Annotated in this window: 325 protein-coding genes, 16 tRNA genes, 1 other RNA gene, 4 pseudogenes and 1 riboswitch; of the genes and pseudogenes, 129 read left to right on the top strand and 217 right to left on the bottom strand. The window is 66.1% G+C overall.

Annotated elements, in window-relative coordinates:
- From minC to EO141_RS15785, 5 genes are all read left to right on the top strand, one after another.
- Positions 1-372: septum site-determining protein MinC (minC, locus tag EO141_RS15805; RefSeq protein ID WP_127169640.1), on the top strand; the 372-nt coding region annotated here is incomplete at its 5' end.
- Positions 373-408: 36 nt separating this feature from the next.
- A complete protein-coding gene (gene minD / locus EO141_RS15800) occupies positions 409-1,218 on the top strand; it encodes a septum site-determining protein MinD (protein ID WP_046342008.1) in 810 nt (269 codons plus the stop codon).
- A gap of 2 nt (positions 1,219-1,220) precedes the next feature.
- Positions 1,221-1,478: a cell division topological specificity factor MinE gene (gene minE / locus EO141_RS15795; protein ID WP_005994583.1), complete on the top strand. Its 258-nt coding sequence runs from the start codon at positions 1,221-1,223 to the stop codon at positions 1,476-1,478.
- Positions 1,479-1,541: 63 nt separating this feature from the next.
- Complete coding sequence (locus EO141_RS15790) at positions 1,542-2,039, top strand: hypothetical protein (RefSeq protein WP_104582419.1); 498 nt, start codon at positions 1,542-1,544, stop codon at positions 2,037-2,039.
- A gap of 328 nt (positions 2,040-2,367) precedes the next feature.
- Entirely contained in the window at positions 2,368-3,183 is an 816-nt protein-coding gene (locus EO141_RS15785) for a sugar phosphate isomerase/epimerase family protein (RefSeq protein ID WP_127169639.1), read from the top strand.
- Here EO141_RS15785 and EO141_RS15780 read toward each other — a convergent pair.
- The gene (locus EO141_RS15780) at positions 3,180-4,463 is read right to left on the bottom strand and encodes a HAMP domain-containing sensor histidine kinase (RefSeq protein ID WP_127169638.1); all 1,284 of its coding nucleotides are present in this window, start codon (positions 4,461-4,463) and stop codon (positions 3,180-3,182) included. The two genes, EO141_RS15785 and EO141_RS15780, sit on opposite strands and share 4 nt — an antisense overlap.
- Positions 4,456-5,172, bottom strand: coding sequence for a response regulator transcription factor (locus tag EO141_RS15775; RefSeq protein WP_104650291.1), 717 nt, complete (start codon positions 5,170-5,172; stop codon positions 4,456-4,458). The genes EO141_RS15780 and EO141_RS15775 overlap by 8 nt, the downstream gene beginning before the upstream one ends.
- Positions 5,173-5,308: 136 nt before the next feature.
- On the opposite strand from EO141_RS15775, the gene EO141_RS15770 reads away from it, so the two are divergent.
- The 5 genes from EO141_RS15770 (at position 5,309) to EO141_RS15745 (ending at position 14,408) form a co-directional block, all read left to right on the top strand.
- On the top strand, positions 5,309-7,042 hold the full coding sequence (locus tag EO141_RS15770; RefSeq protein WP_164739241.1) for a glycosyltransferase family 39 protein: 1,734 nt from the start codon (positions 5,309-5,311) through the stop codon (positions 7,040-7,042).
- 100 nt (positions 7,043-7,142) lie between these two features.
- Positions 7,143-7,907, top strand: a complete 765-nt coding sequence (locus EO141_RS15765) for a phosphatase PAP2 family protein (RefSeq protein ID WP_127169636.1) — start codon at positions 7,143-7,145, stop codon at positions 7,905-7,907.
- Positions 7,904-9,559 (top strand): phosphoethanolamine--lipid A transferase, encoded by a 1,656-nt coding sequence (locus EO141_RS15760; RefSeq protein WP_127169635.1) that lies wholly within the window; start codon positions 7,904-7,906, stop codon positions 9,557-9,559. The genes EO141_RS15765 and EO141_RS15760 overlap by 4 nt, the downstream gene beginning before the upstream one ends.
- A gap of 773 nt (positions 9,560-10,332) precedes the next feature.
- Positions 10,333-12,351, top strand: a complete 2,019-nt coding sequence (locus EO141_RS15750; RefSeq protein ID WP_127169634.1) for a M2 family metallopeptidase — start codon at positions 10,333-10,335, stop codon at positions 12,349-12,351.
- A gap of 131 nt (positions 12,352-12,482) precedes the next feature.
- The gene (locus tag EO141_RS15745; protein WP_127169633.1) at positions 12,483-14,408 is read left to right on the top strand and encodes an XVIPCD domain-containing protein; all 1,926 of its coding nucleotides are present in this window, start codon (positions 12,483-12,485) and stop codon (positions 14,406-14,408) included.
- A gap of 119 nt (positions 14,409-14,527) precedes the next feature.
- On the opposite strand, the gene EO141_RS15740 is transcribed toward EO141_RS15745, so the two are convergent.
- Both EO141_RS15740 and EO141_RS15735 read right to left on the bottom strand, forming a co-directional pair.
- Positions 14,528-14,929, bottom strand: a complete 402-nt coding sequence (locus EO141_RS15740; RefSeq protein WP_104649754.1) for a hypothetical protein — start codon at positions 14,927-14,929, stop codon at positions 14,528-14,530.
- A gap of 16 nt (positions 14,930-14,945) precedes the next feature.
- Positions 14,946-16,199 carry a multidrug effflux MFS transporter gene (locus EO141_RS15735; RefSeq protein ID WP_126971306.1) on the bottom strand — a complete coding sequence of 418 codons (1,254 nt, stop codon included), beginning with the start codon at positions 16,197-16,199 and terminating at the stop codon, positions 14,946-14,948.
- Between the two features lie 257 nt (positions 16,200-16,456).
- A riboswitch (glycine riboswitch) is annotated at positions 16,457-16,571 on the top strand.
- Positions 16,572-16,660: 89 nt separating this feature from the next.
- Between EO141_RS15735 and gcvP the strand changes: the two genes are divergently transcribed.
- From gcvP to EO141_RS15715, 4 genes are all read left to right on the top strand, one after another.
- Positions 16,661-19,534, top strand: coding sequence for an aminomethyl-transferring glycine dehydrogenase (gcvP, locus tag EO141_RS15730; protein WP_206514811.1), 2,874 nt, complete (start codon positions 16,661-16,663; stop codon positions 19,532-19,534).
- Positions 19,535-19,886: 352 nt separating this feature from the next.
- A complete protein-coding gene (locus EO141_RS15725) occupies positions 19,887-21,584 on the top strand; it encodes a carboxylesterase/lipase family protein (protein ID WP_241236674.1) in 1,698 nt (565 codons plus the stop codon).
- A 21-nt stretch (positions 21,585-21,605) separates the two neighbouring features.
- Positions 21,606-22,460 carry an aldo/keto reductase gene (locus EO141_RS15720; RefSeq protein WP_127169630.1) on the top strand — a complete coding sequence of 285 codons (855 nt, stop codon included), beginning with the start codon at positions 21,606-21,608 and terminating at the stop codon, positions 22,458-22,460.
- Between the two features lie 206 nt (positions 22,461-22,666).
- Positions 22,667-24,775 carry a catalase gene (locus EO141_RS15715; protein ID WP_127169629.1) on the top strand — a complete coding sequence of 703 codons (2,109 nt, stop codon included), beginning with the start codon at positions 22,667-22,669 and terminating at the stop codon, positions 24,773-24,775.
- A 538-nt stretch (positions 24,776-25,313) separates the two neighbouring features.
- Here the strand turns inward: EO141_RS15715 and EO141_RS15710 are convergent.
- Both EO141_RS15710 and EO141_RS15705 read right to left on the bottom strand, forming a co-directional pair.
- The gene (locus EO141_RS15710) at positions 25,314-26,039 is read right to left on the bottom strand and encodes an AraC family transcriptional regulator (RefSeq protein ID WP_104582401.1); all 726 of its coding nucleotides are present in this window, start codon (positions 26,037-26,039) and stop codon (positions 25,314-25,316) included.
- A gap of 130 nt (positions 26,040-26,169) precedes the next feature.
- On the bottom strand, positions 26,170-26,637 hold the full coding sequence (locus EO141_RS15705; protein WP_104582400.1) for a hypothetical protein: 468 nt from the start codon (positions 26,635-26,637) through the stop codon (positions 26,170-26,172).
- Between the two features lie 322 nt (positions 26,638-26,959).
- Here EO141_RS15705 and EO141_RS15700 point away from each other — a divergent pair, with 322 nt between their 5' ends.
- Entirely contained in the window at positions 26,960-27,364 is a 405-nt protein-coding gene (locus EO141_RS15700; RefSeq protein WP_241236673.1) for a hypothetical protein, read from the top strand.
- A gap of 98 nt (positions 27,365-27,462) precedes the next feature.
- On the opposite strand, the gene EO141_RS15695 is transcribed toward EO141_RS15700, so the two are convergent.
- From EO141_RS15695 to lexA, 9 genes are all read right to left on the bottom strand, one after another.
- Positions 27,463-29,583, bottom strand: a complete 2,121-nt coding sequence (locus EO141_RS15695; RefSeq protein WP_127169628.1) for a S9 family peptidase — start codon at positions 29,581-29,583, stop codon at positions 27,463-27,465.
- Positions 29,584-29,758: 175 nt separating this feature from the next.
- Positions 29,759-31,045 carry a carbohydrate porin gene (locus tag EO141_RS15690; protein ID WP_127169627.1) on the bottom strand — a complete coding sequence of 429 codons (1,287 nt, stop codon included), beginning with the start codon at positions 31,043-31,045 and terminating at the stop codon, positions 29,759-29,761.
- 233 nt (positions 31,046-31,278) lie between these two features.
- Positions 31,279-33,705 (bottom strand): glucose/quinate/shikimate family membrane-bound PQQ-dependent dehydrogenase, encoded by a 2,427-nt coding sequence (locus EO141_RS15685; protein WP_241236672.1) that lies wholly within the window; start codon positions 33,703-33,705, stop codon positions 31,279-31,281.
- A gap of 301 nt (positions 33,706-34,006) precedes the next feature.
- Complete coding sequence (locus EO141_RS15680) at positions 34,007-34,849, bottom strand: transporter (protein WP_104649822.1); 843 nt, start codon at positions 34,847-34,849, stop codon at positions 34,007-34,009.
- Between the two features lie 830 nt (positions 34,850-35,679).
- The gene (locus tag EO141_RS15670) at positions 35,680-37,632 is read right to left on the bottom strand and encodes an oligopeptide transporter, OPT family (RefSeq protein WP_127169625.1); all 1,953 of its coding nucleotides are present in this window, start codon (positions 37,630-37,632) and stop codon (positions 35,680-35,682) included.
- Between the two features lie 271 nt (positions 37,633-37,903).
- On the bottom strand, positions 37,904-41,155 hold the full coding sequence (locus tag EO141_RS15665) for an error-prone DNA polymerase (protein WP_164739240.1): 3,252 nt from the start codon (positions 41,153-41,155) through the stop codon (positions 37,904-37,906).
- 166 nt (positions 41,156-41,321) lie between these two features.
- The gene (locus EO141_RS15660; protein ID WP_104582396.1) at positions 41,322-42,740 is read right to left on the bottom strand and encodes a DNA polymerase Y family protein; all 1,419 of its coding nucleotides are present in this window, start codon (positions 42,738-42,740) and stop codon (positions 41,322-41,324) included.
- 9 nt (positions 42,741-42,749) lie between these two features.
- On the bottom strand, positions 42,750-43,403 hold the full coding sequence (gene imuA, locus EO141_RS15655) for a translesion DNA synthesis-associated protein ImuA (RefSeq protein WP_164739239.1): 654 nt from the start codon (positions 43,401-43,403) through the stop codon (positions 42,750-42,752).
- A 1-nt stretch (position 43,404) separates the two neighbouring features.
- The gene (lexA, locus tag EO141_RS15650; protein ID WP_115676342.1) at positions 43,405-44,010 is read right to left on the bottom strand and encodes a transcriptional repressor LexA; all 606 of its coding nucleotides are present in this window, start codon (positions 44,008-44,010) and stop codon (positions 43,405-43,407) included.
- Between the two features lie 125 nt (positions 44,011-44,135).
- Here lexA and EO141_RS21735 point away from each other — a divergent pair.
- Positions 44,136-44,460: pseudogene (locus tag EO141_RS21735) on the top strand (Fic family protein); the annotation flags it as partial.
- A gap of 95 nt (positions 44,461-44,555) precedes the next feature.
- On the opposite strand, the gene EO141_RS15640 reads toward EO141_RS21735, so the two are convergent.
- From EO141_RS15640 to EO141_RS15625, 4 genes are all read right to left on the bottom strand, one after another.
- On the bottom strand, positions 44,556-45,149 hold the full coding sequence (locus EO141_RS15640; protein WP_127169624.1) for a DNA-binding protein: 594 nt from the start codon (positions 45,147-45,149) through the stop codon (positions 44,556-44,558).
- Positions 45,150-45,298: 149 nt separating this feature from the next.
- Positions 45,299-45,640: a cupin domain-containing protein gene (locus EO141_RS15635; protein ID WP_104582393.1), complete on the bottom strand. Its 342-nt coding sequence runs from the start codon at positions 45,638-45,640 to the stop codon at positions 45,299-45,301.
- A 69-nt stretch (positions 45,641-45,709) separates the two neighbouring features.
- Entirely contained in the window at positions 45,710-46,300 is a 591-nt protein-coding gene (locus tag EO141_RS15630) for a GIY-YIG nuclease family protein (RefSeq protein ID WP_127169623.1), read from the bottom strand.
- Positions 46,297-47,628, bottom strand: coding sequence for a DUF763 domain-containing protein (locus tag EO141_RS15625; RefSeq protein WP_127169622.1), 1,332 nt, complete (start codon positions 47,626-47,628; stop codon positions 46,297-46,299). The genes EO141_RS15630 and EO141_RS15625 overlap by 4 nt, the downstream gene beginning before the upstream one ends.
- Before the next feature lie 274 nt (positions 47,629-47,902).
- On the opposite strand from EO141_RS15625, the gene EO141_RS15620 reads away from it, so the two are divergent.
- Genes EO141_RS15620 through EO141_RS15610 form a run of 3 tightly spaced genes read left to right on the top strand, consistent with a single transcriptional unit; the run spans position 47,903 to position 51,836 of the window.
- Positions 47,903-48,481 carry a (2Fe-2S)-binding protein gene (locus tag EO141_RS15620; RefSeq protein WP_115676337.1) on the top strand — a complete coding sequence of 193 codons (579 nt, stop codon included), beginning with the start codon at positions 47,903-47,905 and terminating at the stop codon, positions 48,479-48,481.
- Complete coding sequence (locus tag EO141_RS15615) at positions 48,454-49,542, top strand: xanthine dehydrogenase family protein subunit M (RefSeq protein WP_164739238.1); 1,089 nt, start codon at positions 48,454-48,456, stop codon at positions 49,540-49,542. The genes EO141_RS15620 and EO141_RS15615 overlap by 28 nt, the downstream gene beginning before the upstream one ends.
- Complete coding sequence (locus tag EO141_RS15610) at positions 49,539-51,836, top strand: xanthine dehydrogenase family protein molybdopterin-binding subunit (RefSeq protein WP_127169620.1); 2,298 nt, start codon at positions 49,539-49,541, stop codon at positions 51,834-51,836. The genes EO141_RS15615 and EO141_RS15610 overlap by 4 nt, the downstream gene beginning before the upstream one ends.
- Positions 51,837-51,911: 75 nt before the next feature.
- Here EO141_RS15610 and EO141_RS15605 read toward each other — a convergent pair whose 3' ends face one another.
- The 3 genes from EO141_RS15605 to EO141_RS15595 all read right to left on the bottom strand — a co-directional run bounded on the left by EO141_RS15605 (position 51,912) and on the right by EO141_RS15595 (position 55,760).
- On the bottom strand, positions 51,912-52,094 hold the full coding sequence (locus EO141_RS15605) for a hypothetical protein (RefSeq protein WP_127169619.1): 183 nt from the start codon (positions 52,092-52,094) through the stop codon (positions 51,912-51,914).
- 4 nt (positions 52,095-52,098) lie between these two features.
- The gene (locus EO141_RS15600; RefSeq protein WP_024938638.1) at positions 52,099-52,842 is read right to left on the bottom strand and encodes an FCD domain-containing protein; all 744 of its coding nucleotides are present in this window, start codon (positions 52,840-52,842) and stop codon (positions 52,099-52,101) included.
- 83 nt (positions 52,843-52,925) lie between these two features.
- On the bottom strand, positions 52,926-55,760 hold the full coding sequence (locus EO141_RS15595; protein WP_241236671.1) for a TonB-dependent receptor: 2,835 nt from the start codon (positions 55,758-55,760) through the stop codon (positions 52,926-52,928).
- 313 nt (positions 55,761-56,073) lie between these two features.
- Here EO141_RS15595 and EO141_RS15590 point away from each other — a divergent pair, with 313 nt between their 5' ends.
- From EO141_RS15590 to EO141_RS15570, 5 genes are read left to right on the top strand one after another with little or no spacing between them, the layout of a single operon-like run.
- Positions 56,074-58,266, top strand: coding sequence for a polysaccharide lyase 6 family protein (locus EO141_RS15590; protein ID WP_241236670.1), 2,193 nt, complete (start codon positions 56,074-56,076; stop codon positions 58,264-58,266).
- A complete protein-coding gene (locus tag EO141_RS15585) occupies positions 58,263-60,506 on the top strand; it encodes an oligoalginate lyase (protein ID WP_127169617.1) in 2,244 nt (747 codons plus the stop codon). The genes EO141_RS15590 and EO141_RS15585 overlap by 4 nt, the downstream gene beginning before the upstream one ends.
- Positions 60,503-61,813 (top strand): MFS transporter, encoded by a 1,311-nt coding sequence (locus EO141_RS15580; protein ID WP_126946607.1) that lies wholly within the window; start codon positions 60,503-60,505, stop codon positions 61,811-61,813. The genes EO141_RS15585 and EO141_RS15580 overlap by 4 nt, the downstream gene beginning before the upstream one ends.
- A 50-nt stretch (positions 61,814-61,863) precedes the next feature.
- Complete coding sequence (locus EO141_RS15575; RefSeq protein WP_104582383.1) at positions 61,864-62,616, top strand: glucose 1-dehydrogenase; 753 nt, start codon at positions 61,864-61,866, stop codon at positions 62,614-62,616.
- 35 nt (positions 62,617-62,651) lie between these two features.
- A complete protein-coding gene (locus tag EO141_RS15570; protein WP_127169647.1) occupies positions 62,652-63,815 on the top strand; it encodes an SGNH/GDSL hydrolase family protein in 1,164 nt (387 codons plus the stop codon).
- 85 nt (positions 63,816-63,900) lie between these two features.
- Here the strand turns inward: EO141_RS15570 and EO141_RS15565 are convergent, their stop codons facing one another.
- Entirely contained in the window at positions 63,901-64,407 is a 507-nt protein-coding gene (locus EO141_RS15565) for a YetF domain-containing protein (protein ID WP_104582381.1), read from the bottom strand.
- A gap of 171 nt (positions 64,408-64,578) precedes the next feature.
- Here EO141_RS15565 and EO141_RS15560 point away from each other — a divergent pair, with 171 nt between their 5' ends.
- The gene (locus tag EO141_RS15560; RefSeq protein ID WP_127169616.1) at positions 64,579-66,861 is read left to right on the top strand and encodes a glycoside hydrolase family 3 N-terminal domain-containing protein; all 2,283 of its coding nucleotides are present in this window, start codon (positions 64,579-64,581) and stop codon (positions 66,859-66,861) included.
- A 511-nt stretch (positions 66,862-67,372) separates the two neighbouring features.
- Here EO141_RS15560 and EO141_RS15550 read toward each other — a convergent pair.
- Together EO141_RS15550 and EO141_RS15540 are read right to left on the bottom strand one after the other, a co-directional pair.
- A complete protein-coding gene (locus EO141_RS15550) occupies positions 67,373-69,919 on the bottom strand; it encodes an excinuclease ABC subunit UvrA (RefSeq protein ID WP_127169614.1) in 2,547 nt (848 codons plus the stop codon).
- Between the two features lie 658 nt (positions 69,920-70,577).
- Complete coding sequence (locus EO141_RS15540; RefSeq protein WP_053045332.1) at positions 70,578-71,222, bottom strand: HD domain-containing protein; 645 nt, start codon at positions 71,220-71,222, stop codon at positions 70,578-70,580.
- Positions 71,223-71,370: 148 nt separating this feature from the next.
- Between EO141_RS15540 and EO141_RS15535 the strand changes: the two genes are divergently transcribed.
- Positions 71,371-72,117, top strand: a complete 747-nt coding sequence (locus EO141_RS15535; RefSeq protein ID WP_115676327.1) for an EAL domain-containing protein — start codon at positions 71,371-71,373, stop codon at positions 72,115-72,117.
- Positions 72,118-72,331: 214 nt separating this feature from the next.
- Here EO141_RS15535 and EO141_RS15530 read toward each other — a convergent pair whose 3' ends face one another.
- Positions 72,332-74,026 (bottom strand): FAD-dependent oxidoreductase, encoded by a 1,695-nt coding sequence (locus tag EO141_RS15530; RefSeq protein ID WP_104649775.1) that lies wholly within the window; start codon positions 74,024-74,026, stop codon positions 72,332-72,334.
- Between the two features lie 387 nt (positions 74,027-74,413).
- On the bottom strand, positions 74,414-75,043 hold the full coding sequence (locus tag EO141_RS15525; protein ID WP_127169613.1) for an alpha-ketoglutarate-dependent dioxygenase AlkB: 630 nt from the start codon (positions 75,041-75,043) through the stop codon (positions 74,414-74,416).
- Between the two features lie 309 nt (positions 75,044-75,352).
- Between EO141_RS15525 and EO141_RS15520 the strand changes: the two genes are divergently transcribed.
- Complete coding sequence (locus EO141_RS15520) at positions 75,353-77,707, top strand: GH92 family glycosyl hydrolase (RefSeq protein WP_127169612.1); 2,355 nt, start codon at positions 75,353-75,355, stop codon at positions 77,705-77,707.
- A gap of 1 nt (position 77,708) precedes the next feature.
- On the opposite strand, the gene EO141_RS15515 is transcribed toward EO141_RS15520, so the two are convergent.
- The gene (locus EO141_RS15515; protein ID WP_127169611.1) at positions 77,709-78,416 is read right to left on the bottom strand and encodes a DUF429 domain-containing protein; all 708 of its coding nucleotides are present in this window, start codon (positions 78,414-78,416) and stop codon (positions 77,709-77,711) included.
- 183 nt (positions 78,417-78,599) lie between these two features.
- Here EO141_RS15515 and EO141_RS15510 point away from each other — a divergent pair, with 183 nt between their 5' ends.
- On the top strand, positions 78,600-79,502 hold the full coding sequence (locus tag EO141_RS15510; RefSeq protein ID WP_104582375.1) for an SDR family oxidoreductase: 903 nt from the start codon (positions 78,600-78,602) through the stop codon (positions 79,500-79,502).
- Between the two features lie 368 nt (positions 79,503-79,870).
- On the opposite strand, the gene EO141_RS15505 is transcribed toward EO141_RS15510, so the two are convergent.
- Positions 79,871-81,328, bottom strand: coding sequence for a glycoside hydrolase family 30 protein (locus EO141_RS15505; RefSeq protein ID WP_241236669.1), 1,458 nt, complete (start codon positions 81,326-81,328; stop codon positions 79,871-79,873).
- Here EO141_RS15505 and EO141_RS21730 point away from each other — a divergent pair.
- Positions 81,319-81,477: a hypothetical protein gene (locus tag EO141_RS21730; RefSeq protein WP_164739237.1), complete on the top strand. Its 159-nt coding sequence runs from the start codon at positions 81,319-81,321 to the stop codon at positions 81,475-81,477. The two genes, EO141_RS15505 and EO141_RS21730, sit on opposite strands and share 10 nt — an antisense overlap.
- A 365-nt stretch (positions 81,478-81,842) precedes the next feature.
- Here the strand turns inward: EO141_RS21730 and EO141_RS15495 are convergent, their stop codons facing one another.
- Positions 81,843-82,712, bottom strand: coding sequence for an NAD(P)H-hydrate dehydratase (locus EO141_RS15495; protein WP_126946638.1), 870 nt, complete (start codon positions 82,710-82,712; stop codon positions 81,843-81,845).
- Positions 82,712-83,500, bottom strand: a complete 789-nt coding sequence (locus EO141_RS15490) for a histidine phosphatase family protein (protein WP_104582371.1) — start codon at positions 83,498-83,500, stop codon at positions 82,712-82,714. Before EO141_RS15490 ends, EO141_RS15495 begins: the two co-directional genes overlap by 1 nt.
- Before the next feature lie 173 nt (positions 83,501-83,673).
- Between EO141_RS15490 and EO141_RS15485 the strand changes: the two genes are divergently transcribed.
- The 3 genes from EO141_RS15485 (at position 83,674) to EO141_RS15475 (ending at position 85,272) form a co-directional block, all read left to right on the top strand.
- The gene (locus tag EO141_RS15485; RefSeq protein WP_127169608.1) at positions 83,674-84,303 is read left to right on the top strand and encodes a TetR/AcrR family transcriptional regulator; all 630 of its coding nucleotides are present in this window, start codon (positions 83,674-83,676) and stop codon (positions 84,301-84,303) included.
- Between the two features lie 116 nt (positions 84,304-84,419).
- Complete coding sequence (locus EO141_RS15480) at positions 84,420-84,833, top strand: hypothetical protein (RefSeq protein WP_127169607.1); 414 nt, start codon at positions 84,420-84,422, stop codon at positions 84,831-84,833.
- Positions 84,834-84,873: 40 nt separating this feature from the next.
- Positions 84,874-85,272 (top strand): hypothetical protein, encoded by a 399-nt coding sequence (locus tag EO141_RS15475; RefSeq protein ID WP_127169606.1) that lies wholly within the window; start codon positions 84,874-84,876, stop codon positions 85,270-85,272.
- A gap of 218 nt (positions 85,273-85,490) precedes the next feature.
- Here EO141_RS15475 and EO141_RS15470 read toward each other — a convergent pair whose 3' ends face one another.
- The gene (locus tag EO141_RS15470; RefSeq protein WP_127169605.1) at positions 85,491-85,793 is read right to left on the bottom strand and encodes a hypothetical protein; all 303 of its coding nucleotides are present in this window, start codon (positions 85,791-85,793) and stop codon (positions 85,491-85,493) included.
- A gap of 578 nt (positions 85,794-86,371) precedes the next feature.
- Here EO141_RS15470 and hsdR point away from each other — a divergent pair.
- The 5 genes from hsdR (at position 86,372) to EO141_RS15440 (ending at position 95,842) form a co-directional block, all read left to right on the top strand.
- Positions 86,372-89,845 (top strand): type I restriction-modification system endonuclease, encoded by a 3,474-nt coding sequence (gene hsdR, locus EO141_RS15460; protein WP_127169604.1) that lies wholly within the window; start codon positions 86,372-86,374, stop codon positions 89,843-89,845.
- Between the two features lie 88 nt (positions 89,846-89,933).
- On the top strand, positions 89,934-91,142 hold the full coding sequence (locus EO141_RS15455) for a Fic family protein (protein WP_127169603.1): 1,209 nt from the start codon (positions 89,934-89,936) through the stop codon (positions 91,140-91,142).
- The gene (locus EO141_RS15450) at positions 91,132-92,670 is read left to right on the top strand and encodes an N-6 DNA methylase (protein WP_127169602.1); all 1,539 of its coding nucleotides are present in this window, start codon (positions 91,132-91,134) and stop codon (positions 92,668-92,670) included. Before EO141_RS15455 ends, EO141_RS15450 begins: the two co-directional genes overlap by 11 nt.
- On the top strand, positions 92,663-94,003 hold the full coding sequence (locus tag EO141_RS15445; protein WP_127169601.1) for a restriction endonuclease subunit S: 1,341 nt from the start codon (positions 92,663-92,665) through the stop codon (positions 94,001-94,003). Before EO141_RS15450 ends, EO141_RS15445 begins: the two co-directional genes overlap by 8 nt.
- A 36-nt stretch (positions 94,004-94,039) precedes the next feature.
- Complete coding sequence (locus EO141_RS15440) at positions 94,040-95,842, top strand: DUF262 domain-containing protein (RefSeq protein WP_127169600.1); 1,803 nt, start codon at positions 94,040-94,042, stop codon at positions 95,840-95,842.
- A 105-nt stretch (positions 95,843-95,947) separates the two neighbouring features.
- On the opposite strand, the pseudogene EO141_RS15435 reads toward EO141_RS15440, so the two are convergent.
- A pseudogene (locus tag EO141_RS15435) lies at positions 95,948-96,232 on the bottom strand (hypothetical protein); the annotation flags it as partial.
- A gap of 325 nt (positions 96,233-96,557) precedes the next feature.
- Positions 96,558-97,148 carry a TetR/AcrR family transcriptional regulator gene (locus tag EO141_RS15430; RefSeq protein WP_127169599.1) on the bottom strand — a complete coding sequence of 197 codons (591 nt, stop codon included), beginning with the start codon at positions 97,146-97,148 and terminating at the stop codon, positions 96,558-96,560.
- Positions 97,149-97,219: 71 nt separating this feature from the next.
- On the opposite strand from EO141_RS15430, the gene bdcA reads away from it, so the two are divergent.
- The 4 genes from bdcA (at position 97,220) to EO141_RS15410 (ending at position 101,468) form a co-directional block, all read left to right on the top strand.
- Complete coding sequence (gene bdcA, locus EO141_RS15425; protein ID WP_127169598.1) at positions 97,220-97,933, top strand: SDR family oxidoreductase; 714 nt, start codon at positions 97,220-97,222, stop codon at positions 97,931-97,933.
- 258 nt (positions 97,934-98,191) lie between these two features.
- Positions 98,192-99,055, top strand: coding sequence for a hypothetical protein (locus EO141_RS15420; RefSeq protein WP_127169597.1), 864 nt, complete (start codon positions 98,192-98,194; stop codon positions 99,053-99,055).
- 201 nt (positions 99,056-99,256) lie between these two features.
- Positions 99,257-100,120, top strand: a complete 864-nt coding sequence (locus tag EO141_RS15415; RefSeq protein ID WP_127169596.1) for a hypothetical protein — start codon at positions 99,257-99,259, stop codon at positions 100,118-100,120.
- A 25-nt stretch (positions 100,121-100,145) separates the two neighbouring features.
- Entirely contained in the window at positions 100,146-101,468 is a 1,323-nt protein-coding gene (locus EO141_RS15410; RefSeq protein ID WP_164739236.1) for an XVIPCD domain-containing protein, read from the top strand.
- Between the two features lie 69 nt (positions 101,469-101,537).
- Here EO141_RS15410 and EO141_RS15405 read toward each other — a convergent pair whose 3' ends face one another.
- The 9 genes from EO141_RS15405 to EO141_RS15365 form a co-directional block, all read right to left on the bottom strand.
- The gene (locus EO141_RS15405; protein ID WP_127169595.1) at positions 101,538-104,201 is read right to left on the bottom strand and encodes a M1 family metallopeptidase; all 2,664 of its coding nucleotides are present in this window, start codon (positions 104,199-104,201) and stop codon (positions 101,538-101,540) included.
- Between the two features lie 174 nt (positions 104,202-104,375).
- Positions 104,376-105,668, bottom strand: a complete 1,293-nt coding sequence (locus EO141_RS15400; RefSeq protein ID WP_046341959.1) for an adenylosuccinate synthase — start codon at positions 105,666-105,668, stop codon at positions 104,376-104,378.
- A 417-nt stretch (positions 105,669-106,085) separates the two neighbouring features.
- Entirely contained in the window at positions 106,086-106,271 is a 186-nt protein-coding gene (locus EO141_RS15395; protein ID WP_127169594.1) for a DUF2065 family protein, read from the bottom strand.
- Positions 106,272-106,763: 492 nt separating this feature from the next.
- Positions 106,764-107,228, bottom strand: a complete 465-nt coding sequence (locus tag EO141_RS15390) for a transposase (protein WP_119130910.1) — start codon at positions 107,226-107,228, stop codon at positions 106,764-106,766.
- 241 nt (positions 107,229-107,469) lie between these two features.
- Positions 107,470-108,333: a protease modulator HflC gene (locus tag EO141_RS15385; RefSeq protein WP_039523939.1), complete on the bottom strand. Its 864-nt coding sequence runs from the start codon at positions 108,331-108,333 to the stop codon at positions 107,470-107,472.
- The gene (gene hflK, locus EO141_RS15380) at positions 108,333-109,472 is read right to left on the bottom strand and encodes an FtsH protease activity modulator HflK (RefSeq protein WP_115676309.1); all 1,140 of its coding nucleotides are present in this window, start codon (positions 109,470-109,472) and stop codon (positions 108,333-108,335) included. The genes EO141_RS15385 and hflK overlap by 1 nt, the downstream gene beginning before the upstream one ends.
- Before the next feature lie 587 nt (positions 109,473-110,059).
- A complete protein-coding gene (gene pilH, locus EO141_RS15375; protein ID WP_115676308.1) occupies positions 110,060-110,446 on the bottom strand; it encodes a twitching motility response regulator PilH in 387 nt (128 codons plus the stop codon).
- Positions 110,447-110,973: 527 nt separating this feature from the next.
- Positions 110,974-111,864 (bottom strand): DnaJ C-terminal domain-containing protein, encoded by an 891-nt coding sequence (locus EO141_RS15370; RefSeq protein ID WP_115676307.1) that lies wholly within the window; start codon positions 111,862-111,864, stop codon positions 110,974-110,976.
- Between the two features lie 140 nt (positions 111,865-112,004).
- Positions 112,005-112,481, bottom strand: coding sequence for an Hsp20/alpha crystallin family protein (locus EO141_RS15365; protein WP_104582350.1), 477 nt, complete (start codon positions 112,479-112,481; stop codon positions 112,005-112,007).
- A gap of 162 nt (positions 112,482-112,643) precedes the next feature.
- Between EO141_RS15365 and EO141_RS15360 the strand changes: the two genes are divergently transcribed.
- Positions 112,644-113,126, top strand: a complete 483-nt coding sequence (locus tag EO141_RS15360) for a peroxiredoxin (RefSeq protein WP_127169593.1) — start codon at positions 112,644-112,646, stop codon at positions 113,124-113,126.
- A gap of 43 nt (positions 113,127-113,169) precedes the next feature.
- Positions 113,170-113,727 (top strand): ferritin-like domain-containing protein, encoded by a 558-nt coding sequence (locus tag EO141_RS15355; RefSeq protein WP_104649799.1) that lies wholly within the window; start codon positions 113,170-113,172, stop codon positions 113,725-113,727.
- Between the two features lie 355 nt (positions 113,728-114,082).
- Here EO141_RS15355 and pbpC read toward each other — a convergent pair whose 3' ends face one another.
- Complete coding sequence (gene pbpC, locus EO141_RS15345) at positions 114,083-116,473, bottom strand: penicillin-binding protein 1C (RefSeq protein WP_241236676.1); 2,391 nt, start codon at positions 116,471-116,473, stop codon at positions 114,083-114,085.
- On the opposite strand from pbpC, the gene EO141_RS21415 reads away from it, so the two are divergent.
- Positions 116,423-116,584: a hypothetical protein gene (locus tag EO141_RS21415; protein WP_164739226.1), complete on the top strand. Its 162-nt coding sequence runs from the start codon at positions 116,423-116,425 to the stop codon at positions 116,582-116,584. The two genes, pbpC and EO141_RS21415, sit on opposite strands and share 51 nt — an antisense overlap.
- A gap of 105 nt (positions 116,585-116,689) precedes the next feature.
- Here EO141_RS21415 and EO141_RS15335 read toward each other — a convergent pair whose 3' ends face one another.
- The 11 genes from EO141_RS15335 to acnD form a co-directional block, all read right to left on the bottom strand.
- A complete protein-coding gene (locus EO141_RS15335) occupies positions 116,690-117,637 on the bottom strand; it encodes a glycerophosphodiester phosphodiesterase family protein (protein ID WP_164739235.1) in 948 nt (315 codons plus the stop codon).
- Positions 117,638-117,792: 155 nt separating this feature from the next.
- Positions 117,793-120,759: a TonB-dependent receptor gene (locus tag EO141_RS15330; protein WP_127169589.1), complete on the bottom strand. Its 2,967-nt coding sequence runs from the start codon at positions 120,757-120,759 to the stop codon at positions 117,793-117,795.
- 212 nt (positions 120,760-120,971) lie between these two features.
- The gene (locus EO141_RS15325; protein ID WP_119130906.1) at positions 120,972-121,448 is read right to left on the bottom strand and encodes a DUF6795 domain-containing protein; all 477 of its coding nucleotides are present in this window, start codon (positions 121,446-121,448) and stop codon (positions 120,972-120,974) included.
- A 420-nt stretch (positions 121,449-121,868) separates the two neighbouring features.
- Complete coding sequence (locus tag EO141_RS15320; RefSeq protein ID WP_241236668.1) at positions 121,869-122,765, bottom strand: hypothetical protein; 897 nt, start codon at positions 122,763-122,765, stop codon at positions 121,869-121,871.
- Between the two features lie 314 nt (positions 122,766-123,079).
- Positions 123,080-127,981 (bottom strand): alpha-2-macroglobulin, encoded by a 4,902-nt coding sequence (locus EO141_RS15315; RefSeq protein WP_206514810.1) that lies wholly within the window; start codon positions 127,979-127,981, stop codon positions 123,080-123,082.
- A gap of 676 nt (positions 127,982-128,657) precedes the next feature.
- Positions 128,658-129,629 (bottom strand): nucleoside hydrolase, encoded by a 972-nt coding sequence (locus EO141_RS15305; protein WP_127169645.1) that lies wholly within the window; start codon positions 129,627-129,629, stop codon positions 128,658-128,660.
- A 106-nt stretch (positions 129,630-129,735) separates the two neighbouring features.
- Positions 129,736-131,952, bottom strand: a complete 2,217-nt coding sequence (locus tag EO141_RS15300; RefSeq protein WP_104582343.1) for a TonB-dependent receptor — start codon at positions 131,950-131,952, stop codon at positions 129,736-129,738.
- Between the two features lie 188 nt (positions 131,953-132,140).
- Positions 132,141-133,346, bottom strand: a complete 1,206-nt coding sequence (gene prpF / locus EO141_RS15295) for a 2-methylaconitate cis-trans isomerase PrpF (protein ID WP_127169586.1) — start codon at positions 133,344-133,346, stop codon at positions 132,141-132,143.
- Positions 133,347-133,439: 93 nt separating this feature from the next.
- Positions 133,440-133,757 carry a type II toxin-antitoxin system RelE/ParE family toxin gene (locus EO141_RS15290; protein WP_127169585.1) on the bottom strand — a complete coding sequence of 106 codons (318 nt, stop codon included), beginning with the start codon at positions 133,755-133,757 and terminating at the stop codon, positions 133,440-133,442.
- The gene (locus EO141_RS15285; protein WP_127169584.1) at positions 133,754-133,987 is read right to left on the bottom strand and encodes a type II toxin-antitoxin system ParD family antitoxin; all 234 of its coding nucleotides are present in this window, start codon (positions 133,985-133,987) and stop codon (positions 133,754-133,756) included. The genes EO141_RS15290 and EO141_RS15285 overlap by 4 nt, the downstream gene beginning before the upstream one ends.
- 91 nt (positions 133,988-134,078) lie before the next feature.
- A complete protein-coding gene (gene acnD, locus EO141_RS15280) occupies positions 134,079-136,670 on the bottom strand; it encodes a Fe/S-dependent 2-methylisocitrate dehydratase AcnD (protein ID WP_127169583.1) in 2,592 nt (863 codons plus the stop codon).
- Between the two features lie 35 nt (positions 136,671-136,705).
- Between acnD and EO141_RS21535 the strand changes: the two genes are divergently transcribed.
- Positions 136,706-136,921 carry a hypothetical protein gene (locus tag EO141_RS21535; protein WP_127169582.1) on the top strand — a complete coding sequence of 72 codons (216 nt, stop codon included), beginning with the start codon at positions 136,706-136,708 and terminating at the stop codon, positions 136,919-136,921.
- Positions 136,922-136,944: 23 nt separating this feature from the next.
- On the opposite strand, the gene prpC is transcribed toward EO141_RS21535, so the two are convergent.
- Entirely contained in the window at positions 136,945-138,099 is a 1,155-nt protein-coding gene (gene prpC, locus EO141_RS15270) for a 2-methylcitrate synthase (RefSeq protein WP_127169581.1), read from the bottom strand.
- Positions 138,100-138,174: 75 nt separating this feature from the next.
- Complete coding sequence (gene prpB, locus EO141_RS15265) at positions 138,175-139,071, bottom strand: methylisocitrate lyase (RefSeq protein WP_104582336.1); 897 nt, start codon at positions 139,069-139,071, stop codon at positions 138,175-138,177.
- Between the two features lie 146 nt (positions 139,072-139,217).
- Between prpB and prpR the strand changes: the two genes are divergently transcribed.
- On the top strand, positions 139,218-140,825 hold the full coding sequence (prpR, locus tag EO141_RS15260) for a propionate catabolism operon regulatory protein PrpR (RefSeq protein WP_127169580.1): 1,608 nt from the start codon (positions 139,218-139,220) through the stop codon (positions 140,823-140,825).
- Positions 140,826-141,012: 187 nt separating this feature from the next.
- Here prpR and EO141_RS15255 read toward each other — a convergent pair whose 3' ends face one another.
- The 14 genes from EO141_RS15255 to EO141_RS15190 all read right to left on the bottom strand — a co-directional run bounded on the left by EO141_RS15255 (position 141,013) and on the right by EO141_RS15190 (position 152,278).
- On the bottom strand, positions 141,013-141,339 hold the full coding sequence (locus EO141_RS15255) for a hypothetical protein (RefSeq protein WP_119129163.1): 327 nt from the start codon (positions 141,337-141,339) through the stop codon (positions 141,013-141,015).
- Between the two features lie 309 nt (positions 141,340-141,648).
- Positions 141,649-141,723 (bottom strand) — tRNA-Val (locus EO141_RS15250).
- A 227-nt stretch (positions 141,724-141,950) separates the two neighbouring features.
- On the bottom strand, positions 141,951-142,304 hold the full coding sequence (locus EO141_RS15245; protein ID WP_026064467.1) for a PilZ domain-containing protein: 354 nt from the start codon (positions 142,302-142,304) through the stop codon (positions 141,951-141,953).
- Positions 142,301-143,260: a DNA polymerase III subunit delta' gene (locus tag EO141_RS15240; protein ID WP_127169579.1), complete on the bottom strand. Its 960-nt coding sequence runs from the start codon at positions 143,258-143,260 to the stop codon at positions 142,301-142,303. Before EO141_RS15240 ends, EO141_RS15245 begins: the two co-directional genes overlap by 4 nt.
- On the bottom strand, positions 143,257-144,321 hold the full coding sequence (gene mltG, locus EO141_RS15235) for an endolytic transglycosylase MltG (RefSeq protein WP_127169578.1): 1,065 nt from the start codon (positions 144,319-144,321) through the stop codon (positions 143,257-143,259). Before mltG ends, EO141_RS15240 begins: the two co-directional genes overlap by 4 nt.
- Positions 144,322-144,381: 60 nt before the next feature.
- Positions 144,382-145,737, bottom strand: a complete 1,356-nt coding sequence (locus tag EO141_RS15230; RefSeq protein ID WP_127169577.1) for an aminodeoxychorismate synthase component I — start codon at positions 145,735-145,737, stop codon at positions 144,382-144,384.
- A gap of 180 nt (positions 145,738-145,917) precedes the next feature.
- Positions 145,918-147,153 carry a beta-ketoacyl-ACP synthase II gene (gene fabF / locus EO141_RS15225; RefSeq protein ID WP_127169576.1) on the bottom strand — a complete coding sequence of 412 codons (1,236 nt, stop codon included), beginning with the start codon at positions 147,151-147,153 and terminating at the stop codon, positions 145,918-145,920.
- A 141-nt stretch (positions 147,154-147,294) separates the two neighbouring features.
- Complete coding sequence (gene acpP, locus EO141_RS15220; protein ID WP_002814322.1) at positions 147,295-147,534, bottom strand: acyl carrier protein; 240 nt, start codon at positions 147,532-147,534, stop codon at positions 147,295-147,297.
- A gap of 156 nt (positions 147,535-147,690) precedes the next feature.
- On the bottom strand, positions 147,691-148,434 hold the full coding sequence (gene fabG, locus EO141_RS15215) for a 3-oxoacyl-ACP reductase FabG (protein WP_047130408.1): 744 nt from the start codon (positions 148,432-148,434) through the stop codon (positions 147,691-147,693).
- Positions 148,435-148,516: 82 nt separating this feature from the next.
- On the bottom strand, positions 148,517-149,461 hold the full coding sequence (gene fabD, locus EO141_RS15210) for an ACP S-malonyltransferase (RefSeq protein ID WP_047130407.1): 945 nt from the start codon (positions 149,459-149,461) through the stop codon (positions 148,517-148,519).
- A 104-nt stretch (positions 149,462-149,565) separates the two neighbouring features.
- Positions 149,566-150,348, bottom strand: a complete 783-nt coding sequence (locus EO141_RS15205) for a serine/threonine protein phosphatase (protein ID WP_119130894.1) — start codon at positions 150,346-150,348, stop codon at positions 149,566-149,568.
- 60 nt (positions 150,349-150,408) lie between these two features.
- Positions 150,409-151,386, bottom strand: coding sequence for a beta-ketoacyl-ACP synthase III (locus EO141_RS15200; protein WP_047130405.1), 978 nt, complete (start codon positions 151,384-151,386; stop codon positions 150,409-150,411).
- 90 nt (positions 151,387-151,476) lie between these two features.
- Positions 151,477-151,671 (bottom strand): 50S ribosomal protein L32, encoded by a 195-nt coding sequence (gene rpmF, locus EO141_RS15195; RefSeq protein WP_003483870.1) that lies wholly within the window; start codon positions 151,669-151,671, stop codon positions 151,477-151,479.
- A gap of 97 nt (positions 151,672-151,768) precedes the next feature.
- Complete coding sequence (locus EO141_RS15190; protein WP_047130404.1) at positions 151,769-152,278, bottom strand: YceD family protein; 510 nt, start codon at positions 152,276-152,278, stop codon at positions 151,769-151,771.
- Between the two features lie 110 nt (positions 152,279-152,388).
- Here EO141_RS15190 and EO141_RS15185 point away from each other — a divergent pair, with 110 nt between their 5' ends.
- Positions 152,389-152,964: a Maf family nucleotide pyrophosphatase gene (locus EO141_RS15185; RefSeq protein WP_127169575.1), complete on the top strand. Its 576-nt coding sequence runs from the start codon at positions 152,389-152,391 to the stop codon at positions 152,962-152,964.
- Between the two features lie 14 nt (positions 152,965-152,978).
- On the opposite strand, the gene EO141_RS15180 is transcribed toward EO141_RS15185, so the two are convergent.
- The 3 genes from EO141_RS15180 to EO141_RS15170 form a co-directional block, all read right to left on the bottom strand.
- Positions 152,979-154,565: a glycosyltransferase 87 family protein gene (locus EO141_RS15180; RefSeq protein ID WP_127169644.1), complete on the bottom strand. Its 1,587-nt coding sequence runs from the start codon at positions 154,563-154,565 to the stop codon at positions 152,979-152,981.
- Between the two features lie 266 nt (positions 154,566-154,831).
- The gene (locus tag EO141_RS15175) at positions 154,832-155,806 is read right to left on the bottom strand and encodes a glycosyltransferase family 2 protein (RefSeq protein WP_164739234.1); all 975 of its coding nucleotides are present in this window, start codon (positions 155,804-155,806) and stop codon (positions 154,832-154,834) included.
- Between the two features lie 8 nt (positions 155,807-155,814).
- Positions 155,815-157,656: a glycosyltransferase family 39 protein gene (locus EO141_RS15170; RefSeq protein ID WP_164739233.1), complete on the bottom strand. Its 1,842-nt coding sequence runs from the start codon at positions 157,654-157,656 to the stop codon at positions 155,815-155,817.
- Positions 157,657-157,692: 36 nt separating this feature from the next.
- On the opposite strand from EO141_RS15170, the gene EO141_RS15165 reads away from it, so the two are divergent.
- The 4 genes from EO141_RS15165 to EO141_RS15150 are packed head-to-tail and all read left to right on the top strand — an operon-like array spanning position 157,693 to position 162,083.
- A complete protein-coding gene (locus EO141_RS15165) occupies positions 157,693-158,646 on the top strand; it encodes a MoxR family ATPase (RefSeq protein ID WP_047130401.1) in 954 nt (317 codons plus the stop codon).
- Positions 158,647-158,651: 5 nt separating this feature from the next.
- Positions 158,652-159,608: a DUF58 domain-containing protein gene (locus EO141_RS15160; protein ID WP_126971416.1), complete on the top strand. Its 957-nt coding sequence runs from the start codon at positions 158,652-158,654 to the stop codon at positions 159,606-159,608.
- Positions 159,601-161,553 (top strand): DUF3488 and transglutaminase-like domain-containing protein, encoded by a 1,953-nt coding sequence (locus EO141_RS15155; RefSeq protein WP_127169572.1) that lies wholly within the window; start codon positions 159,601-159,603, stop codon positions 161,551-161,553. Before EO141_RS15160 ends, EO141_RS15155 begins: the two co-directional genes overlap by 8 nt.
- Positions 161,550-162,083, top strand: a complete 534-nt coding sequence (locus tag EO141_RS15150) for a Slp family lipoprotein (RefSeq protein WP_024938444.1) — start codon at positions 161,550-161,552, stop codon at positions 162,081-162,083. The genes EO141_RS15155 and EO141_RS15150 overlap by 4 nt, the downstream gene beginning before the upstream one ends.
- Positions 162,084-162,192: 109 nt before the next feature.
- Here EO141_RS15150 and EO141_RS15145 read toward each other — a convergent pair whose 3' ends face one another.
- The 4 genes from EO141_RS15145 to dnaX form a co-directional block, all read right to left on the bottom strand.
- A complete protein-coding gene (locus tag EO141_RS15145; RefSeq protein WP_047130397.1) occupies positions 162,193-162,543 on the bottom strand; it encodes a histidine triad nucleotide-binding protein in 351 nt (116 codons plus the stop codon).
- A gap of 110 nt (positions 162,544-162,653) precedes the next feature.
- The gene (gene recR, locus EO141_RS15140) at positions 162,654-163,247 is read right to left on the bottom strand and encodes a recombination mediator RecR (protein WP_127169571.1); all 594 of its coding nucleotides are present in this window, start codon (positions 163,245-163,247) and stop codon (positions 162,654-162,656) included.
- Positions 163,248-163,348: 101 nt separating this feature from the next.
- Positions 163,349-163,669, bottom strand: coding sequence for a YbaB/EbfC family nucleoid-associated protein (locus tag EO141_RS15135; protein ID WP_005913896.1), 321 nt, complete (start codon positions 163,667-163,669; stop codon positions 163,349-163,351).
- A gap of 6 nt (positions 163,670-163,675) precedes the next feature.
- The gene (dnaX, locus tag EO141_RS15130; RefSeq protein WP_127169570.1) at positions 163,676-165,691 is read right to left on the bottom strand and encodes a DNA polymerase III subunit gamma/tau; all 2,016 of its coding nucleotides are present in this window, start codon (positions 165,689-165,691) and stop codon (positions 163,676-163,678) included.
- A 235-nt stretch (positions 165,692-165,926) separates the two neighbouring features.
- On the opposite strand from dnaX, the gene EO141_RS15125 reads away from it, so the two are divergent.
- Both EO141_RS15125 and ffs read left to right on the top strand, forming a co-directional pair.
- Positions 165,927-166,019 (top strand) — tRNA-Ser (locus tag EO141_RS15125).
- A 69-nt stretch (positions 166,020-166,088) separates the two neighbouring features.
- An RNA gene (gene ffs, locus EO141_RS15120) (signal recognition particle sRNA small type) lies at positions 166,089-166,185 on the top strand.
- Between the two features lie 48 nt (positions 166,186-166,233).
- Here ffs and EO141_RS15115 read toward each other — a convergent pair.
- From EO141_RS15115 to EO141_RS15090, 6 genes are all read right to left on the bottom strand, one after another.
- The gene (locus EO141_RS15115) at positions 166,234-166,683 is read right to left on the bottom strand and encodes a molybdenum cofactor biosynthesis protein MoaE (RefSeq protein WP_164739232.1); all 450 of its coding nucleotides are present in this window, start codon (positions 166,681-166,683) and stop codon (positions 166,234-166,236) included.
- A complete protein-coding gene (locus EO141_RS15110; protein ID WP_104582320.1) occupies positions 166,680-166,925 on the bottom strand; it encodes a MoaD/ThiS family protein in 246 nt (81 codons plus the stop codon). Before EO141_RS15110 ends, EO141_RS15115 begins: the two co-directional genes overlap by 4 nt.
- Positions 166,922-167,419 (bottom strand): cyclic pyranopterin monophosphate synthase MoaC, encoded by a 498-nt coding sequence (gene moaC, locus EO141_RS15105; RefSeq protein WP_104649532.1) that lies wholly within the window; start codon positions 167,417-167,419, stop codon positions 166,922-166,924. Before moaC ends, EO141_RS15110 begins: the two co-directional genes overlap by 4 nt.
- 75 nt (positions 167,420-167,494) lie before the next feature.
- Positions 167,495-168,526, bottom strand: a complete 1,032-nt coding sequence (gene moaA, locus EO141_RS15100; protein ID WP_127169568.1) for a GTP 3',8-cyclase MoaA — start codon at positions 168,524-168,526, stop codon at positions 167,495-167,497.
- Positions 168,526-169,275: an MBL fold metallo-hydrolase gene (locus tag EO141_RS15095; protein WP_127169567.1), complete on the bottom strand. Its 750-nt coding sequence runs from the start codon at positions 169,273-169,275 to the stop codon at positions 168,526-168,528. Before EO141_RS15095 ends, moaA begins: the two co-directional genes overlap by 1 nt.
- Positions 169,275-170,024 (bottom strand): 3-deoxy-D-manno-octulosonic acid kinase, encoded by a 750-nt coding sequence (locus EO141_RS15090; protein ID WP_104582316.1) that lies wholly within the window; start codon positions 170,022-170,024, stop codon positions 169,275-169,277. The genes EO141_RS15095 and EO141_RS15090 overlap by 1 nt, the downstream gene beginning before the upstream one ends.
- Positions 170,025-170,044: 20 nt before the next feature.
- On the opposite strand from EO141_RS15090, the gene EO141_RS15085 reads away from it, so the two are divergent.
- Complete coding sequence (locus tag EO141_RS15085; protein ID WP_127169566.1) at positions 170,045-171,094, top strand: glycosyltransferase family 9 protein; 1,050 nt, start codon at positions 170,045-170,047, stop codon at positions 171,092-171,094.
- 234 nt (positions 171,095-171,328) lie between these two features.
- Here the strand turns inward: EO141_RS15085 and EO141_RS15080 are convergent, their stop codons facing one another.
- Both EO141_RS15080 and EO141_RS15075 read right to left on the bottom strand, forming a co-directional pair.
- Positions 171,329-171,733 carry a DUF6165 family protein gene (locus tag EO141_RS15080; protein WP_104582314.1) on the bottom strand — a complete coding sequence of 135 codons (405 nt, stop codon included), beginning with the start codon at positions 171,731-171,733 and terminating at the stop codon, positions 171,329-171,331.
- A gap of 98 nt (positions 171,734-171,831) precedes the next feature.
- A tRNA-Ser gene (locus EO141_RS15075) sits at positions 171,832-171,922 on the bottom strand.
- 198 nt (positions 171,923-172,120) lie between these two features.
- Here EO141_RS15075 and EO141_RS15070 point away from each other — a divergent pair.
- Entirely contained in the window at positions 172,121-172,825 is a 705-nt protein-coding gene (locus EO141_RS15070; RefSeq protein WP_024938430.1) for a PP2C family serine/threonine-protein phosphatase, read from the top strand.
- A 600-nt stretch (positions 172,826-173,425) separates the two neighbouring features.
- Here the strand turns inward: EO141_RS15070 and dnaQ are convergent.
- The 3 genes from dnaQ to EO141_RS15055 are packed head-to-tail and all read right to left on the bottom strand — an operon-like array spanning position 173,426 to position 175,313.
- Positions 173,426-174,160 (bottom strand): DNA polymerase III subunit epsilon, encoded by a 735-nt coding sequence (gene dnaQ / locus EO141_RS15065; RefSeq protein ID WP_127169565.1) that lies wholly within the window; start codon positions 174,158-174,160, stop codon positions 173,426-173,428.
- A 12-nt stretch (positions 174,161-174,172) separates the two neighbouring features.
- Positions 174,173-174,625 carry a ribonuclease HI gene (gene rnhA, locus EO141_RS15060; protein WP_104649525.1) on the bottom strand — a complete coding sequence of 151 codons (453 nt, stop codon included), beginning with the start codon at positions 174,623-174,625 and terminating at the stop codon, positions 174,173-174,175.
- 31 nt (positions 174,626-174,656) lie between these two features.
- A complete protein-coding gene (locus tag EO141_RS15055; protein WP_104582311.1) occupies positions 174,657-175,313 on the bottom strand; it encodes a hypothetical protein in 657 nt (218 codons plus the stop codon).
- Positions 175,314-175,325: 12 nt separating this feature from the next.
- Between EO141_RS15055 and gloB the strand changes: the two genes are divergently transcribed.
- Together gloB and EO141_RS15045 are read left to right on the top strand one after the other, a co-directional pair.
- Positions 175,326-176,093 carry a hydroxyacylglutathione hydrolase gene (gene gloB, locus EO141_RS15050; RefSeq protein WP_127169643.1) on the top strand — a complete coding sequence of 256 codons (768 nt, stop codon included), beginning with the start codon at positions 175,326-175,328 and terminating at the stop codon, positions 176,091-176,093.
- A complete protein-coding gene (locus EO141_RS15045; protein ID WP_127169564.1) occupies positions 176,090-177,274 on the top strand; it encodes a lytic transglycosylase domain-containing protein in 1,185 nt (394 codons plus the stop codon). The genes gloB and EO141_RS15045 overlap by 4 nt, the downstream gene beginning before the upstream one ends.
- A gap of 683 nt (positions 177,275-177,957) precedes the next feature.
- On the opposite strand, the gene EO141_RS15040 is transcribed toward EO141_RS15045, so the two are convergent.
- From EO141_RS15040 to EO141_RS14995, 10 genes are all read right to left on the bottom strand, one after another.
- Positions 177,958-179,928, bottom strand: a complete 1,971-nt coding sequence (locus tag EO141_RS15040) for a peptidyl-prolyl cis-trans isomerase (protein WP_127169563.1) — start codon at positions 179,926-179,928, stop codon at positions 177,958-177,960.
- Between the two features lie 166 nt (positions 179,929-180,094).
- Positions 180,095-180,171: transfer RNA gene (locus EO141_RS15035), tRNA-Asp, on the bottom strand.
- 95 nt (positions 180,172-180,266) lie between these two features.
- Positions 180,267-180,343, bottom strand: a tRNA-Asp gene (locus EO141_RS15030).
- 28 nt (positions 180,344-180,371) lie between these two features.
- Positions 180,372-180,446: transfer RNA gene (locus tag EO141_RS15025), tRNA-Val, on the bottom strand.
- 11 nt (positions 180,447-180,457) lie between these two features.
- Positions 180,458-180,730, bottom strand: a complete 273-nt coding sequence (locus EO141_RS15020; RefSeq protein ID WP_024938423.1) for an HU family DNA-binding protein — start codon at positions 180,728-180,730, stop codon at positions 180,458-180,460.
- A gap of 214 nt (positions 180,731-180,944) precedes the next feature.
- A complete protein-coding gene (gene lon, locus EO141_RS15015) occupies positions 180,945-183,416 on the bottom strand; it encodes an endopeptidase La (protein ID WP_127169562.1) in 2,472 nt (823 codons plus the stop codon).
- Positions 183,417-183,561: 145 nt separating this feature from the next.
- The gene (clpX, locus tag EO141_RS15010) at positions 183,562-184,848 is read right to left on the bottom strand and encodes an ATP-dependent Clp protease ATP-binding subunit ClpX (RefSeq protein ID WP_104582306.1); all 1,287 of its coding nucleotides are present in this window, start codon (positions 184,846-184,848) and stop codon (positions 183,562-183,564) included.
- A 125-nt stretch (positions 184,849-184,973) separates the two neighbouring features.
- Entirely contained in the window at positions 184,974-185,600 is a 627-nt protein-coding gene (gene clpP / locus EO141_RS15005; RefSeq protein WP_002806026.1) for an ATP-dependent Clp endopeptidase proteolytic subunit ClpP, read from the bottom strand.
- A 98-nt stretch (positions 185,601-185,698) separates the two neighbouring features.
- Positions 185,699-186,991 (bottom strand): trigger factor, encoded by a 1,293-nt coding sequence (gene tig, locus EO141_RS15000; protein WP_127169561.1) that lies wholly within the window; start codon positions 186,989-186,991, stop codon positions 185,699-185,701.
- A gap of 201 nt (positions 186,992-187,192) precedes the next feature.
- A tRNA-Leu gene (locus EO141_RS14995) sits at positions 187,193-187,277 on the bottom strand.
- A gap of 266 nt (positions 187,278-187,543) precedes the next feature.
- Here EO141_RS14995 and EO141_RS14990 point away from each other — a divergent pair.
- Positions 187,544-188,839: a PAS domain-containing sensor histidine kinase gene (locus tag EO141_RS14990; RefSeq protein WP_127169560.1), complete on the top strand. Its 1,296-nt coding sequence runs from the start codon at positions 187,544-187,546 to the stop codon at positions 188,837-188,839.
- Positions 188,840-188,966: 127 nt separating this feature from the next.
- On the opposite strand, the gene EO141_RS14985 is transcribed toward EO141_RS14990, so the two are convergent.
- The 5 genes from EO141_RS14985 to EO141_RS14965 all read right to left on the bottom strand — a co-directional run bounded on the left by EO141_RS14985 (position 188,967) and on the right by EO141_RS14965 (position 190,095).
- The gene (locus tag EO141_RS14985) at positions 188,967-189,404 is read right to left on the bottom strand and encodes a hypothetical protein (RefSeq protein ID WP_127169559.1); all 438 of its coding nucleotides are present in this window, start codon (positions 189,402-189,404) and stop codon (positions 188,967-188,969) included.
- A 228-nt stretch (positions 189,405-189,632) separates the two neighbouring features.
- Positions 189,633-189,708 (bottom strand) — tRNA-Lys (locus EO141_RS14980).
- An 83-nt stretch (positions 189,709-189,791) separates the two neighbouring features.
- Positions 189,792-189,868 (bottom strand) — tRNA-His (locus EO141_RS14975).
- A 31-nt stretch (positions 189,869-189,899) separates the two neighbouring features.
- Positions 189,900-189,976 (bottom strand) — tRNA-Arg (locus EO141_RS14970).
- A 42-nt stretch (positions 189,977-190,018) separates the two neighbouring features.
- Positions 190,019-190,095, bottom strand: a tRNA-Pro gene (locus EO141_RS14965).
- A 152-nt stretch (positions 190,096-190,247) separates the two neighbouring features.
- Here EO141_RS14965 and EO141_RS14960 point away from each other — a divergent pair.
- The gene (locus tag EO141_RS14960; RefSeq protein ID WP_104582303.1) at positions 190,248-191,009 is read left to right on the top strand and encodes a Bax inhibitor-1/YccA family protein; all 762 of its coding nucleotides are present in this window, start codon (positions 190,248-190,250) and stop codon (positions 191,007-191,009) included.
- A gap of 136 nt (positions 191,010-191,145) precedes the next feature.
- On the opposite strand, the gene EO141_RS14955 is transcribed toward EO141_RS14960, so the two are convergent.
- The 3 genes from EO141_RS14955 to grxC form a co-directional block, all read right to left on the bottom strand.
- On the bottom strand, positions 191,146-192,153 hold the full coding sequence (locus EO141_RS14955; protein ID WP_104532882.1) for an isocitrate dehydrogenase: 1,008 nt from the start codon (positions 192,151-192,153) through the stop codon (positions 191,146-191,148).
- 370 nt (positions 192,154-192,523) lie between these two features.
- Complete coding sequence (locus tag EO141_RS14950) at positions 192,524-192,919, bottom strand: carboxymuconolactone decarboxylase family protein (protein ID WP_104582302.1); 396 nt, start codon at positions 192,917-192,919, stop codon at positions 192,524-192,526.
- A complete protein-coding gene (gene grxC, locus EO141_RS14945; RefSeq protein WP_104582301.1) occupies positions 192,916-193,224 on the bottom strand; it encodes a glutaredoxin 3 in 309 nt (102 codons plus the stop codon). The genes EO141_RS14950 and grxC overlap by 4 nt, the downstream gene beginning before the upstream one ends.
- An 88-nt stretch (positions 193,225-193,312) precedes the next feature.
- Here grxC and EO141_RS14940 point away from each other — a divergent pair, with 88 nt between their 5' ends.
- The 8 genes from EO141_RS14940 (at position 193,313) to lpxH (ending at position 203,879) form a co-directional block, all read left to right on the top strand.
- Complete coding sequence (locus EO141_RS14940) at positions 193,313-195,019, top strand: M48 family metalloprotease (RefSeq protein WP_206514809.1); 1,707 nt, start codon at positions 193,313-193,315, stop codon at positions 195,017-195,019.
- 170 nt (positions 195,020-195,189) lie between these two features.
- Entirely contained in the window at positions 195,190-195,879 is a 690-nt protein-coding gene (phoB, locus tag EO141_RS14935) for a phosphate regulon transcriptional regulator PhoB (RefSeq protein WP_104582300.1), read from the top strand.
- A 77-nt stretch (positions 195,880-195,956) separates the two neighbouring features.
- Entirely contained in the window at positions 195,957-197,285 is a 1,329-nt protein-coding gene (gene phoR / locus EO141_RS14930; protein ID WP_164739231.1) for a phosphate regulon sensor histidine kinase PhoR, read from the top strand.
- A gap of 121 nt (positions 197,286-197,406) precedes the next feature.
- On the top strand, positions 197,407-199,509 hold the full coding sequence (ppk1, locus tag EO141_RS14925) for a polyphosphate kinase 1 (RefSeq protein ID WP_104582478.1): 2,103 nt from the start codon (positions 197,407-197,409) through the stop codon (positions 199,507-199,509).
- Positions 199,510-199,572: 63 nt separating this feature from the next.
- On the top strand, positions 199,573-201,093 hold the full coding sequence (gene ppx / locus EO141_RS14920; RefSeq protein ID WP_026064255.1) for an exopolyphosphatase: 1,521 nt from the start codon (positions 199,573-199,575) through the stop codon (positions 201,091-201,093).
- Positions 201,094-201,329: 236 nt separating this feature from the next.
- On the top strand, positions 201,330-202,466 hold the full coding sequence (locus EO141_RS14915; protein WP_127169557.1) for a glycosyltransferase family 1 protein: 1,137 nt from the start codon (positions 201,330-201,332) through the stop codon (positions 202,464-202,466).
- A complete protein-coding gene (locus EO141_RS14910) occupies positions 202,447-202,989 on the top strand; it encodes a phosphatase PAP2 family protein (RefSeq protein ID WP_127169556.1) in 543 nt (180 codons plus the stop codon). The genes EO141_RS14915 and EO141_RS14910 overlap by 20 nt, the downstream gene beginning before the upstream one ends.
- A gap of 146 nt (positions 202,990-203,135) precedes the next feature.
- Positions 203,136-203,879 (top strand): UDP-2,3-diacylglucosamine diphosphatase, encoded by a 744-nt coding sequence (lpxH, locus tag EO141_RS14905; protein ID WP_127169555.1) that lies wholly within the window; start codon positions 203,136-203,138, stop codon positions 203,877-203,879.
- A gap of 250 nt (positions 203,880-204,129) precedes the next feature.
- Here lpxH and EO141_RS14900 read toward each other — a convergent pair whose 3' ends face one another.
- The 11 genes and pseudogenes from EO141_RS14900 to EO141_RS14855 form a co-directional block, all read right to left on the bottom strand.
- Entirely contained in the window at positions 204,130-204,555 is a 426-nt protein-coding gene (locus EO141_RS14900) for a hypothetical protein (protein ID WP_127169554.1), read from the bottom strand.
- A gap of 135 nt (positions 204,556-204,690) precedes the next feature.
- Positions 204,691-205,944: a zinc-dependent metalloprotease gene (locus EO141_RS14895; RefSeq protein WP_104582293.1), complete on the bottom strand. Its 1,254-nt coding sequence runs from the start codon at positions 205,942-205,944 to the stop codon at positions 204,691-204,693.
- A 449-nt stretch (positions 205,945-206,393) separates the two neighbouring features.
- Positions 206,394-207,206 (bottom strand): ferritin-like domain-containing protein, encoded by an 813-nt coding sequence (locus EO141_RS14890; protein ID WP_206514808.1) that lies wholly within the window; start codon positions 207,204-207,206, stop codon positions 206,394-206,396.
- A 268-nt stretch (positions 207,207-207,474) separates the two neighbouring features.
- Positions 207,475-208,941: an amidophosphoribosyltransferase gene (purF, locus tag EO141_RS14885; protein WP_104582292.1), complete on the bottom strand. Its 1,467-nt coding sequence runs from the start codon at positions 208,939-208,941 to the stop codon at positions 207,475-207,477.
- 30 nt (positions 208,942-208,971) lie between these two features.
- A complete protein-coding gene (locus EO141_RS14880) occupies positions 208,972-209,718 on the bottom strand; it encodes a CvpA family protein (RefSeq protein ID WP_126942406.1) in 747 nt (248 codons plus the stop codon).
- Positions 209,719-209,939: 221 nt separating this feature from the next.
- Positions 209,940-210,998: an SPOR domain-containing protein gene (locus EO141_RS14875; RefSeq protein WP_127169552.1), complete on the bottom strand. Its 1,059-nt coding sequence runs from the start codon at positions 210,996-210,998 to the stop codon at positions 209,940-209,942.
- 59 nt (positions 210,999-211,057) lie between these two features.
- A complete protein-coding gene (folC, locus tag EO141_RS14870; RefSeq protein WP_127169551.1) occupies positions 211,058-212,350 on the bottom strand; it encodes a bifunctional tetrahydrofolate synthase/dihydrofolate synthase in 1,293 nt (430 codons plus the stop codon).
- Between the two features lie 134 nt (positions 212,351-212,484).
- Positions 212,485-212,994: a hypothetical protein gene (locus EO141_RS14865; RefSeq protein WP_104582288.1), complete on the bottom strand. Its 510-nt coding sequence runs from the start codon at positions 212,992-212,994 to the stop codon at positions 212,485-212,487.
- A gap of 89 nt (positions 212,995-213,083) precedes the next feature.
- The gene (locus tag EO141_RS14860; protein ID WP_104582476.1) at positions 213,084-213,728 is read right to left on the bottom strand and encodes a histidine phosphatase family protein; all 645 of its coding nucleotides are present in this window, start codon (positions 213,726-213,728) and stop codon (positions 213,084-213,086) included.
- Between the two features lie 92 nt (positions 213,729-213,820).
- Positions 213,821-214,015, bottom strand: a pseudogene (locus tag EO141_RS21725) (S46 family peptidase); the annotation flags it as partial.
- An 11-nt stretch (positions 214,016-214,026) separates the two neighbouring features.
- On the bottom strand, positions 214,027-216,108 hold the full coding sequence (locus EO141_RS14855; protein WP_127169550.1) for a phospholipase C, phosphocholine-specific: 2,082 nt from the start codon (positions 216,106-216,108) through the stop codon (positions 214,027-214,029).
- A gap of 193 nt (positions 216,109-216,301) precedes the next feature.
- Between EO141_RS14855 and EO141_RS14850 the strand changes: the two genes are divergently transcribed.
- Both EO141_RS14850 and tdh read left to right on the top strand, forming a co-directional pair.
- On the top strand, positions 216,302-218,635 hold the full coding sequence (locus EO141_RS14850; protein WP_127169549.1) for a TonB-dependent receptor: 2,334 nt from the start codon (positions 216,302-216,304) through the stop codon (positions 218,633-218,635).
- A gap of 673 nt (positions 218,636-219,308) precedes the next feature.
- Entirely contained in the window at positions 219,309-220,343 is a 1,035-nt protein-coding gene (tdh, locus tag EO141_RS14845) for an L-threonine 3-dehydrogenase (protein WP_180496889.1), read from the top strand.
- Between the two features lie 613 nt (positions 220,344-220,956).
- On the opposite strand, the gene EO141_RS14840 is transcribed toward tdh, so the two are convergent.
- The 5 genes from EO141_RS14840 to EO141_RS14820 all read right to left on the bottom strand — a co-directional run bounded on the left by EO141_RS14840 (position 220,957) and on the right by EO141_RS14820 (position 225,900).
- Positions 220,957-221,673, bottom strand: a complete 717-nt coding sequence (locus EO141_RS14840) for a TorF family putative porin (protein ID WP_127169548.1) — start codon at positions 221,671-221,673, stop codon at positions 220,957-220,959.
- A 273-nt stretch (positions 221,674-221,946) separates the two neighbouring features.
- Complete coding sequence (locus EO141_RS14835) at positions 221,947-222,978, bottom strand: sulfate/molybdate ABC transporter ATP-binding protein (protein WP_104582473.1); 1,032 nt, start codon at positions 222,976-222,978, stop codon at positions 221,947-221,949.
- 7 nt (positions 222,979-222,985) lie between these two features.
- Entirely contained in the window at positions 222,986-223,939 is a 954-nt protein-coding gene (gene cysW / locus EO141_RS14830) for a sulfate ABC transporter permease subunit CysW (RefSeq protein ID WP_127169547.1), read from the bottom strand.
- Positions 223,936-224,796 (bottom strand): sulfate ABC transporter permease subunit CysT, encoded by an 861-nt coding sequence (cysT, locus tag EO141_RS14825; RefSeq protein WP_119129705.1) that lies wholly within the window; start codon positions 224,794-224,796, stop codon positions 223,936-223,938. Before cysT ends, cysW begins: the two co-directional genes overlap by 4 nt.
- Positions 224,797-224,799: 3 nt before the next feature.
- Positions 224,800-225,900, bottom strand: coding sequence for a sulfate ABC transporter substrate-binding protein (locus EO141_RS14820; RefSeq protein WP_164739230.1), 1,101 nt, complete (start codon positions 225,898-225,900; stop codon positions 224,800-224,802).
- Positions 225,901-225,989: 89 nt separating this feature from the next.
- On the opposite strand from EO141_RS14820, the gene kbl reads away from it, so the two are divergent.
- Both kbl and EO141_RS14810 read left to right on the top strand, forming a co-directional pair.
- Positions 225,990-227,198, top strand: coding sequence for a glycine C-acetyltransferase (gene kbl / locus EO141_RS14815; RefSeq protein WP_127169545.1), 1,209 nt, complete (start codon positions 225,990-225,992; stop codon positions 227,196-227,198).
- Complete coding sequence (locus EO141_RS14810) at positions 227,198-227,587, top strand: HNH endonuclease (RefSeq protein WP_127169544.1); 390 nt, start codon at positions 227,198-227,200, stop codon at positions 227,585-227,587. The genes kbl and EO141_RS14810 overlap by 1 nt, the downstream gene beginning before the upstream one ends.
- Here the strand turns inward: EO141_RS14810 and EO141_RS14805 are convergent.
- The 3 genes from EO141_RS14805 to EO141_RS14795 form a co-directional block, all read right to left on the bottom strand.
- Positions 227,541-228,392 (bottom strand): pseudouridine synthase, encoded by an 852-nt coding sequence (locus EO141_RS14805; protein ID WP_127169543.1) that lies wholly within the window; start codon positions 228,390-228,392, stop codon positions 227,541-227,543. The two genes, EO141_RS14810 and EO141_RS14805, sit on opposite strands and share 47 nt — an antisense overlap.
- 19 nt (positions 228,393-228,411) lie before the next feature.
- Positions 228,412-228,927 (bottom strand): hypothetical protein, encoded by a 516-nt coding sequence (locus EO141_RS14800; protein WP_024938551.1) that lies wholly within the window; start codon positions 228,925-228,927, stop codon positions 228,412-228,414.
- A gap of 189 nt (positions 228,928-229,116) precedes the next feature.
- Positions 229,117-230,214 carry an OmpA family protein gene (locus EO141_RS14795; protein ID WP_104532906.1) on the bottom strand — a complete coding sequence of 366 codons (1,098 nt, stop codon included), beginning with the start codon at positions 230,212-230,214 and terminating at the stop codon, positions 229,117-229,119.
- Between the two features lie 416 nt (positions 230,215-230,630).
- Here EO141_RS14795 and EO141_RS14785 point away from each other — a divergent pair, with 416 nt between their 5' ends.
- The 5 genes from EO141_RS14785 to EO141_RS14765 all read left to right on the top strand — a co-directional run bounded on the left by EO141_RS14785 (position 230,631) and on the right by EO141_RS14765 (position 238,047).
- On the top strand, positions 230,631-231,653 hold the full coding sequence (locus tag EO141_RS14785) for a zinc-binding alcohol dehydrogenase family protein (RefSeq protein ID WP_127169542.1): 1,023 nt from the start codon (positions 230,631-230,633) through the stop codon (positions 231,651-231,653).
- Positions 231,654-232,195: 542 nt separating this feature from the next.
- The gene (locus tag EO141_RS14780; protein ID WP_127169541.1) at positions 232,196-234,235 is read left to right on the top strand and encodes an NADPH-dependent 2,4-dienoyl-CoA reductase; all 2,040 of its coding nucleotides are present in this window, start codon (positions 232,196-232,198) and stop codon (positions 234,233-234,235) included.
- A gap of 310 nt (positions 234,236-234,545) precedes the next feature.
- Positions 234,546-235,844 (top strand): MFS transporter, encoded by a 1,299-nt coding sequence (locus EO141_RS14775; RefSeq protein ID WP_241236675.1) that lies wholly within the window; start codon positions 234,546-234,548, stop codon positions 235,842-235,844.
- Positions 235,845-236,907: 1,063 nt separating this feature from the next.
- Entirely contained in the window at positions 236,908-237,369 is a 462-nt protein-coding gene (locus EO141_RS14770; protein WP_104582275.1) for a cell wall hydrolase, read from the top strand.
- Positions 237,370-237,432: 63 nt separating this feature from the next.
- Positions 237,433-238,047 (top strand): glutathione binding-like protein, encoded by a 615-nt coding sequence (locus tag EO141_RS14765; protein WP_119130814.1) that lies wholly within the window; start codon positions 237,433-237,435, stop codon positions 238,045-238,047.
- A 192-nt stretch (positions 238,048-238,239) separates the two neighbouring features.
- Here the strand turns inward: EO141_RS14765 and EO141_RS14760 are convergent, their stop codons facing one another.
- A complete protein-coding gene (locus EO141_RS14760) occupies positions 238,240-239,226 on the bottom strand; it encodes a malate dehydrogenase (protein WP_104582273.1) in 987 nt (328 codons plus the stop codon).
- Positions 239,227-239,342: 116 nt separating this feature from the next.
- Positions 239,343-239,837, bottom strand: coding sequence for a peptidylprolyl isomerase (locus EO141_RS14755; protein ID WP_016904578.1), 495 nt, complete (start codon positions 239,835-239,837; stop codon positions 239,343-239,345).
- 218 nt (positions 239,838-240,055) lie between these two features.
- Here EO141_RS14755 and typA point away from each other — a divergent pair, with 218 nt between their 5' ends.
- From typA to EO141_RS14740, 3 genes are all read left to right on the top strand, one after another.
- Positions 240,056-241,885 carry a translational GTPase TypA gene (gene typA, locus EO141_RS14750; protein WP_104560414.1) on the top strand — a complete coding sequence of 610 codons (1,830 nt, stop codon included), beginning with the start codon at positions 240,056-240,058 and terminating at the stop codon, positions 241,883-241,885.
- Positions 241,886-241,955: 70 nt separating this feature from the next.
- Positions 241,956-242,375 (top strand): DUF2127 domain-containing protein, encoded by a 420-nt coding sequence (locus tag EO141_RS14745; RefSeq protein WP_181116471.1) that lies wholly within the window; start codon positions 241,956-241,958, stop codon positions 242,373-242,375.
- Positions 242,376-242,481: 106 nt separating this feature from the next.
- Complete coding sequence (locus EO141_RS14740) at positions 242,482-244,092, top strand: amidase (protein ID WP_206514812.1); 1,611 nt, start codon at positions 242,482-242,484, stop codon at positions 244,090-244,092.
- Here EO141_RS14740 and EO141_RS14735 read toward each other — a convergent pair.
- The 55 genes from EO141_RS14735 to EO141_RS14465 all read right to left on the bottom strand — a co-directional run bounded on the left by EO141_RS14735 (position 244,082) and on the right by EO141_RS14465 (position 288,307).
- Positions 244,082-245,209 (bottom strand): mechanosensitive ion channel family protein, encoded by a 1,128-nt coding sequence (locus EO141_RS14735; protein ID WP_104582270.1) that lies wholly within the window; start codon positions 245,207-245,209, stop codon positions 244,082-244,084. The two genes, EO141_RS14740 and EO141_RS14735, sit on opposite strands and share 11 nt — an antisense overlap.
- Before the next feature lie 85 nt (positions 245,210-245,294).
- Positions 245,295-246,686 carry a 3-deoxy-7-phosphoheptulonate synthase class II gene (locus EO141_RS14730; protein ID WP_104649497.1) on the bottom strand — a complete coding sequence of 464 codons (1,392 nt, stop codon included), beginning with the start codon at positions 246,684-246,686 and terminating at the stop codon, positions 245,295-245,297.
- Between the two features lie 48 nt (positions 246,687-246,734).
- Positions 246,735-247,253 carry a disulfide bond formation protein B gene (locus EO141_RS14725; RefSeq protein ID WP_115676249.1) on the bottom strand — a complete coding sequence of 173 codons (519 nt, stop codon included), beginning with the start codon at positions 247,251-247,253 and terminating at the stop codon, positions 246,735-246,737.
- 326 nt (positions 247,254-247,579) lie between these two features.
- Positions 247,580-247,963, bottom strand: coding sequence for a 50S ribosomal protein L17 (gene rplQ, locus EO141_RS14720; protein WP_003486665.1), 384 nt, complete (start codon positions 247,961-247,963; stop codon positions 247,580-247,582).
- A 180-nt stretch (positions 247,964-248,143) separates the two neighbouring features.
- The gene (rpoA, locus tag EO141_RS14715) at positions 248,144-249,142 is read right to left on the bottom strand and encodes a DNA-directed RNA polymerase subunit alpha (protein WP_002811635.1); all 999 of its coding nucleotides are present in this window, start codon (positions 249,140-249,142) and stop codon (positions 248,144-248,146) included.
- A 53-nt stretch (positions 249,143-249,195) separates the two neighbouring features.
- Positions 249,196-249,822 carry a 30S ribosomal protein S4 gene (gene rpsD / locus EO141_RS14710; RefSeq protein WP_002811641.1) on the bottom strand — a complete coding sequence of 209 codons (627 nt, stop codon included), beginning with the start codon at positions 249,820-249,822 and terminating at the stop codon, positions 249,196-249,198.
- Positions 249,823-249,837: 15 nt separating this feature from the next.
- Positions 249,838-250,230, bottom strand: a complete 393-nt coding sequence (gene rpsK, locus EO141_RS14705) for a 30S ribosomal protein S11 (protein WP_003486671.1) — start codon at positions 250,228-250,230, stop codon at positions 249,838-249,840.
- Between the two features lie 10 nt (positions 250,231-250,240).
- Entirely contained in the window at positions 250,241-250,597 is a 357-nt protein-coding gene (gene rpsM / locus EO141_RS14700) for a 30S ribosomal protein S13 (RefSeq protein ID WP_003486672.1), read from the bottom strand.
- Between the two features lie 349 nt (positions 250,598-250,946).
- Positions 250,947-252,314, bottom strand: coding sequence for a preprotein translocase subunit SecY (gene secY, locus EO141_RS14695; RefSeq protein WP_016900648.1), 1,368 nt, complete (start codon positions 252,312-252,314; stop codon positions 250,947-250,949).
- A gap of 7 nt (positions 252,315-252,321) precedes the next feature.
- Positions 252,322-252,765 (bottom strand): 50S ribosomal protein L15, encoded by a 444-nt coding sequence (gene rplO / locus EO141_RS14690; RefSeq protein ID WP_016900650.1) that lies wholly within the window; start codon positions 252,763-252,765, stop codon positions 252,322-252,324.
- A 4-nt stretch (positions 252,766-252,769) separates the two neighbouring features.
- Entirely contained in the window at positions 252,770-252,961 is a 192-nt protein-coding gene (gene rpmD, locus EO141_RS14685) for a 50S ribosomal protein L30 (protein ID WP_104582267.1), read from the bottom strand.
- Positions 252,954-253,496: a 30S ribosomal protein S5 gene (gene rpsE, locus EO141_RS14680; protein WP_127169539.1), complete on the bottom strand. Its 543-nt coding sequence runs from the start codon at positions 253,494-253,496 to the stop codon at positions 252,954-252,956. Before rpsE ends, rpmD begins: the two co-directional genes overlap by 8 nt.
- A gap of 158 nt (positions 253,497-253,654) precedes the next feature.
- The gene (gene rplR, locus EO141_RS14675) at positions 253,655-254,014 is read right to left on the bottom strand and encodes a 50S ribosomal protein L18 (protein WP_016900655.1); all 360 of its coding nucleotides are present in this window, start codon (positions 254,012-254,014) and stop codon (positions 253,655-253,657) included.
- Positions 254,015-254,104: 90 nt separating this feature from the next.
- Positions 254,105-254,632 carry a 50S ribosomal protein L6 gene (gene rplF, locus EO141_RS14670; RefSeq protein ID WP_104608441.1) on the bottom strand — a complete coding sequence of 176 codons (528 nt, stop codon included), beginning with the start codon at positions 254,630-254,632 and terminating at the stop codon, positions 254,105-254,107.
- Positions 254,633-254,647: 15 nt separating this feature from the next.
- Positions 254,648-255,046, bottom strand: coding sequence for a 30S ribosomal protein S8 (gene rpsH, locus EO141_RS14665; RefSeq protein WP_010371096.1), 399 nt, complete (start codon positions 255,044-255,046; stop codon positions 254,648-254,650).
- A 205-nt stretch (positions 255,047-255,251) separates the two neighbouring features.
- The gene (rpsN, locus tag EO141_RS14660) at positions 255,252-255,557 is read right to left on the bottom strand and encodes a 30S ribosomal protein S14 (protein WP_005917137.1); all 306 of its coding nucleotides are present in this window, start codon (positions 255,555-255,557) and stop codon (positions 255,252-255,254) included.
- Between the two features lie 18 nt (positions 255,558-255,575).
- Positions 255,576-256,118, bottom strand: coding sequence for a 50S ribosomal protein L5 (rplE, locus tag EO141_RS14655; RefSeq protein WP_010371090.1), 543 nt, complete (start codon positions 256,116-256,118; stop codon positions 255,576-255,578).
- Positions 256,119-256,129: 11 nt separating this feature from the next.
- The gene (rplX, locus tag EO141_RS14650) at positions 256,130-256,447 is read right to left on the bottom strand and encodes a 50S ribosomal protein L24 (RefSeq protein ID WP_003486696.1); all 318 of its coding nucleotides are present in this window, start codon (positions 256,445-256,447) and stop codon (positions 256,130-256,132) included.
- Between the two features lie 15 nt (positions 256,448-256,462).
- Positions 256,463-256,831, bottom strand: coding sequence for a 50S ribosomal protein L14 (rplN, locus tag EO141_RS14645; RefSeq protein ID WP_003486699.1), 369 nt, complete (start codon positions 256,829-256,831; stop codon positions 256,463-256,465).
- 14 nt (positions 256,832-256,845) lie between these two features.
- Complete coding sequence (gene rpsQ / locus EO141_RS14640; protein WP_102252624.1) at positions 256,846-257,115, bottom strand: 30S ribosomal protein S17; 270 nt, start codon at positions 257,113-257,115, stop codon at positions 256,846-256,848.
- Between the two features lie 11 nt (positions 257,116-257,126).
- Positions 257,127-257,312 (bottom strand): 50S ribosomal protein L29, encoded by a 186-nt coding sequence (rpmC, locus tag EO141_RS14635; protein WP_006450638.1) that lies wholly within the window; start codon positions 257,310-257,312, stop codon positions 257,127-257,129.
- Positions 257,312-257,725, bottom strand: a complete 414-nt coding sequence (rplP, locus tag EO141_RS14630; protein ID WP_011036127.1) for a 50S ribosomal protein L16 — start codon at positions 257,723-257,725, stop codon at positions 257,312-257,314. The genes rpmC and rplP overlap by 1 nt, the downstream gene beginning before the upstream one ends.
- 5 nt (positions 257,726-257,730) lie before the next feature.
- Complete coding sequence (gene rpsC, locus EO141_RS14625) at positions 257,731-258,465, bottom strand: 30S ribosomal protein S3 (RefSeq protein WP_102252623.1); 735 nt, start codon at positions 258,463-258,465, stop codon at positions 257,731-257,733.
- 17 nt (positions 258,466-258,482) lie between these two features.
- Positions 258,483-258,818 (bottom strand): 50S ribosomal protein L22, encoded by a 336-nt coding sequence (gene rplV / locus EO141_RS14620; protein ID WP_002811686.1) that lies wholly within the window; start codon positions 258,816-258,818, stop codon positions 258,483-258,485.
- Positions 258,819-258,831: 13 nt separating this feature from the next.
- Positions 258,832-259,101 carry a 30S ribosomal protein S19 gene (gene rpsS, locus EO141_RS14615; RefSeq protein WP_005993369.1) on the bottom strand — a complete coding sequence of 90 codons (270 nt, stop codon included), beginning with the start codon at positions 259,099-259,101 and terminating at the stop codon, positions 258,832-258,834.
- Between the two features lie 6 nt (positions 259,102-259,107).
- Positions 259,108-259,935 (bottom strand): 50S ribosomal protein L2, encoded by an 828-nt coding sequence (gene rplB, locus EO141_RS14610; protein WP_003486715.1) that lies wholly within the window; start codon positions 259,933-259,935, stop codon positions 259,108-259,110.
- Between the two features lie 10 nt (positions 259,936-259,945).
- Entirely contained in the window at positions 259,946-260,245 is a 300-nt protein-coding gene (rplW, locus tag EO141_RS14605) for a 50S ribosomal protein L23 (RefSeq protein WP_002811694.1), read from the bottom strand.
- Positions 260,242-260,847 carry a 50S ribosomal protein L4 gene (gene rplD, locus EO141_RS14600; protein WP_016900669.1) on the bottom strand — a complete coding sequence of 202 codons (606 nt, stop codon included), beginning with the start codon at positions 260,845-260,847 and terminating at the stop codon, positions 260,242-260,244. The genes rplW and rplD overlap by 4 nt, the downstream gene beginning before the upstream one ends.
- A gap of 12 nt (positions 260,848-260,859) precedes the next feature.
- Entirely contained in the window at positions 260,860-261,510 is a 651-nt protein-coding gene (gene rplC, locus EO141_RS14595) for a 50S ribosomal protein L3 (protein WP_006450633.1), read from the bottom strand.
- Between the two features lie 11 nt (positions 261,511-261,521).
- Complete coding sequence (rpsJ, locus tag EO141_RS14590) at positions 261,522-261,833, bottom strand: 30S ribosomal protein S10 (protein ID WP_003486723.1); 312 nt, start codon at positions 261,831-261,833, stop codon at positions 261,522-261,524.
- Between the two features lie 463 nt (positions 261,834-262,296).
- On the bottom strand, positions 262,297-263,487 hold the full coding sequence (gene tuf, locus EO141_RS14585; RefSeq protein WP_104582262.1) for an elongation factor Tu: 1,191 nt from the start codon (positions 263,485-263,487) through the stop codon (positions 262,297-262,299).
- Positions 263,488-263,535: 48 nt separating this feature from the next.
- The gene (gene fusA, locus EO141_RS14580) at positions 263,536-265,653 is read right to left on the bottom strand and encodes an elongation factor G (protein WP_046345811.1); all 2,118 of its coding nucleotides are present in this window, start codon (positions 265,651-265,653) and stop codon (positions 263,536-263,538) included.
- 137 nt (positions 265,654-265,790) lie between these two features.
- A complete protein-coding gene (rpsG, locus tag EO141_RS14575) occupies positions 265,791-266,258 on the bottom strand; it encodes a 30S ribosomal protein S7 (protein WP_005993356.1) in 468 nt (155 codons plus the stop codon).
- Positions 266,259-266,270: 12 nt separating this feature from the next.
- Complete coding sequence (rpsL, locus tag EO141_RS14570; RefSeq protein ID WP_002811712.1) at positions 266,271-266,645, bottom strand: 30S ribosomal protein S12; 375 nt, start codon at positions 266,643-266,645, stop codon at positions 266,271-266,273.
- A 222-nt stretch (positions 266,646-266,867) separates the two neighbouring features.
- Positions 266,868-271,082, bottom strand: coding sequence for a DNA-directed RNA polymerase subunit beta' (rpoC, locus tag EO141_RS14565; RefSeq protein ID WP_104582265.1), 4,215 nt, complete (start codon positions 271,080-271,082; stop codon positions 266,868-266,870).
- A 100-nt stretch (positions 271,083-271,182) separates the two neighbouring features.
- Positions 271,183-275,334 (bottom strand): DNA-directed RNA polymerase subunit beta, encoded by a 4,152-nt coding sequence (rpoB, locus tag EO141_RS14560; RefSeq protein WP_104535790.1) that lies wholly within the window; start codon positions 275,332-275,334, stop codon positions 271,183-271,185.
- Positions 275,335-275,628: 294 nt separating this feature from the next.
- Positions 275,629-275,994 (bottom strand): 50S ribosomal protein L7/L12, encoded by a 366-nt coding sequence (rplL, locus tag EO141_RS14555; protein WP_008574194.1) that lies wholly within the window; start codon positions 275,992-275,994, stop codon positions 275,629-275,631.
- Between the two features lie 54 nt (positions 275,995-276,048).
- Positions 276,049-276,582, bottom strand: a complete 534-nt coding sequence (gene rplJ, locus EO141_RS14550) for a 50S ribosomal protein L10 (protein ID WP_104582264.1) — start codon at positions 276,580-276,582, stop codon at positions 276,049-276,051.
- A 549-nt stretch (positions 276,583-277,131) separates the two neighbouring features.
- Positions 277,132-277,830, bottom strand: coding sequence for a 50S ribosomal protein L1 (gene rplA, locus EO141_RS14545; protein WP_104582263.1), 699 nt, complete (start codon positions 277,828-277,830; stop codon positions 277,132-277,134).
- Between the two features lie 3 nt (positions 277,831-277,833).
- A complete protein-coding gene (gene rplK, locus EO141_RS14540) occupies positions 277,834-278,262 on the bottom strand; it encodes a 50S ribosomal protein L11 (RefSeq protein ID WP_016900682.1) in 429 nt (142 codons plus the stop codon).
- A 199-nt stretch (positions 278,263-278,461) separates the two neighbouring features.
- On the bottom strand, positions 278,462-279,019 hold the full coding sequence (gene nusG, locus EO141_RS14535) for a transcription termination/antitermination protein NusG (RefSeq protein WP_127169538.1): 558 nt from the start codon (positions 279,017-279,019) through the stop codon (positions 278,462-278,464).
- Positions 279,020-279,032: 13 nt separating this feature from the next.
- The gene (gene secE, locus EO141_RS14530; RefSeq protein WP_127169537.1) at positions 279,033-279,443 is read right to left on the bottom strand and encodes a preprotein translocase subunit SecE; all 411 of its coding nucleotides are present in this window, start codon (positions 279,441-279,443) and stop codon (positions 279,033-279,035) included.
- 49 nt (positions 279,444-279,492) lie between these two features.
- Positions 279,493-279,568 (bottom strand) — tRNA-Trp (locus EO141_RS14525).
- 106 nt (positions 279,569-279,674) lie between these two features.
- Positions 279,675-280,865, bottom strand: coding sequence for an elongation factor Tu (gene tuf / locus EO141_RS14520; RefSeq protein ID WP_104582262.1), 1,191 nt, complete (start codon positions 280,863-280,865; stop codon positions 279,675-279,677).
- Positions 280,866-280,911: 46 nt separating this feature from the next.
- A tRNA-Thr gene (locus tag EO141_RS14515) sits at positions 280,912-280,987 on the bottom strand.
- A gap of 33 nt (positions 280,988-281,020) precedes the next feature.
- Positions 281,021-281,094 (bottom strand) — tRNA-Gly (locus EO141_RS14510).
- 29 nt (positions 281,095-281,123) lie between these two features.
- A tRNA-Tyr gene (locus EO141_RS14505) sits at positions 281,124-281,209 on the bottom strand.
- A 154-nt stretch (positions 281,210-281,363) separates the two neighbouring features.
- Positions 281,364-282,455 carry a redox-regulated ATPase YchF gene (gene ychF / locus EO141_RS14500; protein ID WP_104582261.1) on the bottom strand — a complete coding sequence of 364 codons (1,092 nt, stop codon included), beginning with the start codon at positions 282,453-282,455 and terminating at the stop codon, positions 281,364-281,366.
- 77 nt (positions 282,456-282,532) lie between these two features.
- Positions 282,533-283,111, bottom strand: coding sequence for an aminoacyl-tRNA hydrolase (gene pth, locus EO141_RS14495; protein WP_104582260.1), 579 nt, complete (start codon positions 283,109-283,111; stop codon positions 282,533-282,535).
- Between the two features lie 49 nt (positions 283,112-283,160).
- Positions 283,161-283,796: a 50S ribosomal protein L25/general stress protein Ctc gene (locus tag EO141_RS14490; RefSeq protein WP_104582259.1), complete on the bottom strand. Its 636-nt coding sequence runs from the start codon at positions 283,794-283,796 to the stop codon at positions 283,161-283,163.
- Between the two features lie 110 nt (positions 283,797-283,906).
- Positions 283,907-284,866 (bottom strand): ribose-phosphate diphosphokinase, encoded by a 960-nt coding sequence (locus EO141_RS14485; protein WP_104582258.1) that lies wholly within the window; start codon positions 284,864-284,866, stop codon positions 283,907-283,909.
- A gap of 153 nt (positions 284,867-285,019) precedes the next feature.
- Positions 285,020-285,096: transfer RNA gene (locus tag EO141_RS14480), tRNA-Gln, on the bottom strand.
- A gap of 3 nt (positions 285,097-285,099) precedes the next feature.
- Entirely contained in the window at positions 285,100-285,987 is an 888-nt protein-coding gene (gene ispE / locus EO141_RS14475) for a 4-(cytidine 5'-diphospho)-2-C-methyl-D-erythritol kinase (RefSeq protein WP_115676527.1), read from the bottom strand.
- Complete coding sequence (gene lolB, locus EO141_RS14470) at positions 285,969-286,622, bottom strand: lipoprotein insertase outer membrane protein LolB (protein WP_127169536.1); 654 nt, start codon at positions 286,620-286,622, stop codon at positions 285,969-285,971. The genes ispE and lolB overlap by 19 nt, the downstream gene beginning before the upstream one ends.
- A complete protein-coding gene (locus EO141_RS14465) occupies positions 286,619-288,307 on the bottom strand; it encodes a tetratricopeptide repeat protein (protein WP_126971458.1) in 1,689 nt (562 codons plus the stop codon). Before EO141_RS14465 ends, lolB begins: the two co-directional genes overlap by 4 nt.
- Positions 288,308-288,372: 65 nt before the next feature.
- Between EO141_RS14465 and hemA the strand changes: the two genes are divergently transcribed.
- From hemA to ppk2, 5 genes are all read left to right on the top strand, one after another.
- Positions 288,373-289,671, top strand: a complete 1,299-nt coding sequence (hemA, locus tag EO141_RS14460; RefSeq protein WP_104649494.1) for a glutamyl-tRNA reductase — start codon at positions 288,373-288,375, stop codon at positions 289,669-289,671.
- Positions 289,649-290,734 (top strand): peptide chain release factor 1, encoded by a 1,086-nt coding sequence (gene prfA, locus EO141_RS14455; RefSeq protein WP_127169535.1) that lies wholly within the window; start codon positions 289,649-289,651, stop codon positions 290,732-290,734. Before hemA ends, prfA begins: the two co-directional genes overlap by 23 nt.
- Positions 290,731-292,437 carry a tetratricopeptide repeat protein gene (locus EO141_RS14450; protein WP_127169534.1) on the top strand — a complete coding sequence of 569 codons (1,707 nt, stop codon included), beginning with the start codon at positions 290,731-290,733 and terminating at the stop codon, positions 292,435-292,437. Before prfA ends, EO141_RS14450 begins: the two co-directional genes overlap by 4 nt.
- 397 nt (positions 292,438-292,834) lie before the next feature.
- Entirely contained in the window at positions 292,835-293,353 is a 519-nt protein-coding gene (moaB, locus tag EO141_RS14440) for a molybdenum cofactor biosynthesis protein B (RefSeq protein ID WP_039530503.1), read from the top strand.
- 30 nt (positions 293,354-293,383) lie between these two features.
- Positions 293,384-294,166, top strand: coding sequence for a polyphosphate kinase 2 (ppk2, locus tag EO141_RS14435; protein WP_127169533.1), 783 nt, complete (start codon positions 293,384-293,386; stop codon positions 294,164-294,166).
- Here ppk2 and EO141_RS14430 read toward each other — a convergent pair.
- The 4 genes from EO141_RS14430 to EO141_RS14415 all read right to left on the bottom strand — a co-directional run bounded on the left by EO141_RS14430 (position 294,148) and on the right by EO141_RS14415 (position 297,607).
- Entirely contained in the window at positions 294,148-295,374 is a 1,227-nt protein-coding gene (locus EO141_RS14430; protein ID WP_127169532.1) for a hypothetical protein, read from the bottom strand. The genes ppk2 and EO141_RS14430 overlap by 19 nt on opposite strands.
- Before the next feature lie 84 nt (positions 295,375-295,458).
- Positions 295,459-295,725 (bottom strand): acylphosphatase, encoded by a 267-nt coding sequence (locus EO141_RS14425; protein WP_119129692.1) that lies wholly within the window; start codon positions 295,723-295,725, stop codon positions 295,459-295,461.
- Complete coding sequence (locus tag EO141_RS14420; protein ID WP_104582249.1) at positions 295,725-296,333, bottom strand: TlpA disulfide reductase family protein; 609 nt, start codon at positions 296,331-296,333, stop codon at positions 295,725-295,727. The genes EO141_RS14425 and EO141_RS14420 overlap by 1 nt, the downstream gene beginning before the upstream one ends.
- Positions 296,330-297,607 (bottom strand): YihY family inner membrane protein, encoded by a 1,278-nt coding sequence (locus EO141_RS14415; RefSeq protein WP_104582248.1) that lies wholly within the window; start codon positions 297,605-297,607, stop codon positions 296,330-296,332. Before EO141_RS14415 ends, EO141_RS14420 begins: the two co-directional genes overlap by 4 nt.
- 111 nt (positions 297,608-297,718) lie before the next feature.
- Between EO141_RS14415 and wrbA the strand changes: the two genes are divergently transcribed.
- The 4 genes from wrbA to ybaK all read left to right on the top strand — a co-directional run bounded on the left by wrbA (position 297,719) and on the right by ybaK (position 299,706).
- Positions 297,719-298,315, top strand: a complete 597-nt coding sequence (gene wrbA, locus EO141_RS14410; protein WP_127169531.1) for an NAD(P)H:quinone oxidoreductase — start codon at positions 297,719-297,721, stop codon at positions 298,313-298,315.
- Entirely contained in the window at positions 298,312-298,656 is a 345-nt protein-coding gene (locus EO141_RS14405) for a DUF2069 domain-containing protein (protein ID WP_127169530.1), read from the top strand. Before wrbA ends, EO141_RS14405 begins: the two co-directional genes overlap by 4 nt.
- An 86-nt stretch (positions 298,657-298,742) precedes the next feature.
- Positions 298,743-299,228, top strand: coding sequence for an asparaginase domain-containing protein (locus tag EO141_RS14400; protein WP_016900703.1), 486 nt, complete (start codon positions 298,743-298,745; stop codon positions 299,226-299,228).
- A 4-nt stretch (positions 299,229-299,232) separates the two neighbouring features.
- Positions 299,233-299,706, top strand: a complete 474-nt coding sequence (gene ybaK / locus EO141_RS14395; protein ID WP_126972293.1) for a Cys-tRNA(Pro) deacylase — start codon at positions 299,233-299,235, stop codon at positions 299,704-299,706.
- Between the two features lie 204 nt (positions 299,707-299,910).
- Here the strand turns inward: ybaK and EO141_RS14390 are convergent, their stop codons facing one another.
- From EO141_RS14390 to sufT, 5 genes are all read right to left on the bottom strand, one after another.
- Positions 299,911-301,611, bottom strand: coding sequence for a S8 family peptidase (locus tag EO141_RS14390; RefSeq protein WP_126942344.1), 1,701 nt, complete (start codon positions 301,609-301,611; stop codon positions 299,911-299,913).
- A 365-nt stretch (positions 301,612-301,976) separates the two neighbouring features.
- Positions 301,977-303,386, bottom strand: a complete 1,410-nt coding sequence (locus tag EO141_RS14385; RefSeq protein ID WP_164739228.1) for a S8 family peptidase — start codon at positions 303,384-303,386, stop codon at positions 301,977-301,979.
- Between the two features lie 261 nt (positions 303,387-303,647).
- Complete coding sequence (locus EO141_RS14380; protein ID WP_115676231.1) at positions 303,648-305,384, bottom strand: S8 family peptidase; 1,737 nt, start codon at positions 305,382-305,384, stop codon at positions 303,648-303,650.
- 315 nt (positions 305,385-305,699) lie between these two features.
- Positions 305,700-306,785, bottom strand: coding sequence for a branched-chain amino acid aminotransferase (locus EO141_RS14375; RefSeq protein WP_104649489.1), 1,086 nt, complete (start codon positions 306,783-306,785; stop codon positions 305,700-305,702).
- A 64-nt stretch (positions 306,786-306,849) separates the two neighbouring features.
- Positions 306,850-307,404: a putative Fe-S cluster assembly protein SufT gene (gene sufT / locus EO141_RS14370; RefSeq protein WP_016900709.1), complete on the bottom strand. Its 555-nt coding sequence runs from the start codon at positions 307,402-307,404 to the stop codon at positions 306,850-306,852.
- Between the two features lie 175 nt (positions 307,405-307,579).
- On the opposite strand from sufT, the gene EO141_RS14365 reads away from it, so the two are divergent.
- The gene (locus tag EO141_RS14365; RefSeq protein WP_127169529.1) at positions 307,580-307,999 is read left to right on the top strand and encodes a hypothetical protein; all 420 of its coding nucleotides are present in this window, start codon (positions 307,580-307,582) and stop codon (positions 307,997-307,999) included.
- A 766-nt stretch (positions 308,000-308,765) separates the two neighbouring features.
- On the opposite strand, the gene EO141_RS14360 is transcribed toward EO141_RS14365, so the two are convergent.
- Together EO141_RS14360 and EO141_RS14355 are read right to left on the bottom strand one after the other, a co-directional pair.
- Positions 308,766-310,223, bottom strand: a complete 1,458-nt coding sequence (locus EO141_RS14360; protein ID WP_127169528.1) for an NAD(P)(+) transhydrogenase (Re/Si-specific) subunit beta — start codon at positions 310,221-310,223, stop codon at positions 308,766-308,768.
- Positions 310,220-310,525, bottom strand: coding sequence for an NAD(P) transhydrogenase subunit alpha (locus tag EO141_RS14355; protein ID WP_115676228.1), 306 nt, complete (start codon positions 310,523-310,525; stop codon positions 310,220-310,222). Before EO141_RS14355 ends, EO141_RS14360 begins: the two co-directional genes overlap by 4 nt.
- Positions 310,526-310,648: 123 nt before the next feature.
- On the opposite strand from EO141_RS14355, the gene EO141_RS14350 reads away from it, so the two are divergent.
- Genes EO141_RS14350 through EO141_RS14340 form a run of 3 tightly spaced genes read left to right on the top strand, consistent with a single transcriptional unit; the run spans position 310,649 to position 312,041 of the window.
- Entirely contained in the window at positions 310,649-311,212 is a 564-nt protein-coding gene (locus EO141_RS14350) for an RNA polymerase sigma factor (protein WP_127169527.1), read from the top strand.
- Positions 311,209-311,553: a hypothetical protein gene (locus tag EO141_RS14345; RefSeq protein WP_127169526.1), complete on the top strand. Its 345-nt coding sequence runs from the start codon at positions 311,209-311,211 to the stop codon at positions 311,551-311,553. Before EO141_RS14350 ends, EO141_RS14345 begins: the two co-directional genes overlap by 4 nt.
- A 5-nt stretch (positions 311,554-311,558) precedes the next feature.
- Entirely contained in the window at positions 311,559-312,041 is a 483-nt protein-coding gene (locus EO141_RS14340) for a DUF3106 domain-containing protein (protein ID WP_127169525.1), read from the top strand.
- A 187-nt stretch (positions 312,042-312,228) separates the two neighbouring features.
- Here the strand turns inward: EO141_RS14340 and EO141_RS14335 are convergent, their stop codons facing one another.
- Together EO141_RS14335 and EO141_RS14330 are read right to left on the bottom strand one after the other, a co-directional pair.
- A complete protein-coding gene (locus EO141_RS14335; protein WP_127169524.1) occupies positions 312,229-313,320 on the bottom strand; it encodes an NAD(P) transhydrogenase subunit alpha in 1,092 nt (363 codons plus the stop codon).
- Positions 313,321-313,439: 119 nt separating this feature from the next.
- Positions 313,440-314,039 carry a TetR/AcrR family transcriptional regulator gene (locus tag EO141_RS14330; protein WP_127169523.1) on the bottom strand — a complete coding sequence of 200 codons (600 nt, stop codon included), beginning with the start codon at positions 314,037-314,039 and terminating at the stop codon, positions 313,440-313,442.
- Between the two features lie 125 nt (positions 314,040-314,164).
- Here EO141_RS14330 and EO141_RS14325 point away from each other — a divergent pair, with 125 nt between their 5' ends.
- A complete protein-coding gene (locus tag EO141_RS14325; protein WP_127169522.1) occupies positions 314,165-315,028 on the top strand; it encodes an alpha/beta hydrolase in 864 nt (287 codons plus the stop codon).
- A 158-nt stretch (positions 315,029-315,186) separates the two neighbouring features.
- On the opposite strand, the gene EO141_RS14320 is transcribed toward EO141_RS14325, so the two are convergent.
- Both EO141_RS14320 and EO141_RS14315 read right to left on the bottom strand, forming a co-directional pair.
- On the bottom strand, positions 315,187-317,544 hold the full coding sequence (locus tag EO141_RS14320) for a DUF1631 domain-containing protein (protein ID WP_127169521.1): 2,358 nt from the start codon (positions 317,542-317,544) through the stop codon (positions 315,187-315,189).
- 221 nt (positions 317,545-317,765) lie between these two features.
- The gene (locus EO141_RS14315) at positions 317,766-320,018 is read right to left on the bottom strand and encodes a DUF1631 domain-containing protein (protein ID WP_127169520.1); all 2,253 of its coding nucleotides are present in this window, start codon (positions 320,016-320,018) and stop codon (positions 317,766-317,768) included.
- Positions 320,019-320,147: 129 nt separating this feature from the next.
- Between EO141_RS14315 and EO141_RS14310 the strand changes: the two genes are divergently transcribed.
- Genes EO141_RS14310 through EO141_RS14295 form a run of 4 tightly spaced genes read left to right on the top strand, consistent with a single transcriptional unit; the run spans position 320,148 to position 323,032 of the window.
- Positions 320,148-320,723 (top strand): nitroreductase, encoded by a 576-nt coding sequence (locus tag EO141_RS14310; protein ID WP_127169519.1) that lies wholly within the window; start codon positions 320,148-320,150, stop codon positions 320,721-320,723.
- Positions 320,720-321,706, top strand: coding sequence for a 5'-3' exonuclease H3TH domain-containing protein (locus EO141_RS14305; protein WP_127169518.1), 987 nt, complete (start codon positions 320,720-320,722; stop codon positions 321,704-321,706). Before EO141_RS14310 ends, EO141_RS14305 begins: the two co-directional genes overlap by 4 nt.
- Positions 321,703-322,254: an NUDIX hydrolase gene (locus EO141_RS14300; protein WP_005988855.1), complete on the top strand. Its 552-nt coding sequence runs from the start codon at positions 321,703-321,705 to the stop codon at positions 322,252-322,254. Before EO141_RS14305 ends, EO141_RS14300 begins: the two co-directional genes overlap by 4 nt.
- The gene (locus EO141_RS14295; RefSeq protein WP_127169517.1) at positions 322,247-323,032 is read left to right on the top strand and encodes an N-formylglutamate amidohydrolase; all 786 of its coding nucleotides are present in this window, start codon (positions 322,247-322,249) and stop codon (positions 323,030-323,032) included. Before EO141_RS14300 ends, EO141_RS14295 begins: the two co-directional genes overlap by 8 nt.
- 251 nt (positions 323,033-323,283) lie before the next feature.
- Here the strand turns inward: EO141_RS14295 and pip are convergent, their stop codons facing one another.
- Together pip and prmC are read right to left on the bottom strand one after the other, a co-directional pair.
- Positions 323,284-324,225 carry a prolyl aminopeptidase gene (gene pip, locus EO141_RS14290; RefSeq protein ID WP_104585053.1) on the bottom strand — a complete coding sequence of 314 codons (942 nt, stop codon included), beginning with the start codon at positions 324,223-324,225 and terminating at the stop codon, positions 323,284-323,286.
- A 256-nt stretch (positions 324,226-324,481) separates the two neighbouring features.
- A complete protein-coding gene (gene prmC / locus EO141_RS14285; RefSeq protein ID WP_127169641.1) occupies positions 324,482-325,345 on the bottom strand; it encodes a peptide chain release factor N(5)-glutamine methyltransferase in 864 nt (287 codons plus the stop codon).
- A gap of 200 nt (positions 325,346-325,545) precedes the next feature.
- Between prmC and ahpC the strand changes: the two genes are divergently transcribed.
- The 6 genes and pseudogenes from ahpC to EO141_RS14255 all read left to right on the top strand — a co-directional run bounded on the left by ahpC (position 325,546) and on the right by EO141_RS14255 (position 331,785).
- Complete coding sequence (gene ahpC / locus EO141_RS14280; RefSeq protein ID WP_003488826.1) at positions 325,546-326,109, top strand: alkyl hydroperoxide reductase subunit C; 564 nt, start codon at positions 325,546-325,548, stop codon at positions 326,107-326,109.
- A gap of 217 nt (positions 326,110-326,326) precedes the next feature.
- Positions 326,327-327,919 (top strand): alkyl hydroperoxide reductase subunit F, encoded by a 1,593-nt coding sequence (ahpF, locus tag EO141_RS14275; protein ID WP_127169516.1) that lies wholly within the window; start codon positions 326,327-326,329, stop codon positions 327,917-327,919.
- Positions 327,920-327,998: 79 nt separating this feature from the next.
- A complete protein-coding gene (locus EO141_RS14270; RefSeq protein WP_104649474.1) occupies positions 327,999-328,940 on the top strand; it encodes a LysR substrate-binding domain-containing protein in 942 nt (313 codons plus the stop codon).
- A gap of 412 nt (positions 328,941-329,352) precedes the next feature.
- A pseudogene (gene rnk, locus EO141_RS14265) lies at positions 329,353-329,794 on the top strand (nucleoside diphosphate kinase regulator); the annotation flags it as partial.
- A gap of 56 nt (positions 329,795-329,850) precedes the next feature.
- Positions 329,851-330,819: a transaldolase gene (tal, locus tag EO141_RS14260; RefSeq protein WP_104585047.1), complete on the top strand. Its 969-nt coding sequence runs from the start codon at positions 329,851-329,853 to the stop codon at positions 330,817-330,819.
- Between the two features lie 396 nt (positions 330,820-331,215).
- Positions 331,216-331,785: a type 1 glutamine amidotransferase family protein gene (locus EO141_RS14255; protein WP_104585045.1), complete on the top strand. Its 570-nt coding sequence runs from the start codon at positions 331,216-331,218 to the stop codon at positions 331,783-331,785.
- Between the two features lie 351 nt (positions 331,786-332,136).
- Here the strand turns inward: EO141_RS14255 and msrA are convergent, their stop codons facing one another.
- Positions 332,137-332,787: a peptide-methionine (S)-S-oxide reductase MsrA gene (gene msrA / locus EO141_RS14250; protein ID WP_127169515.1), complete on the bottom strand. Its 651-nt coding sequence runs from the start codon at positions 332,785-332,787 to the stop codon at positions 332,137-332,139.
- Between the two features lie 82 nt (positions 332,788-332,869).
- Positions 332,870-333,385, bottom strand: a complete 516-nt coding sequence (locus EO141_RS14245) for an SgcJ/EcaC family oxidoreductase (protein WP_104649472.1) — start codon at positions 333,383-333,385, stop codon at positions 332,870-332,872.
- A 124-nt stretch (positions 333,386-333,509) separates the two neighbouring features.
- Here EO141_RS14245 and EO141_RS14240 point away from each other — a divergent pair, with 124 nt between their 5' ends.
- The 3 genes from EO141_RS14240 to EO141_RS14230 are packed head-to-tail and all read left to right on the top strand — an operon-like array spanning position 333,510 to position 336,585.
- Positions 333,510-334,217, top strand: a complete 708-nt coding sequence (locus EO141_RS14240; protein WP_127169514.1) for a response regulator transcription factor — start codon at positions 333,510-333,512, stop codon at positions 334,215-334,217.
- Positions 334,214-336,124 carry an ATP-binding protein gene (locus EO141_RS14235; protein WP_127169513.1) on the top strand — a complete coding sequence of 637 codons (1,911 nt, stop codon included), beginning with the start codon at positions 334,214-334,216 and terminating at the stop codon, positions 336,122-336,124. Before EO141_RS14240 ends, EO141_RS14235 begins: the two co-directional genes overlap by 4 nt.
- Positions 336,121-336,585: a response regulator gene (locus EO141_RS14230; protein WP_104585035.1), complete on the top strand. Its 465-nt coding sequence runs from the start codon at positions 336,121-336,123 to the stop codon at positions 336,583-336,585. The genes EO141_RS14235 and EO141_RS14230 overlap by 4 nt, the downstream gene beginning before the upstream one ends.
- Before the next feature lie 266 nt (positions 336,586-336,851).
- On the opposite strand, the gene EO141_RS14225 is transcribed toward EO141_RS14230, so the two are convergent.
- A complete protein-coding gene (locus tag EO141_RS14225) occupies positions 336,852-337,082 on the bottom strand; it encodes a DUF2007 domain-containing protein (RefSeq protein WP_039409981.1) in 231 nt (76 codons plus the stop codon).
- Between the two features lies 1 nt (position 337,083).
- A complete protein-coding gene (locus EO141_RS14220; RefSeq protein ID WP_119130934.1) occupies positions 337,084-337,725 on the bottom strand; it encodes a glutathione S-transferase family protein in 642 nt (213 codons plus the stop codon).
- A gap of 315 nt (positions 337,726-338,040) precedes the next feature.
- Here EO141_RS14220 and EO141_RS14215 point away from each other — a divergent pair, with 315 nt between their 5' ends.
- From EO141_RS14215 to rlmM, 6 genes are all read left to right on the top strand, one after another.
- On the top strand, positions 338,041-339,780 hold the full coding sequence (locus EO141_RS14215; protein ID WP_119130783.1) for a glutamine--tRNA ligase/YqeY domain fusion protein: 1,740 nt from the start codon (positions 338,041-338,043) through the stop codon (positions 339,778-339,780).
- A 218-nt stretch (positions 339,781-339,998) separates the two neighbouring features.
- Positions 339,999-340,928, top strand: coding sequence for a DMT family transporter (locus EO141_RS14210; RefSeq protein WP_104649468.1), 930 nt, complete (start codon positions 339,999-340,001; stop codon positions 340,926-340,928).
- 61 nt (positions 340,929-340,989) lie between these two features.
- Positions 340,990-341,241, top strand: coding sequence for a hypothetical protein (locus tag EO141_RS21405; RefSeq protein ID WP_164739225.1), 252 nt, complete (start codon positions 340,990-340,992; stop codon positions 341,239-341,241).
- Between the two features lie 173 nt (positions 341,242-341,414).
- Positions 341,415-341,828 carry a hypothetical protein gene (locus tag EO141_RS14200; RefSeq protein WP_104585027.1) on the top strand — a complete coding sequence of 138 codons (414 nt, stop codon included), beginning with the start codon at positions 341,415-341,417 and terminating at the stop codon, positions 341,826-341,828.
- Entirely contained in the window at positions 341,828-342,388 is a 561-nt protein-coding gene (locus tag EO141_RS14195; protein ID WP_104585025.1) for a nucleoside deaminase, read from the top strand. The genes EO141_RS14200 and EO141_RS14195 overlap by 1 nt, the downstream gene beginning before the upstream one ends.
- A 36-nt stretch (positions 342,389-342,424) precedes the next feature.
- Positions 342,425-343,468, top strand: a complete 1,044-nt coding sequence (gene rlmM / locus EO141_RS14190) for a 23S rRNA (cytidine(2498)-2'-O)-methyltransferase RlmM (protein WP_126946873.1) — start codon at positions 342,425-342,427, stop codon at positions 343,466-343,468.
- 358 nt (positions 343,469-343,826) lie between these two features.
- Here rlmM and EO141_RS14185 read toward each other — a convergent pair whose 3' ends face one another.
- The gene (locus EO141_RS14185) at positions 343,827-344,936 is read right to left on the bottom strand and encodes a Gfo/Idh/MocA family oxidoreductase (RefSeq protein WP_126946876.1); all 1,110 of its coding nucleotides are present in this window, start codon (positions 344,934-344,936) and stop codon (positions 343,827-343,829) included.
- 262 nt (positions 344,937-345,198) lie between these two features.
- On the opposite strand from EO141_RS14185, the gene EO141_RS14180 reads away from it, so the two are divergent.
- The 7 genes from EO141_RS14180 (at position 345,199) to EO141_RS14150 (ending at position 352,220) form a co-directional block, all read left to right on the top strand.
- Positions 345,199-346,101 carry an SMP-30/gluconolactonase/LRE family protein gene (locus tag EO141_RS14180; RefSeq protein ID WP_126946879.1) on the top strand — a complete coding sequence of 301 codons (903 nt, stop codon included), beginning with the start codon at positions 345,199-345,201 and terminating at the stop codon, positions 346,099-346,101.
- A gap of 81 nt (positions 346,102-346,182) precedes the next feature.
- Positions 346,183-346,905 (top strand): hypothetical protein, encoded by a 723-nt coding sequence (locus tag EO141_RS14175; protein WP_104560559.1) that lies wholly within the window; start codon positions 346,183-346,185, stop codon positions 346,903-346,905.
- Between the two features lie 209 nt (positions 346,906-347,114).
- Positions 347,115-347,510 (top strand): hypothetical protein, encoded by a 396-nt coding sequence (locus EO141_RS14170; RefSeq protein WP_104585017.1) that lies wholly within the window; start codon positions 347,115-347,117, stop codon positions 347,508-347,510.
- 133 nt (positions 347,511-347,643) lie between these two features.
- Positions 347,644-348,117: a MarR family winged helix-turn-helix transcriptional regulator gene (locus EO141_RS14165; protein ID WP_104585082.1), complete on the top strand. Its 474-nt coding sequence runs from the start codon at positions 347,644-347,646 to the stop codon at positions 348,115-348,117.
- A gap of 34 nt (positions 348,118-348,151) precedes the next feature.
- Positions 348,152-348,979 carry a p-hydroxycinnamoyl CoA hydratase/lyase gene (locus EO141_RS14160; protein ID WP_016900748.1) on the top strand — a complete coding sequence of 276 codons (828 nt, stop codon included), beginning with the start codon at positions 348,152-348,154 and terminating at the stop codon, positions 348,977-348,979.
- A gap of 83 nt (positions 348,980-349,062) precedes the next feature.
- Positions 349,063-350,532 (top strand): aldehyde dehydrogenase, encoded by a 1,470-nt coding sequence (locus tag EO141_RS14155; protein WP_127169511.1) that lies wholly within the window; start codon positions 349,063-349,065, stop codon positions 350,530-350,532.
- 209 nt (positions 350,533-350,741) lie between these two features.
- Positions 350,742-352,220 carry an AMP-binding protein gene (locus EO141_RS14150; protein WP_127169510.1) on the top strand — a complete coding sequence of 493 codons (1,479 nt, stop codon included), beginning with the start codon at positions 350,742-350,744 and terminating at the stop codon, positions 352,218-352,220.
- A gap of 191 nt (positions 352,221-352,411) precedes the next feature.
- On the opposite strand, the gene EO141_RS14145 is transcribed toward EO141_RS14150, so the two are convergent.
- The 3 genes from EO141_RS14145 to EO141_RS14135 all read right to left on the bottom strand — a co-directional run bounded on the left by EO141_RS14145 (position 352,412) and on the right by EO141_RS14135 (position 354,755).
- Positions 352,412-353,413 (bottom strand): LysR substrate-binding domain-containing protein, encoded by a 1,002-nt coding sequence (locus EO141_RS14145; protein ID WP_104585011.1) that lies wholly within the window; start codon positions 353,411-353,413, stop codon positions 352,412-352,414.
- A gap of 66 nt (positions 353,414-353,479) precedes the next feature.
- Entirely contained in the window at positions 353,480-353,839 is a 360-nt protein-coding gene (locus tag EO141_RS14140; RefSeq protein ID WP_039523676.1) for a protocatechuate 3,4-dioxygenase, read from the bottom strand.
- Between the two features lie 10 nt (positions 353,840-353,849).
- Positions 353,850-354,755: a gallate dioxygenase gene (locus EO141_RS14135; protein ID WP_104585009.1), complete on the bottom strand. Its 906-nt coding sequence runs from the start codon at positions 354,753-354,755 to the stop codon at positions 353,850-353,852.
- Between the two features lie 236 nt (positions 354,756-354,991).
- Between EO141_RS14135 and EO141_RS14130 the strand changes: the two genes are divergently transcribed.
- Positions 354,992-355,666 carry a GntR family transcriptional regulator gene (locus EO141_RS14130; RefSeq protein WP_127169509.1) on the top strand — a complete coding sequence of 225 codons (675 nt, stop codon included), beginning with the start codon at positions 354,992-354,994 and terminating at the stop codon, positions 355,664-355,666.
- A 196-nt stretch (positions 355,667-355,862) separates the two neighbouring features.
- On the opposite strand, the gene EO141_RS14125 is transcribed toward EO141_RS14130, so the two are convergent.
- The 5 genes from EO141_RS14125 to ubiH all read right to left on the bottom strand — a co-directional run bounded on the left by EO141_RS14125 (position 355,863) and on the right by ubiH (position 360,764).
- Positions 355,863-356,897 (bottom strand): transporter, encoded by a 1,035-nt coding sequence (locus EO141_RS14125; protein WP_127169508.1) that lies wholly within the window; start codon positions 356,895-356,897, stop codon positions 355,863-355,865.
- 128 nt (positions 356,898-357,025) lie between these two features.
- Entirely contained in the window at positions 357,026-357,457 is a 432-nt protein-coding gene (locus tag EO141_RS14120; protein ID WP_115676180.1) for a nuclear transport factor 2 family protein, read from the bottom strand.
- Positions 357,458-357,539: 82 nt separating this feature from the next.
- On the bottom strand, positions 357,540-358,262 hold the full coding sequence (locus EO141_RS14115; protein WP_104649456.1) for an alpha/beta hydrolase: 723 nt from the start codon (positions 358,260-358,262) through the stop codon (positions 357,540-357,542).
- Positions 358,263-358,377: 115 nt separating this feature from the next.
- Positions 358,378-359,559: a UbiH/UbiF family hydroxylase gene (locus EO141_RS14110; protein ID WP_127169507.1), complete on the bottom strand. Its 1,182-nt coding sequence runs from the start codon at positions 359,557-359,559 to the stop codon at positions 358,378-358,380.
- On the bottom strand, positions 359,556-360,764 hold the full coding sequence (gene ubiH / locus EO141_RS14105) for a 2-octaprenyl-6-methoxyphenyl hydroxylase (protein ID WP_126946891.1): 1,209 nt from the start codon (positions 360,762-360,764) through the stop codon (positions 359,556-359,558). Before ubiH ends, EO141_RS14110 begins: the two co-directional genes overlap by 4 nt.
- A 288-nt stretch (positions 360,765-361,052) precedes the next feature.
- On the opposite strand from ubiH, the gene EO141_RS14100 reads away from it, so the two are divergent.
- The 9 genes from EO141_RS14100 (at position 361,053) to EO141_RS14060 (ending at position 370,357) form a co-directional block, all read left to right on the top strand.
- Positions 361,053-361,631: a hypothetical protein gene (locus tag EO141_RS14100; RefSeq protein WP_126946894.1), complete on the top strand. Its 579-nt coding sequence runs from the start codon at positions 361,053-361,055 to the stop codon at positions 361,629-361,631.
- A 1-nt stretch (position 361,632) separates the two neighbouring features.
- Positions 361,633-362,190 carry a cob(I)yrinic acid a,c-diamide adenosyltransferase gene (locus EO141_RS14095; RefSeq protein WP_104584991.1) on the top strand — a complete coding sequence of 186 codons (558 nt, stop codon included), beginning with the start codon at positions 361,633-361,635 and terminating at the stop codon, positions 362,188-362,190.
- A gap of 37 nt (positions 362,191-362,227) precedes the next feature.
- Positions 362,228-363,136, top strand: a complete 909-nt coding sequence (locus EO141_RS14090; RefSeq protein WP_104584989.1) for a histone deacetylase family protein — start codon at positions 362,228-362,230, stop codon at positions 363,134-363,136.
- Positions 363,137-363,262: 126 nt separating this feature from the next.
- Entirely contained in the window at positions 363,263-365,683 is a 2,421-nt protein-coding gene (gene lptD / locus EO141_RS14085) for an LPS-assembly protein LptD (protein WP_127169506.1), read from the top strand.
- Positions 365,680-367,071, top strand: a complete 1,392-nt coding sequence (locus EO141_RS14080; RefSeq protein ID WP_104584983.1) for a peptidylprolyl isomerase — start codon at positions 365,680-365,682, stop codon at positions 367,069-367,071. The genes lptD and EO141_RS14080 overlap by 4 nt, the downstream gene beginning before the upstream one ends.
- Before the next feature lie 4 nt (positions 367,072-367,075).
- Positions 367,076-368,044: a 4-hydroxythreonine-4-phosphate dehydrogenase PdxA gene (gene pdxA / locus EO141_RS14075; RefSeq protein ID WP_119130769.1), complete on the top strand. Its 969-nt coding sequence runs from the start codon at positions 367,076-367,078 to the stop codon at positions 368,042-368,044.
- 113 nt (positions 368,045-368,157) lie between these two features.
- Positions 368,158-368,946: a 16S rRNA (adenine(1518)-N(6)/adenine(1519)-N(6))-dimethyltransferase RsmA gene (gene rsmA / locus EO141_RS14070; RefSeq protein ID WP_104584976.1), complete on the top strand. Its 789-nt coding sequence runs from the start codon at positions 368,158-368,160 to the stop codon at positions 368,944-368,946.
- A 36-nt stretch (positions 368,947-368,982) separates the two neighbouring features.
- Complete coding sequence (apaG, locus tag EO141_RS14065) at positions 368,983-369,366, top strand: Co2+/Mg2+ efflux protein ApaG (RefSeq protein WP_104532996.1); 384 nt, start codon at positions 368,983-368,985, stop codon at positions 369,364-369,366.
- Between the two features lie 28 nt (positions 369,367-369,394).
- On the top strand, positions 369,395-370,357 hold the full coding sequence (locus EO141_RS14060) for a symmetrical bis(5'-nucleosyl)-tetraphosphatase (RefSeq protein ID WP_127169505.1): 963 nt from the start codon (positions 369,395-369,397) through the stop codon (positions 370,355-370,357).
- A 73-nt stretch (positions 370,358-370,430) separates the two neighbouring features.
- Here EO141_RS14060 and EO141_RS14055 read toward each other — a convergent pair whose 3' ends face one another.
- The 4 genes from EO141_RS14055 to EO141_RS14040 form a co-directional block, all read right to left on the bottom strand.
- Positions 370,431-370,925 (bottom strand): dihydrofolate reductase, encoded by a 495-nt coding sequence (locus tag EO141_RS14055; protein WP_127169504.1) that lies wholly within the window; start codon positions 370,923-370,925, stop codon positions 370,431-370,433.
- Between the two features lie 66 nt (positions 370,926-370,991).
- Entirely contained in the window at positions 370,992-371,786 is a 795-nt protein-coding gene (locus tag EO141_RS14050) for a thymidylate synthase (protein WP_104584968.1), read from the bottom strand.
- A complete protein-coding gene (gene lgt / locus EO141_RS14045) occupies positions 371,783-372,673 on the bottom strand; it encodes a prolipoprotein diacylglyceryl transferase (protein ID WP_127169503.1) in 891 nt (296 codons plus the stop codon). The genes EO141_RS14050 and lgt overlap by 4 nt, the downstream gene beginning before the upstream one ends.
- Positions 372,674-372,727: 54 nt before the next feature.
- Positions 372,728-373,219, bottom strand: a complete 492-nt coding sequence (locus tag EO141_RS14040; RefSeq protein WP_164739227.1) for a TPM domain-containing protein — start codon at positions 373,217-373,219, stop codon at positions 372,728-372,730.
- Positions 373,220-373,328 lie beyond the last annotated feature (109 nt).

Here is a 373,328-nt window from a genome sequence, read left to right as displayed (position 1 = left end):
GCTAATATGGTTGCATGCGTCCAGGCGCCTGCCGCGCGGCCGGCACCTGGACGCATGCAACGCAACGCGGTGCGCTCGGGCCAGCAGCTGTATGCGGAGAACTGCGACCTGACTGTCCTCAGTACGGTCGGTGCCGGAGCGGAGGTCATCGCCGACGGCAGCATCCATATCTACGGTACCCTGCGTGGCCGCGCGTTGGCCGGCGCCCAGGGCAACCCTGACGCGCGCATCTTCTGCCGCGACTTCCACGCCGAACTGGTTGCCATCGCTGGCCACTACAAGGTGCTGGACGATGTTCCCATGGACCTGCGTGGCAAGGCCGTCCAGGTCTGGCTGGAGCAGGATCAGATCAAGATCGCTGCGCTGGATTGACGCAGCCCAACCACAGAAATATTTCGGAGAAATCCTTTGGCTGAAATCATCGTAGTCACCTCCGGCAAGGGCGGCGTCGGCAAGACCACCACCAGCGCGAGCCTGGCCTGCGGGCTGGCACGGCGCGGCAAGAAGGTCGCCGTCATCGACTTCGACGTCGGTCTGCGCAACCTGGACCTGATCATGGGCTGCGAGCGGCGCGTGGTGTACGACTTCGTCAACGTCGTGCATGGCGAAGCCACGCTCAAGCAGTCGCTGATCAAGGACAAGCGCTTCGACAACCTGTACGTGCTGGCTGCCTCGCAGACCCGCGACAAGGACGCGCTGACCCAGGAAGGCGTGGAGAAGGTGCTCAAGGACCTGGCCGCCGACGGCTTCGACTACATCGTCTGCGATTCGCCGGCCGGTATCGAGAAAGGCGCATTCCTGGCGATGTACTTCGCCGACCGCGCGGTGGTGGTGGTCAATCCGGAAGTCTCCTCGGTCCGCGACTCGGACCGCATCATCGGCCTGCTCGATTCCAAGACCCGCAAGGCCGAGCAAGGCCAGACCGTGCCGGCCTTCCTGCTGCTGACCCGCTACAGCCCGGGACGCGTGGAAGGCGGCGAGATGCTCAGCATCACCGACGTGGAAGAAGTGCTCGGCCTGAAGGCCATCGGCGTGATCCCCGAATCCGGCGACGTGCTCAATGCCTCCAACAAGGGCGAGCCGGTGATCCTGGATGCCGAGTCCCCGGCCGGCCAGGCCTACGACGACGCGGTCGCCCGCATCATGGGCGAAGAGCGCCCGATGCGATTCACATCCGTGGAGAAGAAAGGCTTCTTCAGCAAGCTGTTCGGAGGGTAAGCATGGGCCTGCTCGATTTTCTCAAGAGCAAGAAGAACACCGCCGAGACGGCCAAGAACCGCCTGCAGATCATCATTGCGCAGGAGCGCAACCACCGCGGCGGTCCGGACTACCTGCCGCTGCTGCAGCGTGAATTGCTGGAAGTGATCAAGAAGTACGTCAACATCGACGCCGATGCGGTGCGGGTGGACCTGGTCAAGGATGGCGAGCATGACGTGCTCGATATTTCCGTCGCCTTGCCCGAAGACGGCGACAAGTAAGCGATACCTGCAGCACCGTGCCTGCACGGTGCTGCGGTGACGGCCCGAACCGACCGCGAGCCTTTGCGTGTGACCATCGATTCTTCCTCCAGCGCCGAGCCAGCCAGCGTGTTGTGCGTGGGCGATATCGGCCTGGATGCACCCACTGCCCTGCTCTCAGGTTATGGTTTGCGCCTGCATCGGGTGGACGCCGGCGCGCCGATCCCTGGCAGTTTCTGGGGCGAACCGGAGGCCGGCATCATCGGCTGCGATGTCTATGTGCGCGACGACACGCCGGTGCATTCGCTATTGCACGAGGCCGGGCACCTGATCGTCCTGCCGGCCGACAAACGCGCGGCCGTGCATACCGACGCGACCGATTCGGTGGATGAAGAAGACGCCACCTGTTACCTGCAGATCCTGCTGGCCGAGCAATTGCCGGGCGTGGGCAGCGCGCGCCTGATGGCCGACATGGATACCTGGGGCTACACCTACCGGCTCGGATCCACGCGCGCCTGGTTCGAGCAGGACGCGGACAATGCGCGCAGCTGGCTGCTCGCGCGCAACCTGTTGCCGCAGTAACGCCGGATCGCCGCTACCTGATCGTCAGGCCGTGGCGTACCTGCAGGCCGGCATGCACAGGCTGCCAGCATGCAGCCCCCGAATCGAGCCAGTGGCCACGCACTGCAGGGCCACTTCACTGTGTGGCACAAGCAGGCCGCAGACGACGGGGTCGTCAGCATCCGCGTAGACCACGCCGAATGCTCGCGCGTAAAACATGCCGGCTGCCGTCTCCGTGCAGGTCGCGCGCATCGCCAGGCGCGGTGTTTCGTAGCACTGCAGGTCACGCCGCGCAGCATCACCACGGCGCAGACATCTCCTCAACGCCACGCCGCGTAGGCTGCAGCGCATGCATAGCCTGTTTCTCAACACGGTGCTGCTGGGCGGCACCGCAGCCGATAAATTGTCGGCCGCGCAGGCGGCCGGCTTCGATGCGGTCGAATTGTGGGAACAGGATCTGCAGCAGTTGGCGCGATCGCCGGCGCAGGTGCGCGGCGCCCTCCACCAGCTCGGGCTTGGACTGACCGACTACCAGGTGCTGCGCGATGTGGACGGTGCCGCTGACGCGCACCGCGACCGTTGCCGCGCGCACGCGCTACAGATGCTGGAAACCGCCGCCGCGTTGGGCGCGGGTGTGGTGCAGGCACCGGCCAATACGCGTGCCGACGTCGTGCCTGCACGGATCGTCGAGGATCTGCGCTGGCTGGGCCGTGCCGCGGCGGAGCACGGCCTGCGCATCGCCTACGAACCGATGGCGTGGAGCACGGTCAATCACACCCTGCCTGCCGCGTGGGCAAGCGTGCGTGCCAGCGGCGCGGACAACATCGATCTGGTGGTGGATGCCTACCACCTGTTCGCGCCAGGCCGTGGGCTGGACGACCTGGACGCCATCCCGGCCACGCGCATCGCCAATGTGCAGTTATGCGATGTGGCGCAGCCGGTGGCGCCAGGTGCGCTGGCCGCGGTGGCGCGGCATGCGCGGCTGCTGCCGGGCGAAGGCTGCTTTCCGCTGTCGGCGCTGTTGCAGCGCCTGGCCGGCATGGGCTACACAGGGCCGATCGGCATCGAGGTCTTCAACGATGCCCGCAAGGCGGCCGCTGCTCCGGCCACCGCGGCGGCGGCGATGGCCGCACTGCGCAGCTGCCTCGAGCGTGCCGGCGCTTAGCCGCGCTGCGCGCCGCTGAGATCCAGCGTCACCACCGTGCCCTGCCCCGCGCTGGAATCCAGGTGCAGATGCCAGCCCAGATGCTCGCAGAGCCGTCCGATCAGCTCCAGCCCGATGCCGTTGCCCTGGCGTGCGTTGTCGCGCGCCAGGCGCGCGTAGATCGCGCTGATCTCCTCCGGCGTCATGCCGTGGCCCGGGTCGGCAATGCGCACTACCCCTGGTGCCGATAGCGAAACGCGGATGATGCCCCGGTCGCTGTTCTCGATCGCGTTGCGCAACAGATTGCCGATGGCGGTCTGCACGATCGCCACCGGTGCGGTGAGGCTGCATGGCGGAAGCGGGTCGGTGAGCACCTGCAGATCCTTGTCGGCGAGCAGATGCGCGTGGTCGGCGACGATCTCCGGCAGCAACAGATCCAGGCGCAGCGTATCGCTGCTGCGCGTCAGCCGGCCGGGGTCCTTGGCCAGCACCAGCAACAAGGTGATCAACTGCTCTACCGCGGCGCTGGTCTGCGCGATGCGCTCCAGTTGATGACGCACCGCCGACGGGGTGCCGGGTTGTTCCAGTGCCAGTTCGGCAGCGTTGCCGATCACCGCCAGCGGGGTGCGCAACTCGTGGCTGGCACTGTCGATGAAGGCGCGTTCGCGTTCGACGAACTGGCCGTTGCGATCGAGATAATCGTTGAGCGCATCGGCAATCACGTACAGCTCGGCGCTGCCCTGCGGGCCAACAGCAATGCGTTGTGCACGCCGCTCCGGACGCAGCGCACCGATGTCGCGCGCCAGCTCCACCAGCGGGCGCACCAGCCGCGCCATCGCATACGTGCCCATCAACAAGGTGATGCCGATCAACGCGACACCGGCGGCCAGCATCCAGCGGGTGATGAACTGCTCCAGCGCTTCGAAGTCGGTGATATCCAGCACCAGCGCCAGGCGCCCGGCATGCGGGGTGTCGCGCACCATCACCGCGCTCTGGCGGCCGGCGATCTCCAGCTCGTCGTGCAGGCCGGGATGCAGCGTGCGCAGGACCGGCGGCACCGTCGCGCTGCCGTCGACGCGATACAACCGCAGGGTGTCCGAGTCCTGCCAGCGGTAATCCGGATTCTGCGCACTGCGGTCCAGGATGCTGTCCAGTTCCGAATTCAACAACGAGCGCCACACGCCGTGTTCCGCGCGCTCGTGCAGATACTGCGCGGTGCCGAACACCGCCAGCACCATCAGCAGCGTGTAGCCGAACAACCACACCAGCACGCGGCGGCCCAACGGGCGCTGCCTAAGCATCGCTGCACTCGCCCGTGGACTGATCGCCGGCGCCTTCCAACGGCGCCAGGCGATAGCCCAGCCGCGGCAGCGTATGGATCAGTTTCTGCGCGAATGGGCCATCCACGCTGCGGCGCAACTCGTAAATATGCGAGCGCAGCATGTCGCCATCGGGCGGATCGTCGCCCCAGAGCGATTGCTCAAGACGCTGCCGGGTGACGGCGGCGGGGCTGGCCTGCATCAGCACTTCCAGCAACTTGCGGCAGGCCGGATACAGGTGCAGCACCTGGCCGGCGCGGGTGGCTTCCAGGGTGGACAGGTCCAGGCGCAGATCGGCCACCTGCAGCAACTTGCCGCGTCGGCGCCCATGCGCACGCGCCAGCAGGGCCTCGATGCGAACCTCCAGTTCCGGCAGCGCGAACGGCTTGGTCAGGTAGTCGTCGGCACCGGCGCGGAAGCCGGCGATCTTGTCGGGCAACTCGTCGCGGGCGGTGAGCATGATCACCGGCAATTCGGACTGGTGCTGCTCGCGCAGGCGGCGCAGTACTTCCGGGCCGTCCATGCGCGGCATCATCCAGTCCAGCACCAGCACGTCGTAGTGCTGGGTGGTGGCCAGGTGCAGGCCGGTGACGCCATCGGGCGCGGCGTCCAGGGTGTGCCCGCGCGCTTCGAAATAGTCGAACAGGTTGGCAACCATGTTGCGGTTGTCTTCGATGACCAGCAGCCGCATGAGCGCGTTTCCAGGGCGGCCCGGCAGGGACGATGTGCGCATCCTAACCGAGCCTGGCCGAACACGGCCGCTCTGGAGGGTTCCGACAAAATTCCGACCTGCCAGCCGGATAGTGTGGCGCCCCACCGCTCGGGGCGTGCGCGTGTCGCCTGCCATCTCCGCCGCCACTTCCCGCCAGCGCGCACTGCTTGCCGCCGTGGTGCTGATCATCGTCAGCCTGCTGGCAGGCCTGGGCCTGCGCCAGCCCAACCCACCGGATGAGCCGCGCTTTGTGCTGGCCGCACGCAGCATGGTCGAGACCGGCCAGTGGTTGCTGCCGCATCGCGGCCGCGACCTGTATGCCGAGAAGCCGCCGGTGTTCATGTGGTTGCAGGCCGCCAGCTATGAGCTGGTGCCGCACTGGACCGTCGCCTTCCTGCTGCCTTCGCTGCTGGCTGCGCTCGCCACCTTGTGGCTGACCTGGGACATCGCGCGGCGCCTATGGAACCGGCGCGTGGCGCGTCATGCGGTGCTGGCGTTGTTTGCGGTGCTGCAGTTCGGCCTGATGGCCAAGCGTGCGCAGATCGACATGGTGCTGGTCGCGCTGACCACGCTGTCGTTGTGGGGGATGCTGCGGCATCTGCTACGCGGGCCGGACTGGCGCGCATGGACGCTGGGGGTGTTCGCAGCCGGCGTGGGCACGGTCACCAAGGGCGTGGGCTTCCTGCCATTGCTGCTGTTGCTGCCGTGGATGGCGCTGCCGCGCAGGCACTGGAGCGTGCTGCCGGCACGCGCGCAGGCCGGGCGCAGCTGGTTGCTGGTGCTGCCGGCGTTTCTGGCCGGCACTGCGGTATGGCTTGGCCCGCTCGGCATCGCGTTGTGGCAGAGCAACGACCCGGCGCTGCACGCGTACGCGCACGAGTTGTTGTTCAAGCAGACCGGCACCCGCTACGCGCACGCCTGGCATCACCTCAAGCCGGCCTGGTACTACCTGCAGGTGATCGCCACGCTGTGGTTACCGGGTTGTCTGTTGTTGCCCTGGTTGCTGCCAGCGTGGTGGCGACGGCTGCGGCGCGGCGACCCGCGCTATCTGTTGCTGCTTGCCTGGAGCCTGCTGGTGCTGGTGTTTTTCAGTGCCAGCCCGGGCAAGCGCGAGGTCTACATCTTTCCGATGCTGCCGGCCCTGTGCATCGCCGCCGCACCGCTGCTGGCCGGGCTGCTGCGCAAGCGTGGCGTCCGCGTGTTGCTGACCGGCTACCTGCTGCTGCTTGCGCTGGCCGCTCTTGCATTGGGCAGCGGCATCGCACTGCATCTGCACTGGGCGGAAAACACTGCATTGAAGCGTGGCATGGCGTTGGCCTCGCTGCAGTCGGTCGGTGTGTGGTTGATCGGCCTGGGCGTGGTCGGCCTGGCGGCACTTGCCTGGTCGCGCGGCAAGCGCACCGGCACCGCGGTGGTGGTGGTGACCGCCGCGCTATGGATCGTCTATGGCCTGGGCTTGATGCCTGCACTGGATCCCTACAGCTCTGCTGCGCGGGTGATGCAGCGCGTGGGGCAGCACATCGGCCCGGATGCCGAGCTGGGCATGCTGGCCTGGCGCGAACAGAACATGCTGCAGGCGGACCGGGCGGTGACCGACTTCGGCTTCAAGGCAAGCTGGCAGCAGCAATGGGCCAAGGCAGGCCCCTGGCTTGCACACGCCCCCGAGCGTCGTTGGTTGTTCGTCCTCAAGCAGGCAGTACCGGCCTGCATCGATCCGGCGCAACGTTTCGATGTTGGCGAATCCAATCGCAATCAATGGCAGTTGGTGCCGGGCACGGCATGGCATGCCGGTTGCGTTGCAACCGCCTCCGACACCAACACCGGCGGTGGCGACAGCGAGACAGACTGAACGCCGGATAGCGCGTTAACCGCCGGACAACTCCGGTCCGACCGCTTTCCGACATGCCGCTTTCGAAGATGCCGGGCATAGACCACCGGCCGATGCTTCGATGACCACGCTTCCCGTATACGCACCTGCCCTGGCGCGCACAGCCACTGTTGCGCAAACCCGCTTTCTCGTTCGGCATCTATGGCTGCCGCTGGCAGGCGTACTGGTGCTCAGCGCGTTGTTGATGGGCGCCGGCGGCGACCAGTGGGTTGCCGATGCGCTGTATCGGCTGGAAGGTGGGCAGTGGCTGCTCAAGGACCACTGGTTCACCAGTGGCGTGATTCACTGTGTCGGCAAATGGTTGAGCACCGCTGGCGCTGTCAGCGTGCTGGTGCTGGCGCTGGTTGCCTGGTACCGGCCGCGCCTGCGCGTGCTGCGCTGGCCGCTGACGTATCTGGCTGCATCGATCGCACTGTCGACCTCGCTGGTGTCCTTGCTCAAGTCGTGGACGGCGATGGATTGCCCGTGGGATCTGAGCCGTTACGGCGGCACCCAGCCGATGATCGGGCTGTTCGAATCGCGCCACGGCATTGCTGCGTCCGGTTGTTTTCCTGCAGGCCATGCCAGCGCCGGTTATGCGTGGGTGGCGCTGTATTTCTGTGCGCTGGCACTACGTCCCGCGTGGCGTGTTCCTGCATTGTGGCTAGGCATCGCGGCAGGGTTGTTGTTCGGGATTGCACAGCAATTACGCGGCGCGCATTTCCTGTCGCATGACCTGTGGTCGCTGGCGGTGTGTTGGGGAACTGCACTTGCACTGTACTGCGTGATGCTGGCTCGACCGCATCGCGCCAATGTTGTGGTGTTGCAATCGGGGGATGCAGCATGAGTACCTATCTACCGCAATCGCGTGGTTTCAAGCGCCTGCGCGCACTGAGCTGGACGACGCGACCGACGGTCTCGACCGAAACCTTGGTGTTGTTGTCGAGTCTGTTCTTCGCACTGGTGTGCAACCAGCTGTTCTGGCACACGGCCATGGCCACGCATCCGGGCAGCCTCGGGTTTGCCATCTCGTTGATGGCCTTGCTGGTGGCCGTGCATGCGTTATTGCTGGGCCTGCTGGTGTGGCGCTGGAATGCCAAGCCGCTGTTGACGCTGCTGCTGTTCACCACCGCGCTGGCTGCGCACTACATGGACAGCTACAACGTCTACCTGGATGCGGACATGCTGCGCAACGTGCTGCATACCGACCACAAGGAGTCGCGCGAACTGCTCACGCCCGGCTTGATCCTGCCGCTGCTGTGCTACTTCCTGATTCCGGCCACGCTGTTGTGGCGCACGCGCCTGCAGGCACGCGGCATCGGCAGATCACTGGCAATCCGTGCCGGCTTCTTGCTGGTGGTGGCAGTGGGCGGCGCGGCCGGCGCGATGCTGTCGTCACAGGACGTCTCGGCGTTGATGCGCAATCACCGCGAGGTGCGTTACCTGGCCACGCCGATCAACTACATCGTGGCACTGCGGCAGAACCTCAAATCCGATTCGCCGATCAAGCATGCGCCCAAGCAACCGGTCGAACACGATGCCATGGCCACACCACGTGCACCGGGAAGCCGTCCGCGCCTGCTGCTGGTGGTGCTGGGCGAAACCGCACGTGCGCAGAACTGGGGCCTCAACGGCTATGCGCGCCAGACCACGCCCGAGCTGGCCCAGGCCGGGGTGATCAATTTCCCCGACATGCATTCCTGCGGCACCAGCACCGAGGTCTCGGTGCCGTGCATGTTTTCGCCGTTCGGCCGCCGCGATTACAACGAGGACACGATCCGCGGCCACCAGTCGCTGCTGCATGTGCTCGAACACGCCGGCATTTCCACGCTGTGGCGCGACAACCAGTCCGGCTGCAAGGGCGTCTGCGATGGCCTGGACATCCAGAAGCTGGACGATGCCACCACGCCAGGGCTGTGCGCCGATGGCCGTTGCATGGACGAGATCCTGCTGAGCGACCTGGCTGCGCAAGTCCGCGCAAAGCCCGGCGACCGCGTGGTGGTGCTACATCAACTCGGCAGCCACGGGCCGAGTTACTTCGAGCGCTACCCGGCACAGTTCGAGCGCTTCAAGCCGGTGTGCAAGACCGCCGACCTGGGCAGTTGCAGCCGCCAGAACATCGTCAACGCCTACGACAATTCCATCACCTATACCGATCACTTCCTCAACCAGGCCATCCACACGCTGCGCGGGCTGCAGGACTACGACACCGCGATGATCTACCTCTCCGATCACGGGGAATCACTGGGCGAAAAAGGCCTCTACCTGCATGGCGTGCCATACGCGATCGCGCCCAAGGAACAGACCCACGTGCCGATGGTGATGTGGTTCTCGCCGGAGTTCGCACGTGACCGCGGCCTGGACGAAGCCTGCCTGCGCCACCGTGCCGGCCAGTACACCGATCAGGACGCGCTGTTTCCGTCGGTGCTCGGTCTGATGCAGGTCAAGACCAGCGCCTATGCACGCGAGCGCGATCTGTTTGCGCAATGCACGGGATAAACGACTGGGTAATCCGAACTTGGTTATCGAGTGCGCGGCGCCCCTCAGACATGGAGCCGACACGTCATGATCGAACAGGGCGCATCCGGCACTACTCTTCCATGCACACCGACCATCTCGACTGGTCCTTGCCCGCCCACCGTCGCAGGACCTTGAGCGGCATGGATGCCGCGCCAGAGCCTACACGGACGTACTTGCGGCGTGTCCTGCGATGGTGGGCGGGCAAGGGCCCTGCAGTAAACTTGCAGCGTCGAGGGCGCGGTGCCCTCACAGCTTGCAGGACACGCCGTGAACCCGTCCCTGGGGGCTCGGTGGCGGCATCCATGCCGCCACACGGTCCCGCAATCGGCGAGGACACCGCACCAGACGGTGTGCTGATTGTTTTGCTGAAAGCCATGCACACCGACCATCTCGACTGGTCCTTGCCCGCTCACCATCGCGGGACCTTGAGCGGCATGGATGCCGCGCCAGAGCCTACACGGACGTACTTGCGGCGTGTCCTGCGATGGTGGGCGGACAAGGGCCCTGCAGCAAACCCGCAGTCCGAGGGCGCGGTGCCCTCACCGCACCAGACAGTGTGCTGGTTACTTTGTTGAAAACCATGCACACCGACCATCTCGACGGGTCCTCGCCACACATCGTCGCGGGACCTTCGTCTCCCCTGATCAGCAGATATGCACCTGCAGACGTCCGCGTCGCGTGCGCAGTGACAGTGCTTGCGGTAGATCGCGCTGCGTTCTAGCCTGCGTCGGACTTCACCGCAAGGACCACCCGTGAACCCTCGTTTGTTGTGGCTGGCGCTGGCCGTGGCCGCCGGCACGCTGTCGTTGTCGGCCTGCCGTCGGGATACGGCAGCACCCGCCAGGCCCGCTGCGGCCAAAACCGTGCCGCAGGAAAGCGCCGACCAGTTTGTTGCTCGCATCAGCGCCGAGTACAAGGCCGCGTACCCGGAAGTCACTGCCGCGCAGTGGTTGTCTTCGACCTACATCAATGGCGATTCCCAGTTGCTGGCCGCCAAGGCCAACGAGCGCTCGCTGGCGCAGCTGGACCGCTGGATCGAACAATCCAAGCAGTACGCAGGTACCCCGATGTCGGCCGACAGCGCGCGTGCATTGCAACTGCTGAAACTGATGAGCGCCCTGCCCGCGCCACGCGACCCAGCCAAGCTGGCGGAGCTCACCCGGATCGCCGCCAAGATGGAAGGCGACTACGGCGCGGGCAGTTATTGCGTGGGCGATGGCGAGCAACGCCGCTGCCGCCAGCTCGGCGAGCTGGAGCAGGTGCTGGCCAGCAGCCGCGATTACGCAGAGCAACTGGATGCCTGGCAGGGCTGGCATGGCACCGCAATCCCGATGCGCAAGGACTACCAGCGATTTGTCGAGCTCGCCAACGAGGGCGCGCGCGGACTGGGCTTTGCCGATGTCGGCGTGCTATGGCGCAGCGGCTACGACATGCCGCCGGCGCAACTGGCCAGCGAAACCGACCGTCTCTGGGAGCAGGTCAAACCGCTGTACGCACAACTGCAGTGCTATGCGCGCGGCAAGCTCGATACGCAATACGGCAAGGACAAGGGCGAGCTTGCCGGCGGCATGTTGCCCGCACATCTGATGGGCAATATGTGGCAGCAGGACTGGAGCAATCTGTGGGACCTGCTGCAGCCGTATCCAGGTGCCGGCGATCTGGACATCACCGCCGCGCTGGAAAAACAATACCAGGGCAACCTGAGTGCGGTGCTGGCACGCACCACGGGCACCGAAGGCGGCAGCGGCGCCCGCTTCCAGGCCGAGCGTGAAGCGCAACTGCGCACCGCAAGACAGATGACCGAGCGTGCGCAGGACTTCTACACCTCGCTCGGCATGCCCAAGCTTCCCGACACCTATTGGCAGCGGTCGCAGTTCATCAAGCCCCTGGACCGCGACGTGGTCTGCCATGCCAGCGCGTGGGACATGAACATGGGCGGCGAGCCAAACCAGAACATCGGTGCGGACGTGCGCACCAAGATGTGCATCAAGCCGACCGAAGAGGATTTCACCACCATCTACCACGAGCTCGGCCACATCTATTACGACCTGGCCTACAACCCGCTGCCGCCGCTGTTCCAGAACGGCGCCAACGATGGCTTCCACGAAGCGATCGGCGACACCATCGTGCTGGCGATGACGCCCAGGTATCTGCAGTCGATCGGCATGGTGGGCGAACAACAGGCCGGCCGCGAGGCGCTGATCAATTCGCAGATGCGCATGGCGCTGAGCAAGGTTGCCTTCCTGCCATTCGGTTTGATGATCGACCGCTGGCGCTGGGGCGTATTCGATGGCTCGATCACCCCCGAGCACTACAACCAGGCCTGGTGGGAGCTGAAAGCCAAATACCAGGGCGTGGCGCCGGTGACCCCGCGCGGCGAGGAGTTCTTCGATGCCGGCGCCAAGTACCACGTGCCGGGCAACACGCCGTACACGCGCTATTTTCTGGCGCATATCCTGCAGTTCCAGTTCTACAAGGGCCTGTGCGAAGCCGCAGGCCATCAAGGCCCGTTGTACGAGTGCAGCTTCTACGGCAACAAGGACGCCGGGCAGAAGTTCTGGTCGATGCTGCAACGTGGCGCCAGCCAACCCTGGCAGACCACGCTGAAGGAACTCACCGGCAACGAGCGCCTGGATGCCGGCCCGATGCTGGAATATTTCGCACCGATGAACGAGTGGCTGAAGCAGCAGAACCAGGGGAAATTGTGCGGCTGGCAGGCGACCGCGCCCGCTGCCGCCAGCAACGCGCCGCCGCCTGCCGCGATGCACTGACGCGCCGCTTTCCCTGCGGCATGCGGCGGCCGCCGCCCTGGCCGCCGCATAACATTGATTTGATAAATGCCAAAAACGCCGGCGATATACTGCGCGCCCGCTGCACCGGCGCAGCATGCAGGATGCATCCAATGAACAACGCCTCCACCGGCCCGGACCCGCGCGACGCGGACACCAACAAGCAGCTCATCGACGACGCGAACGACCGCGCGTTTGACCCGACCTACAGCAGCAAGAACAGCGACTATTCGGTGGAACTGGGCAGCAGCACCGTGGAGCTCAACCCCGAAGATCAGTCGGTCAAGTATTCCCATACCAGTGAGCAGGGCAACGGCAGCCAGGCCCGGCCACTGGGCGAGAACAGCCTGCAGACCAGCACCTCGCTGGGCCTGGGCAAGCTCAGCGATGCCGACGCGAAGACCACCACCTTCAATCTGGAGGCCGACGCGCGTACCGGCCAGCAGCAAAGCCTGCAGACCCGGCTCGGCGACGGCAAATTGAACATCGAAGCTGGCGTCAGTGGCGGGCAGCGCATGCGCTACGCACTGACGCTGCCCGGTGCCGACCAGCCTGCAGAGGCTGCCACGCGCGTCAATCCGCTACAGCCGGAGAGCCTTCCGATCGGCGCGCGTGCGGTGATGGACACGCAGACCTACACCCAGCGCGATTCCTCGGCGAGCCTGCAACACCTCAGCATGCAGAGCGAGATCACCGAAGCCAGCGGCCGCAGCTACCTGATCGAGCGTGTGGACGAGCGCCACGTGCGGGTGGTGACCGGACCCAACGCAGCCATCGAGGCGGTGAACGCAGCTGGCTTCAAGGTGGGACCGGCGCAGGCCCTGCTCGGGCGCGCCGACTCCCTGGGCCAGTCGCGGGTGGAGAGTGCGCAGTTCGACCTGGCCGATCCGCGTGCGGTCGCGGCCATGGGCCAGTTCGTGCGCGAGGGCACGCTGGCATCAGGCGTGCCCGGCGTCGACGAACAACAGACGCTGGAGCGCATCAACTTCAGCTCGCAGCAGCGGCTGCAGCTGGAATTGGGCCCGCTCAGCGCCGATGTGGCCGGCAACCGCAACCAGGGCAGCCAGGTGCGCATCAGCACACCGGGCCAGGACGGCTACACGGTGGTGCAACAGCTGCAATACGGAGACAACGTGCCGCTGACGATCGTGCGCCAGTACGACGGCAACGACACCGAACGCGTGCAGGACCGCAGCTACAGCTTCGAGATCGATGGCGACGTTGCCACGCCGGGGCTGCTGCAACGCCTGGGCGGGCGCAACGAGGCCAGCGAGGAAAAGGCGATCGCGCAGAATCTCAACAGCGCGCTGAGCGGCGAGATGGCGGGCACCGGTGCGATCGCGCCAGGGCAGAAGACCACGCTGGCCTTCAGCGAGGCGCAGATGCAGGCGCTGATGGAGCAGACCCAGGCCAGCGTCGAGGCCAGCAGGATCGGCGGCAGCTCGCTGGTCGGCGACCGCAGCGCCGCGCCGCAGTCACCCGAACGCTTCGCGATCGCGATGGCCCGCAATGTGGGCGGCACGCCGTATCCATTCGTCGAGCGGCTGCAGCGCATCAGCGACGGTGCCGATGGGACATACGACGGCCAGTTGCAGCGCATCGATGCCGAGGTCCTTCCGCGCCAGGCGGCGACGGCGGCCGCCGCCTCGGATGCGCGCCATCCGGCCAATCCGGACCATGCGCTGCTGAACCAATGCACCGCAGCGGTGGAGCAGCTGGAGACCGCGCGTGGCCGCGTGCCCGATGCGGACAGCGAGCGCCTGGCAGCCGGAGCGCTGGTGGCCGCGCGCGAGCATGGGCTGCAGCGCGTGGATCACGTGGTGCTGGGGCGCGACCCGGCACAGGGCTTCGTGGTCCAGGGGGCGCTGGATTCGCCGGCCCACCTGCGCGGACCATTCGATGCGCAGGCCGCGCAGCAGACGCCGGTGGACCACAGTCTGCAACGCGCGCAGGCGCTGGGCGCCGGGCAGGATCGCAACGCCGCCGCGCAGGAACAGACGCAGCAGCAGGACCTGCAGCGACAGGCACCGACGCGCTGATCCGGCGCACTGGCTGATCCGCAGCCAGGCGCTGGCGCAGTTCAGCCCGACCACTGCCCATCCACGCGGAATGGGCAATGGTCGGAATCGGCTTCGCCGACACCGCTGCGTGTATGGCCTCAGTTGGGACGCGCGGGCACCAGCTTCTGCGCGAACTCGATCCGGAACGCCTCGAAATCCCTGCCGTCGGCAGCGGCCTCGGCATGCGCCGCATCCTTGAGCGTGTCCGAGTAGGTCAGCCGTACCGGCGTGCCCTGGCGTTCGTGCAACTCGGCCGCGCGCATGATCAGGGCCAGCACCTGGGCGGCACTGGTGCTCTCGCCGGCGATGCGGCCGTCCATGCCGAGCACCCATTCGCCGTCGCGGCGGACGATGCCGGCCAGGAGCGTGCGCTGCTGGTCGCGCAGTTCGGCATGCGGCTCGATCGGCGAAACTGGCGCGGGATTGGCGGCGGCCTGGTTGCGCAGGCGCTCGGCGGCGCGCTTGCGGGCGTCGCGGCGCAGCTTGGAATCGGTGGACATGCAGGCTCCTGTGAGGTCAGAGATGGTCGGCCGGCTCCAGAGGCACGGCCTCTTCGGCCTGGCGGCGGCGTAGACGGCGGCCGCTGCGGCGCTCCCAGCGCCAGAATAGCCAGCCCAGCAGGAAAAAACCGGTCATGCCGATCGCCAGGTGGCGCGGGTGTTCACTCAGCAGCGGCGACAGCACCCCGGCCACCAGCGTATTGGTCATCAACTGGGTGAAAGCCTGCAGCGAGGACGCCAGGCCGCGCTGGTGCGGGTACATGTCCAGCACTGCCAGCGCCAGGATCGGGAAGATCAGCGCCATGCCCAGGCCGGCCAGGAAGATCGGCAGCACCGCCCATGGCAGGGCGATCTGCGCTGCCGTCATGGTGTAGCCCAGGTTCGCCAACGCCGCCACGCCGCAGCAGATGAAGCCGATGCGGATCTGCCGCACCGGGTCCATGCTGCCGGCCATGCGCCCGGACAGGAACGAGCCCAGCGTCATGCCGCCGATGGTGGGAATGAACAGCCAGGCGAAGTCGCCTTCGCCCAGGTGCAGGTGGCGCATGATCAGCACCGGCGCCGAGGCGATGTACAGGAAGATGCCGGCGAAGTTGAACGCACCGGCCGCAGCCAGGCGCTGGAAGCGCGGGTTGAAGCCGATCCGCACGTAGTCGTGCAGCAGGCGCTTGAGCTGCAGCGGCGTGCGCGCCTCCACCGGGTGGGTCTCCGGCAGCCAGGTCAGCGTGGCCACCAGCAGCACCAGCCCGAACGCCACCAGAAACCAGAAGATCAGCGGCCAGCCGGCGCCGCTGAGCAGGATCCAGCCGCCGATGATCGGCGCGATCGCCGGGGCGATGCCGAAGATCATCGACACCTGGCTCATCAGCCGTTGCGCGTCCGGGCCCTGGAACAGGTCGCGGATCACCGCCCGCCCGACGATCATGCCGACCCCGGCCGACAGGCCCTGCAATGCGCGGAACGCCAGCAGGGTGGGCAGATCCTGCGACAGCGCGCAGCCCACCGAGCCGGCGATGAACAGCACCAGCCCGCCCAGGATCACCCGCTTGCGGCCCCAGGCATCGGACAGCGGGCCGTGCGCGATGCTCATCAGCCCGTAGGCGAGCAGATAGACGCTGATGGTCTGCTGGATCGCCACCTCGTCCACCGCCAGGCTGCGGCTGAGCCGCGAGAACGCCGGAAAGATGGTGTCGATGGAAAACGGACCAAACATCGCCAGCCCGGCGAGCAGCAGCGCCATGCGACGGGTGGAAGGCGTGGTGGGGGGCATGCAGGGATCCGAAACGTGGTGCACCGGGGGACGCACGCCGGCACCGCCCTGGGGGGCGGCGTCGGGATGAGCACAAGGGCGTCGATGATAGGCGCTCGCCGTTGCAAGGTTAAGCAGACCCGAGTGCATGGGCCTGCCGCATGCGCTCCGGCGCGTGCGCACGCAGGCTATAATCGGCTGGCAACACGGTGGGAGAAGCGGCACTGCCGCTGCCGAAGGCGCAACAGCCCGTAATCGCTCAGGCCCGATACCATCCGCAGTACAACTCTGGAGAGACCGGCCGATGCCGGCGCCGAAGGGGCACGGAACGCAGGCAGGCCCAGCGCCATGCCGCGTTCTTAAACTCTCAGGCAAAAGGACAGAGGGGCGCGAGGAAGACTGTCGCTGCGACAGGAGGTGATGCGCTGCGCGCATCACGCCGGTCCGGTGGTTGTCGACCATTCGTCTGCCCCCTGCCCCGGATGCCCGCCATGTCCCAGACCACGTCTTCCTTGCGCGACCTCGAACACCACAGCGCGTTCGTCGAACGCCATATCGGCCCCAACGACGCAGAAATCGCACAGATGCTGGAGGTGGTCGGCCACGCCTCGCTGGATGCGATGACCGATGCGATCGTGCCGGGCAACATCAAGTCGCCTGCGGCGCTGGCGCTGCCCGAGGCGATCACCGAAGAAGAAGCGTTGGCCAAGATCCGCGCCATTGCCGGCAAGAACCAGGTGCAGCGCAGCTTCATCGGCCAGGGCTACTACGGCACCCATACGCCGAAGGTGATCCTGCGCAACATCCTGGAAAACCCGGCCTGGTACACCGCCTATACGCCGTACCAGGCGGAGATTTCGCAAGGCCGCATGGAAGCGCTGATCAACTTCCAGACCCTGTGCGCCGATCTCACCGGCATGCAGATCGCCAACGCCTCGCTGCTGGACGAGGCCACCGCCGCGGCCGAAGCGATGACGCTGGCCAAGCGCTCGGCCAAGTCGAAGTCGGAGACCTTCTTCGTGCACGACGCAGTGCATCCGCAGACCCAGGAACTGCTGCGCACCCGCGCCGAGCCGCTGGGCATCGTGCTGCGCGTCGGCACGCCGGAGGAAGCGCTGCAGGCCGAGTGCTTCGGCGTGCTGCTGCAGTACCCGGACAGCTTCGGGCATATCGGCGATCACGCCGCGCTGGCCGAGGCAGTGCACGCGCAAGGCGGGCTGGTCGCGGTGGCGACCGATCTGCTGGCGCTGACGCTGATCGCCGCGCCCGGCGAATGGGGTGCGGACATCGTGGTCGGCAATTCGCAGCGCTTCGGCGTGCCGTTCGGTTTCGGCGGCCCGCATGCGGCCTTCATGGCCTGCCGCGATGCCTACAAGCGCTCGATGCCGGGCCGGCTGATCGGCGTGTCGATCGATGCCGCCGGCAACCCGGCCTATCGCCTCACCTTGCAGACGCGCGAACAACATATCCGCCGCGAGAAGGCCACCTCCAACATCTGCACCGCGCAGGTACTGCTGGCGGTGATGGCCTCGATGTACGCGGTCTACCACGGCCCCGCGGGCCTGACCCGCATCGCGCGGCGTACCCATCGCCTGGCCGCGATCCTGGCCGCCGCCTTGCGCGGCGCCGGCGTCAGTGTGGGCGAGCATTTCTTCGACACCCTGCACGTCAAGGCGATCGATGCCGATGCCATCCACGCCAAGGCGCGTGCGGGCGGCATCAACCTGCGCGCGATCGACAGCGAAGCGGTCGGCATCAGCCTGGATGAAACCAGCACGCGCGCCGACGTGGTCGCACTGGCCGCGTTGTTCGGCGCGCAGGCAGATGTGGACGCCCTCGATGCCGCCACCGCCGACGCGTTGCCGCAGGGCCTGCTGCGCAGCACGCCCTTCCTGACCCACCCGGTGTTCAACACCCACCACAGCGAGCACGAACTGCTGCGCTACATGCGCTCGCTGGCCGACAAGGACCTGGCGATGGATCGCACCATGATCCCGCTGGGCAGCTGCACGATGAAGCTCAATGCCACCGCCGAGATGATCCCGGTGACCTGGCCCGAGTTTGGTGCGATCCATCCGCTGGCACCGGCCGAGCAATCGGCCGGCTACGCGCAGCTGATCGATGAGCTGGAAGCGATGCTGGTCGAATGCACCGGCTACGACGCGGTGAGCCTGCAGCCCAACTCCGGTGCACAGGGCGAGTACGCCGGCCTGCTGGCGATCCGCGCCTATCACCGCGCGCGCGGTGAGGCGCACCGCGATATCTGCCTGATTCCCGAATCCGCGCACGGCACCAACCCGGCCTCGGCGCAGATGTGCGGCATGACCGTGGTCGTGACCAAGTGCGATGCCAACGGCAATGTCGATGTCGACGACATCCGCGCCAAGGCGGAAAAGTACTCCGGGCGCCTGGCCGCGTTGATGATCACCTACCCGTCCACCCACGGCGTGTTCGAAGAGGACGTGGTGGCGATCTGCGAAGCGGTGCATGCGCATGGCGGCCAGGTCTATACCGACGGCGCCAACATGAATGCCCTGGTCGGCGTGGCCAAGCCCGGCAAGTGGGGCTCGGACGTGTCGCATCTGAACCTGCACAAGACCTTCTGCATTCCGCATGGCGGCGGCGGTCCGGGTGTGGGTCCGTGCGCAGTGAAGTCGCACCTGGCGCCGTTTTTACCGCGCACGCTGGGCGGCGAAGGCGACGTCGGCATGGTCAGCGCAGCCAGCTACGGCTCGGCCTCGATCCTGCCGATCAGCTGGATGTACGTGACCATGATGGGCAGCGCCGGCCTGCGCAAGGCAACCCAGGTGGCCCTGCTCAACGCCAACTACATTGCCAAGCGCCTGGCGCCGCACTACAAGACGCTGTACACCGGCCGCAATGGCCTGGTGGCACACGAGTGCATCCTGGACATCCGCCCGCTGGAAAAGACCAGCGGCATCGGCGCCGAGGACATCGCCAAGCGCCTGATCGACTTCGGCTTCCACGCACCGACCTTGAGCTTCCCGGTCGCCGGCACCTTGATGGTGGAACCGACCGAAAGCGAATCGCAGCATGAGCTGGACCGCTTCATCGACGCGATGATCCAGATCCGCGAGGAAATCCGCGCCATCGAGGACGGCCGCCTGGACCGCGACGACAACCCGCTCAAGCACGCCCCGCACACCGCCACGCAGGTGTCGGCCAGCGAGTGGACCCACGCCTACCCGCGCGAACTGGCCGCCTTCCCGCTGCCCAGCCTCAAGCAGCAGAAGTACTGGCCGCCGGTCGCACGCGTGGACAACGTCTACGGCGACAAGAACGTGATGTGCGCCTGCATCCCGGTGGATGCCTACAAGGACGACGTGGAGGCGTAAGCGCTGCCCTGTCGCGCTGACGTGTGGCATTCAAACCCAGCCCGGGAATTGCCGGGCTGGGTTTTTCGTTTCTGGCGGCAGCAGTCAGTGTCTGGACGCATAGCGCGTTGCTGCCGTAGCCGGGCACGGCTTGGGTTGGGTTGGGTTGGGACCATCAAGCGACGCCAAGACTCACCGTCGCGGTCACTGCGAAAGGTGATTGAACGGCAGAGGCGTCAGCGGCAGGGCGGCTGATCTGCAGCCTGGCTGCAGGTTCTTGCCGCTCACCATCCACGGCGTTCGAAAGCGTGTGTCAGCCGCGCTTGGTCGGGCGGCCTGGGCGTTTTCCTTCCCTACACGTGCACTCGCGATGATGTGTGTCCGGGACAGGACACAACAGACCGTGATCAAGCGCGACAGAGATTCATTGAAACGCAACCTGGCCTGCCTGCTGCTTGCAGGCCTTGCGTTGACCGCGTGCGCACCACGCCGCCCTGGCGAGGTGCCGGCGCTGGTGCATGCGGCCGATGCGCAGGCCGAGGTGGTGCAGACCGATGCCGGTGCAGTCCGCGGTGTCGCCGGCGCGCAGGGGCGGGTGTTTTTGGGCGTGCCGTTCGCCGCGCCACCGGTGGGCGCGTTGCGCTTTCGCGCCCCGCAAGCTGCGCCAGCCTGGAAGGGCGTCCGCGATGCCACCCGGGCCGGGCCGGCCTGTCTGCCGCGGTATCGCTTCGGGCAGAAGCAGATATCGGAGGATTGCCTCACCCTCAACATCTATGCGCCGCCCGGACCGGCGCCGGCGCAACCGCGCGCGGTGATGGTGTGGATCTACGGTGGCGCGCTGGAGCTGGGCAGCAATGTCGACTACGACCTGAGTGCCTTGGCGGCGCGGCAGGACGTCATCGTGGTGGCGCCCAATTACCGGCTCGGGGTGTTCGGTTTCTTCGCGCATCCGGCGCTGCGTGGCGAAGGCGAAGGGGCCTATGCATTGCTCGACCAACAGGCCGCGTTGCGCTGGGTGCAGCGCAATATCGCCGCCTTCGGTGGCGATGCCCACAACGTCACCGTGTTCGGTGAATCGGCCGGCGCCTGGAGCATTTGCTATCAGCTCGCCTCGCCGGGTGCGGCCGGTCTGTTCCAGCGCGCAATCCTGCAGAGCGGCAGCTGCCTGGCCAGCGATTCCAGTGTGCCACGCGCCGAGGCCGAGCGCGGCGGTGCGCGCATGGCGCAGACGCTCGGCTGCGCGCATGCAAGCGATGTGGGCGCGTGCCTGCGCGCATTGCCTGCCGATACCGTGGCCGATGCCAAATCCCAGCGACGCGGCCTGACCGGTAGCGATGCCTGGGCGCCGATGTCTGGCGGTGACGTCTTGCCGTTGCCGCCCGCCGAGGCGATCGCCAACCTGCACCATGTGCAGGTGCCGGTACTGATCGGCACCAACCGCAACGAGGGCCGGCTGTTTGCGCAGTTGCTGTCCTATGTCGGCAAGCTCAACCTGCGCAGCGGCTATGAGGCGCGCCTGCAGCGCATGCATGCCGACCCGACAGCGATCATGGCGCGCTATGCAGACATTGCCGGGCAATCGCGCTGGGATGCATTCGCCGACATCGTCACCGATGGCGGATTCGCCTGCCCGACGCGTCGGCTGGGCCAGGCCTTGCGTACCCGCACGCCGGTGTATGCGTACGAATTCGACGACCCCCAGGCGCCGTACGGCCTGTGGCGCCTGCCGTTCTCGCATCCGCTGGGCGCGTATCACGCCTCCGAACTGGTGTACCTGTTCCAGCGGCCGTGGGTGCTCAGTGGCGCGCCGGCGTTCACTCCGGCGCAACAGGCCTTGGCCGATACGCTGCAGGATTACTGGGGCGCGTTCGCGCGCACCGGCGATCCAAATGGAGCTTGGCGTCCGCCATGGCCACGCTTCGATGGCGACGCTCCGTTGACGCTGTCGCCCGGCAGGATCGGCGCAACGCCCGACTTCGCGCAACGGCATCGCTGCGCGTTCTGGGATGCACAGGCAACGCTGACGCCACCGCACGCGACCGCAACGCCGGCACAGTCACCCTCGCATTGATCGCATCATCAGGAGCCACCCATGTCCGTTTCCACTTCATCCCCCTGCCCCACGGTGCGCCTGCGCAACGGACGCAGCGTGCCGGCACTCGGGCTCGGCTCATGGAACCTGGGCCAGGGCCGCCACGCGCCGCAGCAGGAGATCGATGCGCTGCAGACGGGCCAGCAACTGGGCATGCGCCTGATCGACACCGCCGAGATGTACGGCAATGGCCGGTCGGAGCAACTGATCGGCCAGGCGATGGACAGCGTGCAGCGGCCTTATCTGGTGTCCAAGGTCCTGCCGAGCAATGCCAGCGCGCGCGGTATCGCGCGTGCCTGCGAGGCCAGCCTTCAGCGGCTCGGCGTGCGTACACTGGACCTGTATCTGCTGCATTGGCACGGCGGCAGCGATCTGCACGAAGTGGTCGATGCCTTCGAGGCCTTGCGCGATGCCGGCAAGATCCGCGACTGGGGCGTATCGAACTTCGATGTCGATGATCTGCAGGACCTATGGCGCATCGATGGCGGGCAACACTGCCTGGTCAATCAGGTGCTGTATCACGCCGGTAGCCGCGGCATCGAGTTCGATCTGCTGCCGTGGTGTGCACAGCACGAGGTAACGGTGATGGCGTATTCGCCATTGGGCAGCCGCGCATTGCTGGACCATCCGGTGCTGCACGCGATCGGCGAGCGACGCGGCGTGGCTGCAACCGCCGTGGCGCTGGCCTGGGCGATCCGCAGCGGGCAGGTCATTGCCATTCCCGAATCGGGAACGCCTGCCCATGTGCGCGAGAATGCAGCAGCGTGCACGCTGCAGCTGGACGCGCAGGATCTTGCCGAACTGGACCGTGCATTCCCGCCGCCGACACGCAAACAGCCATTGGATCTGCTGTAGCGGACACGTAACGCTTGGGTCCGCTACATGCGTTCGCAGACAGCGCTCCGGATCATTGCGTGACCTACGCATCAGCCCGCTGCGATCCAACGCAAGCTTTCGGCTGCATGTGAGTATTCGTTCGCATGCAGACACGTGCATTTAACAGCGCCACTCCCACGCTGAACGGATCAGCCCGCATCCCAGCCCGCCAGAGTGGAGTCCCCATGGCCAAGTCCCCCAGCAAGCCCGCGCAACTTCCATCCACCGCTGCTGTCAGCGCAACTCCCGAGACGCTGCGCGGCACGGGCGACGAATTGCACCAGAAGGCCGGCGGCACGCATCCGCAGCTGACCACCAACCAGGGCATTCCGGTTGGCGACAACCAGAACTCGCTGCGCGCCACGCCGCGCGGGCCGACGTTGCTGGAAGACTTCATCCTGCGCGAGAAGATCACCCACTTCGACCACGAGCGCATTCCCGAGCGCATCGTGCATGCGCGCGGTAGCGCGGCGCACGGCTATTTCGAGCTGACCAAGTCGTTGAGCCAGTACACCACCGCCAAGATCTTTACCGAGGTCGGCGAAAAGACCCCGTTGTTCACGCGGTTTTCCACCGTCGCCGGTGGCGCCGGCTCGGTGGACACGCCGCGCGACGTGCGCGGATTTGCAGTGAAGTTCTACACCAAGGAAGGCAACTGGGATCTGGTGGGCAACAACATCCCGGTGTTCTTCATCCAGGATTCGATGAAGTTCCCCGACCTGATCCATGCAGTGAAGATGGAGCCGGACCGCGGTTTTCCGCAGGCCGCCAGTGCGCACGACACCTTCTGGGATTTCATCTCGCTGAGCCCGGAATCGATGCACATGATCATGTGGGCGATGAGCGACCGCACGATCCCGCGCTCGCTGCGCATGATCGAAGGCTTCGGCATCCACAGCTTCCGTTTCCTCAATGAAAATGGCGACAGTACCTTCGTCAAGTTTCATTGGCGCCCCAAGCTCGGCCTGCAGTCCACGATCTGGGACGAGGCGGTGAAGATCGCCGGCGCCGACCAGGACTTCCATCGTCGCGATCTGTTCGAGGCGATCCAGAACGGCGATTTCCCCGAGTGGGAGCTGGGCGTGCAGCTGTTCACCGAGGCGCAGGCCGAGGCATTCCCGTTCGATCACCTGGATTCGACCAAGGTCATCCCGGAAGAACTGGTGCCGCTGCAGATCGTCGGCCGCATGGTACTGGACCGCTGGCCGGACAACTTCTTCGCAGAGACCGAGCAGGTGGCGTATTGCCCGGCCAACATCGTGCCCGGCATCGACTTCAGCAACGATCCGCTGCTGCAGGGCCGCCTGTTCTCGTATCTGGATACGCAGCTGAGCCGTCTGGGTGGACCGAACTTCCACCAGATCCCGGTCAATGCGCCCAAGTGCCCGTTCGCCAATAACCAGCGCGACGGCCACATGCAGATGGGCGTGCCCAAGGGCCGTGTCGCCTACGAGCCCAGTTCGTTGCAGGCTGATGCGCCGCGTGAGGCGCTGCGTGGATTCCCCAGCCACGCAACCCCGGCCGAAGACGGCGCCAAGGGCCGCGTACGCGCAGAGAGCTTTGCCGATCATTACAGCCAGGCGCGCATGTTCTTCCGCAGCCAGACCGCACCGGAACAGGCGCACATGGCATCGGCGCTGGTGTTCGAGCTGTCCAAGGTGGAAACCCCGCACGTACGCGAAGCCATCGTCGGTCACCTGCGTCACATCGACCCGACGTTGGCGCAGCGTGTGGCCGATGGCATGGGGATGACCGCATTGCCGCCGGCCCCGCCGGCTGCGGTCGCTCCGACCGACATGCTGTTGTCGCCGGCCCTGCAGTTGATCGGCAAGATGAAGGACACCTTGCAGGGCCGCACCGTGGGCATCCTGATTCACGATGGCTCCGACGCGGCGACGATCAAGGCCGTGCGCAAGGCCGCCGAAGCCGCCGGTGCCACGGTCAAGATCGTCGCGCCGAAACTGGGCGGCGCCAAGCTCAGCGACGGCAAGCAACTGGCCGCCGATGGTCAGCTGGCCGGCACGCCGTCGGTGATGTTCGATGCGGTGGCGGTGCTGCTGTCGTCGGAAGCAGCCAAGGCGCTGACACGTGAATCGGCAGCGCTGGATTTCGTCAGCAATGCCTGGGCCCATCTGAAGGCGATCGCCTTCGACGATGGCGCGCAGCTGCTGTTGAAGGCCGGCAATGTCGGCAAGGACGCCGGCGTGATCGCCGCAGCGGATACCAAGGCCTTCATCACTGCCGCCAAGACCCGCCAGTGGGCACGCGAACCGAAGGTGCGCATGCTGGCCTAACCACATCCGCATAGGCTGCACAGACTTGGGCGCGAACGACTTCCACGTCGTTCGCGCCCAAGGCGTTTATGCGAGCAGCAAAATATCCTCAACGGAAAACCAGCGCATCCTCTGCAACGGCCAGCCTTCAACCCGTCTTTTGGTCGCGTCTCATAAACGACGCTGCGATTTGGAATCCGGCTGTCTTTACGTTGTTGCGCGGCCGCGTCTTTGGGGTGTCGGCGCGCGCGGCCAGGTCGGCATAGAGCCGCGGGCTGCGGTTTGGCTGCAAGGCCCTTGCCCGCCCACCATCGCAGGACACGCCGCAAGTATGTCCGTGTAGGCTCTTACGCGGCATCCATGCCGCGTAAGGTCCCGCGATGGTGGGCGGGCAAGGACCAGTCGAGTTAGTCGGTGTGCATGGTAAGAGCGGTGCTGGATGCACCTCGTTTGATCATGAAGCGTCGGTTCCACGTCTGGTGCATCAGTTCCCCGCAAGCAATACAGAGGAGCCATGCTCGACCAACTCAGCAACTGAGCAGTCGTCCTGTCGGATGCACTAGGCCGGTTCGGCGGGAAACTGCGCAGCGTTCGCCAGCGCGCGGTACTCGCGTGGCGTCATGCCCACCGCCAGCTTGAATTGCCGCGCAAAGGCGCTTTGATCGCTGAAGCCGCAGGCATGCCCGATTTCGGTCAGGCTCTTGTTTCCGTGCAGCAGGTGCATCGCCATCTGCAAACGCAGCTTGGCCAGCACCTGTTGCGGGGTGAGTTGGAACACCTTGCGGAACGAGCGCTGCAGCTTGGACATCGAAAACCCGGTGATCTCCACCAGTGCCTGCATGCGCACGTTTTGCGCGTAGTTGGCGTTGAGGTACGCCAGCGCGAGCCGCAGTTTTTCGTACTGCGATTCGTGCCCGTCCTGCGGTCCCAGATCACGCGAGATGCCGATGATGCCCTGCACCTTGCCGTCGACCAGCAGCGGACGTTTGCAGGTCAGGCACCAGCCCGGTTCGCGATTGGCGAACAGATGCAGTTCCAGCAGGTTGTCGATCACTTCGCCGGCCAGCACCTGCTCGTCCTGGTTGGCGTAGTTGGTGCCCAGACCGCTGGGATAGACCTCGGCAACGCGCTTGCCGATCAGGTCCTTGCGCGACTTTAGCCCCAACCGCCGCAGCATGGTCTGGTTGACGTGGGTATAGCGGCCCTCGCGATCCTTGACGAAGAACAGCACGTCCGGCACGGCATCGAACAACGCTTCCAGATCGGCAGGATCGATGCTCTTCATGCAGGACGTCATGCAGGACTGGACTCGGGATCAGGAAAGACGCAGCTGGCGATGGCACCTGCCGCCGATGCAGGCCGCAGCGCATGCCACGCCATGATACGCCGCGCGCATCAGACGCCGCCGCCCGCGCTCAGCGCGGGTTGTCGGCCACGTTGGCCGCGGCCGGCGCGGCCTTGCTGTCCACCGCCGCAGCCGTCGGATTGCCGATGCGATCCAACGGCACCTGCTGCGCGCGCCAGCCACTGACCACCGCCGCACCGGACTGCGAGCCGACCTGCACCTGCAGGCGTGCACTGCCGCCGGGCGCGATGAACTCGACGGCGCAATCGCCGGCGGCCATGCAGCTGTCGGCGGCAAGCGGATCCACCAGCTGCCAGCCCTGCTCCATCACCGCCTGTGCGAATGCGCGGTAGCCCATGCCGGACTTCAGCGTGGCCGGCAGCGGCACGCTCGGGTCGCTGGCCGCGTCGGTACCGGCGACAGTCGCGGGTGCCGAAACGGGCGCACGCGCGGGCACCGTGGGCCGCGATGCGGCATTCAGGGCAGGACTACAGACTAGGGCGAGCGCCCACAATGAGGGGCGGAACAGCGTGCGCATGCGAACGGTCCTTGCGGCCTGCAGGGAACTGGGGAAGTTAAAGAATCGCTATTTTGACATGGCGCGCCTGCGCTGCGGCACTGCTGGCGCCGGCCATTCAGCCGGGCGCAGTGATCCAGGCCAAGTCTATCAGCCACAAGCGGACTCATCCTTCAGGCGTCATCGACCTTGACGCCTACCTGTGGATATCGTCCGGCAGGCAACGCGCGACTGCACTTGCGACGGGTGGGAGATCGAACCATCCCATCCAGGGCGGGCACCGCGCTCGGTCGCCATCCTTGCGAGCGCGTTGCATCATTGCGGTTTGCGCGTGGAGTACCCGATGCCCGACACCACCTCTCCCGCTTATGCGGTTGGCCAGCTGTGGCGCTGCCGTGGGCGCACCGCGACGGAGACGCCGTTGCTGCTGATCAACCAGATCGACGTGCATCCCCACGGCGGCCAGATCCTGCACGTGAGTATCAGCGACATCCGGGTGCGTCACGCGGGATTGCCCGATGGAATCCTCGACACGCTGCCACACATCCCGGTGATTGCGCAGACCCTGGAGCGCAGCGCCGCCGAATACGTCGGCGATGCCGCGCCCACCCAGGATTACCTGCCGGGCTATGCAGAATGGAAAGCCGCCTTCGACGCCGGCAATGCCGGCTCGTTCGGGATCGCGGTGGCGGAGATCCTGCAGATCGTGGAAGGCCAGTTGGCCAAGCGCGATCAGCAGCGACACTGACCAAGCCCGGCGCCTGTCGAAACACTGAAGCCCGGGCCGTCACGCTGCATCAGCCCACCAACCGGCACGCCGCTCCAGGCGGCGTGCCGGTCGCACCCTCACTGGCCGATATGCTGCTTCAGCCAGCTGTTGACAGTGTCGTGCCACAGCACGCTGTTGTCCGGCTTGAGCACCCAATGGTTCTCGTCCGGGAAGTACAGGAACTTGGAGTCGATGCCCTTGCGTTGCAGCGCGGTGAACGCGGCCAGCCCCTGCTCGACCGGGATGCGGAAATCCTGCTGGCCGTGGATGACCAGCATCGGCACCTTCCACTTGTCCACGTGCAGCACCGGGTTGAACTTCTCGTAGCCGGCCGGGTTCTGCCACGGCGTGCCGCCGTTTTCCCATTCGCTGAACCACAGCTCCTCGGTGGCATAGCCCATGGTGCGGTTGTCGAACACGCCGTCGTGGTCGACCAGGCACTTCCACGGCTGGTTCCAGTTGCCTGCCATCCAGTAGACCATGTAGCCGCCGTAGCTCGCGCCCAGCGCGCAGGCCTTGTCGCCGTTGAGGAAGCCGTACTGCTTCTGCGCGGCGGCCCAGCCCTTCTGCAGGTCTTCCAGCGGGCGGTCGCCCCAATGCTGGCTGATCGCGTCGGTGAATTCCTGGCCGTAGCCGGTGGAGCCGTGGAAGTCGATCATCACCACCGCGTAGCCCTGCCCGGCATAGGTCTGCGGATTCCAGCGGTTGCTCCAGCCGTTGCCGAAGCTGCCCTGCGGCCCGCCGTGGATCAGGAATGCCACCGGGTAGGTCTTGCCTTCCTGGTAGTTGTACGGCTTGACCACATAGCCGTGCACGGTGTCGTTGTTCCAGCCCTTGAACTGGAACTGCTCATAGTCGCCGAACTGCACGTCCGGCAACAGCTCGCCGGCGCTCTGGGTGATCGCACGCAGGCCCTGGCCCTGCACGTCGCTGACAAACACCTGGTCGCCGCTCTTGAGCGAGTTGCGGGTGAACGCCAGCGTGGTGCCGGCCAGCGTCGGTGCATGCACAACGCCCTGGCCGACCAGTTTGGTCGGGGTGCCGGTGGCGATGTCGATCTTGAACAACGGATGCTCGCCGAGGTCGTCGGCGCTGGTGTAGATGCTGGTGCCGTCATCGCTCAACACGATCTCGCCGGCCGAGCGGTCCCACTTGGGCGCGATCTCGCGCGTCTTGCCGCTGTCCACGTCCATCGCCATCAGGCCGAAGCGGTCGGCTTCGAATCCGGGGCGCTTCATCGCGCGGTAGTACAGCGTCCTGCCGTCGCTGCTGAACACCGGGCCGGCATCCCAGGCCGGGTTGGCCGCGGTCAGGTTGACCGGCGCTGCCTTGCCGGCCGCATCCAGGCGGTACAGGTCGAAGTTGGTCTGCCACGGCTCGTCGTTGCCGGTGGGCTTGCCGGCGGCCTTGACGTTCTTGCCCGCTTCCGGGCCATGTGGCTGCGGGATGCGCACGCTGGCCACCACGCTGGCGCCATCGGGCGACCAGGTGTAGTCGTCGTTGCCGCCGAACGGCTTGGACGGCGCATCGCCGGCCAGCGTGGCGCTGATCGCCGAGGCGCCGACCACGGCCTTGGCGCCGGCAGCCGGCAGCTCGGCGACGAACAGCGTATTGCGGCGGCCGTCGTTCCAGGTATCCCAGTGCCGCACGAACAACTGGTCGTAGACCACGCCGCTGGCCTTGGCGTTCTTGACGCTGGCGAGTTTGGTCTTGGTGCACGCCAGGTCCGAGCCGCAGTCCTGGAACACGCCGGCACTGAAGGCGATGCGCTTGCCATCGGGCGAGAGCTTGTAGCTGTCCACATCCACTGCGAACGCGGTCACTTGCTGCGGCGTGCCGCCAGTCATCGGCTGTGCGTACAACTGCTGCGTGCCGGATTTACTGCTGAGGAAATACACCGTCTTGCCGTCCGGCGACAGCGCCGGGCTGTTGACGTTCCAGCCGTCGGGCGTGAGCCGCCTGGGCGGCGCTGCATCGCGGGTACGCAGGTTGCGCGTCCACAGGCCGGTGGACGGCTTGCCGTTGCTGCTCTTGGCCTGCCGCTTGGCAAACACCAGCACGCTGCCGTCGGGGCTGAGCGTGGGCGACGACACCCGGTCCAGCGCGACCATGTCGCGCACATCGAATCCGCGCGCGGCGGCAAGACTTGGCAAGGTAGCCAGCAAACACAGGGGCAGTACGGCGTGACGCAGCTTCATCGAGAGTTCCCGCAACGGCAAAACGTCGATGGTAGGCGTTGCTGCAGCGCACGCGCAAAGGTAGGAGGTCATGCGCGCGCAGGTGCCGCACGTTGCTGCGCCCGGTAGCGGCTCGATGCGCGCCGTGCGCATTGGAGGTCGGCAACGGCGCCCTACGCTGCAGCGCAGGTGGCGCTCAGAACGTGAGCTTGGCCTGCAGCCCGACCACCAGTGCGTTGTGCGTGCGGGTATAGGCGTAGGTTCCGGGGTTGACGATGTATTGCACGTCCGGGCGCAGCATCAGCCACGGCGTGAGCTGCGCGCTATAGGCGAGCTCGTAGAGCTCCTCGGCAGCGCTCAGGCCGACCAGTGGCGAGTCGGCCGGCACGCCGGCATCGATCGACTCGGCGCGGCGTGCATCGAGCAGCCGATGATTGATCCGGCCGGCCACATAACCCAGGGCGATGCGGTCCTGCGTGCGTGCGCCAATGCCCTGGTACACCCCGCCGACCGAATACCAGCGTGTCATCAACGCACTGTCGTGGTCGCTGGCCATGAACTGGGCGAATCCGGTCAGGCCGATGCTGGCGTCCGCTCCGGGAGTGACCAGCTTCTGTTCGACCAGCAGATAGGCGCCGTCGCGTCCGGTGCTGCGGCTGGTATCCAGCCCACGCCTGGCGACCGTCGAGGAGTCGTAATAGCCCCCGAACTTGTACACGCCCGGATAGCGCGAGGCGGCCGGCTTCCAGGTGAATTCGAGCGGGAAGATCGCACCGGTGGTGCCGCTGGCGAACGGCTTGAACGCGTAGGTGTCGCGGGCGCCGAAGCCCAGATTCGGATTGACCTGGAACCAGCCGGCATGCAGGTTGAGCTGCGGGGTCAGCTGCTGCGCCCCTTCGATGCCCCAGCGCGCGGCCGGGTAGTTGTACCAGCCACTGTTGGCCGAAAACGCCAGCGGATGCGCGCAGAACGCGGCATTGACGAAGTTCACCAGCAGCGTGTGCGAGGCGAACTGGTTGCCCATCGCATAGAAGCCCAGTTTCAGATACGTGCCGCCCTGGTGGAAGCTGCGGTCGTAGCTGAACTCGCTCAGGCGGGTGTACTGGCCGCCGTACACTTCCTGGATGGGGAAGCGGTTGCCCACCAGGTCGGCGGAAGTGCTGCGGCCGCGGCGGTCATTGATGGTGACATGCAGGTTGCCACCGTCCCAGCCGGCGAGTTTGGCCATGTCCAGATCCACGCCCACCCGCAGTTGCTGCGCATAGCGCGCACTGTTTTTTTCGTAGCCGCCGTCCACCACGCCGAACGTCTCGGACACGTAGTCGCCGCGAACGCTCACTCCGTGCTCGGCCCAGGCTGACCGACGCCCGCCCCAGTCGCCGGTCAGCGTGGTGTCGCCCGCGGCGACTGCGGTGGCCGGCAGTGCCAGCAGCAAGGCGTAGCCCAGCGCACTGCGGCGCGAAAAAAAAGTCAGACGATGCATCGTGGTTCTCTGAGTCGGGGCAGCGTGCACCGCCGGCGGTGGCAATGCAGGGCGGTGATGCCCAGGCGCCGCTGCGGTAACGGGACCGTTGGCCGGATGCGCCAGGCACCCGGCCGTCGGGTTGCGCCAAGCGCGGCTGACACGCCGGTGCGCAGCCGTCAGGCGCGCGCAGTGTGTTGGCCGCTCCAGGACCACGGGAGCAGATGCCGGCGTGGTCCTGCGTGGGCGGTGGGTCAGTGCGCGTCGGGCAAGGTGTAGGCGATGACGTTATCGCCACGATCGGGCGACTGCCGCGCACCGCCGGCACTGATCACCACGTACTGTTTGCCGGTCTTGTGCGAGACGTAGGTCATCGGCCCGCCCTGACTGCCGACCGGCAGGCGGCCCTTCCAGAGCTCCTTGCCGGTGCCGCTGTCGAACGCGCGCAGGTAGTAGTCCTGGGTGCCGGCGATGAACACGAGCCCGCCCTGCGTGGACAGCGTGCCACCCAGCGTCGGCATGCCGATCGGGATCGGCAGATGCATCTTGATGCCGAACGGGCCGGTGTCCTGCACCGTCCCCACCGGCACCTGCCAGGCGATGCTGCGCGTCTTGAGGTCGATGGCGCTGAGCGTGCCGTACGGCGGCGCCTGGCATGGAATGCCCAGCGCCGACAGGAAGCGGTTCTTGTTGACCGCATACGGCGTGCCCTTCAGCGGCACGGCGCCCATGCCGGTATTGACTGCCTCGCCACCACCGGACGTCTCGGCCTTGCGGGTGTCGGCAGGAATCATCTGCACCCACAAGCCCAGGCGCATGTCGTTGGCGAAGATGACGTCATGCACCGGGTCGGTCGACAGGCCACCCCAGTTCATGCCGCCCAGCGAGCCGGGAAAGCTCAGCGACACATCGGTGCCCGGCGCGGTGTACAGGCCTTCATACCGCATCTGCTTGAACGCGATGCGGCACAGCATCTGGTCGATCGCGGTGGCGCCCCACATATCCGATTCGGTCAGGTGCCGGGTGCCGATCTGCGGCATGCCGACCGACAGCGGCTGGGTCGGCGCGTACTGCTCGTGCGCAATATCCGAGCCTTTCACCGGCACTTCCCTGACCTCGGTCAGCGGCTTGCCGGTGGCGCGATCGAGCACGTAGATCTGCCCGGCCTTGGTGCCGATGACCACGGCCGGGGTGTGGCTGCCGTCCTGGTTGGGGAAGTCGATCAGGCTGGGCTGCATCGGCAGGTCGAAGTCCCACAGATCGTTGTGCACGGTCTGGTAGACCCATTTCTCCGCACCGGTGGTGGCATCCAGCGCCAGCACCGAGGCGCCGTAACGGTGATCGAGCGCGGTGCGCTCGGCGCCGTACAGATCGGTCGATGGCCCGCCCAGCGGCAGGAACACGGTGTTCATCGCCGCGTCGTAGGACATCGGTGCCCACACGTTCGGCGTGCTGCGCACATAGCTGCTGCCGGCGGCCGGCGCCTGGCGATCATGCGGATTGCCCGGGTCGAAGGCCCAGCGCTGCGCGCCGGTGACCACATCGAAACCGCGCACCACGCCACCGGGCATGTCGGTCTGCACGTTGTCGGCCACGCGTCCGCCCACCACCACGGTGGTGCCGGCCACCAGTGGCGGCGAGGTCAGCTGGTAGAACGGATCCGGCGCAGCGCCCAGGCCGGCCTTGAGATCGACCTGGCCGTTGCTGCCGAAGCCCTGGCAGAACGCACCGGTGTCCGCATCCACCGCGATCAGGCGACCATCGATGGTGTTGGTGAACAGGCGGCGACGGCAGTTGGCATCCTGCGCCACCGCCACTGCGGTGATCGGCGAGGGATTGGCCACGCTCGGCGTCGGCAACGCCGCATCGGCATCGAAGTAGCCCAGGCCACGGCAGCGCTGCCACACCGACGAGGTCGCATTGATCTCGCGCCGCCACAGCTGCTTGCCGGTGCTGGCGTCGAGCGCAATCAGATTGTTGTGCGGTGTGCACAGGAACACGGTCTCGCCCACCTGCAGCGGAGTCAACTGGTCTTCGGCACCGTTGCCGTCGCTGTTGGCGATCTCGCCGGTGTGGTAGGTCCAGGCGACCTGCAGCCGGCCGACATTACTGCGGTTGATCTGGTCCAGCGCAGCGAAGCGGCTGCCGCCATCGGTATTGCCGTAGGCGGACCAGTTCCGTTGCGCGCTTGCCGGCTGCACCGCCGTCATGCCGGGCCCGTGCTCGCCTGCCACCGGCGGATGCGGCACGAACATGCCGCCGATACCGGCCACGACCGCCAGCGCCAGCACCGTTGCCACGCCATAGGCAGTACGCCCGGCCGGCAAGGCCCGGCTACGCCGCAGCGCCGGCCAGGCCAGCGCCACCAGCACGGCGAACGCCGCAGGCAGCATCAGCCGCGAGATCAGCGGCCAGAACTCCAGCCCCGCATCCCACAGCGCCCAGACCAGCGTCAGCACGAAGGCGGCGCCGTACACCAGCGCACCGGCCGGCCGACGCAGCACGATCAGCACGCCGGCCACGGCGGTCGCCAGGCCCATCAGCAGGAAGTACCAGCTGCCGCCCAGGCTGGCCAACCTCGCGCCACCCAGCAGAAAAATCAGCCCCACCAGCGCAATCAGCATGCCCAGCACCAGCAGCAATGCCCGGCCCGGGACCGGCAACTTCGATTTCGTTTCCACGTTGCAACACCTCGATCAGGAGATTCCGCCCTGCACCGCGCCCGGCATTCCGATCTGGATGCTGCAAGGTGCCCGCACGGCGGCCAGTAGAGGCAGCATCACTGCCCACTTTCCGTCACTCCCCTCCCCGGCCCACGTACCGCTGGTGGGACCGGCACCGGCATGCCCGGCAGACTGACGACATAGTGTCGCACCGCACCGGGCATTTATTACATATCTGAAGCGGTTGCCTGCAGAACACTGCAGTCCGCACAGGCGCGGACCGCAGCGGCTTTTGTGTGCGCAGCGCGCGCTGCGCGCCTCAGAAGCGGTGCGACATGCCCACATACACCTGCGCGTCCGGGGTGCGGTCGTTGAGGCCGAAGTTGGCGCCCACATCCAGCTGCAACAGCGGATTGAGCAGATACGCAGCAGCGATGTCGGCCGAATACTGCTCGATGGTCTGCGCCGGGTCGCGGTTGATCGACGACCATACTTCCACCGCCATCGACAACTTTGCGGTGAGCGGATGCGCCAGATTGATCGCGTTGACGATGGCGACATGCTTGCCGCTGCCATCGCTGTCGGCCAACCAATCCACCTCGGGCCCGAAGGTCAGCGAGAAACTGTTGGGCAGCACGAAATTGATCGGCAAGGCGACGCCGCCTTCCCACTCGTCGTTGCCCAGGCCGGTGCGCGCGGTCGGTGCCTTGACGAACGGCAGCAACGCCACGCTGGCGGTATCGCTTTCGTAGAAACGCGCCTTCATGCGCAGGAAGATATCGCCGCCGCCGCTCAGGCTGCTGCGCGCACCGGTGGCGCGGTCAGTGGTCTTGACCTGCAGCTGCGGTGCCCAGTTCAGCTGCAGATCGATGCGGTCGCTGACGCCGTATTTGAGCGTGGGATTGGTGAAGTATGCCGTTTCGACGCGGGTGGCGGGCTGGCTGTCGCGGGTGTAGCTGCCGATATCGGTCTCCAGCTGCCAGGCGCCGGTCGGCACGGTACAGGTGGAATTGGCCTTGGTCGGGCGATCGGTACACAGCGCCGCTTCGGTGGCCTCTTGTGCCTGTGCCTGCAGCGCGAGGCTGCACAGCACGCCGGCCAGGGCGAGGCTCAACAAGGGGACGCGTCGTGCGCGGGTGGAGCGGTGGGAGATGGCAGTCAGCATTGCAGTGGTTTCCATGGCAAGACGCTGGACAGCTCGCGTGAACGGTCAGCGTTGGGGAGGGGGAATGCGCGTGGATGTCGAACGACTGCATGGCCGCCTGATGGCGGCGTGTTGCCAATCGATCTTATAGGCGTCGGCGGGTCTGAAGACGCCGTCGGTGACAAAAGCGGCCTCAACAGTGTGCGGATGTCGCACAGCGTGATGCGAGTCGCTTTTCCACGCCCATCGTGGATGGGGTTACGCGGTGCGAGGACGTGCGCGGTGGCGCGTCATCGGGATCGATCGAGGCATGCGGTCGCCGTGATGCACCCATCGGTGCGGGAGACGGCACGATACGGAGCAGTGGCATAAAGTCGCTATGCACCCGGCCTGCGCAGGGCGTAAAGCCGGCGCAAAGGCGCTGCGGTGGTGCAGACGCGATGGCCTGGGCGTTGGGCGTGCGTTGCCTGAGCGCAGGCGCGTAAGGCGTCGCCGGATTGCAGCTGCGCGCGTGTCGGCCGATCAGCAGGTCAGCCGGGCGCGCCGATGTCGTTGCCCTGCATCGACAAGGCAGATCTGCTCACGGCAGCAATGCACGAGCTTGCAGGGATGTTTGAATTGAATATGCCGCTGTGCGGTCGCAGCGCCGATTCGGTGCACCGTGCCGTGCCGGCATGCTGCTGCACTTGCGCGCTCGGCAGCAGGGCCGCATTCGAACCGCGCCTCTTGCGAGGCAATCAGAACCGCGGCAATCCGGTCAATGCCACAACAAAAAACGGACACGCATCCAGCGATGCGTGTCCGTCCAGAGGCAGCGCGCAGGCGCATGCCTTAGTGAAGCGTCTCCCTCAGGCGGTCTGTTCGCCGCGCTTGCCAACGCGGTACAGCAGCCAGCCGACCAGGGCGAGGATCGCCAGGCCGAACCACTGGTTGAGCTGAAAACCTCCAGGCAATGCCAGCACATCCTTGTTGTTCGTGATCACGATCGGCAGCGCAATGCCGATACCCATCAATGCCTCGCCGGTGATCAGGCCGGCAGCGAACAGCACGCCCGGGCGATGCACGCGGTCACGGCCGTCTTCGTCGTCGGCACGGATCTTGTGGAAGCGCTCCACCAGATGCGCGATCAGGCCGCCAATAAAGATCGGCACCATCAGCTCCAACGGCAGATAGATACCGATCGCCGCGGCCAGCACCGGCACGCGGAAGCGCTTGCCGGTTTTCTTCAACCACTCATCCACAGCGATGATCACCGCACCCACACCCGCGCCGATCGCAATGATGGCCCATGGCAACTGACCTCCAAACAGCCCTTTTGCCACCGACGCCATCAGCATCGCCTGCGGTGCCGGCAGTGTCTTGGAGCCAATACCGTAAGCCTCGGCAAGTAGGTTGAGCACGGGCGCCATGATCAGCGCGCACGAGAACGCGCCAATAGCCAGCATCAATTGCTGTTTCCAAGGTGTCGCCCCAACCAGATAACCGGTCTTGAGATCCTGCAGGTTGTCGCCGCCCACCGCTGCCGCGCAGCACACCACCGCGCCGATCATGATCGCCGCCACCGCACCCAGAGGCGCGGCGCCGATGCCGACCGGCACCAGGCCATCCTTGCCCAGCAGCAGCACCAGCACTGCCGAGGCGAACAGGATGGTGGAGATGGTGATACCCGAGACCGGGTTGTTGGACGAACCGATCAAGCCGGCCAGATAGCCGGACACCGACACGAACAGGAAGCCGGCCACGATCATGATGATGGTCATCGGGATCGACACGTGCCACTGCTGCACGATTGCCTGGTACAGGCCCAGCAGCGGCAGGGTGCACAGCACCAGCGCCACCAGCATCCACTTCATCGGCAGGTCGCGTTCGGTCTCGGCAACCACACCGCCACCGCTCTTGCGCGCAGCGGCGAAGCCGCTCTTGACCCCGGACAACAGCGACTTGCGCAGCGAGAACAGCGTCCACACGCCGCCGATCAGCATCGCGCCGACACCGAGGTAACGGATCTTTTCGCCCCAGATGCCGAATGCCGTATCGGCCGCCGGCGCGCCAACCAGGCTTTGCGCCAGTGCCGGGTCGCTGCCCATGAAGAACTGCTGGTACAGCGGAATGGCGATATGCCAGGACAGGATCGACCCGGACAGCACCACGATGCCGACATTCAGCCCGACGATGTAGCCCACGCCCAGCAGCGCCGGCGACAGGTTGGTACCCAGATAGCCGACCAGGCGGCTGCTGCCCAGGTAGGTGGCCTGCGCCCAGGTGTCCGGGATCACCCGCAGGCCGCTGGCCGCACCCAGCTTGACCAGCGCGCCGATGGCGCCGGACATGGCCAGGATCTTCAGGCCCGGGCCGGGATTCTCGCCGGCCTTGAGCACCTCGGCCGCGGCCTTGCCTTCGGGGAACGGCAGCGGGTCTTCGACGATCATCGAGCGCCGCAGCGGCACCGAGAACAGCACCCCGAGCAACCCGCCCATGCCGGCGATACCGAGCACCCACCAGTACTTGAAGTCCGGCCAATAGCCCATGATCACCAGCGCGGGAATGGTGAAGATCACCCCGGCCGCGATCGACGAACCGGCCGAGGCACCGGTCTGGACGATGTTGTTTTCCAGAATGGTGCCGCCGCCGAGCAGGCGCAGCACGCCCATCGAGACGACCGCGGCCGGAATGGCGGTGGCGATGGTCAGGCCGGCAAACAGGCCCAGATAGGCGTTGGCGGCCGAAAGCACCACCGCCAGCACGATGGCCAGCACGACGGCGCGGAAGGTGAGCTGGCGCGGTTGCGCGTCATGGCTCATTGGGCAGTTCCCCTGTGGCAAAAAATCCGCACCACGCTAGCGCCTACGCAGGGTTCCGTCCAGCTGCGCCGCGGCGTGACAGTGTGCGTGATGTGGCGACTGGAATGCCTGAAGGTGTGTCCACCAGGGCGGCAGGCGTGAATCAACGCGTGCCAGCGGCTGCATCGTCATATCGGGGATCTTCTACCGGTGACGATGCGTCGGCTGCTGCACCGACGCTGGCAGCGTTGGCGCGGCCGTTCGCCGCAGCAGGCGCGCCAGCCACACTGGCTCAATGAAAATCGCGCGAGGGCAGCTGCATGTCGCCGAGCAGGTCGCTGAGGTCGTGCAGGTCGCCGGCGATCAGGTGCTCCACGCCGTCCACGCGTTCCCAGCGGCCACGCACGGCCAGCAGGCGCGATTCCAGCAGTGCGCGGCGGCGGCGCAGCGCCAGGTGCGACCAGACGATGACGTTGATCATGCCGTGCTCGTCTTCCAGGGTGACGAAGATGGTGCCCTTGGCAGTGGCCGGGCGCTGGCGCTGGGTGACCAGGCCGGCGACATGCACGCCGCTGCCGTGGCGGCGGCCCTGCAATTCGCGCAGGCCGAGGATGCGCCGCTGCCGCATCTGCGGGCGCAGCAGCGCCATCGGATGCTGGCGCAGACTCAGGCCGACCGAACGGTAATCGGCCAGGATCTCCTCGCCTGCGCGCGGTGCTTCAAACTCCACCTCGCGTTCCTGCGGGCTGCCCGGCAGCAGCGGCCGGCGCGCTTCCACGCCGGCCATCGCCCAGCGCGCGGCATTGCGATTGCCGACCATGCCCTGCAGGGCGCCAGCTTCGGCCAATGCCAGGCGTGCCTTTTCGTCGAGTGCGGCGCGCAGGCACAGATCGCCGATATCGGCGAAGGCCCGCTGCGCGCGCGCGGCGACAATGCGATTGGCCACCACCTCCGATAACCCGGCGACCTGCCGCATGCCCAGCCGGATCGCCGGTTGTTCGCCGGGGTCTTGGTCGCTGCGCCAGGGCCGGCCACCGACCAGCGTGTTGTCCCAATCGCTGTGCAGCACATCCACCGGCAACACCTCCACGCGCGCGCGCTCGGGACTGCCGCGGCGCGCGTCCTGCACGATCTGGCTGGCCGAGTAGAAACCCATCGGCTGCGCATTGAGCAGCCCGCAGGCGAAGGCCGCCGGCTCGTGGCGCTTGAGCCAGCAGCTGGCGTAGACAAGCTTGGCGAATGAGGCGGCGTGGCTTTGCGGGAAGCCGTAGGAACCGAAGCCCTTGATCTGCTCGAAGATCTGGTCGATGAAGGTGGAGGCGTAGCCTTTGCCCTGCATGCGCTCACGCACCCGCGCACGGTGCTGTTCCATATCGCCGCCGCGCCGCCAGGCCGCCATCGAGCGACGTAGATTGTCCGCTTCGCTCTCGCTGTAATCGGCAGCGTGCATCAGCAGTTCCATCACCTGTTCCTGGAACAGCGGCACACCGAGCGTCGGTTTGAGGATGTCCTCCACCTCCGGCGAGGGATAGTTCACCTCCTCGCGGCCCTGCCGCCTGCGCAGATACGGGTGCACCATATCGCCCTGGATCGGGCCGGGGCGCACGATCGCCACTTCGATCACCAGGTCGTAGAACACCGCAGGCTTGAGCCGCGGCAGCATCGCCATCTGCGCGCGCGATTCGATCTGGAATACGCCCACGGTATCGGCGCGCTGGATCATCCTGTAGGTCGGCGCATCCTCGCCCGGCAGCGTGGCAATGCTGTAATCGCGCCCACGATGCCCGCGCACCAGCTCCAGCGTCTTGCGGATGCAGGTCAGCATGCCCAGCGCCAGGCAATCGACCTTGAGCAGCTTCATCGTTTCCAGGTCGTCCTTGTCCCACTGGATGATGGTGCGGTCGGCCATGGCCGCGTTTTCCACCGGCACCAGCAGCGACAAGGGTTCATCGGAGATGACGAATCCGCCCACATGCTGCGACAGATGGCGCGGGTGATCGCGCAGGTGTTCGGTCACGACGAGGATCTTGTTGATCAGCGGGTTGGCCAGATCGAACCCGGCCTCTTCGATGCGCTGTTCCATGGGCGTTTCGCCATTGCCCCAGCCATAGCAATTGGCCAGCAGCGCGATCTGGTCCGGCGGCAGGCCGAAGGCCTTGGCCACATCGCGCACGGCGCTCTTGCCGCGATAGCAGATCACGGTGGCGGCCAACGCCGCGCGTTCACGCCCGTATTTGTTGTAGACGTACTGCAGTACCTCCTCGCGGCGTTCGTGCTCGAAATCGACGTCGATGTCCGGTGGTTCGTTGCGTTGTTCGGACAGGAAGCGCGCCATCAACAGACGCGTTTCATCCGGGTTGACCGCGGTGATGCCCAATGCATAACACACCGCCGAGTTGGCCGATGAGCCACGGCCCTGGCAGAGAATCTTCTTCGACCGTGCGAACTGCACCACGTCCTGCACGGTGAGAAAGAACGCCTCGTACTTCTTGTGCGCGATCAGCGCCAGTTCCTTCTCGATGACGGCGCGTACCTTTGCCGGCGTTCCATTCGGCCACCGCTCACGCATTCCCTCTTCGGTGAGCTGTCGCAGATAACTGGCCGGCGTATGTCCTTCCGGCACCAGCTCGCGCGGATAGGTGTATTCAAGCCTGGAAATATCGAAGCTGCAGCGCTGCGCCAGGTCCACGGCGGCCTGCAACAGCGCATCCGGGTAGATGTTGCCCAAGGCACGCCGCGTGCGCAGATGGCGCTCGCCGTTGCGGAACAGATGCGCGCCGCACTCGGCCAACGGCAAGCTGTGGCGGATGGCGGTCAAGGTGTCCTGCACGATGCGCTCGCGCCGCTGCGCCATGTGCACATCGCCGCTGGCCAGTGCGCTCATGCCCAGTTGTTGCGCCAGCACCTGCAGGGCAAGCAAGCGCGCCGCATCGTCCTGTTCACGATGCAGCTCCACCGCCAGGAATGCACGCGCGCCGAACACCTGCTGCAACCAGGTGCCCTGCCCGGCCTGCGGCTGCGCACCGGGCAACCACACTGCGAACACGCCGGGCTCCACGCCGCGAAACTGTGCCTCCACCTCGGCACGCCCCAGCCGATAGGCGCCCTTGCTTGCCGCACGCCGCGCGGTGGTGATCAGCGCGCACAGCTGCGGATAACCGTGCGCGTTTTCCACCAGCAGGACGAAGCGGGTGCCATCGACCAAAGTGAATTCGCTGCCGACGATCAGGCGCACGCCGGTGGCGCGCGAGGCTTCCAGGCCGCGCACGATGCCGGCCAGCGAGCACTCGTCGGTGATCGCCAGGGCGCTGTAGCCGCAGTGTTGCGCGCGCGCGAACAACTGCTCCGCGCTGGAGGCGCCACGCAGGAACGAGAAGTCCGACAGGCAGTGCAGCTCGGCATACGCGGGCAGGCCATCGGCAACCATGGCATGGGCGATATCGTCGTTTGCCGCGCGCAACCGCGCGGCGACCGTCCAGCCGCGCGGCATGCGCCCACCGGGCGTATCGCGGTCCACGCCGTCGACGGCGTCATCCCAGCTCATGCGCGCACGCCGTCAGCCTCGCGCTGCCAGTGCACGGGTTTTTCAGTGCGCTGCAGGTCGATGCGTTGCCGTTGCCGCTTCGCTGCGCGGCATTGGGCGCCTACGCCACCGCTGCGGCGACCGGCCCGGCAGGCAGTGCGCCGGTGCTGCAAGGGGATGGGGCGGATCATGCAAACCACCCGTGCAGCATCCAGCCATCGACACGGCCTGGTGCGGCAAACACCCAGGCCTGCCGCCCGCGTGCGGTTTCCACCACGTAATAATCGCGACGCGCCTCGTCGTCGTCCCACCAGCCGCTTTCCAGCCGCTCCGGCCCGGAGACGATGCGCAGCTGGGTCTCGTGCAGGGGCACCGGTTGCGGCAGCAGCCAGGTCGGGCGCGGCGGACGTGGCGGCGCACCGGTTTCGCGCACCGCATCGCCAATGGCGCGCCGCCAGGCGCGTTCCGGGCGCGGGTCGTCGGCCGGCAGTACGCGATACACCGCCTCGTCGCCGAGCCGCGCACGCAGGCGCTCGCGCAGCTGCGGCCACTCCACCGATTGCTGCGCACGCTGATCGAACAGATCGCGCATGGCCGGCACGAACGGTGGCAGCTGCCGCGCCAGCAGGCGCATCGCCACCACCGGCCGCGGGATCTCCACCCGCTCCAGCCGGTTGCGCGCAAGCTCGAACAACAGCGTCGGCGCACGTTCCGGGGTGAGCAGGCCGATCTCGACATCGGTGGCGCCTTCTTCGTGTTCCAGCCGCAGCAGGAACCGTTGCACGCCGCCATCGCGGATGGACAGGTAGGTGCACAGATCGCCGATCAGGCGCCGCAGCGGGAACAACAGCGCCGGATGCATTTCCACCTCGTAGCCGAGTTCCACCCGCTGGTCGAAGTGATCCGGTGGTGCGTAACACTCCAGTGGGTCGTCGACCTGGCCGTAGAGGCGGTCCAGATGCTCGAGCAGGCCCGCACCGAACCGCCGGCGCAGCCCATCGCGCGGCAACGCGCGCACCGCCGCCAGCGTGCGCACGCCCATGTGCTGCAGGCGCTCACCGGCATCGCCCGGCAACGCGGCGCGGCGTACCGGCACCTGGTCCAGCGTGGCGTGCAAGGCCGGCAACTGCGTCACCACCATGCCATCGCGCAAACCGGCCAGCACACGCGCGGCACGCGGTGTCGGTGCCAGGGCAAGCCGGTGCTGGAAGCCCAAGGCCTGCAGTTCATCGCGCAGCCGACGCTCGAAACGCGGCCACGGCCCGAACAATTGAAAACTGGCGCCGGCCTCCAGCACGATGGCGCGCGACCATTGCTGGCTCACCAGCGAACTGTGCCGGTACGCCCACGCCGCAAGAAACCGCTGGGTGCGCGCCTCGGCCTGCGCCTCGTAGTCGATGGTGCGCACAGTGGCCATCAGCGCATGCGCCGCCGACAGCCGCATGCCGGCTTTCAGGCCGGCGGCGGACGCCGCTGGATTGACCGAATGCAGGCTGCGCAACTGCGCCGGCCCTTCCACCAGCACCAACGGTGCGTCAGGCTCTTCCAGGCGCCGAAGGACGGCGTCCAGCGCCAGCTGCGGCAGCAAGATGCAGGCCCACAACATGCGCGCGCCTCAATGCGCCAGCCGCAACGGCTGCGACGGGACCTGCCCGCCGCGGCACTTGCGCACCTGCCAGGCATCGCGCTCCGGCAGAAATTCCAGCCGCAGCGCGGCCGGCGATGCATTGACCGCATGCTTGCGATCGCGCAGCGCGAACGCGCAACAGTTGCCGCTGTCGGCGGCGACTTGCAGCCGCCGCAATGCGCGTGCATCGCCGGTCTGCGGCCAGCCCAGTACCGCCGCGCAGGCGCCGCTGCGCAGGCATTGTTCGAATGCCCACAAGGCATCGCGCGGCTCGGCCTGCACCACTTCCAGATGGTCCAGCACCACCCCGCCCGCCTGCCAGGCCGGCGCATAGGGAATGAACGGCGGCGCCACCAGCACCACCCGGCTGCTGGCGCCGGTCATGCGCGCCAGCGTGGGCAACAGCAGCGCGATCTCGCCCACGCCGTGCGCGGGCAGCAGCAACTCGGTCAGTGCCCGCCGCGGCCAGCCGCCATCGGGCAGCAATGCGTCCAGTGCTGCATGCCCGGTGGATTCGCCGCCATGGGCGATGGCGGTGCCGTGACCTGCGCGCCATACCGTGCGTGCGGCCAGCAAGGCGTCCAGCGGCAGGGCGACTGCCGCGTTGCCGTCCTGCCTGATGCGCGCGGGCTCCTGGCTCATCTCAACCCTGCCGGATCAGACCGCAGTACAGCCCTTCGATCGCGAAGTCGGCATCGGCGGCCACCACGATCGGCGCATGCGCGCGGTTGCGCGGCAGCAGGCGGATGCGTTCGGCACCACGCTCCAGCCGCTTGATGGTGATTTCGCCATCCACCCGCGCCACCACGATCTGCCCATCGCGTGCCTCGCTGCTGCGATGCACGCCGACCAGATCGCCGTCCAGGATGCCGTCGTCGATCATCGAATCGCCTTGCACCTGCAGCAGATAGTCCGGGCGCAACGAAAACAGCGCACGGTCCAGCCACAGCTGCCGGTCCAGGCCGATATCCGCCCCGATCGGCACGCCGGCCGCCACCCGCCCCAGCACCGGCAAGGCCAGCAACGCATCGCGCGCGGCGCCGCCCGGCATGCGGATGCCCCGCTTCTGATTGGGCAGCAGCTCGATCAAGCCGGCCTCGGCCAGCGCCTGCACGTGCTTTTGCGCGGCATTGCGCGAGGCGAACCCGAATGCCTGCGCAATCTCGGCCAGGCTGGGCGACACCCCTGCGTGGGCCTGCTCCTGCAGGAAAGCCAGCACGGCCAGACGTTTGGGAGAGAGAGGTTCCATGGGAGTGCAGCGGCCGGACGGGGCAAGGTGTACATTTGTACACCGATCGGTCGCAGCAGGCGAGATTGGCCCGTGCAGGTTGCTGAGCCGCTTCAGCCAGGACCGGCCTGCGACCGGCCGGATCCGATCCACCGCCGGGCCTGGCCGCGCTGGCCGCTGCGCTTGCGCCTGGCTTACCGCGCACGCATCCGTTGGTGGATTGGCAACAAGCGCACCGCTGCGGTCGCCTGCGAAACCGTCATCGTGCTCGATGGCGCTGCGCTGTCAGCCGGCGATCCGGAACTCTACGGCAGCTACATCGGGCTGGCCGACGGCACGATTGAAGCACCTGCCTTTGCCGATTGCTTGCGGCCGCCCGTGCAACCCCGGCAGCAGGAGCGGATCCACCCACCTGCGGCGCATTACCGCCGAGGTCACCGCGCAGGCTCACTCTCAAGAACCTTGCTCTGAAGAACCTTGCTCTGAATAACCTCGGGGCGCTGGGACATCGCGCGTGGCCAGGCGCCCGCCCTCTCGTCGGGCGCACAAGGCGGCAGCAGCATCGATCAGCTCTCGCGCGTGCTCGCCGGCCGCTTCCGCGTCGCCGCCGCTTTCCTGGCGGCAGCCTTGCGCACGCCAGGCCCCTTGGTCTTGGCAGCTTTCTTGGCCGCTGCCGAGCGGCTGCTGGAACTGCGTTTGGCCGCTGCACTCCTGGCCTGGCGCGACAGCGCCTGGGTGCCGGCAACCTGCTTGGCGGTGGTCTTCTTGCTGGCCGTCTTCAAGGCCTTCTTGGCGCCTGTCGACCGCGTGGGCGAGGTCTTCTTGGTGGCGTTCTTGGCGGCCTTTTTCGCCGTCTGCTTGGTCGCTTTGCGGGTGGTCTTGTCTGCGGTCTTGGCGGTGGTCTTCTTGGCCGCCTCGCTGTCCTGCGCCGCCTTTTTCCTGGTGCTCCTGGAGGCGCTCTTGGACGGCTTGGCATCCACGCCATCGCGGCGCGCCTTGGACAGGCCAATCGCAATTGCCTGCCTGGTGCTCTTGGCACCATGCTTGCCTTCGCGCACGTGGTCGATTTCTTCTTTGACGTATTCGCCGGCCTGGGTACTGGCCGACTTGCCCTCGCGCTTGTCCTGGGCGGCCGCGCGCCGCGTCTTGGCTTCTGGCATGGGGGTGCTCCCGGTGCGTTGTGACGTGCCGATGTAAGCAACCGCCACGTCAACGCATGGTCGACAACGCGCTTGCGATTGAACAACACGCCGTTGAACAGCATGCCGTTGAACAGCACGCTGCCAGCCTGCACCCAGCGCGTTGCTTGTCAGCCTTCGCCTGCCGGCAATGGCTCGCCCTGCGCATCGTAGGCTGGCGGATGATAGAAGTTGACCGTCTTCAGCGGCGTGTCACCGGTATTGCGAATCTCGTGCGCCTGGCCACGTTCGATCGCGATCAGGCTGCCGGCCTGCAATGCCTGCGTGTGGCCATCCACGATGGCCTCGCCCGCGCCGTCCACCACGAACAGCCATTGGTCGGCGCCGCGATGGCGATTGTCCGGGCCACCCTCGCGATCGCCCGGTGCCATCACCATTTCGGCCGCCTGCACCTGGCGCAGCGAAAACAGCACCTTGAAGGGGTTGCTCAATTCCAGCGTTGCGTACTGCATGCGCGTGTCTCCTCATCGGTTGCGCCGATGCTGTCGCCGCACACGTCAAGGCGGCGGCAATGCACTTGGCTATTGGCTGCGGCAATACCAGTCCCAGATCACATCGGGTAGATGCGCCTGCAGTGGCAGCTCCAGTGCGCGGTAGCCATCCAGCACATCGCGCAGCATCTGTTGCGCTGCGGTGGGCCCGGTGACGCTGTCGAGTTCATCCTGGCTCAACTGCAGCAGCGACCAGTCGTACAGGTGATCGATCCGCTGGGCCATTGCCGCCTGCAGCCAGGCCTGTAGTGCGAACACGCGATACCCCTGCTGCTCCAGCTGCGCCACTGCCACCTCGAGCGCCTGCCCCACACCACGAAACCATTCGGTGTGCCCGCCCGCCGCACTGCGAATCGCCAATGGCGCCGGTGCGTTGTGCTCACCCAGGGGCCGGCGCAGTTGCAGTTCCAGATCCCGCGCATCGCGTTCGCGCTCGGCTTCCACCAGCACGCCGCGCTCCAGGTCGAAGAACGCAAACCAGCGCGGATGCAGGCTGCCGATGCGGCCCAGCGGGTCGCGCGAAAAGCCGATCTTGCAATGGTCTTCCCACTGGCACGGGAACACATAGGTGAAGCAGCGGCCGTCGATGGCCACCTTGCCACGGCGCAGTTGCGCGCTCATTGGCCTGCCTTGCGCTGCGCCTGCGACTCACGCGGTTGATGATCCTCGACCGGCTGCTCCCAACCGAACACGCTGCGCCCGCCATAGCGGTGCGCATCCACGCGTTCCTGCGCGATATACGCCTCCACCGACGGACCGCGTGCGCTGGCCTCCAGCCGACGTGCCTGCGCATCCAGCCGCGCGATGGCCTGCAGCCGCTCCTCGTTGCCGAGCCGGGCCTGCTGCATCGCCTGCTTGAGCACGCCGATGGTGTGATCCAACACGCGCGTGGGCACCGGGAACGGATGCCGGTCCTTGCCGCCGTGGGCAAGCGAAAAGCGCGCCGGGTCGCTGAAACGACACGGGGTGCCATGCAACACCTCAGCCACCATCGCCAGCGAACGCACGGTGCGCGCGCCCACGCCCGGCACCTGCAACAGCGCGGTGAAATCGGCGGGGCCGCACTCGGCCGCAGCCGCCAGGCTGGCGTGCAGCCGGCGGGTGATCACGTTTTCGCTGCGCACGTCGTGATGGCCGGGCATGCTCAGATGCGGTTGCTGCGCGGGGTCCCAGCCCTGGCCTGCAAACAGGTCACCGGTGACCGGCGCCTGCGCCACAGCAGGCGCAACCGGTGCCTGCGCGGCGTCGATGCGTTGCCACTCACGGGCAAGGCGATCCGGCGGCAGCGTCTGCAACAACGCCACCTGCGCCGCACGCGCGGCAGCGGCACGATGGTCGGCCAGGTTGACGATATTGCCCTGCTGTGGCCCGTCGATGGCCGCATGCGGCGCATCCACAAAACTGCTCAGCCCTTCCGACAACCAGTGATAGCGGCGCGCCTGCTTGCGTTGCCCGTTCATGCCCTGCTGCACCACCACCCAGCGCCCGTCGTCGCTGACGATGAAACTGTGCAGATACAGGTCGAAGCCATCCTGCACCGCGGCGCTGTCCACCTTGGCCACCAGGCGACTGGCCTGCGCCAGCGCAGCGCCATCCAGCCCGACCCCATCGCCTACCGCAAGCAATTCGGCCGGCGTTGCGCGCGAGTGCCGCCCGCGCCCACCGCAGACATGGATGCCGAGTTCGCCGGACAACGGCGTGAGCCCGCGCTTGAGTGCGCCCATCACGCTGGTGGTGATGCCGGAGGAATGCCAGTCCATCCCCATCACCGCGCCAAAGGACTGGAACCAGAACGGATGCGCAAGCCGCCGCAACAATTCATCGCGCCCATAGGTGTGCACGATCGCCTCGCACATCACCGTGCCCAGGCGCGTCATCCGCTCACCCAACCAGCGCGGTACGCGCCCGCCATGCAGCGGAAGATCGGCACTGCCGCCGCGCCGGCTCATTGCAACCTCGTCGTCATCTGCACAGGATACCGAGACCGCCGTCGCACGCCGTGCGATTGGCGTGGACCGCAATAACGCGCAACTGACGAGTTCAGTTCCAGCTGGCCGCTGGCGCCGGCGCGGCGAGCTCGGCCCATTGCCATCGCGCAGTGCCGCGCATGCCCGGGCATCACCCACGTACCGATGTGAACACCATCACCGCATTGCCTACACCCTGCGTTGACCGTCGCGTGGTCAAGGTGAAGGCCCTCTCAGCCATCGCCACGGGGCTCGCATGAATGCCACTCCCGCCGCAGCCCGTGACACGGCGCCGGCCACCGCCACCACTGCCGCGCCGACCTACCCGGTCAACCTGCGCATCAATGGTCAGCCTTACCAATTGCAGCTCGAAGCCTGGGTCAGCCTGCTCGACCTGTTGCGCGACCGGCTCGACCTCACCGGCACCAAGAAAGGCTGCGACCACGGCCAGTGCGGTGCCTGCACGGTGCTGGTCGATGGGCGCCGCATCAACAGCTGCCTGACGCTTGCCGTCATGCAGGACGGCGCCGAGATCACCACCGTCGAAGGCCTGGCCGAGGGTGACCAGCTGCATCCGCTGCAGCGCGCCTTCATCGACAACGACGCCTTCCAGTGCGGCTATTGCACGCCCGGGCAGTTGTGTTCGGCGGTGGGCCTGATCAAGGAAGGCAAGGCACACGACCGCGACCAAGTGCGCGAGCTGATGAGCGGCAACCTGTGCCGCTGCGGTGCCTACCCGCAGATCACCGATGCGGTGATGCAGGTCATGGGCAAGCCCAGCGACAGCAGCGACAGCGCCGCCACGCCATGGACCCCAGGGACGGTGCCGGCATGATTCCGCTCACCTATACGCGCGCGGACTCCGTCGATGCGGCCCTCACTGCGTTGTCGGTGCGTGGCAGCGACCCGCACCCGGTGCCCGCCGAAGCCCCGGTGCGCCTGATCGCCGGCGGCACCAATCTCACCGACCTGATGAAGCTGCAGCTGATGCGGCCGGGCAGCCTGGTCGACATCAATCGTCTGCCGCTGGATGGCATCACCAGCCAACCCGATGGCGGCCTGCGCCTGGGCGCGCTCGCGCGCAACGCCGACACCGCTTACCACCCGGACGTGGAGACGCGTTACCCCTTGCTGAGCGCGGCGATCCTGGCCGGCGCCTCGCCGCAGATCCGCAACATGGCCAGCAACGGCGGCAACCTGCTGCAGCGCACGCGCTGCCTGTATTTCTACGACCACGCCACCCCATGCAACAAGCGCGAGCCCGGTATCGGCTGCTCGGCCATCGGCGGGCTCACCACCTACAACGCCATCCTCGGCGCCAGCGCGCAGTGCATTGCCACGCACCCGTCGGACATGTGCGTCGCGCTGGCTGCGCTGGACGCGGTGGTGCACGTGCAAGGCCCCAATGGCGAGCGCGACATCCCGTTCGCGCAGTTCCACCGCCTGCCCGGCGAGCACCCGGAGCTGGACAGCACGCTGGCCCCGGACGAGCTGATCGTGCATATCGACCTGCCCGATGCGCAGCGCTTCGTCGCGCATAGCGCCTACCTGAAGATCCGCGAGCGGCTGTCGTATGCATTCGCGCTGGTGTCGGTGGCCGCCGCGCTGGACCTGGCCGAGGACGGCAGCATCCGCGAGGTGCGCGTTGCCCTGGGCGGCGTGGCGCACAAGCCCTGGCGCAATCCCGACGCCGAAGCGCAGCTGGTGGGCAAACCGGCCACGGCCGAGAGCTTCGGCATCCTGGCCGATGCCCTGCTGCAGGGTGCGCAACCGCAAGGCAACAACGCCTTCAAGCTGCCGCTGGCACGCCGCGCGATCGTGCGTGCGCTGGACGTCGCCCGCGAGGGCACCATCGACAACCGCGGGCGAACCAGCGCGCTGGAGGAAGCGCCATGAACGCACGCAGCACCGATGCACCCGACAACGACCTGAGCCCGCCGGTTGCCGACAGCGGCACCGGCTATCGCCCCACCGGCACCGGCGTCACCCGCATCGATGGCCGCGCCAAGGTCACCGGCCAGGCGCGTTATGCCGCCGAATGGCCGGTGCCCGACCTGGCCTACGGCGTGGTGGTCAACAGCAGCATCGCCAAGGGCGAGATCGTCGCCTTCCATCTCGACGCCGCGCGTGCGGTGCCCGGCGTGCTGGAGATCGTCACCCATGAAAACCGCCCGCATATGCGCGGCATGGACGTGTTCTACAAGGACATGACTGCACCGGCCGGCTCGCCGTTCCGGCCCTTGTACGACAACAAGATCCTGTACAGCGGCCAGCCGATCGCGCTGGTGGTGGCCGACACCTTCGAAGCGGCGCGCCATGCTGCGCATCTGGTGGAGGTGGAACTGCTGCAAGACCCGCACGACACCAACCTGATGACCAACCTGGACCGTGCGCACAAGCCCAAGGCCATGAAGGCCGGTTTCTCGCCGCCCCCCAAGGACAAGGGCGAGCCGGACAGCGCCTTCGCCAATGCCCCCGTCCAGGTGCAGGCCGACTATTACAGTGGCGTGGAGCACCACAATCCGATGGAGCTGTTCGCCTCCACGGTGATCCGCGACGCCGATGGCCACTTCACCATCTACGACAAGACCCAGGGCTCGCAGAACAGCCGCTGGTACGTCTCGCATGTGTTCGGCCTGAGCAAGCGCAAGGTCACCGTGCGCAACCCCTACGTGGGCGGCGCCTTTGGCTCCGGGTTGCGCCCGCAGTACCAGTTGCCGCTGGCGGTGATGGCCTCGATCCTGCTGGACCGCTCGGTACGCGTGGTACTGACGCGGCAACAGATGTTCACCTTCGGCCATCGCCCGGAGACACTGCAGCGGCTCAAGCTCGGTGCCGACCGCGATGGCCGCCTGCAGGCGATCTGGCACGAGGCCATCGCCGAGACCTCGCGGATCGAGGATTACGTCGAGGTGGTGGTCAACTGGAGCGGGCAGCTGTATGCCTGCGACAACGTGCATCTGGGCTACAACCTGGTGAGCCTGGACCAGTTCAGCCCGATGGACATGCGCGCCCCCGGCGCCGCACACGGCGTGCATGCGCTGGAAGTGGCAATGGACGAGCTGTCTTATGCGCTGGGCATGGATCCGCTGGCGCTGCGCCTGAAGAACTACGCCGAGGTCAACCCGGCCGACGACAAGCCCTACTCCACCAAGGCACTGCGCGCGTGCTACCAGCAAGGCGCCGAGCGCTTCGGCTGGGCGCAGCGCCCGTTGCAGCCGCGCGCACGCAAGGAAGGCAACGAATGGGTGGGCTGGGGCATGGCCACCGGGCAATGGGATGCGATGCAGATGTTTGCGCGCGCGCACGCGGTGCTGCACGCCGATGGCCGGCTGGTGGTGAGCAGCGCAGCCAGCGATATCGGTACCGGCACCTATACGGTGATGGCGATGATCGCGGCCGAAGCACTGGGCCTGCCGCTGGAACAGGTCACCTTCCAGCTGGGCGATTCGACGCTGCCGGTGGCACCGATCGAAGGCGGCTCATCGCACGTGACCACGGTGGGCTCGGCGGTGGACGGCGTGTGCGGCAAATTGCGCGCGCGGCTGCTGCGGCTGGCGCAGGCGTTACCGAATTCGCGCTTCACCAAGGCCAAGCTGGACGAGGTGGTCTTTGCCGATGGCACGCTGGCGTTGCGAGTCGACGCCGGCACCACCATCGCCCTGACCGAGCTGTTGCGTGCTTCCCAGCTGGAACAGATCGAAGACAAGTTCCTGCTGCTGCCCAATGTGCTCAAGCAACGCAACTACACCCGTGCCACCCATGGCGCGGTGTTCGTGGAAGTACGGGTGGACGAGGAGCTCGGCACGGTGCGGGTCACCCGCGTGGTCAGCGCCGTGGCGGCCGGGCGCATCCTCAACCCGATCACCGCGCGCAGCCAGATCGTCGGCGGCGTGGTCTGGGGCATCGGCCAGGCGCTGCACGAACACACCCAGTCCGATCACCGCTTCGGCCGTTTCATGAATCACGATTTTGCGATGTATCACGTCTCGGCCAATGCCGACATCCACGACATCGATGTGATCTTCGCCGACGAGGACGACCGCATCGTCAGCAGCCTGGGTGCCAAGGGCGTGGGCGAGATCGGCCTGGTCGGCGTCTCGGCGGCGATCTGCAATGCGATCTTCCATGCCACCGGCAAGCGCATCCGCAGTACCCCGATGACGCCGGACAAGGTGATGGCGGACTGAGGCCTGCACTGCAGGTGCCCGCGCGCGCCCGTCAGGTAGAGCCATCTGCTTGAGGGCGGACGCGCCAGCAGCGTGTTATCGCTGCAGCGTCTGCGGCAACCGCAGGCGCAACAATCCGGTCAGCCGCGCGTCGGTGGTGCCGAACAGGACAGACGGCGCATCCAGCTGATTGGAGGATGGGTTTTTCGGAGAATCCGGCGTCAGCGGCACAAAAGTGCCGCTGGCGGTGGACGCATTGCGCCCAACCGACCATGCCATGCACTCAGGTGCGCGTGGCCGCCAGAAAATGCGCGCGGTCCTGCTGGGTGCGGCGGCGGATCTCCGCCAGGGCATCGTTCTCGGTCGCTTCCAGCATGGATTCGAACAGACGCTGGAAGTGGTTGCGCATGGCCGTGCGTGCCGCCACGGGGTCGCGTTGCTGCAGGGCCTGCAGGATGGCGGTGTGCTCGTCCACGCGGGTGGCGCCGTCGTCGTGGCAGACCCGCGCATACACCTCGCGTACGCGCGGCAATTCGTTGCGCATGCGCCAGATCAGCTGCACGCAGTGCGCCACCACCGGGTTGCCACTGATACGCGCGATCGCCAAGTGGAAGGCGCGGTCGTAGTCGGCAGCGGCCGCATCGCTGAGCCCAGGCGCCGACAGCGCCTGGATCATGCCATTCAATTCATCAAGCTCCGCATCGGTGATGTGGCTGGCGGCCAATGCGGCCGCCTCCGCCTCGATCACCGCGCGCGCGGCAGTCAGCTCGAACGCGCTGACATCCGGCAAGGCGCCCTCGTCCGAGGCCAGGCGTGGCTTGACGTACACGCCCGAGCCGATCTTGATCACGATGCGGCCCTGCGCTTCCAGCGCGATCTCGGCCTCGCGCACGGTGACGCGACTGACGCCGAAGCGCTCGGCCAACTCGCGCTCGCCCGGCAGGCGCGAGCCGACCGGGAATTCGCCCGTGTCGATCAGCGCGCGGATCTTGGCGGCAACGGAGTGGTACAGGCGGTTTTCGGACATCGGCGACTCAAACCCTCAAGGTGATCGGCCCGGCACGCGGGTGCCGGACAGGTGGCGCGGCGGAAACCGCGCCGGTGGCGACGCTAGAACCGGTAGCGCACCCCCAAATAATAGCGTCGCCCGTAGGTGTTGTACTCACGGAAGCTGCCGGGCACCGGCATGTCGGAGATCCGCGGCTCGTTGGTCAGGTTGGACGCCTCCAGCGACACCGACAGCTGCGCATTGAAACGGTAGCTGGCACGCAGGTCCAGGGTGCCGCTGTCGCGCACGTAGCGGTTCTGCGCCGGGGCACCGACGAACTTCTGAAAATACTCCGAGCGGTACTTGTAGATGGCCTGCAGGTCGACCGCGCCGATGGCGTAATACAGCTGGCCGGAGAACACGTGCCGCGACAGGCCGAAGATGTTGGCCGGCGCGACGATGCCGCCGCTCACCAGGCCGGTGGCCGGATCGATCTGGTCGCCCAGGCGCAGATCCTGGGTCTTGTAGTTGGAATCGGCGTAGTTGTAGCTCAGCTTGACGCCCAGGCCGTCGAATGGTGCCGGCAGGTAGGAGAAGCGGTGGGTGCCGGTCAGCTCCAGCCCGGTGAGATCGCTCTTCTGCCGGGTGGTGACGTCCTGCACCACCGGCACCACCACCGACGTGCCGTCGATGACGAAGCGTTCGTCCACCACCGTGGGCACTGCGCCCCCGGTGAACTGCTTGTAGTAGACCGCGGCGCTGAGCAGGGAATCGGCATTGGGGTACCACTCCAGCGACACGTCTGCATTGGACGACAGCAGCGGCCGCGTGCGCGGGTTGCCGGTGGCGGTGATGCTGCCGATCGCCTCGCCGACGCTCGTGAACTCGGTTCCCGGTTCCAGGATGAAGGTGCGCCCGGCAGACAGCGCCACCAGATCCGGGCGGGCCATGGCCCGATACAGCCCGAAGCGCAGCTGGGTCTGGTCGGTCAGGCCGATGTTGGCGTTGAAGCTGGGCAGGAACACGCGATTGGACGCGCGCACCGTCTGCGCGGCGAAGCGTCCGGTTTCCACCAGCTGGATGGTGCCGTCGGGGTTGTCGATGACGTCCAGCTCGCCGCGCAATCCCACCGAGCTGACGTCGGTACGCACCCAGCGCACGCCCAGGTTGCCATCCAGCGGCAACCCGAACAGCGTGCTGGCAAATTCGCCCATCACGTACAGCGCGCGGGTCTTTTCTTCCACGTCGGAGTCGGCGGTGCCGCGCGGGTCGGCATTGCGGCCGGTGTCGTCCACGCCGGTAATGGCGCCAAACAGACAGCGGCTGTCGAAGGTGGCCCACTGCTGGATGGTGTTGCCGCTGGCGCCGGAGAGGAAATCCTCCTGCGGGAACGGTTGCCGGCAGGCCAGGTTGGCGGCGCGGATCGTGGCCGCATCGGTGACGTTGCGCTCGACGCGGTCGTCCAGGTCGCGGTAGGTCGCCTCGGACAGGCGCACGCCACCCTTGATGGAGGTGAGCAGCCCGCTTTCCGGGGTGAAGGCGCCATCGAAGCGCCAGGCCCGGATGGTGTGCTCGCGGCGCAACTCGTCGCGGCGCGCACGCGCGGCCGCGCTGAAATTGTCCGGGTTGTTCAGGTCGAACGCAGGATCGACCACGATCCCCGGCACATCGCCGGCATAGGTATAGGTGTAGTCCACGCGCTGCCCGTTGATCCCGGGCACGCGGTTGCCGTTGATGTCGGTGGCATTGGAGCGCAGCCGCATCATGCGGTCGATCTCGCTGCGCTCGGTGCGCGAATACGACAGGTCGGTGGACAGCATCCAGGCCGCGTTCGGGCGCCATTCCACGCGCAACCCGCCACCGCGGTACTGCTCGTCGCGCACCTTGTAGTCGGTGGAGGATTCGAGCGTGCTGCTGCCGGTATGGCCGAGCAAGGCGCCGTTGTCGCCCACCTGGCGGTTGTTGAGGTTGCGCAAGGTCTCGGAGAAATTGAGCTCGGCGCGGTCTTCGGTCACGGTGCGCTGCGAGTCCTGGTAATCCAGGGCCACGTCCAGGCCGTCGAACGGCCGCCATTGCAGCGCTGCGAAGGCGGCATCGCGTTGATCGTGTTCGCTGATCTGGCGGTACACGCGACTGCCGGGCGCCAGGTAGTACGGCGTGCCCGCCTGCACCTGCGCCGGGGTCACGGCGGTGCAGTTGCGGCTGGCGCCCACCACCTCGTTGGCGTTGCAGGCCGTCCAGGTGGAGCTGCTGCTCATCACCTCTTCCGGGTTGGTGCCTTCCAGCCGCTGCAGGCCGAGCGAGACCCCCAGCTTGCCGGCCCCGCGCAGGTCGAACTGGTCCAGGTAGCTGACGGTGCCGCGCCAGCCCACGCCATCGGCGTCGCGCAGCTTGCTGTCGCCGTCGGCATAGGTCGCCCGCCCGTCCAGCTGCACGCGGCGCTTGCCGAATTCCAGCGGCCGCACGGTCTGCATGTTGACCGTGCCGGCGATGCCGCCCTCGACAAAGTCGGCGCGCTGGGTCTTGTAGATCGCCACGGTGTTGATGAGTTCGGAGGGGAACTGGTTGAAGTTCACCGAGCGGTCGCCGCTGCCGTTGCTGGCCTCGCGCCCGTTGAAGGTGGCCGAGCCCAGGAACGGCCCCAGGCCACGGATGGAAATCTCCGACGCGCCGCCCTTTTCGCGGTGCGTGGCCGCTCCGGTGATGGTCTCGATCGCCTCGCCGATCGACAGCGCCGGCAGATCGCCGATGTCCTCGGCCGACAGCACGTCGGCCACCACCGTCTGCTCGCGCTTGCTGTCGATGGACGACTGGATCGAGCTGCGGATGCCGGTGACCTTGACCTGGTCCAGCGTGGTGGGCGCCTGCTGCGGCGGCGACTGGGCGGCATCGGTCTGCTGGGCCATGGCCACGTGTGTGCCGGCCAGCGCAAGAGCGCCCAGCAGTGCCTGCGCCAAGACGGTCCGACTAACTGGTATACGTAATTGGACTAATTCTGTGTATCGCACAATTCCTCCTCCCAAAGGATGCTCGAAACCGAGCGCGATGGAGGTTCCATGCGGATCCATGGCAAGTCAATCATTTCTTTCATTTACCGATCGAGCCACCTATCTAGGCCAATTTCAGGGCCATTTTTGTGCGTACGCAGCATGACATCCGGCGTTTCCCGAGCTTCAATAGCAACCAACTGGACTACTCTTTTGGTTAACGATCCAGCCTGCACTGTTACCCTCGGCCATCACCGACGCGCCAGCGTCCAGGAGCATCCCGATGCAACCCCCCGTTTCCCTTGCCTGCCTGTTGCTGCTGTGCGCGCCCGCCTGGATCGGCTCGGCCCAGGCCACCTCGTACCTGGTGCACGACCAGAGCGAATACGCCGTGGCAGCGGCCGCGCTGCGTGCCGGCGATCGCATCGTGCTGGCCGATGGACAGTGGCGGGATTTCGCCATCGTGCTGCGTGGGCAAGGTACCGCCGAGCAGCCGATCACCCTCACCGCGCAGACGCCCGGCAAGGTGATCATCAGTGGCACCTCCGACCTGCGCATGGCCGGCACCTACCTGGTGGTGTCGGACCTGGTGTTCCGCGACGGCCACGGCCCGGGCGATGCGGTGCTGTCGTACCGCATCTCCAGCAAGGAACGCGCGCGCCACAGCCGCATCACCCGGGTGGTGGTGGACGGCTTCAGCAAGCCCACCCGCAACGATTCGGACAACTGGGTGGCGCTGTACGACAGCGACAACCGCTTCGACCACAACCAGCTGGTCGGCAAGACCAATGCCGGCCCCACCCTGGTGGTGGTGCGCGACGCCACCCAGGGCCTGGACAATCGCCATCGCATCGACCACAACTGGTTCGGGCCACGCCCCAACCTGGGCGCCAATGGCGGCGAGACGCTGCGCATCGGCACCAGCAGCGACGCCGACAGCGCCTCCAACTCGGTGGTGGACAACAACTGGTTCGAAGGCTGCGACGGCGAGGTGGAGGTGGTCTCCAACAAGTCCGGCGGCAACACCTACCGCGGCAATGTGTTCAAGCAATCGCGCGGCGCGCTGGTGCTGCGGCATGGCGATGGCAACCTGGTCGAGCGCAACGTGTTCTTCGGCGATGGCAAGGCCAACACCGGTGGCATCCGCGTGATCAACCGCAAGCAGACCGTGCGCCACAACTACCTGGAAAACCTGGCCGGGGATGGCTATTCGTCGGCGCTGAGCATCATGTACGGGGTGCCCAATTCGCCCGCCAACCGCTACGTGCAGGTGGACCAGGCGCGCATCGAGCGCAATACCTTCGTCAACGTCAACCAGCTGTTCTTCGGTGCCGGCATGGATGCCGAGCGCACCGCCGCGCCGATCAACAGCCGCTTTGCCGGCAACCTGATCGTGGCCGCCAGCGACCCGGTGCGCGTGCTGGGCGATCTGTCCGGCATCGCGTTTGCCGGCAACCTGCAAAGCCCGCTGGCATCCACCCGCCTGCCCGGCGGCGTCGACAGCCGCCAGGTGACGATGACCCGGGCCAGCACCGGCTTGCTGGTCGCCGACAATGCCACCGGCGTCGGCGCCGACCCGGCGCTGAGCTACATCGCACGCGACCAGGTGGGCGTGAGCTGGTATCCCAAGCAGGCGCCGCAGGCGGTGGCCGACAGCGGCCGCCGTACGCGCGTGCGGCCGGGCCCGACCAGCCTGACCGACGCCGTGGCGCACGCCGCCCCCGGCGATCGCCTGCAGCTGGATGCAGGGCGCTACCAGGTCGATGACATCCTCGACGTGGACCGGCCACTGACGCTGGAAGGCCCGCAACACGGGCGCGCGCGGATCCGCTTTTCGCAGCCGGCGCTGTTCCAGATCGCGCCCGGCGGCACACTCAGCCTGGCCCGGCTCGAGATCGACGGCCGCGCCGCGCCCGCACAGCCGGGCAACGCGGTGATCCGCACCAGGCCAGGCACCGCCGTGGCGCAGTACCAGCTCACGCTGCGCGATACCCACCTGCATCATCTGGACGCCCAGCCCGGCTTCGATGTGATCGCGCTCGGCAAGGGCAGCCTGGCCGACCACATCCTGCTGGACAGATTGCTGGTCGAAGACGTCTCCGGCCGGGTGCTGTCCGCACGCGCCGAGACCGACGACCGTGGCACCTACAACGTCGAACAGGTGACGGTGCAGCAGTCGCAGTTTCACCGTGTCGCCGGGCCGGTGCTGGACCTGTATCGCGGCGGCCGCGATGAAAGCACCTTCGGCCCGGTGCTGCAGCTGAGCGACTCGCACTTCACGCAGGTCGGCCGCGCTGCGGATGCGTCGCTGCGCCTGCACGGCGTGCAGCGCGTCGCGCTGCGCAACAACCGCTTCGTCGACAGCGCCGCGATCCTGGCGCAACCCACCACCGGCACGCCCCACCTGATCGCCAGCGGCAACCGGTTCGTCCGCACCCCGGCGTTGCATGCCGGCGCAGCGGAGCCCCTGCTATGACCCGTTCCACCCGCCTGTTGCTGCTGGTCCTGGTCGGCGCCGGCAGCGCCCTGCCCTGTATTGCCGCGCCGCCACCAGCGGCCGAGCCAGCGGCGCAGCCGCAACCGCGCGCCACCGATGCCGCACCGGTGCTGGTGACCGCCCAGCAATGGCGCGCCATGGCCAGCGATGGCGCCAGGCTGCCGGTGTTCGCCCGCGAACAGGCACGCGCACAAGCCAGCGTGCGCGCAGCGATGCGGGCCGGGGTGGACGTGCCGGTGCCCAGGGACCCCGGCGGCGGCGCCAGCCATGAACAGCACAAGCGCAACTACCAGGCCATCCAGGCGGCCGGCGCGCTGTACCGGCTCACCGGCGACCGCGCCTATGCCGACTATGCGCGCGACGTGCTGCTGGCCTACGCACGCCTGTATCCCACGCTGGGCGCACACCCGGCCGGGCGCGGCCAGGTGCCGGGGCGGCTGTTCTGGCAGTCCTTGAACGACTCGGTGTGGCTGGTCTACGCAAGCCAGGGCTACGACGCCATCCGCGACACGCTCAGCGCGCAGGACCGCGCCACCATCGACCGCGACGTGTTCGCGCGCATGGCGCACTTCCTGTGCGACGAAAGCGCCGACAACTTCGACAAGATCCACAACCACGCCACCTGGGCGGTGGCCGCGGTCGGCATGACCGGTTATGTGCTGCGCGATCAGGCGCTGGTGGACAAGGCACTGCGCGGCAGCAAGCGCGATGGCAAGGCCGGCTTCCTGGCGCAGGTGGACCAGTTGTTCTCGCCGGACGGCTACTACGCCGAAGGCCCGTATTACCAACGCTATGCCCTGGCGCCGTTCGTGCTGTTCGCCAATGCGATCGCGCGCAACCAGCCGCAGCAACGCATCTTCCAGCGCCGCGACGGCGTGCTGCTCAAGGCCGTGGACAGCCTGGTGCAGAGCAGCTACGGCGGCTATTTCTTCCCGATCAACGACGCCATCCTCGACAAGGGCCTGGATACCGAGGAACTGGTGGCCGGCATCGGCATCGCCTACGCGCAGACCCACGATGCGCAACTGCTGTCCATCGCACAACGCCAGCGCCGCGTGCTGCTCACCCCCGAAGGCCTGGCCGTGGCCAGCGCGCTCGCGCAGGACCGCGCCCAACCGTTCGCCTTCGGCAGCGTGTTGCTGCGCGATGGCGCACAGGGCGACCAGGGCGCGCTGGCGATCCTGCGCAGCGGCGGCGACGACGGCCAGACGCTGGTGATGAAGAACACCTCGCAAGGCATGGGCCACGGCCATTTCGACAAGTTGAACTGGCTGTTCTACGACAACGGCCAGCGCGTGGTCACCGACTACGGCGCGGCGCGTTTCCTGAACGTGGAAGCCAAGGCCGGCGGCATCTATCTGCCGGAAAACAGCAGCTGGGCCAAGCAGACCATTGCGCACAACACGCTGGTGGTGAACGAGACCAGCCACTTCAACGGCGACTGGAAGGTGGGCGAGCAGCATGCGCCGACGCAGCTGCTGTTCGCCAGCAGTGCCGACACCCGGATCGCCTCGGCGCGCATGCAGCAGGCCTACGACGGGGTCAGCTTCACCCGCACCCAGGCGCTGCTGTCGCACCCGCAGCTGCGCCTGCCGGTGGTGGTCGACCTGCTGCGCGTCAGCGGCAGCGCGCCTGCACGCTACGACCTGCCGCTGCACTTCAACGGGCAGATCATGCAGGTCGGCTTCACCGCAGAGCGCGCACTGACGCAACGCCCGGTGCTGGGCAAGGCCAACGGCTATCAGCATCTGTGGGTGGATGCCTCCAGCGATGCGAGCGCCGACACGCGCAGCCTGAGCTGGCTGCTCGCCGGCCGTTTCTACAGCTACCGCTTCGGCAGCAGCGCACCTGCGCGTGCGTTGCTGGTGGAAAGCGGCGCCAACGATCCGGACTTCAACCTGCGCCGCGAACCGGCGCTGATCCAGCGTGTCGATGGGCAGGCGAACGTCAGCTTCTTCGGCGTGCTGGAACCGCATGGCGAATACAACGGCACCGCCGAATACGTGCACGGCGCCAATAGCCGCATCCGCGCCATCGAGCGCGTGCGCGGCGACGATGCCGAGGTGATCGTGCTCACCCTGGTCGGCGGCCAGCGCATCGCGCTGGCGGTGGCCGACGACGCCGATGCACAACGCAGCCACCAGGTGCAGGCCGCCGGTCAGCACTACCGCTGGCGCGGCGGTTACGCGCGCTTCGATCGCGCTGCAGGTGAAAAATGAGCACCCACTCCACCTCCACCACACCCACGCGCCCGGCGGGCAAACGCTCGGCGGTGCGCTGGCTGATCGTGGCGCTGATCGCGGTGGCCACGGTGATCAACTACATCGACCGCAACGCGCTGGCGGTGATGTGGCCGGCGATCTCGCGCGACATCGGCGCCACCAAGGAAGACTACGCGCTGCTGGTCACCATCTTCATGCTGTTCTATGCCGCCGGGCAGTTCGTGTTCGGACGGCTGTTCGACATCATCGGCACCCGGCTCGGCTTTGCCTTGTCCATCGCGGTGTGGTCGCTCTCCATTGCGCTGCATGCCATCACCCACTCCATCATGGCGTTCTCGGTGGTGCGCGCACTGCTGGGCATCAGCGAAGCCGGCGCCTGGCCGGGCGCGGTCAAGGCCAATGCGGAATGGTTTCCCGCCCGCGAGCGTGCGCTGGCGCAGGGCATCTTCAATGCCGGCGCCTCCATCGGCGCGATCGTCTCGGCGCCGCTGATCGCGCTGCTGTTCCTGTCGTTCGGCTGGAAGGGCACCTTCGTGCTGGTCGGCGTGCTGGGCATGCTGTGGTTGCTGCCGTGGCTGGTGATCTACCGCGCCGGGCCGGACCGGCATCCCTGGGTCGACGCGGCCGAGCGGGCGTTGATCCTGGATGCGCCCGAGGCCGGCAGCGCGCCGCCGCCGGCCTACCTGCCCACGCTGCGCCAGCTGATGTCGCACCGGCAAAGCTGGGGCATCGTGCTGGCGCGGTTCTTCCTGGATCCGATCTGGTGGCTGTTCGTGTCGTGGCTGCCGATCTACCTGGCCGAGACCTTCCACTTCGACATCAAGCAGATCGGTGCGTTCGCCTGGGTGCCGTTCGTCGGCGCGATGCTGGGCAGCCTGTGCGGCGGCTGGTTGTCCGGGCGCCTGATCGCGGCCGGCTGGAGCGTGGACCGCGCGCGCAAATGGACCATCACCCTGGGCGGGGCCATCATGGCGCCAGCGCTGCTGGGCGCCGTGCAGGCGGCCGACCCGCGCATGGCGGTGCTGACGATTGCCGCGGTGCTGTTCGGCTTCCAGATCGCCATCGGCAATATCCAGACCCTGCCCGGCGATCTGTTCGCCGGTAAATCGGTCGGCTCGCTGGCCGGCATCGGCGGCATGGCCGCGGTGGCCGGCACCCTGATCACCACCTGGCTGGTCCCGGTGATGACCGCAACCTCGTACGCACCGATGTTCATCCTGGTCGCCGCGCTGGTGCCGGCCTCGCTGGCCGCGCTGTGGCTGGTCACCGGCCGCATCCACCGACTCGACGCACCGGGCACCTGACCGTGCCCGCTGCCTACTCCGCTTTCCCCACACCAACAGGACATACCCGCATGCATTTCCACGACAAGGTCGCCATCGTCACCGGCGGCGGCCGCGATATCGGCCGCGCCATCTCGCTCAAGCTGGCCGCTGCCGGCGCCAAGGTCTGCATCAACTACGCCAACGACGACGCCAGCGCGCGCGACACGCTGGCACAGCTGCAGGCCGCCGGCGGCCAGGGCATCCTGCACCGCGCCGACGTCACCGATGCCACCGCCGTGGCCGGCCTGCTGACCGCCACGCGCACCGCCTTCGGCCAGCACATCGATGTGCTGATCAACGTGGCCGGCGGCATGCTGGCGCGCAAGCCGCTGGCCGATATCGACGAGGCCTTCTTCCATCAGGTGATGGACCTCAACCTCAAATCGGTCTACCTGACCACCCAGGCGGTGGCACCGCATATGCGCGAAGGCGGCGCGATCGTCAATTTCGCCTCGCTTGCCGGGCGCGATGGCGGCGGGCCGGGCGCGGCCATCTATGCCACCGCCAAGGCGGCGGTGATGACGTTCTCGCGCGCAATGGCCAAGGAACTGGGCCCGCGCGGCATCCGCGTCAACGCACTGTGCTGCGGCATGATCGCCACCCGCTTCCATGACGATTTCACCAAGCCGGAAGTACGCGCCTTCGTCGCCAATGCCACCCCGCTGCGGCGCGAAGGCCGCCCGGAGGAAGCCGCCGATGCGGCGTTGTACCTGGCATCGGATGCGGCCAGCTTCATCAACGGCGCCAACCTGGACGTCAACGGCGGCGTGTTCTTTTCCTGATCGACAAAGGAGTTCTGCGCATGGTCTGGCGATGGATGATGACTGCGACATTGAGTGTCGTGCTGGCAGGCCCGGCCACTGCGCACCCGGCACCCCGCTGGGTGCCGGCCTGGATCGCCTCGGCGACGCCGGACCGGCTCGACGGCGGCGCCGACACGCCGCTGCAATTTGCCGATGAAACGGTGCGCCAGGACATGCGCCTGGGCACTGCGGCGGTGGCCCTGCGCGTGCGCATCAGCAACGAGCTGGGCACCACCCCGCTGACGATCGGTGCGGGCACGGCGCGCCTGCTCGGCGGCGCCGGGGACACGCACCCGCTGCGCTTCGACGGACGCGCCAGCATCACCGTGCCGCCCGGCGGCGTATTGCTCAGCGACCCGGTGCCGCTGCGCGCACCGGCATTGGCCGAGGTGGCGGTGAGCCTGTATTTCCCCACGCCGGCGCGCCCGGCGGTACGCCGCACCGCGCTGCGGGTGGTCAAGGGCCAGGCCGAGGTACCAGACAGCAAGGCGCTGGCGTATCGCCAGAACGTCATCTCCGCCCTCTACGTGCAACCGCCGCATCCCCGCCAGACCGTGGTGGTGGCGCTGGGCGATTCGATCACCGAAGGCGCCACCGCCACGCGCGGCGCCAATGGCGACTGGCCGGCCCTGCTGGCCAGGCGGCTGGAGCAGCGTTGCCCCGGCAGCGTGGTGGTGCTCAACGCCGGCATCAGCGGCAACAAGCTGCTCGACGATGGCCGCAGCCCCAGCGCGCTGGCGCGGCTGGATCGCGACGTGCTGGCGCTGCCCGGTGTGGACCAGGTGATCCTGTTCGAAGGCATCAACGACATCCGCCACAGCGGTCCGCCGGATGCGATTGCCGGCCGCACTGCTGCCGACATGGTGCTGGGCTATCGCCAGATCGTGACCCGGCTGCAGCAACACGGCATCGCCGTGATCGGCGCCACGCTGACCCCGTTCGGCAACTCGGATCGCTACGAGCCGGTGGCGGCGGCCACGCGCCAGACGCTCAACGGGTTCATCCGCGACGGGCAGGCATTCGATGCGGTGATCGACTTCGACGCCGCGTTGCGCGACCCGGCCAGGCCGGAGTGGCTGCCTGCCGCGCTGACCCGCGACTTCCTGCATCCCAACGATGCCGGTTACCAGCGCATGGCCGAATCAGTGGACCTGTCGTTGTTCTGCAAGGCCCGCTGAGGCGGCTTGCCACGGTGACGCGCCTGCGCCAGGCGCGCTGCCACGGCGATACGGCGGCACGGCCGGCATGCACGCTTGCCTGCCTTCAGCCCCGGCGCTTTTTCAGGATGCTGATCTCCCCGGAGGTCTCCAGGATCGCCATGTCGATATCGGCATCGTCGCGGCAATCGGCCTTGCGTTTTGCCACCTCGAAGTCGGCATAGCTGACGTTGTGGCGGACCAGTTCCTTCCAGTAGATCTGCCCGCCACGCGCCAGCAGCGCCGGGGTGCCCTGCACCCAGGTATCGATCCGCCGGCTGCGCGCGGTCGCCATGCCCACCAGCCAGTTCAACACCAGCAAGGTGGCCGCCAGGATCATGCCGCCCAGCAACGAGACGTCTTCGCCGATCAGCGAGTTCTGCACCGCGGTTCCCAGCAGCACGATCAGCAGCACGTCGAATGGCGTGGATTGGCCCAGCGCGCGTTTGCCGGTCAGGCGCGTCAACAGCAGGACCACGCTATAGACCGCAACTGCGCGCAGCACGAACTCCCACCACGGCATGCCCAGGTGCATCATTTCGTAGAAGCGCACGCGTGTTTCCACGTCCAGCATCGTGTGTCCTGACCGGTTTGATCGATGGCGCACGCTAGTGCGCAAACGGTGAAGGGGCCGTGCTGTCGCAGCGTTACCGCGGCCGACAATTCGACAACCCTCGTGCACCGCAGCACGGCTTTTCGCTGGCGATCCGTTAGCGTCTGGCCTGGACATACGGGGATGGCGGGCATGGGGACTGGAATCACACGTCGCGGGTTGCTGCTGGGTGCCGCGTCGGCAGCGTTGTCGGCACAGCTGCCGGTAGGGTTTGCGTTGCCGCGGCGTGCGGCCGCGGCGCCGGCCTTTATCGATGCGCTGATCGCGCGCATGAGCGTGGAGGAAAAGGCCGGCCAGCTGACGCTGTCCGGTTCGGCGCAGCAGACCGATGCGGCGGCGGCGGCCAATCCGGTCAACACCGTGCCCACCGCCGAGGGCCAGCTTGCCGCCGCGCGTGCCGGGCGGGTGGGCGGCATCTTCAATGGCTCCAATGTGCTGTGGCACCGGCAACTGCAGCAGGCCGCGCTGCAGAGCCGGCTGAAGATTCCGCTGCTGTTCGCCGCCGATGTGATCCACGGGTTCACCACGGTGTTTCCGGTGCCGCTGGCCGAGGCCGCCAGCTTCGAGCCGGCGCTGGCGCAACGCACCGCGCGCGCCGCCGCACTGGAAGCCAGCGCAGTCGGCATCGCCTGGACGTTCGCACCGATGGTGGATATCGCACGCGATGCGCGCTGGGGGCGCGGCGTGGAAGGCAGTGGCGAAGACGTGCTGCTTGGCCGGCGGTTTGCGCAGGCGCGCGTGCGCGGCTTCCAGGGCGAAGGACTGGATCATGCCGATGCACTGGCGGCCTGCCCCAAGCATTTTGCCGCCTACGGCGCCGCCGAAGCGGGCCTGGACTACAACACCGTCGACATCTCCGAGCGCAGCCTGCGCGAGGTCTATTTCCCGCCGTTCCAGGCCGCGTTCGATGCCGGCGCAGTGACCACGATGGCAGCGTTCAACGAGATCGCCGGCATCCCTGCCACGGCCAATCGCTGGCTGCTGAGCGAGGTGCTGCGCGGCGAGTGGGACTACCGCGGCCTGGTGGTGTCCGACTACACCGGCGATCTGGAGCTGATCGGGCACGGGGTCGCCAGCGATGCGCGCGAGGCAGCCAAGCTGGCGTTCCTGGCCGGTGTGGACATCAGCATGCAGAGCGGGCTGTACCTGCAGCATCTGCCGGCGCTGGTGGCCGCCGGCGAGGTGACCATGGCGCAACTGGACGCCTCGGTACGCCGCGTGCTGCAGTTCAAGGCCGCGCTTGGATTGTTCGACGATCCGTTCCTGCGCATCGTGCCGGCACGCGCACAGGCACGGCAGCGGCGCCCCGAAACACTGGCGCTGGCACGCGAGGCGGCACGCAAATCCATCGTGCTGCTCAAGAACGATGGCGAGCTGCTGCCGCTCAAGACGCAAGGGCAACGCATCGCGCTGATCGGGCCGATGGCACGCAACTGGACCGACAGCGCCGGCCCATGGAGCCTGTTCGGCGGCGACGACAGCGGCAACGACCTGGCCACCGCACTGCACGCGCGGCTGCGCGACCCGGGCAGCCTGCAGGTGGTGCAAGGCTGCGACTTCGAACATGGCCTGCCCGGCGGCGTGCAGGCAGCCGTCACCGCAGCGGCATCCGCGGATGTGGCGGTGCTGGCGATCGGCGAGCCGATGCGCTACTCCGGCGAAGCGCAGTCGCGCAGCGAGATCGTCATTCCCTCCGGGCAGCAAGCGCTGCTGGCGGCGGTGGCGGCCACCGGCACGCCGGTGGTGGTGGTGCTCAGCAACGGCCGTGCGCTGGTGATCGATGGCCCGGTACTCAAGGCACCGGCGATCCTGGTCGGCTGGTTCCTGGGCTCGGCATCGGGCGCCGCGCTGGCGGATATCCTGTTTGGCGCGCACGGTCCGTCCGGGCGCTTGCCGGTGAGTTTTCCGCACGCGTCCGGGCAGCTGCCCTACAGCTATGCCCACAAGCCCAGCGGCCGTGCCGACCCGCGCCCGGATGCCTTGCAGCCGTTCAAGACCCGCTACCGCACCGCGCCCAATGCCGCGTTGTTTCCGTTCGGGCATGGCCTGACCTATGGCCGCATCGAATACGGCGAGCTGCGCCTGAGCGATGCACGGCTGGCGGCGACCGGCAGCCTGCGCATCAGCGCGCGCATCCACAACCGCGGCACCCGCGATGCCGAGGAAGTGGCGCAGCTCTACATCCGCGACCGCAGCGCCAGCGTCACCCGCCCGGTGCGCGAACTGAAGGACTTCCGCAAGCTGGCGGTGCCGGCAGGCGGCAGCGTCGCGGTGGAGTTCGTGCTGCGCCGTGAGGACCTGCTGTTTATCGGCCAGGCATTGCAGCCGACGGTAGAGCCTGGCGTATTCGATCTCTGGGTGGCGCCCTCGTCGGAGGCTGAGGGCGTGTCTACGAGTTTTGAATTGATGGGCTGAGCGCCAGCCGCAATCGGAATGGCTCAGCTCAGGGGATGGATACGGGGCGTGTCTCGCTCACGCAGAGGGCATCGTGCCCTGGTTGGCTCGGGAACACATCCCCATTGCGCTGACGCTCACGCTCTCGGTCGCCTTGAGAGGGGGCTAGGTCTTTAGAGATTGGACGGTGCGTGTGCCTCGGTTTACAGCGGACGATCTGCGGGTTTGCTGCGGGGTCCTTGCCCGCCCACCATCGCAGGACACGCCGCAAGTACGTCCTTGTAGGCTCTTACGCGGCATCCATGCCGCGTAAGGTCCCGCGATGGTGGGTGGGCAAGGACCCGTCGGGATGGTTGGTGTGCATGGTCAGGAGCAGTGATGCCGTGCCCTGCGATGTGATGAGACGCAGTGCGATCTGATCGGCGTTCTTCGACGCGAGCAACTCGCTGCCATGCCGACATCGATTCACTCGTCATCGAAGGCACGTCTAGCCAACATGCTGACGCCATCGCTACAACCTTCGAAAGCTTTGTTAGCCGATCGTATTTCCGCGCAATACCTCTGCCAGGAACGGCGCGGTGCGGCTGCCGCGCTGCCGCGCAACCGCCTCCGGCGCACCGGCCACCACGACGGCGCCACCCGCACCGCCCGCGCCCGGCCCCATGTCCAGCACCCAATCGCTGCTGGCGGCCACGCGCATGTCGTGTTCGACCACGATCACCGTATTGCCGGCCTCCACCAGGCCTTGCAGCTGCCGCATCAAGGTATCCACGTCGGCCGGATGCAGGCCGGTGGTCGGCTCGTCCAGCACGTACACGGTGTCGCGTCGCTGCGCGCGTTGCAGTTCGGTCGCCAGCTTGATGCGCTGCGCCTCGCCACCGGACAGTTCGGTGGCCGGCTGGCCAAGCCGCAGATAGCCCAGCCCCACTTCGCGCAACACCTGCAGCGGGCGCAACACGCTGGCATCGTCGGCAAAGAATGTGGCGGCCTGGTCCACCGTCATCTCCAGCACCTGCGCAATGGTGTGGCCACGCAGCGCGATCTCCAGGGTCTTGGCGTTGTAGCGCGCGCCGTGGCAGGTGGGGCATGGCGCGTAGACGCTGGGCATGAACAGCAATTCCACGTGCACCGAGCCCTCGCCCTCGCAGGTGGCGCAGCGGCCCTTGGCGACATTGAACGAAAACTGCCCCGGGTCGTAACGGCGGCGGCGCGCGGCCGGTGTGGCCGCAAACAACTTGCGCACCGGGTCGAACAGGCCGGTGTAGGTGGCCAGATTGGAGCGTGGCGTGCGGCCGATCGGCTTTTGATCCACACGCACCAGACGCCGCACCTGGTCGAGCCCGCCAACGATCGCGCCACCCAGCGGCACCTGCGTGCCGCGCTCCAGCGGATCCAGCGCTTCGTCGTCCTCTGCCTGCGCCTGTCCAAGATGGGCGCCGAGCAATTCCACCAACGCCTGGCTCACCAGCGACGACTTGCCCGAGCCGGACACACCGGTCACGGTGGTGAACACGCCCAGCGGCAGGTCCACATCCAGCTCGCGCACATTGTTGCGGGTGATGCCGCGCAACTGCAGCCAACCGGTGGCCGCACGCGCATGGCTGTGCACCTGCGGCGGGGTGCCGAACAGGTAACGCCGCGTGGACGAGGCCTCCACCTGCTCCAGTCCCGCGGGCGGGCCGCTGTACAGCACTTGCCCGCCGTGCACGCCGGCAGCCGGGCCGACGTCGACGATCCAGTCGGCGTGGCGGATCACATCCACCTCGTGTTCGACCACGAATACCGAATTGCCGGCGGCCTTGAGCTGATCCAGCGCGCCCAGCAAGGCCTGCGCATCGGCCGGGTGCAGGCCCGCCGATGGCTCGTCCATCACATACACCACGCCGAACAACTGCGAACGGATCTGCGTGGCCAACCGCAGCCGTTGCAGCTCGCCAGGCGACAGCGTCGGCGTGCTGCGCTCCAGGCTGAGATAACCCAGGCCCAGCGCCTGCACCACCTCGATCCGCGCGCGCAGGTCGGCGGCGATGCGTTGCGCGGCAATCGCCTGCTCGGGATGCGTGTCGGCCTGCTTGCGCTTGTCGTTGCGCTTGCCGCCGGCACCTTCCGCAGCCGGGCGCAGCAGGTCGGCCACCTCGTCCAGCGGCCGCCGCGACAGCTCGCCGATATCCAGGCCGGCGAAGGTCACCGACAGCGCCTCACGCCGCAGCCGCTTGCCGTCGCACTGCGGGCACTGCGTGCTGATCAGGTACTGCGCCACGCGCTTTTTCATCTGCGCGCTCTGCGTGGTGGCAAAGGTGTGCAGCACATAGCGCCGCGCACTGGTGAAGGTGCCCATGTAGCTGGGCTCTTCCTTGCGGCGCAGCGCGCGCCTGGCCTCGTCCAGGCTGTAGCCGGCGTACACCGGCACCACCGGTTGCTCGTCGGTGTAGAGGATCCAGTCGCGGGTCTTCTTCGGCAGCTTGTGCCACGGCAGGTCGACGTCGTGGCCCAGCGTGGTGAGGATGTCGCGCTGGTTCTGGCCATGCCAGGCACCGGGCCAGGCGGCAACCGCGCGATCGCGGATGCTCAGCGTGGGATCCAGCACCATGGTCGCTTCGGTCGCATCGTAGATGCGCCCCAGGCCGTGGCAGGTCGGGCAGGCACCGGCGGGGGTATTGGGCGAAAAGCCGTCGGCATAGATGATCTCCTGCCCCGGCGGATAGCTGCCCGCACGCGAATACAGCATGCGCAGGGAGTTGGAGATGGTGGTGACGCTGCCCACCGACGAGCGCGCACTCGGCGCGCCGCGCGCCTGCTGCAAGGCCACCGCCGGCGGCAGGCCTTCGATGGAATCCACTTCCGGCACGCCGACCTGGTCGATCAGGCGCCGCGCATACGGCGAGATCGAATCCAGGTAACGCCGCTGCGCTTCGGCAAACACGGTACCGAACGCCAGCGACGACTTGCCCGAGCCGGACACCCCGGTGAACACCACCAGCGCATCGCGCGGGATGTCCACGTCCACGTTCTTGAGGTTGTGCTCGCGCGCACCGCGCACGCGCACCAGGCCGGAGGATGACGAGATTGCGTTGGACATGACCACCAGACCGACATTCGACAACGCACTAGCCTAGCGCGGGACGCATGCAGCCGATGTCAGGGGCAACGGCCAATGCTGCGGCGCCTGACGCTGATCGCCTTGACATGCGTCAATCGAGGGCCCTGCAGCAAACGCGCAGCGCCGAGGGCGCGGTGCCCCGCCGGTTGCGGGACACGCCGTGAACCCGTCCCTGGGGCTCGGTGGCGGCATCCATGCCGCCACACGGTCCCGCAACCTGCAAGGAGGAAGGGCACCGCACCAGGAAGTTAGTCAGCTATTTTATTGAAAGCGTTTCGCTCGGCTTGCGCAGGGAACTGGTCGGACGCACCTGATTCGAACAACGCACGCCACGCCCTGCTTGTAACTGCGCATACCGACCATCTCGACTGGTCCTTGCCCGCTCACCGTCGCGGGACCTTGAGCGGCATGGATGCCGCGCCGGAGCCTACATGGACGTACTTGCGGCGTGTCCCGCGATGGTGGGCGGGCAAGGGCCCTGCAGCCAGGCCGCAGCCCTATCACCCAACAACCACGCATTCATTCAAGCTACCTACGCGGCATGGATCCCGCGTAAGCGCCTACAGAGACGTGTTCCGCAATAGCTGGCGGGCAAGGGCCCTGCTGCCAGGTCGCAGATCAGCTGCGTAAAACGCGATCAGCCCAGCGCGTGCGCCGGCACCGGCACCGGCTGCTCGCCGGTCTCGGCCAAGGCCTGCATGCGTGTCACCACGCCAGTGAACAACCGCGCGGTGGCGGCATCGCGCGTGCGGAAGATCGCTTCCAGCTCGCCGTAATACCACAGCGTGCCGGCGCGCCCGGCGGTGAACACGTTGAAGATGTCCTGGCCCACGGCCGGGTTTTCCAGGTCCTGCACGATGGTGCGCGCGTTATAGAGCTTGTCGCAGCCGGACACCAGCAAGGCGCGCTCGGGCGTGTTGCGCAGGTGGTCCAGATAGGCCAGCTTGCGTTCGCGCCAGTCGCGTTTGCGCGCGCTGTCGGTGTTGTCCACCTCGGCCTTGTCTTCGGCGGTGGCATCGGTACATGCCATCACGATGTCGGCCACCGCGTCGCCGAACTGCGCGCGGATCGAGGCCTCATGGCCGCCGCCGCAATCTTCCACCACATCGTGCAGCAGCCCGGCAATGGCCTGTTCTTCGTCGCCGCCGCATTCCAGCACCAGCGTGGACACCCCCAGCAAGTGGCTCAGATACGGAATCTGCGTGCCCTTGCGGACCTGCCCGGCATGGGCGATGCGCGCGTAATCCACGGCCAGGGCGTAACGTTCGGTGAGAGCGGTCATGGGGCGTCCGATGCGAGCGAGGAGGCATTATCGCCGAGCGCGGTGACGCGCCGGGTGAGGATCGCGCGAGGATGCGTGTGCAGACTCAATGACGCGGCGTTGCGGCCGATACCGCTACGCTCACCCCACGCCGCACGATTGCCCAGCCATGCCCACGCTTCCCGTTTGCAACGCCTGCCGCGACGGCCAGGACTTTCCCACCGCCATCACCATGGCGTTCCAGCCGATCGTGGACGTGTCCACCCGCAGCATCTACGCCGGCGAAGCGCTGGTGCGCGGGGTCAATGGCGAATCGGCCGGCAGCATCCTGGCCGCCGTGGATGAGCGCAACCGCTACGCCTTCGACCAGGCGTGCCGCATCAAGGCGATTGAATGTGCCGCGCAGATCCCGCTGCCGGCCTTGCTGTCGATCAACTTCATGCCCAATGCGGTCTACAACCCCGAACACTGCCTGCGCGCCACGCTCTCGGCCACCGCGCAGTACGGCTGGCCGCTGGACGCCATCATCTTCGAGGTCAGCGAACAGGAACACCTGGCCGAACCGGCGCATCTGCTCGACATCATGCGCACGTATCAGGCACGCGGCCTGAAGACCGCCATCGACGACTTCGGCGCCGGCTATTCCGGCCTCGGCCTGCTGGCCGACTTCCAGCCGGACCTGCTCAAGCTGGACATCGCCCTGGTGCGCGGCATCGACGCCGACCGCAGCCGCCAGGCCATCGTCCGCCACACCACCCGCATGTGCGAAGAACTCGGGATCGCCGTCATCGCCGAAGGCATCGAACACCCGGACGAATGCCGCGCCCTGCGCGACATGGGCATCCACCTGCAGCAAGGCTACCTGTTCGCCCGCCCGCAGATCGGCGAACTGCCACAGGTGCATTGGCCGGAATAGGCATCAGGCGCGCCACCACGCCAGCGTGTAGCTCCGCTACGGCCCCGGCAGCTGCCGGCGCACGCAGTGTGACGATGTGTCGGGCCAGCGACCTCAGATCGCGCGTACCGAGTGGTAACAGCCGGATGGCCAAGGAATGGAGGAATCGAGCCGCCAAAAGCACTCGCTCTTCCAATTCCCGATTCCCGATTCCCCAATCCCGACTCCCGCTTCCCTATTCCCCAGCGCTGGCCAGCTCGGAAGCCGGCACCGGGTTGGCCTGATGTGCCAGGTACTGATGGATCTGCGCCACCACCGCCGCGCCTTCGCCCACGGCCGCGGCCACCCGCTTGACCGAGCCGGCCCGCACATCGCCGATGGCGAACACGCCGGGGCGGTTGGTTTCCAGCGGCAGGCAGGCCGGCACGCCATCGCCGCGCGCGTTGCCGGTGACGACGAAACCGCGCTTGTCCATCTCGACGCATTGCTGCAGCCAACCGGTGTTGGGGTCGGCGCCGACGAACAGGAACAGATGCCGCAACTCCACCCGCGTGGTCTGCCCGTCGGCGCGCGTGCGCAACACCGCCGCCTGCAGACCACGCTCCGGATCGCCCTCCAGCGCGGACACTTCGGTGCCGGCATGCAGCTGCACGTTCGGCAGCACGGCGATGCGGTCGATCAGATATTGCGACATCGACGATTCCAGCCCTTCACCGCGAATGATCAGGTGCAGTTCCTTCACCCGCGGTGCCAGGAACGCCACCGCCTGGCCGGCGGAATTGCCGCCGCCCACCAGCGCCACCACCCCGCCCTCGCACAGCCGCGCTTCCACCGGCGAGGCCCAGTACGACACGCCATGGCCTTCGAAACGCTCCAGCCCGTCGATCTCCGGACGCCGGTAACGCGCGCCCGAGGCGATCACCACGGTGCTGGCCAGCAGCTGCTTGCCGTCGGCCAGATCCAGCTTGAGCGCGCCGTCGTCGCGCCCGCATTCCAGCGTGCCGGCCTCGATCGGAATCGCCAGCTCGGCGCCGAATTTCAATGCCTGGTTGTAGGCCCGCCCGGCCAGCGCCTGGCCGGAAATACCAGTCGGAAAGCCCAGGTAGTTCTCGATCCGTGCCGAGGCGCCGGCCTGGCCGCCGATGGCGCGCTGGTCCAGCACCAGCACCGACAGGCCTTCGGACGCGGCGTACACCGCCGTCGCCAGGCCAGCCGGGCCGGCACCGACAATCGCCACGTCGTAGCGCTTGTCCGGGTCGATATCCGGGGTCATGCCCAGGCAATGCGCCGCTTCGGCATCGCTGGGCTGGCGCAGCACCCGCCCGCTGGGGCACACCATCACCGGCAATTCCTGCTCCTGGATGCCGAAGCGCTGCACCAGCGCGCGGCCTTCCTCGTCGGAGGCATCGATCACCGTGTTCGGGTACCCGTTGCGGGTCAGAAAGCCCTGCAACCGGGTCAGGTGCGGATCGTCCGGCTCGCCGATCAGCACCGAGCCCGAGGCATCGCCTTCGATCAGGCCGACCCGGCGCAGGATCAACGCACGCATCACCACCTCGCCGACTTCGGCCGAGCTGATCATCAGCGCGCGCAGATGCGCGGTGTCGAACGGCAGCGCCAGGCAGCCCTGCGGCCCGGCACGTCCGCCGGCCAGCGACGCGCGCCCGGCGAGTTGACTCACCTCACCGGTGAACTGCCCGGGCGTGTGCGAGGTGACCGGCTTTTCGTTGCCCAGCCCGTCGCGCCGGACCACTTCGATGGCGCCTTCCAGCACCACCCACACCGGCGCGTGCGCATCGCCCACGTCGAAGACGATCTCGCCGGCAGCAAAACGCTGCGCCGGCCCGCTGGCAAAACGCCGCGTGATCGCCAATTGGCCCGAGTCCAGCTCGGGAAACATCTGATGGTGGCGGGTATCGGCCAGGGACATGGAGGGGCGACGCTGAGGGGGGAGTACATGCAAGCATGGCCAGCCGTGAGGGCGATGGCAATCACCCGAATGGGCCATGCCGGGCGCGACAGAGCGCAGGCACGAGCAGCACCGGCGCACGCACCAGTGCGGCGTTTGCGCAGGCAAAACACGTCGCGCGGCTGCCAGCGGTACCGCACGCTCACCAGCCGTAATCGGCACAATCAGCCGCAAACGTACGCGTAGAAGGTTGCCGACGTAGCTGCTGCGCTGGCGGCCAAGCGAACACGGCACTGGGCCCGCAGCTGGTACGCGGCACTCGTGTGATCCCGTCGCTCCTGTTGCCCGGGAGACTCCGGGTTGCTCCGTACCGTGCCGACGAAGCCACACCACGCCTTGTCAGCCACGCTACGCTTGTACCGGCTCCCAGTGCGGCCCGTGCTGCCCGGCCGCCATGCGCTCGGCCGGGCGCACGCGAAACACCACGCTGATGCGCTCACCCACCGCACGTGCGGTCTTGGCAATGCCGTGCTCGTGGCTCAGTTGCGAGGCATGGCTCATCGCCAGCAGGCTGCCCGGCGCCAGTTCCACAGCGATCGCACGCGTGTTGCCGTCCTTTGCACGCAGCTGCATCCGCCGCGTGGCGCCCAGCGACACCAATGCAATCGGATACGGCGCCTGCAGTGTCTGCAGCTTGTCGTGATGCATGGCCACGCTGTCGCGGCCGTCGCGATACAGATTCAGGCCCACGGCGTTGTACGGGGCAGGCAACACGGCCTGCACCGCAGCGAGCAGCGCCTGCAGCGGCAGCCCGGGTGGCAGCGGCGCATCCAGCCGATACGAGGCCAGCAGGCGCGGCACCTCCACCACACGGTCATACATCTCGCGGCGCTGGCTGCGCCAGTCGGTCGCCTGGCGCAACGCGGCAAAGCACTGCTGCGCCACGGCAGGCGCCAGCAGCTGCGGCCAATAGCGCACGCCGCCTTGCGCATCGTGCAGCAGCTGCACCGGCGCGGTGGGAGCATCGAACAGATCCATCAGGATCATATGCGGGCGGTTTGCGCGATTTCAGCGGCCGGGCGTTGCGCTTGCCTGCGACCGAAGCAGTGCAGGTGCACGCTGTCTCGCATCTGCTGCAAGGCCTTGCTGCGTGCATCAGGGCAACCGACCTGCGCACCCGCAGCCTCCTGCGCGCAAGGCTGGCAACCCATGGCGGCCACGCGCGTCCAGCGCCCACCGCGGCCCACGCATGCATTAGCGAGCTCAACGATGCAGGCGTGGATGCCATGCGATCAGGCCCGACAGCTGTGCTACGGTCCGGCGCTGCATCCGCCTGGAACCGTTCGCATGCAGCATCGCTCAATCGCCTTCTCTCCGCTGCGTTGGCTGGCGTTGCTTGCCGCCTGCGTCAGCTTCGCCGGCAGCGCGGCGCCACGCGCGGACGACGCGGGCTTCAGCGCGGTGGACCCGTTCATCGGCACCGGTGGCGAAGGCCACACCTATCCCGGCGCCACGGTGCCGTTCGGCATGGTGCAGCTGAGCCCGGACACGCAGATCAAGCCGCGCAAGGAGGCCTATGGCTGGGCCGCCGGTTACCGTCATGGCGACAGCACGATTGTCGGCTTCTCGCACACGCACTTTTCCGGCTCCGGGCATTCGGACCTGGGCGATGTCCTGCTGATGCCGCAAACCGGCCAGGTCAAGCTCGAACGCGGCGATGTCGCCACACCGGGCAGCGGCTACACCGCGCAGTTCGACCACGCCAGCGAGCAGGCGCAGCCCGGCTACTACGCGGTGACCTTGAAGGACCGCAACGTCCGCGCCGAACTCACCGCCAGTGCGCGCGTGGGTGTGCATCGCTATCAGTTCCCCAAGGGCGTACCGGCGCATGTGCTGGTGGACCTGCGCACCAGCCTGTACGACTACCCCGGCAAGGTGCAGTGGTCGCGGCTGCGCGTACGCAGCGACGGCACCGTCACCGGCTTTCGTGAAACCCGTGGCTGGGCGCCCGGCCGCCAGTTGTACTTCGCCATGCGCTTTTCGCGCCCGCTCACCGCCACGCAGTTGCACGACACCGAGCAGGACATCCCGTACAAGGGCTTTCCGCCGCCGGGCGAGAAGAATCCCGCCCAGCGCGCACAGATCGAAGGCCGGCAACTGGTCGGCGTGTTTGATGTTGCCAACGATGGCATGCCGCTGGTGGTCAAGGTCGCGCTGTCGCCGGTCAGCGAAGCCGGTGCCATTGCCAATCTCGATGCGGAGGTGCCCGGCTTCGATTTCGACCGCGTGCGCGCCGAGGCACGCGCGCAATGGACGCAGGCGCTGTCAGCAATCGACGCGCAAGGCACGCCGCAACAACGCACCCAGCTCTACACCGCGCTGTACCACACCCTGCTCGGCCCCACGCTGTTCATGGACAGCGATGGCCAGTACCGCGGGCCGGACAACGCCGTGCATCAGGCGCGTGGCTGGACCAACTACTCCACCTTCTCGCTGTGGGACACCTACCGCGCCCTGCATCCGCTGCTCACCCTGGTGCAGCCGCCGCAACGCAGCAGCGACATGGTCAATTCATTGCTCGCCTCACGCCGCGAGAGCGCCTACGGCATCCTGCCGGTCTGGGCGTTCCACGGCCTGGAAACCTGGTGCATGATCGGCTACCACGCCGTGCCGGTGATCGCCGACGCCTACATGAAGGGCATCGGCGGCTTCGATGCCAACGAAGCATTGGACGCCATGGTCGCCAGCGCCAACTACGGCCCTTACGACGGCATCGCGCAGTACCGCGAACTGGGCTACGTGCCCATCGATGAAGAAGGCGAAGCCGCGTCCAAGACGCTGGAATACGCCTTCGACGACTGGACCATCGCGCGCATGGCCGACAAGCTCGGCAAGCCCGCCATCGCCGCGGAATTCAGCAAGCGCGCCGGCAACTGGAAGCACGCCTTCGACCCGGCCACCGGCTACATGCGCGCGCGCACCCGTGCCGGCGACTTCCGTGCGCCGTTCGACCCCTCGGCCAGCGGCTACGGCAGCGACTACACCGAAGGCAATGCCTGGCAGTACTCCTGGTATGTGCCGCAGGACGTCGCAGGACTTGCAGCCGCACATGGCGGCGACGACCAACTGCTCGCGCGCCTGGATGCGGTGTTCGATGCCAAGGTCGACCCCAAGGTGTTCGAACACATGGAAGACATCACCGGCCTGATCGGTTGGTACGCACACGGCAACGAACCCAGCCACCATGTCGCCTATCTGTACGCCTACGCAGGCCAGCCCTGGCGCACCCAGGCGCGGCTGACCCAGATCATGGACACCCAGTACCACGCCGGCCCCGAGGGCCTGGCCGGCAACGACGATCTCGGCCAGATGTCGGCGTGGTACGTATTCACCACGCTGGGCTTTTATCCGGTGGCACCGGGCAGCAACCAGTACATCATCGGCCGCCCGTTTCTGCCGCGCGCCACGCTCCACCTGCCCAATGGCAAGCGCTTCAGCGTGATCGCCGATGGCCTGAGCAAGGCGCGCAGCTACATCGGCAGCGCCACCCTCAACGGCCAGGCATTGAATCGCGCCTACCTCACCCACGAGGAAATCCAGGCCGGTGGCGAGTTGCGCTTCCGCATGCAGGCCACGCCGAACACGCAATGGGCCACCGATCCGGCGCAGCGGCCGTATTCGATGTCGACGCAGACGCGCTGAGTCAGTAGTGGATGCCCATGCGTAGCCCGCAGGCGTCGCGCTCCACCACCGCCGGCAGGCTGCCGGCGGTGCCCGCGGCAATGCGCTGCGCACTCCAGCAGGCCACCAGGGCATCCAGCACATCGTCCGGCTTGGCCAGCGCACGTGGCACACGCTCCAGTAACGCAGCCACCGGCCTGGCGCCGTAGCACTGGCCCAGCAAGGCGGCGCGCTGCTGATGGCCCGCACGGCTCTTCTTGCCCGCCGCCAGGCCCTGCCCGCCGGCGAGCACGGCGAACGAGACTTCCGGGTGCACCTCGAACACGCGCTCCGCCCATGCCGGGTCGGCGCGCACCGCATCGTCCCAGGCGCGAATCTTCGACAGCAGCGCAAACGACTGCACGCCAAAGCCGCGCTGGCCCTCGTGGTCCAGCGCCTGATGCAACGCAGAGGCTTCCGCCTGCGTACGCGCATGCAACATGCCCCGCAGTGGCGCGGAAAAGATGCTGCATGCGCGGCGCCCACCGACAAAGCGCCGCGCCTGCGCATCCGCAACGCGGGGCGCGTGCTCGCTCAAGCCGATCGGAATGTCCACGCCCAGCACAGCGACGCCGCCCAATGCGCTCGCCAGCGCGGCAACACTGGGGTAGCCGGCGAACTGCAAGCCATCGCCGGCTTCCCACACCGCCAGCCAGCCGCTGCCGGCGCCATCGATCCCTACACACTGCATTGCTGTCCTCCCGGTCTGCCGTGCGTGCACGGCGCTACGGCATCGCCCGCACGCTAGCTGCGTGACGCGTTCACATCATGCACAACATTCGTTCACCCGCACGCATCGCCATGGTTTCCAGACTGCTCCGCATCGGCCGCAGCACGCTGCGGCCTTGTCGTCCCCCAATGCAGGAGCCAGTGCATGTCCAGCACCAAGAACCAGTACGAAATGCAGAACCCGCTCACCCAGTTTCCGCAGCCCAAGTTCCCTGAGCAGACCCAAGAAGCGCCAGGCACCATCCATGCATTGCAGCCCAAGGCCGACCATGGCGAGCAGAGCTACCAGGGCTTCGGCCGCCTGAAGGGCCGCAAGGCGCTGATCACCGGCGCCGACTCCGGCATCGGCCGCGCCACCGCGATTGCCTACGCACGCGAAGGCGCCGACATCGTGCTGAATTACCTGCCGGAAGAAGAGCAGGACGCCGCGGAAGTGGTGAAGTTGATCCAGGCCGAAGGCCGCAAGGCCATCAGCATCCCCGGCGACCTGAAGGACGAAGCGTTCTGCAACGAACTGGTGGCACGCGCGGTCAAGGAACTTGGCGGGCTGGACCTGCTGGTCAACATCGCCGGCAAGCAGACTGCGATGAAGGACATCGCCGACATCACCACCGAGCAGTTCGACGCCACCTACAAGACCAACGTGTACGCGATGTTCTGGCTGTGCAAGGCAGCCATCCCGCATCTGCCGCCGGGTGCATCCATCATCAACACCGGCTCGATCCAGTCCTACCAGCCCTCACCGACGCTGCTGGACTATGCCTCCACCAAGGCCGCCATCGTCAACTTCACCAAGGGCCTGGCCCAGCAGGTCGCCGACAAGGGCATCCGCGTCAACGCGGTCGCACCCGGCCCGGTGTGGACCCCGCTGCAGCCCAGCGGCGGCCAGCCGCCGGAAAAGATTCCCGAGTTCGGCTCGGAAACCCCGCTCAAGCGTGCCGGCCAGCCGGTGGAGATGGCGCCGCTGTATGTGATCCTGGCCTCGCAGGAGTCCAGCTACGTCACCGGCGAAGTGTTCGGCGCCACCGGCGGCTTGTTGCTGTCCTGAGCAGCCCAGAGAACGCGTTCCAGCCCAGCGCCACCAGGGCCCCGCCGATCGCTGCGTGCGCAGCGATCGGCATTTCTTCGGTGGCATTTCTTCGGTGGCATTTCTTCGGCGGCGTTTCTTCGGTGGCGTCTTCGGTGGCGTTTCTTCGGCGGGTTTCTTTGACGGCGTCTCTTCGGTGGCGTTCTTGGTACCGGCAACGGTATCGACGGGTGACGCATCAGTGGGACGTACACGCACGGTGGTCCGACCGGCGACGCAACGCTGGCTACGAGCATCCGTAAGCTCCCCCCTTCTCCCCCCGGGAGAAGGTGCCCGAAGGGCGGATGAGGGTACGCAATCTCTACTAAAACTCCGCCCACGGTCCGCGCTTACTGCATCACCACAGTCTGGATCGCATGCGCCGGGATCTCCAACTCACTGGACGCCGCGCCCACATACAGGTTGTAACGGATCGCCACGTCGCTGGCATTCATCACCACCGTGGCGAGGCTGCCATCGGTATTGAGAAACGACGTCGTTGCCAGATTGCTGCGGCTGCTGGACGCACTCACCCGCCGCGCGCCGGGGCGGATGAACTTGGAAAAGTGGCCGATATACCAATAGCTCGGCGTGTAGATCACCTCGCCGGTGCGCGTATCGGCATGCACCGGCGCAAAGCAGTAGTTGCCCACATGGTTCGGCCCGCCATGTTCGTCGAGCAGGATGTTCCAGTCCGTCCAGCCCACCGCGCCGTGATTGAGATCGTTGATGATGGCGGTGCCATAGCGCTCGCCATTGGGCCAGTACTGCAACTTTGCCGGGTCGAACTTTTCCACCGCCGCTTCGGTCAGCAACAGCGGCTTGTCCGGGTACGCCTGCGCCACCGCCGCCACGTTCTCCACCATCGGCGCGAACCCGGCCCAGGTCTCGTACCAGTGGAAGCCCATGCCCCACGCGTACTTCGCCGCTTCCGGATCGTCGAAGATCACATGCGCGCGGTGCAGCATCATGTCGCGGTTGTGGTCCCACACGATGATCTTGCGGTCGCCATAGCCCGCCTGCTCCATCGTCGGACCAAGATGATTTTTCAGAAAGTCGCGCTCTTCCTCGGCGGAAAACACCATCGACTCCCAGGTCTGTACCGCCATCGGCTCGTTCTGCAGGCTGATGCCCCAGATCGGGATACCGGCCTTTTCGTAGGCCGCAATGAAGCGCGTGTAGTAGGTGGCCCAGGCCTGCGCATACGCGGGCAACAACTTGCCGCCCTTGACCATGCTGTGGCTGTCTTTCATGAAGGCCGGCGCGCTCCACGGGCTGGCAAATGTCGTCAACGTGCCGCCGGCCGCCGCGATGGCCTGGCGCAGCATCGGAATGCGATAACGCTCATCGTGCCTGACCGAAAAGCTCTTCAGCGCCGCATCGCCGTCCTTGATGTAGGTATAGCTGCCGCTGCTGAAGTCCGAGCTGTGGATGGTGGTGCGCGCCAGCGTATAGCCGATGCCCTTTTGCGGGTCGTAGTAGGCAGTGAGCAAGGCGCGCTGCGCAGGCTTGGGCAGCCTGGCGAAGGTCTCGGCACTGGCATCGGTGATCGCCCCGCCAATGCCCAGCACCTCCTGGAAGCGGCGCTGCGGATTGACGAAGATGGAGTTCTCCTTCTCGGTCAACGCATGCCCGGCCCTGGGTGCCTCGGCGGTGCTGGCGCGCATCTGCTGCGCTGCGCCTTGGGCAGAGGTGTAGACGCGTAGTGCGCCGGCGGGTGCTGCTGGCGGAACAGCAGCATCCGCAACCGCAGCGTCTACCGCCGTCGATGCGGGCGTGGACGCAGACGGTGCCGTCGATGCCGGCATCGGAGTCGGCGTTGCTGCTGTTGCAGCTGCTGTTGCTGCTGTTGCTGCTGTTGCTGTTGCTGCTGTTGCTGTTGCTGTTGCTGTTGCTGTTGCTGCTGTTGCTGTTGCTGCAGATGCAGATGCAGATGCCAACACCGTTTCAGTCGTAGCACCCCAACCCCCCAAAACCCCCACCACCATCGACCACGCAATCGCTCGCTTCACCGTGCACCCTCCCAGGTTGGTGACCAAGCCTAACCGACCAACGCGGCGCAACATCGCGCAACAAACGAGCGCAACCATGCACCCTTTCACCAATGGACACTCCCTTCTCCCCTCGGGAGAAGGTGGCCCGAAGGGCCGGATGAGGGTACGCCTGCGAAGAGTGCAACCCGCCCCCTGCAATCAAGGCAACAACATAAACCCCTTCTGGAAAGACAGCCCCACGACTCCCGCAAACGTACCCTCACCCCAACCCCTCTCCCGCTGGAGAGGGGCTTTGGTCAGCGTGCGGCATCACCGCGACGCGCGTCGATCAGCGGCGCGCTAACCGATCCAGAATTCCAGGCACTTCCAGCCCCAGCTCGCGCGCCAAAAACCCCACCGGCCCGATCCGCCTGGCCAACTGCCTGCCCGCCGCTGCATGCACAAACACGCCCCATAGCGCAGCGCCCAACGCATCGCAGCCGCGCGCGGCAAAGCCGGCAATCAATCCCGCCAGGACATCGCCAGACCCGGACGTGCCCAACCCGGATGCGCCCCCGCGATGCATCCACAGCGCACCATCCGGCCCAGCAATGAAACTGTCCGCACCCTTGACGATCACCACGCTGCGCAGCTTCTGCGCAAACTTCAGCGCGTACTCGCCCGGCGCCGCTTCCACCGCTGCCTTGTCGTCGCCGGCCAGGGTCGCCATCTCGCCCGCGTGCGGCGTCAGCACGAACGGCCGCCCGATCGGCGCCCGCAGGCCACGCGACAACGCGCCGGCATCCAGCACCAAGGTGCAAACCGCCTGTTCGGCAGCGCGCCTGACCATCGCCGTGGTGGTGGCCGACGACGCCATGCCCGGCCCGATCACTGCCGCATCGCAGGCCGCCATCGCCCCGTCCAGTGCGCGGTGCCCGCGCACGATCTCGCCCTGCCCGTTCTGCGCCAGCCCCAGTACCAGCGCCTCCGGCACCGCCAAGGCCATGCCCGGCGCCACACTGGCGGCGGTGGCAATCTGCAGCTTGCCGGCACCGGTGCGCAGCGCCGCCTCGCCGGCCAGCAGCACTGCGCCCGGCACGCGCATCGAGCCACCCACGATCAACACGCGCCCGCGCTGCTCCTTGTCGCCCCCCGGGGCCGGCAACGGCATCGACCGCAAGGCCGCAGCGGTGAGCATGCGCATGCGCGGGGCGGCCATCAGCGTGCCCCGGCCGGGCGGTCGGACTCGGTGGTCACCGGCTCGTCGGCCAGCTCCGGCGGCACGAACTTGGTACGCAGCAACTCCAGCGATTGCCCATCGGCCGCAGCCGCATATTCGGTGACGCCGCAATTGGGCACATCGCCCTCGCGGTCGATGCCCAGGATGGTGGCCTCGTCCATCCGCTCGATCAGGTAGCGGAAGCAATTGACGATCACCTGGTGCCCCACGATCAGCACGCGCGCGCCCACATGGTTGCGCTGCAGGTCGCCCACAACCCCGCGCAGGCGGAAGATCACATCGCACCAGCTCTCGCCACCGGGCGGGCGAAAGTAGAACTTGCCCACCAGCTTGCGCTGCTCGGCCAGCTCCGGAAAGGTCGCGAGAATGCCGGCCGTGGTGTAGCGGTCGAGCACGCCGAATTCCTTCTCGCGCAAACGCTCGTCCACACTGACCGACTCGGCCGGCTGCCCCAGCGCACGCGCCACCGCAGCGGCGGTCTGGCGCGCACGTATGTAGGTGGAACTCAGGATCAGCGTCGGGCGCTCCTGCTCGGGCAAGCCGGCCATCCACGCCCCCAGCGCCTCGGCCTGGCGCTCGCCAAGGTCCGACAAAGGCACATCCGCATCGCGGTGCTCCAGGTCGATCAAGGCCGCGCCATTGGACTCGGCCAGATCACGCGCCACATTGCCCGCGCTCTGCCCATGCCGCACCACCCACAACCGCGCCGGCCACTGCGCCGAGACACCGGCTACCGCACTGTTCTCACTCACATGCTTCTCCTGCACAACGTCGGCCTCAGGTGTCGCACAGCCGCCGTGAAAACATGGTCGACCAGCGCATCCGTGACCGGCGTTTCAATACGCACGCGCATCCATGACTGATGGCACAGCAACAAGCGAACGCAACGGACGACGAACGCCGCGCCGCTATACTGCAGCCCCCCACAAGCCCGCCGCCCATGTCCAACGTCCTGTTGCTGCGCACGGCAAAAGAGCGCGAAGAACTGCTGCTGGAAGAGGTGCTGGACGCCACCGAGCAATGCATCGACGCCATCGGCCTGGGCGCCACCAGTTTCGAACTGATCGCCGAGCGCGCCAGGGTCAGCTGCGGCAGCCTGCTGCAACGCTTCGAAGACAAGGACGCGCTGGTGCGCGCACTGCTGGAGCGCAACTACATGCGCGCCATCCGCCAGATGTGGCTGGTGGAACGCCCGGCCAACGTGCACGTGGTGGATTTCATCGCCGGCCTGCTCGAGGAATGGCTGCTGCAGGAAATCAACATCAAGCGCACCCGCATCGACCTGGAACTGCACCTGGCCACCCTGCGCGACCCGGTGCTGGCCACCTTCATGCGCCGGCAGAGCGCATCGCTGATCGAACACCTCAGCGCACTGCTCAAACGCCTGCTCCGCGGCCACGCCGACCCGGCCAGCAGCGAGCAGGAATTCCAGGCCCGCGTCTTCGCCGTTGCCGCCATGTGCGGCGGCCTGCACAGCGTGATGACCAGCGGCATGGAGCTCAACCGCATGCATTTGCAGTTGATCCTGCGGGAGAGTTTGTCGGGGATTTTGAAGTCTGCGCCGGTGTGAACGGCTGCATCATGCGGCGTGGTTGGCTACGACTGCACAGCTGATGCTGTGCGCCTGTGCCGACTCCGAAATTCCGATCAGATAAGATCCAGCTTCATACCAAGGAGGGATGTCGTATGCGGAATCGAATCGCACCAAAGGTGGTCGTGCTGCTGACGCTGCTCCTGGCGTTTGCGTTCGCCAGCGCTCCTGCACTAGCCACAAGTACGGTCGTCACCTTTCGAAGCGCTGACAGCACCCACGAAGTCGAACTGTATATAGGTGGTGGAAGCAAGGAAAACGACGGCATTGCCGGCGCCATGATTCGCTGGCCCGGCTATGAGCACAGGGACCTGCCCTTCACCGGCGTGAAGTACCACATGGATAAGGAACACACCCGCGCAGGCGCCAAATTCGTTAATACGAGCGACCCTAAATACCCTCCATCTTTTACAGTCGAGATAGAGGGTAGAAGTGGCCGCCTGACCGTTGGCAAGCGCGTCATTCCAGGCAGTGCATCCTGGATCGTGGGTCCTCATGCCTACCCGTAGCGACTCGGCAAACGATAGACATCCGTCGCAGGGACGAACGATGAAAACACACATGCGCAGTCTGTGGACCAGTCTGATCTTGTTGATCGCCCTGCTGACAAGTACGTCCGCTGGCGCCACCGGCGATGTCCTGTCGTTTGAAACAGATACCGCCGGCTATAGCTTTCTGGTCTATAGCGGAGGCGGCCCTAATGGCATCGGCGGCCTGGTCATGACCTGGCCGAACATTGCATCACGCGGGCTTCCATCGGAAAGCACCCAATGGTATTTCAGACCGAGTGCCAACCACATGCGCATCGTTTTCACAAATCCCGGACGCACCGACTTGCCGCCGTCGTTCACGCTGGAAATCAAGGGTAAGCGCGGCACGCTCAGGTTTGGAAAACGTGTGATCCAAGGCAAAGTATTCTGGTCTACCGGCTCGCTGGCGGAATACTGATCACTTTTCCAGGATAACAGCGCACTGCAGATACAGCCGGCCGACACTGAGGTGCAGCGTTCCAGCCGATCGGAGTTACCGGCAGCGATCACATCGCCATGGGCGGCGCTGGTCAGCAACTGTTCCAGCGCATCCACCTGCTCCGCTTGACGCCGAAGGCAAACGCATCGCCTACATATCGGCCATTTCCTGTTTCCGTGTGCGCGGCAAGGCCATTGCTAATCGGTTCTTGCAGCCTCCCCTGCGTCGGTAGCGTTGTCAGCAACATCGGGCCTAAGGTGCGCTGGCCACTGCACCTGCGCCATTGTCTGCGTCACCTGCTCGGCCAGCAGTTCAAGGCAGAACGCCAACTCGTCCATGCAGATGGCTGGCTGCCTCGCCTGCTCTTCGGCCCGTGTGCGCGACTGCGCCAGGCGAGCCAAAAAGCGCATATGGTCGCGCAACTGCTGCAAGCGGTACTGCGCGCCTTCTGGCAGGTAGTAGCCCGGGTGTGACTGCGCATCTCGTACAACGTCCGACATGGCCTGCTCCTCATTCCATGGAATCAGCCCGCCCGCCGCAAAGCGACGGACGGGAAGTCGGGAGGCTCGAAACCGCAAACAGTCGGCGGGCTTATTCCCCTTGCGGGTGTTGTATTCACCGCCCTCCCGACGCAGAGCAGCACGCCGGTTGCATCTGCAGAAAACCTGCAGACACAAAAAACCCACCGGTTTGTCGGAGGTGGGTACCGCTGTTTGCGGAGTTTCGAGGCTCCGTGGAGTGATCGTGCTACTACAGATGACCGCCGTCAAGAATTACCGCCGCCAAGGCCTTCGGCACCCGCAATTTCATATACGCAGTAGAGCCATTCCGGACGAATCATCAGGCAGAAGTATCTATGCTTCCGCCGAATTTCGTTGTGACAATGACTCGGTTGTCGACAAAAGACTGGGAATTCACAGGAAAAACTTGCGCAGTTGCCAACAAGGTGGCTGCGACGGCCTAAGCCATCGCATATCGGTCCATCGCATCCGGCGCTAGAATGACGACGGCAGCGTCGGTGACCTATGAGGGCTACCGCGAGATGCCATCCCGCCGGGCGCCAAGTACGGATACGCGTGTGACTGTCGACAGCAACTTTTCCTTCCTGCAGGAACACGATCCGGTCTTCTTCAAACTGGCCTCGATGGCCGAGCAGGTCTTTGCCAGCGATCCCAACACCACGCTGATCAAGCTCCGGCAGTTCGCCGAAGCGCTTGCCCAGGATCTCGCTGGGCGCGCCGGCATTCTCCACGATCAGCGGACGACCCAGGCGGATCTGATCTACCAGCTCGCACGCGAGCTGCGCCTGGACCGGCGGATCCAGGAGCTGTTCCACGTACTGCGGGTCGAGGGCAACAAGGCGACCCACGGTTTCACCACACAACACCGCGAAGCGATGGATGGCCTGAAGGTCGCCCGCGACCTGGCGGTCTGGTATCACCGGGCCTTCGGCAGGAACGCCGCCGAATTCAAGGCTGGTGCTTTCGTGCCCCCGAAGAATCCAGCCGCGCCGTTGCGTGAAGTGCAGGCCGAGGTCCATCGCCTGAAAGCGGAGCTGGATACCGCCCGCCAGCAACACGATCAGAGCCAGGCGCTCGCCGAACTCAAGGACAGTGAAGCCAAGCTCAACGCCGAGCTCGCCGAAGCGATGGACGTCGAAGCGCGTGCGCAGTCGGCGCTGGCAGTCCAACGCGAACAGGAACTGCAACGGCTTCGCCAGGACTTCGAACAACGCATCGCCAGCCTGCAGCAGCCGGACACCGCCCGCCAGGCCGCCACCCAACAGGTCGCCGGCGCCACCCAGCAGGCCAGCAACAACTTCGACCTCAGCGAAGACCTCACCCGCATCCTGATCGACCAACAGCTGCGCGAGGCCGGCTGGGACGCAGACTCGCTCGACCTCACCCACGCCAAGGGCATCCGCCCGGAAAAAGGTCGCAATCTCGCCATCGCCGAGTGGCCCACCAAGGTGCCGCGCGCCAACGCCGACTATGTGCTGTTCGCCGGCCTCACGCCGGTCGCCGTCGTCGAGGCCAAGCGCAAGCAGATCAACATCGCCGACCGGATTCCCCAGGCCGAGCGCTACGCGCGCGACTTTGTGATGCGTGGCGAGCTGGCCCCCGCCTACCCGGCCACCACCTCGATCGCAGGCTGGGCCGACGGCCAGGGTGGCCATTTCCAGGTGCCGCTGGCATTCGCCTGCAATGGCCGTCCTTTCGTGAAACAGCTGGCCGAGCAATCGGGCATCTGGTTCCGCGACCTGCGCTCACCGGCCAATCTGCGGCGCCCGCTGCAGAAGTTTCACACGCCCGAGGACATCGCCGACCTGCTCACCCGCGATCGCGACCAGGCCGAGCGCGATCTGGCCCAGGAAGGTTTTGCCTACCTCAACCTGCGCGACTACCAGCAGCGCGCGATCCTGGCAGTGGAAGACGCGCTGGCATCGGGCTCACGCAACTGCCTGCTGGCGATGGCGACCGGCACCGGCAAGACGCGCACAATGATTGGCCTGATCTACCGTTTGCTCAAGGCCGAGCGCTTTCACCGGGTTCTGTTCCTGGTCGACCGCTCCGCGCTCGGCACCCAGGCCACCGAGACGATGCAGGATATGCAGCTTGAGCAGAACCAGACGCTGGCGCAGATCTACAACCTCGATGGCCTGGACGACACCCGCACCGCCGATGAGACCCGCGTGCAGGTCGCCACGGTGCAGGCCATGGTCCGGCGCATTTTCCAGTCCGATGACCCGCCACCGATCGGCACCTTCGACTGTATCGTCGTCGACGAGGCCCACCGCGGTTACACGCTCGACCAGGAAATGACCGACGGCGAGCTGGCCGTGCGCGACCACGCGCAATACCTGTCGCAATACCGCCGCGTGCTCGACTACTTCGACGCCTGCCGTATCGGCCTGACCGCAACGCCGGCCAAGCACACCACCGAAATCTTCGGCAAGCCGATCTACACCTACAGCTACCGCGAAGCAGTGGCAGATGACTGGCTGATCGACCACGAGCCGCCCATCCGCTACACCACCGCGCTCGGCAAGAACGGCATCCACTTCGATCGCGGCGAGCGCGTCAGCGTCATCAACACGCAGACCGGCGAAGTCGATACCGCAGACCTGGAAGACGAACTCGACTTCAATATCGAGTCGTTCAACCGGCGTGTGATCACCGCGGACTTCGACCGGGTCGTCTGCGAGCAGCTTGCCATCGAACTGGACCCGGACGGCGAGGAAAAGACCCTGATCTTCTGCGTCAGCCAGCCCCACGCCGAACGCGTCAAGAACCAGCTGGACGAGGCCTTCAAACAGGTCCATGGCAATTACTACAACCAGGCCAGCGTCGCGGTGATCACCGGCAAAAGCGACAAGGTCGACCAGCTGATCCGCAACTACAAGAACGAGCGCTTCCCCAATATCGCCATCACCGTCGACCTGCTGACCACCGGCATCGATGTGCCGCGTATCGCCAACCTGGTGTTCATGCGCCGGGTCCGCTCGCGTATCCTCTACGAACAGATGAAGGGCCGCGCCACCCGCCGCTGCGACGACATCGGCAAGACTGTGTTCCGCATCTTCGATCCGGTGGATCTGTACGCCGCGCTCGAAGACGTCGACACCATGCGCCCGCTGGTCAAGGACCCCAACATCAGCATCGAGCAGCTGGTCCACGAGCTCGGCCAGCAGCGCAGCTTCGATGCCCCCGGCAGCAACGGCGGCAGCCATGCCGACGACGCACTTGACCAGTTGAACCAGCGCATCATGCGCGTGCTGCGCAAGGCCCAGCATCGCGCCGAGCAGCGCCCGGATCTGCGCGACAAGCTCAGCGAGCTGGAAACCTCCTGGGGCGTGGCGCCCGCCGTGCTGCACACCCACCTGCACAAGCTCGGCGCGCGCAATGCCGCCAGCTTCCTCCACGAACACCCGCGCTTGGTGGAGCAACTGGCCGAAGTGGGCGTGCTGCTGGGCACGGACCGCTACCCGGTCATTTCCGAACACACTGACACCCTGCTCGAACGCGCACAGAACTACGGCGTCAACGAAGCCCCGGCCGATTACCTGGACAGTTTCAACGCCTTCATCCGCGAGCAGATCAATCAGTCCGCCGCGCTCAGCGTCATCGTCAACCGCCCCCGCGACCTCACCCGCGCCCAGCTGCGCGAGGTACGCCTGCTGCTCGACCAGCACGGCTACAGCGAGGCCCACCTGCGCGGCGCCTGGCGCAACAGCACCCAGCAGGAGGTCGCCGCCAGCATCATCGGCTACATCCGCCGTGCCGCGCTGGGCGAGGCATTGGTGCCGTTCGAGCAGCGTGTCGACAAGGCCATGCAGGGCATCTATGCCCAGCGCAGCTGGACGCCGGTGCAGCGGCGCTGGCTCAAGCGGCTGGCCCAGCAGCTGATACACGAGGTGGTGATGGACCGCGACACCGTGCAACGCAACTTCAGCGGCGACGGCGGCGCCCTGCAGTTGGACCGCCTGCTCGATGGCCGGCTGGACCAAATCTTGGGCGACCTGGGCGAGCATCTATGGGATCAGACAGGCTGAGTCGCTAGTTCACACTGGCGCATGAGCCGATTAGCCGGGATAATCGGCTCATCCAAAGAGCCAATTAACCCAGCCAATCGGCTCACCGATGCCCAACCAGACAACCGAACTCCGCCCCCGCTGGATCTGGCAGCAGCCTGACTGGCCTCGTTTCCACTGGCAGGCAGATGCTCTGGCGGCACTGCTGCGCGACTGCCAGCACGCCCACGGCCAGCTGCTTGGCATGGCCGGCGCGGTCGCCGGCGACCAGCAGGCCGCCGAAGCGCTGGACACCCTGCTCTCCAACATCGTCACCTCCTCGGCCATTGAGGGCGAGCGGCTGGATGTCGGCTCGGTACGCTCCTCGCTGGCCCGCCATCTGGGCCTGGCCGAAGACAGCCCGCGCCGCACGACTGGCCGCAGCGAGGGGCTGGCCGAGCTGATGCTAGACGCCACCGGCCACGCCGACGCCCCGCTGGACCTGCCCCGACTGCTGCAATGGCACCGCTGGCTGTTTGCCGAACAGGACAGCCTGCTGCCCACGCGCATCCGCATCGGCGCGCTCCGTGGCGATGAACCGATGCAGGTTGTCTCCGGCCGCCTCGACCGCCCCACCGTCCACTTCGAAGCCCCGCCGCGCGACGGCCTGGACGCCCAGCTCGCCGCCTTCCTCGACTGGTTCGCCAGCTCGCGCACCGACGCCACGCTAGACCCGCTGTTGCGTGCCGGCATCGCCCATCTGTGGTTCGTCACTCTGCACCCGTTCGACGACGGCAATGGCCGCCTCACCCGCGCACTCACCGATCTCGCCCTGGCCCAGGCGCAACCGCAGGCGATCCGTCTCCATGCACTGTCGGCCAGCATCCTCGCCGACCGCAGCGGCTATTACCGCAGCCTGGAAACTACCCAGAAAGGCCTGCTCGACATCACCCACTGGCTGCACTGGTTCCTGGCCACCTTGCATGACAGCCTCGTGCAGGCCCTGCACCGCATCGACCGCGTGCTGGCCAAGGCGCGCTTCTGGCAGCTACACCACGCACAGCCGCTGTCGGCCGAACAGGTCAAGGTGCTCAACCGTCTGCTCGATGGCGGCGAGCGCGGCTTCGAACACGGCATCAGCGCCTCGCAATACCAGGCCGTGGCCAAGGTCTCCAAGGCCACCGCCACCCGCCATCTGGCAGACCTGCTGGAAAAAGGCTGCCTGCGCCGCCTGCCCGGCAGCGGCCGCAGCACCCGTTACGCCATCAACACGCCGGCCTCCAGCATCGCGCTGCCGGCCCGCACCACTTCAGAACAGGCAGCACCCCATGACCCATAACGACATCGTCCAGAAACTCTGGAACCTCTGCGACGTCCTGCGCGACGACGGCATCAACTACAGCGACTACGTCACCGAGCTGGTGCTGTTGCTGTTCGTCAAGATGGAATACGAGCAGGTACGCAACAACGACGCCTTCGAGCACAAGCTGCCCGCCGGCAGCCGCTGGCCCGATCTCAGCGGCAAGTCCGGCCTCAACCTGCTCAACCACTACCGGCAGATGCTGCTGGACCTGGGCAAGAGCAGCGATCCGATGATCGCCGCCATCTACGCCGACGCGCAGACCCGCCTCAAGGAACCGCGCCATCTGGAAACCCTGGTCACCGCGCTCGACGGGCTGGACTGGTTCAGCGCGCGCGAGGACGGCCTGGGCGACCTTTACGAAGGCCTGTTGCAGAAGAACGCCAACGAGACCAAGTCCGGTGCCGGCCAGTACTTCACCCCACGTGCGCTGATCGACGCCATCATCCGCTGCCTGCAGCCGCAGCCCGGCGAAACCCTGCAGGATCCGGCCGCCGGTACCGCCGGCTTTCTGATCGCCGCCGATGCGTACATCAAGGCCAACACCGACGCTCTGTACACGCTCGACGACAAGGCCCGCCGCTTCCAGCAGAAAAAGGCCTATACCGGCATGGAGCTGGTGCCCGGCACCCGCCGCCTGGCGCTGATGAACTGCCTGCTGCACGGCATGTCCGGCGAAGGCGCCGGCGTGGTCCAGCTCGGCAACAGCCTCGGCAATGCCGGCGCCGCCTTGCCCAAGGTGGACATCATCCTGTCCAACCCGCCGTTCGGCACCGCCAAGGGCGGCGGCGGCCCCACCCGTGACGACCTCACCTACAAGACCAGCAACAAGCAGCTCGCCTTCCTGCAGCACATCTACCGTGGCCTGAAGCCCGGTGGCCGCGCCGCCGTGGTACTACCGGACAATGTGCTGTTCGAGGCCGGCATCGGCACCGACATCCGCCGCGACCTGATGGACAAGTGCAACCTGCACACCCTGCTGCGCCTGCCCACCGGCATCTTCTACGCGCAGGGCGTCAAGACCAATGTGCTGTTCTTCCAGAAAGGCACCGCCGCCAACCCGCGCCAGGACACCGGCTGCACGCAGGCGACGTGGGTCTACGACCTGCGCAGCAACATGCCCAGCTTCGGCAAGCGCACGCCGTTCGGGCCGGCGCATCTCAAACCGTTCGAGGAGGCCTACGGCACCGATCTCAACGGCGCCAGCCCGCGCACCGATGAAGGGGAACAAGGGCGCTTCCGTTGCTTCACCCGCCCCCAGATCGCCGAGCGCGGCGACTCGCTGGATATCAGCTGGCTCAAGGACGCCGACAGCGTCGACGCCGACAGCCTGCCCGCGCCCGAAGTGCTGGCCGCCGAAGCGATGGCCGAGCTCAGCGAAGCCCTACGCGAACTCGACGCGCTGATGCAGGCGCTGGGCGCCGGCGACGAAGCACTGGAACAGAAGCGGCTGCTGGCCGAGGTGATGGGGCTGGAAGTGACCAGCAGCGAGGTGGACGGTGAGTGAGTTGCCGGGTGGATGGATGGAGCTCAAGCTTGGCGATGTTGTCAATTACGCAGACAACACAACCGTGCAACCGGATGCAATGCAAGAAGACGCATGGCTACTCGAACTCGAAGACATCGAGCGCGACTCGTCACGCATCCTCGCCTACGAAACGGTCGGCAAACGCAAACCACAAAGTGCCAAAAACAGCTTCCATGCCGGCGACGTGCTTTACGGAAAGTTGCGCCCTTATCTCAATAAGGTGGTTCGCGCAGACCGCAACGGGTATAGCTCAAGTGAAATTATCGCCATTAAGCCCAATCAGCTAGACGGCGGCTATCTATTTCACTACCTCAAATCGCCACGCTTCCGCGACTACGTACAAGCAGTGACACATGGCGTGAGAATGCCGCGACTCGGAACAGAACAAGCAAAAACTGCCCCGTTTCTGCTGCCACCACTCGCAGAGCAAAAGCGCATCACGCAGAAGCTGGATGCGCTGCTGGCCCAGGTCAACAACCTCAAGGCCCGCGTCGACGCCATCCCCGCCCTGCTCAAGCGCTTCCGCCAGTCCGTACTGACTTCCGCAGCGACATGCGAGCTGACAAGCGAATGGCGCGCGACGCAAGGTTTGGATGACCCCGTCCCGACGAAACTGGGCGAGCTTATCCGGACGGGGCCGCAGAACGGGCTGTATAAGCCGTCAAGCACATACGGCTCTGGAACAAAGATCGTTAGGATTGATGGCTTCTATTCCGGCGAGCTAAGGGATTGGCACTCTTTACGGTCCCTCCAACTCGACGCACGCGAAGAACAGGTGTGGGCGCTCAAGGTAGGTGACATCCTCATCAACCGCGTCAACAGCATCGAATATCTCGGCAAGTGCGCGCTTGTGCGCTCGCTCCCAGGACCGACGGTTTTTGAAAGCAATATGATGCGAATAGCCGTCGATGAGCGGGTGATCGAACCCGAATTCTTGATGCGTGCATTGAGCGCCGAGATTGGACGTGCAAGGCTAATCGGCAACGCGAAGCATGCAGTCAATCAGGCAAGCATCAATCAGGGGGACGTCAAAGCCTGCTCGATTCTGGTCCCTACTTTGTCCGAACAGACCGAAATAGTCCGCCGCGTCGAACAGCTCTTCGCCTACGCCGACCAGTTGGAAGCCAAGGTCGCCGCCGCCCAGCAGCGCATCGACGCGCTGACCCAGAGCCTGCTCGCCAAGGCCTTCCGCGGCGAACTGGTGCCGCAGGACCCCAGCGACGAACCGGCCAGCGTGCTGCTAGAACGCATCCGCACCCAGCGCGCCGCCACGCCCAAACCAAAGCGCGGCCGCAAGGCGGCGACAAGCTGATCTGATCCATCCCATCCATCACAAGGAAGCGAACCCATGACCACATTCGACAGCACCAAACTGCCATTGAAGGACCTGCTCAAGGACGTCGTCCAAGGCAAGATCCAGCTACCGGATTTCCAGCGCGGCTGGGTCTGGGATGACGAACATGTGCGCAGCCTGCTGGTCAGCCTGGGGCGCTCCTTCCCGGTGGGTGCAGTGATGCTGCTGGAAACCGGCGGCGAGGTGCGCTTCCAGGTCCGCCCGGTGGAAAACGTGCCGCTGGAAGGGCTGGCCGCGCCGGAGAAGCTGATTCTCGATGGCCAGCAGCGCCTGACCACGCTGACCCAGGTGCTCAAGCTGTCCGGCCCGGTCAAGACCACGACCGACAAAGGCAAGCCGGTCGACCGCCACTACTACATCCATATCCCCACCGCGCTGGCCGGCCCGGACCGGCTGGACGAGGCCATCATCGCCACCGACGGCAGCCGCCAGCAGCGCAGCGACTTCGGCCGCAGGTTGGATCTGGACCTGTCCACGCGCGAGCTGGAATGCAAACAGCTGTACTTCCCATGCTCGGAGATCCTGGAGGCGATGGGCTGGCTGCAGGACCTGTTCAAGTTCAACGCCGCTGCGCAGGCGCAGTTCTTTGAGTTCAAAGAAAAGGTGCTCGATGCATACAACGAGTACCAGATTCCGCTGATCGTGCTGAAGAAGGAGACCAGCAAGGAAGCGGTGTGCCTGGTGTTCGAGAAGGTCAATACCGGCGGCGTCCCGCTATCGGTGTTCGAGTTGGTGACCGCCAGCTACGCGGCCGATGGCTACAACCTGCGCGACGACTGGTACGGCAGCGAGCTGCGTAAGGTGTCCTCGCGCTACAAGCGGCTGGCGAAGGAACCAATCCTGCGCGGGGTGGAGAACACCGACTTTCTGCAGGCGGTGACCATGCTGCATACGCTGGAAAAGCGCCGTGGCGATATCGAGGCCGGCAAGACCGGCAAGCAGGTGGCCCCGGTCAGCGCCAAGCGCGCATCGGTGCTGGAACTGCCGCTGGATGCCTACAAGCGCTGGGCCAACCCGGTTGAACAAGGGTTCCTGCGTGCGGCCAAGTTCCTGCGCCAGGAATGTTTCACCGCGCCACGCGACCTGCCTTACCGCACCCAGCTGGCGCCGTTGGCGGCGGTGTTGGCATTGATTGGGGCCGACGAGCACTGGCGCGAGCCGCGCATCCACCAGAAGCTGGCACAGTGGTTCTGGTGCGGCGTGCTGGGCGAACTCTACGGCGGCGCGGTGGAGACGCGTATCGCCAACGACGTCGACGAGTTGCTGAGCTGGATCGAGCACGATGACCAACCGCCGCGCACGATTGCCGACGCCACCTTCCAGATCGACCGCCTCGCCTCGCTGACCTCGCGCCTGAGCGCCGCCTACAAGGGCATCAACGTGCTGGTGCTGCGCGAAGGCGCACAGGACCTGTTCTGGAAATCGCGCATCCGCGACCTGGAAGCCGACGAGGTGGCGCTGGACATCCACCACATCTTCCCGCGCGATTGGTGCGAAAAGCAGGACATCCCGCGTCGGCGCTACGACTCGATCATCAACAAGACGCCGATCTCCTACAAGGCCAACCGCATGATTGGCGGATCGGCCCCCTCCAGCTATCTGGCCGCCCTGCAGGCCCACAAGCAGGTCCAACTGGACAACGTTGGCATGGATGCACTAGTGGCCAGCCATCGCATCCCGGTCGCCGCCCTGCGTGCCGATGACTTCGACAGCTTCTGTGATCAGCGCCAGCAGAACCTCTTGGCGCTGATCGAGGCGGCAATGGGAAAGCGCGCTGCAGCGGTGGAGACCGACTGACACCCATCGCTTGGAGCTTCGCCGCCAGCTCCTACAGCAGCGCCCAAGGGCGCTGCGTTTTCCAGCTAACAGGGCACGTTTGGCTGTGCCCTGCGCGCTTGGTCACACCGGTGCCTCCCCTGGGGCGCTGGCAATCGCAGTGGACAGTGCGGGCACGCCAAATGCCGTAGGAATGCCACGCTTTGGCGGCCCGATTACGGCGGGAAAGGCATAGCGCACGCCGTGGACCGCAAACTCATGTAGCGCCGTGCGTACCGTCTCCAACGCGCCGCAGCTTTTTTCCAGCGCCAAGCCGGATGCCACAGCTCGCTTGAAGATGCGATGCACCTGAGAAGGGCGCATGCCCAGCGCTTCTCCAAGGGATGCATAGGTCTAGGCCTGGCCCGCCATATTCCATATTCCATATTCCGGAATATGGAATATCCGGCGAACGAGCTGTTTTGCGAGCAGTCTTTGCTGCCGCTCTGACCTAAACGGGGGTCTACCGCTCAACGGCGGAGGCCAGACACGGCTCATCCAATGCTCAATGGCTTCATCGCCTCCCCTTGCGACCTCGTGCGCTTGGCTGTACGTCTGCGCCATGTGCGCGCGTCAAGCTCTTGCAGCTTTGCCAGCCACTGCTCCACCGTCGCCGATTATCACGTCAGTGGGCATGCTGGCACGCAGGTGAGTCCACAGTAGAACGCCCCCTGCCCCCCGCAACCAAGCACTCAGCCTATCCGCGCAGCGCCGCCCGAATCCCCTCCCCCGCCAACCGCGCGCTCGCCAGCAGACGCTCCAGGCTCTGCCCATGCCGGGCGCTGGCGGACAGCCCGGCCATGGTGGTGCTGACGAAATCCGCCAGCCGGTCTGCGTCGTGCGGGCAGTGTTTGGCGATGTGGGAGCGGATCAGCTCCTGGGCGGCGACATGAAAGCCGCAGGCCGCCTCGCGCGCCTGCGCGTCGTTGCTGCGCGTGCCTTCCAGCACCAGGCAGCCGGTGGCGGCGGGGTCTGCGGCGTAGCAGCGGGCGGCCTGCTCCAGTACGTCGGCCAGGGCGTCGGCCAGCGGGCGGCTGGCGTCCAGAATCTGCGGCAGCGGGATGGCCCCGGTCTGCGCGTAGCGGTCGAGGATGCGCGCATACAGGCCGGCCTTGCTGCCGAAGGCGGCGTAGAAACTGGGCGGGTTGATGCCCATCGCCTGGGTGAGGTCGGCCACGCTCAGTGCGTCGTAGCCGCGCGCATGGAACAGCTGCTGCGCAGTGGCGACCGCTTGATCCGGGTCGAACGCCCGCGGCCGCCCGCGGGCCCGGGAGGTTTCTGTAGTCACTGTTACAAAATCCTTGACGGCAGACGAAATCTATTATGTATTACTCGCTACATTAATTGCGAGGTGAGTGCATGTCAGCGTTCAAAAACAAGTCGGTGTTGGTGCTCGGTGGCAGCCGGGGAATTGGGGCCGCCATCGTGCGGCGCTTCGTGGCCGAGGGCGCACGGGTGACGTTTACCTATGCAGGCTCCGCCGAGGCGGCGCAGCGCCTGGCCAGCGACACCGGCAGCACCGCGGTGCTGGCCGACAGCGCCGACCGCGATGCGGTCATCGACACGGTGCGCCGCAGCGGGCCGCTGGATGTGCTGGTGGTCAACTCCGGCATCGCCTTGTTCGGTGATTCGCTGGACCAGGATCCGGACGCAGTGGACCGGCTGTTCCGCATCAACGTGCACGCGCCCTACCACGCCGCCGTGGAGGCAGCGCGGCAGATGCCGCCCGGCGGGCGGATCATCGTGATCGGCTCGGTCAACGGCGACCGCATGCCGCTGCCCGGCATGGCGTCCTACGCGCTGAGCAAATCCGCGCTGCAAGGGCTGGCGCGCGGGCTGGCCCGCGACTTCGGGCCGCGTGGCATCACCATCAACGTGGTGCAACCGGGCCCGATTGATACCGACGCCAACCCGGAAAACGGGCCGATGAAAGACCTGATGCACAGCTTCATGGCAATCAAGCGCCACGGCCGCGCCGACGAAGTGGCCGGCATGGTGGCCTGGCTCGCCGGCCCGGAAGCAGGCTTTGTCACCGGGGCGATGCACACGATCGATGGTGCGTTTGGGGCGTGACGCGGCGACTTCTGCGTTGACCACGCTGCAACTCGACACATAGTGCGATCGATGGCGGTAAACGTCCTTCTTCAGCACACATGGCGAACTGCCGTTGCACCGCCAGCATCTTGATTCACTGGCATCTCCTGCCGGCAGCGCGTGATCGCATTCCCATGCCATGCGGCGCATGGCATGGGTCATCGCAGGCCTGGCCCTTGCTGTCGCGCTGATCCCAGGTTGCCTATAGTTGCGGCGAACCCCGCAATGGATTGACCAATGCACATGATGTCATCCGGCCGGTGCCTGGCCCTTGCACTCGCCGTTGCTGTGACCGGCAGTGCCTGTGCACGGACGCCATCACCCGAACAGAAAAGGACTTCACCCATGCCAGACAACGTCACCACAGGCCGCACCATCAACGGGCACACCTATTCGGACGCGCCGGTTGACGTAAAGCTGGGGCCGAACACCTTCCGCATCCCCGCCAACTACCTGGACAGCCAGATCGCGCCATGGCCGGGCGAAGGCGTCACGCTTGTCATCGAGTGGCCAGACATGACCCCCACCCCGCCCGGGGCACGGGCCAACCCGCGTACGAATGATTTCCGCAAGGAAATCCATGCCTCGGTTGACTATGTCGACCGCGTCCCCATCGAGGCATTGCTGGCACGCTACTCATCCAACGAAGCAATTACCGAGCCTGATTCGGTCGAACGGGGTGATCCCGTCGACAGACTCGATCTGCGTATCGCACAGCCTGAAACACTCGGATTGACGCCCTATGCCATCGATGAAGAAAAGATGGCGGTGTACGTTAAAGCGTACGAAGCCCGCTACAGCAAACCTCCGACACGCAACCCTGCGTTTGAGGACGATTGGTATGTCGCGCGCGATTCCGGCGGCAATCTCACCACTTTCATCAAGTGCGATAGCGTCAAGTTTCGTAAGGACGGCATACGGCTTGAGGGCGACCAAGTCATTGACGAAGAAGAACCAGTTGTCGCCGGATGTACGCACTACCTTGTGGATGTCGAGAACAAACTATCCATCACGCTCAACTACCATCGCGCGTTTCTAAGGGACTGGAAACGTATGGAAAAAGCGATTCGGGACGTTTTGGCACGCACCAAAGTTGGGTGATCCACACTTTTGTCAACACGCATGGCCAGCTGCTGTTACATCGCCAAAAATCATGATCCACGCGTATGCTCCTGTTGGCCACAAGTGATCGCTCTCCCATTCTTCCGGGGTATTGCACACGCAATCGCTGGCTCGACCTTGGCTGTCGCGTTAATGCTGATTTGTCTATAGTTTGCGGCGAACCCCGCAATGGATTGACCAATGCACATGATGTCATCCGGCCGGTGCCTGGCCCTTGCACTCGCCGTTGCTGTGACCGGCAGTGCCTGTGCACGGACGTCATCACCCGAACAGAAAAGGACTTCCCCCATGCCAGACAACGTCACCACAGGCCGCACCATCAACGGGCACACCTATTCGGACGCTCCGGTTGACGTAAAGCTGGGGCCGAACACCTTCCGCATCCCCGCCAACTACCTGGACAGCCAAATCGCGCCATGGCCGGGCGAAGGCGTCACGCTTGTCATCGAGTGGCCAGGCATGACCCCCACCCCGCCCGGGGCACGGGCCAACCCGCGTACGAATGATTTCCGGAAAGAAATTTCAGTTCGGATCAACTACATCGACCGGGTTCCCATCGAGACATCTTTGGAGCGACACTCGTCCAATGAGGCAATTACCGAAGCCAATTCGGTGGAACGCCGAGATCCGAGGCAGCGCCTTGATCTCCGCCTTGCCCAGCAAGACACTTTGGGCCTGACGCCCTACGCAATAGACGAAGCGAAAATGCTGACGTACTCAAAAGAGTACGAGGACCGCTATGGAAAGCCGCCGATTCGCAACCCCGCCTACGAAGATGACTGGTACGTCGCCCGCGACTCAAGCGGTGGGCTCATCACCTTCATCAAGTGCGACAGCACAAAATTTCGTGGGGATGGCGTGCGGCTGGAGGGATCTGAGGTGGTACACGAAAAAGGCGCTGTTGCTGCAAGTTGTGTCCACTACTTCTCTGACATCGAGAACAAGCTTTCCATCACCCTGAACTATAAGCGCGCCTTCTTGAAAGACTGGAAACACATGGAAGACGCGGTACGGAACGTGCTGGCACGGACCAAGGTGAAGTGATCAGCGCGACTATCAGGAGCAGGACATGAGCGGATTGAGCGAGCAGGATCTGAAGATTCTTTCCAGCTACGCGGACGCGGGCAACCGCGAGCTGTACTGGAACTATCTTTCGCAACTAGATGGTTCAGATGGTTACGGGACGTTGGCGTTAGGCGTGGTGCGCAACGACAGCTTGCCTGGTCGGGTCGCAAATAGTTACGCACAGGATTACGCCAGGACCCAACACGACAACGGCTCGCGTTTTGCCAACGCTGAATTGAGCGAGAGGCAATGGGAAGCATTTGGGCAAACCCTGCTCAAAAAGGATCTTGAAGTCAGACGATACTGGATGAGCGAACACCGCCCGGACCTTGCGCAGAACTTGCCAGGTGCTGACGTCATGCTGGCACACGACCAAGCTTTCCTGGACCATGAGCTCGACCCCAACTGCTGGACCCCACGCGTCCTCCTGCAAGCCGCCCTGGAAAAAAGCGGCCCCCAGAAGCTGGAACAGATCTGGACCAGCATGCTCGACAACGAGTACGTCGGCGCCACTCGCATCAGCAATACCGGCTACGAGACCTTTGCCCAGATGGGACTGGCGGCCGGCAGCCAGTACCTGGCCAAGCTCGGCACCACCGAGGCGATCCAGATGCTGGAGGGCCGCTCCGCCGTCGACCCAAATGTCATCGGCAGCAACAGCTTCTACGCGATGTACTTCGAGAAAGAACAGAAGTGGGTGAACGTCAGCGCTGGCGGCGGGCATCTGTCCATGCGCGAAGAAACCAATGCCGGCCGTATCGCCGAACTCGATGATGCCCGCGCCGTGCGCCTGGAGCGGCAGCAGAAAGCCACGCAGTTCCACGAAGACGACCCGTACCGCTCCATCACCCGCAGCCCGTTCACGGCGTCGGCCGACGGCCTGCCGGATCGGACGCAGGCGCCCACCAAACTGACCGATATCGGCCCTGATCACCGGGACTACGCACTGCTGCAGCAGGTGCGTGCGGGTGTAAGCGCGATCGATGCGCAAGCCGGGCGCACGCCGGACGAGAGCAGCGAGCGTCTCATCGCCAGCGTGATGACCCTCGCCCGCCAGAACAACCTGGACCGGGCCGACCATGTGGTGCTGAGCCAACAGACCGCCGACAGCCCGGCCGGCCGCCACGTGTTTGTGGTGCAGGGCGAGTTGAACAACCCGGCGCACCTGCGCGCCCATATGCCGACCGATGTGGCCGTGCAGACGCCGGTGGCGCAGTCGCTGCAGCAGCTGGAGGTGGCCAGTACCGACCGCCAGCAGGCGTTGGCGCAGAGCCAGCAGCAGGAGGCGGACCGGCAGCGCGAGAGTGCGTCGATGCGCATGGGATAAAGCCGGCAGCGCGGCAAAGAAAAGCCCGGCAAGGCCGGGCTGTTTCCTGTGCTGCGATGGCCGCAACGCTCAGCGCTTGCGTGCCTTCAACCACGCCTTGATCTGCGGCAGCGAGGCCGCCCGCAGCTTCACCCGCGTCTGGATCGTGTTGATGGCGTTGTCTGCGGCCTGCCGCGAGGTCGGCGCGATGTACTGCTCGGCATAGGCCTTGATCCGGTCGGCGGTGGCAAGCTCGGCCGAGTCGATGCCCAGGCCGGGGTAGTAGCGGGCGCGCGAGGTGGAGTCCACCAGTGTGTCCACCTGCGTGCGATGCGCCACGGCGAAATCGAAGGCAAGCTCCGGATGCTGGGAGGCGACCCGGTCGATCATGCTTGCGCCGGTGGTGGCGCCCGGCTCTGGTGTCAACGCCAGTGCCAGCGCGCGCTTGGCCAGCGCCTCGTCGATGGGCATGGAGAGGAAATCGTAATAGGCGTCGCGCACCATCGCCGAGGTTTCCTGCTTGGCCAAGGCATGCAGGGCGTCCCAGGTGGCGGTGTCGGCATTGCGCGCAACCGCGCCCAGCACGCTGTCACGCAGCTCCGGCGACAGCGATGCGGGAGTGGCCTGGAAAGCGGCAAAGCGCCTGCGCGCCTCGGCGATCACGGCGGCATCGCCCATGTCGCTGAGGCTGGCGATCAGGCGGGTACGCAACTGCTGGATCTGCGCCGAGTCGCCATCGCGGTTGTCCCAACCCAGCGTTGCGAATTCGGCCGACAGGCGCGGCACTGCATAGGCACGCCACGCGGCGCGCCCTGCCGGGTCATGCTCGAAGCTGCCATCCACACCATCGTAGATGCCGGCCACCATGTCCCAGACGTCGGGCGATGCGCCGACTGCCACCTGTGCGGTGAGATCCAAGACATCGGCCTCTGTCTGCATGCCCGCGTCGGCCAGTGCGTCGGTGTCGTTCAACACGCCCAATTGATCCACCACCGGCAGCGCGCCAAACCTGCTGGTCAGCGCCTTGAACTGTGCGGGCGCATACAAGGTGCGGAAGTAGCCTTTTTGCCCGGCGTTGACCACCACCGGTGCGTCGCAGCTCGGCACCTGCACCTGGGCGGTGCCGTCTACCAGCACACGTACCGGCGTGGCGTCGCCGCTGCGCACGACCACCGGCACATGCCAGCGCAACGGCTGCTTGTCGGGGCGGTCCAGCGTCAACTCGCCCTGCTCCAGCGTCACCGTGGTCTGGCCACCCACGCAGCGGGTGCTGGCCTTGATCAACGGCACGCCCGGCTGCAGGGTGAAATCGTGTGCCACCTGGGTGAATTGCTTGCCCGGGGCCACGGCGTCGATCTGCTGCCACAACTGGTCGGTCACCGCATTGCCGTACTGATGCTGCTTGATGTAACTGCGCACGCCGTCGCGCCAGTGATCCGAGCCGACATAGTCTTCCAGCATGGCAATCACTGCCTCCCCCTTGGCGTAGGTGATGGCGTCGAAGGCCTGGCTGGCCTGCTCCACGGTGGCCACGTGCTGCACCACCGGGTGGGTGGTCACATACGCATCGCGCCGCATGGCCAGGCGGCTCTTCTTGGCCGGACCGGTCTTGTCGATGTCCCATTCCGGATGCAGTTTTGCCGTGGTGCGCGCTTCCATCCAGTTGGCGAAGCCTTCGTTGAGCCACAGGTCATCCCACCACGCCATGGTCACCAGATTGCCGAACCACTGGTGCGCGATCTCGTGCGCGGCGACGGTGGACACGCCTTGCTTGGTATCGATGTTGGCCACCGCCGGATCCAGCAACAACGAGTATTCGAACGTGAAGATCGCGCCCCAGTTTTCCATGGCGCTGAAGAACTGGCTGCGCCCGGGCGCGGCGATGTTGTCCAGCTTGGGCAGCGGGTATGGGATGCCGAAGTAGGCGTTGTACTCGTGCAACACATCGCGGCCGGATTCCAGCGCGAATTGCGCTTGACCCACCTTGCCCTTCTGCGCGATGACACCGATCTCGGTGCCATTGTCGGCGGTGACGGTGGCGCGCTCGAAATCGCCCACGCTGACGAACAGCAGGTACGTGGACATCTTGGGCGAGGTCTGGAACGCGATGCGGGTGCGCCCGTTTGCGCCCGGCCGCGACGAGGCCACCGGCATGTTGCTCACCGCCATCTGCCCGGCCGGCGCATTGATCGCCAGGTCGAAAGTGGCCTTGAAGTTGGGCTCGTCCCAGGAAGGAATGAAGCGGCGCGCATCGGAGTTTTCGAACTGGGTGAACAACGCGCGGCGCGCACCTTGCGCGGTGGTGTAATCCAGCGCGAACAAGCCATTGGCCTGCGTGTTGATCACGCCGCTGTAATCGATGGACAGCACGTACTCGCCCGCTGCCAGCGACTTGCCGAACGCGAACGTGGCGGTCTGCGCCTCGGCATCGGTGCTGATCTTGGCCGATTGCGGCTTGCCGCCTTTTTGCGTGAGCGTGCCGCGCGCGAAGCTCAAGCTGGCCGCTTGCAACACGATCTGGTCGGTGGGCTGCAGCACACTGATATCGATGGCGACCTTGCCGTCGAAGCGCATCTTGTCAGCATGCGGAGTGATCTCCACTGCGTAGTGCGTGGGCTTGGCTGTGCGCGGCAACTGGGTGGTGATGGACGAAGCCTCGGCGCTCGGCGGCACCGGCGCAGCTGCGAAGGCGGAGACAGCCGGGCTTGTACCGACCAGGGCCAGTGCGATGGCGGTCACCAGGGGAAGACGCATGGGAGATTCTCGATGGGGACGAAGTGGGCACGCAACGGCGCCAGACCGCGGATGATCCGCCGGAACCGGGCACGCAGGCACCGCCAAAAGTCATGCCAAATCTCAGTAATCCTCAAACGCCAACGGCCCGGACAAGCCGGGCCGTTGGACGATGCCGCGATAGGCCTCAGCCGATCAGGCGAACGGGTCCTGCAGCACCATCGTGTGGTCACGGTCCGGGCCGGTGGAGACGATGCTGATCGGGCAGCCGGCCAGTTCTTCCAGCGCGCGCAGGTAGGCACGTGCGGCCACTGGCAGCTTGTCCCACTCGGTGATGCCGTGGGTGTTCTCGGTCCAGCCCGGGAACTCCAGGTACACCGGGGTGCACTCTTCCCAGCCCTGCGCGTCCAGCGGGGCGTATTCGGTGCGCTTGCCGCGGTATTCGTACGCGATGCAGACCTTGAGCTTTTCCATGCCATCGAGCACGTCGAGCTTGGTGATGCACAGGCCGGAGATGCCGTTGATAGCCACCGCACGCTTGAGCGCGACGATGTCCATCCAGCCGCAGCGACGCGGGCGGCCGGTGGAGGCGCCGTACTCGGCGCCGCGGTCGCGGATGCCCTGCCCCACTGCGTCGTCCAGCTCGGTCGGGAACGGGCCGCCGCCCACACGCGTGGCGTAGGCCTTGGCGATGCCCAGCACGTAGTCGATGGCGTCAGCGCCCACGCCGGTCCCGGCCAGTGCGCCGCCGACGGTGGTGTTGGAGCTGGTGACGTACGGATAGGTGCCGTGGTCGATGTCCAGCAGCGCGCCCTGCGCGCCTTCGAACAGCACGCGTTTGCCCTGCTTGCGCAGGTCGTGCAGGATGCCGGCCACGTCCGACTTCATCGGCTGCACGTAGTCGCCGAAGGCCAGTGCCTCGTCGAAGGTCTTCTGGAAGTCCACCGCTTCCACGCCCAGGTACTTGGTCAGCACGAAGTTGTGATAGTCCAGCGCGGTGCGCAGCAGCTCTTCCAGCTGCGGCGGGTAGTGCAGGTCGGCGATGCGGATACCGCGACGGGCCACCTTGTCTTCGTATGCCGGGCCGATGCCGCGGCCGGTGGTGCCGATGGCCTTGCCGCCGGCGGCCTTCTCGCGCGCCTGGTCCAGGGCGATGTGGTACGGCATGATCAACGGCGCGGCCGGGGAGATCTTCAGGCGCGAGCGCACTTCCACACCGGCGCCTTCAAGCTCGCTGATCTCCTTGATCAGCGCGGCCGGGGAGATCACCACGCCATTGCCGATCAGGCACAGCGCGTCGTCGCGCAGGATGCCGGACGGAATCAGGTGCAAGACGGTCTTCTTGCCATTGATGACGAGCGTGTGGCCGGCGTTGTGGCCACCCTGGAAGCGGACCACCGCACCGATCTCTTCGGTGAGCAGATCGACGATCTTGCCTTTGCCTTCATCGCCCCACTGGGCACCGAGCACGACAACTGACTGACCCATGACGGGTGAACTCCTGAGTTTTGCTGCGGCCATCGGGGCCGCGGGATGGGACCGGTTCACGGCTGGCGGCGTCGCCTGGCGCGCGGCTCCATCGGGGAGCCTTGCAGCGGCGCGTAAAGCCCTGACACGGAAAAAGCCGAACGAGGTGCCCTGTGTGAGCGTGCCCGGCCGGCTTTTGTGCATTATCCGGGTTTCCGGTGACGTGCACTACCCCCGGCGAACGGCGGATCGGGGGGCTCGTCGGATTGCCGCTGGCCATCGGTTGCGCGGTGCTCCGGGCCCTGCCGGCCCCTCGCAATCCCAAGCCCCCATCGCGGGTCGTAGGAGCGCACCCGGGCGCGACTGCTTCACCGATAAGGCCTGTCGCGCCCAGGTGCGCTCCTACGCTGCCCGTTGCGGTCGGAATGGACCACCCACTCAGTGACGCACGATCCACAGCGCGATCGCGCCCAGCACCAGGGTCATACCGCCGATGGCACGCAGTTGGGCCGTGGGCAGGCTGAACAGTTGCTCGACCATCCGCTTCCAGGCGGCGGGCGCGGCGAACAGCAGCAGGCCTTCGATGACGGCGATCAGGCACAACGCGGACAGGAACTCGTGCATCAGCAACACCAGGACAACGTGGGAGTTGCAGTGTGCCCGGTTCGGCAGCCCGCCACGCCTCACCGTAGGAGCGCACCTGGGCGCGACGGGCATTGCCGGTAAAAGCAGTCGCGCCCGGGTGCGCTCCTACATGGCGAGGTGGCGTGCCTCGCGAGATCTGCAGATCGCCGACGCACGATCATTCGATCCACGAAAGGCACCGGATCAACATCCCGACACGCCGCACCTCGTAGGAGCGCACCTGGGCGCGACAGGCATTGCCGGCAAAGCAGTCGCGCCCGGGTGCGCTCCTACGCGGCGAGGTGGCGTGCCTCGCGCGATCTGCAGATCGCCCGCACGATCATTCGATCCACGAAAGGCACCGGATCAACATCCCGACACGCCGCACCTCGTAGGAGCGCACCTGGGCGCGACAGGCATTGCCGGTAAAGCAGTCGCGCCCGGGTGCGCTCCTACGAGGATGCCGGGGTTTGGATGCGCATTGATCACCTCTCAAAGCCAGATTGCGTCCCAGAACGGGTAATCGCCCACGCGGCTGACCAGCCCGGCACGGAGGGGATTGGCGATGAGGTAGCGCGCGGCTGCGTGCAGGTCCTCGTCCTTGCGCAACGCGTGGTCGTGGTAGCTGCGGCTCCAGACCGGTGCGTGATGCTGGCGCTGATCGTTCACCGCGCGCGCTGCACACGCTTTCATGCATGAGACGGCGTTGGCCAACCCGGTGGTGCTTCCAAGCTGCAACAACCAATGCACATGATCCGGCATCAATACCCAGGCCAGCAGCCTGGCGTCGGAGGGCGTTGCCGCGGTGAACGCGCGGCAGGCCGCTGCGGCCAGCAGCACATCTGCGAACACAGGGCGACGCTGCCATGTCGTGGTGGTCAGCAGGTAAGCGCTGTTGGGCGAAGACTGCCTGCCACGGCGCAGCGCGCGATGCCCGGGAGTGTCGATGTTGGCCATGGCACGATGCTGACGGCCTTGGACCACGCGAGATATCGGCGGTTGCCGCGTTCTGCGCTAGGGATCCATGTGGCGGCTGACTGTCAGAGGCAATCAGCGGGGTCGGCCGGCAAGGCCTGTCGCGCCCGGGTGCGCTCCTACGGTTGGGCGCGCGTCTGCCTGCCCGGCAGTGAGAGGCACATACGACAACGCCCGCGTTAGGCGGGCGTTGGCGTTTCAAGGCATGGCGATCAGCCAGCGATCAACGATCGCTCTTGAGGTATTGCAGGAACGGGTCGTTCTTGTCCAGCACCACCACGCCGTTGCCGTCGGTCATGGAGCCGCGGTACGCCTCCAGGCTGCGATAGAACGCGTAGAACGACGGATCCTTGGCACCGGCCTGGCCGTAGATGCGGGCGGCGTCGGCATCGCCTTCGCCGCGCAGCTTCTGCGCATCGCGCTCGGCGTCGGCCACGATCACGGTGGACTCGCGGTCGGCCTGGGCGCGGATGGTCAGGGCCTGCTCTTCGCCTTCGGCACGCAGCTTGCTGGCTTCCTGCTTGCGCTGGGCGCGCATGCGCTCGTAGACGTCGGTGATCACCTGGCTGTCGGTCGGCAGGTCGATCTGCTTGATGCGCAGGTCGGTGATCTGCATCCCTAAGCCCTTGATGGCGCCGTTGATGCCCTTGAGCTGGTTGGCGATCAATTCGCTGCGGTCGCCGGAGACCAGCTGCTGCAGGGTGCGCGAGTTGATCTGGTTGCGCAGCGAGTCGGTGATGATCGGGGCCAGGCGCGAATTGGCGACCGACTCCTCACCACCGGTGGCGCGATAGAACGCCCGCACGTCGGAGATGTAGCCGATGGCGAAGAAGTCCACGCTGACGTCTTTCTGCTCGGCGGTGAAGTAGCGCGCCGGGGCGGTGTCCAGCACCTGGAAGCGGCGATCGAACACGCGCACCGATTCCACCACCGGGATCTTGAAGTGCAGGCCGGGCTTGAGGTCGGCGCGCACCACACGGCCCAGGTTGAGCACCATGGCGGTCTGGTCCTCGCGCACCACGAACACCGAGCCCATCAGGGTCAGCAACACGGCGACGATCAGGCCGATGACTAGCGAATTCTTCATTATTCGGTTCCCTCACGGCCGGTCGGGCGCGGACCGCGCTCCGGATTGCGGATGCCCTCGCTGCCGCCACTGGTTTGCGGCGGATTCAACAGCACATCCTGCGGCACCATCGACGGCATGCCGCTGTTACCCGTAGTGCCGCTGTTGCTGGCGGACTTGCCGGCGTCGGCCGGCAACGGCACGTAGATGACCTGGCGGCCATCGCTGCCGATCACCTTGCGGTTCTCCGACAGCACCTTCTGCACGGTTTCCAGCCACAGGCGCTTGCGCGTGACCTCGGGCGCGTTGGCGTATTGCTCCTGCAACAGCGTGAAGCGATCGGCGTCGCCCTCGGCCTTGGAGATCACCGCCTGCTTGTAGCCTTCGGCGCCGGTGCGGGTGCGCGCACCCTGGCCGCGTGCCTCGGGCACCACCTTGGCGGCGTAGGCCTGGGCTTCGTTGATCAGGCGCTCGCGCACCTGCTGGGCACCGTTGACCTCGTCGAAGGCCGGCTTCACTTCTTCCGGCGGGCGGGCGTCGGGCAGGGTCACGCCGGTGACGGCCAGGCCGGTGTTGTAGGCGTCCAGTGCCGCCTGCAGGCGATCCTTGGAGGCAATGGCCAGCGGGCCACGGTTGTTGAGCACGGTATTGAGGTCGGAACGGCCGACCTGCTCACGCACGGCACTCTGCGCGGCCTGCTCCAGCACCAGATCGGCATTGCGCGAACCGAACAGGTACTTGCGCGGGTCGCTGATCTGGTACTGCACGTTGAGCGAGACGTTGACGATGTTCTCGTCGCGGGTCAGCACCGGCACCTGGTTGCTGAAGGTCTTGATCTCGGTGGCGTTGACCTTGCGCACCGACTCGACCGGCCAGGGCAGCTTGAAGTTCGGGCCGGGCTGCAGGATGCGCGAGAACTGGCCGAAGCGCAGCACCACGCCGCGCTGCTGTTCGCCGATGAGCTGGAAGCTGGAGAACAGCACCATCAGCACCACCGCGACCAGGATCCAGCGCCCCACGCCACCATCGAACAGCTCTTTCAACGGGGCGGGCAGATTGCCCCAGCCACCACCGTTGCCACCACCGCGCGGGCCCCAGGACCTGCGACGGTTGGGGTCCGGGCCGTCTCCGCCCTTGTTGCCGGGTGTGTTCCAGGCCATGCACGCTCCATGATCGAGGGGCTGTGCGGGCCAGTCCCGCAGTGCCGCCGTGTTGTTTGATTCGCTGATTCTACTAGATGGGGCAGACCGACCGTTTTGAAAGGCCCCAATTGGTGCGTCCCGGTTTAGCCGCTGGGGTGAATCGAGCCGATGGCCGGGTTCGCAGACGGGGAAGGACACGGTGTCAGCGCGATCTGGGGGCAAGCACCGGGCGCGCGTTCTGGAGTTGGCCAATGGGGATCACGCCGAGACTGGACGCGGACCCGGCCTGCGATGCGCTGCACGATGACGCCGACGACATCGTGCTGCTCGCTGACGCGTGGCCATTGTCAGTCGACCGATCCGGCGTCTGGCCTGGCTGGATAGCCCAGGGTCGCGGTCAGGCCAAGCAACCGCTGCGCTTTGCCGACCCCGGGTTGCGGCGCAGGATGCCGCCGATGGCAGGCGGGCATCGGTGTCCAAACGGCACTGGCGGCGCAGCTGACGTTGGCATCAGCGCTGAGGGGCATGCGGCTGGGGCGATGCTGCGCTGGCACGACGCAGTCCGGAACGCGTCCGCCAACCCTGCTTCCCCCTCGTCGCCGCACTCACGCCATCGGCGGTTCGTCTTTCTGGTTGAACACGCGCTCCATCACTTCCAGCAACTCGTCTTCGGAGAACGGCTTGGTGATGTAGGCGCGTGCGCCCTGGCGCATGCCCCACATGCGATCGGTGTCCTGGTCCTTGGTGGTCACCAGGATCACCGGGATGTGCTGGGTGGTCGGCTCGCGCTTGAGCGTGCGGGTGGCCTGGAAGCCGTTGAGGTTGGGCATCACCACATCCATCAGCACCAGATCCGGGAGTGACGACTTGGCCGCTTCCACGCCGGCGGCACCATCGGTTGCAGTGATGGTCTCGTGCCCCAGCTTCTCGACGATGCGCTGAATCCCCAGCAGCTGCGACGGCGAGTCGTCGACGATCAGAATGCGTGCCATGTGTTTCCCCTAGTGTGCGCGGCGAGTGTAGTGCGCCGGCCGCGCTTGCGGTAGCTGGGCCAGACGGTGCGCCCGGCGATGCCGTTACGAGGCGTGATCCGGTGGCGCGGCGCGATTGCCCCAGCCAATGCGTACTACGTTGGGCAGGGCGCAGCTGGATGCAACAACGTCGCAGCAGGCCACTCGCCCACGTATTACGTGCATGCTGCCCTGCCCTCAATCCCTCATCGATACGAGGGGGGACGACGGGTCCCTTCTCCCATCGGGAGAGGAGGGCGTACAGCGCCGGATGAGGGGACGGCGGCGATTCAACCGCGCAGATCGACGTTCACCATTACACCCTGCCCACCGAGCCCTTACCCCAATCCCTAGACGAAGAAGGACGATTGCTCCCTTCTCCCATCGGGAGAAGGGGGCGCACAGCGCCGGACGAGGGACCGCGGCGATTCAACCGCGCAGATCGACGTTCACTGGCGCACCACCTGCCTGCCGACCCCCCATCCATTTTCCGCGTCACCCCACGCCGCCTACACCGACTCGCCGAACGCCTTGGCCAGGTTGCGGTAGGCCTTCTTCTGCGCATCGTCGGTGGGGGCCGGGGCCAGGATTTCCAGCTCCACGATCTGGTCGCCCGGGGTGGCGCCCGGCAGGCCGCGGCCGCGCAGGCGTAGCTTGCGGCCGGCGTCGGAGTCGGCCGGCACCTTCAATTCCACCGCCCCGCCCAGGGTCGGCACGCTGATCGTGGTGCCCAGTGCCGCCTGCCAGGGCATGACCTGCAAGGTGTACAGGATGTTGCGCCCGTCCACCTCGAACTGCGGGTGCGCGGCGTATTCGATCTCCAGCAGCAGGTTGCCGCCGCCATTGCCCTGCCCGCTCAGGCGGATCACCTGTCCAGGCTGCACACCCTTGGGCACGCGCACGTCCAGCTGCTTGCCGTTGATGGTGATGCGCACGCTGTCGCCCGCATACACCGCTTCCAACGGCACCGCCAGCTTGGCGCGGGTATCGCCGCGCGCCTGCGGCCCTGCGCCGGCACCAGCCCCCGGGCCGCGCGGACGGCCGCCGCGCTGGCCGGCAAACAGGCTTTCGAAGAAATCGCTGAAGCCGCCACCGGCGCCGCCATTGCCGAACACTTCCTCGAAGTCGTAGCCCTGCCCGCCGCCGTAGCTGGGCGGGGCCTGGAACTCGTCGCCCGGGCGGAAGCCCTGTGCCTTGAGCTGGTCGTAGGCCTTGCGCTTGGCCGGGTCGCGCAGCGCCTCGTAGGCTTCGTTGATGGCCTTGAACTTGTCTTCGGCGCCGGCTTCCTTGCTGACGTCGGGGTGGTACTTGCGCGCGAGCCGGCGGTAGGCGGTCTTGATTTCCGCATCGCCTGCGCTGGGCTCCACGCCCAGCGTTGCGTAGTAATCCTTGAATTCCATCTAATCACCTCTGAAAAAAACGGCCCGCAGCCGAGGCCACGAGCCAGTCATATCGCAGCCGGGCGGGCAACCGCACCTATTCTACGGTGCGGTTGCCGCCGGGAAGCGAAGCAGGCCGCTTCGCTCCAGGTTTTGCGGTCTTACTGCACCGTGCCGCCGCTGGTGTCCTGGCCGGTGCCGACCTGGATGCGGCGCGGGGTGGCCGCCGGGCGCTTGGGGATGCGGATTTCCAGCACGCCGTTATGGCCGGCGGCGGTGATGCCGTCGGGGTCGGCACTGTCGGGCAGCGCGAAGCGGCGGTGGAAGCTGCCGTAACGGCGCTCGATGCGCGAGAAACGCTCGGTCTCGGTGCTGGACTCGCTGTTGCGCTCGCCCTTGATCGACAGGATGCCCTTGTCCATCTGCACCTCGATCTGGCTGGGGTCGATGCCCGGCAGGTCGGCATACAGCACAAAGTGGTTGGGCTCTTCCTTGATGTCCACGCGTGGCACCCACTGCGCGGTCACCACCGCCGATTCGTCGGTGTCGCCGTTGTGCTCGAAGAAACGGTCGAACACGTGCTTGATCTCGTTTTGCAGCGCGTGGGTGGGCCACTGGGGATAACGAACGATGTTCATTGCGAGCCTCCAAAAGGTTGGGTGAGGGGCCGGCTGCCGCGGCGTGCGCACGTTGCGCCGGCCATGTGCGTCAGATAGGCGTGCGGCTGCGGATTTCAAGCGCGTTGACGCGCTTTTCCCCTGCCCCTTTCTAGAATTCGTTCAGCCACAGGAGCCCGCCCCATGACCATCCACGTTGGTGACCGCATTCCCGAAGTCGTGCTCAAGCGCCTGCGTGAGGGCATCGAGGCGGTCGACACCCACAGCCTGTTCGCGGGGCGCAAGGTGCTGCTGTTCGCGGTACCGGGCGCCTTCACCCCGACCTGCTCGGCCAAGCACCTGCCCGGTTATGTGGAGCACTTCGATGAATTCCGTAAACGCGGCATCGAAGTGCTGTGCACCGCGGTCAACGACCCGTTCGTGATGCAGGCCTGGGGCCGCAGCCAGCTGATTCCCGACGGCCTGCACCTGCTGCCCGACGGCAACGCCGAACTGGCCCGCGCGCTGGGCCTGGAGATCGACGCCAGCGGCTCGGGCATGGGCCTGCGCTCGCGCCGCTACGCGCTGTATGCCGACGATGCCGTGGTCAAGGCCTTGTTTGTCGAAGAACCTGGCGAATTCAGGGTGTCTGCCGCCGATTACGTGCTGCAGCACCTACCCGATTGATGCATTGATTCCCCCCGTCCACTCAGAAGGAAACCGGCCAGCCATGTCTACCCAGCCAGCCAAGCAACTCCCCGGCATTACCGATACCGCCACCTTGCGCAGCCGCGCACGCCAGAGCATCGAAGACGGTGCCATCACCGAGAGCTACCACGCCGACCGCGAGGCGGTGATCGACCTGCTCAACACCGCACTGGCCACCGAGTACGTGTGCACCCTGCGCTACTACCGCCACTACTTCATGGCCAAGGGCATGCTTGCCGACGCGGTCAAGGGCGAGTTTCTGGAGCATGCGCAGCAGGAACAGGAACACGCGCACAAGCTTGCCGAGCGCATCGTGCAACTGGGCGGTGAACCGGACCTCAACCCGGACACGCTGACCAAGCGCTCGCATGCCGAATACAAGGAAGGCACCGACCTGCGCGACATGGTCAGGGAGAACCTGATCGCCGAACGCATCGCCATCGACAGCTACCGCGAGATGATCGACTTCATCGGCGACAAGGACACCACCACCAAGCGCATCCTGGAAAGCATCCTGGCCCAGGAAGAAGAGCATGCCGACGAGTTTGCGGACCTGCTGGAAGGCTGGATCGGCGAGTGAGTTGAGCGAGCCGCGTGATTGCAACGTAGTGATGCGTTGCGATCGATGGTGGCGTCGCATCGACGACGACATCGACGTCGACGTCGAAGTCGAAGATAAGTTGAAGTTGAAGTTGAAGTTGAAGTCGAAGTCGAAGTCGAAGTCAAAGTCAAAGTCAAAGTCAAAGTCAAAGTCAAAGTCGACTCGATGATGCAACAGACAGGGCGCCGAGAGCGCCCTGTCTGTTTTCGCGCCGCCCAAGCGCCGCGTAGGAGCGCACCCGGGCGCGACGGGGCGTTACCGGGAATGCCCCTTCGCGCCCGGGTGCGCTCCTACGGGGGGGGCCGGCCACCGCACATGCCCGTTACCGACCCGGTCAGCGCAATACGCGAAAGCGCAGCTGTGTCCAGGCACCGTCGCTGGCCATTGCGGTGAGCGTATGCGTGCCGACTTCCGCGAAATCGCGCTGAAATCCCTGGCGTCCGTTGGTCTGTGCGATCCAGCGGCCGTCCAGCAACCAGTCGATGCGCGCGTCGCTGCCCAGCGCACGCAGGTGCAGGCGCACCGGGCGCGATGCGGCGTTGGCACGCGCCAGCGTGGCGCGATCGCTCAGCCCGTCGATCCGCAGCACACCGCCACCGGTCATGCGCCCATCCGGCAGACAGTCCGCGGCCAGTGGCGGCAATTGCGCGGCCTTGCGCTCGGCCGCACTGAGCCAGGGCGACACCAACGCCGGCCAGCGTGCCACGGCCTGCGGCACGCGCTGATGCGGCTGGCTGCACTCCTGCGACAACCGCTGCCCACTGCGCGCATCCACATCGAAATGCAGCTGCCCGCCGTGCCATAGCCGCGCATCGCGTTCGGCAAAGGTGGGCGGTACGGCGCCATCGAGCACGTAGGCGTCGGCGCGGCGTGCGCATTGCGCCGGTGGTGTCTGATCGGCCGCACCGCCGAGCGGCCAGCAGATGGCCAGCGCCTGCACGGTGGGCGGCATCGGCACCGGCGCGCTGTCGCCGGCGCTGCGGGGCAAGGCGTCAATGACCTCGAACATCAACGGCAACGCGGTGACGGCGCCGTACTGGCCGGGCAGCGGCGTGCCGTCCGGCCGCCCCACCCACACCCCGACCGTGTAGCGGCGCGTGCCGCCGATCGCCCACGCATCGCGGTAGCCGTAGCTGGTGCCGGTCTTCCAGGCCACGCCCGGGCGCGCAGCGGTGTCGAAGGTCCCGCCGCCATACCCGGGGCGCGGATTGCTCTGCAGGATCTCGCGCACGATCCAGGCCGCGCCCGGCGACATCAGCCGGCGCTCGATGCGCGGATCGTCCGGCGTGTAGCGCACACGCCCGGCGATGCCGCCGCGATTGAGCGCCGCAAAGGCACCGACCAACTCCTGCAGTTGCGCGCCGGTACCGCCCAATATCAATGCAAGCGACGGCGTGCTGCCATGTGCGAAACGCAGGCCGATGCCGGCATTGGACAGCCGCGCGGCAAACCGCGCCGGGCCGATCCGGTCGAGCAGGTCCACCGCCGGCACGTTCAACGACAACCGCAACGCCGTCGCCGCGCTCACCGGGCCATTGAAGGCCGCATCGAAATTGCCGGGCCGGTAGCTGCCAAAGCTCTGCGGGGCATCCACCAACAGGCTTTCGGAGTGGATCACCCCATCGTCCAGGGCCATGCCATACAGGAACGGCTTGAGGGTGGAGCCGGGCGAGCGCCAGGCCTGCACCATGTCCACATGCCCCAGCCGCTTGCGGTCGCCGAAGCTGGCCGAACCCACATACGCGCGCGCTTCCATGCTGGCGTTGTCCACCACCAGCAAGGCGGCCGAGGTGCGCTCGGGCAGCTGCGAGAAATAGGTGGCCACGCGCTCCTCCAGGGTGCGCTGCAGTTCGACATCCAGCGTCGTGACGATGCGCGCTGCACGCGGTTGCGCGCCGTGCAGCCGCTGCGCGAGCAAGGCCGCATGCAATGGCGGTGTGAGCGAGCGCGTCACCACCGGCTCGATCCGCGCATCGTCCACCTGCGCGCGCGACCACACCCCCAGCTCCACCATGCGATCGAGCACCTTGTCGCGCGCGCGTTGCGCGGCCTCGGGATGGCGATCCGGGCGCAGGCGGCTGGGCGATTGCGGCAATACCGCCAGCAATGCGGCTTCGGCCTGCGACAAGGCCTTGGCCGGCTTGCCCAGATACGCCCAGCTGGCCGCTTCCACGCCTTCGATGGTCCCGCCGTAGGGCGCGCGCTCCAGGTACAGCGTCAGAATCTCGCGCTTGCTCAGGTGCGCTTCCAGCTGCAGCGCGCGCAACAACTGCTTGGCCTTGCCCCACGGTGTGCGCGTGTGCGGGTCCAGGATGCGCGCCACCTGCATGGTCAGCGTCGAGCCGCCGGAAACGATGCGCCCCTGCCCGATCCACTGCCCGCCGGCACGCAGCAGGCCCCACGGATTGACCCCGGGATGGCGCCAGAACCAGCGGTCCTCGTAATTGAGCAGCGCCTGCAGGTACAGCGGCGACACACTCTGCGGGCTGGCCGGATAGCGCCACACCCCGTTGCGGTCGGCGAATGCGCGCAACGGCGTGCCATCGCGTGCCACCACCAGTGTGGAGGTGTCCCGTGATTTAGGCAGCGGCAGTGGGAAGGCCAGGTCCAGCAGCAACACGGCAGACAGCAGTGCCACGGCGCCCCAGCGTAGCCCTGTCAACCAGCGGCGGCCATGCCGGGCCACACCATCGTTGCCAGCGGCGCGTTCCTGCGTCCGGTCGATCCTTGCCTGCGCGTGCTGCTGCTCATCCATCCTGGCAAGGATGCAGGGCAAAACGCATTTCGGCCACTATCGAGCGGCATGCAGACGTCCTTGCGTGCAAACAGCGGGTGACTATACCGCTGGCGGCGACATCGGCGCAGCGTCAGGCGTTGATGTGGCGCGACCAGATTCGATTCGCATCGCGCGCCAGCTGCCTGCCGCAATGCAATGGGCGGCCTACTGCTGCTCCAGCGCGGCGCGATAACGCAGCAAGGCTTCCGGCGCGTCGGTCTGGATGATCGACACGCCATCGCGGTACAGGCGGCCCCAGACCTTGTCCGGGTCGCGCACCGCATCGGCGTCGCCACCGTAGCCGGCAATGAAGCCGTCCCACAGCGAGTTGACCATCAGCCGCACCCTGTGCGCCTTGCTCACTGCAACCAATGCCGGCAACTGGGCTGGCGACATCCTGGGCAGCTCGAACGCAGCCGGATGTGCGTTGCGCGTCTGCGCAGTGGCAATCGCCGCCAGATCGGCAGTGCCATGTGCGTTGATCAGGATCGGGAAGAAATAGACCTTGTCGAACGGCAGCATCGCGGCCAGTGGCGGCGTGGCGATGCCGGCTTCGGCCTTGACGATCACCTGGTGCTGCATGCCGGCACGGGCAACCGCATCGACCACCTGCACGTAGATCGCATCCTTGACGTCCAGGTTGAGCAGGATGTGGCCCTTGGAGGCGGCCAGCATCTGCTCCAGCGTGACCACGCGTTGGTCGGTCAGCGGCGCCTGCGCGCCACCTTCGTCGCTGCGCAGCCGCAATTTTTGCAGGTCGGCCAGGGTCAGCTCTGACAGCTTGCCGGTGCCGTCGGTGGTGCGGTCCACGGTGGCGTCGTGCAGCATCACCAGGGTGCCATCGGCGGCGCGGCGCACGTCGGTCTCCATCACGTCGGCGCCGATGGCGATGCAGCGCTCCAGCGCGGCCAGCGAGTTCTCCGGTGCGCTGTCCTTGAAACCATGCTCCGGTGCCGGTGCATGGCAACCACGATGGGCCACCACCACGATACCGCCGCCGGGATTGCTCAGCCGGGCCTGGATCGCGGCGACGCCGCCAGGTGCTGCGCTCGCATGGTTGGCAAGTGCCGCGCCCAGCATGGCCGCGACGGCGGCGACAGAACGTAATGTCATCGAACAACTCCGCTTGTAGGAAGTAACAGAATGACTGCGCTTTTCGTCAGGGGCGCGCGGCAGGCAAACGATGCGAGATCTGTCATGCGTAGACCTCGCTTGCTGCACCTTGCCCGCACGCTGCCGACGTCCGCTTGCCGCAGTACGGTCGCCGCTCAAAGCGTCGGCGTAAAGCGCAGGCCGAACCAATAGGTCGTAGGCACCGAATAACTGTCCTTGAGCAGATTCTGCCCGGGCCCAGTCACACTGGTGATGCGGCTGTGGGTGAGGTTGCTGACCTGGCCGATCAGGCTGAGCTGCTTGCTGATGGCATAGGTGGCGGTGAAATCCAGCTGCGAACGCGGCGACCAGTACAGATCCTGCCAGTCGATGTTGCTGACGATGGCGCGCAAGGCCTTGCCCTGGCGATTGTAGGCCGCACGCAGCTCCAGCCCGCCGGTGTTGTAGAACAGCGTGGCATTGGCGGTGTAGTCCGGCTGGCCGACCAGGTTGTCGAGCTTGCGCTCGCGCTGGCGCACGTTGCTGCCGCTGCCGACGCTGTAGGGCACATCCAGGCTGCCATCGAGCACCGCAACATTCGCGCTGAAACCGACCCCGCTCAGCCACGGTGCGATCGGCGCCAGGGTGTTGACGATGCCGTTGAATTCCACACCGCGGATGCGCGCCTTGGCAGCATTGGCCGGCGTGCTGATCAGCGCGTTGGCATAGGTGGTGCCGTCGAAGCTGAAGCTGTCGGTGCGCGAGAGCGTAAAGATCTCGTCCTGGATGCGCTTGTCGAACACGGCCGCGGACGCGAACGCGTCGAAGTCGCCGGGCAGGCGCCATTCCAGCGACAGATCCAGGTTATTGGACGCGCGCGGCTTGATGTCCGGGTTGCCGATGGTGACGGTGACGCCTTGCGCATTCGGGTTGCCGGCATCGGCGGTGTTGACGAAGCCGATCGAAGTGCGCGCCGCATACGCATCGTATGGCGGACGACCCAACGTACGGCTTGCGCCGGCGCGCAGGTCCAATGCATCGCTCAGGTGGTAGGTCATGATGGCCGAGGGCAGCAGATAATCGTAGTCCGCGTTGGTCGGGTTATCGACATACACATAGCGATTGCTCGCGGTATCCAGCTGCCGCTGGCGGCCGACCGTGTTGAGCCTGGTGCTGTCGAAATGCAGGCCGCCCTGCAGGTTGAAACGTTCGCTGCGATAGCTGACCAGCCCATAGCTGCCGACGGTCTTTTCGGTATGGGTGAAGTTGTCCTGATTGCTGAAAGCCTGCTGGTCGGTGCTGTTGAACGCGCTCAGCGGCGTGGCAGCCACCGCGCGATTGGCCTTGTCGGGATCGATGGTGATCAGGTTCAGGCCGGCATAGCGCATCGGCGCCCGGCCGGTGCCCGCCACATCGGCCAGGCCCAACGCCGGCGCACTGGTATTGGGCTGGTACTCGACGCGATAGATATCGTAGGACGGTCTGTCGGTGGTGTACGACACGCCTGCCGCAAAGCCGATGCCCTGGTCGCTCTCGCCCTGGTTGAACCCGTAATCGAGCCGGCCGGTGAGAATGCGATCGGCCGCGGTGCGTTTGTAGTCCGGGCGCCAGTACGACAGGCTGTAGTTGCCCAGATCGTTATAGGCCCGCGGCGACACGCCGAAGCGCTGGCCGAAGCCGGAGGTATCGTAGTTGAACGCGTAATCGGGCGTGGCATTGACGGTCACGCCGCTGCCGGTCTGGCCCACCGGTACCGGCGCGGCGCGGGTGATGCCGGTGGCGTACTTGATCATGCGGATCGGTTCGTCGTAGGTCGCATCCGACCACGCACCGCGCGCGGAGAACTGCTGCCGGTCGGTGGGCCGCCAGATCGTGCCCAGTTGCGCGACCTTGGTGCGCGTGGTGACGATCTGGTTCGAGTAGCCCACTTCGATATCGCCACCGGGGTAGCTGCCGGAGGTGGCGGTCTGGTTGAACACCTGGCCACGGTTGCGCGGGTCGATGATGACCTCGTTGCGCTCCATGTTGTCCTTGAAATAGTAGTAACCGGCCGTTGCATAGGCCTCGAGCGCGGCACTGGGATGTACTTCGAACTTGCCGGTGACACCGTAACGGTCGCGCTGGTTCTGCACGTACCAGTACTTGTCCTGCTGCGGCACCGCCCAGCCATTGCCGAGATTGGCGCCGGTCTGCAGCACGCCGTTGTTGTCGTAGAACCCGTAATGCACCGTGTCGGTGGTCATGTGGGTTTCGGTGTAGCTGCTCAGCGTCTGGTAGTTGGCCGACAGCGTAAAACCGTACTGCTGCTCGCTGCCGAAGGTGCGGCTGCCGGTGGCGTTCAAACGATAGCCGGGGTCGTCCTGATCACGCGGCTTGCCGACATCGTTGGCGTGGCCGAGTGCGGCTTCGGCGCTGAAGAACGGCTTGCCGCCGTTTTCGAACGCGCTGCGTGTCTTGAGGTTGATCGCCCCGCCGGTCGCATTGGGATCCAGGTCGGGCGTGAAGGTCTTGACCACCTGCAACTCGCTGACCATCGACGCCGGCAGCAGATCCAGCCGCACGCCGCGGGTGATCGAGCCGAGCGTGCCGTTTGGCGTGCCGGGCGAGGCGATGGTCAGCCCGTCGATGGTGACGTTGTTGTAGGAGGGCCCCAGGCCGCGCAGCACCGGTGTGGCAGCCTCGTCGCGCGGATGCTCGTTGTCGGTGGCCGGCAATACCGACAGGCCGGGCACGCGGCGCAGTGCTTCGACGATGGTGCTGTCGGGCAAGGCGCGCACATCGGTGGCGCTGATCACATCGGTGATGTTGGTTGCCGCGCGCTTGCTTTCCACCGCGGCGGCATTGGCACGGCGCACGCCGGTGACCTGCATGGCGTCGAGCGTTTGCACGCCGGTCTTGGTGACGGCGGGCGATGCGTCTGCGTTGGATATTTCATCTGAAGACGCCACCGATTCGGCGCCGACTGCGTCGCCCGGTGCTGCGCTAGCGCCTGCGGGATTTACGGATGATGCAGGCGACGATGCAACGGTGCGCTCTGCACTAGCAGAAGTCGCGTTGGTCTGCGCCTGCACCGCCGGTGAACATGCCGCGATGGCGACGGCGAGAACGGACAGCTGAAAACGGTACGAATTGGAGCGCTGCATGGAATCCCGGAGTTGCGCAGCAGGAAATGCTGCGCTTGTACGAAAGCACGCCACCGTAGCCGCCAAAAATGACCCTTGCGTGTCGCGCGCATCGCACCGAGAAGACAACGCGAAGCAGTTGCGCCCTCAGCGAAGCAATAAGCCGACGATCATAGAAAACCCGATTTGCCGATTGCGAGAAGTGGCGAGCCCCCTCCGGGAGCAGGGATACGTTACCGAAGCACGCAGATACCAAACGTTTCCGTCTCGGGGTTGGCGACTGGCTTGGCGGTCAATTCACAGACGAAGTTCAGGGGCCGCCCATGCACCTCACCATGGTTGCTGTAATTGTGTTTGGTGAATACCCATCCCTTGTGCTCCTTGCCCTGATATCGCAGCGTGATGCGCTGGCCGATGACCGGCTCATGCGGCATGAATCGTGCCAACCAGGACGTCGTAGTGACGGCGCGAAATTGAAAGCGGCCTTGCGCATCGGTCTTGACAGAATGTGTCTGGCGCTCGTTGCTCCAGTGCCAGTGATATTCCTGCTCGATGTCCACACCCTCGACCGGCTCACCATCGAGCAGCACGCTGCCCTGAACTTCCGAAAACAGGTAGAGGACGTTTGAAAAAGGCATGGCGTTACCTTGAAGGAATAAGCAGGCAAGCAGCAGCCCGACGAAGATCGGTAATTTGCGATTGATGATCATGTCGCTGCCAACTGAGGCCAATACATGGGAAAGGCGACCGGATCCGCATCTGCAGGATCTGCCGCGGCTGTCGAATCAACGCTCTGACTATCAAACACAGATACCGAAGCTCCCGATGTAAACGCGCGGCGCAGGCTCGCCTGCAAGATCGTACCCACTGAACCTCGCGTAATTTGCATGTAGAGGACAGCATTTCCTCTACGACTGCTCCCAGTATCCAAATGCCGCTGTACGGCTAACCTGCGTGGACGTTTCATGCAGCTTGAATCATTCACGCACGCTTATCCCCGTGTCGCGGTTGCGCTGCACGGACTCCCTCGCAACCACGAATCTAGCGAGACGCCACGCACCTGGTGATGATTGCGAAGACCGAGGCGTGGGAGCGGAGGCCTGGAGCACCAGAGCGAGCCCACCATGACATCACTCCACGCGTTTCCACGCGACACCGTCAAAGGCCAGGATATCGCGTTGACCCACAGACCAAAGCAATCCATCCGCACTGCTCAAACTGTGGCAGCTGTTGGGCATCACGCCACCAAAATCCACCAGCTCAAGTACGCCGTCCCTTAACCAGTACAAGGCACCGAGCGTCGCGACATAGAGCTTTCCGTCGAACCACTCCAGGCCCCATAGATCCACATCGGTGGTTGCATGCTCGACGGTTTCCCAGCGAGCGCCTCGCCCTCTCAGCAAGGTACCGTGCATTCCGCAGGCATACACCCAGCCATCTTCCGCGCAGCAGACCCGGGTAAGGTTGATGGCGGTGGGACTGGCGCAGCGCGTCCAGGCAGCACCATCGAAATGCCAGATTTCGCCATGCCAGCCCACGGTATAGACATCCACCTCGCTGTAGCCGTGAATGGACTCAAACCCGAACACCATATCCTTGGCTGGCTGGCTCGGCATGTCGCCGTGCAGCGCAATCCAGTTGCCTGGACTTTCCCGCTTGAAGACCTGGCGATCCATTCCGCAGACGTAGGCAAAACCGCCGACATTACGGATCTCTCGCATGACGCTGAGCGATACGCCAGGGCAGGCGATTTGCTCGTCATAGTCGTCGTCGTTGCCCATCACGCGCAAGGTGCCATGCTCGCCTAGCGCGATCGCCTGGTCTTTGGGGCGTTGGGTGACACAGATCGAGTGGGCGTTCCAGCGACCTATCTCATACATCCCCCATCCGCCGCCATCCCATGCGTAAAAGGCGGTGTGCGGCAGGCCGTCTGCCTCCAGGTCGGGATCGATACACAGCACGTAAGCGAGGTCGCCATAGCGCACGGCTCCGTTGCGGTAGCGATAGCCGATGTCCTTGAACAGCATGATGTGGTCTTCCTCTAGATCGTTTCGCATTTCACATGCCTACGCCCCACGCGCCGGATGCATTGCGATCCGGGTCATCCGAATCGCCGCTGCTGGCTCCGCTTCTTCTGCAGAACGATGGACTTGCCGCCCGCTTCGCTAACCTGCGCGAGGATAAGTAGATCAATGTCCCGCACCGGATCCGATACAGGACAACGCTCCATCGTGCCGCAGGCATCTCGTGCCAAAGCGCGATCGCGCAGACAGATGCGCTATCTCCCGTCTCCTTGGATGGCACACGCCCGCGCTCTCGAGGACGTGTGCCATCAGGCGCGTCAGGGCTGCACCACCGTGATCGTTGCCGGAGTGGCGCGGCCCACGCCGCGCAACTCCGGTCGATACATGTCTTCCACCAGCGACGGCGGCACCGTGTAGGTGCCCGGCGTCACCGCGCGCACCAGGTAATACAGCTGCGCCTTGCTGCCCGAGGAGAGCGCCAGCGCGGCCACATAACGGTCGTCGCGGAACTCTTCGTGCTTGACATCGGCGGCGCTGGAACGCTCGCTGATGCCGATGCCGTCCACCACCACGTCGGCCCACTGTTTGGCATCGCCGAGATTGAAGTTCTCGATCTCCAGCCCGGCCGGCAACAGGTCGGTCAGCAGTGCGTCGGGCATGTCGCTGTTGGCGGTGATGGCCACGCGCACGATCAACGCTTCGCCTTCCTTCAATGCACGCGGCGTCCACGGTTTGCCGTCGGTGGTGTACCAGCTGCGCTCCACGCTGAGGGTGCGCGTGTCCGGCTCCGGCGCGCTGCGCGGGATGCCGGCCACTTCCAGGCTGGCGTACATCGGGGCCTCGCCCTGCGGCGCGAACTGCACGCCGCGCGCCAAGGCGGCGCTGTCGAAACTGCGCCCGAACAGGCTCGCCGGCGCGATCTCCTGCGTTTCGCCGCCCACGCTCAAGGTGCCGGAGACCTGCTTGCCCTGCCCGACCATCAAGGCCTTGCCCAAGCGCGCCAGTGCCACCTGCTCCTGCGTGCTCAGCCACAGCCAGCCGGTGGCGCGACGTGCATCCAGCGCACGGCCCAGCGCGACAGCGCGGGTGTCGTACTCGGGCCTGGACAGGCCACGCTCGTGCAGCAGCGCCATCATCAAGGCATCGTCGCGGATCGCGCTGCCGTAATCGGCGAAGTACGACGGGCGCTCGCTGCTGTCCTTGGCAAAACCGGCCTTGATCGCCGCCTGCCCACGCTTGGTGTCGCCCTGCAGCGACAATGCCGCCCCCAGATGCACCAGCGACAGACCGGTCAGCGCCTTGTCGCGCTGGTTGTCGTACAGCGCACGCAGCGTGCCCAACGGGGCGCGGTTGACGCGTGCCAGCACGTAGCCGGACCAGGCCTGGTTGGCGAACTTCAGGCTGTCGCGGCGATCCTGCCCGTAGAACTCGTTGCCGCCGGACAGCAGGTCCTCGCTGAGCCGATTGAGCGCCTTCTGCAGCACGTTGTCGGGCACCGCAAAACCGGCGTCCTTGGCATCGAGCAGGAACTCGGCGATGTACGGGGTCAGGCCCGGATTGACGTAGCCGTCGTCGCCCCACATCGAAAAATGCCCGCTGGCGATCTGCATCGAGGCCAGGCGACCGAACGCGCCTTCCATGCGCTCGCGGCGCTTGGCCGCCTCCAGCCCCTTGGTGCCCAGCGCCCGGGCGGTGGCGTCGTCGAGCAGCAGCGCGGCGTAGCCCTTGCTGGTGGTCTGCTCGGCGCAGCCGTACGGGTAGTCCAACGCACCCTGCAGGGCGCTGGCGAACGGAATCGGCGGCAACGGGCTGACCACCATGCGCGCGGTCACCGAGCCGGCCATCAGGCCATCGGCAAAGCCGCTGTCCAGGCTGACCGGTGCCAGCGGATCGAGCACGCGCGTCTGCGCACGCAACACCTGCGGCCAGCCGGCACGCACCGGCAGGTCGTAGCTGCGGTCGGCCTTGAAGCCATTGCCGTCCACGCGCACGCGCACCTTGGCCACGCTATAGCCTTCGGTGGCGCTCAGCGGGAAGCTCAGCGTCTGCTTGGCATCCACACCGAGCTTGACGCTGCGCGCGGCCTCGGCAATGGCCAGTGGGCCGATCCCGTCCACGCGCACGTTGAACTCGCCCGGCTTGCCGGTGAAGTTCTGCACGTCCAGCGTCACCGTGCTGCGGTCACCTGGCGCCATCACGCGCGGCATGCTGGCCTCGGCCAGGATCGGCGCGCGCACCACGGTTTCCATGGACTGATTGCCGAACCGCGTCTCCGAATACACCAATGCCGAGACCCGCAAGGTGCCATTGAAATCCGGAACCGGCAGTTGCACGCGCGCATTGCCACGGGCATCGAGTTTCACCGAGCCGGAGAACAGGTCCACGGTCTGCACGCGCGCGGTCGGGCGCTTGGCTTGCGGCAAGGCTTCCAGCGCCATGTCGCCGCCGAACTTGAGCTTGCCGCTGGCGCCTTCGAAGCTTTCGATCACCCGCCCGTAGATATCGTAGGCATCGGTGCCCAGGCGTCGCTGCGCGAAGAACTGCGCATTGGCATCGGGCACCGGGAAGCGGGTGATGTTGAGGATGCCCACGTCCACCGCCGAGATGGTGACGTGCGCCGCCTTGCCGGCCAGCTCCGGCACGCTCACCGTCACCGGCAAGGCCTGCTCCGGGCGCATCTGCTTGGGTGCCGCCAGGCCCACCGCCACACGCCGCGCCTTGCGGTCCATCGGCACATACGCCACGCCCACCGCGCGCGCCGGGGTGATCTTGCTCGGCGCGCTGCCGCCGCGGAACACCAACGCGGTGACGTAGACATCGTGGCGTTCCCACGCGTCGGTCACCGGGATTTCGAAGCTGCTGCCCGGCTTGACGTCGATGTCCTGCACGTACAGCAGCTTGTCGCTTTCCACCAGCAACACGCCCTTGCCGGCATGCGGCGGGGTCAGCGTGACGGTGAGCGTGTCGCCGGCGCGGTAGCCGGTCTTGTCCAGCGCCAGCTTGACCTTGTCCGGGCGCGCGTCCAGGCCGCGGTTTTCGTCGTTCCAGCTCCAGCCGGCGCGGAACGGGTAGCGCGTGGTCAGCCCGGTGGCCGGGTCGAACACGTCCAGGCGGTACTCGCCCCACTCCACCGGAAGCTCGAGCTTGGCGTTGCCGCCGGCGATGTCGAGCGTGCGCGTGTCCTTGTTCTCGAAGCGACGGGTGAAGTCGTAATCCCAATGGTCGTCGGTGTAGTTCCAGTGGTAGTCGCGCAACTCGCGCACCAGCGTGGCCTTCAGGCCCTTGGCCGGTTGCGGCTTGCCATCGGCGTCCACGCGGGTGAGTTCGAAGCGTGCGGTGCCATTGGCATCGGTGCCGTCCTTGTCGTCGAACAGGGGGCGCACGCCGACCAGCGCCTTGGCCGGCCACAGCACGCGCTTGACGGTGCGGGTGACGGTGCGCCCGCCGGTCTCGTACACGCTGCCCGAGATCACCGCGGCAATCGTGCTGACCGGCCTGGCTTCGGCCGGCAGCGCGATGTCTTCGCGCAACACGCCGTCGCTGCCGAACGTGGTATCGATCACGTCCTTGGCTTCGCGCGGCAGCTCCAGTGTGGGGTCGCCGAAGAACCAGCCCGGCAAGGACGCGAGCGGATGCTGCTCGACGCTGACCGCCAGCTTGGCGGTGAAGCGGTTGCCGTCGGCCGGCGCGCCATACAGGTACGCGGCATTGGCGACCAGCGTGAACGGCTGGCCGGCGCTCAGGGTCTTTTGTGTGCTGTCCAGATCCAGCTTCATGCGTTCGGGCAGGAACTCTTCCACGCGCACGCTCATGCCCTGCACGGCGTCCTTGCTGGCCGGATCGGTGCGGAATTCCACCTGCCAGCGACCGGTCGGCGCATCGGCCGGAATCTGCTGGGTGAACTCGAAATAGCCCTGCTCGCCCGGCTGCAGCCGGGTCTCGCGGAAGGTCTTGCCGTCCGGCTGCTTGAGGCGCAGGAAGACCGGCTGCGGCTTGGTGGGCTTGCCGTCGTTGTCGCGCAGGATCGCCGACACGCGCATGGTCTCGCCGGGGCGATACAGGTCGCGGCCGGCCCAGGCGAACACGTCGAACCAGGCGCTTTCGCGCCCGGCCACCGCGAATTCGCTCAGGTCCAGCGCCGGCTGGTTGAACGGCAGCACCGAGATATCGGTCTTGCTGCGCGCCACCAGCACGTGGCCTGCATCGAGCGTGTAGTTGAGCAACGCATTGCCGTTGCCGTCGGTGGCACCCTTGAGGAACAGCTCGCCCTTGGCATCGAGGATGCGCACTTCCACGTTCTTGATCGGCTCGCCGCTCTGCAACGAGGCGGTGTGCACGAACAGCTTGTCCTTGTAGGCGCGCGTATGCAGGCCGATGTCGCTGACGGTGAAGAACGCCGTCTCCTGTTCGTTCTCGAAGCTGCCGGCGCGCTTCATCACCGCAAAGTACAAGCCCGGCTCCTGCAACTCCTTGATGTCCTGCGTGGGCAGGTAGGTCAGCACGCGCTCGTTCTGCTTGCCGCCCAGGATGAAACGGTTGACGTACACCGGCTCGGCCAGCCTGGACAGCGGTTGTTTGTCGTTGTATTCGCTCTCCAGCTCCCAGCTACCGCGCCGGCCGCCGCGCTGGAACTGCTGAAAAAACGCCGGCAGCGATTTCTCGCGCACGCGCAGGAACTCCACGTCCACTTCCGGCACGTTGACCGACACCACCGGCAGGCCGCGGCTTTCGCGCGCCGGCAGCACGCTGCCTTGCGAGGCGAACCCGGCCACCGGCTTGAGCGCGCCGGTGTAGACCTTCTGCTTGAGCGGCTTGCCCAGGCGGCTGCCATCGGCCGCCAGCAGGTTGGCGTCGACCAGCACGGTGTAGTCCTTGGCCGCTTCCACGTACGGGTAGCGCAACGTCTTGCCATCGTCGGACAGCGTCCAGCTGCTGTCGCCGGTGCCGACCTTTTCCTCGAAGCGCACCAGCGCATCGAAGTCCTGGGTGCCGACCAGCGGCCGCGAGAATTCCAGCGCCAGCGACAGCCCGTCGCTGGTCTGGTCGGGATAGGCGCGCGCCAGCGCAAAACCGGTGATCGCCTGCTTGTCGGCCTTGATCGCCTCGCCGCTGGCGGCAGGCAACTGGCCGCTTTCGTTGCGCTTGCACGCCACCGCGCCGATCGCCACGCACAGCAATACCACCCACAGCAACATCCGCCGCGTGCCCGACCACCTCATCCCTGATTCCCTGCTGTCCATTCGCGCTACCCCATGACTGAGGACGTAAGTATAGCGATGCCGTTCACGTCACCGATGGCGGCATGAGGCGACGCAGGGACTTGCCGATGGGCGGCGATGATGCGCCACCTGGCCAGCGCTGCGATGGCACCTGCGTGCCCGACAGAGTAAGCGCAGTGGTTTGACGCCGGTCCATGGCAGGTCGCTGAGTTGCCGCTTGGCTGCAGGGTCCTTGCCCGCCCACCATCGCGGGACACGCCGCAAGTACGTCCCTGTAGGCTCTTACGCGGCATCCATGCCGCGTAAGGCCCCGCGACGGTGGGCGGGCAAGGACCCGTCGAGATGGTCGGTGTGCAGGGGCGCAAACAGGGCGTAGCGTGCATTGTTCGGATGATGGTGCGTCCAACAAACGTTCCATCACAAGCAGAGCAGCAAGCAGGCTTTCAACAAAGCAACCGACGCATTTTCTGGTGCGGTGTCCTCGCCGATTGCGGGACCGTGTGGCGGCATGGATGCCGCCACCGAGCCTACACGGACGTACTTGCGGCGTGTCCCGCGAGCGGTGAGGGCACCGCGCGCACGACCAACCAGGCTTTTGACTGCATCCCAAAGTGCGGCCAATAAAACCACTGCGCTCGCCACCAAGCGGGCGCTCACCACACTTTGAAAGCCACTCCTAGCGCAACTGCAGCACCGTGCGCATGTACAGGTCGATCAACGCCGGCTTGTCCGCGCGCAGGCAGGCCTGCACGTTCGGCGTGCCTGTGCCTTCGCGGGTGTACCCCTGCGCATCGACATCCAGGTGCAACGGCGTGGTCGGGCACAGTGCGGGGCGCAGCAGCCAGGCCACCGGCACCGCGTCGAACAAGGTCGGCGTGGCGCTGGCCCAGGGCTGGTCGGTGTTGCGCCACTGGTAATACAGCTGGGTGAGCGCATCGGTGAGCCCGTCGCCGTGTGCAAACAGCGCGACGCGCTCGGGCTCTTCCAACGGAACCTGGGTGGCGTCCAGGGGCAGCAACACGATCGGCACGCCGGCCGCGAACACCCGCTGCGCCGCCGGCACATCGGCCAGGATGTTGTACTCCGGCGCCGGCGCACTGGCAGGCCGATACGCCGATTTGCCATAGCCAACGCGGACCGAGCCGCCCATCGCCACGATGCGCTTGAGCTTGGCAAAGCCGGCCGGGTCGCGCTGCTGCGCCAGTGCCGCGTCGGTCATCGGCCCCAACACCAGCAAGGTCACCTCGCTGGGATGCAGGCGCGCCTGCTGCAGGATCATCGCCGCCGCATCCGGCAACTTGCCTGGCGCCTGTCCCCTGGCGGCCCAGCGCGCCTGGCTGAAGGGGATCGCGCTGGTGGTGCGTGCCCCCACCGCCAACGGGATCTCGCTGCGCCCGGCCTGCTGCAACAGGCGCTGCAGCAACTGCGCGCGCAAGCCGGTGTCGCCCCAGGCCGATGCGATGCCCAGCACCCGCAGTTGCGGGCTGCGCAGCAACAACCCCAGCGCAAATGCATCGTCGATGTCGTCGCCGATATCGGTGGAGACCACCAGCAACTCGGTGGATGTGGGTGTTGGCGGCGCCTGCGCTGCAGTCACGGCAGGCGTCTGCCCCCATGCCACTGCCGATGCGCACCACAGCCCCAGCATCCACCACGCGTTTCGCCATCTCTGCTGCATGTATCTGCTCCTGCGACCATAAAAAAACCGCCAGCGTGTCGGCCGGCGGTTCAATCGTGCTACACCACCACGCCGATCAGAAGTTGGCGCGGAACTGCGCACCGACGATGCGCGGGTCGTTGATGAAGCCGGTGAGGTTGTTGAAGTCGATCGCGCCGGTCACGCGGATCTGGTTGGTGCAGTTGCGGCAGAACACCGACACCTCGTACGCGCCGGCGCCCCAGTTGTAGCCGATCTTGGCGCCGCCTTCGACCAGCGGCTGGCCGGTGAACTCCTTGGAGTCGTACAGGAAGAAGTTCACTTCGCTGCGGTAGGACCAGTCGGTGTAGAAGAACAGCTCGCCGTCGTTGCCCATCGGGATGCCGTAACGCAGGGTGGCGTTGGCCATCCACTTGGCAGCCTGCGGCAGGTCGTTGCCGTCGATGATGGCATTGCCGGCCGCGTTGAGCGGGTCGGTCACGGTGCAGGTGCGGCACACGCCCACCGACAGCGCCGGGTCGTCGATGCGGGTCCAGTTGTAGGCGCCGCCGGCGGTGACGCGCAGGTTCTGGGTGAGCAGCGCTTCGAAGTCGAACTCGGCGCCGCGCGCCTTGGTCTTGTCGGCGTTGAGCAGGCGCACGTCGTTGGAGACGCCGCCCACCGCGGTGAGCTGCTGGTTCTTGACGCGGAAATCGTAGATGTCGAAGCTCAGGCGCGCGCGGTTGTCGAACAGATCCGACTTGATGCCGATCTCGAACGAATCCACCGTCTCCGGCTCGGCCACGGTCAGCGGCGCGGTGCCCGAGGGCACGCCGAAGCTGGCGCCGCGGAAGCCGCGTGCCGCACGGGCGTACACGTTGACGTCGTCGTTGATGGCGAAGGTGGCCGCCAGATCGCCGGTGACCTTGGAGTTGTCGGTCTCGCCGCTGGACGGCTCGACCAGCGTGACGCGATCCAGCGCCAGCACGTCGAAGGTCTTCTTGTCGTAGGTGTAGCGGATGCCGGCGCGCAGGTTCAGGCGGTCGGTGGCCGCATAGTTCAACGAGCCGAATGCCGCCCACGAGGTGTTGCGCTGGCGGGTCAGCTGGTAGCTGGCCAGATCACCGCCGCTGAAGGTGTTGTAGGTGTAGTTCTCGCCTTCCACATCGTCGTGGAAGTAGTACAGGCCGGCCTGCCAGTTGAGCGGGCCCTCGTACTGCGATTCGGCGCGAAGTTCCTGGCTGTACTGGTCCAGGCTCTTGATGCCGCCGGCGGTTTCCACCGGGAACGGAATCACGCCCGGGCCGGACGGCGGTGCGAACACCGCGCCGAAGCCGCCGTCGATGTCGCCGCGGCTGTAGTACTTGCCGATGCCTTCGTAGGCGGTGATCGAGTGCAGCGCGATGTCGCCCAGGTCCCAGGTCAGGTTGGCGCTGCCGCCATAGGTCTGCAGTTCCTGGTTGTTGGCGCCGTCGATGAAGGACTTCTCTTCGTCGAAGCCGTCCACCAGCTGGTTGGTGCCGGGCTGGATGACGTTGGCGCGGAACAGCCGCGCGGTGCCGTCCAGGTGGCGCGCATGCGCGTTGAACAAGGCACTGAAGTCGTCGCTGGCCTGGTACAGCAGCTGCAGGCGCACGGCCGAATCGGTATAGCCTTCCAGGTCGCGGCCATCGCGGTTTTCCACCCAGTCGTCGCGACGCTGGCCCAGCGTGGACAGACGCGCCGCCCAATGCTCGCCCATGGCGATGCTCAGGCCGCTTTCCAGCGTCATCGTGCCGTAGGTGCCGTAGGACAGGCTGGCGTAGCCGTCATTGGCGCCAATGGTCGGCTTGACCGAGTTGAACTTGACCACGCCGGCCGGCGTGTTGCGGCCGAACAGCGTGCCCTGCGGGCCGCGCAGCACTTCCAGGCCTTCCAGATCGAAGATCGGGAAGCCCTTCAGGAACGCGTTTTCCTGCACCACGTCGTCATAGATCAGCGACACCGGCTGCGAGGCGTAGGTGTTGAAGTCGGTGTTGCCATAGCCGCGGATGTACACGCGCGGGAACACACGGCCGTTGGACGATTCGATGTTGAGGCTGGGCGCCTTGCCCGCGAGCACGCGGATATCCGAGCCGCTGGTGGAGATGGCATCGAGAAATTCCGGACGTAGCACCGATGCCGAGACCGGCACGTCCTTGGAATCTTCCGAGCGGCGCTCGACCGTGACCTTGACCGCGTCCAGGCGCACGACACCGTCGTCGCTGGGCGCCTGCTGGGCGGCGGCATGAAGCGGAAGAAGGGAAGCGACGGCAACGGCGAGCGCGCTGATCTTGAGCGACCGGCTGGCGGACATGGGAAGACTCCGAATTCGGTTGGCGGAGCGGCCTGATCTGCATGCCGCGTTGCAACAGAATTAACACGATTTACACAAATTTGGCAGAGCGCGTGCGAAAAAGTTTTCCGAATTCGAAAAGGCGTTCGAATTAATGCAACACCCGCGTGCAATTTGTGCGCCGGGGCGTGCCCGGTCTCAGCGAACGATCAACCGCCCCCGGCGGCGTCGACCGGCACCCGCACCCGCACCCAGCCTTCCATCAACACCCGCGCGCTGCGGCTCATCAGTGCCTTGGTGACCCGCCATTGGCCATCGATCGATTGCGCCTCGGCGCCGACCCGCAGGGTGCCGGACGGATGCCCGAAGCGCACCGCCTTACGCGTCACGCCGCCGGCGGCCAGATTGACCAGCGTGCCAGGCACAGCCGCGGCTGTCCCGATGGCGACGGCCGCGGTGCCCATCATGGCGTGGTGCAACTTGCCCATTGACAGCGCGCGCACCAGCAGATCGATCTCGGCCGCGCGCACCGGCTTGCCGCTGGACGCGGTGTAATCGGCCGGTGGCGCGACGAAGGCCACCTTCGGGGTGTGCTGCCGCGTGGCTGCCTCTTCCACCTTCGCAATCAAGCCCATCCGCAACGCGCCGTGCGCGCGCAAGGTCTCGAACATCGTCAGTGCATGCGGGTCGCCATTGATCGCCTCCTGCAGCTCGGTGCCGGTGTAGCCCAGGTCGCGTGCATTGACGAAGATGGTCGGAATGCCGGCATTGATCAGCGTCGCTGCGATCGTGCCCAGGCCGGGAACCTCCAGCTGATCGATCAGCCTGCCGGTGGGAAACATCGCGCCGCCCTCGCCTTCGGCAGCGTCGGCCGGGTCGAGGAATTCCAGCTGCACCTCGGCGGCCGGAAAGGTCACCCCATCCAGTTCGAAGTCGCCGGTTTCCTGCACCTGACCATCGGTCATCGGCACATGCGCCACGATGGTCTTGCCGATATTGGCCTGCCAGATCCGCACCGTCGCCACACCATCGCGCGGTACCCGCGCGGCATCGACCAGGCCATTGGCAATCGCAAACGGCCCCACCGCCGCCGACAGGTTGCCGCAGTTGCCGCTCCAGTCCACGAACGCGCTGTCGATGGACACCTGCCCAAACAGGTAGTCCACATCGTGCCCGGCGCGCGCACTGGCCGACACGATCACGCCCTTGCTGGTGCTGGAGGTCGCCCCACCCATGCCGTCGATCTGCTTGCCGTACGGATCGGGGCTGCCGACCACCCGCAGCAACAACGCATCGCGCGCAGGCCCGGGCAATTGGGCGGCAGCGGGCAGGTCCTGCAAGCGAAAGAACACGCCCTTGCTGGTGCCGCCACGCATGTAGGTGGCCGGGATGCGGAGTTGGGGGAGAGGGGTCATGGGCTTGGTCTATCTCGGTTGATCGTGATCGCGGCGAAGACGCATCGACTGCGGCGCTGCCGGAGAGTTGAGGCAAAACTCGCGTCGAACCGCTCAGGCGTCGCAGCTCATCCACGCAGGAATGTCGCGCTGCATCTGCAGCACACGCCAGATGACGATGTCCGTGTCGCGTTCGATGTAGAAAATCAAATAGGGAAATCCCTTCGGTGGCCACACCCGCAGGTCCTGCAGCTTCAACAGCACCGCATGTCGGCTGTAACCGACACCCGGGTGCTGGATCAGCATCTTGACCGCCGACTCCAGCGCGTCGGCAAACGCCAGTTCCAGCGTGAGCCCGGCTTGTTCGCCATACCACGCAGCGGCTTCGTCGATGTCGCGCAGCGCCAACGGGCGCCAGCGCGCCGGCTTCACTTGCTGGCAGCGCGTGCCTGCGCGCGCTCACGCATCTTGTCGAAAAAATCAGGCTCCATTGCCACGGCCGGCCCGGAGTTGGCCCCATCCAGCAGCAACCCACGCAGCTGTTCCACATCGCGTTGCTTACGGATCAGTTCGCGCAGGTACTCACTGTAGGCATGCTCCTGGACTTGCTGATCGACGAACTGCTTGAGCTCGTCGGGCAAAGAGATATTCATCGTGGCCATACGACCTCCTGATGGCAAAGATTGCCAAAGCGTGCGCGCCTGCACGGGTGGGTGCAAGCGCGCGACCTGGCGTCCTCGGGCGTCGAAGCCATCAGGCTGCCGAGGCCTCAAGAAAATCCTGCGCAAACCGTTGCAATACGCCGCCCGCCTCGTAGATCGACACTTCTTCGGCGGTGTCCAGCCTGCAGGTCACCGGCACCTGCAGCTGCTCGCCATTACGGCGATGGATCGACAGCGTCAGCGTGGCACCCGGCGTGCGCTCGCCGACCACATCGAAGGTTTCGCTGCCGTCGATGCCCAGCGTCTTGCGATCACTGCCCGGCTTGAACTCCAGCGGCAACACGCCCATGCCGATCAGGTTGGTGCGGTGAATCCGCTCGAAGCCTTCGGCCACGATCACCTCCACGCCGGCCAGACGCACGCCCTTGGCGGCCCAGTCGCGCGAGGAGCCCTGGCCGTAATCGGCACCGGCAATGATGATTAGCGGCTGCTTGCGCGTCATGTAGGTTTCGATCGCCTCCCACATGCGCAGCACCTGCCCTTCCGGTTCCAGCCGCGCCAGCGAGCCTGCCTTGACCTGTCCGTCGACCACCGCCATTTCGTTGACCAGTTTGGGGTTGGCGAAGGTGGCGCGCTGCGCGGTGAGGTGGTCGCCGCGATGGGTGGCGTAGGAATTGAAGTCTTCCTCCGGCACGCCCATCTGCGCCAGGTATTCGCCGGCCGCGCTGCCGGCCAGAATCGCGTTCGACGGCGACAGATGATCGGTGGTGATGTTGTCGCCCAGCACCGCCAGCGGGCGCAGTCCGCGCAAACTACGTGCACCGGCGAGCGCGCCTTCCCAATACGGCGGGCGACGGATGTAGGTGCTGGTCGGCCGCCAGTCGTACAACGGGCTGACGCTACTGCCCTGCCCCACGCTGCGCTTGAACATCGGGTCATAGACGCTGCGGAAGTGTTCCGGCTTGACGCTGCGCGCCACCACCGCATCGATCTCCGCATCGCTTGGCCACAGATCCTTGAGCGTCACCGCCACGCCATCGGCGTCGACGCCCAGCACATCCTTTTCGATATCGAAGCGCACCGTCCCGGCGATGGCATAGGCGATCACCAACGGTGGCGATGCCAGGAACGCCTGCTTGGCGTAGGGATGGATGCGCCCGTCGAAATTGCGGTTGCCCGACAGCACCGCTGTCGCGTACAGATCGCGGTCGATGATCTCCTGCTGGATCGCCGGATCCAGCGCGCCACTCATGCCGTTACAGGTGGTGCAGGCAAACGCGACGATGCCGAAGCCCAGTTGTTCCAGCTCGCCCAACAGGCCGGCGTCTTCCAGATACAACTGCACCGCCTTGGAGCCCGGCGCCAGCGAACTTTTCACCCAGGGCTTGCGGGTCAGTCCACGCGCGTTCGCGTTGCGCGCCAGCAAGCCGGCGGCAATGACATTGCGCGGGTTGGAGGTATTGGTGCACGAGGTGATCGCGGCGATGATCACCGCGCCATCGGGCATCTGCCCCGGAACGTCGTCCCACGCAGCGGCGATGCCACGGTTTGACAGCTCGCTGGTGGCCACGCGCTTGTGCGGATTGGACGGCCCGGCCATGTTGCGCACCACGCTCGACAGGTCGAACTGCAGCACGCGCTCGTAGTGCGCGGTGACCAGGTCGTCCGCCCAAAGGCCGGTCTGGCGGGCGTAGGTGTCCACCAACGCAATCTGCGTCTCCTCGCGCCCGGTCAGACGCAGGTAGTCCAGCGTCTGCTGGTCGATATAGAACATCGCCGCGGTGGCACCGAACTCCGGCGTCATATTGGAAATGGTCGCGCGGTCGCCGATGGTCAGCGCGCTGGCGCCGGCTCCATAAAACTCGAGATAGGCACCGACCACACGTTGCTGGCGCAGGAATTCGGTCAAGGCCAGCACGATGTCGGTGGCGGTGATGCCGGGCGCCGGCCGGCCCAGCAATTCCACGCCGATGATGTCGGGCAGGCGCATCCACGAGGCACGGCCCAACATCACGTTCTCCGCTTCCAGCCCACCCACACCCACCGCGATCACACCCAGCGCATCCACATGCGGGGTATGGCTGTCGGTACCCACGCAGGTATCGGGAAACGCCACGCCGTCGAGCGTGTAGATCACCGGCGACATCTTCTCCAGATTGATCTGATGCATGATGCCGTTGCCCGGCGGAATCACTTCCATGTTCTCGAACGCGCGCTTGGTCCACTCGATGAAGTGGAAGCGGTCGGCGTTGCGGCGATCTTCCACACTGCGGTTCTTGGCGAAGGCCTGTTTGTCGAAGCCGGCGTATTCCACTGCCAGCGAGTGATCGACGATCAATTGCACCGGCACCACCGGGTTGACCTGCGCCGGATCGCCCCCCTGCTCGGCGATTGCATCGCGCAGTCCGGCCAGGTCGACCAGCGCGGTCTGCCCCAGGATGTCGTGACAGACCACACGCGCCGGAAACCAGGGAAAATCCAGGTCGCGCCTGCGCTCGATCAGCTGACGCAGGTAGGCCTCCAGCATCTGCGGTTCGGCACGCCGCACCAGATTCTCCGCGTGCACCCGTGCGGTGTACGGCAGCGTTGCATAGGCGCCGGGTTGCAGCGCATCCACGGCGGCGCGTGCATCGAAATAGTCCAACGAGGTGCCCGGCAAGGGCTTGCGGTACTGGCTGTTCATGGCTGGCGATATCACAAAGCGGGCGGGGTCTGCTGGTGCTGTTGCTGGTGCTGGTGCTGGTGCTGGTGCTGGTGCTGTTGCTGTTGCCGTTGCTGTTGCTGTTGCTGTTGCTGTTGCCGTTGCTGTTGCCGTTGCTGTTGCTGTTGCTGTTGCTGTTGCTGTTGCTGATGCTCGTATTGCTAGTCACCACCTGCTGCTCGCCACTCTCCCTTCTCCCGCAACGCGGGAGAAGGTGCCCGAAGGGCGGATGAGGGCCGCTCGCAGGCAGCAGCTTTCAGGAGCGCTCATCCAGCGGCACGAACACCTGATCTTCTGGACCCGTGTAATTCGCAGAAGGCCGAATGATCTTGCCGTCCATGCGTTGCTCGATGACGTGCGCGCTCCAGCCAGCCGTACGCGCCAGCACGAACAGCGGCGTAAACATCGCCGTCGGCACGCCCATCATGTGGTAGCTGACCGCACTGAACCAGTCCAGGTTCGGGAACATCTTCTTGATGTCCCACATCACGCTCTCCAGGCGCTCGGCGATGTCGTACATCTTGCGGCTTCCCTGTGCCTCGGAAAGCTCGCGCGCCACCTCCTTGATCACCTTGTTGCGCGGGTCGGACACGGTATAGACCGGATGCCCGAAGCCGATCACCACTTCCTTGCGCTCCACACGCGCCTTGATGTCGGCCTCGGCCTCGTCCGGCGTGTCGTAGCGCTTTTGCACCTCGAAGGCCACTTCGTTGGCGCCGCCATGCTTGGGCCCGCGCAGTGCGCCGATGCCACCGGCGATGGCGCTGTACATGTCGCTGCCGGTGCCGGCAATGACGCGGCTCGCAAACGTCGACGCGTTGAACTCGTGCTCGGCGTACAGGATCAGGCTGGTATGCATCGCACGCACCCACGCGTCCTTCGGCGCAAACCCGTGCAGCAGATGCAGGAAGTGCCCGCCGATCGAGTCGTCGTCGGTGTCCACCTCGATGCGCTTGCCATTGTGGCTGTAGTGATACCAGTACAGCAGCATCGACCCCAGCGAGGCCATCAGCTTGTCGGCGATATCGCGCGCGCCAGGATGATTGTGGTCGTCCTTTTCCGGCTGCAGGCAGCCCAGCACCGACACGCCGGTGCGCATCACATCCATCGGATGCGACGACGGCGGCAGCTGTTCCAGCGCCGTCTTCACTGCCGCCGGCACGCCGCGCAGCGAACGCAGCTTGGCCTTGTAGCCGCGCAATTCGCCACTATTGGGCAACTTGCCATGCACCAGCAGATAGGCGATTTCCTCGAACTCGCTGGTGGTGGCCAGGTCCAGGATGTCGTAGCCGCGGTAATGCAGGTCGTTGCCGCTGCGCCCCACCGTGCACAGCGCGGTGTTGCCCGCAGCGGTGCCGGACAAGGCGACGGATTTCTTCGGCTTGAAGCCGGGATTGACGGTGTCGTTCATGCGATGCGCTCCCAAACGGTGTCGTGTTGCGGTGTCACGGATGAAATGGCCGAACCTGCACGCAGCAAGGCGCGATCATGCGCCTTTGCGTGCAAACAAGCCGTCCAGGCGCTGCTCGTAGTCGTGGTAGCCGATGCGCTCGTACAGCTCTTCACGCGTCTGCATGGTGTCCAGCACGGCCTGCTGATGCCCATCGCGCCGGATCGCGGTGTAGACCGCTTCGGCCGCCTTGTTGGCCGCACGGAACGCCGACAGCGGAAACAGCTGGATCGCCACGCCGGCCTGCGCGAGCTGGTCGCGCGTGAACAGCGGCGTCTTGCCGAATTCGGTGATGTTGGCCAGCACCGGCACGCGCACCGCATCGACAAACCGCGTGTAGGTCTCCAGGTCGTACGCGGCCTCGGCAAAGATGCCGTCGGCACCGGCCTCCACGCAGGCGATCGCACGCTCGATCGCCGCATCCACGCCTTCCATCTGGATCGCATCGGTGCGTGCGATCAAGAAGAACGCCGCATCGGTCTTGGCATCGGCCGCCGCCTTGACCCGGTCCACCATCTCGGCCTGGCTGACGATCTCCTTGCCCGGCCGATGCCCGCAGCGCTTGGCGCCGACCTGGTCTTCGATATGGCAGCCGGCCGCGCCGGCCTTGATCAGCGACTTGATGGTGCGCTCGATATTGAACGCGCTCGGCCCGAAGCCGGTATCCACGTCCACCAGCAGCGGCAGCGCGCAGACATCGGTGATGCGGCGCACGTCGATCAGCACATCTTCCAGCGTATTGATGCCCAGGTCCGGCAACCCCAGCGAACCGGCCGCAACGCCACCGCCAGACAGGTAGATGGCCTGATAGCCGGCGCGCTGCGCCAGCAGCGCGTGGTTGGCATTGATCGCGCCGATCACCTGCAGCGGCGATTCGGCGGCCAGCGCGGCGCGGAAGCGCGTGCCGGCGGAAGCAGTGGGCGAGGACGTCATGGTGGTTCCTGGGGTGGGATTCGGGATAGAGCGCAAATGGCATGCCAACGCCAAGCCATTGATTCGACTGGACCAGCCAGCGCCGAATGTTGCAATACTGCAACGCGCCAAGCACGATGCAACATCCCTGCAACGCGACACCACCGATGCGTAGCCCCCGATTTATCGAGCCGACGGAGACCTCTGGCCCCGTCATCTGGACCGTCAGCGTCTCTCGCCTGACCGGCCTGCTGGCCGACGTCATCCCCGAGTTCGACCAGCGCGCGCGCATCGAGCAGGTCAACCTCGGCTTTGCCGAGGCGGTGGAGGTCATCGGCCAGCGCCTGCGCCGCGAGCGCTGCGACGTGCTGGTCGCCGGCGGCTCCAATGCCGCCTATCTGCGCAGCCGGCTCGCACTGCCGCTGGCGCCGATCCAGGCCACCGGATTCGATCTGATGGAAGCGCTGGCGCGCGCACGCCGCATCGCACCGCGCATCGGCGTGGTCACCCATGCCACCGACGTGCCCTTGTTCCGCGCGTTTCAGGACAGCTTCGACCTGGACATCGAACATCGTCGCTTCGTCACCGCGGAAGACGCGCGCGACTGCATCGCCGACCTGCGTGCCAGCGGCATCCAGGTCATCGTCGGCACCGGCATGGCGATCGATTTCGCCGAGCAGGCCGGCTTGCCCGGGGTGCTGCTGTACTCGGCAGATTCGGTCCGCCTGGCACTCGAGCACGCCATCGCGCTGGGGAGCGCACCCGGCAACGATCACTCCGCCAGCCGCACCGGCACCCGACGAATACGGCGCACCGACGCATTGCTGGGCGACGATGCTGCAATCACGCAGGTGCGCGAGCTGGTGCAGCTATACGCCCCACATCCGGGCACCGTGCTGATCAGCGGCGAGACCGGCACCGGCAAGGAACTGGTCGCACGCCAGTTGCATGCCGGCAGCCGCCGGCGTGGCCGCTTCGTCGCCATCAACTGCGGCGCCATCAGCGAGTCGTTGCTGGAGGCGGAATTGTTCGGCTACAGCGACGGCGCCTTTACCGGCGCACGCCGCGGCGGCCATGTCGGCCTGATCGAAGCCGCGCAGGACGGCACGCTGTTTCTCGACGAAATCGGCGAACTGCCGATGCCGCTGCAGACACGCCTGCTACGCGTGCTGGAAGAGCGCGAAGTGCTGCGGGTTGGCGCCACCCTGCCGGTCGCCGTGGACGTGCGCGTGGTCGCCGCCAGCCTGCAGCCGCTGCAGGCACTGGTCGAGCAAGGACGCTTCCGCCGCGACCTCTTCTATCGCCTGGCAGCGCTGCGCATCGCCCTGCCGCCACTGCGCAACCGCCCCGACGAGATCGCCTTGTTGCTGGCGCATTACTTCCAGCACCTCGGCGGCATGCCTTCCCCGCTGTCATCGACAGCACTGCAGCGGCTGCAACAGCACGTATGGCCGGGCAACGTGCGCGAATTACGCAATCTGGTCGAGCGCCTGTGCATTCATTGGAAGGCACAACCGCGCCACAGCCTTGACCTGGATCAACTGGAACGCTGGGCACCTGAGCTGTTCGAGATGCGCATTGGCGATGGCGATGGCGCAGCAGCACCCGGGCACACCGATCTTGCGAGCTCGCGCCTGCAACTCACCGCAGCGGCCGTTCGCGCAGCGCTCGATCGCGCAAACGGCAATCGCGCCCTCGCCGCACAGGCACTGGGCGTCTCGCGCACGACGTTGTGGCGCTGGATGCAGGCACACGCGGCGGCATCGCGGGATTGAGATACAGGCTTCGCCTGGCCGGGCTGCATGCGCGGACCTGTTTCGCGAATCTTTACAACGCCAGCCGCCCGCTCGCGGCGACAGGTCATGCGCCGCGTTCCACACGCCGGGGGTGCTGCCCCATTGGTGATGTGATCACACGCAGCGCCGCTACCCAGCACCCGCCCATTGAACGAGTGCGCAGCGATCACTTGACCCGCATGTACTCGGTATCGCCCGTACTCAGGTGCCCGGTCGCCTGGTCGATCGCATAGTTGACGGTGCCATCGGCGCCGGACACCTGCAGCACGCCCTTGTTCAAGATCGCCGGATGATTCTTCGTCCTGACGCCGCCGCCGAGCCGCTCCGGCGTGGTATCGCGAATGATGAAGCTCTCGCCGTTGTGCTCGATGCTGAGCACGTTCTTCTCCGACGTCGTGTTGACCCACCTGCCCACGTACTGCTCGCCCACATCGCGTGCACAGCCGGCCAGCAACGCCATCGCAACCAGAGCACTTCCAAGCAGCGCCTTCATCGCCACTCCTTCTTCAACGCGGGGGACTGCAGGATGGCGATTCGTTCCTGCGCCTGCAACAAGCAGGCACAACCGGATGAACAGGCCTGTCAGCGACTTGAACAAGTCGTTGGGATCAACGGGCTCTGCATCCCACTCGCGCGGATAGCGGCGACACCTGCGTTTTGACGGCATCGGCTGTGGTCCACACCACTTCAACCGAGCCAGACGCCCAAGGCGGTTGCAGGAGCGCCTTCAGGACAACAAAAAAGCCGGCGCATGGCCGGCTCTTCTTCTCGCGTTGAAACCCTTGCTGCTGCTGGATTTCGATGGTGGGCGGTACAAGGTTCGAACTTGTGACCCTTGCCGTGTGAAGGCAATGCTCTACCGCTGAGCTAACCGCCCGGTGACGCGAGCCGCACATTATAGGGCAGCTGCGGCGATCGTCAACAGGTTCATCGGCGACGGCGGCAATGCGCTCGAAAACGTCCCATTCCGGTGGCTGGGCGTGGCGCCATGACTCCCTGGAGCGACGCTGTGGCAATCGATTCGGCGCCGTCAGATGCCCGATACTCCCGTCGATGCCCCGCGCCAGACAACGGCGATCACGCGCGCGGCCGCGGCGCCCCGCATCACATCGTGTGCGTCGGCTTGTCGGAGGTCGTCAATCCCGCCAGCAGCGTCTCGATCTTGTTGCGCACGCTCTCGCCTTCCTGGCCGTCCGGGAACTGCACGCCGATGCCGGCGGCGCGGTTGCCTTGCGCACCGGCCGGGGTGGTCCAGATGACCTTGCCGGCGACCGGCAGGCGTTCGCTGGAGTCCGGCAGCGTCAGCAGCAGGAAGACCTCGTCGCCGAGCATGTAGCGCTTGGGCGTGGGCACGAAGATGCCGCCGCCCTTCACGAACGGCATGTAGGCGCTGTAGAGCGCCGGCTTGTCCTTCAACGCCAGCGACAAAATGCCCTGGCGTGCATTCATTGCACTCATCGAGTTCCCCTAGAACGTGCCGGACGCTCTCCCTCGCGCCAGGCCAGCAACAATTCCGTCACCGCCAGATCGGCGCGGACGGTGGTGCGCAGCAGGTCGCGAGTGCGATTGGCGGCGTCGAACCAGGTCGCCAGCTTGTGCAACCGCGATGGATCGGTCAAGCCGGCCGATGCCTGTGCCAGCGCAAGGTCCGCCGCGTGGCGCAGCCGTTGGTCGGCCTGGCCGTCGTTGGTCCAGCGCTGCGCAACCTCCACTGCGCCGGCGCGGCCGGCGGCGACCTGTTCCAGGTCCTGCGCCACCGCGCGCCGCACCGCCAGGCCATCCTCGCGCAGCCACTGCGCCGCAAGCCCCGGATGACCACGCGCGGCGTCCAGCGCTTCCTGCGCAGCCCGCTCGTCGACACCCTGCGACAGCAGCCAGGCCAGCGCCTCGTGCGTGGGCGGCAGCTTGAATTCCAGGCGCTGGCAGCGGCTGCGGATGGTCGCCGGCAAGCGTGCCGGCTGCGCGCTGATCAGCCACAGGTAGCGCCCCGGCGAGGGTTCTTCCAGCGTCTTGAGCAGCGCGTTACAGGCAGCGCGATTGATCGCATCGGCCGGGTCGACGATCACGATCTGGGCGATGCCGTACTGCGGGGTCAACGAGAGCTTTTGCGAAATCTCGCGCACCTGCTCGATCACGATCTCGGTGCGCAGTTTGTCGCCGGTGCGGTTGGGAATGAACGAGATCAGCTGCAGATCGGGGTGGGTTCCGGCGGCGATCAGCTGCCGGCTACGCTGCGCCAGCGCCGGGTCCGGCGCGCTGGCCAGCACGTGCTCGGCCAGCGCCAGGGCCACCGCACGCTTGCCCAGGCCATCCGGCCCGCAGATCAGCAAGCCGTGGCCGAGCCGGCCGGCGTCCAGCGCCGCCAGCGTCTGGTCGTAGGCGCGCTGCTGCCAGGGTGAGAACGCAGTGGTCATGGCGTGGGCTCCGGTTGCGGCAGGCGGCGACGCTGCAGGTAACGCGCCACCGCCGCATTGTGTTCGGCCAGGGTGGCCGAGAACACGTGCGCGCCGGTGCCGTCGCCGACCGCCACGAAGTACAGGGCATTCCCCGGTGCCGGACGCACTGCCGCCAGCAAGGCCTCGCGGCCGGGCATGGCGATCGGGGTCGGGGTCAGGCCGGTGCGAGTGTAGGTGTTGTACGGCGTATCGGTGGTCAGGTCGCGGCGGCGGATATTGCCGTCGTAGCTACTGCCGATGCCGTAGATCACGGTGGGGTCGGTCTGCAGCTTCATGCCCAGCTGCAGGCGGCGCAGGAACACGCCGGCAATCAGCGGACGCTCCGCACCCAGCGCGGTTTCCTTTTCGATGATGGAGGCCAGGATCAACGCCTGCTCCGGCGAGCTCAGCGGCAGATCGGCAGCGCGCTGCGCCCAGGCCTGCGCCAGCGCTTTGTCCATGGCGAGGTGAGCGCGCTTGAGCACGTCCAGATCGCTGTCGCCGCGCTGGTAGAGATAGGTTTCCGGCAGAAAACGGCCTTCCGGGTGCTGGTTGGCAAAACCCAGCCGCGCCATCACTGCCGCATCGTCCAGCGCAGCGATGGATTGCTGCAGCGGCGTGGCGGTGGCGATCGCGGCGCGCAGCTGGCGGAAGTTCCAGCCTTCCACGATCGTGAAGCGGTACTGGATCACCCGGCCCTGGCGCATGCGTTCGAGCAGCTCGCGCGGCGACAGCGCCGGGGCCAGCGCGTATTCGCCCACCTTGAGTTTGCCTGCCGCATCGACCTGGCGCGCGAGCAGCTGCCATTCCAGATCGGTGCCCTGTGCCACGCCGGCGGCGCGCAACTTGCGCAGCGTGGCCTTGAGTGAATCGCCGGGCGCGATCACCACACTGGGCGCACTCGCGCTCACCGGCGTCTGGGCAAAGTGCAGGTAATGCCGCCACGCCACCACCGCCGCAATCGCCAGCAGCGCTGCAAGCAACAGCGCCGTGCCCAGCACGGCCAGACATCCACGTTTGCCAGTCACCGCCACACGCACCTCGTCATTGCCCCAGCGCCGCGCAGGATACCGCGCGCCGGTGATGTCCCGTTGAAGCGCTCATGCCTGGTCGAAGGCGCGCAGCACGCCGCGCGCCTTGGCGCGGGTTTCGTCCAGTTCGCGCTGCGGGTCCGAATCCACCACGATCCCGGCGCCGGTGCGGAAATGCACCTGGTCCCCGGCCACCTCGGCGGTGCGGATCAGGATGTTCAGATCCATGTCGCCGTCGCGATTGAGCCAGCCGAATGCGCCGGTATAGGCGCCACGCGCGGTGCCTTCGAGCTCGGCGATGATCTGCATGCAGCGCACCTTCGGGCAACCGGTGATGGTGCCGCCGGGAAATACCGCAGCAACCACCTCGCCCGGGGTGACGTCGGGGCGCAGACGGCCACGCACGTTGCTGACGATATGGTGCACATGCGCGTAGCTTTCCACGCCCATCAGCTCGTCCACCTCCACCGTGCCCGGTGCGCAGATGCGCCCCAGGTCGTTGCGTTCCAGGTCGATCAACATGACGTGCTCGGCGCGCTCCTTCGGATGGCCGACCAGCTCGCGGATGCGCGCGGCATCGTCGTCGCCGGCAAAGCGCGCGCGGGTACCGGCGATCGGGCGCGTCTGCACCACATCGCCCTGCACCGACACCAGCCGCTCCGGCGAGGAACTCACCACCGCGCGGCCTGCCGCGACGAACAGGCCGGCAAACGGGGCGGGATTGGCCGCGCGCAGGCGCGCATGCAACGCCGCCGGAGCGACCGCAGCGGCAAACGCCGCATGCCAGGCGCGCGAGATATTGGCCTGGAACACGTCGCCGGCGCGCAGATAAGCGAGCACACGCTCCACGGCAGCGGTAAAGCGCTCCGGCGCATCTTCTTCGACAGCCACCGGCCCGGCCCACGCTGGCAACGGCGGCAGCGCGGCGCAGGCGGCGATGTCCTCGACGATGCGGGTTAGCAGATCTGCACGGCCCGGCTCGGCCAGCGCGATGCAGCGGCCCTGCACCCGATCGCGCAGCACCGCGGCCGGTGCGCGCAGCGCCAGCGCGCTCGGCAAGCCATCGCTGCGCGTGGGTAGCTGCAGAATCGGTTCGACCTGCGCGGCCAGCTCGTAATCCAGCAACACCGCCCAGCCGCCGCGAAACGGCCACTGGCTGGCCGCAGCGTGCGGCAGGCGCTCGGCCTGCCAGGCCGCATCCAGTGCCTGCAGAAATCCGCCGTCCAGCACCCGTCCATCGCCGTCGCGCGTGCGCCCGTCGGCGTCCAGCCGCAGGCTTGCGCCGTCTGCCAGCAACAACACATCCCAGCGGCCGTGGGCGGTGCCGGAAGCAGTGGATTCGAGCAGTGCCGGATAGCGCTGCGGCGCCAGCCGATGCAGCGCCAGCAGGTCGATGTCCGCGTGCAGGGGTCTGGTGAGCGTCATCGGCCTGGTGTGGCGTGGGGTGCTAAGACGCGCCACCCTGCAATGGAGGCAGGGCACGCATGATGAGAGGGATCAGGTCGCGCAGCGAGGTTCGGCAGCGCCACTGTCCGGGTGTGGCGGACGGAATCCGATGCGTCGTGTACCGCGAGACATCGCTCGCGGTACACACGCACAGTGATCTCAGATGCGCTTGAACACCAGCGTGCCGTTGGTGCCGCCGAAGCCGAAGCCGTTGGACATCACCGCGTCCACCTGCACTTCGCGCGCCACGTTCGGCACGTAATCCAGGTCGCAGCCTTCGCTGGGCGCTTCCAGGTTGATGGTCGGCGGAATGATGCCGGTGTGCAGCGCCATCACCGAGAAGATCGCTTCCACGCCGCCGGCCGCGCCGAGCAGATGGCCGGTCATCGACTTGGTCGAGCTGACCATGGTCTTGTAGGCGTGGTCGCCCAGCGCGCGCTTCATCGCCAGGGTTTCGGCCAGATCGCCCAACGGCGTGGAGGTGCCGTGCGCATTGAGGTAGCCGATCTGCTCGGGATTGAGCTTGGCATCGCGCATCGCCGCGGCCATGCTGCGCGCCGCGCCCTCGCCGTCTTCGCTGGGCGCGGTCATGTGGAAGGCATCGGAGCTGGCGCCGAAGCCGACCAGTTCTGCATAGATGCGCGCGCCACGCGCCTTGGCGTGTTCGTACTCTTCCAGCACCAGCACGCCGGCACCGTCGCCCAGCACGAAGCCGTCGCGCTGCTTGTCCCACGGACGCGAAGCGCCGGTCGGATCGTCGTTGCGGGTGGACATCGCCTTCATTGCGCAAAAGCCGCCCACCGAACTCGGCGAGGAGCCGCGCTCGGCGCCACCGGCCAGCATCACGTCAGCATCGCCGTGCTGGATCATGCGCATCGCGGTGCCGATCGAATGGTTGGAGGTGGCGCAGGCCGACACCGCCGAGAAGGTCGGGCCTTTCAGGCCCTTGATCAGGCTCACCTGGCCCGGCAGCATGTTGATGATGGTGCTGGGCACATAGAACGGCGAAATCTTGCGCGCGCCGCCCTCGTGGAATTTGATGGTCTGCTCTTCGATACCGAGCAGCCCGCCGATGCCGGAGCCCAGAATGGCGCCAACGCGTTCGGCATTGCTTTCGTCGATTTCCAGGCCGGAATCGTCCAGCGCCATGAACGAGGCGCCGACGCCGTAATGGATGAACGAATCCATCTTCTTGACGTCCTTGGCGGACACGAACAGCGTGGGATCGAAATTCTTAATCTCGCCGGCAATCTTGGTGGTGAACTGCGAGGCATCGATCTGCGTGATCGGGCCGATGCCTGAGCGCCCGTGGATGATTCCATCCCAGCTGGTGGCCAGATCATTGCCCAGCGGCGACACCATGCCCATGCCGGTAACGACAACACGACGACTCATTGCAGATCTCCTCACCACGGAACGGACGGTGCTTGCGGTTTGCGGATGACGCTTGAAAAACACAGGGCCGCATCAGCGGCCCCATGGAATGTCTGACGCAGCAACGGCTTGACGCACGCCGCCGCAGTCAGGAACAACGCATCAGCTCTTGACGTGAGCCTTGACGTAGTCGATCGCCTGCTGGACCGAGGTGATCTTCTCAGCCTCTTCGTCCGGGATCTCGCACTCGAACTCTTCTTCCAGCGCCATCACCAGCTCGACGGTGTCCAGCGAGTCGGCACCCAGGTCATCGACGAACGATGCGCTGGTGGTGACTTCCTCTTCCTTGACGCCGAGTTGTTCGACGACGATTTTCTTGACGCGTTCTTCGATGGTGCTCATTGGGGATATCGCTCCAGATGGAGTAGTGGTGGTACGAAAAAAACGCCATCGCCGCTGCGATGGCCGCGTTGGATAGTGTAGTGGAAGCGACCGAGCCTTGCATTGCATCACAAGTCCCCGCCAATCAGCCACTTAGCGCCTCCCGGCGCCGCACGCTCACGGCATGTACATGCCGCCGTTGACGTGCAGGGTCTCACCGGTGATGTAGCCGGCACTCGGGCCGGCCAGGAACGCCACCGCGTTGGCGATGTCGTCCGGCTGGCCCAGGTGGCCCAGCGCGATCTGCTGCAGCAAGGCGGCCTTGGCCTCGTCCGGCAGCGCCTTGGTCATGTCGGTATCGATGAAGCCGGGCGCCACCACATTCACGGTGACCCCGCGCGAGCCGATCTCCTTGGCCAGCGACTTGGAAAACGCAATGATGCCGGCCTTGGCCGCGGCGTAGTTGGTCTGGCCGGGATTGCCGGTCACGCCCACCACCGAGGCGATGTTGACGATACGGCCCTTGCGCGCCTTCATCATGCCGCGCATCACCGCCTTGGAGGTGCGGAACACGCTGGTCAGATTGGTGTCGATGATCGCCTGCCAGTCGTCGTCCTTCATCCGCATCAGCAGGTTGTCGCGGGTGATGCCGGCATTGTTGACCAGGATCGAGATCGCGCCGAACTCCTTGCCGATCGCATCGATCAGGCCATCGACCGCCGCAGCGTCGGTGACATCGAGCTCACGGCCGTGGCCGCCTTCGGCAGCCAGGCGCTCGCCGATCGCCGCAGCGCCGGAGGCCGAGGTCGCGGTGCCGATCACGGTGGCGCCCTGGGCGGCCAGCGTCGCGGCGATGGCCGCACCGATCCCGCGACTGGCACCGGTGACGAGGGCGATCTCGCCCTGCAGAGGCTTGCTCATGAATGCTGTTCCTCGAGTGGGAAGCGCGCGACCGCAGCCGCGAGCGGTGAGGGCTGCCGGCAGGACCGGCAGGTGCGTCGAATCAATGGGTCCACGCCTCGAGCGCGCCGGCATAATCGGCCGGCGTGGCCAGCGGACGGGCGTCCAGGCGCTTGTCGATACGCTTGATCAGCCCGCTCAGCACCTTGCCGGGGCCACATTCGGCGATCCGGGTGATGCCCTGGGCGGCCAATGCCTGCACGCAGCCGGTCCACTGCACCGGCAGGTACAACTGCTCGGCCAGCGCCTGGCGAATCGCCTCGCTGCCGGTGTGCACGCGTGCATCGACGTTCTGCACCACCGGAATCTGCGGGGCGTGCCAGCTCAGGCCGGCCATCGCTTCGGCGAGCTGGTTGGCCGCATCGCGCATCAACGGGGTGTGCGAGGGCACGCTCACCGCCAGCTTGACCGCCTTGCGCACGCCGCGCTCGGCCAGCAAGGCCAGCGCGCGGTCCACCGCCGCCGCATCGCCACCGATCACGATCTGACCGGGCGAATTGAAATTGGCCGGCACCACCACCTGGCTGCCTGCCGCCTCGGCACAGACCTCCTGCACCAGCGCATCCTCGGCGCCCAGTACCGCCGCCATTGCGCCGACACCGGCCGGCGCGGCGGCCTGCATGAACTGGCCGCGCAGCCGCACCAGGTGCGCGCCGTCGTGCAGCGACAGGGCGCCGGCAGCGACCAGCGCGGTGTATTCGCCCAGGCTGTGCCCGGCCAGGACCGCCGGGCGCTGCCCGCGCTGCGCATTCCACAGCCGCCAGACCGCCACACCCGCAGCCAGCAGGGCCGGTTGGGTGTATTCGGTGCGGTTGAGCATCTCTTCCGGGCCGCCCTGGGACAGGGCCCACAGGTCGACGCCGGCGCCATCGGAGGCTTCGGCAAATGTTTCGCGGATCTGCGGGTGCAGTTCGGACAGTTCGGCCAGCATCCCTAAGGACTGCGAGCCCTGGCCGGGAAACACGAAGGCGAGAGTGGATTCGGTCACGCGTTGCTGCCTACAAAAATCGAGCCGGGATGATACGTGCGAAATCGTCCCGGCGTCTGTACTGCCGCGTATGCAAGCCCCCGCCAGCGGGGCCGCCGACACGCCTACAGCAAGGCGTTGAGCAGATCCATGTCGCCATCGGCCAGCCAGTCCACGCACATCACCAGCACCAGCAAGACGCCGAGCGAGGTTGCCGCGTGGATGGCCAGGATGGCACGCGCCAGCGCCCCGGCAGAGCGGCCCAGGCGGCCGGTGAGCTGCGCAAACCGCTGCAATCGCCCGGTCACCACATGCGCATGCGCCGCCACCGCCGGGCCGGCCGCATCGAAGGCGCACGTCATCAACCGCTGCAGCACCGCGCGGCGGCCGCGGTAGTACTTGGCCACCCCGTAGCCGAACACCAGCCAGTCGCGCGCCTGGGCCTGCGCCAGGTCCATCACTTCCAGCGGGTCTTCCTCGAAATCGATGAAGCCGACCGCCTGCCCGTCGAAGGTCATGTTGCGCGGAAGCGGTTGGCCGAAATAGGCGCCATCGCGATGGGCATCGGCAATGGCCGCCACCGCCAGCGCAATCAGCCGGTCGCGCTCGGGCGCATCGGCCTCGCGCAGGCAGCTGGCAAAGGAACGCCCGTTGTCGCTGAGCACCAGGGCCGCCTGTCCGCAACCGACCACGCGCGGCACATTGACCGCTTGCGCCTGCAGCTCGCCGAGCCGGCGTGCCTCCAGATCGCGCGCAGCATCGCCGCCACGGTGCGGCGGTGGACGCAAGGCATCCAGGCCCCAGCGGCGGGCAACGAAGTTGAGTGCTCCGAGCGAGACCGCGCGGCTGTGGCGGCGGTACTGCTTCAGCCAGACGCGCTGTCCGGCGATGACGATGGGTTCTGCCATGACGGGCCCGTCCCTGATGCTGTCAGGCAGCGCCGGCGGACGCGGCGCTGCCTGCCGGACTCAGTAGCGCAGCAGCGCCGAGCCCCAGGTAAATCCGCCACCGAATGCTTCCAGCAGCAGCAATTGACCACGCTGCACGCGGCCGGACCGCACCGCTTCGTCCAGCGCCAGCGGCACCGAGGCCGAGGAGGTATTGCCGTGGCGGTCCACGGTGACGACCACCTGCTCCATCGGCAGATCCAGCCGCTTGGCGGTGGCCTCGATGATGCGCAGGTTGGCCTGATGCGGGATCAGCCAGTCCAGGTCGTGCTTGTCGTAGCCATTGGCGGCCAGGGCCTCGTCGACCACCGAATCCAGGGCTTTGACTGCGTACTTGAACACGTCGTTGCCCTTCATCAGCAACGCGCCGCCGCCGTTCTTGCCCTCGCCGAAGCCCACCGATACGCCAACCGGATCCCACAGCAGTTCCTTCTTGCTGCCGTCGGCATGCAGATGGGTGCTGAGGATGCCGGTTTCTTCGTCGGCCTTGAGCACGACCGCGCCAGCGCCGTCGCCGAACAGCACGCAGGTGGTGCGATCGGTCCAGTCGACGATGCGGGTCAGGGTTTCTGCGCCCACCACCAACACGGTCTTGGCATCGCCACTGCGCACGAATTTGTCGGCCACGCTGAGCGCATAGACAAAGCCCGAGCACGCCGCGTTGACGTCGAAGGCACCGCAGCCGACATTGCCCAGCCGCGCCTGCAGCAGGCAGGCAGTGGACGGGAAAATCAGGTCTGGGGTGGTGGTGCCGACAACGATCAAGTCGATCTCATCGGCGGTCACGCCGGCCGCTTCCATCGCCTTCAGCGAGGCGAAATACGCCAGGTCGCTGGTGGTCTGGTCGTCGGCGACGATGTGACGCTCACGGATACCAGTGCGCGAGAAGATCCATTCATCGCTGGTGTCGACGATCTTGGACATGTCGTCGTTGGTCAACACCTTTTCGGGCAAATAGCTACCCGTGCCCGCGATTCTGGAATAGATCCGCTTGCTCATACTGTTCCCTGTTGCAAGAGCCGCGGTGATCGGCGGCTCCGGAAGAAGCGAGGGTCACCCGGCGGCGTCGAACGCGCCGGGTGCCACGAATCAATCTTCTTGGACGGCCGACGACTTGGTCGCAATCACCTTCTTGCCGCGGTAGTAACCGTCAGCGGTGATGTGGTGGCGCAGATGGATCTCGCCGCTGGTCGGATCGGTCGACAGCTGCTTGGCGGTCAGGGCATCGTGCGAACGACGCTGGCCGCGACGCGACGGGGTAACTCGGGATTTCTGCACAGCCATGGGATTGCTCCAACTTAAGTTCGATAACTTGTCTGTCGAGTCGAACTGGACGCTTCACGCCCGCGCCGACCTGTCTTTCCGCCCTTCACAGCGGCGGTTACTGTTTTTTGAACGCTGCCAGCGCCGCGAACGGACTGGCCTTGTCTTGCTCTTCCTGGGTCGGAACCCACTCGGCCTCGACGGCCTCGCTGCCCGGCGCCATCGGCACCACCGGGATCGACAGGACCAGCTCGTCCTCGACCAGGTCTGCGGCCCGCAGCATGCCATCTTCCGGCACCAGCAAGGCTTCGTACTCGGCCGGCAACGCCGCTTCGTCGGCTTCGTCACGGATCAAACCAAGACGCTGCCTGATTTGCACCGGATACAGGAAACGCTGCAGGCTGCGCTGGCAGGCCAGCGGAAGCTCGACATCGACACTGAGCTCGACGTAGGCGACCTTCAACAGGCTGTCCTGATCGAACTGGAGCGAGTAGACACACTCGCCCTCGGTATCGACCAGGCTGCCTTGCAGGCGGGTCATCGCAGAGAGCGGGATGCGGCCATCGAAGCGCCTGCGCGCTGCGACCATCCGCCAAGCATCCAGCATTTCGGGTACGTTCGCGGACATAAGCCGCAGAATGTTAAAGATCCGCCGACGCCCTGTCAAATGCCCCTATTCACGCACCTGGCGCGGCGCCAAGGCTGGCAGACTCCCCTACCCGTCCGACGCAGCGCCCCATGATGCCACGCCTGATTCTTGCCTCCACCTCAGTCTATCGGCGCGAGCTGCTTGGCCGGCTGCGACTGGACTTCACCACCGCCCGGCCGGAGGTCGACGAGCAGGCGCACCCCGGGGAGGCCCCGGACGCGCTGGCCAGCCGGCTGGCCGCGGAAAAGGCGGCGGCGGTGGCCGCGCAGGCGCCCGACGCATGGGTGATCGGTTCGGACCAAGTCGCCGACCTAGATGGCCAGGCCCTGGGCAAACCAGAAACGCTGGAGCGGGCGCATGCGCAGCTGACGGCGATGTCCGGCCGCGTGGTGCGCTTCCATACGGCAGTGAGCCTGGTCGGCCCTGGACGCACAGCACACGCGCTGGACCTGACCGAGGTGCAGTTGCGCCCGCTGACGCGTGCCGAAATCGATCGCTACCTGGCCGCCGAGCCCGCGCTGGATTGCGCCGGCAGCTTCAAGTGCGAGGGCTTCGGCATCAGCCTGTTCGACGCCATTCGCTCGCACGACCCCACCGCCCTGGTCGGCCTGCCACTGATCGCGCTGGCGCGATTACTGCGGCAGGCGGGGTTTCAACTGCCCTGAGCTGCCATCGTGTTTCATCGATCGAGCCTGCAGAACTGGTAGGGATACTCCCCCTGCCCGATTCGCGAGGAAAGCCTGCGGCAGCTGGCCGGATTCAGCGTCACCCCATAGGCAAGCAGCTGTTGTTGCGCCTGCTCCAGCAGACGGCGATCGGCAGCGACCAGTTCCATCGCCTTGTGCTCGGGAACGCGCAACTGACACAGTCCGGGCCGGGATGCATCGAGTTCGGCGCGCAAGCCATGCGCCGTCAGCCAGCGCAATTGGGGGCATTCCGGTCGAGTGCTCCATCCCAGACGCCGCGCCCACCGATTCATCCGCTCTACCCGCGGACTCTGCTTGTCCTGCGTCGCATCCCATAACGCATACAGCTGCGGCCGCTCGGCCACCAGCGCGCGCACGCGGGCGCGATAGGCATCCGATTCGGCGAGGTTGCTGGCTACACCGACATAACGCGCCGCTGGCGCAAGCAACGCAATCCGCCATGCCTGCGGCTGGTTTCCGACCAGCAACACGGTACTGGACGCTGGCGCATCGATCGGTGGTGGCTGCACCTGGATGCTGTGCCGTGCCCAGGATTCATGGCCCCAGTCGTTCCAGCCTCCGAGCGCGATCACCGCACTGAAGAGCACCAGGCAGGCCGCCACCGTGCGGGCTCGGGCGGCGGCGAACAGCCGCTGGCAGCAGAGCCAGAGCGCCAACGGCGCCAGCAGTTCCAGCGCCGCAAGGTAGCGGTGAATCGAAAACATGCCCTGCCAGAGCAGATAACCCACGCCGACAAACACCAGCAGCGTCGTGGCCTGTGCATTCCAGCCAGGAACGGGCAAAGACCTGCGCCATAGCGCACGCCCCACGATTCCCAGCACGGCCAGATAAAGCAGCGCCCAGATGCATTGAAACAGCGCAATTTCACTGACCCGCCAGGGGTTGAAGGTCAGTACCAGCGGCCACGCCAACCATTCCCCCACACCACGCGGCAGCCAACGGGTATCACCGAGCGAGACAGGTTGCGCGAGCGGCGCGCGAAACACGCCATTGAACTGCGGAAACAAGGGATTGCCGAACTGCTCCCAGACCCGTAGATACCAGGGTGCGGCGATCAGGGCAAAGACCAGCAACGCCGCCAGCGCCATGCTCACCACACCAAGCGCCCGTGCGCGCGGGCGTCCACCGGCGCAGAGCCCCGCACAGGCCAACGCCACTGCATAGGGCGCATTGGTTAACTTGCACGCCACGGCGAGACCAAGCAAAAGCCCGGCGAGCAGCCAATGACGGGCGGCCAGCGCGCTACCGGCCTGTTGTCGGCGCTGCGCGCGCATCACCAGTGCCAGCGCCGCCAGCAACGGGAGCGCGGTACTCGCATCGCCCATGGTGTTGGCAAATTCGGAAAGGAATGCCGCGCTGCACAGGCCAGCCAGCGCCAACAGCGGGGCCAAGCGGGCGCGCTGGGAGTCTGCGTCCAGCACATACCAGGCAATTGCCGCCACCGGCACGAACACCATTGCATGCAGCACGCCCATCAACGCGCCGGCCAACGGCCCGGGCCAGCGTGTCAGCAGCCCATACTGGACGATATCCAGCGCCGGATTGAAGTAGCTCTGCAACTGCGCCGGGGCCAGATCCTGGGTCAGACGGCCGTGCCACCACGCATAGCCGTTATAGACGTGGTAATTGCGCAGGTCCCAGTTCGCATCCTGTCCGAGACACAGCGCCACCAGGCCACCTAACAGCGCAACGACGGTCACCGCCGCGACCACGTTGGCTGGACGCCGAAACGCGAAGCGGTGATCGGCCCAGTGCAACAAGCGGGCGATCCCGCGCCCCGGTCCGGAGGCCGCAGCACCGGCGTAGACACGCGCGAGCAGGGCACTCATCGACGCCCCTCCGGCCCCAGCAAGGGCTCGGCAAGATAGGCCAGATGCTTGGCCTCGATGCGTCCACGGGTGACGGTATCCAGGATCAACCCGCAGGCCAGCAGCAAGAACCCCAGCAGCATCAGCGCCACGCACAGGATGGCGGTGGGAAAGCGCGGAACCAGGCCAGTCTGGGCGTAGGTTTCAAATAACGGGATCGCCAACCCCACCGAAGCCAGGGCACAGGCAATAAAGCCCACCGAGAAGAACAACAACGGCCGCTCGGCCTTGAACAGCTTGGCGATGGTGGTGAGGATGCGCCAGCCGTCGCGCCAGGTGTTCAACTTGCTTTGCGAGCCTTCCGGGCGCACGCCGTAGGCGGTTTCGACCTCGGCCACCGGCATGCGCAACTGCAATGCGTGCACGGCCAGTTCGGTTTCGGTTTCGAATCCGTGCGCATGCGCAGCGAAGGATTTGACGTAGCGCCGGGAGAACACGCGATAGCCGGACAGCATGTCGTCGAAGCTGCGACCGAACAGCAGCCCCGCGCAACGCGTCAGCAACACGTTGCCGACGCGATGACCGGGCCGATACGCGGCCTGCTGCTGATCGCGCCGCGCCCCGACCACCATGTCCAGGCGCTCGTCGATCAGCTTGCGCACCAGCACCGGTGCGGCAGCCGCATCGTACGTCGCATCACCATCGACCAGCACGTAGATGTCGGCCTCCACATCGGCGAATCCACGCCGCACCACATTGCCCTTGCCCTGCAATGCCACGCGATTGACCTGCGCGCCCGCCGCCGCCGCGACTGTCGCGGTGGCATCGCTGGAATTGTTGTCCAGCACATGGATCGCCGCGCCCGGCAAGGCAGCAGCAAACGCGCCGACCACCGAGGCGACCGTGGCCGCCTCGTTATGGCAGGGCACCAGCACGGCGATTCGGATCCCGGGCACAGGCACGGGAGGGACAACAGTCATGGCATCGGTCATTGCGTGATCTAAGGTGTGGAAATGGTAATGGGCTGTTCCCACCAGTCCTCGACGCTGCCGTCGTGGCCGTGCAGGCGCAGTCCCAGCCAATGCGTGCCCGGCGGCAGCGCATGCGTGTCGAAGGTGGCGCTGAAACCGACATTGGGATGCTGCGGGTCGGTGGAGATCTTCCAGTACGGGCGCACATCCAGCAGCGTGCCGTACTCGGCCTGCGCGACCGGACGCCCGTCCAGCAGCAGCTCCACATTCGACAGGCCGACGCCGTCCTTGAATGCCCAGCCACGCACCTGCACCTGCCCGGACACCTGCACGTCCGGCAGCGGCGTATCGATCCAGGCCATCGCCGGGGCGATGCACGGCCCGGGCTGGCGCTGCGCCGGCAGCGCGAACAGCAGGAAGCGCTGGTAGCCGTGATCGGTGGACACCACGGTGGGCGGCGGCAACGGCCCGACCATGTCGCAGATGGCGTGATAGCGCTTCAGCAAGTCGCGATAACGCTGATCGCTGGGCGAGAGCACCAGCAGCCGCGGCCCGTTGCGCGTGCCGTCACTAAGCAGCCCCCACTGCTGCAGCTGCGCACTGCGTCCGTGCTTGTCGTTCAACTCCGCGCGCAGCACTTCCACGTTGGCATCGTGCAGTTGAAAGCCCAGCTCGGCACCGACCTTGAAGTTTTCCGCCAGCACGCGCGTGCCCGGCGGCATCTGCGCCAGCCGGGTCTTGACCGCGCGCGCCAGATCCTGCCACCCGGCGAAGTTGCGCGGATAGTATTTTTCGCCGGCCGCATGCGCGCGAAGCGACGGCACCGACACCGCCAGGTAATAGCCATACGCCCCCAGGGTGCCGAGCAGCGCGATCACCCAGGCCGCGCGACGCAGCGTATGCGGCCAACGCATCAGGATCACCGGCACCGCAACCAGCAACGCCAGGTAGCCCGGCAGCGGCCAGTGAAAACTGATCCGCTCGGCATCGCTGAAGAAACCGAGCACGAAGATCGCCACCGTCGAAATCCCGCCCAGCAGGCCGAAATAGCGCCATTGCGCCCGCGAACCACCGCCGGCGCGCGTGCCGGCCAGACCGACCTTGAGCATCGCCCAGGCCAGCGGCGGTGTCACCAGCACCGCCTGTATCAGCAAGAACCACAGCCCGGTGACCTGGAAACGCCACGGATGCCGGTCGACCAGCTGGAAGCGCAGCCCGGCCTCGTCGTGCTCGGTATTCCAGAACAGTAGCGGCAGCCAGCTCACCGCGCCCAGCGTCAGCGCCATCCAGATGCGCGGGTCGCGCATGACCGCGCGCCCCTGCGGAATGCACAGCAGCGCGATGCAGCCCACCCCGATCACGCCGGCAAAACGGTAGTGACTGAGCGCGCCGATCACCAGGCCGATGGCGAGCTCGAGCGCACTGGTGGCATCGACCTCGCGCAGCAGCCGCGCACCGGCATCCATGCACAGCACCGCCGCCAGCGCCATCGGCACATCCGGCACCGCCAGGATGCCCAGCGTGGCCGACAGCGGCATCAGCAAGGTCAGGCTGCCGGCCTGCCAGCCCAGCGTGGAGCCGAACCAGCGCGTGGCGATATGCGCGATCAACCAGGGAATCAGGGCGGAAATGGCCAGAAACGGCAGGCGCAGGGCCAGCAGGTGATGCCCGCCCAGTTCCACGCCCAGCCGCGCCAGCCAGGCCGTCATGCCCGGCAGATCCGAATACGCGGCGGCCAGATGCTGGCCTTCCTGCCAGTAGAACGCCTCGTCGACGAACAGCGGCAGCCGCGCGGCGATCAACAGCTTGACGGCCGTCGCCAGTGTCCACAGGATCACGAAGGTGCGATGTGCGCGTTGGTCCCCCTGCATTGCCCTATGCACTCTTCTTCCACCTACGGAATTGTGATGTCGATACCGCCGCGTTCCACGGAAATGCTAACCGATGCGCTGCGCCAATCGCTGCGGCGCGCACAAGACCAGGTCAATTCGCTGCTGTTGGGCAAGGCGCAGGAAGTGCGTCTGGCGTTCGTGGCGCTGCTGTCCGGCGGCCATCTGCTGATCGAGGATCTGCCCGGCCTGGGCAAGACCACCCTCGCCCACGCGATGGCCTCCAGCCTGGGGCTGGGCTTCCAGCGCGTGCAGTTCACCTCCGACCTGCTGCCGGCAGACGTGCTGGGCGTGTCGGTCTACGACGCCGCCTCACGCCAGTTCCAGTTCCATCCGGGCCCGGTGTTCACCAACGTGCTGCTGGCCGATGAAATCAATCGCGCCCCGCCACGCACGCAAAGCTCGCTGCTGGAGGCCATGGCCGAACAGCAGGTCACGCTCGATGGCGTCACCCATGCGTTGCCGGAGCCGTTCTTCGTGATCGCCACGCAGAACCCGGTCGATCTGTCCGGCACCTTCCCGCTGCCGGATTCGCAACTGGATCGCTTCCTGCTGCGGCTCAGCCTGGGCTACCCCAGCGCCGATGCCGAGCGCGCGCTGCTGTCGGGCGTGGACCGGCGCGAATTGATCGCCCAGGCGGCGCCGCAACTCAGCGACACCGACGTGGTGGCGCTGCGCACGGTGGTGGGCCAGATCCATACCAGCGATGCACTGATCGGCTATGTGCAGGCCTTGCTGCTGCGCAGCCGCCAGCACGCCGGGGTGCGCGTGGGGCTGTCGCCGCGTGCCGGCATCGCGCTGCTGCGTGCGGCCAAGGCCTATGCGCTGCTGCTCGGGCGTGAGCACGTGCTGCCGGAAGACGTGCAGGCGCTGTTCGTGGCCGTGGCCGGGCACCGGCTGGTGCCGGAGGCCGAATCATCGTCCGGGCCAGCGCTGGCCAAGGCGCTGCTGCACAGCGTGCCGGTGGACTGATCCCGGTGCGTGCGCACGTGCGCGGCATCGGCCGCCGACTCAGCCTGCTGGCGCGCCCGCGGGGCGCGGAGGCCTTGCCGATCGTGCTGGATCGGCGGCGCATCTACGTGCTACCGACGCGCTTCGGGCTGTTCGTCACCGCCTTGCTGCTGGCGATGCTGCTGGGCGCATTGAACTACAACAACAACCCGGCCCTGCTGCTGGCGCTGTTGCTGGCCACCGCCGGGATTGCCAGCAGCATCATGGCGCACCTGCAGCTGTCGGCGCTGCGCATCGAGGCGGTCTCGGCCGAACCGGTGGTCGCCGGCGAGCCGTTGCGCATGCGGGTGTCGCTGGCACGTCGCGACACCCGCGCACGGCGTGGGCTGCGCCTGGATCATCTGGACAGCAGCGGCTTCTGTGCGTTGCTCGCGCACGACATGGCCGAGGTCGACCTGCTGGTGCCCACCGAACGGCGCGGCTGGCAGGACATCGAACGCATCCGCCTGTCCAGCACCCAGCCACTGGGGCTGGTGCGCGCCTGGTCGTGGGTCTGGCCGGAAACGCCGCTGCTGGCCTATCCCAGGCCCGAAGAACAGGGGCCGGCATTGCCCGAGGGCGCCGGTTCGCCCAACCAGACCCGCCTGCACCCGCAAGGCGAGGAATTGCACCAGCTGCGCCCGTATCGCGCCGGCGATGCGCCACGCACGATTTCCTGGAAGCACTCGGCGCGCCGCGACAGCCTGCTGGTGCGCGAGTACGAGCAACCCCTGGGCATCGAAGTCACGCTGGACTGGCGCACGCTCAACGCGCTGCCGTACGAGCGCCGCATTGCGCGGCTGGCGCGCTGGGTCAACCTGGCCGAACGCGACGGGCGGCGCTACCGCCTGCTGCTGCCGGGCCAGCCGCCGCTGGGGCCCGCACAAGGCAGCTCCCACCACCACCTGTGTCTGCGCGCCCTGGCCCTGCTTCCCCATGACTGAGCCGTCCGTCCCGATCACCCAGGCCAGCCGCGGCTGGGTGCTGGTCACCAGCTGGCTGGCACTGGCGCCGTTGCTGCTGCAGCTGCCTGGCCTGCTCGCCGGCACCATTGCCGTGGCCGCCGTGCTGGTCGGCGTGCTGAGCTGGCGCGGCACCCTGATGGCACCGGTGCGGGTGTTGCTGGTGGTGGCGATGCTGGGCGCGGTGTACTGGCAGATCGGCATGCGCTTCGGCCGCGACACCGGTTGCGCGGTACTGGCGTCGATGCTGGCGATCAAGGCCTCCGAGCTGCGCACCCTGCGCGATGCGCGCAGCCTGCTCGGCTTTGCGTTGTTCGCCCCGTTCGCGGCGTTTCTGCTCGACCAGGGGCCGGCGACGATGGGGCTGGCACTGCTGGCGGTGGTGAGCGCACTGCTGAGCATGCAACGGCTGGCCGACGAGGAACACCGCACCGCCACGCCTGGGCTGCGGCTGCAATTGCGCGGCATCGGCAAGCTGGTCGCCATCGGTGTGCCGCTGGCGCTGGCCACGTTCTGGCTGCTGCCGCGCCTGAGCTCCCCGCTGTGGGGCGTGCCCGAGCGCGCGCTGTCGCGGCCCGGCCTGTCGGACACCATGTCGCCGGGTGAATGGATCGACCTGTTGGCCGACGACAGCCCGGCGCTGCGCGTGCAGTTCACCGGCACGGCGCCACCGCCGCAACAACGCTACTGGCGCGGGCCGGTGATGTGGGACTTCGACGGCCGCACCTGGCAGCGCGCGCGCTGGACCGGCCGCAGCCAACCCGCGCCAGTCACCGCCGGGCCGCGGAGCTACCGCTATCGTCTGGATTACGAGCCCACCGACCGTCGCCAACTGGTGTCGCTGGACCTGCCCACGCAGGCGGTGGCCAATGCCGATCTGTCGCCCGACTACGAACTGTTCGCACGGCGGCCCTTGAGTGCGTTGACCCGTTGGGAGCTGCAGTCGGCACCACCGGCCCGCTTCGACACCGACCTGCCCGACCAGTTGCGCAAGCGCGCGCTCGCGCTGCCGCCCGGTTTCAATCCACGCACGCTCACGCTGGCACGGCAATGGCGCAGCGAGGCCGGCAGCAACGACGATGCCGTGGTGCAGCGCGCGCTGCAGTGGATCACCCGCGAGTTCGCCTACACCCTGGACACCCCGCTGCTCGGCCGCAACAGCGTGGATGAATTCCTGTTCCAGCAGAAGGCCGGTTTCTGCGAGCACTTCAGCTCTTCGTTCGTGGTGCTGATGCGCGCGGCCGGCATTCCGGCGCGCGTGGTCACCGGCTACGCCGGCGGCACCTACAACGGCTTCGGCAATTACTGGGTGGTGCGGCGCATGGATGCGCATGCCTGGACCGAGGTCTGGCTGGCCGGGCGCGGCTGGGTGCGGGTGGACCCCACCGCTGCAGTAGCACCGGAACGCATCTACGACACGCTGGAAGACCGCGTGCAGGTCGGGGCGGGCAACAATTTCGCCCAGCTCGGCATGTGGGCCAGCCTCGGTCAGGTCAGCGACCTGCTGCGCCGGGGCTGGAACGACCTGGTGCTGTCCTTCGATGCGGACCGCCAGCAACGGCTGCTACAACCCTTCGGCATCGATCGCCTGGACAGCTCGCAGCTGGCCGTCATCTTCGGCGTGTTTGCGGTCAGCGCGCTGGCGTGGATGGGCTGGCTGCTGGCGCGCGGCGAGCGTGAACGCGACCCGCTGCTGCGCGCCTGGCATCGCCTGGGCCGCCGTTACGGCAAGCTCGGCCTAGCCCGCGAACCACACGAACCGGCCATTGCCTGGGCGCAACGTGTCGCCCGTTCACACCCGAATCCGGCATTGTTGGCACTCAGCCAACGTTTCGCTGCCGCGCGCTACGCTGGCGCTGATTCGGACAGCGCCTCACTCCTCAAAGATCTGCAGCAGCATCGCCCGCGAACCGGAGCTTCCTCATGAGTACCCGCTTTCTTCTTCCCATTGTCGCCGTGCTCGGGCTCGCCGCCTGCGCCACCGCGCCCAAGCCGCTGCAGGGGCAGTTCCCTACGGTCAGTCCGAGCGATTCCACCGCCAGCGCCCAGGTCGGCACGTCGGTGCGCTGGGGCGGCAAGATCATCCAGACCAAACCCGGCCAGGGCCAGACCTGCTTCGAGCTGATCTCGCGCCCGCTCAATGCCAGCGGCCGCCCGGACCGCAATGCGGTGGACGCCAGCGACGGCCGCTTCCTGGCGTGCCGCTCGGGCTTCTACGATCCGGCCGTGTTCGAGCCGGGCCGCGAAGTGACCTTCATCGGCAAGATCGAAGGGTATGAAACCACCAAGATCGGCGAGTACGACTACAAGCTGCCCAAGGTCAATGCCGACGTGGTCTATCTGTGGCCGGTCGTGCGCGAAGTGGACGTGGTGCCGGCCTACCCGTACGGCCCGTGGGGCGACCCCTGGGGTCCGCGCTGGGGCGGTGGCTGGGGCTGGGGCCGCGGCTGGTGGTAACCGGCTGCTGAGTCAGTGACACGCAAAAACGCCGCTCCCAGGGAGCGGCGTTTTTGTGTGTGCGTCTCGGCTGCTCGAACAGGCCCATGCGCTCGCTCGCGCAACGAGGTCAGGGCGTGCCGAAACGTCCCAGCGGCGCACCGGCCAGCAGATGCAGATGGATATGGAACACGGTCTGGCCGGCATGCTCGCGACAGTTCATCACGATGCGATAGCCGTCCTGCGCCAGTCCCTGCGCGCGGGCGTATGACGCTGCGGCAAGTGCGAGCTTGCCCACCAGCAACGCCTGCTCGGGCGGCACATCGTCCAGCGTGGGAATGGCGTGCTGTTTGGGAATGAACAGCACATGCACCGGCGCCTGCGGTGCGATGTCCTGAAAGCCCAGCACCTCCTCGTCTTCATAGACGATGCTGGCAGGGATTTCGCGACGAATGATCTTGCCGAAGATGGTGTCGGACATGGTGGGAATGGGGAATGGGGAATGGGGAATGGGGAATCGCAAGAGCTTACCGCGTGCACTACTGCTTTCGCTTCTCCAATTCCCGATTCCCCACTCCCGATTCCCGGCGCTCAAAGCACCTCACTGCGGGTGCCAAAGGCATGCGACAAGGTGCCGCGATCCACGTACTCCAGCTCGCCGCCCAGCGGCATGCCCTGCGCGAGCCGGCTCGGGCGCACCGCATGCTGGCGGGCCAGCTGCGCCAGGTAATGCGCGGTCGCCTCGCCTTCCACGGTGGCATTGGTGGCGATGATCATTTCGGTGACTTCACCGGCGGCCAGACGCTCGCCGAGCCGGTCCAGCCCCAGCTCGCGCGGGCCGATGCCATCCAGCGGCGACAGCCGGCCCTGCAGGATGAAGTACAGCCCGCGGTAGCCGGTGGCGTGTTCGATCGCCAGGCGATCGGCCGGCGATTCCACCACGCACAGCTGCTGCCGGTCGCGACTGCTGCTGGCACAGATCGCGCAGATCTCCGACTCGGTGAAGTCGCGGCATTGCACACAATGGCCGACCTTCTCCACCGCATTGGCCAACGCGGCAGCCAGCCAACGCCCACCCTCGCGCTCGCGTTCGAGCACGTGGTAGGCCATGCGCTGCGCCGATTTCTGGCCAACACCCGGCAACACCCGGAAGGCCTCGATCAGTTGTTCGAGAAGAGAGGACATTGGATGGCCGGGATTGGGAATTGGAGATTCGGGATTCGCACATGCAGAAGCAATATCCCGCTTCTAGCCAATCCCGAATCCCGACTCCCGAATCCCCTCGCTCAGAACGGCAACTTCATGCCCGGCGGCAGCTGCATGCCGGCGGTGGCCGAGCCCATGCGGTCCTTGGACTCGGCGTCGATCTTGTTGGAGGCGTCGTTGAAGGCGGCGGCGATCAGGTCCTCGGCCATTTCCTGGTCGGAGAGGATGCTCGGGTCGATGCGGACCTTGCGGCACTCCTTGGCGCCGGTCAGGGTCACGCTGACCATGCCGCCGCCGGCGGTGCCGGTGACTTCCAGCTTGGCCAGTTCTTCCTGGGCGCGCTGCAGGTTTTCCTGCATCTTCTGCGCCTGCTGCATCAATTGGGCAATGTTCCCACGCATGTCTCGTTACTCGTCGTAAGGGCGGATGGAATCGGGCACGACCCGCGCGCCTTGCTGCTGGATCAGCTGCTGCACATTCGGGTCGTTCATGAATGCTGTTTCGGCCGCGCTCTGGCGCTCGCCTTTCTGGCGATTGGCCCGCTCGTGCAGGGTCTCGACATCGGCGTTGCCGGTTTCGATGACGATGCGCGGCGTATTTCCCAACTCGGGCGCGAGTGCCTGCGCAAGGTTGGCGATGGAACGCTCGGAATTGAGGTATTCGAAGCCCGGCGCCAGCGCCAGACGCAGTACGCCGTCGCGATGGCCGAGGAAGGCGGCATTGGCAGCGAGCTGTCGCGAGGGACCGTTCAGGCCACTGCGGGTAACCAGCTCCAGCCACTGCTCGGCGTCGGCGATGCGGCCGTCGTCGAGCAGGACCGACGGCTCGGTTGCCGGCGCCGGCACGGAAGGCGCAGCCGCCGGTGGCATCTGCAGCACTGGCGCTGCAGATGCAGGAGCCACGGCGGCGGCAGGAACTGCCACGGCAGCGTCGGGCGCGACCGCAGCGGGCAATGCCGTATCGGCTGCCACGGGTGGCGCCATTGCCGCTTCCGGCGCGGGCGCACGCGGCGCTGCGGGGACAGCGTTGGCGCGCACCGGCGCATCGTCCATCGCCCAAGGCGGCGTGTCGTCGCTGCGCGCGGGAGCTGTGGATGGACGGCTGTCGGTCGCTGCTTCCACAGCGGGCAATACCACGACGGGGGCTGGCGCAGCAGTGGCCGGGGCGACGACCGCAGCCACGGCAGCAGGTACGGCTTCCTTCAACCCTGCCGGCTGTCCCACGGCTGCAGGCGCAGGCGCGGCTGCCACCGGTGCGGCGGCCTGCACGCCAGTTGCCGCAGAACGCGCGTGACCGCCGGCATTGGCACCACGTCCATCGTCACTGCCGCCAGCCGGCACCGCCGCCGCAGGGCGGAAGGCCAGCATGCGCAGCACCGCCATCTCGAACCCGGCGCGCGGACTCGGCGCCAGATACAGATCGCGGCGGCCGTTGAGCGCCATCTGGTACCACAGCTGCACCACTTCCGGACGCAGCTGCGCGGCATAGGCGGTCGGGTCGATGCCATCGCCGACAAAGGCCACTGACGGCACCAACTGCTGCACCTGGATGCGGTGCAAGGCCTCGGCCAGCGCCTCCAGCACGCCGCTCCAGTCGGGCGAGAATTCGGCCAGCGCCGCAACCACCTGCATCAGGCGCGCGCCATCGCCATCGGCCAGCGACTGCAACATCGCCCCGACCTGGGTGCGATCGACCGTGCCGAGCATGGTGCGCACCACCTCCTCGCGCAGTGCGCCGCCGGCATAGGCAATGGCCTGGTCGAGCAGCGACAGGCCATCGCGCAGCGAGCCGTCGGCGGCCTTGGACAGCTGCACAATCGCCGACGGATCCGACTCGATCTGCTCGGCGGCCAGGATCCGCGTCATCTGGCCCTGGATCTGGTCCTCGTCCAGCCGCTTGAGGTTGAACTGCAGGCAGCGCGACAGCACGGTCACCGGCAGCTTCTGCGGATCGGTGGTGGCCAGCAGGAACTTCACGTGCTCCGGCGGCTCTTCCAGCGTTTTCAGCAGCGCATTGAACGCCGCCTTGGAGAGCATGTGCACTTCGTCGATCAGATAGACCTTGAACTTGCCGCGCGAGGGCATGTACTGCGCGTTCTCGATCACCTCGCGCACATCGTCCACGCCGGTGTTGGACGCGGCGTCGATTTCCAGCAGGTCGATATAGCGGCCGGCGTCGATATCCAGGCAGGCCGGGCACTGGCCGCACGGATCGGCACTGGTGCCGGTCTCGCAGTTCAGCGACTTGGCGAAAATGCGCGCAATCGTGGTCTTGCCCACGCCGCGGGTGCCGGTGAACAAGAACGCGTGGTGCACCCGCCCACTGTCGAGCGCGTTACTGAGCGCGCGGACCACGTGTTCCTGGCCTACGAGTTCGGCAAAACGCTTCGGGCGCCACTTGCGGGCGAGAACGAGATAAGACATCGGGCAACCAGCTTCCTCTGAACCGATATTGTGCCACGGCGCGTCAAGTGGGTCGTTCAGCGGCCGTCGTGCCCGCCGCCTCCCGGACCGGTGGACCGCCGCAGCAGGGTCGGTGACCGGCCAGACAGCAGCGCTGGCAGCGTCGTGCCGGCCCGGCGGATCACTTACCTTGTTAATGGCGCCCGCGGCGGCTAGAATCCCGCTCCTGCCGTCGACCCGGTCGCACGGCAGGTACGGAGAGGTGTCCGAGTGGTTGAAGGAGCACGCCTGGAAAGTGTGTAAGCGTCTAAACCGCGCTTCGGGGGTTCGAATCCCCCTCTCTCCGCCAGTTTCATGATCCTGCAGCGCGATTGCATGGATCCAGGGCCGCGCCAGTGGCCCACGTCTTATGGTGGCCCCGTCGGTCCCTCGCGACGCTAGATCGAAAATCCCGCCAGGGCCGGAAGGCAGCAACGGTATCGATTGATGCGGGCGCCGAGGTCAACCGGCGGGGACACCACCCCAACTCTCAGGGTTCCCCGCAGCGCTTGAGTTGCAAGCGTCTACTGCGCCTGCGATTCCGGATGCAGCCAGCCCGCGTCCCCTTCAAGATAATGCTCGTGCTTCCAGATCGGCACGCGTGCCTTGACCTCGTCGATGATGAAGCGGCAGGCATCGAATGCAGCGCCGCGATGCGCCGCGCTGACCCCGACCCACACCGCCATGTCGCCGATGCGCAGCTCGCCCACGCGATGCACGCAGTAGGCGTTGACGATGGCAAACCGGCGCATCGCCTCGTCGAGCACGCGCTGGCCTTCGGCCTGGGCAAGTGCGGCATAGGCTTCGTAGCGCAGCCCGGCCACGCTGCGGCCTTCATTGTGATTGCGTACCCAGCCTTCGAAACTGGCGAACGCGCCGGCATGCGGGTGCTCCAGCGCGGCGCGCAAGCTGTCGACCGGCAATGGCACATCGGACAGCGCGAAGAGGGCGGTTGTCTGCTGGCTCATGCTCAACCTCCCGACACCGGCGGAATAAACACGATTTCACTGCCATCGCGCACGCCATCCTCCCAGCGCGCGAATGCGCCATCCACCGCGACGCGCAGCTGCGCCGGCGTCCAGCGCAGGCCGTGACGCGTCTCGAGTTCGGCATACAGCGCGCGCAGGTCCTGCGCCGCTGATTGCACCTGCTCGCTGGCAATGCCCGCCGCCTCACGCAGGCTGGCGAAATACAGCACCGTCACCGTGGCACTCATTGTCTTGCTCCGATATCGCGCTTGCCGCCGCGCTTGGACACCAACTTGGTCGGGCCGATGCTCATGCTGTGCGACAACGCCTTGCACATGTCATAGACCGTCAAGGCCGCCACGCTGGCACCGGTGAGCGCTTCCATTTCCACGCCGGTGCGATGCACGCAACGCACCGTGCAATGGATGTCCAGCACCTGCTCGCCCGCCCAGTCGATCTCGAAGCGGCACGCGTCGATCGGCAATGGATGGCAGAACGGAATCAACTCGTGGGTGCGCTTGACCGCCATGGTGCCGGCGATCACCGCCGTTTCAACGATGCCGCCCTTGGCGCTGCGCAAGCCATTGGCGCGCAGCTGCGCGGCGACAGCGGCCGGAAAACGCACCCGGCTCTGGGCGGTGGCGCTGCGCGCAGTGACCGCCTTGTCCGAGACATCCACCATCGTGGGCAGTCCGGAAGCGTCCAGGTGGGTCAGGCGTGCGGAACGGGAGTTTGCGGGCATGGGAAACGACACGATGACAGGCGCTCAGGATGCGGCATTCTCGGTGAACGCGGCGCCTCGATGGAACCGCATTCCCTACCCGCCAATCAAAAACATTTCGACCGGCTTGCCGCGCCGTGGCGTCGATGCACGCACTTCGCTGTAGCGATCGGCACGCACGCTCCAGCGCGCACGCAGATGCTCGGACAATCCATGCTCGCCCTCGGCCAGGGCCGGCTTGAGGTCATGGCCCTGGCTGGCGAACAGGCAGGTATACAACTGCCCGTCGGCCGACACGCGTGCGCGCTGACAATCGCCGCAGAACGGCACGCTGACCGAACTGACAAAACCCACCTCGCCCGCGCCATCGGCAAATGCATGGCGCTGCGCCACTTCGCCGGTGTAATTGGCATCCAGCGGCACCAGTGGCCAGCGCGCGTGGATGCGCGCGTGCAGTTGCGCGGAGGTCACCACCGCATCGGCCGTCCAGCCATTGCAGCTGCCCACATCCATGAACTCGATGAAGCGCAGCACGTGGCCGCTGCCACGGAAATGCTCCACCAGGGGCAGCACCTGATCTTCGTTGACGCCGCGCTGCACCACGCAGTTGATCTTCAGGCGCTGGAAGCCGGCCTGCTCGGCGGCGGCGATGCCGGCCAGCACCTGCGCAATCTCGCCGCGGTTGCCACTCATGCGCCTGAACAGCTCCGGCTCCAGGGCGTCCATGCTCACGGTGATGCGGCGCAACCCGGCCTGGCGCAGCGCCACCGCCTGCCGCGCGAGCAAGGTGCCATTGGTGGTGAGCGCCAGATCCTCGATGCCCTCGATGGTGGTCAGGCGCGCAATCAGGCTGGGCAGATCGCGACGCAACAGCGGCTCGCCGCCGGTCAGGCGCACCTTGGTGACCCCGACCGCGACGAAGGCACGCACCAGCGTTTCCAGCTGGTCGAAACTCAGGCGCTGCTGCGCATCGAAGCCGTAATCGTCGGGCACGCGGTCGGCCGGCATGCAGTAGCCGCAACGGAAGTTGCAGGCCTCGATGACCGACAGGCGCAGATCGCGCAGCGGCCTGCCGTAGCGGTCCTGCATCGGCGCGGCGGTCAGGTTCGGCAACAGCAAGGCCGCCATCAGGGCACCATGGCGGCAGTCGGCTCCGCCAGCGGCAGATGTTGGCCGGGCACGGCCACGCGATGGCCGCGTGCGCGTAGCACGTCGCCGTCGGCGTCACTGGCGTAGTGGTACAGCAGCATGCGGCTCAACAGGTCCTGCGGGTATTCCCGCTCCAAATCGTCCACCCCAGTATGCGACGGGTTGCCGTGAACGCCGCAGTCATGCGCGATGAGCTCGCTGTCATCAGCGTAGCGGGCCAGGATCTCCGGGATCGGCCGGGTGTCGCCGCTCCAGACCAGGGCCCCCTTCAGCCGCAGCCCGTAGGCGGTCTCCGGCCAATGGTGGCGCGCCGGGAACACCTCCAGCCGCACCCCGTCGTGCCAGAACGCCTCGCTGACCGGTACCAGCTGGAACGCGTCCCAGAAGTTCGCACCGCCCTCGGCCAGCACGTTCGGGTAGTCGGCGATCCGCCGCTGCAGCAACGGCACCACCGGCGCCGGCACGTACAGGCGTGTGCGCCCGCGGCGTCCGGAGAAATAGCTGTCCACGAACAGCCGTTCCAGCCCGCCCACGTGGTCCAGATGCACGTGGGTGATGAACACCGCATGCGGCAGATGACCGTAATGGGCCTGATAAGCGGTGAGCCCTTCGCTGCCGCAGTCGATGGTCAGCCACGGCGCGCCGGCGCGCTCGATGGTGGCCATCGGCGAACCAAGCGCGACCGCCGACGCATTGCCGACCCCCTGCACACGCAACGCCCAGTTCATCAGTAGCCCCGGCCCCAGGCCAGTTCGTAAGCGCGATGCAGGCGCTCGTAATCCTTGTCGACCTCTTCGCGGCTGCGGCTGCCGCGCAACTTCAGCAGCGAGCGGTGCAGGCGCTTGAGATTGCGTTCGCGCCAGCGCGTAGCCGGAATCCGCAACACACCACGGTCGAAATCGATCAGCCAGCCATGCCCGCCGGCATCGAACAGGATGTTGTGCGCGTTGAGGTCGGCATGATCCAGGCCGGCGCGATGAAAGCGCGCAATCAGCCGCCCGGTCTCTTCCCACGGCGCACCGCGCCCGGCCACCTGCGCGTGATCGGCAAGCGAACGCACGTTCTCCAGGCGCTCCATCAACAAGGCGGCGCGATAGCTCAGCCCTTCGCGCAGGTAGCAGGCCGCCAACGGACGCGGCACCGGCAACTTGCGCTGGACGAGTTCGCGCATCAGCCGGAACTCGGCAAAGCTGCGCGTGCGTCCCGCTCCCTTCCACAGATAGTGATCGCGACTCACGCGCGCGGCCATGCCGCCGCGCAGGTACTGCCGCAACACGCTACGACCGAACGGCGCATCCACGAACCAGGCCCCACCCCGCCCGCCTTCGTCGACCGGCCGTGCCCTGTCACCCCAGCGTTGCGGCGAAAACAGCCCGGCATCGGCTTGCCGCAGCCGTTCGCGGTCGAACAGAATGGCGCCATAGCCGCGGCCTTCGCGGTACGGCGTCAGCGCTTCAGTGGCGTCGAAAGCAACCATCCATCGAGTCTAACAACACCATGGCTTCTACGCCCGCTTCGTTATGCCTGCTGCGCCTGTCCGCCCTGGGTGACGTCACCCATGTGGTGCCGCTGGTGCGCACCTTGCAGGCGGGATTTCCGGCAAGCCAGCTGCATTGGATCATCGACAAGGCCGGGTTGAAATTGCTCGACGGCCTGCCCGGCGTGCAGTTCCATGCCTACGACAAGCGCACCGGCGTGGCCGGCATGCGCGCGCTACGCCAGTCGCTGGCGCCACTGGGTCGCTTCGATGCGCTGCTGCAGATGCAGGTGGCCTTGCGCGCCAACGTGCTGTCGGCCTTCGTGCCGGCGCGGCGGCGGATCGGCTATGACCGCAGCCGTTCCAAGGACCTGCACGGCCTGTTCGTCAACGAGCGCATCGCCGACCGCCCCGGCATCCACGTGCTCGACGCCATCGGCAGCTTCGCCCAGCCGCTCGGCCTGACCCAGCGCCAGGTGCGCTGGGATCTGCCAGTTCCCGACGAGGCCCATCACTGGGCACGCGCACAATGGGACGACGACGGCCGCCCGGTGCTGATGATTTCGCCGTGCTCCAGCCACGCACGCCGCAACTGGTATCCCGACCGGCATGCCGCGCTGGCCGACCATGCCGCAGCCCAGGGCTGGCGGGTCGTGCTGTGCGGTGGCCGCAGTGAGCTGGAACGCAGCACCGCCGATGCCATCGTCGCGGCCACGCGCGCGCCGGTGCTGGACCTGGTCGGCAAGGACACGCTCAAGCAACTCCCCGCCCTGCTCGCCCGCGCCGAGCTGGTGGTCACCCCCGATTCCGGGCCGATGCACATCGCAAACGCGATGGGCACCAAGGTGCTGGGCCTGCATGCGGCCAGCAATCCACTGCGCAGCGGCCCGTATTCGGACGTGCGCTATTGCGTGGACCGGTACGACGCGGCCGCCCGCAAGTACCTGGGCAAGCCGGCCGACCAGCTGAAATGGGGCACCAAGATCGAGTTCGACGAGGTGATGGCCCTGATCACCGTGGACGATGCGATCGCCGCATTCGAGCGTTATCGTGGTGATCATCCGCGCTGAAGGCCGGCGGCGGATCGTCGCCGGAACGGGGAGTCAATCGCTGCCGGACGGTCCGCGCCGCGGCCCGTTTGCCCGGAACAGCCGGGAAACAACGGCGAAACCCCGACCCGGCACGCGCGGCAACCAATCATTGCGGTACCCGATGACGTACACCCTGGCGACACGCCAGGGTGCGCGGCTCACGGACCGGCCGCCGTCATGCCTCCGGTCACGCAGGCCCGCGATCAGCGGCCATCAGGCACCGGTGGCGCGATAGTCCTGGTACGACTTCTCTTCCACATACGACGAACCCAGCGCCAGGTTGATCTCTTTCTTGATGCGCGCGCGCTCGTCGTTTTCGATATAGACGCTGCGCGCCAGCTGTACGAAGCCGTCGTCGAAGCTCTGCGCCTGCTCCTTGAGCCGGATGTCGTCCTCGATCACCCATAGCCGCTCGTTGACGGCCTTGAGCGCGGCACGCAGGCGCACGATGTCGTGGCCGGCGGCCGGATGCGCCATCCAGCTGGTCTCCAGCGCGGACAGCTCGCTGCGCACATTGGCCAGCTTGGCGGGGTCGCGCATGCGCTCGGACTTGATCTGCAGGATCGCGATTTTATCGAGCAGCTCGCCAAAGGACACGGGTACCAGGATCTCGGACATGACAGGCCTCCAACGGATATCGGGCGATTGTAGCCAGCGCAGCAGCGCGCGGTGGCGGCACATAAACAAAAGCCCCCTTGCGGGGGCTGATGCGAATCTGGCGGAGAGGGGGGGATTCGAACCCCCGAGGCGCTATAAACGCCTGCCTGATTTCGAGTCAGGTACATTCAACCGCTCTGCCACCTCTCCAGATGGTCCCCAGTGTCCCGGGGCCGTGCATCATACGGGCACGGGCGCCAGGCCACAAGCGGCCCGGGCCGGCATCGCCGGCACGATCGCGGCTCCGGGCGTGAACCCGGCCTGCGGCATCGGCGATCGGCGTGTTGCTGCTGGCCGGCCGCCCCGCGATGATGGTCACGCACCTCCTCTCTTTGGCGACCCGCCCCCATGCTCGAATTCGGACACCTTACCCATGTCGGCCTGCGCCGTGACCTCAATGAGGACACGTACTACGGCGACAGCGAATTGGGGCTGTGGCTGGTGGCCGACGGCATGGGCGGGCACGCCTGCGGCGAAGTGGCCAGCGCGCTGGCGCGCGAAACCATCGTGCGCGAGGTGCGCGCCGGCACCCCGCTGGCGCAGGCGGTACGCATCGCCGACGAAGAGATCATCAAGACCTCGCGCCGCTGCAACGACACCTTGCCGATGGGCACCACGGTCGTCGCTGCGCGCGTACTCGGCCAGCGCTTCGAAGTGGCCTGGGTCGGCGACAGCCGTGCGTACCTGTGGCGCGACGGGCGGCTGGCGCAACTGAGCCAGGACCATAGCTATGTGCAGGAACTCATCGCCCAGGGCACCCTGACCAGCGAGCAGGCGCGCGCGCATCCGCATCGCAACGTGGTGACCCAGGCCCTGGGCGTCACCGATCCGGTCCACCTCAATGTCGCCACCATGCAGGGCGAACTCAAATCCGGCATGCAGCTGCTGCTGTGCAGCGACGGCCTCACCGAAGAAGTCGACGACGCCGCGATCGCCGCAACCCTGTCGCAGGCCGATTGCAGCGCCCAGGAGTGTGTCGAGTGCCTGGTCGCCGCCGCGCTCGATGGCGGCGGCTCGGACAACATCACCGCGATATTGGTGCGCAGCTACTGAAAACGGCCAACGAAGCGTAGCGAGCACCCGGCTGGCGGTGAGCGCAAGGGTGTTGTTGGCCGCATTTTGGTTGGAGGCAAACAAACGCCTGGTCGGTCGAGGGCGCGACGTCCTCACCGCCTGCGGGCCACGCCGTGAATCTAATCCTAAAAACTCCCTGGCGGCATCCAGGCCGCCAAGGGTCCCGGAACCGCCGAGAGCACTGCACCAAAGCATGAGTGGGCTGCCTGGTCGAATACCCTGCACACCGACCATCTCGACAGGTCCTCGCCCGCCCACCATCGCGGGACACGCCGTGAATCCATCCATGGAGGCTCTTACGCGGCATCCATGCCGCGTAAGGTCCCGCGACGGTGGGCGGGCGAGGGCCCTGCAGCCAGGCCGCAGATCACCGGCATGCAGCGAAGAGCAACATCATCCCGCTCCGCACTAGACCAGAGAGACATCAGCTTCGTTGGCAGAGCCAGGCACGGGCATCGAACCCGCGCGGTAGCCATTCCGGGCGCGTACTTCGCGGCCTCTCCGGGCACCAACTGCGCACTGCACTCCCACCACATCACCCGCCGCGCGACAGCAGGACACCAGTTGCCGAAAGCCGCACTACCCGGTAGCAGCCACCTCTTCAACCGGCGCATCCCACAACGCGCGCCCGGCCTTCTTGCGCAGATACGCCAGGCGCGCCTCGTGCGCCTGCGACTCGGAGGCGGTCACCACCACCCGCGCGCGCGGCAACAGCAGCGCCGGATCGAAGGTGATCATGCCCTCGCCATGCTCGCTGCGCTGACCGGTATCGGCGCTGGCAAAGCCGATTTCTTCCTGGCCCGAGGTCAGCGCGATATACACATCGGCCAGGATCTGCGCATCGAGCAAGGCGCCATGCAACTGGCGATGCGAGTTGTCCACGCCAAGGCGCTTGCACAAGGCATCCAGCGAATTGCGCTGCCCCGGATAGCGCTCGCGCGCCATCATCAGGGTATCCACCACGGTGGTGCGATCGACGATACGGCCGTAGTTGTCGCCCAGCAGCGACAGCTCGTTGTCCAGGAATCCCAGATCGAACGCGGCGTTGTGGATGATCAGCTCCGCGCCGTCGATGTAGGCCAGGAACTCCTCGACCACATCGGCAAACAGCGGCTTGTCGGCCAGGAACTCCAGGGTCAACCCGGTCACTTCCTGCGCACCGGGTTCGAAGTCGCAATCGGGCTTCAGGTAACGATGGAAATTGTTGCCGCTCGGGCGCCGCTCCAGCAGCTCCACCGCACCGATTTCGACGACGCGGTTGCCCTTGCGCCACTCCAGGCCGGTGGTTTCGGTATCGAGAATGATCTGACGCATGAATCCTCTTGCTTACGCGGTTGCGCTGCCACCGCGCTGGGCGATGGCCTGATTGCGGGCGAGCACGTCGACGCGCTCGTTGTCCGGGTCGCCATTGTGGCCTTTCACCCAACGCCAATCGATGCGGTGACGTTGCGTGGCCGCATGCAGCCGCTCCCACAGTTCACGGTTCTTGACCGGGTCGCCGCCGGCCGTCTTCCAGCCGCGGCGCACCCAGCCGGCCATCCACTCGGTAATGCCCTGGCGCACGTATTGCGAGTCGGTATGCAGCACGATCTGGCACGGCTCGGTGAGCGTTTCCAGCGCCATGATCGCCGCCATCAATTCCATGCGGTTGTTGGTGGAGGTGGCTTCGCCGCCGGACAGTTCCTTCTCGCGGCCGTTGTAACGTAACAAGGCAGCCCAACCGCCCGGCCCGGGATTGCCGAGGCAGGAGCCGTCGGTATGCACTTCAATGGATTTCATCAGGTTCTGGTGTTTGGAAAGTGGTCGGTAGTCAGATCGTGGCCACGGGCTGCGGCCAGCGCGAGGGCATCGCGATCGGGGTCGGCCCGATCGATGCTGCGGCACGCTTTTCCACCTCGAGCAGATACACCGCGCGCCAGGGTGCGCCATCGATGTCGGCCGCGCCACGCCCGGTGCGCCAGATCGGTCCCAGATAGCGCTCGGTCTGCACGCATTGCAAGCCCGCACGCTGCGCCAGCAACCGCCAGCGATCCGGCCGCAGCGCCACCGGACCACGCCGCGCCCAGCGAAAGCGGTACGGGCTCAGCGGATTGAGCGCGAACAGCCATAGCCGCCCGCCCGGCATCAGCAACCGCTCGCATTCGGCCAGGAAGTCCGCCGCGCCGCCCACCACTGCATGCTGCACCACGATGGCCTGCAGGCTTTCGGTCGGCAACGGAAACGGCATGGCGCAACATGCGTCGCCGACAAAGCGGCCAGCGCTGCGAGACAGCCGCAGCCCGCGCCCCTGCAGGACCTCGCGCGGCGGCAACTCGGTAGTCGGCGTCAGCCACAGCCAGGGCTGCGACGGGCGCGTCTGCAGCGCTGCAAGCGCCAATCGGCGCTCCAGCTGGAGCAGGCTGCGCCCTGCACCTGTTTCAAACCAGGATGAGACGCCAGCTTGACGGGAGAATGGCGTGACAGGCATGGTCCCAATTCTATGCGACTGACCGCCCTGCCCGCATTCGACGACAACTACATCTGGGCGCTGGTCGCCACCGATGGCCGCGCGGTCATCGTCGATCCCGGCCAGGCCGAGCCGGTGTTCGCCGCCGCAGAGCGCGACGGCTTCCGTCCCAGCGCAGTCCTGTTGACCCACCACCATGCCGACCACATCGGCGGCGTGCCAGCGCTGCAGCAGCGTTGGCCGGACCTTGCGCTGTACGGCCCGGCCGACGAACGCATCCCCGCAGAGGCCCACCGCGTGGGCCAGGGCGAGCGCTTGAACCTGCTTGACACCCATTTCGATGTACTGGACGTGCCGGGCCATACCCGCAGCCACATCGCCTTCGTCACCGACCGCCATCTGTTCAGCGGTGATACCCTGTTCAGCCTAGGCTGTGGGCGGATGTTCGAAGGTACCGCTCCTCAGATGTTCGACGCGTTGCAGCGCCTGGCCTCCCTGCCTGGCGAAACACTCGTGTGTTGCGGCCATGAATACACCTTGGCCAATGCGGCCTTTGCGCTGCACGTCGATCCCACCAACGCTGCCTTGCAGCGCCGTCAACAGGAAGCCCAGGCCATGCGTCATGCAGCCCGTCCTACCCTGCCGATTTCGCTCAAGAGTGAACTGGCCACCAATCCGTTCTTACGCACCAGCAGTCCCGAAATCCGCGCTGCGGTGGCATCTCGCGCAGGTGGGGCAATTTCCTCTGAAGTTGACGTTTTCGCCGAACTTCGGCGCTGGAAAGACGAATTTCGCGCATGAGGCGCCTGCTTCTGGCAGTGCTGACCGCATCGGCGGTCATCGCACCCGCAGCCGCATCGTCCAACGACGCAAGCCGCTCCAAACCCGCAGAGAGTTCGATCGCCCAGACCGCCACACCCCAGGTGCGCAACGGTCGGGAGATCTTTTCGTCGTTCCTGGACGGTCGCGCCGATCCTGGCTGCGACAGCGAACATAGCGACACCCGCTGGGAACAACATTTCTCGCGCGCGCCGGCCCGTCTGGCAGACGACGCACAGGATGTCTTGCCGCTGTTCGGCTACGTGGTCGATGAATTGCGCGAAGCCGACATGCCGACCGAATTTGCGCTGATTCCGTTCGTCGAGAGCGGTTATCGCCCGGGCGCCCGCAACGGCAGTGGCCCCGCCGGCCTCTGGCAGTTCATCGCCACCACTGCGCGCAATCACCATGTGCCGGTTGGCGCGCAATACGACGGCCGCCTCTCGGCAGTGGACTCCACCACCGCGGCGGTGCGTTATCTCAAGACGCTGTATGGCATGTTCGGCGGCGATTGGCGCCTGGCGCTGATGGCCTACAACGCGGGCGAGTATCGCGTGCTGCAGGCCATGCGCACGGCCGGCATGAACGCGCAGAACGCTCGCCCGTCCGAATTGCCCGGCATGTCCAAGGTCACCTACGAGTACGTGGAAAAGCTGCACGCGCTCGCCTGTGTGCTGGACCATGCGCAGCAGCAGGGCAATCTGCTGACCTCGCTCGACCGCCCGGTACCGGTACTCACCGAACATGCATTGCCGGCCGGCACCAGTCTCAACGCCTTTGCGGGACAACGCGACATCGAGCCGCAGCTGCTGGCCCGGCTGAATCCGGCGCTGGCCAGCGCGCGCGCCGCACCGCGGGGCGTGCATGTGCTCGCCCCGATCGCCCCTGCGCAGCCAGGTGCGACAGGTGCCGTGGTCGCATCTGCCGACACGGGCGGCATTGCCGACAACAGCGCTGCCGCTCCCACGGTCGTTGCCGCCGCGACGACGGATGCCTCCAGGCCACAGGCGCGCACCACGCATACGGTCCGCAACGGCGAATCCGCCTGGGCCATCGCACGCCGCTACGGCGTGACCGTCACGACACTGCTGACCAGCAATGGCCTGGACAAGCGTGCCGTGCTGAAGCCCGGCATGGTGTTGTCGTTCGAAGACACACCCTGACCTAAGTCGCCTGCGTCCGGCGCCGTTCCGGCGCCGCTGACACTGCAGCGGCATGCTTTTCGCCGATGTTGTGCATGGGGAGTTGAGCGTCGCGCCGCTCTGCCCAGGCGAAGGTCGGATGCAAAGAGAGCGCCTGACATCTCCCCTTTGCCTGCGCTGCTGCAGCGATGCCATACGGAATCGGAAACCTATGTGGGATCGGAAACGGGCGTACTCGCAGCCGATTGGCCCGCTATCGTTGCAAGCCGACCGACATCGCAGTTGATCGAGCGCGCTTGCAGCGTCTGCCGCCAACCGACAGGCAGCCACCCGTAGGCGCACCAAACGCGCAACCCGACACTGGCTTTTCTGGCCTGGCAGATTGGCTCGGCAGATCAGCACGTTGAATGACGCACGTCTTCGCAACCGCACGCCTGCAATCCTGACGCGCGAAATCCGCAACCCCGGCAGACCTATCCCAAACGGATGGCAATACGCACGACGTCAGATCAGTTGCGGCGGGCCATCGCAGTGTCTTAGCCAGTTGCTGCGGGAATCCAGTGCCTGGTCCACGCAACCACAGACTCGCCGCAGCGCCAGCGGCGGGATACCCCACACGAACACTGGCACCTGCGCACGACGGCATCGGCCAAAGAAAAAGCCCGGTTCCCCGGGCTCTTTCTCCACCAGTCGAACAGCAGCGGTTACAGCTGCGCCTCTTCGATCTGGATCTTGTAGCGCTTGCGCATTTCCTTGACGTACGCCTGCGCCGCATTGTTGCCGTCGATCTGGCTCAGCTGCTCGCGCAGCATGGTCTGCTGCTCGGCCGGCATCTGCTTCAGGTCGCCCGGGGTCGCCTTGCTGATGACAAACACCGCAAAGCGCCCGCCATCCAGCTCCACCTTGCCCACCGACGGCTTGCCGTCGGTCGGACGCGGCGCGCTGAAGATGGCGCGGTTTGCCGCCGGCGTCGGAATCGGCGCGGTGCGCGGCAAGCCCGGGATCGGCTGCACCTGCAACTTCTCGCTGGCGGCCAGCGCCTGCAGGGTCTCGCCTTTCTGCACACGTGCCAGCAACGCGTCGGCAGCCGCTGCGGCGGCCTTCTCGGTGCGGTCCGCGCGGACGGCGGCGATCACCTTCTCGCGCACCTTGTCCAACGGCAGGGCCGCCTCGGCGGTGTGGTTGGTCACACGCAACACCACGCTGTGGTTCGGACCGATGGTGATCGGATCACTCACCGTGCCGTCCTGCACCAGCGTTTCGGAGAATGCCGCGCGCAGCACCGCCGGGTTGGCCGCGATTCCGCTGGCATCGGCGCGCGAGAACGGCCCCAGCGTCTGCACCGGCAGACCGACCTGCTTGGCTGCAGGCTCCAGCGCGGTGGGATTCTTGTAGACCTGATCCACCAGCTTGCCGCTCACATCCGCAAACGCCTTGTCGGCATCGGCCTTGAGCTGCTCGGCGGCGAGCTGGTCGCGCACCTGCTCGAACGACTTGCCCTGGCCGCCCTTGACCTCGCGCAACTGGATCACGTGGTAGCCGAACTCGCTCTTGATCGGGCCGACCACCTCGCCAGCCTTCATCGCGAACAAGGCATCTTCGAACGGCTTGACCATCGTGCCCTTCTCGACCCATCCCAGGTCGCCACCGGCACCCTTGGAACCGGGGTCCTGCGAATTGGCCTTGGCCAACGCGGCGAAATCGGCACCCGGCTGCTTGGCTTGTGCGGCCAACTTGGCCGCCTTTTCCTCAGCGGCCTTCTGCGCGGCGGGATCGCTGCCGGCGCTGATCAGGATGTGCGATGCCAGACGCTGATCCGGCTCCACAAAGCGTGCCTTCTCTTCGTCGTAGCGCTTGCGCAGCGTCGCCTCGTCAGCGGCGGTTGCCGGCGGCAACTTGGCGGCATCGAGCTCGACATACTCGATCGTCACCGTCTCCGGCTGACGGAAATCCTGGGTATGCCCGTCGTACCACTGCTTGATCTGCGCATCGCTGACCGGGGCGGTATCGGCGGCCGGCGGCGGCAGCATCGCCAGTTGCACGTCACGCGTTTCGCCCATGAGCTTGAGCAGGCGCTCGAACTCGGCCTTGGTCGCAAAGCCCGACTCGGCAATCGCCTGCGGAATCACCGACTGCTGCAAGCTGTCGCGCACCAGTGCGTCGAACTGCGCCGGCGTGCGCGGAGGCGTGCCTTGCGCAAGGGCCGCGCGGTACTGGTCGGGGCTGAACTTGCCATCGACCTGGAACGCCTGAATGCCGGCGATGTAATCGCGTACCGTCGCATCGCCGATCACGATGCCGGCATCTTCTGCACCCAGACGCACGACTTGCTCGTCGACCAGCTGGTCGAGCACCTGCAACTTGTTCTCGCGGGATTCGAACGTGCGCGGATCGAATTTCTCGCCCTGGCGCTGCCGCTCCTGCATGCGCGCCTGCTCGAAGCGGGCGCGGAAATCCTGCGTACTGATTTCATGGTGCTGCCACAGCAGCGACACCGGCCACCAGGACGGTGCCGATTTCCACCATGTCGGTGGTGCCTGTACCTTGGCCACGTTATTGGCGCCAATGCCGCCGAGGTAGCTGTTGTCGATGACGAACAGGAACGGAATCATCAGCAACCCCAGGATGGCGGTAGCGATCCAGCCTGACGTCTTGTCGCGAAGTTTCTGCAGCATTGGCAAATCACGGCCTGTGGGCGAGCCGCGCAGTGTAACGCGCCTGACGCCGGGCACCCAGCCCAATCCCGCACTGCACCGGGTTCGGCATGGCTTTCGACGCGTAATGACCGCCATGGCCGCAAAAAAAAAAGCCCCCGGCATGACGCCGGGGGCCTTGTATAACTGGCGGAGCGGACGGGACTCGAACCCGCGACCTCCGGCGTGACAGGCCAGCATTCTAACCAGCTGAACTACCGCTCCGCTTTAAACTTGGACTTCTGCTTCTTCACCGCAACCGCATTGCGAATGCGGTGAAGAAGACGAAGCCCCCAATCGCTCAGGGGCTTCGGTGTAACTGGCGGAGCGGACGGGACTCGAACCCGCGACCTCCGGCGTGACAGGCCAGCATTCTAACCAGCTGAACTACCGCTCCGCGCTTGAAACAGTTGCCTGGTGCTTAATGGTGGGTGCTGAGGGTTTCGAACCCCCGACCCTCTCCGTGTAAGGGAGACGCTCTACCGCTGAGCTAAGCACCCTAGCGAGTCGATTAGTTTACTGCATCCTTCAGGGCTTTGCCAGCCTTGAACGCAGGATTCTTCGAAGCAGCGATCTTGATGCTGTCGCCGGTCTTCGGATTGCGGCCGGTACGCTCAGCGCGCGCGCGGACCTGGAAGGTGCCAAAGCCAACGAGGGTGACGGCATCGCCCTTCTTCAGCGCCTTGGTGATTTCGCTCACAACCGCGTCAACAGCACGGCCGGCCTCAGCCTTGGAGATGTCAGCGGCAGCGGCAACGCCATCGATCAATTCGGTTTTATTCATTCTTGAAACTCCCTTTGCGGCAGATGCCGCGGAATCGACAATCGGCGCTCTTGCCGTTAGCGAAGAACCCGACACAAGTGGTATCGCGTGACGCATCACAATTTGCCGCGCCCACGAGTCGTGCATTTATACCAGCGCCCCCAACCGCACGCAAGCCAAAACCCAATAACGACGCGGGTTTTGGCTTGTTTCGCCTGGGTTTAGACAAGCGGTTTTAGTGCTTGACGCGGGCACCCGGAATAGTGCGTGACTTGCCGCGAACCGCAACCCGCGAGGCGGTCTTGCGGACCTTTTCCTTGCTCGCCTTCTTCGGTGCCAACGGACGCTCCAATGCAAGGTCCAGCACTTCGTCGATCCACTTGACCGGCACGATCTCCAGGTCACGCGTGACGTTGGCCGGGATGTCGGCAAGATCCTTGCGGTTCTCGTCGGGGATCAGCACGGTGCGGATGCCGCCGCGCAACGCGGCCAGCAACTTTTCCTTCAAGCCGCCGATGGCCGACACGCGACCGCGCAAGGTGATCTCGCCGGTCATTGCCACATCGGCGCGGATGGGCACCTTGGTCAACACCGACACCAGCGAGGTCACCATCGCGATACCGGCGCTCGGGCCGTCCTTCGGTGTCGCGCCATCGGGCACGTGCACGTGCACGTCCTGCTTCTGCAGGAAATCCACATCGATGCCCAGGCGCTCGGCGCGCGAACGCACCACCGACAGCGCAGCCGATGCCGATTCCTTCATGACGTTGCCAAGCTGACCGGTCAGGATCAGGTTGCCCTTGCCCGGCACCAGCGTGGACTCGACCTGCAGCAGTTCGCCGCCGACCTCGGTCCAGGCCAGGCCGGTCACCAGGCCGATTTCGTTTTCCTCTTCGGCACGGCCGAAATCGAAGCGACGCACACCCAGGTACTTGTCGAGGTTCTTCGCATTGACCGTGACCAGCGCCTTGGGCGTGCCCTTCTTGGCAGGCACCTTCTTGGCAACGAGCTGCGGACCGGCAAGGGCAATTTCCTTGACCACCTTGCGGCAGATCTTGGCCACTTCGCGCTCGAGGTTACGCACACCGGATTCGCGCGTGTAGTAACGCACGATGTCCTGGATCGCGTCGCTGCCGATCTCGATCTCTTCCGGCTTCAGGCCGTTGGCCTTGATCTGCTTGGGCACCAGGTAGCGCATGGCGATGTTGAGCTTCTCATCCTCGGTGTACCCGGGGATGCGGATGACTTCCATGCGGTCCAGCAACGGCCCCGGAATATTGAGCGAGTTGGAAGTGGCGACGAACATCACCTCCGACAGGTCCAGGTCCACTTCCAGGTAGTGGTCGTTGAAGGAGTTGTTCTGTTCCGGATCCAGCACCTCCAGCAGCGCCGAGGACGGATCGCCACGGAAATCCATCGACATCTTGTCGATCTCGTCGAGCAGGAACAGCGGGTTCTTGCTGCCGACCTTGTTGAGGTTCTGCACCAGGCGGCCGGGCATCGAACCGACGTAGGTCCGGCGGTGGCCACGGATCTCGGCCTCGTCGCGGATACCGCCCAGGCTCATGCGTACGAACTTGCGGTTGGTCGCCTTGGCGATCGACTGGCCCAGCGAGGTCTTGCCCACGCCCGGCGGCCCGACCAGGCACAGGATCGGCCCCTTCATCTGCTTCACGCGCGACTGCACCGCCAGGTACTCGAGAATGCGCTCCTTGACCTTGTCCAGGCCATAGTGGTCGGCATCCAGCGTGTCCTCGGCGACCTTCAGGTCCTTGCGGACCTTGGTGCGCTTCTTCCACGGCACACCCAGCAGCCAGTCCAGGTAGTTGCGCACCACGGCCGCTTCGGCAGACATCGGCGACATCTGCTTGAGCTTGTTGAGCTCGGCCTTGGCCTTGGTCTCGACCGGCTTGGGCATGCCCGCCTCGGCGATCTTGCGCGCCAATTCTTCCAGCTCGCCCGGCGCATCGTCCAGATCGCCCAGCTCCTTCTGGATCGCCTTCATCTGCTCGTTGAGGTAGTACTCGCGCTGGCTCTTTTCCATCTGCGACTTGACGCGGCCGCGGATGCGCTTTTCCAGCTGCTGCACATCGATCTCGCCGTCCACCAGCCCGACCAGCAACTCCAGCCGCTCGCCGATCTCGGTGATTTCCAGCAGGCGCTGCTTGTCGGCCAGGCGCACGCCGATGTGCGCGGCGATGGTGTCGGCCAGACGGCCCGGCTCGTCGATACCGGCCAGGGTCTGCAGCAGCTCCGGCGGCAGCTTGCGATTGGTCTTGACGTACTGCTCGAACAGCGACATCAGCGAACGCGCAATGGCCTCCACCTCGCGCGGCTCACGCGCGTCGCTGGCTTCGATTTCGATGCCCTGACCCTGCAGCGCGCCATCCAGCTCGACGACCTTGTCGACAGTGACCCGCGACAGGCCTTCGACCAGCACCTTGATGGTGCCGTCGGGCAGCTTGAGCAACTGCAACACCTGCGCGAGCGTGCCGACGGTATACAGGTCGCTGGCGGCCGGGTCGTCGGTTTCGGCCGACTTCTGCGCGACCAGCAGGATGCGCTTGTCCGCTTCCATGGCTTTTTCCAGCGCGCGCATCGACTTGTCACGGCCGACGAACAGCGGAATCACCATGTGCGGAAACACCACCACGTCGCGTAGCGGCAACACCGGCAGATCGAGAACTTCTGATTGGGACTGGGCCATGGGGCGCTCCGCAGGAATGGGGGGTTTGGGGCGTAAAAAAAGCCGATGGCCCCGTTATGGGGCCATCGGCGAGGTGTTGCAAGTAGCGTTCGGAAACCCTTTATCCGCGAGCGAGGCCAGGGCCCGGCGAAGCGGTCTCAGGAACTCAATCGCCGGACGCTGCCTTGGCCGGAGCCGGCTGCGCCTGGTAGATCAGGTACGGCTCGGATTTGTGCTCGATCACCGACTCGTCCACCACCACCTTGCTGACATTTTCCTGCGAGGGAAGCTCGTACATCGTGTCCAGCAGCACCGATTCGACGATGGTGCGCAGACCACGCGCGCCGGTCTTGCGCTTGAGCGCCTTCTTGGCGATCGCAGACAGGGCGTCCGGGCGGAACTCCAGTTCCACGCCTTCCATGTCGAACAACTTCTTGAACTGCTTGGTGATGGCGTTCTTCGGCTCGGTCAGGATCTTGATCAGCGCCGGCTCGTCCAGTTCCTCGAGCGTGGCGACCACCGGCAGGCGACCGACGAACTCGGGAATCAGGCCGAACTTGATCAGATCTTCCGGCTCGACCTCGGCCAGGATCTTGCCGACTTCCTGCTTGCGCTCGCTGCTCTTGACCTTGGCACCGAAGCCAATGCCGCCGGCATCGTTGGAGCGCTGCTGAATCACCTTGTCCAGTCCGGCGAATGCACCGCCGCAGATGAACAGGATGTTCTTGGTGTCGACCTGCAGGAATTCCTGCTGCGGATGCTTGCGGCCGCCCTGCGGCGGTACCGAGGCCACCGTGCCTTCGATCAGCTTCAACAGAGCCTGCTGCACACCTTCGCCGGACACGTCGCGGGTGATCGACGGGTTTTCGCTCTTGCGCGAGATCTTGTCGATTTCGTCGATGTAGACAATGCCCTGCTGGGCCTTTTCGACATCGTAATCGCACTTCTGCAGCAGCTTCTGGATGATGTTTTCCACGTCCTCGCCGACATAGCCGGCTTCGGTCAGCGTGGTGGCATCGGCGATCGTGAACGGCACATTGAGCAGCCGCGCCAGCGTTTCGGCCAGCAGCGTCTTGCCCGAACCGGTCGGGCCGACCAGCAGGATGTTGGATTTCGCCAGCTCGACGTCATCGTTGCGGCTGCGGCTCTCGATACGCTTGTAGTGGTTGTACACCGCCACGGCGAGCGTGCGCTTGGCGCGCAACTGCCCGATCACGTATTGATCCAGCACCTCGAGGATCTCGCGCGGCTTGGGCAGGCTGGAACGTGCCGACTGCGCCTTCTCTTCGAGTTCCTCGCGGATGATGTCGTTGCACAGCTCCACGCACTCATCGCAGATGAATACGCTGGGACCGGCAATCAGCTTGCGGACTTCATGCTGACTCTTACCGCAGAACGAGCAGTAGAGAATCTTGTTGCTGTCGCCGGAACGACCTTGGCGGTCTTCGCTCATGCTTCTGTTACCCAGTTACCCCACCCGATGCACGGGGGTTCGATTTCGAGAATAGCACAGGGTCGGGAGGACATCCGCCCAGCCCGACCCTGCCGGTTTTTCCTGCAATTTCAGCAATCTGGCGATCAAGACGGCTGGATCGACTCTTCCGGACGGCGTTCCAGCACCTGGTCGACCAGGCCATAGGCCTGCGCATCGACCGCACTCTTGAAGTTGTCGCGCTCGGTGTCGCGCGCAATGGTCTCCAGGGACTGGCCGGTGTGCTTGGCCAGGATCTCGTTCAGGCGCGAACGCAAGGTCAGGATCTCGCGCGCGTGGATGTCGATATCGGTGGCCTGGCCCTGGAAGCCACCCAGCGGCTGGTGGATCATCACGCGCGAATTCGGCAGCGCATAGCGCTTGCCGGCCGCACCTGATGCCAGCAGCAGCGCGCCCATCGAGGCGGCCTGGCCGACGCAGATGGTGCTCACGTCCGGCTTGATGTACTGCATGGTGTCGTAGATCGCCATGCCGGCAGTGACCACACCGCCTGGCGAGTTGATGTAGATGCTGATGTCCTTTTCCGGGTTGTCGGCTTCCAGGAACAGCAACTGTGCCACGATCACGTTGGCCATGTGGTCGTCGATCGGACCGACCAGGAAGATCAGACGCTCCTTCAGCAGACGCGAGTAGATGTCATACGCACGCTCGCCGCGGCTGGTCTGTTCGACCACCATCGGCACCAGGTTCAGGGCTTTGGTCACAATGCTCATCAGTCTTCCTGTAGTGGCAGCGGCGTGCGCCGATGCCCGGGTTTGACATCCGCATCCCAGCCATCGGGATGCGGGTTGGTGTCACGCGGTCGCTTACCTTAGACCCGAATGGCGTCCTGGAACGACAGCGACTGCTCGGTGTGCTGGGCGCGCTCGGCGATCCAGTCGATCACCTGCTCTTCCATGACACGGCTCTGCAGTCCACTCATCAGTTGGGGGTCGTTGCGGTACATCTCAATGACCTGTTCCGGCTCTTCGTAGGTCGAAGCGATCAGACGCAGCGTTTCGCTGACGCGCTTGGATTCCAGGCGCAGCTCGTTGCGACGGGCCACCTCGCCCACCAGCAGACCGACCAGCACGCGCTTGGCCGCCGCATCCATGAACCCCTGATGGGCATCGGCGGGGATCTCGCCCGGGTCGCGGCCGCTGCGGCGGACCTGCTCGACCTGCTGTGCCAGCATCGAACGGGCTTCGTTCTCGACCAGACGCGGCGGCATCTCCACGTGCGCATAGGCGGCGATCAGCTGCTCGCCCACTTCGCGACGCAGGCGGTTCATCAGCGCGCCCTTGAGCTCGCGCTCCAGGTTGGTGCGGATGTCGGCGCGGAACTGCTCGGCATCGCCACTCTTCACGCCGAAGCTCTTGATGAACTCCTTGTCCACCACCGGCAGCACCGGCTCGGAGACCTCGACCGCCTTGACGTGCACCTGCACGGTCTTGCCGGCCAGCTGGGGCACGCGCCACTCGGCCGGGAAGTCGATGGTCAGGGTCTTGTCTTCGCCCTTGGCCAGACCTTCCAGGCCCTTTTCGATCTGGTCGAACATCACGCCCGAGCCCAGCACGCTGCTGCCGCTCTCCACGCCTTCGGCGGGCAGACGCTCGTCGCCGGCCTGCGACCAGGTCTCCAGCGCCACCAGATCACCGACCTGCGCGCCGCGCTCGACCGGGTTCCAGGTGCGGCGCTGCAGGCGCAGGTTCTCGATCATCTGGTCGATGTCGGCATCGGTCACCTCGGCGGTATGACGCACCACCGACAGCTTGGCCACGTCGATATCACCGAAATCCGGCACCACTTCGAAGGTGGCGACGAAGTCGAAATCGCTCTCGCCCTGATCGATGCGCGGGTTGCCGGCCAGGCGCAGCGAATGCTCGCGGACCGCCGAGTCGAAGGTCTCACGCAGCAGGCCTTCCATCGCCTCGGCACGCACCTGCTGACCGAAGCGCTGCTCGATGACCTTGGTGGGCACCTTGCCCGGGCGGAAACCCTTGATGCGCGTGGTACGCGCGAGTTCGCGCAGGCGGCCACCGACATGCGTCTCCAGGCGCTCCTGCGGCAGGGTGAAGGTCAGGCGGCGTTCCAGATTGCCGGTGGATTCGATCGATGCTTGCATGTTGACTCCTGCCACCGACTGCACAAGCGTCGGCACGAGATGGAAGATGCGGGTTGACGGATGGCGAGAAAGCCGCCGAGCCTTGTAGTTTCGCCGATAATGGCGGCCGCTGCCAGCGGAATACGCGTCACCGCAGTACGCAAGGCAGAGGCGCCAGGCCTTTGGCTGAAAGCGGCCGGACGACGCACGGCCGCACTGCATTGGTGCGAAAGGGGGGACTCGAACCCCCACGCCTTGCGGCGTCAGAACCTAAATCTGGTGCGTCTACCAATTCCGCCACTTTCGCGATGCTGCAGTTGCCCGGCCATTGTTGCAGGGATGCCGGCAAAGAAAAAGCATCGCGGGCGTAATGATGCCGCCCATTGGCCGCGAATGGATGCCGCCTGCCGGTGCGGGCAAACTGACCCCAGCCGATGCTCTACCTGGCGCGCCGACGGTAAACGCATTCATCATGCGAGGCATCACCTGCGCGCGCCCTGGCTTGCTCCGCTAGCGTTGGGTAAAGCTGAGATTAGCTAAAATTCCGTTAACACCTGAGAGGCAGTCATCGCGATGAGAGATCGGTATCGGCAAATCGTGGCGCTGTCCCGCGATTGCATCAAGGAGATCGACCTCGACGGGCGGATTACCGCGATCAACGTCAATGGCCTGACCGAATTGGGTGCCAGCCACCAGGATCAGCTGATCGCGCGGCCATGGCGCGAGCTGTGGCCACCGGAGGCGGCCGAGCTGGTGGACGCGGCGATCGCCGGCTCCCGCGCCGGTTCGATCCAGGAATTCGAAGCTGCCAGCGTGAACTTCGCCGGCGTGCGCCAGATCTGGCAGGTCGTCACCAGCCCGCTGTTCGATGCGCTTGGCAAGGTCGAAGCGATCCTGGCCGTGAGCAAGAACATCTCCGACCGCCGAGCGCTGGAGATCGCCTTCCGCACGCTGGATTCGACCCTGGCGACAGAGCGCGCGTTCTCCAACGGCGCGCTGCGGCTGGCGCGCGCGCGCGAACATTCGCTGTCGACCGAGCTGCACAGCCTGCGCGACCTGCAAGAGCGCATCGAAGGCGATCTGGACATCGCGCGCGCCGCGCAAGGCGCTGCCGAAAAGATTTCCGAGCAGGCGCAAAAAGGCGAAGCGGTGGGACAGCTGCTGGCCGGCGTCGTGCACGATTTGAACAACGTCCTGCAGGCGGCCACCTCGGCCATCGACCTGGTGGTACAGCGCGCCAGGATCGACGCGCACGACGCCAAGCTGTTGGGCGTGGCCGATGCGGCGCTTCAACATGGCTCAGTCATGGCCCAGCGTCTGGTCGGCTTTTCCCGGCAGTATCCGTATAGCCCGGAATCGGTGGATCTGGCCGCCCTGACCGAACAGCTCGGCCCCCTGCTCGAACAGGTGATCGGCGCAGACCTGCAACTGCAGCTGCGCACCGCCGAAGGTGGATGCTGCGCCATGGTCGATCGCCACACGGTGGAACGCGCCATCTTGAACCTGGTGATCAACTCCCGCGATGCCTGCCGACGGGGCGACGTCATCCGCGTGGAGACCGGCGACACCGTGGTCGCCGAGGAACAGGCCAACCTGGCCAGGCCGGCAGGGCACTACGTCACCATTGCCGTGGCCGACAACGGGCATGGCATGGACGCACACGTGCAGGCGCATCTGTTCGAAGCGTATTTCACCACCAAGGATTCCGACAAAGGCGCGGGCCTGGGGCTGGCGCAGGTGTACAGCGCGGTCTGCCAGGCGGGCGGCTTTGTCGAAGTGACCTCGGCGCCCGGCCAGGGCGCGTGTTTTACGCTGGCATTTCCGCGCATGCAGCAAAGCCAGCCGCCCGCGCCCGCTGCATTGCCGTAAGGCGACCACGGCTGCCGTTGCCCGCAGCTGCCTTGCGCATCGCAGCGCATCACCAGCAGGCGTATCGAAAGCGCCGTCCGACGCAACAGGGAACGCCTTCCTGCGCATCCTGGGGAGCGCTGGCGGCCTATCCCCCGGCCCGGGGAGAGCCTGTCAGGCGCGACCACATCAGCCAGACGATCGCGGCGCAGGCACTGCCTGCCGCCAGCCCACACTGCAGCAGCGTCAGCATCACCGCGCGATCGGACATCCACGACCAGCCGCCGATGATCGCCAGCAGCAGCACCATCACCCCGGCCGAGAGCAGACCGCTCGAGGCACCGATGCCGATGTGGACCAAGGGGTTGGGCCGGCGCCCGCGGTACAGCCAGGCGCATGTGCGCGCGCATAGCCATCCCGCGGCAGCACAGGCAATCACCGGCAGCACCAGCGCATACGACCAGGCGACGATCGTCAACACGGTCTGCAGATCGAGCCGGCTCCACCGCGCCAGGCCCAGCAGCCCACCCAGCGGGGGACCGACGATCGCGAAGACGCCGATCTGGCCCAGGATGGAATGCCGCATTACTTCAGACACATCAGTCCTCATTCGCCTGCGTTCATCCGGGCGGGGACGGCCGTCGGTGGCGATTGCGCACCTGACGCAGGCAATCCATCGCACCGGGCCGGGAGGGTCACTGCGGTTGCGCGGCCACCGACCGAGACGACGACAACGCTGCAGCCAATCCCTGCACCATCGCTTTCCGCAGCACAAAAAGAAAAGCACCTAGGCTACTGCCTAAGTGCTTTTGTTTGGTGGGCCGTCAAGGATTCGAACCTTGGACCTATTGATTAAGAGTCAACTGCTCTACCAACTGAGCTAACGGCCCTGAAACTGGTCGCACATTGTATGTGCGTTTTTGCCTCGTTGCAACACCCGCGATGCATCGGTTCCAACTTTTCCTGCAATCAGTGGGGTGGCTGAGGGGACTCGAACCCCCGACATCTGGAATCACAATCCAGTACTCTAACCAGCTGAGCTACAGCCACCACTGAAACCTACTTCCTACCGCACCGCCGATGGCGCGCCCGACAGGACTCGAACCTGTAACCGCCGGCTTAGAAGGCCGGTGCTCTATCCGGTTGAGCTACGGGCGCCCGGACCGAACTTCGCATTCCCACGCCGTCAAGAGCTCGGAATGGTCGGGGTAGAGGGATTCGAACCCCCGACATCCTGCTCCCAAAGCAGGCGCGCTACCAGACTGCGCTATACCCCGGCGGGACCTTTCAATCCCGAAGGCTGGAAAGGTCGGCTATTTTGGGAATGATTGGCCTTGCTGTCAATCACTCTGTGTAAATTGGACGATCCGGTATCCTCACACTCATTGCTCGCCAAGTCGGCAGGCACCTACATTCATGGAGAATACGCATGCGTAGCGGCAATCCCGCCCTTCGGGAATCCACCTTCCTCGACCTGGGCTCCGGCGCGGTGGTCACGCGCGACGGTCAGGCGATGACCCTCAACGGCACCGTCAACAAGACCGGCCTGCTATTGCTGATGGCGGTACTCACTGCCGCCTTCGCCTGGTCGCAATCGATCGGCGCCGATGGCATGCCGCTACCGGCAGCACGCCTGTACATGATCGCCGGCGCGATCGGCGGACTGGTATTCGCACTGGCGACCAGCTTCAAGCCGACCTGGGCCCCGGTCACCGCGCCGCTGTATGCGCTGGTGGAAGGCTTCTTCCTGGGTTCGATCTCGGCGGTGTACGAGGCGCGTTTCAACGGCATCGTGTTCCAGGCGGTGTTGCTGACCTTCGGCACCATGTTTGCGCTGCTGTTCGCCTACCGCAGCGGCATGATCAAGGCCACCGAGAACTTCAAGCTGGGCGTGGTGGCGGCCACCGGCGGCATTGCGCTGGTGTATCTGGCGACCATCGTGCTGGGCTTTTTCGGCGTGCGCATTCCCTTCATCCACGACTCTGGCCTGATCGGGATCGGCTTCAGCCTGTTTGTGGTCGTGGTGGCCGCGCTGAACCTGGTGCTGGACTTCGACTTCATCGAAAGCGGCGTCGAGCACGGCGCGCCCAAGCACATGGAGTGGTACGGCGCGTTCGGCCTGATGGTCACGCTGGTGTGGCTGTACATCGAGTTCCTGCGCTTGCTGTCGAAGCTGCAGTCGCGTAACTGAGTGGAGAATCGGGAGTGGGGAATCGCAACAGCGACCCCTTCGCCTGATGGCGTGACACTGGCTTCAAGCAACCCGCTTCCAGCAAAAAGAAAGGGCGCCGTCGGCGCCCTTTCTCTTGTGCGACCTACCGGCGCGCTCAGAGGCGGCTGGCGATGGCCTTGGCGAAGCCCATGGTGTTGCCGGTGCCGCCCAGGTCGGGGGTCAGCGCATCCTTGGCTTCCAGGGTGGCCACGATCGCTTCGCGCAGGCGCTCGGCGTTCTGCGGCTGACCGATGTGGTCCAGCATCTGCGCGGCACCCAGCAGCAGTGCGCACGGGTTGGCCTTGCCCTGCCCTGCGATGTCCGGCGCCGAGCCGTGCACGGCTTCGAAGATCGCCGCGTCCACACCGATGTTGGCGCCCGGGGCCAGGCCCAGGCCGCCGACCAGGCCGGCACACAGGTCGGAAATGATGTCGCCAAACAGGTTGGTGGTCACGATGATGTCGAACTGCTCCGGACGCATCACCAGCTGCATGCAGGTGTTGTCGACGATCATTTCCTGGAACTCGATTTCCGGGTACTGCGCGGCCACGTCGCGTGCCACCTTCAGGAACAGGCCCGAGGTCGACTTGATGATGTTGGCCTTGTGCACCGCGGTGACCTTCTTGCGGCCGGTGGCGCGCGCCAGGTCGAAGGCGTAGCGCACGATGCGCTCGGAGCCCTTGCGGGTGACGCGGGCGCCGGAGAACGCGGTCTCGCCATCCTCGGACACGGTCTGGCCTTCGCTCAGGTAGGCGCCTTCGGTGTTCTCGCGCACCGTGATCAGGTCCACGCCATCGGCGAAACGCGACTTGGTGTTGGGGAACGACTTGGCCGGACGCACGTTGGCATACAGGTCGAACTTGCGACGCATGGCCACGTTGATCGAGCTGAAGCCCTCGCCGACCGGCGTGGTCAGCGGGCTCTTCAGGGCCACCTTGTTCTTGGTGATCGAGGCCAGGGTGGACTCGGGCAGCAGATCGCCGTGCTTTTCCAGCGCGACCAGGCCAGCGTCGGCGTACTCGTAGGTCAGGCCAGCCTGCAGCGCGTCGAGCACGAACAGCGTGGCATCCATGATCTCCGGGCCAATACCGTCGCCGCGGATGACCGTGATTGTCTGCGTCATAACGTTGGGTTTCCGAACTTGAAGGGGGGAGCGCCAGCCGCAATACCCGGCAGAGCGGCGCAAGGAGGTTTCACAGGCAATTATGCCCGATGCCGGTGAAGGCGCCCAAACCGACCTTGGTCTAAGAGCGGCCCGGATGACTGCTGCAGAAACCCGGTGCAGTCAGTGGCATCAGACAACCGCAGTGCGCGCCCGCAGCCTCCAGGCGCACCAGGACTCAGCGTGTGGAGGCGCTCTGGACGCACCGCCCTAGCCTACGGCCGGCACCGGACAACCAGAGCGCACAAAGTCAGTGCCGCCGACTAGGGCAGCACGCGCGCGCCCGCTTTTACGAATCCCGAATCACCACTCCCGACTCCCGCTCGACACATCAATCGTGCGCGTGCTGCGCCGGTGCCTGGGCGCCGCCCTCGAGCTGGTCGAGGAAATCCACCGCGCGACGCAGATGCGGGATGACGATGGAGCCGCCAACCACCAGGCCGACCGAGAAGGTCTCGAAGAACTCTTCGCGGGTCACGCCGGCTTCCTTGCACTGGGCGACGTGGTAGCTGATGCAGTCGTCGCAGCGCAGCACCATCGAGGCGACCAGACCGAGCAGCTCCTTGGTCTTCACGTCCAGCGCGCCGGCCTGGTAAGTCTGGGTGTCCAGCGCAAAGAACCGGCGCACCACCTGGTTGGGCTCGGCCAGGATGCGCTGGTTCATGCGCTGGCGAAATTCGGTGAACTCGCGCAGACGGTCGTCGCTGCTGCCGTCATGCTCACTCATGCCTGGCCGCCTGCAGTGCCGGCCAGCAACGGTTCGAGCTTGCCGGCCCGGTGCATGGCCATCATGTCGTCGTAGCCGCCCACATGGACGTCGCCGACGAAGATCTGCGGCACGCTGGTGCGCTTGGCCAGCGCGACCATCTTGTTGCGCTCGGCCGGGTCCAGGTCGATGCGCACCTCGGTCCAGGTCCGGCCCTTGCTCTTGAGGAAGTTCTTGGCCGCCACGCAGTACGGGCAGATCGCAGAGGAATACAGGGTGATCTGCGGGCCGGCGGCCGCATCCTGCACATTGGGGTCTTGGCTCACGGGAAACTCCGCGGTTGGTCTGAGGTCTGACAATGGTACCGGGCGACTGGAATTTCCATGTCGTCACCGCAACACTGTGGATTAACCCATGATTCACGCCATCGCGCCGTGCTGCCCGCATGCTTCGCGCATTACCTGGGAGTTCCACTTGCGCCTGCTACCGCTCGCCACTGCCCTCACGCTGGCCGTTGCCATGGGCGTGGCACCCGCGCAGGAAAACCGCCTGCCCGACATCGGCTCGTCCGCAGGCGAGCTGCTGACCCCGGCGCGCCAGGCCGAGTACGGCAAGATGATGCTGGCCGAGTTGCGCAACTACGACTACGTGCTGGACGACCCGCTGATCACCGACTGGCTGCAGACCATGGGGACCCGGCTCGGCGCCAACAGCGACCAGCCGCAGCAGCCGTTTACGTTCTTCATGCTGCGCGACCGCCAGATCAACGCCTTCGCCACGCTGGGCGGCTATATCGCGGTCAATGCGGGGCTGGTGTTGACCGCCGAGCGCGAGGACGAAGTGGCCGCGGTGCTGTCGCACGAAATCGCCCACGTCACCCAGCAGCACGTGCTGCGTGGGGTGGAGCGGGCCCAGCGCGACCAGATCCCGATCCTGCTGGGCATGCTGGCAGCGGTGGTCGCCGCGCAACAGGCCGGCGGCAATTCCAAGGGCGATGCCACCATGGCCGGCATTACCAGCGCGATGGGCCTGATGCAGCAACGCCAGATCGACTACACCCGCTCCAACGAATCGGAGGCCGACCGGCTGGGTATCCGCACGCTGGTGCGCAGCGGCTACGACGTGGATGCAATGGCCGGCTTCTTCGAACGCATGTCGGTGGCAATGCGCGCCAACGAGGGCGGCTACAGCGCGCCCGACTTCCTGCAGACCCACCCGGTCACGGTCACGCGCATCAGCGAGGCCAAGGCGCGCGCCGAACAGATGAAGAAGAACACCGTGGTGCTGACCACCTCGGTACCGGGCGGAACGCGCCAGGAACGGGTGGACCCGGCCGACCCGTCGCTGTCCGAGCCGCTGAGCCGCAACGGCAACGCGATCCTTCCCTATGCGCTGCGGCTGCCGGTGGATGCACTGAGCCGCGGCGACGACCAGCAGAACTTCGACTGGGCCAAGGAGCGCCTGCGCGTGCTCAGCGCGACCACGCCGGATGCGGCCATCCGCGAATACGAGACCCTGCGTCGCAGCAACAAGCACGGCCTGACCGATGCCCAGCGCTACGGCCTGGCGCTGGCGCGCCTGCGCAATAGCGGCGGCCGGCCGAGCGAGCCAGTGGCCGAACTGACCAGCCTGCTGGAGGCGCATCCGGATAATTTATGGCTGACGCTGGGCCTGAGCGAGGCGCAGGCGCGGGTGGGCCAGCGCGAGGTGGCCAATGCCCGCTTCGACGCGCTGCTCAAGCAACTGCCGAACAACCGCGCGGTGGCGCTGACCTACGCCGGCGCGCTCAACGAGCAGGCCAGCAAGGAGTCCGGCCAGCGCGCGCGTCAGGTGCTGGAACCGCTGCTGCATCGCAGTAGCGAGGATGCCTTGTTGCAACAGACCTACGCACGCGCCTGCGAGCTGTCCGGCGACCATCTGCGCGCCAGCGAGGCCTATGCCGAATCTGCGTATCTGAACGGACGCCCGGAACAGGCGCTGATCCAGCTGGAAGCGCTGAAGAAGAAAGATCTCGACTATGTGACACGGGCTCGGGTGGATGCGCGCATCGCGGCGATCACCCCGAGCGTGCTGGAACTGCGCCGGCAAGGGATTCGCGACCCGGATCTGTCGACCCGCTAGCGCTTGTGACGGTTGGCGCAACGGTCATCCCCGCGTGCGCCGGGCGTCCCGCACTGTGCCCGCCACGGTGCAGGCCGCTGTTGCCGAGGGCCTGGTCACCGCGCATGTCACATTAGAGTCACAAAACCGTAGTCTACTGGCGATCACCAAAGCCAGACGGTAAGCCCCGCGTGCAAAAACGCATTCTGATCGTCGATGACGAACCCGCGATTCGCGACATGGTGGCGTTCGCGCTGCGCAAAGGCGAGTTCGAACCCATCCATGCCGGCGATGCCCGCGAGGCGCAGACCGCCATTGCCGACCGTGTGCCGGACCTGATCCTGCTGGACTGGATGCTGCCGGGCACCAGCGGGCTGGATCTGGCGCGGCGCTGGCGCAAGGAACAGCTGACCCGCGAGATTCCGATCATCATGCTGACCGCGCGCGGCGAAGAGAACGACCGCGTCGGCGGCCTGGAAGCCGGGGTCGACGATTACGTGGTCAAGCCGTTCTCGGCGCGCGAGTTGCTGGCGCGCATCCGTGCGGTGATGCGCCGCACCCGCGAGGACGACGAGGACGGAAGCGTGTCGGTGGGCCGCCTGCGCATCGACGGCGCCGCGCACCGGGTGTTTGCCGGCGACGCGCCGGTGCCGATCGGCCCGACCGAATACCGCCTGCTGCACTTTTTCATGACACATCCCGAGCGCGTGTACACGCGCACCCAGCTGCTGGATCATGTCTGGGGCGGCAGCGTGTACGTGGAAGAGCGCACCATCGACGTGCATATCCGCCGCCTGCGCAAGACGCTGGAACCGTTCGGCCTGGAAAACATGGTGCAGACCGTGCGTGGCTCGGGCTACCGTTTCTCTTCGGCAACCTAGTGGTTGCCGCACAGCCTGCCGGCCACGCAGGCCAGCCGGCTCGCACGCCCATCTGACGCCCGGTGGTAACGCTTTCCATGCCTCGACATATCCGTTCCGCCTGGCTCAAGACGCTCGGCACCCTCGCGCTGTTGCTGGGCGCTGCCGTGCTGGTCGGCGTGCTGATCGAGCATGTGTGGATGGCGCTGACGCTGACCGCGCTGGGCGTGCTGGCCTGGCATTACTGGCGGCTGCGCCAGGTGCTGCGTCGCCTGACCGCCCGGCAGCGCGCCGAACCCGCCGCCGGGATCGGGGCCTGGAACGAACTGGACCGCCTGCTGTATCGCAGCCAGGCCGAGATGCGCGGGCGCAAGCGTCGCCTGATCGAAATGCTGCGAACTTATCGCGCCGCCGCACAGGCGCTGCCGGATGCGGTGGTGGTGGTGGATCGCAACAGCCAGCGCGTGCAGTGGTTCAACCGGGCCGCGGGCGGGCTGCTCGGCCTGCATCATCCGGGCGACATGGGCGTGTCGGTGGTGGAGCGGCTGCAGCCGTTGCCGCTGGCGCACTGGCTGGCGGCCGGCCGCAATGCCGAACCCATGCTCGACGCCGCCTCGCCGGTGGATCCGGACCTGCGCCTGAACCTGCGCCTGATTCCCTACTCCGACGATTACTGGCTGCTGGTGGCGCGCGATGTCAGCAAGCTGCTGCGGCTGGAGCAGGTACGCCGCGACTTCGTGGCCAACGTCTCGCACGAACTGCGTACGCCATTGACGGTGGTGCATGGCTACCTGGACATGCTCGACCCGGAAGACTTTCCCGATGCCGGCCCGATGCTGGCCGAGATGCGCAAGCAGTCGCAGCGCATGGCGCAGCTGGTCGAGGACCTGCTGACGCTGTCGCGGCTGGAATCGCAGGAAGAACTCGGCGAGGAGCACGTGGCGATGGCGCCGATGCTGTCGACCCTGCGTCGCGAGGCCGAAGCCCACAGCCAGGGTCGCCACACGGTGCATGTGCTGGACGAGGCCGGCGTGGACCTGCTCGGCTCCAACAAGGAACTGCATAGCGCCTTCTCCAACCTGGTCACCAATGCGGTGCGCTACACGCCCGGCGGTGGCACGGTGACGATCCGCTTCGTGCGCGAGGGCGATGGCGCAGCCCTGGCGGTACGCGACACCGGCTACGGCATTCCCGCCTCGCACCTGCCACGCATCACCGAGCGCTTCTATCGCGTGTCCAGCAGCCGCTCGCGCGAGAGCGGCGGCACCGGGCTGGGGCTGTCGATCGTCAAGCACATCCTGGGACTGCACCAGGCGCGCCTGGAAATCGAAAGCGAAGTCGGACGCGGCAGCGAATTCTCATGTCATTTTGTCGCTGCGCGCGTCGTACAGCGCGATCAGTCCCTGCCACTGTCACGTTCGGCGTGATATGTAAGGGGTGCGCGCCGCAACGCGGTGCGATGCCCGCGCGCCGGACGCGCTGCATTGCCTGCGCTGCGACCGGCGCGCTGTCACGCCGCACACCATCTCCGTCTTGATGACCGATTCCATGGGCCACGCCAAACACTTGCACGACATCACCCCTTCCGAAGACGTCGCCACCGATCCGCTGCGCGATCCGTCGCTGTACATCAACCGGGAACTGTCGCAGCTGGACTTCAACTTCCGGGTGCTGGCACAGGCGATGGACGACCAGGTGCCGTTGCTGGAACGGCTGCGCTTCCTGTGCATTTCCTGCACCAATCTGGATGAGTTCTTCGAAATCCGCGCGGCCACCGTGCGGCATGCGCAGGAATTCGGCCTGCCGCCGGCACCGGACGGGTTAAGCCCGACGGCCATCCTCAACGCGGTGCACGACCGCGCGGCCAAATTGGTCGAGCAGCAGTACCACGTGTGGAACGAGGTGCTGCGCCCGGCGATGGAGACGGCCGGCGTGGCGGTACTTGGGCGCTCGACCTGGAATTCGCGTCAGAAACGCTGGCTACGGGCCTACTTCCGCAACGAGATCATGCCGGTGCTGTCGCCGCTGGGTCTGGACCCGGCGCATCCGTTTCCCAAGATCCTCAACAAGACCTTGAACATCGTGGTGGTGCTGGAGGGCCAGGACGCATTCGGGCGCGCCGGTCATCTGGCCATCGTGCGTGCGCCGCGGTCGTTACCGCGCATCATCCAGCTGCCGGCGAGCCTGTCGCCGGAGGGCGCGCAGAGCTTCGTGTTCCTGTCCTCGGTGCTGTCCGAGTTCGTCGACGAGCTGTTCCCGGGCATGCAGGTCAAGGGCTCGTATCAGTTCCGCGTCACCCGCAACTCCGAACTGGTGGTGGACGAGGAAGAAGTCGAGAACCTGGCGCTGGCCTTGCGCGACGAACTGGTTACGCGCGGCTACCGCCCGGCGGTGCGCCTGGAGATCGCGCACGACTGCCCGGCACCGATCATGCGCACCTTGCTGCAGAACTTCGGCCTGAACGAAAACGCGGTGTATCGCATTGTCGGGCCGGTCAACCTGAGCCGCGTCATCCAGGTCTACGACCTGGTGCAGCGCCCCGAACTGAAATATCCGTTGTTCAATCCGCGCACATTGCGCGACACCGACGGCATCTTCCAGATCGTCAGCAAGGGCGATGTGCTGTTGCACCACCCCTTCGATGCGTTCACCGCGGTACTGGACGTGATCCGCCAGGCTGCGGTCGACCCGAACGTGCTGGCGATCAAGCAGACGCTGTACCGCACCGGAAAGGACTCGCTGATCGTCGATGCGCTGATCCTGGCCGCGCGCAACGGCAAGGACGTCACCGTGGTGGTGGAGCTGCGCGCGCGCTTCGACGAAGAGGCCAACCTGGGCCTGGCCGACAAGCTGCAGGAAGCCGGCGTGCAGGTGGTGTACGGCGTGGTCGGCTTCAAGACGCACGCCAAGATGCTGCTGATCGTGCGCCGCGAGGGACGCAAGCTCAAACGCTATGTGCACCTGGGCACCGGCAACTACCACAGCGGCACCGCGCGCCTGTACACCGACATCAGCCTGATCACGGCGGATGTGGAAATCGGCAACGATGTGCACATGCTGTTCCAGCAATTGTCCGGGCTCGCGCCGCGCATGAAACTGGAGCAATTGCTGCAGTCGCCCTTTACCCTGCATGCCGGCGTGTTGAAGCGGATCGAGCGCGAAACGCGGCTGGCCCGCAACGGCCGCCCGGGCCGCATCATCGCCAAGATGAATGCCCTCAACGAGCCGCAGGTGGTGCGCGCGCTGTATACCGCCTCGCAGGCCGGTGTGCAGATCGACCTGATCGTGCGCGGCGCGTGCACGCTGCGGCCGGGCGTGCCCGGCGTCTCCGACAATATCCGCGTGCGTTCGATCGTGGGGCGCTTCCTGGAACATAGCCGCGTGTACTGGTTTGGCAACGATGGCGCGGCAGAGCTGTACTGCGCCAGCGCCGACTGGCTGGAACGCAACCTGCTGCGCCGCGTAGAGACCTGCTTCCCGATCCTGGATCCGGATCTGGCCAAGCGCGTCTACCGCGAAGTGCTGCAGAACTACCTGGACGACAACGTCAATGCCTGGGAACTGGATGCCGAAGGCGTCTATCACAAGCGCGTCCCCGGCCCTGGCGAGCCGGCACATTCGGCGCAGATGACCTTGCTCGAGCGGATCTGAAAGCGGCGCGGGCGCGGCCCCTCACGGGGCCAACGGCCCATCGGCTACCATGCGCCCATGCCAATGCCCTCCCCCACGATCCCGCCCCTGCGCGATGGCGATTTCCTTGCCGCCATCGACTTAGGGTCCAACAGCTTCCACATGGTCATTGCGCGCTACCTGATGGGTCAGCTGCGTGTGGTCGATCGCCTGCGCGAAACCGTGCGCATGGCCGACGGCCTGGATGGCAAAGGTGGCATCTCCAACGAAGCGCGCCAGCGCGCGCTCGAATGTCTGGCGCGTTTCGGCCAGCGCATCCGCGAAGTGCCATCGTTGCGCGTGCGCGCGCTGGCCACCAACACGGTGCGCCAGCTGCGCTCGCCGCAGGCGTTTCTGATGCCGGCCGAAACCGCGCTCGGGCATGCGATCGAAGTGGTCAGCGGACGCGAGGAAGCGCGCCTGATCTATCTCGGCGTTGCGCATGCGCAACCGCCCAAGCCCGATCAACGCCGGCTGGTGATCGATATCGGCGGCGGCTCGACCGAGTTCATCATCGGCCGCGGGTTCCAGACCCTGGAACGCGAGTCCCTGCAGGCCGGCTGCATCGCCAGCACGCGGCGCTTCTTTCCCGGCGGCAAGCTGTCGAAGAAGAAATGGAAGGATGCGCTGACCGAGATCGGCGCAGAGTTCCAGCAATTCGCCAATCAGTACAAGGCGCTGGGCTGGCACGAGGCGATCGGCTCGTCGGGCACGCACAAGGCCATCGGCGAGATCTGTGCGGCGATGAAGCTCACCAAGGGCGCGATCACTGCCGAGGCGCTGCCGGCGCTGCGCGACGAGCTGCTCAAGGCCAAGCGCATCGAGGACATCCAGTTGCCCGGCCTGGCTGCCGAACGCCGGCCGATCATCGCCGGCGGCATTCTGGTGCTGGAAGCGGCGTTCCAGGCCCTGGGGCTGGAGAAGCTGATGGTCAGCAAGGCGGCGATGCGCGAAGGCATCCTCTACGACATGCTCGGCCGCGGCGGCGAAAACGACCCGCGCGACAGCTCGGTGGCCTCGCTGGTGCAGCGTTACGGCATCGACGAAGTGCAGGCGCAGCGCGTGGAGGCCACGGCCTGCCGCCTGTTCGACCAGGTCTGCGAGTCCTGGCAGCTGGATGGCGACGACGCGCAGGTGTTGCGCCGCGCCGCCCGCCTGCACGAGCTGGGGCTGATCATCGCGCACAGCCAGTATCACGTGCACGGCAGCTACATCCTGGAGCACTCGGATATCGCCGGTTTCTCGCGGCAGGAGCAGCAGGTACTGGCATCGCTGGTGCGCACGCATCGGCGCAATGTGCCCAAGACCGCGTTCGATGCGCTGCCGGATCGGTTGCTGCTGCCAACCCGACGCAAGGCCGCACTCCTGCGGCTGGCGGTGCTGCTGCATCGCGCGCACGAATCCGACCCGATTCCGACCCTGGAACTCACCGCCGATGACACCCGCCTGTCATTGATCCTGTCGCAAAGCTGGATCGACTCGCGCCCGCTGCTGCGTGCCGACCTGATCGGCGAAGTCGAAAGCATGGCCGGGCTGGGGATTGCGTTCAAACCGTTTGTGACCTGAGGCTTGCGGCCCCAGGCGGGAATCGGGAATGGGGATTCGGGAATAGTCGACCACGGAGCTCTGAGAAGTTCTGACTGGTGGCGATTGCGCTAAACGCGTGCAGCACGCTGCCTTTGCGATTCCCCATTCCCCATTCCCCATTCCCCATTCCCGGCTCCACTGTCACCGCCGCGACTTGTGGGCGCAACATCCATGCCATCGCCCTCCCGGAAGCTAGCGAAAACCGGAGAACGGGCATGCGCTACGCGATCGTTACCGAAACCTATCCCCCCGAAGTCAACGGTGTTGCGCTGACCGTGCACGGGCTGGAGACCGGCCTGCGCGCACGCGGACACCAGGTGGACGTGGTGCGTCCACGGCAGAGCGGCGATACGGATGCGGCCACGGCCCTGCTGGTGCGCGGTGCATCGCTGCCGCGCTATCCGGGACTGAAATTCGGGCTACCGGCAACACAACGCCTCGTGCGTCATTGGCAGATCACGCAACCGGATGCGGTCTATGTGGCCACGGAAGGCCCCTTGGGCTGGTCGGCGATGCGTGCGGCACGCCGACTGGGCATCCCGGTCGCCACCGGCTTCCACACGCGTTTCGACGAGTACCTGCCCGACTACGGTGCCGCCTGGCTGCAGGGCACCGCGCTGCGCTGGATGCGCCGCTTCCATAATCAGGCCGAGGCCACGCTGGTGCCCACGCGCGAGCTGCAGCAGTTCCTGCGCGACGGCGGCTTCGAGCGGGTGCAACTGCTGGCGCGCGCGGTGGACAGCCAGCAGTTCGATCCGGCCCGGCGCGATCCGGCCCTGCGTGCCGAATGGGGCATCGAAGGCGAAGGCTTCGCGGCGATCTACGTCGGACGCATCGCCAACGAAAAGAATCTGCCGTTGGCGATCCGCGCCTTCCGCAAGTTGCAGCAGATCCGCCCGAAGGCGCGCTTCGTCTGGGTCGGCGATGGCCCGGCACGCGAAAAGATCGCGCATGAAAATCCGGACTTCATCTTCTGCGGCGTCCAGCGCGGCGCGGCGTTGGCACGCCACTTCGCCAGCGGCGATCTGTTCCTGTTCCCCAGCCGCAGCGAGACCTTCGGCAACGTGACCCTGGAGGCAATGGCCAGCGGTGTGGCCACGGTCGCCTTCGACTACGGCGCCGCGCGCGAGTATCTGCGCAACGGCCACAGCGGTGCGGCTGTGGAGAACGAGGAGGCGTTCATCCAGGCCGCCGTCGCACTCACCGAGGACGATGCGCTGCGCCAGCGCCTGGGGGCTGCGGCCGCACAGGCGATGAAGAAACTGCATCCGGACACGGTGGTGTCCGACTTCGAGGCCTTGCTGATGGGCATCACCGCGACACGGGGGCGTTATGTCGGCAACGCGGCTTGAGCTCCTGCGCGGTCACGAAGCGCACTGGTGCCGGCGCGCCAATCACTGGTGCCGGCGCCACCCGGTGCGGCGTGCATTCGCCACCATCAGCCGGCTCGGCGATGGGGTGTTCTGGTACAGCCTGATGGGTTTGCTGGTGCTGCTCGACGGCATGGACGGCGCGCGTGCATCTGCGCACATGGCCGCCACCGGCGTGCTCGCGCTGAGCTTGTACAAGTCGCTCAAGCGCTGGACGCGCCGACCACGCCCGTACGCGGCCGACGTGCGCATCCGCGCCTGGGTGGCGCCGCTGGACGAGTTCAGTTTTCCGTCCGGCCACACCTTGCATGCGGTGTCCTTCAGCATCGTGGCACTGGCCTACTACCCGTGGCTGGCGCCCCTGCTGGTGCCGTTCTCGGCCGGCGTGGCGCTGTCGCGCGTGGTGTTGGGCCTGCACTATCCCAGCGATGTCCTCGCTGCCACCGCGATCGGCGTAGTGCTGGCCAGCCTGTCGCTGTGGGGATTGCCGGTGTTGCTCGGCTAAAGCGTGAGATCTGCCATCACCGCGCTTGCCTGACCAAGCCGAGGCCCCTCGTCGCCCAGCCGGCCGTTCACCTGGCACTCGCGCCGCGATGCAACGCTCCACCGATTGCCGATTCCCGTCCCGCGCTGCCGCCGTACAATGGCGCAATGACGACCCTGTTCATTTCCGACCTGCACCTGGATCCGGCCCGGCCGGCGATCACCGAGCTGTTTCTGGACTTACTGCGCACGCAGGTGCCGGGCAGCGACGCGCTCTACATCCTCGGCGATCTGTTCGAAGCCTGGATCGGCGATGACACGCCATCGACCGCTGCCGATGCGGTGGCCGTGGCGCTGCATGCGGTGGCCGATAGCGGCGTGCCGGTGTTCTTCATGCCGGGCAATCGCGACTTCCTGGTGGGCGAGGCATATGCGCAACGCGCCGGCTTCCGCATCCTGCCCGATCCCACGGTGGTCGACTTGTACGGACACCCGACCCTGCTGATGCATGGCGACCTGCTGTGTACCGACGACACCGCCTACCAGGCGTTCCGTGCACAGACGCGCGATCCGGTCTTCCAGGCGCAGTTCCTGGCGCAGCCGCTGGCCGCGCGGGTCGCCTTCGCGCAGCAGGCACGCGCTGCCAGCCAGGCGCGTCATGCAGAACTCAAGCAAGGCGACCAGTCGCGCTTCGAGACCGTCACCGATGTCACCCCGGCCGAGGTGGAAACCACCTTCGTGCGGTATGGCCTGGACCGTCTGATCCATGGCCATACCCATCGCCCTGCGATCCATACCCTGCAGGCCGGCGGCCAGACCTGCACCCGCATCGTGCTGGGCGACTGGTACGAACAAGGCTCGGTGCTGCATGTGGATGCCGACGGCGTTTCACTGGAGCAGCTGACACTTTGACGTAGCTGACCGCAGCTAGCGAGCAGCCGCAGCGGGCGCAGGCCACTCGCCCGGAAGCACGGTGCGGGCGAGATACCACGATGGGCATCGGCCGCTCCGTCTGCAGGCGCGCCGTGGTTTCGACATCTGGCCTGCGCACGCTCGACGTGCTGCTAGCCGCGCAGGAACCGCAGCTGGACGCGCTGCCGGTAAGCCCGATCGCGCCAGATGCTGTTACGCAGCCGCACAGTCCATGCAGCATCCCAAGGCATCACTGCATGCTGCGCGCATGCTCGGCGTAGTCGACGAAGTCGGCGTTGACCACGTCGTACCAGAGCACCGTGCCATCGGCCTGCACGCGGAAACGATCGCGCACCGGGTTGGTCTGCGGGTCGCCGGGGCACTCGTTGCCATGCCGCTCGCGCACTGCGAAGTCGAACGCATCCGCTGCGGCCTCAGCGTCGTCTTCGTCGACGATGCTGATGCAGTTGTCCGGATAGAAATGGTCAGCCTGCAGCCGGGTCTCCAGCACATGCAGCGCACGGGCACGGGCACGGGCATCGTTGCCGGTCGGCGCGGCCGGCGCGGACACGGCCGGTGTGGGTGGCGCAGGGGCTGGGTCGGCAGGTTGCTGTTTGCAGCCGGCAACTGCCAGCGCGGCCAGGCACAGCGCCGCGTAACGCAGGGACTTGGACATGGGTGCTCCGCTCCGCAGGACACGCCGGCGACAACCGGCAGTGCCTCTAGTCTGCGCGATCACTGCGCCTGCGTGTAGCGGCAAAGGCCCGGCACCTGCGGTGCCGGGCCGACAGCGGAACGCGACGCGTGGTCCTCAGCGGAAGCCGGCGATGGTGGCCTTGGTATTGACCAGCACGCGCTGATTGTCGGCGGTGCTGGCATTGCCCATCGGCACGCCGTTGTAGCTGATGTTGGGGTTGGACCAGTAGTTCAGGCGCGGGCAGCCGCTGCTGCAGTCGTAGGCCATGATGGTGCGCCAGCTGTTGCCATAGCGATAACCGTGTCCGTACGCGTACGGCGAGGTGCTCGGGTCGTTGGTGGCGTCGTGACGGGCGCTCTGCAGATGGCCGATTTCATGCGCGAAGCTGTAATAGCCGGTGGCGCAATCCCAGTACACCGAGGCGAACGCGGTCGCGGCGGTAGAGCCGATCCCCGATGCCAGGCCGCAGTAGCTGCTGTTGTTCAACACGATCACGCCCACATCGGCGGTGTAGGTGTTGCGGCTGGTGTGGATGCTGTCCATGTAACCATCGTTGGTCACGCGGAAGCGCTGCAGGTCGGTGGTGAAATTGCCGGTTTCGCTGTAGCTGGTGGTCTCGTAACGCGCCAGTTGCAGGGTGATGCCGACATTGCTGTTGATGTAGCCCTGGTTGGCCTCGGCCACTGCCAGTTGCACCAGCGACTGCATGTTGCCGCCGTAGGCGGTCACCGCCTGATTGGTCGCCACCACCAGCACGCGGATGGTCGCCGGGCTGCCCGATGATGCGGCGGCCGCGGTGACGCGCCCGTCGCTGGGCATGTCGATCTTCGGCAACAGGCTGTATTCGGCCGGGTGCTCCTGCGGCAAGCGGCTTTCCTCCACCTGCACCAGGACGTGGCGGCCATCGGCGAGCGGGCGCAGCCGATACAGCTTGCCGGCGTAGCGGATGGTGCCGGTGACGGTATCGCCGCTGCGCACCAGGATGGCCGAGTTCAGCGGATCCACCCCCGACAGCGTGCGTGCGCGGGTCCCGGCGCGCGGGCCGAGGTTGCCGTACCACACGCTATCGCCGCCTTCCAGGGCATCGACCTTGGCCTGGGTGGCGGTGATGGTCTGGCCGTCCAACTGCAACTCCAGCAGCTTTTCCGAGGCGGTGACCGCACCGGCGTCGAGCTGGACCACCTGCGCGTTGGCCGTGGACGGTGCGCTGAGCAGGCGCTGCAACGAAGGTTCGGCAGTGGCGGTGGCGGCCGCGCTGCGGCTCAACGCCGGGCCCGATTGATACAGCGGCTTGCCGGCAGCGGCGGCCGAACCGGCCAGGCACATGGCGATCAGACCCACCGTGGTGCACATCGACTTCGACTTCATCGTCTCTCTCTCCTTAGACATGGAAGTAACGGATGTGAAACACCGGGCCCCTGCCCCCGGGACGCCATTAAGGCGCGCCGTGCCGTCCGGATTGCAAGTTGTTACAAAAGAAAATTACGTTTTTGTGATGTCTACCGTTGAATGGATGCGATTCCGGCGGCTGCATGGAAGGACCCAGCGCACAGTCCGGCGGTCGATGGCGCGTTGCGACGCACGTCGTCTGCGGTGTCCGGCGACATCGAGTCCGCGTGACTGCCGGGCGACCGGTGGCGGTGCGCATCGATGCGGCACGTTGCGCTCGCTCCGCACGCAGTGCGCCCGGTGCTGCATGCACGACACGGCGGGCGCGTTTCAGGCAGCGCGGCATCGGTAGGGGCCGATTCGATCTGCCCGCCTACGGCGCTCGAGCGAGCGTGCAACTACGGCCCACGCCTCCCACCACCGGCTGCTCAGCCGGCCTGCTCCACCAGATCGGCCAGTTCGTCCTCGTCGAAGCCGGCAAGCAGCCGCGCCTGCAGATTGAACGGCCCGTGCAGGTAACCGCCGGCGTACTCGTGCAGCAGCGCCTTGAAGCGCGCGCGCGGCTCGATGCCGGCCTGCGCGCAATACCAGCGGTACCAGCGCGAGCCGGCCGCCACGTGCGCCACTTCCTCGCGCAGGATGGTGTCCAGCACCTCGGCAGTGGCGGTATCGCCGAGCGAACGCAGTTTGACGATCATCGCCGGCGTCACATCCAGCCCGCGCGCTTCCAGCACGCGCGGCACCAGCGCCATGCGCGCCAGGCCGTCGTGCGCGGTTTTCTCGCACATTTCCCACAGGCCGTTGTGCGCGGCGAAGTCGCCGTAGTCGTGGTGGTGTGCGTGCAACCGCGCGCGCAGCAGCATGAAGTGGCGCGATTCGTCATCGGCCACGCCAACCCAGTCGGCATAGAACGCCTCCGGCAGCCCACGGAAGCGATACACCGCATCCCAGGCCAGATCGATGGCGTTGAGCTCGATATGCGCGATGGCGTGGATAAAGGCGGCGCGCCCTTCCAGGCTGCCCAGCCCACGCCGCGGCAGCTGCCGCGGATGCACCAGCACCGGCCTGGCAGGCCGGCCCGGCATGCGGATCGGCTGCGGTGGCGCCGCCTGCGGCGATGGCAGCGGCAGGGTGCCGACGCGGAACGCGGCCGCATGCCGCTGCGTCAATGCGACCTTCTCCAGCGGATCGGCCGCCTGCAGGCAGGCATGTGCGGCTTGCAGAAGATCCATCGTGTCCATCACTCCGTCTTTGCGATAAACCGCAGGGCCGACAACACCGGCAGTTGGCGCTTCACGCTGCAGCGGCGATCGCCATCCCGACGCCGCCATCGCATGTTCGGTCTGCGCACATCCACAGCGGCCGGCGAAACTGCCGCACCACCGCAGCGCACGCCATGTCGCGCCCGGCTGCAGCCAGCTGACGCCATCACCACGCAGCCGGTCCGCATGGCACAGGGACGCCATGCCATGCCTGGGGAACGCCGGCCTGCAGCGCTAGCGCAGACCCTTACGCGCGGCGACGCTTCTTGGCATCGTCCGAGCGCAGCTGCTGGATGCGTTCGAAATAGCCCGGCTCGATGCCGGTGATGTATTCGCCGTTGAAGCACGAGGAATCGAACTGCTGGATGTCCGGATTGCCTTCGCGCACCGCCACTTCCAGGTCTTCCAGATCCTGGTAGATCAGCCAGTCGCAGCCGAGGAATTCCTGGATTTCCAGCTCGCTGCGGCCATGCGCAATCAGCTCTTCGGCCGCCGGCATGTCGATGCCGTAGATATTGGGGTAACGCACCGGCGGCGCGGCCGAGGCGAGATACACCTTGCGTGCACCGGCATCGCGCGCCATCTGCACGATCTGCCGGCTGGTGGTGCCGCGCACGATCGAATCGTCGACCAGCAGCACCACGCGGTTGCGGAATTCCAGGTGGATCGGATTGAGCTTGCGCCGCACCGATTTCTGCCGCTCGCCCTGCCCCGGCATGATGAAGGTCCGGCCCACGTAGCGATTCTTGACGAAGCCCTCGCGGTACTTCACCCCGAGCACGTTGGACATCTCCAGCGCCACATCGCGCGAGGTGTCCGGAATCGGAATGATGGTGTCGATATCGTGATCCGGGCGCAGGCGCAGGATCTTCTCGCCCAGCTTCAGGCCCATGCGCATGCGCGCCTTGTGCACCGAGATGTTGTCGATCATCGAATCCGGGCGCGCGAAGTACACATACTCGAAGATGCACGGCGCGTTGACGGTCGGCGCGGCGCAGACTTCCGAAAACAGCTCGCCGCGCGCGGTGATCACCATCGCCTCGCCGGGGCGCAGGTCGCGCACGCGCTGGTAGCCGAGGATGTCCAGGGCAGCCGATTCGGAGGAGACGATGTATTCGGTGCCTTCGGCGTGCTCGCGCTTGCCCAGCACCAGCGGACGGATGCCGTGCGGGTCGCGGAAGGCCACCAGTCCCAGGCCCAGCACCACGCTGACCACCGCATAGCCGCCCTTGCAGCGGCGGTGCACGCCGGCCACCGCGCGGATCGCCGCCTCGGGGGTGAGCATGCGCTGCGCATCCAGCTCGTAGGCGAACACGTTCAGCAGCACTTCGCTGTCCGAATCGGTGTTGATGTTGCGGCGGTCGGCCTCGAACACCTGCTGGCGCAAGGCCTCGGTGTTGATCAGGTTGCCGTTGTGCGCCAGCGCGATGCCGTAGGGCGAGTTGACGTAGAACGGCTGCGCCTCGTCCATGCCTTCCGAGCCTGCGGTCGGATAGCGGCAATGCGCGATGCCGACACGGCCTTCCAGCACCGCCATCTTCTTCTCGTCGAAGACATCGCGCACCAGCCCGTTGGCCTTTTGCACGCGCAGGCGCGTGCCGTCTGCGGTGGCGATGCCTGCGGCGTCCTGCCCACGATGCTGCAGGACGGTCAGGCCGTCATACAGCTGCCCGGCGACGTTCTGGTTGCCGACAATACCGACGATGCCACACATGGTGCGCGTTCTCCGCTACGGCTTGCGCCGTTACTGTGAAGGGGGCCGTGCCTGGCCTTGGGGCTCGACCCGAGCCGGGTCGCTTTCTCCGCCGCGAACCTGCGCCGGATCGATATTGGCCGGCATCGCCTGCGCCGGATTGCGTCCGTCGCTGGCGGCTTTGCCGGGTTGTCCAAGCGCACGCGTGATGGTGTCACTCAGACCGGACCCGGACAGCGCCTTGCCCAGGTCCGTATTATCGCCTGCCGAGGGCAACTTCCCCAACTCCGTTGGCAGGTTGCCGAGTTCCATCGATGGCATGTCCATCGACGGCATCCGCCAGGCCGGTAGTTGCGCCCGCATCCAGCTCGCGCCCGGCGACAGCATCGGCATCAGCATCGACTGGCGCCAGGCCGGCTCGCGCGGCAGCGGCGTGAAGCTCATCAGCAGCACCAGCACGCTGGCCAGAAAGCCGCCGCGCACCAGGCCCAGGCCGAAGCCGAGCATGCGGTCCATCCCGCCCAGGCGCACCGCATCCACGCCGGCGCGGATCACCATGCCGATCACCGCCACGGTGATCAGCACGCCGACGAACACCATCGCGTAGCCGCCGAACGACTCGGTGGCCGACGGATGCTTGCCATCGGCAATCCAGCGCGCGGCCGGGCCGCCGAACTGGAACGTCGCCCAGCCGGCCAGCAACCACGACAGCGTGCCGACCACGATGGCGACAAACCCGCGCAGCAGGCCCAGCAGCGCCGATACCAGGATGATGACGCCCAGCACCATGTCGATCATTGCCCACTTCTCCGCGCGGCGCGCACGCCGCTGGTCCAACCTGGCTCGGTGTTCATTGCGCTCCCCTCCATGGGTGTGAGGCGATCAGGAATCCGCTCGCCGCCGGCGATACCACGCGAAACGGTGACACGGCGTGCTGCGGGCGAGCCGCACCACGCAGCGAACCACCCGACTGCCGATCCTCGGCACTGACCGCGCCCGCCCGATGGCGGCGCAGTGGCTTACGGATGCGGACGCACCATGCCGGAAATGCCGACCTTGGCCGCCACCTGCGCGCGCAGCTGTTCGGCATCGCCGCGATTGGCGACCGGGCCGACGCGCACGCGGTTGAGCGCGCCCTTGTCGGTGCGCACCTGTTCGACGAAGGCGCTGAAGCCAGCGGCGCGCACGCGGTCGCGCAAGGCGTCGGCGTCTTCGGCGCGACCGAAGGCGCCCAGCTGCACCGCAAAGCCGACCGAGCTGGCTGCCGGCGCGGCGGGCGCCGCGACGACCGGCTTGGCCGGCTCGGGCTTGGCCGGCTCCGTTTTCGCCACCTCCGGCTTGGCCGGGGCAGGCTTGGGCGCTTCGGCCAGCGTGGGCGCGGTGGCCACCGGCTTGGCCGGCTCCGGCGGCAGGCTTTCGGTCTTGGTCGGGGCGGTCGTGCCGGCGGCGGCCACGCTGCTGTTCGGCTTGGCGGCCGTTGCGGGCGCCGGCGTGCTGGCTGCCGGCGCCGGCGCGGCGGCGTTGGCATCCAGCGTCACCACCTGGGCGTTGACATCGCTGCGCACCTTCACCGCCTGCAGGCGCGCCGCTTCGGCCTGGACCTGATCGACATACGGCCCCACGCGCACGCGCCAGGCCGGGCGGCCGTTGATCTGGGTCTTTTCGCTGAAGCCGGGCAGCTGCGCCTGCTTGAGCCGCGCCAGTACCGCGTCGGCATCGGCGCTGGTGGCGTAGGCACCGAAGTTGACCGCGTAGTTGCCGGCCGCCACCTCGGGTGCCGACGGCGCGCTGGACGGGTTGGCCAGATCGGCCGCGTCCGGGTTGTCCTGCACCGCGGCCGGCGCGGTGGCGGCACCGCGCATGCCCAGCGCGCCACCGGCCGGCGCATCGCCCGGGGTGACCAGCGGCAATTCGCGGGTCTCGAACTCGCCATTGGCCGGTGCGGCAGGTGCCTCCAGCGGCACGTCGGCCACGCCGCTCGATGGCGCAGGGCCCTTGACCAGCATCGGCAGGAAGATCACGGCGAGCGCCACCAGGACGATGGCGCCAATCAGTCGCTGTTTCAGAGCAGTATCCACGTAGAGAGACGAAAGGCGGCGTGGCGGGGTGCCGCGGCGATTATAAGGCCGCAGCCGGGCTACCGCCCCGGGTGGAATGAACGAAGTGCGTTTAGCGCGTCGGCAACGGTATGAAACGAGCCGAACACCAGCACCCGATCACCGGGGGCGGCCTGCGCCAGCACTGCGGCCAATGCGCCCGCCACGTCGCCGTGACATACCGCCTGCGCTGCCGCACTGCCCTGCAGACGGGCCTGCAAGGCCTGCGCCGACTGCCCACGCGCGCCGTCCAGCCCGGCCAGGGTCCAGTGGTCGACCTGCGTGGCCACCGCATCCACCACGCCTAGCACGTCCTTGTCCGCCAGTGCGGCGTAGATGGCATGCGTGCTGCCCGTGTGCGCCTGCGCGCCCAGTGCATCGGCCAGCGCGCGCGCGGCCTGCGGGTTGTGGCCGACGTCCAGCAGCACCTGCACGCCATCGACGTCACAGCGCTGCAATCGCCCGACCACCTGCGCGCTGGAAATTCCCTGCGCCCACGCGGCATCGGGCAGCGCTTCCGGCAAGGCCTGCAGCGCGGCAATTGCCGCGGCCGCATTGGCCAGCTGCACCGGCGCGTGCAGGGCCGGCATCGGTAGTTCCAGCGTCACCGCGACATCGCGCCAGCGCCACTGCGGCGCTTCCGGATGCTGCGCCTCGATCGGCTCGAAGAAGTAATCGCTGCCGGCGCGGATCGCGTTGGCGCCCAGCTGGTAGGCACGCCGCAATACGCTCGATGGCGGGTCGATTTCGCCCAGCACCACCGGCTTCCAGGCGCGGATGATGCCGGCCTTCTCGGCGCCGATCGCTTCGCGGTCTTCGCCCAGCCAATCGGTATGGTCGATATCCACGGTGGTGATCACCGCCACATCCGAATCGACGATATTGACTGCATCCAGGCGCCCGCCCAGGCCGATTTCCAGCACCGCCAGGTCCAGCGCGGAGCGCTGCAGCAGCCACAGCGCCGCCAGCGTGCCGTATTCGAAATAGGTCAGCGTGGTGTCGCCGCGCACTGCCTCGACCGCCGCAAATGCCTCGACCAGCGCGGCATCGCTCGCATCAACGCCATCGATGCGCACACGCTCGTTGTAGCGCAGCAGATGCGGCGAGGTGTAGCTGCCCACCTTCCAGCCGGCGGCGCGCCCGATCGCCTCGATGAAGGCCACGGTGGACCCCTTGCCATTGGTGCCACCGACCACGATGACGTGCCTGGCAGGCGCGGCAAGCTGCAGACGTGCCGCCACCTCGCGCACGCGCTCCAGGCCCATGGCAATGGTGCTTGGATGCTGCTGCTCGATATAGACGAGCCAGTCGGAGAGGGAGTCGGTTGCGTTCACGGCGGGGACTGCGCAGGAAGAACCGCATTATCGCGAATTTTCAGGCCCTCACGTCGTCGGACAAACGACGCCATCTTGCCCAGGCGCATGCGCCTGTCGTTGCCGACTCCAATTGTCTGTGTCGGACGTCCCGATCACCGGGCGTCTTCGATCGCTGCAACCCGCATTCCCAACAGCGAGCGCTGGCCGGTCAACACCACGGTCACCTGCTGATCGAGATGCCGACGATAGAGCGCCTCGCTGACGCACAGATGGCCGGGAAACCGATTTTCCAGCGGCCCGCCACGCAATCGGTATTTGCACGAACGCCCGCTTTGAAAGTACTCGACCTGCATCACATGCGTTTCCTTGAAATCGACACCGGCCATACGCGTGTACACCCACGGCGCCCCTAGAGCCAGTACGAGCCAGCACAGAAATCCCAACAGCGGCGGCGCCAGGCAGATCGCCAGAACCGTGTTCAGCGGCTGCGTACCGAAGACCGCCTTCCATCCGCCGATGCGATAGGCCGGCGCAAAGATCAGCACCGTCAATGCGCCTCCCAGCAGCACCATCGGCGCTACCCAGTTTCGACCCGAAAGAAACGGTGCGGGAATGAAGTCGGAAAACACCGCTAGCGCCAACAGGCCGCACACACTGCCCAAGACAGCGCACCGAAGCACCTTGGGCCAGTTGGCGATGGTCCGGCGATGACGCACCACAGCGCGATCCTGCATCCTTGCCGGGCGTTGCCTTACAGCGCCCGATGCTTGGCTTCGCCAAAGAACGGCGTGTGGTGCGCGCAGTCGTTCAGGCGCACCACTTCCAGGTGATCCACGTCCTCGCCTTCGAGCAGGTTGAGCGTGGTCGGCGCCTGGCGGAAGGTCCACAGCCGGGACAGCGGCAGGCCCAGGATCTTGCACAGGATCACGCGGTTGACCGCATCGTGCGCGACCACCAGCAAGGTGTCGGCCGCGCCCAGGCCATCGGCCGCGCGCGCCAGGCCGCGCCAGCTGCGGTCCAGCACCTGACGCAGGGATTCGCCGCCGGGCATCAGCACGGTATCGGGCTCGTCGCGCCAGGCGCGCAGACGTGCCGGATCCTTGTCGTTGATCTCGCTGGCCAGCAGGCCTTCCCATTCGCCGTGGGCGATTTCCTGCAGGTCTGCATCGGTCTGCAGCAGGTTTTCGCGCGCGCTGCCCAGCGCCAGCCTGGCGGTGGCCTGCGCGCGTGACAGCGGCGAGGCCACCGCGCGGGTGATCTCCAACGACTGCAGACGCGCGCCGAGCGCGGCCGCCTGGCCTTCGCCGACCGGCGACAGCGGGATATCGATCTGGCCCTGGTAGCGGCCTTCGGCGTTCCACGGCGTCTCGCCGTGACGGGCAAGCAGGATGCGCATGCGCGAGAGATTCCTTGGGGGAAGGGGCCGGCTCGCCGCAGCGAAACGGGAGCGCATGATAACCCCTCCCGCTGCGGTGCCGGCCGCCCGCGTCAGCGCAGGCCGGGGTGCTGCAGCGGTGGCGGTGCCGGGGCCACTTCCGTCATGACCCAGCGCAACCACCGCGATCCACGGCGACGATGCGAGTCATCGCCGGATCGAAGATCCAGCTGCCGCTCACCGACTTCCGGTTGCCATCAAAAGGCCGGGGCAACCAGCCTGCCCTGCGCCTCGATCACCGGCGAACCACGACACCGGCTCAGGCGCGCCCGAATGCCGGATCACTGCGGCTGGGCCTGCCGGTTTCCAGATGCCCGGCCAGCCGGCGGCGGAACGCGGTTCCGGGCTGTTCCAGCACGACGTCGTACCAGTGATCACTGGCTGCAAGCGCCAGCCGCACGGTCTGGCGCTGACCTGCGGCCAGGTGCATCGACCGCACGGCCGGGTCTGCATAGTCCAGCGCGCGCAGCTGCAGCGTGCACGGTTGCCGCCCGGCGTTGCCGATGTCCAGCACCAGCATCTCGCCGTCCTGCCGCGCCTGCAGCCACGGCGCTGCCGATTGCGTTCCGGCTGCAGCGAAGTCGCCGGCAAATTCGCGCAGGAACCCATTGGGGCCATGCACGCTCAGCGCATAGGCGCCGTTGTGCGCAGCGCCGACCGGCACATCGTCCAGCTGGGTGCCGGGCAACACGGTGTAGTACCACGGGCCGCCGCTTGCAGCGCTGGTGTAGACATTGAACGCGGCCGCCGCAGCGCCGCTGTTGACGAACTGCAGTTGCACGCCACCTTCGCCCTGCACGCGCGCATGCACCTGCAAGGCGTACGGCAATGCACGTGCCGGACGTTGTCCCGGCTCCTGGCGCGGCATGCTGGCCCTGGTCGGCGCCACCGGTAGCGGCTTGTCGCGCACCGCGGCGGTGCGCGCGCGGTAGTCGTCGACCGACGGCAGTGCGCTCACTGCCGAATCGTCCGGCTTGCGGAAATCGAACACGCTGGTCAGATCGCCACTGACCGCCCGGCGCCACGGGCTGATGTTGGGTTCGGCCACGCCGAAGCGGCGTTCCAGCAACCGCAGTACCGAGGTGTGATCGAACACCTGCGAATTGACCCAGCCGCCGCGCGTCCAGGGCGAGATCACCAGCATCGGCACGCGGATGCCCAAGCCCATCGGCACGCCGGCGTAGACCTCCCCGCGCGTGTCGACGTTGCTGCGCCCCATGCGCGCATCCAGCGCCGGCAACGCTGCGGGCACGTGATCGAAGAAGCCGTCGTTCTCGTCGTAGTTGATGATCAACGCGGTCTTGGCCCACACCTGTGGGTTGGCGGTGAGCGCATCGATCAGGCGCGCCACCAGCGACTCGCCATAGGCCGGCGGCGCTTCCGGATGTTCGCAGTACGCGGTGGGCGGCACGATCCAGGACACCTGCGGCAAGCGGTTGGCCCGCACGTCGGCGGCGATCGCGGCGATGAGATGCTCGGCCTGCGTGGTGGCGGCGTTGTCGGCGGTGGAACCGGGCACGCAGGCACGCGCACGCCGATAGCGTTCGTCGTCGGGGTGCAGATCACGATAGTGCGAAAAATACGCCAGCGAGTTGCAGCCGAAGTTGTCGTACTCCTGGTACACGCGCCAATCCACGCCTGCGGCCTGCAGGCGCTGCGCGTAGGTGGTCCAGTCCATCGCCGCATACCCGGGCTTGTCGCGTGCCATGTCGGCGGTCCAGTTGCCGTCGTCGGCGTTGGTCACCACCTGCGCGCCGAGATTGCCCACGCTGGTGCCGCTGGTGCCGGTGAACAGGTACATGCGATTGGGATTGGTCGGCCCGTGCAACGAACAGAAATACCCGTCGCAGATGGTGAAGGCATCGGCCAGTGCGTGGTAGTACGGGATGTCGTGACGCTGGAAATACCCCATCGTCAATTCGCCCTTGTACGGCACCCAGGCGTCGTACTCGGCCCAGCGCGCCGGGTCCTGCCCGTGGCCGGCTTTCCAGGAGTGATCCAGGCTCTTGATCAACGGCGCGGACGTGTTTTGCGAATCGAAGGCGAACGGCAACAGGCGGCGTCCATCCGCGGCCGGCTGGCTCCAGACCGGGTGGCCGTCGCGCAGCTGCAACGGACGCGGATCGCCGAACCCACGCACGCCACGCAGCGTGCCGAAGTAATGATCGAACGAGCGATTCTCCTGCATCAGGATCACCACGTGCTCGATGTCGCGCAGTGTGCCGGTGCGCGAGTTGGCAGGCAGCGCGAGTGCGCGGCCGATCGAGGACGGCAGGGCGCCGGCGGCGGTCAGCGCGGCGACGCGCTTGAGGAAATCGCGGCGCGAGGGGGAAGACGTCATGGCTACGGAACCTGCGAGAAATACGTGTACATGCCGCGCACTGCGGCCGGGTAGGACACGTATAGCGGTCAAGCACGACAGTTTTGCGACAGCCACCGTCATCAATGTTTCATACGTCGTTGACACCCTGCGTCGCGAAACGCCGGTCTTGCACCGTGCGTCGCCCTCAGCCGTGCTTGAACAGGATTCCCCCATGACTTCCGCTCGTCGCTTTCATGCCACTCCGCTGGCGCTTGCCCTGGCCGCGCTGCTTCCGGTCATCGCATCTGCGGCCACACCGGTTGCCGTTGCAGAGGCACCGGTAGCCGATGCCCCGGCCACCGTGGCCGATGCCGCCGCCAATGCCACCCAGCTGGACGCGATCAATGTGGTGTCGCAAGGCAGCACCCGCCAGGTCCAGCGCATCAGCCGGCAGGACATCGAGCAGCTGACACCGGGCAGCAGCGCCTTCAAGGCGGTGGAAAAATTGCCGGGCGTGCAGTTCCAGTCGGCCGATCCGTTCGGCACCTACGAGTGGTCCACGCAGGTCACCCTGCATGGCTTCGACCAGAGCCGGCTGGGCTACACGCTCGATGGCATTCCGCTCGGCAACATGAGCTACGGCGTCACCAACGGCCTGCACATCACCCGCGCCATCATTTCGGAGAACCTCGGCTCGGTGGAGATCGCGCAAGGCGCCGGTGCGCTCGGGACTGCGTCCAACACCAACCTCGGCGGCACCATGCAGTTCTACTCGGCCGATCCGCAGACCGCGCCCGGCCTGCGCCTGGTGCAGACGGTCGGCAGCGATGCCACGCGGCGCACCTTCGTGCGCGGCGACACCGGCGACCGCAATGGCCTGTCGGCGTATCTGTCCTACGCCAATGCCAGCACCGACAAGTGGAAAGGCTTCGGCGACCAGCAATCCGAGCAGGCCAACCTCAAGACCGTCTACCAGTGGGGCGATGGCAACCGTCTGAGCCTGTTCGTGGATACCTCGCGGCGCAAGGAATACGACTACATGGACCTGTCGTTGACCAGCCAGCGCGCGCTGGGCTGGGACCACGACTATCTGCAGCCGGATTGGGCCACCGCGGTGCAGATGGCACGTGCATATCAAACCACCGGTGCCACCAGCGGCGTGGCCAACGGCTATCCGCAATCGCTGGCCGGGCTGCCCGACGATTACAGCTGGCTCGACGCCAGCTACTACGCCGGCGGCGGTCTGCGTCGCGACAACCTGGCCGGTTTGTCGGGCACGTTCGTGTTCGGCGGCGCCACGCTGGATGCCACCGGCTACTACCACGGCAATCGAGGCGAAGGTCAGTGGGTGACGCCGTATGTACCGACCTCTGCGCAGGTTCCGCTGTCGATGCGCACCACCGACTACGGCCTGGATCGTTACGGCGGCACCAGTGCATTGAAATGGTCGTGGGGCAACCACGATCTGGAAGTGGGCCTGTGGGCGGAAAACGCACGTACCACGCAGCAGCGCAACTACTTCGCGCTCGGCAACGAGGGCTATACCTCGCTGTACAACGTGTACGAAGTGCAGGCGCCGTTCCGCCGCGATTTCCTGCAGCGCTACACCACCCAGACCCGCATGCTGTACCTGCAGGACAGCGTGCGCCTGCTCGACGACCGCCTGACCATCAACTACGGTGCAAAGGCGCTCAGCACCACCACGCGTGCGCAGTCCCTGGTGCCGACCACCGCGCTGGCACAGGGCCGCATCCGCGCCGAGGACAACTTCCTGCCGCAGGTTGGCATCAACTACAAGCTGGACGAACGCCAGGACATCTACGCCTCCTACAGCAAGAACATCGCCGCATTCGGCTTCACCCCGTTCGGCACCTCGCAGGCGGCGTTCGACCGCAGCCGCTCCACGCTGGAGCCGGAAGAATCGCAGACCGTGCAGGTGGGTTACCGCGTGCAGGATGCGCAGTTCCAGCTGTCGGCCGACGCCTACTTCACCAAGTTCTCCAACCGCTTGTTGACCACCTCGCCATGTAGCGCGGTGCAGACCTGCGCGGCGATCCTGAGCAATGTGGGTGCCGTGCATAGCGCAGGTGCGGATCTGGCCTTGATGTGGCGTCCGATGGAAGGCCTGAGCTGGTTGAATTCGCTGTCGTGGAATCGCTCGCGCTACCAGGACGATTACCTCAACAACGGCGTGGTCGCCACCTCCGGCAAGGACGTGGTCGGCATCCCCGCGTTGATGTTCTCCTCCAGCGCCAGCTACCAACTCGGCAACCTGCGCCTGGATCTGGACGGCAAGTATGTCGACAAGCGCTACATCACCTTCCTCAACGATTCGCAGGTGCCCTCGTACTGGCTGTTCAATGCGGGCGCGCGTTACGACTTCGGTCGCGTAGGCGGGGTGGCCGATGTGGCGTTGGCGCTCAACATCACCAACCTCACCGACAAGCGCTATTTCGCCAGCACCGGCACCAACGGCTACGTGGCCTCCGATCCGCAGGGCTACAACCAGACCATGGTGGTCGGCGCGCCGCGCCAGTACTTCATGAGCCTGGATGTGAAGTTCTAAGCAGCTCTGCACCACCTAAGGCGCCCTCATCCGGCGCTACGCGCCACCTTCTCCCGCATGCGGGAGAAGGCATGCCGAAAGTCCCCGATACCTCGAGCAGGTCGGCAAGTTACTTTTCCGGGGCTTCACGCGTTCACGCCTGCTCGGCCGCTCCGTATCTCGGCCTCATCTGCTTGTTGTCTCCCCAGCTTTTCCTTGTTTTTCCTGATTCTCTTCTGTCTTCCCCGCTTTTCCTTTCTGCCTTCCCTGCGTGTCTGCCCTCCCTGCATGGACACCGACGCATTCACGCAAGGCGTCGATCGCATCGCCCCGCTGCGGTGGCCCTTCCTGCACTGCAACTTGCTTGCTTGTTGACTTACGTGCTTGTTGGCTTCCCTGAGCCTCGAGTTCACTGCCTGTTGCCTTCCCTGCTTGTTGCCTTGCCTGCTTATTGACTCTTCTGCTTGTTGACTTCCCTGTTTCTCGACTTCCCGCCCTTCCCCCGCTTGCGGGGGAAGGTGCCCGAAGGGCGGATGGGGGCAACCGCCCCGCAACAAACACATACCGCCAACCAACCAACCCAGCGCCACCGCCGCCCCCGACCGCACGGGACCATTGCTGTTGCACCGCCACATGCACTCACCGCGCGCCGCATATAATCGCCGCCTTACTTTCACTCAGCAGGTCCCGCCAGATGGCGCAGACGATGAAGGCGCTGGTCAAGCGCGAAGCAAACAAGGGCATCTGGCTGGAGCAGGTCGCCGTTCCCAGCCCTGGCCCCAACGAGGTGCTGATCAAGCTGGAAAAGACCGCGATCTGCGGCACCGACCTGCATATCTACCTGTGGGACGAGTGGAGCCAGCGCACCATCACCCCCGGCCTGACCATCGGCCATGAGTTCGTCGGCCGCGTGGCCGAGCTCGGTTCGGCGGTAACCGGCTACCAGGTCGGCCAGCGCGTGTCGGCCGAAGGCCACATCGTCTGCGGACATTGCCGCAACTGCCGCGGCGGCCGCCCGCACCTGTGCCCCAACACGGTCGGCATCGGCGTCAACGTCAACGGTGCCTTCGCCGAGTACATGGTGATGCCGGCCAGCAACCTGTGGCCCATCCCCGACCAGATTCCTTCCGAGCTGGCCGCGTTCTTCGACCCTTACGGCAACGCCGCGCACTGCGCGCTGGAGTTCGATGTCATCGGCGAGGACGTGCTGATCACCGGCGCCGGTCCGATCGGCATCATCGCCGCCGGCATCTGCAAGCACATCGGTGCGCGCAATGTGGTGGTCACCGACGTCAACGACTTCCGCCTCAAGCTGGCCGCCGACATGGGCGCCACGCGCGTGGTCAACGTGTCCAAGACCTCGCTCAAGGACGTCATGGCCGACCTGCACATGGAAGGCTTCGACGTGGGCCTGGAAATGAGCGGCAACCCGCGCGCCTTCAACGACATGCTCGACTGCATGTACCACGGCGGCAAGATCGCCATGCTCGGCATCATGCCGCGCGGCGCCGGTTGCGACTGGGACAAGATCATCTTCAAGGGTCTCACCGTGCAGGGCATCTACGGCCGCAAGATGTACGAGACCTGGTACAAGATGACGCAACTGGTGCTGTCGGGCTTCCCGCTGCACAAGGTGCTGACCCACCAGTTGCCGATCGACGACTTCCAGAAGGGCTTCGACCTGATGGAAGAAGGCAAGGCCGGCAAGGTCGTGTTGAGCTGGAACTGACCGGCCAATACGTTCAACGCAAAAGGCGCCGCGAGGCGCCTTTTGCATGTCCGTTTTCAGCGCGCAGGCAACGCAAGCAAAGCTTAGTGGGTCGAGGGCGCGGCGGCCTCACTGCACCAATAAGTTAGTCGGTGGTCAGGTAGAAAAACACGCTTATTGCTAGGCGCTGAGACGCCCAGAGTTCCATAGATTGCTTGTTGGCAGTCCGCCCGTTGCCCAGCGCGCGACGGGAAAATTGTCGGACGCAAGGTGATCCGGACGATGCACGCCATGGTCTGCTTGCAACCACGCACCGACCATCTCAACTGGTCCTTGCCCACTCACCGTCGCGGGACCTTACGCGGCATGGATGCCGCGTAAGAGCCTACCAGGACGTACTTGCGGCGTGTCCCGCGTCGGTGGGCGGGCAAGGGCCCTGCAGCCAGGCAGCAGATCAGCGGCTCTGCATCTGCAAGTGATCCATCCGCACGTTGCAATCACTTAAAGACAAGACAAACGCAATTTGAGTCTTGGGGTCTTTCAACTTCAGGGCACCTAGGAGTCCGAGCATCGACTCTTCCCGCCTCATCACCCCATAGCCAGATCGTCAAAACCGCCGTTCAGGCGATTGCCCTCACGGCCAGGTGACTGTCGCAGTCGCCACCAGATGGTTCTGCGAATTCTGCCGCCCGAAGCCGAATTCCGCCGCTTCGCTGGTGTCGTAATAGCCCACGCTCAGACCCAGTGGACCGAACACCTTGCCGACATTCACGCCAAAGTCGTTGTAGTCGTGGTCCACCTGGCTCAGCGAGGAGGTATAGACGCTGTGCCCCGCATGCGCGCCGAAGGTGAAGTCGTGTGGCAGCGACCAGTTGGCATCCAGCGCGTAGTAGTAACCATCGGTCTTGGTGCCATAGAGATCGTTGGTATAGGCAACGGTGAGGCTATAGGTCTTCAGGAACGTGGTCTTGGTGATCAGCTCGGCGTAATTGGACGCGCCCGCTCCCAGATACTGGTAGCGATTGACCATCACATCGAAATTGAAGTTGGTGCCCAGGTCGGTGTTGTAGCCGACAAAACCATCCACTTCCCAATCCGGGTCGCCGGCACCGTAGTCGACGTTGGAGGTCCAGGTGCCGATGTACAGGCCGAACGGCGTCTTGTAGGTGAGCCCGGCCTGGAAGGCGGGCTCCTCATTGGTCTGCGAAATACCGCGGAACAGGTAGTCGCTGGTCACCGCAAAGGTACCGCTAAAGGGGGAAGCGGAGGCTTCTTCGTCCTGCGCCTGTGCCAACGGCGCGACACCAAGCAGCAGCAACGACAGACAAGACGCGAGCGAGGACGGCTTCATGGACATCTCCTGGAGCGATGGGCGGTCGGATTGCGCGAGGCGGGACTGCCATGCCTTATTAGTCCAACCGTCATTGCAGCGCAACAGACAAGTCGCGCTCGCTTGACCTGGCGCACAAGCTTGAGAGCAGATGACGCCGGTCAGCGTCCTGTCTCATCGACCGCCCGCGCGGAATCTTGATGGGCCGGGAGTGGAGATTGGAGATTGGGGATTAGCAGGGATTCGCTTCGCTCTTGCGAATCCCCAATTCCCAATCCCGAATCCCGGCTCAAATCAGACCGGAAACACACCGTAATGCCGCGCTGCCAGCCGCAGCTGCTGTCCAGGCTGGAAGCTCCCCGCCGATGCCGGCAGTTCCACTTCCACCTCGTTGCCTGCCGGCTCCAGCGTGGCGCGCAGCCGCAGACGCGCCCCGCTGCGCTGCGACCAGGCCACCGTGGCCGGCCAGCCGGCATCGTCCGGCACCAGATCTTCCGGCCGCACGTAGACCTCTACCGGGCCGGCCGCCAACGCGGCATTGGCTGCCGGCAAGGCATGCCCGGCGACCTGGATCTGGCCTTGCGCCAGCACACCCGGAATGCGGTTCACCGCGCCCACGAACGAGTACACGAACGGCGAGGCTGGCTTGTCGTAGATCATCGCCGGCGTGTCGAGCTGCTCGATACGGCCACGATTGAGGATCGCCACCCGGTCGGCCAGCTCCAGCGCTTCTTCCTGGTCGTGGGTGACGAACACCGTGGTCAGGCCGGTGCGCTCGTGCAGCTCGCGCAGCCAGCGGCGCAGATCGCGGCGCACCTGCGCATCCAGCGCACCGAAGGGCTCGTCCAGCAGCAACACGCGCGGCTCGATCGCCAGTGCACGCGCCAGCGCCACGCGCTGCCGCTGGCCGCCGGACAGCTGGGTGGGATAGCGTCGCTCGAGGCCCTGCAACTGCACCAGCGCCAACAGCTCTTCCACGCGTGCGCGGATGCGTGCTTCTGCCCAGCGCTCGGCGCCGCGCCGCACCCGCAGGCCGAAGGCGATGTTCTCGAACACATCCATGTGCTTGAACAGCGCGTAGTGCTGGAACACGAAACCGACCCGGCGCGACTGCACGCTCATGCGTGTGGCGTCTTCGTCGCCGAACAGCACCTGGCCGCCATCGGCATGCTCCAGCCCGGCCATGATCCGCAGCAAGGTGGTCTTGCCCGAACCGGACGGCCCCAGCAAGGCCAGCAACTCGCCCTGACGCACGTCCAGGGTGATGTCGTCCAGCGCGGTGAACGTGTCGAACTGCTTGCGCAGGCGGTGGATGCGGATGCCCATGTTCACCTCAATGTCGGTGGTTGGCGGCGAGCGAATCGCCGTGCCGCCATTCCAGGTACGTCTTCAGCGCCAGCGTCAGCAGCGCAGTCAATGCCAGCAACGAGGCACACGCAAACGCGGCGCTGTAGGCGTATTCGTTGTAGAGGATTTCCACGTGCAGGGGCAGCGTGTTGGTGCGCCCGCGGATATGCCCGGACACCACCGACACCGCACCGAACTCGCCCATCGCGCGCGCCGCGCACAGCAACACGCCATACATCAGGCCCCAGCGGATGTTGGGCAGGGTCACCCGCCAGAACATCTGCCAACCATTCGCGCCCAGGCTCAGTGCGGCCAGCTCCTCATCGCTGCCCTGCTGCTCCATCAGCGGCATCAGCTCGCGCGCGATGAACGGGAAAGTGACAAACGTCGTCGCCAGCACGATGCCGGGCAGCGCAAACACGATGCGCGGCAACTGGACCAGCAACTCGCCAAAAAACGGCAGCTGCAGCCGCCAGCCTTCGTCGATCAACGGCCATGCCCAGCCGCTGCGGCCGAAGATGAGCACGAAGATCAGGCCGGCCACCACCGGCGATACCGAGAACGGCAGGTCGATCAGGCTGATCAGCAAGCGCTTGCCGGGGAACCGGTGCTTGCTGACAGCCCACGCTGCCGCCACGCCGAACACCAGGTTCAGCGGCAGCACGATGGCAGTGACGATCAGGGTGAGCTTGATTGCCGACAGCGCATCCGGGTCGACGATCGCACGCAGGAAGGTCTCCCAGCCGCCGCGCAGCGCCTCGGCGAACACCAGCACCAGCGGCAGCAGCAGAAACGTCAGCAGGAACAGCAGCGCACCCACAATCATCAGCCACTGCACCCAGCGCGGCTCGTTGGTGGCCGAGTCGGTGATCCGGCGCGCCTGTTCGGTCATCTGGCGGGTCTGCACCATGGCGGGCAGCGGCGAGACAGCATCGTTCATGCAGTCCTCCGTTGATAGCGCAGCAGGCGTGCCTGCAGCGTATTGACCACCAGCAGGATCACGAACGACAGCAGCAGCATCGCCGCGGCAATGGCGGTGGCGCCGGCATAATCGAATTCCTCCAGCCGGATGGTGATCAGCAGCGGCGCGATCTCGGTGGAATTTGGCAGGTTGCCGGCGATGAAGATCACCGAACCGTACTCACCCACGCCGCGCGCGAATGCCAGCGCGAACCCGGTCAGGACCGCCGGCCAGAGCCCTGGCAGCACTACCCGCCACACGGTCTGCCAGCGCGATGCACCCAACGTGGCGGCGGCCGCTTCCAGTTCGCGCTCGCTCTCGGCCAGCACCGGCTGCACCACCCGCACCACGAACGGCAACCCGACGAACACCAGTGCCAGCACGATGCCCAGCTGGGTGTAGGCCACCTTGATGCCGACCGCCTCCAGCCAGCGCCCGACCCAGCCGTTGCCGCCGTACAAGGCGGTCAGCGCGATGCCGGCCACCGCGGTCGGCAACGCGAACGGCAGGTCGATCACCGCATCGAACAGGCGCTTGCCCGGGAAGTTGTAGCGCACGAACACCCAGGCCACCCAGGTGCCCATCACCGCATTGAAGGCGCCGGCCGCAAACGCGGTGCCGAAGCTCACCCGCAACGCCGACAGCACGCGCGGCTCGCTCCACACCCGCCACAGGCCGTCCCAGCCCAATCCGCTGGTCTTGATGAAGATGCCCAGCAGCGGGATCAGCACGATCAGTCCCAGCCAGGTCAGCGTGATTCCAAGACTCAAGCCCAGCCCGGGCATGACGCGTCGGCGCGGTGCCGGCGCTGGGTGGGGTGCAACCGACATCTGCATCGCCTACTTTTTTGCCTGGATCTGGTCGAACACGCCACCGTCGGCGAAGTGTTCCTGCTGCGCCTTGTCCCACGACCCGAACGCGTCCTGGATGGTCACCAGCTTGATGTCCGGGAACCGTGCCAGATCGGCAGGGTCGGCAAATTCCGGGTGACGTGGGCGATAGAAATGCTTGGCCGCCAGCTTCTGCCCTTCCGGCGCATACAGGTAGCGTAGATACGCCTCGGCCACATCGCGGGTGCCGTGCTTGTCGACGTTCTTGTCGACCAGCGCCACCGACGGCTCGGCCAGAATCGACAGCTTCGGCACCACGATCTCGAACTTGTCCTTGCCCAGCTCCTCGCGCGCCAGCAGCGCCTCGTTTTCCCAGGCCAGCAGCACATCGCCGATGCCACGCTGCACGAACGTGGTGGTGGCGCCGCGCGCGCCGGTATCGAGCACCGGGACGTTGCGGAACAACGCCTGCATGTAGCGCATGATGCGCTCGCGGTCGCCCTTGAAGATGTGGTCGGCGTAGGCCCAGGCAGCCAGGTAGTTCCAGCGCGCGCCGCCGGAGGTCTTGGGGTTGGGCGTCACCACCGCCACGCCCGAGCGCAGCAGGTCCGGCCAATCGTGGATGTTCTTCGGGTTGCCCTTGCGCACCAGGAATACGATCGTCGAGGTGTACGGCGCGCTGTTGTCGGGCAGGCGCTTTTCCCAGTCGCTGTCGATCAGCTTGGCCTTTTCGGCGATCGCATCGACGTCGTAAGCCAGTGCCAGCGTCACCACGTCGGCTTCGATGCCATCGATCACCGCGCGCGCCTGTTTACCGGAGCCGCCGTGCGAGGTCTCCACCGTGACGGTGTCCTGCGGATGCTGCTGCTTCCACTGCGCGGCAAAGGCGCTGTTGTAGTCGCGGTAGAACTCGCGGGTGGGGTCGTAACTGACATTGAGCAAGCCGATGTCGCGCGCGCCCGCCTGGTCGGCCAGGACCAGCAGGCTGCACAACACGGTCGATACAAGACGGAAGCGGGGGTGGGTCACAGCAATCTCCAAACCGTTGGGGCGCAGCTGAACAGCAAGCATGCCATGCTGCGCAGCGGCACGCAGGCGGTGAAATGACATCAAGGCCGCGCCTTATGCCGATTTTGCATGACGTAGTGGTATGCCACCGTGATCGTTAAAATCATGCGTCTCTTGCCACTGCGATCGCCATGACCCACGCTCACGCCGCGCTGACCGCCCATTACGCCGCCGAACTGGACACCATCCAGGCCCAGGGCTTGTTCAAGTCCGAGCGCATCATCACCGGCCCGCAGTCGGCCCGGATCACCCTGGCCGATGGCCGCAGCGTACTCAACTTCTGCGCCAACAACTATCTGGGTCTGGCCGACCACCCGGACATCATCCAGGCCGCCAAGGACGCGCTGGACACGCACGGTTTCGGCATGGCCTCGGTGCGCTTCATCTGCGGCACCCAGGATCTGCACAAGCAGCTCGAGCGCACCATCGCCGACTTCTTCGGTACCGAGGACACCATCCTCTACGCGGCCTGTTTCGATGCCAACGGTGGCCTGTTCGAACCGCTGCTCGGCGAAGCGGACGCGATCATCTCCGATGCGCTCAACCACGCCTCCATCATCGACGGCGTGCGCCTGTGCAAGGCCAAGCGCTTCCGCTACGCCAATTGCGACATGGCCGATCTGGAAGCGCAGCTGCAGGCCGCCGATGCGGCTGGCTGCAAGACCAAGCTGATCACCAGCGACGGCGTGTTCTCGATGGACGGCTTCATCGCCCCGCTCGACGAGATCACCGCCCTCGCCCGCAAATACAACGCGCTGGTGCATATCGACGAATGCCATGCCACCGGCTTTCTTGGCGCCACCGGCCGCGGCTCGGCCGAGGTCAAGGGCGTGCTGGACCGGATCGACATCATCACCGGCACGCTGGGCAAGGCGATGGGCGGTGCGTTGGGCGGCTTCACCACCGCCAGGCGCGAAGTCATCGAACTGCTGCGCCAGCGCTCGCGCCCGTATCTGTTCTCCAACTCGCTGCCGCCGCACGTGGTGGCCGCCGGCATCAAGGCCTTCGAGATGCTGGAAGCCGCCGGCGAGCTGCGCACGCAACTGGTCGACAACACCCGCTATTTCCGCGAGCGCATGACCGCCGCCGGCTTCGACCTCAAGCCCGGCGTGCATCCGATCAGCCCGGTGATGCTCTACGACGCACCGCTGGCGCAGAAGTTCGCCGAGCGCCTGCTGGAAGAAGGCATCTACGCAATCGGCTTCTTCTTCCCGGTGGTGCCCAAGGGGCAGGCGCGCATCCGCACCCAGATCAGTGCCGCGCACACCCGCGCGCAGCTGGATCAGGCGATCGACGCGTTCATCAAGATCGGCCGCGAACTCGGCGTCATCAAGGACTGATGCGCACGGTACTGCGCCAACGGCTGCTGCTGGCGGCGCAGACCGATACCCAGGCGCACCTGCTGGACGGCAACTGGGAAACCCGTTGCCTGCATTGCCGTCGGCGCCTGCAGCTGCGCGCCGATGGCGAACCGCTCGGGCACACCACGCTGGAACACGTGGTCCCGCAGGCCTGGTTTGGCCGTCGCGCGGCGGCAGCGCTATGCGCGCTGGTCGACGACGATGCCAATGCAGCGCGTAATCTCGCCCTGGCCTGTGCCGGCTGCAACCACGCCAAGGGCCGTCGCCACGATGCCAACGGTGCCGGCGACGCCCGCGCCGTGGAGGTGGTCAGCGCCTTGCTCAGCGCGCGCCTGGTGCGTTGGCGGGAGCCGCCGTCAGCGCGCTGACTTCCTCCAGACTGAGCATCCGCCACGCCCCCTTGCCCAGCTCGCCCATCGCCAGCGAGCCGATCGCCACCCGCACCAACCGCAGCACGCCGATCTCCACCGCCGCCAGCAAGCGGCGAATCTGCCGATTGCGGCCTTCGTCCAGCACGATCTCCAGCCACGCATTGCGCTCGCCCTCGCGCAGCACGCCGACCCGCCTGGCGCGCAGCAGCACGCCCTCGCCGTCCGGGTCGGGATCGACCACGCCGGCCTGCAGCTGCGCCAGTTGCGCAGCGCTCGGGCGGCAATCGATCTGCACGTGATAGGTCTTGTCCGGCCCGGTCGCCGGGTCGGTCACGGCCGCTGCCCATTGCGGGTCGTTGCTGAAGAGCAACATGCCTTCGCTGGCCTTGTCCAATCGCCCGACCGGGGCGATCCACGGCAGGCCGGCGCCATCGAAGCAGCGATACACCGTGTCCCGGCCCTGCTCGTCGCGCACAGTGGTGACCACGCCGCGCGGCTTGTTGAGCATCAGGTAGTACCGCGCCGGCCCGGCCAACGGGTGTCCGTCGATGCGGATGCTGGACTGCTGGTCGGCACGGACCGGATATTCGGGATCGTGCACCACGCGTGCCGCCACGCTGACCCGCCCTGCAGCGATCCAGCGCGCCGCTTCGGTACGCGAACACACGCCCAGTTTGGACAGCACGCGCGCCAGCCCGTGGCGCGGCGCGCTGGTCGCCGTGGTCATGCCGGCGGCGCGCGACGCGCCCGCCGGACCACGCGTGCGCTGCCGGGACGTCGCCGGCGCAGGCCGCCGGGTCATGCCGTCCCGACCGCGCTGCTTACTTGTTTTCGACCGACTTGGCGTCGGCCGCGGGCGTTGCGGTTGCCGCAGCAGCCGGCGCCGGCGCAGCCACCGGACGCGCCTTGACCACGCGCACGCCGCGCGCCTTCATCCAGGCGTCGAATTCTTCGGCGGTCATGCGCTTGCCGTTCTGGCTCATGTCAAAGCGCCACGGCGTGTTGTCGAATGCGGTGGTGGCCTTGTAGGCGGCCGGATCGTTCGGATTGACGGTGCCGCCGGGCGGAATGACCTTGGCCAGGTCCTGGCAGCCTTCCACGCGCAGACGCAGCAACACGCGGTCCACCGACTGCTCGGTGGTGTAAGGCTGTGCCAGCACGCCAGTGGGCATGCCCAGCTGCACGCTACGGGTGTAGAACTCGGCGGCCGCCGGCGCAATGACGGTGGCGGGCAACGGCAGCGGCTGGGACACCGTGCTGCCGGCACAGTTCGGAGCGGCGTAGGCGGCGGGAATCAGGGCGAGACAGAGCAATCCAGCCGTAGCGGTACGCAGCATCGGGTTCTTCCAGTATGAGTGTGGTGTTGACGCGGCGAGTGTAGGCAGCGATGAACGCTGTTTCAACCGGAAGCGTGCCTGGATGGCAACGCAGACAGGATTTGCACTGTCCGGGTACAGATTTCCGGTTCCCACAAAGACAAAACCCGGCGCAAGGCCGGGTTTTGTATGCAACAGCTAGCGGTCCAATTAGTTCTGGACGTTCAGCTCGGTACGACGGTTCTTCGCACGGCCTTCCGGATTGTCGGAACCATCCGGGTTGGCGTTCGGAGCAATCGGACGGCTCTCGCCGTAGCCGATCGGACCAACCAGACGCGACGCATCGACGCCGTTCTTGGTCAGGTAGTCGTACACGGTGGTCGCACGACGCTCGGACAGCTTCTGGTTGTACGCGTCGGTACCCTTCGAGTCGGTGTGACCGGCAACCTCGACCTTCAGGTCGGGGTAACGCTTCAGGATCTCGGTCGCTTCGCTCAGGATCGAGACGGCGTCCGGACGCAGGGTCGACTTGTTGAAGTCGAAGTTCACGCCCTTCAGGTCGATCGACACAGGCACCGGGCAACCGTCCGGACCGATGGTCTGGCCAGGCTGCGAAGCCGGGCACTTGTCGTCGCAGTTGTTGACGCCGTCACCGTCGTCATCCAGGTCTGCGCAGCTCGGGGCAACCGGAGCCGGAGCCGGCGGCGGAGCGGTCGACGGAGCCGGTCCCAGCGGGATCACGACGCCGACCGAAGCCAGCACGTCGCCGAACCAGTCTTCCTGCGGAGCAGCAACGCTCTGGTCGTTGAAGTCAGCGCGGTAGGCCAACTCGGCACGCACGGCGACGCGCTTGTCGAAGGTGGTCTGCAGACCGACACCAGCCTTGGCGGCAAAGTTGCCGTCCTTCTGCTGGCCCGGCGAAACCGGGTTCGGGGTGGCGTCGAACTCTTCTTCCGAACGCTGGTAGCCCAGACCGAACAGCAGGTAGGGGTTCCAGCCGCGGCCTTCCTGGATGAAGTGGCGACGCAGGTCGAACGAGATGCCGTACTGGCTCCAGTTCTGGTCCTGGTTGGCATCGAAGTTCGGGTTCTGATAGTTCAGCTCGCCGTCGATCGACCAGTTCGGGCTAACGAACTTGCCCAGACCCAGGGTGACGAACGGGGCGTCATTGGTCAGACGATCGCTGTCCTGGAAGTTGAAGCCAGCGCTACCGGTCAGGTACCAACGGTCATCGAACTCCTGCGCGGAAGCAGCCTGGGCAACCGCCAGACCGCCGAGCAACGCGGCAGTGAGAATTTTCTTGTTCATGTGTATACAGCTCCTTCTTTGGGAGATAAAACCGATAGAGGCGTTGTTCTTGGTAAAGATGCTCGTCACATCCAGAGCCATCGGGGCGCAGATTAAGCCGGCTTCAGTGAAGATCGCGTTAACGGTCATATAACATGTGAAAGCAATCACCAGGGCCGGCGATCCCTTTCAATACTACGTATACAGTTTCATGAAGGGAAGGACCGCGCACGCAGTTTGCACATCCCGGCTGCATGAACCGCAGCCCAATTAAGCCAGTTGAATACGCTGGCGGATCCAGCCTTCCGGCCCACTGCGCACTGATGCGTCAACCACATTGGTGAACGCCAGGCCCTGTCCGAGCTGAATTGTGGTGTCGGTGGTTGCGGCGCGACGGCGACACAACGCACCCTGAACTCCCCACCTGGAGCGACCCGATGAAAGCTGTCGTCATCACCCGTCACCTGCCGATCGACGATCCCGCCGCATTGCTTGACATGGAACTTCCAGCCCCGTCAGCCCCGTCGGGGTATGACTTATTGGTGCGTGTCGAGGCGATCTCGGTCAATCCGGTCGACGCCAAGGTGCGCGCGCCCAAGCCGCAGACACTGCATGCGCCGAAGATCCTGGGCTACGACGCGGCCGGCGTCGTCGAAGCGGTGGGGCCCGATGTCACCGCGTTCGCAGTCGGCGACGAGGTGTATTACGCAGGCGACATCGGGCGACCGGGCAGCAATGCGCAATATCAGCTGGTCGATGCGCGCATCGCCGGCTGCAAGCCCACCTCGCTCAGCTTCGCCCAGGCCGCGGCCCTGCCGCTGACCACCTTGACCGCATGGGAGCTGCTGTTCCAGCGCATGCCGTTCTCTTTCGACGGCGCCCGCAATCGCGGCAAGCACCTGCTGATCATCGGTGGCGCGGGCGGCGTGGGCTCGATCGCGATCCAGCTGGCGCGGCATGCCGGCTTCAGCGTGATCGCCACGGCCTCGCGGCCGGAGACCATCGAATGGACGCGGCAGATGGGCGCCCAGCATGTGATCGACCATCACCAGCCGCTGCTACCGCAGTTGCAGGCGCTGGGAATGCAGAGCGTGGACGCCGCCCTCAACCTGGCCGACACCGATCGCTACTGGCAGCAGCTGGGCGAGATCCTGGCGCCGCAGGGGCATGTGGGCCTGATCGTGGAGCCGCGCGGCCCGCTGTCGATCGGCGATCCCTACAAGGCCAAGTGCATCGGCATCCACTGGGAATTGATGTTCACCCGCGCCCGCTACGCAACCGAGGACATGGTCGAGCAACACCGCATCCTCAACCGCGCCGCCAGCCTGATCGATGCGGGCGAGTTGCGTACCACCCACACCGAAACGCTGTCGCCGATCAATGCGCAGCACTTGCGCGAGGCGCATCGGCGCCTGGAAAGCGGCAGCACGATCGGCAAGCTGGTGCTGGCGGGTTGGTGATCGCCTGCGCGCTTGAGTTCGGCTGTTGCGTGGTGCACGGGCCGGTCGGCTTGCACATTAGAACGCGGCAGGACCACGGCGCGCGCACGTGAATCAGCAGCAATGCGGGACCGGCATCCGGATCGCAGGCAGCGTTGCAGCTGTGGCATCTGCGCACTCGCAGCCATGTGAGTAGCAGTGCGCGCAAGGCAATCTGTTCCGCAGCAACACGCGGATGGATCGACCTTGCTCTATAGAGAGTCGCCATTGCGGCCATGGCGACCCGCGTGACGCGTCGGATGCGGCTGCCGATCAGGGGCCGTTGATCGGGAAGCCGGCAAGCCGGATCGAACGCCAGGCCTCCCAGACGGTCTCATCCAGCAAGCGGGATCGCACCAGGGACGTGCCGCGCTGCCAACGGGTACGCGGCCTGCTGCGGACGCCACCCGCCCTGTCCTGCCCCTGCCCCAGGCGGCCGACTGCACCCGCTGTGCGCGTCAGGACTTGCCGCCACGCCCGTTTGCCGGCATCGTGCGCACTCCGTACGCCAGCGTATCCACACCATGTCGCCCGCCACCGGCCCGTCCGTCTCGCCCTATCCGCACCTGTTCACACCGCTCGATCTGGGTTTCACGCAACTGCGCAACCGCGTGCTGATGGGCTCGATGCACACCGGCCTGGAAGACCGTGCGCGCGATTTCCCCAAATTGGCCGCATATTTCGCCGAGCGCGCTGCCGGCGGTGTCGGCTTGATCGTCACCGGCGGGTTTTCGCCCAATGTGGTGGGCTGGCTCAAGCCGTTCGGCGGCAAGCTGTCGTGGCCGTGGGAGGTGCGCCCGCATCGTCAGGTCACCCAGGCGGTGCATGCGCACGACGCCAAGATCTGCCTGCAGCTGCTGCATGCCGGGCGCTACGCCTATCACCCGCTGTCGGTGGCACCGTCCAGGCTCAAGGCGCCGATCAACCCCTTCACTCCACGCGCGCTCTCGGCACGTGCGGTGGATCGGCAGATCGCAGCCTACGCGCGTGCGGCACGGCTGGCGCGCGACGCCGGGTACGACGGCGTGGAGGTGATGGGGTCGGAAGGCTACCTGATCAACGAATTCACCGCCGCGCGCACCAACCAGCGCAGCGATGCCTGGGGGGGCGATGCGGTGAAACGCATGCGCTTTGCAGTGGAGATCGTGCAACGCATCCGCGAGGCCTGCGGGCCGGACTTCATCATCATCTACCGACTGTCGCTGGTGGACCTGGTGGACGGCGGCAACCAGTGGCAGGACATCCTGACCCAGGCGCAGGCGATCGAAGCAGCAGGCGCGACCATCATCAATTCCGGCATCGGCTGGCACGAGGCACGCATTCCGACCATTGCCACGTCGGTCCCGCGTGCGGCGTTTGCCGGTGTGACCGCCAAGCTCAGGCCGCACTTGCACATCCCGGTGGTGGCGACCAACCGCATCAACATGCCGGAGGTGGCCGAACGCATCCTCGCCGACGGCGCGGCCGACATGGTGTCGCTGGCGCGCCCGCTGCTGGCCGATCCGCAGTGGGCCAACAAGGCCCGCGCCGGCCAGTCGCAGGCCATCAATACCTGCATCGCCTGCAACCAGGCCTGCCTGGATCATGTGTTCGACAACAAGCTGGCGAGTTGCCTGGTCAACCCACGCGCAGCGCACGAAACCGAACTGATCTACGCACCGACCCCTGACCCCAAGCGCATTGCGGTGGTCGGTGCCGGCCCGGCCGGTCTGGCCTGCGCCACGGTGGCGGCCGAGCGCGGCCACCGCGTCACCCTGTTCGATGCAGGCGATGCAATCGGTGGGCAATTCAACGTCGCCAGGCGCATCCCGGGCAAGGAAGAATTCACCGAGACGCTGCGTTACTTCGGTCACCGCATCGACGCAACCGGGGTGCAGTTGCATCTGAATACCCGCGTGCAAGCGGCCGATCTGAAGGACTTCGACGAGATCGTGCTGGCCACCGGCATCGAGCCGCGCAAGGTGGATTTCCCCGGCGCCGATCACCCGATGGTCGTGAGCTATCTGGACGTGGTGCTGGGCCGTCATGTGGCTGCCGACAAGGTCGCGATCATCGGGGCCGGCGGGATCGGCTTCGATGTGGGCGAATTTCTCGTGCACACGGGGCAATCGCCGTCGCTGGACCTCGCGCGCTGGATGGCCGAATGGGGCGTGGACCCCAGCTTTGAGACCCCTGGCGCATTGGCCAGGCCGCAGCCCGAGCCCCCCGCCCGCCAGGTCTGGCTGCTGCAGCGCAGCCCCGGCAAACCCGGCGCGCGCCTGGGCAAGACCACCGGCTGGATCCACCGTGCCACGCTCAAGGCCAAGGGCGTCAAGATGCTCGGCGGTGTGGAGTATCTGGGTGTGGACGACGCCGGCCTGCGGATCCGCGTGGAAGGTAACGAGCAACTGCTCGATGTCGGCACGGTGGTGATCTGCGCCGGGCAGGAACCGCGCCGCGACCTGCTTGCCGCGCTGCAGGCGGATGGCCGGCAACCGCATCTGATCGGCGGCGCGGATGTTGCCGCCGAACTGGATGCCAAGCGTGCGATCAATCAGGCCTGCCGCTTGGCGGCGACCTTGTAACGCGCGCTTGGCAGCGCGCTGAAAGCCACGGCGGCTTGCTCACGGCGCCACTCGAACACGTGTACGAGCGCGGGTGTGCGCCGGATGGGCGCACCGTCACCGCTGCGGGTGGCAGCGGCAGCGCGATGACCGGTCTGCGCGTCAGATGCCGCCACAGGACTCTATAGCGAGGTCGGATGCGCGGATCGGGGTGGACTCCGACGCCGTTGGCGATCGCGCCAGGCGGTACAAGCGCCTCTGATTGGCGCGGCACCGGTAGATTCTTTTTCCTGTCGTGCAGCTCGGCTATAAACCGGCGATGCGCTCCACCCTGACTGCACCGCCCCACATGCTGCCGCCGGCAGCATTGCGGGCCTATGTTGCAGCGCATTTCGGCAAAAGCCTGCTGTGGTACACCGGCGAATTGCTGCTGATTTTTGCGTTGACCGAATACGTTGGATTGAGCGCGGTGGCTGCTGGCGCGTCGGTCGCCGGCGGATTGGTGATCAGTGCAGTGATGGGCATGGTCGCCGCGCGACGCTGGAGTGCCCACGCCAGCCTGGCCTGGGCCGGGCGTTCGCAATGGCGTGGCATTGCGTTGGCAGCCCTCGCCCTGGCACTGGTGTTCGTGACGCCAGCGCTTCCTGCCGGTGCCAGGCTGATCAGCGTGTTGCTGCTCAGCCTGCCCTTCCGCGCGGCCTATGCGATCGGCGACGTGGCACAGAACACCTTGTTGGGGTTGGGCCACTGGCCCTGGCGCGGTGCGCGCGGCGTCAGTGCGCTGCGCCTGATCGGCAGCGGGCTGGCCGCGCTATCGGTCAGCGCAGCGATCGGCCTGGTGCTGAAGGCTGGGGCATATGCCGGCGCATCGACAGCGTTGATGGTCGTCGCGCTGGTCAGCAGCATCGCACTGCTGTCGGCATGGTGGTTACGCAACACGCTGCAGCCTTACGCGCACGCAGTTGCCGCCGCTCCGTTACCGCCAGCCACGTCGGAGTGGCAGCGCAATCAGTTGCTGCCCGTGGCGGTCATCGCAGCACTGGCGTTGGCGTTGCCGACGTTCACCAAATTGGCGCCTTATCTGGCGCAATCGCGTATCGGCTCGGCCGGATGGGGCAGCGCGGTGTTGATTGCATACGCGTTGGGCAGCGTCTGCATACAGCCCTTGGCAGCGCGTTGGCCGACCGTGGCGCTGCGTCGATTGGGCCTGAGTGGAGTTGCACTGTCCGGGCTGGGATTGATCTTTGCCATCGCCATGGCTCGACACTGCGTGCTGGATGCCGGCCTGGCCTTCGGCATGGGTGTGGCGGCGGGAAGTGCCGGGCAATGGGTCTGGGCGCGCCACGCAGAACTCGCCTCGCGCCATGGCCCCGCACGGCAGGCCCGCGCATGTGCCGCACTCACTGCGACAGCCCAACTCGCACTGGCGGCCGGCAGTGGCGTGATCGGACTGCTGCTGAACGTCTCCGGCTATCCGCATGGGCACGCTGCGCAGCTGGCGTGGGCGATGGCCCTGGGGCCGATACTCTGCGGCGTGTCATGCATGCTGATCGCCTGGATCGGCAGCGCGTTGGCGATGTCTGAAAAACGCAGACCTGTTGCAACTGTGCTGCCAACGAGTCGGATCTGAAATCTCATCAGCCCACAACGACGTAACGCGTACGCGCAAGGTGCTGTGCCGACTGCAATCACGTGCTTCGGCGATCGCCATGCACGTCTGCACGCTTGCAGGTTCTGTAGGTTCTGCAGGTTCTTTTTTTTCATCAAGTCGAACTTGATGCGCGTGGTTCAACGCGCCTAGTTCTTCTTGAAATAAACAGTGCGCGTACGCAAGGCGGCAGCAAGCGCACGATGCAATCGCAATGTCGTCAACGACGATGCGCCGCTGCCACCGTCAAGAAATCGTGCGACGGGGTCTGGCGATTTCGGCGGCATCTCTGAGTGCTGCCACTGCAGCGCATCCTTGCGTGATGCAGGTGCAGGCGTGGCGAGCGACCTGGGGATGCGATGCGACAGCAATAGCTGTCATGACGCGTCGCGGATACCCACCCCCATCAATTCGCATCGAACACGCTACCGCCTCCTCTGGCTCTAGCGACTGCAACACAGGGTTGTACGCTGCATGAGCAAGCGCACGATGCATGATCCCGGCAGCACGACATCCCGCACTGACAGTTCTTTCCTGCACCCTGCGTTCGCATGTGGATGTCCCACTGCTGCTGCGGCAAGACGCCGGCGTACAAGCACATGCATCAGTGACGAGGATGTGTAGCGCACCATGCCGATGGCACTGCATGCGTAGCCTGCGCAAGAGGCGTCGCGTGTCGCAAACAACACGCAGACCCGCAACACCGCATGCGCATTGCGCCGATGTTGATTGCCACATCCGCTGTCGCCACCACGATGCGACGCACACGACGGATGCAGCGCGCTGTCGTGCTCGAGCCAAGCGGTAGATGTAGCAAGCACTCACACGCGTCAACCCCGCCTATTCAGCCGCGATTCTGTGATCGACGCCTACCTTGCGCCAACTTTTTGACCCACCGCATTTGGTGGGCACCTCCGGTAGATCATTGTTTCGCCGGAGACCGGGCGACCCGTGGCAGGCCGCCTCCCCATGACGCCAAGCCCTCTGTACTGGTGCATCCACCTTGGATGCTCTGCGGATCGGCCCATACGGAGCAAGGAGTTCTATGAAACTGGTTTGGATACTTTGGCTGTCGCAGTTGTTGCCGCAGCCAGCTGCAGATTCGTTGTGCTTGAGCACCACCGTGTACCTGGAAGCGCGTGATCAGACCTTGCGCGGCCAGCAAGCAGTCGCGGAAGTTGCGTTGCGTCGCCTGGACAGCGGTTTGTGGGGCGATTCGATGTGCCAGGTGGTCACCGCGCGCAAGCAGTTCGCGCCCACCATCGTGGCGCCGGGAACGCAGCTGAAAAATGACGATGCCTGGAACAAGGCGCTGCATGTGGCACTGGCTGCAGAGCGCAACTGGGCGCTACCGGTGGGTCAGCGCAAGGAAATCGTGCCGGGCGCCAGCCACTTTGCCGCAAGCGCCATCGCCAGCCCGAGCTGGCGCAATGCATACCAGGTGGCCACCATCGGCGACCACACGTTCTATCGCGTGCAGAAGCTGCGTCCGCGCACCGCATCCTGACGTCACCCACGCACTCACGCGTTGCCGCTAAGCTTGCGTCTTCGTCTTTGTGCGGGAATTCTCATGAAGCTGTACACCAAGCCGGGCGCGTGTTCGCTGGCAGATCACATCGTGCTGCGCTGGTCGGGGCTGCCCTTCGAGCTGGAAGTGGTCGACGCCGCCACGATGAAGTCGCCCGGGTATCTGCGCCTCAATCCAGCCGGCGCGGTGCCGTTGCTGGTCGTCGACGACTGGGCGCTGACGCAGAACGCGGCCATCCTGAACTACATCGCCGACGTCGCACCGCTCACCGGGCTGTCCGGCGATGGCAGCGCGCGCAGCCGTGCGGAAATCAATCGCTGGATCGCCTTCGCCAATGCCGATGTGCATCCGACCTTCAAGCCGATTTTCGGCAGCACTGCCTATCTGCAGGACGAGGCGCTGATTGCGCGCAGCCATGACGACGCACGCAACAAGCTGCGCGCCCTGTACGAACGTGTCGACGCGCATCTGCAGGGGCGCAACTGGCTGGCCGGCGACACCCACACCGGCGCCGATGCGTATCTGTTCGTGACGCTGCGATGGGCGCAGAAGGCGGGCGTGGACCTGAGCGGGCTGAGCGCCGTGGCTGCCTTCGTGCAGCGCATGCTCGACGATGCCGATGTGCAGGCCGCGCTAAAGGCCGAAGGCCTGGCCTGAGCCGAGCGCACCGCGTGATGTGATCGATGCGGCGGCAACGCGTATCGCATCGGCCTTGCAGGATCGATGGGCGTGATGGTGCGCTTCCCGCGCCACCGACCGGCACATGTAACGCAACGCATCACGGAAGCGACGCATAAAAAAACGCCGGGCAGTGCCCGGCGTTCTTCATGTACTGCCAAGCCGGGAAACTCAGCCCAGCAGATGCGACACGCCGCTGCGCTCTTCTTCCAGCTCGGCCAGGGTCTTGTCGATGTACTTCTGGCTGAAGTCGTCGATCGGCAGATCCTTGACCAGGGTGTACTCGCCGTTTTCGGTGGTGACCGGGAAGCCGAAGATCACGCCTTCCGGAATGCCGTAGGAGCCGTCGGACGGCACGCCCATCGTCACCCACTTGCCATTGCTGCCCAGCACCCAGTCACGCACGTGATCGATGGCGGCATTGGCGGCCGACGCTGCCGAGGACAGGCCGCGCGCTTCGATGATCGCCGCGCCGCGCTTGCCCACGGTCGGAATGAAGGTGGACGCATTCCATTCCTGGTCGTTGATCGCATCACCGATGGACGCACCATCGGCGGTGGCGAAACGGTAGTCCGGGTACATGGTCGGGCTGTGGTTGCCCCACACCACCAGCTTCTCGATGCCGCCGACCGGCTTGCCGAGCTTCTGCGACAGCTGGCTGAGCGCACGGTTGTGGTCCAGACGCAGCATGGCGGTGAAGTTTTTCGGGTTCAGATCCGGCGCCGACTTCATTGCGATGTAGGCATTGGTGTTGGCCGGGTTGCCGACCACCAGCACCTTGACGTCACGCTTGGCCACCTTGTTCAACGCCGCGCCCTGCGCGGTGAAGATCTTGGCGTTCTCCAGCAGCAGGTCCTTGCGCTCCATGCCCGGGCCGCGCGGACGCGCACCGACCAGCAGGGCGACATCGATGTCCTTGAACGCCACTTCGGCGTCGTCGGTGCCGACCACGCCGGCCAGCAACGGGAATGCGCAGTCTTCCAGCTCCATGATCACGCCCTTGAGCGCGGCCTGAGCCTTTTCATTGGACAGTTCCAGCAATTGCAGGATCACCGGCTGATCCTTGCCCAGCATTTCGCCGGAGGCGATGCGGAACAGCAGGGCATAGCCGATCTGGCCGGCAGCGCCGGTCACGGCAACACGAACAGGTGCTTTCATGGGGAGTTTCCTCTGCTAAAAAACATGGGTGGAGGTGCACGCTGGCGTGGCGCGAGGCCTGGCGGCGCGCAGTGACAGACGAACGGCCGCACACGGCGGCCGTTCGGGAAAAGCCATCAGGCGGCGAGGATCTTGTTCCACTCCGCGACGCGGTCGGCCTTGGCGGCCAGCACGGCGTCGGTATCGCCTTCGATCGTCACCTTGTTGATCACATCGCCCTGGGCGACGGCATCGACCACGTCCAGGCCCTGGGTGACCTTGCCGAACACGGTGTGCTTGCCGTCCAGCCACGGGGTGGCGGTGTGGGTGATGAAGAACTGGCTGCCGTTGGTGTTGGGGCCGGCATTGGCCATGGACAGCACGCCACGCTCGTGGCCGACGCCGTTGTTGGCTTCATCCTCGAACCGGTAGCCCGGGCCGCCGCGGCCGGAACCTTCCGGGCAGCCGCCCTGGATCATGAAGTCGGCGATGACGCGGTGGAAGCTCAGGCCGTCGTAGAAGCCGCGCTGGACCAGGTTGACGAAGTTGGCGACGGTCAGCGGGGCCTTGTCGGCGAACAGCTCGACCACGATCGGGCCGCGGGTGGTGTCGAAATGGGCGATCAGGGACATGGAAATCCTTGCAGGTTTCAGGGTGTATGACAGCCCATTAGAATACACCCGGCCGTGCAGGCGGCCGTGCAGGTTGGACCATCGTCGGGGGTCTCACGGCAAGCTGAATGGGCGTTTTGAACCGCTCGACGGCCGAACGCAACGGCACGGCAACGAAACCGCTATAATGTCGGGCTTACCTCATCTCAAGACTGGCGCCAGACAGGGGCCCTTTCCGCATGTCTATCGAAAAACTCCGCAATATCGCCATCGTCGCGCACGTCGACCATGGCAAGACCACCCTCGTCGACTGCCTGCTGAAGCAGTCCGGCACCCTGTCCGAGCGCACCGTGCTGGCTGAGCGCGTGATGGACAGCAACGACCAGGAAAAGGAGCGTGGCATCACGATCCTGGCCAAGAACACGGCCATCACCTGGAACGGCAACCGCATCAACATCGTCGACACCCCGGGACACGCCGACTTCGGTGGCGAGGTCGAGCGCGTGCTGTCGATGGTGGACTCGGTGCTGATCCTGGTCGACGCGATGGACGGCCCGATGCCGCAGACCCGCTTCGTGACCCAGAAGGCGTTTGCGATGGGCTTCAAGCCGATCGTGGTGGTCAACAAGATCGACCGTCCCGGCGCACGCCCGGACTGGGTGATCGACCAGGTGTTCGACCTGTTCGACAAGCTCGGCGCCACCGATGAGCAGCTGGACTTCCCGATCGTCTACACCTCGGCCCTGAACGGCTACGCCAGCCTGGATTCGAGCGTGCGCGACGGCGACATGACCCCGCTGTACGAAGCGATCATGCAGCACGTGTCGGCACCGGACGTGGATCCGGACGGCCCGTTCCAGATGCGCATCAGCCAGCTGGACTACAACAACTTCGTCGGCGTGATCGGCATTGGCCGCATCCAGCGCGGCGTGCTGAAGAAGAACATGCCGGTCAGCGTGATCGACCGCGAAGGCAAGAAGCGCCAGGGCAAGGTGCTGCAGGTGCTGGGCTTTTTGGGCCTGGAGCGCATCGAGCAGGACACCGCCGAGGCCGGCGACATCGTCGCCATCTCCGGCGTGGCCGAGCTGACCATTTCCGACACCGTGTGCGCGCTCGACGCGCCGGAAGCGCTGCCGGCGCTGACCGTGGACGAGCCCACCATCTCGATGACCTTCCAGGTCAACAACTCGCCGTTCGCCGGCAACAAGGACCTGTCCGGCGGCAAGTTCCTGACCAGCCGCCAGCTGCGCGACCGTCTGGACCGCGAGAAGGTGCACAACGTGGCACTGAAGGTCGAGGAAGGCTCCGACGCCGACAAGTTCCTGGTCTCCGGCCGTGGCGAGCTGCATCTGTCGGTGCTGATCGAGAACATGCGTCGTGAAGGCTACGAGCTGGCCGTGTCGCGTCCGGAAGTGATCATCAAGGAGATCGACGGCAAGCAGATGGAGCCGATCGAACAGCTCGTGGTGGACATCGAAGAACAGCACCAGGGCGGCGTGATGGAAAAGCTGGGCACCCGCAAGGGCCAGCTGAAGAACATGGAGCCGGACGGCAAGGGCCGCGTGCGCCTGGATTACATGATCCCGGCGCGTGGCCTGATCGGCTTCCAGAACGAGTTCCGCACCCTGACCCAGGGCTCGGGCCTGCTGTTCCACGTGTTTGACCATTACGGCCCGAAGGAACAGGGCGCCATCGCCAAGCGCCAGAACGGCGTGATGATCGCCAATGCCGCCGGCGCCACCCCCGCCTATGCGCTGGGGCCGTTGGAAGAGCGTGGCCGCCTGTTCGCTGCAGAAGGCGACAACGTGTACGAAGGTCAGCTGATCGGTATCCACTCCAAGGACAACGATCTGACCGTCAATGCGATCAAGACCAAGCCGCTGACCAACATGCGCGCCTCGGGCAAGGACGATGCGATCAAACTGACCCCGGCGATCAAGTACACGCTGGAACAGGCGCTGGACTTCATCGAGGACGACGAGCTGGTCGAAGTCACCCCGAAGGAAATCCGCCTGCGCAAGAAGTTCCTCACCGAAAGCGACCGCAAGCGCGCTGGCCGTTCCGGCTAAGCACGACCGGTCCATCATCGTGCGCAACACGCCCTACAGCCCGGATCCGCGCGCGCATCCGGGACTGCATGTGATCGCCTTGCTGGAGACGGTCAAGGGGGCGCTTGCGCTGTTGGCGGCGACGGGCCTGGAAATTCTGGGCCCGCTCCCGCTGCAGAACGCGGTCAGCACGCTGATCCGCCGCTTCAATCTGGATCCCGACCACGGCGCACTGCCGTCGTTGCTCAAGACCATCAGTCCCGACGCCGTCCATCTGGCCGCAGCCGCAATGCTGGCCTACGGCCTGCTGCACGTCGTGGAAGCCTGGGGTCTGTGGCGTGCCAAGGCCTGGGCGTCGCTGCTGGGCTGCCTGTCGGCGGCCATCTATCTGCCTTTCGATATCTACGCCATCGTCCGCCATCCCGGCTGGACTGCCTGGGGCGTGCTGGCAATCAATCTGATCGTGGTCGGCGTGCTGGCACGCGACCTGATCAAGCGCCGGCGGCGCTGACGCACCCTGCCCGTCTGCGGGCACCTCATACCCGTTGTCACCCCGACGCAGCGCCGTTAGCCTGCAAACAGTCCTCCGGGGAAGACCACCCATGCGATCCACCACCTTGTCCTTCGCGCTACTGCTGGCGCTGTGCGGCTGTGCGCATGCCGATGACGGCCTGGCGCCTGCCGATGCCCATGCAGCCGCTGCCAGGCAAGACGCTCTGAGCGATGCCGACGTCGTTGGCCTGCAGGCACGCATGGCGTCCGGCAAGACCAGCAGCCTGGATCTGACCCGCGCGTACCTGCGCCGCGTGGCGACCATCGATCGCGCCGGCCCCATCCTCAATTCGGTGATCGAACTCAACCCGCAAGCCGAAGCCGACGCACGCGCACTGGACGCCGAACGCCGCGCCGGCCACGTGCGCGGGCCCCTGCACGGCATTCCGGTGTTGCTCAAGGACAACATCGATGCGCTGCCGATGGTCAACAGCGCCGGTTCGCTGGCGCTTGCCGATTTCAGGCCAGGCCGCGACGCCTTTGTGGTGCAACGCCTGCGCACGGCCGGCGCAGTGATCCTGGGCAAGACCAACCTGAGCGAATGGGCCAATTTCCGCTCCACCAAGTCGAGTTCCGGCTGGAGTGCACGCGGTGGTCTGACCCGCAACCCTTACGCGCTGGATCGCAACCCCTGCGGCTCCAGCGCCGGCACCGGCGCGGCGATCGCCGCCAGCCTGGCCACCGTCGGTATCGGCACCGAGACCGACGGCAGCATCACCTGCCCGGCCTCGGTGAACGGTCTGGTCGGGCTCAAGCCGACCGTGGGCCTGGTCAGCCGCGATGGCATCATTCCGATCTCGGCCAGCCAGGACACCGCCGGCCCGATGACGCGCAGCGTCGCCGATGCTGCCGCCGTGCTGCAGGCGATCGCCGCGCCCGACCCGCAGGATCCGGCCACGCGCACTGCGCCTGCGCCCACCCCGAACTACCTGGCACACCTCAAGCCCGATGGCCTGCGCGGGGCGCGCCTGGGCCTGCTGCGCAATCCTCTGCGCGAGGATCCCGCGATCGCCGCCGCCTTGGACCGCGCCGTGCAGACCCTGCGCACGGCCGGTGCCACCGTGATCGAAACCCGCCTGGCGACCGATGGCCAGTGGGATGCTGCCGAACAGACGGTCTTGCTGGTCGAGTTCAAGGCCGGCCTGAACGCGTATCTGCGCAGCCGCGCCGCCCCGGTGTCGAGCCTGGAGCAGGTGATCGCCTTCAACCGCAGCCACGCGCAGCGCGAAATGCCCTACTTCGGGCAGGAACTGTTCGAGCAGGCACAGGCCGCGCCCGGGCTCGACGATGCCGCGTATCTCACCGCCCGTGCCACGGCCAAACGTCTGGCCGGGCCGGAAGGCATCGATGCCGCGTTGCAGGCCGACCGCCTGGATGCGCTGATCGTGCCCACCACCGGTGCCGCCTGGGTCACCGACCTGGTCAAGGGCGACACCTTTCCCGGTGCCGGCTACGGTGCGGCCGCGGTGGCCGGTTATCCCAGCCTGAGCGTGCCGATGGGCCAGACCCAGGGCCTGCCGCTGGGCCTGTTGTTCATGGGCAGCGCCTGGAGCGAGCCACGCCTGATCGAACTGGCCTACGCGTACGAGCAGCGCAGCAAGGCGCGGTTTGCGCCCAGCTATGCGCCAGCGGCACCAGGCGCGTCACCGGCAGCACCGCCTGCAGCTACACCGTAGTCGCAGGCTCGCCGTCTTCGGCACCGGGCGAGCGCACGCTCTCCGGGGCGATCGGCGCGGCAGCGCGCAGGGGCGGCTTTTCCTGCGCGGCGATTTCGGCACGGATTCTCGGCAAGGCGTACGGGTGCTCGCGGGTCAGGAAGTCGATCATGCGCTCGCGGCTGATGCAGCGCAGGTCGAACGCATCACCGGAATTGCGCGCACTCACCAGCAGACGCACCTGGATCGTGCTCTCGCTGGTTTCGGTCACCTGGGTCACGCAGACCCGCCCATCCCAGAGCGGCTCGCTCTTGCAGATGCGCTCCAGCTCGGCACGCACCGCCGCGATCGGGGTGCGGTAGTCGAGCCACAGGAATGCGGTGCCGAGCAGGTCGGCGCTGCTGCGTGTCCAGTTCTGGAACGGGTTCTCGATGAACCAGGTGAGCGGCACCACCATCCGTCGCTCGTCCCAGATCCGCACCACCACGTACGAGCTGCCGATCTCCTCGATGCGGCCCCATTCGCCTTCCACGATCACCACATCGTCCAGCCGGATCGGCTGGGTCAGGGCGATCTGCAGGCCGGCGATCAGGTTGCCGAACACCGGCTTGGCCGCGATACCGGCCACCAGCCCGATGATGCCGGCCGAGGCCAGCAGCGTCTTGCCGATCTGGCGCACCTGTTCGAAGCCAAGCAGCACCACCGAGATGCCGAGCAGGATCACCGCGCCCATCACCACCCGGCTCAGCACGCGTGTCTGGGTCTGGATGCGCCGGGCGGTGAGGTTGTCGGACACCTCGATCGGATTGCTGCGCAGGATCGCCATCTCGCCAGCGGCGACCGCACGCACGAACAACCAGGTCACGCAACCGACGATGCCGACGTGCAGCAGGTGCTGTACCGCTGCCAGCGTCTTGCCGGCCAGTGGCGTCGCTTCGGTGGCGATGCCCAGAAACAGCAGCGGCAGGATGAAGGCAGCCGGCAGCGTGACCACGCGGATGATGCGTGCGCGGCGGTAGTCGCGGCCCTGCATGCGGCGAAACAGCCACAGCATCAGCGACCAGGTGACGATGCCCGCCAGCAGTGAGGCACCAAGCGGGATTGCGTATTCGCGGATGACGTTCCAATCGGCAGTCAAACCGTTCCTCCTGTGGGGGGAAAGAGGGATGGCTGCAACAGCATGCCGCACGCGGCATGAGCATCACGTCATGCGCACGGCGGCCTCACCCGCCCAGCGGCTGCGCTGCCACCTGCTGTTGCTTGCGCACGATTGCCATTGCGATTTCCAGCGACTGCTCGTAGTTCAGGCGTGGATCCACGCTGGACCGGTAGGCGCGTTCCAGATCGCGCTCGGTCAACTCGCGCGCGCCACCGGTACATTCGGTGACATCTTCGCCGGTGAGTTCCAGATGCACCCCGCCCAGCCGCGTCCCGGCTGCCGCGTGCAGATCGAACGACAACTCGACCTCGCTGCGGATATTGTCGAAACGTCGTGTCTTGTAGCCATTGCCGGTGCTTTCGGTATTGCCGTGCATCGCATCGCACACCCACAACACCCGACGCCCGTCGCGCCGGACCGCCTCCAGCAGCGGCGGCAACTTTTCGGCGATCTGCGCCGCCCCCATGCGGTGGATGAAGCTCAGGCGGCCAGGTTCGTCTTCCGGATTGAGCACATCGATCAGACGCAGCAGCTGATCCGGCTGCACCGACGGCCCCACCTTGATTGCAATCGGGTTGCGTACCCCACGCAGATATTCCACATGCGCGCCATCCAGCGCGGCGGTGCGCATGCCGATCCACGGGTAATGCGTGCTCAGGTTGAACCAGCCCCACTGACGCGGCACCTGGCGGGTCAGGCCTTCCTCGTACGGCAGCAGCAACGCCTCGTGCGAGGTGTAGAAGTCGATGCGATTGAGGTTGTAGACCTCCGCGCCGGACAGGGTTTCCATGAAGCGCACCGCATCGCCGATCGACGCCACCATCTTCTGGTAGTCCGCAGCCAGCGGCGAATAGCCCACCCAGTCCAGATTCCAGTATTCGGGATGGTGCAGGTCGGCAAAGCCGCCGTCGATCAGGGCGCGCACGAAATTCATCGTCATCGCCGAGCGCGAATGCGCGGTGATCATGCGCTGCGGATCCGGCACGCGTGCCGCTTCGGTGAAGGCGGGCGCGTTGATCACATCGCCGCGGTAGCTCGGCAAGGTCACCCCATCGCGGGTCTCGGTATCGGCCGAACGCGGCTTGGCGTACTGCCCGGCAAAGCGCCCGACCCGCACCACCGGCAGGTGCAGGCCGTGCACCAGCACCAGGCTCATTTGCAGCAGCACCTTCAGGCGATTGGAAATCGTGCCCGATTCGCAATCGCTGAAATTTTCGGCGCAATCTCCGCCCTGCAGCAGGAAGCGCTTGCCCTCCTGCGCCTCGGCCAGCTGGCGCTTGAGCGCGAAGATTTCCCAGGAGGTCACCAGCGGCGGCAACTGCCGCAACTCACCCAGGGTGTGCTCCAACGCAACGGCATCCGGGTACACCGGCATCTGCAGCGCCGGCCGCTGCCGCCAACTCTGCGGCGACCACTGGCCTGCCTGGTTGACGGACGAATGAGGGGAAGCGGACATCATGAACTCCAGAAAGCGTGGGCGCCGGCCAGTGCCGGAACGGAACGATCAGAACAGTTTGCGCGGACCACGCTGCCTGAACCCGGCATACAGCGCCCACAGTGCCAGGCCCACGAACCAGAGCATGCTCCACATCGGCATGCTCAGGCCCAGGAAGCGCCAATCGATGTTGCCGCAGTCGCCGGTGCCGGTCAGTACCGTGCGGAACACTTCGAACGGCCCCATCGTCTCGCTCAGGAAGCTCAACGGCGGCCCGCACGACGACATCATGTCCTTGGGCCGGATCTGCACCCAGACATGCCGCGCCGCGATGCCCATGCCCACACCGGCAGCCAGGAAACTCAGCACGCCATAGACCTTGCGCGTGCCCGCGGCGCGCGGCCCATGCAACGCGCCCAGCAGAAACAACACCGCCAGCGCCGCAAAGGCGATCCGCTGGAAGATGCAGAGCGGGCATGGCTCCAGACCAAGATGCAGCTGCACATAGATCGCATAGGCAAGCAATCCTGCGCATCCAAGAAAGCCCAGCAAAAACTGCGCCCGGAAACCCCAACGAAATGGATTCATCGCTACCGCTTGCCTAGGATCGAATGTCCGATTATCAGCCATCGCCGCCGCGGTGACCACGGATGCCTGCATCGGGCAGGTTGCAGCGCGAAGTCCCGTCCAGCCATGCCTATCGCCCGCCACGCGCCACCCTGCATGCTGGCGATGCAGCCCTGACGCAGCCACCGTCGCAGCAGGCTGCTTGGCAATGGTTGAACCCTGCAGGTCGCTGCACTGCATTGCGGCTGTGACATCGACGCCAAGGCGACAGACCCGGCTCGGGGGCCTGCAATGAAAAAGCCCGGCGCTAGCCGGGCTTTTCAAGATCCTTGCGAAGGGCGAACCGATTACTCGGCCACTTCCTCGGCGACGACCGGACGGTCGACCAGCTCGACATACGCCATCGGCGCATTGTCACCGGCACGGAAGCCGGCCTTCAGGATGCGCAGGTAGCCGCCGGGACGGGTCGCATAACGCGGGCCCAGTTCGACGAACAGCTTGCCCACGGCTTCCTTGTCGCGCAGGCGGGCAAACGCCAGACGACGGTTGGCAACGCCATCGACCTTGCCGATGGTGATCAGCGGCTCGGCGACGCGACGCAGTTCCTTGGCCTTCGGCAAGGTGGTCTTGATCAGCTCGTGCTTGAACAGCGAGGCGGCCATATTGCGGAACATGGCTTCGCGGTGCGCGCTGGTGCGGTTGAACTTACGGCCAGATTTCTGGTGACGCATGAGTGTGATTTCCTAAGGAATGTTGAGACTGCTTTGAGAGACGTTGTCGCCATCCTGGCGCTGTTGAATGGACTGCGGTTGGTCCGAGCCGGCCGTCCTTCGACCGGATGTCACCGCGGGCTTTGGCCCGTCGATGTAAAAACAGCATGGGCGCCCGAAGACGCCCATGCGGATGATGCATTAACCAAGCATGCCGTGCTGGGCGACACCGGCCGGCGGCCAGTTCTCCAGCTTCATGCCCAGTGCAAGGCCGCGCTGTGCCAGCACTTCCTTGATTTCGGTCAGCGACTTCTTGCCAAGATTCGGGGTCTTGAGCAGTTCCACTTCGGTCTTCTGGATCAGATCGCCGATGTAGTAGATGCTCTCGGCCTTCAGGCAGTTGGCCGAACGCACGGTCAGCTCGAGGTCGTCGATCGGGCGCAGCAGCACCGGATCCACGCCGCTGGCAGCCGGCTTGGCCGCACCGCGATCGCGGTGGGTGAAATCGCCGAACACCGACAGCTGATCGCTGAGGATGTCGGCGGCGGTGCGCACGGCTTCCTCGGCATCGATGGTGCCGTTGGTCTCGATATCGATCACCAGCTTGTCGAGGTCGGTGCGCTGTTCAACGCGCGCAGCTTCCACGGCATAGGCAACGCGACGCACCGGCGAGAACGACGCATCCAGCATCAGACGACCGATGGTGCGGGTCTCTTCGTCCGGACGACGACGCGCAGCAGCCGGCTGATAGCCGAAACCACGCTCGATCTTCAGGCGCATGTTCAGCGCCGTGTCCTTGGTCAGGTGGCAGATCACATGGTCGCCGTTGATGATCTCGACGTTGTGATCGGTCCTGATGTCGGCCGCAGTGACCGTACCCGGACCCTGCTTGGACAACGACAGCGTCGCGCTGTCGCCACTATGCATACGAATCGCCACGTCTTTCAGGTTGAGCAGGACGTCAAGCACGTCTTCCTGCAGCCCTTCGACCGTGGTGTACTCGTGCAGCACGCCGTCGATCTCGACCTCGGTGATCGCAAAACCCGGGATCGACGACAACAGCACACGACGCAGGGCATTGCCCAGCGTGTGCCCGTAACCGCGCTCCAAGGGCTCGATCACGACCTTTGCGCGATTGTCGGTAAGACGTTCGATCTGCGGACCACGGGGGCGCAGAACCTGGTTGGCGGTAACCGTCATGTTGCGGGGTCTCCTGCGAACCTCCGGCGGTGCCGGAGGCTCTCCAATGTGAATTACTTCGAATACAACTCGACGATCAGCGCTTCGTTGATATCCGAAGGCAGGTCAGCGCGATCCGGAACGGCCTTGAACACGCCGCTGAACTTCTTCGAATCGACTTCGACCCACGACGGCGTCATGTCGTGCTGCTCAGCCACGGTCAGGGCTTCCTGCACGCGGAGCTGCTTCTGTGCCTTTTCCGACAGCGTGATCGCATCGCCAGCCTTGATCTGGTACGACGCCAGATTCACCGACTTGCCATTGACCAGCACGCCACGGTGCGACACCAGCTGGCGCGCGGCCGGACGGGTGACGGCAAAGCCCATGCGGTAGCAGACGTTGTCCAGACGGGTTTCCAGCAACTGCAGCAGGTTCTCGCCGGTGTTGCCCTTCTTGGTCGAGGCCTTCTTGTAGTAGTTGCGGAACTGACGCTCCAGCAACCCGTAGATGCGCTTGACCTTCTGCTTTTCACGCAGCTGGGTAGCGTAGTCGGAGAGCTTGCCTTTGCGAGCCGCGCCGTGTTGGCCGGGCTTCTGCTCAAGCTTGCACTTGGAGTCCAGCGCACGCGCCGGGCTCTTGAGGGAAAGATCGGCGCCTTCGCGGCGGGCGAGCTTACAGGTAGGACCGATATAACGAGCCATTTCTTATCGCTCCCTTTAGACGCGACGCTTCTTCGGCGGACGGCACCCGTTGTGCGGGATTGGCGTCACGTCGATGATGTTGGTGATCTTGTAGCCCACGTTGTTCAACGAACGCACGGCCGACTCACGGCCCGGACCCGGACCCTTGATACGTACTTCCAGCGACTTCACGCCGTAATCGAGCGCAGCGCGGCCAGCCTTTTCGGCGGCAACCTGAGCAGCGAACGGGGTCGACTTGCGCGAACCACGGAAGCCGGCGCCGCCGGACGTAGCCCACGACAGCGCATTGCCCTGGCGATCGGTGATGGTGACGATGGTGTTGTTGAACGAAGCGTGGACGTGGGCGACGCCATCAGTGATGACGCGCTTGATCTTCTTCTTCGTTTTCTTTTCTGCTGGCTTTGCCATGATCTATCCCTTACTTCCTGATCGCCTTGCGCGGACCCTTACGGGTGCGGGCGTTGGTACGGGTGCGCTGACCACGCAGCGGGAGACCACGGCGATGACGCAGACCGCGATAGCAGCCCAGGTCCATCAGTCGCTTGATCGCGATACCGATTTCGCGGCGCAGGTCGCCTTCGACGACATACTTGCCGACTTCGGCGCGCAGGCGCTCGATTTCGGGTTCGGACAGATCACGAATCTTCGTGGTCGAGGTAACGCCTGCGGATTCGCAGAGCTTCTTCGAACGGGTACGGCCGATGCCGTAGATGCTTTGCAACCCGACCCAGACGTGCTTCTGGGCTGGCAGGTTGACGCCTGCAATACGCGCCATGACGCGATTCTCCAACTGAGTGATGGCCCGACAGCGCCCAGGCGCCATCCGGCAGGATGGATCAAAAGTGAACTCGGAATTGTAGCAAGGCCTCGGATTGCTTTGAAGCCCGCGGAACCAAAAGTTCCATGGACCCGGCGTGGGGAGTGTGCCCTCGCTCCGGCGCCGGACGATGTTGATCCAGAAAACTGCTCCGAATCGCCTGTACTACTCCCGCACAGGACCACCTCGTCACACCCGCGCGCGAGACGTCGCGCGAGCCGCCCTTCTGATCGGAAGATCGTGGCCCGGGAACCAGGCCGTCTTCACGCAATGAAGATCTAGTGTACCACCTAACCGCCCGCGAGACTTAACTGCGCGCCAGACCGCCGCGCGAGCCACCCTTGAGGTTGGCCTTCTTCAGCAGGCTCTCGTACTGATGCGACATCAGATGCGCCTGGATCTGCGCAATGAAGTCCATCACCACCACCACGGCGATCAGCAACGACGTACCACCGAAGTGGAACGAGGTGCCCAGCTGCGTGCGCATGATTTCCGGCAGCAGGCAGACGATCACCAGATACAACGAACCCGCTGCGGTCAGACGTGTCAGCACGCCGTCCACATAATCCGCCGTCGCCTTGCCAGGGCGGATGCCCGGAATCAGCGCGCCCGACTTCTTGAGGTTGTCGGCGGTTTCCTGCGAGTTGAACACCAGCGCGGTGTAGAAGAACGCAAAGCCGATGATCAGTGCCGCAAACACCAACATGTGCACCGGCTCGCCCGGCCCGAGCGCATTGGCGATCTTCTGCAGCCAGGAACCCACGCCGCTGCCGGACGCCGCCTGACCGGACCACATCGACAGCGTCGCCGGGAAGGCGAGGATGCTGGAGGCGAAGATCGGCGGAATCACGCCTGCCATATTGAGCTTCAGCGGCAGGAACGAGGTCTGGTTCATGTACGCATTGCGACCGCCCTGGCGGCGCGCGTAGTTGACCGTGATACGTCGCTGCCCGCGTTCGACGAACACCACAAACAGCGTGAAGGCCAGAATGGTGATGACGATCAGCAGCAGTGAAATGAAGCTCAGATTGCCTTCGCGGAAGGCCTCGACGGTCTGGATAGCCGCCGACGGAAGACCCGCCACGATGCCGGCGAAGATGATCAGCGACACGCCGTTGCCGATGCCACGCTCGGTGACCTGCTCGCCCACCCACATCAGGAAGATGGTGCCGGCGGTCAGCGCGATCACTGCGGTGAGCACGAAGCCCATGCCCGGCGCATACACCACCGGAGCGCCACCGGGCGCGGTCTGATTCTGCAGTGCCAGCGCGATACTACCGCCCTGCACCACTGCCAGAAGCACCGCACCGATGCGCGAATACTGGGTGATCTTGCGTCGGCCGGATTCGCCTTCCTTCTGCATCGCCTTGAGGGCGGGAAAGATGTGCGTGGCCAACTGGATCACGATCGATGCCGAGATGTACGGCATCACGTTCAACGCAAAAATACTGAAACGGTGCAGGGCGCCGCCCGAGAACATGTTGAACATGTCCACGATGCCGCCGCCCTGCGCCTGCATCAACGAAAGCATGGCATCGGGATTCACGCCAGGCACCGGCACATAGCAGCCGATGCGATAGACGATCAATGCCCCGAGGACGAACAGCAGCCGCTGGCGAAGTTCCGTGAACTTGCCGAGCCCGCCACCGAGGTTACCAATGCCAGCCTGCGCCATCTGCCGATTACTCCTCTACGCTGCCGCCGGCAGCTTCGATTGCTGCCTTGGCGCCTGCACTTGCGGCCACGCCCTTCAGCACGAACTTCTTGCTCAGCTCGCCCTTCAGCACGATCTTCGCCTTCTTGGCGCGGCTCGGGACCAGATTGGCCGCACGCAGCGCTGCAAAGTCGATCTCACCGGCTTCCAGCTTGTCCAGCTGGTAGGACAACACTTCGGCACTGTCACGCGCCATCTTCGAACGGAAACCGATCTTCGGCAGACGACGCTGCATCGGGGTCTGGCCGCCTTCGAAGCCGGCCTTGATCTTGCCGCCGCCCTTGCGCGCGAACGAACCCTTGTGGCCGCGGCCACAGGTCTTGCCAAGGCCGGAGCCGATGCCACGGCCGACGCGGGTGCGCTCGGTGCGGGCGCCGTCGGCGGGCTTGAGGTCATTGAGATGCAAAGTCATGGGATTAGTCCTCAACCTTGACGAGGTAGTGAACGGTGTTGATCAGGCCGCGAACCTGCGGGCTGTCCTTCAGTTCACGCACATCGTTGAGCTTATTCAGGCCCAACGCACGCACCGACAGGCGGTGACGCGACTGGGTTCCACGCAGGCCACGCACCAGGCGCACCGTCACGGTCTTGTTGGTGTCCTTAGCCATGGTTGAGCTCCTCCACCTTCTTGCCGCGCTTGGCCGCAACACGCGCCGGCGACTGCACTTCCGACAGACCCTTCAGGGTTGCACGGACCAGGTTGATCGGGTTACGCGAACCAACCGCCTTGGCCAGCACGTTCTTGACGCCAACCGCTTCCAGCACAGCGCGCATGGCGCCGCCGGCGATGACGCCCGTACCTTCCGAGGCCGGCTGCATGTAGACGCGTGCTGCGCCATGGCCGGACTTGACGGCATGCCACAAGGTACCGTTGTTCAGATCGACGGTGGCCAGGTTCTTGCGCGCCTGTTCCATCGACTTCTGGATGGCGACCGGCACTTCGCGCGCCTTGCCATACCCGAAACCGACCTTGCCCAGACCATCGCCGACCACGGTCAGCGCGGTGAAGGTGAACTGGCGACCGCCCTTGACCGTCTTGCTGACGCGATTGACCGCGACCAGCTTTTCGATCATGCCATCGTCGACTTTCTCTTCGCGGTTACGGTCGCGTTCACGACCCCGCGGTGCACGTTCTTCTGCCATCTTGATTCCTTGATTGATTGAGTATGTACGGCTCGAAGCCGCTTATGGTTGTGAAGTCACGCAGTGTTCCCGGCTCCGTTGCAAAAGAACGGGACGGTCCGGCATCTCCCTGCCGGCGGTATCGCGGACGTGACCGATGGCCACGTCCGCAGCAGTGCTTAGAACTGCAGGCCGCCTTCGCGAGCTGCATCGGCCAGCGCCTTGATACGGCCATGGTAGCGGTAGCCCGAGCGGTCGAACGCGACCTTCTCGATGCCCGCAGCCTTGGCGCGCTCGGCGATCAGCTTGCCGACCTTGACGGCCGCATCGCTGTTCTTGCCGTTCTTCAGGCCTTCCTTGACGTCGGCCTGCAGGGTGTTCGCCGCGGCAATCACCTTGGAACCGTCGGCGGTGAAGACCTGCGCATACAGATGCTGGCCGGTGCGCAGCACCGACAGGCGAGCGACGCCCAGCTCACGGATGTGCGAACGGGTGGACTTGGCGCGACGCAGACGGGCGATGTTCTTGTTGATGCTCATGATATTTATCCTACGGAAGCTGAAGGAAGCAGGCTTTTGCATCGAAAAGTCCGGCCATGGATGGCCGGGCTCCTAGCAGAGGGACCTGCGTTACGCCTTCTTGGCTTCCTTGCGAATGATGACTTCACCGGCGTACTTCACACCCTTGCCCTTGTAGGGCTCCGGCGGACGGAAACCGCGAATCTTGGCGGCGACTTCGCCGACGCGCTGCTTGTCGGCGCCCTGGACCACGATCTCGGTCTGGGTCGGGGTCGACAGCGTGATGCCTTCCGGCGCCACGAACACCAGCGGATGCGAGAAACCGAGCGCCAGGCTCAGATCCTTGCCCTGCATGGCGGCGCGGTAACCGACGCCGACCAGCTCGAGCTTGCGCTCGAAGCCTTCGGACACACCCTTGACCATGTTGGCCAGGATGGCGCGCACGGTACCGGTGATGGCGATCTGCGACGGGTCATTGGCCGACAGCGTGGCAACGTCGCCGTCGATGGCGATTTCGACGCCAGTCGGCTTCGGCAGGGTCAGGGTGCCCTTCGGGCCCTTGACGCTGACCAGCTCGGGCTGGACGTTGAGTTCAACACCCTTCGGAAGGGAAACAGGCTTCTTGGCTACACGGGACATGATCGATTCCTTCCCTTAGGCCACGAAGCACAGGACTTCACCACCAACGCCGGCTTCGCGAGCCTGCGCATCGGTCATGATGCCCTTCGACGTGGAGATGATGGCGATACCCAGGCCACCCAGGACCTTGGGCAGCTCGGTCTTGCCGCGGTACTGGCGCAGACCCGAGCGCGAGAAACGCTTCAGGGTCTCGATGACCGGACGGCCTTCGAAATACTTCAGCACGATTTCCAGCTCCGACTTGTTGTTCTCGGTTGCTGTCACGCGCAGGTCGGTGATGTAACCCTCGTCCTTCAGGACCTGGGCGATCGCAACCTTGATCTTGGACGACGGCAATTTCACCGTCTGCTTACCAACCGCGGCCGCATTCTTGATGCGTACCAGCAGGTCGGCGATGGGATCAGTCATGCTCATATGAGTACCTTTGAGTGCACCGATATCCGCTTTCGCGAAAATCTTGTGTTTTCCTGGGGATGGGCCAGGACCCTTTACGCCATGCCGCGCCCATGCGGGCAAGACAGAAGCGGAAGTATACGACAAAAGAGCCCGACTTGCGTCGGACTCCCCTGTTGAACAGAACGATCCTGTTCAAGCCGGCCGCGAACGGCCGGCAATGCTGTTACCAGCTTGCCTTGCGCAGGCCCGGAACGTCACCGTTCATCGTGGCCTTGCGCAGCATGTTGCGACCCAGACCGAACTTGCGGTAGACACCGCGCGGACGGCCGGACAGCTCGCAACGGTTGCGGTGGCGGCTCGGCGACGAATCGCGCGGCAGCTTCTGCAACTTGGTCGACGCGTCGATCTTCTCTTCGTAGGACGCATCCTGACTGGAGAGGATCTTCTTCAGCGCATCACGCTTGCCTGCGAATTTCTTCGCCAGCTTTGCACGCTTGATGTCGCGGTGGATCATGGAGGTCTTTGCCATTTCGGATGTCCTCGACGGTCAGTTACGGAACGGGAACTTGAACGCTGCCAGCAGCGCCTTCGCTTCCGCATCCGTCTTGGCGGTGGTGGTGATGGCGATATCCATACCGCGAATCGCGTCGACGGCGTCGAAGTCGATTTCCGGGAAGATGATCTGTTCCTTCACACCCATGTTGAAGTTGCCACGACCGTCAAAGGAGCGACCGGAAACACCACGGAAGTCGCGCACGCGCGGCAGCGAGATGTTGATCAGACGATCCAGAAACTCGTACATCTTGGCGCGACGCAAGGTGGTCTTGCAGCCGATCGGCCAACCGTCACGAATCTTGAACGATGCGACCGAAACGCGCGACTTGGTGACCACCGGCTTCTGGCCGGAGATCTTGGACATGTCGGCGACCGCATTTTCCAGAATCTTCTTGTTGGTAGCCGCCTCGCCCACGCCCATGTTGAGCGTGACCTTGACCAGCTTCGGCACTTCCATCGGATTGGTGTAGCCGAATTCCTTCATCAGGGCCGGCACCACGTTTTCCTTGTAAAACTTTTCGAGACGAGTGTTCATGATCGCATTCCTCAGGCGTCGAGCGCCTCACCGCTGGAGCGGAACACACGCAATTTGCGTCCATCCTCCAGCACCTTGAAGCCAACGCGCTCGCCCTTGCCCGTTGCCGGGTTGACGATATTGACGTTGGAGATATGGATCGACGCTTCACGCTCGACCACGCCGCCGGCGACACCCGCCTGCGGGTTCGGCTTGGTGTGGCGCTTGATGACGTTGGCATTGGAGACGATCACGCGATCGCCGTCCACACGCACAACTTCACCCTGCTTACCCTTGTCCTTGCCGGTGTTGATGACGACCTGGTCGCCCTTCTTGATACGGTTAGCCATGTATATGTCCTCCGCTCACAGCACTTCGGGAGCGAGCGAGACGATCTTCATGAACTTCTCGGAACGCAGCTCGCGCGTCACCGGCCCGAAGATGCGGGTCCCGATCGGCTCCTGCTTATTGTTCAACAGCACAGCGGCGTTGCCATCGAAGCGGATCAGCGAACCGTCGGGACGGCGCACACCCTTGCGGGTACGCACCACGACGGCGTCGTAGACTTCGCCCTTCTTGACCTTGCCACGCGGAATGGCGTCCTTGACGGTCACCTTGATGATGTCGCCAATGTGTGCGTAGCGGCGCTTGGAGCCGCCCAGCACCTTGATGCACATCACTTCCTTGGCACCCGAATTGTCGGCGACATCGAGGTAGCTCTGCATCTGGATCATGATTCAGATCTCCCTTATTCGGCCGAACGGGTGACGATTTCGACCACCCGCCAGTTCTTGGTCTTGGACATTGGAGCAATCTCGGTCACACGCACGACGTCGCCTTCGTTGCAGGCATTGTCGGCGTCGTGTGCGTGGAGCTTGGACGAGCGCTTGATGTACTTACCGTACAACGGGTGCTTGACCTGGCGCTCCACCAACACGGTGACCGTCTTGTCCATCTTGTTGCTGACGACACGGCCTTCGACCGTGCGCAGCGTTTGCTTTTCGTTGTTGTCGCTCATCGCGGCCGTCCTTACTTGGTGCTGCCGAGCAGGTACTTGACGCGAGCAATCTCGCGGCGCACCCGGCGGGTATCGTGGGTCTTCGGCAGCTGGCCGGTGACCTGCTGCATACGGAGCGAGAACTGCTCCTTACGCAGATCGGTCAGGTGGGCCTTCAGTTCGTCAGCCGACTTCTCGCGGAGTTGTTTGATATCCATCAGCGCACCGTCCGGGTCACGAAAGTGGTGGTCACCGACAATTTCGCGGCGGCAAGGCGGAACGCCTCACGTGCGATATCTTCGGGAATCCCCTCGATTTCATAGATCATGCGGCCCGGCTGAATCTGCGCGACCCAGTACTCCACGTTGCCCTTACCGGAGCCCATGCGGACTTCGATCGGCTTCTTGGTGATCGGCTTGTCGGGGAACACACGGATCCACATCTTGCCGCCCTTCTTGACGTGGCGGCTGATCGTACGACGTGCTGCTTCAATCTGACGCGCGGTCAGCTGACCGTGCGCGGTTGCCTTGAGGCCGTACTCGCCGAAGCTGACGGCGTTTCCGCTCCATGCCAGGCCGTCGTTACGGCCCTTGTGCATCTTGCGGTATTTGGTTCGCTTGGGTTGCAACATTGCCGTTACCTCGCTTCACGAGCCGGGCGCGAAGGACGGTCACCACGGTCGCCGCGATCGTTACGATCGTTGCGCGGGCTGTCGTCCTGCTTCTCCTGGCCAACCTGGGAGAAGTCGAAGACCTCACCCTTATAGATCCAGACCTTGATGCCGATGATGCCGTACGTCGTGGACGCCTCGGCAAAACCGTAATCAATGTCGGCACGTAGCGTGTGCAGCGGCACGCGGCCTTCGCGGTACCACTCCGAACGGGCGATTTCTGCACCGTTGAGGCGGCCAGCCACGTTGACCTTGATGCCCAGGGCACCCAGGCGCATCGCGTTGCCGACCGAGCGCTTCATTGCACGGCGGAACATGATGCGACGCTCAAGCTGCTGCGCGATCGACTCGGCGACCAGCTGCGCATCCAGCTCCGGCTTGCGCACTTCGGTGACGTTGATGTGGGCAGGAACACCCATCATCGCGCTCACTTCCTTGCGCAGCTTTTCGATGTCCTCGCCACGCTTGCCGATCACCACGCCCGGGCGGGCGGTGTGAATGGTCACGCGGGCGGTTTTGGCAGGGCGCTCGATCAAGATCTTGCTGATACCTGCCTGCGCGAGCTTCTTGCGCAGCATTTCACGCACTTTCAGGTCGGCTGCCAGGTAGGCGGCGAAGTCGGCCTTGTTTGCGTACCACTTGGAATTCCAGTCCTTGGCGATGCCAAGGCGAATTCCAGTCGGATGAACTTTATGACCCATGGTCTTTTCCTTTCCGCTTACTTGGCGGCGCCGACAATCACAGTGATGTGACTGGTGCGCTTGAGGATGCGGGTACCGCGGCCTTTCGCCCGCGCCATGAAACGCTTCAGGGACGGACCTTCATCAACCATGATGGTCTTGACCTTCAGCTCGTCGACATCCGCGCCCTGATTGTTCTCGGCATTGGCAATCGCCGACTCCACAACCTTCTTGATCAGGTGCGCAGCCTTTTTATCCGAGAACTTCAGCAGATTGACCGCACGTTCGGCGGACAAACCACGCACCTGGTCAGCGACCAGGCGGGCCTTCTGCGGGGAGATGCGCGCGGTGCGCAGGATTGCTTTCGCTTCCATCGTCATCTCTCCCTTACCTGCTCGACTTCTTGTCGCCACCGTGACCCTTGAAGGTCCGGGTGACGGCAAATTCGCCGAGCTTGTGGCCGACCATATTCTCGTTGACGAGCACCGGAATGTGGTTCTTGCCGTTATGCACGGCGATGGTGATGCCTACCATTTCCGGCAGGATCATCGAACGGCGCGACCAGGTCTTGATCGGCTTCTTGCTACCCGCAGCGGACTCCACCTTCTTTGCAAGGTGGTGATCGACGAACGGGCCCTTCTTGAGTGAACGTGCCATGGTCGATTAGCCCCTACGATCGCGGACGATGAATTGCTGGGTGCGCTTGTTCTTGCGCGTCTTGTAACCCTTGGTCGGAACACCCCACGGGGTGACCGGATGCGGATTACCCTGGCCAGCCTTGGCCTCACCACCACCGTGCGGGTGATCGACCGGGTTCATGGCCGCACCGCGAACGGTCGGGCGAACACCGCGCCAGCGCTTGGCGCCAGCCTTGCCCAGCTTCTCGAGGTTGTGCTCGTCGTTGCCGACTTCGCCGATGGTGGCGCGGCACTCGACCGGCACCTTGCGCATTTCGCCCGAGCGCAGACGCAGCGTGGCATAGATGCCTTCGCGAGCGACCAGCTGGACGGCTGCACCGGCAGCACGTGCGATCTGAGCGCCCTTACCCGGCTTCAGCTCGATACCGTGGACCGTCGTACCGACCGGGATGTTGCGCAGCGGCAGCGTGTTGCCGGTCTTGATCGGCGCGTTGGCACCGGCAATGACCTGATCGCCAGCCTTCAAGCCCTTGGGGGCGATGATGTAGCGACGCTCGCCGTCGACATAGCACAGCAGGGCGATATGAGCGGTACGGTTCGGATCGTATTCGATCCGCTCCACACGCGCCGGAATACCTTCCTTGTTGCGCTTGAAGTCGATGATGCGGTAGTGCTGCTTATGACCACCACCGACGTGACGCACGGTGATGCGGCCATGGTGGTTACGACCACCGGACTTGCTCTGCGAATCGAGCAGCGCCGCGTGCGGTGCGCCCTTGTGCAGATCGGGAGTAACCACGCGCACGGCGGAACGACGGCCGGGAGAGGTGGGTTTGAACTTCATCAATGGCATGGGATGGACCTCAGGCCTTGGCCGTTACGTCGATGGACTGACCATCAACCAGGCGGACGTACGCCTTGCGCCAATTGCCACGGCTGCCAGCACGGTTACGGAAGGACTTGCTCTTGCCCTTGACGTTGACCACGTTGACCGCTTTGACCTTGACGTCGAACAGCTGCTCGACCGCGGCCTTTACATCGGCCTTGGTGGCTTCGTTCGAAACTTCGAAGACATACTGGTTGGAGATTTCCTGCAGGCGCGCGGTCTTTTCGGAGACTCGCGGAGCACGCAGCACGCTGAAGATTTTTTCGTTGCTGCTCATGCCAGCCACTCCTCGACCTTCTTGACCGCATCGGCGGTGATCACGACCGTATCGGCCCCGACCAGAGCGACCGGATCCAGACCCTGCACATCACGCACCTGCACATACGGCAGATTGCGGGCGGACAGATACAGGTGCTCGGAGGCTTCCTCGGTGACGATCAGCGGGCGCTTGCCCACATCCAGTCCCTTCAGCTTCTCGATCAGACCCTGGGTCTTGGTGGTTTCGACGTCGAACGCATCGACGATCATCAGGCGACCCTGGCGATTAAGCTCAGAGAAGATCGCGCAGATGGCCGCACGGTACATCTTGCGGTTGACTTTCTGTTCGAAGCTGCGCGGCTTGGCCGCGAAGGTCACGCCGCCGCCGACGAAGATCGGAGCCGTCAGCGCGCCATGACGCGCACCGCCGCCCTTCTGCTTCTTCGACTTCTTGGTCGTGCCCGCAACTTCCGAACGCGTCTTCTGTGCCTTGGTACCAGCGCGACCGGCATTGCGATAAGCGACGACGACCTGGTGAACCAGATCTTCGCTGAATTCGCGACCGAACACGGCATCGGAGACCGAGACCTTGTTGTTGCTACCCGTGATAACGAGTTCCATCGTCATCTCTCCTTATGCCTTGCTCGCCGGACGGACGATCACGTCGCCACCAGCTGCGCCAGGCACGGCGCCGCGGATAGCAATCAGACCACGCTCGACGTCGACCTTGACCACTTCCAGGTTCTGCGTGCTTTGCTGCACGGCGCCCATGTGGCCCGACATCTTCTTGCCCGGGAAAACGCGACCCGGGGTCTGGCGTTGACCCAACGAACCCGGCGCGCGATGCGACAGCGAGTTACCGTGAGTTGCATCGCCCATACGGAAGTTGTAGCGCTTGATGGTGCCCTGGAAACCCTTACCCTTGGTGACGCCCTGGACGTCGACCTTCTGGCCGACCTCGAAGATGTCCGCCTTGATTTCGCCGCCGACGGCGAAATCGCCGAGCTGGGCATCTTCAACGCGGAATTCCCACAGGCCGCGACCCGCTTCCACCTTCGCCTTGGCGAAGTGGCCAGCAGCCGGCTTGTTGACCAGCGCGGCACGACGGGCACCAACGGTAATCTGCACGGCGCTGTAGCCGTCAGCTTCGACGGTCTTGATCTGCGCGATGCGGTTTGGAGTTGCTTCGATCAGCGTGACCGGTACCGAGCGACCGTCTTCGGTGAAGACGCGGCTCATACCAGCCTTGCGGCCTACGAAGCCCAACGAATATTTCTTCGTCATGGTCGTAGTCCTCAGGTCAACTTGATCTGAACGTCGACGCCAGCCGCGAGTTCGAGCTTCATCAGCGCGTCCACGGTCTTGTCGTTCGGGTCGACGATATCGAGCACACGCTTGTGCGTGCGGGTTTCGTACTGGTCACGCGCATCCTTGTCGGCATGCGGGGATACGAGGATGGTGTAACGTTCGATCTTGGTCGGCAACGGGATCGGGCCACGCACTTGCGCGCCGGTCCGCTTAGCCGTTTCGACGATCTCGCTGGCCGAACGGTCGATCAAACGATGATCGAACGCCTTCAACCGAATCCGGATCTTTTGTTCCGACATGACGGAAGCTTCCTTCGTTAAAAGAGCGACGGGCAAGGCCTCTGGGATACCTGCCCCGATATTCCTGACGTAGATGAAATCGCCATGCATCCTGCTGACGAGGGCATTTCCTCCGCCCAAAAACTGAGGCAGACCGGTAAACCGGCCTGCCCAGACGGAAAAGTATAATGCGCAACAAGAGCACGGTCAACAACAGGTGAGTTGTTGAGTGCTCCATGCAACGCGACCTTCCCGGTCTGGCGAACACGAGCGGCATCCTGCCGTTCTTTTCGCTGTAACTCAGCGCCCTACCCAGGGACACCGAGCCGCGCATTATAGCGAGGCACCTTTACATGCGCAAGCGCCCTGCCCGATAAAGACGCCGGCCGCGCACGCACCTCCGACTCGGCCCACGAAAAAGGGCCGGCTTGCGCCGACCCTTGTTCGTGCGGATCCAGCGACCGAAGCCGCCGGATTGCAGGACTTACTTGACGATCTTGGCAACCACGCCGGCGCCGACGGTACGACCGCCTTCACGGATGGCGAAGCGCAGACCTTCGTCCATCGCGACCGGGTTGATCAGGGTCACGACCATCTTCACGTTGTCGCCCGGCATCACCATCTCCACGCCTTCCGGCAGCTGGCAGGCGCCAGTGATGTCGGTGGTGCGGAAGTAGAACTGCGGACGGTAGCCCTTGAAGAACGGGGTATGACGGCCACCCTCGTCCTTCGACAGCACATAGACTTCGGCTTCGAACTCGGTATGCGGCTTGATCGAACCCGGCTTGCACAGCACCTGGCCGCGCTCGACGTCGTCACGCTTGGTGCCGCGCAGCAGCAGACCGGCATTGTCGCCCGCCTGGCCCTGGTCCAGCAGCTTGCGGAACATTTCCACGCCGGTAACGGTGGTCTTCTGGGTGTCGCGGATACCGACGATTTCGATTTCGTCGCCAACCTTGATGATGCCGCGCTCGATACGACCGGTCACCACGGTGCCGCGGCCGGAGATCGAGAACACGTCTTCGACCGGCATCAGGAACGGACGGTCGACGTCGCGGGTCGGCTCCGGAATGAACGAATCCAGCGCCTCAACCAGCTTCAGGATCGCCGGCACGCCGATGTCGCTCTGGTCGCCGTCCAGCGCCAGACGCGCCGAACCGTGGATGATCGGCGTGTCATCGCCCGGGAAGTCGTACTTGCTGAGCAGCTCGCGCACTTCCATCTCGACCAGCTCGAGCAGCTCGGCGTCGTCGACCATGTCGGCCTTGTTCAGGAACACGACGATGTGCGGCACACCGACCTGACGCGAGAGCAGGATGTGCTCGCGGGTCTGCGGCATCGGGCCGTCGGCGGCCGAACACACCAGGATCGCGCCGTCCATCTGCGCCGCACCGGTGATCATGTTCTTGACGTAGTCGGCGTGGCCCGGGCAATCGACGTGCGCGTAGTGACGGGTCGGGGATTCGTATTCGACGTGTGCGGTCGAAATCGTGATGCCGCGCGCCTTCTCTTCCGGCGCCGCGTCGATCGCGTCATACGCCTTGAACTCGCCACCGAAACGCTCAGCACCGATCTTGGTCAGCGCGGCTGTCAACGTGGTCTTGCCATGGTCGACGTGACCGATGGTGCCGACGTTCACGTGCGGCTTGGTGCGCTCAAATTTAGCTTTTGCCATGACTAACTACCTCTAATTGAAAAATTTGTGAGAAGCGGCTGAGCGAACTCAGCCCTTCTTGGTGACGGCGTCGGCGATGTTGGCCGGTGCCTCTTCGTAGTGGTCGAATTCCATCGAGAACGTCGCACGGCCCTGGCTCATCGAGCGCAGCGAGGTCGCATAACCGAACATCTCGCCCAGCGGAATCATCGCGTTGATGATCTTGCCCGACGGGCTGTCGTCCTGACCCTGCAGCACGCCACGACGGCGGCTCACGTCGCCCATCACGTCACCCAGGTAATCCTCCGGGCTGACGATCTCGACCTTCATGATCGGCTCCAGCAACACCGGGCTGGCTTTCGCAAAGCCCTGCTTGAACGCCATCGACGCGGCCAGCTTGAACGCCATTTCCGAGGAGTCGACGTCGTGGTACGAGCCGAACACCAGCTTGACCTTCACACCCACCACCGGGAAGCCGGCGATCGGACCACTGGTGATCGTCTCGCGCAAACCCTTTTCGACCGAGGGGATGAATTCCTTCGGGATGATGCCGCCGGTGATGTCGTTGATGAAGAGGAAATCGTCCTTGACGTTGTCACTCTTGCGATCTTCCTCGGTCATCGGCGACAGCTCGATCACAACGTGACCGTACTGACCCTTACCACCGGACTGCTTGGCGTGCTTGTAGTCGGACTTGACGTCGGACTTGCGGATCGTTTCGCGGTAGGCCACCTGCGGCTTGCCGACGTTGGCCTCGACATTGAACTCGCGACGCATACGGTCGACGATGATGTCCAGGTGCAACTCGCCCATGCCCGAGATGATGGTCTGGCCGGATTCTTCGTCGGTCTTGACGCGGAACGAGGGATCTTCCTGCGCCAGACGGCCCAGGGCCATGCCCATCTTTTCCTGGTCCGACTTGGTCTTGGGCTCCACCGCCATCGAGATCACCGGCTCCGGGAACACCATGCGCTCCAGGGTGATGACCTTGTCCTGCGCACACAGCGTGTCGCCGGTGGTGACGTCCTTCAGACCCACGGCAGCGGCGATGTCACCAGCGCGCACTTCCTTGATCTCTTCGCGATTGTTGGAGTGCATCTGCAGGATGCGGCCCACGCGCTCTTTCTTCGACTTGACCGGGTTGTAGACCTGGTCGCCGGAGTTCAACGTGCCCGAGTAGACACGGAAGAACGTCAGCGAGCCCACGAACGGGTCGGTCATGATCTTGAACGCCAACGCCGAGAACGGCGCGGTATCGGTGGCAGGACGGGTGTCTTCCTTCTCGTCCTCGTCGATACCCTGGACCGGCGGACGGTCGGCCGGCGACGGCAGCAGGTGCACGACGCCGTCGAGCATGGCCTGCACGCCCTTGTTCTTGAACGCCGAGCCACAGAACACCGGCACGATTTCGACCTTCAGGGTGCGCTCGCGCAGACCCACCAGGATCTCCTCTTCGCTCAGGTCGCCCTCGTTGAGGTACTTGTCCATCAGGTCTTCGCTGGCTTCGGCAGCCGCCTCGACCATGAACGAACGCGCCTCGGTCGCGATCTCGACCAGGTCGGCCGGGATGTCGCGGTATTCGAAGGTGGTGCCCTGCGATGCGGTATCCCAATGGATCGCCTTCATCTTGAGCAGGTCGACCACGCCCTCGAAGCCGTCTTCGGCGCCGATCGGCACCTGCATCGGCACGGCGTAGGCACCCAGACGGGCCTTCAACTGCTCGACGACCTTGTCGAAGTTGGCACCGGTACGGTCCATCTTGTTGACGAAGGCCATGCGCGGCACGGAGTACTTGTTGGCCTGGCGCCACACGGTCTCGGACTGCGGCTGCACGCCACCAACGGCGCACAGCACGAACACCGCACCGTCGAGCACGCGCAAGGAGCGCTCCACTTCGATGGTGAAGTCGACGTGCCCGGGGGTATCGATGATGTTGAAGCGGTGCTGCGGCATGGACTTGTCCATGCCCGACCAGAATGCAGTGGTCGCAGCGGAGGTGATGGTGATACCACGCTCCTGCTCCTGCTCCATCCAGTCCATCACTGCAGCGCCGTCATGGACTTCGCCGATCTTGTGACTGACACCGGTGTAGAACAGGATGCGCTCGGAGGTGGTGGTCTTGCCGGCATCGATGTGGGCCATGATGCCGAAGTTGCGGTAACGCTCGATAGGGGTGGTGCGGGCCACGGGGAGCCTCTCAATTTCTTGGATTTCGGATGGCCGAACGCCGCCTTTCGGCGGCCTTCGGATTGGATGCGACGCCAAAGGCGTCGCAAACAGCACTCAGATGGTGCTGAAGGGCCCCGTTACCAAGGCCCACGAGGTCACCAGCGGTAATGTGCGAACGCCTTGTTCGCCTCCGCCATACGGTGCGTCTCTTCGCGCTTCTTGATCGCGCCGCCACGGCTTTCCGAGGCGTCCAACAGTTCTGCAGCCAGCTTGCGCGGCATGGTGTTCTCGCCACGCTTGCGCGCGGAGTCGATCAACCAGCGCATTGCCAGCGCCATGCGACGGGAGGAGCGCACTTCGACGGGCACCTGATAGGTAGCACCACCGACGCGACGCGATTTAACTTCGACAGCCGGGGCCACGTTGTCCAGTGCTTTCTGCACCAGCTCGACGGCATTCGGATTCTTTTCGCCAATGACGTCCATCGCGCCATAGACAATTTTCTCAGCAACCGACTTCTTGCCACTCTGCATCACCATATTGATGAAGCGGGCAATGGTTTCGCTGCCATGCTTTGGATCAGGCAGGACGGTGCGCTGCGGAGTAGAACCTTTACGGGACATTGGAGTGTTTCCTTAGCTCTTCGGGCGCTTGGCGCCGTACTTGGAACGACCTTGACGGCGCTTTGCGACGCCGGCGGCGTCCAGCGAACCACGGACGGTGTGATAACGCACACCGGGAAGATCCTTGACGCGGCCACCGCGAATCAGGACCACGGAGTGCTCCTGCAGGTTGTGGCCTTCACCACCGATGTAGCTGATGACCTCTTCCTGGTTCGTCAGGCGCACCTTGGCAACCTTACGCAGGGCCGAGTTCGGCTTCTTCGGGGTAGTGGTATAGACGCGTGTGCAGACGCCACGGCGCTGCGGACACTTGTCCAGTGCCGGAGAGGCACTCTTGTAGGTGGTCGCTTGCCGAGGCTTGCGGACCAGCTGATTGATCGTCGTCATCAGTTGATTCTTCTGATTGAGAGGCCGAGACGGCCTTGCACGAAAACAAAGGCAGGCCGAAAAACGGCCCGCCGAGACAGGGAAGTATAGCTGGCAGGACGAAACTCCGTCAACTTCACGGAAATCTAACCCTGCTGGCCCATCCAAAGGCCGGAAAACGGAGGGCCTCCTGCCCTCCTTTTCGCTTGGCTTACGGCGATCTTGCGACCGCCGTCGGAGCGCTTACTCCTCGTCCGCGCCAGCGTCGGCCACGGCTGCGACCGGTTCGGCAACCGTCGGCTTGCCCGACAGCGTTTCCATTTCCGAGTCGGTCAGACCCGACGACTTGCGACGTCCGGCGTGATACGCCAGACCGGTACCGGCCGGGATCAGACGACCCACGATCACGTTTTCCTTCAGACCGCGCAGGTTGTCGCGGGTGCCGCGCACGGCAGCCTCGGTCAACACGCGGGTGGTCTCCTGGAACGAGGCCGCCGAGATGAACGACTCGGTGGCCAACGAGGCCTTGGTGATACCCAGCAGCACCGGATCGTACTTGGCCGGCAGCTCGTTGCGCTTGACCAGGCGGGCATTTTCCTCGATGACGCGCTGGCGCTCGACCTGCTCGCCGTTGAGGAACTTGCTGGTGCCCTGGTCGGTGATCTCGACCTTGCGCAGCATCTGGCGGGTGATCACCTCGATGTGCTTGTCATTGATCTTCACGCCCTGCAGGCGATACACGTCCTGGATTTCCTTGACCAGATACGCGGCCAGCGGCTCGACACCCAGCAGACGCAGGATGTCCTGCGGGCTCGGCTCGCCGTCCACCACGGTCTCGCCCTTGGTCACATGCTCGCCTTCGAACACGATGATCTGGCGGTACTTGGGAATCAGCTCTTCGTGTTCCGACCCATCGGTATCCTTGATGATCAGGCGCTGCTTGCCCTTGGTGTCCTTACCGAAGCTGATGATGCCCGAACGCTCGGCCAGGATCGCCGGATCCTTCGGCTTGCGCGCTTCGAACAGATCGGCAACGCGCGGCAGACCACCGGTGATGTCGCGGGTCTTGGACGCTTCCTGCGGGATCTTGGCGACCACGTCGCCCACGCCGACGGCGGCACCGTCCTGCAGGTTGACGATGGAGCGCGGCGGCAACAGGTACTGCGCCGGCAGATCCGTATTTGGGATCGTCAGGTCGTTGCCCTTGCCGTCGACGATGCGCACGATCGGGCGCAGCTCCTTGGCATGTGCACCGCGACGCTTCGGGTCGGTGATTTCGCGCGAGGCCAGACCGGTCAGTTCGTCGGTCTTCTCGATGACGGTGACGCCGTCGACGAAGTCGATGAAGCGGATGAAACCGGCCACTTCCGACACGATCGGGTGGTTATGCGGATCCCAGTTCGCCACGCCCTGCCCGGCCTTGACCGCATCACCATCCTTGGCGGTGATGGTGGCGCCGTACGGCAGCTTGTAACGCTCGCGCTCGCGGCCATGGCCGTCGAGCACGGACAGTTCGCCCGAACGCGAGACAGCGACCAGCGCGCCGCTGGCGTGCGCCACCGACTTCAGGTTGTTGAACTTCACCGAACCGGTGGTCTTGACGGTGATGTTGTCCACCGCCGCCGCACGTGATGCCGCGCCACCGATGTGGAACGTACGCATGGTCAGCTGGGTACCCGGCTCACCGATCGACTGCGCCGCAATGACGCCGACCGCCTCACCGATGTTGACCTGGTGACCGCGGGCGAGATCGCGACCGTAGCAGCGTGCGCACACGCCGAACGAGGATTCGCAGCTGATGGTCGAACGCACCTTCACCGACTGCACGCTGGCGTCTTCCAGCTTGGCAACCCAGGCTTCGTCCAGCAGCGTGTTGCGGGTGACGATCGGCTCTTCGTCGTTGCCCGGCAGGTACACGTCCTCGGCCACCACACGGCCCAGCACGCGCTCGCGCAACGGTTCCACCACGTCGCCGCCTTCCACGATCGGGGTCATGATCAACCCTTCGGTGGTGCCGCAGTCGACCTCGGTGATCACCACGTCCTGCGCCACGTCGACCAGACGACGGGTCAGATACCCCGAGTTCGCGGTCTTGAGCGCTGTATCGGCCAGACCCTTACGGGCACCGTGGGTGGAGTTGAAGTACTCCTGCACGTTCAGGCCTTCGCGGAAGTTCGCCTTGATCGGCGTCTCGATGATCGAGCCATCCGGACGCGCCATCAGGCCGCGCATGCCGGCCAGCTGACGGATCTGCGCCTGGCTACCACGCGCACCGGAGTCGGCCATGATGTACAGCGAGTTCATCGACTTCTGGTCGATGGTCTCGCCCTTGGCATTTTCGACCTTCTCGGTACCGATGGTGTCCATCATCGCCTTGGCGATGCGCTCGCTGGTGCGTGACCAGATGTCCACGACCTTGTTGTAGCGCTCGCCGGCGGTGACCAGACCGGACTGGTACTGTTCCTGGATCTCCAGCACTTCGGCTTCGGCCTCGGTGAGGATGCCCTTCTTCTCGTCCGGGATCAGCATGTCGTCGATGCCGATCGACACGCCTGCGCGGGTCGCATAGGCATAGCCGGTGTACATCAGCTTGTCGGCGAACACGACGGTGTCCTTCAAGCCCAGCAGACGGTAGCTGGAGTTGATCAGGCGCGAGATGTTCTTCTTGGTCATCTCGGTGTTGGCCAGCTGGAACGGCAGGCCTTCGGGCAGGATTTCGCTCAACAGCGCACGCCCGACCGTGGTGTCCACGATCGAGGTGCCGCTGCTGCGCTTGCCGTCGGCTTCCACGTCCACCTGGGTGATGCGGACCTTGACCTTGGCGTGCAGTTCCACCACGCGGTTGTCGTAGGCGCGCTTCACTTCGCTGGTGTTGGCGAACACCATGCCTTCGCCCTTCTTGTTCTCCAGGGCGCGGCTCATGTAGTACAGGCCCAACACCACGTCCTGCGACGGCACGATGATCGGCTCGCCGTTGGCCGGCGACAGGATGTTGTTGGTGGACATCATCAGCGCACGCGCTTCCAGCTGGGCTTCCAGCGAGAGCGGCACGTGGACGGCCATCTGGTCACCGTCGAAGTCGGCGTTGAACGCAGTACACACCAGCGGATGCAGCTGGATGGCCTTGCCTTCGATCAACACCGGCTCGAACGCCTGGATGCCCAGGCGGTGCAGGGTCGGCGCACGGTTCAGCAGCACCGGGTGCTCGCGGATCACTTCTTCCAGGATGTCCCAGACTTCGGCTTCTTCGCGCTCGACCAGCTTCTTGGCGGCCTTGATGGTGGTAGCCAGGCCGCGACGCTGCAGCTTGGCGAACACAAACGGCTTGAACAGCTCCAGCGCCATCTTCTTCGGCAGGCCGCACTGGTGCAGCTTGAGGTACGGACCGACGGTGATGACCGAACGACCGGAGTAGTCCACGCGCTTGCCGAGCAGGTTCTGACGGAACCGGCCCTGCTTGCCCTTGATCATGTCGGCCAGCGACTTCAGCGGACGCTTGTTGGTGCCGGTGATGGCACGGCCGCGACGGCCGTTGTCCAGCAGCGCATCGACCGATTCCTGCAGCATGCGCTTCTCGTTGCGCACGATGATGTCCGGCGCATTGAGCTCGAGCAGACGACGCAGACGGTTGTTGCGGTTGATCACGCGGCGGTACAGATCGTTCAGATCCGAGGTCGCGAAGCGGCCGCCATCCAGCGGCACCAGCGGACGCAGGTCCGGCGGCAGCACCGGCAGCACGGTCATGACCATCCACTCCGGACGGTTGCCCGATTCCAGGAAGGCTTCGATCAGCTTGATGCGCTTGGTAAGGCGCTTGAGCTTGGTTTCCGAACCGGTGCTGGCGATTTCCTCGCGCAGGCGGGTCATTTCCGACTGCAGGTCGATCGTGCGCAGCAGCTCGTACACCGCCTCGGCGCCCATGGCGGCGTCGAAGTCGTCGTTGTACTCCTGGCGTGCGGTCAGGTACTGCTCTTCGGTCAGCAGCTGGCGGCGCTCGAGCGGGGTCAGGCCCGGCTCGGTGACCACGTAGGCTTCGAAGTACAGCACGCGCTCGATGTCACGCAGGGTCATGTCCAGCATCAGGCCGATGCGCGAGGGCAGCGACTTGAGGAACCAGATGTGTGCGACCGGCGAGGCCAGGTCGATGTGACCCATGCGCTCACGACGCACCTTGGCCAGGGTGACTTCGGTGCCGCACTTTTCGCAGACCACGCCGCGGTGCTTCATGCGCTTGTACTTGCCGCACAGGCACTCATAGTCCTTGATCGGTCCGAAGATGGCGGCGCAGAACAGGCCGTCACGCTCGGGCTTGAAGGTCCGGTAGTTGATGGTTTCGGGCTTCTTCACTTCGCCGTAGGACCACGAACGGATCAGGTCCGGCGATGCCAGCGCGATCTTGATCGCGTCGAAATCCAGCGTCTGGCGCTGTTGATTGAAGAGGTTGAGCAGGTCTTTCATTTGATATCTCCGGGTCGGAGGAATTTCGTATCTGAGATGAAACCGAGGGACTTACGTTCCAGATCCCGGCACCGCGTTGCGGCACCGGGATCCGGCGCGATCACTCTTCCAGTTCCATGTTGATCGCCAGCGAGCGGATTTCCTTCACCAACACGTTGAAGGATTCCGGCATGCCCGCGACCATCTCGTGCTCACCATCGACGATGTTCTTGTACATCTGGTTGCGGCCCTGCACGTCGTCGGACTTCACCGTCAGCATTTCCTGCAGGGTGTAGGCCGCGCCGTAGGCTTCCAGCGCCCAGACTTCCATCTCACCGAAGCGCTGACCACCGAACTGCGCCTTGCCGCCCAGCGGCTGCTGGGTGACGAGCGAGTACGGACCGGTCGAGCGCGCATGCATCTTGTCGTCGACCAGGTGGTTCAACTTCAGGTAGTGCATGTAGCCGACCGTGGTCTTGCGATCGAACGCTTCGCCGGTACGACCGTCGTACAGCTGGGTCTGACCGCTCTGCGGCAGCTCGGCCAGTTCCAGCATGCGCTTGATTTCCGCTTCGCTGGCGCCGTCGAACACCGGGGTGGCCATCGGCACGCCATCGATCAGGTTCTTGCCCAGGTTGAGCAATTCCTCATCGCTGAACTGCGACAGGTCCACGCGCTGTGCATTGATCGCGCTGTCGTGGTTGTAGATGTCGTCCAGGAACTTGCGCAGCTCGCTGACCGCCGCCTGGGCTTCCAGCATGCGCTGGATCTTGCGACCCAGGCCCTTGGCGGCCCAGCCCAGATGCACTTCCAGAATCTGGCCGATGTTCATACGCGACGGCACGCCGAGCGGGTTCAGCACGATGTCGACCGGCTCACCGGTGGCCATGTACGGCATGTCCTCGACCGGCACGACATTGGAGACCACACCCTTGTTGCCGTGGCGGCCTGCCATCTTGTCGCCCGGCTGGATGCGGCGCTTCACTGCCAGGAACACCTTGACCATCTTCAGCACGCCCGGTGCGAGGTCATCGCCCTGGGTGATCTTGCCGCGCTTGTCGGCAAAGCGTGCCTCGAATTCCTTCTCGTGCGCCTGGATCTGCTTCTGTGCGCGTTCGATGGCGTCGGCGGCGTCTTCGTCCTTCATGCGCAGCTGGAACCAGTCGGACTTCTTCAGCCCGTCCAGATACGCGTCGGTGACGTTGTCGCCCTTCTTCAGGTTCGGACCGCCGTTGGCAACCTTGCCCACGATCTGCGAACGCAGACGTGCGTAGATGGCCGCTTCCAGGATGCGGAACTGGTCGTCGAAATCCTTCTTGACGCGCTTGATCTCGGACTCTTCGATCTGACGCGCACGCTTGTCCTTCTCGATGCCGTCGCGGGTGAAGACCTGCACGTCGATGACGGTGCCGTCCATGCCCGGGGGCACGCGCAGCGAGCTGTCCTTCACGTCGGACGCCTTCTCACCGAAGATCGCACGCAGCAGCTTTTCTTCCGGGGTCAGCTGGCTCTCGCCCTTCGGCGTGACCTTGCCGACCATGATGTCGCCGGCGCGCACTTCCGCACCGATGTACACCACGCCGCTCTCGTCCAGACGGTTCAGCGCCTGCTCGGACACGTTCGGGATGTCGGCGGAAATTTCCTCCGGCCCCAGCTTGGTGTCGCGTGCAACGCAGGTCAGTTCCTCGATGTGGATCGTGGTGTAACGATCCTCTTCCACCACGCGCTCGGAGAGCAGGATGGAGTCTTCGAAGTTGTAGCCGTTCCACGGCATGAAGGCGATCAGCATGTTCTGGCCCAGCGCCAGTTCACCGATGTCGGTGGACGGACCGTCGGCCAGCACGTCGCCGCGCGCGATCACGTCACCCACGTTCACCAGCGGACGCTGGTTGATGCAGGTGTTCTGGTTGGAGCGCGTGTACTTGATCAGGTTGTAGATATCCACGCCGGCATCGGTGCCGCCGCCGATTTCCGCCTCGTTGACCTTGACCACGATGCGGGCCGCGTCGATCTGCTCGATCACGCCACCACGCAAGGCATTGACGGTCACGCCCGAGTCGCGCGCAACCGCACGCTCGATGCCGGTACCAACCAGCGGCTTCTGCGAACGCAGCGTCGGCACGGCCTGGCGCTGCATGTTGGCGCCCATCAGTGCGCGGTTGGCGTCATCGTGCTCCAGGAACGGCACCAGCGCCGCGGCGACCGACACGGTCTGCATCGGCGAGACGTCCATGAAGTGCACTTCGGCCGGCGGCTTCAGCAGCGACTCGCCCTGGAACCGGCACGGCACGAACTGCTCGGTGAGCATGTTCTTGGCATCGGTCAGCGCGTTCGCCTGGGCGATCACGTACTCGTTCTCTTCGATCGCCGACAGGTATTCGACGTCGTCGGAGACCTTGCCGTCCAGCACCTTGCGGTACGGCGTCTCGAGGAAGCCGTACTGGTTGGTGCGGGCAAACACGGCCAGCGAGTTGATCAGGCCGATGTTCGGGCCTTCCGGGGTTTCGATGGTGCAGACGCGGCCGTAATGGGTCGGATGCACGTCGCGCACTTCGAAGCCGGCGCGCTCGCGGGTCAAACCGCCCGGGCCCAGTGCGGAGACGCGACGCTTGTGCGTCACTTCCGACAGCGGGTTGTTCTGGTCCATGAACTGCGACAGCTGCGAGGAGCCGAAGAACTCCTTGATCGCCGCAGCCACCGGCTTGGCGTTGATCAGTTCCTGCGGGGTCAGACCCTCGGACTCGGCCATCGACAGGCGTTCCTTGACCGCGCGCTCGACGCGGACCAGGCCCACGCGGAACACGTTCTCGGCCATTTCGCCGACCGAACGCACGCGACGGTTGCCCAGGTGATCGATGTCATCGACCACGCCGCGCCCGTTACGGATCTCGGTGAGCACCTTGATCACTTCCAGGATGTCGGAGGTATCGGTGTGCTCGGCGACCAGGCGCTTGGATTCTTCGTCGTTGCGCTCGGCAAAGTACTTCTTGTCGTACAGCACCGACTCGCCCAGCACGTCCTTGCGGCCGACGCGGCGGTTGAACTTCATGCGGCCGACCGTGGACAGGTCGTAGCGCTCGAAGGTGAAGAACAGGTTGTGGAACAGGTTCTGTGCGGCTTCCTTGGTCGGCGGCTCGCCCGGGCGCATCATGCGGTAGATTTCGACCAGCGCTTCGAGCTGGGTCTTGGTCGGATCGATGCGCAGGGTGTTGGACAGGTACGGACCGCGGTCCAGATCGTTCACCCACAGGGTGCCGACCGCATCGACGCCGGCCTTGCGGAACGCCGCCAGCTGGTCTTCGGTGATCTCGTCGTTGGCATTGGCCAGCAGTTCGCCGGTCGAGCCATCGACCACGTCGTGCGACAGGATGCGGGTGAGCAGATAGTCGTCCGGCACGGCCAGCGCGGCAACGCCGGCGGCTTCGAGCTGCTTGACGTGACGGGCGGTGATGCGCTTGCCCGCTTCCACGATGACCTTGTCGCCATCGGCCAGGTCGAAGTTCAGCGTTTCACCACGCAGACGCTCCGGCACCAGCTCCAGCTGCACGCCTTCGTCCGGGTTGATGTGGAAGGTGTTGATCTCGAAGAACTCGGCCAGCATCTCTTCGTTGCTGTAGCCGAGCGCACGCAGCAGGATCGACACCGGCAGCTTGCGGCGACGGTCGATACGGGTGAACAGCGCATCCTTCGGGTCGAACTCGAAGTCCAGCCAGGAACCGCGGTACGGAATGATGCGGGCGCTGTACAGCAGCTTGCCAGAGCTGTGGGTCTTGCCACGGTCGTGGTCGAAGAACACACCCGGCGAGCGGTGCAGCTGCGAGACGATGACGCGCTCGGTGCCGTTGACGATGAAGGTGCCGTTGTCGGTCATCAGCGGGATTTCGCCAAGATAGACCTCCTGCTCCTTCACGTACTTGATGGCCTTGGTCGACGACTCGCGGTCGTAGATCACAAGACGCACGGTCACGCGCAGCGGCGCGCCATAGCTCATGCCGCGCTGACGGCATTCACGCTCGTCAAACACCGGCTGACCCAACTTGTAGCCGACGTATTCCAGCGCGGCGTTGCCGCTGTAGCTGGAAATCGGGAACACCGACTTCAGTGCCGCGTGCAGACCGAGGTCCTTACGCTTGGTCGGCTCCACGTCTTCCTGCAGGAATTCGCGGTAGGAATCCACCTGGATCGCAAGCAGGAACGGCACTTCGAGAATCGAGCGCTGCTTGCCGAAGTCCTTGCGGATACGCTTTTTTTCGGTGAACGAATAAGACGTCATGAGTCTTCACCCTAGGCTGCGGGGGCCGCGTCGCGGCGGCCCTGAAATAACAAAATTGTCAGTTGGAAGTCGCTGGTATTGCCGGCACCAGCACGCCTTCTCCCGCTACTTCCAACTACCAACTCGGTGAAGCAGGGATTGGGGATGACGAGATTGGGGATACGCGAAGATTGCCTTCGAATCCCGAATGCCGACTCTCAAATCCCGGCCTTCCATCAACGGCCAAAGGCCGGGAGCTTTACGCTCCCAGCCTTCAGTGCATCACCATGAAACGCTGGCGATGCAAGGTACTGCTTACTTGATTTCGACAGTCGCGCCAGCTTCGGTCAGTTCCTTCTTGATCTTCTCGGCTTCGTCCTTCGAAGCGCCTTCCTTCAGCATGCCACCGGCTTCGGTCAGGTCCTTGGCTTCCTTCAGACCCAGGCCGGTCACGGCGCGGACGGCCTTGATGACGCCGACCTTGTTGGCGCCGCAGTTGGTCAGCACCACGTTGAACTCGGTCTGCTCTTCGACCACGGCGGCCGGGCCAGCTGCAGCAGCAGCGACCGGAGCGGCAGCGGAGACGCCGAACTTCTCTTCGATGGCCTTGACCAGCTCCATCACTTCCATCAGGGACTTCTCGGCGATGGCGTCGACGATCTGTTCGTTGGTAAGGGACATTGTGATTACCTTTAAATGATTTTCTGGATTGGGGTTCTAGCGAACGCTAGGACATCAAGCTTCGGCAGTCTCGGCGACCGGCGCGGCGGCCTCGTCGCCACCACCCTGCTTGTCGCCCACGGCCTTGACGGCACGGGCAAACATGGCAGCCGGTTCGGACAGCACGCGGGCCAGCATGGCCAGGGCCTGGTCGCGGGTCGGCAGCGAAGCCAACACGTCGACGTGGCCAGCCGGGAACAGTTCCCCGCCGATGGACACGACCTTGGCCTGCAACTTGTCGTTGCCCTTGGCGAATTCCTTGATCAGGCGACCGGCAGCGCCGGGCTCCTCCATCGAAAACGCGTACAGCAAAGGACCGACCAGCTTGTCAGCGACGACAGCGAACTCGGTACCTTCAACGGCGCGCGCAGCCAGGGTGTTCTTGACAACTTTCAAGAACACACCGGTTTCGCGGGCCTGCTTGCGCATCGCAGTCATCTGGGAGACCGTGATGCCAGCGTATTCGGCGGCGATCAAGGAGTGAGCCTTGGCGGCGATGTCTGCCAGCTCGGCGACTACTTCTTGCTTCTGAGACAGATTGAGAGCCATTGCACTCCTCCGTTAAAGCCGGGATGGGTGATTGGTGCTTGGTGATTCGTCGAAAGCCATGAAGCCGCTCCTGCAAATCCCCAATGCCGAATCCCTAATCCCCGCTTCAAACTACTCCGCTCGCGGCTCCTGCCGGTTGCGGTCCAGGGCAGCCTCCTTCCTGGAAGCCGGGAACATCGACCGATGTTCCTTTGGTGGCCGTTCTAGACCTGGAGTGGGCTCGATCCGGGATGTCCCAGACGCGCGTAAACCAGAAAGCTCCAGAAGGGCGACACCATCTACGCCGGCCGGCTCTTGCGAACCTGATTAAGCGATCCCGCTGCATCGACGGCGACTCCTTGCCAGTGCGAGCATCCGTGCCCGTCGTCGATCTGCGCTGACCGCGCCTGCGGTCTTTGACGGCTACCGCCGGACAAGCCGGCGATCGCCTTCAAAATGTCCGTTACCCCAAAGGAGGGAACGGACTCCCAGCACACGGTGACCCGGGCCGGAAAAACAATGCTGTACTCCATCGACGGGTCAGGCCCATGACAGGCCCGCCCCCTCAACTCACTTCAGTGCAAGGCTCGACTGGTCGACCGTCACGCCAGGACCCATCGTCGAGCTGACCGACACCTTCTGCAGGTAGGTCCCCTTGGAGGTGGCCGGCTTGGCCTTGATCAGATCGACCAGCAGCGCCTGCAGGTTCGACTTCAGCGCTTCGTCATCGAAGCTGGCCTTGCCGATGGTGCAGTGGATGATGCCGGCCTTGTCGGTGCGGTAACGCACCTGACCCGACTTGGCATTCTTGACCGCTTCGCCCGGGTTGGCCGACACGGTGCCGACCTTCGGGTTCGGCATCAGGCCACGCGGGCCCAGCAGGGTGCCGAGCTTACCGACGACGCGCATCGCGTCCGGGGTGGCGATGACCACGTCGTAGCTCAGGTCGCCGGCCTGCATCTTCTCGGCCAGGTCGTCCATGCCCACCGCCTCGGCACCAGCGGCCAGGGCTTCGTCAGCCTTGGCGCCGGCCGGTGCGAACACCGCAACGCGCACGCTCTTGCCGGTACCGGCCGGCAGCACGGTCGAACCGCGCACCTGCTGGTCGGACTTCTTGGCGTCCACGCCCAGGCGCACGGCAACGTCGATCGACTCGACGAACTTGGCCTTGGCAACGGTCTTCAGGATCTTGATTGCGTCTTCGAAGGCATAGGTCTTGCCCGGAACGACAGCGGCCGCAATGGCCTTAACGCGCTTGCTCTGTGCCATGTCTTAGCCCTCCACCGTCAAACCCATGCTGCGGGCAGAACCCGCAATCGTGCGCACTGCCGCTTCCAGCTCGGCCGCCGTCAAATCGGCTTCCTTGACCTTGGCGATCTCTTCCAGCTGCTTGCGCGTCACCTTGCCCACCTTGTCGGTGTTGGGGCGCTTGGAACCGGAGGTCACGCCTGCGGCCTTCTTGAGCAGCACGCTGGCCGGGGTGCTCTTGGTGATGAAGGTGAAGGTACGGTCGGAATACGCGGTAATCACCACCGGCGTCGGCAGACCCGGCTCCAGCTTGGAGGTCGCTGCGTTGAACGCCTTGCAGAACTCCATGATGTTCAGACCGCGCTGACCCAGTGCAGGGCCGACCGGCGGCGCAGGATTGGCCTGTCCGGCCTTGACCTGCAACTTGATGTAAGCAGTTATCTTCTTTGCCATTTCGATACTCTCCGGGTGCTAGCGCCTTGACTGCAGGCTCCCCATCGGACCGGGAAATCACGTGTCCCGGCTTCACGTTTCTGACCACACGCAGATGGCTGCCATGCGGCAGCCATTGATTCCCGGCGGTTCGCCAGGTGAGCGAGCCGCGCACTATAGCAGCATTCGAGGCGGGCGCCTAGACGGCGCCCAACCGACCTCAGCCCTTCTCGACCTGACCGAACTCGAGCTCGACCGGCGTGGAGCGACCGAAGATGAGCACGGCAACCCGCAACCGGCTCTTCTCGTAATTGACTTCTTCCACGACGCCGTTGAAGTCGTTGAACGGACCGTCGGTGACGCGCACCATCTGACCCGGCTCGAACAGCACCTTCGGACGCGGCTTCTCGACGCCATCCTGCACACGCTGCAGGATCGCATCCGCCTCTTCGTCGCGGATCGGCAACGGACGGTCGGCGGTGCCGCCGATGAAGCCCACCACCTTGGAAGTTTCCTTCACCAGGTGCCAGCTTTCATTGTCGATGCGCGGAATACCGGCTTCTTCGTGGGTCTCGATCTGCACCAGCACGTAGCCGGGGAAGAACTTGCGCTCGGACCGGCGCTTCTGGCCGGCGCGCATTTCGATGACTTCCTCGGTCGGCACCAGGACGTCGCCGAAGCGATCTTCCATTTCGGTGCGCGCGATACGGTCGCGCAGGGCCTGCGCAACGGATTTTTCGAAGCCTGAATAGGCGTGAACGACATACCAACGCTTCACTGCTTGATTCTCCTCAACGAGCCAGGAACCACTGCGTGAGCTTCTGGATGACGAAGTCGAAGCCGCCCAACAGCAAACTCAGAATGATCACAACAACAATCACGACCCAGGTCGTGCGAATGGCTTCCTGGCGCGTCGGCCAGACCACCTTGCGCAACTCGAACCTGGATTCGGACATGAATTCACGGGCTTCCCGGCCTTTGCCGGTCCCCAGAAACACAAACGCACCGGCCACCAACCCCACGATCACAGCCAGCGCGCGCAACTGCGGCGTCCAGACTCCAAACTGCGTGGCACGCTCGGGTGCAGAAAACCAGAACCACACAAACAACCCCGCGATCACCAGGAGCGCGGAGATGACGTATTTCACGATATCGGCGCTGGCAGCAGACGCGCTTTTGGAAGGCTCGATTTTGCTATTCATCCGGCTCTAGTTACCGATCTGACCCGAATCGCTGGGCCGGAAAGAGGAGTGGCACGCCAGGAGGGACTCGAACCCCCAACCTGCGGTTTTGGAGACCGCTGCTCTGCCAATTGAGCTACTGGCGTATGTACTCGTTTACCGCAAACCCTAAGACAACGAAGGCGGACCGCGGTTTAGCCGGCCCGCCATTCGTTTGAATCCAGCCGCCGCAAGGCGGCTGGACGCAGGCACTTACTTGACGATCTTGGCAACCACGCCGGCGCCGACGGTACGACCGCCTTCACGGATGGCGAAGCGCAGGCCTTCGTCCATCGCGACCGGGTTGATCAGGGTCACGACCATCTTCACGTTATCGCCCGGCATCACCATCTCCACGCCTTCCGGCAGCTGGCAGGCGCCAGTGATGTCGGTGGTGCGGAAGTAGAACTGCGGACGGTAGCCCTTGAAGAACGGGGTATGACGGCCACCCTCGTCCTTCGACAGCACGTAGACTTCGGCTTCGAACTCGGTATGCGGCTTGATCGAACCCGGCTTGCACAGCACCTGGCCACGCTCGACGTCGTCACGCTTGGTGCCGCGCAGCAGCAGACCGGCGTTGTCGCCCGCCTGACCCTGGTCCAGCAGCTTGCGGAACATTTCCACGCCGGTGACGGTGGTCTTCTGGGTATCACGGATACCGACGATTTCAATTTCGTCGCCAACCTTGATGATGCCGCGCTCGATACGACCGGTCACCACGGTGCCGCGGCCGGAGATCGAGAACACGTCTTCGACCGGCATCAGGAACGGACGGTCGACGTCGCGGGTCGGCTCCGGAATGAACGAATCCAGCGCCTCGACCAGCTTCAGGATCGCCGGCACGCCGATGTCGCTCTGGTCGCCGTCCAGCGCCAGACGCGCCGAACCGTGGATGATCGGCGTGTCATCGCCCGGGAAGTCGTACTTGCTGAGCAGCTCGCGCACTTCCATCTCGACCAGCTCGAGCAGCTCGGCGTCGTCGACCATGTCGGCCTTGTTCAGGAACACGACGATGTGCGGCACACCGACCTGACGCGAGAGCAGGATGTGCTCGCGGGTCTGCGGCATCGGGCCGTCAGCGGCCGAACACACCAGGATCGCGCCATCCATCTGCGCCGCACCGGTGATCATGTTCTTGACGTAGTCGGCGTGGCCGGGGCAATCGACGTGCGCGTAGTGACGGGTCGGGGATTCGTATTCGACGTGTGCGGTCGAAATCGTGATGCCGCGCGCCTTCTCTTCCGGCGCCGCGTCGATCGCGTCATACGCCTTGAACTCGCCACCGAAACGCTCAGCACCGATCTTGGTCAGCGCGGCTGTCAACGTGGTCTTGCCATGGTCGACGTGACCGATGGTGCCGACGTTCACGTGCGGCTTGGTGCGCTCAAATTTAGCTTTTGCCATGGGTGCGTGTCTCGGTAATCGTTTGGAGTTGAAGACGATTGAGTAATGGTGCTCACGAAAGGAATCGAACCTTCGACCTCCTCCTTACCAAGGAGGTGCTCTACCGACTGAGCTACGTGAGCGAGTTTTGCATTATGCCATGCATTTGCGTTCAATGGAGCGGGAGACGGGAATCGAACCCGCACCATCAGCTTGGAAGGCTGAGGTTCTACCGTTGAACTACTCCCGCGCCGGGAACTGCATGCCACAACGTGAAACTGGTGGAGGGAGGTGGATTCGAACCACCGAAGGCGTAAGCCAGCAGATTTACAGTCTGCCCCCGTTGGCCGCTTGGGTATCCCTCCAGCTTTTACTACCGGACCGGTGCGCGATGAAGCGAATTCGGTTCGGGGTGAAGCAGCCCGTTATTTTGTTGTGGGACGCACCCGGTGTCAACAAAAATTTTGAACTCTTCGCCACCCCCGAAAGCGCGCGACGACCAGCGCCGCGCGCACGGGATCAGACGTTGAAACGGAAGTGCAATACGTCGCCTTCCTGCACGCGATATTCCTTGCCTTCCAGGCGCAGACGCCCGGCATCGCGCGCACCGGCTTCGCCGCGGTGCTTGATGAAGTCGTCAAAGCCGATCGTCTCGGCGCGAATGAAGCCCTTCTCGAAATCGGTATGGATCACCGCCGCCGCCTGCGGCGCGGTCGAGCCAGCCTTGACCGTCCACGCGCGCACTTCCTTGACGCCGGCAGTGAAGTAGGTCTGCAGGCCGAGCAGCTTGTAGGCGGCGCGGATGACGCGATTCAGGCCCGGCTCGTCCAACCCCAGGTCGGCCAGGAAGGTGTCGCGGTCCTCGTCGTCGAGCTGCGACAGCTCTTCTTCGATCGCTGCCGAGACCGGCACCACTTCCGCACCCTCGGTCAACGCATGCTTGCGCACTGCCTCCAGGTGCGGATTGTTCTCGAAGCCGTCCTCGAGCACGTTGGCGATGTACATCACCGGCTTGAGCGTCAGCAGGAACAGGTCGCGCACCAGCGCCTTTTCATCCTCGTCCAGACCGGCTGCACGCCCGGCCTTGCCATCGGCCAACGCGGCCTGCAACTTGGCCAGCACCGGCTTGCGCGCCGCTGCGTCCTTGTCGCCGCCCTTGGCGCTGCGCTCGGCACGGTTGAGTGCCTTTTCCACGCTGTCCAGGTCGGCCAGCGCCAGCTCGGTATCGATGGTTTCGATATCGGCGATCGGGTCGACCTTGTTGTTGACGTGGATGACGTCGTCGTTTTCGAAGCACCGCACCACGTGGGTGATGGCATCGACCTCGCGAATGTGCGCGAGGAACTTGTTGCCCAGCCCTTCGCCGCTTGCCGCGCCCGCCACCAGGCCGGCGATGTCGACGAACTCGACCGCGGTCGGAATCAACTTCTGCGGCTTGACGATCTCAGCCAGCTGATTGAGGCGCGGGTCCGGCACCGGCACGATGCCGACATTCGGCTCGATGGTGCAGAACGGGAAATTGGCCGCAGCGATGCCCGCCTTGGTCAGCGCATTGAACAGGGTCGACTTGCCGACGTTGGGCAGGCCGACGATGCCGCATTTGATACCCATGGGTTTTCCAGTGAATGGAGAATCGGGAATCGAGAATGGCAAGAGCAGCGCTCCTCCCATTCCCGATTCCCCATTCTCTATTTTTCCGTATGCAGGCGCTTCATCGCCTCGTTGAAATTACCTTGCATTGCCAGCGGCAGCACGTCGATGGCGGCGTCCACTGCAGTGCCGATTGCCGCGTCGTCGTCACGCCCTGCCCGTCCCAGCACCCAGGGCACCACACGGTCCTTGTGGCCGGGATGGCCGATGCCGACCCGCAAGCGGTGGAATTTGCCGTGCCCCAGCAGGCGGATGGTATCGCGCAGGCCGTTCTGGCCACCGTGGCCGCCATCGAACTTGAGCCGTGCGACGCCTGGCGCCAGATCCAGTTCGTCATGCGCAACGAGCAACTGCTCCGGCTCGATCTTCCAGAACCGCAACGCGGCGGTGATCGATTTGCCGCTGAGATTCATGAAGGTGGCCGGCTTGAGCAGCCAGACCGGCTGGCCGGCGATCTCGACCTTGGCGGTCTCGCCGAACAACTTGGCATCCAGCCCCCAACGCGCGCCATGGCGCTGGACAAGGGCATCGACGAAACGAAACCCGGCGTTGTGCCGGGTTTGCGCGTGTTCCGGACCGGGATTCCCGAGTCCGACAATCAGGCGGAGTGCAGACATGCCAGCGACCGCGGCCGATCCTACGCAGTGCGGAGGATCGGCCAACGGCTTACTTGGTCTCGGCGCCGTCGCTGCCTTCTTCACCGGCAGCGTCTTCTTCCTCGACCCGCACGTGCTTGGCAGCAACCACCGCCACGTCGTGCTCCTTGCCCAGCTTCAGCTCCGGAATTTCCACGCCGGCCGGCAGCTTGATCTCGGACAAGTGGATCACGTTGCCCACTTCCAGGGCACCGAGGTCGACCTCGATGAACTCCGGCAGGTCCTTCGGCAGGCAGACCACCTGGACTTCGTTGAGCTCGTGGGTGACGACCACTTCGCTGGACTTGCCGGCCGGCGAGGTTGCCTCGTTGACGAAGTGCAGCGGCACAGCGGCACTGAGCTTCTCGTTGGCGCTGACGCGCTGGAAGTCGATGTGCATGATCAGCTGCTTGAACGGATGGCGCTGCATGTCACGCAGCAGCACCTGCTGCACGTCGCCATTGAGATTCAGGTCCAGGATCGACGAGTAGAACCACTCGTTCTGCTGGGCAAGCCAGATCTGCTCGTGGTTGAGCTGGATGCTGACCGGCTCGAGTTCGCCACCGTAGACGATGGCCGGAATGACGCCAGCGTGACGCAGGCGGCGGCTCGCACCCTTCCCCTCGTCTGCGCGGCGCTCGACCTTGATTTCGTGAGTCTTTGCCATGTTGTTTCACTACCTAGATTGGAATACCGCCTCGCGGCGATGAAGCGTCTCACCCGCGACCAGGAGAGACGTGGTACCGGCACCCGCACACTGCGGGCACCGAATGGGGTTCAGTCGACGTAGAGCGAACTCACCGATTCGCCGAAGGCGATGCGGCGAATGGTCTCGGCCAGCAGTTCGGCCACGCTCAGCTGACGAATCTTGGCGCAGGTGCGCGCAGCTTCGGTCAGCGGGATCGTGTCGGTGACCACCAGCTCGTCGAGCTGCGAATTGTTGATGTTGTCCACCGCCGGGCCGGACAGCACCGGGTGGGTGATGTAGGCCACGACCTTGAGCGCGCCGCGCTGCTTCAGCGCTGCGGCGGCTGCGCACAGGGTCCCGGCGGTATCGACCAGGTCGTCGACCAGCACGCAGGTCTTGCCCTGCACGTCGCCGATGATGTTCATCACCGTGGCCACATTGGCGCGCGGACGGCGCTTGTCGATGATGGCCAGATCCGCATCGTCCAGGCGCTTGGCGACGGCGCGCGCGCGCACCACGCCACCCACGTCCGGCGACACCACGATCAGGTTGTCGGTGCCGTAGGCGCGCCAGATGTCGGCCAGCAGCAGCGGCGAGGCGTAGACGTTGTCCACCGGCACGTCGAAGAAGCCCTGGATCTGGTCGGCGTGCAGATCGACCGTCAGCACGCGGTCGGCCTCCATCGCGCAGATCATCTTGGCGGCAACCTTGGCGGTGATCGGCACGCGCGAGGAACGCATGCGGCGGTCCTGACGCGAGTAGCCGAAGTACGGGATGACCGCAGTCACCGAGGCGGCGCTGGCGCGCTTGAGCGCGTCGATCAGCACCAGCAGCTCCATCAGGTTTTCCGCACTCGGCGCGCAGGTCGGCTGGATCACGAACACTTCCTGCCGGCGCACGCTTTCCTCGATTTCGACCTGCACCTCGCCATCGGAAAAGCGCGTGACCAGCGCCTTGCCCATGCGAACGCCGAGCTCCTTGCAGATGCTCAGGGCAAGCGGCTTGTTGGCATTGCCGGAGAACACCAGCAGATTACGTTGGTCTTGCATGAGGTCTCTCGGGCGGCGGCGAAGAGCGTGCGGGCGATGGTTGAGCTGGACAAACCGACCAAATGCCGGGCTTTCCTTGAATCCCCGCACATGGAGGTGCGGGCTGTTGCAGAAGGATCTGCATATACGACTGTTGCAGAGGGATCTGCATATTGGCAGGGGCGGTAGGATTCGAACCTACGAATGCCAGGATCAAAACCTGGTGCCTTGGGCCTCTTGGCGACGCCCCTGCATCAAACCTGTCTCGCGTCCAGTGCGTCGAGCAGTGGCGAGTGCGCTGCACCTTCCACGACCCACGCCCTCAGGCTGCCCGGCAACTGCGCCATGGCCTGCTCTGCAGCAGCGCGCGTGGCGAATTCGACGAAACACCCGCCCCCTGACCCGGTCAAACGCGGCGTCCCGATCCTGGACAGCGCCTGGAACACTGCCTCGATGGCGGGTTCACGGCGCCGCAGGACCGGCTCGAACGCATTGTCGAGCAGAGAACCCGAAGCGAAGTCCGCTATTTTCACGGGCGCAGCATCCCGCGTCAATTCCCGTGACTGAAATAAGGCCGGGGTGGGCACGTGGATTCCCGGATCGACCAGCACATAGGACGCTGCCGGGAGGCTGATCGGCGTCAGTTGCTCGCCGACACCCTCGGCCCAGGCATTGTGCCCGCGCACGAACACCGGCACGTCGGCACCCAGCCGCAATCCCAGCCCGGCCAGCGTATCGACCGGCAAACCCAGGCCCCACAAGGCGTTCAGCGCGACCAGTACGGTGGCGGCATCCGACGAGCCCCCCCCGAAACCACCGCCGGCGGGGATGCGTTTGTCGACCCGGATGTCGGCGCCGGCCTGCGTGCCCGCGCTGGACTGCAGCAGGCGCGCGGCACGGATCACCAGGTCGTCGTCTTCCGCCACGCCGGGCAGGCTGTCGCCGATACGCCGGATCAGCCCGTCATCGCGCAGGCGAAGATGAATGGTGTCCCCCCAGTCCAGCAGCCGGAACACGGTCTGCAGCAGGTGGTAACCATCGGCGCGGCGCCCGACGATCCGCAGGAACAGGTTGAGCTTGGCCGGCGCAGGCCACGCCGACCAGCCCGCTTGCGCCGCAGGCATCAGGGCGACACCGCCCAGTGGTCGACCAGCAGACGCACCTTGGCCTCGCCATTGCGGGCTTCGATGCGCTGCGGCAGCTCGGGTTGGCCTTCGCCAGCCGGCGCCCAGGCGAGGAAATCGATCGTCCAGCCATCCTGCTGTACGGTCCGCGGCCGACCGGCTGCATCCAGGTCCACGCGTTCGGCGCCCGCGTCGGCGATGCGCAGCGCACGGACCCAGTCCGGCATCTGGTTGACCGGGATGGTCCAGCCGGTTGCTTCCAGCAGTACCTGCTCGGCATCGGGGCCGCTGCGCGGGCCACCCTCCAGTCCTTCCAGGCGTCCGGCGCCAGTGGTGGTGTCGCCGGTGAGCACCCAGCTCTGCCGGGTCACCGGCGCGCTGAGCTGCACGCGGTATTGCGCACCGTCCTGCTGCCAGTCGATACGGCCGCTCCCGCCCTGACTGCCCTTGCTGATCGCCACCCGGCCCTGGAACGACCAGTTCGGATGCGCCTGCAGCCAGGCCTGGCGCGCAGCTTCGGCCTGGCGCGCGCGCTCGGACACCTGCTCGACTACTGCGGCATCGCCGCCCTGCCCGCGCGGCACGCTGACGCAGGCCGACAGCCCGACCAGTACCAGCCCACTCAGGGCCAGTGTTCGGATCGCCGTGCTCATAGGCCGAACTTTTCCACGGCGCGTTGCAGCGCGCGGTTGTCCGGGTCCAGACGCCGCGCTTCATCGAAGTAGCGCCGCGCTTCGTCCTGCTTGCCGCTGACCCACAGCACCTCGCCCACATGCGCGGCGATTTCCGGGTCCTTGACCAGGGCCCAGGCACGGCGCAGCTGCACCAGGGCCTCCTTGGCGCGGCCCATGCGGTACAGCACCCAGCCGTAGCTGTCGACGATGGCCGGGTTGTCCGGGTCGGCGGTGCGGGCGCGGTCGATCAACGCCAGCGCTTCCTTGTAGCGGGTGGTGCGGTCGGCCAGGGTGTAGCCCAACGCATTCAGCGCCGCCACGTTTTCCGGCTCGGCGACCAGGATCTTGCGCAGGTCGGCCTCGGCACGTGCGACATCGTCGCGGCGCTCCCAGGCCAGGCCGCGGGCATACAGCAAGGCTCCGTCGTCCGGATAGGCGGCCAGGCCGCGCTCGAAGGCATCCAGTTCGCCCGGTGCGTCGCCGGCGCGCTGGTGCAGCTCGGCCTCGAGCACATAGGCGTCGCGACGTGCGTCGTCGTCGGCAGTGGCATCGCTCTGCAAGGCGCGGACTTCGGCCAGTGCCTCGGGCTTGCGGCCCAACTCGTACAGCGCACTGGCGGCGCGCAGACGCGCTTCGCTCAGCTGCGGGCCGCCGGGTACGCCGCGATACCACTCCACCGCCTCGTCGTAGCGCTTGAGGAATTCGGCGATCTTGCCGAGCAGCAGGCGGCGGTCCGGGTCGGGCTTGGCGGCATTGCTCTTGAGCTCGCCGTACAGCGCCTCCAGCGCGGTGCGATCCTTTTCCTTGGCCAGCATGGAGGCGCGCAGCCCGTAGGTCTGGGTGTCCTGCGGCCCGGTCGACAACACCCGCGCGGCCGCTTCTGTCTGCCCCATGGCATCGTAGGCAAAGGCCAGCGCGCCACGCAGCTCGGAATCCTTGACCGCCTGCGGCTCGACAGTCTTCAGCAGCGCCAGCGCCTCGTCGTTCTTGCCTTCCTGCTGCAGCTGGGTGGCGTGCAACAAGGCCACGCGCGGCTCCTCGGGGAAACGGCGCACCACTTCGTCGACGATGCGCTTGGCCAGCGCCGGGCGCTCCATGCGCAGGGCGAGCCGGCCGAACTCCTGCCAGGCTTCGATCTGGTTGGGAATGGCGCCGGCCTTGACCAGGTCCTCGAGCACGTCGGCCGAGGCTTCCGGCTCGCGTCCGCCATTGGCCAGGGCGATCAGGGCGAAGCGCCAGCCGCGCGGGTCGGATTCTTTGAGCAGGCCGAGCAGATCACGGCGGGCGGTCCGCAAGTCGTTGCGGCGCAAGGCCAGCGAGGCTTCGGTACTGCGCATGGACATCGACGACGGTGCGCGGGCGCGCCACAACGCCAGGGCCTCGATCGCACGCGGGTCGTCGTTGGCCAACATGGCGATGCGGGCGGCGCGCTCGGCCAGCCCGGCGTCGCCGGCCTCGGCCTTGGCAGCGTCCAGATAGGCGCGGGCGGCCTCGTCCAGCTGCCCGGCCTGCAAGGCGAATTCGCCGGCGAGCACCGGCTCCAGCGAGGTGGTGCCGGCGCCCTTGGGCGGCGGCGCGGGCGGTGCTTTCTTGGGTACTGCGGTGGCACTGGTGGAGACTGCGACCAGCAGAAGAACACACAGGATGCGAATCGGTACAGGCATCGGGGGCAACCGGGCCGTAAAATGGGGCCCTGAATGGCCGCCAGCTTATCGCAAGCAACTGAACAATGACGTTGTGGGTGCTCGGACTGAATCACCAGACCGCACCTGTGGACCTGCGCGAACGCGCGGCGTTCGCAGGTGACGCGTTGCCGCGCGCGCTCGAATCCCTGCGCGCGTTGCCGCAGGTGCGCGAGGCCGCGCTGCTGTCCACCTGCAACCGCACCGAGCTGTATGCGATGGCCGACGACCCGCACAGCCTGGTGAGCTGGCTGGAAACCCACGCCCCTGGCTTGAGCGGCTACCTGTATCAGCATCAGGAGGAGCAGGCGGTACGCCACCTGTTCCGCGTCGCCACCGGGCTGGACTCGATGGTGCTGGGCGAGCCGCAGATCCTGGGCCAGGTGAAGGATGCCTGGGCAGTGGCGCGTGCGCACGGCGCGCTGGGAAGCGGACTGGACCGCTTGTTCCAGCAGACCTTCTCGGTGGCCAAGCGGGCACGCACCGATACCCGCGTTGGCGCCAACCCGGTGTCGGTGGCCTCCACCGCGGTGCGGCTGGCACAGGAATCCTTCGCACGGCTCAACGAATCCACCGTGCTGTTGATCGGCGCAGGCGAAACCATCGAGCTGGCCGCCAAGCATCTGAGCGAAGGCCGCGTGCGCCGCCTGTTGATCGCCAATCGCACGCTCGCCCATGCGCAGGCGCTGGCCAGCCAGCACGGCGGCTACGCACTGCCGCTGACCGATCTGGACCGCCACCTGGCCGAGGCCGACGTGGTGTTCTCGGCCACCGCCGCGCGCGAGCCGATCGTCACGCGCGTGCAGGTGGACCAGGCGCTGCGCGCGCGCAAACGCAAGCCGATGCTGCTGTTCGACCTGGCGGTGCCGCGCGACATCGAAGCCTCGGTGGCCGAGCTGGGCGACGCCTACCTGTACACCGTGGACGACCTGGAACGCGCGGTGGAAGACAACCGCCGTGGCCGCCGGGAAGCGGCCGACCAGGCCGAGGCCATCATCGACCTGCAGGTGGCACGCTATGTCGAAACGGTGCAGGCCAATGCGCGCCAGGCGCCGCTCAAGCGCTTGCGCGCGTTCGGCGACAGCACCCGTGACGAGCTGCTGGCCAAGGCGCGCCAGCAATTGCACAACGGCAAGCCGGCCGACGAGGTGCTGGAACAGCTGGCGCACGCGCTGACCAACCGGCTGCTGCATCCACCCACCGCCGCGCTGCGCGATGCTGCGCTCAACAACGACCTGGAATTAACCAGCGCGGCCGACCGGCTGTTCCCGGAAAAGCCCGGTTACCAACATCCCCCTGTCACTACCCCGATCGCGAGGACCGATGACGCCGACCCTGCGCCGTAAGCTCGAAGCGCTGGCCGAGCGCCGCGAAGAACTGCAGCACCTGCTCTCCGACCCCGATGTGGTCAGCAACAACGACAGGTTCCGCACGCTGTCGCGCGAACTGTCGCAGCTGGAGCCGGTGGCCGTGGCCCTGGAAGACGAGGCGCGTGCCAAGGCCGACCTGAGCGCGGCCGAAGCGATGCGCAACGATCCGGAAATGCGCGAACTGGCCGAGGAGGAGATCGCCGCCGCCCAGGCGCGCCTGGAAGAACTGGATGCGCAACTGGCGTTGCTGCTGGTGCCGCGCGACCCGCGCGACGACGGCAACCTGTTCCTGGAAGTGCGCGCCGGCACCGGTGGCGACGAGGCGGCGATCTTTGCCGGCGACCTGTTTCGCATGTACGCGCGCTATGCCGAGCGCCAGGGCTGGAAGGTGGAGATCGAGTCCGACAGCCCCGGCGATCACGGCGGCTACAAGGAGGTGGTGGCACGGGTGGTCGGACGCGGCGCGTATTCGCGGTTGAAGTTCGAATCCGGCACCCACCGTGTGCAGCGCGTGCCGGCGACCGAATCGCAGGGCCGCATCCACACCTCGGCGGCCACGGTGGCGATCATTCCCGAAGCCGACGACGTGGAAGAGATCGTGATCAACCCGGCCGACCTGAAAGTGGACACCTTCCGCTCCTCCGGGGCCGGCGGCCAGCACGTCAACAAGACCGAGTCGGCGATCCGCATCACCCACGTGCCCAGCGGGGTGGTGGTGGAATGCCAGACCGAACGCAGCCAGCACGCCAACCGCGACAAGGCGATGAAGCGGCTGAAGGCGCAATTGGTGGAAGCCGAACGCAGCAAGGCGGCCGCCGCCGAAGCGCAGACGCGCAAGTTGCAGGTCGGCAGTGGTGACCGCAGCCAGCGCATCCGCACCTACAGCTTCCCGCAGGGACGCATCACCGACCACCGCGTGGAAGGCCTGACGCTGTACGACCTGCCCAACATCATCGAAGGCGATCTGGATGCGCTGATCGCACGCCTGCTCCACGAGCATCAGGCCGACGAACTGGCACGGTTGAGCGACAGCCCGTGAGTGCGCAGGTCCCGCGCGAGCTGCTGCAGCTGCGCGAGGCGGTGCGGCGCCAGCCGGGCGATTTCGTCGCCTGGCTGATGCTGGCCGATGCCGAACTCGGCATGGGCGCGATCGTTGCGGGCGAGGCCGCGGTGCAACGCGCACTCGCGCTGCAGCCGGGCCACCCGGAAGCCGTGGCCCGGCTTGGCCGGGTGCGCTGGACGCAGCAACGGCATGCCGAGGCGGCAGCGTTGCTGCAGCAGGCATCGGACCTGGTGCCGCAGCATCCGGGCATCGCGTTATGGCTTGGGCATGCGTTGGAAGATGCGAGCCAGGCCGAAGCTGCGGCGGCCGCGTACACGCGTGCGCATCAGTTGCTGCCCGACGAGCCGTACATCACTGCGCAATTGCTCAACTGGCGACGCCGCCTGTGCGATTGGCGCGCGCTGGATGCACTTGCTGCGCAGGTGCGCAATGCCGTGGCGCAGGGCGCTGCGGCGGTGGAACCGTTCGCCTTCCTGAGCGAGGACGCCAGCGCAGCCGAACAGCTGGCGTGTGCACGGACACGCGCGCAGGCCGTCGCCGCGATGCTGCGCCCGCTGGCGCCGACTGCCGTGCGCAGCCGGGGTGCGCTGCGGCTAGGCTTCGTTTCCAATGGGTTTGGCGCGCACCCCACCGGCTTGCTGACGGTGGCGTTGTTCGAAGCGCTGAAGCGCCGGCAGCCGGCGCTGCAACTGCATCTGTTCGCCACCAGCCACGACGACCGCAGCGCGATCCGCACGCGCCTGGCGCACGCCACCACGCTGCACGATGTCACCACGCTCGGGCACCCGGCCACCGCGCAGCACATCCGCGACCAGGGCATCGATCTGCTGTTCGACCTGCGCGGCTGGGGTGGCGGCGGGCGCCCGGAAGTGTTCGCGCTGCGGCCGGCGCCGGTGCAGCTGAACTGGTTGGCCTACCCGGGCACATCGGGCGCGCCGTGGATGGACTACGTGCTGGGCGATGCCTTTGCGCTGCCGCCGTCGCTGGAGCCGTTCTATCGCGAGCGCGTGCTGCGCCTGAACGGTGCGTTCCAGCCGTCGGATACCTCGCGCGTAGTCGCCGAACCACCATCGCGGGCGCAGTGCGGCTTGCCCGAGCATGGCGTGGTGCTGTGCTGCTTCAACAATAGCTACAAGCTCAATCCACGCAGCATGGCGCGCATGCTGGCGGTGTTGCGCGCGGTGCCGGGAAGCGTGCTGTGGCTGTTGTCCGGGCCGGGCGAGGCCGACGCGCGCCTGCGTGCGGTGGCGCAGGCGCAAGGCGTGGATGCGCAGCGCCTGGTGTTCATGCCGAAGCTGCCGCATGCGCAGTATCTGGCGCGCTACCGGCATGCCGACCTGTTCCTGGATACGCATCCGTACAACGCGCATACCACCGCCTCGGATGCGTTATGGGCGGGTTGCCCGGTGCTGACAACGCCCGGCGAGACGTTTGCCGCGCGCGTGGCCGGCAGTCTGAATCATCACCTGGGGCTGGATGAGATGAATGTGGCCGACGACGCCGCGTTTGTGGCCAAGGCGGCGGCGTTGGCGAGTGATCCAACGGCATTGAGTGCGTTGCGTGCGCGGGTGGCGGAGCGTCGGCGCGAGTCGGGCGTGTTCGATATGGATGGATTTGCCGACGGGTTCGCCGACCTGATGCAAGCACTCGCGCGCCAACATGGTTGGCCAGGTAACTAGCGGCCTGCTTGCCTTTCCAAGGTAGATGGCTGTCTTCTGCTGTACCCCAATCCAACTCCCGCTCCGTGCCCCGGCCCGCGCTTGCGGCGCGGGCGCTCCAAGGCACGCGCGCCCAGCTGTGCCTCCTCGCCCCTGCGGGAGAGGTGCTTAAAAGCGTCATTGAATTTCTTCGAGACCTTTTCAGGTCATGGAAACAACGTGCAGAGCGGCAGCGTGGCCGGGGATTGGCGCAGAGCGGCACACGGATGTGCCGCGGCGGCGAGTCAGACAGGATGTCTGCCGAGCCGAGGAGCCGATCCCCGGCCGCGCTGCCGCCCTGACCGAAGCCAGCAGCTGGGTTTTGCGGCTTCACGCCGTGGCGCTGTACCCGCGCGTCCCGGCTCGCTAGGCTTGGGGCATGCCTTCCAATCTCGACTTCATTCCCTTGCACCTGTGCGTGCTGACGGTGTCCGACAGCCGCACGCTGGCCGATGATCGCTCCGGCGACTATCTGGTCGATGCCCTGACTCACGATGGTCACGTGCTGCACGAGCGCGCCCTGTGTCCGGACGACCGTTACCGCATGCGCGCGATCGTCTCCGCGTGGATCGCCGATGCGCAGGTCGACGGCATCCTGATCACCGGCGGCACCGGCTTTACCGGCCGTGACAGCACGCCGGAGGCAATCACGCCATTGCTGGACAAGACCATGCCCGGTTTCGGCGAATTGTTCCGCGCGGTCAGCGTCGACGAAATCGGCACCTCGTCGCTGCAGTCGCGCGCGTTTGCAGGGCTGGCCAACCACAGCTTCGTGTTCTGCCTGCCCGGCTCCACCTCGGCCTGCCGCACGGCCTGGGAAAAGATCGTGCGCGCGCAGCTGGATGCACGTACCAAGCCCTGCAATCTGGCGACACTGCGTCCACGCCTGGGCGAATAGCCTGCGCGCTTCATCGCTGCCGGAACGCGCATGTCGCACCTGAAACGCAAGGCCTACAAGAAGCTGTTGGCACCGCTGCAGCTGGAACTGGTCAACATGGCCCGCTGGCTGCGCCACACCAACCAGCGCGCGCTGGTGCTGGTGGAAGGCCGCGACACCGCCGGCAAGGGCGGCGTGATCCAGGCCATCGCCAGCCATCTGAACCCGCGCCAGTGCCGGGTGGTGGCATTGCCGACACCCAACGACCGCGAAAGCACGCAATGGTATTTCCAGCGCTATGTGGCGCACCTGCCGGCGGCCGGCGAGTTGGTGCTGATGGATCGCAGCTGGTACAACCGCGCCGGCGTGGAACGGGTGATGGGCTATTGCACCGACGCCCAGTACGAAGCGTTCCTCGATCAGGCGCCGCGTTTTGAACAACTGCTGGTCGACGACGGCATCCTGCTGTTCAAGTACTGGCTGTGCGTGGACCAGGCCGAGCAGGAACAGCGCTTTGCCGAACGCCAGGAAGATCCGCTCAAGGGCTGGAAGTTGTCGCCGGTGGACCTGCAGTCACGCAGCAAGTACGAGGACTACACCGCCGCGCGCGAGCGCATGCTCGAGGTGACGCATACGCCGGACGCGCCGTGGACGCTGGTGGATTTCAACGACCAGAAGCGGGGCCGACTGAGTCTGATCCGCAACCTGCTGGATCGGCTACCGGACATCGCAGTGCCCGATGACACGCTGCAGCTGCCACCGCTGGATCGCAAGCCGCACAAGGAACGTTACGGAGTACTGGAACCGATCGACGATTACGCCGGCCAGTCCTGAGAGATCTCGTCGCTGGCCGTGGCGCGCGGCAGGGGATACAGGCCGGACTGGCGTTCGGCCTGTTCGGCCTGCAAGACCAGCTGGCTCAGGCGCTGACTGAACAGCTGCATGAACCCGCGGTGCAGCGGGCGCATCGCTTCGATGTAATCCACATCGTCGGCCTGCGGACCGAGCGGGCTGCAGGACGATAGCAGCACTTCGTCCAGGCGCAGCGCGCTGTCGGGCAGACGCACCAGCGCAGCGCGGCGCAACCAGTCGCGCATGCCCTGGCGGTACTCGGCGGCCAGGATGTAGGCCACTTCGACCTGATCCAGGTCCACGTCCGGATTCCACGCCAGCACCTGGATGACCTGCGAGCGCTCGTCCAGCATGCGGCTTTCGGCAACCAGGCCGTGCAATTGCTGCAGCAGACGCCATTGGACGCCGGCGGCTTCGCGTTGCGGGGCCGGCAGGCTCTCGATCGCCAGCGCCAGGCGGCGTGCGAACAGTGCAGGCACCTCGGCCAGGACGACCGGGCCGGCATCGGCGCCGAGCAGGAAACGTTCGGTGCGCAGCGTGGCGGTGTCGGGCAGGTAGCCGTCCTGCAGCGGCCGCATCACGCCATGGTCGAGCAGCGACAGCACCACATCCAGCCAGTAGCGACGCTCCTGTTGCAGTGCGCGGTTGGCGGTGGCGTTCTGCCAGGCCGGACGGACATCGTCCAGACGCGCGATGCAGGCCTGGGCATCGAGGTTGTCCCAGGGCGCACGGGTGGCGTCATTGGGATCGAAATTTTCCACGCTGAGCATGCCGCCGCCGAAACGGTGCCAGGCTGCGCCGCGCTGGGTGCCGGCGGGATCGGGCCTGGACGCGGTCATCGGCGCGGCGGTGGCCGGGCGCAACAGGGCAGCATAGGCATCTGCCCAGGAATCGGGCAGACGCGCCGACAGCGGATAGCCAGCTGCGGACGGGCCCAGGCCGCGACGAGCAAGTTTCAGGCTCCACAGCACCGCACCGATCGCGATGCCGCCGAAGATCCAGGCCAGCAGCCAGCTGGTGGCCGCCTGCCCAGGCTGCAGCACACGGGTCTGCGGCTGCAGGAACAACAACCAGCCGCTGCCCGACAGGACCCCCAGGTACAGCCATGGCGCAAGCTGCGCCAGGCGGCGGTTGCGATGGTGGGCAGGCGGTTCGTGCCCGTCGGTGTGATCTTGAGATGGAGCGGCCATATAGTTCCCCTGCGCGCCTGATCGCGCTGACAAGGTTATCGGCGACGCATCGCAAGTCTGTTGGCCTGCGCCGGCGGCAGCGACTCAGCCAGTTACACATTCTTCAGTCGGCGGCTGCGCGCAGGGCATGCGTGTCACCGCCGCGACCCGGGCCGCCGGCGGGCCTTGCCACAACCAGGTTTCCAGCGCATCCAGGGCGGCGTCGGTCCCGGCAGCGACCACCTCCACACTGCCGTCGGGCAGGTTGCGCGCGTGTCCACGCAGGCCCAGCGCAACCGCGCGCTCGCGGGTGGCCGCACGGAACCACACACCCTGCACCACGCCGGTGACGAGGAAGCGCGCCGCCTGCATCAGCCGGCCTTGCCGGTGATGCCGACCGCGGTTTCGATGTCGCGCGCGGTGACCGGGCCGAGGAACTGCTTGGCAACCTTGCCGTCCGGACCGATCAGATACGTCATCGGCAACCCGCGCGGCGTGGCGAAGTCCTGGGGCGGCTGGTAGGGGTCGAGGACGGCGATCGGGTACGACACCGGGTGGTCCTTCAGGAACGCCTGCATGTCGGCGCTGCTGATGTCTTCATAGGCCAGGCCCACCACCTCGATGGTGTCGCGCATGGTGTGCAGCGCCGACAGCTCGGGCATCTCCTTCAGGCACGGCGCGCACCAGGTGGCCCAGAAATTGACCACCACCCACTTGCCGCGATGCGCGGCCAGGTCGTAGGCCTCGCCGGTCACGGTCGGCAGCGACAGCTTGGGCATCTCGGCGGTCTGCTGCACCACCGAGGAGTCGGTCGCGCCTGCCGGGTCGGCGGGGGCGGCAGGGGTTTGCGGCGTCTGCGCGGTGGGCGCAGGCGCTGCACCGCCCGCAGCGGGCGTGCCCTCGCTGGCGGGCTTGCAGGCGGTCAGCAGCAACAGCGGCAACAGCAGCGCACAGGCGCCGCGCACGAGGCGCACGGTCATGAGGGGTCTCCGGGAAGGTGGGTGTAGAGGTCGCCGACCGGTTGCGCCAGCACGCTGCGCAAGGGTTGACGCAGTTGTTCCAGCGCAGCGGACGCGGCCTGGCCGTAGGCATCGTCGCGGCACGGCAGGGGGCGGTCTTCGATCGGCACGCGCAGCTGGCAGTTTTCGTAGAGTTCGGCCAGCGGCACCACGTCCAGGTCGCGCGCCAGCAGCCATTGGCCGCGCTCGTCGCGGCGCAGCAGGCGGATGCGTTTGAGTTCGCACAGCAACTCCTGCATCAGCGTGTCGGTGAGCATCGGCTCCAGCGCCAGAATGCGGTCTTCGTCCAGCCCGTTGCCATGGATGCGTGCCTGGCGGAAACGACCAAGCAAACGCAGCAGGCCATAGATCTCAAAGCCCGGCGGCAACCGCATCGCTTCGGGCTGGTAGCGAAACGCGGACATCGACGAGGCCAGCGAAGCGCCCAGCAGCACCGACACCCAGCTCAGATAGATCCACAGCAGCAGGATCGGCAGCGCCGACAGTGCGCCGTAGATGCGCTGATAGGTCTGGAAGTTGCCCAGATAGAAGCCGAAGCCCCATTTGACGATCTCCATCAGGATCACTGCCAGCAATGCGCCCGGCAGCGCGTGCCGCAGGCGCACCGCATGCTGCGGCACCACGCGGTAGATCAGCACGATGCAGACGAACTCCACCGCCATCGGCGCCAGCCGCCAGGCGAATTCGGCCAGCCACTGGCCTTCGGTGGTGCGGAACAGCGGCAATGCGAACACATAGGCGGCCATCGCCATCGAAGCCGCCGCCAGCATCGTGCCCAGGGTCAGCACCGTCCAGTAGATCAGGAAGCGGGTCACCTTCGGCCGTGCGGCGGCCACCCGCCAGATGCTGTTGAAGGTCTGCTCGATGCTGTGCAGGGTGATCAGCAGCGAGGCCACCAGCGCGACCATGCCGGCCACGGTGAACTTGCCCAGATCTTCCAGCGAACGGTTGAGGTAGTTCTGCACCGAACGCGCCGCGCCGGGCACGAAGTTGTTGAAGATGAAGTCGGTCAGCGCGTCCTTCCATTCGTTGAAGGCCGGAAACGCCGACAACACGCCGAACACCACGATCGCCAGCGGCACCAGCGCGAACACCGTGGTGTAGGCGAGCGAGGCGGCGGCCTGGAACAGGCGGTCATCGAGAAAGCGGCGCCACAGGAAGCGCCCGAAGCTCACGGTCCGCGCGCGGTCGCGCAGCCGTTCCTTCCATTGGTGGAGTTTGTTCACGCGCGACATCGCGCAAGGGTACCCGATGCGCCGTCATCGCGGCCTTGCCGCAGCCGCAGCGTGCAGCGAGGTGGTGGCTTGGCCGATACTGCGGCAACTTACATAGGCGGTGGATGCGCGATGGCGGAGATTCTGGTGCTGTATTACAGCCGTGGCGGTTCGGTGGCGCGGCTGGCGCGGCAGATCGCGCGCGGCATCGGCGAAGTGCCCGGCATGAGCGCGCGGCTGCGCACGGTACCGCCGGTGGCGGCAGTGACCCAGGCCAGCGCCCCGCCGGTGCCGGACGAGGGCGCACCGTACGTGGACAAGGCCGATCTGGCCGAGTGCAGCGGGCTGCTGCTGGGCAGCCCGACCCGCTTCGGCAACATGGCCGCGCCGATGAAGCATTTCCTCGATAGCCTGGGCGCCGAGTGGGCCAGCGGCACCCTGGCCGGCAAGCCGGCAGGCGTGTTTACCTCCACCGCCGCGATGCACGGCGGCCAGGAATCCACCTTGCTGTCGATGCACCTGCCGCTGCTGCACCACGGCTGCCTGATCGTCGGCATTCCGTTCACCGAGCCGGCACTCAGCCACACCACCAGCGGCGGCACGCCCTATGGCGCCAGCCATGTCTCCGGCGCCGGCGGCGACCCGCAACCGAGTGAGGACGAAGCCCTGCTGGCGCGTGCGCTGGGCCGGCGGGTGGCCGACATCGCCCGGCGCCTGGCCAGCCCGTGAGCCTGCGCGCCACGCACTGGTTGCTGACCGCCGCGCTGCTTGCGCTGACGGTGTTGTTCGTGACCTGGTTTCACGACGACCGCCACCGCGCCGCGGCGCTGCTGGTGTTTGCACTGCCGCCGGCGCTGATGGCCGCGCTGACGCTGCGCAGCGCGCGCGCGCGTTTCTGGGCCGGCGTGTTCGCGCTGGGCTGGTTCAGTCACGGCGTGATGGCCGCCTGGAGCCAGCCGCAGGCGCGTGGGCTGGCGTGGCTGGAAGTGCTGCTGGCCCTGCTTGTCGTGGCACTGGTGGGCGGCCCCGGGATGGCGGCGCGCTTCGGCCGCCCTCGCCCTCCACGTTGACCCGGCTTGGGCAGCGCACGCGCCGGGGTCGTATCATGACGGCCCTCGCGCGGCCTGCACCGCGCCCGTTTGAAGGACTGGCAGCAATGGAAGACCTCCTGATCGTCACCACCGGTGGCACGATCGACAAGATCTACTTCGACGACAAATCGGACTACCAGATCGGCGACCCGCAGATCGGCCAGATCCTCAAGGAGCTGGGCGTGACCTTCCGCTTCTCGGTGATTCCGATCATCCGCAAGGATTCGCTGCACATCACCGATGCCGACCGCGAACTGGTGCGCGCCACCATCGCCGCCCAGCCGACGCGCCATGTGCTGATCACCCACGGCACCGATTCGATGGTGGAAACCGGCAAGGTGCTGCAGTCGATCGCCGACAAGACCATCGTGATGACCGGCGCGCTCAATCCGGCGCGCTTCCGCGGCTCGGATGCCGAGTTCAATATCGGCTGCGCGGTCGGCGCGGTGCAGTCGCTGCCGGCCGGCGTGTACATCGCCATGAACGGGCGCATCTGGAATCCGGAAAAGGTGCGCAAGAACGTCGCCGCCAACCGCTTCGAGTCGCTCTGACGCCATGAGCAAGGCCACCCGCGCGACCAGGGCCCTGGATGCCGCCGGCGTGGCCTATGTGTTGCACCCCTACGTGTACCAGGCCGATGCGGACGCCAAGGGCGTGCAGGCGGCAACCGCCCTGGGGCTGGCGCCGCACACGGTGCTGAAGACACTGATGGCCTGGGTCGACGACCAGGCCGTATGCGTGGTGATCCCGTGCGATCGCCGGGTGTCGTTGAAGAAACTGGCCAGTGCCTGCCACGGCAAGTCCGCGCGCATGATGGAGGTGGCCGATGCCGAGCGTCGCACCGGCTACAAGGTCGGCGGCATCAGCCCGCTCGGGCAACAACGCCAGGCGCCGGTGCTGATCGAAGCCAGCGCACTGGATGCCCCGTCGCTGTGGATCAACGCCGGGCAACGCGGTTTGCTGCTGGAATTGCCGGGCGACGGCATCGTCGCCGCATTGCAGGCGCGGCCCTGCAGTGTCTGCGACTAGACGCGGCGATCCCCGTGCCGCGTGCATGTCGGCTGGTGCCGGCCGGCACCTGGGACATGCAAAAAGTGCCTTCTGCTTGCGGCAGCGATCACGCACGTGCCAGGAGACGTGAGTGATGCGCCGGTGCCACGTGCCCGACGCGCGATCACGCGCATAGGCCGGGCGCAGCCCTGCACCCACCGGCGCGCAGGGCCGCGCGCACGTTCAGTACGTGGCCACCAGCGTGACCGCCGAAAATGCCAGCGTGGCCTTGAGCCGCACGTAATACACCCCTGCCGCAGGCGCGGTCAGCGTGCAGCTGTCGGCGTTGCCCACCACCGCGGTACGGCAGCCATAGGCGGTATCGCTGGGCAATGCGCCGGCGCGCAGCGACAGATCGGCATTGCCGCTGCCTCCGCTGAGCGCCACCCGCAGGCTGCGCGTGCCCGCGGGCACATTGACCTGGTAATACAGCGAACCACCGGTCGCCGCGGCCAGGCCGCTGCGCGCTGCATTGCTGGTCAGGGTGGTCGAGGCGATCACCGCAGCCACCGCACCATCGGCATTGACCAGCCCTGCCCCGCACCCCTGCGGACATGCCACCGGCAATGCACGCGCAGTGCTCTTGAGCATGGCTTCGACGCTGGCCGCACTGAGCGGATTGAGCGCCACCGACTGCATCAACGCCACCACGCCGGCCACGTGAGGCGCCGCCATCGAGGTGCCGCTGTAGACCGCGTAACTGGGATTGCCCGCCGCGGTGGTGCCGCTGTTGAGCGTGGACAGAATCGCCTGGCCGGGAGCGGCGATATCCACGCCCTTGCCGAAGTTGGAAAAACTGGCCTTGGCCCCGGACGACGTGGTCGCCGCCACCGCGATCACGTTCGGGCAATTGGCCGGCACGCTGTTGGAGACATCGACATTGCTGTTGCCGGCGGCCACCACCACGCTGGTGCCGCGTGACACCGCGCTGGCGATCGCATTGCTCAAGGTGGTCGAACAGGTGCCGATGCCACCCAGCGACAGGTTGATCACCTTGGCCGGGGTCGGATTGGCCGGCACACCGGACACCGTGCCGCCGGAGGCCCACACGATCGCATCGGCGATATCGGACAGATAGCCGCCGCAACGGCCCAGCACGCGCACCGGCAGCACCTTGGCATTGAATGCCACGCCTGCCGTGCCGGCGCCATTGTTGGCGGCGGCCGCGACGATGCCGGCCACATGGGTGCCATGCCAGCTGGAGCTGGACGCGCTGGCACCGCTGCCGCAGTCGTTGGCCGCGGCCCAGTCGCCCACATCGGCGGCGCTGGTGTCGCGTGCGTTGCCGTCGCGGGCGATGAAGGCGTCGCTGATGAAGTCGTAGCCGGCCAGCACATTGGCCGACAGCTCCGGATGCGTGGTGACGCCGGTATCGATCACGGCCACCACCGCGCCCTTGCCGGTCGCCTTGTCCCAGGCCGGCCGCACGTTGATGCCGGCGGTCGTGGTGCCCAGCGCCCATTGCTCGGACAGGCGGGTGTCATTCGGCACCAGCATCGGACGCATCAGCATGTCCACTTCCACGCGCTTGACCGACGGGTCGGCCGCCAGCCGCCGCATCAGCGTTTCCGCGTCGACCCGGTCCAGCGCGCGGTCGGCCACCAGCAGTTGCGGCCCGACGCCCAGCCAGCGCGACGACGACAGGCCGAGCGCGCGCCCGCGCCGCGCCGGCACTGCGCGGGCGATCTCGCGCAGCGAGCCGCTCAGACGCCCGCCACGGTTGCCGGCGCTGCTGTCCTTGTAGCTGACGATGAAACGCTGATGGGCCGACGCCGACCCCAGCCCCTGCAGGCTGACATCGCCGGCGAACGCGGGCGCAGTGCCGCACAGCAGTGCACAGGCCAGCGCGACATGGCGTAACCCTTTGAATGATAGATGGTGCATGGATCGACCCCTCCCCAAGATGTCGTGGTGCAAACGCGGGCACAGGTGTGCCGCTTCGCATCGTGGTGAGGCGCGCCGACTGGCGTCGCTGCCCACCTGCCCACGCTATCGACCCGGTACGAGCGGACCTGAGCCGGGATCGCCGGCCAGACGTGGCGAGCCATGGGGTCTGTTAAGGCGGCCGCTTGAACGGCAGATGCCGGCGGCGACCGGAACTGCGCCGACCTGCCCTCCCCGTACACCCCAAAAACGCCATTGCCCCGCGTTTTGGCGGGGCAATGGGGGATACCAAGCGTGCTGCAGCCACACTGCATCACGCAGACCGACGCGGTGCCAACGGTCCGCCCGCTGGCACCGCGCGTGGCTTACGGGGTCTGGCTGACGGCACCGGCCGCGTTGACGATGCCGGCACCGCAGCCACCCGAGCAGGCGCCCGGCAGTGGACGGGCGGTGTTCTTCAACAGGGTTTCCACCGCCGCCGGGGTCAACGGACGGCTGGCCGCCGACTGCACCAGCGCCACCACGCCGGCCACGTGCGGGGCCGCCATCGAGGTACCGTTGTAGGAAGCGTAGCTGGCGCTGCCCGGGGTGGTGGTGCCGCTGTTGAGCGTGGACAGGATCGCCGAGCCGGGGCCGGAGATGTCGATGGTGCTGCCGAAGTTGGAGAAGCTCGAACGCGCCCCGGCCGAGGTGATCGACGCCACCGAGATCACGTTGGCGCAGCTGGCCGGGGTGAAGTTGGCCACGTTGGCATTGCTGTTGCCGGCCGCCACCACCACCGTGGTGCCGCGCGACACCGCGCCGTTGATGGCGTTCTGGTAGGTGCTGGAGCAGGTGCCGTTGCCGCCCAGCGACATGTTGATCACCTCGGCCGGGTTGGCGTTGGCCGGCACCCCGGACACGGTACCGCCGGACGCCCAGACGATCGCATCGGCGATGTCGGAAGTGGTGCCGCCGCACAGGCCCAGCGCACGCACCGGCACGATGCGCGCATTGAACGCGGTGCCGGCCACGCCGGTGCTGTTGTTGGTGACCGCGGCGATGGTGCCGGCCACGTGGGTGCCATGCCAGCTGGAGTTGGCCGCTGCCACGCCGGAGCCGCATTGGTTGGCAGCGCGCCAGTCGCCCTGGTCGGCCGGATTGCTGTCGCGACCGTTGTTGTCGCGCGCGCGTGCCGCGTCGCTGATGAAGTCGTAGCCCGGCAGCACGTTGGCATTGAGGTCCGGGTGGCTGGTGATGCCGGTGTCGATCACCGCCACCACCACGCCGGTGCCGGTGGCCGTATCCCAGGCCGGACGCACGTTGATGCTCGAGGCGGTGGTACCGAAGCCCCACTGCTCGGACAGACGGGTGTCGTTGGGGGTCAGCGTCGGATACATGATCTGGTCGACTTCCACGTACTCCACGCTCGGGTCGGCGGCGATCCGGCGCATCAGCGTCTCGGCCTCGGCGCGGTCCAGGCCACGGTCGGTCTTGAGCACTTCCGAGCCCAGCGCGGTGCGACGCACGTGATTCAGGCCCAGCGCACGGCCGGCGCGTGCGGGCACGGCGGTGGCGACCGACCTGAGCGATGCACGCATCGAGGTCGGGCTCACCGCGGCGCTGGAACCGTCCCTGTACTTGACGATGAAGCGATCCAGGGTGGGCTGCGAATCCAGGCCGGAAAGATTGACCTGACCGGCAAACGCCGGCACCGCCAGCAGCAAGGTCAGCGCGGACACACCCAGGACCACCAGCGCGCGCGTGGGCGCACGACGTTGCGACACATTGGACATCGATCGTTCCTTATTTGAGAGGGTGCCGCAGGTGCGGCGAGATGGCCGAACCGTCCCCGCGTGCTGCGGATCGGGTCGGGCAGTGCACGGGCGCGTGCGCCCGGCGAGACGACTGACCGATGTCCATTCCGGTCGAGCGGCAACACATCACCGGCGCCTGCCGATGCGGCAGACGTGGGCGATACGTCGCTGATGGGGTAAAGCCGCTCTGCGGCACCGGATCGGCACTGCCCGGCCATGGCCAGGCAGTGCCGACGTGCCTCAGTAGCTGGCGCGCAAGGTCACGCCGGAGAACGTGCTGTACGCCTTGACCCGCACGTAGTACGTGCCCGACGGCGCGCTGATGCTGCAGGTCTCGGCATTGCCGCTGCGGTAAGGGCGGCAGGTGTAGGTGGTGTCGGTCGGCGCACTGCCGGCACGCACGTACAGGTCTGCGTCGCCGCTGCCGCCGCTGATCGCCACGGTCAGCGTGCCGCTACCGGCCGGCACCGCGATGGTGTAGTTCAGTTCCGCACCCGTGGCCGCACCCAGTCCGGTAACCGGCGTGCCGTTGGTCAGGGTGTTGCCGGTGCCGCCACCGTTGCTGCCACTGATGGCGGCGGTCACCGCCGCATCGGCATTGACGATGCCGGCACCGCAGCCGCCCGAGCAGGCGCCCGGCAGCGCACGCGCGGTGTTCTTCAACAGGGTTTCCACGGCGGCCGGCGTGAGTACACTCGGCGCGACCGACTGCACCAGCGCCACCACGCCGGCCACATGCGGCGCCGCCATCGAGGTGCCGTTGTAGGAGGCGTAGCTGGCGCTGCCCGGCGTGGTGGTGCCGCTGTTGAGCGTGGACAGGATCGCCGAGCCCGGCGCCGACACGTCGATCCCGGTGCCGAAGTTGGAATAGCTGGCCTTGGCGCCGGCCGAGGTGGTGGCTGCCACTGCGATCACGTTGGCGCAGTTGGCCGGCAGCGAACCGGACACGTTGACGGAATCGTTGCCCGCCGCCACCACCACCGTGGTGCCGCGCGAGACCGCACCGCTGATCGCGTTCTGCATGGTGGCCGAGCAGGTGCCGCCGCCGCCCAGCGACATGTTGATCACTTCGGCCGGGTTGGCATTGGCCGGCACGCCGCTGACGCTGCCGCCGGACGACCAGACGATGGCGTCGGCGATATCCGACAGCGAACCGCCGCACTTGCCGAGCACGCGCACCGGCACCACCTTGGCGTTGTAGGCAGTGCCCGCCACGCCGGTGGTGTTGTTGGTCACCGCGGCCACCGTGCCGGCCACATGGGTGCCATGCCAGCTGGAAGTGGCGGCGGGAATGCCGGTGCCGCATTCATTGGCGGCGTACCAGTCGCCTTCGTCGGCGGGATTGCTGTCGCGTCCATTGCCGTCGCGCGCCGTGGTGGCATCGCTGATGAAGTCGTAGCCCGGCAGGATGTTGGCGTTGAGATCGGCATGAGTGGTGATGCCGGTATCGATCACGGCCACCACAACATTGGCGCCGGTGGCCTTGTCCCAGGCCGGGCGGATATTGAGGCCGGCGTTGGTGGTGCCGAAGGCCCACTGCTCGGACAGCCGGGTGTCGTTCGGGGTCAGCGTGGCGTGCAGGATCTGGTCCACCTCCACGCTCTGCACGTTGGGGTCGGATGCCAGCTGGCGCATCAGGGTTTCGGCTTCGGCGCGGTCGAGTGCGCGGTCGGTCCTGACCAGCTCCGGTCCCAGCGCCAGGCGGCGCACCGAGTTCAGGCCCAGCGCCTTGCCGGCCTTGGCCGGAACAGCGCGCGCGGCGGTGCGCAGCGACGTGCTCAACGCGGTGGGACTGGCCAGCGCGGTGCTGCCGTCCTTGTAGGTCACGATGAATTTCTGGTGGGTCTGGGCAGTGGCCAGGCCATCCAGATAGACCTCACCGGCAAAGGCCGGGGTCGCCAGCAACAACGAGGTCAGCGCAGCCGCGCTCAGGATGGTGAGTGCGCGGGGGCACTTGCGGAAAGACTCGTTCGACATCGAATTCCCTTCTAGATCAAAGAGCACCGCCGTGGCGGTGGTAGCCGGTGCCGCCTTCCATAGGTCAGCACCGAGGTCCCGGATCGACCCCCTGTTATCGATCCGTTCAGCGAACCTACCGCACTACAACCAGACTGGACAATAAGAAGTTCGCACTTTCTACAAATCAAATATCAGATTTGTGACACCGTACGGCACCGTTCAGTCAGTTGAAGACATGTTCGGACATGCATAGCCACGCCCCTGCTGCGCTGCGCCCAAAAAAAAGGCCCCTGCGCGACTGCGCAGAGGCCTTTTTTGACGCGATGTGTTGGCTCAGGACAGACGCACCAGCCAACCATGACGATCCGGGACGCGCCCATATTGGATATCGGTCAGCTCCTGGCGCAGCGACATGGTCACCTCGCCAGCCGGGGCGGACAGATCGCCGACCGCAAAGCCATCGCCCTTCAGCTCGCCGATCGGGGTGACCACGGCGGCGGTGCCGCAGGCGAACACCTCGGTGATCTCGCCCGACGCCACGCCCTGCTTCCACTCGTCGATGGCGACCTTGCGCTCGATCACCTGCATGCCGCGGTCGCGGGCCAGTTGCAGGATGCTGTCGCGGGTGATGCCTTCCAGGATGCTGCCGGACAATTCCGGCGTCACCAGCGTGCCGTCCTTGTAGACCAGGAACACGTTCATGCCGCCCAGCTCTTCGATGTACCTGCCTTCGACCGGGTCCAGGAACAGCACCTGCGAGCAGCCCTGTGCATAGGCCTTCTGCTGCGGCAGCAGCGAGGCGGCGTAGTTGCCGCCGCACTTGGCCGCACCGGTGCCGCCCTTGGCCGCACGTGCGTATTCGGTAGACAACCAGATCGACACCGGCGCCACGCCCTTGGCGAAATACGGACCGGCGGGGCTTGCGATGACGTAGTAAGAGGCCTTGTGCGCGGCACGCACGCCCAGGAATGCCTCGTCGGCGATCATGAACGGGCGGAAATACAGGCTGGTTTCCGGGGCCGACGGGACCCAACTGGCATCCACCGCCACCAGCTGGCGCAGCGATTCGACAAACAGGTCGACCGGCAGTTCCGGCAACGCCAGCCTGCGCGCCGAGCGCTGCAGGCGCTCGCCATTGGCCTGCGGGCGGAAGGTCCAGATCGAACCGTCGGCATGCCGGTAGGCCTTGATGCCTTCGAAGATCTCCTGGCCGTAATGCAGCACCGAGGCGGCCGGATCCAGCTGCAGCGGGCCGTAGGCGCGCACCTGCGCGTCATGCCAACCGAGCTCGTTGGTCCAGGAAATGGCGACCATATGGTCGGTGAAATGCAGCCCGAAGCCGGGCGCGGCCAGGATCACGGACAGCTCGTCGGCACTGCGCGGCGACGGGGAACGGGTGGAAGCGAAAGACACGGACACCGGAAGATTCCTGTATGGCGGGCGAAAGGACGCGGCGCCACCTCTTGGACATGGCGCCTGATGATCAGAGCATGCCGGTCTCGAGACGGGCTGCTTCGGACATCATATGCCGGCCCCACGGCGGGTCGAAGACCAGCTCGACGTCGGCTTCGGCAATGGTCGGGATCATTTCCACCTTGCTGCGCACGTCGTCGACCAGGATCTCGCCCATGCCGCAACCGGGGGCGGTGAGGGTCATCTTGACGTCCACCCGGCGCTGATCGTCTTCCTCGCGATGGCTGACCACCGCCTCGTAGACCAGGCCCAGATCGACGATGTTGAACGGGATCTCCGGGTCGAAGCAGGTGCGCAGCTGCTGCCACACCAGCGCCTCCACCTCTTCGTCGCTGGCATCGGCGGGCAGTTCCAGCCCCGGCGGGGCCTCCTTGCCGATCGCATCGCCATCCTTGCCGGCAATGCGGAACAGGTTGCCTTCGACAAAGACGGTATAGCTGCCACCCAGCGCCTGGGTGATATAGCCGTAACTGCCTGCGGGCAGGGTCACCGAATCGCCCTGCGGCACCATGACGGCATCGCAATCGCGTTCGAACTGGACGGGTTCGCTGCTACGGGAATACATGGGCTGGATATGGGGCCGCGGCGGGTGCGCGCAAGTCCGCCATTCTAGCCGACCACGGCAAGGCCGCTGCCGGTTGCCGGATGGAGCCAGCGACGACGCTGCATTCCATCGGCGCGCCCATCACCGCGCAAAGCACGTCGCGCGCCTTATCATGTGCGCACTGTCAGGAGCTCCAATGCCGCCCACCACCGCGTCCGCCAGAACCGCCCACTGGCTCTGGCCCCCGCTCCTGCTGCTGGGATGCGTCACCGCCCTGATCGCCTGGATGCTGATCGCGCTTGCCGCCGGCAACCAGGCAGGCTGGATGGCGGTACTGACGGCCCTGGAAATCGTCTGGATGCTGCGCCTGGGCACGCTGGGCGCCGGCCCGCTGCGCACCGGCGTTGCGATCGCGGCGACCGCGCTGGTCATCGTCGGTGCCAACTGGGGTATCGCTTCGGCACACCTCGGTGGTGCGCTGGGCCTGGATCCGTGGACCTCGGCGCAGAAGATGGGCACCGGGCTGGCCTGGACCCTGCTGCAGCTGGCCAACAACGGTTTCGACCTGCTGTGCTATGCCGCCGCACTGGTCCTGGCGTGGTGGACGGCGCGCTGAGCCAGGCGCGTTTTGTCGCAATCGCCGGCGCACAGATGCGTTGAAGCGGCGGCCGCGCAGCTTCGGGTAACGCTACTGCTACTGGGTGCTATGCGCTTTGTTGCGCTGACGCAGCGATGCCTGGAGAACTGTGCGAGTGGGCTGCAGGGCGCTTTAGCTGGCTGCGGAGCTCTTTACCTGGCTGCAGGGCCCTTGCCCGCCCACCATCGCGGGACACGCCGCGAGTACGTCCTTGTAGGCTCCGGCGCGGCATCCATGCCGCTCAGGGTCCCGCGACGGTGAGCGGGCAAGGACCCGTCGAGAGGGTCGGTGTGCATGGAAGAGCAGTGCCGGATCCGGATGCACCTTGTTCGATCATGAAGCATCGGCTCCAGGTCTGATGCACACCGCACTACAGACAGCTTTTCAAACAAGGGCCGGCCAACTGCCTGGTGCGGTGTCCTTGCCGGTTGCGGGACCGTATGACGGCATGGATGCCGCCACCGAGCCCCCCATGGATGTGTTCACGGCGTGTCCCGCAAGCGGTGAGGGCGCCGCGCCCTCGACTAGCCAGGCTTTTGACTATCTGCAAAAACACCGCTGCGAATCGAAAGCCCGGTGTTTTTCTGAAAGCCCCGCGTCCTGCTCGGGACTGGCTGGACACGGCGAAGAGAGCGACTTGGCGCAGCTGTCCTGCAACGCCGCTACACGGGCCCAGGTGCTGAGGACGGCGCCGCTTCCACGCATGACGTCACAGACGCATCCACCTGATCCGTCGCACGAGGCCTCAGTGCCCGCCCCCGTCCAGCGCCTTCAGCTCGCTGACCAGCGCGCCGGCCGCTTCCGCGCCATCGCCGTACAGCATGCGGGTGTTGTCGGCGTAGAACAGCGCGTTTTCGATGCCGGCAAAGCCGGTGCCCTTGCCGCGCTTGATCACCACCGTGTTCCTCGAATTGACCACGTCCAGGATCGGCATGCCATAGATCGGACTGGCCGGGTCGGTCCTGGCCACCGGGTTGACCACGTCGTTGGCGCCGATCACCAGCGACACATCGGTGCTGGCGAACTCGGGGTTGATATCGTCCATGTCGGCGATAAGGTCGTAGGGCACGCCGGCTTCGGCCAGCAGCACGTTCATGTGCCCGGGCATGCGCCCGGCGACCGGGTGGATCGCGAACTTCACCTTGACCCCGCGCGCGATCAACCGCTGCGCCAGCTCCCAGATCTTGTGCTGCGCCTGCGCCACCGCCATGCCGTAGCCGGGCACGATCACCACCCGCTCGGCGAACGCCATCATCGCCGCCACGTCGCCGGCCTCGATCGGCTTCTGCGCACCGCCGATCTCCTGCGCCTGGCCGCCGCCACCGAAGTTGGAAAACAGCACGCCGCTGATCGGCCGGTTCATCGCCTTGGCCATCAAGCGGGTCAGCAGGATACCGGCCGCGCCGACCATCATGCCGGCGATGATCAGCGCCTCGTTGCCCAGCACGTAGCCCTCGAACGCCACCGCCAGGCCGGTGAAGGCGTTGTACAGCGAGATCACCACCGGCATGTCGGCGCCGCCGATCGGCAGCGTCATCAGCACGCCCAGCGCCAGCGCCACCACGAAGAAGGCGACGATCGCCAGCGGCTGCAGACTGCTGGCCACCCAGATGCCGAGCACCAGCACCGCCAGTGCCACCAGCAGATTAAAGGCCTGCTGGCCCGGAAATGTCACCCGGCGGTCGAGCCGGCCATCCAGCTTGGCCCAGGCCACGATCGAGCCGGACAGCGACACCGCGCCGATCGCCGAGCCCACCACCGCCAGCACCACGGTGGTGGTATCCGGCCGCCGCGCCGCCAGGTCGGCGATGGCCTGTGCACTCCAGTGGGTGGTATCGCGGTTGGCGAAGAAGGCAAAGCGCAGCAACTCCACTGCCCCGATCGCCGCCGCCGAGCCGCCGCCCATGCCGTTGTACAAGGCCACCATCTGCGGCATGTCGGTGATGGCGACCTTCCTGGCCGACCACCACGCCACCCCGGTGCCGATCGCCAGCGCGGCCAGGATCAGCGGCACGTTATGCAGTTCGGGCAGGAAGAACGTCGCCACCGTGGCGATCAGCATGCCCAGCCCGGCCCAGCGGATGCCGCTGCGCGCGGTCAGCGGCGAGGCCATGCGCTGCAGCCCGAGCAGGAACAAGGTTGCCGCGACCAGATAGCTGGACTTCACCAGCCACGCCAGCAACGCGGCGGTGGAGACGTTCATGGCGCGTCCCCGCCCGGCGGCTTCCTGCTGGGCCTGAACATGTCCAGCATCCGCTCGGTCACCACGTAACCGCCGGCCGCATTGCCCGCACCCAGCATCACCGCGACAAATCCCAGCGCCTTTTCCAGCGTGGTGTCGGCATGCCCGAGCACCACCATCGCGCCGATCAGCACGATGCCGTGGATGAAGTTGGAGCCGGACATCAGCGGGGTATGCAGGATCACCGGCACCCGCGAGATGATCACGTGGCCGGCGATGGCCGCCAGCATGAAGATGTACAGCGCTACGAATCCGTCGCTCATCGTCGCTCGCTCCACTGGCCGGTGTGGCCCGCCGATCATACCCACGCCATGCGTGCCTGGGCGCGTGTCAACCGAATCGGCGCTCGCCCGTTGACGTCGTATCGTCTCCGCGGAAGCTACGCTGTGCTGGTGGGAACCCCTCTCGATCCGCAACCTGCCGCACCGGCCGCCACCGCGCCGGTTTCGCTGGACGCCTTCCTGGCCGGCATCGGCCCGCGTGCGTTCCGCTTTGCCGAGGCCGGCCTGCGTCACCGCGAGGATGCGCTGGACGCGGTGCAGGACGCCATGGTGAAGCTGCTCGGCTACCGCGAGCGCCCGGCCGCCGAATGGACGCCGCTGTTCTGGAGCATCCTGCGCAGCCGCATCATCGACCTGCAGCGGCGGCGCAGCTTCCGCCTGAAGTTCTGGGCACCGGCCGAGCGCGCCGACGACGAAGGCACCATCGACTGGGCCGACCCCGGCACCGGGCCGGTGGACGAACAGCAGCATCAACAGGCCTACCAACGGCTGGTCGAGGCCTTGCGCAGCCTGCCGGCGCGGCAGCGCGAAGCGTTCACGCTGCGGGTGCTGGAAGACCTGGACGTGGCCACCACCGCCAAGGCGATGGGCTGCTCGGAAGGCTCGGTCAAAACCCACCTGTCGCGTGCGCGCGACGCGTTGCAAACACAGTTCGAGGATTTCCTGTGAACCGCTCCCACGACCCGGCCAAGCTGGATACGCAATTGCGCCAGCTGCATGCCACCGCCCTCACCAGCCTGCCGCCGCAGACCCTGGCGCGCCTGCGCCAGGCCCGTCATGCGGCCGCTCCCACGCGTTCCCGACGCGGTTACTGGTTGCTGGCGACCGCGTGTTCGGGGCTGCTGGCGGTCGGCATCGGCCTGCAACTGCGTCCGGGCGAGACCGCCTCGCCTGCCTCCACCCCGACCCAGGCAATGGCCGGCGCCACCACCGATACCGACGACATGCTGACCCAGAATCCGGACCTGTACGTCTGGCTGGGGTCCGACAACGCCCTGGCCATGGAATAAGCACGATGACCCGCACCACCCGCCTGTTGTTGACCCTGCTGCTGTGCGCGGCGCCCTGCGCCTCCTTGCTGGCCCAGGCCCCTCCCCCGGGACCGCCACCGCCCGATGGCCCCGGACCGCGAGGACCCGAACCGCGCGCGGCAGACACGCCGATGCCCGAGTGGGACAAGCTCACCCCGCAACAGCGTCAGGTGCTGATCGATGCGCTGCGCGAGCGCTGGAACGATGTGCCGGAAGAACGCCCGCGCATGTATCGCCACGCGCGCCGCTGGCTGGACATGACCCCGGAGCAGCGCAAGCAGGCCAAGGCCGGCATGGACCGCTTCCGCAACATGAGCCCCGAGCAGCGTCGCGAGGCCAAGGCCTTGTTCGACCGCATGCGCACGCTCAACCAGCAACAACGCAACGAGCTGCAGCAACGCTGGCAGAAGATGAGCCCGGCCGAGCGCAGCACCTGGTTGCGCGAGCATCCGCCAACCGACGACTGACGGCAGCGTCGCCGCGGCAAGCGCGGCACGCCATCGCACGGGTGCATCCCGGTCCCAGGTGGACGTGCGTGCGGCCACTGTAGGAGCGCGCTGGCCCGCGATGGAGCTTCATCGGTAACGCTCCATCGCGCGCCAGCGCGCTCCTACCCGGAAACGCCGACGCGCAAGGCGCATGGACGCGGCGGGGCTATGCAGTCGCTGTCGCCGACCAGCGTGTCTTGGCCAGCAGTTCGTCGTCCCAATCGAACGACAGCGCGCCATCCTTGATCAGCAATGCGGCGAAGGCATAGACATTGCGCGCGAACATCTCGCTGGCGTGCACCGCGCCCTGGCTGGCCAGATCGAGCGGGCCGGCGATCACCACGCCGTCGAGCTCATACGTTTCGCCCGGCCGGGTGGCGGCGCAATTGCCACCGGTCTCCGCGGCCAGATCGACGATCACGCTACCGGCGCGCATGCCGTGCAGCATCTGCATGCTCAGGATCTTCGGCGCCGGCCGGCCGGGCACGGCGGCGGTGCAGACCACCACGTCCACGCCCTTGAGATGGTCGGCAAGACGGCGTTGCTGTTCGGCACGCTCCTCGTCGGTGAGCTGGCGCGCATAACCGCCCTCGCCGGCCGCGCTCACGCCAAGATCCAGGAAGCGCGCGCCCAGCGAGGCGATCTGTTCGCGCGTTTCCGGGCGCACATCGAAGCCTTCGACCTGCGCGCCCAGCCGTTTGGCAGTGGCGATCGCCTGCAGCCCGGCCACGCCCGCACCGATCACCAGCACCTTGCACGGGCGCATGGTGCCGGCGGCCGTGGTCAGCATCGGAAAGAAGCGTGGCGCCAGCTGTGCGGCGATCAGCATCGCCTTGTAGCCCGCCATGCCGGCCTGCGAACTCAAGACGTCCATCGATTGCGCACGCGTGGTGCGCGGCAGCCGCTCCAGCGGGAATGCGATCAATTCATGCTCTGAAAAGGCCTGCGCGCGGGCAGGGTCGGCATCGGGCGAAAGCATGCCGATCAGCACCTTGTGCGGCTTGCACTGCAGCAGGACATCGATCGGCGGTCCCTGCACGCACAGCACCACGTCGGCCTGTCCCAGTGTGTGTGCGCCGGCCAGTTGCGCGCCGGCCTGCTGGTAGGCCGCATCGTCCATGCTGCTGGCGCGTCCGGCGTCCGGCTCGATCCACACGCTGGCGCCAAGCGCGACCAGTTTCCTGATCGTTTCCGGCGTTGCCGCCACGCGGCGCTCGCCGGCCGCCCGTTCTTTCAGCACCAGCACCTGCACAGCCATGGGTTGCTCCGGTCTCGCGCTCCAGTGGCGGCGATGCTAGCAGAGCCACGCACCGCCGCCGGGCGTGCGGACCGGCAAGCGGCCAGCCAGGCCATGCCCGAGCAGGTCCGGCCCGTGTTTCAGGGTTCGAGCACGGCGTGCAGCAACGGCGCAAACACCACCTCCGGTGCGAAGGCCAGCAAGGCCGTGTGCTTGCGGTCGATCGCAAGCGAGGCATAGCCATGCACCGCGCTCCAGGCCAGCAGCGTGCGTTGCTGCAGCACGTCCGTGGCCGGGGCATGGCCGTGACGGGCGATCCACTGCGTCCGCACTGTCTCGCGCAGGCTCGCCATCGCCGCATCGCTGGCCTGCACGAGCCGCGGCAGGCTGCGCGAGCTCACCTCCAGCCCCAGCATCAGCCGAAACTGCTGCGGGTAGTCCAGCGCAAACCGCACATACCCCAGGCCACAGCCGAGCAAGGGGTCGGCCAGTGCCTGCTGGGCGGCACGAATGCAGGCGAGCATGCGTTCGTAGCCGTCGGCCGCCAGCTCCGCGAGCAATCCGTCCAGCGAACCGAAGTGATGCGCCGGAGCCGCGTGCGAGACACCGGCGCGCCGCGCGCATTCGCGCAAGCTCAACCCACGCACGCCGGATTCGCTCAGCAGCTCCCAGCCGGCGCGCCGCAACGTGGCCGGCAGGTCGCCGTGATGATAGGCAGCAGACGCATCGGTGCGCGACATGGCGGCTTCGTTTTTCGGGATTCCAGTGGAGCAGATCATCTTGACGATGACAAGATCCAACTGCAGACTCGCTGATCTTGTCACCAGCAAGATATAGCGCCTCCTCTTCCACAAGGATCCTTCCGATGAGCGCGTCCATCGCCAAACTGCGTCTCCGGATGCTTCGCGGTGTGCTGGCCGGCGCCAGCCGCCTGGCCCCTGGCCCGACCGGGCGCTATCTGGCGCGCCGTTTCGTGACACCTGCGCGTGCAGGGCGGCAGCAGGCGGCCGCCCTCGCGGCAACCTTGACCGACGTGCAACGCCAGACGCTGCACATCGACGGGTTCGACATTGCGGTGTACCAGTGGGGCGAGCTGAGCCAGCAGCCATATGTGCTGCTGTCGCATGGCTGGTCCAGTTACGGGCTGCGTTTTGCTGCATGGGTGCCGCAGCTGCGCGCACTCGGCTACGCGGTGCTGGCGTTCGATCAGGCCGCGCATGGCCTGAGCGGCGGACAGATCAGCAACATGCCGCATTTCGTGCAGGTCCTGCGCCAGATCGGCAGCCGTTTCGGCCGCCCTGCCGCCTTCATCGGGCACTCGATCGGCGCGGCAGCGGCGGTGTTTGCCAACGACCCGGCATGGCGGCCCGAGCGCTACGTGCTGATCGCGCCACTGGTCGAACCCAGTGCCAGTGCGCACCGCCAGTTTCGTGCCTCGGGGATCGCACCCGCCGCGTTTGCGCCATTCGAAAACTGGCTGTGCCAGCTCACCGGCCTGCGTTTTGCCGATCTCGACGCGAGCCTGCACCTGCCACAGTTCGATCGCCCGGCGCTGGTCATCCATGACCGCCGCGACCGCGAGACGCCGTGGGAGGAAGGCGCACGCTTTGCCGCATTGTGGCCGGGCGCGCAGCTGTTCAGTACCGAGGGCCTGGGCCATAACCGCCTGGTCGATCACGCTTCGGTAATGGCGCGGGCGCTGGCGTTCATCGGCCCGGCAGCGCGGTAACTGCACGCGCGTTGTGCCGCAGGCGCGTGCTGCGGTGGTGCGATGCCCCCGGCACACATGCTGGACGAAGCCTCGCTTGCGCCGGTTGCGGTGCGCTGCATCGCAATCGTACGGCCCTGTGCTGATCAACCACGACGCGGCAACGCGGTGACTGCCGCTCAGTGCACCGTGCTGTTATGCAGCGGATCCAGCCGATCGATCACGCCCTGCATCGCGCTGTCGAACGCGCCATCGTTGATGTGTTCGCGCAGCCGGCCCAGGCGCACCATCACCGCCAGTTCCTCCGGCGAGGCGACGCAGAAGCGCACGCCGCGGCGATTGACGAACAGCAGCCGCTGCGAGATCGGACTCACCCACGACAGCTTGCCCGCCTGCACCTTGCCGTCCTTGTCGACGAAATCCAGCCAGGTGCCGATATCCATCGCGCGAAAACGCTCGGCATCGGCGCTGTCGATGCTCTGCGCCACCGCTTCGGCGCCAAGCACCACGCTGACGCTTTCGGCAGCCGGCGGCGGCAGATTGACCTGCGGCAGCTCCGGCAAGGCCTTTTCCAGCTCCGGACGCGCTTCGGCGATCGCCTGCAGGGTGTCGTGCAGCGCGCTGATCGCCACCACCACCGCATCACCGTGCAGGCCGATGCTGGCGAACACGCGATGCAGGGCGGGCTGCCAGACCTGCAGCCACGGCTTGCCGACGATGTGGCGACGTGCCTCGGCCAGTTCTTCAAGCACGCCGTCGGCCAGGGCGAGGGCCTCGAGGGTGCCGGGACCTTCGTCGCCGTCGCGCAGGATCGCCATGGTCAGGTGGTGCAGCCACGGCTGACGCAGGAAATCCTCCACCGCCCTGGGCAGCGGCGTGCCGGCCTGGGTGCGCTGTTCCAGCTCCGACAGCGCACGGCTGCGCGCCAGCTCGAGCTTTTCCTGACCACGCTGGGTCTCGGTGGCGCGGCGCTCGGCGATCTCCACCCGGCGCCGGTGCTGGGACAGGAAATCGCGGAATTCCTCTTCCAGGGTCATGAAGATCGCCAGGTTCTCGTTGAACTCGGCCACCAGGCGGTCGACGATTTCCTCGACCTTGCCCATCAGCACGCGCTCGGCGGCGCTGTCGCCGTTGTTGCCTTCGCAGGCCTCGGCCAGCGAGTTGAGCAGGCGCCGCGCGGGATGGGTCTTCTGCACGAACATCTTGCGGTCCAGCAGCGCGACCTTGACGAAGGGCACCACCAGGCGGCCGATCATTTCGCGCGAGCGGTTTTCCAGGTCGCGTTCGTCCAGCATCACGTCGAACAGCATGCCGACCAGATCGATCGCATCCTCGTCCATCGGGTCCAGGCGCGCGGTGGCCGGATCCACGCCCAGCCGGGTGGCGCTGGACAGTACTTCGTTCTTCAGCCGCTGGGCCAGCGATTCGGTGTCGTCGCCGATGGCCGCCTGCAGCGTCGCGCTCGGCGTGGCCTGCAGCAACGACAGCACCGACATCATTTCGCGCTGGCTCAGCGGGCGTTGCTGGCCCACCGCCACCGAGGCGGCAGAGGCGGCGTTGTCGCGCACGCTGCGGGTCTGCTGCAGCAGTTCGTGCAGCGCCTCCAGCAGCATGCCCTGGCTCCCGCCGGGATGATCGGCCTCGCCACCGTCCATGCCGCCCGCACTGCCGCCGCCGGCCTGGCCACGCTGGGCGGCAGCCTGCATGCGGCCGCGGCTATGCGCCCAGCGGTCCAGAAAGCGGTTGGCCCAGGCCGGTGCGTACTGGTCATTGAGATCGTCGCCGCCCATCTGCGCAGCAGCGCCCTGGGCCTCGGCCTGGACGCGCTCTTCGGGCGTCTCGCCCCGGGGCTGCGCGCGCGGCGGCGGACGCTTGGGCTGGGAGATCTCCGGCATGACGCCGGCTTTGGCCAGCGTCTCGTCCAGACGCGCATACAGCTTGCCGATCGACTCGGCCAGGTCGCGCTCGCACAGCTTGATCAGCACCAGGCGCACTTCCGGCGCCAGGTCGCACGTGGCGAAGGCTTCGTGGATCGCCACGCCCAGATGTTCCGGACCCAGCGGATTGGTATCGGCCACCAGCTCCAGGCCGCCGGCAATCCAGCCCAGGCGGCGGTCTACCCGCGCCAGCACCTGCTTGAAGTCGCGCAGCAGCACGGTGGCCAGATTGCGCACCGCCAGCCGCGATTCGAGCACGTGTTCGGGCACCAGGCTCAGCGGGCCGGTGCCGATGTCCCCTGCCAGGACCACCTCGGCCGACAAGGGCTCGCCCAGCAGCAGCGCCTGCCAGCCGTCGTCCAGCTGCTGGCGGAACTGCGTGGCCACCTCGTCGCGCTTGCGGCGCAACTCGCGCATGCCATCGAGAAACAGCAACTGCGAGGCGCCGGCGGACTCGGCGCGATCGAACAGCACATCGTCAAAGTGTGCGACGGCAGCTGCGAACACCTGCGCGAGTGGGGGCACGAACACGGCGTGCGCCTGTTCGAGCAAGCGTTGGTCACGGCCCGGATGTCCCGACGGACTGGGCTGAAAAGTCATGCGCAAAGGCTCCCCGCCCCTGCAGGCGTGAAAATATTCAAACGAGAAACAGCAGACGCGGCCCCAAATTCCGCCACCGCATGGTAGGCGTTTCGCTCGTTTGTTAAGTGTGACACCGTTCGCACTTTACTCGTGACCGCCCAAGGTTTGCGTGTCAAGCCAACATCCTAGCTGCATCGTTGCGGTGGCGCTTGCCCACGCGCGTTCATCGCCTGCGGGGGTTAAGCCTCCAGGCTGTACGGCCGCTCCAGCGCATCGACCACGTCCTGCATCGCGCCGTAGAACGCATCGTCGTCGCGATGCAGGCGCAGCCGGTCCAACCGCGCCATCATCGCCAGCTCCTCCGGCCAGGACACGCACAACCGCCCGCCGCGCCGGTTGACGAACATCAGCCGCCCGGAAATCGGGCTGATCCACGACAGCTTGCCGGCCTGCGCACGGCCCTGCCGGTCGATGAAGTCCAGGCAGGTGCCGATCGGCATGGCACGGAAGAAATCGGCGGTGACGCGATCGAATGCCACCTGCGCGCTGGCGTCCAGCATCAGGTTCAGCGGCGCGTCGACCGGGTCGGCCGGAGCGGGGCTCGGGAGCAGCGCGGCCAGGGTTGGCGCGCGCAGGACCGGATCGGGCGGCCCGGTCACCGCGACCGGGGGCGTGGACACCAGCGCATGCTGCAACTCCTGCACGGCCCGCCCGGCCTCGCATGGCGCCAGCCCGGCCAGGGTGAAGGCCTGCAGCAGCTGCGCGCGCTGCGCCTCCAGCGCCGTGTCGCCAGGGGCAGCCGTCAGTTGCGCCAGTACCGCATCGCCCAGGGCCACCGCGGCCTCCAGCGCCGGGCCGCCGCCGTCGCCGCGCAACGCCGCCTGTTGCACATACGGCTGCCAGACGCGGCCGAGAAAATGCGCCACCAGCGGCGGCAGCGGCCCACGCGCCAGGCGTTCGGCCAGCGCCTGCGCGGCGGTGCTGCGTGCGCGCTCGCGGCGCTCTTCGGCGTGCTGCAATTCGTTGGCACGGCGCTCGGCAATCTCCACCCGACGGCGGTAGTGCGCGTAACTGGCACCGAACTCGGCTTCCAGCGTCAGAAACACCCCCGGATGCTCGTCGAAATCACGCACGAGCGTATCGACCACCGCCTGCACCTGGCCGAGCAAGGCCTGTTCTGCCGCGGTTTCGCCGGCATTGCCGTCGCAGGCCTCCACCAACAGGTTGAGCAGGCGACGCGCCGGGTGGCCATCGCGCACGAACAGGAGGCCGTCCAGCATCGCCAGCTTGGCCATCGGCACCAGCAACTGGCCGAGCACACTGCGCTGCGCATCGGACAGATGGCTTTGCACCAGGATCGCGGTGAATAACAGGGCCACCAGATCCAGCGCGTCGTCGTCGTCGGGGCTCAGGCAGGTGGTGGCCGGATCCACGCCAAGCGCGGCAGCAGCACGCCTGACCTGCTGGCGCAGGCCACGCGCCAGGCCCAGGCCGGTGCCGTCGATGGCGTCGAAACCGGCCGCAGGCATGGTCTGCAGCAGCGACAGCGCCGAGACCACCTCGCGCGGCGACAGCAGACGCCGCTCGGCAAAGGCGGGCGTACCGATATCCGCATCGGGTTCGCGTTGGCGGCGTGCATGCTGCAGCAACTGGTGCAGGCCCGCCGGCAGCAGCGCGCGGCCGCTGCGCAGATGCACGTCGATCGCCCCGCCGCCGGCCAACGCGCCCTGCCCACCCGACCAGCCGGCAAAGAAGCGCGCAATCCAGTCCGGCGTCTCGGCGGCCTGCGCGCCTGCGCCGTCGTCCTGGCGCGGAATGCCACGCCGCCGGCTGCGTGGCTGCGGCAGCTCGCGCAAGCGCGCCACCTGCACCAGCGCCTGTTCCAGCGCGCCATAGCGCTGGCCGATGCGTTCCATCAGGTGCTGCTCGCAGACCTTGATCACCGCCAGATGCGCCTTCGGCGCCAGCGGCACTCCCTGAAAGGCGTCGTACAAGGCCACGCCCAGATGCTCCGGCCCGAACGGATTGCTGTCGCCGTCGATACGCAGCCCGCCGGCAATGAAGCCGAGATAGCGATTGAGCCGCATCAGCTCCGGGCGCCACTGGTGCTGCAGCGCGCCGGCCAGATTGCGTACCGCCAGGCGCACCTCCAGATCCTGCTCGGGCAGCAGGGTCAGCCCGGCCGCACCGCGCCCCAGGCTGCGATCAGCCGACAACGGCCGCCCGGCTTCCAGCCCCTGCCAGGCCTTGGCCAGATGCCCGCGAAAACGCGCAGTGATCGGCTCGCGCTGCTGCCGCACCGCCTGGATGGCTTCCAGGAAGTCGTTCTGGGCCGTGCCGGCATCGGCCGCCAGCCGGAACAGTGCCTCGGCCAATGCATCCTGGAATTGGACAAAGGCATCGGCCAGCGGCACCAGCACGATCTCGCGTACCTGATCGAGCAGCTGCGGGTTGCGGCTGGGAAGCACGGGGGTGGACACGAACTGGGTCATCGGGGAGCGCACAGGACGAACACGGAAGGGATTCACGACCGGGCCGACCTCGGCCCGCCGCCCATGATGCGGCGGACGTTGGGAAGGGCCCGTCTATACTTGCCCGCATCCTCGCCTCGACCCGAAATTATGCACGCACCGTATTCGCTCCAGGCGCTGGACGCGCGCCGCTCGGTCCCATCCAAACAGCTGGGCGAACCCGGCCCGGATGACGACACCTTGCTGCGCATGCTCGCCTCGGCAGTGCGCGTGCCCGACCACGGCAAGCTGGTGCCGTTCCGCTTTCTGCGCATCAGCGGTGACGCACGCCAGGCACTGGGCGATTTCCTGGCCGAGCGCACCCAGGCCGCCGACCCGCTGGCGCCGCCCGCAGCAGTGGAAAAAGACCGCAACCGTTTCAATGATGCGCCGCTGGTGATCGTGGTGATCGCCGCGCTGCGCCCCGGACACAAGGTGCCCGAGCAGGAACAGCTGCTCACCGCCGGCTGCGTGTGTTTCGCGCTGCTGCAGGCCGCGCAGGCGCATGGCTTCGGCGCGCAGTGGCTGACCGCATGGATGGCCTACGACCCGGCGGTGACCGGCTACCTGGGCCTGGAGCAGAACGAGCGCATCGCCGGTTTCATCCATATCGGCACCCCGCGCATGCAGGCGCCCGAGCGCGAGCGCCCGGACCCGCGTGCGCTGCTGCGCGACTGGGCCCCGTGACCACGCACACCCCCACGCTTGCGGGCGCGCCCCTGGCGGTCACTCGCCCGACCCCGCTGTATCTGGTCGATGCCAGCCTGTACGTGTTCCGCGCCTGGCATTCGATCCCGGACGAATTCCAGGATGCGCAGGGCTGGCCGACCAATGCCGTGCACGGCTTTGCCCGTTTCCTGCTCGACCTGCTCGAGCGTGAGGACCCCGCGCACATCACCATCGCCTTCGACGAGGCGCTGGACAGCTGTTTTCGGCATGCGATCTACCCGGCCTACAAGGGCAATCGCACCCCGGCACCGGATGCCTTGCGGCGCCAGTTCGCGCACTGCAAGGCGCTGTGCGCCGCGCTGGGCCTGAGCGTGCTGGCACACCGCGATTACGAGGCCGACGATCTGATCGGCAGTGCCCTGCACAGCGTGCGTGCGCACGGCCTGTGCGGGGTGATCGTGTCGGCCGACAAGGATCTGTCGCAGCTGCTGCTCGAGCACGACGAACAGTGGGATTACGCGCGCAACCTGCGCTGGGGCATGGCCGGGGTCAAGGCGCGCCACGGCGTGCATGCGCATCAGATCGCCGACTACCTGGCGCTGTGCGGCGATGCGATCGACAACATTCCCGGCGTCACCGGCATCGGCGCCAAATCGGCGGCGGTCCTGCTGTCGCATTTCGGCAGCCTGGATGCGTTGCTGGAACGCATCGACGAGATTCCGTTCCTGCGCCTGCGCGGCGCGGCGCAGATGGCCGCGCGCCTGCGCGAGCAACGCGAACACGCATTGCTGTGGCGCCAGCTCACCACCATCGCCCTCGACGCGCCATTGGCGCTGACCGCTGCCGGTTTCACGCGCGCGCAAGCCGATACGGACATGCTGGGCGGATTGTGCGAGAGCCTGCGCTTTGGCCCGCTCACCCGGCGCCGGTTGCTGGCCGCGTGCAGTGGCGCGCCGGCACCGCGCACTCCCGTTTCCCTGGAACAAGGTCTGCATCCATGAACCGACACGACACCCCGCCCACCGTGGTCTACGAAGGCAAGTACCAGCGCATGGTCGTGCGCGGCACCTGGGAATATTCCGAGCGCGTGCATGCCGGCGGCCTGGCCGCGATCATCGTGGCGGTGACCCCGGACGATGCGATGTTGTTCGTCGAGCAGTTCCGCGTGCCGCTGCAGGCGCGCACCATCGAAATGCCGGCCGGCCTGGTCGGCGACGTGCATGCCGACGAGTCGATCGAGCTGTCGGCCATTCGCGAGCTGGAAGAAGAAACCGGCTGGACCGCCGAGCACGCCGAAGTGCTGATGATCGGCCCCACTTCGGCCGGCGCCAGCAGCGAGAAGATCGCCTTCGTGCGCGCCACCGGCCTGCGCAAGGTCGGCGCGGGCGGCGGCGATGCCAGCGAGGACATCACCGTGCACGAGATCCCGCGCGCGCAGGTCGGCGCCTGGCTGGTGCAGAAGATGGCCGAGGGCTACCAGATGGATCCCAAGCTGTGGGCCGGGCTGTATCTGGTCGATCACGCACTGGACGGCACCCCGCGTGGCTGAAGCGACCGCTGACCGCCTGCTGGGCGCCGACGATCCGGCAGCCTTCAGCGTGCACAACCCGCAGGCCGCCTCGCCGTGGCTGTTGATCGCCGACCACGCCGGTCAACGCGTGCCGGCGCGGCTGGCCAATCTCGGCCTGCCGCAGCATGCGCTGGACCGCCATATCGGCTGGGATATCGGCATTGCCGGGGTCACCCGCCTGCTGGCCGATGCGCTGGATGCCATCGCCATCGCGCAGACCTATTCGCGCCTGGTGATCGACTGCAATCGCCCGCACGGTTCGGCCACGCTGATGCCCGAGGTCAGCGACGGCACCCCGATTCCCGGCAACCTGCAGCTGTCGGCCGACGCGCGGCAGCAACGCATCGACGAGATCTTCGCGCCGTACCACGCGCGCATCGCGGCGGAGCTGGATGCGCGTGCACAGCGCAGGCAACCGACCGTGCTGGTGTCGATGCACAGCTTCACACCGATCATGGCCGGCACTGCGCGGCCCTGGCATGCCGGCGTGCTGTACAACCGCGACACCCGGCTGGCGCACCGGCTACTGCAGGCCTTGCGCGAGGAGCCGGATCTGGTGGTCGGCGACAACCAGCCGTATGCGGTCAGCGACAGCAGCGACTACGCGATTCCGGTCTACGGCGAAGGCCGCGGCCTGCTGCATGTGGAGCTGGAGATCCGCCAGGACCTGATCGCCGACGCGACCGGCCAGCAGGCCTGGGCACGGCGCCTGGCACGCATCCTGCCGCCACTGGCACAAGCATTGCTGCCGCACTGAAACCGACAATCACGGTAGGAGCGCGCTTGCGCGTGATGGGGCGTCATCGGTAACGCCTCATCGCGCGCAGGCGCGCTCCTACGGGGCATGCGGAGGCCGCGCTGATCCGCAGCCTCGGTGACGACGGTTGCCTCGTAGGAGCGCACCCGGGCGCGACAGGCCGTCCCGTTACCCTACGTCGCGCCCGGGTGGGCTCCTACCGCTGGCGCGCGAGCGCTGCTGCAGCTTCCCGTGCACGCTCCCGGTTGCGCTCAGGCAAACCCATCGGTCGCGCGCACCAGCGCATCGACGTTTTCCGGCTCGAATGCCGAATGACCGGCGGCCGGGCTGACCTGCAGCTGCGCCTTCGGCCAGGCCTTGTGCAGATCCCAGGCGCTTTGCATCGGGCACACCACGTCGTAACGCCCCTGCACGATCACGCCGGGGATATCGGCGATGCGGTGCGCGTCGCGCAGCAGCTGGTCTTCGACCTCGAAGAAACCGCCGTTGACGAAGTAGTGGTTCTCGATGCGCGCGAACGCCAGTGCGAAGTGCGCGTCCTCATGCCCGGTGACGAAATCATCGTCCACATGCAGGAAGCTGGTGGCGCCTTCCCATACGCTCCACGCCTTGGCCGCGGCCAGCCGCGTGGCTTCGTCGTCGCTGGTGAGGCGGCGGTGGAAGGCAGAGATCAGATCGGCGCGCTCCACCAGCGGAATCGCGTTGATGTAGTGCTCCCAGGCATCCGGGAACAGCCGGCTGGCGCCTTGCTGGTAGAACCATTCCAGCTCGAAGCGGCGCAGCAGGAAGATGCCGCGCAACACCAGCTCGGTGACCTGTTGCGGATGGGTCTGCGCGTAGGCCAGCGCCAGCGTCGAGCCCCAGCTGCCGCCGAACACCTGCCAGCGCGCGATGCCCAGGTGCGTGCGCAAGCGTTCGATATCGGCGACCAGGTCCCAGGTGGTGTTGTTCACCAGATCGGCATGCGGGGTGGAGCGGCCTGCCCCACGCTGATCGAACAGCACGATGCGGTACTTGGCCGGGTCGTGGAAGCGCCGCATCTTGTCGTTGCAACCGCCGCCGGGGCCGCCGTGCAGCATCACCACCGGCTTGCCCTGCGGATTGCCGCACTGCTCGAAATACAGGGTGTGGCGGTCGTCGACCTGGAGGGTGCCGTGGTCGTACGGCGTGATCTCGGGATAGAGCGTGCGCATGCGTCGGTCCTGCGGGAAACCACTAGTGTATCGGCAGCCGGCGCACCCACGCCGGGCGCATCCACGCGATCGACCAAGGGCAGGTGCACGGCGGTACACGAAGGCCTGGTGCAGCTGATCCAAGACGCCCGCAGGCGCCGCCAGGCAGGCGCGGTCACCGCCCGGAACGGACTGCCCCGTGCACCTGGCCCGGGGCAGAGCGCGCCGTCTGCACCCATCTGACGACCGCTTTTCACCGTGGCTAGCCTAACTGTGGCTAGCCGCCTAGTCCGTCCGCAGCGCGCGACCAGCGCCCTGACGTCACCCGATCGCGCTGTTCCAGGTCCTGATGGGTCGCCACCGCATCGAAGCCGCGCGCCCGCAGCAGCTCGGCCACCGCCGCACCCTGGTCCCAGCCGTGTTCGAGCAGCAACCAGCCGCCCGCCAGCAGATGCGCGGGCGCATCGGCAACGATCAGGCGGATGTCGTCCAGGCCGTCGGGGCCGGAGGCCAGCGCACTGGCCGGCTCGTAGCGCAGATCGCCCTGGCGCAGATGCGGATCCTGCGCGGCGATATACGGCGGATTGCTGGCAACCAGATCGAAGCGCTCGCCGGCCAGCGGCGCGAACCAGCTGCCCTGCCGGCAGTCGACATTGCGCAACCGGTGGCTGTGGGCATTGCGCTGGGCAACCGCCAGCGCCGCCGCACTGGCGTCGGTGGCGATCACCTGTGCCTGCGGCCGCTCGCTGGCGATGGCCAGCGCGATCGCCCCGCTGCCGGTGCCCAGATCGGCAACGCGGCGGCCAGGCAGGTTGTCCAGGCGCTCGAGTGCCAGTTCGACCAGCAGCTCGGTGTCGGCGCGCGGGATCAGCGTGGCAGTGGAGACCGCCAGCTCCAGCGTCCAGAACCCACGGCTGCCGGTCAGATACGCCACCGGCTCGCCGCCCTGGCGCCGCTGCACCAGCGCTTCGAACGCCTGGGCCACAGACGGGTCGACCGGGTCACGGCCATGCGCGAACAACCAGGCGCGGTCGCGGCCCAGCGCGTGCAGCAGCAGCGGCTCGGCATCGCTGCGGTCGATTCGCTCCACTGCCCGCCGCAACAACTGCTCAGCGGCAAGAGCGTGCGGGTCCTGGCTCATACGGTTCATTCACTCCTGCGCAACATCGGCCGACCATTATCGGAGATGGAATCTGCCCCTGCAGCGGCAGACGCCGTCTGCACACTCGATAGCCACAGCCTATCTATACAATTCCATCAATCGATTTGAGAAATCTATCGATCCTGCCTACCATGGCGACTGTTCCATCCCCCGTCCCCTTCACCGCACGAGGAAACTCAATGTCTCTCATCAACACCCAGGTCCAGCCGTTCAAGGCGAATGCGTACCACAACGGCAACTTCATCGAAGTCACCGAGGCCAGCCTGAAGGGCAAGTGGTCGGTGCTGATCTTCATGCCGGCCGCCTTCACCTTCAACTGCCCGACCGAAGTGGAAGACGCCGCCGACAACTATGCCGCGTTCCAGAAGGCAGGCGCCGAGGTCTACATCGTCACCACCGATACGCACTTCTCGCACAAGGTGTGGCACGAAACCTCGCCGGCCGTGGGCAAGGCGCAGTTCCCGCTGATCGGCGACCCGACCCACAAGCTGACCCGTGCCTTCGGTGTGCACATTGAAGAAGAAGGCCTGGCCCTGCGCGGCACCTTCATCATCAATCCGGAAGGCGTCATCAAGACCCTGGAAATCCACGACAACTCCATCGCCCGCGACGTCACCGAGACGCTGCGCAAGCTGACCGCTGCCCAGTTCGTCGCCAACAACCCTGGCCAGGTCTGCCCGGCCAAGTGGAAGGAAGGCGCCAAGACCCTGGCTCCGTCGCTGGACCTGGTCGGCAAGATCTAAATCGACCATCCCTTGCGGCCTGTCCTCAGGCCGCAAGGACATCTCCGGCCCAGCACTGGGCCGGGGGTGAACCGGAGCCGGTGCCGGGCTGCCCGCCAGCCATCGCCAGCACGCATTCCCGACATCGCGCCGGCTGCGGTTCATCCCCTCCTCCCCGGCGACCTGCCCCACCGCAGCGACGCCACGCCCTCCCCTTGCCCATTCCCAGGAGTTCTCCATGTTGGATGCCAACCTCAAGACCCAGCTGACCGCCTACCTGGAACGGGTCACGCGGCCGATCCAGATCAATGCCTCGATCGACGACAGCACCGGCTCGCGCGAAATGCTCGACCTGCTCGAGGACCTAGTGCTGCTGTCGGACAAGATCAGCCTGGACATCCACCGCGACGACAACCAGCGCAAGCCTTCGTTCGCGCTGACCACGCCCGGCCAGGACATCTCGCTGCGCTTCGCCGGCCTGCCGATGGGCCACGAGTTCACCTCGCTGGTGCTGGCGCTGCTGCAGGTGGGCGGGCACCCGTCCAAGGCTGCCGCCGACGTGATCGAGCAGGTGCAGCATCTGGATGGCGACTACCAGTTCGAGACCTATTTCTCGCTGTCGTGCCAGAACTGCCCGGACGTGGTGCAGGCGCTGAACCTTGCCGCCGTGCTCAACCCGCGCATCAAGCACGTGGCCATCGATGGTGCGTGGTTCCAGGACGAAGTGGAAACCCGCCAGATCATGTCGGTGCCCACCGTGTACTTGAACGGCGAGCTGTTCGACCAGGGCCGCATGACGCTGGAGCAGATCGTCGCCAAGCTCGATACCAATGCGGCCAAGCGCGATGCCGCAAAAATCGCTGCGAAGGACGCGTTCGACGTATTGGTGGTCGGCGGTGGCCCGGCCGGCTCGGCAGCGGCCGTGTACGCCGCACGCAAGGGCATCCGCACCGGCGTGGCCGCCGAGCGTTTCGGTGGCCAGGTGCTGGACACCATGTCGATCGAAAACTTCATCTCGGTGCCGGAAACCGAAGGCCCGAAGATGGCTGCCGCGCTCGAGCAGCATGTGCGCCAGTACGACGTGGACATCATGAACCTGCAGCGCGCCGAGCAGCTGATCCCGGCCGGTGCCGATGGCCTGATCGAGATCAAGCTGGCCAATGGCGCCTCGCTCAGGAGCAAGACCGTGATCCTGTCCACCGGCGCGCGCTGGAGGCAGATGAACGTGCCGGGCGAAGACCAGTACAAGAACAAGGGTGTGGCCTATTGCCCGCATTGCGATGGCCCGCTGTTCAAGGGCAAGCGCGTGGCGGTGATCGGCGGCGGCAATTCCGGTGTCGAGGCCGCGATCGATCTGGCCGGCATCGTGGCGCATGTCACGCTGGTGGAGTTCGACGACAAGCTGCGCGCCGACGAAGTGCTGCAACGCAAGCTGCGCAGCCTGCACAACGTGCGCATCATCACCAGTGCGCAGACCACCGAAGTGCTGGGCGATGGGCAGAAGGTCACCGGCCTGGTCTACAAGGACCGCACCGGCGGCGACATCCAGCACGTCGATCTGGAAGGCGTGTTCGTGCAGATCGGCCTGCTGCCCAACACCGAATTCCTCAAGGGTTCGGTTGCATTGTCGCCACGCGGCGAGATCATCGTCGACGATCGCGGCCAGACCAATGTTCCGGGCGTGTTCGCGGCCGGCGACGCCACCACGGTGCCGTACAAGCAGATCGTGATCGCGATGGGCGAAGGTTCCAAGGCTGCGTTGAGCGCGTTCGACCACCTGATCCGCTCCAGCGCACCGGTCAGCGCCGACAACGTCGCCCAGGCTGCGTAAGCGCACTCGAGTCAGCGACCGGCCCGGCCGGGCGCTACGCTCCAGGCGTCCCCCGTCACCGCAATGAGGGCTGCTGCACATGAATCTGCGTGACCTGAAATATCTGGTCGCCCTGGCCGACCACAAGCATTTTGGCCGTGCCGCGACGGCGTGCTTCGTCAGTCAACCGACGCTGTCCACACAGATCAAGAAACTCGAGGACGAGCTCGGCGTGCCGCTGGTGGAACGTGCGCCGCGCAAGGTGATGCTGACCCCTGCCGGCCGCGAGGCGGCGATGCGCGCACGCGGCATCGTGGCCGAAGTGGAACAGATGAAGGAAGCCGCGCGGCGCAGCCAGGATCCGGAAGCGGGCACGGTGCGGCTGGGCATCTTTCCTACCCTGGCGCCGTACCTGCTGCCGCATGTGGTGCCGCGGATCCGCGAGCGCTTCCCGCGCCTGGAACTGCTGCTGATCGAGGAAAAGAGCGATCAGCTGGTGCACCAGCTGCGCGAAGGCCGCCTGGATGCGGCGCTGCTCGCACTGCCGTTGCAGGATGAGCAGTTGCATGCCGAATTCCTGTTCGAGGAACCCTTCGTGCTGGCCGTGCCGGAAGGTCATCCGCTGTCGCGCCATGACAGCATGACGCTGGACGATCTGTCCGAGCAGCGGCTGTTGCTGCTGGAAGATGGCCACTGCCTGCGCGAGCAGGCGCTGGATGTCTGCCATCTTGCCGGTGCCCTGGAAAAATCCGAGTTCCAGGCCACCAGCCTGGAGACGCTGCGCCAGATGGTGGCCGCCAACGTCGGTGTGACCTTGCTGCCGCTGCTGGCGGTCAAGCCACCGGTCGCACGCTCGGAGAACATCCGCCTGATCCGCTTCCGCGAGGACAAGCAACCCAGCCGCCGCATCGCCATGGCCTGGCGCCGCAGCTCGGCCATGACTGCGTTCCTGGAGCAGCTGGCGCAGTTGTTCAAGGAGTTGCCGGAGAGCCTGTTCACGCTGGACCAGCCGGTGACGGGTCCCAAGGCGGTTGCGGCCTAGGAATCGGGAATCGGGAATCGGGAATCGGGAATCGGGAATCGTGTCACGGCTGCGGTTGCTTGGCGTGATGTTTTTCTTATTCGCTAGTGGACATAAGCGACGCGCAAGCGTCGTTTTTTGTTTGGCCGCTGGGGACGATGCGATACATCTGGACACAGCCGGCAGCTGCGGCATCATTGACGCGCGACGGACTCCATCCCGTCGCTGGGCGCTGACGTGCGCGGCGGTGTGCTGACGCATTGCCGCGCTTGCCGGATCCCCGGCCACGGGCCACGACGCGCGGTGCCGCGCCGGCCTCAACCGGTGGCATGCGCGGCCCCATCTCGCCATGCATTGCGATCGGGCAACGGCGCCCTCATCTGGTGAGGGACGCTCACCATGTCGGCGAGCGGTAGTCGTCAAGGAGATTGCCATGACTTCGCAGCACCACAGCGGCTTGCCGCCGTCCATCCTGGTTTCCAGCCATGACCTCGCCCGGCTTGAGGCCCTGCTCGATTCCCCCGCGTTCAACAAGCACCCGGCCGCCACCGCGCTGAGTGACGAACTGGGCCGTGCACGCGTCGTGCCGCCCGACCAGATTCCCGGCGATGTCGTCACCATGCACTCCCGCATCGATTGCGAAGATGAGCTGCATGGCGAACGGCATACGCTCACCCTCGTGTATCCGCACGAGGCCGATGTGCAGCACGGCCGCATCTCGGTGCTTGCGCCGGTCGGCAGTGCGCTGCTCGGCCTGTCGGTCGGCCAGAGCATCGACTGGCGCACGCCCGACGGGCGCGACCTGCGTCTGCGCGTGAGTGCCGTGCACGATCAACATGCGCTGGCCGGCGCCTGACTTCCCACGCCAGGCGCGCTACCGTAGCGCGCTGCGTCCTATCCACGACCCGTTCCACGATTCGAGAGAACTCGCATGACTGCATCTCCCTCCAAGCTTGCCCAGCTGCGTGACCTGTCCGTCGTCGTTGCCGACACCGGCGACTACGACGCCATCAAGCGTCTGAAGCCGGTCGACTGCACCACCAATCCCACCCTGGTCAAGAAGGCCCTGGACCTGCCGGTGTATGCCGATCTGATCGAGCGCGAACTGGCCTGGGGCCGCGAACATGGCGGGGAAGACCGCACCGCCACCGTCAACGAAGTGGCCGACCGCCTCACCATCGGTGTCGGCGTCAAGCTGGCCGAGCTGGTGCCGGGCCGTGTCTCCACCGAGGTCGATGCCGACCTGGCGCACGACACCGAGGCGACCATCGCCAAGGCGCGCAAGTTCATCGCGATGTATGCCGAGCGTGGCGTGTCCAAGGACAAGATCCTGATCAAGATCGCGGCCACCTGGGAAGGCATCGAAGCCGCGCGCCAGCTGCAGCGCGAGGGCATCGACTGCAATCTGACCCTGATCTTCAACCGCTCGCAGGCGCTGGCCTGTGCCGAGGCCGGCGTGTTCCTGATCTCGCCGTTCGTGGGCCGGATCCTGGACTACTACGTCGCCCAGGGCCAGACCCCGGCCAGCATCGACGAAGACCCGGGCGTGGTGTTCGTGCGCACGGTCTACAACGAGTTCAAGCAGCGTGGCTCGTCCACCGTGGTGATGGGCGCCTCGTTCCGCTCCACCGCGCAGATCGAAGCGCTGGCCGGTTGCGATCGCCTGACCATCTCGCCGGAGCTGCTGGAAAAGCTCGATGCCGAACACGGCCAGCTGCCGCGCAAGCTCTCGCCTGCGCAGGCCGACAACGCGCAGATCACCCCGATCGACAGCGACCGCTTCGCCACCGATCTGGCGGCCGACCCGATGGCCACCGAAAAGCTGGCCAGCGGCATCGACGCCTTCGCCAAGGATCTGCAGGCACTGCGCAAGACCATCACCGACAAGCTCGCCGGCTGATTGCAGCGCCACGGGTCGCACCGACGACGCCTGCAGCCTCCTGGCTGCAGGCGTTTTGATTTGCATCGTCTGGCTGCGCGACATGCTGACGCCACGACGCGTGGCGATGCCGGCCGATCGATGGCTTTCTCGAAGGCGAATACGCCCGTTCCACCGCGGCCATTCTCGCCCAGCTCGGCGTGCGAGACTGGCGCGGGAACTGCATCCGGCCAAGGGTGGCCTTGCCGGGCATCGCTGAGCGTGCGGGCATGTTGACGCCTGCGCGGCCGCCGCCGGGCTGCCAAGCGTCTGTTTGGTCTGATCGAAGAGCACATCGACGTCGCTCTCCACACATCGCTTACACCCGCGCAACTCGCACTGCCTAGAATCCGGGTTCCTCAACTGGCGTAGCGGACAATGGCAAACATTGCAGTGGTGATGGTCGACGGCGTGGCCGACTGGGAAATTGGCATCGTCCTGCCGGCGGCGCGCGAATGGTTCGGCGACCAGGTCGCCATCGCCAGCATCGATGGTCAGCCGGTGCAGTCGATCGGCGGGCTGCGCATCACCCCGGACTTCGCCCTCTCCGATCTGGCGCCGCTGGATGCCGATCTGTGGATCCTGCCCGGCAGCGAGCGTTGGCAAGCAGGCGAAATCCCCGGACTGAGCGGCCTGCTGGTCGAGCGCGTGCAGCACCAGCGCCCGGTCGCCGCGATCTGCGGTGCCACCATCGCCCTGGCCTATGCCGGCCTGCTCGACGAACGCGCGCATACCAGCAACGCGCTGGCTTTCCTGCAGGAACACGTGGTGCCGTACGCCGGTGCTGCGCAATACCGGCACGAAAAGGTGGTGACCGCCGACGGCGTGATCACCGCGCCCGGCACCAGCCCGGTCGGCTTCGCGCTTGCCTGCATGCGACTGCTGCATCCGGAACGCACCGACATGCTGGCCCAGCTGCGCGGCATGTTCGCCGGCGAGTTCGTCTGATCCAGCGGATTCAGTCGCACCCGGCGCATTGGCTGCACTGAGGCGCATTGGCTGCGCCGACTGGATGGAGCGGGTCGCCGCACCGATCCATTGCACCGATTGGCCGTCGGGATTGACCGCAATGATCCGCCGGGCCGGTTCGCCGCTCGGCCACCCGCAGCGGTGCCGGCGCGTCTTGCGTACGCCCCACACAAAAAGATGGCCACGTCGTCTCCGACGTAGCCATTCGAGTTGCCTGGCATGCACTCCCATGCGCTGCCTGATCGTGAGGACGCTGCCGGTCACTGTTGGCCATCGGCACGCCGCCACGATCACGTGGATGACAGCGCTTCAATCCGGCCCGCCTTTCCGTCAGGCATCCAGCCCGATCGGGCAGCTCACTCCCGTTCCGCCAAGCCCGCAATAGCCGTTGGGATGCTTGGCGAGATACTGCTGGTGATCGTCTTCGGCGTAATAGAACGTGGGCGCCGGGAAACGGATCTCCGTGGTGATGGCGCCATACCCGGCGGCGTCCAGCTGCTGCTGGTACGCCTCGCGGCTGGCTAGCGCGGCGTCGTATTGCGCCTGTGTCGTGCAATAGATCGCCGAGCGGTACTGCGTGCCCACATCGTTGCCCTGCTGCATGCCCTGGGTGGGGTCGTGGCTTTCCCAGAACGTGCGCAGCAGTTGCGCGAACGACACCTTCTCTGCGTCATAGACCACCAACACCGCCTCGGTGTGGCCGGTCTGCCCGGAACACACTTCGCCGTAGGTGGCGTTGGGTGTTTCGCCGCCGGCATAGCCCACTGCCGTGGTGTACACCCCTGGCAGGTTCCAGAACTTGCGTTCTGCACCCCAGAAGCAGCCAAGCCCGAACTGCACCTGGGCCAGGCCGGTGAATTCCCCGCGCAACGGATGGCCGTTGATCAGGTGGGTGTTGTGGAGCGGTAGTGCCTGCTCGCGTCCGGGTAAGGCCTCGCCCGGACGTGGCATGCGTTGTTTGAAAGCGCCGATTCCCAGCATGGTGCAACTCCGCAATCGTGAGGATTGCCTGCTGGATGGCGCCGGCCGTAGCGGCTTTCAAGCCACTACGGCCAATGCGGCATCACTTCCTGGTCAACGAGGCGGTGGCGGTGTCCACTTCCGGCATCGCCGAGCTGTGGTGGTTGATGATCAGCCACTTGCCGTCGCGCTTTTCGTACACGAAGGTGTAACGCGCCTGCACCTTGCTCTGCTTGCCGTCCTTGTCGGTCAGCGTGAAGGTATAGACGCCGGCATCCACTGCGCTGTCGTCATCGAGCACGCGCACGGTGCGGTAGTTCACCACGCCCTGCGGCTTCTTGGTCAGGAACATCTCGAAGTACTTTTCGATCTGCGCGCGCGAGGCGCGCACCTCGTTGGAGACGGTCGGCAGCAGCACGCCATCCGGCGCGTACAGATCGGCCACCTTGTCCGGATTGCCGGTGGCCAGCGCCGCGTTCCAGGTGTCGAACAGGGACGCGACTTCGCGTTCTTCGCCGCCTGCCGGCAACGTGGCCTTGTCGGTGTAGTGCATCACGCCGCCAGCCAGCGCCGGGGTGGCAGCCAGAGCCAGAACCAGAGAGAACAGAGTGCGACGCATGGGAAATCTCCGTGTGGTGGATGGGGGTGCCTCATCGGGCAAGCGCAGTATCGAAACCAAGCGGCCCCAACAATTCTGCCGGGTGGCATATACTCAAATATGCTGATCGGCCTAGAGCGAACCTATGGAAACCCCTACCAACGCTGGCGATTGGCGGCTGACGCTGCGACGCGAGGCATCCGACAGCGCACGCTGGCAGGCGCTGTGGGAGGCGGCGGTGGCGCTGCGCCAGGCACAGACGCCGGAGCAGGCCTGCGACGCGGTGCTGGGCCGGGTGCTGCTGTTGCTGGGCCTGGAACATGGCGCGGTGCTGGCCCAGCGCGGGCCGCGCGCGCAGGTGCTGGCCAGCCGCGGCCGCGCATTGCCGCCCGGAGCCAGCGCGGCCGGCGACAGCCATGAGGCGGCGTGGCTGATGCCGCCGCGCCCGGCCGATATCCGCGAGGCCAAGATGCCGATCCATGCGCTGGGCAGCACCCTCGGCATGCTGTGCGTGGCCTGGAACGACAACCGTCCCGCCCCCGGCAACGATGACGTCCAGGCGCTGCAGGCCTTCGCACTGCTGCTGCCGGCGATGGTGGCCGAACCGGCCAAACCGCTCGCCACGCGTCGGCGCAAGCCGGTGCAGGACGACCGCTTCGGTACGCTCAGCAAGCGCGAGAAACAGGTGCTGTCACTGCTGCCGCGCGGCCTCACCAATGCCACCCTGGCAGCTGAACTGGGGATTTCTCCCGGCACGGTCAAAGTGCATGTGGAGCGAATCCTGCAGAAACTTGAGGTAAAAGATCGCACCCAGGCCGCGGTGTACGCGGTCCAAGCCGGACTCGCGCTATGAATGCAGTGGCGGTGCGTTGGAACGATTGGCCGATCACCCGCAAGAGCCTGGCGGTGGTGACCCTGCCCTTGCTGCTGCTGGCGGTCGCGTTGATGGCGATCTACAGCGTGGAGCGGCAGAACATCGCTGCCGAAAACGATGTGCGGCAGACGCTGGAAGTGCTGAGCGATCTGTACGAAGCCCACGCGCTATTGGCCGAAACCGCAGCCGGCGTGCGCGGCTATCGGCTGGTGCGCCGCGATGAATTCCTCACCCCGTACCGCGATGCCGAGCCGCGCCTGCAACGGGTGGCCGAGCGGCTGTCGCAACGCATCACCGACCCGGGGCAGGCGCAGCGGTTCGCGCGCATCAAGCCCTTGTTTGCGGAAAAGATGCAGGGCTGGCGCCGTCTGCTGGCGCCGGATCTGAGCCGCGAGGAAGAGATCCGCCAGCTGTGGGACGGCAAGTACAAGCTGGACATCCTGCGTGCCGAACTGCGCGAACTGCGCAATTACGAAACCGCGCAATTGCAGGTGCGTACCGCCAAGGCGCAAGGGCTGCGCCAGCGCAACCTGATCATCACCCTGAGTGCGGCAATGCTCGGCGGCCTGGGCGCGGTGTTTGCGGTGGCGTGGTTTGCCTCGGCGCTCTCCGGGCGCCTGCGCACGCTGGCCGCCAATGCCGACCGGCTGGGCGAAGGCCTGCCGCTGGCACCACAGCCGCGTGCCGGCGATGAGCTGGGCCAGGTCGGTCAGCGCCTGGCCCAGGCCAGCGAGCTGCTCGCCGCACGTGCGGCAGAAGCGCAACTGGCGCGGCGCGAGGCGGAAACCGCCAACCGCGCAAAGACCGAATTCCTGTCGCGCAGCAGCCACGAATTGCGCACGCCGCTCAATGCGATCCTGGGCTATGCGCAGGTGCTGGAAATGGATCTGCCCGAACCCGGGCACCGCCGTCATCTGCAGCATATCCTCGGCGCCGGCCGGCACCTGCTGGGGCTGATCACCGAGCTGCTGGACATCGCGCGCATCGAGGCCGATCAACTGGACCTGAGCCCGGAACCGATCTCGGTCCGCGCGGCCGTCCACGAGGCCCTGGGCCTGATCGCGCCGGACGCGGACAAGCACGGCATCGCGCTGCAACCGGCGGCCATCGACGGGCCGTGGACGGTGCGCGCCGATGCGCAGCGGCTGCGCCAGGTGCTGCTCAACCTGCTGTCGAATGCGGTCAAGTTCAACCGCACCGGTGGCCAGGTGCAGGTGAGCGCGCAGCCGGATGGCGAGCAGGTGCGCATCACGGTCGCAGACCAGGGCGCGGGCCTGACGCCGGCGCAGATCGAGCGGCTGTTCACGCCGTTCGAGCGGCTGGGTGCAGAGCGCTCGGCGGTGGAAGGCACCGGGTTGGGCCTGGCACTGAGCAAGCGGCTGATCGAGGCGATGGGTGGGCGCATCGGCGTGGACAGCAGCCGCGATGGCGCACGCTTCTGGATCGCGCTGCCGCAGGGCGAGCCGCAGCGCCGCGAGCCGGCGCGCGCCAGCGTGCCGCCGAGTAACACGGGCAGCGGCGTGTGCCGGCTGCTGAGCATCGAGGACAACCCGTCCAACCAGGCCCTGATCCGCACCCTCAGCGAACGTCGCCCGCAATGGCAGCTGCTGGAGGCGGCCAGCCTGGCGCAGGCGCGCGAACTGCTGCAGCACGGTGTCCCGGACCTGATCCTGCTGGACCTGCATCTGAGCGATGGCAGCGGCGAAGACCTGCTGCGCGAGCTGCAGGCGCAGCCGGCCACGGCCGGCGTGCCGGTGGTGGTGATCAGTGCCGATGCCACCACCGCCACCCTGGCGCGCGTCGGCAACCAGGGCGTGCGTGCGTATCTGACCAAGCCGCTCGACGTGGCGGAATTCTTCACTGTGATCGACGGACTGCTGGCATGACACGCGACGAAATCCTCGGCTCGCGCATCCTCATCGTCGACGACGAGCCGGCCAATGTGCGGCTGCTCGAAGACCTGCTGCAGCGCGAAGGCTTCCAGCAGGTCATCGCCACCACCGACCCGCTGCGGGTGATGGGGCTGGTGTCGGCATTCGCGCCCGACCTGATCCTGCTGGACCTGAAGATGCCCGAACTCGACGGCTACGCGCTGCTGGAACAACTGGCGCGGCTGTCCGATCCGGGCCACTTCCTGCCGGTGATCGTGCTCACCGCCGACCCCAGCCGCAGCGCGCGCCATCGCGCCCTGGGCCTGGGCGCCAAGGACTTTCTGACCAAGCCGCTGGACACCTTCGAGGTCGCGCTACGGGTCTGGAACGTGGCCGAAACCACCGTGCTGTTCAAACGCCTGCGGGCGCTGGCGGCGCCGGAGGCCGCGCCGCCCGGGTGGCGTCAGCCAGGATGATGGGTGCACGTCGTAGGAACGCACCTGGGCGCGACGAGGCTTTACCGGTAACGCCCGTCGCGCCCCGGTGCGCTCCTACGAACGGTGCTGCGCTACAGCGCGCGGGTGCCTCGCCGCACTGACCGAGGGCCGCCAACGGGCATCAGCCGGGATGATGCGCGCCATCAATCCCGAGCGCCTACCAGCGTAGGAGCGCACCCGGGCGCGAAGAGGCTTTCCCGGTAACGCCCGTCGCGCCCCGGTGCGCTCCTACGACTGGTGCTGCGCTACAGCGCGCGGGTGACCTCGCCGCACAGGCCGATGTCTGCCAGCACCGCCTGCGCCTGGCTCAGGTGCAGGTCGGCCACGCAGACCTGCAGCACGCCGAAGGCGGGCAGCTCGCCGGCACCGCCCAATAGCGATTCGCCGAACACGAAGGCGGTGATGCCGGCATCTTCCAGCGCGTGCTTGGCCAGGTGCGCGTCGATGATGTGGCTGGCGCGATACGCGATCTGCATGTCAACCGCGCTCCAGGCGTTCGCGCTCGGCGCCCTGCGTCCACTCGCGCAGTGCCGGCAGCGCATCCAGCGCGGCCAGGTAATCCCCGGCAGTCTCGAACAGCGGTACGCCGTAGCTGGCAAAACGCAACGCGACCGGGGCGAACATGGCATCGACGATGCCGAAGTCGCCACACAGGAACTGCCCGGCATGGCCGTGCTCGGCGCGCAGGCTGGCCCATAGCGCCTGGATGCGGGTGATGTCGCGCTCGGCGGCCGCGTCCCAGTGGGCGGGGCCGGGCTGACGAGCAAGGTTCATTGGCAGCTGGGTGCGCAACGCGACGAAGCCCGAATGCATTTCAGCCGCAGCCGCGCGCGCCTGCGCCCGCACCGACAGCTCCGCCGGCCAACCGCGGCCGGCGAGCCAGCGCTCGTTGACGTACTCGCAGATCGCCAGCGAGTCCCAGACATGCAGGGCGTCGTCCCACAGCACCGGCACCTTGCGCGTCGGCGAATAACCGGCAATGCGCGCCTGGAACTCGGGCGTGTCCAGCGGCAGGCGGACTTCTTCGAACGGTACCTGGAAGTGCCGCAGCAGCAGCCACGGGCGCAGCGACCAGGAAGACAGGGTCTTGTCGCCGATCACCAGGCGGGGCAAAGGCATGCGCTGCTCGCTGCAGAAGGTCGGCGCAGCGTACGCGTCGGGGCCGGCGACCGCCAGCCGTGGCCGATCGGGCGCTCCCGGCACGCCTTTACCCACCGGCGCGACCGTCTCGCCGACAGCCACATGTCGCAGCCAATAGCGGCCTTGAGCAGGCGCATGGCCCCACTGGGTGGCGTTGGTGGCACCGGCCGAGGGGCCTGCTGGCGCTTGACGCCACAGCGGAAAGCACCGGCCCACCACGCAACATCCCCCGCCGCCTACCCCTAAACCGGTGCCACCGCCTAAACTTGCGGTTTACCTATTGCTGATGCGCGCATGTCCGAGACCCTAGCCACCGACGCCACCGCCCCGGCGGAGAAGAAAGACTTCATCCGCCAGATCGTCCGCGAGGATCTGGCCAGCGGCAAGCACACGGTCATCCGCACGCGCTTCCCGCCCGAGCCCAACGGCTATCTGCATATCGGCCACGCCAAGGCGATCTGCCTGGATTTCGGCCTGGCGGCCGAATTCGGCGGGCTGTGCAACCTGCGCCTGGACGACACCAACCCGGCCAAGGAAGACCCCGAGTTCGTGGTCGCCATCCAGGACGACGTGCGCTGGCTGGGGTTCGAATGGGCGCAGCTGCGCCATGCCTCGGACTACTTCGAGGTGTATTACCTGGCTGCGGAAAAACTGATCCGCGACGGCCATGCCTTCGTCTGCGACCTGTCCGCCGAACAGGTGCGCGAGTACCGCGGCACGCTGACCGAGCCCGGCCGCAATTCGCCGTTTCGCGAGCGCAGCGTCGAGGAAAACCTGGACCTGTTCCGGCGCATGCGGGCCGGCGAATTCCCCGATGGCGCGCGCACCCTGCGCGCCAGGATCGACATGGCCAGCGGCAACATCAACCTGCGCGACCCGGCGCTGTACCGCATCAAGCATGTCGAGCACCAGAACACCGGCAACGCCTGGCCGATCTACCCGATGTACGACTTCGCGCATTCGCTGGGCGATGCGGTGGAAGGCATCACCCATTCGCTGTGCACGCTGGAATTCGAAGACCACCGCCCGCTCTACGACTGGTGCGTGGACAAGGTGGACCTGGCCGCACATCCGGAGCTGCTGCAGCCGCTGCTGGACAAGGGCCTGCCGCGCGAGGCCGCCAAGCCGCGCCAGATCGAGTTCTCGCGCCTGAACATCAACTACACCGTGATGAGCAAGCGCAAGCTCACCGCGCTGGTGGAAGAACAGCTGGTGGATGGCTGGGACGACCCGCGCATGTACACGCTGCAGGGCCTGCGCCGGCGCGGCTATACACCGGCGGCGATGCGCCTGTTCGTGGATCGTGTGGGGATCAGCAAGCAGAACTCGCTGATCGATTTCTCGGTGCTGGAAGGCTGCCTGCGCGAGGATCTGGATGCGGCCGCGGCGCGCCGCATGGCGGTGGTCGACCCGCTCAAGCTGGTGCTGACCAACCTGCCCGAGGGCCACGCCGAGACGCTGCAGTTTTCCAACCATCCCAAGGACGAGAGCTTCGGCACGCGTGAGGTGCCGTTCGCACGCGAGCTGTGGATCGAGCGCGAGGATTTTGCCGAAGTCCCGCCCAAGGGCTGGAAGCGCCTGGTGCCCGGTGGCGAGATCCGCCTGCGCGGCGCCGGCATTGCGCGCGTGGACGAGGTGATCAAGAACGCTGCGGGCGAGATCGTCGAGCTGCGCGGCTGGCTGGACCCGGAATCGCGTCCGGGCATGGAGGGCGCCAACCGCAAGGTCAAGGGCACCATTCATTGGGTCAGCGCCGCACATGCGGTGGAAGCGGAAATCCGCCTGTACGACCGCCTGTTCTCGGTGGAAAAGCCCGATGACGAGTCCGAAGGCAAGACCTACCGCGACTATCTCAACCCGGAGTCCAAGCGCAGCGTGCGCGGCTATGTGGAGCCGAGCGCGGCGCAGGCGGCGCCCGAGCAGTCGTTCCAGTTCGAGCGCACCGGCTACTTCGTGGCCGATCGCCGCGACCACAGCGCTGCCACGCCGGTGTTCAACCGCAGCGTGACCCTGCGCGACACCTGGGCCAAGTGAGTCGGAACCGCGCCGGGGGCCAGCCATCCGGCGCGGATATGGCGTCAGGCAGCCAAGCCGGCGTGGCTGGCGCGATCGGCCGCTGATGGCTGTCATCGCAGATCAGGCAAGCAGCGCGAAGCCACCGCAGCGCGTTGTCTGTTGAAGTAATGAACAAGCGCAATGGAGACTGCGTGCCGCACTTCATTGCATGGCGCATGGCATGAAGGAGCAGCACGATGCGTGAGCGCTTGATGGTCGGTGTTGCCTGCGGCATCGGTGCAGGCGCGTTATGGGGACTGGTGTTTCTGGCGCCGCAGTTGCTGGCGGCATTTACGCCGTTGCAACTGGCCGTTGCCCGTTATCTGTCCTATGGCGCGGTCGCCGCCCTGGTACTGGCACCGCGCGCGCGGCAGACCGCTGCACGGCTGGGGCGGGCCGAATGGTGGGCGCTGGTGCGTCTGAGCCTGCTGGGCAACCTGATCTATTACGTGCTGCTCGGCAGCGCGGTGCAGTGGGCCGGCAGCGCGGCGACCGCGCTGATCATCGGCCTGTTGCCGGTGGTGGTCACCGTGATCGGCACGCGTGCCGCAGGCGCGGTGCAGCTGCGACGCCTGGCTGCGCCATGCGTGTTGTGCGTCATCGGCGTGGCGCTGGTCGCCCTGGACACCTTGCAGCACGATGCCGGTCACCACGCCAGCGATCGCGCCACCCGCATCGCCGGCCTGCTCTGTGCGTTCGGTGCGCTGGCGTCGTGGTCGGCCTATTCCATCGGCAATGCGCGCTGGCTACGACGGCGGCCGGACCTGTCCGGGGGCGATTGGTCGCTGCTGACCGGCGTGGTCACCGGCGCATTGGCACTCCTGCTGGCGCCGGCTGCCCTGCTCGGCAGCGCACCACATGCGCCGATCGACTGGGCGGGTTTCTGGGGCATTTCCCTGTTGCTGGGCATCCTGGCCTCGGTGATCGGCAACGCCTTGTGGAACCGGGCCAGCCGCGTGCTGCCGCTGACCCTGGTGGGCCAGATGATCGTGTTCGAAACGGTGTTTGCGCTGCTGTACGGCTTTGCCTGGGAAATGCGCCTGCCCACGCCGCTGGAGCTGGCCGCCATCGCCTGCCTGCTGGTCGGCGTGCTGTGGTGCGCAGCACTGCATGCGGAAGCGAAATGACGCCGGCGACTGATGCGCGCAGCGGCCTAGATTGCAGGCTGTGTCCGTCAGGAACGCCGCCATGTGCCTCCCCCAACCATGTTCACGCCCGCCTGCAAACACGCTGCGCAGCGCGGTGTTTTCGCTGTCGATCGGCCTGGCGGCCTGCTCGCCGCAGCCACCCGCCTCGACCGCGGTGACCCCGGCCGAGGTGTTCTGCACGCTGCTTCCGGGCCGGTCGGATGACGATCTGCCCAGCGATCGCCGCGACGAAAGCATGCAGCAACTGGACCTTGCCACCCGCTGCAACCGGGCACTGCGCAGACAGCGCTGACTGCACCGACGCTGCAGGCGTGTTCCGGCCACGCGCCAGCCACAGCCGGCGCCATCGGGCGCAACGCGCGCAGGCCCCGGCGCCCCGGAGGTGTGCCGGTGCCCAGGTCCAGCCGCACTCCACGCAGCAGGGGCTTACCATGGCCGCTCACCTGTCCTGATCGGAGCGGCCGCATGTCCCGTCTTTTGTCCCGGTGTCTGAGCTCGATGCTGTTGCTGGCCTGTCTGGTGTCGGTCGGCTGCGCCGCACCGCCGGCCGATACGGCCACGCCGCCTCCAGCGACCGGCTCGGCAACCAGTCCGGCAAGTGGCAAGCCGATCACCGTGACCACCACCTGTCGCACCGACGCCGACTGCACGGTGAAGAACGTCGGCAACTGCTGCGGCGCATTTCCGGCCTGCGTCAACGTCAACAGTGCCACCGACCCCAAGGGCGTGCAGGCGCAATGCCAGGCCAGCGGCATGATGAGCGTGTGCGGCTTCCGCGAGATCAGCGCCTGCCAGTGCGTGGCCGGGCAATGTGCCGCAAAGGACGCCCAGGCCGATACACTGCGCCCCGCTCCCCCCTCTACAGAAATGGTCCACTGATGCTTTACGCGCAAGTCCACCTCACGCTGCCCGACTGGATCCACGCGCATGTCGACGACAGCCGCGCCTATCCCAGCGACGAGGACAAGGTGGCGCTGGCAATCGACCTGTCGCGGATGAACGTGCACGAGCGCAGCGGCGGCCCGTTCGGGGCGGTCGTGTTCGGCCCGGACCACCGCATCATCGCCGCGGCGGTGAACCGCGTGGTGCCGCAGACCACCTCGCTGGCGCACGCCGAAAACATGGCCTACATGCTTGCCCAGCAACGCCTGCAGACGCCGCGCCTGAACGATGTTCTGTCGCCGGTGACGCTGGCCACCTCGGCACAGCCGTGCTGCCAGTGCTACGGCGCCACGGTGTGGGCCGGCATCGACCGCCTGCTGATCGGCGCACGCGCCGAAGACGTGATGGCGCTGACCGAATTCGACGAAGGCCCCTTGCCGGCCGATTGGGTGGGCGAGCTCACCCGTCGCGGCATCGAGGTGGTGCGCGACGTGCATCGCGACCAGGCCTGCGCGGTGTTGCGCACCTATGGCGAGGGCGGCGGTGACCATTATTGACCTGCCCCGCAGCGATCGCGCACGCCAGGCCCTGCGATGAGCGGCCTGCTGTGTTACTGCCGCCAGGGCTTCGAGCCGGAGCTGGCCGCCGAGTTGAGCGCGCGCGCCGCCTTCGTCGGCATCGCCGGCTATGCGCGAACCCAGCGCAACGACGGCTATGTGCTGTTCGTCTGCGATGAGGCCGCGCAACTGGCCACCAGGCTGCACTGGCGCGAGCTGATCTTCGCGCGGCAGAAGCTGGTGGTGGTTGCCGAACTCAAGGGCATCGACCCCAAGGACCGCATCACGCCGATCCTGGCCGCCCTGGAAGGCCAGCCGCGTTTCGGCGACCTGTGGGTGGAACACCCGGATTCGGACGCGGGCAAGCCGCTGGCCGGGCTGGCACGCAGTTTCGGCAATGCCTTGCGTCCGGCCTTGCGCAAGGCCGGCCTGCTGACCGACAAACCGCAGCCGCGCCTGGCGCGGCTGCATGTCTGTTTTCTCGATGGCGACCATGCCTTGCTGGCGGTGGCCGACAGTACCGACAGCGCGCCGTGGCCGTTGGGCATTCCGCGCCTGAAGCTGTTGCCGGAGGCGCCATCGCGCTCGGCGCTCAAGCTCGACGAAGCCCTGCTCACCCTGCTCACACCGGAAGAACGCGAGACGCTGGTCAAGCCCGGCATGCGCGCCGCCGATCTGGGCGCGGCGCCCGGCGGCTGGACCTGGGTGCTCACCCGCCAGCACCTGCATGTCACCAGCGTCGACAACGGCCCGCTCCGCGAGCATGTGCTGGAAACCGGCCTGGTCGAACATCTGCGTGCCGACGGCTTTCACTGGAAGCCTGCGCAGGCGTTGGACTGGATGGTCTGCGACATGGTCGAGCAACCGCGCCGCGTGGCCGAGCGCATGGCCACCTGGATCCGCGAGGGCTGGTGCCGCAACACCATCTTCAACCTCAAGCTGCCGATGAAAAAGCGCTGGGACGAAACCCGGCTATGCCTGGACCTGTTCGAACAGCAGGCCGAAAAATCGCTGATCGTGCGTGCCAAGCAGCTGTATCACGATCGTGAGGAGATCACGGTGCTGGCGATGCGGGGCTGAGGGCCGGGAATCGGGAATCGGGAATCGGGATTGGGGAATCGTAGGAGCCGGGATTCGGGATTCGGGAATCGTAAAAGCGGTGATTGGCGGCGGAATTGCTGTGGGTACTGGTCAGTGGCAGCGTGCCGATGTGCATGACACCACTCCTGGGGCCCATGCAGAGCACCTGAGTAGGCGTACGGCTCGCAGCAGGCGCTGGTCCCGCGCGGTGGCACGGCATGTGCTCCAGCGTCGGATTGAAAAGGCCTCCTCGTACGCGAAGGCCTTTTAGCCCTGGATGGCGGCAAGCTGGCTTGAGCCAGTCTGCTCTCTCAGATCAGGGCCAGCCCGCTCCGTCGCTCGACGGAGCGGGCCGCGATTACAGCACGATCCGCTTGCTGCCCTCGCGGGCCGAGCGGTAGATCGCATCGACGATGCGGATGTCGCGCAGGCCTTCTTCGCCGGGTGCGCGCAGCGGAGTGCCGTTGATGATCGCCAGCGCGTCCTCGTCCATCTGCAGTGCCTGCTGGTGCGGCACCTTGGCGTCGAACACGCGCCCGTCGCTGGCCTTGCCGGTCACGCCCTGGTAGCTCTGGAACGGCGACAACTCATACCAGCCGCGCTCGCACTCGGCGCGCAGCACATTCATGTTCTTGCCGAAGCTGGTCTTGCACTCGGCACGCACCGCATTCGGAAATTCCAGCGTGAAGTCCATATGCTCGTCGACTTCATCGAACAGCTCCGGGCGATCGGTCCAGCGCTTGGCGGTCACGGCCAACGGCTCGCTGCCCACCGTGTAGCGCGCGGCATTGAGCGGATACACGCCCATGTCGTACATCGCCCCGCCGCCGAACTGGGAACGCAAGCGCCACGGACGATCGGCCTTGGTCGCATCGTGGTAGCCGTTGTACCCGGCCTCGGCACGCACGCGTTGCATCGCGCCGAACGGCTTCTCGCTGGCCATCGCGATCAGGCGGCGCGTATTGGGTTCGTGCTGCATGCGGTAACCGATCGCCAGCGCCACCTTGTTGCGCCTGCATGCCGCGATCATGGCCTCGCATTCGCCGGCATGCATCGCCATCGGCTTTTCGCACCAGACATGCTTGCCGGCCGCCGCCGCGCGCAGGGTCAGCGGCGCATGCAGGTGGGTGGGCGTGACGATGTACACCACGTCGATGTCGTCGTTGTCGGCGATCCGGTCGAAGTTTTCGTAGCTGTAGACGTTGCGATCGGCGATGCCGTACTTGGCCTGCCACTGCGGAATCTTCGAGGGCGTGCCGGTGACGATGCCCGCCAGCTTGCAATGCTTGGTCAGTGCCAGGCCCGGCGCGAGTTGCTCGCTGGCATAACTGCCCAGGCCGGCCAGCGCCACATTCAGCGGTTTGCCCGGCTTTTTCTTCGGCAATGCCCAGCCGGGCGCAGCCAGCAGGATGCCTGCACCGCCGAACGCGGCAAGCAGACGGCGACGTGTGATCGATTCCACGGACATGCAAACCTCCTTCGCAAGATTGAGAGCGGCTGACACCATCGCATGCGGTCATCAGTCGATGACGACGCACGCGCACCGGAGTGTCAGTGGATACATGCCGCACCACGTCCCAATCGCACTGCCCGCAGATGGGCGCAGTGGTGCTGTTGGTCGCCGGTCGGCCAATACTGCCCGGGCACCTTACTTGATCGCGCGTGATCACCGCCATGGCCGCTGCGCACGTTCTGGCACACTGGCAACGATCCCATCTGGAGCATGCCGCATGACCGCTGTCGCCCGCCGTCGTTTCCTGCCCCTGGCGTTGCTGTTGTCCAGCTCGCTGGCAATCGCTGACGATGCGCCCTTCGTTGCGCGCGACCTGATCGGCGATGGCGCCTTCACCCACAATGCCGAAGGCCCTGCGGCAGGGCCGGATGGCGCGCTGTATGCAGTGAATCTGGGCAAGGACGGCACCATCGCGCGCATTGCACTGCACGCCGATGGCAGCGCGAAGGCAGAGGTCTTCGTGACCTTGCCCGACGGCAGCACCGGCAATGGCATCCGCTTCCGCGACGGGACGATGTACGTGGCCGATTTCACCAGCCACAAGATCCTGCAGGTGAACCTGCGCACGCGTGCGGTCAGCACCTTCGCCTCGCTGCCCGACGCCGATGGTCCCAATGACCTGGCGCTTGCGCCCGATGGCAGCTTCTATGCAAGCGACCCGAACTGGAAGGACAACAGCGGCCGCCTGTGGCACATCAGCCGCGAGGGCGTGGTCCAGTTGATGGAGTCGGGCATGACCACGCCCAACGGGCTGGACGTCAGCCCCGACGGCAAGCATCTCTACGTCAACGAAAGCATGTCGCGCAAGGTCTGGGTGTACGACCGCGTCGATGGTGGCCTGCGCAACAAACGCCTGCTGATCAGCTTCCCGGACTTCGGCATGGATGGCATGCGTTGCGATGCCGACGGCAATCTCTACATCGCCCGCTACGATGCCGGGCAGATCGCGGTGGTCTCGCCGCAGGGCACGTTGCTGCGCACGGTCGCGTTGAAGGGCCGCAAGGCGAGCAACGTGGCGTTCGGCGGCAGCGATGGCAAACAGGTGTTCGTCACCCTGCAGGATCGTGGCGCAGTTGAAACGTTCAGGTCCGATCGCCCGGGGCGCGAAACCGGACGCTGAAACTGCTGCGCGCGTCGCAACGGTTCTCAGGTCGCGCAACAGCGCGCTGGCATTCTGCAGGTCACCCGTGGAGGACTCCCCATGCAACCGATCGAACTCAAGGACGCGGCCGCCTTCGGCAACGAATTCCTGCGCCTGACCCTGCTGCAGGGATTCCAGTCGCTGACCAAGCGCGACCTGGAATTGCTGATCTTCGTGCTGCTCGAACGCGATGGCGCCATCTCGCGCAACAGCTCCAACGCGATGGTCGCGCTGCAGCTGCGGGTGACCTCGGCCAAGGTCAAGGCATTGCGTCGCGACGGCTATGCGCGTTGGCGCTCGCTGGTGCCCGAGGAAGGCGACGCGGCGATGCAGCGCATCGTCGCCAACGTGCTCACCGAAGACAACCTGCGCTCCGGTGCCAAGCACGTCAGCGAACGTAGCCGCAAGGAAGGGTTTCTGGCGGTGCGCATCGAACACCCCGATGACGCGCAGCAATTCGAGCAGGCCATCCTGGATGTCGGTGCCTTGCCGGTGTACGAGCGCAATCGCGAAGTGGTCGCGGTGCGCTTCGACACGCTGCTGAAAGTCGCCGAGCGCTGGGGCTATCTGCAGCCGGATCCGCAGGCCACCGTGCGCGAACTGCAAAAGCTCACGCCCACGGCAGAGGAAGTGGCGGATCTGCTGAAGAAGGACATCGCGCAACTGCGTTGGGAAGATGTCCGGCGCGCGCTCAACAGCCTCGGCGCCAAGGCAGTGGCCAGCACTGCCGAGGGTGGCCTGAAGGGCTTGTTGAAGATCGTGTTTCCGTTCATCCCGGGCTGAGCAGCGGAGCCGGGTGCACTGTCCGAAGCTGCGGTGCGACGGTGGGTTCCGGCTCCGGTCCCGGTTGGCCGATGCCGCATCTCGTGCCGCACCGACGGTCGCCCTGGCGCACGCAGACGCTGTCGCCGTACGCCGGGCGCAGCGTGCACGCACCTCAACACGCCCGCCAGCCTCTATGCTTGCGGGCTGTTCCACATCAGGGGGATCTGATGACCACCGTTCGTATTGCCTCGTTTTCCGTACTGCTGCTGTTCGGCGGCCACGCGCTCGCGCAACAGACGCCGACGCCGGCCAGCAGCGCGCCGCTGATCGAGGTTCCCAATGTGATTCGCACCCAGCCGCTGTCCAGCGGCGAGGTCACCCATCAGGCCCAGCTGGAGCGTCCACGCGGCGAGGCCAGCGTGATCGTGCGCTCGATCCAGCCCAATAGCGTGGTCGGCAGCTACCGCATCGACTTCCAGGCGCTGGATACCGATGGCGACGGCCGCATCAGTCGCGCCGAGGCCCAGGCCAACCCGGCACTGGCAGAGGAATTCGACGCGCTCGACACGCGTCACAGCGGCCACCTGAGCCGCGAGCAGCTGGCCGGCTGGCTGATTCAGTAAGGTATTGGTCAGCAGTGTGCGCGGCTGCGCTACGCAGGCGCGCACGCTGCTTCGTTTGTGACCGCGGCAACCTCTTGCAGTGCCCGCTTCGGTCGGCTAGATTGTATTTAACGGATACAATTTGGACGGATCGATGACTGCTCGCCTGGCCCTTGCCGCAGACCTTGGCTATCAATTGCAACTGGCGACCCTGGCCTCCAGCCACGCCGCGCGCCAGGAACTGGCCGAACTGCATCTGACCCCGGCGCGCGTCACCGCCTTGATCCATATCCGCGACCAGCCCGGCTGCGACCAGACCGAACTGGGCAACCGCCTGCTGGTCAATCGCGCCGCCGGCATGAAGATCGCCAACGCGCTGGCCGAGCAGGGCCTGATCGAACGCCTGGCCGGGCGCGACCGACGCAGCAAGGGCCTGTATCTCACCTCGCTTGGCGAGCGCACGCTCGCCACTGCCCAGGGCTGCCTGGCACGGGCGGTTGCGCGTACCTGCACCGGCCTGCAAGCCAGCGAGCAGCAGACCCTGCTGCGCCTGCTCTGCAAGTTGAACGCCAGCGCCACGCTGGAACGGGCAAACGTGGCGGACACCGCGCTCGCCGAAGACCTGTGATTCCCACCTTGTACCGACTCGAAGGAGACGCCGCTTGAACGAGCATGACGTGGTATCGGTCCGCATCGAAAACCGCATTGCCTGGGTGAAGTTCGCACGCCCCGACAAACGCAACGCGATGAGCCCGGCGCTCAACCGCCGCATGATGGACGTGCTGGACGAGCTGGAATTCGACGACAACGTCGGCGTGCTGGTGCTCGGCGGCGAAGGCACGGCCTGGTCGGCCGGCATGGATCTGAAGGAATACTTCCGCGAGACCGAGGCACAGGGCCTGCGTGGCGTGCGTCGCTCGCAGCGCGAGTCCTACGGATGGTTCCGCCGCCTGCGCTGGTATCAGAAACCCACCATCGCAATGGTCAATGGCTGGTGTTTCGGCGGCGGCTTCGGGCCCTTGTTCGCCTGCGACCTGGCAATCGCCGCCGACGAGGCGCAGTTCGGCCTGTCGGAAATCAACTGGGGCATCCTGCCCGGCGGCGGCGTCACCAAGGTCGCGGTGGAGCTGCTGTCCATGCGCGATGCGATGTGGATGACGCTGACCGGCGAAATGGTCGACGGCAAGAAGGCCGCCGAATGGCGCCTGGTCAACGAAAGCGTGCCGCTGGAACGGCTGGAAGCACGGACCCGCGAAGTGGCCCAGTTGCTGCTCAAGAAAAACCCTGTCGCACTGAAGTATGCAAAGGACGCCGTGCGTCGCGTCGGCACCATGACCTACGACGAAGCCGAAGATTATCTGGTGCGCATGCAGGAAGCGGCCAATTCGTTCGACAACAACGCCCGCAAGGAAGGCATCCGTCAGTTCATCGACGAGAAGAGCTACAAGCCCGGCCTGGGCGAATACGACCTGACCAAAAACAGCGCCTGAGCAGTTCCCAGGGCGCCTGAAGCGATGCGTGCACCCCACGCATCGCTGGCGCTGCCAGTGGTTTTCTGCACCGAGGAGGGAGTATGGAAGCCTTGTCCGCAACCCTGCGCGGGATCGCTGCGCGTGGACCATTGGGCCTGTTCATCGACGGCCAGTGGCGCGCAAGCAGCGGCGATCGCGACGTCGATGTGATTGCACCGCACACCGAGCAACGCCTGCTGCGCTACACCGAGCCCGCGCCTGCCGACACCGAGGCGGCCATCGCCGCCGCGCGCGCCGCGTTCGACACCGGCCCCTGGCCGCAGCTATCGCCGGCCGAACGTGGCGCTGTGCTCAAGCGCGTGGCCGCGCAGTTGCGTGCGCGCCTACCGGAACTGGCCGAAGCCTGGACCGGACAGGTCGGCGCCACCATCGGCTTCAGTCGCCGCGCCTCGCAGCAGGCGCCCGGCCTGTTCGACTATTACGGCGACCTGATCGCGACCCATCCGTTCGTGGAGCCCCGTGCACGCGCCAACGGCGGCCGCGTGCACATCGTGCAGGAGCCGGTGGGCGTGGTCGCCACGATCACCCCATGGAACGCCCCGCTGGTGCTGCTCTGCTACAAGGTCGCTGCCGCCCTGGCGGCCGGTTGCACGGTGGTGGCCAAGCCCTCGCCGGAAACGCCGATCGATGCCTACATCCTGGCCGAGTGCATCAGCGCTGCCGGCGTGCCCGATGGCGTGTTCAATCTGCTGCCGGGTGGTCGCGAGGTTGGCGAACACCTGATCCGCCATCCGCAGGTGGACAAGGTGAGTTTTACCGGGTCCACCCAGGCCGGGCGGCTGATCGGGATGGCCTGCGCCGAGCGTCTGGCGCGGGTCGGGCTGGAGCTGGGCGGCAAGTCCGCCGCGATCGTGCTGGACGATGCAGACATCGCCAAGGTGCTGCCCAGCCTGGTGCCCTACTCGATGCCGATCACCGGCCAGGTGTGCTTCGCGCTCACCCGCGTGCTGGTGCCGGCGCAGCGACGCGACGACATCCTGCAGGCGTATTGCGCGGCCATCGGCGCGCTCAAGCTCGGCGATCCGTTCGCTGCCGAGACCGGTATGGGTCCGTTGGCGCTTGGCCGCCAGCTCGAACGCGTGCAGTCCTACATCGCACACGGCCGCGCCGAGGGTGCGCGCCTGGTCATGGGTGGCGGCCGCCCGACGCATCTGCCGCGCGGCTTCTTCCTCGAACCGACGGTGTTTGCCGGGGTGACCCCGGACATGACCATCGCCCGCGAGGAGATCTTCGGCCCGGTGGTGAGCTTTATCGATTATCACGACGAGGCCGACCTGATCGCCAAGGTCAATGCCAGCGACTTCGGCCTGCACGGCACGGTCTACAGCGAGGATCCCGATCGCGCCTACCGCATCGCCCGCCGCGTGCGCAGCGGCAGTCATGCGATCAATGGCATGTGGGTGGACATCGACATGCCGTTCGGCGGGGTCAAGCACTCCGGGATCGGCCGCGAAGGCGGCATCGAAGGACTGCATGCCTTCCTCGAGACCAAGACCATCTATCTCAGCTAGGCCCTCCAGCCCACCGACCACGCACGTACCAGAGCAAGCAACGTCGTATCGCGATGCGGCAGCCACCGCCTCGTCCATCGCCTCCCGCGGTGCACCCCGCACTCTCTGGTGAACGTTCGCCAGGTGGATCGGGCGCACGTATCAACCTTCAGCCGTAGCCGTCGCACTCACGCCAGTCACTCCCCCATCTGCATTCGGAAGACAGCGCCATGACCATGCCGACCGACTCGATCTCCTTCCACGCCCGCCTCACCCCGCACCGGCTTGCCGCCCGCGACCTGCTGCTGGACCAGCAATGGACGTACGCAGAACTGGACGCCTTGATCGGCCGTCTGGCCGCGTTGCTGCAGAGGCGCGGCTGCATCGATGGCGAACGGCTCGCCGTGCTGGCACGCAACTCGGTCTGGCAGGTGGCGCTGCATTTTGCCTGCGCACGCGTCGGCGCGATTTACGTACCGCTCAACTGGCGGCTGAGTGCAACCGAACTGGATGCATTGCTGCAACGCGCAGAGCCGCGCCTGCTGCTGGGTGACGAGGTTGCTGCAGGGCGCGCCGATGTCGAGGCGCTGGCCGATTTCGTCGACGCGGCGAAGACGCTGGAGCCGGCAGACACGGCATCCATTCCCCCCGACCGCGTCAGCCTGATCCTGTTCACCTCAGGCACCTCCGGCCAGCCCAAAGGCGTGATGCTGAGCGAGCAGAACCTGCAGCAGGTGGCACACAACTTCGGCGTCACCACGCGCGTGGAGGCGGGCAGCAGTTTCCTGTGCGAAGCGCCGATGTTCCACATCATCGGCCTGGCCACCAACGTGCGCCCGGTGCTGGCGGTGGGCGGCTCGATCCAGGTCTCCAACGGCTTCGAACCCAGGCGCACGCTGGGCTGGTTGAGCGACCAGTCGCTGGGCATCACCCATTATGTCGGCGTGCCGCAGATGATGCAGGCCTTCCGCAGCCAGCCCGGTTTCGATGCAGCCGCGCTGCGGCATCTCACTGCGCTGGTCAGCGGCGGCGCGCCGCATGCCAGCGATGACCTGCTCGGCTGGCTGGACGATGGCATCCCGATGGTCAGCGGCTTCGGCATGAGCGAGGCCGGCACGGTGTTCGGCATGTCGGTGGACTGCGCGGTGATCCGCGACAAGCTGGGCGCGGTCGGCATTTCGGCGCCGTCGGTGCAGACGCGCGTGGTCGATGGCGATGGCAACGACTGCCCGGTCGGCGTGCCCGGCGAGCTGTTGTTGCGCGGCCCCAACCTCAGCCCCGGCTACTGGCGCGATCCGCAGGCAAGCGCCGACGCGCGCGACGCCCACGGCTGGTTCCACACCGGCGACATCGTGCGACGCGATGCCGATGGATTTTTCTGGATCGTCGATCGCAAGAAGGACATGTTCATCTCCGGCGGCGAGAACGTGTATCCGGCCGAGATCGAGGCGGTGCTTGCCGACCATCCGCAGGTACGCGAATGTGCGGTGGTGGGGATCGCCGACCCGCAATGGGGGGAAGTGGGCTACCTGGCGATCGTGCCGGCCGACGACGCGCCGGATCTGGAGCAGATCCGCGCCTATCTGATCGAACGACTGGCCAAGTACAAGGTGCCCAAGCATCTGCGCGTGGTCGAGGCGCTGCCGCGCACCGCGACCGGCAAGCTGCAGAAAGCGCGCCTGAAAGATGCCCTGGCCAGCGAGGCGTGATGCATGCCGGGCGATCGCGCCGCGCGCAGCTGGCAACGCCCCGCGTTTTCGCACCGCACTGCCCAGGTGCGGCAGCGTCCAACGCCCCGACAGCACGACGGGCAGCCTGCGCTGCCCGTCGTGTGCATCCGGCGCTCCGGCGTCGTGCGACGCAGCCGCAGCCTGCTGCCGCGGTTGCAGCGCTCAATCGATCACGCGGACTCGTCCAGCAACAGGTTGTCCTCGCTGATCTGGTCGTCCACCCACACCGCACCCTGCCCGGCCATGACCGCCAGCTGGCGTTCCAGCTCACGCATCAGCAAGCGCACGCCGGGCTTGTGGATGGCACTGCCATCGCGATAGATCACCCCGCCTGCGCGCGCCTGCGACGGCTGTTGCAGCTGGAAGGCCCGCAGCTCGCCACGCGCGATATCCCCGGCCACCATCATGCTTGGCATCACGGCAACGCTGTCGGTGCCGAGCAGGATCTCGCGGGTAAAGCTGGCCGAACTGGAACGCAGTTGATCGCGCGTGGCCAGCCCGTGCTCGCGCATCACCTGCGCCACGTCGCGCTCCACATGCTGGCTCAGCGTCGGCAGCACCTGGCGATACGCGGCGGCTTCGCCGATGCGCACCTGACCGTTGGCAAACAGCGGATGATCGCTGCGCGCCACCAGCGCGATCGGATCCTGGTACAGCACCTTGCGGATCAATGCGTCGTAGCGGGCCAGCGGATACAGCCGGCCCACCACCAGGTCGATCTCGTTGCCGGCCAGCTTGGGCAGCAACTCGTCGGTACGCCCATGCAGCAGGCGCACCCGCAGCGTGGGTTCGGCGCGATACAACGCGGCCAGCACGGCCGGCAACAGGCCGCTCGCCGCGACCGGCAAGGCGCCCACGGTGATGGTGAGCGCGTCATCCTGCAGCAGACCCTCGAAGGTGTCCTGCGCGCGGCGCAACTGGCCGAGCACGACGTGCGCGGTCTGTACCAGCACCTCGCCCATCGCGTTGGGGCGCACGCCACGCGAGTGACGCTCGAACAGCGGCGCGCCGACGATCTCCTCGATCTCCTGCAGGGCACGCGTCAACGCGGGCTGGGTGACGTTCAATACGCGTGAGGCGCGCAGCAGGCTTTTCTGCCGGTCCAGCGCCTCGATGACACGTAGATGCCGGACCTTGATGCGGTGTTCGAAGAACACGGAGGACATGGTCATGGGGGTAGACCTTACGTTGGGAAGTCGGGTAGTGCGGCGCGACGGCACCTGGCCGCCGCCTGCAGATCAGCGTGCATCGGGCACACGCCGTGTCTGCATGAAGTCTTCGAAGGACTCGCCACGCATGATGGCGTAGACCTGCAGATTCGTCATGCGCACCACGCGTGCGAATTTTTCGATGACGAAGAAGTTGGCGCCGTACTGCACCAGGCCGAGCCAGTCGCGTGCACGGATCAGCGCCTTTTCGTGCTCGGTGAGGCCGGCTTCCTGCATCAGGGTTTCGGAATCCTCAAGAAAGCGATCGCGCCACGGGGCGCGGATCATATGCCAGAAGAATCGGTTGATGCGCAACGCGCGGTTGCTGGTGCGCAGATCGAACAGGTAGGTCCCGCCGATCTGGTCCATGCCCTGTACTTGCGGATTCATGGGTCGGCCCTCATGCCGCGTTTGCGGTATGCGCGGCGTGTGCGAGCAACTGCGCCGAAGACGGCGCGTCAGCAGCTTCGACACCCGGCTCGTACAACACCACCGTCATCGCGGTGGTGGTCATCAGGTAGTAGTTCTGGTGCAGCTTGCGGATCGGCCCGCCCAGCGCGCCACGCATCGCCAGCCACATGATCTGCTCCACGCTCTCGGCCCCACCCAGGCGCACGTAATCGGTATGGGTCAGATCGGTCAGCGTTTCCGGCGCATGCTGGAAGCGGTCCAGAAATTCCATGTCCCACTCGGTGTTGTTGAAGCCGGTGCGCTCGCCGTGGATCTGATGCGACAGCCCGCCGGTGCCCACCACCACCACCTTGAGATCCTCCGGATAGGATTCGATCGCCCGCCGCACTGCCTGGCCCAGGCGATAGCAGCGGCGCGCGGTCGGCAGCGGGTACTGCAGCACGTTGATCGCGATCGGCACCACCGTGCCCGGCCAGTCCGGCACGTGCGGCCACAGCAAGGGCAGCGGCGCCGCGCAGCCATGGTCGATCGGCTTGTCCTGAAAGACGGTCAGATCGAATTCGTCGTTGACCAGGCATTCGGCGATATGCGCCTGCAGCTGCACATCGCCGCGGATCGGCGGCAGATTGCGCAGCCCTGCGCCTTCATCGGCCACCGGGAAGCGCTCGCCGATGCCCAAGGCGAAGGTCGGGTACAGGTCGAAGAAGAACGTCGTGCAATGGTCGTTGTAGAAGAACACCAGCACGTCTGCCTGCTGCTCGGCCAACCAGGCAGCCACCGGTGTGTAGCCGTCGAACAACGGCTTCCACAAGGGATCCTGCTGTTTGCCCTTGTCGTAGGCCACCCCGATGGTGGGAACGTGCGAGGTTCCGATGCCGCCGATGATGCTTGCCATGCTGCACTCCTGCGATACGTGCCGGCCACTGGCAGTGACCGATTGCGCATCATTGATTGAGCCGAAATCCGTCCTGCCACGGGATCCCAACAGCGCCGACTGGCCACTCGGGATCGCCAAAACGGTATCCTTGGGATCCAAAGTGCCACCAAGCGATCTGATCTGCAAGGTTTTTTATACCGGGATTGCGAGTTTTCCCCTTCGAAGGAACGTGCGCTGCAGTACGGCGCGAGAGAATGGAGCCAATGGCGAACAACCACCGATTGCAAGCGGTCCAGCAGCTACGCGAACTGATCCTGTGCGGCACCTTCGCCCCGGGTGAGCGCATCACCGAGGCCGCCCTGGCCGAGCGACTGGCCATCTCGCGCACTCCCATCCGTCAGGCCCTGCCCGCGCTGTGCCAGGAAGGCCTGCTGGTGCAGGCAGGCAACCGCGGCTATGCAGTGCGACGTTTCAGCCAGCAGGAAAGCCTGGACGCATTGGCGGTGCGCGCCTTGATGGAAGGCATGGCCGCACGCACCGTCGCCGAACGGGGCGCTTCCGCCACGCTGCTGGCCACCTTGCATGCCTGTCTCGCCGAAGGCGACCGGATCCTGGCCACGCGCAGCCTGAATGCCGACGACGAGCAGGCCTATGGCGCGATGAATGCCCGCTTCCACCGCGCCATCGTGGTGGCCGCCGACAAACCGATCCTGACCGAGACCGTGGACCGCTGCACCGTGGTGCCCTTCGTCAGCCCGGTCAATGTGGTGTTCGGTCAACGCTCGCCCACGCTGGCCTACGACGATCTGTACTACGGACATCGGCAGCACGGCACCATCGTCTCGGCCATCGAACAACGCGATGGCGCGCGTGCGGAGCTGTTGTTCCGCGAGCACGCCAATACCCAGCGCCACAGCATGGGCATCTGACGCGCGCAGGGGTTTGGTGCGGACAGCGTGCACTGGCCTGGCGCAGCAGCCTGCACAGCTCAGAACTCGAACGTAGGACTACCCGGGCTTGCGCTGCATGCAGCGTTGCCTGCAGCAGCGTGCTGCATCCGTCTGCGCCGCAGCACGCACGCGGACGCGCCGGCGTGCATGCTGCGCATATGTGCGTGCTTCCACGTTAAAGGGAATGCACGAACATCAGATTGACACTGGTGCCGGCCACCGAGTTCTTCACCTCCACCGGCAGGTAGACATTGAAATTGAGCAGGTTGTTGGCATCCAGCCGCCAGGACAGCCCCGGCCCGAGATAGAACTGCATGCGCTTGCTGTCGGGTACACGCTGCCCGTTGGTGCGGTTGTCCTGCAGCTGCTGCAGGTAATACCCGTTGATGCCCAGGCGCAGCTGTTCGCTCACCTTCACCGAGCTGGCCAGATTGGCCCACACCAGATCGCCGGCCTGACCATTGCGAAAACCGAACCCCGGGATCGGCGGTACGCCGCCGGCGCGATCGGTGCGGAAGTTGTAGAGATAGTTGACCCGCATGCTGATCTCCCAGGTGTCGCTGGGTTGCACGGTGAATGCCCAATGCGGCGCCACCGACCAGAATCCGGTGCTCTGGTTGATGGCGGCATCGCGATCGAACTTGCCCACCGGAGCGAACGCATCGATCGCAAAGCGCTGGAAGAACAGGACACGTCCGTTGCGCATCACAGGGTCGATCTGCAGCGCCGGCCCGAAGGAGATATCGCCGATCCCGAACCCGTTGCCGCGTAGCTGCACCGGGCTGTCTGCAGCGAAGGACGTGTCGTAGTTGACCAGCGGCACGATCGTATTGAAGCTCAGCGACGCGCGCTTCCAGCGATAGGGCGTGACGTAGATCAGCTGGGTCAGCAGGACGCTGACACCGACCTTGGGATCGCGGAAGGCGGCCGCATCGTCGCCGCGCGCGTCCTTGATCGCGTCGAAGTCGTAATGGCGCAGATATTCGATCACCGTCCAGCCCGGCGTCGAGGAGCCGAAGCCATCGAGAAAACTCGTCCCGCCCAGATTGATGCCCTGCGGCGGTGCAGCGGTTTCCGGCACCGCTTGCGCGGACGCCGCAACGGGCAGGCCGGCACCCAGCAGGGTGACCAGGGTCAGGACACGCTGCCGATGCGACGACAACCGTGGCAGTGCAACGGCACAACGGGCAGATGAGCTCACGCGTTCCACTAGGCGATTCTCCAATGCGATGGATGGATGACTGCGGGCGCGACGTGGGGGAGGAAAGCGGTGCTGCGGCAGGCGACGACGGGGGCGCCATCCGGCTGTGCGTCCAGGAACGGATGCGAGGCAGTTGATCAATCGGCGCCGATGCGCATCAGCAAGGCGCCAAGCCGCTGCTTGAACAGCCAGCGCTCCTGCTCCCGCACCAGCACGTCGTCGAAACTGCCGAGCAACGCAGGCGACTGGGCCGTCCAGGGCGGTGCTGTCGAAGTGTCCGCGGCGGTATAGAGCAGGACCTTGCTGTGCGCGTGCGCCACGGTCGGCGATTGGATGCTGACCAGGGTGTTGAGCATCAGATGGCAAGTGGTGCGCGGCGGGCGGGCGCGGAAGGAGTGCAGGATCGCCTCGCGGCCGTGCACCGGCAGCTCCGGTGCGCTGGGCCGGGCGAACACGCCGTCGGCAGTGAACAATGCGGCGAGGCCTTCATGGTCATGCCGATCGTTGAGCAATGCGAATTGGCGAATCACCTGCTCGCAGGCAATGATGATCGATGCATCGTCGTGCATGCAGCCTCCTCAAGTCGCTGCTGATAAAGCGGCAAGCCTGGTCAACGACAGCGCGCGCGTCGCCGGCCGGACCGGATCGCCATCACGCCTCCTGCAGCCAGTCGCGCATTGCTGCGCTGACGGCGGCGGGGGCTTCCAGCGGCGCCATATGCCCGCTGTTTTCGAAGACCACCAGCCGCGCGTGCGGGATCTGCTGCGCCATCTGCTGGTGCTGGGCCAGGGGGCTCCAGGCGTCCTGCCGCCCCACGCCCAGCAGGGTCGGGCAGCGAATCTGCGCCAGCACCGGCGCGGCGTCGGGGCGCTCCAGCAACGCATGGATCTGCCCGGCGTAGGCCTGCACGCTATGCCGCTGCACCATCGCGATCAGGGGATTCATCAACCCGGCATCGTCGTGCCGGTCCGGATGCAGCATCGGTGGCAGCCATTGCCGTGCGAGCGCCTGCATGCCCTGCGTGTGGGCAAGCTGCACCAGTGCCGCGCGCTGTTCACGCTCGCCATCGCGGCGTGGCGCAATGCCGGTGTCCAGCAAGGCCAGGCGCTGCACGCGTTGCGGCGCCTGGCGCATGATCTCCAGCGCCACCCGCCCGCCCATCGAATGGCCGGCCACGGCGAACTGCGGCGGGGCGACGGCCAGCACGTGTGCGGCCATCCGCGCGATGCTGTCGAAGCCGGCGAAGTCCAGCACCTGCACCGCGGCGAGATCGCTCAGCGCCTCGCGTTGCGGCTGCCAGATGGTGGCATCGCAGAGCAAACCGCAGAGCAGCAGCACGTTGGGCCTGGACGAACGGGTGGCGAAAGATGACATGGCTCGACTGTAGCCACGCCGGCTGCGCCCGTCGTATGGAACATGCTGCCTGCGCTATAAGCGCATCAACATACAAAGACGGGGCCGACGACGGTGGCGTCGGCCGGCATGTCGGTCACGCGCTGCCGGAGGCGCGCTTCCACAGCACATCCACCAGCGGCGGCAACCTGCCGGCCAGCCCGAGGACCGACCCGCGCAACAGCGTCAGGTGCATCTCGTCGTTGGAGAACACCGTGTTGATCGCATCGAAGCCATAGGCGGCCACGGTGTTCTCGCTGCGGCGGGTGCGTGCCCAGCGCTGCAGCCGATGCGGGGCGGCCCAGTCCGCACGCTTTGCCAGCGCATGGCGCACCTCCGCGCGCAACGCGGCGACATCGCGCAAGCCCAGGTTGACGCCCTGCCCGGCCAGCGGATGCACCACGTGCGCGGCATCGCCCAGGGTCAGCACGCGGCCGCTGACGTATTGCTCCACCAACTGCCGCTGCAGCGGAAACGCTGCACGTGCAGACACCACGCGCACCTGCCCCAACCGCGCCGCGAAGGCCTGGGTCAGCTCGCGCGCGAAATCGGCATCGTCCAGCGCCAGCACGCGCGCGGCCTCGGCATCCGGCAAGGTCCATACGATCGAACTGCGGCCATCGGCGAACGGCAGGAATGCCAGCGGGCCGGTAGTCAGAAAGCGCTGCCAGGCAGTGGCCTGATGCGGCTGCTCGGTCTCCACGAAGGCAACCAAGCCACGCTGCGCGTAGGCATGCCGCGACACCGGCAGGCCGGCGAGCTCGCGCAAGGTCGATGCGGCGCCATCGGCAGCGATGGCGACCGCCGCTTCCAGGCGGCTGCCATCGTCCAGGCGCAGGCGCACGCCGTGTGCATCCTGTTCCAGCTCGACCACGCGTGCCGGGCAATGCACCTGGATGCCGGCCGCATGCACGGCCGCCCACAGGCGATCGACCAGCACCGCGTGTTCGATGATCCAGCCCAGTTGTTCGCGGCCCAGGGTATCCGCGTCGAAGCGCAGTTCGCCGCCACCGCCGGCGTCCCAGACCCGCATGCGCCGGTACGGCTGCACGCGGGCAGCGCGCACGGCGGCCCATACGCCCAGGCTGTCGAGCAGCGCGGCATTATCGGCAGCGAAGGCATACACGCGCAGATCGGGCTGGTCGGCCCGCCAGCGCGCGGGTTCGCGGCCTTCGACCAGGGCCACGCTCAGGCCGGCATCGGCCAGGGCCAGCGCGCAGGCGGCCCCGACCACGCCGCCACCGACGATCAACGCATCGCGGCTACCACGGCGGCTCATGCCACGCCCCTGCACAACTGCGGCACATCGCCACGGAACCCCATCGCCCCGCCGACCAGCATCGACTGCAGCGGCGCCGCCTGCGAGGTCGCAAGCAGGCCGAGACTGCGCAGCGGCCGCAACAACGGCGCCGGATTGCCGGTGAGCCGCGCCAGCCCGCTGGAAAACCCGATGGTCTGTTCGCGGTCCACGCGTCGGCGTGCCAGATACTCGGCCAGCAACGCGCCCGCACCGGCATCGCGGCGATCGTGCTCGATCAATTCGGCCAGTGTCAGCGCATCGCGCAAGCCGAGGTTGAAGCCCTGCGCGCCGATCGGATGCAGTGTCTGCGCGGCGTTGCCCAGCAGCACCACGCGCTCGGCGACCAGCGCGTTGGCCAGCACCTGCACCAATGGATATGCGCTGCGCTCGCCGCTGGCGACAAAACGCCCGGCGCGCCATCCAGCCGCCCGCTGCAACCGGGCAAGCCAGTCGGTCTCGTCGAGCGCGGCCACCGCCTCGGCCTCGCCGCGCGCCACGCAGTGGATCGCGCCGTAATGGCGGTCGCCGCGCGGCAACAGCGCGGTCGGCCCATGCGCGCCGAAGCGCTCCCACGCGGTGCCATCCGGTGGGCGGGAGGCGCGCACCCGCGCCACGAACAAGGTCTGCAGGAAGTCGTGCGCGTCGCTGCCGATATGCAGCAGCTCGCGCACTGCGCTATGGGTGCCGTCGGCGCCGACCACCAGCCGTGCCTGCACGCGCTGCTCGCCGTCATCGGTGGCGATCCGCAGCGTGCGCAGACCGTCCTGTACCGGCTCGACCCCGATGCAGCGTGCCGGGCGATAGCGGCGCAGCCGGGTCAGCTCGTCCAGGCGGGCCTGCAACGCCTCGCCGAAATCGCGCGCTACCACCACCTGGCCGAAGCTGTCGCGGCCGTAATCGGCCGCGTCCAGCTGCACGCGGCCAAAGTCGCCGGCGCGGCTGACGTGGATGCGCCGGATCGGGCCGGGGGCGCTGCGCAGCTTGGCCATCACCCCCAGCACGCCCAGCGCATTGACGGTGGCAGCGGCAAAACTCAGGTTGCGCTGGTCGAACACCGCTGGCGGCGTGCCGGCCGGGGTGGCTTCCACCAGCCCGACATCCAGGCCGATGCGGTCCAGCGCAATCGCCAGGCTGGAGCCGACCAGGCCGCCGCCGACGATCAGAACGTCATGTGGATGTGTCATCGCCACATGATAAGCCTTCGCCCATGACCCGTTGCCGCGTCCGGGTGGGACAGCTTGCCGCGCCCGGGCTTGGCGTAGCGCGGCCGGCTGCTCACCCAGGCCCCGCTGCCCGACCCTTGCCGCTGCAGGGCACACCCAGGCGCCCACCGGTCTGCATCCGCGGTGGGCGGCGGCAACGGCAGCGCTGCCACGGTCGCTTGCGCCAGCCACTCCCGCAGGACCGCCAAGGCGCGGGCGTGCCGGGTTCCACGCTACACTCGCCAGCCTGTGATCCGGCCACCTCCGCGCATGACTCCTCGCTCGCACGACACCCTGATTCTGAGCCTGCTTGCCGTCCTGATGGCGGCCACGCGGATCAATCACTTCGCGCCGGTCCCGGACGCGTCCTGGGCGGTGTTCTTCATCGGCGGCTTCCATCTGGCTGCGCGCACCAGGCTGGCCTTCCCGCTGCTGATGCTGCTGGCAGTAGCGGTGGACTGGCTGGTGATCACCCGCCAGGGCCTGAGCTTCTGGCAGCACTACTGCGTATCGCCGGCGTACTGGTGCCTGGTGCCGGCGTATTTCGCGCTGTGGGCCGGTGGGATGTGGTTGCGCCGGCAGTACCACGGCGCGCAATGGAGCGCGCTGGCCAGGCTGGTGCCGGCGCTATTGCTCTCCGTGGCGCTGTGCCAGTTGATCGCCCAGGGCAGCTTCTACTGGATCAGCGCCAGCGTGGCCGAGCCGACCGTGGCCGGCTGGTTCAAGAACTACAGCGACTGGCTGGGGCCGTATCTGCGCAGTGCCGCGCTGTATGTGGCCGCCGCCGCGGCGATCCAGGTGGCAGCCGAGCGCCTGACCAGCGCGCCCGGCCAGATCCAGGCCGGCTGAGATGGGCAACCGGCTCTCGCGGATCTATACGCGCACCGGCGACGACGGCAGCACCGGCCTGGGCGACGGCAGCCGTACTGGCAAGGACGCGTTGCGCGTCAACGCCTATGGCAGCGTGGACGAGGCCAACTCGGCCATCGGCGTGCTGCTGGCTGCCCCCGGCGTGCCGGAACCGGTTGCCGAGCTGCTGACCACCCTCCAGCACCAGCTGTTCGATCTGGGCGGCGAGCTGTGCATCCCGGGCCATGCGGCGATCGATAGCGCCGATATCGCTGCACTGGAGCGCCAGCTGGATCTTTTCAACGACACGCTCCCCCCGCTGAAGGAATTCATCCTGCCGGCCGGTGGCGAGGCCGCCGCGCGCTGCCACCTGGCCCGCACCATCGTGCGCCGGGCCGAGCGCGAGACCGTTGCGCTGTCGCGCCAGGAGACCGTGCGCAGCGAGGCGATCGGCTATCTGAACCGGTTGTCGGACCTGCTGTTCGTGCTGGCGCGCGTGCTGGCGCGTGCCGATGGCCAGCAGGAAGTGCTGTGGCGGCACGACCGCCGGCGCGGCTGACCTGCACATTGCACGGCGGACAGGCTAGATTTGCCCCATGTTGGTCTTTACCCATCCCGCCTGCCTCGGTCACGACGCCGGCCCCGAGCATCCCGAGCGCCCCGCCCGTCTGGAAGCGGTACTGGAGGCGCTGCGCGACGCCTTCCCGGACCTGGACTGGCGCGAGGCACCACTGGCCAAGCTCGGCGACCTGTGCCGTGTGCACGAGCGCGAACAGGTGGATGCGGTGCTGGAAACCGCCTTCGACGGCCACCATCGGCTCGACGTGGACACCGTGATGTCGCCCGGCTCGCGCGCGGCGGCATTGCGCGCGGCCGGCGCCGGCGTCGCCGCGGTGGACGCGGTGATGCAGGATGCCACCCGGACCGCCTTTTGCGCAGTGCGCCCACCCGGTCACCACGCCACCGCGCAGGTGTCGATGGGCTTTTGCCTGTTCAACAACGTCGCCGTGGCCGCCGCGCATGCGCGCGACCGGCATGGGCTGGAACGCATCACCATCGTGGATTTCGACGTCCACCACGGCAACGGCACGCAGGCGATCTTCGAGCGCGACCCGGCCGTGCAGTATCTCAGCACCCACCAGTCCGGGCTCTATCCGCACTCGGGCAGCGTCTACGAGCGCGGCATCGGCAACATCCACAATCTGCTGCTGCAGCCAGGCAGCGACGGGCTGCGCTTCCGCAATGTGTGGGAAGACGAGATGCTGCCGCTGATCGACGCCTTCCGCCCGCAGCTGATCCTGATCTCTGCCGGCTTCGATGCGCATCTGCGCGATCCGCTGGCCGATCTGATGCTCGATGCCGACGATTTCGCCTGGCTGACCGGCGCACTGCGCACCCTGGCTGACCGCCATGCGCGTGGCCGGGTGGTATCCATGCTGGAGGGCGGCTACGACCTGCAGGCCTTGCGCGAGAGCAGCGTGGCGCACGTGGCCGCGCTGCGGTGAACCCCGACGGCGCGTCGCTCGCGCCCCCCATCGCGATGAACCTCGCCCCCCCGACCCGGGAGCTCTTCATTGCCCCTATGCGGGGTATGCGGCAAGCTAGTCGCCATTTTATTGGTTGAATCACGCGTGCGCCGAGTTCTCCGCCTGCTGCCCCTGCCTTTGAGCATCGCCATCTGCCTTCCGGCCATGGCTGCCGACAAGCCGTTGAACTGGGGACTGTGCCCGGCGGTGGATCCGCTGCCCGGCTTCGACGGCGCCCCCGCCGCCGATGCCAAGGCCGCCGAAATGCGCCAGAAGTTGCCGACCGACATCGAAGGCGACCAGCTCTCCGGTACCGATACCACCCCGCAGTACCAGGGCAACGTGGCGCTCAAGCGCGGCGACCAGTTCCTGGGTGCCGACAACCTGCGCATGGACACCGAGACCGGCAACTACATCGCCGAAGGCAATGTCCGCTACCAGGACACCTCCTTCCGCATGGTCGCCGACCGCGCCGAAGGCAATCAGGACACCGACGCCCACAAGGTCACCAACATCCAGTACCAGTTGGTGGACCGGCGCGGCAATGGTGCGGCCGAATCGGTGGATCTGCAGGGCCAGGTCGGGCAGATGCACCGTTCGACCTACACCACCTGCGATCCCTCGCAGCCGATCTGGCGCGTGCGCGCGCCGGAGATCGACGTCGACAACGAAGAAGGCTTCGGCACCGCACGCAACGCCGTGCTGCAGATCGGCAAGGTGCCGGTGCTGTACTTCCCGTGGTTCAAGTTCCCGATCGACGACCGCCGCCAGACCGGCCTGCTGTTTCCGCAGTTCGGCCTGTCCGGCCGCAACGGTTTCGACTACCTGCAGCCGATCTACCTGAACCTGGCGCCGAACTACGACGCCACCCTGCTGCCGCGCTACATGAGCAAGCGCGGTTTCATGTTCGGCACCGAGTTCCGCTACCTGTACGAAGGCGGCCGCGGCGAGATCACCGGCAACTACCTGCCCAATGACAAGTTGCGCGACAAGGACCGTGGCAGCGTCTTCTATAGCGGCTACCACAACGTCAACAAGTACTGGCAGGCGCGTGCCAGCATCGCATGGGTCAGCGACACCCGTTATGTGGAGGATTTCACCAGCCGCATCAATGGCATGGGTTCTGCCTCCAGCTTGCAGAGCACCGTCGGCATCTACGGTACCGGCGAGACCTGGACTGCCGGCCTGATGGCCGACCGCTGGCAGCTCACCGACTACACCCTGGACGAGCGGGCGCTGCCCTATAACCGGCAGCCGCGCGCGTATTTCAATTGGGAGAAACCATTCGGCCTCTTCGAGGCCGGGGTCTACGCTGAAGCAGTGCGCTTCACCCACGACGATTCATATCAGGTAACGTTCACGCCGAATAGCGGCAACAACAATAACAACGGCGACGAGTACGTTCGCACCAACATCCGCAACCAGGAATATGGCAGCGGTTCGCGCTTTGACATCAAGCCCTATATTTCGATGCCGTTGTCCGGTGCAGCCTGGTTTTTTACTCCGACCGTGGCATGGCGCTACACCACTTATCAGCTGGATTCGACGCTCGCCAACACCGCGCCGCTGACCGGCGACCGTTCTCCCTCGCGCAGCCTGCCGATCGCATCCGTGGACGCTGGCCTGTATTTCGACCGCGAGACCTCGGTGTTCGGCACCAACTATCTCAATACGTTGGAACCGCGCATGTACTATCTGTACGTGCCGTACCGCGATCAGGACGACCTGCCGGTCTTCGATACGCGCCCGTTCACCTTCAGCTATGGGCAGTTGTTTCGCGATTCGCGCTACACCGGTGCCGACCGCCAGAACGATGCCAACCAACTGACCCTGGCGGTGACCTCGCGCTGGCTGCGCCAGGATGATGGCCGCGAGAAGCTGTCACTGAGTGCGGGCCAGATCCTTTACTTCAACGACTCCCAGGTAACCATTAACAGTGCGGCCGCTGGCAGCGAACAACCCATCGAGCAGGGCAAGTCCGCCTGGGTGGCCGATGCCAACTACATGATCAACGACCGCTGGTCGATGGGCGCCACCTACCAGTGGAACCCCAACTCGCGCAAGGAAGACCTGGCCAGCCTGCGTACGCGCTATCTGCTGGGCAACGACGGCATTGTCAATCTGGCCTATCGCTACCGCCGCAATCCGACCAACAACACCGATCAGCTCGAGCAGGCCGATTTCTCGTTCCTGTATCCGATCAACCCCACCTGGAGTGCGGTCGGCCGTTACTACTACTCGCTGCTGGATCGCAAACCGCTGGAAATGATCGGTGGCGTGCAGTGGGACAGCTGCTGCCTGGCGGTGCGCGCGCTGGTGCGCCGGTTCGTGCGCAACCGCGATGGCGAGATGGACAACTCCATCCAGTTCGAGTTCGTGCTGAAGGGCCTGAGCTCGTTCGGGCAGAACACGGACCGCACTTTGCGCCGTGCTATTCTCGGCTATTACCGCGACGACCTCTACCTGGTCCCGCCCAGCAACACCACGACTAATCCGGACGATTACGATCCGAACTTGATTCCATGACCAAGCCTTTCTCCGTTGTTCTCGCCTCGCTGCTGGTACTCACCAGCACGCTCTCGCCGTTGGCCTCGGCGCAGCAATCCCAGCCGCTGGATCGCATTGCCGCCATCGTCGACGAAGACGTGGTGCTGCAGAGCGAGCTTGATCGCGCCGTGCGCAACGTCAAGTCGCAGTACGCCGGCCGGGAGAACCAGCTGCCGCCGGACGATGTCCTGCAGCGTCAGGTGCTCGAGCGTCTGGTCCTGGTCAAGTTGCAGGTCGGCCGCGCCGATGGCAGCGGCATCCGCGTCAGCGACGAGGAACTCAACCGCGCCATCGCCAGCATCGCCCAGCAGAACGGCACCACCGTGGACGGGCTGCGGCAAAAGTTGGCGGCAGACGGCATGGGTTATGGCGACTTCCGCGCCTCGGTACGCGACGAAATCATCGTGCAGCGGTTGCGGCAGAGCTTTGCGCAGAGCCGCATCAGCGTAAGCGAAGGCGAAGTGGATACCGCGCTGGCGCAGCAGGCCACCACCGGCAGCCAGTACCACCTGGCGCACATCCTGGTGGGCCTGCCGGAAGGCGCAACCGCCGATCAGATCGCCACCGGCCAGAAGAAGGTCGATGGCGTCAAGGCATTGATCGACAAGGGCGAGCTGGATTTCTCGGCAGCCGCGGTACGGTATTCCGACAGTCCCAATGCGCTGGAAGGCGGCGATCTGGGCTGGCGCAGCCTGGACGAAATCCCGAACGCATTCGCCCAGTTGATCCGCGACATGCAGCCTGGCCAGGTGGCTGGTCCGCTGCGTGGTCCGAGCGGTTTCCAGCTGCTCAAGCTGGTGGAAATGCGCGACGCCAATGCCGGCGGCGAGAAGAAGCTGGTCACCGAGTACAACGCCCGCCACATTCTGGTGCGCATCGGCGACAACCAGACCGAAGCGCAGGCGAAGGCCAAGATCGACACACTGCGTGCGCGCATCACCGGCGGTGCCGACTTCCAGGCGGTTGCGAAGGAGTCGTCCGAGGACACCAACAGCCGTGGCCAGGGTGGCGATCTGGGCTGGTTCCCGGCCGATGCGTTCGGCCCGGACTTCGGCAAGCAGGTCGAAGGCCTGGCCGATGGCGCGGTGTCCGAGCCGTTCCGCACCCAGGCGGGCTGGCACATCGTGCAGCGCGTGGGCAGTCGTCAGACCGACGTCAGTGCCGAGAGCCAGCGTGCGCAGATCCGTGAAACGATCGGCCGCCGCAAGCTGGAAGAAGAGTACAACCGCTACCTGCAGGAGCTGCGCGGCGAAGCCTACGTGAGCTTCCGCACCGGCGACCGCGCCGATGGCGATGCCACTGCGGCACCAGCCAAGCCGGCCGACCCTGCCGCACCGACCCCGCCGCCGGCACAGCCGACGCGCTGATTCGATGCTCCCGTCGCTCGCGCTGGTGCCAGGCGAGCCGGCCGGGATCGGGCCGGAACTATGCGTCCGGCTCGCTCAGCGGCCGCGCTCGGACGCCCACCTAGTCGCCTACGCCGATCCGGACACCCTGCACAGCGCCGCAAAGGCGCTGTCCTTGTCTGTGCGGTTGCTCGATCCGGACCAGCGCGCGCGTGCGCCCGGCGACTTGCCGCTGCATCCGATCCGCCAGGCCGTGGCGACCCGCTTCGGCACGCCCGACCCCGCCAACGCGGCAGCGGTGATTGCCGGCCTGCGTGGCGCCGCCGGCGCCTGCCTGTCCGGCAGGCTGCAAGGCATGGTCACCGGCCCGGTGCACAAGGCGGTGATCAATGCCGGCGGCATTCCCTATACCGGCACCACCGAGCTGCTGGCCGAACAGGCGGGCTGCCCGGTGGTGATGATGCTGGCCAATGCCATCGTGCGCGTCGCCCTGGTGACCACCCATCTGCCGCTGCGCGCAGTGGCCGATGCGATCACCGCCGACACCGTCACGCGCTGCCTGCGCATCACCGACGCTGCACTGCGACGCGACTTCGGCCTGGAACGCCCGCGCATCGCGGTGCTGGGCCTCAATCCGCATGCCGGCGAAGACGGGCACCTGGGCCGCGAGGAACTGGACATCATCATTCCGGTGCTGGAGCAGCTACGCGGCGACGGCATGCAGCTGATCGGCCCGCTTCCGGCCGATACCGCATTCTTGCCGCAGAAGCTCACCGGTTTCGATGCGGTGGTGGCGATGTATCACGATCAAGGCCTGCCGGTGCTCAAGTACAGCGGTTTCGAGCAGGCGGTCAACATCACGCTCGGCCTGCCGTATCCGCGCGTGGCGGTCGATCACGGCACCGCGCTGGAGCTGGCCGGGCGCGGCCTTGCCGACCCGTCCAGCCTGATGGCGGCCACCGACCTGTGCGCGCGTCTGGCGAAACGCGACTGAGCAACGGCGATTGCCGCGCTCAACGGTGCGCCGCGTGCACGCAGCCCGTCTGTCGCGTCTTGCAGGCGCAGAACCGGCACCGCGTGCAGGCGCTGCCACGTTAAACTGCGCGCATGAATCATTCTTTCAGCGCACCGGCCAAGAAGTCGCTTGGCCAGCACTTTCTTGCCGACCGGTATTACATCGACCGCATCGTGCAGGCGGTGGACCCGCGCGCCGGCCAGCACCTGGTCGAAATCGGCCCTGGTCAGGGCGCGATCACCTTTCCGCTGCTGCGCAAGCACGGCGCCCTGACCGTGATCGAATTCGACCGCGACCTGATCGCCCCATTGACCGAGGCGGCCGCACCGATCGGCGCGCTGAGCATCATCCATCGCGATGTGCTCAGTGTGGATTTCACTGCGCTGGCCGATGGCACGCCGATCCGCTTGGTCGGCAACCTGCCCTACAACATCTCCTCGCCGATCCTGTTCCATGCGCTGGACCATGCCGCAGCGGTGGCCGACATGCACTTCATGCTGCAAAAGGAAGTGGTCGACCGCATGGCCGCCGGCCCCGGCAGCAAGGTGTACGGGCGGTTGAGCGTGATGCTGCAGGCGTACTGCGAGGTGACCGCGCTGTTCGTGGTGCCGCCGGGCGCATTCCGGCCGCCACCGAAGGTGGATTCGGCGGTGGTGAGGCTGGTGCCGCGCGATCCGGCCACGGTGCTGATCAGGGATCGGCGGCGCTTTGCCGACGTGGTGCGCGCCGGCTTCGGCCAGCGTCGCAAGACCCTGCGCAATGCCTTGTCCAACGTCTGCGAGCCCGCCCATTTCGAGGCCGCGCAGGTGCGCCCGGATGCACGCGCCGAACAACTCGAGGTCGCGGATTTCATCCGTCTGGCCAATGTCGAGCTGGCTTGAGCGCCGCTCCCACACGGTTTTCTTTAGACTTTCCGCATGCACGATGATCCACGCTACCGGGTCGAGGTCGAGGTGTCGCCCCGCTTCCTCGCCCATCAGTCGACCCCTGACGAAGGCCGCTATGCCTTCGCCTACAGCATCCGCATCCAGAACGCGGGCGCCGTGCCCGCGCGCCTGGTCGCGCGTCACTGGCAGATCACCGACGCCAACGGACGCACCGAGCGGGTGGATGGCGAAGGCGTGGTCGGCGAGCAACCCTGGCTGCGTCCCGGCGAGGCGTTCAGTTATACCTCCGGCGTGCTGCTGGAGACCGAGCAGGGGCAGATGCAAGGCCACTACGACATGGTGGCCGACGATGGCACCGAATTCACCGCCCCGATCGCCGCCTTCGTGCTGAGCGTACCCAGGACGCTGCACTGATGGATGCTGGACTGATGGAGCGCACGCGATGAGCGTCTGGGCAATTGGCGATCTGCAGGGGTGTTACGACATCACCCAGCGCTTGCTGGAAAAAATCAACTTCGATCCCGCGCAGGACACCTTGTGGTTCTGCGGGGACCTGGTCAACCGCGGCGGTCAATCGCTGGAAACGCTGCGCCTGGTGCATTCGCTGCGCGCACATAGCGTGGTGGTGCTGGGCAACCATGATCTGTCGCTGCTGGCGATCGGCGCGCGTTCGGAAGAAGAGCAGCGCAAGGTCAATCCGGATCTGCTGCGCATCGTGCTGGCCGAAGACCGCGACCTGCTGCTCGACTGGCTGCGGATGCAGAAGCTGGCACACGTGGACCGCGACCTGGGCTGGATGATGATCCATGCCGGGCTCGCGCCGAAGTGGACCACGCAGATGGCCGAGAAACATGCACGCGAGGTCGAGCAGCAACTGCAGGGCGGCGGCTACCGCAAACTGCTGCGCAACATGTACGGCGACCAGCCGGGCTGGTCGCCGGGCCTGAGCGGGTACGACCGCAGCCGCGCGATCATCAACCTGTTCACGCGCATGCGCTATTGCACCCCACGCGGGCGCATCGCCACCGACGACAAGGGCACGCCGGGGACGCAGGCACAGGGCCTGTACCCGTGGTTCGAAGTGCCGGGCCGGGTCGAGCGCGACCTGAAGATCGTCTGCGGGCATTGGTCCGCGCTCGGGCTGACCATCACCCAGGGCGTGCATGCCATCGATACCGGCGCCGTGTGGGGCGGCAAGCTCACCGCGCTGCAGCTGGATACCGACGAATTGCGCGTGGTGCAGGTACCGGGAATCCCGATCACGCAGCCGGCGCAGGCCGCGCAGCGCAACCGGCCACCGCGCCGGCGGCAACGCCAGCGCGGTGGCGGCGGGGACCATGCGAACGCGAGCGCCGGGTCCACCGCTGCTCCCGATACCGCCCCGCCCGCTCCTGCTGCTGACTGAGCTGAGAGACGGGTCTGGTCAGATGAATCGAACCAAGCGCTGAGCCACCCGCGCTTCAGTCGAAGCACACGCCTCAGCGTCGCCGATAGTCCACGTAATCGAATGCGAAGGCATGACGGGCATCGGCCGCATGCGGTTCGCGCTGGACGGCTTCCCACACGGCCGGGTCGATCGGCGGAAAGTAGGTGTCGGCCTGCTCCACGCTGGTGTCCACGTCGGTCACCGCCAGCAGGTCGGCACGTTCCATGGTCAGGCGATACACCTCGCCGCCACCGATGACGCACAACTCCTGGGCGCCGGCCGCCTCGGCCTGCGCAATCGCGACATCGACCGACGTCACTGCCTGCATGTCCGCAAACGGCACCTGCCCCGAACGTGTCAGCACCAGGTTCAAACGCCCCGGCAGGGCACGTCCCAACGACTGCGCAGTCTTGCGCCCCATCAGGATCGGCTTGCCCAAGGTCAGCGCCTTGAAACGCTTCAGGTCGTCCGGCAATTTCCACGGCAGCTCGTTATCGCGGCCAATGGCGTTGTTGCGGTCGAAGGCGACGATCAAGGTCAGTTTCATGCAGCAGACGATATCCCTTCGAGCATCAAGGCAACGTGTGGCCTCACGCGGCCGGCGAAGCGCCGCCTACACCGCCACCGGTGCCTTGATCGCCGGATGCGGGTCGTAGCCCTCGATGGCGATGTCGTCGAAGCGGAATGCGAACAGATCGGTCACGGCGGGATTCAGGCGCAAGGTCGGCAGCGCGCGCGGAGTGCGTGTCAGTTGCTCGCGTGCCTGCTCGAAGTGGTTCGAGTACAGGTGCGCATCACCGAGGGTATGCACGAAATCGCCCACGCCCAGGCCGGTCGCCTGCGCCACCATATGCGTCAGCAACGCATAGCTGGCGATATTGAACGGCACGCCCAGAAAGATGTCGCCGCTGCGCTGATAGAGCTGGCAGCTGAGTTTGCCGTCGACCACATAGAACTGGAACAGGCTGTGGCATGGCATCAATGCCATCTGCGGCAGTTCGCCGACATTCCAGGCGCTGATCACCAGCCGGCGCGAATCCGGGTTGCGCTTGATCTCGTCCACCAGCCATTGCATCTGGTCGATCTCGACCCCGTCCGGGCCGGTCCAGCGCCGCCACTGCTTGCCGTAGACCGGGCCGAGATTGCCATCGGCGTCGGCCCACTCGTCCCAGATGCGGACCTGGTGGTCCTTGAGATACCCGATATTGGTATCGCCCTGCAGGAACCACAGCAGCTCGTGGATGATCGAGCGCAGATGCAACTTCTTGGTGGTGACCAGCGGAAAGCCGTCGTTGAGGTCGAAGCGCATCTGCCAGCCGAACACGCTGCGCGTGCCGGTGCCGGTGCGATCGGACTTCTCGGCGCCGTGTTCCAGCACATGCTGCAGCAGGTCCAGATAGGGCTTCACTTGGCCGCCTCCACGCCCACGGCCTGCACCCGCACCGGCTGCAGCACCGGCGCGCGGCGCGACATCGCCAGCAGCACCAGGCCCACCGCAATCAACGGCAGGCTCAGGATCTGCCCCATCGTCAACCAGTTGAAGGCCAGGTAGCCGATCGGTGCATCCGGTACCCGCACGAATTCGACGATGAAGCGGAACACGCCGTACAGCAGCGCGAACAACCCGGACACCGCATAGCGGGCGCGCGGCTGCATCGAGAACGCCCACAGCACCACGAACATCACCACCCCTTCCAGCGCCGCTTCATAGAGCTGCGACGGGTGCCGCGCGAACTGGGTCAACGCACCGGCAACGTATTGCGCCTGGATTTGCGCTGGTGCGACATTGGCCAGCTCCGGCGCATGCGGAAAGATCACGCCCCAACCGGCCTGGGTGAACTTGCCCCACAACTCGCCGCCGACGAAATTGCCCAGCCTCCCGAAGCCCAGCCCCAACGGGACCAGCGGCGCCACGAAATCCATCACGTCGAAGAAGTGCAGCCGATGCTTGCGCGTCCACAATCCGCAGGCGATCAGCACGCCCAGCAGGCCGCCGTGGAAGCTCATGCCGCCTTGCCATACCTTGAACAGGATCAACGGGTTGGCCAGCAAGCTGTCGAACGCATAGAACACCATGTAGCCGATGCGCCCGCCCAGCACCACGCCGAGCATGCCGTAGAACAACAGGTCGGAAAATCCGTCCATGTCCACACCCGGCAGGCGGCCGCGCAGGATGCGCGAGCGTCCCAGTGCCCAGGCAGAGAAGAATGCGGCCAGGTACATCAACCCGTACCAGTGCACCTGCACCGGTCCAAGCGAGAAGGCGATGGGGTCGATGGCGTGCAGATAGATCATGCGGACCGCGGATCACGAAAAAGCGAGGCGTCTATTCTGACACCTCGCGCGCGCTCAGCCTAAGAGCTGGGGACGATCGGGCAGCTCGTCTTCATGCTGGGAGCCGGGGACGGCGGGGAAATGCTCGGTCAACAGCGCGGTCACCGCCTCGATCCCGGCCAGCACCGCCGCCTCGTACTCGCCATCGCGCAGGAACTGCTGCATGCGCCGGCACACCTCGGCCCAGTGCGCCTCCGGCACCCGGCTGCGCAGGCCACGGTCGGCAACCACCTCGATGGCGTGGTCGGCCAGCAGCAGATACAGCAGTACCCCGTTATTGGCCTCGGTGTCCCAGGTGCGCAATTGCGCGAAGACCTGTTCGGCGCGCTGGCGCGCGGTCTGCCCACGCCATAGCGCGTCCAGCGGCAGGTCGGCATCCACCGCCACCATGATCTGCCCGGTGTGGGTGCGCTCGCTGGCGGCCACTGCCGCGGCGATCGCATCCATGCAGCTGGCCGGGAAACTGCGCTGCGCCGAGGGCGCGAAAACGTGTCTGAGCCACCGCATCACCAGCTCCCCGAGGCGCCACCGCCTCCCGATGATCCGCCACCACCACCCCAGCCGCCGCCACCGAAACCGCCGCGGCCACCGCCTCCAAAACCACCGAATCCACCAC

It is taken from the genome of Xanthomonas sp. BRIP62415 (assembly GCF_003993515.1).
GTDB lineage: Bacteria > Pseudomonadota > Gammaproteobacteria > Xanthomonadales > Xanthomonadaceae > Xanthomonas > Xanthomonas euroxanthea.
This window is presented reverse-complemented; position numbering and strand designations above follow the sequence as displayed.

Excerpts from the sequence above, each read along its gene's own strand:
- minE (WP_005994583.1), top strand. The coding sequence starts at position 1,221 with ATGGGCCTGCTCGATTTTCTCAAGAGCAAGAAGAACACCGCCGAGACG.
- EO141_RS15785 (WP_127169639.1), top strand. The coding sequence starts at position 2,368 with ATGCATAGCCTGTTTCTCAACACGGTGCTGCTGGGCGGCACCGCAGCC.
- EO141_RS15780 (WP_127169638.1), bottom strand. The coding sequence starts at position 4,463 with ATGCTTAGGCAGCGCCCGTTGGGCCGCCGCGTGCTGGTGTGGTTGTTC.
- EO141_RS15775 (WP_104650291.1), bottom strand. The coding sequence starts at position 5,172 with ATGCGGCTGCTGGTCATCGAAGACAACCGCAACATGGTTGCCAACCTG.
- EO141_RS15765 (WP_127169636.1), top strand. The coding sequence starts at position 7,143 with ATGACCACGCTTCCCGTATACGCACCTGCCCTGGCGCGCACAGCCACT.
- EO141_RS15760 (WP_127169635.1), top strand. The coding sequence starts at position 7,904 with ATGAGTACCTATCTACCGCAATCGCGTGGTTTCAAGCGCCTGCGCGCA.
- EO141_RS15745 (WP_127169633.1), top strand. The coding sequence starts at position 12,483 with ATGAACAACGCCTCCACCGGCCCGGACCCGCGCGACGCGGACACCAAC.
- EO141_RS15740 (WP_104649754.1), bottom strand. The coding sequence starts at position 14,929 with ATGTCCACCGATTCCAAGCTGCGCCGCGACGCCCGCAAGCGCGCCGCC.
- EO141_RS15735 (WP_126971306.1), bottom strand. The coding sequence starts at position 16,199 with ATGCCCCCCACCACGCCTTCCACCCGTCGCATGGCGCTGCTGCTCGCC.
- gcvP (WP_206514811.1), top strand. The coding sequence starts at position 16,661 with ATGCCCGCCATGTCCCAGACCACGTCTTCCTTGCGCGACCTCGAACAC.
- EO141_RS15725 (WP_241236674.1), top strand. The coding sequence starts at position 19,887 with ATGTGTGTCCGGGACAGGACACAACAGACCGTGATCAAGCGCGACAGA.
- EO141_RS15720 (WP_127169630.1), top strand. The coding sequence starts at position 21,606 with ATGTCCGTTTCCACTTCATCCCCCTGCCCCACGGTGCGCCTGCGCAAC.
- EO141_RS15715 (WP_127169629.1), top strand. The coding sequence starts at position 22,667 with ATGGCCAAGTCCCCCAGCAAGCCCGCGCAACTTCCATCCACCGCTGCT.
- EO141_RS15710 (WP_104582401.1), bottom strand. The coding sequence starts at position 26,039 with ATGAAGAGCATCGATCCTGCCGATCTGGAAGCGTTGTTCGATGCCGTG.
- EO141_RS15705 (WP_104582400.1), bottom strand. The coding sequence starts at position 26,637 with ATGCGCACGCTGTTCCGCCCCTCATTGTGGGCGCTCGCCCTAGTCTGT.
- EO141_RS15700 (WP_241236673.1), top strand. The coding sequence starts at position 26,960 with ATGCCCGACACCACCTCTCCCGCTTATGCGGTTGGCCAGCTGTGGCGC.
- EO141_RS15695 (WP_127169628.1), bottom strand. The coding sequence starts at position 29,583 with ATGAAGCTGCGTCACGCCGTACTGCCCCTGTGTTTGCTGGCTACCTTG.
- EO141_RS15690 (WP_127169627.1), bottom strand. The coding sequence starts at position 31,045 with ATGCATCGTCTGACTTTTTTTTCGCGCCGCAGTGCGCTGGGCTACGCC.
- EO141_RS15670 (WP_127169625.1), bottom strand. The coding sequence starts at position 37,632 with ATGAGCCATGACGCGCAACCGCGCCAGCTCACCTTCCGCGCCGTCGTG.
- EO141_RS15665 (WP_164739240.1), bottom strand. The coding sequence starts at position 41,155 with ATGAGCTGGGATGACGCCGTCGACGGCGTGGACCGCGATACGCCCGGT.
- EO141_RS15660 (WP_104582396.1), bottom strand. The coding sequence starts at position 42,740 with ATGTTGTGGGCCTGCATCTTGCTGCCGCAGCTGGCGCTGGACGCCGTC.
- imuA (WP_164739239.1), bottom strand. The coding sequence starts at position 43,403 with ATGAGCCAGGAGCCCGCGCGCATCAGGCAGGACGGCAACGCGGCAGTC.
- lexA (WP_115676342.1), bottom strand. The coding sequence starts at position 44,010 with ATGGAACCTCTCTCTCCCAAACGTCTGGCCGTGCTGGCTTTCCTGCAG.
- EO141_RS15640 (WP_127169624.1), bottom strand. The coding sequence starts at position 45,149 with ATGCCAGAAGCCAAGACGCGGCGCGCGGCCGCCCAGGACAAGCGCGAG.
- EO141_RS15635 (WP_104582393.1), bottom strand. The coding sequence starts at position 45,640 with ATGCAGTACGCAACGCTGGAATTGAGCAACCCCTTCAAGGTGCTGTTT.
- EO141_RS15630 (WP_127169623.1), bottom strand. The coding sequence starts at position 46,300 with ATGAGCGCGCAACTGCGCCGTGGCAAGGTGGCCATCGACGGCCGCTGC.
- EO141_RS15625 (WP_127169622.1), bottom strand. The coding sequence starts at position 47,628 with ATGAGCCGGCGCGGCGGCAGTGCCGATCTTCCGCTGCATGGCGGGCGC.
- EO141_RS15620 (WP_115676337.1), top strand. The coding sequence starts at position 47,903 with ATGAATGCCACTCCCGCCGCAGCCCGTGACACGGCGCCGGCCACCGCC.
- EO141_RS15615 (WP_164739238.1), top strand. The coding sequence starts at position 48,454 with ATGGACCCCAGGGACGGTGCCGGCATGATTCCGCTCACCTATACGCGC.
- EO141_RS15610 (WP_127169620.1), top strand. The coding sequence starts at position 49,539 with ATGAACGCACGCAGCACCGATGCACCCGACAACGACCTGAGCCCGCCG.
- EO141_RS15605 (WP_127169619.1), bottom strand. The coding sequence starts at position 52,094 with ATGGCATGGTCGGTTGGGCGCAATGCGTCCACCGCCAGCGGCACTTTT.
- EO141_RS15600 (WP_024938638.1), bottom strand. The coding sequence starts at position 52,842 with ATGTCCGAAAACCGCCTGTACCACTCCGTTGCCGCCAAGATCCGCGCG.
- EO141_RS15590 (WP_241236670.1), top strand. The coding sequence starts at position 56,074 with ATGCAACCCCCCGTTTCCCTTGCCTGCCTGTTGCTGCTGTGCGCGCCC.
- EO141_RS15585 (WP_127169617.1), top strand. The coding sequence starts at position 58,263 with ATGACCCGTTCCACCCGCCTGTTGCTGCTGGTCCTGGTCGGCGCCGGC.
- EO141_RS15580 (WP_126946607.1), top strand. The coding sequence starts at position 60,503 with ATGAGCACCCACTCCACCTCCACCACACCCACGCGCCCGGCGGGCAAA.
- EO141_RS15575 (WP_104582383.1), top strand. The coding sequence starts at position 61,864 with ATGCATTTCCACGACAAGGTCGCCATCGTCACCGGCGGCGGCCGCGAT.
- EO141_RS15570 (WP_127169647.1), top strand. The coding sequence starts at position 62,652 with ATGATGACTGCGACATTGAGTGTCGTGCTGGCAGGCCCGGCCACTGCG.
- EO141_RS15565 (WP_104582381.1), bottom strand. The coding sequence starts at position 64,407 with ATGCTGGACGTGGAAACACGCGTGCGCTTCTACGAAATGATGCACCTG.
- EO141_RS15560 (WP_127169616.1), top strand. The coding sequence starts at position 64,579 with ATGGGGACTGGAATCACACGTCGCGGGTTGCTGCTGGGTGCCGCGTCG.
- EO141_RS15550 (WP_127169614.1), bottom strand. The coding sequence starts at position 69,919 with ATGTCCAACGCAATCTCGTCATCCTCCGGCCTGGTGCGCGTGCGCGGT.
- EO141_RS15540 (WP_053045332.1), bottom strand. The coding sequence starts at position 71,222 with ATGACCGCTCTCACCGAACGTTACGCCCTGGCCGTGGATTACGCGCGC.
- EO141_RS15535 (WP_115676327.1), top strand. The coding sequence starts at position 71,371 with ATGCCCACGCTTCCCGTTTGCAACGCCTGCCGCGACGGCCAGGACTTT.
- EO141_RS15530 (WP_104649775.1), bottom strand. The coding sequence starts at position 74,026 with ATGTCCCTGGCCGATACCCGCCACCATCAGATGTTTCCCGAGCTGGAC.
- EO141_RS15525 (WP_127169613.1), bottom strand. The coding sequence starts at position 75,043 with ATGGATCTGTTCGATGCTCCCACCGCGCCGGTGCAGCTGCTGCACGAT.
- EO141_RS15520 (WP_127169612.1), top strand. The coding sequence starts at position 75,353 with ATGCAGCATCGCTCAATCGCCTTCTCTCCGCTGCGTTGGCTGGCGTTG.
- EO141_RS15515 (WP_127169611.1), bottom strand. The coding sequence starts at position 78,416 with ATGCAGTGTGTAGGGATCGATGGCGCCGGCAGCGGCTGGCTGGCGGTG.
- EO141_RS15510 (WP_104582375.1), top strand. The coding sequence starts at position 78,600 with ATGTCCAGCACCAAGAACCAGTACGAAATGCAGAACCCGCTCACCCAG.
- EO141_RS21730 (WP_164739237.1), top strand. The coding sequence starts at position 81,319 with ATGCCGGCATCGGAGTCGGCGTTGCTGCTGTTGCAGCTGCTGTTGCTG.
- EO141_RS15505 (WP_241236669.1), bottom strand. The coding sequence starts at position 81,328 with ATGCCGGCATCGACGGCACCGTCTGCGTCCACGCCCGCATCGACGGCG.
- EO141_RS15495 (WP_126946638.1), bottom strand. The coding sequence starts at position 82,712 with ATGGCCGCCCCGCGCATGCGCATGCTCACCGCTGCGGCCTTGCGGTCG.
- EO141_RS15485 (WP_127169608.1), top strand. The coding sequence starts at position 83,674 with ATGTCCAACGTCCTGTTGCTGCGCACGGCAAAAGAGCGCGAAGAACTG.
- EO141_RS15480 (WP_127169607.1), top strand. The coding sequence starts at position 84,420 with ATGCGGAATCGAATCGCACCAAAGGTGGTCGTGCTGCTGACGCTGCTC.
- EO141_RS15475 (WP_127169606.1), top strand. The coding sequence starts at position 84,874 with ATGAAAACACACATGCGCAGTCTGTGGACCAGTCTGATCTTGTTGATC.
- EO141_RS15470 (WP_127169605.1), bottom strand. The coding sequence starts at position 85,793 with ATGTCGGACGTTGTACGAGATGCGCAGTCACACCCGGGCTACTACCTG.
- EO141_RS15455 (WP_127169603.1), top strand. The coding sequence starts at position 89,934 with ATGCCCAACCAGACAACCGAACTCCGCCCCCGCTGGATCTGGCAGCAG.
- EO141_RS15450 (WP_127169602.1), top strand. The coding sequence starts at position 91,132 with ATGACCCATAACGACATCGTCCAGAAACTCTGGAACCTCTGCGACGTC.
- EO141_RS15440 (WP_127169600.1), top strand. The coding sequence starts at position 94,040 with ATGACCACATTCGACAGCACCAAACTGCCATTGAAGGACCTGCTCAAG.
- bdcA (WP_127169598.1), top strand. The coding sequence starts at position 97,220 with ATGTCAGCGTTCAAAAACAAGTCGGTGTTGGTGCTCGGTGGCAGCCGG.
- EO141_RS15420 (WP_127169597.1), top strand. The coding sequence starts at position 98,192 with ATGCACATGATGTCATCCGGCCGGTGCCTGGCCCTTGCACTCGCCGTT.
- EO141_RS15415 (WP_127169596.1), top strand. The coding sequence starts at position 99,257 with ATGCACATGATGTCATCCGGCCGGTGCCTGGCCCTTGCACTCGCCGTT.
- EO141_RS15410 (WP_164739236.1), top strand. The coding sequence starts at position 100,146 with ATGAGCGGATTGAGCGAGCAGGATCTGAAGATTCTTTCCAGCTACGCG.
- EO141_RS15405 (WP_127169595.1), bottom strand. The coding sequence starts at position 104,201 with ATGCGTCTTCCCCTGGTGACCGCCATCGCACTGGCCCTGGTCGGTACA.
- EO141_RS15400 (WP_046341959.1), bottom strand. The coding sequence starts at position 105,668 with ATGGGTCAGTCAGTTGTCGTGCTCGGTGCCCAGTGGGGCGATGAAGGC.
- EO141_RS15395 (WP_127169594.1), bottom strand. The coding sequence starts at position 106,271 with ATGCACGAGTTCCTGTCCGCGTTGTGCCTGATCGCCGTCATCGAAGGC.
- EO141_RS15390 (WP_119130910.1), bottom strand. The coding sequence starts at position 107,228 with ATGGCCAACATCGACACTCCCGGGCATCGCGCGCTGCGCCGTGGCAGG.
- EO141_RS15385 (WP_039523939.1), bottom strand. The coding sequence starts at position 108,333 with ATGAAGAATTCGCTAGTCATCGGCCTGATCGTCGCCGTGTTGCTGACC.
- hflK (WP_115676309.1), bottom strand. The coding sequence starts at position 109,472 with ATGGCCTGGAACACACCCGGCAACAAGGGCGGAGACGGCCCGGACCCC.
- pilH (WP_115676308.1), bottom strand. The coding sequence starts at position 110,446 with ATGGCACGCATTCTGATCGTCGACGACTCGCCGTCGCAGCTGCTGGGG.
- EO141_RS15370 (WP_115676307.1), bottom strand. The coding sequence starts at position 111,864 with ATGGAATTCAAGGATTACTACGCAACGCTGGGCGTGGAGCCCAGCGCA.
- EO141_RS15365 (WP_104582350.1), bottom strand. The coding sequence starts at position 112,481 with ATGAACATCGTTCGTTATCCCCAGTGGCCCACCCACGCGCTGCAAAAC.
- EO141_RS15360 (WP_127169593.1), top strand. The coding sequence starts at position 112,644 with ATGACCATCCACGTTGGTGACCGCATTCCCGAAGTCGTGCTCAAGCGC.
- EO141_RS15355 (WP_104649799.1), top strand. The coding sequence starts at position 113,170 with ATGTCTACCCAGCCAGCCAAGCAACTCCCCGGCATTACCGATACCGCC.
- EO141_RS21415 (WP_164739226.1), top strand. The coding sequence starts at position 116,423 with ATGCCGGGCCACACCATCGTTGCCAGCGGCGCGTTCCTGCGTCCGGTC.
- EO141_RS15335 (WP_164739235.1), bottom strand. The coding sequence starts at position 117,637 with ATGACATTACGTTCTGTCGCCGCCGTCGCGGCCATGCTGGGCGCGGCA.
- EO141_RS15330 (WP_127169589.1), bottom strand. The coding sequence starts at position 120,759 with ATGCAGCGCTCCAATTCGTACCGTTTTCAGCTGTCCGTTCTCGCCGTC.
- EO141_RS15325 (WP_119130906.1), bottom strand. The coding sequence starts at position 121,448 with ATGATCATCAATCGCAAATTACCGATCTTCGTCGGGCTGCTGCTTGCC.
- EO141_RS15320 (WP_241236668.1), bottom strand. The coding sequence starts at position 122,765 with ATGCTGTTCAAGGACATCGGCTATCGCTACCGCAACGGAGCCGTGCGC.
- EO141_RS15315 (WP_206514810.1), bottom strand. The coding sequence starts at position 127,981 with ATGAGGTGGTCGGGCACGCGGCGGATGTTGCTGTGGGTGGTATTGCTG.
- EO141_RS15305 (WP_127169645.1), bottom strand. The coding sequence starts at position 129,629 with ATGCTGGGGCTGTGGTGCGCATCGGCAGTGGCATGGGGGCAGACGCCT.
- EO141_RS15300 (WP_104582343.1), bottom strand. The coding sequence starts at position 131,952 with ATGTCCGCCAGCCGGTCGCTCAAGATCAGCGCGCTCGCCGTTGCCGTC.
- prpF (WP_127169586.1), bottom strand. The coding sequence starts at position 133,346 with ATGACCCCTCTCCCCCAACTCCGCATCCCGGCCACCTACATGCGTGGC.
- EO141_RS15285 (WP_127169584.1), bottom strand. The coding sequence starts at position 133,987 with ATGGCCACGATGAATATCTCTTTGCCCGACGAGCTCAAGCAGTTCGTC.
- acnD (WP_127169583.1), bottom strand. The coding sequence starts at position 136,670 with ATGAACAGCCAGTACCGCAAGCCCTTGCCGGGCACCTCGTTGGACTAT.
- prpC (WP_127169581.1), bottom strand. The coding sequence starts at position 138,099 with ATGAACGACACCGTCAATCCCGGCTTCAAGCCGAAGAAATCCGTCGCC.
- prpB (WP_104582336.1), bottom strand. The coding sequence starts at position 139,071 with ATGACGTCCTCGCCCACTGCTTCCGCCGGCACGCGCTTCCGCGCCGCG.
- prpR (WP_127169580.1), top strand. The coding sequence starts at position 139,218 with ATGCGTAGCCCCCGATTTATCGAGCCGACGGAGACCTCTGGCCCCGTC.
- EO141_RS15255 (WP_119129163.1), bottom strand. The coding sequence starts at position 141,339 with ATGAAGGCGCTGCTTGGAAGTGCTCTGGTTGCGATGGCGTTGCTGGCC.
- EO141_RS15245 (WP_026064467.1), bottom strand. The coding sequence starts at position 142,304 with ATGAGTGCAATGAATGCACGCCAGGGCATTTTGTCGCTGGCGTTGAAG.
- EO141_RS15240 (WP_127169579.1), bottom strand. The coding sequence starts at position 143,260 with ATGACCACTGCGTTCTCACCCTGGCAGCAGCGCGCCTACGACCAGACG.
- EO141_RS15230 (WP_127169577.1), bottom strand. The coding sequence starts at position 145,737 with ATGACGCTCACCAGACCCCTGCACGCGGACATCGACCTGCTGGCGCTG.
- fabF (WP_127169576.1), bottom strand. The coding sequence starts at position 147,153 with ATGAGTCGTCGTGTTGTCGTTACCGGCATGGGCATGGTGTCGCCGCTG.
- acpP (WP_002814322.1), bottom strand. The coding sequence starts at position 147,534 with ATGAGCACCATCGAAGAACGCGTCAAGAAAATCGTCGTCGAACAACTC.
- fabG (WP_047130408.1), bottom strand. The coding sequence starts at position 148,434 with ATGAGCAAGCCTCTGCAGGGCGAGATCGCCCTCGTCACCGGTGCCAGT.
- EO141_RS15205 (WP_119130894.1), bottom strand. The coding sequence starts at position 150,348 with ATGGCAGAACCCATCGTCATCGCCGGACAGCGCGTCTGGCTGAAGCAG.
- EO141_RS15200 (WP_047130405.1), bottom strand. The coding sequence starts at position 151,386 with ATGAGCAAGCGGATCTATTCCAGAATCGCGGGCACGGGTAGCTATTTG.
- rpmF (WP_003483870.1), bottom strand. The coding sequence starts at position 151,671 with ATGGCTGTGCAGAAATCCCGAGTTACCCCGTCGCGTCGCGGCCAGCGT.
- EO141_RS15190 (WP_047130404.1), bottom strand. The coding sequence starts at position 152,278 with ATGTCCGCGAACGTACCCGAAATGCTGGATGCTTGGCGGATGGTCGCA.
- EO141_RS15185 (WP_127169575.1), top strand. The coding sequence starts at position 152,389 with ATGATGCCACGCCTGATTCTTGCCTCCACCTCAGTCTATCGGCGCGAG.
- EO141_RS15175 (WP_164739234.1), bottom strand. The coding sequence starts at position 155,806 with ATGACCGATGCCATGACTGTTGTCCCTCCCGTGCCTGTGCCCGGGATC.
- EO141_RS15170 (WP_164739233.1), bottom strand. The coding sequence starts at position 157,656 with ATGCAGGGGGACCAACGCGCACATCGCACCTTCGTGATCCTGTGGACA.
- EO141_RS15165 (WP_047130401.1), top strand. The coding sequence starts at position 157,693 with ATGTCGATACCGCCGCGTTCCACGGAAATGCTAACCGATGCGCTGCGC.
- EO141_RS15155 (WP_127169572.1), top strand. The coding sequence starts at position 159,601 with ATGACTGAGCCGTCCGTCCCGATCACCCAGGCCAGCCGCGGCTGGGTG.
- EO141_RS15150 (WP_024938444.1), top strand. The coding sequence starts at position 161,550 with ATGAGTACCCGCTTTCTTCTTCCCATTGTCGCCGTGCTCGGGCTCGCC.
- EO141_RS15145 (WP_047130397.1), bottom strand. The coding sequence starts at position 162,543 with ATGTCCGACACCATCTTCGGCAAGATCATTCGTCGCGAAATCCCTGCC.
- recR (WP_127169571.1), bottom strand. The coding sequence starts at position 163,247 with ATGTCCTCTCTTCTCGAACAACTGATCGAGGCCTTCCGGGTGTTGCCG.
- EO141_RS15135 (WP_005913896.1), bottom strand. The coding sequence starts at position 163,669 with ATGCGTGGGAACATTGCCCAATTGATGCAGCAGGCGCAGAAGATGCAG.
- dnaX (WP_127169570.1), bottom strand. The coding sequence starts at position 165,691 with ATGTCTTATCTCGTTCTCGCCCGCAAGTGGCGCCCGAAGCGTTTTGCC.
- EO141_RS15110 (WP_104582320.1), bottom strand. The coding sequence starts at position 166,925 with ATGAGTGCCACGGTGACGGTGCTGTATTTCGCCAGCCTGCGTGAGGCG.
- moaC (WP_104649532.1), bottom strand. The coding sequence starts at position 167,419 with ATGCCCGCAAACTCCCGTTCCGCACGCCTGACCCACCTGGACGCTTCC.
- moaA (WP_127169568.1), bottom strand. The coding sequence starts at position 168,526 with ATGGCGGCCTTGCTGTTGCCGAACCTGACCGCCGCGCCGATGCAGGAC.
- EO141_RS15095 (WP_127169567.1), bottom strand. The coding sequence starts at position 169,275 with ATGAACTGGGCGTTGCGTGTGCAGGGGGTCGGCAATGCGTCGGCGGTC.
- EO141_RS15090 (WP_104582316.1), bottom strand. The coding sequence starts at position 170,024 with ATGGTTGCTTTCGACGCCACTGAAGCGCTGACGCCGTACCGCGAAGGC.
- EO141_RS15085 (WP_127169566.1), top strand. The coding sequence starts at position 170,045 with ATGGCTTCTACGCCCGCTTCGTTATGCCTGCTGCGCCTGTCCGCCCTG.
- EO141_RS15080 (WP_104582314.1), bottom strand. The coding sequence starts at position 171,733 with ATGTCCGAGATCCTGGTACCCGTGTCCTTTGGCGAGCTGCTCGATAAA.
- EO141_RS15070 (WP_024938430.1), top strand. The coding sequence starts at position 172,121 with ATGCTCGAATTCGGACACCTTACCCATGTCGGCCTGCGCCGTGACCTC.
- dnaQ (WP_127169565.1), bottom strand. The coding sequence starts at position 174,160 with ATGCGTCAGATCATTCTCGATACCGAAACCACCGGCCTGGAGTGGCGC.
- rnhA (WP_104649525.1), bottom strand. The coding sequence starts at position 174,625 with ATGAAATCCATTGAAGTGCATACCGACGGCTCCTGCCTCGGCAATCCC.
- EO141_RS15055 (WP_104582311.1), bottom strand. The coding sequence starts at position 175,313 with ATGCCTGTCACGCCATTCTCCCGTCAAGCTGGCGTCTCATCCTGGTTT.
- gloB (WP_127169643.1), top strand. The coding sequence starts at position 175,326 with ATGCGACTGACCGCCCTGCCCGCATTCGACGACAACTACATCTGGGCG.
- EO141_RS15045 (WP_127169564.1), top strand. The coding sequence starts at position 176,090 with ATGAGGCGCCTGCTTCTGGCAGTGCTGACCGCATCGGCGGTCATCGCA.
- EO141_RS15040 (WP_127169563.1), bottom strand. The coding sequence starts at position 179,928 with ATGCTGCAGAAACTTCGCGACAAGACGTCAGGCTGGATCGCTACCGCC.
- EO141_RS15020 (WP_024938423.1), bottom strand. The coding sequence starts at position 180,730 with ATGAATAAAACCGAATTGATCGATGGCGTTGCCGCTGCCGCTGACATC.
- lon (WP_127169562.1), bottom strand. The coding sequence starts at position 183,416 with ATGGCCCAGTCCCAATCAGAAGTTCTCGATCTGCCGGTGTTGCCGCTA.
- clpX (WP_104582306.1), bottom strand. The coding sequence starts at position 184,848 with ATGAGCGAAGACCGCCAAGGTCGTTCCGGCGACAGCAACAAGATTCTC.
- clpP (WP_002806026.1), bottom strand. The coding sequence starts at position 185,600 with ATGAGCATTGTGACCAAAGCCCTGAACCTGGTGCCGATGGTGGTCGAA.
- tig (WP_127169561.1), bottom strand. The coding sequence starts at position 186,991 with ATGCAAGCATCGATCGAATCCACCGGCAATCTGGAACGCCGCCTGACC.
- EO141_RS14990 (WP_127169560.1), top strand. The coding sequence starts at position 187,544 with ATGAGAGATCGGTATCGGCAAATCGTGGCGCTGTCCCGCGATTGCATC.
- EO141_RS14985 (WP_127169559.1), bottom strand. The coding sequence starts at position 189,404 with ATGCGGCATTCCATCCTGGGCCAGATCGGCGTCTTCGCGATCGTCGGT.
- EO141_RS14960 (WP_104582303.1), top strand. The coding sequence starts at position 190,248 with ATGCGTAGCGGCAATCCCGCCCTTCGGGAATCCACCTTCCTCGACCTG.
- EO141_RS14955 (WP_104532882.1), bottom strand. The coding sequence starts at position 192,153 with ATGACGCAGACAATCACGGTCATCCGCGGCGACGGTATTGGCCCGGAG.
- EO141_RS14950 (WP_104582302.1), bottom strand. The coding sequence starts at position 192,919 with ATGAGTGAGCATGACGGCAGCAGCGACGACCGTCTGCGCGAGTTCACC.
- EO141_RS14940 (WP_206514809.1), top strand. The coding sequence starts at position 193,313 with ATGATTCACGCCATCGCGCCGTGCTGCCCGCATGCTTCGCGCATTACC.
- phoR (WP_164739231.1), top strand. The coding sequence starts at position 195,957 with ATGCCTCGACATATCCGTTCCGCCTGGCTCAAGACGCTCGGCACCCTC.
- ppk1 (WP_104582478.1), top strand. The coding sequence starts at position 197,407 with ATGGGCCACGCCAAACACTTGCACGACATCACCCCTTCCGAAGACGTC.
- ppx (WP_026064255.1), top strand. The coding sequence starts at position 199,573 with ATGCCCTCCCCCACGATCCCGCCCCTGCGCGATGGCGATTTCCTTGCC.
- EO141_RS14915 (WP_127169557.1), top strand. The coding sequence starts at position 201,330 with ATGCGCTACGCGATCGTTACCGAAACCTATCCCCCCGAAGTCAACGGT.
- EO141_RS14910 (WP_127169556.1), top strand. The coding sequence starts at position 202,447 with ATGTCGGCAACGCGGCTTGAGCTCCTGCGCGGTCACGAAGCGCACTGG.
- lpxH (WP_127169555.1), top strand. The coding sequence starts at position 203,136 with ATGACGACCCTGTTCATTTCCGACCTGCACCTGGATCCGGCCCGGCCG.
- EO141_RS14900 (WP_127169554.1), bottom strand. The coding sequence starts at position 204,555 with ATGTCCAAGTCCCTGCGTTACGCGGCGCTGTGCCTGGCCGCGCTGGCA.
- EO141_RS14895 (WP_104582293.1), bottom strand. The coding sequence starts at position 205,944 with ATGAAGTCGAAGTCGATGTGCACCACGGTGGGTCTGATCGCCATGTGC.
- EO141_RS14890 (WP_206514808.1), bottom strand. The coding sequence starts at position 207,206 with ATGGACACGATGGATCTTCTGCAAGCCGCACATGCCTGCCTGCAGGCG.
- purF (WP_104582292.1), bottom strand. The coding sequence starts at position 208,941 with ATGTGTGGCATCGTCGGTATTGTCGGCAACCAGAACGTCGCCGGGCAG.
- EO141_RS14880 (WP_126942406.1), bottom strand. The coding sequence starts at position 209,718 with ATGATCGACATGGTGCTGGGCGTCATCATCCTGGTATCGGCGCTGCTG.
- EO141_RS14860 (WP_104582476.1), bottom strand. The coding sequence starts at position 213,728 with ATGCGCATCCTGCTTGCCCGTCACGGCGAGACGCCGTGGAACGCCGAA.
- EO141_RS14855 (WP_127169550.1), bottom strand. The coding sequence starts at position 216,108 with ATGACGTCTTCCCCCTCGCGCCGCGATTTCCTCAAGCGCGTCGCCGCG.
- EO141_RS14850 (WP_127169549.1), top strand. The coding sequence starts at position 216,302 with ATGACTTCCGCTCGTCGCTTTCATGCCACTCCGCTGGCGCTTGCCCTG.
- tdh (WP_180496889.1), top strand. The coding sequence starts at position 219,309 with ATGGCGCAGACGATGAAGGCGCTGGTCAAGCGCGAAGCAAACAAGGGC.
- EO141_RS14840 (WP_127169548.1), bottom strand. The coding sequence starts at position 221,673 with ATGAAGCCGTCCTCGCTCGCGTCTTGTCTGTCGTTGCTGCTGCTTGGT.
- EO141_RS14835 (WP_104582473.1), bottom strand. The coding sequence starts at position 222,978 with ATGGGCATCCGCATCCACCGCCTGCGCAAGCAGTTCGACACGTTCACC.
- cysW (WP_127169547.1), bottom strand. The coding sequence starts at position 223,939 with ATGAACGATGCTGTCTCGCCGCTGCCCGCCATGGTGCAGACCCGCCAG.
- cysT (WP_119129705.1), bottom strand. The coding sequence starts at position 224,796 with ATGCAGATGTCGGTTGCACCCCACCCAGCGCCGGCACCGCGCCGACGC.
- EO141_RS14820 (WP_164739230.1), bottom strand. The coding sequence starts at position 225,900 with ATGTCATTTCACCGCCTGCGTGCCGCTGCGCAGCATGGCATGCTTGCT.
- kbl (WP_127169545.1), top strand. The coding sequence starts at position 225,990 with ATGACCCACGCTCACGCCGCGCTGACCGCCCATTACGCCGCCGAACTG.
- EO141_RS14810 (WP_127169544.1), top strand. The coding sequence starts at position 227,198 with ATGCGCACGGTACTGCGCCAACGGCTGCTGCTGGCGGCGCAGACCGAT.
- EO141_RS14805 (WP_127169543.1), bottom strand. The coding sequence starts at position 228,392 with ATGACCCGGCGGCCTGCGCCGGCGACGTCCCGGCAGCGCACGCGTGGT.
- EO141_RS14800 (WP_024938551.1), bottom strand. The coding sequence starts at position 228,927 with ATGCTGCGTACCGCTACGGCTGGATTGCTCTGTCTCGCCCTGATTCCC.
- EO141_RS14795 (WP_104532906.1), bottom strand. The coding sequence starts at position 230,214 with ATGAACAAGAAAATTCTCACTGCCGCGTTGCTCGGCGGTCTGGCGGTT.
- EO141_RS14785 (WP_127169542.1), top strand. The coding sequence starts at position 230,631 with ATGAAAGCTGTCGTCATCACCCGTCACCTGCCGATCGACGATCCCGCC.
- EO141_RS14780 (WP_127169541.1), top strand. The coding sequence starts at position 232,196 with ATGTCGCCCGCCACCGGCCCGTCCGTCTCGCCCTATCCGCACCTGTTC.
- EO141_RS14770 (WP_104582275.1), top strand. The coding sequence starts at position 236,908 with ATGAAACTGGTTTGGATACTTTGGCTGTCGCAGTTGTTGCCGCAGCCA.
- EO141_RS14765 (WP_119130814.1), top strand. The coding sequence starts at position 237,433 with ATGAAGCTGTACACCAAGCCGGGCGCGTGTTCGCTGGCAGATCACATC.
- EO141_RS14760 (WP_104582273.1), bottom strand. The coding sequence starts at position 239,226 with ATGAAAGCACCTGTTCGTGTTGCCGTGACCGGCGCTGCCGGCCAGATC.
- EO141_RS14755 (WP_016904578.1), bottom strand. The coding sequence starts at position 239,837 with ATGTCCCTGATCGCCCATTTCGACACCACCCGCGGCCCGATCGTGGTC.
- typA (WP_104560414.1), top strand. The coding sequence starts at position 240,056 with ATGTCTATCGAAAAACTCCGCAATATCGCCATCGTCGCGCACGTCGAC.
- EO141_RS14730 (WP_104649497.1), bottom strand. The coding sequence starts at position 246,686 with ATGTCCGCTTCCCCTCATTCGTCCGTCAACCAGGCAGGCCAGTGGTCG.
- EO141_RS14725 (WP_115676249.1), bottom strand. The coding sequence starts at position 247,253 with ATGAATCCATTTCGTTGGGGTTTCCGGGCGCAGTTTTTGCTGGGCTTT.
- rplQ (WP_003486665.1), bottom strand. The coding sequence starts at position 247,963 with ATGCGTCACCAGAAATCTGGCCGTAAGTTCAACCGCACCAGCGCGCAC.
- rpoA (WP_002811635.1), bottom strand. The coding sequence starts at position 249,142 with ATGACGGTTACCGCCAACCAGGTTCTGCGCCCCCGTGGTCCGCAGATC.
- rpsD (WP_002811641.1), bottom strand. The coding sequence starts at position 249,822 with ATGGCTCGTTATATCGGTCCTACCTGTAAGCTCGCCCGCCGCGAAGGC.
- rpsK (WP_003486671.1), bottom strand. The coding sequence starts at position 250,230 with ATGGCAAAGCCAGCAGAAAAGAAAACGAAGAAGAAGATCAAGCGCGTC.
- rpsM (WP_003486672.1), bottom strand. The coding sequence starts at position 250,597 with ATGGCGCGTATTGCAGGCGTCAACCTGCCAGCCCAGAAGCACGTCTGG.
- secY (WP_016900648.1), bottom strand. The coding sequence starts at position 252,314 with ATGGCGCAGGCTGGCATTGGTAACCTCGGTGGCGGGCTCGGCAAGTTC.
- rplO (WP_016900650.1), bottom strand. The coding sequence starts at position 252,765 with ATGACTTTGCATCTCAATGACCTCAAGCCCGCCGACGGCGCCCGCACC.
- rpmD (WP_104582267.1), bottom strand. The coding sequence starts at position 252,961 with ATGGCTAAGGACACCAACAAGACCGTGACGGTGCGCCTGGTGCGTGGC.
- rpsE (WP_127169539.1), bottom strand. The coding sequence starts at position 253,496 with ATGGCAGAAGAACGTGCACCGCGGGGTCGTGAACGCGACCGTAACCGC.
- rplR (WP_016900655.1), bottom strand. The coding sequence starts at position 254,014 with ATGAGCATCAACAAGAACATCGCCCGTCTGCGTCGCGCCAAGTCCACC.
- rplF (WP_104608441.1), bottom strand. The coding sequence starts at position 254,632 with ATGTCCCGTGTAGCCAAGAAGCCTGTTTCCCTTCCGAAGGGTGTTGAA.
- rpsH (WP_010371096.1), bottom strand. The coding sequence starts at position 255,046 with ATGAGCATGACTGATCCCATCGCCGACCTGCTGGTACGCATCAAGAAT.
- rpsN (WP_005917137.1), bottom strand. The coding sequence starts at position 255,557 with ATGGCAAAGACCTCCATGATCCACCGCGACATCAAGCGTGCAAAGCTG.
- rplE (WP_010371090.1), bottom strand. The coding sequence starts at position 256,118 with ATGAACACTCGTCTCGAAAAGTTTTACAAGGAAAACGTGGTGCCGGCC.
- rplX (WP_003486696.1), bottom strand. The coding sequence starts at position 256,447 with ATGGCTAACCGTATCAAGAAGGGCGACCAGGTCGTCATCAACACCGGC.
- rplN (WP_003486699.1), bottom strand. The coding sequence starts at position 256,831 with ATGATCCAGATGCAGAGCTACCTCGATGTCGCCGACAATTCGGGTGCC.
- rpsQ (WP_102252624.1), bottom strand. The coding sequence starts at position 257,115 with ATGAGCGACAACAACGAAAAGCAAACGCTGCGCACGGTCGAAGGCCGT.
- rpmC (WP_006450638.1), bottom strand. The coding sequence starts at position 257,312 with ATGGATATCAAACAACTCCGCGAGAAGTCGGCTGACGAACTGAAGGCC.
- rplP (WP_011036127.1), bottom strand. The coding sequence starts at position 257,725 with ATGTTGCAACCCAAGCGAACCAAATACCGCAAGATGCACAAGGGCCGT.
- rpsC (WP_102252623.1), bottom strand. The coding sequence starts at position 258,465 with ATGGGTCATAAAGTTCATCCGACTGGAATTCGCCTTGGCATCGCCAAG.
- rplV (WP_002811686.1), bottom strand. The coding sequence starts at position 258,818 with ATGGAAGCGAAAGCAATCCTGCGCACCGCGCGCATCTCCCCGCAGAAG.
- rpsS (WP_005993369.1), bottom strand. The coding sequence starts at position 259,101 with ATGGCACGTTCACTCAAGAAGGGCCCGTTCGTCGATCACCACCTTGCA.
- rplB (WP_003486715.1), bottom strand. The coding sequence starts at position 259,935 with ATGCCATTGATGAAGTTCAAACCCACCTCTCCCGGCCGTCGTTCCGCC.
- rplW (WP_002811694.1), bottom strand. The coding sequence starts at position 260,245 with ATGAGCAGCAACGAAAAAATCTTCAGCGTGCTGCGTGCTCCGCGAGTC.
- rplD (WP_016900669.1), bottom strand. The coding sequence starts at position 260,847 with ATGGAACTCGTTATCACGGGTAGCAACAACAAGGTCTCGGTCTCCGAT.
- rplC (WP_006450633.1), bottom strand. The coding sequence starts at position 261,510 with ATGACGAAGAAATATTCGTTGGGCTTCGTAGGCCGCAAGGCTGGTATG.
- rpsJ (WP_003486723.1), bottom strand. The coding sequence starts at position 261,833 with ATGTCGGAACAAAAGATCCGGATTCGGTTGAAGGCGTTCGATCATCGT.
- tuf (WP_104582262.1), bottom strand. The coding sequence starts at position 263,487 with ATGGCAAAAGCTAAATTTGAGCGCACCAAGCCGCACGTGAACGTCGGC.
- rpsG (WP_005993356.1), bottom strand. The coding sequence starts at position 266,258 with ATGTCCCGTAAAGGTTCTACTCCGCAGCGCACCGTCCTGCCTGATCCA.
- rpsL (WP_002811712.1), bottom strand. The coding sequence starts at position 266,645 with ATGACGACGATCAATCAGCTGGTCCGCAAGCCTCGGCAAGCGACCACC.
- rpoC (WP_104582265.1), bottom strand. The coding sequence starts at position 271,082 with ATGAAAGACCTGCTCAACCTCTTCAATCAACAGCGCCAGACGCTGGAT.
- rpoB (WP_104535790.1), bottom strand. The coding sequence starts at position 275,334 with ATGACGTCTTATTCGTTCACCGAAAAAAAGCGTATCCGCAAGGACTTC.
- rplL (WP_008574194.1), bottom strand. The coding sequence starts at position 275,994 with ATGTCCCTTACCAACGAACAGATCGTCGACGCCATCGCCGAGAAGTCC.
- rplJ (WP_104582264.1), bottom strand. The coding sequence starts at position 276,582 with ATGGCTCTCAATCTGTCTCAGAAGCAAGAAGTAGTCGCCGAGCTGGCA.
- rplA (WP_104582263.1), bottom strand. The coding sequence starts at position 277,830 with ATGGCACAGAGCAAGCGCGTTAAGGCCATTGCGGCCGCTGTCGTTCCG.
- rplK (WP_016900682.1), bottom strand. The coding sequence starts at position 278,262 with ATGGCAAAGAAGATAACTGCTTACATCAAGTTGCAGGTCAAGGCCGGA.
- secE (WP_127169537.1), bottom strand. The coding sequence starts at position 279,443 with ATGAATAGCAAAATCGAGCCTTCCAAAAGCGCGTCTGCTGCCAGCGCC.
- tuf (WP_104582262.1), bottom strand. The coding sequence starts at position 280,865 with ATGGCAAAAGCTAAATTTGAGCGCACCAAGCCGCACGTGAACGTCGGC.
- ychF (WP_104582261.1), bottom strand. The coding sequence starts at position 282,455 with ATGGGTATCAAATGCGGCATCGTCGGCCTGCCCAACGTCGGCAAGTCG.
- pth (WP_104582260.1), bottom strand. The coding sequence starts at position 283,111 with ATGTCTGCACTCCGCCTGATTGTCGGACTCGGGAATCCCGGTCCGGAA.
- EO141_RS14490 (WP_104582259.1), bottom strand. The coding sequence starts at position 283,796 with ATGGCAAAGACTCACGAAATCAAGGTCGAGCGCCGCGCAGACGAGGGG.
- EO141_RS14485 (WP_104582258.1), bottom strand. The coding sequence starts at position 284,866 with ATGCAAGACCAACGTAATCTGCTGGTGTTCTCCGGCAATGCCAACAAG.
- lolB (WP_127169536.1), bottom strand. The coding sequence starts at position 286,622 with ATGAGCACGGCGATCCGAACACTGGCCCTGAGTGGGCTGGTACTGGTC.
- EO141_RS14465 (WP_126971458.1), bottom strand. The coding sequence starts at position 288,307 with ATGCCTGTACCGATTCGCATCCTGTGTGTTCTTCTGCTGGTCGCAGTC.
- hemA (WP_104649494.1), top strand. The coding sequence starts at position 288,373 with ATGACGTTGTGGGTGCTCGGACTGAATCACCAGACCGCACCTGTGGAC.
- prfA (WP_127169535.1), top strand. The coding sequence starts at position 289,649 with ATGACGCCGACCCTGCGCCGTAAGCTCGAAGCGCTGGCCGAGCGCCGC.
- moaB (WP_039530503.1), top strand. The coding sequence starts at position 292,835 with ATGCCTTCCAATCTCGACTTCATTCCCTTGCACCTGTGCGTGCTGACG.
- ppk2 (WP_127169533.1), top strand. The coding sequence starts at position 293,384 with ATGTCGCACCTGAAACGCAAGGCCTACAAGAAGCTGTTGGCACCGCTG.
- EO141_RS14430 (WP_127169532.1), bottom strand. The coding sequence starts at position 295,374 with ATGGCCGCTCCATCTCAAGATCACACCGACGGGCACGAACCGCCTGCC.
- EO141_RS14425 (WP_119129692.1), bottom strand. The coding sequence starts at position 295,725 with ATGCAGGCGGCGCGCTTCCTCGTCACCGGCGTGGTGCAGGGTGTGTGG.
- EO141_RS14420 (WP_104582249.1), bottom strand. The coding sequence starts at position 296,333 with ATGACCGTGCGCCTCGTGCGCGGCGCCTGTGCGCTGCTGTTGCCGCTG.
- EO141_RS14415 (WP_104582248.1), bottom strand. The coding sequence starts at position 297,607 with ATGTCGCGCGTGAACAAACTCCACCAATGGAAGGAACGGCTGCGCGAC.
- wrbA (WP_127169531.1), top strand. The coding sequence starts at position 297,719 with ATGGCGGAGATTCTGGTGCTGTATTACAGCCGTGGCGGTTCGGTGGCG.
- EO141_RS14400 (WP_016900703.1), top strand. The coding sequence starts at position 298,743 with ATGGAAGACCTCCTGATCGTCACCACCGGTGGCACGATCGACAAGATC.
- ybaK (WP_126972293.1), top strand. The coding sequence starts at position 299,233 with ATGAGCAAGGCCACCCGCGCGACCAGGGCCCTGGATGCCGCCGGCGTG.
- EO141_RS14390 (WP_126942344.1), bottom strand. The coding sequence starts at position 301,611 with ATGCACCATCTATCATTCAAAGGGTTACGCCATGTCGCGCTGGCCTGT.
- EO141_RS14385 (WP_164739228.1), bottom strand. The coding sequence starts at position 303,386 with ATGTCCAATGTGTCGCAACGTCGTGCGCCCACGCGCGCGCTGGTGGTC.
- EO141_RS14380 (WP_115676231.1), bottom strand. The coding sequence starts at position 305,384 with ATGTCGAACGAGTCTTTCCGCAAGTGCCCCCGCGCACTCACCATCCTG.
- sufT (WP_016900709.1), bottom strand. The coding sequence starts at position 307,404 with ATGTATTCCCGTAGCAGCGAACCCGTCCAGTTCGAACGCGATTGCGAT.
- EO141_RS14365 (WP_127169529.1), top strand. The coding sequence starts at position 307,580 with ATGCCGCCCACCACCGCGTCCGCCAGAACCGCCCACTGGCTCTGGCCC.
- EO141_RS14360 (WP_127169528.1), bottom strand. The coding sequence starts at position 310,223 with ATGAACGTCTCCACCGCCGCGTTGCTGGCGTGGCTGGTGAAGTCCAGC.
- EO141_RS14355 (WP_115676228.1), bottom strand. The coding sequence starts at position 310,525 with ATGAGCGACGGATTCGTAGCGCTGTACATCTTCATGCTGGCGGCCATC.
- EO141_RS14340 (WP_127169525.1), top strand. The coding sequence starts at position 311,559 with ATGACCCGCACCACCCGCCTGTTGTTGACCCTGCTGCTGTGCGCGGCG.
- EO141_RS14335 (WP_127169524.1), bottom strand. The coding sequence starts at position 313,320 with ATGGCTGTGCAGGTGCTGGTGCTGAAAGAACGGGCGGCCGGCGAGCGC.
- EO141_RS14330 (WP_127169523.1), bottom strand. The coding sequence starts at position 314,039 with ATGTCGCGCACCGATGCGTCTGCTGCCTATCATCACGGCGACCTGCCG.
- EO141_RS14325 (WP_127169522.1), top strand. The coding sequence starts at position 314,165 with ATGAGCGCGTCCATCGCCAAACTGCGTCTCCGGATGCTTCGCGGTGTG.
- EO141_RS14320 (WP_127169521.1), bottom strand. The coding sequence starts at position 317,544 with ATGACTTTTCAGCCCAGTCCGTCGGGACATCCGGGCCGTGACCAACGC.
- EO141_RS14315 (WP_127169520.1), bottom strand. The coding sequence starts at position 320,018 with ATGACCCAGTTCGTGTCCACCCCCGTGCTTCCCAGCCGCAACCCGCAG.
- EO141_RS14310 (WP_127169519.1), top strand. The coding sequence starts at position 320,148 with ATGCACGCACCGTATTCGCTCCAGGCGCTGGACGCGCGCCGCTCGGTC.
- EO141_RS14300 (WP_005988855.1), top strand. The coding sequence starts at position 321,703 with ATGAACCGACACGACACCCCGCCCACCGTGGTCTACGAAGGCAAGTAC.
- pip (WP_104585053.1), bottom strand. The coding sequence starts at position 324,225 with ATGCGCACGCTCTATCCCGAGATCACGCCGTACGACCACGGCACCCTC.
- prmC (WP_127169641.1), bottom strand. The coding sequence starts at position 325,345 with ATGAGCCAGGACCCGCACGCTCTTGCCGCTGAGCAGTTGTTGCGGCGG.
- ahpC (WP_003488826.1), top strand. The coding sequence starts at position 325,546 with ATGTCTCTCATCAACACCCAGGTCCAGCCGTTCAAGGCGAATGCGTAC.
- ahpF (WP_127169516.1), top strand. The coding sequence starts at position 326,327 with ATGTTGGATGCCAACCTCAAGACCCAGCTGACCGCCTACCTGGAACGG.
- EO141_RS14270 (WP_104649474.1), top strand. The coding sequence starts at position 327,999 with ATGAATCTGCGTGACCTGAAATATCTGGTCGCCCTGGCCGACCACAAG.
- tal (WP_104585047.1), top strand. The coding sequence starts at position 329,851 with ATGACTGCATCTCCCTCCAAGCTTGCCCAGCTGCGTGACCTGTCCGTC.
- EO141_RS14255 (WP_104585045.1), top strand. The coding sequence starts at position 331,216 with ATGGCAAACATTGCAGTGGTGATGGTCGACGGCGTGGCCGACTGGGAA.
- msrA (WP_127169515.1), bottom strand. The coding sequence starts at position 332,787 with ATGCTGGGAATCGGCGCTTTCAAACAACGCATGCCACGTCCGGGCGAG.
- EO141_RS14245 (WP_104649472.1), bottom strand. The coding sequence starts at position 333,385 with ATGCGTCGCACTCTGTTCTCTCTGGTTCTGGCTCTGGCTGCCACCCCG.
- EO141_RS14240 (WP_127169514.1), top strand. The coding sequence starts at position 333,510 with ATGGAAACCCCTACCAACGCTGGCGATTGGCGGCTGACGCTGCGACGC.
- EO141_RS14235 (WP_127169513.1), top strand. The coding sequence starts at position 334,214 with ATGAATGCAGTGGCGGTGCGTTGGAACGATTGGCCGATCACCCGCAAG.
- EO141_RS14230 (WP_104585035.1), top strand. The coding sequence starts at position 336,121 with ATGACACGCGACGAAATCCTCGGCTCGCGCATCCTCATCGTCGACGAC.
- EO141_RS14225 (WP_039409981.1), bottom strand. The coding sequence starts at position 337,082 with ATGCAGATCGCGTATCGCGCCAGCCACATCATCGACGCGCACCTGGCC.
- EO141_RS14220 (WP_119130934.1), bottom strand. The coding sequence starts at position 337,725 with ATGCCTTTGCCCCGCCTGGTGATCGGCGACAAGACCCTGTCTTCCTGG.
- EO141_RS14215 (WP_119130783.1), top strand. The coding sequence starts at position 338,041 with ATGTCCGAGACCCTAGCCACCGACGCCACCGCCCCGGCGGAGAAGAAA.
- EO141_RS14210 (WP_104649468.1), top strand. The coding sequence starts at position 339,999 with ATGCGTGAGCGCTTGATGGTCGGTGTTGCCTGCGGCATCGGTGCAGGC.
- EO141_RS21405 (WP_164739225.1), top strand. The coding sequence starts at position 340,990 with ATGTGCCTCCCCCAACCATGTTCACGCCCGCCTGCAAACACGCTGCGC.
- EO141_RS14200 (WP_104585027.1), top strand. The coding sequence starts at position 341,415 with ATGTCCCGTCTTTTGTCCCGGTGTCTGAGCTCGATGCTGTTGCTGGCC.
- EO141_RS14195 (WP_104585025.1), top strand. The coding sequence starts at position 341,828 with ATGCTTTACGCGCAAGTCCACCTCACGCTGCCCGACTGGATCCACGCG.
- rlmM (WP_126946873.1), top strand. The coding sequence starts at position 342,425 with ATGAGCGGCCTGCTGTGTTACTGCCGCCAGGGCTTCGAGCCGGAGCTG.
- EO141_RS14185 (WP_126946876.1), bottom strand. The coding sequence starts at position 344,936 with ATGTCCGTGGAATCGATCACACGTCGCCGTCTGCTTGCCGCGTTCGGC.
- EO141_RS14180 (WP_126946879.1), top strand. The coding sequence starts at position 345,199 with ATGACCGCTGTCGCCCGCCGTCGTTTCCTGCCCCTGGCGTTGCTGTTG.
- EO141_RS14175 (WP_104560559.1), top strand. The coding sequence starts at position 346,183 with ATGCAACCGATCGAACTCAAGGACGCGGCCGCCTTCGGCAACGAATTC.
- EO141_RS14170 (WP_104585017.1), top strand. The coding sequence starts at position 347,115 with ATGACCACCGTTCGTATTGCCTCGTTTTCCGTACTGCTGCTGTTCGGC.
- EO141_RS14165 (WP_104585082.1), top strand. The coding sequence starts at position 347,644 with ATGACTGCTCGCCTGGCCCTTGCCGCAGACCTTGGCTATCAATTGCAA.
- EO141_RS14155 (WP_127169511.1), top strand. The coding sequence starts at position 349,063 with ATGGAAGCCTTGTCCGCAACCCTGCGCGGGATCGCTGCGCGTGGACCA.
- EO141_RS14150 (WP_127169510.1), top strand. The coding sequence starts at position 350,742 with ATGACCATGCCGACCGACTCGATCTCCTTCCACGCCCGCCTCACCCCG.
- EO141_RS14145 (WP_104585011.1), bottom strand. The coding sequence starts at position 353,413 with ATGACCATGTCCTCCGTGTTCTTCGAACACCGCATCAAGGTCCGGCAT.
- EO141_RS14140 (WP_039523676.1), bottom strand. The coding sequence starts at position 353,839 with ATGAATCCGCAAGTACAGGGCATGGACCAGATCGGCGGGACCTACCTG.
- EO141_RS14135 (WP_104585009.1), bottom strand. The coding sequence starts at position 354,755 with ATGGCAAGCATCATCGGCGGCATCGGAACCTCGCACGTTCCCACCATC.
- EO141_RS14130 (WP_127169509.1), top strand. The coding sequence starts at position 354,992 with ATGGAGCCAATGGCGAACAACCACCGATTGCAAGCGGTCCAGCAGCTA.
- EO141_RS14120 (WP_115676180.1), bottom strand. The coding sequence starts at position 357,457 with ATGCACGACGATGCATCGATCATCATTGCCTGCGAGCAGGTGATTCGC.
- EO141_RS14115 (WP_104649456.1), bottom strand. The coding sequence starts at position 358,262 with ATGTCATCTTTCGCCACCCGTTCGTCCAGGCCCAACGTGCTGCTGCTC.
- EO141_RS14110 (WP_127169507.1), bottom strand. The coding sequence starts at position 359,559 with ATGAGCCGCCGTGGTAGCCGCGATGCGTTGATCGTCGGTGGCGGCGTG.
- ubiH (WP_126946891.1), bottom strand. The coding sequence starts at position 360,764 with ATGACACATCCACATGACGTTCTGATCGTCGGCGGCGGCCTGGTCGGC.
- EO141_RS14100 (WP_126946894.1), top strand. The coding sequence starts at position 361,053 with ATGACTCCTCGCTCGCACGACACCCTGATTCTGAGCCTGCTTGCCGTC.
- EO141_RS14095 (WP_104584991.1), top strand. The coding sequence starts at position 361,633 with ATGGGCAACCGGCTCTCGCGGATCTATACGCGCACCGGCGACGACGGC.
- EO141_RS14090 (WP_104584989.1), top strand. The coding sequence starts at position 362,228 with ATGTTGGTCTTTACCCATCCCGCCTGCCTCGGTCACGACGCCGGCCCC.
- EO141_RS14080 (WP_104584983.1), top strand. The coding sequence starts at position 365,680 with ATGACCAAGCCTTTCTCCGTTGTTCTCGCCTCGCTGCTGGTACTCACC.
- pdxA (WP_119130769.1), top strand. The coding sequence starts at position 367,076 with ATGCTCCCGTCGCTCGCGCTGGTGCCAGGCGAGCCGGCCGGGATCGGG.
- rsmA (WP_104584976.1), top strand. The coding sequence starts at position 368,158 with ATGAATCATTCTTTCAGCGCACCGGCCAAGAAGTCGCTTGGCCAGCAC.
- apaG (WP_104532996.1), top strand. The coding sequence starts at position 368,983 with ATGCACGATGATCCACGCTACCGGGTCGAGGTCGAGGTGTCGCCCCGC.
- EO141_RS14060 (WP_127169505.1), top strand. The coding sequence starts at position 369,395 with ATGAGCGTCTGGGCAATTGGCGATCTGCAGGGGTGTTACGACATCACC.
- EO141_RS14055 (WP_127169504.1), bottom strand. The coding sequence starts at position 370,925 with ATGAAACTGACCTTGATCGTCGCCTTCGACCGCAACAACGCCATTGGC.
- lgt (WP_127169503.1), bottom strand. The coding sequence starts at position 372,673 with ATGATCTATCTGCACGCCATCGACCCCATCGCCTTCTCGCTTGGACCG.
- EO141_RS14040 (WP_164739227.1), bottom strand. The coding sequence starts at position 373,219 with ATGCGGTGGCTCAGACACGTTTTCGCGCCCTCGGCGCAGCGCAGTTTC.